Source organism: Romboutsia ilealis, assembly GCF_900015215.1.
In the GTDB taxonomy this organism is placed as follows: Bacteria; Bacillota; Clostridia; order Peptostreptococcales; family Peptostreptococcaceae; genus Romboutsia; species Romboutsia ilealis.
On the sequence record NZ_LN555523.1, the window covers coordinates 1,499,460 to 1,960,832 of the forward strand.

Annotated in this window: 444 protein-coding genes, 1 riboswitch and 4 other annotated features (1 of these 449 cut by a window edge); of the genes, 65 read left to right on the forward strand and 379 right to left on the reverse strand. The window is 26.9% G+C overall.

Translation table 11 applies throughout. The annotated features are described in order from the left end of the window. Nucleotides 1-42: 42 nt before the first annotated feature. The 17 genes from CRIB_RS07050 to CRIB_RS07130 form a co-directional block, all read right to left on the reverse strand. The gene (locus tag CRIB_RS07050) at nucleotides 43-228 is read right to left on the reverse strand and encodes a (2Fe-2S)-binding protein (RefSeq protein WP_180701686.1); all 186 of its coding nucleotides are present in this window, start codon (nucleotides 226-228) and stop codon (nucleotides 43-45) included. Between the two features lie 80 nt (nucleotides 229-308). Then, nucleotides 309-1,331, reverse strand: a complete 1,023-nt coding sequence (locus CRIB_RS07055) for a DUF4097 family beta strand repeat-containing protein (RefSeq protein ID WP_180701687.1) — start codon at nucleotides 1,329-1,331, stop codon at nucleotides 309-311. Then, the gene (locus CRIB_RS07060) at nucleotides 1,324-1,491 is read right to left on the reverse strand and encodes a hypothetical protein (protein WP_180701688.1); all 168 of its coding nucleotides are present in this window, start codon (nucleotides 1,489-1,491) and stop codon (nucleotides 1,324-1,326) included. Before CRIB_RS07060 ends, CRIB_RS07055 begins: the two co-directional genes overlap by 8 nt. After that, complete coding sequence (locus CRIB_RS07065) at nucleotides 1,434-2,036, reverse strand: DUF1700 domain-containing protein (protein ID WP_180701689.1); 603 nt, start codon at nucleotides 2,034-2,036, stop codon at nucleotides 1,434-1,436. The genes CRIB_RS07060 and CRIB_RS07065 overlap by 58 nt, the downstream gene beginning before the upstream one ends. A 12-nt stretch (nucleotides 2,037-2,048) precedes the next feature. Beyond that, nucleotides 2,049-2,357: a PadR family transcriptional regulator gene (locus CRIB_RS07070; RefSeq protein ID WP_180701690.1), complete on the reverse strand. Its 309-nt coding sequence runs from the start codon at nucleotides 2,355-2,357 to the stop codon at nucleotides 2,049-2,051. Nucleotides 2,358-3,046: 689 nt separating this feature from the next. Continuing rightward, nucleotides 3,047-3,553 (reverse strand): ferritin-like domain-containing protein, encoded by a 507-nt coding sequence (locus tag CRIB_RS07075; RefSeq protein WP_180701691.1) that lies wholly within the window; start codon nucleotides 3,551-3,553, stop codon nucleotides 3,047-3,049. 513 nt (nucleotides 3,554-4,066) lie between these two features. Then, nucleotides 4,067-5,578: a bifunctional metallophosphatase/5'-nucleotidase gene (locus CRIB_RS07080; RefSeq protein WP_180701692.1), complete on the reverse strand. Its 1,512-nt coding sequence runs from the start codon at nucleotides 5,576-5,578 to the stop codon at nucleotides 4,067-4,069. A gap of 120 nt (nucleotides 5,579-5,698) precedes the next feature. After that, on the reverse strand, nucleotides 5,699-6,961 hold the full coding sequence (locus CRIB_RS07085) for an ABC transporter substrate-binding protein (RefSeq protein WP_180701693.1): 1,263 nt from the start codon (nucleotides 6,959-6,961) through the stop codon (nucleotides 5,699-5,701). 14 nt (nucleotides 6,962-6,975) lie between these two features. Next, nucleotides 6,976-8,271 carry an MBL fold metallo-hydrolase gene (locus CRIB_RS07090; RefSeq protein WP_180701694.1) on the reverse strand — a complete coding sequence of 432 codons (1,296 nt, stop codon included), beginning with the start codon at nucleotides 8,269-8,271 and terminating at the stop codon, nucleotides 6,976-6,978. After that, nucleotides 8,255-9,073 carry a carbohydrate ABC transporter permease gene (locus CRIB_RS07095; protein ID WP_180701695.1) on the reverse strand — a complete coding sequence of 273 codons (819 nt, stop codon included), beginning with the start codon at nucleotides 9,071-9,073 and terminating at the stop codon, nucleotides 8,255-8,257. The genes CRIB_RS07090 and CRIB_RS07095 overlap by 17 nt, the downstream gene beginning before the upstream one ends. A gap of 8 nt (nucleotides 9,074-9,081) precedes the next feature. Beyond that, a complete protein-coding gene (locus CRIB_RS07100) occupies nucleotides 9,082-9,963 on the reverse strand; it encodes a carbohydrate ABC transporter permease (RefSeq protein WP_180701696.1) in 882 nt (293 codons plus the stop codon). After that, on the reverse strand, nucleotides 9,963-11,033 hold the full coding sequence (locus CRIB_RS07105; protein ID WP_180701697.1) for an ABC transporter ATP-binding protein: 1,071 nt from the start codon (nucleotides 11,031-11,033) through the stop codon (nucleotides 9,963-9,965). The genes CRIB_RS07100 and CRIB_RS07105 overlap by 1 nt, the downstream gene beginning before the upstream one ends. A 518-nt stretch (nucleotides 11,034-11,551) precedes the next feature. Then, complete coding sequence (locus CRIB_RS07110; protein ID WP_180701698.1) at nucleotides 11,552-11,983, reverse strand: gamma-glutamylcyclotransferase family protein; 432 nt, start codon at nucleotides 11,981-11,983, stop codon at nucleotides 11,552-11,554. Next, a complete protein-coding gene (gene pcp / locus CRIB_RS07115) occupies nucleotides 11,983-12,624 on the reverse strand; it encodes a pyroglutamyl-peptidase I (RefSeq protein WP_180701699.1) in 642 nt (213 codons plus the stop codon). Before pcp ends, CRIB_RS07110 begins: the two co-directional genes overlap by 1 nt. Before the next feature lie 35 nt (nucleotides 12,625-12,659). Then, nucleotides 12,660-13,589, reverse strand: coding sequence for a DUF979 domain-containing protein (locus tag CRIB_RS07120; RefSeq protein WP_180701700.1), 930 nt, complete (start codon nucleotides 13,587-13,589; stop codon nucleotides 12,660-12,662). Continuing rightward, on the reverse strand, nucleotides 13,589-14,275 hold the full coding sequence (locus tag CRIB_RS07125; RefSeq protein WP_180701701.1) for a DUF969 domain-containing protein: 687 nt from the start codon (nucleotides 14,273-14,275) through the stop codon (nucleotides 13,589-13,591). The genes CRIB_RS07120 and CRIB_RS07125 overlap by 1 nt, the downstream gene beginning before the upstream one ends. Nucleotides 14,276-15,208: 933 nt before the next feature. Then, on the reverse strand, nucleotides 15,209-15,835 hold the full coding sequence (locus CRIB_RS07130) for a cyclase family protein (RefSeq protein ID WP_180701702.1): 627 nt from the start codon (nucleotides 15,833-15,835) through the stop codon (nucleotides 15,209-15,211). Between the two features lie 105 nt (nucleotides 15,836-15,940). Between CRIB_RS07130 and CRIB_RS12850 the strand changes: the two genes are divergently transcribed. Next, nucleotides 15,941-16,183 carry a hypothetical protein gene (locus CRIB_RS12850; protein WP_408638567.1) on the forward strand — a complete coding sequence of 81 codons (243 nt, stop codon included), beginning with the start codon at nucleotides 15,941-15,943 and terminating at the stop codon, nucleotides 16,181-16,183. On the opposite strand, the gene CRIB_RS07140 is transcribed toward CRIB_RS12850, so the two are convergent. The 3 genes from CRIB_RS07140 to rbr all read right to left on the reverse strand — a co-directional run bounded on the left by CRIB_RS07140 (nucleotide 16,180) and on the right by rbr (nucleotide 18,504). Then, entirely contained in the window at nucleotides 16,180-16,581 is a 402-nt protein-coding gene (locus CRIB_RS07140; RefSeq protein WP_180701704.1) for an SHOCT-like domain-containing protein, read from the reverse strand. The genes CRIB_RS12850 and CRIB_RS07140 overlap by 4 nt on opposite strands. A gap of 42 nt (nucleotides 16,582-16,623) precedes the next feature. Beyond that, complete coding sequence (locus CRIB_RS07145) at nucleotides 16,624-16,986, reverse strand: DUF2089 domain-containing protein (protein WP_180701705.1); 363 nt, start codon at nucleotides 16,984-16,986, stop codon at nucleotides 16,624-16,626. A gap of 924 nt (nucleotides 16,987-17,910) precedes the next feature. Continuing rightward, nucleotides 17,911-18,504: a rubrerythrin gene (rbr, locus tag CRIB_RS07150; RefSeq protein ID WP_180701706.1), complete on the reverse strand. Its 594-nt coding sequence runs from the start codon at nucleotides 18,502-18,504 to the stop codon at nucleotides 17,911-17,913. A gap of 589 nt (nucleotides 18,505-19,093) precedes the next feature. On the opposite strand from rbr, the gene CRIB_RS07155 reads away from it, so the two are divergent. Next, entirely contained in the window at nucleotides 19,094-19,552 is a 459-nt protein-coding gene (locus tag CRIB_RS07155; RefSeq protein WP_180701707.1) for a hypothetical protein, read from the forward strand. Between the two features lie 182 nt (nucleotides 19,553-19,734). On the opposite strand, the gene abc-f is transcribed toward CRIB_RS07155, so the two are convergent. From abc-f to CRIB_RS07205, 10 genes are all read right to left on the reverse strand, one after another. Next, nucleotides 19,735-21,297 (reverse strand): ribosomal protection-like ABC-F family protein, encoded by a 1,563-nt coding sequence (gene abc-f, locus CRIB_RS07160; protein ID WP_180701708.1) that lies wholly within the window; start codon nucleotides 21,295-21,297, stop codon nucleotides 19,735-19,737. Nucleotides 21,298-21,794: 497 nt separating this feature from the next. Continuing rightward, nucleotides 21,795-22,475: a Type 1 glutamine amidotransferase-like domain-containing protein gene (locus CRIB_RS07165; RefSeq protein WP_180701709.1), complete on the reverse strand. Its 681-nt coding sequence runs from the start codon at nucleotides 22,473-22,475 to the stop codon at nucleotides 21,795-21,797. A 71-nt stretch (nucleotides 22,476-22,546) separates the two neighbouring features. Beyond that, a complete protein-coding gene (locus tag CRIB_RS07170; protein WP_180701710.1) occupies nucleotides 22,547-23,737 on the reverse strand; it encodes an ATP-grasp domain-containing protein in 1,191 nt (396 codons plus the stop codon). Between the two features lie 138 nt (nucleotides 23,738-23,875). Beyond that, complete coding sequence (locus CRIB_RS07175) at nucleotides 23,876-24,628, reverse strand: esterase family protein (RefSeq protein ID WP_180701711.1); 753 nt, start codon at nucleotides 24,626-24,628, stop codon at nucleotides 23,876-23,878. 454 nt (nucleotides 24,629-25,082) lie between these two features. Further along, complete coding sequence (locus tag CRIB_RS07180) at nucleotides 25,083-26,396, reverse strand: amidohydrolase (RefSeq protein ID WP_180701712.1); 1,314 nt, start codon at nucleotides 26,394-26,396, stop codon at nucleotides 25,083-25,085. Nucleotides 26,397-26,500: 104 nt separating this feature from the next. Beyond that, nucleotides 26,501-27,547, reverse strand: coding sequence for an ABC transporter substrate-binding protein (locus CRIB_RS07185; RefSeq protein ID WP_180701713.1), 1,047 nt, complete (start codon nucleotides 27,545-27,547; stop codon nucleotides 26,501-26,503). Nucleotides 27,548-27,565: 18 nt separating this feature from the next. Next, nucleotides 27,566-28,597: an ABC transporter ATP-binding protein gene (locus tag CRIB_RS07190; RefSeq protein ID WP_180701714.1), complete on the reverse strand. Its 1,032-nt coding sequence runs from the start codon at nucleotides 28,595-28,597 to the stop codon at nucleotides 27,566-27,568. Nucleotides 28,598-28,626: 29 nt separating this feature from the next. Continuing rightward, a complete protein-coding gene (locus CRIB_RS07195; protein ID WP_071120864.1) occupies nucleotides 28,627-29,409 on the reverse strand; it encodes an ABC transporter permease in 783 nt (260 codons plus the stop codon). Between the two features lies 1 nt (nucleotide 29,410). Beyond that, complete coding sequence (locus CRIB_RS07200; RefSeq protein WP_180701715.1) at nucleotides 29,411-30,241, reverse strand: ABC transporter permease; 831 nt, start codon at nucleotides 30,239-30,241, stop codon at nucleotides 29,411-29,413. A 399-nt stretch (nucleotides 30,242-30,640) separates the two neighbouring features. Then, nucleotides 30,641-31,096 carry a ribosome-recycling factor gene (locus CRIB_RS07205; protein WP_180701716.1) on the reverse strand — a complete coding sequence of 152 codons (456 nt, stop codon included), beginning with the start codon at nucleotides 31,094-31,096 and terminating at the stop codon, nucleotides 30,641-30,643. Between the two features lie 357 nt (nucleotides 31,097-31,453). On the opposite strand from CRIB_RS07205, the gene CRIB_RS07210 reads away from it, so the two are divergent. Continuing rightward, the gene (locus CRIB_RS07210) at nucleotides 31,454-33,205 is read left to right on the forward strand and encodes a right-handed parallel beta-helix repeat-containing protein (RefSeq protein WP_180701717.1); all 1,752 of its coding nucleotides are present in this window, start codon (nucleotides 31,454-31,456) and stop codon (nucleotides 33,203-33,205) included. Nucleotides 33,206-33,327: 122 nt separating this feature from the next. After that, nucleotides 33,328-34,155, forward strand: coding sequence for a YitT family protein (locus CRIB_RS07215; protein WP_180701718.1), 828 nt, complete (start codon nucleotides 33,328-33,330; stop codon nucleotides 34,153-34,155). 431 nt (nucleotides 34,156-34,586) lie between these two features. Here the strand turns inward: CRIB_RS07215 and CRIB_RS07220 are convergent, their stop codons facing one another. The 8 genes from CRIB_RS07220 to CRIB_RS07255 form a co-directional block, all read right to left on the reverse strand. After that, complete coding sequence (locus tag CRIB_RS07220; protein ID WP_180701719.1) at nucleotides 34,587-35,627, reverse strand: ADP-ribosylglycohydrolase family protein; 1,041 nt, start codon at nucleotides 35,625-35,627, stop codon at nucleotides 34,587-34,589. A 56-nt stretch (nucleotides 35,628-35,683) separates the two neighbouring features. Next, nucleotides 35,684-36,457, reverse strand: a complete 774-nt coding sequence (locus CRIB_RS07225) for a YdcF family protein (RefSeq protein ID WP_180701720.1) — start codon at nucleotides 36,455-36,457, stop codon at nucleotides 35,684-35,686. 105 nt (nucleotides 36,458-36,562) lie between these two features. Beyond that, complete coding sequence (locus CRIB_RS07230; RefSeq protein ID WP_180701721.1) at nucleotides 36,563-38,557, reverse strand: GTP-binding protein; 1,995 nt, start codon at nucleotides 38,555-38,557, stop codon at nucleotides 36,563-36,565. A 156-nt stretch (nucleotides 38,558-38,713) separates the two neighbouring features. After that, nucleotides 38,714-39,592, reverse strand: a complete 879-nt coding sequence (locus CRIB_RS07235) for a MurR/RpiR family transcriptional regulator (RefSeq protein ID WP_180701722.1) — start codon at nucleotides 39,590-39,592, stop codon at nucleotides 38,714-38,716. 467 nt (nucleotides 39,593-40,059) lie between these two features. Continuing rightward, a complete protein-coding gene (locus CRIB_RS07240) occupies nucleotides 40,060-42,117 on the reverse strand; it encodes a sensor histidine kinase (protein ID WP_180701723.1) in 2,058 nt (685 codons plus the stop codon). 196 nt (nucleotides 42,118-42,313) lie between these two features. Further along, nucleotides 42,314-43,012, reverse strand: a complete 699-nt coding sequence (locus tag CRIB_RS07245) for a response regulator transcription factor (protein WP_180701724.1) — start codon at nucleotides 43,010-43,012, stop codon at nucleotides 42,314-42,316. 527 nt (nucleotides 43,013-43,539) lie between these two features. Further along, complete coding sequence (locus tag CRIB_RS07250; RefSeq protein WP_180701725.1) at nucleotides 43,540-44,127, reverse strand: tRNA (mnm(5)s(2)U34)-methyltransferase; 588 nt, start codon at nucleotides 44,125-44,127, stop codon at nucleotides 43,540-43,542. Nucleotides 44,128-44,136: 9 nt separating this feature from the next. Next, nucleotides 44,137-44,853, reverse strand: a complete 717-nt coding sequence (locus tag CRIB_RS07255; protein ID WP_180701726.1) for a pseudouridine synthase — start codon at nucleotides 44,851-44,853, stop codon at nucleotides 44,137-44,139. A gap of 348 nt (nucleotides 44,854-45,201) precedes the next feature. Between CRIB_RS07255 and CRIB_RS07260 the strand changes: the two genes are divergently transcribed. Then, nucleotides 45,202-46,296, forward strand: coding sequence for an AI-2E family transporter (locus CRIB_RS07260; RefSeq protein ID WP_180701727.1), 1,095 nt, complete (start codon nucleotides 45,202-45,204; stop codon nucleotides 46,294-46,296). Between the two features lie 143 nt (nucleotides 46,297-46,439). Next, nucleotides 46,440-47,384 (forward strand): alpha/beta hydrolase, encoded by a 945-nt coding sequence (locus CRIB_RS07265; RefSeq protein ID WP_180701728.1) that lies wholly within the window; start codon nucleotides 46,440-46,442, stop codon nucleotides 47,382-47,384. 76 nt (nucleotides 47,385-47,460) lie between these two features. Here the strand turns inward: CRIB_RS07265 and CRIB_RS07270 are convergent, their stop codons facing one another. From CRIB_RS07270 to CRIB_RS07290, 5 genes are all read right to left on the reverse strand, one after another. Further along, nucleotides 47,461-48,114, reverse strand: coding sequence for an outer membrane protein assembly factor BamD (locus CRIB_RS07270; RefSeq protein WP_180701729.1), 654 nt, complete (start codon nucleotides 48,112-48,114; stop codon nucleotides 47,461-47,463). A 600-nt stretch (nucleotides 48,115-48,714) separates the two neighbouring features. Then, nucleotides 48,715-49,326 (reverse strand): hypothetical protein, encoded by a 612-nt coding sequence (locus CRIB_RS07275; protein WP_243633487.1) that lies wholly within the window; start codon nucleotides 49,324-49,326, stop codon nucleotides 48,715-48,717. A 150-nt stretch (nucleotides 49,327-49,476) separates the two neighbouring features. Then, nucleotides 49,477-51,108, reverse strand: coding sequence for a hypothetical protein (locus tag CRIB_RS07280; protein WP_180701730.1), 1,632 nt, complete (start codon nucleotides 51,106-51,108; stop codon nucleotides 49,477-49,479). A 96-nt stretch (nucleotides 51,109-51,204) separates the two neighbouring features. Next, the gene (locus tag CRIB_RS07285; RefSeq protein WP_180701731.1) at nucleotides 51,205-51,771 is read right to left on the reverse strand and encodes a hypothetical protein; all 567 of its coding nucleotides are present in this window, start codon (nucleotides 51,769-51,771) and stop codon (nucleotides 51,205-51,207) included. Nucleotides 51,772-51,830: 59 nt separating this feature from the next. Beyond that, nucleotides 51,831-52,484, reverse strand: coding sequence for a DUF2140 domain-containing protein (locus tag CRIB_RS07290; protein ID WP_180701732.1), 654 nt, complete (start codon nucleotides 52,482-52,484; stop codon nucleotides 51,831-51,833). A gap of 262 nt (nucleotides 52,485-52,746) precedes the next feature. Between CRIB_RS07290 and CRIB_RS07295 the strand changes: the two genes are divergently transcribed. Further along, nucleotides 52,747-54,411 (forward strand): glutamine--tRNA ligase/YqeY domain fusion protein, encoded by a 1,665-nt coding sequence (locus CRIB_RS07295; protein WP_180701733.1) that lies wholly within the window; start codon nucleotides 52,747-52,749, stop codon nucleotides 54,409-54,411. A 73-nt stretch (nucleotides 54,412-54,484) separates the two neighbouring features. On the opposite strand, the gene CRIB_RS07300 is transcribed toward CRIB_RS07295, so the two are convergent. From CRIB_RS07300 to CRIB_RS07325, 6 genes are all read right to left on the reverse strand, one after another. Then, nucleotides 54,485-55,378: a YegS/Rv2252/BmrU family lipid kinase gene (locus CRIB_RS07300; RefSeq protein WP_180701734.1), complete on the reverse strand. Its 894-nt coding sequence runs from the start codon at nucleotides 55,376-55,378 to the stop codon at nucleotides 54,485-54,487. Between the two features lie 85 nt (nucleotides 55,379-55,463). Continuing rightward, nucleotides 55,464-56,105, reverse strand: a complete 642-nt coding sequence (locus CRIB_RS07305; protein WP_180701735.1) for a lactate utilization protein — start codon at nucleotides 56,103-56,105, stop codon at nucleotides 55,464-55,466. Between the two features lie 56 nt (nucleotides 56,106-56,161). Continuing rightward, nucleotides 56,162-57,445 (reverse strand): 4Fe-4S dicluster domain-containing protein, encoded by a 1,284-nt coding sequence (locus CRIB_RS07310; RefSeq protein ID WP_180701736.1) that lies wholly within the window; start codon nucleotides 57,443-57,445, stop codon nucleotides 56,162-56,164. Between the two features lie 105 nt (nucleotides 57,446-57,550). After that, nucleotides 57,551-59,155, reverse strand: coding sequence for a hypothetical protein (locus CRIB_RS07315; RefSeq protein ID WP_180701737.1), 1,605 nt, complete (start codon nucleotides 59,153-59,155; stop codon nucleotides 57,551-57,553). 127 nt (nucleotides 59,156-59,282) lie between these two features. Beyond that, nucleotides 59,283-60,257, reverse strand: a complete 975-nt coding sequence (locus CRIB_RS07320; protein WP_180701738.1) for a hypothetical protein — start codon at nucleotides 60,255-60,257, stop codon at nucleotides 59,283-59,285. A gap of 493 nt (nucleotides 60,258-60,750) precedes the next feature. After that, nucleotides 60,751-61,770 carry a hypothetical protein gene (locus CRIB_RS07325; protein WP_180701739.1) on the reverse strand — a complete coding sequence of 340 codons (1,020 nt, stop codon included), beginning with the start codon at nucleotides 61,768-61,770 and terminating at the stop codon, nucleotides 60,751-60,753. Between the two features lie 181 nt (nucleotides 61,771-61,951). Here CRIB_RS07325 and CRIB_RS07330 point away from each other — a divergent pair, with 181 nt between their 5' ends. Continuing rightward, complete coding sequence (locus tag CRIB_RS07330; protein ID WP_180701740.1) at nucleotides 61,952-62,929, forward strand: hypothetical protein; 978 nt, start codon at nucleotides 61,952-61,954, stop codon at nucleotides 62,927-62,929. A 130-nt stretch (nucleotides 62,930-63,059) separates the two neighbouring features. On the opposite strand, the gene CRIB_RS07335 is transcribed toward CRIB_RS07330, so the two are convergent. From CRIB_RS07335 to CRIB_RS07350, 4 genes are all read right to left on the reverse strand, one after another. Continuing rightward, complete coding sequence (locus CRIB_RS07335) at nucleotides 63,060-63,623, reverse strand: hypothetical protein (RefSeq protein ID WP_180701741.1); 564 nt, start codon at nucleotides 63,621-63,623, stop codon at nucleotides 63,060-63,062. A gap of 352 nt (nucleotides 63,624-63,975) precedes the next feature. Next, on the reverse strand, nucleotides 63,976-65,604 hold the full coding sequence (locus tag CRIB_RS07340; protein ID WP_180701742.1) for an ABC-F family ATP-binding cassette domain-containing protein: 1,629 nt from the start codon (nucleotides 65,602-65,604) through the stop codon (nucleotides 63,976-63,978). A 334-nt stretch (nucleotides 65,605-65,938) separates the two neighbouring features. Next, nucleotides 65,939-66,658 carry an FtsZ/tubulin family protein gene (locus CRIB_RS07345; protein WP_180701743.1) on the reverse strand — a complete coding sequence of 240 codons (720 nt, stop codon included), beginning with the start codon at nucleotides 66,656-66,658 and terminating at the stop codon, nucleotides 65,939-65,941. 31 nt (nucleotides 66,659-66,689) lie between these two features. Continuing rightward, complete coding sequence (locus tag CRIB_RS07350) at nucleotides 66,690-67,196, reverse strand: QueT transporter family protein (RefSeq protein WP_180701744.1); 507 nt, start codon at nucleotides 67,194-67,196, stop codon at nucleotides 66,690-66,692. A gap of 338 nt (nucleotides 67,197-67,534) precedes the next feature. Between CRIB_RS07350 and CRIB_RS07355 the strand changes: the two genes are divergently transcribed. Continuing rightward, nucleotides 67,535-67,879 carry a hypothetical protein gene (locus tag CRIB_RS07355; protein WP_180701745.1) on the forward strand — a complete coding sequence of 115 codons (345 nt, stop codon included), beginning with the start codon at nucleotides 67,535-67,537 and terminating at the stop codon, nucleotides 67,877-67,879. A gap of 24 nt (nucleotides 67,880-67,903) precedes the next feature. Here CRIB_RS07355 and CRIB_RS07360 read toward each other — a convergent pair whose 3' ends face one another. From CRIB_RS07360 to melB, 11 genes are all read right to left on the reverse strand, one after another. Continuing rightward, nucleotides 67,904-68,116 (reverse strand): hypothetical protein, encoded by a 213-nt coding sequence (locus tag CRIB_RS07360; RefSeq protein WP_180701746.1) that lies wholly within the window; start codon nucleotides 68,114-68,116, stop codon nucleotides 67,904-67,906. 73 nt (nucleotides 68,117-68,189) lie between these two features. Further along, nucleotides 68,190-69,122, reverse strand: coding sequence for a DUF362 domain-containing protein (locus CRIB_RS07365; protein WP_180701747.1), 933 nt, complete (start codon nucleotides 69,120-69,122; stop codon nucleotides 68,190-68,192). 75 nt (nucleotides 69,123-69,197) lie between these two features. After that, complete coding sequence (locus CRIB_RS12740; RefSeq protein ID WP_279386147.1) at nucleotides 69,198-69,302, reverse strand: OadG-related small transporter subunit; 105 nt, start codon at nucleotides 69,300-69,302, stop codon at nucleotides 69,198-69,200. A gap of 12 nt (nucleotides 69,303-69,314) precedes the next feature. Continuing rightward, on the reverse strand, nucleotides 69,315-70,436 hold the full coding sequence (locus CRIB_RS07370; RefSeq protein WP_180701748.1) for a sodium ion-translocating decarboxylase subunit beta: 1,122 nt from the start codon (nucleotides 70,434-70,436) through the stop codon (nucleotides 69,315-69,317). A 395-nt stretch (nucleotides 70,437-70,831) separates the two neighbouring features. Then, nucleotides 70,832-73,873, reverse strand: a complete 3,042-nt coding sequence (locus CRIB_RS07375) for a glycoside hydrolase family 2 TIM barrel-domain containing protein (protein WP_180701749.1) — start codon at nucleotides 73,871-73,873, stop codon at nucleotides 70,832-70,834. Nucleotides 73,874-74,190: 317 nt separating this feature from the next. Next, complete coding sequence (gene recQ / locus CRIB_RS07380) at nucleotides 74,191-76,647, reverse strand: DNA helicase RecQ (protein WP_180701750.1); 2,457 nt, start codon at nucleotides 76,645-76,647, stop codon at nucleotides 74,191-74,193. A 306-nt stretch (nucleotides 76,648-76,953) separates the two neighbouring features. Continuing rightward, nucleotides 76,954-78,069, reverse strand: a complete 1,116-nt coding sequence (locus CRIB_RS07385; protein ID WP_180701751.1) for an iron-containing alcohol dehydrogenase family protein — start codon at nucleotides 78,067-78,069, stop codon at nucleotides 76,954-76,956. Nucleotides 78,070-78,433: 364 nt separating this feature from the next. Beyond that, the gene (locus CRIB_RS07390; protein ID WP_180701752.1) at nucleotides 78,434-79,993 is read right to left on the reverse strand and encodes an AbgT family transporter; all 1,560 of its coding nucleotides are present in this window, start codon (nucleotides 79,991-79,993) and stop codon (nucleotides 78,434-78,436) included. 366 nt (nucleotides 79,994-80,359) lie between these two features. After that, nucleotides 80,360-82,450 carry an alpha-galactosidase gene (locus CRIB_RS07395; RefSeq protein ID WP_180701753.1) on the reverse strand — a complete coding sequence of 697 codons (2,091 nt, stop codon included), beginning with the start codon at nucleotides 82,448-82,450 and terminating at the stop codon, nucleotides 80,360-80,362. Nucleotides 82,451-82,470: 20 nt separating this feature from the next. Beyond that, nucleotides 82,471-84,423 (reverse strand): beta-galactosidase, encoded by a 1,953-nt coding sequence (locus tag CRIB_RS07400; protein ID WP_180701754.1) that lies wholly within the window; start codon nucleotides 84,421-84,423, stop codon nucleotides 82,471-82,473. Between the two features lie 209 nt (nucleotides 84,424-84,632). After that, complete coding sequence (gene melB / locus CRIB_RS07405) at nucleotides 84,633-85,997, reverse strand: melibiose:sodium transporter MelB (protein ID WP_180701755.1); 1,365 nt, start codon at nucleotides 85,995-85,997, stop codon at nucleotides 84,633-84,635. 311 nt (nucleotides 85,998-86,308) lie between these two features. On the opposite strand from melB, the gene CRIB_RS07410 reads away from it, so the two are divergent. Beyond that, nucleotides 86,309-87,073: a hypothetical protein gene (locus CRIB_RS07410; RefSeq protein ID WP_180701756.1), complete on the forward strand. Its 765-nt coding sequence runs from the start codon at nucleotides 86,309-86,311 to the stop codon at nucleotides 87,071-87,073. Nucleotides 87,074-87,316: 243 nt separating this feature from the next. Here the strand turns inward: CRIB_RS07410 and CRIB_RS07415 are convergent, their stop codons facing one another. From CRIB_RS07415 to CRIB_RS07425, 3 genes are all read right to left on the reverse strand, one after another. Further along, nucleotides 87,317-89,680, reverse strand: a complete 2,364-nt coding sequence (locus tag CRIB_RS07415) for a cation-translocating P-type ATPase (protein ID WP_180701757.1) — start codon at nucleotides 89,678-89,680, stop codon at nucleotides 87,317-87,319. 225 nt (nucleotides 89,681-89,905) lie between these two features. Continuing rightward, the gene (locus CRIB_RS07420) at nucleotides 89,906-90,847 is read right to left on the reverse strand and encodes an IS982 family transposase (protein ID WP_180703694.1); all 942 of its coding nucleotides are present in this window, start codon (nucleotides 90,845-90,847) and stop codon (nucleotides 89,906-89,908) included. 109 nt (nucleotides 90,848-90,956) lie between these two features. Beyond that, nucleotides 90,957-91,568, reverse strand: coding sequence for a methyltransferase (locus CRIB_RS07425; protein WP_180701758.1), 612 nt, complete (start codon nucleotides 91,566-91,568; stop codon nucleotides 90,957-90,959). Between the two features lie 192 nt (nucleotides 91,569-91,760). On the opposite strand from CRIB_RS07425, the gene CRIB_RS07430 reads away from it, so the two are divergent. Then, a complete protein-coding gene (locus CRIB_RS07430) occupies nucleotides 91,761-92,933 on the forward strand; it encodes a MalY/PatB family protein (RefSeq protein WP_180701759.1) in 1,173 nt (390 codons plus the stop codon). Between the two features lie 39 nt (nucleotides 92,934-92,972). On the opposite strand, the gene CRIB_RS07435 is transcribed toward CRIB_RS07430, so the two are convergent. The 3 genes from CRIB_RS07435 to hcp form a co-directional block, all read right to left on the reverse strand. Continuing rightward, nucleotides 92,973-93,500: a hypothetical protein gene (locus tag CRIB_RS07435; protein ID WP_180701760.1), complete on the reverse strand. Its 528-nt coding sequence runs from the start codon at nucleotides 93,498-93,500 to the stop codon at nucleotides 92,973-92,975. A gap of 680 nt (nucleotides 93,501-94,180) precedes the next feature. Continuing rightward, on the reverse strand, nucleotides 94,181-94,789 hold the full coding sequence (locus CRIB_RS07440; RefSeq protein WP_180701761.1) for a YitT family protein: 609 nt from the start codon (nucleotides 94,787-94,789) through the stop codon (nucleotides 94,181-94,183). A 371-nt stretch (nucleotides 94,790-95,160) separates the two neighbouring features. Then, nucleotides 95,161-96,882 (reverse strand): hydroxylamine reductase, encoded by a 1,722-nt coding sequence (gene hcp, locus CRIB_RS07445; RefSeq protein ID WP_180701762.1) that lies wholly within the window; start codon nucleotides 96,880-96,882, stop codon nucleotides 95,161-95,163. Nucleotides 96,883-97,145: 263 nt separating this feature from the next. On the opposite strand from hcp, the gene CRIB_RS07450 reads away from it, so the two are divergent. After that, nucleotides 97,146-97,658 carry a hypothetical protein gene (locus CRIB_RS07450; RefSeq protein WP_180701763.1) on the forward strand — a complete coding sequence of 171 codons (513 nt, stop codon included), beginning with the start codon at nucleotides 97,146-97,148 and terminating at the stop codon, nucleotides 97,656-97,658. A gap of 1,043 nt (nucleotides 97,659-98,701) precedes the next feature. Here the strand turns inward: CRIB_RS07450 and CRIB_RS07455 are convergent. Further along, a complete protein-coding gene (locus CRIB_RS07455; RefSeq protein ID WP_180701764.1) occupies nucleotides 98,702-99,535 on the reverse strand; it encodes a helix-turn-helix domain-containing protein in 834 nt (277 codons plus the stop codon). Between the two features lie 122 nt (nucleotides 99,536-99,657). On the opposite strand from CRIB_RS07455, the gene bilR reads away from it, so the two are divergent. After that, nucleotides 99,658-101,580 (forward strand): bilirubin reductase, long form, encoded by a 1,923-nt coding sequence (gene bilR, locus CRIB_RS07460; RefSeq protein ID WP_180701765.1) that lies wholly within the window; start codon nucleotides 99,658-99,660, stop codon nucleotides 101,578-101,580. A gap of 570 nt (nucleotides 101,581-102,150) precedes the next feature. After that, the gene (gene typA / locus CRIB_RS07465) at nucleotides 102,151-103,977 is read left to right on the forward strand and encodes a translational GTPase TypA (RefSeq protein WP_180701766.1); all 1,827 of its coding nucleotides are present in this window, start codon (nucleotides 102,151-102,153) and stop codon (nucleotides 103,975-103,977) included. A 710-nt stretch (nucleotides 103,978-104,687) separates the two neighbouring features. On the opposite strand, the gene CRIB_RS07470 is transcribed toward typA, so the two are convergent. Continuing rightward, nucleotides 104,688-105,821 carry an aldo/keto reductase gene (locus tag CRIB_RS07470; RefSeq protein ID WP_180701767.1) on the reverse strand — a complete coding sequence of 378 codons (1,134 nt, stop codon included), beginning with the start codon at nucleotides 105,819-105,821 and terminating at the stop codon, nucleotides 104,688-104,690. A 280-nt stretch (nucleotides 105,822-106,101) separates the two neighbouring features. Here CRIB_RS07470 and CRIB_RS07475 point away from each other — a divergent pair, with 280 nt between their 5' ends. Next, nucleotides 106,102-107,037 (forward strand): magnesium transporter CorA family protein, encoded by a 936-nt coding sequence (locus CRIB_RS07475; RefSeq protein ID WP_180701768.1) that lies wholly within the window; start codon nucleotides 106,102-106,104, stop codon nucleotides 107,035-107,037. Nucleotides 107,038-107,072: 35 nt separating this feature from the next. Here CRIB_RS07475 and CRIB_RS07480 read toward each other — a convergent pair whose 3' ends face one another. Together CRIB_RS07480 and CRIB_RS07485 are read right to left on the reverse strand one after the other, a co-directional pair. Beyond that, on the reverse strand, nucleotides 107,073-108,932 hold the full coding sequence (locus tag CRIB_RS07480; RefSeq protein ID WP_180701769.1) for an SEL1-like repeat protein: 1,860 nt from the start codon (nucleotides 108,930-108,932) through the stop codon (nucleotides 107,073-107,075). A 455-nt stretch (nucleotides 108,933-109,387) separates the two neighbouring features. Beyond that, nucleotides 109,388-109,618: a hypothetical protein gene (locus CRIB_RS07485; protein WP_180701770.1), complete on the reverse strand. Its 231-nt coding sequence runs from the start codon at nucleotides 109,616-109,618 to the stop codon at nucleotides 109,388-109,390. Between the two features lie 105 nt (nucleotides 109,619-109,723). Here CRIB_RS07485 and CRIB_RS07490 point away from each other — a divergent pair, with 105 nt between their 5' ends. Next, nucleotides 109,724-110,848, forward strand: coding sequence for a DUF3810 domain-containing protein (locus CRIB_RS07490; RefSeq protein WP_180701771.1), 1,125 nt, complete (start codon nucleotides 109,724-109,726; stop codon nucleotides 110,846-110,848). 70 nt (nucleotides 110,849-110,918) lie between these two features. Here the strand turns inward: CRIB_RS07490 and CRIB_RS07495 are convergent, their stop codons facing one another. Continuing rightward, nucleotides 110,919-112,097: an AI-2E family transporter gene (locus CRIB_RS07495; RefSeq protein WP_180701772.1), complete on the reverse strand. Its 1,179-nt coding sequence runs from the start codon at nucleotides 112,095-112,097 to the stop codon at nucleotides 110,919-110,921. Between the two features lie 437 nt (nucleotides 112,098-112,534). Between CRIB_RS07495 and CRIB_RS12770 the strand changes: the two genes are divergently transcribed. Beyond that, nucleotides 112,535-113,254, forward strand: a complete 720-nt coding sequence (locus tag CRIB_RS12770) for a collagen-like domain-containing protein (protein WP_330404836.1) — start codon at nucleotides 112,535-112,537, stop codon at nucleotides 113,252-113,254. 185 nt (nucleotides 113,255-113,439) lie between these two features. On the opposite strand, the gene CRIB_RS07505 is transcribed toward CRIB_RS12770, so the two are convergent. Continuing rightward, nucleotides 113,440-113,739, reverse strand: coding sequence for a GIY-YIG nuclease family protein (locus CRIB_RS07505; protein ID WP_180701773.1), 300 nt, complete (start codon nucleotides 113,737-113,739; stop codon nucleotides 113,440-113,442). A 128-nt stretch (nucleotides 113,740-113,867) separates the two neighbouring features. On the opposite strand from CRIB_RS07505, the gene CRIB_RS07510 reads away from it, so the two are divergent. Further along, the gene (locus CRIB_RS07510) at nucleotides 113,868-114,014 is read left to right on the forward strand and encodes a hypothetical protein (protein WP_180701774.1); all 147 of its coding nucleotides are present in this window, start codon (nucleotides 113,868-113,870) and stop codon (nucleotides 114,012-114,014) included. Between the two features lie 165 nt (nucleotides 114,015-114,179). Here CRIB_RS07510 and CRIB_RS07515 read toward each other — a convergent pair whose 3' ends face one another. The 8 genes from CRIB_RS07515 to CRIB_RS07550 form a co-directional block, all read right to left on the reverse strand. Beyond that, a complete protein-coding gene (locus CRIB_RS07515; protein ID WP_180701775.1) occupies nucleotides 114,180-114,683 on the reverse strand; it encodes a VanZ family protein in 504 nt (167 codons plus the stop codon). A gap of 74 nt (nucleotides 114,684-114,757) precedes the next feature. Then, entirely contained in the window at nucleotides 114,758-115,366 is a 609-nt protein-coding gene (locus CRIB_RS07520; protein WP_180701776.1) for an NUDIX hydrolase, read from the reverse strand. Between the two features lie 383 nt (nucleotides 115,367-115,749). After that, nucleotides 115,750-115,899: a FeoB-associated Cys-rich membrane protein gene (locus CRIB_RS07525; RefSeq protein ID WP_143023178.1), complete on the reverse strand. Its 150-nt coding sequence runs from the start codon at nucleotides 115,897-115,899 to the stop codon at nucleotides 115,750-115,752. A 20-nt stretch (nucleotides 115,900-115,919) separates the two neighbouring features. Further along, nucleotides 115,920-117,896: a ferrous iron transporter B gene (feoB, locus tag CRIB_RS07530; protein WP_180701777.1), complete on the reverse strand. Its 1,977-nt coding sequence runs from the start codon at nucleotides 117,894-117,896 to the stop codon at nucleotides 115,920-115,922. Nucleotides 117,897-117,913: 17 nt separating this feature from the next. Continuing rightward, nucleotides 117,914-118,126, reverse strand: a complete 213-nt coding sequence (locus CRIB_RS07535; RefSeq protein WP_180701778.1) for a FeoA family protein — start codon at nucleotides 118,124-118,126, stop codon at nucleotides 117,914-117,916. Between the two features lie 352 nt (nucleotides 118,127-118,478). After that, on the reverse strand, nucleotides 118,479-119,429 hold the full coding sequence (locus CRIB_RS07540; RefSeq protein ID WP_180701779.1) for a polysaccharide deacetylase family protein: 951 nt from the start codon (nucleotides 119,427-119,429) through the stop codon (nucleotides 118,479-118,481). Nucleotides 119,430-119,873: 444 nt separating this feature from the next. Beyond that, nucleotides 119,874-121,166 carry an NCS2 family permease gene (locus CRIB_RS07545; RefSeq protein ID WP_180701780.1) on the reverse strand — a complete coding sequence of 431 codons (1,293 nt, stop codon included), beginning with the start codon at nucleotides 121,164-121,166 and terminating at the stop codon, nucleotides 119,874-119,876. 228 nt (nucleotides 121,167-121,394) lie between these two features. Next, complete coding sequence (locus CRIB_RS07550; protein ID WP_180701781.1) at nucleotides 121,395-121,964, reverse strand: hypothetical protein; 570 nt, start codon at nucleotides 121,962-121,964, stop codon at nucleotides 121,395-121,397. Nucleotides 121,965-122,216: 252 nt separating this feature from the next. Here CRIB_RS07550 and CRIB_RS07555 point away from each other — a divergent pair, with 252 nt between their 5' ends. Then, on the forward strand, nucleotides 122,217-122,750 hold the full coding sequence (locus tag CRIB_RS07555) for a hypothetical protein (RefSeq protein WP_180701782.1): 534 nt from the start codon (nucleotides 122,217-122,219) through the stop codon (nucleotides 122,748-122,750). Between the two features lie 74 nt (nucleotides 122,751-122,824). On the opposite strand, the gene CRIB_RS07560 is transcribed toward CRIB_RS07555, so the two are convergent. The 3 genes from CRIB_RS07560 to CRIB_RS07570 all read right to left on the reverse strand — a co-directional run bounded on the left by CRIB_RS07560 (nucleotide 122,825) and on the right by CRIB_RS07570 (nucleotide 125,512). Then, complete coding sequence (locus tag CRIB_RS07560; RefSeq protein ID WP_180701783.1) at nucleotides 122,825-123,481, reverse strand: prolipoprotein diacylglyceryl transferase; 657 nt, start codon at nucleotides 123,479-123,481, stop codon at nucleotides 122,825-122,827. 248 nt (nucleotides 123,482-123,729) lie between these two features. Then, the gene (locus CRIB_RS07565) at nucleotides 123,730-124,683 is read right to left on the reverse strand and encodes an LCP family protein (RefSeq protein WP_180701784.1); all 954 of its coding nucleotides are present in this window, start codon (nucleotides 124,681-124,683) and stop codon (nucleotides 123,730-123,732) included. A gap of 166 nt (nucleotides 124,684-124,849) precedes the next feature. Further along, a complete protein-coding gene (locus CRIB_RS07570; RefSeq protein WP_180701785.1) occupies nucleotides 124,850-125,512 on the reverse strand; it encodes an N-acetylmuramoyl-L-alanine amidase in 663 nt (220 codons plus the stop codon). Nucleotides 125,513-125,758: 246 nt separating this feature from the next. On the opposite strand from CRIB_RS07570, the gene CRIB_RS07575 reads away from it, so the two are divergent. The 3 genes from CRIB_RS07575 to CRIB_RS12815 all read left to right on the forward strand — a co-directional run bounded on the left by CRIB_RS07575 (nucleotide 125,759) and on the right by CRIB_RS12815 (nucleotide 126,501). Next, on the forward strand, nucleotides 125,759-125,980 hold the full coding sequence (locus CRIB_RS07575; RefSeq protein WP_180701786.1) for a DUF1659 domain-containing protein: 222 nt from the start codon (nucleotides 125,759-125,761) through the stop codon (nucleotides 125,978-125,980). A gap of 143 nt (nucleotides 125,981-126,123) precedes the next feature. After that, nucleotides 126,124-126,351, forward strand: coding sequence for a DUF2922 domain-containing protein (locus tag CRIB_RS07580; protein ID WP_180701787.1), 228 nt, complete (start codon nucleotides 126,124-126,126; stop codon nucleotides 126,349-126,351). 3 nt (nucleotides 126,352-126,354) lie between these two features. Continuing rightward, nucleotides 126,355-126,501, forward strand: a complete 147-nt coding sequence (locus tag CRIB_RS12815) for a YvrJ family protein (RefSeq protein WP_180701788.1) — start codon at nucleotides 126,355-126,357, stop codon at nucleotides 126,499-126,501. A 15-nt stretch (nucleotides 126,502-126,516) separates the two neighbouring features. On the opposite strand, the gene CRIB_RS07590 is transcribed toward CRIB_RS12815, so the two are convergent. The 8 genes from CRIB_RS07590 to CRIB_RS07625 are packed head-to-tail and all read right to left on the reverse strand — an operon-like array spanning nucleotide 126,517 to nucleotide 130,441. Then, nucleotides 126,517-126,771, reverse strand: a complete 255-nt coding sequence (locus tag CRIB_RS07590) for a Mor transcription activator family protein (protein ID WP_180701789.1) — start codon at nucleotides 126,769-126,771, stop codon at nucleotides 126,517-126,519. 8 nt (nucleotides 126,772-126,779) lie between these two features. Further along, the gene (locus CRIB_RS07595) at nucleotides 126,780-127,562 is read right to left on the reverse strand and encodes an ATP-binding protein (protein ID WP_243633488.1); all 783 of its coding nucleotides are present in this window, start codon (nucleotides 127,560-127,562) and stop codon (nucleotides 126,780-126,782) included. After that, nucleotides 127,444-128,100, reverse strand: a complete 657-nt coding sequence (locus tag CRIB_RS07600) for a hypothetical protein (RefSeq protein WP_180701790.1) — start codon at nucleotides 128,098-128,100, stop codon at nucleotides 127,444-127,446. Before CRIB_RS07600 ends, CRIB_RS07595 begins: the two co-directional genes overlap by 119 nt. 2 nt (nucleotides 128,101-128,102) lie before the next feature. Further along, on the reverse strand, nucleotides 128,103-128,504 hold the full coding sequence (locus CRIB_RS07605) for a hypothetical protein (protein ID WP_180701791.1): 402 nt from the start codon (nucleotides 128,502-128,504) through the stop codon (nucleotides 128,103-128,105). Beyond that, entirely contained in the window at nucleotides 128,479-129,267 is a 789-nt protein-coding gene (locus CRIB_RS07610; RefSeq protein WP_180701792.1) for a phage antirepressor, read from the reverse strand. The genes CRIB_RS07605 and CRIB_RS07610 overlap by 26 nt, the downstream gene beginning before the upstream one ends. A 27-nt stretch (nucleotides 129,268-129,294) precedes the next feature. Beyond that, nucleotides 129,295-129,510 (reverse strand): helix-turn-helix transcriptional regulator, encoded by a 216-nt coding sequence (locus tag CRIB_RS07615; RefSeq protein ID WP_180701793.1) that lies wholly within the window; start codon nucleotides 129,508-129,510, stop codon nucleotides 129,295-129,297. Nucleotides 129,511-129,554: 44 nt separating this feature from the next. Then, nucleotides 129,555-130,061 (reverse strand): IS630 family transposase, encoded by a 507-nt coding sequence (locus CRIB_RS07620; RefSeq protein WP_180703652.1) that lies wholly within the window; start codon nucleotides 130,059-130,061, stop codon nucleotides 129,555-129,557. Further along, nucleotides 130,058-130,441 (reverse strand): IS630 transposase-related protein, encoded by a 384-nt coding sequence (locus CRIB_RS07625; protein ID WP_207204143.1) that lies wholly within the window; start codon nucleotides 130,439-130,441, stop codon nucleotides 130,058-130,060. The genes CRIB_RS07620 and CRIB_RS07625 overlap by 4 nt, the downstream gene beginning before the upstream one ends. 627 nt (nucleotides 130,442-131,068) lie before the next feature. Here CRIB_RS07625 and CRIB_RS07630 point away from each other — a divergent pair. After that, nucleotides 131,069-131,605, forward strand: coding sequence for a VanZ family protein (locus CRIB_RS07630; RefSeq protein WP_180701794.1), 537 nt, complete (start codon nucleotides 131,069-131,071; stop codon nucleotides 131,603-131,605). Here the strand turns inward: CRIB_RS07630 and CRIB_RS07635 are convergent. From CRIB_RS07635 to CRIB_RS07745, 23 genes are all read right to left on the reverse strand, one after another. Next, nucleotides 131,598-132,047, reverse strand: coding sequence for a VanZ family protein (locus CRIB_RS07635; RefSeq protein ID WP_180701795.1), 450 nt, complete (start codon nucleotides 132,045-132,047; stop codon nucleotides 131,598-131,600). The genes CRIB_RS07630 and CRIB_RS07635 overlap by 8 nt on opposite strands. Before the next feature lie 60 nt (nucleotides 132,048-132,107). Further along, nucleotides 132,108-133,112, reverse strand: coding sequence for a UDP-glucose 4-epimerase GalE (galE, locus tag CRIB_RS07640; protein ID WP_180701796.1), 1,005 nt, complete (start codon nucleotides 133,110-133,112; stop codon nucleotides 132,108-132,110). Nucleotides 133,113-133,225: 113 nt separating this feature from the next. Continuing rightward, nucleotides 133,226-134,143, reverse strand: coding sequence for a UTP--glucose-1-phosphate uridylyltransferase GalU (gene galU, locus CRIB_RS07645; RefSeq protein WP_180701797.1), 918 nt, complete (start codon nucleotides 134,141-134,143; stop codon nucleotides 133,226-133,228). Further along, nucleotides 134,140-134,451 carry a hypothetical protein gene (locus CRIB_RS07650; RefSeq protein ID WP_180701798.1) on the reverse strand — a complete coding sequence of 104 codons (312 nt, stop codon included), beginning with the start codon at nucleotides 134,449-134,451 and terminating at the stop codon, nucleotides 134,140-134,142. The genes galU and CRIB_RS07650 overlap by 4 nt, the downstream gene beginning before the upstream one ends. A gap of 464 nt (nucleotides 134,452-134,915) precedes the next feature. After that, nucleotides 134,916-135,965, reverse strand: coding sequence for an acyltransferase (locus CRIB_RS07655; RefSeq protein WP_180701799.1), 1,050 nt, complete (start codon nucleotides 135,963-135,965; stop codon nucleotides 134,916-134,918). A gap of 15 nt (nucleotides 135,966-135,980) precedes the next feature. Continuing rightward, complete coding sequence (locus CRIB_RS07660) at nucleotides 135,981-137,087, reverse strand: glycosyltransferase family 4 protein (RefSeq protein ID WP_243633490.1); 1,107 nt, start codon at nucleotides 137,085-137,087, stop codon at nucleotides 135,981-135,983. Next, nucleotides 137,084-138,313: a hypothetical protein gene (locus CRIB_RS07665; protein WP_180701800.1), complete on the reverse strand. Its 1,230-nt coding sequence runs from the start codon at nucleotides 138,311-138,313 to the stop codon at nucleotides 137,084-137,086. The genes CRIB_RS07660 and CRIB_RS07665 overlap by 4 nt, the downstream gene beginning before the upstream one ends. A gap of 11 nt (nucleotides 138,314-138,324) precedes the next feature. Continuing rightward, nucleotides 138,325-139,503 (reverse strand): glycosyltransferase, encoded by a 1,179-nt coding sequence (locus tag CRIB_RS07670; RefSeq protein WP_180701801.1) that lies wholly within the window; start codon nucleotides 139,501-139,503, stop codon nucleotides 138,325-138,327. An 11-nt stretch (nucleotides 139,504-139,514) separates the two neighbouring features. Further along, nucleotides 139,515-140,183: a sugar transferase gene (locus CRIB_RS07675; RefSeq protein WP_180701802.1), complete on the reverse strand. Its 669-nt coding sequence runs from the start codon at nucleotides 140,181-140,183 to the stop codon at nucleotides 139,515-139,517. Beyond that, nucleotides 140,173-141,735 carry a murein biosynthesis integral membrane protein MurJ gene (murJ, locus tag CRIB_RS07680; protein ID WP_180701803.1) on the reverse strand — a complete coding sequence of 521 codons (1,563 nt, stop codon included), beginning with the start codon at nucleotides 141,733-141,735 and terminating at the stop codon, nucleotides 140,173-140,175. Before murJ ends, CRIB_RS07675 begins: the two co-directional genes overlap by 11 nt. Nucleotides 141,736-141,898: 163 nt before the next feature. Then, nucleotides 141,899-142,231 (reverse strand): YveK family protein, encoded by a 333-nt coding sequence (locus CRIB_RS07685; RefSeq protein WP_180701804.1) that lies wholly within the window; start codon nucleotides 142,229-142,231, stop codon nucleotides 141,899-141,901. Nucleotides 142,232-142,621: 390 nt separating this feature from the next. After that, nucleotides 142,622-143,674 carry a flavodoxin-dependent (E)-4-hydroxy-3-methylbut-2-enyl-diphosphate synthase gene (ispG, locus tag CRIB_RS07690; protein ID WP_180701805.1) on the reverse strand — a complete coding sequence of 351 codons (1,053 nt, stop codon included), beginning with the start codon at nucleotides 143,672-143,674 and terminating at the stop codon, nucleotides 142,622-142,624. A 229-nt stretch (nucleotides 143,675-143,903) separates the two neighbouring features. Beyond that, nucleotides 143,904-144,914 carry an RIP metalloprotease RseP gene (gene rseP / locus CRIB_RS07695; RefSeq protein ID WP_180701806.1) on the reverse strand — a complete coding sequence of 337 codons (1,011 nt, stop codon included), beginning with the start codon at nucleotides 144,912-144,914 and terminating at the stop codon, nucleotides 143,904-143,906. Nucleotides 144,915-144,928: 14 nt separating this feature from the next. Beyond that, nucleotides 144,929-146,080: a 1-deoxy-D-xylulose-5-phosphate reductoisomerase gene (locus CRIB_RS07700; RefSeq protein ID WP_180701807.1), complete on the reverse strand. Its 1,152-nt coding sequence runs from the start codon at nucleotides 146,078-146,080 to the stop codon at nucleotides 144,929-144,931. Nucleotides 146,081-146,324: 244 nt separating this feature from the next. Continuing rightward, nucleotides 146,325-147,104 (reverse strand): phosphatidate cytidylyltransferase, encoded by a 780-nt coding sequence (locus CRIB_RS07705; protein ID WP_180701808.1) that lies wholly within the window; start codon nucleotides 147,102-147,104, stop codon nucleotides 146,325-146,327. 16 nt (nucleotides 147,105-147,120) lie between these two features. Further along, entirely contained in the window at nucleotides 147,121-147,849 is a 729-nt protein-coding gene (locus CRIB_RS07710) for an isoprenyl transferase (protein ID WP_180701809.1), read from the reverse strand. 49 nt (nucleotides 147,850-147,898) lie between these two features. After that, nucleotides 147,899-148,102 carry a hypothetical protein gene (locus tag CRIB_RS07715; RefSeq protein ID WP_180701810.1) on the reverse strand — a complete coding sequence of 68 codons (204 nt, stop codon included), beginning with the start codon at nucleotides 148,100-148,102 and terminating at the stop codon, nucleotides 147,899-147,901. A 2-nt stretch (nucleotides 148,103-148,104) separates the two neighbouring features. Beyond that, nucleotides 148,105-148,662 (reverse strand): ribosome recycling factor, encoded by a 558-nt coding sequence (frr, locus tag CRIB_RS07720; protein WP_180701811.1) that lies wholly within the window; start codon nucleotides 148,660-148,662, stop codon nucleotides 148,105-148,107. A gap of 349 nt (nucleotides 148,663-149,011) precedes the next feature. Beyond that, nucleotides 149,012-149,713, reverse strand: a complete 702-nt coding sequence (pyrH, locus tag CRIB_RS07725) for a UMP kinase (RefSeq protein ID WP_180701812.1) — start codon at nucleotides 149,711-149,713, stop codon at nucleotides 149,012-149,014. 75 nt (nucleotides 149,714-149,788) lie between these two features. Beyond that, complete coding sequence (gene tsf, locus CRIB_RS07730) at nucleotides 149,789-150,697, reverse strand: translation elongation factor Ts (RefSeq protein WP_180701813.1); 909 nt, start codon at nucleotides 150,695-150,697, stop codon at nucleotides 149,789-149,791. 66 nt (nucleotides 150,698-150,763) lie between these two features. After that, a complete protein-coding gene (gene rpsB, locus CRIB_RS07735) occupies nucleotides 150,764-151,480 on the reverse strand; it encodes a 30S ribosomal protein S2 (RefSeq protein WP_180701814.1) in 717 nt (238 codons plus the stop codon). A gap of 213 nt (nucleotides 151,481-151,693) precedes the next feature. Next, nucleotides 151,694-152,881: a D-alanyl-D-alanine carboxypeptidase family protein gene (locus CRIB_RS07740; RefSeq protein ID WP_180701815.1), complete on the reverse strand. Its 1,188-nt coding sequence runs from the start codon at nucleotides 152,879-152,881 to the stop codon at nucleotides 151,694-151,696. Between the two features lie 81 nt (nucleotides 152,882-152,962). Beyond that, on the reverse strand, nucleotides 152,963-154,021 hold the full coding sequence (locus tag CRIB_RS07745; RefSeq protein ID WP_180701816.1) for a potassium channel family protein: 1,059 nt from the start codon (nucleotides 154,019-154,021) through the stop codon (nucleotides 152,963-152,965). Nucleotides 154,022-154,385: 364 nt separating this feature from the next. Here CRIB_RS07745 and CRIB_RS07750 point away from each other — a divergent pair, with 364 nt between their 5' ends. Beyond that, the gene (locus tag CRIB_RS07750; protein WP_180701817.1) at nucleotides 154,386-155,495 is read left to right on the forward strand and encodes a DEAD/DEAH box helicase; all 1,110 of its coding nucleotides are present in this window, start codon (nucleotides 154,386-154,388) and stop codon (nucleotides 155,493-155,495) included. An 84-nt stretch (nucleotides 155,496-155,579) separates the two neighbouring features. Then, nucleotides 155,580-155,759 (forward strand): hypothetical protein, encoded by a 180-nt coding sequence (locus tag CRIB_RS07755; RefSeq protein ID WP_180701818.1) that lies wholly within the window; start codon nucleotides 155,580-155,582, stop codon nucleotides 155,757-155,759. A 167-nt stretch (nucleotides 155,760-155,926) separates the two neighbouring features. On the opposite strand, the gene CRIB_RS07760 is transcribed toward CRIB_RS07755, so the two are convergent. From CRIB_RS07760 to CRIB_RS07790, 7 genes are all read right to left on the reverse strand, one after another. Beyond that, on the reverse strand, nucleotides 155,927-156,511 hold the full coding sequence (locus CRIB_RS07760; RefSeq protein ID WP_180701819.1) for a 3D domain-containing protein: 585 nt from the start codon (nucleotides 156,509-156,511) through the stop codon (nucleotides 155,927-155,929). 578 nt (nucleotides 156,512-157,089) lie between these two features. Beyond that, complete coding sequence (gene rbsB, locus CRIB_RS07765; RefSeq protein ID WP_180701820.1) at nucleotides 157,090-157,983, reverse strand: ribose ABC transporter substrate-binding protein RbsB; 894 nt, start codon at nucleotides 157,981-157,983, stop codon at nucleotides 157,090-157,092. An 11-nt stretch (nucleotides 157,984-157,994) separates the two neighbouring features. Beyond that, nucleotides 157,995-158,963: a ribose ABC transporter permease gene (gene rbsC, locus CRIB_RS07770; protein WP_180701821.1), complete on the reverse strand. Its 969-nt coding sequence runs from the start codon at nucleotides 158,961-158,963 to the stop codon at nucleotides 157,995-157,997. A gap of 1 nt (nucleotide 158,964) precedes the next feature. Next, nucleotides 158,965-160,458 carry a ribose ABC transporter ATP-binding protein RbsA gene (gene rbsA, locus CRIB_RS07775; protein WP_180701822.1) on the reverse strand — a complete coding sequence of 498 codons (1,494 nt, stop codon included), beginning with the start codon at nucleotides 160,456-160,458 and terminating at the stop codon, nucleotides 158,965-158,967. Next, entirely contained in the window at nucleotides 160,458-160,853 is a 396-nt protein-coding gene (rbsD, locus tag CRIB_RS07780) for a D-ribose pyranase (RefSeq protein WP_180701823.1), read from the reverse strand. Before rbsD ends, rbsA begins: the two co-directional genes overlap by 1 nt. A 5-nt stretch (nucleotides 160,854-160,858) precedes the next feature. Continuing rightward, a complete protein-coding gene (rbsK, locus tag CRIB_RS07785; RefSeq protein WP_180701824.1) occupies nucleotides 160,859-161,767 on the reverse strand; it encodes a ribokinase in 909 nt (302 codons plus the stop codon). A 318-nt stretch (nucleotides 161,768-162,085) separates the two neighbouring features. Beyond that, nucleotides 162,086-162,346 carry a hypothetical protein gene (locus CRIB_RS07790; RefSeq protein ID WP_180701825.1) on the reverse strand — a complete coding sequence of 87 codons (261 nt, stop codon included), beginning with the start codon at nucleotides 162,344-162,346 and terminating at the stop codon, nucleotides 162,086-162,088. A 165-nt stretch (nucleotides 162,347-162,511) separates the two neighbouring features. Between CRIB_RS07790 and CRIB_RS07795 the strand changes: the two genes are divergently transcribed. Beyond that, the gene (locus CRIB_RS07795; RefSeq protein ID WP_180701826.1) at nucleotides 162,512-163,258 is read left to right on the forward strand and encodes a lysophospholipid acyltransferase family protein; all 747 of its coding nucleotides are present in this window, start codon (nucleotides 162,512-162,514) and stop codon (nucleotides 163,256-163,258) included. Between the two features lie 132 nt (nucleotides 163,259-163,390). Here CRIB_RS07795 and moaA read toward each other — a convergent pair whose 3' ends face one another. The 9 genes from moaA to CRIB_RS07840 all read right to left on the reverse strand — a co-directional run bounded on the left by moaA (nucleotide 163,391) and on the right by CRIB_RS07840 (nucleotide 171,894). Then, nucleotides 163,391-164,350 carry a GTP 3',8-cyclase MoaA gene (gene moaA / locus CRIB_RS07800; protein ID WP_180701827.1) on the reverse strand — a complete coding sequence of 320 codons (960 nt, stop codon included), beginning with the start codon at nucleotides 164,348-164,350 and terminating at the stop codon, nucleotides 163,391-163,393. A gap of 689 nt (nucleotides 164,351-165,039) precedes the next feature. Further along, the gene (locus CRIB_RS07805; RefSeq protein ID WP_180701828.1) at nucleotides 165,040-166,467 is read right to left on the reverse strand and encodes an alanine/glycine:cation symporter family protein; all 1,428 of its coding nucleotides are present in this window, start codon (nucleotides 166,465-166,467) and stop codon (nucleotides 165,040-165,042) included. 249 nt (nucleotides 166,468-166,716) lie between these two features. Continuing rightward, nucleotides 166,717-167,610: an NAD(P)/FAD-dependent oxidoreductase gene (locus tag CRIB_RS07810; RefSeq protein ID WP_180701829.1), complete on the reverse strand. Its 894-nt coding sequence runs from the start codon at nucleotides 167,608-167,610 to the stop codon at nucleotides 166,717-166,719. Nucleotides 167,611-167,629: 19 nt separating this feature from the next. Then, the gene (trxA, locus tag CRIB_RS07815; RefSeq protein ID WP_180701830.1) at nucleotides 167,630-167,947 is read right to left on the reverse strand and encodes a thioredoxin; all 318 of its coding nucleotides are present in this window, start codon (nucleotides 167,945-167,947) and stop codon (nucleotides 167,630-167,632) included. A 124-nt stretch (nucleotides 167,948-168,071) separates the two neighbouring features. Beyond that, nucleotides 168,072-169,313 (reverse strand): sensor histidine kinase, encoded by a 1,242-nt coding sequence (locus CRIB_RS07820; protein WP_180701831.1) that lies wholly within the window; start codon nucleotides 169,311-169,313, stop codon nucleotides 168,072-168,074. Further along, nucleotides 169,303-169,971: a response regulator transcription factor gene (locus CRIB_RS07825; RefSeq protein WP_180701832.1), complete on the reverse strand. Its 669-nt coding sequence runs from the start codon at nucleotides 169,969-169,971 to the stop codon at nucleotides 169,303-169,305. Before CRIB_RS07825 ends, CRIB_RS07820 begins: the two co-directional genes overlap by 11 nt. A 154-nt stretch (nucleotides 169,972-170,125) precedes the next feature. Then, nucleotides 170,126-170,305 carry a hypothetical protein gene (locus CRIB_RS07830; RefSeq protein ID WP_180701833.1) on the reverse strand — a complete coding sequence of 60 codons (180 nt, stop codon included), beginning with the start codon at nucleotides 170,303-170,305 and terminating at the stop codon, nucleotides 170,126-170,128. A gap of 82 nt (nucleotides 170,306-170,387) precedes the next feature. Then, entirely contained in the window at nucleotides 170,388-171,212 is an 825-nt protein-coding gene (locus tag CRIB_RS07835; RefSeq protein ID WP_180701834.1) for a hypothetical protein, read from the reverse strand. 28 nt (nucleotides 171,213-171,240) lie between these two features. Continuing rightward, complete coding sequence (locus CRIB_RS07840; RefSeq protein ID WP_180701835.1) at nucleotides 171,241-171,894, reverse strand: DNA-binding protein; 654 nt, start codon at nucleotides 171,892-171,894, stop codon at nucleotides 171,241-171,243. 336 nt (nucleotides 171,895-172,230) lie between these two features. Here CRIB_RS07840 and CRIB_RS07845 point away from each other — a divergent pair, with 336 nt between their 5' ends. Further along, the gene (locus CRIB_RS07845) at nucleotides 172,231-173,274 is read left to right on the forward strand and encodes a PTS sugar transporter subunit IIC (protein WP_180701836.1); all 1,044 of its coding nucleotides are present in this window, start codon (nucleotides 172,231-172,233) and stop codon (nucleotides 173,272-173,274) included. A gap of 42 nt (nucleotides 173,275-173,316) precedes the next feature. On the opposite strand, the gene CRIB_RS07850 is transcribed toward CRIB_RS07845, so the two are convergent. Further along, a complete protein-coding gene (locus tag CRIB_RS07850; protein ID WP_180701837.1) occupies nucleotides 173,317-174,510 on the reverse strand; it encodes a pentapeptide repeat-containing protein in 1,194 nt (397 codons plus the stop codon). A gap of 292 nt (nucleotides 174,511-174,802) precedes the next feature. On the opposite strand from CRIB_RS07850, the gene CRIB_RS07855 reads away from it, so the two are divergent. The 3 genes from CRIB_RS07855 (at nucleotide 174,803) to CRIB_RS07865 (ending at nucleotide 177,264) form a co-directional block, all read left to right on the forward strand. After that, on the forward strand, nucleotides 174,803-175,789 hold the full coding sequence (locus CRIB_RS07855) for a lipoate--protein ligase (RefSeq protein ID WP_180701838.1): 987 nt from the start codon (nucleotides 174,803-174,805) through the stop codon (nucleotides 175,787-175,789). Between the two features lie 167 nt (nucleotides 175,790-175,956). Beyond that, entirely contained in the window at nucleotides 175,957-176,652 is a 696-nt protein-coding gene (locus tag CRIB_RS07860; RefSeq protein ID WP_180701839.1) for a superoxide dismutase, read from the forward strand. Nucleotides 176,653-176,727: 75 nt separating this feature from the next. Continuing rightward, nucleotides 176,728-177,264, forward strand: a complete 537-nt coding sequence (locus CRIB_RS07865) for a metal-dependent hydrolase (protein WP_180701840.1) — start codon at nucleotides 176,728-176,730, stop codon at nucleotides 177,262-177,264. A gap of 17 nt (nucleotides 177,265-177,281) precedes the next feature. Here the strand turns inward: CRIB_RS07865 and CRIB_RS07870 are convergent, their stop codons facing one another. From CRIB_RS07870 to CRIB_RS07880, 3 genes are all read right to left on the reverse strand, one after another. Further along, nucleotides 177,282-177,851, reverse strand: a complete 570-nt coding sequence (locus CRIB_RS07870; RefSeq protein WP_180701841.1) for a VTT domain-containing protein — start codon at nucleotides 177,849-177,851, stop codon at nucleotides 177,282-177,284. Nucleotides 177,852-178,058: 207 nt separating this feature from the next. After that, the gene (locus CRIB_RS07875; RefSeq protein ID WP_330404847.1) at nucleotides 178,059-178,967 is read right to left on the reverse strand and encodes a mechanosensitive ion channel family protein; all 909 of its coding nucleotides are present in this window, start codon (nucleotides 178,965-178,967) and stop codon (nucleotides 178,059-178,061) included. A 163-nt stretch (nucleotides 178,968-179,130) separates the two neighbouring features. Further along, entirely contained in the window at nucleotides 179,131-180,177 is a 1,047-nt protein-coding gene (locus CRIB_RS07880; protein ID WP_180701842.1) for an HD-GYP domain-containing protein, read from the reverse strand. 278 nt (nucleotides 180,178-180,455) lie between these two features. On the opposite strand from CRIB_RS07880, the gene CRIB_RS07885 reads away from it, so the two are divergent. From CRIB_RS07885 to CRIB_RS07900, 4 genes are all read left to right on the forward strand, one after another. Further along, the gene (locus CRIB_RS07885; RefSeq protein WP_180701843.1) at nucleotides 180,456-181,592 is read left to right on the forward strand and encodes an ABC transporter ATP-binding protein; all 1,137 of its coding nucleotides are present in this window, start codon (nucleotides 180,456-180,458) and stop codon (nucleotides 181,590-181,592) included. 151 nt (nucleotides 181,593-181,743) lie between these two features. After that, a complete protein-coding gene (locus tag CRIB_RS07890) occupies nucleotides 181,744-182,520 on the forward strand; it encodes a PucR family transcriptional regulator (protein ID WP_180701844.1) in 777 nt (258 codons plus the stop codon). An 81-nt stretch (nucleotides 182,521-182,601) separates the two neighbouring features. Then, nucleotides 182,602-183,180: a manganese efflux pump MntP gene (locus CRIB_RS07895; protein ID WP_180701845.1), complete on the forward strand. Its 579-nt coding sequence runs from the start codon at nucleotides 182,602-182,604 to the stop codon at nucleotides 183,178-183,180. A 251-nt stretch (nucleotides 183,181-183,431) separates the two neighbouring features. Beyond that, nucleotides 183,432-185,579, forward strand: a complete 2,148-nt coding sequence (locus CRIB_RS07900; protein ID WP_180701846.1) for a YhgE/Pip domain-containing protein — start codon at nucleotides 183,432-183,434, stop codon at nucleotides 185,577-185,579. A gap of 90 nt (nucleotides 185,580-185,669) precedes the next feature. Here the strand turns inward: CRIB_RS07900 and CRIB_RS07905 are convergent, their stop codons facing one another. Continuing rightward, nucleotides 185,670-186,077 (reverse strand): hypothetical protein, encoded by a 408-nt coding sequence (locus CRIB_RS07905; RefSeq protein WP_180701847.1) that lies wholly within the window; start codon nucleotides 186,075-186,077, stop codon nucleotides 185,670-185,672. Between the two features lie 121 nt (nucleotides 186,078-186,198). Between CRIB_RS07905 and CRIB_RS07910 the strand changes: the two genes are divergently transcribed. Then, on the forward strand, nucleotides 186,199-186,519 hold the full coding sequence (locus tag CRIB_RS07910) for a phage holin (protein ID WP_180701848.1): 321 nt from the start codon (nucleotides 186,199-186,201) through the stop codon (nucleotides 186,517-186,519). Between the two features lie 50 nt (nucleotides 186,520-186,569). On the opposite strand, the gene CRIB_RS07915 is transcribed toward CRIB_RS07910, so the two are convergent. From CRIB_RS07915 to CRIB_RS07965, 11 genes are all read right to left on the reverse strand, one after another. Then, nucleotides 186,570-187,667 carry a Nif3-like dinuclear metal center hexameric protein gene (locus CRIB_RS07915; protein WP_180701849.1) on the reverse strand — a complete coding sequence of 366 codons (1,098 nt, stop codon included), beginning with the start codon at nucleotides 187,665-187,667 and terminating at the stop codon, nucleotides 186,570-186,572. Nucleotides 187,668-187,683: 16 nt separating this feature from the next. Then, the gene (locus CRIB_RS07920) at nucleotides 187,684-188,373 is read right to left on the reverse strand and encodes a tRNA (adenine(22)-N(1))-methyltransferase (protein WP_180701850.1); all 690 of its coding nucleotides are present in this window, start codon (nucleotides 188,371-188,373) and stop codon (nucleotides 187,684-187,686) included. A 195-nt stretch (nucleotides 188,374-188,568) separates the two neighbouring features. After that, nucleotides 188,569-189,717 (reverse strand): RNA polymerase sigma factor RpoD, encoded by a 1,149-nt coding sequence (gene rpoD / locus CRIB_RS07925; RefSeq protein ID WP_180701851.1) that lies wholly within the window; start codon nucleotides 189,715-189,717, stop codon nucleotides 188,569-188,571. 17 nt (nucleotides 189,718-189,734) lie between these two features. Continuing rightward, nucleotides 189,735-191,540, reverse strand: coding sequence for a DNA primase (gene dnaG, locus CRIB_RS07930; protein ID WP_180701852.1), 1,806 nt, complete (start codon nucleotides 191,538-191,540; stop codon nucleotides 189,735-189,737). A 237-nt stretch (nucleotides 191,541-191,777) separates the two neighbouring features. Further along, nucleotides 191,778-192,557, reverse strand: a complete 780-nt coding sequence (aroF, locus tag CRIB_RS07935) for a 3-deoxy-7-phosphoheptulonate synthase (RefSeq protein WP_180701853.1) — start codon at nucleotides 192,555-192,557, stop codon at nucleotides 191,778-191,780. A gap of 28 nt (nucleotides 192,558-192,585) precedes the next feature. Further along, a complete protein-coding gene (gene folP / locus CRIB_RS07940; RefSeq protein WP_180701854.1) occupies nucleotides 192,586-193,377 on the reverse strand; it encodes a dihydropteroate synthase in 792 nt (263 codons plus the stop codon). A gap of 20 nt (nucleotides 193,378-193,397) precedes the next feature. Continuing rightward, nucleotides 193,398-193,970: a GTP cyclohydrolase I FolE gene (folE, locus tag CRIB_RS07945; protein ID WP_180701855.1), complete on the reverse strand. Its 573-nt coding sequence runs from the start codon at nucleotides 193,968-193,970 to the stop codon at nucleotides 193,398-193,400. A 25-nt stretch (nucleotides 193,971-193,995) separates the two neighbouring features. Then, entirely contained in the window at nucleotides 193,996-194,664 is a 669-nt protein-coding gene (locus CRIB_RS07950) for a hypothetical protein (RefSeq protein WP_180701856.1), read from the reverse strand. 21 nt (nucleotides 194,665-194,685) lie between these two features. Next, on the reverse strand, nucleotides 194,686-195,426 hold the full coding sequence (locus CRIB_RS07955; protein WP_180701857.1) for an aminotransferase class IV: 741 nt from the start codon (nucleotides 195,424-195,426) through the stop codon (nucleotides 194,686-194,688). Then, nucleotides 195,416-196,765: an aminodeoxychorismate synthase component I gene (gene pabB, locus CRIB_RS07960; protein ID WP_180701858.1), complete on the reverse strand. Its 1,350-nt coding sequence runs from the start codon at nucleotides 196,763-196,765 to the stop codon at nucleotides 195,416-195,418. Before pabB ends, CRIB_RS07955 begins: the two co-directional genes overlap by 11 nt. Before the next feature lies 1 nt (nucleotide 196,766). Continuing rightward, on the reverse strand, nucleotides 196,767-197,351 hold the full coding sequence (locus CRIB_RS07965; protein ID WP_180701859.1) for an anthranilate synthase component II: 585 nt from the start codon (nucleotides 197,349-197,351) through the stop codon (nucleotides 196,767-196,769). Between the two features lie 267 nt (nucleotides 197,352-197,618). Between CRIB_RS07965 and CRIB_RS07970 the strand changes: the two genes are divergently transcribed. Further along, complete coding sequence (locus CRIB_RS07970; protein ID WP_180701860.1) at nucleotides 197,619-197,780, forward strand: hypothetical protein; 162 nt, start codon at nucleotides 197,619-197,621, stop codon at nucleotides 197,778-197,780. Between the two features lie 53 nt (nucleotides 197,781-197,833). Here the strand turns inward: CRIB_RS07970 and CRIB_RS07975 are convergent, their stop codons facing one another. From CRIB_RS07975 to CRIB_RS08040, 14 genes are all read right to left on the reverse strand, one after another. Then, nucleotides 197,834-198,142, reverse strand: coding sequence for a hypothetical protein (locus CRIB_RS07975; protein WP_180701861.1), 309 nt, complete (start codon nucleotides 198,140-198,142; stop codon nucleotides 197,834-197,836). A 473-nt stretch (nucleotides 198,143-198,615) separates the two neighbouring features. Next, a complete protein-coding gene (locus CRIB_RS07980; RefSeq protein ID WP_180701862.1) occupies nucleotides 198,616-199,311 on the reverse strand; it encodes a polysaccharide deacetylase family protein in 696 nt (231 codons plus the stop codon). A 25-nt stretch (nucleotides 199,312-199,336) separates the two neighbouring features. Beyond that, on the reverse strand, nucleotides 199,337-200,308 hold the full coding sequence (locus CRIB_RS07985; protein WP_243633493.1) for a CAP domain-containing protein: 972 nt from the start codon (nucleotides 200,306-200,308) through the stop codon (nucleotides 199,337-199,339). Between the two features lie 483 nt (nucleotides 200,309-200,791). After that, nucleotides 200,792-201,265: an IS200/IS605 family transposase gene (tnpA, locus tag CRIB_RS07990; protein ID WP_180701864.1), complete on the reverse strand. Its 474-nt coding sequence runs from the start codon at nucleotides 201,263-201,265 to the stop codon at nucleotides 200,792-200,794. 166 nt (nucleotides 201,266-201,431) lie between these two features. After that, nucleotides 201,432-202,229 (reverse strand): MORN repeat-containing protein, encoded by a 798-nt coding sequence (locus CRIB_RS07995; RefSeq protein ID WP_180701865.1) that lies wholly within the window; start codon nucleotides 202,227-202,229, stop codon nucleotides 201,432-201,434. A gap of 328 nt (nucleotides 202,230-202,557) precedes the next feature. Then, nucleotides 202,558-203,424, reverse strand: coding sequence for a YitT family protein (locus CRIB_RS08000; RefSeq protein WP_180701866.1), 867 nt, complete (start codon nucleotides 203,422-203,424; stop codon nucleotides 202,558-202,560). A gap of 442 nt (nucleotides 203,425-203,866) precedes the next feature. Next, complete coding sequence (locus CRIB_RS08005) at nucleotides 203,867-204,556, reverse strand: LrgB family protein (RefSeq protein WP_180701867.1); 690 nt, start codon at nucleotides 204,554-204,556, stop codon at nucleotides 203,867-203,869. A gap of 2 nt (nucleotides 204,557-204,558) precedes the next feature. After that, entirely contained in the window at nucleotides 204,559-204,921 is a 363-nt protein-coding gene (locus CRIB_RS08010) for a CidA/LrgA family protein (protein ID WP_180701868.1), read from the reverse strand. Nucleotides 204,922-204,996: 75 nt separating this feature from the next. Continuing rightward, a complete protein-coding gene (locus CRIB_RS08015; protein ID WP_180701869.1) occupies nucleotides 204,997-205,977 on the reverse strand; it encodes a WG repeat-containing protein in 981 nt (326 codons plus the stop codon). A gap of 91 nt (nucleotides 205,978-206,068) precedes the next feature. After that, nucleotides 206,069-207,421, reverse strand: coding sequence for a tetratricopeptide repeat protein (locus CRIB_RS08020; protein ID WP_243633495.1), 1,353 nt, complete (start codon nucleotides 207,419-207,421; stop codon nucleotides 206,069-206,071). 184 nt (nucleotides 207,422-207,605) lie between these two features. Further along, nucleotides 207,606-209,072 carry a VanW family protein gene (locus CRIB_RS08025; RefSeq protein ID WP_180701870.1) on the reverse strand — a complete coding sequence of 489 codons (1,467 nt, stop codon included), beginning with the start codon at nucleotides 209,070-209,072 and terminating at the stop codon, nucleotides 207,606-207,608. Nucleotides 209,073-209,122: 50 nt separating this feature from the next. Beyond that, entirely contained in the window at nucleotides 209,123-210,514 is a 1,392-nt protein-coding gene (locus CRIB_RS08030; RefSeq protein WP_180701871.1) for an outer membrane protein assembly factor BamD, read from the reverse strand. A gap of 137 nt (nucleotides 210,515-210,651) precedes the next feature. Beyond that, nucleotides 210,652-211,410: a protein phosphatase 2C domain-containing protein gene (locus tag CRIB_RS08035; protein WP_180701872.1), complete on the reverse strand. Its 759-nt coding sequence runs from the start codon at nucleotides 211,408-211,410 to the stop codon at nucleotides 210,652-210,654. A 307-nt stretch (nucleotides 211,411-211,717) separates the two neighbouring features. Further along, the gene (locus CRIB_RS08040) at nucleotides 211,718-212,005 is read right to left on the reverse strand and encodes a hypothetical protein (RefSeq protein WP_180701873.1); all 288 of its coding nucleotides are present in this window, start codon (nucleotides 212,003-212,005) and stop codon (nucleotides 211,718-211,720) included. Between the two features lie 193 nt (nucleotides 212,006-212,198). Here CRIB_RS08040 and CRIB_RS08045 point away from each other — a divergent pair, with 193 nt between their 5' ends. Continuing rightward, nucleotides 212,199-213,965: a peroxiredoxin gene (locus tag CRIB_RS08045; protein ID WP_180701874.1), complete on the forward strand. Its 1,767-nt coding sequence runs from the start codon at nucleotides 212,199-212,201 to the stop codon at nucleotides 213,963-213,965. 60 nt (nucleotides 213,966-214,025) lie between these two features. Here the strand turns inward: CRIB_RS08045 and CRIB_RS08050 are convergent, their stop codons facing one another. Beyond that, nucleotides 214,026-214,631, reverse strand: a complete 606-nt coding sequence (locus tag CRIB_RS08050) for a ribonuclease H family protein (RefSeq protein WP_334293967.1) — start codon at nucleotides 214,629-214,631, stop codon at nucleotides 214,026-214,028. Nucleotides 214,632-214,818: 187 nt separating this feature from the next. Beyond that, a riboswitch (Lysine riboswitch) is annotated at nucleotides 214,819-214,991 on the forward strand. Nucleotides 214,992-215,121: 130 nt separating this feature from the next. Here CRIB_RS08050 and nhaC point away from each other — a divergent pair. Next, entirely contained in the window at nucleotides 215,122-216,546 is a 1,425-nt protein-coding gene (gene nhaC, locus CRIB_RS08055) for a Na+/H+ antiporter NhaC (protein WP_408638568.1), read from the forward strand. A gap of 258 nt (nucleotides 216,547-216,804) precedes the next feature. Continuing rightward, a complete protein-coding gene (gene pdaA / locus CRIB_RS08060; RefSeq protein WP_180701877.1) occupies nucleotides 216,805-217,644 on the forward strand; it encodes a delta-lactam-biosynthetic de-N-acetylase in 840 nt (279 codons plus the stop codon). 44 nt (nucleotides 217,645-217,688) lie between these two features. Here the strand turns inward: pdaA and CRIB_RS08065 are convergent, their stop codons facing one another. Further along, complete coding sequence (locus CRIB_RS08065) at nucleotides 217,689-218,189, reverse strand: hypothetical protein (protein WP_180701878.1); 501 nt, start codon at nucleotides 218,187-218,189, stop codon at nucleotides 217,689-217,691. Nucleotides 218,190-218,315: 126 nt separating this feature from the next. On the opposite strand from CRIB_RS08065, the gene CRIB_RS08070 reads away from it, so the two are divergent. Together CRIB_RS08070 and CRIB_RS08075 are read left to right on the forward strand one after the other, a co-directional pair. Beyond that, a complete protein-coding gene (locus tag CRIB_RS08070; RefSeq protein ID WP_180701879.1) occupies nucleotides 218,316-219,305 on the forward strand; it encodes a zinc dependent phospholipase C family protein in 990 nt (329 codons plus the stop codon). Nucleotides 219,306-219,335: 30 nt separating this feature from the next. Beyond that, nucleotides 219,336-220,751, forward strand: coding sequence for a CehA/McbA family metallohydrolase (locus CRIB_RS08075; protein WP_180701880.1), 1,416 nt, complete (start codon nucleotides 219,336-219,338; stop codon nucleotides 220,749-220,751). 171 nt (nucleotides 220,752-220,922) lie between these two features. On the opposite strand, the gene CRIB_RS08080 is transcribed toward CRIB_RS08075, so the two are convergent. The 3 genes from CRIB_RS08080 to CRIB_RS08090 form a co-directional block, all read right to left on the reverse strand. Beyond that, nucleotides 220,923-221,573, reverse strand: a complete 651-nt coding sequence (locus CRIB_RS08080) for a Dph6-related ATP pyrophosphatase (protein ID WP_243633496.1) — start codon at nucleotides 221,571-221,573, stop codon at nucleotides 220,923-220,925. 38 nt (nucleotides 221,574-221,611) lie between these two features. After that, entirely contained in the window at nucleotides 221,612-222,037 is a 426-nt protein-coding gene (locus CRIB_RS08085) for a DMT family transporter (protein WP_180701881.1), read from the reverse strand. A 139-nt stretch (nucleotides 222,038-222,176) separates the two neighbouring features. Then, nucleotides 222,177-223,712, reverse strand: coding sequence for a VanW family protein (locus CRIB_RS08090; RefSeq protein ID WP_180701882.1), 1,536 nt, complete (start codon nucleotides 223,710-223,712; stop codon nucleotides 222,177-222,179). 188 nt (nucleotides 223,713-223,900) lie between these two features. On the opposite strand from CRIB_RS08090, the gene CRIB_RS08095 reads away from it, so the two are divergent. Further along, nucleotides 223,901-224,839 (forward strand): TIGR01212 family radical SAM protein, encoded by a 939-nt coding sequence (locus tag CRIB_RS08095; RefSeq protein WP_180701883.1) that lies wholly within the window; start codon nucleotides 223,901-223,903, stop codon nucleotides 224,837-224,839. 144 nt (nucleotides 224,840-224,983) lie between these two features. On the opposite strand, the gene CRIB_RS08100 is transcribed toward CRIB_RS08095, so the two are convergent. From CRIB_RS08100 to CRIB_RS08115, 4 genes are all read right to left on the reverse strand, one after another. Continuing rightward, nucleotides 224,984-225,535 (reverse strand): NADH peroxidase, encoded by a 552-nt coding sequence (locus CRIB_RS08100; protein WP_180701884.1) that lies wholly within the window; start codon nucleotides 225,533-225,535, stop codon nucleotides 224,984-224,986. A 231-nt stretch (nucleotides 225,536-225,766) separates the two neighbouring features. Beyond that, entirely contained in the window at nucleotides 225,767-226,612 is an 846-nt protein-coding gene (locus tag CRIB_RS08105; protein WP_180701885.1) for a metal ABC transporter permease, read from the reverse strand. Continuing rightward, on the reverse strand, nucleotides 226,612-227,412 hold the full coding sequence (locus CRIB_RS08110) for a metal ABC transporter ATP-binding protein (protein ID WP_180701886.1): 801 nt from the start codon (nucleotides 227,410-227,412) through the stop codon (nucleotides 226,612-226,614). The genes CRIB_RS08105 and CRIB_RS08110 overlap by 1 nt, the downstream gene beginning before the upstream one ends. Next, nucleotides 227,412-228,377: a metal ABC transporter substrate-binding protein gene (locus CRIB_RS08115; protein ID WP_180701887.1), complete on the reverse strand. Its 966-nt coding sequence runs from the start codon at nucleotides 228,375-228,377 to the stop codon at nucleotides 227,412-227,414. Before CRIB_RS08115 ends, CRIB_RS08110 begins: the two co-directional genes overlap by 1 nt. 271 nt (nucleotides 228,378-228,648) lie before the next feature. Here CRIB_RS08115 and CRIB_RS08120 point away from each other — a divergent pair, with 271 nt between their 5' ends. Continuing rightward, nucleotides 228,649-229,236: a zinc dependent phospholipase C family protein gene (locus tag CRIB_RS08120; RefSeq protein WP_180701888.1), complete on the forward strand. Its 588-nt coding sequence runs from the start codon at nucleotides 228,649-228,651 to the stop codon at nucleotides 229,234-229,236. A 136-nt stretch (nucleotides 229,237-229,372) separates the two neighbouring features. On the opposite strand, the gene CRIB_RS08125 is transcribed toward CRIB_RS08120, so the two are convergent. Then, the gene (locus CRIB_RS08125; RefSeq protein ID WP_180701889.1) at nucleotides 229,373-230,608 is read right to left on the reverse strand and encodes a competence/damage-inducible protein A; all 1,236 of its coding nucleotides are present in this window, start codon (nucleotides 230,606-230,608) and stop codon (nucleotides 229,373-229,375) included. A 435-nt stretch (nucleotides 230,609-231,043) separates the two neighbouring features. On the opposite strand from CRIB_RS08125, the gene CRIB_RS08130 reads away from it, so the two are divergent. Together CRIB_RS08130 and CRIB_RS08135 are read left to right on the forward strand one after the other, a co-directional pair. Further along, nucleotides 231,044-231,565 (forward strand): M15 family metallopeptidase, encoded by a 522-nt coding sequence (locus CRIB_RS08130; protein WP_180701890.1) that lies wholly within the window; start codon nucleotides 231,044-231,046, stop codon nucleotides 231,563-231,565. 23 nt (nucleotides 231,566-231,588) lie between these two features. Further along, nucleotides 231,589-233,502 carry an ABC-F family ATP-binding cassette domain-containing protein gene (locus CRIB_RS08135; protein WP_180701891.1) on the forward strand — a complete coding sequence of 638 codons (1,914 nt, stop codon included), beginning with the start codon at nucleotides 231,589-231,591 and terminating at the stop codon, nucleotides 233,500-233,502. Nucleotides 233,503-233,538: 36 nt separating this feature from the next. Here the strand turns inward: CRIB_RS08135 and CRIB_RS08140 are convergent, their stop codons facing one another. Next, nucleotides 233,539-234,354: a tetratricopeptide repeat protein gene (locus CRIB_RS08140; RefSeq protein WP_180701892.1), complete on the reverse strand. Its 816-nt coding sequence runs from the start codon at nucleotides 234,352-234,354 to the stop codon at nucleotides 233,539-233,541. A gap of 189 nt (nucleotides 234,355-234,543) precedes the next feature. Then, nucleotides 234,544-234,760: a binding site (T-box leader), on the forward strand. A 65-nt stretch (nucleotides 234,761-234,825) separates the two neighbouring features. On the opposite strand from CRIB_RS08140, the gene CRIB_RS08145 reads away from it, so the two are divergent. Further along, nucleotides 234,826-236,208: a YjiH family protein gene (locus CRIB_RS08145; RefSeq protein ID WP_243633497.1), complete on the forward strand. Its 1,383-nt coding sequence runs from the start codon at nucleotides 234,826-234,828 to the stop codon at nucleotides 236,206-236,208. Nucleotides 236,209-236,327: 119 nt separating this feature from the next. Next, entirely contained in the window at nucleotides 236,328-236,963 is a 636-nt protein-coding gene (locus CRIB_RS08150) for an isochorismatase family cysteine hydrolase (RefSeq protein ID WP_180701893.1), read from the forward strand. 43 nt (nucleotides 236,964-237,006) lie between these two features. Here the strand turns inward: CRIB_RS08150 and CRIB_RS08155 are convergent, their stop codons facing one another. Next, complete coding sequence (locus tag CRIB_RS08155; protein WP_180701894.1) at nucleotides 237,007-237,597, reverse strand: DUF3867 domain-containing protein; 591 nt, start codon at nucleotides 237,595-237,597, stop codon at nucleotides 237,007-237,009. Between the two features lie 237 nt (nucleotides 237,598-237,834). Between CRIB_RS08155 and CRIB_RS08160 the strand changes: the two genes are divergently transcribed. Both CRIB_RS08160 and CRIB_RS08165 read left to right on the forward strand, forming a co-directional pair. Further along, nucleotides 237,835-238,182: a RidA family protein gene (locus CRIB_RS08160; protein WP_180701895.1), complete on the forward strand. Its 348-nt coding sequence runs from the start codon at nucleotides 237,835-237,837 to the stop codon at nucleotides 238,180-238,182. A 230-nt stretch (nucleotides 238,183-238,412) separates the two neighbouring features. After that, the gene (locus CRIB_RS08165; RefSeq protein ID WP_180701896.1) at nucleotides 238,413-238,868 is read left to right on the forward strand and encodes a hypothetical protein; all 456 of its coding nucleotides are present in this window, start codon (nucleotides 238,413-238,415) and stop codon (nucleotides 238,866-238,868) included. Between the two features lie 26 nt (nucleotides 238,869-238,894). Here CRIB_RS08165 and CRIB_RS08170 read toward each other — a convergent pair whose 3' ends face one another. Further along, a complete protein-coding gene (locus CRIB_RS08170) occupies nucleotides 238,895-239,152 on the reverse strand; it encodes a TIGR03905 family TSCPD domain-containing protein (RefSeq protein ID WP_180701897.1) in 258 nt (85 codons plus the stop codon). 680 nt (nucleotides 239,153-239,832) lie between these two features. Here CRIB_RS08170 and CRIB_RS08175 point away from each other — a divergent pair. After that, a complete protein-coding gene (locus CRIB_RS08175; protein WP_180701898.1) occupies nucleotides 239,833-240,588 on the forward strand; it encodes a peptidylprolyl isomerase in 756 nt (251 codons plus the stop codon). Nucleotides 240,589-240,610: 22 nt separating this feature from the next. On the opposite strand, the gene CRIB_RS08180 is transcribed toward CRIB_RS08175, so the two are convergent. The 3 genes from CRIB_RS08180 to CRIB_RS08190 all read right to left on the reverse strand — a co-directional run bounded on the left by CRIB_RS08180 (nucleotide 240,611) and on the right by CRIB_RS08190 (nucleotide 242,699). After that, a complete protein-coding gene (locus CRIB_RS08180; protein ID WP_180701899.1) occupies nucleotides 240,611-241,015 on the reverse strand; it encodes a CBS domain-containing protein in 405 nt (134 codons plus the stop codon). A 217-nt stretch (nucleotides 241,016-241,232) separates the two neighbouring features. Then, complete coding sequence (locus CRIB_RS08185; RefSeq protein ID WP_071119823.1) at nucleotides 241,233-241,433, reverse strand: cold-shock protein; 201 nt, start codon at nucleotides 241,431-241,433, stop codon at nucleotides 241,233-241,235. Nucleotides 241,434-241,553: 120 nt separating this feature from the next. Next, nucleotides 241,554-242,699 carry an amidase domain-containing protein gene (locus CRIB_RS08190; protein ID WP_330404851.1) on the reverse strand — a complete coding sequence of 382 codons (1,146 nt, stop codon included), beginning with the start codon at nucleotides 242,697-242,699 and terminating at the stop codon, nucleotides 241,554-241,556. 198 nt (nucleotides 242,700-242,897) lie between these two features. On the opposite strand from CRIB_RS08190, the gene CRIB_RS08195 reads away from it, so the two are divergent. Further along, on the forward strand, nucleotides 242,898-243,716 hold the full coding sequence (locus CRIB_RS08195; protein ID WP_243633499.1) for a pyridoxamine kinase: 819 nt from the start codon (nucleotides 242,898-242,900) through the stop codon (nucleotides 243,714-243,716). A gap of 212 nt (nucleotides 243,717-243,928) precedes the next feature. Next, complete coding sequence (locus tag CRIB_RS08200; RefSeq protein WP_180701902.1) at nucleotides 243,929-244,249, forward strand: YlbF family regulator; 321 nt, start codon at nucleotides 243,929-243,931, stop codon at nucleotides 244,247-244,249. Nucleotides 244,250-244,316: 67 nt separating this feature from the next. Here CRIB_RS08200 and CRIB_RS08205 read toward each other — a convergent pair whose 3' ends face one another. From CRIB_RS08205 to CRIB_RS08220, 4 genes are all read right to left on the reverse strand, one after another. Continuing rightward, complete coding sequence (locus tag CRIB_RS08205) at nucleotides 244,317-245,429, reverse strand: hypothetical protein (RefSeq protein WP_180701903.1); 1,113 nt, start codon at nucleotides 245,427-245,429, stop codon at nucleotides 244,317-244,319. 161 nt (nucleotides 245,430-245,590) lie between these two features. Beyond that, nucleotides 245,591-246,148 (reverse strand): hypothetical protein, encoded by a 558-nt coding sequence (locus CRIB_RS08210; RefSeq protein WP_180701904.1) that lies wholly within the window; start codon nucleotides 246,146-246,148, stop codon nucleotides 245,591-245,593. 76 nt (nucleotides 246,149-246,224) lie between these two features. Continuing rightward, complete coding sequence (locus tag CRIB_RS08215; RefSeq protein WP_180701905.1) at nucleotides 246,225-247,259, reverse strand: M42 family metallopeptidase; 1,035 nt, start codon at nucleotides 247,257-247,259, stop codon at nucleotides 246,225-246,227. A gap of 17 nt (nucleotides 247,260-247,276) precedes the next feature. Further along, complete coding sequence (locus CRIB_RS08220) at nucleotides 247,277-248,605, reverse strand: nucleoside recognition domain-containing protein (RefSeq protein WP_180701906.1); 1,329 nt, start codon at nucleotides 248,603-248,605, stop codon at nucleotides 247,277-247,279. Nucleotides 248,606-248,749: 144 nt separating this feature from the next. Here CRIB_RS08220 and CRIB_RS08225 point away from each other — a divergent pair, with 144 nt between their 5' ends. Beyond that, complete coding sequence (locus CRIB_RS08225) at nucleotides 248,750-249,871, forward strand: MGDG synthase family glycosyltransferase (RefSeq protein ID WP_180701907.1); 1,122 nt, start codon at nucleotides 248,750-248,752, stop codon at nucleotides 249,869-249,871. 7 nt (nucleotides 249,872-249,878) lie between these two features. Here CRIB_RS08225 and CRIB_RS08230 read toward each other — a convergent pair whose 3' ends face one another. The 3 genes from CRIB_RS08230 to CRIB_RS08240 all read right to left on the reverse strand — a co-directional run bounded on the left by CRIB_RS08230 (nucleotide 249,879) and on the right by CRIB_RS08240 (nucleotide 254,046). Beyond that, the gene (locus CRIB_RS08230) at nucleotides 249,879-250,568 is read right to left on the reverse strand and encodes a hypothetical protein (protein WP_180701908.1); all 690 of its coding nucleotides are present in this window, start codon (nucleotides 250,566-250,568) and stop codon (nucleotides 249,879-249,881) included. A gap of 135 nt (nucleotides 250,569-250,703) precedes the next feature. Next, nucleotides 250,704-251,516, reverse strand: coding sequence for a M23 family metallopeptidase (locus tag CRIB_RS08235; RefSeq protein ID WP_180701909.1), 813 nt, complete (start codon nucleotides 251,514-251,516; stop codon nucleotides 250,704-250,706). A 631-nt stretch (nucleotides 251,517-252,147) separates the two neighbouring features. Beyond that, nucleotides 252,148-254,046, reverse strand: coding sequence for a type I glutamate--ammonia ligase (locus CRIB_RS08240; protein WP_180701910.1), 1,899 nt, complete (start codon nucleotides 254,044-254,046; stop codon nucleotides 252,148-252,150). 277 nt (nucleotides 254,047-254,323) lie between these two features. On the opposite strand from CRIB_RS08240, the gene CRIB_RS08245 reads away from it, so the two are divergent. After that, on the forward strand, nucleotides 254,324-255,100 hold the full coding sequence (locus CRIB_RS08245) for a 3'-5' exonuclease (protein ID WP_180701911.1): 777 nt from the start codon (nucleotides 254,324-254,326) through the stop codon (nucleotides 255,098-255,100). Nucleotides 255,101-255,127: 27 nt separating this feature from the next. Here the strand turns inward: CRIB_RS08245 and CRIB_RS08250 are convergent, their stop codons facing one another. The 3 genes from CRIB_RS08250 to CRIB_RS08260 form a co-directional block, all read right to left on the reverse strand. Beyond that, nucleotides 255,128-255,454 (reverse strand): hypothetical protein, encoded by a 327-nt coding sequence (locus CRIB_RS08250; protein WP_180701912.1) that lies wholly within the window; start codon nucleotides 255,452-255,454, stop codon nucleotides 255,128-255,130. A 106-nt stretch (nucleotides 255,455-255,560) separates the two neighbouring features. Beyond that, nucleotides 255,561-256,313 carry an exodeoxyribonuclease III gene (locus tag CRIB_RS08255; RefSeq protein WP_180701913.1) on the reverse strand — a complete coding sequence of 251 codons (753 nt, stop codon included), beginning with the start codon at nucleotides 256,311-256,313 and terminating at the stop codon, nucleotides 255,561-255,563. 68 nt (nucleotides 256,314-256,381) lie between these two features. Continuing rightward, nucleotides 256,382-257,326 carry a galactose-1-phosphate uridylyltransferase gene (locus CRIB_RS08260; RefSeq protein WP_180701914.1) on the reverse strand — a complete coding sequence of 315 codons (945 nt, stop codon included), beginning with the start codon at nucleotides 257,324-257,326 and terminating at the stop codon, nucleotides 256,382-256,384. A 205-nt stretch (nucleotides 257,327-257,531) separates the two neighbouring features. Between CRIB_RS08260 and CRIB_RS08265 the strand changes: the two genes are divergently transcribed. Then, a complete protein-coding gene (locus CRIB_RS08265; protein ID WP_180701915.1) occupies nucleotides 257,532-258,728 on the forward strand; it encodes a pyridoxal phosphate-dependent aminotransferase in 1,197 nt (398 codons plus the stop codon). Between the two features lie 68 nt (nucleotides 258,729-258,796). On the opposite strand, the gene CRIB_RS08270 is transcribed toward CRIB_RS08265, so the two are convergent. From CRIB_RS08270 to CRIB_RS08285, 4 genes are all read right to left on the reverse strand, one after another. Further along, complete coding sequence (locus tag CRIB_RS08270) at nucleotides 258,797-259,249, reverse strand: MarR family winged helix-turn-helix transcriptional regulator (RefSeq protein WP_180701916.1); 453 nt, start codon at nucleotides 259,247-259,249, stop codon at nucleotides 258,797-258,799. A gap of 280 nt (nucleotides 259,250-259,529) precedes the next feature. Further along, nucleotides 259,530-261,029, reverse strand: coding sequence for a glutamate/gamma-aminobutyrate family transporter YjeM (gene yjeM / locus CRIB_RS08275; protein WP_180701917.1), 1,500 nt, complete (start codon nucleotides 261,027-261,029; stop codon nucleotides 259,530-259,532). 227 nt (nucleotides 261,030-261,256) lie between these two features. Continuing rightward, nucleotides 261,257-262,702 (reverse strand): adenylosuccinate lyase, encoded by a 1,446-nt coding sequence (gene purB / locus CRIB_RS08280; RefSeq protein WP_180701918.1) that lies wholly within the window; start codon nucleotides 262,700-262,702, stop codon nucleotides 261,257-261,259. An 82-nt stretch (nucleotides 262,703-262,784) separates the two neighbouring features. Further along, nucleotides 262,785-263,693, reverse strand: a complete 909-nt coding sequence (locus tag CRIB_RS08285; RefSeq protein ID WP_180701919.1) for a tyrosine-type recombinase/integrase — start codon at nucleotides 263,691-263,693, stop codon at nucleotides 262,785-262,787. A gap of 129 nt (nucleotides 263,694-263,822) precedes the next feature. On the opposite strand from CRIB_RS08285, the gene CRIB_RS08290 reads away from it, so the two are divergent. Then, nucleotides 263,823-264,641, forward strand: coding sequence for an undecaprenyl-diphosphate phosphatase (locus CRIB_RS08290; protein ID WP_180701920.1), 819 nt, complete (start codon nucleotides 263,823-263,825; stop codon nucleotides 264,639-264,641). Between the two features lie 35 nt (nucleotides 264,642-264,676). Here the strand turns inward: CRIB_RS08290 and CRIB_RS08295 are convergent, their stop codons facing one another. The 27 genes from CRIB_RS08295 to CRIB_RS08425 all read right to left on the reverse strand — a co-directional run bounded on the left by CRIB_RS08295 (nucleotide 264,677) and on the right by CRIB_RS08425 (nucleotide 297,656). Next, on the reverse strand, nucleotides 264,677-266,455 hold the full coding sequence (locus CRIB_RS08295) for a UvrD-helicase domain-containing protein (protein WP_180701921.1): 1,779 nt from the start codon (nucleotides 266,453-266,455) through the stop codon (nucleotides 264,677-264,679). Between the two features lie 125 nt (nucleotides 266,456-266,580). Then, on the reverse strand, nucleotides 266,581-266,862 hold the full coding sequence (locus CRIB_RS08300) for a hypothetical protein (protein ID WP_180701922.1): 282 nt from the start codon (nucleotides 266,860-266,862) through the stop codon (nucleotides 266,581-266,583). Between the two features lie 712 nt (nucleotides 266,863-267,574). After that, nucleotides 267,575-269,113 (reverse strand): ribonuclease Y, encoded by a 1,539-nt coding sequence (gene rny, locus CRIB_RS08305; protein ID WP_180703702.1) that lies wholly within the window; start codon nucleotides 269,111-269,113, stop codon nucleotides 267,575-267,577. Between the two features lie 249 nt (nucleotides 269,114-269,362). Next, nucleotides 269,363-270,409 (reverse strand): recombinase RecA, encoded by a 1,047-nt coding sequence (recA, locus tag CRIB_RS08310; protein WP_180701923.1) that lies wholly within the window; start codon nucleotides 270,407-270,409, stop codon nucleotides 269,363-269,365. A 485-nt stretch (nucleotides 270,410-270,894) separates the two neighbouring features. Further along, the gene (gene pgsA, locus CRIB_RS08315) at nucleotides 270,895-271,437 is read right to left on the reverse strand and encodes a CDP-diacylglycerol--glycerol-3-phosphate 3-phosphatidyltransferase (RefSeq protein WP_180701924.1); all 543 of its coding nucleotides are present in this window, start codon (nucleotides 271,435-271,437) and stop codon (nucleotides 270,895-270,897) included. Further along, nucleotides 271,424-272,758 (reverse strand): 30S ribosomal protein S12 methylthiotransferase RimO, encoded by a 1,335-nt coding sequence (rimO, locus tag CRIB_RS08320; RefSeq protein ID WP_180701925.1) that lies wholly within the window; start codon nucleotides 272,756-272,758, stop codon nucleotides 271,424-271,426. The genes pgsA and rimO overlap by 14 nt, the downstream gene beginning before the upstream one ends. Continuing rightward, nucleotides 272,752-273,810: a tRNA 2-selenouridine(34) synthase MnmH gene (gene mnmH / locus CRIB_RS08325; RefSeq protein ID WP_180701926.1), complete on the reverse strand. Its 1,059-nt coding sequence runs from the start codon at nucleotides 273,808-273,810 to the stop codon at nucleotides 272,752-272,754. Before mnmH ends, rimO begins: the two co-directional genes overlap by 7 nt. Nucleotides 273,811-273,813: 3 nt before the next feature. Next, complete coding sequence (locus tag CRIB_RS08330; RefSeq protein WP_243633500.1) at nucleotides 273,814-276,204, reverse strand: FtsK/SpoIIIE family DNA translocase; 2,391 nt, start codon at nucleotides 276,202-276,204, stop codon at nucleotides 273,814-273,816. A gap of 136 nt (nucleotides 276,205-276,340) precedes the next feature. Then, entirely contained in the window at nucleotides 276,341-277,114 is a 774-nt protein-coding gene (locus CRIB_RS08335; protein WP_180701928.1) for a ClpP family protease, read from the reverse strand. Nucleotides 277,115-277,243: 129 nt separating this feature from the next. Further along, a complete protein-coding gene (locus tag CRIB_RS08340) occupies nucleotides 277,244-277,489 on the reverse strand; it encodes a YlmC/YmxH family sporulation protein (protein WP_180701929.1) in 246 nt (81 codons plus the stop codon). Nucleotides 277,490-277,508: 19 nt separating this feature from the next. Beyond that, nucleotides 277,509-278,750, reverse strand: a complete 1,242-nt coding sequence (locus tag CRIB_RS08345) for a M16 family metallopeptidase (RefSeq protein WP_180701930.1) — start codon at nucleotides 278,748-278,750, stop codon at nucleotides 277,509-277,511. A gap of 115 nt (nucleotides 278,751-278,865) precedes the next feature. Further along, the gene (locus tag CRIB_RS08350) at nucleotides 278,866-279,606 is read right to left on the reverse strand and encodes a polysaccharide deacetylase family protein (protein WP_180701931.1); all 741 of its coding nucleotides are present in this window, start codon (nucleotides 279,604-279,606) and stop codon (nucleotides 278,866-278,868) included. A 622-nt stretch (nucleotides 279,607-280,228) separates the two neighbouring features. Further along, nucleotides 280,229-282,349, reverse strand: a complete 2,121-nt coding sequence (gene pnp / locus CRIB_RS08355) for a polyribonucleotide nucleotidyltransferase (protein WP_180701932.1) — start codon at nucleotides 282,347-282,349, stop codon at nucleotides 280,229-280,231. 155 nt (nucleotides 282,350-282,504) lie between these two features. Next, a complete protein-coding gene (locus tag CRIB_RS08360; protein ID WP_180701933.1) occupies nucleotides 282,505-283,353 on the reverse strand; it encodes a DegV family protein in 849 nt (282 codons plus the stop codon). A gap of 140 nt (nucleotides 283,354-283,493) precedes the next feature. After that, complete coding sequence (gene rpsO, locus CRIB_RS08365; protein ID WP_071119784.1) at nucleotides 283,494-283,748, reverse strand: 30S ribosomal protein S15; 255 nt, start codon at nucleotides 283,746-283,748, stop codon at nucleotides 283,494-283,496. Nucleotides 283,749-283,842: 94 nt separating this feature from the next. After that, entirely contained in the window at nucleotides 283,843-284,787 is a 945-nt protein-coding gene (locus tag CRIB_RS08370; protein ID WP_180701934.1) for a bifunctional riboflavin kinase/FAD synthetase, read from the reverse strand. Between the two features lie 25 nt (nucleotides 284,788-284,812). Then, complete coding sequence (truB, locus tag CRIB_RS08375; protein WP_180701935.1) at nucleotides 284,813-285,721, reverse strand: tRNA pseudouridine(55) synthase TruB; 909 nt, start codon at nucleotides 285,719-285,721, stop codon at nucleotides 284,813-284,815. Next, the gene (locus CRIB_RS08380) at nucleotides 285,714-286,709 is read right to left on the reverse strand and encodes a DHH family phosphoesterase (RefSeq protein WP_243633502.1); all 996 of its coding nucleotides are present in this window, start codon (nucleotides 286,707-286,709) and stop codon (nucleotides 285,714-285,716) included. The genes truB and CRIB_RS08380 overlap by 8 nt, the downstream gene beginning before the upstream one ends. Continuing rightward, entirely contained in the window at nucleotides 286,699-287,085 is a 387-nt protein-coding gene (gene rbfA, locus CRIB_RS08385; protein ID WP_180701937.1) for a 30S ribosome-binding factor RbfA, read from the reverse strand. Before rbfA ends, CRIB_RS08380 begins: the two co-directional genes overlap by 11 nt. Before the next feature lie 21 nt (nucleotides 287,086-287,106). Then, nucleotides 287,107-289,053 carry a translation initiation factor IF-2 gene (infB, locus tag CRIB_RS08390; protein WP_180701938.1) on the reverse strand — a complete coding sequence of 649 codons (1,947 nt, stop codon included), beginning with the start codon at nucleotides 289,051-289,053 and terminating at the stop codon, nucleotides 287,107-287,109. A 14-nt stretch (nucleotides 289,054-289,067) separates the two neighbouring features. Beyond that, entirely contained in the window at nucleotides 289,068-289,388 is a 321-nt protein-coding gene (locus CRIB_RS08395) for a L7Ae/L30e/S12e/Gadd45 family ribosomal protein (protein ID WP_180701939.1), read from the reverse strand. Beyond that, nucleotides 289,378-289,653: an RNase P modulator RnpM gene (gene rnpM / locus CRIB_RS08400; RefSeq protein WP_071119777.1), complete on the reverse strand. Its 276-nt coding sequence runs from the start codon at nucleotides 289,651-289,653 to the stop codon at nucleotides 289,378-289,380. The genes CRIB_RS08395 and rnpM overlap by 11 nt, the downstream gene beginning before the upstream one ends. Before the next feature lie 13 nt (nucleotides 289,654-289,666). Continuing rightward, nucleotides 289,667-290,719, reverse strand: coding sequence for a transcription termination factor NusA (gene nusA, locus CRIB_RS08405; RefSeq protein ID WP_180701940.1), 1,053 nt, complete (start codon nucleotides 290,717-290,719; stop codon nucleotides 289,667-289,669). 28 nt (nucleotides 290,720-290,747) lie between these two features. Further along, nucleotides 290,748-291,209: a ribosome maturation factor RimP gene (gene rimP / locus CRIB_RS08410; protein WP_180701941.1), complete on the reverse strand. Its 462-nt coding sequence runs from the start codon at nucleotides 291,207-291,209 to the stop codon at nucleotides 290,748-290,750. 166 nt (nucleotides 291,210-291,375) lie between these two features. Continuing rightward, on the reverse strand, nucleotides 291,376-291,537 hold the full coding sequence (locus tag CRIB_RS08415; RefSeq protein WP_180701942.1) for a hypothetical protein: 162 nt from the start codon (nucleotides 291,535-291,537) through the stop codon (nucleotides 291,376-291,378). 97 nt (nucleotides 291,538-291,634) lie between these two features. Further along, on the reverse strand, nucleotides 291,635-293,188 hold the full coding sequence (locus tag CRIB_RS08420) for a hypothetical protein (protein WP_180701943.1): 1,554 nt from the start codon (nucleotides 293,186-293,188) through the stop codon (nucleotides 291,635-291,637). 169 nt (nucleotides 293,189-293,357) lie between these two features. Next, nucleotides 293,358-297,656 (reverse strand): PolC-type DNA polymerase III, encoded by a 4,299-nt coding sequence (locus CRIB_RS08425; RefSeq protein WP_180701944.1) that lies wholly within the window; start codon nucleotides 297,654-297,656, stop codon nucleotides 293,358-293,360. Nucleotides 297,657-297,919: 263 nt separating this feature from the next. Here CRIB_RS08425 and CRIB_RS08430 point away from each other — a divergent pair, with 263 nt between their 5' ends. Beyond that, on the forward strand, nucleotides 297,920-298,594 hold the full coding sequence (locus CRIB_RS08430; protein ID WP_180701945.1) for a hypothetical protein: 675 nt from the start codon (nucleotides 297,920-297,922) through the stop codon (nucleotides 298,592-298,594). Between the two features lie 130 nt (nucleotides 298,595-298,724). Here the strand turns inward: CRIB_RS08430 and CRIB_RS08435 are convergent, their stop codons facing one another. The 3 genes from CRIB_RS08435 to CRIB_RS08445 form a co-directional block, all read right to left on the reverse strand. After that, entirely contained in the window at nucleotides 298,725-301,145 is a 2,421-nt protein-coding gene (locus CRIB_RS08435; RefSeq protein ID WP_180701946.1) for an SH3 domain-containing protein, read from the reverse strand. Nucleotides 301,146-301,301: 156 nt separating this feature from the next. Further along, on the reverse strand, nucleotides 301,302-302,582 hold the full coding sequence (locus CRIB_RS08440; RefSeq protein ID WP_180701947.1) for an FAD-dependent oxidoreductase: 1,281 nt from the start codon (nucleotides 302,580-302,582) through the stop codon (nucleotides 301,302-301,304). A 22-nt stretch (nucleotides 302,583-302,604) separates the two neighbouring features. Next, on the reverse strand, nucleotides 302,605-303,549 hold the full coding sequence (locus tag CRIB_RS08445) for a hypothetical protein (RefSeq protein WP_180701948.1): 945 nt from the start codon (nucleotides 303,547-303,549) through the stop codon (nucleotides 302,605-302,607). Between the two features lie 292 nt (nucleotides 303,550-303,841). Here CRIB_RS08445 and CRIB_RS12875 point away from each other — a divergent pair, with 292 nt between their 5' ends. Then, entirely contained in the window at nucleotides 303,842-304,507 is a 666-nt protein-coding gene (locus tag CRIB_RS12875; RefSeq protein ID WP_180701949.1) for a TMEM164 family acyltransferase, read from the forward strand. A gap of 266 nt (nucleotides 304,508-304,773) precedes the next feature. Here CRIB_RS12875 and CRIB_RS12820 read toward each other — a convergent pair whose 3' ends face one another. The 9 genes from CRIB_RS12820 to CRIB_RS08495 all read right to left on the reverse strand — a co-directional run bounded on the left by CRIB_RS12820 (nucleotide 304,774) and on the right by CRIB_RS08495 (nucleotide 310,474). After that, complete coding sequence (locus tag CRIB_RS12820) at nucleotides 304,774-304,950, reverse strand: MarR family transcriptional regulator (protein WP_243633503.1); 177 nt, start codon at nucleotides 304,948-304,950, stop codon at nucleotides 304,774-304,776. Nucleotides 304,951-305,226: 276 nt separating this feature from the next. Continuing rightward, complete coding sequence (ytfJ, locus tag CRIB_RS08460; RefSeq protein ID WP_180701950.1) at nucleotides 305,227-305,625, reverse strand: GerW family sporulation protein; 399 nt, start codon at nucleotides 305,623-305,625, stop codon at nucleotides 305,227-305,229. Further along, entirely contained in the window at nucleotides 305,579-306,220 is a 642-nt protein-coding gene (locus CRIB_RS08465; protein WP_180701951.1) for a hypothetical protein, read from the reverse strand. Before CRIB_RS08465 ends, ytfJ begins: the two co-directional genes overlap by 47 nt. Before the next feature lie 179 nt (nucleotides 306,221-306,399). Continuing rightward, complete coding sequence (gene scpB, locus CRIB_RS08470) at nucleotides 306,400-306,933, reverse strand: SMC-Scp complex subunit ScpB (RefSeq protein ID WP_180701952.1); 534 nt, start codon at nucleotides 306,931-306,933, stop codon at nucleotides 306,400-306,402. Continuing rightward, nucleotides 306,930-307,661 (reverse strand): segregation and condensation protein A, encoded by a 732-nt coding sequence (locus CRIB_RS08475; RefSeq protein ID WP_180701953.1) that lies wholly within the window; start codon nucleotides 307,659-307,661, stop codon nucleotides 306,930-306,932. The genes scpB and CRIB_RS08475 overlap by 4 nt, the downstream gene beginning before the upstream one ends. Nucleotides 307,662-307,678: 17 nt before the next feature. Then, nucleotides 307,679-308,269 (reverse strand): site-2 protease family protein, encoded by a 591-nt coding sequence (locus tag CRIB_RS08480; RefSeq protein ID WP_180701954.1) that lies wholly within the window; start codon nucleotides 308,267-308,269, stop codon nucleotides 307,679-307,681. Nucleotides 308,270-308,367: 98 nt separating this feature from the next. Continuing rightward, a complete protein-coding gene (locus CRIB_RS08485; protein WP_180701955.1) occupies nucleotides 308,368-308,949 on the reverse strand; it encodes a GNAT family N-acetyltransferase in 582 nt (193 codons plus the stop codon). 137 nt (nucleotides 308,950-309,086) lie between these two features. Further along, nucleotides 309,087-310,238 carry a D-alanyl-D-alanine carboxypeptidase family protein gene (locus tag CRIB_RS08490; protein ID WP_180701956.1) on the reverse strand — a complete coding sequence of 384 codons (1,152 nt, stop codon included), beginning with the start codon at nucleotides 310,236-310,238 and terminating at the stop codon, nucleotides 309,087-309,089. A gap of 53 nt (nucleotides 310,239-310,291) precedes the next feature. Continuing rightward, nucleotides 310,292-310,474: a CD1290 family small acid-soluble spore protein gene (locus CRIB_RS08495; RefSeq protein WP_180701957.1), complete on the reverse strand. Its 183-nt coding sequence runs from the start codon at nucleotides 310,472-310,474 to the stop codon at nucleotides 310,292-310,294. Nucleotides 310,475-310,725: 251 nt separating this feature from the next. On the opposite strand from CRIB_RS08495, the gene CRIB_RS08500 reads away from it, so the two are divergent. Further along, on the forward strand, nucleotides 310,726-311,217 hold the full coding sequence (locus CRIB_RS08500; RefSeq protein ID WP_180701958.1) for a flavin reductase family protein: 492 nt from the start codon (nucleotides 310,726-310,728) through the stop codon (nucleotides 311,215-311,217). Nucleotides 311,218-311,347: 130 nt separating this feature from the next. Here the strand turns inward: CRIB_RS08500 and CRIB_RS08505 are convergent, their stop codons facing one another. Genes CRIB_RS08505 through CRIB_RS08515 form a run of 3 tightly spaced genes read right to left on the reverse strand, consistent with a single transcriptional unit; the run spans nucleotide 311,348 to nucleotide 313,761 of the window. Beyond that, nucleotides 311,348-311,635, reverse strand: coding sequence for a DUF503 domain-containing protein (locus tag CRIB_RS08505; protein ID WP_180701959.1), 288 nt, complete (start codon nucleotides 311,633-311,635; stop codon nucleotides 311,348-311,350). A 60-nt stretch (nucleotides 311,636-311,695) separates the two neighbouring features. Continuing rightward, nucleotides 311,696-312,031 (reverse strand): YlbF family regulator, encoded by a 336-nt coding sequence (locus CRIB_RS08510; RefSeq protein WP_180701960.1) that lies wholly within the window; start codon nucleotides 312,029-312,031, stop codon nucleotides 311,696-311,698. Nucleotides 312,032-312,087: 56 nt separating this feature from the next. Then, nucleotides 312,088-313,761 (reverse strand): ribonuclease J, encoded by a 1,674-nt coding sequence (locus CRIB_RS08515; RefSeq protein ID WP_180703703.1) that lies wholly within the window; start codon nucleotides 313,759-313,761, stop codon nucleotides 312,088-312,090. Nucleotides 313,762-313,963: 202 nt separating this feature from the next. On the opposite strand from CRIB_RS08515, the gene CRIB_RS08520 reads away from it, so the two are divergent. Further along, nucleotides 313,964-314,704, forward strand: coding sequence for a metal-dependent hydrolase (locus CRIB_RS08520; protein ID WP_180701961.1), 741 nt, complete (start codon nucleotides 313,964-313,966; stop codon nucleotides 314,702-314,704). Nucleotides 314,705-314,731: 27 nt separating this feature from the next. Here CRIB_RS08520 and CRIB_RS08525 read toward each other — a convergent pair whose 3' ends face one another. The 20 genes from CRIB_RS08525 to CRIB_RS08620 form a co-directional block, all read right to left on the reverse strand. After that, nucleotides 314,732-315,169, reverse strand: coding sequence for a Fur family transcriptional regulator (locus CRIB_RS08525; RefSeq protein WP_180701962.1), 438 nt, complete (start codon nucleotides 315,167-315,169; stop codon nucleotides 314,732-314,734). Nucleotides 315,170-315,261: 92 nt separating this feature from the next. Further along, a complete protein-coding gene (locus CRIB_RS08530; protein ID WP_180701963.1) occupies nucleotides 315,262-316,152 on the reverse strand; it encodes an LCP family protein in 891 nt (296 codons plus the stop codon). A 109-nt stretch (nucleotides 316,153-316,261) separates the two neighbouring features. After that, nucleotides 316,262-316,531 carry a DUF1292 domain-containing protein gene (locus CRIB_RS08535; protein WP_071119749.1) on the reverse strand — a complete coding sequence of 90 codons (270 nt, stop codon included), beginning with the start codon at nucleotides 316,529-316,531 and terminating at the stop codon, nucleotides 316,262-316,264. A gap of 67 nt (nucleotides 316,532-316,598) precedes the next feature. Continuing rightward, entirely contained in the window at nucleotides 316,599-317,024 is a 426-nt protein-coding gene (gene ruvX / locus CRIB_RS08540; RefSeq protein WP_071119748.1) for a Holliday junction resolvase RuvX, read from the reverse strand. A 315-nt stretch (nucleotides 317,025-317,339) separates the two neighbouring features. Then, nucleotides 317,340-319,517 (reverse strand): hypothetical protein, encoded by a 2,178-nt coding sequence (locus CRIB_RS08545; protein WP_180701964.1) that lies wholly within the window; start codon nucleotides 319,515-319,517, stop codon nucleotides 317,340-317,342. Between the two features lie 10 nt (nucleotides 319,518-319,527). Further along, nucleotides 319,528-319,785: an IreB family regulatory phosphoprotein gene (locus CRIB_RS08550; protein WP_180701965.1), complete on the reverse strand. Its 258-nt coding sequence runs from the start codon at nucleotides 319,783-319,785 to the stop codon at nucleotides 319,528-319,530. A gap of 24 nt (nucleotides 319,786-319,809) precedes the next feature. Then, nucleotides 319,810-322,455, reverse strand: coding sequence for an alanine--tRNA ligase (gene alaS, locus CRIB_RS08555; RefSeq protein ID WP_180701966.1), 2,646 nt, complete (start codon nucleotides 322,453-322,455; stop codon nucleotides 319,810-319,812). 181 nt (nucleotides 322,456-322,636) lie between these two features. After that, nucleotides 322,637-322,858 (reverse strand) — a binding site (T-box leader). A gap of 117 nt (nucleotides 322,859-322,975) precedes the next feature. Continuing rightward, nucleotides 322,976-324,052, reverse strand: coding sequence for a tRNA 2-thiouridine(34) synthase MnmA (mnmA, locus tag CRIB_RS08560; RefSeq protein ID WP_180701967.1), 1,077 nt, complete (start codon nucleotides 324,050-324,052; stop codon nucleotides 322,976-322,978). A gap of 202 nt (nucleotides 324,053-324,254) precedes the next feature. After that, a complete protein-coding gene (nifU, locus tag CRIB_RS08565; RefSeq protein WP_180701968.1) occupies nucleotides 324,255-324,710 on the reverse strand; it encodes a Fe-S cluster assembly scaffold protein NifU in 456 nt (151 codons plus the stop codon). Nucleotides 324,711-324,757: 47 nt separating this feature from the next. Further along, complete coding sequence (nifS, locus tag CRIB_RS08570) at nucleotides 324,758-325,942, reverse strand: cysteine desulfurase NifS (RefSeq protein ID WP_180701969.1); 1,185 nt, start codon at nucleotides 325,940-325,942, stop codon at nucleotides 324,758-324,760. A gap of 17 nt (nucleotides 325,943-325,959) precedes the next feature. Beyond that, a complete protein-coding gene (locus CRIB_RS08575) occupies nucleotides 325,960-326,409 on the reverse strand; it encodes an RrF2 family transcriptional regulator (protein WP_180701970.1) in 450 nt (149 codons plus the stop codon). A 503-nt stretch (nucleotides 326,410-326,912) separates the two neighbouring features. Continuing rightward, entirely contained in the window at nucleotides 326,913-327,386 is a 474-nt protein-coding gene (gene tnpA / locus CRIB_RS08580; RefSeq protein ID WP_180701971.1) for an IS200/IS605 family transposase, read from the reverse strand. A 225-nt stretch (nucleotides 327,387-327,611) separates the two neighbouring features. After that, the gene (locus tag CRIB_RS08585; protein ID WP_180701972.1) at nucleotides 327,612-328,544 is read right to left on the reverse strand and encodes an ROK family protein; all 933 of its coding nucleotides are present in this window, start codon (nucleotides 328,542-328,544) and stop codon (nucleotides 327,612-327,614) included. Nucleotides 328,545-328,595: 51 nt separating this feature from the next. Continuing rightward, complete coding sequence (locus CRIB_RS08590) at nucleotides 328,596-329,366, reverse strand: GNAT family N-acetyltransferase (RefSeq protein ID WP_180701973.1); 771 nt, start codon at nucleotides 329,364-329,366, stop codon at nucleotides 328,596-328,598. Nucleotides 329,367-329,862: 496 nt separating this feature from the next. Next, on the reverse strand, nucleotides 329,863-331,137 hold the full coding sequence (locus tag CRIB_RS08595; RefSeq protein WP_180701974.1) for a replication-associated recombination protein A: 1,275 nt from the start codon (nucleotides 331,135-331,137) through the stop codon (nucleotides 329,863-329,865). Between the two features lie 64 nt (nucleotides 331,138-331,201). Then, nucleotides 331,202-331,987: a GTP-sensing pleiotropic transcriptional regulator CodY gene (gene codY / locus CRIB_RS08600; protein WP_180701975.1), complete on the reverse strand. Its 786-nt coding sequence runs from the start codon at nucleotides 331,985-331,987 to the stop codon at nucleotides 331,202-331,204. Nucleotides 331,988-332,122: 135 nt separating this feature from the next. Continuing rightward, nucleotides 332,123-334,207 carry a type I DNA topoisomerase gene (gene topA / locus CRIB_RS08605; RefSeq protein ID WP_180701976.1) on the reverse strand — a complete coding sequence of 695 codons (2,085 nt, stop codon included), beginning with the start codon at nucleotides 334,205-334,207 and terminating at the stop codon, nucleotides 332,123-332,125. 30 nt (nucleotides 334,208-334,237) lie between these two features. Continuing rightward, nucleotides 334,238-335,338: a DNA-processing protein DprA gene (gene dprA / locus CRIB_RS08610; RefSeq protein ID WP_180701977.1), complete on the reverse strand. Its 1,101-nt coding sequence runs from the start codon at nucleotides 335,336-335,338 to the stop codon at nucleotides 334,238-334,240. A gap of 9 nt (nucleotides 335,339-335,347) precedes the next feature. Further along, the gene (locus tag CRIB_RS08615; RefSeq protein WP_180701978.1) at nucleotides 335,348-336,886 is read right to left on the reverse strand and encodes a YifB family Mg chelatase-like AAA ATPase; all 1,539 of its coding nucleotides are present in this window, start codon (nucleotides 336,884-336,886) and stop codon (nucleotides 335,348-335,350) included. A 12-nt stretch (nucleotides 336,887-336,898) separates the two neighbouring features. Beyond that, on the reverse strand, nucleotides 336,899-337,243 hold the full coding sequence (locus CRIB_RS08620) for a YraN family protein (protein ID WP_180701979.1): 345 nt from the start codon (nucleotides 337,241-337,243) through the stop codon (nucleotides 336,899-336,901). Nucleotides 337,244-337,368: 125 nt separating this feature from the next. Between CRIB_RS08620 and CRIB_RS08625 the strand changes: the two genes are divergently transcribed. Then, nucleotides 337,369-338,646, forward strand: coding sequence for a CapA family protein (locus CRIB_RS08625; RefSeq protein WP_180701980.1), 1,278 nt, complete (start codon nucleotides 337,369-337,371; stop codon nucleotides 338,644-338,646). A gap of 217 nt (nucleotides 338,647-338,863) precedes the next feature. Here CRIB_RS08625 and CRIB_RS08630 read toward each other — a convergent pair whose 3' ends face one another. The 70 genes from CRIB_RS08630 to CRIB_RS08975 all read right to left on the reverse strand — a co-directional run bounded on the left by CRIB_RS08630 (nucleotide 338,864) and on the right by CRIB_RS08975 (nucleotide 404,463). Further along, the gene (locus CRIB_RS08630) at nucleotides 338,864-339,883 is read right to left on the reverse strand and encodes an alpha-hydroxy-acid oxidizing protein (protein ID WP_180701981.1); all 1,020 of its coding nucleotides are present in this window, start codon (nucleotides 339,881-339,883) and stop codon (nucleotides 338,864-338,866) included. Nucleotides 339,884-339,917: 34 nt separating this feature from the next. Next, entirely contained in the window at nucleotides 339,918-340,685 is a 768-nt protein-coding gene (locus CRIB_RS08635; RefSeq protein ID WP_180701982.1) for a ribonuclease HII, read from the reverse strand. A gap of 450 nt (nucleotides 340,686-341,135) precedes the next feature. Then, nucleotides 341,136-341,642 carry an IS630 family transposase gene (locus tag CRIB_RS08640; RefSeq protein ID WP_180703652.1) on the reverse strand — a complete coding sequence of 169 codons (507 nt, stop codon included), beginning with the start codon at nucleotides 341,640-341,642 and terminating at the stop codon, nucleotides 341,136-341,138. After that, nucleotides 341,639-342,022 carry an IS630 transposase-related protein gene (locus CRIB_RS08645; protein ID WP_207204143.1) on the reverse strand — a complete coding sequence of 128 codons (384 nt, stop codon included), beginning with the start codon at nucleotides 342,020-342,022 and terminating at the stop codon, nucleotides 341,639-341,641. Before CRIB_RS08645 ends, CRIB_RS08640 begins: the two co-directional genes overlap by 4 nt. A gap of 118 nt (nucleotides 342,023-342,140) precedes the next feature. Beyond that, nucleotides 342,141-343,454: a branched-chain amino acid transport system II carrier protein gene (gene brnQ / locus CRIB_RS08650; protein ID WP_180701983.1), complete on the reverse strand. Its 1,314-nt coding sequence runs from the start codon at nucleotides 343,452-343,454 to the stop codon at nucleotides 342,141-342,143. A 204-nt stretch (nucleotides 343,455-343,658) separates the two neighbouring features. Continuing rightward, nucleotides 343,659-344,573: a ribosome biogenesis GTPase YlqF gene (ylqF, locus tag CRIB_RS08655; RefSeq protein ID WP_330404858.1), complete on the reverse strand. Its 915-nt coding sequence runs from the start codon at nucleotides 344,571-344,573 to the stop codon at nucleotides 343,659-343,661. A gap of 222 nt (nucleotides 344,574-344,795) precedes the next feature. Then, the gene (rplS, locus tag CRIB_RS08660) at nucleotides 344,796-345,140 is read right to left on the reverse strand and encodes a 50S ribosomal protein L19 (RefSeq protein ID WP_180703705.1); all 345 of its coding nucleotides are present in this window, start codon (nucleotides 345,138-345,140) and stop codon (nucleotides 344,796-344,798) included. Nucleotides 345,141-345,245: 105 nt separating this feature from the next. Beyond that, nucleotides 345,246-345,938 (reverse strand): tRNA (guanosine(37)-N1)-methyltransferase TrmD, encoded by a 693-nt coding sequence (gene trmD / locus CRIB_RS08665; protein ID WP_180701984.1) that lies wholly within the window; start codon nucleotides 345,936-345,938, stop codon nucleotides 345,246-345,248. A gap of 8 nt (nucleotides 345,939-345,946) precedes the next feature. Further along, nucleotides 345,947-346,459, reverse strand: coding sequence for a ribosome maturation factor RimM (gene rimM, locus CRIB_RS08670; RefSeq protein WP_180701985.1), 513 nt, complete (start codon nucleotides 346,457-346,459; stop codon nucleotides 345,947-345,949). A 125-nt stretch (nucleotides 346,460-346,584) separates the two neighbouring features. Beyond that, the gene (locus CRIB_RS08675; RefSeq protein WP_180701986.1) at nucleotides 346,585-346,812 is read right to left on the reverse strand and encodes a KH domain-containing protein; all 228 of its coding nucleotides are present in this window, start codon (nucleotides 346,810-346,812) and stop codon (nucleotides 346,585-346,587) included. Between the two features lie 27 nt (nucleotides 346,813-346,839). Continuing rightward, nucleotides 346,840-347,106, reverse strand: a complete 267-nt coding sequence (rpsP, locus tag CRIB_RS08680) for a 30S ribosomal protein S16 (protein WP_071119726.1) — start codon at nucleotides 347,104-347,106, stop codon at nucleotides 346,840-346,842. Nucleotides 347,107-347,144: 38 nt separating this feature from the next. Next, nucleotides 347,145-348,497: a signal recognition particle protein gene (ffh, locus tag CRIB_RS08685; protein ID WP_180701987.1), complete on the reverse strand. Its 1,353-nt coding sequence runs from the start codon at nucleotides 348,495-348,497 to the stop codon at nucleotides 347,145-347,147. Further along, nucleotides 348,494-348,862, reverse strand: a complete 369-nt coding sequence (ylxM, locus tag CRIB_RS08690; RefSeq protein WP_180701988.1) for a YlxM family DNA-binding protein — start codon at nucleotides 348,860-348,862, stop codon at nucleotides 348,494-348,496. The genes ffh and ylxM overlap by 4 nt, the downstream gene beginning before the upstream one ends. A 96-nt stretch (nucleotides 348,863-348,958) precedes the next feature. Next, nucleotides 348,959-350,350, reverse strand: coding sequence for a signal recognition particle-docking protein FtsY (gene ftsY, locus CRIB_RS08695; RefSeq protein WP_180701989.1), 1,392 nt, complete (start codon nucleotides 350,348-350,350; stop codon nucleotides 348,959-348,961). Between the two features lie 113 nt (nucleotides 350,351-350,463). Next, a complete protein-coding gene (gene smc / locus CRIB_RS08700; protein WP_180703706.1) occupies nucleotides 350,464-354,018 on the reverse strand; it encodes a chromosome segregation protein SMC in 3,555 nt (1,184 codons plus the stop codon). A 26-nt stretch (nucleotides 354,019-354,044) separates the two neighbouring features. Next, on the reverse strand, nucleotides 354,045-355,115 hold the full coding sequence (locus tag CRIB_RS08705) for an elongator complex protein 3 (RefSeq protein WP_180701990.1): 1,071 nt from the start codon (nucleotides 355,113-355,115) through the stop codon (nucleotides 354,045-354,047). Nucleotides 355,116-355,150: 35 nt separating this feature from the next. Then, the gene (rnc, locus tag CRIB_RS08710; RefSeq protein WP_180701991.1) at nucleotides 355,151-355,852 is read right to left on the reverse strand and encodes a ribonuclease III; all 702 of its coding nucleotides are present in this window, start codon (nucleotides 355,850-355,852) and stop codon (nucleotides 355,151-355,153) included. 322 nt (nucleotides 355,853-356,174) lie between these two features. Beyond that, nucleotides 356,175-356,597, reverse strand: a complete 423-nt coding sequence (locus tag CRIB_RS08715) for a CD1247 N-terminal domain-containing protein (RefSeq protein WP_180701992.1) — start codon at nucleotides 356,595-356,597, stop codon at nucleotides 356,175-356,177. An 85-nt stretch (nucleotides 356,598-356,682) separates the two neighbouring features. Next, nucleotides 356,683-357,240 (reverse strand): elongation factor P, encoded by a 558-nt coding sequence (gene efp / locus CRIB_RS08720; RefSeq protein ID WP_071119719.1) that lies wholly within the window; start codon nucleotides 357,238-357,240, stop codon nucleotides 356,683-356,685. A gap of 202 nt (nucleotides 357,241-357,442) precedes the next feature. Continuing rightward, nucleotides 357,443-357,871 (reverse strand): type II 3-dehydroquinate dehydratase, encoded by a 429-nt coding sequence (gene aroQ / locus CRIB_RS08725; RefSeq protein ID WP_180701993.1) that lies wholly within the window; start codon nucleotides 357,869-357,871, stop codon nucleotides 357,443-357,445. Between the two features lie 51 nt (nucleotides 357,872-357,922). After that, complete coding sequence (locus CRIB_RS08730; RefSeq protein WP_180701994.1) at nucleotides 357,923-358,429, reverse strand: shikimate kinase; 507 nt, start codon at nucleotides 358,427-358,429, stop codon at nucleotides 357,923-357,925. Then, entirely contained in the window at nucleotides 358,426-358,938 is a 513-nt protein-coding gene (locus tag CRIB_RS08735) for a prepilin-type N-terminal cleavage/methylation domain-containing protein (protein WP_180701995.1), read from the reverse strand. The genes CRIB_RS08730 and CRIB_RS08735 overlap by 4 nt, the downstream gene beginning before the upstream one ends. After that, nucleotides 358,928-359,350 carry a hypothetical protein gene (locus CRIB_RS08740; RefSeq protein WP_180701996.1) on the reverse strand — a complete coding sequence of 141 codons (423 nt, stop codon included), beginning with the start codon at nucleotides 359,348-359,350 and terminating at the stop codon, nucleotides 358,928-358,930. Before CRIB_RS08740 ends, CRIB_RS08735 begins: the two co-directional genes overlap by 11 nt. Nucleotides 359,351-359,371: 21 nt before the next feature. Next, nucleotides 359,372-360,100 carry a hypothetical protein gene (locus CRIB_RS08745; RefSeq protein ID WP_180701997.1) on the reverse strand — a complete coding sequence of 243 codons (729 nt, stop codon included), beginning with the start codon at nucleotides 360,098-360,100 and terminating at the stop codon, nucleotides 359,372-359,374. Further along, a complete protein-coding gene (locus tag CRIB_RS08750) occupies nucleotides 360,084-360,440 on the reverse strand; it encodes a hypothetical protein (RefSeq protein WP_180701998.1) in 357 nt (118 codons plus the stop codon). The genes CRIB_RS08745 and CRIB_RS08750 overlap by 17 nt, the downstream gene beginning before the upstream one ends. A 23-nt stretch (nucleotides 360,441-360,463) precedes the next feature. Then, the gene (aroE, locus tag CRIB_RS08755) at nucleotides 360,464-361,315 is read right to left on the reverse strand and encodes a shikimate dehydrogenase (RefSeq protein WP_180701999.1); all 852 of its coding nucleotides are present in this window, start codon (nucleotides 361,313-361,315) and stop codon (nucleotides 360,464-360,466) included. Between the two features lie 55 nt (nucleotides 361,316-361,370). Then, on the reverse strand, nucleotides 361,371-363,839 hold the full coding sequence (locus tag CRIB_RS08760; protein ID WP_180702000.1) for a sensor histidine kinase: 2,469 nt from the start codon (nucleotides 363,837-363,839) through the stop codon (nucleotides 361,371-361,373). 23 nt (nucleotides 363,840-363,862) lie between these two features. Beyond that, complete coding sequence (locus tag CRIB_RS08765; protein WP_180702001.1) at nucleotides 363,863-366,232, reverse strand: sensor histidine kinase; 2,370 nt, start codon at nucleotides 366,230-366,232, stop codon at nucleotides 363,863-363,865. Between the two features lie 197 nt (nucleotides 366,233-366,429). Beyond that, nucleotides 366,430-367,080 carry an RNA polymerase sporulation sigma factor SigK gene (sigK, locus tag CRIB_RS08770; RefSeq protein ID WP_180702002.1) on the reverse strand — a complete coding sequence of 217 codons (651 nt, stop codon included), beginning with the start codon at nucleotides 367,078-367,080 and terminating at the stop codon, nucleotides 366,430-366,432. An 81-nt stretch (nucleotides 367,081-367,161) separates the two neighbouring features. Further along, nucleotides 367,162-368,841 carry a peptidoglycan D,D-transpeptidase FtsI family protein gene (locus CRIB_RS08775; protein ID WP_180702003.1) on the reverse strand — a complete coding sequence of 560 codons (1,680 nt, stop codon included), beginning with the start codon at nucleotides 368,839-368,841 and terminating at the stop codon, nucleotides 367,162-367,164. 61 nt (nucleotides 368,842-368,902) lie between these two features. Then, entirely contained in the window at nucleotides 368,903-369,535 is a 633-nt protein-coding gene (udk, locus tag CRIB_RS08780; protein ID WP_276701222.1) for a uridine kinase, read from the reverse strand. A 29-nt stretch (nucleotides 369,536-369,564) separates the two neighbouring features. After that, entirely contained in the window at nucleotides 369,565-370,476 is a 912-nt protein-coding gene (locus CRIB_RS08785) for a peptidase U32 family protein (protein WP_180702005.1), read from the reverse strand. Further along, the gene (locus CRIB_RS08790; protein ID WP_180702006.1) at nucleotides 370,469-371,137 is read right to left on the reverse strand and encodes an O-methyltransferase; all 669 of its coding nucleotides are present in this window, start codon (nucleotides 371,135-371,137) and stop codon (nucleotides 370,469-370,471) included. The genes CRIB_RS08785 and CRIB_RS08790 overlap by 8 nt, the downstream gene beginning before the upstream one ends. 96 nt (nucleotides 371,138-371,233) lie before the next feature. After that, complete coding sequence (gene mltG, locus CRIB_RS08795; RefSeq protein WP_180702007.1) at nucleotides 371,234-372,280, reverse strand: endolytic transglycosylase MltG; 1,047 nt, start codon at nucleotides 372,278-372,280, stop codon at nucleotides 371,234-371,236. A gap of 160 nt (nucleotides 372,281-372,440) precedes the next feature. Continuing rightward, nucleotides 372,441-373,766, reverse strand: coding sequence for a pyrimidine-nucleoside phosphorylase (locus CRIB_RS08800; RefSeq protein WP_180702008.1), 1,326 nt, complete (start codon nucleotides 373,764-373,766; stop codon nucleotides 372,441-372,443). Nucleotides 373,767-373,790: 24 nt separating this feature from the next. Beyond that, the gene (locus CRIB_RS08805; RefSeq protein ID WP_180702009.1) at nucleotides 373,791-374,612 is read right to left on the reverse strand and encodes a purine-nucleoside phosphorylase; all 822 of its coding nucleotides are present in this window, start codon (nucleotides 374,610-374,612) and stop codon (nucleotides 373,791-373,793) included. Nucleotides 374,613-374,629: 17 nt separating this feature from the next. Beyond that, a complete protein-coding gene (locus CRIB_RS08810; protein ID WP_180702010.1) occupies nucleotides 374,630-375,802 on the reverse strand; it encodes a phosphopentomutase in 1,173 nt (390 codons plus the stop codon). A gap of 19 nt (nucleotides 375,803-375,821) precedes the next feature. After that, a complete protein-coding gene (locus CRIB_RS08815) occupies nucleotides 375,822-376,697 on the reverse strand; it encodes a tyrosine-type recombinase/integrase (protein WP_180702011.1) in 876 nt (291 codons plus the stop codon). A gap of 11 nt (nucleotides 376,698-376,708) precedes the next feature. Beyond that, entirely contained in the window at nucleotides 376,709-377,317 is a 609-nt protein-coding gene (locus CRIB_RS08820; RefSeq protein WP_180702012.1) for a hypothetical protein, read from the reverse strand. Between the two features lie 61 nt (nucleotides 377,318-377,378). Then, nucleotides 377,379-377,909: an NUDIX hydrolase gene (locus CRIB_RS08825; protein WP_180702013.1), complete on the reverse strand. Its 531-nt coding sequence runs from the start codon at nucleotides 377,907-377,909 to the stop codon at nucleotides 377,379-377,381. Beyond that, nucleotides 377,881-378,978 carry a DUF3866 family protein gene (locus tag CRIB_RS08830; protein WP_180702014.1) on the reverse strand — a complete coding sequence of 366 codons (1,098 nt, stop codon included), beginning with the start codon at nucleotides 378,976-378,978 and terminating at the stop codon, nucleotides 377,881-377,883. The genes CRIB_RS08825 and CRIB_RS08830 overlap by 29 nt, the downstream gene beginning before the upstream one ends. Before the next feature lie 4 nt (nucleotides 378,979-378,982). Beyond that, a complete protein-coding gene (locus CRIB_RS08835) occupies nucleotides 378,983-379,807 on the reverse strand; it encodes a glycosyl transferase (RefSeq protein WP_180702015.1) in 825 nt (274 codons plus the stop codon). 6 nt (nucleotides 379,808-379,813) lie between these two features. Continuing rightward, nucleotides 379,814-380,506, reverse strand: a complete 693-nt coding sequence (locus CRIB_RS08840; protein ID WP_180702016.1) for a glycosyltransferase family 2 protein — start codon at nucleotides 380,504-380,506, stop codon at nucleotides 379,814-379,816. 15 nt (nucleotides 380,507-380,521) lie between these two features. After that, nucleotides 380,522-381,397: a copper transporter gene (locus CRIB_RS08845; RefSeq protein WP_180702017.1), complete on the reverse strand. Its 876-nt coding sequence runs from the start codon at nucleotides 381,395-381,397 to the stop codon at nucleotides 380,522-380,524. 15 nt (nucleotides 381,398-381,412) lie between these two features. Continuing rightward, nucleotides 381,413-382,534 carry a putative cytokinetic ring protein SteA gene (gene steA / locus CRIB_RS08850; protein ID WP_180702018.1) on the reverse strand — a complete coding sequence of 374 codons (1,122 nt, stop codon included), beginning with the start codon at nucleotides 382,532-382,534 and terminating at the stop codon, nucleotides 381,413-381,415. A gap of 131 nt (nucleotides 382,535-382,665) precedes the next feature. Next, entirely contained in the window at nucleotides 382,666-383,949 is a 1,284-nt protein-coding gene (locus CRIB_RS08855) for a CCA tRNA nucleotidyltransferase (RefSeq protein WP_180702019.1), read from the reverse strand. Between the two features lie 303 nt (nucleotides 383,950-384,252). After that, nucleotides 384,253-385,080 carry a sporulation transcription factor Spo0A gene (gene spo0A, locus CRIB_RS08860; RefSeq protein WP_180703707.1) on the reverse strand — a complete coding sequence of 276 codons (828 nt, stop codon included), beginning with the start codon at nucleotides 385,078-385,080 and terminating at the stop codon, nucleotides 384,253-384,255. 125 nt (nucleotides 385,081-385,205) lie between these two features. Continuing rightward, the gene (locus tag CRIB_RS08865) at nucleotides 385,206-386,225 is read right to left on the reverse strand and encodes a SpoIVB peptidase S55 domain-containing protein (protein WP_180702020.1); all 1,020 of its coding nucleotides are present in this window, start codon (nucleotides 386,223-386,225) and stop codon (nucleotides 385,206-385,208) included. A 73-nt stretch (nucleotides 386,226-386,298) separates the two neighbouring features. Then, nucleotides 386,299-387,981 carry a DNA repair protein RecN gene (gene recN, locus CRIB_RS08870; RefSeq protein ID WP_180702021.1) on the reverse strand — a complete coding sequence of 561 codons (1,683 nt, stop codon included), beginning with the start codon at nucleotides 387,979-387,981 and terminating at the stop codon, nucleotides 386,299-386,301. 41 nt (nucleotides 387,982-388,022) lie between these two features. Further along, nucleotides 388,023-388,835 carry a TlyA family RNA methyltransferase gene (locus CRIB_RS08875; protein ID WP_180702022.1) on the reverse strand — a complete coding sequence of 271 codons (813 nt, stop codon included), beginning with the start codon at nucleotides 388,833-388,835 and terminating at the stop codon, nucleotides 388,023-388,025. A 17-nt stretch (nucleotides 388,836-388,852) separates the two neighbouring features. Next, a complete protein-coding gene (gene dxs, locus CRIB_RS08880; RefSeq protein WP_180702023.1) occupies nucleotides 388,853-390,709 on the reverse strand; it encodes a 1-deoxy-D-xylulose-5-phosphate synthase in 1,857 nt (618 codons plus the stop codon). A gap of 330 nt (nucleotides 390,710-391,039) precedes the next feature. After that, entirely contained in the window at nucleotides 391,040-391,477 is a 438-nt protein-coding gene (locus CRIB_RS08885; RefSeq protein WP_180702024.1) for a divergent PAP2 family protein, read from the reverse strand. A 9-nt stretch (nucleotides 391,478-391,486) separates the two neighbouring features. After that, nucleotides 391,487-392,374, reverse strand: coding sequence for a polyprenyl synthetase family protein (locus CRIB_RS08890; protein WP_180702025.1), 888 nt, complete (start codon nucleotides 392,372-392,374; stop codon nucleotides 391,487-391,489). 2 nt (nucleotides 392,375-392,376) lie between these two features. After that, nucleotides 392,377-392,592: an exodeoxyribonuclease VII small subunit gene (xseB, locus tag CRIB_RS08895; RefSeq protein WP_180702026.1), complete on the reverse strand. Its 216-nt coding sequence runs from the start codon at nucleotides 392,590-392,592 to the stop codon at nucleotides 392,377-392,379. Nucleotides 392,593-392,594: 2 nt separating this feature from the next. Next, nucleotides 392,595-393,800, reverse strand: a complete 1,206-nt coding sequence (gene xseA, locus CRIB_RS08900; protein ID WP_180702027.1) for an exodeoxyribonuclease VII large subunit — start codon at nucleotides 393,798-393,800, stop codon at nucleotides 392,595-392,597. Next, a complete protein-coding gene (locus CRIB_RS08905; RefSeq protein ID WP_180702028.1) occupies nucleotides 393,766-394,758 on the reverse strand; it encodes an O-sialoglycoprotein endopeptidase in 993 nt (330 codons plus the stop codon). Before CRIB_RS08905 ends, xseA begins: the two co-directional genes overlap by 35 nt. Continuing rightward, entirely contained in the window at nucleotides 394,739-395,251 is a 513-nt protein-coding gene (nusB, locus tag CRIB_RS08910) for a transcription antitermination factor NusB (protein ID WP_180702029.1), read from the reverse strand. The genes CRIB_RS08905 and nusB overlap by 20 nt, the downstream gene beginning before the upstream one ends. 77 nt (nucleotides 395,252-395,328) lie before the next feature. After that, a complete protein-coding gene (locus CRIB_RS08915) occupies nucleotides 395,329-395,691 on the reverse strand; it encodes an Asp23/Gls24 family envelope stress response protein (protein WP_180702030.1) in 363 nt (120 codons plus the stop codon). A gap of 123 nt (nucleotides 395,692-395,814) precedes the next feature. Then, complete coding sequence (locus CRIB_RS08920; RefSeq protein WP_180702031.1) at nucleotides 395,815-396,450, reverse strand: SpoIIIAH-like family protein; 636 nt, start codon at nucleotides 396,448-396,450, stop codon at nucleotides 395,815-395,817. Nucleotides 396,451-396,480: 30 nt separating this feature from the next. Further along, nucleotides 396,481-397,029 carry a stage III sporulation protein AG gene (locus tag CRIB_RS08925; RefSeq protein WP_180702032.1) on the reverse strand — a complete coding sequence of 183 codons (549 nt, stop codon included), beginning with the start codon at nucleotides 397,027-397,029 and terminating at the stop codon, nucleotides 396,481-396,483. Between the two features lie 14 nt (nucleotides 397,030-397,043). Then, complete coding sequence (locus CRIB_RS08930; RefSeq protein WP_180702033.1) at nucleotides 397,044-397,628, reverse strand: stage III sporulation protein AF; 585 nt, start codon at nucleotides 397,626-397,628, stop codon at nucleotides 397,044-397,046. Between the two features lie 8 nt (nucleotides 397,629-397,636). Further along, entirely contained in the window at nucleotides 397,637-398,821 is a 1,185-nt protein-coding gene (spoIIIAE, locus tag CRIB_RS08935; protein WP_180702034.1) for a stage III sporulation protein AE, read from the reverse strand. A 14-nt stretch (nucleotides 398,822-398,835) separates the two neighbouring features. Beyond that, the gene (spoIIIAD, locus tag CRIB_RS08940; protein WP_243633606.1) at nucleotides 398,836-399,213 is read right to left on the reverse strand and encodes a stage III sporulation protein AD; all 378 of its coding nucleotides are present in this window, start codon (nucleotides 399,211-399,213) and stop codon (nucleotides 398,836-398,838) included. A gap of 25 nt (nucleotides 399,214-399,238) precedes the next feature. Beyond that, nucleotides 399,239-399,436, reverse strand: a complete 198-nt coding sequence (spoIIIAC, locus tag CRIB_RS08945) for a stage III sporulation protein AC (RefSeq protein ID WP_180702036.1) — start codon at nucleotides 399,434-399,436, stop codon at nucleotides 399,239-399,241. A 10-nt stretch (nucleotides 399,437-399,446) separates the two neighbouring features. Further along, nucleotides 399,447-399,968, reverse strand: a complete 522-nt coding sequence (locus CRIB_RS08950) for a stage III sporulation protein AB (protein ID WP_180702037.1) — start codon at nucleotides 399,966-399,968, stop codon at nucleotides 399,447-399,449. Further along, complete coding sequence (gene spoIIIAA / locus CRIB_RS08955; RefSeq protein WP_180702038.1) at nucleotides 399,958-400,926, reverse strand: stage III sporulation protein AA; 969 nt, start codon at nucleotides 400,924-400,926, stop codon at nucleotides 399,958-399,960. Before spoIIIAA ends, CRIB_RS08950 begins: the two co-directional genes overlap by 11 nt. A 275-nt stretch (nucleotides 400,927-401,201) precedes the next feature. Beyond that, nucleotides 401,202-402,209, reverse strand: a complete 1,008-nt coding sequence (gene plsX / locus CRIB_RS08960; RefSeq protein WP_180702039.1) for a phosphate acyltransferase PlsX — start codon at nucleotides 402,207-402,209, stop codon at nucleotides 401,202-401,204. A gap of 182 nt (nucleotides 402,210-402,391) precedes the next feature. Next, on the reverse strand, nucleotides 402,392-402,568 hold the full coding sequence (rpmF, locus tag CRIB_RS08965) for a 50S ribosomal protein L32 (RefSeq protein WP_071119670.1): 177 nt from the start codon (nucleotides 402,566-402,568) through the stop codon (nucleotides 402,392-402,394). Nucleotides 402,569-402,581: 13 nt separating this feature from the next. Beyond that, complete coding sequence (locus CRIB_RS08970) at nucleotides 402,582-403,109, reverse strand: YceD family protein (protein WP_180702040.1); 528 nt, start codon at nucleotides 403,107-403,109, stop codon at nucleotides 402,582-402,584. Between the two features lie 157 nt (nucleotides 403,110-403,266). After that, a complete protein-coding gene (locus CRIB_RS08975) occupies nucleotides 403,267-404,463 on the reverse strand; it encodes an acetate/propionate family kinase (protein WP_180702041.1) in 1,197 nt (398 codons plus the stop codon). A gap of 283 nt (nucleotides 404,464-404,746) precedes the next feature. Between CRIB_RS08975 and CRIB_RS08980 the strand changes: the two genes are divergently transcribed. After that, nucleotides 404,747-406,015, forward strand: a complete 1,269-nt coding sequence (locus CRIB_RS08980) for a nucleotidyltransferase (RefSeq protein ID WP_180702042.1) — start codon at nucleotides 404,747-404,749, stop codon at nucleotides 406,013-406,015. Nucleotides 406,016-406,083: 68 nt separating this feature from the next. Next, on the forward strand, nucleotides 406,084-407,298 hold the full coding sequence (locus CRIB_RS08985) for a sporulation integral membrane protein YlbJ (protein ID WP_180702043.1): 1,215 nt from the start codon (nucleotides 406,084-406,086) through the stop codon (nucleotides 407,296-407,298). Nucleotides 407,299-407,311: 13 nt separating this feature from the next. On the opposite strand, the gene CRIB_RS08990 is transcribed toward CRIB_RS08985, so the two are convergent. The 6 genes from CRIB_RS08990 to CRIB_RS09015 all read right to left on the reverse strand — a co-directional run bounded on the left by CRIB_RS08990 (nucleotide 407,312) and on the right by CRIB_RS09015 (nucleotide 413,093). Continuing rightward, nucleotides 407,312-407,836, reverse strand: a complete 525-nt coding sequence (locus CRIB_RS08990; protein WP_180702044.1) for a hypothetical protein — start codon at nucleotides 407,834-407,836, stop codon at nucleotides 407,312-407,314. Then, nucleotides 407,827-408,336: a pantetheine-phosphate adenylyltransferase gene (gene coaD, locus CRIB_RS08995; RefSeq protein ID WP_180702045.1), complete on the reverse strand. Its 510-nt coding sequence runs from the start codon at nucleotides 408,334-408,336 to the stop codon at nucleotides 407,827-407,829. The genes CRIB_RS08990 and coaD overlap by 10 nt, the downstream gene beginning before the upstream one ends. A gap of 1 nt (nucleotide 408,337) precedes the next feature. Next, entirely contained in the window at nucleotides 408,338-408,892 is a 555-nt protein-coding gene (gene rsmD, locus CRIB_RS09000; protein WP_180703708.1) for a 16S rRNA (guanine(966)-N(2))-methyltransferase RsmD, read from the reverse strand. Nucleotides 408,893-408,930: 38 nt separating this feature from the next. Next, a complete protein-coding gene (gene recG / locus CRIB_RS09005) occupies nucleotides 408,931-410,991 on the reverse strand; it encodes an ATP-dependent DNA helicase RecG (RefSeq protein ID WP_180702046.1) in 2,061 nt (686 codons plus the stop codon). Nucleotides 410,992-411,102: 111 nt separating this feature from the next. After that, complete coding sequence (locus CRIB_RS09010) at nucleotides 411,103-412,728, reverse strand: DAK2 domain-containing protein (RefSeq protein WP_180702047.1); 1,626 nt, start codon at nucleotides 412,726-412,728, stop codon at nucleotides 411,103-411,105. A 14-nt stretch (nucleotides 412,729-412,742) separates the two neighbouring features. After that, complete coding sequence (locus CRIB_RS09015; protein WP_180702048.1) at nucleotides 412,743-413,093, reverse strand: Asp23/Gls24 family envelope stress response protein; 351 nt, start codon at nucleotides 413,091-413,093, stop codon at nucleotides 412,743-412,745. A gap of 368 nt (nucleotides 413,094-413,461) precedes the next feature. Between CRIB_RS09015 and rpmB the strand changes: the two genes are divergently transcribed. Continuing rightward, nucleotides 413,462-413,650, forward strand: a complete 189-nt coding sequence (gene rpmB / locus CRIB_RS09020; protein ID WP_071119660.1) for a 50S ribosomal protein L28 — start codon at nucleotides 413,462-413,464, stop codon at nucleotides 413,648-413,650. 237 nt (nucleotides 413,651-413,887) lie between these two features. On the opposite strand, the gene CRIB_RS09025 is transcribed toward rpmB, so the two are convergent. The 19 genes from CRIB_RS09025 to dapF all read right to left on the reverse strand — a co-directional run bounded on the left by CRIB_RS09025 (nucleotide 413,888) and on the right by dapF (nucleotide 432,453). Beyond that, the gene (locus CRIB_RS09025; RefSeq protein ID WP_180702049.1) at nucleotides 413,888-414,040 is read right to left on the reverse strand and encodes a 2-oxoglutarate translocator; all 153 of its coding nucleotides are present in this window, start codon (nucleotides 414,038-414,040) and stop codon (nucleotides 413,888-413,890) included. A gap of 417 nt (nucleotides 414,041-414,457) precedes the next feature. Then, a complete protein-coding gene (locus CRIB_RS09030; RefSeq protein ID WP_180702050.1) occupies nucleotides 414,458-415,006 on the reverse strand; it encodes a flavodoxin domain-containing protein in 549 nt (182 codons plus the stop codon). Nucleotides 415,007-415,316: 310 nt separating this feature from the next. Continuing rightward, nucleotides 415,317-415,958 (reverse strand): thiamine diphosphokinase, encoded by a 642-nt coding sequence (locus tag CRIB_RS09035; protein ID WP_180702051.1) that lies wholly within the window; start codon nucleotides 415,956-415,958, stop codon nucleotides 415,317-415,319. A 4-nt stretch (nucleotides 415,959-415,962) separates the two neighbouring features. Continuing rightward, the gene (gene rpe, locus CRIB_RS09040; protein ID WP_180702052.1) at nucleotides 415,963-416,625 is read right to left on the reverse strand and encodes a ribulose-phosphate 3-epimerase; all 663 of its coding nucleotides are present in this window, start codon (nucleotides 416,623-416,625) and stop codon (nucleotides 415,963-415,965) included. 1 nt (nucleotide 416,626) lies between these two features. Then, nucleotides 416,627-417,511: a ribosome small subunit-dependent GTPase A gene (gene rsgA, locus CRIB_RS09045; RefSeq protein WP_180702053.1), complete on the reverse strand. Its 885-nt coding sequence runs from the start codon at nucleotides 417,509-417,511 to the stop codon at nucleotides 416,627-416,629. Between the two features lie 663 nt (nucleotides 417,512-418,174). Next, a complete protein-coding gene (pknB, locus tag CRIB_RS09050) occupies nucleotides 418,175-419,938 on the reverse strand; it encodes a Stk1 family PASTA domain-containing Ser/Thr kinase (protein WP_180702054.1) in 1,764 nt (587 codons plus the stop codon). Between the two features lie 12 nt (nucleotides 419,939-419,950). Further along, entirely contained in the window at nucleotides 419,951-420,700 is a 750-nt protein-coding gene (locus CRIB_RS09055; RefSeq protein ID WP_180702055.1) for a Stp1/IreP family PP2C-type Ser/Thr phosphatase, read from the reverse strand. An 18-nt stretch (nucleotides 420,701-420,718) separates the two neighbouring features. Then, nucleotides 420,719-421,750: a 23S rRNA (adenine(2503)-C(2))-methyltransferase RlmN gene (gene rlmN, locus CRIB_RS09060; RefSeq protein ID WP_180702056.1), complete on the reverse strand. Its 1,032-nt coding sequence runs from the start codon at nucleotides 421,748-421,750 to the stop codon at nucleotides 420,719-420,721. A 7-nt stretch (nucleotides 421,751-421,757) separates the two neighbouring features. After that, nucleotides 421,758-423,086, reverse strand: a complete 1,329-nt coding sequence (gene rsmB, locus CRIB_RS09065) for a 16S rRNA (cytosine(967)-C(5))-methyltransferase RsmB (RefSeq protein ID WP_180702057.1) — start codon at nucleotides 423,084-423,086, stop codon at nucleotides 421,758-421,760. 57 nt (nucleotides 423,087-423,143) lie between these two features. Beyond that, nucleotides 423,144-423,848 carry a zinc metallopeptidase gene (locus tag CRIB_RS09070; protein WP_180702058.1) on the reverse strand — a complete coding sequence of 235 codons (705 nt, stop codon included), beginning with the start codon at nucleotides 423,846-423,848 and terminating at the stop codon, nucleotides 423,144-423,146. A 22-nt stretch (nucleotides 423,849-423,870) separates the two neighbouring features. Next, nucleotides 423,871-424,608 carry a DUF116 domain-containing protein gene (locus CRIB_RS09075; RefSeq protein WP_180702059.1) on the reverse strand — a complete coding sequence of 246 codons (738 nt, stop codon included), beginning with the start codon at nucleotides 424,606-424,608 and terminating at the stop codon, nucleotides 423,871-423,873. Between the two features lie 8 nt (nucleotides 424,609-424,616). Further along, nucleotides 424,617-425,546, reverse strand: a complete 930-nt coding sequence (gene fmt / locus CRIB_RS09080) for a methionyl-tRNA formyltransferase (RefSeq protein ID WP_180702060.1) — start codon at nucleotides 425,544-425,546, stop codon at nucleotides 424,617-424,619. Between the two features lie 14 nt (nucleotides 425,547-425,560). Beyond that, nucleotides 425,561-426,001, reverse strand: coding sequence for a peptide deformylase (gene def / locus CRIB_RS09085; RefSeq protein ID WP_180702061.1), 441 nt, complete (start codon nucleotides 425,999-426,001; stop codon nucleotides 425,561-425,563). Between the two features lie 12 nt (nucleotides 426,002-426,013). Continuing rightward, a complete protein-coding gene (gene priA, locus CRIB_RS09090) occupies nucleotides 426,014-428,503 on the reverse strand; it encodes a primosomal protein N' (RefSeq protein WP_180702062.1) in 2,490 nt (829 codons plus the stop codon). 85 nt (nucleotides 428,504-428,588) lie between these two features. Continuing rightward, on the reverse strand, nucleotides 428,589-429,788 hold the full coding sequence (coaBC, locus tag CRIB_RS09095) for a bifunctional phosphopantothenoylcysteine decarboxylase/phosphopantothenate--cysteine ligase CoaBC (protein WP_180702063.1): 1,200 nt from the start codon (nucleotides 429,786-429,788) through the stop codon (nucleotides 428,589-428,591). A 5-nt stretch (nucleotides 429,789-429,793) separates the two neighbouring features. Further along, complete coding sequence (gene rpoZ / locus CRIB_RS09100; protein WP_180702064.1) at nucleotides 429,794-430,057, reverse strand: DNA-directed RNA polymerase subunit omega; 264 nt, start codon at nucleotides 430,055-430,057, stop codon at nucleotides 429,794-429,796. A 1-nt stretch (nucleotide 430,058) separates the two neighbouring features. Then, complete coding sequence (gene gmk / locus CRIB_RS09105; protein WP_180702065.1) at nucleotides 430,059-430,676, reverse strand: guanylate kinase; 618 nt, start codon at nucleotides 430,674-430,676, stop codon at nucleotides 430,059-430,061. 61 nt (nucleotides 430,677-430,737) lie between these two features. Then, nucleotides 430,738-431,619 (reverse strand): YicC/YloC family endoribonuclease, encoded by an 882-nt coding sequence (locus tag CRIB_RS09110; RefSeq protein WP_180702066.1) that lies wholly within the window; start codon nucleotides 431,617-431,619, stop codon nucleotides 430,738-430,740. A 3-nt stretch (nucleotides 431,620-431,622) separates the two neighbouring features. Next, nucleotides 431,623-432,453: a diaminopimelate epimerase gene (dapF, locus tag CRIB_RS09115; protein WP_180702067.1), complete on the reverse strand. Its 831-nt coding sequence runs from the start codon at nucleotides 432,451-432,453 to the stop codon at nucleotides 431,623-431,625. 161 nt (nucleotides 432,454-432,614) lie between these two features. Here dapF and CRIB_RS09120 point away from each other — a divergent pair, with 161 nt between their 5' ends. After that, complete coding sequence (locus CRIB_RS09120; RefSeq protein ID WP_180702068.1) at nucleotides 432,615-434,390, forward strand: Rqc2 family fibronectin-binding protein; 1,776 nt, start codon at nucleotides 432,615-432,617, stop codon at nucleotides 434,388-434,390. A 335-nt stretch (nucleotides 434,391-434,725) separates the two neighbouring features. Here CRIB_RS09120 and CRIB_RS09125 read toward each other — a convergent pair whose 3' ends face one another. From CRIB_RS09125 to nrdR, 28 genes are all read right to left on the reverse strand, one after another. Continuing rightward, nucleotides 434,726-435,970: a uracil-xanthine permease family protein gene (locus CRIB_RS09125; RefSeq protein ID WP_180702069.1), complete on the reverse strand. Its 1,245-nt coding sequence runs from the start codon at nucleotides 435,968-435,970 to the stop codon at nucleotides 434,726-434,728. Nucleotides 435,971-436,069: 99 nt separating this feature from the next. After that, on the reverse strand, nucleotides 436,070-436,603 hold the full coding sequence (gene pyrR, locus CRIB_RS09130) for a bifunctional pyr operon transcriptional regulator/uracil phosphoribosyltransferase PyrR (protein ID WP_180702070.1): 534 nt from the start codon (nucleotides 436,601-436,603) through the stop codon (nucleotides 436,070-436,072). A gap of 187 nt (nucleotides 436,604-436,790) precedes the next feature. After that, nucleotides 436,791-437,705 carry an RluA family pseudouridine synthase gene (locus tag CRIB_RS09135; RefSeq protein ID WP_180702071.1) on the reverse strand — a complete coding sequence of 305 codons (915 nt, stop codon included), beginning with the start codon at nucleotides 437,703-437,705 and terminating at the stop codon, nucleotides 436,791-436,793. Between the two features lie 8 nt (nucleotides 437,706-437,713). Further along, complete coding sequence (gene lspA, locus CRIB_RS09140) at nucleotides 437,714-438,169, reverse strand: signal peptidase II (protein ID WP_180702072.1); 456 nt, start codon at nucleotides 438,167-438,169, stop codon at nucleotides 437,714-437,716. Nucleotides 438,170-438,235: 66 nt separating this feature from the next. Next, nucleotides 438,236-439,012, reverse strand: a complete 777-nt coding sequence (locus CRIB_RS09145) for a polysaccharide deacetylase family protein (protein WP_180702073.1) — start codon at nucleotides 439,010-439,012, stop codon at nucleotides 438,236-438,238. Nucleotides 439,013-439,035: 23 nt separating this feature from the next. Next, nucleotides 439,036-439,536 carry a TraR/DksA C4-type zinc finger protein gene (locus CRIB_RS09150; RefSeq protein ID WP_180702074.1) on the reverse strand — a complete coding sequence of 167 codons (501 nt, stop codon included), beginning with the start codon at nucleotides 439,534-439,536 and terminating at the stop codon, nucleotides 439,036-439,038. Nucleotides 439,537-439,538: 2 nt separating this feature from the next. Next, complete coding sequence (locus CRIB_RS09155; protein ID WP_180702075.1) at nucleotides 439,539-439,928, reverse strand: DUF5665 domain-containing protein; 390 nt, start codon at nucleotides 439,926-439,928, stop codon at nucleotides 439,539-439,541. 117 nt (nucleotides 439,929-440,045) lie between these two features. After that, nucleotides 440,046-441,050 (reverse strand): tryptophan--tRNA ligase, encoded by a 1,005-nt coding sequence (gene trpS, locus CRIB_RS09160; RefSeq protein WP_180702076.1) that lies wholly within the window; start codon nucleotides 441,048-441,050, stop codon nucleotides 440,046-440,048. 11 nt (nucleotides 441,051-441,061) lie between these two features. Continuing rightward, nucleotides 441,062-441,760, reverse strand: coding sequence for a 5'-methylthioadenosine/adenosylhomocysteine nucleosidase (locus CRIB_RS09165; RefSeq protein WP_180702077.1), 699 nt, complete (start codon nucleotides 441,758-441,760; stop codon nucleotides 441,062-441,064). Nucleotides 441,761-441,832: 72 nt separating this feature from the next. Beyond that, nucleotides 441,833-442,057: a binding site (T-box leader), on the reverse strand. Between the two features lie 134 nt (nucleotides 442,058-442,191). After that, a complete protein-coding gene (ileS, locus tag CRIB_RS09170) occupies nucleotides 442,192-445,299 on the reverse strand; it encodes an isoleucine--tRNA ligase (protein WP_180702078.1) in 3,108 nt (1,035 codons plus the stop codon). A gap of 103 nt (nucleotides 445,300-445,402) precedes the next feature. Next, nucleotides 445,403-445,636 (reverse strand) — a binding site (T-box leader). Between the two features lie 74 nt (nucleotides 445,637-445,710). Then, entirely contained in the window at nucleotides 445,711-446,235 is a 525-nt protein-coding gene (locus CRIB_RS09175) for a DivIVA domain-containing protein (protein WP_180702079.1), read from the reverse strand. Nucleotides 446,236-446,248: 13 nt separating this feature from the next. Further along, a complete protein-coding gene (locus CRIB_RS09180) occupies nucleotides 446,249-447,034 on the reverse strand; it encodes a YlmH family RNA-binding protein (RefSeq protein ID WP_180702080.1) in 786 nt (261 codons plus the stop codon). A 12-nt stretch (nucleotides 447,035-447,046) separates the two neighbouring features. After that, nucleotides 447,047-447,304, reverse strand: a complete 258-nt coding sequence (locus tag CRIB_RS09185; RefSeq protein WP_180702081.1) for a YggT family protein — start codon at nucleotides 447,302-447,304, stop codon at nucleotides 447,047-447,049. Between the two features lie 85 nt (nucleotides 447,305-447,389). Continuing rightward, on the reverse strand, nucleotides 447,390-447,845 hold the full coding sequence (locus tag CRIB_RS09190) for a cell division protein SepF (RefSeq protein WP_180702082.1): 456 nt from the start codon (nucleotides 447,843-447,845) through the stop codon (nucleotides 447,390-447,392). Between the two features lie 44 nt (nucleotides 447,846-447,889). Beyond that, nucleotides 447,890-448,603 carry a YggS family pyridoxal phosphate-dependent enzyme gene (locus CRIB_RS09195; RefSeq protein ID WP_180702083.1) on the reverse strand — a complete coding sequence of 238 codons (714 nt, stop codon included), beginning with the start codon at nucleotides 448,601-448,603 and terminating at the stop codon, nucleotides 447,890-447,892. A gap of 1 nt (nucleotide 448,604) precedes the next feature. Continuing rightward, complete coding sequence (locus CRIB_RS09200; protein ID WP_180702084.1) at nucleotides 448,605-449,711, reverse strand: HlyD family efflux transporter periplasmic adaptor subunit; 1,107 nt, start codon at nucleotides 449,709-449,711, stop codon at nucleotides 448,605-448,607. A gap of 431 nt (nucleotides 449,712-450,142) precedes the next feature. After that, nucleotides 450,143-451,618, reverse strand: a complete 1,476-nt coding sequence (gene spoIVA / locus CRIB_RS09205) for a stage IV sporulation protein A (protein WP_180702085.1) — start codon at nucleotides 451,616-451,618, stop codon at nucleotides 450,143-450,145. Between the two features lie 330 nt (nucleotides 451,619-451,948). Then, nucleotides 451,949-452,971 (reverse strand): NAD(P)H-dependent glycerol-3-phosphate dehydrogenase, encoded by a 1,023-nt coding sequence (locus CRIB_RS09210; RefSeq protein WP_180702086.1) that lies wholly within the window; start codon nucleotides 452,969-452,971, stop codon nucleotides 451,949-451,951. A 26-nt stretch (nucleotides 452,972-452,997) separates the two neighbouring features. After that, the gene (gene plsY / locus CRIB_RS09215) at nucleotides 452,998-453,606 is read right to left on the reverse strand and encodes a glycerol-3-phosphate 1-O-acyltransferase PlsY (protein WP_330404861.1); all 609 of its coding nucleotides are present in this window, start codon (nucleotides 453,604-453,606) and stop codon (nucleotides 452,998-453,000) included. 22 nt (nucleotides 453,607-453,628) lie between these two features. Then, the gene (gene der / locus CRIB_RS09220; RefSeq protein ID WP_180702087.1) at nucleotides 453,629-454,954 is read right to left on the reverse strand and encodes a ribosome biogenesis GTPase Der; all 1,326 of its coding nucleotides are present in this window, start codon (nucleotides 454,952-454,954) and stop codon (nucleotides 453,629-453,631) included. Between the two features lie 14 nt (nucleotides 454,955-454,968). After that, on the reverse strand, nucleotides 454,969-456,297 hold the full coding sequence (locus CRIB_RS09225) for a DUF512 domain-containing protein (protein WP_180702088.1): 1,329 nt from the start codon (nucleotides 456,295-456,297) through the stop codon (nucleotides 454,969-454,971). A gap of 151 nt (nucleotides 456,298-456,448) precedes the next feature. Beyond that, nucleotides 456,449-456,649: a capping complex subunit for YIEGIA gene (locus CRIB_RS09230; protein ID WP_180702089.1), complete on the reverse strand. Its 201-nt coding sequence runs from the start codon at nucleotides 456,647-456,649 to the stop codon at nucleotides 456,449-456,451. A gap of 2 nt (nucleotides 456,650-456,651) precedes the next feature. Next, the gene (locus CRIB_RS09235) at nucleotides 456,652-457,584 is read right to left on the reverse strand and encodes a YIEGIA domain-containing protein (protein ID WP_180702090.1); all 933 of its coding nucleotides are present in this window, start codon (nucleotides 457,582-457,584) and stop codon (nucleotides 456,652-456,654) included. A 14-nt stretch (nucleotides 457,585-457,598) separates the two neighbouring features. Beyond that, nucleotides 457,599-458,531, reverse strand: coding sequence for a YIEGIA domain-containing protein (locus tag CRIB_RS09240; RefSeq protein WP_180702091.1), 933 nt, complete (start codon nucleotides 458,529-458,531; stop codon nucleotides 457,599-457,601). Between the two features lie 90 nt (nucleotides 458,532-458,621). Next, a complete protein-coding gene (locus CRIB_RS09245; RefSeq protein WP_180702092.1) occupies nucleotides 458,622-459,899 on the reverse strand; it encodes a HAMP domain-containing sensor histidine kinase in 1,278 nt (425 codons plus the stop codon). Nucleotides 459,900-459,917: 18 nt separating this feature from the next. Continuing rightward, nucleotides 459,918-460,607 carry a winged helix-turn-helix domain-containing protein gene (locus CRIB_RS09250; RefSeq protein WP_180702093.1) on the reverse strand — a complete coding sequence of 230 codons (690 nt, stop codon included), beginning with the start codon at nucleotides 460,605-460,607 and terminating at the stop codon, nucleotides 459,918-459,920. Between the two features lie 16 nt (nucleotides 460,608-460,623). Beyond that, nucleotides 460,624-461,334, reverse strand: coding sequence for a peptidoglycan editing factor PgeF (gene pgeF / locus CRIB_RS09255; protein ID WP_180702094.1), 711 nt, complete (start codon nucleotides 461,332-461,334; stop codon nucleotides 460,624-460,626). Between the two features lies 1 nt (nucleotide 461,335). Further along, nucleotides 461,336-461,373: the 3' portion of a transcriptional regulator NrdR gene (gene nrdR / locus CRIB_RS09260; RefSeq protein ID WP_180702095.1), read on the reverse strand. It continues 421 nt past the right edge of the window; the window shows 38 of its 459 coding nt (coding positions 422-459); its start codon lies beyond the right edge, outside the window; its stop codon occupies nucleotides 461,336-461,338.

Genomic DNA, 461,373 nt, shown 5'->3' on the forward strand with positions numbered 1-461,373 from the left:
ACAAAATAACCTGTCATATTTTATGACAGGTTATTTATATAATTAGTTATTTTCTTTTAATAATTCTAAAGTTGCTTTTTCTACATTGGCACTACATCTACCACATCCACCGCCAGCTTTTGTAGCTTGTTTAACTGCATCTAAAGAATCTGCACCTTCATTTATAGCTTTTTCTATATCCCCTACTGTTACATTAAAGCAGTAACATAATTTTTGATCTTTGTTCATAATATTTTACCTCCAATTAAATTTATATAACTTTATATACCCCCATTTTTAGATTGTGTAACAATTATTTATATAAAATATTAATTAAAATTTACATTTGAACTTCTTATATTAACAAAGTATTCTGTAGGATTATTTATAAGCGCTTCATTTATCAATCCTTTAAAGCTTCTTTCACTAAATGTATATTCATTATCATTAAAGTTAAAATATTTTTCTAAAGAAGTACCTAAATATTTATTTACACTATAATCATCAAAAGATATACTATTTGAAGTTTTTATGTCAAAATTAAATTTATAATCTAATATAGGTAAATTTAAATCTACTGTTTCATTTGAAGTAATATCTAAATTTTTAGCTATTGGTAAGTTTGTATCTATATCAACGCTATCTTGTGCAAATATTTTAACATTTTCTGGAACTTTAGATTCATCTTTTGCAAAAGTTCCTTCATATATATTTACATAATTAGATTCTATACTTAAATTCTCTATACAATATATCTCGCTAACTTTTAAAGATATATCAGAATTAGACTTTATATTTAAACTTTTTATATTACTATTTTCATTTAATGATATATTTCCATATTGTGTCTTAAAATTCAAATTATTAGCACTAACATTATCAATATATAATCCACCATTATTTGTATTAACATTTATATCTACATTATCAGGAATATAAACTGTTATATCTGAATTATTTGATGTATATAATTCATCTACAAAGTATTTAACTATATCATCTATACTTTTGCCCAAGTCATTATTGTTATTAAGTTCTTCATTTACAGTTAATTCTTTAGCTCCTTCTTTAGTTGTTATTGTACTTAAGTTCTTATTTCCGCTTCTTTCAACTATAATATCTTTTCCATCATATTTCTTTATTATTACATTACTAGTCTTAGAATTTATATTTAACTTAGCTAAATCTATTTGCCCTTTATATAAAATCTCATGTTGATTTAAATTTTCCTGTACTGATTGAGCATCATTTATTAATTTTGGCATTACTTCTATTCCCGACCATATACTACCTACAATACCTGTTATAAGAAGAACTACACCGATACCTGTAACTATACGATTTTTATTCATCTAATTCTCCTCCATCCTTACCTTCCATTATTTCATCACACTTTTCTATTTCTTCCTTCTTTATACTTCCATCTATATATAATTGATTTGTTTTAATCCATGTTACATATATTTTAAATGCTTTTTTTCTAATCTTACAACTGCAATAAATAATTGCCATATTAGTATTTCAAGTCCTATATAAGCTATAAATAAAAATATTATTAACATTTTAACTTCCTGCATTACCTTCATTAAACTAATTGCAAAAGGAGTTCCTATAACTAATGCAATTAACGAGCCTATAAGACTTATTCCCACTCCAATAGTTGAACATAATATAAAAAATGCAAATGGTAATAGTATTATCGTAAGTAGTACTTGTAAAATCTCTATTTTCTTTCTTGATTTTGCATGTTCTTTATCATCTAAATTTACTTTAAATTTATTTAATCCTGATTTAAATTTACCTTTTGCTTCTATAAAAAAGTTTTCTACTTTCCCTTTAACCTTATTTTCACTTTTTATATTACTTTCGGCTAATAGTTCATTTGCAATTTCCTTTGGCGAACCTAGAGATTGAATTATCTCCATCTCACTTTTACCTTCTATTATTCCATCTACGAAGTATTCTTCATAGTCTCTTAATATATCCATAACTTCATCTTCAGAAAAACCTTTCTTAAGATAGTCTCTTAAAATTTCTAAAAAGTCTTCTTTCTTCAATTTAGCTCCTCCTTAATCATTTAAAAATGTATTAACTGCATATACAAATTCATACCATTCACTTTTTAATCTATTTAAGTTTTCAATTCCTTCAGGTGTTATTTTATAGTATTTTCTCGCTGGTCCTTCGTTTGATTCTAATATATAAGTTTCAAAATATCCTTCTTTCGTAAGCCTTCTTAGTATTGGGTATATCGTTCCCTCATTTACTTCAATAACTTTTGATATATTTTGAACTATTTCATATCCATACATATCTTTTTTAGATATTAAAGTAAGGACACAAATTTCAAGAACGCCTTTTCTAAATTGAGTATTCATTAATTACTCCTTTCTTATGTATTTCTTTTTAATTACCTAGTACTGTGTACTACACACTACTTGTTTATTATAATAACACAGTACTGTGCGTTACACAATACCTTTTTATGTACAGTTTTTGGTAATGATAGTAAAATCAATATTATTATATTTATTATTATTGCTATATTTTGAATGAATATTGAAAATGATATAATAAACTTCACAATCGCTATATATTATAAAGTAAAAAAAAGATAGATAACCTAAATTGTATAATCAAATTAGACAAATATATATATACTAAAAAAGACACTTATGATACACTTAGTTAATCGACTAAAACCAACAAAATAAATATCAAAAATGTCTTTTAATCATATTAACATAAATCTGCTAACAAATCTAAAATCAAATTACTATTTATGGTGTAAAATCAAGAGCTTACACTCACAGAATGAAAATTGGAAAAGATGAAAAAATATCGACAAAAACATTATACAAATTAACACCAAATGATGTTATAAAAGAAGCAACTAGATTTAAAATATTACTTCCAGTTGCTTAGTGATTCATAAGTAGTTTGTCTGATTTAAATTGACAATTCATAATTGAAAAAATTAACTAGCACAACGAGTTAAGTTAAATTAACTTTATTTGTAAAATATTTTTGGTTGCACAATAGATTAATACAGTTGATTATGATTTATTTAGCAAAATTTTTTTATAGCAGATTCAAAATACTTTATATGAATCTGTTCATCTAATATAATTCTTTTTAAATTTTCTCTTATATACTTATCATCAATCATGCATATATGATTTTCATAATTATATATAGCTTGATATTCTGATTTTAAATCAGCATTTAACTGATTACATATATTATCTCCATAGTATACAAAATTACCATTCCAATATTGACATGATGTACTAAAAGAACCTCGATAAATCGGTTTTCCACCCAAAAGAGTTATAAGTTGACCTAATATATCTAAATGATGCATTTCTACAATAGATATATTTCTCCACATGTTTGATAAGTACTCAATACTTTTTACCGATTTTAAAGAGTGATACATATATTGAGATACAGCACTAAACTCACTAATAAAACCTGCATAATCATCCATTAAAATTTCTGCGTAATATTGATTTTTATTTTCAACTCTTATTTCAGGATAAGGTTCATTGGCATGATATAGATAGTTAATCATATATACCTCCTATATAAATTTAGGTTTATTAATATTATAGAAAAGAGCTAATTAAGTGTTACATTAATTTATATAAACTAGAATAAATAGTTATCGTTTATAATTCGATTAATAGATAGTACACACTTTTTAGCATTTAAATTTAAAATTTATATTCTCATTGCTTAGTTTTATTTAATTATTTCATTGTTATAATAATAAATTTAACAACTTTCATTTTAAAATTAAAATCATATTTAGCCATAAAAAGCACCCTAATCATTAGATTTTAGTCCAACAATTAGGGTGTAATACAATATCCCCCTACTTTGTCGTTATTAAAATTATTACTAATATCAACACTAAGTTAAAACATAACCAAATAAAAAATTCACTACGCTCAAGCAACATATCGGCGAAACACTTCATGTGCCAATAATATATCCTTGCTACCGCTACAGATACATCCATTGCTCAAAAATATTTATAAAATCAATATTGTATTAAAACATACCCAAAATTAACTATAAGTATTTAATCTATAAAATAATTGTAATTATCATCTACAATAATTTTTTTATGCTTTTGAATATAATCAAGTATTATCTCACTCATATCTAAATTAATTTCCTTAACAACCCTACATCCTTCATAAGCTGGATATATAGACGTATTACTAGCTCTATAATTGTTTAAAACTATAGTATAAGTATCATCCATAGAAATATCCTTACCATCCTTTTTCATATAAACAACTCTATCATAAAAATCTCTTGATAAATCTATCTTATATTCTAATCCTCCATAAGTGTCATAGTTATAGTGTTGAACTTTAGGCACTAAAAAATCTTTATTTATACCTATTTTTTTATCTTCAATAACAAAATAAGTTGCACTCTTTTCTATAGCTTCTTTTAACTGTTTACCTGTAACCTCTAATACTTTTAAAGTATTTGGATATGGATAATTTATTAAAACATCTCTAACTGATATTTTTTTACTAAATCCTATAGCACTATCAAACACTGATAAAGCAGAAAAATCAGCACCAGAGACATCTAACTGAACTTGATGTAGGAAATTTATAAATGGATGACCTTTTAATCTTGCTAAGAATATATCATCAACTCTCATATCCTTATCGAATTCACCGATAATTTTATCTAAGTAAACATCTAAATCTTTTTGTGTTTGAGTAAATATACTTTCTAATTTTTTATCTATCTCATTATTTAACTTACTAACATCTATCAACTCATAAGATATGTCCTTACTTTCTGTATCAATGACTATTTTAGTAAAACTTTGACCATTGTGCATCGGCTGAGAACAAATTACATCTTTTATCTTAGTTATAAATGAACGATGTTGATGACCACTTAATATCATATTTATTGAGTCAAAATTTTCTAAAAGTTCACTTCCTTGGTTTTCTTTCGTAAGAGCTTCTGTTGGAGTCATATGTTCATCTAAACTTTTTTCAAATCCACCATGATAACAAACTATTATAAAATCACATTTATCTTTTAACTCTTTTTCATATTTAGCATATTGTTTAACTATATCTAAAAACTCCAGATTTTTTATATTCACTTCTTGTTCCCAATTTGGTATATAAACCGTTGTAAATCCTATACATCCTATTTTAAAACCATTAAAGTCAAATACTTCATATGGCTTAGTATTAAATGGCAATCCTTTTATATTAGCATTTATTACTTTATCAGAAACTTTATCATATGCATTTGTTAAATATTCAAGTCCATAATTAAATTCATGATTGCCAAGTACATAAACATTATAGTTTATAAATTCTAATCCTTTTATTATAGGATTTTCTTCTATCGCTTGTTTAGATAAAAAATGCGTAAGTGCTGAACCTTGAACTAAATCACCACAGTCAATTTTTAAAGATGCATCATATTTTTTTTCATCATTTAGTATATAACTAGCAATTTTTAAAAAGCCTAGTGGTTGATCATTTACATAATTTGTAGGATAAATATACCCATGTAAGTCACTAGTTTGATATATAACAATTTTCATAACTTTACTCCTTTTATCAAAGTTTGATATTTTAATTATAATTTATACAAAACAGATAATTTATAATCTATAATATAAAAACAGGGCGTTATCCTGTTTTAAGAAACGCCCTAACTATTTTTATTCCCAAATAGACATTAAAGTAGATTTAAATGATTCTAATTTTGATTTAACATCTGGATTTTTCTCTGCTAATATTGATTCTAATACTGTATTTGATTCTCTAAATGCACTATCCATACCTTTTACAAGAGGATTTGTAAATAAGTTTTTAGTTGCATCTGATATAATTGGAGCTATTAAACTTCCTGAATTTTTATATTCATCAGAATTTATAGCACTTTCTCTAACAGGTATATATCCAGTATCTTTAGCCCAAGTTATTTGATTTTCTTTTGTTGTTAAGAACTTTAAGAATTCATATGCAGCAGTTTTTTGTTCAGCTGTAGCACTATTAAATACAAATAAATCTGTACCTTGTTGCATCACTTCTTTAGCTGGATATGGAGCAACACCTATTTCAAACTTATTATTAACACCTTGTTTTACAAAAGTTTCACTTGCATTAGATCCTACAAGCATAGCTATTGTTTCATTTCCAAAAGGAGATGATAAGTATTTGTCTGTTCCTGCTATTCTAAAGTATCCGTTCTTTATACCATCTAAATAATAGTTAACTGCTTTTGTTGATGCCTCATTAGTTGGATCTAATTTTGAATCAAATACTACACCTTCATTTTTTAAGTATGTTGTGTAATAGTTACTTAATGAATCAAATCCCCCAGCAACTATATTTTCTTTATCCTTAATTTCTTTTGCAACTTTTGCAAATTCTTCATATGTTTTTGGAACTGTTAAATTTAATTTATCAAATAAAGTTTTGTTGTACCATAAAACTTCAGTAGACTTATTAAATGGTATTCCATATATTTTTCCATCTAAAGTTGATGCTTCTCTAAATCCTTTTACTATATCATCATAATTATCAAATTTTAAAGTTTCATGTTCTATATAAGGTTTTAAATCAAGAACTAAATTTTCATCTATAGCATTTAAAAGCCAGTCTGGATAAGCTTGTGTCATAGTTGGTAAATCCTTTGGACTTGCTGTTGTTGCTGTTATCTTTTGTTGTAAATCAGGGTAGCTTGATTGATTTTGAAGCGTAACTGTTATATTAGGATTTTCTTTTTGAAACTTATCAACTAATCCTTGTAATGATTTTTCTTGATCACCACTCATTGCGTGCCAAAAAGTTATTTCCACAGGATTTTTTATTTCAGTCACTATTTCTTCATTAGTTGGTGTATCCGATTGTTTTTTTCCTGAACATCCTACCATTAAACTTAGAGATATAGCTAATGGTAATATTTTTTTAAACTTCATTAGGTCGTCCTCCCTTAAATTGTTTGATTTTTCTTTGGTAATAATCTTTCACCATGCTCATTATAAAGTCTCTCTGGTTTATATGAGTGAATTGGTACTAATAACTTTGGTTTAATTAAATCTATTATTTTTATTAAATCCTTTGGATGAGCATGTCCACTACATGATACTGTTATAAATTCTATATTATGCTGTTTAAACCTATTTACAAACGGTTCATAATTTGGATCATAAGACCCTAAAGGTACTGCATTTGAGTGAATGTATATTCCACCAGTTTTTAATTTGTCAAATTGTTTAAGTGAATTTTGATCTAATTGCCACATATACTCACTTTCATCATTTAACAATTCTTCAAATTTAATTTCAAATTTTGGATCTAATCCATAATCTTTATCGTCTAATTTATAATAATATGAATCATAATTAGTAGCTTCTTTTAATACATAAGAATAATACGCATCTAAAACAACTTTTCTAGAATTTGTTTTTATTATATTTAAAATTCTTTCTATATTAGAAATATAATAGTTAAATGTTATTTGCTTATTAGGGTTATTACTTACTATTTCATTAACTCTTTTTATTAAATCTTTTTCATCACATAAATCATTTTCATCAGGTTCATCTTCAAAGTCATTAAAAGAAACTGTAACACCTTCTATTAATAAAACATCACAGTTTTCACTTTCTTTACAAAACTGAAGTGTAGCTTCTTTTCTATAACCATGCAATCTTATATCACCAGTGTATGAAATTACTAAATCGGGTGTTTTAATTAATAATCCACAAGCCCCATAGGCATCATGGTCTACCGGCATTACCTTTACCTTTATTTGACCTATCTCAATTATTTCATTTTCTTTAACTCCAATTATTTCTCTAGTATTAGAGTCTTTTTTGTTATAAAAAGGGAATAAAAAATCATTATTTATATTTAATGTATTAAGTAATGACTTTGTACCTTCTAATGTATATAAAGGAATACTTGGATTTAAATAATTAATAATCTTTGAATGATCTAAATGCATATGAGATAAAAATACCGCAGTATGTTTAAAATTATCTTCACTTGATTTATATCCTTTAAGTTCAATGCCTGGGTCATATATATTATTTAAATAAGGAACTAACTTTTCATCTAATAGTTCTTGTAAATTAGACGGTTGAAATTTAGCACTTGGATCATATTCACTTCCAAAGTCAAAGAATATATGACTATCTTCATATACAACTTCAATAATAGTTCCTCCAATAGTTAGTATTCCGTTATGAAAAGTGATTTTTGTTTTTTTATCCTTTAATACCACTGCTTGCAACTCCTTTAATTATTTCTTTTCTAAATATTAAATATATAATTAATATTGGTACTATAGCTATTGTTGATGCTGCCATTTGTAATTGAACATTTGTACCACTTTCTGTAGCAAATGCACTTAATCCATTACTAAGTAATCTCATTTCCTTACTGTTAGTAACAAGTATTGGCCATAAGAAAGAGTTCCATCCACCTATAAAACTTAATATTCCCATTGTAAATAATGATGGTTTTATAAGTGGAATTAAAATTCTAGTAATAAATTCTAAATCACTACATCCATCTACCTTAGCTGCTTTATAATAAGACATAGGAATACTTGAAATATAACCTCTTAAATAAAATATATAAAATACACTAGCAAGTGATGGAATAATAAGTGCTATATAAGTATCTAATAATCCTAATTGAGCTATGGTTTGATAGTTAGTAAATACTGTAACTTCATACGGTACCATTAGTAATGTAACCAATGCTGCTGATAATATGTTTTTAAATTTAAATTCTAATTTAACTAATGCAAAAGCTGCAAGTACTGATGTTATTAATGTACCTAGTGTTGATATTCCCGCTACAAAAACTGTGTTGAAGAAGTATCTAACAAAAGGTGCTTGCTTCATTGCTTCTCTAAAGTTTTCCCATCTAAAAGACTTTGGAAACAATGTAGGAGGTATACTTGTTGCTTCTTGAAAAGTCATTAAGCTTGATAAAATCATATACAAAAATGGAAATAATGTTATCGCTGCCATAATGACTATAAATATTTTTCCTAAAATTGAACTAACTTTTCCCATATTTTCACCTACTTAGATATTCTCTTTAGTATATAATTTTGAATCATTGTAAATATCAGTATAAGTATAAATAATATAACCGCAGCCGCCATACCTTGACCATATCGGTATTCAACATAGAATTTATTAAATATATAAAATACTGCTGTTGTTGCACTATCTGCAATACCTGCTTTACCGTTAAATATTGCAAATACTTGTGAATATACCTTAAATGCATTTATGAAATTAACCATTAATAAGAATGTAATAATCGGTATCATTTGAGGTAATGTTATTCTAAAAAACTGCTCTGTTTTAGTTGCACCAAACATATCTGCAACTTTGTAATAATTTTTTTCTACATTTCTAAGCCCTGAAATTAATATTATTATATTAAATGCAAGACCTGACCATATACCAAACATAATCAATGTAAACATACTCATTTTAGGGTCATCTAAGAAATTTATTGGTCCTACATTTATAAAACTTAATATATAATTTATAAATCCATAGTCCTTATTTAATAAAAATCTAAATACTATACCTACTGCTATAATACTTGTTAAATACGGTATAAAAAATATAGTTTCAAATATATCTTTGTGTTTAATTTTTTCAAAAATAATTAATGATATAATCATTGCAATAATAACACCTAATGGTACTACTGTAAAAGAATATAATGTCGTATTGAATATTGCTTTATGAAATTTAGGATCACTTAATACAATCTGATAATTTTTAATTCCATTAAACACTAAGTTATTTAGAGTTCCTTTTTCAAAAGATATAATAAAAGTTTTTATTAATGGATATACATGAAATACTATAATTATAATTAACGCAGGTAATAAATATAACCATGCTTGTGGTGAATTTTCTGCACTATATTTTAATTTCTTCATCAGTAAACCCTCATTCCGTCTTCTTTAAATATATAAATGCTGTTATAGTCTATATCAAGTCCAACTTCATCATTTTCACATATACCTTCATTTATATCTGTAATCGCTTTAGAATTTTTGTTATTAATTTTAAAATTTAATATACAATCTTTTCCTATTAATTCAGCAGTTTCAACTTTAACTTTAAATAGTGGTTTATCACTTAAAACAAAATATTCAGGTCTTATACCAACAACATATTTTTCTTCAGTAAAGCTTTGTTTTATTCTATTTTTATTTAATAAACTTAAATCAATAGAAAAATCATCTCCAACTAAAACATTTCCCTCTTTATTCATTTCATAAATATTTATAATTGGATTACCCATAAACTTTGCAACAAATAAATTAGCAGGCTCTAAATATAGATTTTGTGGTATATCAAATTGTTGTACTATTCCTTGATTCATTAAAACTATTCTATCACTTATAGATAAAGCTTCTTCTTGGTCATGAGTTACAAATATTGTAGTAATTCCTATCTCTTTTACTAGCCTTCTTATCTCTTCTCTTATCTTTAGCCTTAACCTTGCATCTAAGTTACTTAAGGGCTCATCTAATAATAAAACTTTAGGACTTTGTACAAGTGCCCTTGTTATTGCAACCCTTTGTTGCTGTCCACCCGACATTTCTCCTGGTTTTTTATTTGCCAATTCTTCAATACTAGTTATTTTCATATACTTTTTAGCGATTTTTTCAGCTTCTTCTTTTGGCTTCTTTTTTTTACCAACAGTTAATGGAAACATAACATTTTCTAAAACTGTCATATGTGGATATAGCGCATAATTTTGAAACACAAGTCCTATATTACGATCTTTAGGATGTTTATTTATAACCGATTCATTATCAAATTTAATATCCCCACTTGTAGGGTCTAGTAAACCTGCTAATAAATTTAATATTGTTGTTTTTCCGCATCCACTAGGACCTAACAAGCAAACTAACTCTCCTTCATTCACTTCAAGATTTATGCTTTTTAATGCTTCATATCCATTATCATAAACTTTTTGCAGTTTATTAATATGTATCATAACTTTTCACCTCTCATAAATATATTATTGCTCCAAACTTATAATCTTATTTATATCTATTTTATAACTTTAAATTTTCTTGTTTCCTTTTGTTTAGTTTCCAATCTATATAAAGATATGTCTGTGATTAATAAAATTTAAATAATACTTGCATACCATATTTATTGTTATATAAGATTTATTTGTTATTCTTATAAATTAAAATATATAACTAAAAATTACTTCATTATAAGTTATCCAAAATAGATATTTTTACTCCTTTAAATAAAAAGTTCCCTTCGCTTTAGCGACGTATCGTCGAAGTACTTCATTTCGCCAACGATATATCCTTGCTACCGCTACATATACATCCGTTGCTTGAGCCACTTAGTGGGCGAAGCATTTCAAGATGTCATTTTTACATTTATAAAATTATTGATAATACTTGTATTCATAGATTATCCATATTTTTTCTTACTATAAGTTCCTTAAGCGCAAAAAATGCTAAGGCAAACTGCCTTAGCATTTTTATATTAAACTTATTTTCTAAGCATGTATTCTTTCCAATCACCATTTGAAATATATACTGATTCATTATCAAAAACTTTATCTTTATCCTTATTATAAAAATATACAAAACATTTTTCATTTTCATTAGTTTGAAGATTTTTAACTTCTAAAACTACTTTATGGTATTCATTTTCAGGATTATTTTCACTTATAAAACCTTCCATTTCATCCATAGCCTTTACAGTTTCATCATACTCTTCTTCATTTATAACCATTATTTCACCTAGTACTTTATCATTACCAGGAGTTATTGCTGGATATCCTTTATAAGGCATATGATATAATCTCATATTTTCAAGACTAGCATCCTTTTTTTCTACTACCTTTCCAGCTAAGTATTTATTATAGTTAAAGAACCCTTCTCTTAAACTTCCGTAAACAAAAAGATTTATTTTTTTCATTAGCAAATTTCTCCACCTATTGTTTTTATATCTTCATTATATAAAGTACAAGCTTCTATTGAAAGTTCTAATCCTCTAACTATTTCATCTAAAGACATAAATGGTGTATTTTTCTTATCTATAACTTGACTAGTCATGTAAGGTATGTGTATAAATCCACCTTTTATATTAGGGTACTTTTTATCTATCATATATAATATTCCATACATTACATGGTTGCATACAAATGTACCTGCTGTATTAGATAATGTTGCTGGTATATTGTTATCATTCATATGCTTTACCATTGCTTTTACTGGTAAATTACTAAAGTATGCTGCTTGACCATCATCTTTTATTATTTCATCAGTTGGTTGGTTTCCTTCGTTGTCTTTTATTCTAAAATCATCTATATTTATAGCAACTCTTTCTGGAGTTATATCAAATCTTCCTCCAGCTTGTCCTACAGATATTACTATATCTGGGTTATGAGCTTCTATAGCTTCTTCAATTGCTTTAACTGATTTAGTTCTAACTGTTGGTATAGTTATCTTTATAACTTCGGCTCCATTTATATTGTCACTCACCATTTTTACCGCTTCTTCAGCTGGATTTACTGGCTCTCCTCCAAATGGGTCAAATCCTGTTAATAATATCTTCATAATATTGCCTCCTATAAATTTTAACTATTTTTTAATTAAAATCCTAATGTATACATTAATAATATATGAATTACAAGTAATGCTATAGAGATTGGTACTTGTGCCTTTATTACTGCATTCTTATCTTTAAGTTCAAGAATTGCTGCTGGTAACACATTAAAGTTTGCAGCCATTGGAGTTAATAATGTCCCACAATATCCTGCAGTAAGTGCAAGTACTGAACAAACTACTGGGTCTCCGCCTTGGGCAAATACAAATGGTAAACCTACTCCTACAGTTATAACAGAAAATGCTGCAAATGCATTACCCATTATTGCTGTAAATACTGCCATTCCTATACAGTAAGCTATAACCCCTACTAATATATTTCCAGTTGGTATAACTCCTGATATTATATCAGATATCTTATCACCTACACCAGCTGCTGTGAATAATACACCTAATGATGCTAGTAATTGTGGTAATATAACAAATGATCCCATTGATTGGTACATTCTATTACTATCTTCTAATAATTCTTTTGGTTTTGCTTTAGTTATTATAAATGTTAATATTAAAGTTACTGTTGATGATATACCTATAGCAACAGTTCCAGGTAAAGTTGTAAATGATGCTATAAGCATTGCTATTACTGCTATTGATAAAGAAGGTATAAATATTTTTAAACCTAATTTTTCTGCTTTTAATGTTGCAAACGTTTCGTCTAATTGTTTTAACGTTCCTATATTTATTTGCTTAGTTGCAGAAAGTATTGCTATAACTATTACAAACGCTCCAACTATTTGACTTGGTATATAATCTCCAAATATAAATGTTACTGATAATATTCCCCAAAATAGTGCTGTACCTATCCTTGTTTTATGATTTTCATCTTTTAAGGTAAATACCATTGTAATACCCATGTATAATCCTAACATTATGTAGAATATTTGTAATAATGTATTTGAAAGTTGTTCCATATTCATTATTTTACACCTCCTACATTACTTCTTGCTGAATATTTTTTCTTTAATTTTCTATCTAACATAATATTTTGTGCTACCCATAATACAAATGCTATTACTGCTACTATTATAGCTACTTTTGATAATTCAAGTGCATCTACTTTTATTCCTAATCCTTCTAATGTAGAGGCTATTAAAAGTATCCCTGCATTTGCCATAAATACGTTTTGTGCATAGAAGTTACCTATATTATCTGATGCTGCTGAATAAGCTTTTATTTTATCTAAGTCTTCTTGATCTAATTCTCCATATTTAGCAATTGCTGCACCTTCTGCCATTGGACTTACTAAAGGTCTAACAAATTGTGGATGTCCTCCAAGAGTAACACCCATTGCTATTGTAACTTCTCTTACAAGTGTATATCCACTTAATAATATTCCTGTCGATAAATTACTTGCTTTTTTAATAAGCATTACAGCTTTTGATTTTAACCCATATCTTTCACATAATCCTATTATTGGTACTATAAGCATAAATAGACAAGTCGTTCTATTTGTTACAAACGCGTCTCCTAATGTACTAAGTATATCTCCTATACTCATATGAGCTACTAGTCCTGTAGTTAGACCTGCGGTTACAACTACTGCTATCGTATCTAGCTTAAGTGCAAATCCAATAATTATAATTAATATTCCTACTAACTCCATAATATTATCTTCCTTTCATAATTTTTCCTTTTTTTAGTTTAGTTAATTATATAACTTTATTCTTTAAAAGTAAATATTTTTCGACATTATTTTCTGAAAATATTGAATTTATTAAATATACTAACTTAAAATTTTTATTATTTTGTTTATATTTTCTTATTTAAATATAATTTTTTATAAATATAGTTAATCATTACAATATTTTCACCGATTTAACTTTATGTTTTTAGTGTAAATTTCAATTTACTTTTTTAACAATACTTATTCTGCTTTAAAATATATTTTAAAATAGAATATAAATTTTTAGTAAAAATCTATTCAAAATATTTTCAAATTCTAATAATATACTTAAACAATCTCCAAATTAAATAAAAACTTCACCAAAATTTAATTTAAGATATAAAAATTCATCAATAATATCAAAATCATCAATAAATTTAAAATATATAAATAAGCCTATGCTAAATTTAACATAGGCTTATTTATATATTTACTTTATCACGAATCACTTTTCCCCCATATTACTCTACACTTTATATGTATTCCACAATACATGTCACTACAAATATAACTTCCCCAAAGTTATAGTTTTAGTTAATCCGCTCATTTTACAGCTTATATTCCCCTAATCTACCGTAACTTTTATAATATATTTTTTTATTTTGGATATTATCATTTTGTAAGTTAAACTACTGTTAACTAATATGTTGTTCCCATTTATTTTTTTAACTTGATTACTTCTGATAACATTTTCATTATACAACATTACTCATGTCGTATTTTGCTGAAACTTCTGCAAATTAATAAATTTTTTTATTATGTACAATATTAGATACTCATTAATAAAATTTAATTTAACATTATAATTTCGTATATCTATATTACAATTTATAAAAATGCCATTCTAATACTTAATTATGCCAACTTAAGATTTTATATAATCGCCATTGCTCTTACAGGTGCTCCGTCAGCATCGTTAAACTTTAACGGTGCTGCAATAAATAAAAATTCATTTGGTATATTTTCTAAATTAGTTAGATTCTCAACGATAAGCTTTCCACCATCAAATAATATACTATGAATCTCAAAGTCCGCACTATCATAGGGATCAACTGATAACATGTCTATTCCAATTCCTTTTATATTACTATTTGCAAGATACTTTGCAGATTCCTTATTTAATACTGGATAATCTTTGTAGTATTTATCAGTATTCCAAAACTTATCCCAAGAAGAATTAAATATAACAAAATCACATTCATTTATCCTTTCTTCATACTTTTTTAAAAGTTCTAAGTCTATATACTCTTTATCTTTTACATCTATAAGTATTGCTTTTCCAGCAAAATTTTCTATATCTAGTGTATCTAAAGTTTTTCCATTTATATTCATATGTTTTGTTGAGTCCATGTGAGTTCCATTGTGAGAGTATATCGTCAGAAGACTTTCTTCATATCCGTTATTCTCTATTGTTGCTACTTTTTGTATTTTTGCTCTGCTATCTGGTGAGTATGCAGTCATATTATTTTCAAGTTTATGAGTTAAATCTATTATCTTCATTAATAATCCCTTCTTCCTTTTATATAATCATAAATATTTTATAAAAAGCTAGAAATAATTTAAACTTGTATTTTTACAATATACCCATTACTCTCTTCTATATCTATTAAGTACAATCCCTTATGTTCTTTATTTAAATATTTTAATCCTTTTATAATTATATCTACTTCTCTATTTTTAAATATATTATTAGCTATACTAATTTTAAAATTTTTATCAAAATCTATTTTTATAAATGGCTTGCATGCCCTTAATAAAATAATAATAACTATCATAGGTATTTTTATATTTATGTTAATATTATCTTCTTTACTTTTAACAACTACTCTCAATTTAATATCATCCTAACATATTTCTACTACTACTTTGTCATTTCCACTCTCAACATCTACTAATCTTCCAACAAATCCATTATCTATTGCATTCATTAGTTTTTCTATATCTATATTGTATTTTTCAAGCTCATTACTATACATACTACCTATTCCACCCATTATTTTTATAAACTCTAGTGGTATATTAATCTTTACTTTACTTCCATCATTACTCTTTACCCTTACAAACAGTATCTTACCGCCTTTACCATCATTTTTTAAATCAAAGAAATCATCATCTTCAACTACTTCAGATTTAACAATACCATCACACTTTTCAGTAGAATCTAACACATCTAATAATTTTATAGCTTCCTCTGCATTTATTTTACCTTCTTCAATCATTTTTAAAATTCTTTTTTTATCTTCCATCTTAATATCTCCTTTATTATTTTTACATTTTTAATTTTAAATTTATAATTTCTTTAAAAGATTAATAGCCTCTTCAGAACTTATTTCTTTATTTTCTAACATATCCATTATTTTTTCTTTTTCTTTTCTTGTATCTTTTTTAATTGCTAAACCTAGTTCATGATTAATTTCGTCAAGCTTTCCTCTTACAGTTGGATAAGATATTCCAAGCTGTTTTTCTACATCTTTTATATTTCCTCTACAAGCTAAAAACACTTCTACAAAGTTTAATTGCTCTTTGGATAACCTATCAAATTTTGAAATAGAGAATTCATTTTCTATAATTGTATTACAATGATTGCATTTTAATTTCATAATCTTCATCTCTTTTGTGCAAACTGGACATTTTGTTATAACTTTATGCATTTTTATCACTTCCTTTTATATAAGCATATCAAATTCTTTTAACAAAGTCATTAATGTATTTAAATATTTTAATTTATTTTATAATATTTTTAATATATTTGTATTTTTTTATTAAAACTATTAATTTTTAAATTAATATTGTCATTATTTAATATACAAATAACAATATCAATAACTTTAAATTAACTCGTTGTTCTAGTTAATTATTTTTCCAAATAAAATAATTCAAATTGTTTAAAAATAATATCCTAAAAAAGATTATTATTTGTAATTAAATCAGCTAAATTTTCTTATGCTAAGATATAATAATTATTAAATACTAGCATATATAAACCTTCTTTAGATTAATATAAATAATATTAAAATCCTATATTTATTAGAGTTTTATTATTAATTTTTTAGGAGTATATGTAATAAAGAAATTTTTGACAGTTCTAATAAAATTAATTGGTTTTTTATTATGTTTTATTGGAAATATGGGATTATATTTTAGTTATTGTTTCAATACGAAAGATACTGAACTCACCTTTCTTTCCATTAAAATAAACATCTTAGGCGTTTTTCTTTTTTTATTAGGAAGATATATAAATGAAAAGTTTGTTTTTGATAAAGTAATATTATATAAAAGATTGATAATCTTTGTATTAGTTTTAGATTTTAGTTTACTGTTATTTTATTTTAACAAATATCCAAGTGATATGATTTTAGGAATTTGCGGAATCATTGTCTCTTTACTTGAGATATTGATGATAAGTACTAATAAAAATAAAAGTTGATATTAAATTCCATATTACTCAAGAATAAAATTTACTTGTTTTTATTTTTGAATATTAATATATTGAGAACTACATCAGTCTGTTTTTTATTCAATATAATATTCTTAAACGTAAAAACCCCGTCGTATTTTCCGACGGGGTTTTATTATTAATTTCCAAAAGGTGAATTAGAATATAATATAAAATAACCTTGAGGATGTTGGCATACTGGACAAGCCTTTGGAGCTTCTACTCCTGTATGAACGTGCCCACAATTTAAACAAATCCATTGTTCTTCTTTATCACTCTTAAACAAAGTTCCATCTTCTATCTTTTGAGCAAAATCTCCAAATCTATCTCCATGTATTTTCTCTATTTGAGCTATTTTATCAAAACTATTAGCTACAGCTAAAAATCCTTCTTCTCTAGCAGTATTAGCAAAATTTTTATAAACTTCTTCCCATTCTTCATATTCATCATGTTGAGCTGCTCTTAATGTTTGTGCTATATTATCAAATATTTCTACTGGATATCCACCATCTATATGTATAGTTCCTCCAGATAATTCCTTAAGGTGATTATAAAATACCTTTGCATGAGCTCTTTCTTGGTCTGCAGTATATAAAAAAGCTTGCTCTATTAAAGCTAACTTTTCACCTTTTGCTTGTGATGCACCGAAAGTGTATCTATTTCTAGCTTGACTTTCTCCAGCAAAAGCTTTCATTAAGTTTATTTTAGTTTTACTATCTCTTAATTGATTCATAACTACCTCCTAATGTGTATACTATAATACGTATTTATTAAATACATTTATTTTATTACTAAAAAATTCACTTTGCTAAAATGACATGTCTATTAAACCATTCATTTCACCAACGATATATCATTACTCTTGTAATGGATTCATCTGTTGCTAAAAAATTAGTCATTGCAGTGTTTATATAAATAAAAAATGTATTATACTAATTATATTAATTACAGATTATAATAATGATAGTTTACTATAAGATATTTTTTGTTTTATTTAACTTCAATTTATAATAAAATCATTTCATTCTATATTTCACTAATCATAACTATAACTCCTATTACAATAATATTTATCCTAATATACTACTAATTTCTTTAATAGCTTTTAACCATATTATTAAAATTATGCATGCTATTATAAATGAAGTTTCCTATATATAAATCCATATTTTATAGTTGACTTAAATTTTTAAAATTTACATAAATTTATGCTAGTATAATATTATAAAAATATTAATATCTATTAAGTCATATCAATATAAATGTATACCATTTTTTTACTAGGATAAGATATACATATATAAATTTATAGGAGTGTATTTATGGAGATTTTTATCGCAATTATATTTTTTGTATTTTTAGCTTTATTTCTAGCTAAAGCTTTAAAGAGATTTATTTTATTTACTTTATTTATAACTTTAACAGGTATGTTATATATACGTATTAATTTTCCACTTTTAGTTAGTATTATTTTAGCAATAATTATCTTAAAAGGATGCAAAGATACCTTATTTAACCTAAAAATAACTACTATGTGTATATTCAAACCTAGGTATAAATTCAAAGAAAGATTTCTTGGCAAGATAGTTAATATTTTATTTGAACTTAATTTTACTATATTTGTATGTATTTCTTATTTAACTTTAATTAATTATATACCTTACCTCTTTGATATTAATAGTAAGGCTATCGCTATAGCTTTTATATCGATATATCTTATACAATTTATAAAGAAAGTTACTTTTAAGAAAGGATATTATTCAAATATATTTTTAACTTAGACTATATTAAGAGTATTAAATGAAATCTCTATCCTATCTTACAATCGAGTTAATCAGTTTTAAAATAAAAAAATAATAGGCTCTGTTGACTAACATAGCCTATTACTTTTATTGCTTCCTCTAAAGGAATCCTCTCATTTAAATATTTAAATATTTAATTTCTCTATTTAATCTAAATATACTTATTTAATATCTATAATCTTAGTAGCTATTTTATTTCCAAAACATTGGTCATGTTCAACAAAAATAATTGTAGGTTGTTCTTCCAAAATCATATTCTCAATTTGTATACGTGAAATTACATCAATAAAATTAAGAGGTTCATCCCAAATATAAAGCTCTGCTCTTTCACATAAACTTGCTGCAATAAGCAGTTTTTTCTTTTGCCCCTCACTCCAGGTTTCTATATTCTTTTCAAATTGAGTATCATTAAATCCTAATTTATTTAAACTACTTTTTAAATATTGTTCATCTATTCCTCTTTCTTTAAAAAATTCTTCAATTTTCCCCTTTAAATAAAACGTATCTTGAGAAACATAAGATATATTTTTTGCTTTATCTATGTACCCTGTATAATTAATATCCTCTCCAATTAGTAATTTTATCAAACTTGATTTTCCACATCCATTTTTTCCTCTAATCCAAATACGATCTTTTGGATTAACTTTAAATGTTACTGGATTATTAAATAATTCTTTTTCATATATTATTTGTAAATCTATAACTTCTAAGATTTTATTTGAAGTAGAATCTATATTACTTATCTTAAGTTTTTCTACTTCTTCTATATTCTTTAATAGTTTTGATTTTTCTTCTATCGCTTTATTTTGACGTTTTTCTAAACATTTAGCTCTTTTCATTATTTTAGCAGCTTTATGTCCAATAAATCCTCTATCTACAGGACCACATCCTTTCTTAGTTGCTTCTACTTTATTAGACCAATTAGACTTTTGTTTAGCTGCTATTTGAAGCCTTTTTATCTCTTTAAGTAATTTTTCATTTTCTGATTTTTCAAAGTCATCTCTCTTACTATTATTTAATTGCCACGTTGAGTAATTGCCTTTTTGAATATCTATATTGTTCTTATTAATAGATAAAATATGATTAATAACCTTATCTAAAAAGTCTCTATCATGGGAAACCAATATAAATCCACTCTTTTTCTGTAGATATTTTGCTACACATTCTCTACCTTCTGTATCTAAATGATTAGTAGGTTCATCAATAAGTAGGAAATTATTTTTCTTTAGGAATAAAGCTACTAAAAGCAACTTTGTCTGTTCTCCTAGACTTAATGTTTTAAAGGTTCTATTTAGAATTTCTGTTTCTAATCCCATTTTTCTAACTTCTTTTTCTATAACTTCATTAATAATATATCCATCATGATCTATAAACTTTTCTAGTACTTCTCCATATTCTTTCATATATTCAATATTATTTGAGTATATTTCTAATTCTTTTTCCCATTTAGTAAAAGGTGCTATTGATTCTCTCATAACTTCTAAAGCATCTTTATTATCATCTACCGTCATAGGAAAATAATCAAAACTTACTGGACTTATTATTTGGCCACTATATTTATATTCACCATGTAATAATTTTAAAAAAGTTGTTTTTCCACGACCATTTCTACCAATTAGGCCTAATTTCCAATCTGTATCTATATTAATACATACATTTTTAAATATATCTTCACCATGAGTCTCATATTGAAAACTTAAGTTATTTATTTTAATTTGTGCCATAATTATCATCTCCTTTGTTAAGGAAATAAAAAAACTTCCTTAACTTAAATAGTATTTATTACTACTTAAAAGATAAGAAAGTTATTGGATACAAATACTATGACATGCAAATAAAAGCTATAATTGCTTGTATTTAAGTAATCTAACTATAACATTTAATCTTATCCTTAACTTTAAGTAGTTTATAGGTTCTATTAATAAAACATCTTACTTGATGCTTTTTAAACTAGAAAACTATATTTACCGTTATTTTGAATAAGATTAATTGTTCATTTTATCTAATCACCTCTATCTCTATTTTCTAATTATTATAGTATTGTTATAAATTAATTTCAAGTACTACAAATAATATTATATATAAAATTCTTTTTAATCGTAACAAGTAATAATGCTTATTAATAAGTATTTCTATTTATAGATTTTTTATCTTATAAATTCTGTCAATTAAAAATTTAAAACATAAAAATACCCTGTCGTATTTACCGACAGGGTATTTTTTAGTAGTAATGCCCTGGTACATCCCATTTTTTAGCATCACCTAATGTATAAGCTTTTCCATCAATAACTAAAACTGCACCATTATTAGTTATTGAATAAACAGGCTTTTTCTTTTCTTTAATACATCTTAGTATACTTATATTTTGTATCTCTTTATTTTCAAAATGAACTTCTACATCAAAATCCTTAATTATATTTAATCCTATATAATATGAATATCTCTCATAATCAGAGTCTTTAGTAATATGAAACTCACTTATTTGAACCATAGCACCAGCACTAGTACCAATCATAATCCCATTAAAATTTTCAAGTTCATGAATTAAATCATACTTTTGAAATTTTGCCATCATCTTATCTGGATAACCACCTGTGAAAAATAAAATATCACTATTTCTAATCTTTTCTTTCATTAAATCTATACTATCTATAAATTGATTTATCCATTTAATATTATTTTCACAAATTCCATAAGATAAAAATGGAGAAACTATCTCTTTATAATGAGTTCCATATTCACTATTAAATGCTTTATTCCAATCATTTTCATCCTTTAGCCAATTATCATTATATGAAAGTGGAACGATTAATACATTATAATCTTTTTTTATTATGTCTTTTAATATGCTATAGCACCAATTTTCATCAAAGTTGTTTAAACTAAGCAATAAGTTAATCATTGTATGCCTCCTGATTATAGTAAATCTATAATATTATATACTATAACCTATAATTAAGTTCTTTATAAGTATTATATTTTTTCTGTAACAAGGTCCATAATATCAAATAAATCACTTTCATCCTTACTTCTAGCTAACAATACTCTATCACCCATAGCTTCTGCTAATACCTTTGGTACATTTACATCAACTAAAATTTTATCATTATATTTACTCTTTACATAATCAATAGAGTTTTTATATTTTAATTCATCTCTCCTACTTACGTAGCCTACTGAGTATTTTCTATCTATATCAACAAAAGATTTATCATGAATTAGCATATCTGCCCAAATAGAATATACATCAACATCATAAGTATAATTTATAATATCCGGCATATACGCCCCTGGAGCTCTCATATTTACCTCAAGACCAACTAAATCTCCTTTTTTTCCTAAACCTTCTTTATCTTCATGCAACCTAAAAAATTCAAAATGGAAAAATCTGCTCCTAGTATCAAAAGCTTTAACAACTTTCTTTCCGATAGTTTCTATATCTCTATTTTTAACAGGTTGAGAATAAAATCTAGCTTCTTGTTTTTCATTTACACAATCCATTATTGAGTTTAGCATAACGTGGCTTGATGCTATCAAAACATTCTTATTTGAATCTGCTATACCATCAAACGTTTCAACATGACCTTTTATAAACTCTTCTATTATATATACTACACTTTCATCTCTTTCATTAAAAAATCTACGAATATCATCTTCATTATTTAACTTGTATGTAGAGTTTGCTCCAACTCCATTATCTGGCTTAGCTATTATAGGATATCCAACTTTATTAGCAAAATCTATACATGATTCTAATGATTTTACATAATCATATCTAGCAACAGGTATATTAGCTTTTTTATATACATCCTTCATTTTTGATTTATATTTCATTGGAGACATATTCTCTATCTTAGTTCCTGTATTTACATTAAACTTACTACGAAGAGTTGCTTCCATTTCTAGCCAATATTCATTTTGAGACTCTATCCAATCAATTTTTCCATACTTATTTTCATAGAACTTGCATGCATTCTCAACTTCTTCAAAATTTTCAAGATTAGATACTTTATAATACTCAGTTACTGCATTCTTAGTTTCATCACTAATTAAATTATAGTCTTCATCTCCTATTCCTAATACATTAACTCCTCTTTCCTTTAATCTTGAGCAAAAGTTATGAAAATATAACGGAAAGTGTGGTGAAATAAATACAACATTCATTAAATTATCCCCCTTAAATTTATAATATTTTATTTAAAATTTATATTATTGAAATAATTATTTAGAGTCTATTTGAATATCCTATTGTTGCTATAATAATTAAAAACAATATTTATTAAAATTAATTATATATTATATCTATAATATTCTTTCTAAAAAATATGGTAGCTGTACTCTCCACCAATCCCAATCATGATTTACATCAGTTCCCCATAAGTCAACCCAAGCATTTATATTTTTATACTCTAGCAATGTTTTTAACTTATTTAAGCTATAAATCATTTCATCTTCCCAGGCACCTTGACCACAGCATATTACAATCTTATTTCTTCTATACTTGTCAACAAATTCATGATCATATGGCATACCTTCTATGTACTTAATTGGCGCATTTTTATAAACTAAATCATCACAATAATCATAAAAAACAAAATCACTATCATAATAACCGCTAAGACCAATACATCCATCAAATATATCTGGTCTTCTAAACATAAAATTAACCGCATGAGTTGCTCCCATAGAGCACCCTGTAGTTAAAATTCCATTAGCATAATATCCATTACTATTTTTATTAATCTCAAATATTCTTGGAACCAACTCATCTACAATATAATAATACCATTGTTCATGCATATGTATTCTATGCCTTTTATCACCAAAAATATCTGACCAACTTTCTTTATCTATGCTATCACAACAAAATAATTGAACTCTACCAGAGTTTATTAAATATTCTATACTGTGTACCATGTTAAAGTTTTCAAAATCATAAAATCTACCATCTTGCGCTGGAAAAGCTAAGAGAGGTTTCCCCCCATGCCCATATACTTTAAATTCCATATCTCTATTTAAGCAATGGCTATATTCTTTAAAATACTCTATTTTCATTAGTTACCCCCCAAATGATATTTCACTATAGAAAATTATAATACATTGTATATAGAAAAATGCTTAAAATTTAAAATATATTTTAAATTTTATTCAAAAAACATTTTCATGCATAAAAAATTCGCTTCGCTTGAGCTACGTGTCGGCGAATCCTTCATGTCGCCAACGACTTCGTCCGTTGCTTGAGCCACTGCGTTGGCGAAGTATTTCAAAATCTTTTTTACACTCAAAACCAATTTATTGATATTACTTACATTCAGAATTTATCCTCATTTTTTAAGTATTATAATATCCTTAAGCGTAAAAAAGGATTATAACTTATATTTTTATAAGTATAATCCTTTTTATAAACTTAAAATATGTTGTTGACTTATTTCTTAGCTAATATAGTTTTTTTAGGCTATTAAAAGTCTTAACTAATGTTTTACCCATATAATATCTTTCTTAATCAATTCTATAAATTTTTAGCCACTTCATTTATTTTATCCTTTAATCCTAATAAATCTTTTCTTATTTTAGAAAAATCTCCACTTACAAGTTCCTTATTTCTTACAACAATTTTACCATCTACTATTACAGTATGTACATTTGAAGGATTTGAAGAATAAACTATAGTTGCATAATAATCATATATAGGTTGCATATTTACAGATTTTGTTTCAATTAAAACTAAATCTGCCTTTTTACCAACTTCTATAGATCCAACTTTTTTTTCTAATCCTAAAACTCTAGCTCCACCCATTGTTGCCATCTCAACTATTTCATCTGATGGAAGAAGTGTTCTATCATTATTAAATAATTTATGTATCTTCCCAACTTGAGACATTTGACTTATTATATCTAATGTATTCGAGCTCATAGGCCCATCTGTTCCAAGCCCTATATCTATATTATTTTCTTTCATTTTTAATATAGGACAAACACCTTTTGCTCCTTTCGAGTTTGCAGATATATTATGAGAAACTTTTACTTTTTTTTCTTTTAATATATTTATATCTTCGTCATTAACTAAAATTGTATGAGCTGATATAAAATTATGATCTAAAATACCTAATTTATCTAAATAACCAATTGGAGTTAAATTATATTTCTCCTTATACATAGAAACTTCATAATCCATTTCAGCTACATGCATAGTAAAAGGAATATTATACTCTTTTGATAAATTATATGCTAATTTTAATGATTCATCACTGTTAGTATAAATTGCATGTGGTGCTACTCCTGGAGTTATTAAATCATCATCTTTCCATTTTTTGATAAAGTCTTTAGCATAATCAATCCCTCCATAAGGCTTCTCTGAGTCAGGAGCTTTAAAATCAACTACAGTTTCACATACAATACCTCTCATATTTAGTTCTTTAGCTGCCTTTGCAACTTCATCTTCAAAATAGTACATATCACAAAATGTGGTTACCCCTCCTAATAACATTTCAGATATTGCATATTTTGCTCCTATATAAGTTAATTCTTTATCCACTAACTTTTGTTCTAGTGGAAATAAGTATCTTTTTAATCTATCTTTATAATCATCTGCTAAGCTTCTAAATGGAATCATTGATGCATGAGTATGGCAGTTTATCATACCCGGCATTAATATAGCATCTTCTCCATCTATTAAATTTACATCTTCATCAAATTCCTTTTCACATCCAACATAAATTATCTTATCATCTTTATATATAAGCATACCATTTTCTATGATATCTTTATTTTGATTCATAGTAAGTATATTTACATTTTTTATAACTGTAGCTTTACTATTCATATTCTCCTCCATTATGTAAAAGGGCTATTCAAAATTACTTTTGATATAGCCCTAATATCTAATCTTTAAATTCTTTATTATTAATTTTATTTAATATTTAACCCTTAGTTCATTACTCTATTCCACTTGTTTATCCAATCATTCATTAAAGGATTTACAACTTTATAATCTATAGTTTTAGCATTTTTAACAATATCTCCGTAAGCTAAGTTTTTAGCATCTTCTTCACTTAATTTAACATCTGTATTTATCGGAGCATCGTTTAATGTTTTTGCAGCTCTTTCTTGTACTTCATCACTTAATACATAATTTATAAATTCATAAGCTAAATCTTTATTTTTAGAGTTTGCATTTATATTTATAGTATTAAAGTTTAAGTAAGTTCCTGATTCAGGTATAACATTTATAACTTCTGGCTTAGCCTTTTGTATAGTTTCAAATGCAAAATCTGATGCTATAGCAGCTACTATTTCTCCACTTGAGAACATATTAGCTAAATCAGATGACTTGCTGTAAGTTTTTACAACATTTGGCTTTAACTTTTCTAACTCTTTAAATGCAGCTTCTCCATTATCTTCAGTTATAGAAACACCAGCTTTAGTTGCCGCTATATCAACTACTGCTGCCCCATTTGTAGTAGTTATATCTGGTATTGCTATTTTACCTTTTAATTCAGGTTTCCATAAATCTTCCCAAGAGTTTATTTCTATATTACTAGTTGGATCAACTACTATACCTATACTATTTAAAGTGTAAGCTGGTCCATATCCATTTTCTACTGTATACTTAGCTTTTTCATTTATTTTCTCAGCATTTGGTATTTTAGAATAATCTAATTTTTCAAATATACCTGCATCTGCTCCTTGCTCTGAAAATGATTCCGCTAAATAAGTTATATCTATATTTGAATTTGGATTATTCTTCATTTTAGTTAATCTGTCAGAGTTATTTCCTACTTCTAAAACTACTTCTACTCCATGTTCTTTAGCAAAAGGTTCAAATATTTCTTTCTTTAATACATCTTCATTTAGTCCCCAAGTTGAAATTACAAGCTTGTCAGACTCTGCTGAATTATCTTTAGCTTTACATCCTACTAAAAGTGATGCTGATAAAACTCCTGTTAATACTAATGATAAAATTTTCTTATTCATCTGTCATTTCCCTCCACTTTATAATACAACAATTTTATTTGATGGTAATTGAAGTTTTACTTTATTACCTTTTTCATAAACCACACTATTTTCACTATTTACTATTAAATTTCCTATAGATGTTTTTACATCATATTGATATGCCTTTCCTAAGAAAGTTCTTATCTCAACTGTTCCATCTATTGTATTTTCACTATCTTCATCTACTATTTTTATATCATCAGGTCTTATAGTAGCTTTAACTATATCTTTATCCTTAGCTCTATCAACCTTAAATTCTATATTATTTTCACTAGAATATGAATTTTTAGATGTTTTCTTTAAATCTATAAAGTTTTCAAATCCAACGAATCTTGCAACAAATTCAGTTGCAGGGTTTGAATATATATTTTCTGGAGTATCAAATTGTTCTATAACACCTTTATTCAGTACTGCTACTTTATCAGATATTGAGAAACATTCCTCTTGATCATGAGTAACAAATAAAGTTGTTATACCTAATTTTTGTTGAAGTTTTCTTATTTCAACTCTCATTTTAAGTCTTAATTTTGCATCTAAGTTACTAAGTGGTTCATCAAGTAATAATAAGCTTGGCTCTATAACTAACGCTCTAGCTATAGCAACTCTTTGTCTTTGTCCCCCTGATAATTCCTTAGGATATCTCTTTGCTAAATGAGACATATCAACAACTTCTAACATCTCACTTACCTTTTTCTTTATTTCTTCTTTAGCAACCTTTTTCATCTTAAGACCAAATGCCACATTTTCTTCAACTGTTAAGTGAGGAAATAGTGCATAACTTTGGAAAACTAAACCAAAGTTTCTATTATGTACTGGTATTTTCGTATAATCCTTGTCTCCTAAGTAAAAATGACCTGCTGTTGGCTCTATAAATCCTGCAACAACTCTTAATGTAGTAGTTTTACCACATCCACTTGGACCTAAAAGTGAAACAAGCTCTCCCTTTTTTATATTTAAGTTTAAATTCTCAAGTATATTAGTTTTTTTATCGTATGATACGTTTATATTTTGTAATTTTATTAAATCCATTTTATATTCCTCCAAGGCTTTGCTTAAACTTATGCTGAAAAATTACTAAGTCCTAATGTCTTTTCTAAGATATACATTATACCTATAGTTAAAATCATTAATATTACTGATAAAGCTGATACTGTTGGGTCATAATTATACTCAACATAGTTCATCATTGTTATAGGTAATGTAGATACACCTGGTCCTGTTAAAAACATTGAAACTGGTACGTTATTAAATGAGTTTATAAATGCTAACATAAATGCTGCCATAACTCCTGATGTTATATTTGGAAGTACAACCTTGAAAAAAGTTTGCGATTTTTTACATCCTAAACTCATTGCAGCTTCTTCTATTGCATAGTCAAATACTTCTAAACTAGACCCCACAACCCTTATAATATAAGGAATAATTACTAAAGTATGTCCTATAAGTAAGCTTGAAGTTACTGTCAGATTTAACTTTACTAATAAGAATTGGAATAATGAAAATCCAACTACTATTGCAGGTATCATAAGCGGTGAGAAGAAAAAGTTCTTAAGTAAACTTTTACCCTTAAAATCAAATCTGCTTAATCCATAAGCTGCTGGCATACCTATAATTAAGGCTATTACAGTAGCTATAGTAGATATTCCTAAACTTGTAATCATACTATTCATAAAAGATTCTGAAGTAAATACATTCATAAACCACTGTAAACTAAATCCTTTTGGTGGAAATGCTATATAATTTTCAGTTCCTATACTAGTCATAGCTATTATAACTAGTGGTGCAAATAAGAATATATATACTAAAACAACAAATGCTGTTAGAAATTTACTTTTCTTCATTTTAAGAAACACCTCTCTTGTCTAGTCTTGATGCTAAGAAGTTTATTGTTTTTACAACTATTAATGTAACTACTATCATTATAGTTGCAACTACTGCTGCACCTTGCCAATCACCTAATGTCATAGTCTTTTGGTATATAAGTGTTGCTAGTACAGTATTTTTATTTCCACCTAATAATTGTGGAGTTGTATATGCAGTTAATGCACCTGTAAATACTAATACTGTTCCAACTATTAACCCAGGTAAACTTAATGGGAATATGACTTTGAAAAATGCAACTATTTTATTTGCTCCTAAGCTTTCTGCTGCTTCTAATAGATCATTTTCAACATTTTCCATTACTCCAACAAGTGAGATAATCATAAGCGGTAAGAATATATACACAGTACCAACTATTATGGCACCTTCAGTATATAAAAGTGATAATGGCTCTGTGATTAAATTTAACTTCATAAGTATATTATTTATAACACCATTTTTTCCTAGTATACTCATCCATGCAAATGAACGAACAACCGAATTAGTTAAAATAGGAAATACCGTTAAAGCTATAAATAATCCTCTTAATTTTTTAGATGTTCTTGATATGTAATAAGATACTGGCACTCCGATTAGCATACATATTATTGATGATATTAATGATACCTTTATAGTTCTATATAATATACTCATCATATATTCGTCTTTTAAAAATTCCGTATATGCACTAAACATTCCATTAGATACATCCGTAAATGTCGGTAATATTGTTCCTAATAATGGAATTATCATAAAATACGATATAAGTACGATACATGGTAAGAATAATATGTACTGATGTTTTTTATTCATTATGTCATTTCTCCTTCCTAACTATAATATGCGAACAATTTACTAATTTAATCTGTTGTGCTAGTTATTTTACTAAACATATTGAAATTACTATATAAAGTTCTTGAACTATAAAAATATAGTTTACAATGCTTTAGTGTTTTCAATAATCATATTTAACTAGCACAACGAGTTAATTTAGTAATTTTATATACGTATAATACCATTTATAGTCGAACATTGTCAATGTATTTTAAAATATATTTCTATATATTATATATTTTTATTATTTAATAATATATTAATATATGTATTTTAAAATTAAATTTTAATTTCTTTTTTAATTTATAACTATATTTGCTTATATAAAATACTTAACTAAATAAATAAAGGGCTATATAAATAGCCCCTTTTAAATTCTTAAATTAACTTTTCTATAAAAGAAATTATTAAAAGTATAAATACAAATATAATTAATATCCACGTAATTAATAAAGACGAAGGGATTAAAAGTCTTTGCTTTTCAATACTTTGATACTTATCTTCAATACTAAAGTAAAAATATTTGCCGTACATTCCTAAGAATATAGGAGTAAGTAAACAAAGTATAAGTCCTATTGGTGGCGACCATACTAATGCTCCAACTAATATTGCCGCTGTTAGCAATACCATAACTACTTTTTTATAAACCATCCAATTTATCCCTAAAACAATCAACGACCATAAATATCTTACGCTATTCTTAAATGTCATTTTCTCTTTAGAACTTCTCATTTCATCAATTTTTTTTATATACTTTTCACTATTCTTTTGCGCATATTCATGTATATTGTGTCTAGCTTTATTAGTATTATCTTCGTGATTGTTCTTGTTCATATCTTCCCTCCCTAATTCCTTTTAATATATAATATCGTTTTCTTATATAAATAGTTCTCGTATTTAATATTTTTTCTATATTTGCAAATATTTATATATCTGTAGATCGTTATAATTTAAATTTATTAATACCTATTAATGTACTTAAACATATCACACACTCTAGAAATCAACATAATATATATTATATTTTAATAGTTAGAAATTGATTTAATTTGCATGTTTCAAATCTTAAACTTCTAATCTATACTAATCCTTGTATCATCTAAATAATTATCACAATTATAAGTTAAGTACTTTATCAACCTCTTGATAAAGTACTTAACTTATACAAAATTTATATAAGGAGGTAAATTTATGAATGAAACTGATGATATACTAGCTCTTTTTTTCAATAACACTAATCTTCCTTTTAACTTTGAAGATATTTATAAAAAAAAATTAGATGATACTATATATTTAACTGAAAATGGATTCAGCGAACCCGTAGGAATATATGATTCAAAAACTAGAACAGCTAAGCTCACTAAATCAATCATTAATAAGAGCTTGATTATAGATATAGATAATATTATTTTAAATGGGGATAACTATTCTATCGGAAACGATACTTTAAATATTGCAATACTTATATCTAAAGCATCAAAAAATATAACTATTAATTATTTAAAATTAAATTCATATAATGTAGATGTTTTTATTGAGCCCTATTGCGAGGATATCAAGTTTAATAATTGTATATTTAAAGGTAAGAATCTAGGCATTAATACATTTTTGTCAAAAAATTTATCTATAGAATATAATCACTTTCTCGATAATATTGGAATAATGTTATATGGTTGTAAAAATGCCTTAATAAAATCTAATCATTTTTCATCTAATAAAAAAGGACTCTATCTATTTGAAAATAACAATAATTGTAATATAATAAATAATCTATTTTTAGACTGTATAATAGGAATTTCTATAGAATCTAAAAATTGCTTTAATATAATAAGTAACAATAACTTTAAAAACGAAAACAATGTTTTACAACAATATTGTATATCTATACTAAATAGTAATCATTATAATAAAATAACTAAAAATCTTATGCTCTTTTCACATAAATTTATAAATTATGAAGTAGGTTCTCTTTCTTCAAAATTCATCGGGGTATACATTAAAGGCAATAAAAATACATTTAACACTATATCTAAAAATAAAATAATATTTAAAAATAACAAATGCAATATTAATAATAATTATCCTAATATACTTATAATCGGTATTGGTTGTTACGAATATAATAGTGATGTAGAGATAAGTAATAATGAAATAGTTATCACTCAAAATGAATTTATTATGACAAAAGGAAGTTTCCAATCAGTATATTTATTCAATATTTATCTATCAAATCATAGTAACTGCACTATAAAAAATAATATTCTCAATATAAATGAAAACAGTACTAACCTAAATTCAATAGACAGTTTATTTGAAATTAGCAATTTAGTGCTTGATACTAATAATAAATCTATAAAAATATTTTGCAATGAATTTGAAATTTCAAAAAATAATGCTATAAATAATGATACTGTATTTAAAGCTTTTAACTTAGATTTAATTGATAATAATTCTGATTCAGATATAAAAGATAATATATTCAAAATAAAATCTAATAATCATGGAGTAATAGCTAGTATAAATTTATGGACTGAAAACTATGGTAATAAAATTTCATATAATAAATTAATTGATATAGAAGGTGTTTCAATTATATTAGATAGTGAAAACATAGGAAATATTATAATATACAATACTATAAGCTGTAATGACTTCGCAGTTGTATTGAATGATGAAAATAATTCTAATATTATAAAAGAAAATAGTTTGTCTACTATAGCGTCTTCAAATATCTTGTTAGTTATTAATAACCTTAATAATTCAATAACTGAAAATTATATAGAAAATGAATTCTTAGGAATATTCATAGTAACTAACAATAACAACTTTAATTCTATTACATTTAATGAATTTTGTAATACTTCTCAAGACATTTCAATCCCTAAGGACTCCTATAACTATATTTTTAATAATACAAAATATTTTATAGAAGATAATAAATAATAGAATTTTATAAACATTGTTACCACGTATTATCTAAACTAATTTAGTAAATAATCTAATATAAAATCTTATTATAAGGAAGTGATACTATTAAAAATAATTCTATTTCATATATATTTGACATGATAATATTATGTCTTGGATGTTTTATAATGGCTGTCGGACTTAATATGTTTTTAGAGCCATATACAATTGCATCAGGTGGATTAACAGGTTTAGCTATAGTCTTTAAAAGCTTATTTAATACTCCACTTTGGTTTATAAATTTAGCTTTTAATATACCATTATTTATAATTGGTATTAAAATCTTAGGGAAAAGAGATGCTATAAAGACTTTAATAGGTATTTTACTACTAACTTTTTTCTTAAAAGTAACAGAGAGTTTGACAACTTACAATACAACAAGTGATGTTTTATTGTCAGCTATAGCAGGTGGTATAATAGTTGGTATTAGCCTTGGTATGCTATTTAGAACAGATGCATCAACTGGTGGTTCTGAACTCGCTTGTCTTATTTTAAATAAAATATTTCCATTTATAAGTATCTCTACATTTTTATTTATAATAGATGGTATTGTTATTGTTCTTGCAGGGCTTGTATCTAGAAATATAGAAACTACATTATACGCTACTATTTCACTTTATATAACTATAAAAATATCTGATACTATTATTGAAGGCTTTAATTTTTCAAAATCTTTTATAATAGTTACTGATAAATTCGATGAATTATCTAAAGCTATTATGACAGATTTGGAAAGAGGAGTTACATTTTTAGAAGGACGTGGTGGATACACTAATATAAAAAAAGAAGTTTTATTGGTTGTAGTTTCTAGACGCGAAGAAGTTCATTTAAAAAAATTAGTTAATGACATAGATTCTAATGCATTTATTATAATTAATGATGCTCATGAGGTTTTAGGTGAAGGATTTAGCAAAAAAATCCAATAACATTTTAATAGCTTATTCAAAAACAATAAAAATCATAGGATCTTCTACAGTTTTATTTTACTTGCACTTAAAATCTATTTTTATCAAATAAAAAATTCGCTTCGCTTGAGCGGCGTGTCGGCGAAGTATTTCAAAATCTTTTTTACGCTCAAAACCAATTTATTGATATTACTTACATTCAGAATTTATCCACATTTTTTAAGTATTATAATATACTTAAGCGTAAAAAGAAGGCATATTTCTATGCCTTCTTTTTACCACACACAATTAAACACATTTTTTGGAGATTGATGACTATCCTAAAGATATAAATCTATACTTTAAGATGAGTTAACCCTATTTACTATTAGAGCTACTATACACAATAACATATTTTTATTTTATCATAGCCATAACCTATTGTAAATTATTGTAATTCGCCATATTTCTACTTAATTTTTTGGATACTTCTCAAACCACTCTTCACTTTCTTCATATCCAGTTAATAAATCCATTGAAATATTTTCTAATAATTCTTTAAGCTCAATTACATCAATCCATTCTTTAGGTATATTATCACTCCCTAAATATGCACCTAAAATATTACCACAAATAGCCCCTGTGCTATCACTATCTCCATCATGATTAACTGAACAAATTAATGCTTTTTTAAAGTCATTCTTATATTTTAAGCTGCTATATATAGCTATGGCTAATGCATCTTCTCCAACCCATCCTTCACCAAGCATTCTTATAGCATCTGTATCTACTAAATCATTTTCAGAAAGTTTAACTGCTTTTTCTACTATCTCTACACACTCACAATGTCCGTCCATATCCCTTGCAAATGATATAGCATGTTCTATAGCTTCATCAATTTCCATACCTTCAATAATGCATGATATTATACAAGATAACATTCCTCCACTAATGTATCCACTTGGATGCCCATGTGTTAATGCGGCGCAATCACATCCTAATCTAAATGCTTCTTTCTTATCATACATAAGTCCTATCGGTGCTACTCTCATAACTCCACCACACCCTTTGCTATTATTTATAGGGTCTCTTATACTCCCCATTTCTTCTTTGCATAATGAAGTTAAACAAGTATTTCCTGCACCTCTATCTTCATACAATTCATCATATTTTAATAAATAGCTATTATATGTACACTCATCATATCCACTTGTATCTATATTTCTTTGTGTAAAGTACCACCTTAAATAGGCATTGTATACTACAGCGGGTATATAACATCTACCTTTTTTGCAATTTGCTCTTAATATTCCTTCTGCCGTAAATAAAGTCATTTGGGTATCATCAGTTATTTCTGCAACACCTTTATCATTTAAAGTCAAATTAGTTATTCCATTACTTCCATATGTAGCCTTAATTACTTTAAGTTTTTTTAATTCTATAGGATGACCTAAAGCGTCGCCTATAGCTCCACCTAATATGCACCCCTTATAATATTTTTCATCTCTTTTCATACTATTACTCCTATAAATTAAAATAATATCTATAAATAATATGAAAAAATTTAATATTATATGTTTTTATAAGTAAGCATATATTCCATACTTTTAACTAAATCTATAATACTAGTTGGATATTCTCGTATCATATAATACAATCTTCCTGATATTGAGCTAGTAGAACAAATTCCTTCATTTTCTATACCTAAAATACTGGCAATAAGTCTTCCTCTAAATAAATGATAATCACTAGTCACTATAAGAACTTTTCCTTTATTGTTTATATTATCTAGTATTTTTTTACTATATATAATATTTTCTAATGTAGTTGTGGCCTTATTTTCTTCAATAATATTATTTGAATTAACTCCATTAGATATCAAATAATTTTTCATTGCTAAAGCCTCAGTGATATTTTCATCATTACCTTGACCTCCAGATACTATTATATTTACAGACTTATGTTTGTTGTAATACTCTATAGCCTTATCAAGTCTTAATTTTAATGTATTAGAAATTTCAGTGCCATTTACCTTAGCCCCAAGAACTATCATTGTATCTATATTATCTACTTTATCTGCATCTTTTGTTTCATTTATATTTAAAAGTATCAATCCTTCTAATAATAAAAATAAAGACACAAATATGATTATTATAACTTTATATATATTATAAATTATATTTAAATGCTTGCTTTTACTACATAAATCCCTCATAGAAAAAACTATATATATAAGAGCCATAGATACTATTAAAAATATAGATGAAAAACTAATTCCCCATTCAAGTATAGATAGTACACCTATAATAATCATAGCAGACATTATGTATTTTCTTTTGTTCATATTTATCTCCTTAAATTAATATTTATATAAAATTCGCTTCGCTTGAGCAACGTGTCGGCGAAGCATTTCAAAATGGCAAATTTCATACTGATAATATTGTTAATGCTATTTACATAGACAATGCATATGAGTTTTTGCTTCATTTCCCTTTACAACATATGCTTGTCCCTTAGAACAAAATATAGAATTAGAAGTATATTCTATGTCACTATCTTTATCATAATTTCTTTTTTCTAATACCTCTTCAGTATTATGACATATATCATATCCATCAAATATGTAACTAATAGAACCTGTTCCCTTACTGAAAGATACAATTTCAAGAGAATAATCCATAAATGTAGCTACTGGACCCCTTCCATTTACTATGGCTAAATTCTCATTAATAATAGGAGGTTCAAACTCACCACTCATTTTAGAAATATCAGACATAACCCTTCCAACATAATCAATAGCTATTTCTATACTAAATTTATAATAAGGCTCAAGCAATATATTTTTAGTGTTCTCAAGACCTTGTCTTAAAGCTCTAAAAGTAGCTTCTCTAAAATCTCCACCACTAGTATGTTTATTATGAGCTCTACCTGTAAGTAATGTTATATTTACATCAGTTAAAGGATATCCTCCTAATATTCCCTTATGATCTTTTTCAAATATATGAGTCTTAACTAAATTTTGATGACCTAAAATTAAATCATCCACATGGGCAATACTATCAAAACTTACCCCACTATTTCTATCGTTTGGAGTAATCCTTAAATGTACTTCAGCATAATGACCTAATGGTTCAAAATGACCATATCCAATTATTTCACTTTCTATTGTTTCTTTATAAAGTATTTCGCATGGACCAAATTCAACATCTATATTAAATCTATTTTTCACTATAGCTTTTAATATTTCAAGTTGTATTTTTCCCATAGCATGAATATGTATTTCCTTTAATGTTTCATCCCAAACTACATTTAATGCTGGTTCTTCATTGTTTAGTATATTAAAGTATCCTAATACCTCTCTTATATTTAAACTATTATCAAATATAACCTTAGATTTTAATGTTGGAACCATTTCTAGATTATTTTTTACTTTAAATTTACTTAGTTTAACTTCTGATATATTATGGCTTAAAACCAAGTCACCAATACTAGCTTTACTTAATCCACATACAGCAAAAACTTCTCCTGCATAAGCTTCATTTATAGATGTATATTTGTTAGAATTATATATCCTTATTTCATTTATCTTTTCATTTACATTATTTCCCTGGCTATAATTTACTTCATCTTTAACCTTAATACTTCCTTGTAAAGCCTTTATATATGTAATTCTATTTTTATTATCATCATATTTTATCTTATACACCTTGCCTATAAATTCATATTCTTTGTTATAATTTGTATAAGTTAAATAATCTAATCTTTTAATAAATTCATTTATACCAATATCTTGTATCGCTGAACCATACATTAATGGATAAATATTAGATTCTTTTATCATTTTTTTCATAGTATCTATCCATAAATCTTTATCATAATCTTCTTCTAAATATCGTTCAAATAAATAATCATCTCTTTCAGCTATAAATTCTATAATATCTTCATTTAAGATATTATCTAAATCTAGGTTTAAATTATCACTTATATTTATAACATCACTAGTTAAACTATTTTTTATATCACTTATAACTTCATCTAAGTTAGCTCCTTCTCTATCTATTTTATTTACAAAAAATATAGTAGGAACATTATACTTTCTAAGCAATCTAAAAACTGTCTTAGTATGTGATTGAACTTTTTCTATTGCACTTATTATAATTACAGCATAATCCATTATACCAATAGACCTTTCCATATCTGGAGAAAAATCTATATGTCCTGGTGTGTCTATTAAATAGTAATTAGATTCATTATATTTAAATGTTGCTTGTTCTGAAAATATTGTTATTCCTCTTTGTTTTTCTATATCATGATTATCTAAAAATGTATCTTTATTATCAACTCTACCTCTTTTTCTTATTGCATTTGTATGATAAAGAAGTTGTTCACAAAATGTGGTTTTCCCACAGTCTACATGTGCAAGTATTCCTATTATCTTATTCATATTTCACCTCTTTAAATCCCTCTTATATTAAGTACTATATCATCAAATTAATTTATACAATTAATTATATTATATATAAAAGGAGTACCACAAAATATTATTTGTGTATACTCCTTCTAAAGTTTATTATCCAATTTATACTAAGCTTATTATCATCTATTTATCATAAACAGAATATTTTTCCCAAATAGCTTCTAAATCATCAAAATGTTGTTTTATATCTTCTTTTTCTTTCATACCAACTGATACTATAAGTGCATTTGCTATACTTAAAGCTGGAACTAAAGAGTCAACAAATGATGCCATATTACTCTTAACTAATAATAAGTTATCTGTAAAAGATGCAACTGGTGCAAATAAACTATCTGTTAAAGATACTATATGAGCTCCTTTTTCTTTAGCATAACTTACTATCTGGTATGATTTCTTAGAGTATCTAGGGAAACTTACAGCTATTAAAACATCATCCTCATTTATCTTTACAACTTGTTCAAAAGCATCTCCCATATCTGTTCTTATAACATGAACACTGTCTAATATTATACCTAGATAAAATCCTAAATACTGAGCTATGGTAAATGAACTTCTCATTCCTACTATATAAATTCGCTTTGCTTTTAATATTCTATTTGATGCTTCTTCAAAAGCTTTTTCGTCAATTTCGTCTAAAGTGTCTTTTATGTTATCTATATCACTCTTTACTATTTTTTTAAGTATTGCAGAATCATCATTAAATTCCTTTATCATATCTACTCTTTGTACTGTTGTTAATTTATTTTTTATAAGTTCTTGAAGAGCATCTTGAAGTTTAGGATATCCAGAATATCCTAAGGCATTTGCAAATCTTACAACAGTAGATTCACTAACCCCTACCGTTTCTCCTAACTTACAAGCCGTCATAAATGCAACTTTATCGTAATTTTTTAATATATATTGTGCTATAAGTTTTTGTCCCTTACTAAACCTTGTATATTGTGATTGTATATGCGATATTAAATATTTGCTATCTTTTACTTCTTGCTTTGAATCTTTCATGATTTCTCCTTTGATTAAATAAATCTATAATTAATTTTTAAATTTTCTGTATATTGCAAAAATATTCTTTTACTATTAATATTATATCATCTTTTGCATAAATTTTAATATATTATGTGAAATATTTTTTATTTTTTGAAAACATTTTCTAATTAATCTGTTGTGCTAGTTATTTTACTACACATATTGAAATTACTACATAAAGTTTTTTACAAAGAATATAAACTATTCTAAACTCTAGTGTTTTAAATAATTAAATCCAACTAGCACAACGAGTTAATTATATATTAAATATATTCTTTTAATGATTTTACTTTATTTTCCAAATTACTCTCATTCTTTGATTCTATAATTCATGGTACTTATATCTGCTTTTCATATACATTTTATCTTTCTTATTTTCTAAATTACAAAAATATAAAAAGCTATGAAATTAAGTTTCTTCTAATTTCATAGCTTTTACATATTTAATCTATTAAATTAAATTCTACAACTGACTTAAATAAATCTCCATCTATATCTATCTCAAATCTACCACCTTGGGCATTTACTAAGTCTCTTGCAATAGCAAGACCTAACCCACTACCTTCAGTATTTCTAGACTCATCGGATCTTTTAAATCTTTCCATTATTTCTTCAGGGTCAAAATTTAATTCATAAGATGATATATTTTTCATTGTCAGTTTTACTTTATCATCCTCTTCAATTATATCAATATATACTCTAGTATTGTTAAGTGAGTATTTTGATATATTACTTAATAAGTTTTCAAGAACTCTATATAATTTTTTTCCATCTGCCATTATATAAGTCTTTTCTTCTGGTACTCTTAGCTTTAAATCTAAATTAGCATTTGATAACTTTTCTTCCATCTCACCTATAGCTTGTCTTAAAAGTTGAGTTATATCTATTTTTTCCATATTAAGCTCTAAGTTACCACTACTTGCCTTACTAGCTTCAAATAAATCTTCTATTAATACCTTTAATCTTTTAGACTTTGAATCTAATACATTTACATAATCTTTAATATGTTCAGGTTTTATATCCTCTTCTTTTTTTATTAATTCTATATAGTTAATTATAGAAGTTAAAGGTGTTTTTAAATCATGGCTTACATTAGTTATAAGTTCTGATTTTAATCTTTCACTTTTTAACTGATTATATATTGCCTTATCAAGACCTTCTCCTATATTATTTATATTTTCTGCTAAGTTGCTAAAATTATCATCACCTATAATATCTAGTTTATAATGTATGTCCCCACCTTTTATACGCTCAGTTCCTTCCATTATATAACTTAAGTACGATAGCTTTTTAATTAAGTAATAAACATATAGTACAACAATAGTTAAACTAAGTATTGGTCCAAATAAAAATAACAATAAAGTACTTCCAAATAAAAATCCTATAAACCAACCAATTGTTCCTACTCCTACACTTAATGCTGCTAATATTATAACTCTTTTAGCTAGTGGAATTGATTTTGTTACTTTATTAATATCCTTAAGTTGTTTCTTTCCTAATATTAATAATCTAACTATTAAACTAGTTTTTAATATTTCTATAGGTTTATCAAAGCTTTTTATTTCTTTTCTTAATATATAAGCTATTGCAAGTAAACCAAATATCCATATAAAAGTATATGCTAAATGTTCTAGTGAACCATAATAATAACCATAATATCCAGTTTCTATAGTTTCAAGTAAAATACATAGTAAACATATATCTAGTAAAAAATAAATCTCTAAAGGTATTATTTTATAAAGTTTTAAGTAAAAACTATTTCTATCCAAAACTTCACATTTCATTTTTTTGTATATTACTATTGAAATTATAAATAATATTAAAGATATTATAGCTGATACTATTATAATTTTAAAATAAATTACTTCATTATCAAAATCATTTTTTATCTCTGAAACCTTATCGTAATAACCATAATTTTCAAAGTTTTGATTAATTGATATACATACTTCAAAATCATATAAATTGTAAGTTAAAACATCTCTTAATTCTTTATTTACATTTACCTTTTTAAATATCTCATCTTTGATTTGCTTGGTATAGCTAATAACATCATTATTAGATGATAAGTCTACATCACATTCACCTTTTATATTTTTCTTAAAGTCTTCTATACTTTTATAATTAGTATTAGAATAAACCTCATTAGTATCTTTATTTATAGCTATATATTTCATATTTTTTATATATGATAATTGTTTTTTGGCAGAATCTTTTGCTTTCTCATAATGCTCTTTAAATTCATAATTTCTATTATCATTTTCATCCATTATAGATGTACTTGTCCAATATAATAATGGTCTAATTAAAGCTTCATCGAAAGCTTTACTCTTGTAAAAATCATCTTCTATAAGCTTTTTATCCTCATGCATATAACTTGTCATAACACCTCTACTATTATTTATAATAAAGTTAAAAGCAGGTATCAGTGCTACTATTAATGACAAAGATATCATTGCTGTGATTAAAAAAGCAAATTTTAACTTTTTATTTTCTTTCATACTCTCTCCTTTTTAATTAAACAGTAAAATCTTATATAATAAAAAATTCAAAATTCCAATTATGCCTATTGTAAGCGCTAAATTTATGTTTATTAGCTTAAAGCATATTATTACCCCTAAAACTTGAGTAATCATAAACATAGCTAAAATAAAAATACAATTAAATATAAGGCTTTTATTTTTTAATATTTTCCCATTATAATTTTTCAATTTTATATCCAACGCCCCACACCACCTTTAAATACCTCGGTTCTTTCGGATTAATCTCAATTTTTTCTCTTATCCTTCTGATATGTACTGCAACAGTATTTTCAACATTAAAGCTTTCTTCATTCCATACTTTTTCGTATATCTCATCTATAGAAAATACTCTTCCTTTGTTAGATAATAATAACTTTAATATTTTAAATTCTATTGGAGTTATTTTTACAATTTCTCCATCAACTTTTACTTCCTTTGTTGATATATTAAGTTCAAGTCCTCCACTTTTTAATATATCTTTATTAAAATTATCATTATTATAGTTGCCTAGAGTAACATATCTTCTTAAGTTTGACTTAACTCTTGCTATAAGTTCTAATAAATTAAATGGTTTTGTTATATAATCGTCTGCACCTATATTTAATCCTATTATTTTATCTGTATCTTCACTTTTTGCCGATACTAATATTATTGGTATATTTTTTTCTTCTCTTATTTTTATAGTCGCCTTTATTCCATCTAATTTAGGCATCATTATATCCATTAATATTAAATGGATTTCTTTTTCTACTAAAATTTCTAACGCTTCTATACCATTGTATGCTTTAAATATATTGAACCCTTCATTTTTTAAATATATTTCAATCGATTCAACTATTTCCTTATCATCATCTACTACTAATATGTTATACATTGTATCTCCCCTTTTTATAAATTACTTCTCACTGTATTATACATTAAAATCACATCCTTTTATAATTTATATTGATTATTAACTTTTACTATATATTTATAATAAGATAAATTTCTTACGTAATTATTAACTAAATTCTTACGATTTTCTTACAAAAAAAAATAGAACTTTCTAAATATGAAAATTCTACTTTTAATAAATTTATCTTCTTACTAAAAGTTGCATTGTCTTTTATATCATCATAAATGGTTTCACATATACGTCTGCTAAAACATAGTATAGATAACAATCGCTAGTTATATCTAATCCACTATACTTACCTCTTTTCTATAACAAATTCCAAAATATTATAAAAAGGCATTTCAAAATATATTAATAAGATTTATATCTCATAAATATCTATTTTAAAATGCCTTTTAGTTTATATAATTTTTATTTGTATTATGTTTGCCTAATATAAAATATTATACCAACATTGTATAATTATATATTAAAAATATCAATAATTTTCAATCGATTATACAAATTTATTTTATATATTCTTTTTTCTTCTCTATTAAAACAAGCTGTGGTGGATTATTTATTTGATTTATAAATCCACATTCTAATACGTTAAATTCATTTTGATCAAGATTTTTTACAAATTCATAAACACTATTTTTCTCTTCCATTCCCCCTTCATGCCCTGTGTATATTGCTATACTTATAACTCCATGAGGTTTTAATAAATTTAAAGAATGTTTAATGGCCTTAATAGTAGTTTCTGGCTTTGTGATTATATTATGATCAGCTCTTGGTAGATATCCTAAGTTAAATAAAACACAGCTTACCTCTCCTTCAACATACTTGTCCATATTTTCATGACCATCAAGTATTAACTTAACTCTATCGCTTAAATTTTCTTTATCTAACCTTTTTTTAGTAGATTTAAGAGCAGTTTCTTGTACATCAAAGCTATATACAAAACCATCTTCTCCAACCTTCTCTGCTAAATACTTTGTATCGTATCCATTTCCCATAGTAGCATCAACTACTATATCACCTTCATTTATAACTTTTTCTAAATATAATTTATTTATATCTGTAATCTTAGTTAAGCACTTTCCTAATTTCATACCACACCTCTATTTTATGCTTTTTAAATAAGCCACTTCTTCTTTAGTTAAATGTCTGTACTGACCTACTTCTAAATCTTTTAAAACTATTTTACCCATAGCTGATCTTTTCAGTCTAAGTACTGGATGGTTTATAGCTCTACACATTTTTCTTACTTGTCTATTTCTACCTTCATGTATTTTTATTTGACATATTGAGTAGTTCTTTTCTTCATTTATTTTAACTACTTTTATTTTAGCAGGAGCTGTTTTGTAGTCTTCTATATATAAACCTTCTTCAAAGTTTTTAATTTCTTGTGCATTTGGTACACCTTTAACTATAGCCATATAAGTTTTATCAACTTCATGTTTTGGATGAGTTAATTTATAAGTTAAATCACCATCATTAGTAAGTATTAATAAACCACTAGTTTCATAATCTAATCTTCCTATAGGATAAACTCTTTCATCTATATCTTTTACTAAATCAAGTACACTTGGTCTATCAAATTGATCTTTAACAGTTGTTATATAACCTTCTGGTTTATTTAAAACAATGTAAACATTATTTTTTTCTACACCTATTTGTTCTCCATCAATTTCAACTATATCTTTTTCCTCATCTATATTAAAGGCAAGCTCTGTAACTAGCTTTCCATTTACAGTAACTCTACCATCTAGTATTATTTCTTCTGCTTTTCTTCTTGATGCAACACCACAAGATGCTATATATTTATTTATTCTCATAATTTCACCTTTCTCTTATAGTTTTTAATATAATCCTCTTTACTTTCTGTATATTATATAAACATTAAAATGTTTCTTTATTACTATTTCTAATAAAGCAATTTTCATTTCATTATTATAATATAATCTATATGAGTAAAAATTAAAATATTTAATTTGCTATTTAATTAAATTAACTCTTATAAAAATACTTTATTTATTAAATGTACTAAAAAAAAGATATATTGTTAATATTCTTATTATAAAAGTTTCTTAATAAATTATTTTATATATAATACCTATATTTCTTATATTTGCATAAGATATATTTAGTAGAAGTTTTTAACATTATCTAAGGAGGGGTTTATTATGGTTTCGAAAGAAAATATAAAATACTACATACTTATAGCATTTATTTCTATACTCCTATACAAAGCTATCGATTCCCCAAGACAAATACTCGATAGCATCAATGGATTAATGTCTTTTTTTAGTCCATTTTTAGTTGGGATATTCTTAACATTACTTTTAAATCCTATGATAATGTTTTTAGAGCGAAAGTTTAAATCTCATAGACTTGTTAACATATTTTTTTCATACATATTAATATCTTTTGTATTCAGTGTTGGATTTAAACTATTAATACCTGCTATAATCGATACTTTAAATACATTAATAAATGAAATACCCAATTATATAAATATGTTAAATATATTTTTAAATAAATATTTATCTCAATCTCAGGTATTAGAAATACTTATACCTCACCTTCAAAATAATTTAAATAGTATATTAACAAAACTATTAGATTTATTCTCTAAGGTATCTTCAGATTTATTTATATATATTTTTAGCATAACATCATTACTATTTGATATAATAATGGGAATTATTTTATCTATATATATGCTATATGATAAGGAAAAAATAGGCCTTGGGTGTAAAAAATTATTATATGCTTTTTTTCCTATAAACAAAGCTAATAATATAGTCGAATTTTTTAAAGTATCCCATAATATTTTCTATCATTATATTATTGGAAAACTTATTGATTCTGTAATCATAGGTTGTTTAGCTTTTATTGGATTTAAATTTATCCTAAAAATTAATAATACATTATTTTTATCATTTATAGTATTTTTAACAAACATAATACCATATTTCGGACCATTTATAGGTGCAATATTCCCTATTGTTATGACTTTAGTTTATAGTCCTATAAAAGCAGTATGGGTAGCTTTATTCTTGCTTATACTTCAACAATTAGATGGAAATTTAATTGGACCTAAAGTTATGGGTGATCAAGTTGGCCTTAGTCCACTTTGGATAATATCTGCAGTTTTAATAGGAGGATCATTATTTGGAATAATTGGAGTCTTTTTATCAGTTCCTATAGCTGCTATTATAAAGTTTTCAATAGATAAATATGTTCAAAATAAAATCCATATAAGAATATCAAAGTAACTTCATAAATATTAAATAAAAATATCTATCAATATTGATAGATATTTTTATTTAATTTGATATTCAAAATAATCGACTTGCAATATTTTTAATTAACTATTATTATAGTAATATACTATATATATCAAACTAGGAGATTGACTATGAGTAAAAAGAAAAAAATAATATTAACTATTTCTATATTACTATTAATAGTAATTTTAAGTGTAGGTGGATTAGTAGGTAACTATTTTTATAACCTCGCAATAAATCCTTTTACTTCAAAGGATATGATTTTTGGCGAAGATGATGATGATTCTCTAGAGGTAGAAGCTGATGTTAACTGGCTTTTAAAAAATTCTAATTACATAGATAGTTATATAACTTCATCTGACAATTTAAAATTACATGCATACGAAGTAAAAAATGAAAATGAAACTAATAAATGGGCTATTGTAGTTCATGGATACACAAGTGAAGGAAAATTATTAAGTTCTAAAGCTAAACATTTATATGATATGGGATATAATATATTAGTCCCAGATTTAAGAAGTCACGGAAGTAGCGAAGGTGACTACATCGGAATGGGATGGGATGATAGATTTGATATAATTAATTGGATTAATTATGTTGTTAAAAATAATCCTAAATCTGAAATAGCTCTTCATGGAACTTCAATGGGTTCTGCTACTGTTTTAATGGTATCCGGAGAAAAACTTCCATCTAATGTAAAAGCTATTGTTGCTGACTGCGGATATACATCAGTTTATGATGAATTTAGCTATCAGCTTAAACAATTATTTAATTTACCAGCATTTCCTATTATGAATGTTTCAGATATTGTTACACATATAAGAGCTGGATATTGCCTAAATGATGCTTCTGCTATAGATCAAGTAAAAAAATCGACTACTCCAATATTATACATACATGGAGACAAGGATGATTTTGTTCCATATTATATGATGGATGAATTATATAATGTAACTAACTCAGAAAAAGAAAAGCTAACTATAGAAGGCGGGGAACATGCCAACTCAGATTTAGTTAACCCAAAACTTTATTGGTCGACAGTTAATAACTTCCTTGAAAAATACATTAAAAGTTAATATAATCAAATTAAAATATAAAAATAGTGCATCTATTAATAAATGCACTATTTTTATATTATTAAACCAATTAACTTTATATTTGTGATTCTTGTTGTGGTTGATGAGTCTGGTTTGTATTACTTGATTGACTTTGATTATTACTTGGAGTTTGTATTACTTCGCCAGTATTTTCTTGACTAGAATCACCTTGAGTATTTTCTAATTTATTATCTTGTTGATTGTTTTCTTCCTCTTGAGCTTTCTGTTCTTCTTTTTCTTTTAATGCATCTTGTTTTTGATTCTCTTTTAATGCATCTTGTTCTAATTTATATTGCTCTTTGCTTGATACATCTTTTGCATTTTCTTTTCTTTCTTCTTGAGACTTTTTATATTCTTCATTTAGCTTTATAAATTCTTTTTTCTTTTTAGATGCTTCTTTTTTTATTTCTGATGAGCCACCTTTTAAATTTTCTATAACATTTAGACATTCTATTGCCTTATCATAATTTTGCTTTTCTTCATATTCTGCTGCATCATTCATTTTTACAGCTTGCATATACATACTTCTTGCATTTTCATTTGTACTATCCGCAGTTAAAACTTGAGATAAAAGATCTTGTGCCTTTGTATATTCATGTTTTTCTAAAGCTAACTTACCTTCATTAAGTAATTCATCTTTTTTAAATGCTGAACATCCAGTAAAAAATATTGTTATAATCATAAGTATTAAAATCTTCTTTTGTTTCATAAAATCCCTCCGTATATGTAAATTATAGCATTTTTTTGGATTTAATGGCTAAAAATGTATTTTTTTAGATAATATCCTTAATTATTATAATATATTTACTATTCCCTGTAAAATTAATATTATTTAACTACTTATTAATACAATTAATTAAATAACGTAGTGATAACTTGTACTAAAGTAATTATTGTACTCTCCTCATAAATATAGTTGATGAAATAACTTTACATCCAAATTTCTATTAGACTCTATTATCCTTGAAAGTACTTAAAGTACTACATCATTTTACCTTATCTGCATCATAAATAATTAACTCGTTGTGTTAGTTAAATATGATTATTGAAAACACTAGAGCCTAGTAAACTATACTTTTATAGTTCAAAAACTTTATATAGTAATTTCAATATATTTAGTAAAATAATTAGCACAACAGATTAATTATATATTTTTTAATATTTATGTTATAAAATATATAAAGTCAGTTACATTTAATACTCTCATTTAAATTAATTTTTTAAACAATAAAATCTATAATTATTCTTACATAAAAATAATTATAGATTTTATTCCCTAAAAAATTTACTATATATTTAATATTAAAACTTATATAACCTTAAAAAGTTTACTTAAATTTATATCAACAAAGTCTATATCTAAATCTAATTTATCTGGTATAGTTATATCTTTGTTATTTTTAGTTATTACTAATATCTTAGGAACTTCAAAGAATGGTATAGTTGATTTTTCTATTTTTTCTTCAATTCTATCATACTTAAATATATTAAAATTTTCATCTATATTTATATCAACTAATATTTGTTTTATATCATTATAATTATCTACATACTCTATAAATAAATCATATGTGGATTTATCTACTTTAACATTTCTATAAAAACGTCTTACTTTATATCCTCCTGTTTCAAGTTTTATAGCTAATTCTGAACCAATTACTACTTTAACTAGTTCTTTACCTTTATACATTTTACTTCCATTTAAATAATATATATAAGTATTATCTCTATATCCAGAATAATTTAGATTGCAAGGATATTTCCTTAAAGTATACTCATTACACATTTTCCTTAATGTTTTTTTAAATGGTTTTCTCGTATATTTTCTTCTTGTCCCAAAAAACTTTCCAACTTGTGATTCAGTTATACATCTAATTTTACTAACTAGTATTAATATCTCTTTTTCTACTCCTACCATCATGTCTATATCTCCTCGAAGTTATTATTTATTGGTTATAGTATCAATATATTAAATTAATGCTTTAAAATTTACAGTTTTAATAAAAAAATTCACTTCGTTTAAGCATAAAAAAATCGCATATAAAATGCGATTTTTTCATTATTATTTAATTTAATCTTCTTTAATATTTAAAATATTTAAATTATCAAATTCATTTATGTCAACTAATCCCTTTGCTTCTTTTTGATAAGATAACTTAACCTTATCTCCAACTTGAGTTAAAGGAAGCTCTGATGATACTTTAGACATTGCATTAAATATTCTCGAAGTATCAGTATCTATTGTTAAATAGTAGAATGTATTGCCGCTTTGAACCTCTTGATTTATTCTTGTTATAGTACCTTCTATAGTTTCCTGTGTTTCATCATTTTCAAGCTTTATAGAATTACCTTTTGATGCTAAAGCTTCTCTATAGTTTCTTAAAGCATCTTCTTTATTTTCACCAAGACCTAATACACTATAATCTTCAACTGATACAAAAGAAACCATCTTAACAAGACCTGCTTTATCTTTTAATGACATTACATATGTAGGTTTTCCAAGTATATTATACATTACAGGAAAAGTAGCTTGATAGTTTTTCTCTTGTACTTTACCTTCAGCGGAAGTCATAGCTGCCGTTTCTGTAGCTCCAGGTTGTTTATAAAGTTTAGCTTCTTTAGTACGAGTGTCAACTAACATAAATCCAATTGTAGACTCATCTCCACCTGCCGAAGTTATTCCAGTATACCAGTATGCTCTATCATCATTTCCATACACTAAAGATGTACCTTCTGTTGCAACAAGTACTCCTTCTTCTGATATAACTGAATTTAAAAATCCTTTAACATATAACCCCCAATCATTTATCTGATCTACTACAAATGATTCAGGTTGTATTCTATCAATCCACTTAGGAGCATCTTTTATAGAATATCTTTTAGTTTCTCCAGTTGATGCATCAACTGTAGCTACTCCTATAGCATTTGCTCCACTATATCCTACTTTATGTTCATATAAAGTAGTTACCCAATATGGCTTTCCTTTATCATCTATTTCAAATGTAAAATCTGTCATACCTGCATTTACAATTCCTTTTAAATACATATGTCTCTGAAGATCTTGTAATAAGTATGCTTCTGGTTGATAAACTATTTTTACTGGTTTTTTATCTATTTCTTGAACTAATCTAACATCTTGAGGATTACTTGCTGATACCATTACATATCCATTAGTACCATCAAGTGATGTTATCCATTTTATTATATCTCTATGTACAAGTGGTGCAACCCAATATAATTCTCCATTTACACTTTGTATATGAAATTGCCCAAGTTTAGCTACACTTCCAAGAGCTGGATCTTCACCAATTTTTTTATCTCCAAGTCTCATAGCCATATCTTCATCAACTAAACGAATATCTGATACACTTACCGGACTTACATCTTTTGAAAAATTACTCTCTTCAACTTCACCAATTAAGTTTCTATATGCTTTTGCGTGTAGTATTGGTGATGAAGTTATAAATGGCGCTACTATATTAAAAATTATTAATACAATAGCTATACCAAAGTTATATTTTGCTAATTTAGATGTGTGCTCTCCTTTATCTAGCATCATATCTAATACTCCGGCTGCTCCAAAGAATATTATTAAAACTGAAATAAAAGATAAAAAGTCTAATCTTAATACTGGCAATTTAATAAAAGAATATATAGCTACTATAATAGCTGCTACTGCATAGGTCTGTATGAATTTCTTCATTTGATACTCCTTTCACCCACAATTAATTATTATTACTATTATATACATATTTTGTAAAAAAATAAACACCCCTTAAGTATTTAAGAGGTGTTTATTTTATATTTTTACAACTTCTCCAATATTATGAACTTTATCTTTTTCATAATACTTAGATAGTAATCCTTCATATTCTAGCTCTAGGTCATCTAAATCATAAAAGTCGTTTGGCCTAACTTGATGAGGTTCTTTATCTAATATCTGTATCTCACTTCTTTGTAACATATCTGCAACAAATTGAGAACATACATATTTATAATCTTTTTTTCTAGATTTATTTACAGATAAGTATACAAGAGCTTTCACATCATATACATATTGTTTTCTATTAATACTAACATTATATATATTCTCTTTTAACTTTTCATATTGTCTTTCTGTTACCGTTAACGAGTACACTCTACACATAGTATTAGTTTTTATAGCATATAAGCCTTCATTTATATTTTCTTCTACAAACCCTGCAAATATAGGTGTTTTAGGATTTAATCGTCCAAAAGAATACATAGGCCTTAAATCTTCATTTAAAGCTATAGATACATGCGCATATGGGGTTTTACTTATATTTCTGATTAAACAAGATAAAAGTGTACCTGTAAATGTAGTAACTATATATATCTTCTTCATAACTTTCCCCTTTTTCAGTTTTAAATATATTTAATTATATTATCATATTATACATATAATTACAAATCATTTATTTTAAAATCATATGTATTTATAAAATTAATTAAATTATTAATTTTTATTTGTAAATCTACAATGATTCTATCATCTTCTATTATGATTTTTTTTAATGTCATTGGAGATATTTGTTGTTTTTCTATTATAATAATATTATCTTTAATTGTAAATGGTACTTTATTCATATTTTTTTCTAACACTTTACTTAAAACTTTATTATTTATATTAATTTTGCCTACCTTTGCATTTGTTAAAGTAAGCTTTAAATTTCCATTTTCTATACTTGGTATTAAATTTACCTCTACTTGACTATTTATCCCCATTATTTTATATGGAGAAATAAATTTTATCTTATCTCCTACAATCTCTGTGTATATATTTTCAAGCTCTGTTATATTTTTATTTTTAGCAATAGTATAAACTATATCTTTAAATTCTTCGTCATCTATGGCTATAGTACCAGTTATCCTAAGGGGATTAGTATATACGTTACCTGACTTTATAAAAGACCCCTTTAGAATTTCATCAGCTGTTATAACTTTACCTTTTGATGATATGTCAATAGGTTCATTTGGGGTTAGTGCATAGTAACCTCCAAATCCTATAATGACTAATATAACCAATATACTAATTAGTATTGTAATACCTTTTTTCATAATATCGACTTCCTTTATATTATAATTTTTAAATAGCATATTTTTATAACTACTAATGTATTATGTCCTTTTTTATTTTATAGTCATATTTTTTTTAAATTTGTACAATAATCTTAAATATAGCGTTTAATATCTATTTTGTTATTAATATCGAGTAATTATGTCTTTATTTTTTATTCATCTTAGATTAAAATTAATAATATGTATTATAGTACCCTTTATGTACTATATAGAAATTTAATAAATTGAGAGGTATTATATAATGTCAAATGAAACTAATTCATCTAACTTTATAAAAAACATTGTTATAAATGATTTAGAAACTGGAAAACATGATAGCATTATAACTCGTTTTCCACCTGAACCAAATGGTTATTTACATATCGGACATGCCAAAAGTATATGCTTAAATTTTGGACTTGCGAAAGAATTTAACGGAAAAGTTAATTTAAGATTTGATGATACAAATCCTTTAAAAGAAGACGTAGAGTACGTAAACTCTATAAAAGAAGATGTTAAATGGTTAGGGTTTGACTGGGATAACCTATACTTTGCATCTGACTACTTTGAAGAAATGTACAATAGAGCTGTTCTTTTAATAAAAAAAGGTAAAGCTTATGTATGTGACTTAACTTCTGAAGAAATGAGAGAATATCGTGGTACTTTAACTGAACCAGGAAAAGAAAGTCCTTACAGAAATAGATCTGTTGAAGAAAACTTAGAACTATTTGAAAAAATGAAAAACGGTGAATTTAAAGATGGAGAAAAAGTTCTTAGAGCTAAAATAGATATGTCTTCTCCTAACATAAACTTTAGAGACCCTGTAATATATAGAATCGCTCACTCTACTCATCACAATACTGGTGATAAATGGTGTATATACCCAATGTATGCCTTTGCTCATCCATTAGAGGATGCTATAGAAGGAATAACTCATTCTATATGTACATTAGAGTTTGAAGACCAAAGACCATTATACGATTGGGTTGTTAAAGAATGCGAAATGGAAGCTACTCCAAGACAAATAGAATTTGCTAGACTTAATCTTACAAATACTGTTATGAGTAAAAGAAAATTAAAACAACTTGTTGATGAAGGTGTTACTGATGGTTGGGATGATCCTCGTATGCCTACTATATCAGGTTTCAGACGTAGAGGATATACTGCTGATGCTATACGTAAATTCTGTTCAGAAATTGGTGTATCTAAAGCTGATTCAAAAGTTGATAGTCAAATGCTTGATTTCTTTGTAAGAGAAGATTTACAAAATAAAGCTCCTCTTGCTATGGGTATTTTAAATCCACTTAAATTAGTTATAACAAATTACCCTGAAGGTCAAACTGAAATGATCGAACTTGAAAATAATGCAAAAGACGAAACTAAAGGAACTAGATTAGTACCATTTGGTAGAGAGTTATATATTGAACAAGAAGACTTTATGGAAGAACCTGTGAAAAAGTACTTTAGATTATTCCCAGGAAATGAAGTTCGTTTAAAGGGAGCTTACTTCGTTAAATGTACTGATGTTATAAAAGATGAAAATGGAAATGTAATTGAAGTACATTGTACTTACGACCCAGAAACTAAGAGTGGTTCAGGATTTACAGGACGTAAAGTAAAATCTACTATACACTGGGTAGAAGCAAATACTGCTATTGCTTGTGAATTTAGATTATATGAACCATTAATACTTGATGATGCTCCAGAAAATGAAGGAAAGCACTTCTTAGAGCAAATAAATCCAAATTCTATGAAAATATTACAAGGATTTGCTGAACCTACTCAAATAAAGAATGCAAAACCTTTAGATAAATTCCAATTTGTAAGAAATGGATTCTTCTCTGTTGATACAAAATATACTACAGATGATAAATTAGTGTTTAATAGAGTTGTACCATTAAAGAGTTCTTTTAAACCTGGAAAATAATATATCATTTATAAAAAACCTACTAAAATAATAGTTTAGTAGGTTTTTTCTTTTAATTAATTTAATTGTAAGTTTATTCTTGTATCCCTAGTATTTCTAACCCATCTTCTATACATTTTATATCCAGAGGGAAATCAGGCCCCTTTTCACCATCAATATCTGTAATTAACCCATCTACACATTCAATGTATATTTCCTTAGTTTTAAAATATAATATATCATCATCCTCATTTAAATTTTCTAAATGCTCTCCCTTTAATACATTTATAAATACTGGTATAGATTTTGGAATTGGCATATCTTTAAAAATAATTACATCTAAATATCCATCATCTAACTCAGCTTTATATGCTAAATTTAGATTTCCTGCAGTTTTTCCATTAAAAACTAACATGAGATACATCTTGCCTTTATACTCTACTTCCTCAGATTTTACTTTTATATTAAAAGCTCTAAGATGAAGCGCTTCCTCTATTCCTGCTATATAATATGCCACTTTTCCCATATAGTTTTTAAAATCAGGATTTATCTTTTGAGATACATCTGTAAACATTCCTGCGCTTGCTACATTTATAAAATACTTATCATTTATTTTTCCTATATCAAAATTTCTTGGCTTAGAATTTATAATATTATTTACTGCTTTTTTTATATCAAATTCTAATCCTAAAGAATGTGCAAAATCATTAGCAGTACCAACTGGAAGTATACCCACTGGTAGGTTTATATTTAAATTTTTCATAGTGTTTATTACTATGTCTATTGTTCCATCTCCACCTGCTATTATTAAATGTTCATATGTATCATCTATATCTAAAAAGGCTTTTTCTATATACTCATTTTTATCTATTCTATATGGTATAAGTATAATGTTATGCTTTTGATATATACTTATTATAAAATCCAAGCTATTTACTATTGATTTTTCACCTGAATTTGGATTGTATATAAGTTTTGCTTTTCTCATGAAACCTCCTTTAAACTTAACCTTTATGATATATATTATATATACAAAAGGATATACCTTTATTTTAATATATCCTTTATTTTTATTAATAACCAAAGTTTTCGTTTAAAAATATTACATGAATTCTATTTGCAGTTCTTTGTCTTTTTATAATTGTATACTCACAGCATATTCTATCTGAGCTACTACAATCCATACAATACCCTTTTATTTTACATGGTGTATTAGTATTTAGCCTTTTAGCATTCGCAGGGGCACACATACTTTTATTGCGCTCTACCGCTTCATTAATATTTTTTACTATTTTATTAACTCCCACTACTACTATAACTTTATCTGGTCCATAAAGCATAGCTGCTACCCTATTTCCATTACCATCTACATTGTATAACTCTCCATTTTCTGTTATAGCATTAGTACTAGTAAAAAAAGCATCTGCACTAAAAGTCTTTCTATATAATTCTTTTAAATCTTCTTTAGTTAAGTTTTCTTCATATCTATCTATAAAATTAAATCTTTGACTTCTTAAATGATCTATAACACCTGTTTCAATTAATGTCATAGATCCTCCGCAACTAACTGTATCACCTTCATTTGTAAGAGAATCTATTATTTTTATAAGCTCGTCTTTATCATTTGCAAGGTAACCTTTCATATTATTACTTTCTAATGATTTTATAGTATTTTGTATTTTAGTCTCATTTACCCAATTTACATATTTATCCATAAACATTCTCCCACCTTAACCTATTTTTATATTATTATAATATCATATTATTTTAATTAATTTGATTTTTTTCGTTCAGGTTTTTTTATACTAAGTAGTCTATCTAGGTAAGTCGACTTTAATTGTTCATTAGCTAAGGCTCTTTTAGCTGGTTCTAAGTTTAATATGCTAGATAAAATTGCACCCATAGCTCTATGACTAGCTAAAGCTTCATTATCAAATATAAGATTTTGTAACTGACCTTTTTCAATAGCCATTAAAACTGCTCTATGCACAGAATTTGCTGGTGTTATTATTTTTTCCTTACGTTTTCTAAGTGTAATACTTTTTTTATGACAATTTCTAACGCATACTCCACACCCTAAACATCTATCTTCATCGATTTTTACAACTTCTTTGTTATTTTCAATTGATTTACTTATAGCATCTATTGGACAAATCTTTACACACTTGCCACAGTTTATGCAAGAATCGTAGTTTATCTGTGGTATAAAACTAGTTGTCTGAACTGGATTCATATTTCCAAATCGTTTTGCTGCTACTAATGCTTCACAACAACATCCACAACAATTACATATAAATGTTACTCCACTTCTTACATTCTCTCCACATTGAACTAAGTTATTTTCATAAGCCTGATGAAGAAGCTCCTTACACTCAGATGCATCTACCCTTCTTGCAAAATTATTATTTATTAAAGAGTTTGCTGTATTATTAAAAGTCATGCATATATCCATAGGCGCATCACATGCCTTTCCTACGTGGCTCATTCTATGCCTACAGTAACACATACTTATACCAATATGTTTTGATTCTTCTATTATATGCGTTGCTCTTTCGTAATCTAAAATTGTAACTTCATTTTCATTAGTTAATACTTCTTCTTGTACATATACTCTACCTAGCTTAGTATCTGTTGAATAAAATAATTCCTTTATAAAGTCTTCTTCTTCATTTATATATTGATAATAAAGCTCTGCTAAAAGTTTTTGATCTATATCATGTCTAGTTCTCATCATTGAAAACTCAAAAAAACCAGCCATTGGAGGCGGTAATATGTATTTTTTTCCCTTATCATCTTCTATATCTAATATTAATGCTTTTTTAGCTAAATTATCTAATATTTTATATGCTTCACTTTGACTTACATTCCATATATTTGCTGCAGTTTTTACCCTAAATGCTTTTATAGGAAGCTTAGCTACTAACCTTGCTTCTTCTTCTGTAAATAATATACTTAAAATTTGATACAAAGTTTTCGACGGAGGAGCCCCCTGTGGAAATTTATTTATTCTTTCTTCCAAGCTTTTATAAGCATTTTTAGCCGTTATATGTGACATAGTATACCCCTTCCATTTTTTATTAAAATTATGTACATCTAACTATTTATTTATAACAGAAAAAGACATCAAATATTTATGATGCCCTTATTATAATATTTTTAATTACTGATTTATAGAACTTATTTTATTTGTAGAGTAAATAGTAAGTTCTCCGTCATCTTCAACTAACATAATTCCATTTCTTACAAATTCTAAATTTCCTTTTATCTTTTCATTAATACAACTTGCAACTTTCTCCTCTTTAACATCTATATCATTTACAACATTTACAGAGTCTTTATTTAATTTAACCTTTTCTACAAATTCTCCATAATCTTTTGAAATATCTATAGATTTTACAACTTCAACCGTTTCTACACCTAATATATTTGATACTGTATCATGCTTAATATCTTTTATATTATTTATATATTCACTTCCTTGTTTTGTAACTACTGAGATTGTATCATTTTCATTGATTATATTATTTACAATTGCATTTGATGTTTTTAAAATATCTTTTAGAGGTTTTATATCTTCCTTTTTATGTGTTAATACATTATTATCATAATCAACATCTATAGAATTTACAAACTCATCTTTTTCTATATTAATATCGCTTACTACCCTATTTGATATATTTTCACCTTCAATATTAGCCAATATATTCTTAGCTTCACTAGGAATTATAGTAAAAGTTTCTATACTTGCTTTAATAGGTTCAAATGTTCCATCATCTAATACAACTCCTATATATCCTTCTCCTGTCGGGTCTACTCTTAAAGGTCTATTTTGTATTTCTTCCTTATTTAAATACTTATTCATAGGACCTATAATTAATAACTCTACCGTCTCTGGTTTTATTATTTGTTCATTTATGTCTATATCTTTTATTACGTTATTTACATAAGTAGACTCTATATCTCTAACTGATGTTAATTTATTTTGGTTTAATTCCTTTACAACTTTTGTCTTTGATTGATTTATTACTACATTATAATTTTGAGTATTAATATCAGACAATACACCAATTTTATTAGTTTTTATAGGTTTTGAAACTTCCACATCTTCACAGTTAGTAGTTAATACTTTTTTCTTTTCTATTTTTATATCTTTTACTATATTCTTTTTTTCACTTGTTATATTTTCTACTACACCTTTTTCACTTTTCTCTAATTCTATATTTTTCAAAGATTTTTTAGTGTTTACATCTAAATCAGTGTTATGTTTTAGAACTTCTTCACTTGTTATATTTTCTATACTACTTATTTTATTATCATTTTTTATTGCATTATAATTTATATTTTTTATATTTTTATAATTTCGTCTTATGTAATCCTCGATATTTTTATCTTTTGATTTATTTAAAAATGCTCTAGAATATCCAATATTAGAATCATATCTATAATTATTTTCCTCATCTATAGTACTGTCTTTTATCTCTTGAATTAATAATTTCTTAAAATTAGGATTATCATTGTTATTTAATATCTTAATTTTAGTTATATTATCCATTGATATTGCCACATTATCATTCATTATTAAGTTCTTCTTAATTGCTAAATTTTTCTCATTTTCTTTATTTATTTGTATTTTATTTGTATATCCATCTGTAGTTGTAATTTCTAAATCAACAGAAACTTTTTCCTTATTTGAAGAAGCATCTACTAATTCTTTAATAGTATTAAATATCTTTTCTATCGATCTGTTATTATAAATTTTCTGCATTTATGCACACTCCTTTACAACTAACTTTTATAACTAAAATTATTCTCATTATATATATGTTTATGAACTATATTTTATTACATAAATATAAGGCTCATTTTTTAATGAGCCTTATACCTAAATATTACTATTCTGTTTTACAATTAGATGTAAAACCTCCATTAGTACAACTTAATGTGTTAGGTGTTGTATATACTGCCACTTCATCTTTTACAACTACATATAATTTTTCAGTTACTAAAAGTGATGCAAATATATTAGCATCAAATCCATAATATGGTGGTTTTACTGTTGCAATTTCTCCTACAACACTTTTTGGTGCTACACATGGCACTGATAAGCATACATCAAATATTGCTCTTAAATTTACTTTTTTTCTATCATCTGGTAAACATACTTGACCGAAGAAATCAACATCTTTAAAACCTAATCCTGGATCAGCATTATCTCCTGGATTAGCATTATCCGCTAAGTTGTTTACAAGATATTGTGCTTTAAAAGGTATACATCCTGCAGTACCTTCTACTATAATATACAATAAGCAAGAACCTGGAGTTATATCTGATTGACACACTTTTCTAGTTCTTCCATTTTCACAACAACCTTTACCTGCACAAGGTATACTTCCATTATATTCTGTATTTATCTGCTGACATGTAGGATTACTACATTGTGAACATGGATCGTAATTTAAAAGTACAGTTTGATTAAGACCTATTTCAGTTTCTATATTTCCATTTTGTATTCCTAAACAATCATATTGTAAAGTTATAGTATTTATACATACTTCTTTTCCTACTAATTCATTTATGTTTTCTGTATCTGCCCATATTATTCCAAATGTTTTATCTTTAGCACATCTTGTTTGCTCATTTTCTAAATATACATAATCATATATTCTCTCTATTAATGCAGGTATACATTTTGCTTCTCTTATATCTGGGCATATAATAGTTTTAGGTATGCAACATTGTCCTTGACATTGGCTTTCGTTTGTTATAGTTGTTGGACCAGTTTGACAAGTACAACATAAATTATCTGGTTCGTTAGATCCATTTTGTTTTACTTCTTCTACACCTTTATTGTCTTTTATTTCACTCATGTCATCTATCCTCTCCTGTATTTATTTTGAAAAGAATACAATCTCTTCTTAATAAAATATATGATTTTATAGGATACATGTTACTAATTTAGAATTTCTATTAAAAATATGCATAAATTTACATATTTTAATAGGAATATTAGTATAAATATTTTTAAGAGGATAGTTATGTCTTTTATAAATAAAATAAATATATCAATAAAAAAATACCTTAATATCTAAAAAATTATTTGATGGAAGCTATTCTTTTGTAGATATATGACTAGATACAAATAAAAAATACGATATCTATGGAATGATAAAAAAAGAAAAATATTAAACTTAAATCTAGAAAAATATAATATTGATACTCATTCTATAATAAAGTATAATTATAAAAACTTTATTATAAAGTTTCCATATATCGAATATAAAACATACTATATACTACTCCATAAATAAAAATATACCTCTCTTAGCAAATCTAATTCATATATATGAAGATATAATATTTCTATTCTGTTTTACAGTTAAATGTAAAACCTCCATTAGTACAACTTAATGTGTTAGGTGTTGTATATACTGCCACTTCATCCTTTACAACTACATATAATTTTTCAGTTACTAAAAGTGATGCAAATATATTAGCATCAAATCCATAATCAGCTGAATACAGAGGTACACGTGCCATCATTACTGCATCATGTACTGGTGGTTCTACTGGTTGTACTGGTTCTACTGGTGTAATATTTTTTATAGCACCTTTTGGTGCTACACAAGGTACTGATACACATACATCAAATGTTGCTCTTAAATTTACTTTTTTTCTATCATCTGGTAAACATACTTGACCGAAGAAATCAACATATTTAAAACCTAATCCTGAACCATCAACCTTAGCTAAGTTATCTACAAGATATTGTGCTTTAAAAGGTATACATCCTGCAGTACCTTCTACTATAATATACAAGAAACAAGAATCTGGAATTATATCTGATTGACACACTTTTCTAGTTCTTCCATTTTCACAACAACCTTTACCTGAACAAGGTATACTTCCATTATATTCAGTATATATCTGTGGACATTTAGGATTGCTACATTCTGAACATGGATCTTTCTGTAAAGTTACAGTTTGATTAAGACCTATTTCAGTTTCTATATTTTCATTTTTTATTCCTAAACAATCATATTGTAAAGTTATAGTATTTATACATACTTCTTTTCCTACTAAATCATTCCAATTTTCTGTACCTGCCCATATTATTTCAAATGTTTTATCTTTAGCACATCTTGTTTGTTCACTTTCTAAGCATACATAATCATATATTCTATCTATTAATGCAGGTATACATTTTGCTTCTCTTATATCTTGGCATATAATAGTTTTAGGTCTACAACATTGTTCTTTGCATTGACTTTCGTTTGTTATAGTTGTTGGACCAGTTTGACACGTACAACATAAATTCTCTGGTTCATTAGATCCATTTTGTTTTACTTCTTCTACACCTTTATTGTCTTTTATTTCACTCATGTCATCTGTCCTCTCCTGTATTTATTTTGAAAAGATTACAATCTCTTCTTAATAAAATATATGATTTTATAAGATACATGTTACTAATTTAAATTCTCTATTTAATAATTACTATTAATATATGTATAAATTTACATATTTTAATATAAATATTAGTATAAACATTTTTGGGAGGATAGTTATGTCTTTTATAAATAAAACAAATATATTAATTAAAAAAAATAACAACGACTTATACTACTTCGACCTAGATAAGGATATAGTATTTACCAAGATAAGTAATAAAACTAATACCTTAATATCTAAAAAATTATTTGATGGAGACTATTCTTTTGTAGATATCTGGCTAGATACAAATGAAAAAGACAATATCTATGGAGTGATAAATGATAAAAAAGGAAAAATATTAAACTTAACTCTAGAAAAAGATAATGTTGATACTCATACTATAATAAAATATGATTATAAAAACTTTATTATCAAGTTTCCATATACGAAACATATAGAGAATATAAAACATACTATATATTGCTCAATAAACAAAAGTATACCTCTTTTAGCAAATCTAATTCATATATATGAAGATGATAATATTTTTATAAAAAATACAATAGATTTTATAGACTTTAACATTCTTAGTAATTTTGTTGTTGCCTACTCAAATAACAAGCCTATTATATTTTACTTTAAACTAGTGGATAACTTTGAAGAATTATTTGTATCTATCTTTGATTTAAATTCTTATTCTTGGTCTAATCCTATCCAAATAACTAAATCAAATAAGAATAAGATATATTTATCTGTTTTACAAGATGAAAATAATAACTATCACATAGCTTTTTCAGAAAACCATGATAATAAATATTATTGCAAATATATTAATATAAGTTTAGAAAATAATGTTTTAAAAATAAATCAAGAGTCTATTATAAGTAAGGATGTTATGTGCTTATTTCCAAGTATAATAAAGAAAAACTCCACACTATATATACAATGGGTTGAATACTTTGATTTATTTATTTGTCAATCAGATGATTTTGGAATGAATTGGAGTAAACCTATAATAGATAAAAATATATCTAATAAACCTTTTATAAGATATCAATATATTTCTGATAATATAACTTCAATTTTTGCCCCTATAAAACATTTAAGTTAAGAATATTTATCTATAAATATTCTTAACTTAAATGCTATTTATTTTATAATAAAAACTATATATCTTATAATTATAAAAACAACCTATAAAGTAAGCTACTTTTATAGGTTGTTTTTATAAAAAAATTTTATTATTTAGTCTTCTGATTATTATTTTTAGACTCTATTTGAGCTTTTATAAGCTCTGATTGTCTTTTTAATTCATCTATTTTATATCTTATAGTATTTAACTTAACTTCCATTGAATTTCTAGCTTTTTCTGTTTCAGCATTTTTCATACCTTCTTCAGTTTGTTCATACAGCACTTTTAATGCATTTATCTGATTATTTATTTTATCATATAATATTTGAGGATTCTTGTATAATGCTTCTCTTTTTTTGTATATCATAGATAATATTTTAAAATAAATAAATGTTATCATTATATTTGCTATAATCTCGAATATTTCTGTACTCATTCTATTTGTTATAATTGATACTCCTATAAATACAATTAAGTTAAATAAAAATAAGTTATTTAGTATTTTTCTATTTTCCGTATATCTTCCTTCTTCTTTATGTTTCATAAATCTATAAGGTATAGATATTGTTAATATAGGTGCTAAAAATATTATCTTCATGTCTATAAGAGCATATACAACACTTAGCATAGTTACTAAGATTGTAGATCTGCTCATTAAGTCAACTCGTCTCATATTACTCTCCTTTAATTTTTAAATATAAAAATTATTTTTTATATAAAATAATATCATATATTTTATCATACCTTATAGATAAAATACAGATATTTGTATCAAATTTTAATCTATAAGATATACCCTTTATTATATATTCATCTAGTCTAATTAAGTTTCTTTAAATATTCATTTATTTCAGTTGAACTTATACACAAATATTTGTCCAAAATCATATATTAGATTATAAAAAAATACCTCCTATATTTGAATAAGTAGAACACCATCTTATCAAATATAAAAGGTACTTTAAAACCTATAATAATTAAGTTTTAATTTATTAAATATACAATTTATAATTATATACTATAAATTATGCATTTTGAAGCTCATACATTTTCTTTAATTGAGCTTGTATATCTTTATTTTCAAGATACTCTTCTAAAGTAGTCTTTCTGTCCATTATTCCACCTGGAGTTATCTCTATTATTCTGTTTGCAAGAGTTTGTATCATCTCTTGGTCATGAGAGTTGAATAATAATACTCCTGGGAATTTCTCTAAACCTTTGTTTACAGAAGTTATAGATTCTAGGTCTAAGTGGTTAGTTGGGTCATCTAAAACTAAAACGTTAGCATTTGATAACATAAGTTTTGATAACATACATCTAACTTTTTCTCCTCCAGATAAAACTTGAGCTTGTTTTAAAGCTTCTTCACCAGAGAATAACATTCTTCCTAAGAATCCTCTTATGAAACTTTCACTCTTTTCTTCAGAGTATTGTCTTAACCAATCAACTAATGAGTATTCTACACCATCGAAGTATTGGTTGTGGTTTTTAGGAAGATAACTTTGAGAAGTTGTAACTCCCCACTTAAATGTACCGCTATCAGCAGTATCTTCTCCCATTAATATATTGAATAAAGTAGTTATAGCTATTTCATCTCCCATAAATGCTACTTTATCTTCTCTATCTAATCTAAATGATACATTATCTAAAACTTTAACACCATCTACAGTTTTAGTTAATCCTTCAACCTCTAAAACTTCATTTCCTATTTCTCTTTCAGGAGTGAATCCAACATATGGATATCTTCTTCTAGATGGTTGTATTTCTTCAACTTGTATTTTTTCTAATTGTTTCTTTCTAGATGTTGCTTGCTTTGCTTTTGACGCATTTGAACTGAATCTTGCGATGAACTCTTTTAATTGAGCTATTTTTTCTTCAGCTTTTTTGTTTTGATCTTTAGCAAGTTGTAATGCTAATTGGCTTGACTCATACCAGAAATCGTAGTTACCAACGTACATTTGTATCTTACCAAAGTCAACGTCAACTATATTTGTACATATTTGGTTTAAGAAGTGTCTGTCGTGTGATACAACTATTACGATAGAATCTTCTAAATCCATTATGAAATTATTTAACCAGTTTATTGATTGGAAGTCTAAGTGGTTTGTAGGTTCGTCCATTATTAGTATTTCAGGTTTACCAAATAATGCTTGAGCAAGTAATACTTTAACCTTTTCTCCACCTGTTAATTCTTTCATTTGCTTGTAGTGTAAGTCTTTAGTTATACCAAGACCCATTAATAATCTTTCTGCATTAGTTTCTGCATCCCATCCATCAAGTTCAGCAAACTCTCCTTCAAGTTCAGCAGCTTTTATACCATCTTCTTCAGAGAAATCTGGCTTCATGTATAATGCATCTTTTTCTTGCATTATTTGATATAGTCTTTCATGTCCCATTATAACAACATTTAAAACCGTATCTTCTTCATATTTGAAGTGGTCCTGTCTTAAAACTGACATTCTCTCTTTTTCTGTTATAGATACACTTCCTGTGTTTGCTTCTATATCACCAGCTAATATCTTTAGGAAAGTTGATTTTCCTGCACCATTAGCACCTATTATCCCGTAACAATTACCTTTAGTGAATTTTAAGTTAACATCTTTGAATAACTCTTTATCACCAAATCTAAGTCCAACATTAGTAACTTGTAGCATTTGATTACTTCCTTTCTTTACTCAGAATTTTTTATTACACAATACTTTATATAATATATTATTTTTTTACATTAGTCAACTAATCTAATCCCTTAATATTGCTATATTTTAGCAAAATTTATATATAAAATTTACTTTGTATAAACAACGTATTAAGAAGTATTTCATATCACCAATCGTGTATCCTTTCTACCTCTTATGATACATCCACTACTCAAAATAATCGTTAGATTATAAGTTTGTAACTATAAGTATGTTAATCTATAAAGAGCTACCTTAATATAAATTTTATTTTTTAATTTATATTAAGATAGCTCTTAGAAAAATTTATTTATTAGTTATATATTAATGAAACTTTTATTTTTTCTCCTAAGTCTTCTTTTAAATATAAAGAGAATATTGCTTCGTATGAGTCATCACTCTTATCTTGTATAGCATTTAATAATTCATTTAGATATAAAATATCATATATTGAGCCCATTTCAACTAATATCATTAACTTTTTCCCAGTTAATTCATCACTAGTTTTTATAGAATTTTCTTCAAGTTTATTTGCTATTTCTTCTACTGTATCATTCTTATCAAATTCACCATATGAGTATTTTATCCCCATATCACTAGCTAGTCCTTCTTTTATATCTGTTAAATCTATACTTATAGTACATTCATCAGATATAGAGTCTATTATCATATCTATTATATTTAATAAAGAATCTGTGTTATCATTGTTTATCTTTATTTCTCTATTTATTTTTATCTCATTTTTATTTTCTTTATCACTTAAATCAAGACCTATACATAATACTCGTCTTTCATCAGCCATATATCCTATTGCATTAACTATTTGAAGAGATTGCTTATCTTCACTACTGTAAGTTAAAAGTAATATATCAACTCCATCAAGTAATGCTCTTACATAGTCTTTATCTACATCTTTGTTTATATTTATTTTTTCTGTATCTATTTTTTCTACTATTTTACTTTCAACTTCTTCTAGTTTTTTTATACCTTCATTTCCTATACCTATTAATTTTGTGTTTTTTACCTCTTCCATTTTATCTCCTAACTATTAATTAAAGGATATATTAAGCTAATATATCCTTTAATAATTTTGAATATTTATTATTTAAAAATCTAAATAAAGGAACACCTATTATAGTTATTACCACAAATTGTCCAAATCCTACCTGTAAAATAGAAAGAATTAATGGCAATTTAAATAATCCATGTAACATTACTCCACCTATTATTATAGCATTTACTATAGTTGGCCACAATGATGCTATTATTAAGTATCCTTTTTTATCTTTCATATGTTTTCCTGTTAAATATACTAAATATACACTTATAAGTGTAGCTAATGTTCCAAGTATAATATCAGGTACTCCATAAGGACCTATTACATTTGCTAGAAAACAACCTATTGTAAGTGATAGTATATATTCTTTTCCAAATAACGGAAGTAGAGTCATTACCTCTGATATTCTAAATTGTATTGGTCCATAGCTTATAGACCCAAGGACTAATGTTATTGTTGCATATAAGGCTGCAACTACACCTATTCTAGTTATTTTTTTTGTTTTTGATGTCATACTTTTTCTCCCTAAAATATATTAAGCCTATTTAGGTAAAATTTATGTCACGATATAACATCACTGCCACTTCAGTCATATCCGTTACTACACTCATAACTATTGTTTTAAAATAAAATAAACCATAGTTATGGGCTACGGTTTTTTAATAAAAATTAAGCATAATAAAATACTTTTCACCGTAGTTTTATTTATAGACAGGAGGCTTGCGAACTGTCTTATTAATTTTATTTAAATATTATATATTATATAAACTTAAATTTCAAATTTATTTTTAGTAACATATATTTAAATTTTTTCATATTATAAAACAACAATATTTTATTGATGGAGGTAAAATGCCTAAAAATAAATTTCGTACTAAAAGAATGTGCGATATAAAAAATGGATGTAAAGAAATTGGTAATCAGTACATATTTTTAGTAAGTATAATAGCAGCTATAATAGCACAAGAAGTAGATGACAATGATGATTTAGATAACTTAGCTGGTTTTTTAATTGTACTAGGTGAACAACTAGCATTCGCTTCATCAATTAGAGACACTTGTGAAGCAGATGCAGGAGAAGAAGCTCAAAATATTATCAATCCAGAATTATCTATAGCTAAAGATTTATATCGATCTAAATCACCTAAGAAAAAAATAGTGAAAAAAGTTAAGAAAAAAGTAAAAAAGAAACTCTAGCAGATAAACTACTAGAGTTTCTTTTTAATATCTATGATTTTCTGATTCTTGTGGGTTTACAAATTTATGTTTTCTATTCATAGTTTCTTTGCTATATTTTGCTTCGTCTTGAGCTGCCATTTTTGCATTCACTTCTGTGTTATTAGCTCCATTTACTCCTAGTTCTCTTGCAAACTCCACTTTTTCCTTCTTATAATCATACATCTTTTCTGTACTTGGTCTTTTCTTATGAGTCATATTGCCACATCCTTTTGGTTTTATTTCTAAGTTTATTATTTCACAGTTTTACTTTTTAATTCTTATAAAATTTTTAATTACCATGAATATCTTTAAGCTTATCTTTATCTAATCGAGCATCCTTTTTACCATATGCACATTTGCTAAATATTTTTTCAGCTTCGATTAAATCAAGTCCTAGTATTGTCATATTCTCAGGTCTAGCTTCTCCTAATCCATCTTTATATAATCCATATAAATAACAAACTGCTTGCGGTAAAAATCCAAGTAATCTTGCTCCTATACTATCTGCTGCTACTGGGTCTGTTGATGCTATTACAAGGCCAGGTGTATCAACTGCCATACCATCACTAGGTCCAGTTCCTATCATTGCCTTGTCTAAGCTAATAATTGATAAGTCTATTGGAACTTTTTTTGCAAAGCATCTTATAAAACCATGTAAGTCTTCATGAATTCCAGTTTGCTTTTTAGGGTATCCATGAATACTTGCAGGAGGGTAACCCATAGCTATATTTTTAATGGCTGCAGTTACTGTAGCTTCTTCATGGTATTTTAATTGAGTAAATGAAATTATAACATCAGCATCCTTTATAACTTCATTTATAGGAGTAGATTTTATTATTTCATGATTTAGTTCTAAATCTATAAATGGTCCATAATTCATATCTACAAATTCTAAATTTTCTTCTTCTATTATTTTGTCATATCCAACACTTTTCATAACATCAGGAGTTTTAGCTCCTCCTGACCCAGTTGCTATAACTATTTTTGATGGTTCTTTTGTTTTTATGTATTGTATAAGCTTTTTCAAAGTTTTAGGACCTACAACTACACCATCTTTAGGTGCTTTATCTTTTACCCAATTAGGAGTTATTATTACTTTATCTCCCTTTTTTATAATCTTATCCATAGGAAGTAAATCTAGAGCTTTTTCTAAGGATCTACCTTCACTCATGCCTTTTGTTATAGCTACTATTGGATCTTTTACTTTACGATTTCTTATCATATTTTCACCTCTCTAGGTAAGTATTTGCATTTTTAGTACAAAAAAATCCTCTTATTTAAGAGGACTTTAATCAATTTATTTATCAAAATTATTTAATATCTTTATAGCAAAATAAATTATACCCGTAACTAAAAATACACCACACATTCCGATAGCCATTAATTTTAATCCCTCAATCATAATATATCCCCCTTAAGATAATAGTCCAAGTATAAGGCCACCAGCTATAACAGACGCTATTTGACCTGATACATTAGCACTTACTGAATACATTAATATAAAATTTTGAGGGTCTTCCTTTGTAGCTAACTTTTGAACTACTCTAGCTGACATTGGAAATGCAGATATACCAGCTGCTCCAATCATTGGATTTATCTTTTCTTTTTTAAATATATTTATAATTTTTACAAATAATACTCCACCTATTGTATCAAATATAAATGCTATAAGTCCCATACACATTATAAGTAATGTAGATGTTTTTAGAAAATCGTCACCTTTCATAGTTGATGCTATAGATAGACCTAGTAATATTGTACAAATATTTACAAGTTCATTTTGAGCAGATTTAGATAATCCATCTACAACACCTGATTCTTTCATTAGGTTACCAAACATTAAAAATCCAATAAGAGGTATTGATTGTGGTGCTATTATCCCTGCTATTACTGTAACTACTATAGGAAATAATATTTTAGTTCTTTTAGATACTTTGCCTTGAGTATAACTCATTCTTATCATTCTTTCTTCCTTTGTTGTAACAAGTTTTATAGCAAATGGCTGAATGATAGGCACTAGTGCCATATAAGAATATGCTGCTACAGATATTGGTCCAAGTAAATTCTTGGCAAGTTGAGATGCTACAAATATAGAAGTCGGTCCATCAGCAGCCCCTATTATTCCTATAGATGCAGCTTCTTTTAAGTCAAATCCAAATATTAAAGCTACTATTATAGTTAAAAATATTCCAAGTTGAGCTGCTGCTCCTAAAAATATTGTAAATGGCTTTTGAAGTAGTGGTTCAAAATCAATCATTGAACCTATTCCTATAAATATTAAAAGTGGAAATAGTTCCGTTGCTATTCCTTGTGAAAATAGTAAATCTAATATACCAACTACCTTACTATCTCCAAACAATTGAGTTATAGCTCCTGACAATGGTAAATTAGCCATTATTACTCCAAACCCCATAGGAAGTAACAGAGTTGGTTCAAATTTTTTGTATATAGCTAAGTAAATTAGTATGCATCCAATTACTATCATAATTATATCTTTAATAGATATTGCACTTATTCCTGACAGCAAACTATCCATATACCCACCCCTTTTACTATATGTAATTATAATATATTCTAAAGTTTTTTAATTGCTACAATCTATAAACTTCTGTTGTTCTATACTATTATAAAATTTTTATCTATTGTCCATATTAAAATTTCTAGCTTATAGTTTTGCTTCGCTTATGCCCTGTGTAAGTAAATCACTTTAATTTACATATGGATGCTATCTTTTCTCTTGCCAATAACTTAATCCAGTGATTAAGTCCCTGTATTAATAATGAATTTCAAAATATTTTTTATGGTGAAAAGCAATTTATTTATATTACTCAAATTCAGAAATTCATCTTACTTTTTAATATATTATAATTTACTATAAGCGTAAAAGAGCATATCCTTCATAATTTAGAAGGATATGCTCTTTATAAATATTTATATTGGTTTTATTTCATACGTTAAAGTATAAATTTTATTAGGATTTAAAATATACTCCGGATGAGGTAATGCTCTCCAGCTATCATCTCCTCCTACTCCCATTTGTTTGTATATTATTCTTAATACAGTTGCATCTAATGGCTTTAATTTATAGAAATGATCTGCTATTTCTACATCTTCTGGATGATATTTAGATATATTAAACTCAAAAGTAGGAACTCCACTTATTTTTATTCCTTCTCCTTTTTCATTTTTTATTTCTAAATATCTTACATCAGTTTTAGCACCATTTTCTTGAGGTTGAAGATAATTTACCATTTTTTCAGTTACTATATCTTCGTATAACCCTACCTTAGCACTCTTATATTTATCCCAGTAATTTTCTATTTCTCCTCTACCATAATAAGTTATATTTTTAAATTCTTCTTTAAGTATAAACATATCACTTATTACAGGTATTTTAGCTAAATCTCTATTTGGATTTAATATTTGTTGTACTTTTAGTTTAGAATTACTATCTAATGAGTATACATATGTTACTGTACTATTATTATCTAATTCTATATCTACTACTAAATTAACTAAATTAATATAGTTTTCTATTTTAATGTTTACTAAATTCATCTTTGGATTTCTCCAACTAACTGCATCTATTTCATTTTTAAATCCTCTATCATTATTAGTGCTTGATCTCCAAAAATATGGTCTTGATTCTTCTTTTAGTATATTTTCACCATTTACTATATACTGTTCTAAAAGTCCACTTTCCTTTGATAAAGATACTTTTACTTTTTCTGTAGATAATGTTATCAATTTGTCTTCTTCATTTATATTAACTTTATTAGTATTTTCTTCTCTTTCTATTTGTAATGTATTTGGTTTTAATACAACTTGATGATGTTTTATTTCATGACCTTTAGATGCATACATTGTTTCATTCTTTTCTTTAACTGTAAATGTAACTATGTATTCCTCACCTTTGTATCTTTTTTGTACCACATCATATTCTAGTCCATAAGTTTGTCCAGGCTCTAAATCTATATTTACACATTTTTCATCTACAAACTCACCATTTTTAGTTGTAGTTATGAATATGTCATATCTATTTAAATTATTGAATAAATAATCATTTTTTATCTTAACTAAACCTTCTTTTACATCTTCAAATAATACATCTGCATACCAGTATTTAATCTCATAGAATTTAGGTGTTACTTCTCCATCAGCAAATACTAATCCATTTCCACTAAAATCATAATCATTTGGGAAATCTCCAAAATCTCCTCCATAAGCTAAATAACTTATATCTCCTTCTTTTTTAAGAATTGCTTGGTCTTTAAAGTCCCATACAAATCCACCTTGTAAAACATCATATTGCCTAAATAATTTATAATATGCATCTAAATTACCATTTGAATTTCCCATAGAATGTGTATATTCACACATTATATGAGGTTTTTTAGGATTATTTTTTGCATATTCTTCTATTTCCCAAGGTCTTGTGTACATTTGACTTTCTATCTCTGATACATCTTCATACATTCTATGATGAAATATTCCTTCATAATGTACTATTCTAGATTTATCATTATCTTTAAAGAATCTGTACATTTTTCTGAAGTTTTCTCCTCCAAAAGACTCATTTCCTAATGACCATATTATTATAGATGGATGATTTTTATCTCTTTCAAACATAGATTTACATCTTGCTAACACAGCATCTGTCCACTCTGATTTACTTCCTGGAAGTGCACCTTCTTCTTCTTTTTGTCCATACTTCCATGTGCCATGAGTTTCTAGATTTACTTCATCTATTACATATAATCCATATTTATCACATAAATCATACATATATGGATTATTTGGATAATGAGAAGTTCTTAGAGCATTAACATTAAACTGCTTCATTATTTTTATATCTTTTTCCATTATCTCTTTATTTATAGCTCTTCCCATTTCACTATCAAATTCATGTCTGTTAACACCATTAAATAGTATACGTTTTCCATTTATGTGCATTACATTTTCTTTTATTTCAAATCTTCTAAATCCTGTATCACAACTTACATATTCTATTACTTCATTATTTTCATTTTCTAAACTTATTATTACTTTATATAAGTTTGGTTGTTCTGCACTCCATTTTCTTGGATTATCTATTATAGTATTAAAATGTAGATTTGCTTTTCCATCTACAGTAACTTCTTTTTTACTAGAATATATTATATTTTCTTTATCATATAATTCTAATTTTATATTGTAATTTCCTATACCAACTACTTTTACTTTAGTACTAAAAGTCCCATCTTTATAATCATCTGTAAGATTTGAGTCTACTCTAAAATCTACTATATGAGTTTTATTTTTTATCTCTAAGTAAACATCTCTAAATATACCACTTAATCTCCAAAAGTCTTGATCTTCTAACCAACTTGCATCACACCATCTGTATACTTTTACACCTATTTTATTTTTACCTTCTACTAAGTAATCAGTTATATCAAACTCAGATGGGGAGAATGAATCTTTGCTAAACCCAACTATTTCTCCATTTACATATAGATAAAAGCATGACTCTACCCCTTGGAAATTTATTAATACTTTTTTATTTAATTGTTCCTTAGTTATATCTATATACTTTACATAACATCCTGCTTCATTTATTTTAACAGGTGCAAACGGTGGTTTTATATCTTCTCTTCCAGTCCATGGATATATAAGATTTGTATATTGTGGTATTCCATACCCCTTTATTTGCCAATTTGATGGAACATCAATTTCATCCCATGAATCATTGTTATAATTTATTTCATAAAAATCTTCTGGTATACTCTCTATATCTTTACAAAAGTTAAATTTCCATTTTCCATTTAGCGATATATACCTTGAAGAATTTTCTTTTATTCCTTCTATTGCTTGTTCTTTAGTTTCATAGCTTACAAAATCACTATGAGGTTTATTCATATTTAAAGATACTATTTGTGGATTATTATTCCACTCAGGGTATCCATTTTGTGGTTTTTCATATTTAAATTTCATAAATTTTCTCCCCTTTCACGTATAAAAATATTCATATGATTTTATCTATATAAACATTCTTTGTTACATGAAGTTCCTCCTTCTTCATATGAGTTTAAAGGTATATATTATCATAATAGATAATAATCTTTTTTAACGATTATCTTTACCACTATTTTAATAAAATTTACTTTTTAATTCTATATTTTCCCTCAAAATAATAATATCATTACATATAATCTATATCAACGTTTTCCTAGAATTTAGTAAAGTTTTATTTTATAATTAAACGCCCACCCTCCATAACAAAACGTGAGGGAGGGTGGGTGTTTAATTAATTATTTATTTAAATATCTTTCAAGTATTACAGCTCTTATGCTTTCATATTTAACATAATCTGGCATTACCTTTTTAATAACACTTACCTTTTCATCTCCAAACCTAGATATCGCATCTAATATCATTTCTTTTTCATTTTCAGTATACATACATTTTAAATCTATATCAAAATTTATACGATTTCCAAGTTTTATATAATCACAAACATATCCCAGTACTGTAGACACTGATATTTCTAATTCATCTACTACTTCATTTATATCTTTATTTTGATTTAATAAGTCTAAAGCTATTTCCTCATTTTTTCTACTATCTCCGTCTATTACTAGCTTTAGCCTTTTTTTCTCTTCCCATTTAGGAGTTATATTATTTTCTTTTATATATTCTTTAACTATATTTATAATATCTTCTCCATATTTATTTATCTTAACAGGACCTACTCCACCTATATCCTTTAATTGCTCTTCATCTAATGGATATCTTCCACTTATCTCTTTTAAACTGTTACTACTTAGTACCATATAAGGAAGTACACCTTCTAATTTTGATACACTAAGCCTATATTCCCTAAGTCTTTCATATAGCTTTTTATCTGTAGTTACATTAAAATAATCACTATTTAACCCCGTCGTATTTCCCGACACCTTATTGAGCTTAGATTTGTCTATATTTTTTTCTTTTATATATTTTTCAATTATCTCTTCAAACTTCCTACCATACTTTTCGTATTTAATTTCTCCAACCCCTGATATATTAAGCATTTCTTCTTTATTTATAGGATAAGAACTTGTCATATTCTTAAGAGTTGCATCTCCAAATACCATATATGGTGCTACTCCTTCTTCTTTAGCTATTTCACCTCTTAAAGAAACTAACATTTCATATAGCTCATTTTCCACATATCTTGATTTAGTAACCTTATCCTCTTTAAATTCAACTTTAATTTCTTGTTTTATTACTTTTAAAGATTGTTCATTTAATTTTATAGTAGGAAAACTTCCTCTTGGCCCTATATTCTCTACTACATCTAAAAAACCATGTGATACTAATGTATTTATAAAGGTTTTTAAATCTTCATTAGAATAATTTTTCATAATTCCATAAGTTGTTAAAGTATCAAATCCAAGGTCTAATACTTTCTTATTTTTAGAACCTCTTAAAACATCTATTATCATAGTAGCACCAAAACTTCTTTTCATTCTAGCAATGCAAGATATAACTTTTTGAGCATCTAGTGTTTTATCTACTACTTCACCTTCATTTAAGCAGTTGCTACAATTGTTACAGTCTTCTAAAAAAGGTTCTCCAAAATAGTTTAATATACTTTTTCTATAACAAGTATTTGAGTAAACTAAGTCTACCATTTGTTGGAGCTTTTTATATTGAACTCTCTTTCTTTCAGGATTTTCAATCCCAACTTCAACTAAATATTTTTGAGTGTGAACATCTCCTGGTGAAAATAATAATACACACTCACTATCCTCTCCATCTCTTCCCGCTCTACCTATTTCTTGGTAATAGTTTTCTATACTTTGTGGCATATTATAGTGAAGTACCCATCTAATATTTGGCTTATCTATTCCCATACCAAATGCATTTGTAGCTACCATTATCTTTATATCATCATTTATAAAGTTTTCTTGATACTCTTTTCTTGCTTCATTTGAAAGCCCTGCATGGTATTTAGCTACTGAATAATTTCTTTTTAGTAAGCCTTCATATATACTTTCTACTTCTTTTCTAGTTGAAGCATATATTATTCCACTCTCATTTTTATGATTTTCTACATAATCTAGTGTATATTTATTTTTAGATGATGACTTTACTATATTTATAGATAAATTCTCTCTATCAAATCCAGTTATATAAATAGCTGGTTTGTGTAAATCTAGTATATTTACAATATCCTCTCTAACTTCATTACTCGCAGTTGCTGTAAATGCAGTAACTATAGGTCTTTTATCTAATCTATTTATAAAGTATGGTATTTTTTTATAACTTACTCTAAAGTCATGCCCCCATTGAGAAACACAGTGAGCTTCATCTATTGCAACTTGACTTATATTTTTTCCTCTTATTATATTTACAAATTCCATACTATCCAGTCTTTCTGGTGCTATGTATATTATTTTACATTCATCATTTTCTATTTCTTCTAAAACTTTACTATATTCACTATTGGATAAGGAACTGTTTATTAAAGAAGCTTTAATTCCCATAGTATTTAATGCATCAACTTGGTCTTTCATAAGTGAGATTAATGGAGAAATAACTATAGTTATTCCATCTAAGCAAAGAGCTGGAACTTGATAACATATAGATTTCCCACCACCCGTTGGCATTATAGCAAGTACATCTTCTTTATTTATTATAGATGTTATAATATTTTCTTGTCCTTTTCTAAAACTTGTATACCCATAATATTTATGTAGTATATCTAAAGGTTTTATATTCATCTACGCTCTCCTTTAAAATCTTTATTCTAAAAATTTGCTTCGCTTGAGCAATGTGTCATCGAAACACTTCATGTAGCCAACGACTTCGTCCGTTGCTTGAGCCACTACGTTGGCGAAGTATTTCAAAATCTTTTTTACGCTCAAAACCAATTTATTGATATTACTTACATTCAGAATTTATCCACATTTTTAAAAATATTATAATATCTTTAAGCGTAAAAAATTTCAGAAAATAACTATATCATTGATTTATCAATAGTCAAACTATTTTCTGAAACTAGTTTAATTTATATAATTAACATTATTCTAATAAATACTTTGTAATAATTTTAAAATTTCTTCCTTATTAAGCTCATACGGATTAGCAAATATATTTAAAGATGTACATAAGTTAGCTATTGTTTCTAACTCATCCTTTTTTATATTATAATTTCTTAGGTTATTAGCTAGACCTATATCCTTCTTCAATTTATATATTTCATCAACAAATTCTTCTACATTAGCATATCCAACATCTTTACTTAACTTATCAATTCTATCAAACTCAACTTTTGAATTTAATAATAATACTTTATCTTGAGTAATACCACATGCTTCACCATGAGGTATATTATACTTACTAGTTAATGGATATGATATTCCATGACATGCAGCCGTTCCTGTAACAGAGAAAGCCATTCCCGCTAATAATGATGCTTGGCACATATTTTCTCTATATTCTATATTATCAAGGTTATTAACTGCATTTTTTAAATTATTCATAACAATCTTTACTGATTCTATAGCTAAAATATCTGATATAGGATTATTATTTTTACTATAATAAGATTCTAATGCATGTGATAATACATCTATACCTGAACTAGCTGTAACCTTTTTAGGTACTGTAAGTGTTAACTCTGGATCAATTATTGCTATTTTAGGATATAGATAATATGATTTTATAGGGAATTTATCTTCAGTATGTGTATCACTTATAACAGAAACACTAGTAACTTCACTTCCTGTACCTGAGGTTGTAGGTAATGCTATTACAGGTATATTTTTATTAATCTCTAATTTATTTTCTAGGAAATATCTTATGTTAGTATCCATAGCTGCCATACAAGAAGATATCTTTGCACAATCTAGTATACTTCCTCCACCTAAAGCTATAACAAAATCTGCATCACTTTCTTTTATAGCTTTAGTTGTTCTTTCTACATCTTCTATTGTGGGATTTATGCTTATTCCAAAATGTATGTTTTTTACATTTTCACTTAATAGCTGTAAAATCTCTTGTCCATATTCACTATTTATAAATCTCTCACTAGATATTAGTATTCCTTTTTTAAAATTATTATCTTTTATTACTTTGTTTATATTTTTAACTGCCCCACATTTAAATATTATTTCAACAGGAAGCCCAAATTTATAGTTCATATAACTACCTCTTTTATATTAGATTTATTAATCTATTATTTTATCATACATATTATGATTAAACTATATGTGTAGCTAAATTCTTTTTAATCTAATCATAAAACCTAATATTTTATATTTTCTTGATCATCTTATATAGTTATAAATTTTTTTATATTCATCTATATATTTTTATAATTTAACTCGTTGTGCTAGTTAAATATAATCGCTGAAAATACTAGAGTTTAATAAAATATATTTTGATAGTTAGAAAACTTTATATAGTAATTTCAATATATTTAGTAAAATAACTAGCACAATAGATTAATTTAATATCCTTAAACATAAAAAAAGTGCCTATTTATTAGACACTTTAATATATTTACTAGAATCCAAAAGGTATTCCAGCTACCATCCATATTATAAACATTACTGTCCAAGCTACTAAGAAAGTCATAGAGTAAGGTAACATCATAGATGTTATAGTTCCTATACCAGATTTTTTATCATACACTTGAGTAAATACTATAACCATTGCAAAATAACTCATAAGTGGTGATATTATATTAGTTGAACTATCTGCTATTCTATATGCAGTTTGAACTGCAGCAGGATCAATATTCAACTTTATAAACATTGGTATAAATACTGGTGCCATTATAGCCCATTTAGCTGAAGCTGACCCCATAAATAAGTTTATAAATGCTGTTATTATTATAAATCCTACAAGAAGTGGTATAGCACCAATATTTGCAGATTGTAACAATTCTGCTCCAATAATAGCTATTATAGTTCCTAAGTTAGTATAATTAAAGTAACTTATAAATTGAGATGCAACGAATGCTAAACATAAATATCCACCCATTGAACTCATTGCTTTACTCATATGAGCTGCTACTTCTTTTTCATTTTTAACAGTCCCAGCTATTTTTCCATAAACTACTGATGGAACGAAGAATAAAAGTGCAACTATTGGTATAAGCCCATTCATAAATGTAGAATGATCTATTATTGAATTTAAGAAGCCATCTGCTTCTAAGTTTCTTAAGAAAGAGTTTGGCATTACTATTAATACTATTAATCCAACTACCATTGCTATTAATGTAATATTTGCAGCAGTCATAGCTTTCTTTTCTTTATCACTTATATTTTGTAAATCAGAACCTTTGTCTACACTACCTTCATACTTTCCAAGTCTTGGCTCTATAACTTTAGTAGTTAATATAGTCCCAAGTATAGTTATTAAAAATGTTGATACAACCATGAATAAGTAGTTTGCAGTTGGTGTAATATTTACTGTTGGATCTAATATATGTGCAGCTTCATTAGTTATACCTGCAAGCATTGGATCTATTGTTCCTATAAGTAAGTTTGCACTAAATCCTCCAGATACTCCAGCAAATGCTGCTGCTATACCTGCAAGTGGATGTCTTCCATAAGCCATAAATACTAATGCACCAAGTGGTATAAGTATTACATACCCTGCATCTGATGCAACGTTTGACATTATACCTAAAAATACTACCATTGGAACTATTAATTTAGATGGAGTTATACTAACTACCTTCTTAAGTAATGTTCCTATGTATCCTGAACTTTCTGCTATACCTATACCTAACATACCAACTAAAACAACCCCAAGTGGTGCAAAGCTTGTAAAATTAGATACTGCATTTTCAAGCATATACGAAAATCCTTCACCATTAAGTAACGATACTGCAGATACTACTGTTGTTTCTATTTCATTTGTTGTTCTATTTAATATATCCGCTTCTACTGATAACCCCATGCTAGCTGCTATTGCTGATATTATAGCTATCGCAACACATAACATAGCAAATAATGTTACAGGATGTGGAAGCTTATTTCCCCCAATTTCCACAAAGTCTAGAAATTTTTGAATAAATGTTTTTTTCTCAGTTTTTTGTGCTACTGAACTGTTCATTTTTATTCCCCCTTTTTATATATAACGTAATTTATAACGTAAAAAATTATTTCTATATGTTAATAATATATTATCTTCTTTCAATTGTCAAACAATTTAAAATATATTTAATAATCGAATATTTAAAATACGATTTGTATATTTATCTCATATCTATAGTTTTCTAAATATATCATCTATTTTTTGCCAGTTCATTTATTTATTTAAAGTTTTTATATATTTTTTATATTTTTAATAAACTCTTTGAAACATATTAAATATATTATTAATTCATATATGAAAATTGATATTTTAGAATTTAATACTTACTTTATATTTTTTATATTATAATAATAAAAAGGATATCCATTGGATATCCTCTTATTATTAAACTTCTTTTATATAAAGAACTAAACTAGCGTAATCACCTTCTAGTTTAACAGTTAAACCATGATTCATTAAGTATCTACCTGATTTAACAACATCTTGACCAAATAAATTAAATTTATAATTTTTATTTTCATCAAGTCCTCTTAGCTTTATAGTTGTAAATCTATGACCTACTTTAGATTGTGGCAAGAATACAAATAATAAAGCTTCATCTTTATTAACATATTCAAATATATGGTAATCATTATCTACTAAATTTCCTTGTAATCTATAGAATTTACCCTCTTGAACTATATGTCTTATCTCTTTATATTTAGCTATTTTTTCTTTACATATATTTAATTCTTCTTCACTTAATTTTAGTAAGTTACATCCTACTCCAAGTGTTCCCATCATAGAGCTATCAAATCTAAATTCCATAGGTATAACTCTCTTTGATAAGAAATTAGGGCAATCAGTAACCCAAGCTCTCATAGCCTTTATAGGGTATATATGAGAGTATGAATTTTGTATAAATAATCTGTCATATGCATCTGTGTTATCACTAGTCCAGAAATCATCAAAATGTGTAAGCATTCCTAAATCTATTCTTCCTCCACCTGATGCACAAGCTTCAAATAATACATTAGAGTGCTTTTCTTTTAATTTGTCTACTATTTCATATACTGCTTCTATGTGCTTTAACCATAAGCTTCTTTCTTGTTTTCCTAAGTTTTTAGCTCCTGGTTCTGATATAGGTCTATTTGCATCCCATTTTATATAGTCTATATCATATTTTGTTAGGTAATCATCTAACATATTAAATACAAATTCTTTAACTTCAGGTTTTGTCATATTAAGTACAAATTGGTCTCTTGATAAGTTACCTTCTCTATTGTCAAATTGATATATCCAATCCGGGTGTTCTTTATATAATTTAGTTAAAGGATTTACCATTTCTGGCTCAAACCATATACCAAACTTCATGTCCATATTTTTAACTTCTTTTATAAGTTCTTCAAGACCATTAGGGAATTTACCTTCATTTACATACCAATCACCTAAACCATCTTTTGTACTATGTCTTTCACCAAACCAACCATCATCCACAACAAATAACTCTGTTCCTATTTCTTTTGCAAGTTTTGCAAGATTTATTTGTTCTTTTGCATTTACTTTAAACTCCATAGCCTCCCAAGAGTTATAAAGTACAGGTCTTATTTCTTTATTTTTTAATATGTATTTGTTTGCATAGTCATGCATATTATGACTCATTGATTCTAAACCTTTGTCTGTATATCCTATAACCATATGAGGAGTTTCTATACTTTGACCATTTTCTAAATATATTAAAAAGTCAAAGTCATTTATCCCCATTTGAACTAAAGTTTCTCCATATGAAGTTTGTTCGACTACCCCTTTAAAGTTTCCAGTTAATTTTAGTGCTCCAAAGTAAACCTCACCAGTAGTTTCAGTTGCATCTTTGTCTAATATAAAGTATGGATTGTGGTTATGACCTGATATACCTTTTCTATTTTCAAAATATATTTTCCCATAATTTACTTTTTGAGTAAACATTTGTTGTTCTGCACCCCAGTAACCATGAGTATTTCTAAATGTTAAATTTTCATGAGGTATATGCACTTGTCCACTTGCTATATTTTCTATAGCTAAATCTTTTTCTTCATTATTTTTTACTACAGTGTATCTTTCTATTAAATCAACATCTTCTAATACTATATAATGTAAATCTATTTCTATATTATAATGTGCATCTTTTAAGTTTATAACAAGTTCATTTTCATTTATACAGTGTCCTATATACTTATAAACTATATCCCTTGTTTTATCTTCAAAGCTAACCTTTAAACAATTTTCTTTGTATCTAAGACCTCCATATACTGGATATTCTTCCTTTGTTATCTCATATACTGGATCGTTAGTTGATACTTCAGTTAACATTGGTATATCAAAGTCTTCTGGACTATTTATTTTATCTCCCCAATATAAATGTCTAACTAATCCTTCATTATCTATACAAAATGCATATTCAGTATTTTCTGTTGTTAAAGAAAATAGTTTTCTCTCATCGTTTATATATATTCCCATAATATCCTCCATTTACCCTTCTATGCTTTAACTATTTTAGCTTCATATGCTCTTAATATTTCATTTCTAAATTTCTTTTCATCTGAAGTATGATTCATAACAAAATAATAATCTTCATCATTTAAACTTCTTCTTACGACTTCAACACCTTCTTCAGATTCTATTACTTCAAGTTTTGACTCATTTATTATTTTATTAATTATAGCATCCATTATAGTATTGTCTGCTCCACTTCCTATGTAATAAACTTTTCCACCTTCATATTCATTTAAAGTTACTGCTGCTAAATCTTTAAAGAATTCATCTTCATATTTAAATAAAGTTTTAGCTGTAGTAGTCTTTAGCATATCTCTAAATACTGTAGCTGTTCCATTTATACCTTCAAATTCTTCATTTCCTATAAGGAATGCTACTTGATCATCTTGGAATGATTCAACTTCTTCAACATATCCTCCTACCAAATCAGTGTAATATGTTGGATTAAATTGTCCTAATGTTAAGTTGTTATAATAATCTTTAACTGCAGTTCTATAAGTAAATACTACTGTACCACCACCTGATACAAATTTTCTTACTTTATCTTGAACTTCTTTTTTATGTACTATCATAACTGGTAGTAAAAGGACTTTATATTTATCAAAATCAGAATCACTTGGTATAACATCCATATTTATATTTTTCTTATAAAATGGTCTGTATAATCTATATACTTCTTGCTTATAATCCATTAAGAAACTTTGTCTTTGTATTCTAAAACTTGCCATAGATTCATAATCATAAACTACCGCTACATCTGATTTAACTTCACTTTGAGTTAAAGCTTCATTTTCCTTCATTTCCTTAAAGAAACTTTGAACTTCATAGAACTTTCTTCTTTTTACATTATCCTGGTCTATTATACCGTAGCAGTATTGTTCTGCACCCTTAGTTGCTCCTCTATATCTAAAGTACATAAGAGAACTACATCCATGAGCTATCCCTTGATATGACCACATTTTAGCTTGTCTTGGTCTTGGTAAATATCCTATAACATCATGTCCTTGAGCTCCCATTATAGCTTCTGTTATCCAGAAGTTTTGACCCTTTATTCCTCTCATATAATCAAGGCCACAAGCTATTTCCCATGCAGGAATTGGTTCTTTTTGACCACCCCATACTGGATAGTTATTGTATGCAACTACATCCATATGCTTTCCTACTTTGGAAAAGTCATAACTCTTATCAAAGTATCCTCCAGAGAAATCATGTATAATTACAGAATCTTTCCCTAATATTTCTTTTAATAAATCAACTTGGAATTTTGCATACTTTTCTATACTTACACTTCTAAATCTTTCATGTTCCATACGAAGTGATGGATTATGAGTTGTTATAGTTGGCTTTGGAAGTGGTATTTCTTCAAATGTGTTGTACGTTTGAGACCAAAATATCGTTCCCCAAGTTTCATTTAATTTATTTATATCATTATCATACTTTTCTTTTAAGTATTCATTAAATTCTTTTTTACATAAATCACAGTAACATAAATCGCTACCTTCATGACCAAATTCATTATCTATTTGCCATGCAACTATACTTTCTTCATTTTTATAATGATTAGCTAACTCTCTTATTATTATTTCTGAGTATTTATAATACGTTTTACTATTAAAACAATATTGTCTTCTTCCACCAAATACTCTTTTATTATTAAATTCATCTTCACTTAAAACTTCTGGATACTTATTAGCTAGCCAAGCTGGCATTGTAGCTGTTGGTGTACCAAAGATAACCTTAAGCCCTTTTTGTTTAGCTTTTTCTATTACTCTATCAAAATATGAAAAGTCAAAGCTTCCTTCAGTACTTTCCATCATATGCCATGCAAACTCCCCAATTCTTATAACATTGCAGTTAAGTTCTAATATGTTATCTAGATCTTCATCTATCATATTCTTATCCCAGTGTTCTGGATAGTAATCTACTCCTAAATACATTTGTATTCCTCCCAATAGTTTAAATTTCTTCTTAAATATATAATAACAAATATCGTTTTCTTTGTAAGTATTTTTACTAATTTTTTACTAAAAATTTTACTAATTTTATATTTATAGTTTAATTATTTTTTATAATTAAAAAGCCATCTCAAACTAACCTATTCAATAGAGAAACTACTAAATTTTATTTTGAGACAGCCTATTTTTATCTATATAGCATCATTAACTTTTTTTCTTTTTTCTAATTCTACTAACATTTCATCATGGAATTTACCATTTATTTTGTACTTAGATTTGTATATAGCATACATTACAACTGCACAAACTATAGGTATCCATATCATTATTACTCTCATTCCAAGTATAGTTGTTGCACTTTGAGCTTCCCCTGCTACATATCCTACTAAAGATAAACCAACACCTACTAACCATCCAGCTACTGCAGATGCACCTTTAACCAATAATGTTTGCACTGAGAATACTATACTTTCATTTCTAGTTCCTAATTTAAATTCTCCATAATCAACAACATCTGCAAGCATTATAGTTGTAGAACCTAATAAGAATCCACTTCCTAATTTTAATATTGCTCCTGCCATTCCTATAAATAAAGCATTTTGAGGTGCAACTATTCCAGCTACAAATAATAATAAAAATCCTGCTATTGGTAATATACTTCCGAATTTAAATACATCTTCTCTACCGATTTTCTTAGTTAATATAGGTAGTAATACAAGACCTGATATTTCTGCTATACCAGCAAATGCTTGATATACTGAGAATAAACTTTCTTTGCCTACAACATATGTAAAGTAATAAATAGCCATACTACCTGATATTTGCATAATTAAGTTCATACCTAAAACAATTCCAATAAATACTACTAATTGATCATTTTTTCTTATTATATTTAAAGTTTGTTTAAATGATACTTTCTCAGCATTTTTAGGTGTTTCAACTCTTTCTTTAACATTTAAACAAGTTATTATTGTGGCTATTACAAATACTACAGCTATAACTACAGCAAATGCCGAGTAACCTTTTACTACATTTCCGTTACCAAGTTTTTTAATTATTGAAAGTCCAAATGTTCCCATTATAAGCCAAGCTGTACTTGCAAATATTCTTGGTATTACTGCTACCTGCTCTCTTTCTTCTTTGCTACTAGTTAAAGATGGTATCATTGACCAATACGGTATATCCATTATTGTATATGTCATCCCCCATAATATATACATAATTGAGAAATACGCATATAGTGGTAAACCTTCTAAATCTGGTTTTCTAAATAAGAATACTATAACAAGTGCATTTAATACTGTACCTATAAATATCCATGGTCTAAATTTTCCAAATTTACTTCTAGTATTGTCAACTAGCATCCCCATAGCTGGATCGTTTACTGCATCCCAAAGTCTTGCTACCAAGAATAATGTTCCTACAAATGCTGGATTTAATCCAACTGCATCTGTAAAGTAAACCATTAAATATGTTGATACTATTGCATATGCTAAATCTTTTCCTAAAGCACCTATTCCATAAGAGTACTTTTCTCTAAACGTTAATTTGTTCATATATCTCCTCCATTTTTTATTTTATCCCCTTTTATAAGTTTATTATACCACTATAAGAAACGTTTGCCAACTTTTTAAGTAAACTTTTTCCTATTTTTTACTGAACTTTTAGTTTCCTTTTATTTAACTTTTAAACATATATAATTTGGGTATAAATATTTTGTAAGAATTTTAAATATGATACATTATTTTTAGTTATAATGTAGACAATCCACTTTGCTAATATTATTTATAGAGTTCCCAGTTTTTAATTTAATCTGTTGTGCTAGTTAATTTAATATTATATAACTTTTTAATTTAGGAGGCCTTTAATGGAATTTAATTATAATTTAGAAATTGATAATATATTAAACAAAATATATCAAAGAAAGATATTTGAGTTAGCTTGTGAAAATAACATTTCAACCATAGATTTAAAAGATATAAAATCTTATAAAGATAGATTTAAATCTTTCAATGTTTATCTAGGAAGCGAAATAGAGGAATTTATAAAAGATTCATTACCTAAAGAAAAAGATGGATACTTCTTTAGATGTAATGTATCAAAACATAAAAATAATTATTATCCTAAGATTTATGATGCTTTAGGTAATAAGCTTGAATATGAAAGTGATTCTAAATTTGCTACTATCCTTTGGAAGGAGCATATAAATAATTTAATCATAAAAGATGTTTATGAATCTTTTAATAAAGAAAACTTCCACGAGTTTATTGATAATAATTTAGAAAATATTTATGAAGATATAAATAAAAGTATAATTGATTTTTACAACACTAATAAATTAACTATAGCATTTTCTAATAAATCTGAATTAGTCTCAGTTATTAAAGATATGATTTTAAAAAATGAATTAGATATTTCTTTTGCTCATGACTTTGTTGATTTAGATAAGATTAGAGAAGAGATGATAATGTACTCTACTCCACTTGATATGTATAACGAATACGATAAATTAGAAGATGATTTAAACTATTGCTTAAATAACTTCTTCAAATATAATAATGATGAATTATTTAATATCTTAGTAGATGAGAAGAATTTTAAATTCATTGAAAATGTTGGTCTTGTTAGATAATTCTTTAAATAAGCTAAAAAATGGGAAAGTTAATAATAAAATTTTCCCATTTAACTTTAAACATATTTAATTATTCTAGTTCATTTTTTCTACTTCTTAATTGCATATTTACTGATATTGACTTATTGTCATCTAGAAAAGTATAATAATAAAAATTAAATATATTATAAATTATTATATTAATTTAAGGTATCTTAATAAATCTTTTAATACACTCTTTTAGTAATACTATATTTGATTTTCCTATTCCCTATTTAGTATTTTTATCTTATCTATAATACTAGATATAATTTTTATAGTTATAGGTGTTATTATCATAAAGATTGCTAATATAACAATTTGTACAAAACTCAGTCTATATATCATTAATCTTTCTCCAAATAATATTACAATTGAGAAAAATAATATCGTCATAAATGCAAATAAAAGTTTCCTTTGACTATTAAACGGAATACTTACTCTATACAAAATAACTAAACCTGTAAATCCAGTTAATATAGCAGATATACTTGATACTTGACTCTGAGGTATATTTATTTTATATGATATAAATACAACGCATAATATATTTATTACTATAGTCAATGCCCCTGCTAGCGCTCTTTTTATTATATTTCTTAAAAATCCTTTTTTTATCCTATTGTTATTAGATTCAAGCGCAAAGAAAAATGAAGGTATCCCAATAGTCAATGTACTTATAAGCGTTAATTGTATCGGTACAAATGGATAAGGTTTCATTATAATAAGATATAATATAGAAAGTAAAAATGAATATATAGTCTTAACTAAAAATAATGATGCACTTTTTTCTATATTATTAATAACCCTACGTCCTTCCTTTACAACACTAGGCATAGATTTAAAATTCGAATCCGTAAGTACAAGCTGTGATGTTCTACGGGCTGCATCACTACCTGATGCCATAGCTATACTACAATCACTATCTTTAAGAGCTAATACATCGTTTACTCCATCACCTGTCATAGCTACTGTATGACCTTTCTCTTTAAGAGAATTTATAATCTCTCTTTTTTGTTCTGGCCTTACCCTTCCAAATACAGTATACTTATCTACTGCTATATTTATATCATCTTTGTTGTTAAGAGTTGAAGCATCTACATATTTATCTGCATTTTTAATACCTGCAGTTTTTGCTATTTCTGATACCGTAACAGGATTATCTCCAGATATTACTTTTATTTTAACTCCTTGCTTTTCAAAGAATTCAAATGTTTTTTCTACATTGTCACGTATTTTATCTTCTATTATAATAAGTGCGATTTTTTCTATATCATCGTCTAATTTATCATTAGCTAAATACTTATTATACTTAGATAATAAAAGCACTCTATATCCTTTTGATGAATATTCTTCTACTTTATTTTTTATACTTATATATTTTTCATTTAATACAAATTCGGGTGCACCTATTACAAAACTTCCTTCTTCTTTAAAAGAAACACCACTCCATTTTCTTTCAGATGAAAAAGGCACTTTATTTTTGTATTCCCAGTTTGGATTTTCTTTGAAATATCTTCTAAGTGAATTAAAAGTTGAATTTTCATCATCTAATGTATGAGTTATCGCTCCTATTATCTTGTTTATATTTTCATCATTATATTTATCATCTAGTATTATAATCTCTCGAACTTCCATTTTACCTTCTGTTATTGTCCCTGTTTTGTCAAGACATATCATATCCACACGAGCTAGAGTTTCTATACAATGAAGCTCTTGAACTAATATTTTTCGTTTTCCTAATCTTATAACTGATACCGCTAAAGATATACTTGTAAGTAAATAAAGTCCCTCTGGAATCATACCTATAATTGCGGCAACTGTACTTACTATAGATTTTTTAAATCCATAATTTAATACATACATTTGTTTAAGAAACAGTATCAATCCTATTGGAACTATAATTATTGCTATATATTTAATTATTTTATCAAGAGATTTCATAATCTCAGAGTTTACTTTTTTTCTCTTTTTTACTTCTTTTGTTATTTTAGATGCATAGCTATGTTCTCCTACCTTATCTGCTTTTGCATAACAAGTACCTGATACTATAAAACTTCCTGATAATAATGTATCTCCTTCTACTTTTAATATTTCATCGACTTCTCCAGTTAGTAAAGATTCATTTACTTCTACACTTCCCTGTAAAACTATAGAGTCTACACTTATTTCATCTCCACTTGAAAACTTTATAATATCATCTAATACTATATCTTCCGTATTTACTTCAACTTCCTTAGATTCTCTTATTACCTTTGCCTTAGATGCTGATACTAAGGACAATTTGTCTATAGTTTTCTTAGCTCTTACCTCTTGTATTATACCTATCACAGTGTTTGATATTACTATTCCCATAAATAATGCATTTTCATAGGATTTTACAATAATTATAAGTATTGCAAGTACAAGATTTAATAAGTTAAAAAAGGTAAATACATTATCTATTACTATCTCCTGAGTTGTTTTTGAAACACTATCTATAGCTTTATTATAATTACCTTCTTTTATGCGTTTATCTACTTCATCTTTTGATAAACCTTGAAGGATATCTTTATTTTGTATATTATTTATATTTTTATTAAGCTTCATATATACCCCTTCTAACCTTTTATTATGATAATTAGTATTTCCATTTTTTAATAAATCATTATATAAAAGTGCATTTTCAAAATAAATAAGGAGTATATAACGTTTATTATATACTCCTTACTTATTTTCTAATTCAATCTGTTGTGCTAGTTAAAATTATTTTCCAAATAAAGTAAATTGATTTTTTCAAAAACAATCTTCCATAAAGATTAGTATTTGTAAATATTAACCAAATACTAATCTTTTTATCTTAGCCATAGAATCATCATTTCTCATCAATTTATTTATTAGAAATGAAATATTATGAGCCAAAACTTTTATTGAGGTTCTAGTTATAAATCCTAGCATCGATTTACTTTTAACCTTATTTAAATTTAATTGTTCTGTTAATTGAGAAAAACTAGTTTCTATCCTTCTTCTAACTTTAAATAATAGTTGTCTTACTTCTCTTGGATAGTTATCTCTACTATTTGCCCTTTTTAAGAATAGTAAATCTATATCTCTTTCACTTTTTAATTCAGGCGTTAGCCTTTTGTTAATATATCCTTTATCTCCGATTATAGAGATAGATCTATATTTATCGCATAAATCCCATACCGCATTTCTATCATCTATGTTTGCTGGAGTTATAACATAATCAGTTAAAAATCCATCTACAGTAGTAAGTGCATGAAATTTAAATCCGAAATAAGTTTCTTTTTTAGAAGCGCATCTTCCATAGGAGGCTTCACCTTTGAAACACTTACTAAAACGAGCTCTTCCAAATTCACATACAGGAATAGGCATACTATCTATAACTCTTACATTGTTAGAGTAAAGTTGCATAAATTCAGATATATATCCTCTTATTTTAGATATTACTAAATGTAAATTTCTTTTAGTTCTATTAAATCTAGTTCTATCTCCTAATCTTGGAAATAGTTCTTTATATTCTCTTTTTAATAAACTAAAAAATGATTTCTCTGAGTCAATAGTTAAAAGTTCTCCAACTATACTAATAGTGATTATCTCACTATCTGAAAGTTTGCTATCCTTAATATTACGTCTATTCCTTATACCAATAGGTATAATTTCATTGTATATATCATCTATAATTACAAAAATATTTGTAAATAAATCTGTTAAATTTTCTAACTCCTGGATATAATAATTATTAAGCTCCAACATCATATAGTAAACCTCCTTTAAATTAGTATTGATAATCTTAGGTTGCTATATTTGTTGGAGTTTTATTATTGAAAAAATTAACTAGCACAACGAGTTAATTCATAATTATTTAATAATAACTTAACTCATAAACTAAAAATCTTTCTTGATTATCACTTCTATATAAAGCATCTAATCTAACTTCTTCGATTTGCATAAATGGTGTACAATTTTCTAGGTAATATATATAATCATCAGATGGATAATAAAGTATTATATCTATCTTCCTAGCATTATTTTCAAATGATATTAATATATTTTCTACGACCTTCATAAATATGTGAACAGAAAATGGATTAAAGAAATAAAATTTATTATCTTTATCACCTATTTCGTATTCTTGGGCTAAAGTGCATAAAAAATTAATTTTATCGTCTTCTCTTTTATTATTTTTCAAATACTCTTTTTTATTTTCCATACATTGATTGTAAAAATTTTCATCCATTTCTATACCTAAAACATTACATCTATAATTATAATTTAAATAAAAATTAAGTCGTCCTTTTCCACAACCAAAATCAATTACAGAATCATTTTCATTTATATGGTAATTTTCAAACAATTTATCTAGTGCAAAATAAGGCGTTGGCTCATATGGATGATAACATTTCTTAGTCTCGTCCCAACTTTGATCTCCCGTAGTTTTTATATTAAGTAGCTCTTCATAATATTTTTCTTTCATATTTTTCCTTCCTGCTTGATTTTATTATGTATATCTATTTAAGCTTATTATAATATTATTTTTTGTCAACTAATGAGTAAAATATTGTAAATATATTTTAAATTTATTTATTTTATATTGAAATTTAGACATCTTATAGCTACGATTATAGTAAGAATTAATTTAGGAAGATACCTTAGGGAGGAAATAAACATGAACTTTAATTTTGATAAAATTATAGATAGAAGTAACAACTTTTCAGCTAAATGGTCTGAGATGAATAAAATTTTTGGTACTAATACTTTACTGCCTATGTGGGTTGCTGACATGGATTTCTTAACCGCTCCTTGTATAATGGATGCTTTAAAAGATAGGCTTGAACAAGGAATATTTGGATATACAACTAGACCCTATTCTTATAATGAGTCTATAGTAAATTGGCTTGATAATAGATTTAGTTGGAAGATAAAACAAGAATGGTTAATGTTTAGCCCTGCAGTTATAACTAGCATTAGTTTATTAATACAAAATTTAACTCAAAAAAATGATAAAATAATGATTCAAGAACCAGTTTATAGTCCATTTCATAGTATCGTTGAGTCTAATGAAAGAGATTTAGTTATAAGCCCTTTAGTAAAATTAGATGATGGAAGCTATGTTATGGATTATGAAGATATAGAAGCTAAAATAAAAGATGTTAAAATCTTTATACTTTGTAATCCTCACAATCCAGTTGGTAGAGTTTGGACTCGTGAAGAACTAACTAGATTAGGTGAAATATGTTTAAAGCATAATGTCTTAGTTATATCTGATGAAATACATAGCGATATAATATTAAAAAATCATAAGCATACTCCATTTGCCTCTATTTCTAAGGAGATTGAAGAAAATACTATAACTTGTATGGCACCAACTAAAACTTTTAATTTAGCTGGCCTTCAAAGTTCTTTTTTAGTAATTCCTAATCCTTCTCATTACGAGGTTATGGATAAAGCTTTTTCAAGATTAGATATAAAAAGAAATAATGCATTTAGTTTAGTAGCAACAGAAGCGGCTTATAACTACGGTGAAGATTGGTTAGATGAATTACTAAAATACATAGAAGATAATATTGATTTTGCTATTGAATATATAAAAACTAATATACCTCAACTAAAAGTAAAAAAACCTGAAGGAACTTACTTACTATGGGTTGATTTTAATAACCTTAATGTAGATGAAAAAGATTTAAAGAATGCTTTAATAAGTAAAGGTAGAGTTGCATTAAGCGATGGATCTTCTTTTGGAATAGGTGGAGATGGCTATTATAGAATAAATTTAGCGTGTCCTAGATCTATGGTTTTAGAGTGTCTTAAGAGAATTGAATTTGCTATAAACTCTTTATAAACAAAAGGTGAACTATAATAATATAGTTCACCTTTTTATTTAACATCCGCAACCTTTATTTAAATTACATCCACATTCGTTATTATGCTTATTGCATTCGCATTGATTGTGATGATTACATCCACATTCATCATAGAAATCACAATCATCTTCATCATATCCAAAATCATCTAGGTTGCATCCAACATCATCTTTATAACAATCTCTATAACATTTAGCTGCTTCTTGTAAACAACATTGTGCTTCTTCCATTAATTCCTGAGCTGAGTTTGCAGCATCCTCATAGCATTCCCAAAGTTCATTAGCCTTTTTACATTCTTCTATAGCTTGGCGTTTTAGACATTCAGCTCTATTTTCTGCTTCCTCTGCCTCTTGAGCTATTTTATTTGCTCTATTCATAGCGCACTCTGCTTGCTGACATTTTTGATTGGCCATTTCTTTGAACTTATTACATTCTGAGATACAAGTATTATGTTTGGAATTACATATGAAGTTTTTATTATTGCATTCATTTTGATTACAAGAGTTATTAAATTTGTTATTTTTTTTAATATTTTTCTGTCTCATTAAATAACCACCTTTTAAATTGAATATTTTAGAGAATTTATTAACTCCTATTAACATACTATTCATTCATTTAAAAACTGTGATATAGTTACTATGCATTTGTTATTTTTATTAGTATTTATAAAAAATAATTTAAATTCTATAAAAGGTATTTTATTATTATTAATAATATATAATAGATTAAAGTAATTAACTCTAATTAAAGAGGTGAGTATTGATTGCTAAATAAAATAAATAATTTTATCTTAAAAAAACCGGTATTATTTGGTGGATTATTTTTTCTTTTATTATCATTTATATTTAACATGATAGAAATTTTAATTTTTAAATCTGCTCATATAAATGATATAATTCATATATTTCCTACTATATTGGTGTATGAGCCTATAATAAATGCTTTAGAAGGTTTAAAACTAAACCCAATATACTATATTCCACTTTCATGTATAATAGATTTTTTAATAGGATTAGTCTTAAGCTTTATTTTAAGTAAGTTTAAATATATAAAAAATCATTTTTTAATAAGTCTTATAATTACTTTTTTTTATTTATTGGTTTTTCGTAACCTTTCAATGGTTACCTATAATATAAAATATTGTATATTATAATTAATAAATTAAGGTATAGTATAAAAATAAGGAGCTATCTCAAAGTTTTATCTTTTAAATAGCTCCTTATTTTTATACTTTTACTAATTTACTTTTATTAAAATTATATATAAAATCTATAGTTCTCCCACTTATATTCACTGCTATAAGAGACCAAAATATATCATATACTGATAAATATGTTAGTGATAACATTAATACGGCTACATCACCTATCATATAAACATTACCTATATTTAAGGATGTAATTTTAGAAATTACCATAGCTAGAGCATCATCTCCACCTGCTGCAGCTCCGTTTCTAACAATTATCCCTACTCCAACTCCTACAAATAATCCTGAAAGTATGGTAACTATGAACTTACTATTTAACACGGGTATTAATGGTCCTATAGATTCAAAGACTTCATAAAATGTTGAAAAACTAAAAGTCGCTATTATTGAATATATTAAGAATTGTTTTCCAAAAAATTTATATGCCATTATAAGCAAGGCTGTGTCTATTATTAGATTTGCTACTGAAAGTTCTATATTGAATAAGTTTTTTAAGAGTAATAAAAGTCCTAATACTCCACCCTCTGTTATATTATTTTGATAATTTAAGTTATAAATTCCAAATGATAATATTAATGATCCTAGTAATATTAGTATTATGTGTTTTGCGTGCGTCCGCTTCTCCACAAATATCCCATCCTTTTCTTTTTGATTTACTAATATTATATACACTTGAATTTAATTTGTATAGTGCATTTTCATAAACTAAATATTATAAAATATTTTTATTTTTTTTTCAATCTATTTCTGTGTATTTTTATGTATTTTTATTTTTATATCTTTAAACCCAGTATTTCCAATAGTTTCACTTATATACAATTTTTATAAAGTTTAGATTAAAATTTTTTAAGTTTAGTATATATAATTCTTTGTTTATATAAATTTTTGTTTTATTTAGTTTTACTAAACTAAGGACAAGTTAAATACTATCACTTTTTAATATTTTAATAAATAAAGGAGCTAATCTTTATTTTAAGATAGCTCCCTTATTTTAATATCTATTGTAAGAACATTTTTAAATCATCTTCAACATTAGTTATTCCACCTATTCCAAAGTTTTCAACTAAAACTTTAGCTACATTTTCAGATAAGAATGCTGGTAATGTTGGTCCTAAGTGTATGTTTTTAACACCTAAGTATAATAGTGATAATAACACTATTACAGCTTTTTGCTCGTACCAAGCTATGTTAAATGCTATTGGTAATTCATTTATATCTTCAAGTTCAAATACTTCTTTTAATTTAAGTGCTATAAGTGCTAATGAGTATGAGTCGTTACATTGACCTGCATCTAATACTCTTGGTATTCCATTTATATCACCTAACTCTAATTTATTGTATTTATATTTAGCACATCCTGCAGTAAGTATTACTGTATCTTTTGGTAAGCCTAAAGCAAAATCAGTATAGTAGTTTCTTGATTTAGCTCTTCCGTCACATCCTGCCATTACTATAAATTTCTTTATTGCTCCAGTTTTTACAGCATCTACTACTTGATCTGCAAGTGCAAATACTTGATTATGTGCAAATCCACCTACTATTTCTCCAGTTTCTATTTCAGTTGGAGGAGCACATTTTTTAGCTTGTTCTATTATTTCTGAGAAGTCTTTGTTATCTTCACTTACACCTTTTATATGCTTAACACCTGCAAATCCAGCTGCTCCTGTAGTATATATTCTATCTTTGTAGCTGTCCTTTGGTGGCACTATACAGTTTGTAGTCATTAATATTGGACCATTGAAGCTTTCAAATTCTTCTTTTTGTTTCCACCAAGCATTTCCGTAGTTACCTGCAAAGTGAGAATACTTTTTAAATGCTGGGTAGTAATGAGCTGGTAACATTTCTGAGTGAGTATATACGTCAACTCCTGTTCCTTCTGTTTGTTTAAGTAATAATTCTAAGTCTTTTAAATCATGTCCTGATACAAGTATACCTGGGTTATTTCTAACACCTATGTTTACTTTTGTTATTTCTGGATGTCCATAAGTTCCTGTATTTGCACTATCAAGTAGAGCCATACCATCTACCCCAACTTTACCAGTTTCTAAAGTTAATGCTATTAATTCATCTATACTTAAATTATCATCTAAAGTTTTTGCTAAAGTAGCTTGCATAAATGCATTTATATCTTCACTATCATATCCTAATGCATTAGCATGCTTCATATATGCAGACATACCTTTTAATCCATATATTATTAATTCTCTTAAACTTCTTATATCTTCATCTTTAGTTGCAAGTACTCCAACTTTAGTAGATTTTTCATCTAATATTTTATCTATATTTGATTCTTCTTTTCCACTTCCAAGTATAGCATCTTTTATTTTGCTTAATAAGTTTACTTTAACATCCATTTCTTCATTTGATACTGCATTCCATAATGCTGCTTCTGATAAGTTTTCTTTGTTATCTAATTTAGCTAATAAATCTTCTTTAGTTGCTAAAGTTTCTTTAACTCTTTGATAAAATACTTCATCATCAAAGTTTGCATTTGTTATTGTAGTAAATAAGTTTATAGTTATTAAGTGGTTAACGTCTTTACTTACTTCTTTTCCTTCTTCTCTAAGTCTTGTTGTTACTTCTGATAATCCTTTTGTTGTATATATTAATAAATCTTGCATTCTTGCTAGATCTGGTGATTTTCCACATACTCCAAATTTTGTGCATCCGCTGCATCCTGCTGTTTCTTGACATTGAAAACAAAACATCGTGCTTGTCATAATTATTCCTCCAATTTGTTAATGTTTATTTTATATACACATTATATATATAATTGGAAGTAATTTCGGTAACGTACGTTACACTATTTTCAAACTTATTATTTTTATTTCAAAATTAAAATATAAAATATGTTATAAAGTATAATAACTATTTTTAGTTGGTAAATTATTCAATAAAGTTTATAATGTAATAAGGTTTACAATTGTTATATAATCTGAAATAAGTAAAGGATTTACGAAAAATCAATAAGGGGATGGAAAGTTTGAAAATATTTAATAATAAATTGATTTTAGGTTTAACTTCTATAATATTTTTACTTTTAATTATATTCAGTTACTCTAAAATAAAAGAATATAATATATTAAAAGATGTTTTTGTATTCAAAAAAGAAAATGTAGTTTCAATTTTTAGAGTAAAAAAAGGTGAAGATATTCATGATTATAATTATAAATTGGAAAGCAATGAGATTGATGCTTTAAGTGATATACTTACAAACTCAAAATTAAAAAAAGCCACTACAAATGATTCTCCATCTAATATGTTGGGAAGTCTGACTATTTTACTTGATGGAAATACAAGAGAAGTAGATGGTGGTACATCATTTGAATTTGAAAGAGGTATGACTTTAACTCCAATAAATAAAGATAGTGTATATGTTTTTTTAGAGATAAATAAACTTAGAAATGATAATAGTTTTAATACAGATATGGTTATGCAAAGATCTTATATTATAGATTCTGAAAAATTAGTAGAATTCATAAATAAAAATACTTAATAGAATTAATTTCTAAGTTAAGTTCACAATTTTAATAAAATGCGAATTAAAATATATAGAAATATCTAGATTTATTAATATAATATATCTAGATATTTTTTGATTATTATATAATTTATTATTTAATTTATAGTTAATTTTGTTAATGTTTATTTTATATACACATTATATATTGAACAAATAAAATCCGTAACATACGTTACTGATTCTTTTTTACGCTTAAGAATATTATAATACTAAAAAAAATGTGGATCTATTAAGTTAGTGTCTAAAAAAAGTATTCGTTACATTTTTATTAAAATAAATTGTCTATCTAAAAGGTATTTCTTCGACAAATCCCAACATTTCTATAATATTATATCTACATTGATTAATACTTAACTGTATTCTTTATTACATTTAATTAATAAGTTTCATACCTATATTTTATTTTCTATTTATGTTATACTATGAAAGTTAATACCGTAGATGGATGGCTACGGGGGTTTTTTGAATATTTTTATCCTCCATGGGTTATCAGTGATTTTTCACTATAATCAAAGGAGGTGGTATCAGATATGCTTGAATTCTTACTAGTAATACTACTTTTACTTACTTTTATTAGTTTAACTATTAAAAGTAACGTATTTTTTAATTACATACGAATTAAAATTAAAGTAATTGGACTTGATATAGAGATTAAAAGTAAAGAAAAAAGCGCCCCATCCTGCAAAGATAAGCGCTAACTTCTGTAAATATTCTTATTACTATCTGATAGCCCCAAAACAAAATAAATGTTCTAAGGATACTCAGTGCTACCAACACTGGGTATTTTTATTTATATATTTATTATATCAAATTTATCTTAAATTTACACATATATTTTATATTACTGCTAGTTTAAGTCTTGGCATTGAAAACAAAACATTTTATTATCCTTAATACTTTCCTCCAATATTTTAATGTTCATTTTATATACACATTATATATAATTAGAAGTAATTTCGGTAACGTATGTTACACTAATTTTTAAATTATTATATTTATTTCAAAATTAAAATATATCACTTATATTTTTTTATTTCATTATAGTATTCTTTAGGGGTAATCCCAAATTCTTTTTTAAAAACACGAAATAAATTATTATAGCTTCCTAAATTACAAATTTGTGCTATATCAGTAATTGACTTACCTTCTTCTATAAGCTTTTTACATAAATCTAATTTAGCTTTTATTATATATTTATGTAGTGTTGTTCCAGTTAATTTTTTAAATTCCCTAGATATATGAAATTTACTTACATAAAATTCTCTTTCTAGGCAATCTAATGAAATCTCTTCTGTTATATGATTACTTATATATGCAAATATATCATCAATAAGAAACGGCGTATTTCTTTTAATTTTTTGTTTTGACTGTGCATATATGCATGATCTAAGTATCATTACAACAACAATTGATAACATACTTTTAATATAAATACTCTCTGCAAACTCATGTTTATTTTCTTTTGACCTATATAGTTTTTTTAATATATTTTTAATCAACATTGTTGTCTCAGTATTTGCATTTACTACGTTACATCCAAAAGGTACACTATTAAAACTTTTAGCCAAATTAACATCTTCATCAGATAATATATTTAATAACTCAGTGGTAATAACCAACTCGTAAATTGTAATTGTCTGATTTAATTTCAATACAACTTCAATACTATTATTAGGACTTATTAAAATAATACTATCTTTATTTCCATCTTGAGATTTATATCCCCATTTAATTTCACAATTACCTTCAAATATAAATAATATTTTGTAATACTCATTTGATTTAATTTGCTTACTTTTTATATTATTAAAATTAATTCTATTTACATAATAGCTATCTTTGTATGTCATTAATATACCCCACCTTTTCAAATATCAATTTTTGATAGTTTTATATCAATATCCGAATATAATTTTATTTTATAATATGAGACAATTAAATTACAAATAAATAATTTTGTGGGGTGATTTATATGAAACTTTTAGAATCAATTAATGTAGGAAGTATCACTTTAAAAAATAGAGTTATGTTTCCTCCTCTAACTACTGGATATGAAGGCAGGGATGGTAGCATAACTACTCAAAGTATTAGTTTTTATGAAAGATTAGCTAAGGGTGGTGTTTCATACATTGTAATAGGTGATGTATCCCCTATTAATAGCTTCTCTCCTACTCCAAAATTATATGACGATAGTCAAATAATAGGTTTTAACAAATTATGTGATTCAATACATAAGCATGACGCAAAAGTAGCTGTTCAAATTTTCCATCCAGAATATGATTGTGATGCAATAAATAACTTGTTTACTAGTGGAGATATGAAAGCTGTTAGAGAAAAATTACATCATGATATGAAACACTTTGTTAATGAAGTTAGTGAAGATGCTTTAAATGATATTATAAATAAAATGTGCAATTGTGCAATTCGTGCCCAAAAAGCCGGAGTTGATATAATTCAAATACATGGTGATAGATTGGTAGGTTCATTATGTAGTACTATTTTAAATAAAAGAAATGATAAATTTGGTGGTACCTTAGAAAACCGAACAAGATTTGCACTACAACTTGTAAAATCATTAAAAAAAGCTGTTCCTGGTATGCCTATTGATTATAAGTTTTCAGTTGTCACACCTGAAAGAGGCAAAGGTGGAATAGATTTAAATGAAGCTCCTATATTTGCTAAATGGTTAGAAGAGGCTGGTGTTGATATGCTTCACATAGCTCAAGCAAACCATACTGGTAATATGGCAGATACTATTCCTCCTATGGGTATTCAACCATATGGATTCTTTGTTGATATAGCAGCTCAAATAAAAAAAGAAGTAAATATTCCAGTTAGTACAGTTGGTAGAATATTTAATCCTAAAATGGCTGAAAGTATTTTAGAAGCTGATAAAGTAGATATAATAGGACTTGGTAGAACTTTACTTACTGATCCTGATTGGGTAAATAAAGTAAAAGATAATAAATTTGAAGATATACGCCAATGTATATCTTGTAATAAAGGATGTACTGATAATATTCAAAATCGTAAATTTTTAAGTTGCGTACTAAATGCTGAGAATGGATATGAAGAAACTAGAAAAATTACCAAGGCTATAACTAAGAAAAAAGTTGTGGTTGTAGGAGGAGGACCTGCTGGTCTTGAGGCAGCTCGTGTTGCAAGCTTAAAGGGCCATGATGTTATTTTATTTGATGAAAATACATCTCTAGGAGGTCAATTAAACTTAGCATGTATACCTCCTAGAAAAAATGAAATTAAAAGAGCTATTAAGTTTCTAACTCATTCAGTATGTTCTCAAAATGTAGATTTAAGACTTGGTAAAAAAGTAACTCAAAACGATTTATTAACTTTAAATCCAGATGCTGTATTAGTTGCTGTAGGAGCAAGTAATGTTATACCAAATATAAATGGATCTAACAATCCAATAGTATGTGATTCATGGAAAATACTAAATGGAGAACAACAAGTATTTGGTAATATCGCTGTTATTGGCGGAGGTATGGTAGGTTGTGAAGTTGCTGAATACTTATGTAGTGAATCTAAAAATAAAGTTTCTATAATTGAAATGGATAATAGTATAGCTAAAGGTGAAAGTAATACTATACTTCCTACATTAATGAATAATTTTACTAAACATAATGTAAAAATATATACTAACCATAAAGTAAATGAAATACATAAGGATTATATACTTTGTGAAAATGATAATAATGAGATTAAAATTCCTTGTGATTATGTTGTTATGGCAATAGGTGCAAGACCTAACGAATTTGATGTTGATAAATTATTAGAAAATAATATAAAAGTAGTTAAAATAGGCGATTGCAAAGATAAAGCGTCTGACATAGAAAATGCTATAAAAACTGCTTATGATGCTGCTAACGAAATATAAACTTAAATTTAATAATAATCTAAAAGAATCTCCTTCTTTATTTGGAGATTCTTTTTGTTGTAAACTATATTATTATATTTAAATATCTATATTAATATTTTAATTTTCTATATTTACACTATTTTAGTTTTTAATAAAATAAAAAATTCGCTTCGCTCATATCGCCAACGACTTCGTCCGTTGCTCAAAATCTTTTTTACGCTCAAAATCAATTTATTGATATTACTTACATTCAGAATTTATCCACATTTTTTTAAGTATTATAATATCCTTAAGCGTAAAATATTTATAAGTTTTAATTAAATTTATTATTATCGAACCTACTCCAATATATCATCATAATATTTAATAAAAATGTATAATTAATTACCTAAAACATTTTCCTTATGTATAATTTTATATTTTATTGTGTATTTTTATATAAATCGACTTTAAGATTTTATTTTTTACATAAAATATATAAACATTCTGCCTTTAACTTTATTTTATTTTAAGTACTAGTATCTTGTATACACCCCTATACTTGTGCTATACTTAAAAAGTTATTTTAAGCTGAAAGGAGCAAAATATATGTCAAAAAATAAAATAATAAACATAGCAGTTATCGCCCACGTTGATGCTGGTAAATCAACTTTAGTTGACGCATTCCTACATCAATCAGGGACATTTAGAGATAACGAAGTAGTAAAAGATTGTGTAATGGATAGTAATGATCTTGAAGCCGAAAGAGGTATAACTATATATTCTAAAAACTGTTCAATAAACTATAAGGATTACAAAATAAATATAGTTGATACACCAGGACATAGTGACTTCTCTTCTGAGGTTGAACGTGTTATAAAAACTGTTGATACAGTTATATTACTAGTTGATGCTAGTGAAGGTCCAATGCCTCAAACAAGATTCGTTTTACAAAAATCTTTAGAAGCTGGACTTAGACCAATATTATTCATAAACAAAATAGATAAGCAAGATCAAAGAGCTGAAGAAGTTGTTGATGAAGTATTTGACTTATTCGTTGACTTAAATGCAACTGATGAGCAATGTGAATTCCCAATAATATACGGTATAGCTAAGCAAGGTATAGCTAAAAAAGAAATGGATGATGAAAGTGAAAACTTAGCTCCATTATTTGAAACTGTTGTTGAACATGTTGAAGCATACCCTGATTATAGCGAAGAGCCTTTACAACTTCAAATATCTGCTCTTGCATACGATGATTATGTAGGAAGACTTGGTATAGGTAGAGTTTACAAAGGAACTGTAAAAAATGGTGAAACAGTATCTATATGTAAAGCTGATGGCTCTGTTGCTAGAGGTAGAATAAGTAAGCTTACAGTTTATGAAGGATTAAAGCAAGTTGAAAAAAGTGAAGCTTATGCTGGTGATATAGTTGTTGTTGCTGGTATGGCTGATATATCTATAGGTGAAACTATATGTAATGCTGATAATCCATTACCAATGGAAATGATACACATAGAAGAACCTACTCTATCTATGAACTTCTTAGTTAACGATTCTCCATTTGCAGGAAAGAGTGGTAAATTCGTTACAACTAGACACTTAAAAGATAGATTAGATAAAGAATTAGAAGTTAACGTTGGTCTTAAAGTTGAACCAATGGATACTACTGATGGATACAGAGTATCTGGACGTGGAGAGCTTCACTTATCTATACTTCTTGAGAACATGAGACGTGAAGGATACGAAATAGGTGTATCTAAGCCAGAAGTTTTATTTATAAAAGATGAAAATGGAAAATTAATGGAACCAATGGAAAGAGTTATAGTTAACTGTCCAGAAGTTTACTCAGGAACTGTTATAAACAAATTAAACTTAAGAAAAGCTATGATGGAAGCTATGGAAATCGAAGGAGATTATGTTAAAATAACATTTATAGCTCCTACAAGAGGATTATTAGGATACAGAAGTGAATTCATAAATGATACTCGTGGAGAAGGTTCTTTAGTTAGATCATTTGAAAGATATGAAGAACACAAAGGTGAAATGCCAGGAAGAACTAACGGAGTTTTAATATCTCAAGTTGCTGGTTCAACTATGGCTTATGCACTTAATGCTTTAAGCGAAAGAGCTCAAATGTTTGTTGATCCTGCTGTTGATGTTTATGAAGGTATGATAATCGGTATGAACTCAAGAAAAGAAGATATGACTGTTAACCCTTGTAAGAACAAGAAATTAACTAACGTTCGTGCTTCTGGTACTGATGATGCTGTTAAGTTACAAGCTGCTAGAACATTTACATTAGAAGAAGCTTTAGAATTTATAGATGATGATGAGTTAGTTGAAATAACTCCAGATGCTATAAGACTTAGAAAGAAATTCTTAAATGAACACGATAGATTAAGATACAACAAGTCAAGACAAGCTAATAAGTAATATAAAAGGCAATCTCTATTTCAGAGGTTGCCCTTTTATGTTACAATTGAATATATTATGACAGATAAAAAAGAGTATTACTATAACTAATCCTATAAGAATACTCTTTTTTATTAAATATTATATATAAAATACTAGTTTTCTGAAACTAATTCATCTAGTACTTTGCTTTCTGATAAATAAGATAGAAATGTTAATCCATACATCACACTTAGTGACACTAACGTTATTATAACTATACCCATTAATTTTTATCCCTCCTTTTATTTATATTATATCCATCTTATATGAATATACTATGAATTTTTTATGAAATTAAAACATTTTAAATTTTCAAATTTTAAGATATCTCTTTTGATAAATTCATTATAATTATAATTTTAATTCAAATTATATTCTAGTTACTATTTTGTAAATTTTTCCATACAGTGTATTTATTGTACCTATTGCATCGATAAAAATTATTTATAAAATTTGTCTGTAGGACATTTACTACTTCATTTAATGATGCATTATTTAGCAGTTTAAGTTAATCTGATATAGAAGGTATAATCTTTTACTATTAACATATGGTATTTTTAAAGCCTTAGATATTTGAAAATTTGTATCTTCAGGAATATTCCTCACATTCAGAAGTTATTAATATATTTTTTAAGTATCATAGTATTCTTATTAATAAAAAAGAAATGCCAAATGGCATTTTTATATAATTACTTTTCTAAAGTATTTACTACTTCTTCAAGTTTTTCTCTAATTCTTATATGCTGCGGACATTTCTTCTCGCAAGATCCACATTTAACACAGTTAGAAGCTTGAGCATTTTCACTAACTACAAAAGCATTGTATTTACTTTTAGGAGTTTCTATATCATTAAACATTGATGAATTATTAAGAAGTTCAAAACACTTTGGTATATCAACTCCTACAGGACATGGTATACAGTATTTACATCCTGTACAGTTTACTTTAATTTTAGATTTAAATTCCACTTTAAGTTTATTTAAAGTTTCTTCTTCTTCACTAGTCATAGAATTTGGTATTCCCTCATTATCTGCTATCTTTAAATTATCAATAACTTGTTCAATAGTTGACATCCCACTTAATACTACATCTATTTCATCCTTATTATATAAAAACTTAAATGCCCACATAGGTGCTGTTTTCTCTATTTTAGAATCTCTTATAATTGCTTTTATTTCAGGTGATAAATTATTTACTAATGAACCACCGCGAAGAGGTTCCATTATAATAATTCCCAATCCTTTATTTCTTGCATATAAAAGTCCTTCATTCCCAGCTTGATAATCTTCATCTATATAGTTATGTTGTATTTGAGCAAAGTCCCAATCATAATCATCTACTATTTCTTTAAATACATCAAACGTATCATGGAAAGAAAATCCTACATATCTTACTAATTTTTCTTTTTTTATTTTCTTTATAAAATCAAATAATCCATTTTCTTTAAGTCTTTTATAATCATCTTTATTTAAGTTATGAATTAAATAAAAGTCTATATAATCAGTTTCTAGCTTTTCTAACTGTTCCTTAATGACTCTGTCCATATCTTCTCTATTTTTTATTAACCATGATGGTAGCTTAGTAGCTAATTTTACTTTCCCTCTATATCCATTATTCAAAGCTTTCCCCACTACTACTTCACTTTGGCCATTATGATATGGATATGCCGTATCTATGTAATTAAGTCCATTATCTATAGCATATCTAAGCATTGTTATTGTTTTTTCTTCCTCTATTCTTCCATCAATTTCAGGAAATCTCATACATCCAAATCCTAATATTGAAACATATTCATTGGTCTTTCCTAATTTTCTATATCTCATATTTTTCCCCCTTTATAAAGTACTCTATATTAATTATGCTTAATATTTTAAAAATATATTGAAACAATCTTGTAAAAATGCTAAATTAAATATAATAGAATATTTTTAGGAGAGTGATGGAAAATGGACCATAGTCCTTTGGGAGGACAGAACTTAACAACCATCACTTATTTATTGTCTTTATTTAGTTAATTTTTTATTTTGTTTATATAAATCAACTATTTAATAGATAATATTAAGTGATGAGATTTATATAAAACTTAATAAAGGATGGTTTCAAATGATAAGGTACTATAAAACTATTGAAAATAAATTGGAAAAACTAAATTCTTTTGAAGAAGGATGTTGGATAAATCTTGTTGAACCTAACCAAAGTGAAATTAACGAAATTGCTAATTTACTAAATATAGATATAGATAGTATAAAATCTGCACTAGATGAAGAAGAACGTTCAAGAATAGATGTTGAAGACAATCATACACTTATACTTATAGATATACCAGTTGATGAAAGTGATGATAAATCTTCTCATTATACTACTATTCCTTTAGGTATAATTCTTCTTGAAAATGCCTTACTAACTGTTTGTACTGCTCAAACTAAAATCTTAAATGATTTTATAGTAGGTCATGTTAAAGAGTTTTACACTTATAAAAAAACTAGATTCATACTTCAAATTCTTCATAAAAATGCAACTTATTATCTTCACTACTTAAGAAGAATAAATAAGATGACAACTATTATAGAAAAAGAAATCTATAATTCTATGAAAAATAAGCAACTTATCCAACTTCTTGAATTAGAAAAATCACTAGTATACTTCTCTACTTCACTTAAGGCTAATGAACTGGTTTTAAATAAGATGATTCGTACAAGTAGTATAAAAAAATACTCAGAAGATGAAGATTTACTAGAAGATGTTTTAGTAGAAAATAGACAGGCCGTTGAAATGGCAACAATTTATGGAGATATATTAAGTAGAATCATGGATGCATTTAGTGCTATAATAAGTAACAATCAAAATGGCGTTATGCAATTTCTTACATCAGTAACATTAATAACTACTATACCAACTATTATATCAGGGTTCTTTGGTATGAACGTTGGAGGTATACCTTATGCTAATGATGTAAATGGTTTTTGGATTGTTATGTTAATTACAACTTTAATTTGTTTAGTTATAACATTTTTCATGTCTAGGAACAAGTTACTATAGATTTAAAATAAAAAAGAAAGCATGCGCTTTCTTTTTTATTTATCTATTATCATATCTGTTATACTCTCTTCAAACATATTCTCTATATCTTCATTTATATCTAGTATATATATAGGAACATATTCATCATCATCTTTTGCTCTTTCTTCTAATTCAAATTGCGCTATTAATGACTTGTGGAAATCTATATTTAAATTTGGCATTTTACTTAATATATCTTTACTATCTTCATAATTTCTATTTCCTAATGATGTATACATATCTAAGCTCTTTTTATAATATAGCCATGCTAACATATACTCACATCTTGAATCTTCAAATCTAAGACCTTCTTTAAAATATTTCTCAGCTTCGTTGTATTCATTTAGTCTTAAATTTAATAGTCCTAAGTTATATATAGATTCTATACATTTTTTACTTCTAGATTTTTCATACCAATACTTAGCATTATCATATTCTTTGTAATGAATATCGTATATTAATCCTAACATATGCTCTGAATATGTATTTGCATCATTTGCGGGTATTTCAAAATATTTTTTTGCCTCTTCATACTTACCTTCATCAAAATATAATTTACCCAAGTATATATATGCATTTATATTATTTTTACTTGTTGCTATTTCAAAATATTTTTTTGCTTCTTCGTTATCTCCTAAATCTAGATAAATCTGAGCTATTTTATAGCTTGAGTTTGAATCTCCATTTTCGCTAGCTTTTTTATACCATATTATTGCTTCATCATAGTTTTCAAACTCTTCATATATATTACCAATTTTAATTTGACATCCCACACTATCACTTTGTCTTAAATAAAAAGATAATGCTTTTTCTTTCTCATCAGTTTTATAATATAAATCTCCTAAGTTTTCAAATGATTCTCTACATCCATTTTCTATGGCTTGCATATAATACATTTTTGCTTCTTCATAATTTTCTTCTTCAAAATATAAACCTGCTAAGTTATTTTTAGCTTCAACCATTTCACTTTCTACACACATTGTATAGTATTCTTTAGCTTTTTCAATTTCATTTTCTTTATTGTATAAATTGGCTAATCTAAATTTTGAATGTATATGATCTTTATCACAAGCTTTTTTATAGTATTCTATAGCATCCTCATATTCTTCACGTCTATCATAAATATAAGCTAATCTATATTGAGACTTAGTATGGCCTTGATCTGCACTTTTTTTATAATATCTTTCTGCCTCATCTAGATTATTATTTTTTTCCATTATAAGGCCTATATTAAAACATCCTTTATCATTACCAATTTTATGTAGATATTTATAAAGAGAGATTGCCTCTTTTTCATCTTTATTATTTTGATTTATAATAGCTAGATTATATTTGCAATTTTCCTCTAACATTATTGAGCCTTTTTTATAGTATTTAAAGGCATTCTCCTCATCTTTTAACACTGTGTATAGTACACCTAAGTTAAAACATGCTATAGGTAAACTTGAATCTGATGCTTCTATTAACCATTCTTCAGCTTTTTTATATTTCATTAATTTAAAATAAGATACGCCTAGGTTATTTTGTGCCTTTAGATGTCCTTCTTTTGCTGCCTTTTCATACCAATAAAGACAGTGTTCATATGCATCTACATTAAAATACATATTGCCTATATCAAATGCTGCATCTATTATTCCATTTTTATATGCTCTAGAATACCACTCTTCTGCTTCACTATATTTCTTTTTGTCATAGTATATATTAGCTAAAGCATATTGAGATTTTGCATAATCATATTCAGCTGCAATCTTATATTGTTTTATTGCATTATCTATTTTACCTATTTTTTCAAAAAAAGTTCCTTTTGTATGATATATCATAGGATCTTTAGGTATGTTTTTTATTTTATCTAAAGAAGATTTTATATCACTCATATCGCACTCCCTATTTTTACATTTTTTTACTTAATTATACATACAATTATATAACATATTTATTTACATTAGTATCTATATTTTAGTAATAACTATATATTTATATTCATGTTGATATTATTTTTTACACTTATTAATGTTTTTATATATATTTAAATCAGATATAGATTTAGGTATATATAGTCTACTGTATTTTCTAGTGTTTGATTTATTGTATATAAGTTGCTAAATCCATTTATAAGTTTTTATTTATTAAATAGTTAAAAACTCACTTTACTAAAAGTATTTATTATATTAGTATAAGATATACACAATAGATATATCAATGTATTATAAAAGAGGGTCTTAGCCCTCTTTTATGTATAAATTATTTAAGTTTTGAGTAGTTAACCTACCTGATACAATCTGAATCTAATCTTTTTATTTTAGATATAGATTCATAATTTCCAATCAATTTATATTTTTTTTAAGTCTATATAAGCTTCTATTTGTGGAATATAGATCATGTTGTCTTTAATATGAGTATTTCCAAATTCTTTAAGCTCTGTGCCATCTTTATCTTTTGTTATCTTATATTTTATTATCTCACTATTTTCATTTATATTAGCGTGAAAAAACAATCCTTCATATTGTTTGAATCTAAAATTAAAATTATCTCTTGTAAGTTTTATAACTAAGTCTTTCATATTTTTTCCTTTCCCTTTTTTAATTTATTATATCACTATAATATAATTAGAATAATTTATCAATTATTATATAATATAAGTATAATACTTTTTTTGAGGTGGTTTATGAGTAAAAAATTAAAACTGTTATCCTTATTACTTTTTCCATTATCTATTTTAATTAATACTATATCATCAAGATATCCTTATTTTATAGAAAAATATTATTCTATTAGTATAAATAAATTTATAGTTGCAATTTTAAGTAATATAAGTGGTATTTTTCCATTTTCTCTTTATGAACTTACAATATATTTAATAGTTATATCTATAGTTTCATTTATTATTTATACAATTTACATAATTATAAGTAATCCAAATAAATTAAAAGTTTTTATAAAAAATTCTTTACTTAATATTTTATCAATAATATCTATTGCTTATTTTTTATTTATAATTTTATGGGGATTAAATTACAATAGGATACCTCTTGAAACTACTCTAATAGAAAGTTATAACTTAAAATATAATAAATCTATATCAAGTATTGATAAAACTAAAGAAAGCCTTGCAAATTTATATGAATTCTTAATAGAAAATGCTAACGAGGCTAGAAAACTTGTTAAATCAAGTGATGGTGTTATGAAAGCTAATACTGATTATAAAGGAATAATAAATAGAGCTTATCTTGGATATGAAAGTATATTAGATTTTCTGCCTAACTTATCAGGAAATTATAGTAATGCCAAATATGTTATGTCTTCTAAGCTTATGTGTTATACAGGCATAACAGGCATTTATTTCCCATTTACAGGTGAAGCTAATGTAAATATTGCTATTCCTGATATTTATATACCATCTACAACATTACATGAAATGGCCCATCAAAGGGGTTATGCTAGTGAAGATGAAGCTAATTTTATAGCTTATTTGGCTTCTATAAATCACCCTGATATAGATTTTAAATACTCAGGATATATTTTAGCCCTAAATCATACAGCTAATGCTCTTTACTCTGTTGATTACGATACTTATGTTACTTTATCTAAAAATATATCTGAAGATGTTTTAGATGATTTAAAAAATAATAGAGATTTTTGGGATAAATACGAAGGAAAGATAGATGATATTTCAAATGAAATTAATAACAATTACCTTAAAGCTAATGGTGTTTCTGAAGGTGTTAAAAGTTACGGAAAAATGGTTGATTTATTATTAACCTATTATAGTTTATATCCATATAAAAATTAGCTTTGCTAATGTCTCCAACGATATATCATTGCTGCTACGGATACATTCGTTGCTCAAAAAATGCTAGAGATTAATCTCTAGCATTTTGTTTATAATCATCGGTTTCAGTTGGAAGCCCTTTTTTTCTTAATTTAGCCTCTACAATATCTTTTATTACAGAGTATATTACCGCAAATAATGGAACACCTATAATCATACCAACTAATCCGCATACTTTACCTGCTACTAACAATGCAAATAATATCCAAAATGCTGATATTCCTATAGAATCTCCTAATATCTTTGGACCTATAATATTACCATCTATTTGTTGTATTATAAGTATTATAAGTAAGAACCATAATGCCTTAATTGGCGATACAAACATTATTATTACAAATGAAGGTATAGCTCCAAAGAATGGTCCAAAAAATGGTATTATATTAGTTATACCTATTATAACAGATATAAGTATTGTATATGGCATTTTAAACACTGTAAGTATTATAAATGTTAATACACCTATTATAGCTGAATCTATTATTTTACCGCTTAAAAACTTACCAAATGTATCGTTAGTTCTATGAGTAAGCCCTATTACTATTTGTGCATTTTTTTCATTAAATAATGCATAAGTTATCTTTCTACTTAAAGCACAAAACTTTTCTTTATCTATTAACAAGTATATTGATACAATTAATCCTAAAACTATATTCCATACACTAGATGCCACAACTTTAAGTGTATTCCCAAGTATTGGAAGTACATTAGTTATTATATTTATAGTATATGTTACTATTTCATTCCACTTTTCCATAGCCATTCCTACATATTCATTATTTGCATCTAAGTTTCCAGTTAACTCTTCTATTAGTTTCGTTGCATCTGCTACATATGTAGGTATGTCGTTGACAAGACCTACTATACTATCCATTAATTGAGGAAGAACAAATTGCATAAATAAACCAATTATTAAAATTGCTGTTATATATGTAAGTAATATAGATATGCCTCTTTTTGATTTCTTTTTTAAACTTTTAATTGAATCAAATACTAATACTTTTTCTTCATAAAATACTAATATAAAATTTAATAAATATGCCATTACAAACCCTATTATAAAAGGTTGTAATGTAGATACTAACCATCCTATTTTGGCAGTAAATGCACTAATTTCACCTATTACGCTAAAAAATATCATACTAGCACATATTACTAAAAATGAATAGACTGATATAGTTGTATACTTTTTATTCCAATCTATCTTCATAAAATCCTCCCTAAAATTTAGTTATTTTAAATCTAAACGTACTATTTTACATACGTAAGTGTAATATATCATATATAGTTGAACTTGTCATTAAATTTTATATAGTAATATTTAAATTTTTATTCATTGTAAAAAATTCGCTTCGCCTGAGCGACGTGTCGGCGAAACATTTCATGTCGCCAACGACTTCGTCCGTTGCTTGAGCCACTGCGTGGGCGAAGTATTTCAAAATCTTTTTTACGCTCAGAACCAATTTATTGATATTACTTACATTCAGAATTTATCCACATTTTTTTAAGTATTATAATATCCTTAAGCGTAAAAAATTAATAATAGCAATTTAATCGACTATCGAGTGTCTCTTTTTTGTCCATTTAATCATATATTTATAGTATGTAGTTAAAAACTACTAAAATATTTATCATGGAGTGTTGTTTATGCATAAAGAATACATTAGCAAAGACAAAATTTGTGGTTGCCAAACTTCAAAACCATCAAATAAAACTAAAAAGAAAAATTATTGCGACGTAAAGCCTGATATGGGGTCTATGTTTGTATATCCTGTAAACTTGTGTGATGTTCAAATCTATCAAATATTATGTCAATGTATCGGAAGAGTTGTTGGTTTAAAATTAGTAGATAGTGACTGTATACTAAGATTAAAAATAAAACAAGTAAATCAATGTGCCGTTATGGGGAAAACTTGTTCTGGAAAAGGTCCTCTATATGTTAAATTATCCTCTATACAATATGTAGATTTAGGAAAAGAAACTTATGTAAATCCATTATGTAACGTTGGTGTAGCTCAAGGTATCCAAGGCCCTCCTGGACCTATGGGTCCTCAAGGCCCTAAAGGTGATAAAGGTGATATGGGGCCTCAAGGTCCTCAAGGTCCTGCTGGCAATAAAGGTGATAAGGGTGACATGGGTCCTGCTGGTCCTCAAGGCCCTGCTGGTGCTATGGGTTCTCAAGGTCCTCAAGGCCCTACTGGTCCTACGGGCGCTATGGGTCCTCAAGGCCCTACTGGTCCTCAAGGTGCTATGGGCCCTCAAGGTCCTACTGGTCCTCAAGGTGCAAAAGGCGATATGGGTGCCACAGGTCCAACTGGAAAACCTGAAAAATATATGCCTCCTAAAAAGGTACCTTATAAAAACTAATATTAATTTTAAATTTACTTCGCTTAAGCAATGTGTTTACTAATCATTTAAGATATCAGTTGTTCAAAATATTATTTTTTACTTTTTAAGCCTATTGATACAAAAGTTATAAGCAGTTTTTAATATATTATAAAATAATAGTAATAAAAGGAGTACCTATTATTTTTCTAAAATAGATACTCCTTTTATTCATTATATGGAATATTATAACATTCCTTATTTTCTAATGTTTCTAAAAATTCCTTTGGATTTTTGATAATCCATAGCTTCTTATTCCGATTTAATCTTTTTATATAGTATTCAAGCTTCATAGCATTACTTTTACTATCCGCTATAAAATAAGTTTCTAATCTTTTAAATCCCTTCACTCTACTATATTTACAGTTTATGCCACTTTCATGTTCTTTCATTCTTCTAACTATATCTGTTGTATATCCAGTATAAAGTGAATCATCCTTGCATCTTATTATATATGTAAAATACATCCTAATCTCCTCTATTAATTCCTTATTAATAAAATTCTAAATAAAAATTGAATATATTCTTTGAGTGCATTCATACTTGACTTATCAAAAGACAATCACCTACTTTCTAGTGAAAGGAGGTGGAAAGTATGGAAATTGCAACAATATATTACATAGTAAAATTTTTACTTGATTTATATAAAGCAAAAAAGCACTCAAACACGACTAAGAGTACTTTTAGCTTTAAGCTAGAGACTTCTAAATTTAATTTAGAAATCAATAGCAAAAAATATTAGATTATTAATATAAGTTAGGAGAATACACTCTACACGACTAGAATATACTCTCTAATTTTTTATTGATAGTTATATTATATCATAATTTTTGATATATAAACTATCATTTTTTTATTGTATATTATTAATTTCACATTATATTAAAATTGTGAATACTAACTCAGTTTAGTTAACTAATATCAAAATAGATAATAAGCCTACTAATCCAACTGTAGCACTAGATGCAAGTATATTAAGTATTTTAATGGCTTTATTTTTGAAAAACTTAGCAAATAAGTAAAATATTCCAATACCTATTACTCCACCTAGTGTATTTCCTATAAGGTCTGTTATATCAGTTGATCCAATAGCTAGAACGAACTGTAAAACTTCAATCCCTAAACTAATAAAAAAAGCTATTGAAATCTTATTAAGAATAGACCATTCTTGTTTTAACATACATGCATAAATTCCAACAGGAACAAACACAATTATATTATTAATAATCTCAGCCATATGTATTCTTCCATTAACAGTAGCTGTTCCTGCAAAAGGAATTAGATTTATACTTCTACTTCGATAAAGTTCTTCCAAAGAAAAATTCAGCTTAAACAAAAGTGTCCATACCAATATTAAAAAGTACACTCCAAACAAAATTTTAGTTAAATTTAGTTGTTTTTTATCTCCCATATAAAATCCTCCTTGAAGAAAATATAATAAATCACAAAGTTAACTAACAGAGCATAACTTTTAAGTAAATTCTTTTATATAAATAAGCTCTCACCTAGTTTTTCAAACATTTGAAGCATTAAATATGCTTTTATATCTATACTTTCTTCATTTTCTAAAATATTTTTAGCATCTTCTTTAGATATTAACATTGCTTTTATATCTTCATCATCTTCTTGATATTTATCAGTTATTTCTCCATCACATAAACAATATACAAATGCCACAGATTCATCTGTCATACCTGGAGATAAATATAACTTATCTTTACTGTTTATTTTGTTTATACTTATTAAATCAAGTCCTGTTTCTTCTTTTAATTCTCTTCTTACAGAAGTTTCAATATCTTCATTATTATCAACAAGTCCTGCTGGTAATTCGTATATGTATTTATTTATAGGTACTCTATATTGATTTATAAGTACTAATTTATTTTGTGCTTTATGAAGTGCACATATTACTACTGCATCAATTTTATCTTCCTTATTTTCTAAATATACTTTTTCTAGTTCTTCTTTACTTTTTCTAGATGATACCATCCAGTGCTTTTCTTGACCTTTTTTATTTTTATATTCTACATCATATAAACCTACAAAATCTGTTTCTACTAATGGCTTTAATCCTTTTATCTTTGAATTTTCCAAAATTATACCCCTTTCTAATTGTTATAGTTTTATTATATCAATGATATTGCTTTTTATCATTATTTTAATAAAAATTTGCTTCACTCAAGCGACATATCAGTAAAACACTTCATTTTACTAAAAATTTTATATCCTAGTTTTATATACATAAAAAATTCGCTTCGCTTGAGCGACGTGTCTGCGAAACACTTCATGTCGCCAACGACTTCGTCCGTTGCTTGAGCCACTGCGTTGGAGGTTGATATTACTTACATTCGGAATTTATCCACATTTTTTTAAATATTATAATATCCTTAAGCGTAAAAAAAGATTACTGAAAGTTAAATTTTCCAGTAATCTTTTTTTAATAACCAATTTATATAAATGTATCTTTTATTTCTAAACTATTTATTACAACCTTTACAGCTAGAAGAACCAGAACATTTATAACATCCATAATCCGAACTTCCCTTATTCTTATTATGTTTAATTATAGGTCTAATAGCTAAGAATAATATAAAAGCTACTACAATAATTACTATTAAATTTCCCATAACTAATCTCCTTTAATATATTATTGTACTTGTACTTTTGATACTTTCTTTTCACTTTCACTAACCTTATTAGATTTTATCTTATATACTATATAAATTGCTGCTAAAGCTAATATTATAACTGCAGGTATAAATCCTTGACCTAACTCTTTATATACTAATATAGTACCAACTTGATAAGTTATCATAGCTACAATATATCCTACACTTAATTGAAGTAATATTGATTTTAACAACCACTTATTAGATTTCATTTCTGATTTCATAGCACCTATTGCTGCAAAACAAGGTGGTGTAAATAAGTTAAAGAACATAAATGACAGGGCTGAAACTGCTGTTATTGCCATAGTTTCTTGTACTGCCATTGCATTAACTAATTCAAAATCAGAGTTTATTGCCGCTCCCATTGAATAAACTACCGCTAATGTTCCAACAACTTCTTCTTTAGCTATAAATCCTGTTATAGCAGCTGCTGCAAGTTGCCATACACCGATTCCTACTGGTATAAGTAAAAATGCAAATGGTGTAGCTATATTAGCAAGTATTGAAGTATTTACTGCATCTTCTACTAATTGTAATTTAAAGTTAAATGATGACATTATAAATACTACTGTATTACAAACTATTATAATAGTACCTGCTCTTGTTATAAAATCTTTCCCTGTTTCTAACATTTTAAAGAATGCTCTTTTTATGCTAGGTATGCGATACTGTGGTAATTCTATTATAAAGTAATTTTTTATATTATCTGCTCCAGTTACTTTTTTTAATATTAATCCCACACATATTATAACTGTAAAAGCTACAAGATAAGTAAGCGGAAACATATATCCTTGTTCTGGGAAAAATGCCGCTGTAAATAATGCTATTATAGGTAATTTAGCCCCACAAGGAACAAATGGTGTAAGCATTGCTGTAAGTCTACGTTGCTTTTCATCTTTTATAGTTCTAGTTGCCATAATTCCAGGAATTGAACATCCATACCCTACTATCATAGGTATTATAGACTTTCCTGATAATCCAACTTTTCTAAATAATGGATCGAATATTAAAGCTATACGAGCCATAAATCCACTGTCTTCTACTAATGACAACATAAACATTAATACCATAACTAATGGAACAAATCCAACTACTGCTCCAACCCCACCTATTATACCGTCAGTTAATAATGAATTTAAAAAGTCTGATGTTCCTATACTTGCTAACAGCCCTGAAACTGCATCTTGAAAGTTTTCTATATATCCAACTAAAGTATCTGCAACTAATGGACCTAATGTATTTATAGATAAATTAAAAATAAATGCCATAATTAAAATAAAAAGTCCAGTTCCTATTATAGGATTAGTTACAAACCTATCAATTTTATCTTCTAAAGTTTCTTCATTATGTCTAATTATTCTGTTTTCAACTTTTGATATTATATTATTAACTATGCTATATCTTTTTTTATCTTGTTTTTCTTCATTATGTATATTTGATAATTCTTTAAATAAGTTCTTTTGTTCTTTTAATTTAGAGCTTTCAGACGCTACCTTAATTAAATTTTTAAGACCTTCATTTTTAGCTGCTGATATTTCAACAACTTTGCAATTTAATTCTTTTTCTAATTTATTAATATCGATATCCGTTACATTTTTTGATATATCAACTTTATTAAGTGCAACAACTACTGGTATATTAAGTTCTAATAGTTGTGTTGTAAAGAATAAACTTCTATTTAAGTTTGTAGAATCTACCACATTTATTATAACATCAGGATTTTCAGTTTTTATAAAATCTGTTGTTATACTTTCTTCACTTGTATATGGTCTTATTGAATATGCACCTGGTAAATCTACAATATCTATATTATTTCCTAAGCTTTCTTTTAATTTTGCTTCTTTTTTACTTACTGTAACCCCAGCCCAGTTACCAACGTATTCTTGTTTTCCTGTAAGAGCATTGTAAAGTGTTGTTTTTCCACTATTTGGGTTTCCCGCTAATGCTATCTTCATTCCCTCATCTCCTCTTTTTAAAATATTTCTATAACCTCTGCAAGGTCTTTGTCTATACCGTATCTTCCACCTTTTATATTAATTATTAAGTTTGAGTACATTTTTTTAACTATATTTATAGTTTCTCCTTCAAAACATCCTAGCGTAAATAAAAATTTATTTATTTCTTCATCCCCGTTTATGGATTTTATTGTGTATATAACACCTTTTTGGCCTTCTGGTAATTTCATTTTTACACCTCTTCCCTTCCCAATTTATCGGTTTTGATAATTACTATCATTAATTATATGATAATCAATTTCAATTGCTTTGTCAACTTGATTATTCATATTTATAATAAAGTCCTCAAATAGAAATTTTATTATATAGTTTCCCTAAGCGTAAAAAATTCGCTTCGCTCATGTCGCCAACGACTTCGTCCGTTGCTTGAGCCACTGCGTGGGCGAAGTATTTCAAAATCTTTTTTTACGCTCAAAAACAATTTATTCATATTACTTACATTCAGAAGTTATCCACATTTTTTAAAGTATTATAATATCCTTAAGCGTAAAAAAAGCTGTCTAAAATTAGACAGCTTATATACTATGATAATGTTTTAAATTCATATCCATTATCTTTAAAATATTTTATTATTGTTGGAAGTGCTTTAGCTGTTTCTTCTTTTCCGTAAGTATCATGCATTAATAAAACAACTATATCTTTTCCTTGAGATGTATTTATAGCATAATCTAATAATTCTTGAGCATTTTTCTTTTTACCTTCAGCATCTGCAATTAATGCGTTCCAATCTATTGATGCCATATTATTTTCATCTAAATAATTATCAAGTTGATCCATGCCCTTCCAAGACATATGTCCACCTGGACATCTTATAACTCTTGTTGAGAAGTATGGACCTAATATTTCCTTTAATAATTCATCTGTTTTATTAAAGTCGGCTAAGAAGTTGTCTAAGTTTAAAGTTCTACCTGGATATAAAACCTTGTAGTCATGTGTATAAGAGTGATTAGCTATAGCATTTCCATACTCAAATGACTCTTTTATTAAATCTTTTGCCTTTTGACCACCTCTTTCTATGTTCTCTCCTGTAACAAAGAAAGTAGCTCTTACATCATTTTCTTTTAATGCTTTTAAAATTTCTGGTGTAACAGTTGTTGATGATCCATCATCAAAAGTTAAAAACACCATTTTCTTTCCGTTGTTAGAATAATCATAATTTGCTAACTTTTCCTGTATCTTTCTTGCATCATATGTGTATTGTTTAGCTTCATGAGTAACACCAACCATTTTCTTTTTAGCTTCTTCTTCTTCTTTTCTTTTTCTTTCCTCTTCTAACCTTTCAGCTTCGGCCTTTTTTTGCATTTCTATTTTTTCTTGTCTTTTCTCTTCAATAAATGCTGTAGTTGCAGTTACTCCTTTAAACCCTACAGCTATTAGCACTACTAAAACAACTACTAATAAAGCACATTTTTTTACATCTAATCCTTTTTTTCTCTTCTTAGAACTAAACTTAATCTTATTTTTTCTTCTCATGTTATTCCCTCTTATTTCATATAATTTTGTCGTTTTTCCTATTAATATTATAGTACTTTATGTCGAAAAAATCTAATAGATATTAATTACAATTTAGTAACTAGATGTAAGTATATCCCCCTAGAAATAATATTTATATTTACCAAAAATTCGCTTCGCTCGAGCGACGTGTCGGCGAAACACTTCATGTCGCCAACGACTCCGTCCGTTGCTTGAGCCACTGCGTGGGCGAAGTATTTCAAAATCTTTTTTACGCTCAAAATCAATTTGTTGATATTACTTACATTCAGAATTTATCCACATTTTTTTAAGTATTATAATATACTTAAGCGTAAAAAAAGAGATTATCATAAAATAATCATCTATTTATGATAATCTCTTTTTTTTAACATATATATCCTTAAAAATTTACCAAAATATTACTTGAAATAAACAAATTTTATTTTAATGGACTATTCCCATTGATATATTCATAATAAAACTTAGTATAAATAATGCTGTTAACAGATACATGCTAACTGATACATCTTTATACTTTCCAGTTAAAACTTTTAAAACCGTATATACTATGAATCCTAATGATATACCATTTACGATATTATAAGTAAAAGGTATCATAACTATTATTATTATCATAGCTATTGAATCTATTGAATCTCCTCTTTCTATATCAAAGAAAGTCTGTATCATAAGTATACCTACAAATATAAGTACACTACTTATAACACCATTTGGAATAATTTTAAGTGCTGGTATTAAAAATATTGACAATAAAAATAATATTGCTGATGTAAATGCTGCTACCTTACTTTTAGCTCCCTGGCTTATTCCCGAAAAGTTCTCTGCAGCAACAATTGTAGGACTTGTTCCAAATACACCTGCGATTATATTTGATATAGCAGCAATTTTAAATGGACGTTCAAACTCTTTTACTTTACCTATAGCATCCATTTGGCCATATAGTATTCCCATATTCTCAAATACTATAACTATAGTTATTGAAAATACTGCAACTATAAATGGTACAGTCAATACATTTTTTAATGACATTGCTAAAAATACATCCTTAATTGCTCCTATATTAAATGAGCTAAAGCTTATGCTAGAAATATCTGTTATACCCATAAATAATGATAGTATAGTACCACATATAATACTTATTAAAAGCCCTCCATTAATGTTTTTAATATGAAGAACTAGTATAAATATAAGTGTTATTATACTTAATAAAGCTTCTTTATTAGTTATATTACCTAAAGATAGTATAGTCGCACTATTTGATACTACTAATCCACTTTTTTGAAGTCCTATAAATAGTATAAAAAAGCCTACTCCTACTGTTATTGCATGTTTTAAAGTATTTGGAATTGATTTTAAAAGTATTTTTGTAAGATTTGTACTTGCTATTATAGTAAATATTATACCACTTACAAATACAGCTCCTAAAGCTTCTTGCCAGCTAAGTCCCATAGAATTTACTATTGTATAAGTAAATAATGAATTTATCCCCATTCCTGGAACTACAATAAATGGGGTATTAGACACTACGCCCATAAGTATAGTCGATAATGCACAAGTAAATATTGTTGCCATCATTGCAGCATCTTGGCTTATTCCTGCATCTGATAGTATTAGTGCATTAGTCAATATAATGTATACACTTGCTACAAATGTAGTACATCCTGCTAATACTTCTGTCTTAATGATTTGATTTTTATTCTCTAGTGTGTTTCTCATTCCTCTTTCCTTTTTTCTTTATATCCCTCGCCCACCCACAATTTAATGCTTTTATATCTTATCATTTTTTAATAATTTAGTCTATATATCTATAATAAAATAACCCATATTAAATTATATGAGTTATTTTTAATACTTTATAAAATGTTTAATATTTTACATCTAATTCCGTAAATAGAAATCATATTCTAAAATTAATTTCTATTTATGGCTATATATAAATTTTAACTATTCAATTATATCATTATCCTCAGGCTTCTCAGTTTCTGGTTTTGATATTTCTGATTCTTCTTCTTTAGGTTTTTCAACTTCCGGCTTTGATACTTCTGGCTCTTTTTCCTCAGGTTTCTCAACATTTGACGTTGAATCTTCAGGCTTTGTATTTTCTGGTTTTGTATTTTCTGGCTTTGTATTTTCTGGCTTTGTTGTAGTATTTTGATTCACTGTTCCTTGATTTTGTGTAACCTTATTGTTTGTTTGTGATGTAGACGGCTTTTTTGTTACAGTACTTGTTTCTTTTTTACTTGTTACAGTAGTTGTTTCTTTTTTACTTGCTTTTATCTCGTAATCATCATTATCTATATCATCAGCTTTTTCTTCATCAACTTTTTCTTCTTCAACAATCTCAGTTGTATCCTCTTCTAATTCTAAATCTTCTTTAGGCTCTTCAATTACAGATTTAGAAGTCACATAATTATCATCTGCAGAAGATATCGTTCCTCGGCTCATAGTAAACCCTGCTGATGCAAGCACAGTTATAGCTATACCACATAATATAATGTTATTTTCCTTTTTCATATTCTCCCCCTTTAAAATAATATAAAATTAATAATTACATGTAATTATTTTACCATATACTGTATTTTTATTCTAGCTATGGCTATTTTAGATTTATTTTATAGTGAATTTTATCTCATTTTTTTGTTAATAATTATAAAAAAATAACTTAGATTAAGCAATGTATCAACGAAATGCTTCATTTGCTAATGATGTATCCTTGTTAACTCTACAGATACATACGCTTTTTTAAAATATGAAAGGATAATAACTATGAAAAAATTTATCACATTTATTGTAATATCAGTATGCATTTTCCCACTAGGAAAATTAATACTAGATACTATACCTGATAACTATAGTAAAAAGCAAGAATTATCAATTAACAAAACTAAATCACAACCTTCATCACCAAAAGAAAATGAAAATTCATCTACACATATTGATGATTTTATAGATACTAATAATAATGAATCTAATGAAAGTATGCTAGTAGACGTTGGTGATAATGAATACCTTGTAGCGCTAGATTCTAATTCTAAAGAACTTATAATTAGCGAAAATATCTATGACTCTGATAAGTATATAAAAGTCAACTACAAAGAAATACTTCCGGTTATAAGCGATATTAAAGATTATAAAAATCTATCAATATCTCAATATATTAGCTTATACAATAAAATTTCACCATATATAGATACAAATATGTCTTATAGTGAGCTTCTATCACTTGCATCTAGTATAAATATTAATGATTTGAAATCAAACTACAGTGAATTTATAAAAATACAAAAAAACAATGGCTAGAATGTGACTCACTTCTAGTCATTGTTTTAATTTTATACTTCTTCATAGTTTAATAAATCTCTATTTATGTCAAATTATATTTCTAAAGATGGTGTTTCTATTTGCAATATTGATTCTCCTAGAGAATCTGTAGATGATACTTCTGGTTCTGTTGGTTTTTCTTCTGGCTTATCTGGAGCTGATTCCGGTTCTGTTGGTTTTTCTTCTGGTTTTTCTGGTACTGTTTCCGGTTCTGTTGGTTTTTCTTCTGGTTTCTCTGGTACTATTTCCGGTTCTGTTGGCTTTTCTTCTGGTTTCTCTGGTACTGTCTCCGGTTCTGTTGGTTTTTCTTCTGGTTTTTCTGGCACGGTTTCCGGTTTTATTGGTTTTTCTTCTGGTTTTGTCGGTTTTGGTTCTATCTTATTTTGTGAAGCTGATGTATCTTTTTTAGGTTTTAAAGTTTTATTTAAAGTGTTAGCTTGTGGCTTTACCTCTTCATAAGATTGAGCCTTAAGTTCAATCACTTCAACCTCTTCTTTTTCATTATTTTCATCAACTATAGCTTCATCTGTTTTTACCAGATTTATAGAAGTACTATCATTACTTGCTAAAGTTTTTTCAGAAACAATAGTTGGACTTTGGTAATTATCATCTATATAGTTGAAATCACCTTGCACCATAGAAAAACCTGCCGAAGATAAAGCTGTAATAACTACCCCTGCGACTATTATCTTTTTCTCTTGTGAATTCATAATCTACTCCTTAAAATAGAAATTTTCTTCAAATAATTTCTATTTTTTAAGTTAAAAACCTTTAAATTTACCTAACGCAAATTCAACAAAATTAATATAATTTAAAGTTTTATTTTACTTTTTTATTATAAGTAAGATATTTTTTCTTATAGTTTTACATATTTTATATGTAAATACTTATCTATATGTAAAATAAAAGCTAGAATGTAATTTACATTCTAGCTTTTATTAGTCACTTAAAGTTTCTCTTACTCTTCTCCAAATATAAACTTGTGCCAAGCCTCTAAATTAGGCTCTTTTTCCCATTCTAAAACCCATCCTTTTTGCTTACTTATAATATGACCATTTCTATATTCTTCTAGAGGAAATTGAAATTGCTCTATATCCTTATCATTAATCTTAAGAACTGTATAAGCTAAATTCATCATTTCAATTGGGCTTATATTAGTTTTTGTATTATTTAAAACAATCTCAGCACATCTTTTATAAGTATCTATACCTTTTTGTGCAAACTCTTTGTATGCACTTTCTGCAACTTCTCTGTGTCTAGCTTCTCTATGAAAAGCACTATCAGTATATCTTATTCTACTAAAAGCAAGAGCCTGATATCCATTTAATCTTTGAGTTCCTGATTGTGTTAAGTATTCTTTTTCTCCTACACTATCCTTGTTAGAATAGTAATTATAGCAAGAATCAATATTTGAATTAATTGATTCCAATCCACTTTCTGGAACGTCAACAACAACGCCACCAATTTCATCTATAATCTCCATAAATGAACCAAAATTAACTGCTATATACTTATCAATATCTAAATCAAAATTTTCCTTAAAAACTTCTTTTAAAAGATCAATACCTTCATAAGCATATGCATGAGTAAGTTTTTCTGTTGAATATCCTGGTATATCAACATATGTATCACGAGCTATAGAACTTATCTTTATATCTTTATTGTTAGTATCTATTGTAACAAGCATAATTCCATCTGATCTATTTCCCTTTTCAACATACTCTCCATCAGTACCAACTAATAATATATTAGTTATACCATCAACCATTGTACCTTGTTCTTCTGTATTTTTTACAACATCATCTTTTACGTATATTTTATTTAACTTTGAATATACATATCCAAATCCACTTATACCAATTACTAATATTATTGCAATTAATATTAGTGCTGCTCTTTTAAAATGTTTCATATTTTATCTCCCTTAAATTACTATTGTATATACCTTATATTTTAACACATTTTGTCTAAATAAGTATATATTAATAAAAATTCGCTACGCTTGAGCGACATGTCGGCGAAACACTTCATGTCGCCAACGATATGACACTCGCTACCGCTTCGGTCACATCCGTTGCTCAAAATATTATATATGCATCACTAAATCCCTTGCTTTTAGCTGTATTCATACAACTTATAGCATTAGACTTATCCATATAAGCACCTATACACACCTTATATAATATAGGCTCACTAGTTTTAATATTATACAACTTCAAAACATTATCCTTAATTACCCTAGCAACAGCCTTAAGATTATTCTCATTATTTAAATCTTTCTCACAAAAACTATTAGATATAAAATCCACCTCAAGTAAAGCTGCTTTCATAGAAGTATTTTTTAACACATATAAACTTTTACTTAACTTCATTCCTCTATTTCTAATATTAAAAATACCACTAATTTCATTACACAAACTACTACAAAACTCATTAAGATTCTTATCATCATTATTATACTGCCAAACTTCCACACCTCTAACACTACTATCGCTAGCAGAATTAATATGAATAGATAAAAAATAATCAGCACCAAAATTATTAGCAAACTCTACCCTATCACCTAAAGAAACATATTTATCAGACATTCTGGTAAACCTAACATCCAAATCAACTTCCTTTAACATAGATTCTAAATACTTTCCAATTTTTAATACAACCTCTGACTCCTTAGTACCACCTTTACCTACTGCCCCTGGATCATGTCCACCATGACCTAAATCTACAACTAACTTTTTCATAGTAATCCCCCATTATTTATTTTTTTAAATACTTCATTTTTAATTATACCTTCATAAGTTATCAATATTTAAATAAAATATTTTTTATAAATTTTGTATAATCAAATGTTTAACTATTTCTCTTATTATATAAATATAAAGTTCGCTTCACTCATAGCGACAGCGACATGACACTTACTTTACTTGAGTGATGTGTGATTTAAATGCTTTATATCATATAAAAATATTTTTTAGGAGGTAATAAATATGTCAGTTACAGAAGGTAAAAATCCAACTTCACTAAGAATGAAATTTGATTTAGGAAAAGATGAGATTACAAACAAAACTAAAGTAAAATCTAAAACTTACTCAAACATTAAACCTGAAGCAACTTCTCAAGCAATATATGACGTTGCAACTGCATTAGAAGGACTTCAAGAATTTCCAGTACTTGAAGTAGTTAAAATTGAAAACACAACATTGGCCTAAATTTTATTTTGTTTATAAATTAAATAATCATAATCTTATTTAAGGTTGATGGCGCCAACGATATAACTTTGCTACCGCTGCAGTTATATCCGTTGCTTAAATTGATAATACAACATTAGCATAGTATAAGGAGGTAAAATATTATGGAAATAAAAACAAAATTACTTATGACTTTTAAATCATCAGATGATAAAAAGGTGTCTATCACAGTAGACAACCCAAGAGAGGATTTAACAGAAACTGAAATAAAGGAAGCTATGAATACTATAATAGAAAAAGATATATTCTCACCTAATGGTGGCTCTTTAGTATCAGCAGTTTCAGCTAAGGTTGTTCAAACTGATACTACTGACTATGATTTAGCATTATAAAATATGGACTCAAGTTTACAAACTCTTGTGGCTAATGTAGGATTTCCTATAGCTATTAGTATGTACTTACTAATTAGAATTGAAGGAAAACTAAATAGCCTTACAGATAGTATAAACAAGCTTTCAAACAATATAAATATAATAAAATAAGAGGGATTTTCCCTCTTATTTTTCGTTAATAATATTATAAATCTGAGTTCTGCTCATACCAAATCTTTTAGCAGTTTCATTATAATCTCCCCTAAAACTTTCCCTAATCTTTCTGTTTCTATATAACTTATTAACCGTCTCAAAAGTTGGAACATAAAATAAAGTACCACCATGCATTTGAACTAAATACTTAAACCCTTCAATACCAATATTATCCACCAATTCTTTATATCTACCAGGAATATCTTTAACAGTTAAATTCTCTAACATAAAATCACCTATCCATAAATTCTATAATTAAGTCCCTTACCCCTAACCGAAATATTAAACTTGTCACACATTTCTAATATCCTGCTGCCAATAGCCTCATCAATTTTTAACAAATCACTTTTATACTTTTCAGTACTTACAATTATCGGCTTATTATTAAAATACCTGTAATTTATAATTTCAAAGATAATATTAATATCTGATGGTGTAATATTACCTTTAAATAAATCATCAATTAAAAGTACCCTAGCATTTTTATATCTATTTAAATACTTATTATAAATCTCAGAGTCCAAAATATTTTGCTTAATATATGTCATATCCTCCCTGTAATTCATATAAACAACACCAATACCATTTTTCATAAAAGTATTAGCAATTGCCAAAGATAAATGAGTCTTACCACAACCTGATTGTCCCATAAAAAGTACTGAATTACATCTTTCTTTCTCAATATCTTTAAAAGAATTAGCATAACATTTTGCAAGAGTATAAATATTTACAGCAAAAGCATTTCTTGAATAATCAAAATTATCGAAAGTCTTTTTAGAAAACTCCATACTTATACCACTATGTTTTAAAATACTTTCAACTTCTCTTAAATATCTACACTCACAAGGAACTGCTTCATCATCAATTAATATAAAAGTTCTATCCTTACACTTATTACATTTATAACTCTCTTGCGTATCTAAGTTGTTCTTCACTTGGCTTTTTATAAATGTACTCATTCTCTTCTTCATATAATACGGTATGTTTGAATTCTCTAGTTGTTTTAATGTCGCTTCCATTTGACTTTTCCCCTATATTTTTATTTTCTTTTTTATTTTCTTTTTCTTTTTTATTTTGTGTACTTAAAGTATACCTATCGTTATACTTATGGTTATCTTTATCATTTACTTTATCTAAATAAATTGCCTCATCAAATAAAGAAACTATCTCATCCTTTGAAATACTTGGCTTTATAAACTCAAGTAAAGACTTATCATCAACATTTTTAAGTTCACTTCTAACACAATCTAACATTGGTTTTCCTAACTTATTCAAATTATACTTTCCCCAATTCTTAAGACATATCTCACGAGTGTCATTATTGTACTTAATAAGCCCATAATTATTAATAAACCTATCCATCAAAACATTAACACTTTCTATAGAAAAACCTAATTCAAAGGCAATTTGCTTTTTAGTAATCTTATAAACCCCAATTTGAGTAGTATTTGGATTTGTCAAAAGATATATAAAAAATAACTTGTCCTCAGGTGTTAACTCCTCTAACACCTTTGGATCCTTCCAAAACTCAACATGAACATGTCTGTAAATTGCCATAACTACCTCCCAATCCTAAACACTCTACTAGTTGATGTTTTTAAATATCCATCAACAACCTCAGGAAGGTCTTCTCTTAATTTTTTAGTATCTACACTAGTTTTAGTAACACTTTTCCAAGTTATCTTTCTTTCCTTGCAAAATCCTATTTCATATTCCTTTAAATTACTTTGAAGCTTATGCTCTATAACCCTTTTCCTGCTTTCAAGCTTAGATATACTTGAAACTATTTCATCATATTCCTCTATACATTCATACAAACTTTCATCTAATATAATAGTTTCATTAATACTATTTGCATAAGTCTTTCTTAAAAACTTGCCACAATCATCACTTCCAAAAGGCAAATTACAACTATTTAAATCCTCTTTGTTACTCTTAAAAATATCCACAAACCTCTTCATCTAAAAAATCCCCCTTTAATTTTTTAATAAAATATAACTGACCCTTACCAGTTACATAAGTTGTAACCTTTATAGCTATCCCCTCAGAAGTTGTAATAGCCATTTGTCTAGTTTTAAATAAACCCATATCTATATATAATTGCTTTGGCTGATTTTCACCATTTTGCTTCATAATATAGCCATTATCCCTAAACCACTGAAACAACCTATTGCGTCCAATATCTAACCCCAAACTATTTAAAAGCTTTGCAAAAGCACCAATACTTATACTATCATCACTTTGTGCAACAGTTTGCCCAATATTTATATATGGCTTATAATTATTCAAATCATTTATAAGCTTTTCACAATAAGTCTTTTGCTTTATATAAGAATCTAAAACCTTAACTAAAAAAGTCTCATCATTTACATATCCACCATCATTTCTTATAGAAGGTAAAACCTCATCCATAACCCAAGACTCAAACTTTTCAGCCTCTTCTTTCTTAGACTTAACAATAAGACGATATAAATTCCCCTCACTTATAAAAGCCCTTTGAACAATTTGAAAACTCTCTGTTCCATCCCTTCTTCTTCCAGTTTGTACCCTGGTATCGTGAAACACGATACCAGGGTATTTACAATGTCTTTTTATAGCATCATTAGGATTTTTATAACCTAAAATCCTTGCAACTTTAATACCTTCAAAATAAGGCTTATTGTCAATACTTATAACTGCAACATCCCCAAAATCCTCATTAGTAAAAATCTTTAATCCCTTCAAGTTTATCCCTCCAATTTTTAATATTTGCTATTTAGAAATTACATTATCAAAAAAAATCTCATTAACCTCGTTAAAAGTCAAATTTAAAAATAAAACAATTCTAGTAAGCTCATCAATATTAAAAGAACTTTTCCCATTTTCCTTATAATTATAAGTTTGCCTTGTAAGTCCTATACCATCAGCAACTTCATATTGTTGATAGCCTTTATACATTCTTGTTCTCTTTAATAAATTTAAATTCAATTATGTCCACCCCTATTTGATTTATTTCTTGTTTATATTTATAGTCAATTAACTTTAAAAAGTTGGTAAATAGTTTCTTCTAAACTTATGTTATTTTTAACTATTTTTTTCAACTTCTTTTTTAATACTGCCCAGTACTTTTCTATTGGATTTAAATCTGGAGAATATGGTGGTAAAAATATTAATTTTAGATTTTTGTTAGCATTCTTGCATAATTCATATAGTCTACTTTTACAATGAAATGTTGCATTATCCATTACAATAACTTTGTTTTCTTCTACTTCTTTTAAAAACATTTCTTTGAACCATTTTTCAAAAAACTCACTATCCATTATTTTATCGTATACTAAAGGAGAGATTATCTTATCTACACATTTTCCTGCTACTATATTTATTCTTTTATACTTTTTGCCAGGTATTTTGTCATAAACCTTTTTACCTCTTACGGCTCTAGCATATTCTCTATAAATATATCCTTGTATCCCTGTTTCATCAATGTATACTATATCTTCTTCTTTAAAATATTTTATTTCATTTAAATATTTTTTTATTTTTTCTTTGCATTGCTCCTTGTATAAAGTTGTCTTTTTTTTCGTGTTATATTTAGTTTCTTAAGTGCTTTAAATATAGCCACATCACTACAATTGAATTCTTCTGCTATCTCATATAAGTATGCATCTGGATACTGTTCTATATATTTAACTAATTGTTCTGGACAAATCTTTTTTGGTTTTCTAACTCTTATTTTTACTTCGCCTAATTTCCCTTCCTTTTTTTTGTTTATCCATCTTATTAGTGTTGTTTCAGATATTTTAAATACTTTACAAGTTTCCTTGAAAGTGTGTCCTTCTTCTCTATATTCAATTACTCGTTGTTTAAATTTTATATCATAACTCATATTAGTTTTATTAACTTTTTTGATATATTGCATACTATTATTTAAAAGTTAGGTTACTATATATCTTAACGTTTATATATATTTGATGTAAACAGTTTTCCTAATTTATAAAAAAATTTTGACACAATTTATCAAAAATCATAATAAATTATTCATTTTTGTAATATTTTTAATATGATAAATGAATAATATTAGTGTTGCTCATAGAGATCATAATATAAATTCTATTACTAAAAATATTTCAATTTCTATAAGTTTACAAAGTGTTTTTTTGTAGTTTTTTGTCGTACGATAAAGATTGTTATTCATTGTAGATTTTAGTATAATTTTATTGTATATTGTTAGATTATTAAATCGTTTAATCCATAAACATTATATATTTTGAGCATATATAATACGATTTAAAAAATCGCTACGCTCATATCGCCAACGATATGACGCTAGCTAACGCTTCGGTCATATCCGTTGCTTAAAATTCGCTACGCTCATGTCGCCAACGATATGACGCTAGCTAACGCTTCGGTCACATCCGTTGCTTAAAATTCGCCGACGAAAAAATACACCCTTAGGGGTGTATTTTTTTATATTTTTAATTATATATTTCTATTTTTTGTTAATACTCTATGATAAGTAAAATTAATATAATCAAGAGGTGTTAAATTGGTAATAGAATTTTCAAGTTTAATATTATTAGGAGTAACATTTTTATATTTAGGAATTTCAACCATATACAAGTACATAAAAAAGATTTCAATAAACTATAAATCAGAAATTTTAAATCTTTTCTTATTTTTATCTATACTATTTATAATATCATTAACATTATTTCCAATAAGACTTGGATATAAATTTGAAGGATTTGAAATATTTAATATAGTTCCATTTAAAATAATCTTAAAAATGCTTTTTGAATATCCATTAGGACAATTTATCTATAACGTTATAGGTAATATAGTTTTATTTATTCCTTTTGGATTTTTTATATACATTAAGTTCGAAAAAAATAAAACTAAAACTCTTTTAGCTGTACTTATTATGACTTTAGGTATAGAATTTATCCAAGGTTTTATTCCATATAGATTTTGTGATATTGACGATATAATTTTAAATACTTTTGGTGGATATCTAGGTATCATCATATATAATATATTGTTCTCAAAATTTAATAACAAACTAAAAAAAATACAGACTACTTAGTAATCTGTATTTTTTTCTTAAATATATTCAACTTGACAATTAAACTAACTATTAAAACCCCAATAAAAGCTCCACTAAAATCAATTAAAACATCATTAAACTGCCCACTTCTTCCAACAACAAAGGTTTGATGGTACTCATCACTACAAGCGTATAAAAATGCTAACAATAATGCTATAAATACAGATTTTAATATATTATCGCCATTGTACACACTTCCAAAAAATAATATACCAAGAACACCAAATAAAAACATATGAGCTCCCTTTCTTACAGTGAAGCTATTTATATTATTTTTAATTCCTTCGCTTTTAGAAACCTTCTTTATAACATGCATTACATTATCAGACTGTACAGATGATATTTTTGCTGGTTGATGAGACATGTAAAAAATAAATCCCATCCATAATACAACAAGTAAAATACAGCTCTTCTTCCTCATATACCTCTCCTTTTAATAATAATAGACTCCTTAAAAGGAGCCCTATTATATAATATTCTTTTATTTGATATTATCTATAACTGTTGTATATCCATTAATATTATTTTTATGCCAATTCCAAGCATCCTCTATAATCTTTTCTAAAGAATCAAACTCTGGCTTCCAACCAAGCACACTCTTAGCTTTTTCACTACTAGCTATTAAAACCGCTGGATCTCCACTTCTTCTTGGCTCTTCAACAGCACATATATCAAAATTAGTAACCTTTCTAGCTACATCTATAACCTCTTTAACAGAATATCCATTTCCATTACCTAAATTAAATATATCACTATCATTACCTTTTCTTAAATACTCTAAAGCCTTATAATGAGCAGATGCTAAATCCATAACATGTATATAATCTCTTATACAAGTACCATCCTTAGTATCATAATCATTCCCAAATATACTTATATGACTTCTCTTTCCTAATGGAACTTGAAGTATTAAAGGTATTAAATGTGTTTCTGTTTTATGATCTTCGCCTATACTTCCATCAAAATATGCACCTGCTGCATTAAAGTATCTTAAAGAAACATACTTAGTACCATAAGCATTGTCAAACCACTTCATCATTTTTTCCATAGCAAGCTTAGTTTCACCATATGTATTTGTTGGATTTGTTTCATCATCTTCCATTATAGGTATGTTTTTAGGCTCTCCATAAGTTGCCGCTGTTGAAGAAAATACTATTTTATCCACATTATTTTCCTTCATAACATCTAATAAACACATCATACCATATACATTATTATGGTAATATTCATATGGCTTTACCATACTTTCTCCAACTAATGAGTTTGCAGCAAAGTGTATTACAGCTTCTATATTATTTTCTTTAAATACTTTATCTAAATTTTCTTTATCTCTTATATCACAGTTATAAAATTTATCAGTTAAAATTGCTTCTTTGTGTCCTGTTAATAGATTATCCACTACTATTATATCTTCATTTTGTTCTAAAAAATATTTAACTGTATGACTTCCTATATATCCAGCTCCACCTATTATTAATATGCTCATAATGTACCTCTTTCTAATATTTATAAATTATTTCCTTGAAAATATTATATTTTCTTTTATTAATTTTTACAGTACTTAAGCCATAGCATTAAAACTATGGCTTGTTTATATAACTATTCTCCAGTAACTGCTACTTCTTCCTGTACTTCTTTAAACTCTGGGTTAGTAGCTTTACTTTTTAAAAACTCTATAAGTCCATCTCTAAGCTCTGGTCTTTTTAATGCAAAGTCTACTGTAGCTTCTAAGAATCCTAACTTGTCCCCTACATCGTATCTTCTTCCTTCAAAATCATAAGCATATATAGCTTCATGAGAAGCTAATGTTTTTAATGCATCAGTTAATTGTATTTCTCCGCCTTTACCTGGTTCTTGATTTTCAAGTATATCAAATATAGCAGGTGTTATTATGTATCTTCCTAATATTGCTATATTTGATGGAGCATCTTCAACGTTTGGCTTTTCAACCATGTCTTTTACTTTGTATACTCTATCTTCTATGTGTTTAACATCAAGTATTCCATACTTATCAGTATCATTTTTAGCTACTTTTTGTACACCAAGTACTGATGTTTTGTATTCATCGTATGCATTTATAAGTTGTTTTAGACAAGGAGTTTTAGCATCTACTATATCATCTCCAAGAAGTACTGCAAATGGCTCATTTCCGATAAAGCTTTTTGCACAGTGTATTGCATGCCCTAGCCCTTTTGGTTCTTTTTGACGTATGTAATGGATGTTTACCATGTTTGATATATCTTGAACCATTTTAAGCATTTCTTTTTTACCCTTCTGCTCAAGCTCTAATTCAAGCTCTACAGAACGGTCAAAATGATCCTCTATACTTTTTTTGCTACGTCCTGTTACTATTAGTATTTCTTCTATTCCAGATTCTATTGCTTCTTCTATTATGTATTGTAGTGTTGGTTTGTCTACTATTGGAAGCATTTCTTTTGGTTGTGATTTTGTTGCAGGTAAAAATCTTGTTCCCAGTCCTGCTGCTGGTATTATTGCCTTTCTTACTGTTTGCTTCATACTCTTCTCCTATCAATTTCCTTAATATAATCAAGTTTTATTTTTGCATCAGAATCTAATTGATTTATCATATCTTTAAAACTTAAATCATTAAATATAAATAAGACTATATCGCCATCAGTATTTTCAACTACTTGCGCTGAAGTTAAATTTATCTTATTTATCTGTCTTTGGTCTACAACTTCAACTTCTCTAAATATATCTGATATCATCCAACTCATAGCAGAATGATATGAATCTCTATAAATTAATATCTTCTTGTCTATAATAGGCTTACTATTTATAATTTTACAATTTAAATGGTCCATGGTATATGGACCTGCATGAATTAATTTTTATTCATTTGTGTATGTAGCAAATATTTTTCTATGATGAGCTTTTCTAAATTCATTTCCATCATTATCCAAACTTTTCAATAGAATATTGTCTTTTATTGATTTGTTCATTTATTGTTTGATACCCAACTATAGCTCCTGCAACTAACTGTGGAAATAAACTACTATATAAAGCTAAATCTAATATATTAGTTTGTGGTTCAATATCTTTCTTATATGTCTATAACATAACTTAATGCCTGGAATGTAAAGAATGATATCCCTAAAAGAAGTGCAATATACGGTATATTTATATTCAATTTAAATACTTTATCAAAATTATATAATATAAATCTAGTATTTTTAATTTTTCACCAACTAAATAGTATAATCCTAATGTTACAGGTAAAAATAAAAAAACTAAACTTGTAAAACCATACTTTCTCTCCTTTTACCCATTATACAATTTCTTTAACTAGCGGTACTTTCTTAATTATATAAACTACTATAGAAGTAACTACATAAACTATTATACCTTGTGCTAGTAATATCCATATTAAATCTCCTGAAGCTCCTAAAAACTTTGATTTAACTAAATCTATAACTATGGGATGGAATAAAAAAACTCCGAAATTCACTGTAGATAATATACCCACAAATCCTGTAAATATAGATGAATTTGAAAGTTTTTTAAACTTCATATTTTGAGCTATTACAAATAAGCTAATACATAATAACATATTATTAATTGCCCCTATATCTAAAGTAACTTCTAAACTTCTATCATATATAAATGGAACTTTATATGTTGCTATAAATCCTCCAACAAACACTATTGCAGTTACTACATATAGTAATGATCTTAAATTTGTAGGTATATTTATTCTTCCTAAATATCCACCTAAAATAAAATATATTGCAAATGTACTACTCGCTATCGGTACATCATTCCAATAGTTCATAGAACCATTCAATACCATATCTGTAAAAGGGGATATAGTTTTTATTACAATTGAAAATCCAATTATTATAACAATTATTTTAAAATCTATCTTATCTACTATACCTTTAAATATAGGCATCATTAAATATAATCCTAATAATGGATATAAAAACCATAATGGAGCTGCAGTTGGATATCCTAATATATTTTTTATTAATCCTAAAGCTGTCCATTTTATACTTATTCCACTACTTATGTATTGATAATATAAATTGTAGATAATTGACCATACAATAAAAGGTAATAGTACTTTCTTAAATCTCTTCTTTAAAAAAGTATTATAATCAATCTCTTTACTGCTATTTAATAAGTAATATCCACTTATCATTATAAATATCGGTATACACCATTTAGTTAATAAATTTATAGCTAGAGATAAATCCCATGCTGTAGTATTTTTTACAAATTCACCTTGTCTAAAATTAGCATCAACATGAATCATAACTACACCAAAACTAGCTAAAAACTTTAATAAATCCATTGAGTAGTCTCTTTTTTTTGTCATATTATTATATCCCCATTACTTACTTTTTAAAGCTTTATATGCTTTTTCCGTATCTTCACTAACTTTATCCCAGTTATACTTGTTATTTACATATTCTTTAACCTTTGATCTAACATCTAGTATTTTATTTTCATTATCTAAAAGTTCTTTTAATTTTTCATATAAATCATCAGAGTTTTTACTTTCAAATGAATAACCGTATGACTGGATAACTTCTAAGTTTTGTTCTATATCACTTACTAAACAGCAATGACCGTAACTCATAGCTTCTAATAAACTTATCGGTAAACCTTCTATTTCAGATGGCAATACATACATATATGCATTACTAAATAATTCTTCAAGAAGATTTCCATTTACAAATCCTGTCATGATAATATTAGGATTTTCCTTTGCCATTTCATTAACCTTATTAACATAGTCATCTGAATGGCTCGAACCACCTGCTATAATCAATTTTTTATTTGTATTTAACTTATTATAAGCTTCAATTAAATAATGAACTCCCTTTTCTGGAACTAATCTAGCTAAGAATAATATGTATTCATCTTTATGTAATCCATATTTTTCAATTATTTCACTTGCTTCTATACTAATTTTCTCATCTATACCATTTGGAACAAATATAGTGTCATTATTATATGTTTCATTGTAATAATTAGATATAGACTCTGATACACTTATTGTTTTATGAGGAAACTTTGCAGTAGCAAGCTCGCCAAGCTTAAGAGCCTTTTTAGCTACCTTTCCCCATTTTTCACGTTGCCAATCTAATCCATGTACTGTACATACAACTTTTTTACCAAACATTCTAGGTATAAATGATAATAAAGATGGTCCAAGTGCATGGTAATGAACAACATCATATTTACTTCTTGCCGCATCTAAAGAAGCTAAAAGGGTATAAGTTATTGCATCTAAATGTTTAGTATTTATAGATGGTATATATTTTAAATTAATACCTCTATGATTTTCTTTTATTTCATCACAATATGATTTTCTACAATATACAGTAACCTCATTATTACTTTTAGCTAATCTAGCTCCAATTTCTTCAACATGTATTTCAACTCCACCCGATCTAGATGGAACTCCTTTTTGACCAATCATTGCTATTTTCATAATCTCAGTCTCCCAATTTTTTTATTTCCTAATACTGCTATTAAAGCCATATAAACTACTACTATTGGCCCTGAAAAACTAGCTTCTGCAATACTTAAAATAATAAGGTATAGTAATGCTAATATTTGTCCAAAATAATAATCTAAATTATCATTGTTTATAATATTTTTATATATTCTTAACAGTATATATATATATATTCCTAATCCTAAAACTCCAAATTGTCCAATTATCATAGGCCAAAATGTATCAGCAATAAACTCATAAAAATCAGGACTTATTCCCCAAGTTGTACTAATATTATAATCATAATAAATATTCGAATAGCTTTCTCCTGAAGCCCAACTTGCATAAGTTCCAAAACCAGTACCTATAGGGAAATTATCCTTAGCTATATTTAACGAATTCATAGTTAAAACATTTCTTGCCCAATCAGGATTATTAAAATATTCCATTACTTGTGATATAGCAAATACTCCACCTAATACGCATAATATTCCTACATCAAGTAACTGCAATTTTCTTTGCTTTTTAAAAACTATATAATATAAATACATATATATAGGTATAAAAGCTATTGATTTAAATCTTAATGTACTAGCTAAAACTAATAACATCAGTATTATATATTTTTTATTTTCTTCATGTTCTCTTAAATTAACACTTAATAAAATTATAATTATTACAGAAAAACTAGCTAAATAAGTTGGATGGGTAAAAAATATTTGTTGTGATTTTATCCCAAATCTAATTTCATAATATGGAAAAATATCAAATAGTAAGTTCGCAATTACTGTTAGAAATACCAATCCTGTAATAAATTTAAGATGGTTATTCATAGTAGTTAAGTACTCATCTAAATTAAGATTTGATAAGCATAATGGTATAAATACATATGTAATTATTCCTTTAAGTACACAAACTGCATCTTTAAGTGCTGGAATCATAGTTTGATAATCAGTTTTTAAGTTCCCAATTATACCTATTATAATTAACGCCAATACTGAAACTAATATTTTCTTATTATTTTTACAAATAACATATTTTCGTCTACTAGATAAAATATTTATTATAGCTATTATCACAATTGCTGCACTCATAGCCTCATCTAAAATTCCAAATATATTAAAATAATTTTCTAATACATTTTGAAATATCATAAAATAAAATAATGATATTAGTATAATTTTATCTTTATTACTTATACTGCTTTCTTTTGCTATCATTTAAACCCTCCTTACAATATTTCTTCCCACTGATTTAATATATTTTGGGCTTTAAAAGCTTCTACTCTTTTTAACCCTAATTTTTCATATTTAAATCTTAAATTATCATCAAGTAACATTTTTTCTAATGCTTTTGCAAATAGTTTATGGTTATCATGTATATTTTTATCTAAGTCAAACTTATTTTCTATTACAGGAGTAATAATTCCATACTTTGCATACTCAATTTTCTTACATTTATACATAACATCAGACTCTGGAGATAAAATTTCTCTAGGTCCTGCACTACAATCAACAGACACAACAGCTGTATTACATGCCATAGCCTCTGCTATAACCATAGAAAATCCTTCAAATAATGATGTAAGGGCAAATACATTTGCTCTACTTATATATTTAAAAGGATTTTTTCTAAATCCTAGGAAATGAACATCATCTTGGATACCTAATTTCTCACATAATGTCTTTAATTCATCTTCTAATTCACCTTGTCCTAGTATAACTAATTGGCAATCATTGACCTTATTTTTTAACGCATAAAAAGATTTAATTAAGTTCCATTGACCTTTTTGATTAGTTAATCTTCCTGCATTTATTACAACTGGCTTTTCAAAAATATGCTTATATTCATCTTCTATATCTTCTTTTATAAGCTCTTTTATAGAAAGTATATCAACCGGATTATATATAACCTCTACTTTATCTTTATCTACATTAAAATTGTTCACTAAATCTTCTCTTATAAGCTTTGATACAGCAACCACTTTATCCGATTTATTATAAAGTGATTTTATAAGAACTTTAAATATTTTCCCATACATTCCTTTTCTCTCTTCACTTTGGAAATTATGTACTGATAATATAACTTTGTCATTATTTCTAGATAAAATATTTACTATATTCGGCCCTTCTAACAAACTTACTGTTGTTTGTATATTATGTTTTTCCTTTAACTTTTTTACATTTTTTATTCTTTCAAATAATACATTTGCATTTGCTAATATACTACGTTTATTATCTATAGATATATCTAATATATCTGCTTTATATTCATAATCTATACTACTTGCATTCCATACAATAATAGATTGATTTATATCTTCACTTAAATTTAATGACATATTAGATAATACTCTTTCTGCACCTCCATTTTTTAAAGAAGGAATTAAAAAAGCAACATTTTTATTCATCTAATAACCTCCTATGATGCATTTTTATCACCTAATAAAACAGGCAGGGTCATTAAAATTATGTATATATCCTTAAATAAGTTTCTTTCTTTTATATACTTTAAATCTAATTCTACCCATTCATCAAAATCAATATTATTTCTTCCGCTTATTTGCCAATAACAAGTTATACCTGGCTTTACTAATAATCTTTGATACTGATATTTATTATATTGAATAACCTCTCTAGGAATAGGTGGTCTTGGTCCAACTAAACTCATATCACCTTTTAATACATTGAATAATTGTGGTAATTCATCTAAACTTGTTTTTCTTATAAACTTTCCTATTTTTGTAATTCTAGGATCATCCTTTATTTTAAAAACTGGACCATCCATTTCATTTTTAGACATTAAACTTTCTAATAAATCTTCTGCATTATGTACCATAGATCTAAATTTGTACATATTAAATTCTTTTCCATTTAACCCATTTCTTTTTTGTGAGAAAAAAACACTTCCTTTTGGGTCTTCTAACTTAATTAATATTCCTATTATTAAAAACACTGGAATCAATATTAAAATACCTAATCCAGAACCAACTATATCAATTAATCTTTTTAAAAACAAATAAACTTTATTTTCATTTGGAACTATTATATCCTCTTGTGCTAATTCTTTTAACACTAAATTACTTTGCACTGTATCCACCCCTTTTAGTTGTAAATTTATCTTTTATAATAGATATAGCTTCATTAACCTCATCTATCTTAAGAATAACTACACCTATAAAGTAAACTGTAACTCCCACTAATACAGATGTTGATAATGATACTATCTGACTTATCATTCCACCTCTAACTATATTAGATATAAAGTCATAAAAGATTGTAGTTACAATTCCCATAACTACTCCTGATATTAAAGTCTTTATAAACACAAAGGCTATTCTTTCTTCTCCAAAATTGCCTATCTTTTTTCTTAAACTTCTAAATAATAAAACTATACACACCAATGCTGATATACTTGTTGCTAAAGCAAGTCCTGCATGTCCCATATATCTTATTAATATTAAATTTAGTACTATATTAAGAGCCATTGCTATAGCTCCATTTACCATAGGTGTTTTTGTATCTTGTATTGAATAAAATACCCTTGATAAAATATCTCTAAGTCCAAATCCAATGATACCGATAGAATAACAGAACAATGCACTTGAAGTCATTTGAGTTGCTCTTAAATCAAATGCACCTCTCTCAAATAATAATTTAACTATTGGGGTAGATAAGACCATCGCCCCTATAGAAATCGGAATAACTAGTAATATTACATAATTTATCGACTTTACTATAGAATTATTAAATTCTTCTTTATTATTTCCAGCAGAAAGCTTAGATAATAAAGGATATATTACCGATGTTATAGACACTATAAAAATTCCCATAACAAATTCATTTAACTTATTAGCATAATTTAAAGATGATATACTTCCCTCTACTAAAGTAGATGCTAATGTTTTATCAACTAAACCATTTACTTGATTTACAGCAACTCCCACAAATACTGGTGCCACTAATAATAATAATTTTTTTATATTCTTGTCTTTAAAGTTTATATATGCTTTATACTTATAACCTTTCTTTTTTGCAAAAGGTATTTGGAATAAAACCTTACTCAATATAGCAAGCAATGTTCCATATATTAATACCTTGCATCCAAATTTTGGACTTATAAATATAGAAATAATTATAACTATGTTATATGGAATCCCTAACATACCTGGTACCGCATAATTCTGATTAATTTGTAAAAACGGCATTAATACATCATTAACTCCAATAAATATAATTCCTACTATTAATATTCTAGTAAATTCCACAGCTAATTTTAGCGTCTCACCTTCAAATCCTATAGCAAATATCTTTACTAATGGCTCTGTAAATATCATACAGACGATAGCTAATAAAGAACAAAACATTACCACGATGTTTATTAAATTATTAGAGAATTTTATAGCTTCTTTATCTCCTGACTTTTCCCTTATATCACAAAATAGCGGTATATATGATGTTCCTAATGCCATAGCAACACTTGTAAATATTACTATAGGTATATTTTGTGATATTATATATGCATCCGTAAAAGCAGATGCACCATATACTGATCCTAAACATAACTCTCTAAAAAATCCTAACACTTTCGATATTAATGTTAAAAACATCAAACCAATTGTTGTTTTTGCTATATTCGACATCTTTTCTCCTTTTTCCACTATTATAAATTTTTACTATTATTTTGATTTCCTATGAGATATTAACAAATATTTTATTTAAATTCTATCTTTTCATTCTTCATTATCCTGTACTTTTATTCATTATTATTTTATTTTTATCGAAATGTTATCACCAAATACTTTATTAAAATAATATACTTTGTCGAAAAATCAATAATTTTTCATCTAATTTTAAATTTTTTATTACATCATCTAAAACTGCTCTTGATTTTATTATTTCACCATAAGTTACTGCTAGCTTTTGAGTAACACTAAATTGATCTCCAGTAATCATTTGAGTATCTTCATTTTTTTCAGTATTTACTATTAAAGTTGTTTTTGCTTCATATACTGGCTTTAATACGAAAAAGCTTATAGCACCACTTACAACTGCTGCTATTACTGTTATAAGCGCTATTATCCAAAATCTTTTTTTAATAATTGCAAAATATTCTCTTAAATCAATCGTTTCTTCCATTTTTTCCTCCATCTTTATATTTTCTACTTTTTCTGCTAATTTCCATAAAGTAATATAACATTATACGATTATTTTGTATATAGATTCGACAAAATATCCTATATTAATACATGATTTAGTTCAATATTCTATTTTATATTATTTATAATCTTATGTTTTTTGTTATATTTTAACTATTTTGGTTAATTTTTTTAACAAATCAAAAGAATCTCAATAGTTAAATTATGTAAAATTACTATTCTACTTAATATATTTAATTTTATGAATTGTAAAAATATTCTAGATGAATAAAGTATTCTTTAAAATAAAAAAATACTCTATCATGTAGTATTTTATCTACACAATAGAGTATTTTATTATATTTCATTTATATTAATTATTTCTTCTTTTTTAATATTTATCTATTTCTTCTAATAGTTCTTCAACTAATCTATCACCATTTATTTTTCTAACTATCTTGCCTTTCTTAAATAAAAGACCTTCACCCTTACCACCAGCTATACCAATATCAGCTTCTCTAGCCTCCCCTGGACCATTAACAGCACATCCCATAATAGCTACTGTTATATCTTTTTCAATATTGTTTATTTTTTCTTCAACTTCATTAACCACACTTATAAGATCTATATTACATCTTCCACAAGTTGGGCAAGATACTACTTTTATCTTATCATTTAATAAATCTAAACTTCTAAGTATTTCCTTACCAACTATAACTTCTTCACAAGGGTCTCCTGTAAGGGATATTCTTATAGTGTCTCCTATTCCTTTAAGAAGTAATGCTCCAACTCCTATTGATGATTTTATAGTTCCTTTTTTAACACTTCCTGATTCTGTTATACCAATATGTAATGGATAGTCTACTTTTTTTGATATAAGCTCATATGCATCTAATGTTTTGTATATATCAGAAGACTTTAAAGATATTACTATATTTCTAAAGTCTAAGTCTTCTAGTATTTTAACGTGATTTAATGCACTTTCAACTAAAGCTTCTGGTGTTGCTGATCCATATTTTTCTAGTAATTCTTTTTCAAGTGATCCACCATTAACACCTATTCTTATTTTTAAGTTTTTCTCCTTACATTTTTCAACAACCATTTTTACTCTGTCTATGCTACCAATGTTTCCTGGATTTATTCTAACTCCGTCTACTCCTTGGTCTATTACTTCAAGTGCTAGTCTGTAATCAAAGTGTATATCTGCAATTATTGGTATGTTAACTTGTGATTTTATTTTTGCTATATTTTTAGCCGCAGTCATATCAGGTATTGCAACTCTAACTATATCACACCCAACACTTTCTAATCTTTTTATCTGTGCTATTGTAGCTTTAGCATCTCTTGTATCTGTGTTTGTCATTGATTGTATACTTATAGGATTATTACCTCCTATTTTTACATTACCAACGCTAACTTCTCTAGATTGTCTTCTTTTATACATTTTTCCACCTTCTATTTTAAAATTCGCTTCGCTCATGTCGCCAACGATATATCCTTGCTACCACTACGGATACATCCGTTGCTCAAAATGTCATTTTTTTATTTTATAATTTCCTTATAAATAAAATAATATTTTCATTAATATAGCAAAGGATAATTTTCCTTTGCTATATTAATCTTTAAAGTTATCACTTTAAGTTTATTATTTAAATTATTTATTTAGTTAAAATTTAAAATAATTTTAGTATATCTTTATATGTTACAAATAACATAAATCCCATTAAGACCATAAATCCTGCTGTATGTATCATAGCTTCTTTATTTGGATCTAATTTCTTTCCTCTTATAGCTTCTATGCCTAATATTAGTAATCTTCCACCATCAAGTGCTGGTATAGGAAGTAAGTTTAATATTCCTAGGTTTAAACTTATTACTGCTGCTATATATATAAGGTTAATAATACCCATTTTAGCTGCATCTGAAACTATTCCTATAACTCCAACAGGTCCTGATACTGAGTTTTCAAATCCTCCTGGTATAGTGCCTGTAAATAGTTGAACAACAAATGTTAACATTTGCTTAATCATATCCCAAGTCATTATAAATGCTTTTGGTATTGATTTTAGTATGCTTTTTTCGTAAACAGGTGTTATACCTATAACATATTTTCCTTCTTCATTTTTTTCTGGTGTTATAGAAAAATCTTTAGTAGTGTTGTCTCTTTCTATTTTTATATTTATTGGCTGTGAAGTTTCTTTTGCTAAGTTATCAACTATATCTTGCCAATTTGAAATTTTTGCTCCATTTATTTCAATTATTTTATCGTTAACTTCAAGTCCTGCTTCTATTGCAGGTGAATTTTCTAATACTTTTCCTAATACATTACTATCACTTGGACTTCCCAGGTATGCAAATACTGGTATAAAAAGTAATACTGTTAGTATTATATTAAAGAATGGACCTGCAAATATTATGCTTGCTCTTTGAAGAAGTGTCTTTTTTCCAAAAGCACGAGGATCATTTGATTCTCCATCTTCACCTTCCATACTTACATAACCTCCAAGAGGTAAAAGTCTTATAGAGTATTTTGTTTCACCTTTTTGAGTGGTATATATTTTAGGACCCATACCTATTGCAAATTCGTGGATTCTTACACCTGCTTTTTTTGCAAATAGGAAATGTCCTAGTTCGTGTATAAATACTATTATTCCAAATAGTATTATTGCTGCTATTATAGTCAATATTGTAACCTCCTTTATTGTATTAAGCTTTTAACATATTCTCTAGTCCATCTGTCAACTTCTAGTATTTCTTCTAGAGTTGGATTTTCTATACTATCATGTGCGTCTAGTGTTTCTTTTATGTATTTTGGTATATCGTAAAATCCTATTTTATCCTCTAAGAATGCTTCAACTAGTACTTCATTTGCACTGTTTAGTACTGCCGAATATGTGCCTCCCATTTTTAAAGTGTCATATGCAAGTTTTAAGCATGGGAATGTTTCTAAGTCTGGTTCTTCAAATGTTAATGTTGCTATTTTAGTTAGGTCTAATCTTTCAAAACTATTTTCAAGTCTTTCAGGATATGTAAGTGCATATTGTATAGGAAGTCTCATGTCTGGACATCCAAGTTGAGCTATTACTGAGCTATCGTTAAATTGAACCATTGAATGTATTATACTTTGTGGATGTACAACTACATCTATTTGATCAACTTCTACGTCAAATAGCCATTTAGCTTCTATTACTTCAAGTCCTTTGTTCATAAGTGTTGATGAGTCTATACTTATTTTTCTTCCCATTGACCAGTTAGGATGTTTTAATGCTTCATTTTTAGTTACATTTAATAGTTCTTCTTTTTTCTTTCCTCTAAATGGTCCGCCTGATGCAGTTAATATTATTTTTTCTATTTCTTTATAATTTTCTCCATTTAAAGATTGGAATATTGCACTGTGCTCACTGTCTACTGGAAGTATTTTAACACCATTTTTCTTTGCTTCACTCATTACAAGCTTTCCTGCACATACTAGTGTTTCTTTGTTTGCAAGTGCTATGTCTTTTTTGTGTTTTATTGCTTCTAGCGTTGGAACAAGACCTATCATTCCAACTATTGCTGTTAAAAGTACATCAATTTCAGGAAGTGATGATATAGTCTTTAGCCCTTCCATTCCACTTAGTACTTTTATATTAATATCACTTGGTATCATTGTTTTTAGTTTTTGTGCTGCATCTTCATTGTATACTGCTACGTATTTTGGTTTAAATTCTTTTATTTGTTCTAGTAATAATTCTACGCTGCTATTTGCAGATATTGCTATTACTTCAAATTTATCTTTATGTTCTCTTACAACATCTAGTGTTTGTTTTCCAATTGATCCTGTTGATCCCAGGATTGATATTTTCTTCATAATTGTTTCCTTTCTATATTATTAGTATCATACTTTATATATTATACCACTAAGTTAAACAAATTTATCCAGTTAAAAATAAATTTCATTTTAAATAATAACTTATATTACACAATATATTTAATTTGAATTTTAATTCAAATTCATAACCACTTTTTCTACGGCCATTGAATAAGTGTTTTTTTATTTTACTACATAAAAAAGATCCCTAAGGATTTATATTCATTCCCTTGGGATCTTACTGTTATTTACTAAAAAGTATAATTGCATAATATACAAATGGTGCAACTAAAATTACACTGTCAAATCGATCTAATACTCCACCATGACCTGGTATTAATTTGCCATAGTCTTTTATACCTACATATCTTTTTATAGATGATGCAAATAAATCCCCAAATTGAGCTACTATGCTTCCTATACTTCCTATTATTACCATAGCAGTCATATCTAAATTAAATAAATATCCAAATATAATACAACCTACAGTACTTCCTACAATTCCACCTATACTTCCTTCTACAGTCTTTTTAGGGCTTACCTTTGGTATAAGCTTGTGTTTTCCAAATAAATATCCTGTAAAGTATGCAAATGTATCAGTAAGAAAGGCTACTATAAATATAGTCCATACATAAATCGAGCCTTTTTCAAAGCCGTTTAAAGTAAGAATTATAAAGTCTATAGATATAGCTACATAGAATATACTGAAAAATGTTATTGCAATATCAATTACATTATTTTTACATCTTAAAAGATAAGTTATAGAATACATGAATAATACAAATATGATTATGTAAGTATAGTCTATACTTAAATTAAGTATATTTTTTAGACCTATGTATGCTATAAATATGTAGCCTATATTTTCTATAGGGTGTATATTCTTTGCATTAAATGCTTTATAAAATTCTCTTAAAGCCATGGCAAGTATTGCTATTTCTGCTATATATAATGGTACCCCACCAATTAAAATGAATATAAATAACGGTACTAAAGCTAATGCGGCTATCACTCTTGTAAGCATATAATTGTTCTCCTTACTACTTACTTAGTCCACCAAATCTCCTGTCTCTATTTTGATATACATATATTGCCTTTTGAAGTTCTTTTCTGTTAAAGTCTGGCCAGTGTATATCAGTAAAGTAAAATTCAGAATAAGCAGCTTCCCACATTAAGAAGTTGCTAAGTCTTTGTTCTCCACTAGTTCTTATTATCAAGTCAGGGTCTGGTATAGACTTTGTATCTAAATAATTTTTTATAGTATTTTCATTTATTTCTTCTATATTTATTTTACCACATTTTGCATCATTTAATATATCTATTATGGCATTTTTTATATCATCTCTACTTCCATAGTTTAGAGCAAGGTTTAAATTAACTCCAGTATTATCTTTAGTTAATTCAAATGCACTATTTAACTGCTCTATACAATTTTTAGGAAGCTTTGATATATCACCTATTGCTGTAACTTTTACATTATTTTTATGTAATTCTTTAATTTCTTTGCTTAAATAAGTAGATAAAAGAGTCATCAGTGTATCTACTTCAAGCTTAGGTCTTTTCCAGTTTTCTGTTGAAAAAGCATATAAAGTTAAATGTTTTACTTCTAATCTTTGACACTCTTTTATTACTTCTCTTATTGCTTCTACCCCCGCTTTATGTCCTGCAGTTCTAGGAAGAAATCTAGATTTTGCCCATCTACCGTTTCCATCCATTATTATAGCTATATGAGTAGGCACTTTTTCTAAATTTATGTCATAACTGTTCATAGCTTTTGCCTCCAGTATAAAATTTGCTTAAATTAAAAGTTTCTGACCCCTATTTTAGGGAGTCAGAAAACTTAGTTGTTAGTAATTCTACACAATTATCTAATTCTGATATTTTTATAACTTTAGGAATAATAAGCTTATCCGTGTCTTTTTTACCTTGTATAGATTTTACAGTATATGTTATGTTTTTTTCTTTGAGATACTTTTCTACTTCTTCTAATTGAAGACCTAAAAGGTTATAATATTTGTTCAATATTATACCTCCATTATATCTTTTTCTTTAGCTATTGCAGTTTGTTCTACTTCTTTTATGAATTTATCAGTTATCTTTTGAACTTCATCTTGTGCTTTCTTTAATTCGTCTTCAGTTAATTCTCCGTCTTTTTCCATTTTCTTTAATGCATCATTTGCATCTCTTCTTTCGTTTCTAAGTCTTACTTTGAATTCTTCAGCAACCTTGTGAACTTTCTTAGCTAATTCTTTTCTTCTTTCTTCTGTTAAAGCAGGAACTGCTATTCTTATCACTTGACCGTCATTAGATGGGTTTAATCCTAAATCAGAATTTCTTATAGCTTTTTCTATGTCAGCCATAGAAGACTTGTCCCAAGGATTTATCATTAATGTTCTTGGTTCTGGAACTGATATAGCAGCCATTTGGTTTATTGGAGTTAATGATCCGTAGTAGTCAACTCTTACCTTATCTAACATTTGAGCGTTTGCTCTTCCTGCTCTTATAGTTGTATATTCATGCTTTAGAGCATCTATTGTTTTAGTCATCTTAGCTTCTAATTGCTTATGTACATCTAATTTCATAGTTTTTATCCTCCTATTATCTTATAATAATCTGTTGTACTAGTTATTTTACTAAATATATTGAAATTACTATATAAAGTTTTTGAACTATAAAAGTATAGTTTACTAGGCTATAGTGTTTTCAATAATCATATTTAACTAGCACAACGAGTTATAATAGTATTATATATCTTTATTTTACTTTATATAATACTTTTAATCTATATTAAAAATATATTTTACATTTTTTTATTTTAGTAATTCTCCTAGCGAAGATAAAAAATATATAAACCGAACCGACATTGTAGCTTGGAGGGAAGGTTATATATTTTTTATCGAGCGGCGTTTAATAAAATAATTAATATAAGTATTATCTTACTATTGTACCTATTTTTTCACCCATAACTGCTTTTATTATATTATCTGTAGATAATTCAAATACGTGTATAGGTATTTGGTTATCCATGCATAAAGATGTTGCAGTAGAGTCCATTACTTTTAATTCTCTTTGTAAAACTTCTAAATAAGTTAATTCATCAAATTTAACTGCATCAACATGTACCTTTGGATCTTTATCGTATACTGCATCAACATTTTTAGCAAGTAGTATAACTTCTGCTTCCATTTCAGCTGCTCTAAGCGATGCTGCTGTATCTGTTGAGAAATATGGATTTCCTGTTCCCGCACCAAATATAACTACTCTGTCTTTTTCTAAGTGTCTAACTGCTTTTCTTCTTATATATGGTTCTGCTATTTGTCTCATTTCTATAGCAGTTTGAACTCTTGTTTGAACATCTATGTTTTCAAGAGCATCTTGAAGTGCCATAGAGTTCATAACTGTTGCAAGCATTCCTATGTAGTCTGCTGTAGTTCTGTCCATACCTTCTGATGTTCTTCCTCTCCAGAAGTTTCCGCCACCAACAACTACTGATACTTCAACACCTATCTCTTGAATTTTCTTTATTGCAACTGCTATTTCATTTACAACGTCATTGTTTATTCCAAAACCTTTATCTCCTGCTAATGCCTCACCACTAAGTTTTAACAGTACTCTTTTATACATTGGTTTCATAAAAAGAAATCCTCCCTACATTCTTCCTAATATGTTTTTCAAAAAAAGAGAACACTTAAGTGTTCTCTTTTACAATTACTTAAGTTGCTTAGCAACTTCTTCTGCAAAGTTTTCTTCTTTCTTTTCTATACCTTCTCCAACTTCGAATCTAACAACTCTTCCTAAAGTTATGTCAGCTCCTACTTTCTTAGCAGTTTCTGCAACTAAAGCTTTTATTGTTAAATCTCCGTTCTTAACGAATGGTTGCTCTAATAAGCAAACTTCTTTTAATTGCTTTTCAAGTCTACCTTTTATCATTTTTTCAACTATATTAGCTGGCTTTCCTTCGTTTAAAGCTTGTTGAGTTAATATTTCAGTTTCATGAGCTATGTATTCTTGATCTACATCGTCTCTTGAAACGTACTTAGGATTCATAGCAGCAACTTGCATAGCTATATCTCTTCCCATAGCTATAACTTCTGCATCTTTAGCAGTTGTTATCATTTCAACTAAAACACCTATTTTACCACCACCGTGGATGTATCCAGCTACTTGACCTTCTGTAGCTATTTTAACAAATCTTCTTACGTCTAACTTTTCTCCTATTGTAGCTATTCTGTTGTTTAATACTTCAGATAAAGCTATTCCTTCGTTATGAGTTTCAGCTAATAATCCAGCTACGTCTTCTTTATCAGTAGCTAAAGCCATTAAAGCAGCATCCTTAACGAAAGTTTTGAAATCTTCGTTTTTAGCAACGAAGTCAGTTTCAGAGTTAACTTCTACCATAGAAGCAACTGTGTTATCTTCATTTATTTCTATAGCAACTAAACCTTCAGCAGCTATTCTATCAGCTTTCTTAGCAGCTTTAGATAATCCTTTTTCTCTTAATATATCTACAGCTCTTTCCATGTTTCCTTCAGCTTCTTGTAAAGCTTTCTTACAGTCCATCATTCCAGCGCCTGTAGATTCTCTTAATTCTTTAACCATTTGTGCAGTTATAGCCATTTTGAGTACCCTCCATATGTATATATTATTAATGGTAAGGGAGACCCTTACCATTAAATTGTTTTATTATTCTTGCTCAGCAGCTTCTACTTCTTCTTCAGCACCTTGTCTAGCTTCTATTATAGCGTTAGCCATAGCACCAGTTATTAACTTAACAGCTCTTATAGCGTCATCGTTTCCTGGTATAGCGTAGTCTAATTCTTCTGGATCACAGTTAGTATCAACTATACCAAATACAGGTATACCTAATCTGTGTGCTTCTTGTATTGCTATGTTTTCTTTTCTTGGGTCTACTACGAACATAGCTCCTGGTAATTCAGGCATATCCTTCATACCGTTTAAGTATTTTTCAAGCTTTTCTTTTTCAGCTCTTAATTTTATAACTTCTTTCTTAGGAAGAACTTCAAATACACCTTCGTTTTCCATTCTTTCTAATTCTCTTAATTTGTTTATTCTTGTTTGTATAGTTTTGTGGTTTGTTAACATTCCACCTAACCATCTTTCGTTAACGTAGAACATTCCACATCTTTCAGCTTCTTCTTTTATAGCTTCTTGAGCTTGTTTCTTAGTTCCTACGAATAAAACTGGCTTTCCAGTTTCAGCTACTTCTTTCATAGCTTTGTAAGCTTCTTCAGCTTTCTTAACTGTTTTTTGTAAGTCTATTATATATATTCCGTTTCTTTCTGTGAATATATATTGAGCCATCTTAGGGTTCCATCTTCTTGTTTGGTGTCCGAAGTGTACACCAGCTTCTAGTAATTGTTTCATTGATATTACTGACATTTTAGTCCTCCTTGGTTTTTATCCTCCGACATGGTCATCTCTCTGAAAAACCTCTTTCGTAGGCACCTTTCAAAGATCACATTGTCGTGCGTGATTATTTTGTTGTTATTTTCACCTTAGATAGTATATCATAAGGATTTTAAAATTACAATATATTTTATATCTTTTATTTTTATGCTTTTTTATCTAAATTATATACTTTTTTCTCGGACTTTAATCAGTAAATATCATTTTTATTTTAGTTATAAGTGATATATTATCTACATCATTAGCACTTATTATATCCACACTACCTATAACCTGTCCATCTTCTGTGAAATATTTTATCACACCTATTGTATCACCTTTTTTAACTGGATAAGTTAATTCTTTTAATGTTATTTGAGATTTTAAATTTTCAGTATTTTTTAATGTTGCATAAAGTTCATCTTCACTTTTTAATGTTACTTCTAATTCTTCTAATCCTTTTATATATTTTTTACCTATTAGCTGATCCTTTTTTATAACTTTTTTAGTAGTAAAGTTTTCTTTACCATATCTTAATATAGATAAGGATGCAGAAGTTCTTTTTTCTTTGTGATTAGCCCCAAGTACAACACCTATCATTCTGTGTTTTATTTCATTATCTTTATCTTTATCTACTACCATAGAAAAGGCTAAACAATAACCTGCATTTCCAGTATATCCAGTTTTTATACCATCAACAGCAGGAATAATACCAAGTAGTGCGTTTGTATTATTCTTTTGAAATCCTCTTTCTGGGTATGAATATGTTTGCATATCAGTTATTGCTATTACTTCTTTTTCATAATTATCAAACATGTACTTTCCAAGTTTTGCTATATCTCGTGCTGTTGATATATTTTCCTTTGGAAGAGCTTTAGGATTTTGAAGGTCATATATTGGAAGACCATTTGGGTTTACAAATGTTGTATTAGTCATCCCTAACTCTTTAGCTTTATCATTCATTCTTTGAACAAATGTATTTACATCTTTGCTAATATGCTTTGCTATTGCTATTGATGCATCATTTCCTGATACTATCATAAGACCTTTCATAAGTTCATAAAGAGGTACTTTTTCGCCTACTTTTAAATGGTAACTAGATCCTTTTACCTTTGCCATATCTTTATCTATGGTTATGATGTCATTTTTATTTACTTCTTTATTTTCTATTGCTTCTAAAGCTATTAAAAATGTCATCATTTTACTAAGACTAGCAAGTGGTCTTTTTGCATCTGGATCCTTTTCAAACATTACTCTATTTGTTGTTTGATCTATAAGTATTGATGATTTAGAGTATCTGTCTACTTTATTGTTATCATCACAATATATTAAAGTAGGTAGTGATAATATTAATGTAAAGGTTAATATTAGTAATTGCTTTAGTCTTTTTCTCAAAATGATCACCTTCTTGGATTAATAAGTATATCTTAATTTTTTCCTTTTTATATAAATAATATATCAGTAATTATTTGCTAACTATCTTATCATCCTTTTAATTATTACAGATGTCCATGCTGCACCTATTGTTATTCCAAAAAAAACTTCAAGGCTCACTAATATTTTACCAATTGTTGTCGTTACTATCATATCTCCATAACCTACCGTAGTAAATGTAACCATACTAAAGTACCAAAGGTCTATATATGTATTTAATATTTCAACTAATGAATATTGCTTTAATGTTTTTATACTTATTCCTATTAATTCATTGTTTAATGTTTTAATTCCAATAAACATATATAAAAGTGCAAATATACTTATTGTCAAAATACTTACTTTTAATATATTCCAAGGTCTTTCACCATAACCTACTGTGTATTTTGATAATGCATCAAAAAATTTAGATGATAAATAATCTCTGTAAGTTGGGTAATCTTCAACTTTTATAGTCTTAGATCCATAGGCTCTTTCTTTATAATAATAATATCCTATTCTTTCATGGTCTCCTATTTTATTAGCTTGATTTCTAGCTATTCTATAATTTATTTTACCGTTTATATAATGTTCTCTTTCATAGTCTACATCTAATAATATAAACTTTGTATACTCATCAAATTTTATCCCATCCAATCTTGGAAGATTATGCACTGAGTTTATAACTAAATTTTGCCCAGTAAATTCTACTCCCATAAATATTTTTTTATTAGAATGTTTTGGATTAAATATTACATTATTAAATATCACTGAGTATCTAAACTTACTATTTATAAATGTAGTAAAATCTAAAAAATTAGTTTGATTAAATATTACTTTACCTTTAAATGTGTAATTATTAAATAAAGCTTCTTTTATAAATATGGTTTCAGTAAAATTAAGTTCTTCATAACTATAATCTATAACGTCTTTTATATTAAAATTTTCTTCAAATACAAATCCGCTAAAATCATTTATTTTTTCTTCTTTTATTAACTTTATAACTGCTTTACTCTCTTCTATGGTTTTATGTTTTTTATGAAATATGCAATAGCCAGTTTCATCTGCATCATAGTTGCATATACATTTGTTATTTATATTTGATGACCATTTACACTTCATATTTTCCTCCAAATTAGTATGTATATATTTTAGTATTTTCACTTTTATTTTTTAAATGTAAGTAAAGATATTTTTTTATAGCAAAAACGTTAATTTAGATTTTTTAACGTTAGCCGCTCGAGTATAGTTTCACTCCAAACTAAAAAGTCATCGCCAACGATATATCCTTGTTTGCACTGCGGATACATCCGTTGCTTAAAAATATCGTTATAGTTTATGTCCTCATCTTTACTATATAATGAATTTGTCTAAATACTGGATATAATATATATGTAGAAATGATTAGAATAATTTATAATAGTGTGGTATTATAAATTAGTTATATAATTGTATTTAAAATATTTTAAATGAAAGGTAATAACTTATGAATTTTAAAGATTTAGGAATTAGTGAGAGCATTGTAAATGTTTTATCAAAAAACGGTATATCAACACCAACTCCTATACAAAAAGAAAGTATAAACATTGTAAAAAATGGTTGTGATATTATAGCTCAAGCACAAACGGGTACTGGTAAGACTTTAGCATTTTTACTTCCTCTATTTGAAAATATATCTATAGATAATAACAATATACAAGGACTTATTTTAACTCCTACAAGGGAACTTGCTATTCAAATTACTGAAGAAGCTATGAAGTTAAAAGAAGGTAAAGATATAAATATATTAGCAGCATATGGTGGAAAGGATATAGGAGCTCAGTTAAATAAACTAAAAAGAAATATTCATTTAGTTATAGCTACTCCAGGTAGACTTATAGACCATATAATGAGAGGTACTATTAATCTAAAAAACTTAAAGACTGTTGTATTTGATGAAGCAGATGAGATGCTTTTTATGGGCTTTAAAAACGATATAGAAACTATAATGAAAGATGTTCCTAAAAAGTCTCAAGTTTTATGCTTCTCAGCTACTATGGACTCAGCTGTTAAAAAACTTGCTTATAGATATATGAATGACCCTAGTGTTATATCTATAAAGTCTAAGGAAGTTACTTTAGATAATATTATTCAAGAGGTTGTTGAAACTACTGATAGAAATAAACAAGATGCACTTTGCAAATGTCTTGATAAAGATAATCCATTTTTATCTATAATATTCTGTAGAACTAAAGTTAGAGTTGACAAGCTTGAACAAGATTTAGCAAGACGTGGTTATAACTGTGCTAAAATTCACAGTGATGTAAAACAATCTAAACGTGAACGTATAATGAAATCTTTCAGAAATGCAGATATACAATATTTAATAGCAACTGATGTTGCTGCTCGCGGTATAGATGTTACAGGAGTTACTCATATATACAATTATGACATACCTGAAACTGTAGAATCTTATATCCACCGTATAGGTAGATGTGGTAGAGCTGGTGAAAAAGGATATACTTGCCTTTTCATAGATCCTAAAAATAAATCTATGCTAGAAGAAATCGAAAATACTATTAAATTTAACATACCAAAAAGACAACTTATTGACTAAGTTAGTATATAATATAAGTATCATCTAAGTTGTATGTAAATTTAAAATACTTATTACCAACATAAAGGGGGAATACTTTCTTAAATGGACAGGATATATGATATTTTATTATTAATTGCTACATTTATATGTGTAATAACTTTTAACAGATTTTCATCTACTAATGAAACAGTATTTATAATATTATCTGTTTTAGGTATTATACTTAGCATTTCGATGCTATTATTCAATAATAAAAAATATCTAAGTAAATCTAAAAAATAGAAAACATAAAGGAGCTATCTTCTAACTTAGATTAGCTCCTTTTTATATAATATTATATTTTTATATTGATAATTAAAATCTAATGATTATTTTAATAAAGGTATGTATCTAAAGTAATATCAAAGATATATCTTTGTTGAAATAATTAATGTAAATTTTTTATTTAATTATCCTAGTATTTGAATTTCTATAGTTCTTCTTCCCCAATTGTAACATTCTTTTTTACTATTCATAAATATATCTATCTTATTTCCTTTTATAGCTCCACCAGTATTATTTGCTATAAAAGTTCTTCCAAATGCAGGTATGTATACTTTAGTTCCATATGGTATAACTTTAGGATCAACAGCTATAGTTCCCCATACCGGCTTTTGACCTGTTGAAGTTGTTGAATATCCAGTATATGCAGTTGATACTACATTCATTGTACGAACCACGTTGTTATTATTTGAGTTACTTTGTGAAGTATTACTTGAGCTACTATTTCCGCTCACTTTTATATATTTCTTACTTGCCCATCCTTCTTTTCCGTTTAATTTTACTTTATACCAGCCATTACTTTCACCTAATATTGTTACACTTTTATTTTTATATAAACTCCCCATTGTACTATATTTAGTCGATGGACCTTTTCTTACGTTTAGTTTTGATGCTGTAACAATCCCTGTGCTATCAGCAAATATGTTAGTTACTCCTATTGAAAATATTACGGTCAATACTAACAAAAATTTAAGTATAGTTTTCTTTATCATAAAAACTCCTCCTTTAAAATTTTTATAGTAATTAATTTTCTATATTTGTTACTATTTTGTAATCTTTATATTCTAAATAGTAGTCGATTACAGTTTACTTGTAAAGTGTTTCCATTAAATTTATTACAAATCAGTTACAATAGGACGAGTTTAAATTAAAATTAAACCTTAATAATTATTCAAATTCTAATATTTAGAACTATTTTTTAATTTTTTAAATTTATACAAGCATAAAATTCGCTTCGCTTTAGCGGCGTATCGGCGAACCACTTCATATCACCAACGATATATCCTTGCTACCGCTGCAGATATATCCGTTACTTAAAATTTCACTTTCTACGTTTATAGAATACCTAAAACACCTACCATTCATAGTTTGTCTACATATTTTTTATAACATAATATCCTGATATCAGTACTTTTAATTGGCGTTTAAACTATTTAGCGAAGATGATGATATATAAGTCGAACCGACATTTGAGCATGGAGGGAGACTTATATATAATCATCGAGCGGACTATCCATAAAAATTTCTCCGAACTCAAAAAAGTGCCTCATATAAATGAGACACTTATAAATTACTTAGTTATTAATTTTAATTCAACCGGTATATAATCAGCTATCTTTTCTCCACTTAATACCTTATGAACTGCATTAACTGCAGTTTCACCTATTAGTAATGGTTGTTGTGCAACCGTCGCTGCCATTTTGCCTTGTTTAACCGCTTCTACTGCATCATCTGTTGCATCAAATCCAACTATCAATACATCTTTCATATTTGCTGCTTCTAATGCTTTTTGTGCACCTAGTGCCATTTCGTCATTTTGTGCAAATACTGCATCTATATCTCCTTTTGATTGAATTATATTTTCCATTACTGTAAGACCTTTAGTTCTATCAAAGTCTGCACTTTGCTTAGCTACTAAATTAAATCCGCTTTCTTTTATCCCCTCATCAAATCCTTGTCCTCTATCTCTAGTAGCTGAAGATCCTGCTGTCCCTTCTAGTTCTACTATGTTTCCTTCACTATTTAACTTTTCTATTAAAAACTTAGCAGCCATATCCCCACCTGCTACGTTATCAGAGGCTATATGAGATACTACTTCTCCACCATTTGCAACTCTATCTACAGTTATAACTGGTAAATCAGAGTTATTAGCTATCATTACGGATGCTATAGCTGAGTCTGAATCAACTGGATTTAAAAGTACTACATCAACATCTTTAACTGTTAAGTCTTCCATATTTGATACTTCTTTTGCAGGGTCATTTTGAGAATCTAAAACTACAACTTCGTATCCTAATTCCTTAGACCTTTTTTCTATTCCTGCCTTTAAATCTACAAAGAATGGATTATTTAATGTAGATACTATTAATCCTATTTTTTGTATACCATCATCTTTGCTACTACATCCAACCAATAAGCTTGCAGATAATATTGTTGTCATTATTATAGAAAGAAATTTCTTCATAATATTTCCTCCTACTTGTTTTTTCTATCTAAAAGTACAGCTATTAATATAACTACACCTTTTATCATCATTTGATAATAAGATGATACATCTAATAAGTTAAGTGCATTACTTAATACACCCATTATTAAAGCACCAACTATTGTATTACTTATTTTACCTTTACCACCAGTTAAACTAGTTCCTCCAAGTACAACTGCTGCTATTGCATCTAGTTCATAACTTTCACCAGCTGTTGGTTGTGCTGAGTATAATCTTGAAGTTATTATTATACCTGCAACTGCTGCTAATATACCACTTACTGTATATACTGCTATTTTTATTTTATCAGTATTAAGTCCTGATAATTTTGCTGCATCTTCATTTGATCCTAATGCATAAGTATGTCTACCCATTGTAGTGTTGTTAAGTACATAACCACAAACTAAAAATACTACTATCATAATTATTGCTGGTGTTGGTATTCCAAGTATTGTTCCTCCACCTATTTTTCCAAATGCTACTGCTAAATCTCCACTTCCAAGTGTTATAGGCTTACCATCTGTAAATACTAAAGTTAAACCTCTAAGTATTGTCATTGTTGCAAGTGTAGCTATAAATGGTTGAAGTTTACCTTTAGATATAACAAACCCATTTAAAAATCCTACAATTGCCCCTATAACTAAAGCTATTATTACTGCTATTATAATATTAGTTCCTGACACTAACATACTTGCACAAACTGCTCCACTTATAGCAAGTATTGAACCTACTGATAAATCTATTCCACCTGTTAATATTACAAATGTCATCCCAGCTGCTATTATAGCATTTACTGATGTTTGTCTTAAAACGTTAAATATATTTTTAGTAGTTAAAAATGATGGACTTAATATCGATACAACTACTATTAATAAAGCTAATGCTATTAAGCTTCTGTATTTATCTAAAATTTCTTTTTTATCTATTTGTTTCTTTTGTTTCATAGCTTGTGATGTCATGCTATTTTGCCTCCTTAGTTTCTACTGCACACTTTAATATGGCTTCTTGGCTTGCGTCTTTTATATCAAAACTTCCTGTAATTCTTCCTTGACTAAGTACTAATATTCTATCACTTAATCCTAATATTTCTGGCATTTCAGAAGATATCATTATGACTGCTTTCCCTTGAGATTTGAAATCATTTATTAAATCATATATTTCTTTTTTAGCACCAACATCAACCCCTCTAGTAGGTTCATCAAGAATTAGTACTTCTGGGTGTATCATTAATGCTTTTGCTATTGCTACCTTTTGTTGATTACCACCACTTAAATTTCTTATTAATTGATCTTTACTCGGTGTTTTTATGTTTATTCTTTCTATATAAGAATCAACTCTCTCATTTTCATGTTTTTTATCGATTATTAATCCTTTACTTATTCTGTTTAATGATGATAAAGTCATATTTTCTTTTACCGACAAATCAACTAATAATCCATCACCTTTTCTATCTTCACTAACATAAGCTATTCTATTTAATAATCCTTCTTGAGCACTTTTGTGATTTAATTCTTTTCCATTAAGAATTATTTTACCACTTTGCTTTTTAAAGTGACCATATATAGTTTTTGCAAGTTCACTTCTTCCTGCTCCCATAAGACCTGCTATACCAACTATTTCTCCAGCTTTAACTTCAAAGTTAATATCACTTATATATTCATTATTTAAGTTCTCAACTTTTAATATAGTTTTTCCTGGCTCAACTTCAAGTCTTGGAAACTGATCAGTAAGTTTTCTACCTACCATCATTTCTATCATCTTATCTTCATCTAAGTTAGCTAAATCTTCAGTTCCTACATATTTTCCGTCTCTTAAAACTGTTATGTAATCACATACTTCAAATATTTCCTTTAATCTATGTGATGTATATACTATAGCTTTCCCTTCTGATTTTAATTCTTCTATAACTTTGAATAAGCTTTGAGTCTCTTTTTCAGTAAGAGCATCTGTTGGCTCGTCCATTATTATTATTTTTGCATCTAAAGATAGAGCCTTTGCTATTTCAACCATTTGTTGTTCACCTAAGCTTAGGTTTTCAACTAATTCTCTTGAGCTTCTATTTACATTTAGTTTTTTAAGTAGCTTATCTCCTTCTTCATGAAGTTTGTTAAAATCTATTCTAAAACCTTTTTTAAACTCACGACCTAAGAATATATTCTCTCCTATACTTAAATCTTTAAGTAAGTTTAACTCTTGATGAATTATAGCTATACCTTTTTTAGTAGCATCTTTTGGACCTTTTATATCTTCTTCCACTCCGTTATAAAATATTTGTCCTCCATCTTTTTTATATACTCCACTTAATATTTTCATAAGTGTAGATTTTCCAGCTCCATTTTCTCCCATAAGAGCCATAACCTTTCCTTCATAAAGCTCTAAGTTAACTCCATCTAAAGCTTTAACTCCAGGAAACTCTTTTAATATGTTTGTCATTTTTAGGATTGGTGTCTTCATTAAAATACAACTCCTGATTTTAATATTATATTTGCATAAGGGCTGCATTCCCCAGTTCTTACTACTGCTTTACTGTCCTTAGTTAATTTCTTAAATTCTTCATGAGAAACTTTCGTTATCTTTATATCTTTAAATCTCTTTAAAATTTCTTCATATACTGCTGCATTTTTATCTTCTATTTCCTCGGCAATTACTACCTCTTCTACGCATAGTTCGTCTAAAACTACATCTAATGTCTGTATAAATGTAGGAACATTGTGAGTTAATGCTAAGTCTATTCTTTTAACATCATCTGGTATAGGCAATCCACAGTCTCCTATAGTTAAACTATCAGTATGTCCCATTTTAGATATTGTATATGATATTTCACTATTTATTACTTTAGTCTTTTTCATTTTACCTACCCCCTGAAATTTTTAACATCTTCTAATGTTGGTAATGAACTTTGTGCACCTTCTTTTAAAACTGAAAGAGCTCCTACTTTTGATGCAAAGTCCATTGCATCTTCTATACCTTTATCTTGAGATAATGCTACTGCTAACGCTCCAGTATAACTATCTCCTGCTGCAGTTGTATCTACTGCTTCAACTTTATATGCTTTTTTAAACATACTTTTCTCTTTATTTATGTATAAGCTTCCCTTAGAACCTAATGTTACTATAAGCTCTTTTACACCTTTTTCTATCATTATTTGTGCAGCTTTTTGTATATCTTCTTCAGTTTCTATACTTACTCCACTTATAATTTCAAGTTCTGTTTCATTAGGAGTTAATAAATCAACATTTTTTATTATTTCATCATCTAACTTAACAGCTGGTGCTGGATTTAATATTGTATACTTATTTAATTCTTTTGCTTTATTTAGTGCATACTTTATAGTGTTAAGTGGTGTTTCAAGTTGAAGTACTACGATATCACTATTTTCTATTGCTTTTATATTATTATCTATATCTTCTTCTTTAACTTCAAAATTAGCTCCTGGTGAAACTACTATAGAATTTTGAGCATTCTTATCTACAGTTATAAGTGCTACTCCAGTTGATCCTTTTGTAGTTTGTATATATGTAGTGTCTACTTTATCATTTTTTAATGAGTTTATTAAAGTTTGCCCAAATCCATCTTCCCCAACTTTACCTATCATAGATACATTTCCATTTAGTCTTGCCATAGCAACTGCTTGATTAGCACCCTTTCCGCCCGGTACTTCTTTAAAGTTACTCCCTATTATTGTTTGTCCTGGTTTTGGCATTGCATCTACATTAACTACTAAGTCCATATTTAAACTACCTATAACGCATATATTCTTCATAATAATCTCCTTATCTAAATGCCTTTTTATATTTATATTATTAAACTTCCATTTTACTCTTTTTATTCTTAATATTAATTAAAACACATTATTTTAAAATTAACTTTAAACAAGATTTTTAATTAATATTTTATTTCTTTATTTAGAGTATCACATTTATTTTTATAGTGCAACACATTATTTTATTTTTATACAATTTGCAACATTTTTTCTCTTTAAATATAAACTATTTATTATCAAACTTATGACTTATATATATATTTGTTTAAATATTATAATATCTTTAAGCGTAAAAATAGCACTAATAATTAGTGCTATTTAATCAATTATCATCTTTATTATATCCCCATTTTTTCTTTCCATATGAGCAATTTCCCCACTCAAATCATAATCAAAAGCTTTAATCAACACATCTAAAAGTTTTTGACTATCTATAATATCATCTGCTCCATAGAAAAAGTCAAATGTATTATTTTTAATCATTTTTTTAACAAATCCAACAGGTAGTTTTATATGTATTTTATCTCCAGTATGAGATAAAATTCTTATTCTTAATAATTTCTCATCTAATAATCTCATTAACTTTCCTCCTAAAATTAGTATATAAACGAGTCTATTTAGATAAATTATATTCAATAGACCTTACATTATATTCACAATAATTATTACTATATAGGTTATTTGTAAATGTAATTGCTTTATGTTAAAATAAACTACTAGATATCTATATAAGGAGACATAAAAATGTTTAATTATTTAAAATTTGCAACTTATCAAATATTTGGTTTTTCTTGTTCTATACCTAAACTCAACAAAATAAAGAAAAATCCAGATAACTTTACTAATAAAGAAATCTATGATTTTTTACATAAACAAGCTGAGAAGTCTTTAAAGTTAGTTAATATAAACCTTACTATAAAAGGAAAAGAAAATATACCAAATCAACCAGTCTTATTCATTTGCAATCATTCTAGTATGCTAGATAGTTTTATACTCTTTTCAAGTGTAGATAGACCTATCGGATGCGTCGTTGCTGATGAACCTGTTTGGAGGTCAATGCCTATAGTTAGTAGTTGGGCTAAGCTTACAAAATGTGTTTATATAAATAGACAAAATAATAAAGAAGGTATAAAAAGTATAAATGAGGCAGCTAATAATATACTTAAAGGTCAAAGTATGGCAGTCTTTCCTGAAGGAGATTTAACTTGGGTAAAAGATCCAGATGCAATTATATCTGAATTTAGAAGTGGTGCTCTAAAAATTGCATACAAAGCAAAATGTCCTATAGTTCCTTTTGTTATAAAAAACTCTAGATATACTTATGAAGGTTACCAACCTATAGGTAAGATAAATTCAAAGGACGTTGAAGTTGAGTTTTTACCTCCTATATATGACCATATAGAAAATCCAAAACTTAAAACTATAATTCTTGGTGAATCTATAAGAGATAAAATGATAGAGTCTATAAATAAATTTAATCAAAACAATTAACTTAACTTTATTAAGTTTGTACAACTAATTAAAAACTATTTAATTTCGTCCTATATAATAAAAAAGTGTCTTATAATTACGTATTATAAGACACTTTTTTATTATATTTTATCATTTTTATAAGTTGATATATTAGCCCCCTATTTCATACATTTGTCTAGAGGTATCACTTGATTTTTTCTCTATTAAGTTATGCTTTTCTGGTTTTTTAAGTATAATTTCTTTTAATACTTCTTTAAATATCATTGGCTTATTAAGATAGTATCTTATATCAGTTTCCTCATTTGAATGAATACATAATTTTATTTTTCCATCTGATGTAACTCTAATTCTGTTACACGTATTGCAAAATGAACAACTAATAGGAGTTATAATACCAATTCTGCCCTTTGCATAATTAGCTTGATATAATCTCGCTGTAGAACCTTTTTCATCTTCTATTTTATATAATCCATCAGTTTCATTTATAAACTTGGTTATATTAAAATATCCATTTTCATAAAGATACTTTCCTTCTCCAAGTGGCATAAGCTCTATAAATCTAACATCTATAGGATAATAATTTGCCATATCTATAAAATCATAAATTTCATCATCGTTGAATCTTTTTATAACAACACAGTTTATTTTTACTTTTATCCCTAGTTCTAAACATCTATTTATAGATTTTAACACATCCGTTAAATTTCCACCTCTTGTTATACTTTTATATTTATATGATTTAAGAGAATCTAAGCTAATATTAACACTTTTTAATCCACTTCTTTTTAAATCATAAGCTATTTCATTAAGCCCTATCCCATTTGTAGTTATCGATATATCATCTATATTACACTCATAATGTGTATACTTTATCAACTCTATAAGATGTGGATATAACAATGGCTCTCCACCTGTAAATCTAATTTTCTTTATTCCAATTTGTGCTAATCCACTTATTATAAATTTATAATCATTAAATGATAAAGTATCATTTATTAAATTATTTTCATATACTTTATCTTCTGGCATACAATAAACACACCTTAAATTACACTTATCTGTAAGAGATATTCTAGCATAATCTATATTTCTTCCATATTCATCTAACATTATGTCACCTACTTAATCTAATAAATTCTATCACTTTAAACTTATTACACTCTTACTAGTTTCTCTTTTTAATTTTTATTATCTTTTATCAAAATATAACGAACTATGCTATATTTATTATTTTTTAATATTAATTTAATTTTTTCTAGCTATACTATCTATTTCCCATATGCATCTTTTATCACTTAGCATAATTATTACAATTTTAAATATATCTCCCTTCAAAACGGCTTTTTATAACTTTTTTTGACTATATTAATAATTATATATTATTGCTTAATTCTCCTTCATTTTTTATTGTATACTTTATAAATATTAATATTTTTAATTTATATCTGACAATACTACGATTTACACATAACTATTATTATATAACAAATAACATACATCAAAAAAGGTATAAAAAAGTTTTTTTACACTTTTTATACCTTTTATTAAAATTATTTTAATTTCTTTAAAATTTTCATTCTCATCTAAGATAACTAAATCCCAAGACTTTCGTTTAAGCAAATTCATAAACTTACACCCAAATAAATATTAATTATATCCTAACATTCTATATATCCCCTGTAAATATTTTATATAGTCTAGTACATTATAAACATTTCTATCTTTTAAAACTATTTTTATTATTTGTATATCTTTTATAATAAAATAAGTGTCTCTTATAACTAAGAGACACTTTTATATTATATTACTTCTTCTGAAGATTTATTATCATTCCAGCACTCTACATTTTCTAATCCTTTTATATTAGAAGCATTAAATACTGGATTTTTAATTCCTGCTTTCTTTTGTCTAGTATAATCATCTAGTGCTGCAAATGCATATTTACCTAATAATGCTATAGCTATTAAGTTTATAACAGCCATAAGACCCATAAATAAATCTGCTAAATTCCAAACTATTTGAACCTTTGTAAGTGATCCAAATAAAACCATACCTACAACAATAACTCTAAATACATTTAATCCTATTTTACTTAAATTTACAAACTCCATATTAGATTGACCATAATAATAGTTACCTACTATAGAACTAAATGCAAACAAGAATATGCAAATTGCTATAAATATATTTCCCATAGAGCCTATATGTGCTGATAATGCAGCTTGCGTAAGCTCTATACCTGTTAACCCTGTTTCCATATATGTTGGATATAAAAGTATTATAAATGCTGTACAACTACATATAACGATAGTATCTGTAAATACTCCTAATGTTTGTATTAAACCTTGTTGTACTGGATGACTTACATCAGCTGTAGCTGCTGCGTTAGGCGCTGATCCCATACCTGCTTCATTAGAGAATAACCCTCTTTTTATACCAGTTATCATCATACCACCCATAGTACCCATAGCTATTTCCCTCATACCAAAAGCACTTTCAAATATTAATTTAAATACATCTGGAAGATAATTCAAGTTAGTAACTACTATAAATAATGCTACTAATATATAAAGTCCTGCAAATATAGGAACTATTACTTCAGAAACTTTAGCAATTCTATGTACTCCACCAAATATAACAGCTGCTGTAAAAACTCCAAGTACTATCCCTATAATCATTTTATCTAATCCAAATGCACTGTTAAATGCTGTAGCTACAGTATTAGCTTGAACTGCATTAAATATAAATCCAAAAGATATAGTTATTAATACTGCAAAAGTTGAACCTAACCATCTCTTATTTAATCCTTGTTCTATATAGTAAGCCGGGCCACCTCTAAATGAATCGCCATCCTTTACTTTATATATCTGAGCTAATGTACTTTCAACAAAACTTGATGCCGAACCAATTAAAGCTATAATCCACATCCAAAAGATAGCTCCAGGACCACCTTCTATAATTGCGATTGCTATCCCTGCTATATTCCCTGTTCCAACTCTTGATGCTGTACTCATACAAAATGCTTGGAATGAAGATACTTTACCTTCTTTTTTAGAATCTTTAGATGTTCCGTTACCTAATAATCTAAACATTTCCCCAAAATATCTAATCTGAACAAATTTAGTCCTAAAAGTAAAATAAAGTCCTAATGTTATTAACATTACTATTAATATATAAGACCATAAGAATTCATTCATATTGTTTATCAACTTAAATATTGCGTCCATCTAGCTACCTCCTTGTATTTATTGTATAAATAATTTATAAAAGTTTTAATAATGCATACATTTAATTTAATCATTCATTTATATATATTATAACGATTACTTTTCTAAATTGCAACTATATTTTTGCAACTTCAAATTTAAAACTTGCATTATTTAATTCAGATGCAATATTTTTTAATTATTTGATTTTTTATATTTTGATATTTAATTTAATTTGTGTAAAAAAATAAGTTCTAGGAATCCTAGAACTTATTTTTTATTTCTCTGTTCAATTTTTAGCTTATCTAAATAAGAAACTGCATTTATTGCTGCTATTTGACCTTGCCCTGCAGATTTTATATACGAGTAAGGTTTACCTGCGCAATCTCCTGCTGCAAAACATCCAGTAATGCTAGTTTGCATATTTATATCTACCTTTATATGAGGCCCTTCAGTATCAATACCTGGTACTAATGATTTAGGTGATGCACTATCTTTTATTACAAACACCCCATCTACATCTATTTCTTGTTCCTTAAAAGAAACTTTATTTACTAGATTCTCTCCTTTTATTTGTACAGGTCTATCATTTATTATTTCTATACTACTATCTAATTCATTAGATTCTCTCATTAAAGAATCATTTTTATACATAGGTATAAAATAAGTTTTAGATGCTATCTCATTTAAAAAGTTTGCCTCTTCTTTAGATTCTTTATTATATCCTATAATAGCAACCTTTTTATCCTTATATAAAGGAGCATCACAAGTTGCACAATATCCAACACCTTTACCTAAAAATTCTTCTTCACCTTTTATAGGCTTTCCATATTCTACACCTGTAGCTAATATAACTGCAGTAGCTTCATACATATCTTCACCTGACATTAGTGCAAAATAATCACCCATAGCATATATATTATTTATTTTTTTATATGTTATTTCAATTTCCATTTTATCTAAATGGTTTTGGAATTTTTCTCTTAATTCTTCACCACTTATTTCATAAAATCCTAAATAGTTATCTATAGATGGTGCTTTTATTAACTTGTTACTTAAACTTTCAGTTCCAAATACTATGATATTTTTATTTCTTATTTTAGCATTTATTGCAGCCGAAAGCCCTGCAGGACCACTTCCTACTATAGCTATATCATATCTCATTTTTATACCACCTTAATTTTTATAAATGTGATTTAACCTTTTGAACTATTCTTTCCTTTGGCATAAACCCAACTAAAGTTTCTACCGGCTTACCATTTTTAAATATCATCATTGTAGGTACTGTAGATATTCTAAATTGTTGTGCTAATTCTAAACTTTGATCTATATCAACTTTTAAAAATGTTGCATCATTTTTCATTTCTTCTCCCGCTTGCTCAAATACAGGTGCTAACATTTTACAAGGTCCACACCAAGTTGCAAAGAAGTCTACTACAACTACCCCTTGATTTTCTTCAACGCTTCCTCTAAATTGAGATGTATTTATTATTTTAGCCATGAATATTCCCTCCTAATATTTAATTACTTTATTTATTATGTGTATTTATTTTTATATTATTAATATATTCAAATTATACCCAAGTTGCAATCATTAAACCACTATTTTTTAGCATTTTTTTACTTTATGTGATTTGGTTATACTTTTTATTAGGTATAATTATTTTAAACTCTGTTTTATTATTTTCACACTTTACCGATATCTCAGCTTCTAAATTTAGAGCTATCATCTTAGCAATAGATAATCCAATTCCAGATCCATCTATATCTTTATCTCTTACATTTTCACTCCTAAAGAATCTATCAAATATATACGGTATATCCTCTTGTTTTATTCCTACTCCACTATCTATTATAGAAATTTCTGTATAAATATTGTCTTTTTGATTTAAATTTATAGATATAAAATCTTCTTCTTTAGTATATTTAAAAGCATTATCTATAAATATAAGAAGAAGTTGCCTTAATTTATTCTCATCTGTAAATATAGTTTCATTTTTTAAATTAAAATTTATATCAAACTTTTTATCTTGTATATCTGCTATATCAATATAGTCCTCACATATATCGTCTATAAAGTTTCTTATATTTATTTCCTTTATACTAAGCTTAGTTATAGCCTCTTCCTTAGTCAATGATAATAAATCACTTATCATTTTTTTACTTCTTCTTATCTCACTCATAGCATCTGCTATAGTCTCAACTTCATCACTTATAGTGCTGTTTGGATGCTTTAACATACGTTCTAATTTAGATGAAATTATTGATATTGGTGTTCTAAGTTCATGAGAAGCATCTTGTATAAATTTAGCTTGATTATTCCAAGCAGTTTCTATAGGTACTAATGCTTTTTTAGTTAAATATATTGCTAGATAATAAGTAATAATAAGAGATATTAATATACCTATGATAAATACAAATATAAGTTGTCTAAGAGAACTTATCTCAGAGTCTATATTTCTAATTATTTGAATTTGATATTCACCAATTTCTACATTTAATTCTCTAAAAGTATATCCATTTTCACTAAATGTAAATATATCATTTAATTTATTGGTATATCTATTTGGCAATACATCGTTAAAATAACCATTTTGAGAAGTATAATACCTTACTCTATCACCTTTATATATATAAATCATATTGCTTGGATATTTTGTAACTGGATAAATTATAGATTGCCGAGTAAGCTGTATAGCTATAGATTCTAATTCATTATTTAATTTGTTATCTATACTTTTATATGTAGCACTTTGAAAATATGTATATATAAATATAGAAAATAAAATTAAAAAACCAAGTACTACTAATATATTAATCTTTATAAGATTGGACTTAGTTTTATTAAATACTTTTTTATTTATCATCAAATATATAGCCTACCTTACGTTTAGTTTTTATATACTTATCATATCCAAATTTACTTAATTTTTTCCTTAGGTTACTAACATAAACTTCTACTATTTCTATAGTAGAATCTGAATCAATTCCCCATAACCTATCATAAATTTGTTCTTTTAATAGTATACATCTTTTGTTTAATAGAAAATATTCCAATAAATTAAATTGTTTATTTTGAAGTTCTATTTCACAATCATTTACAAAAACCCTTTTTTCATTTATATCTAAGCGTAAGTCTTTAAACTGTAAAACATTTTTACTTTTTATCTTTCCAGTAGTTCTAAGTATTGCATATACTCTAGCCACTAACTCTTCCATGTAAAATGGTTTTGTTAAGTAATCATTTGCACCTATTTCAAAAGCTTTTACTTTATCATCTAATTCTTCTTTTGCAGTTAATATAAGTACAGGTGTTTCCATATTTTTTCTAATACTTTTTAATATATCTAATCCACTAATTCCTGGAAGCATTAGATCTAGTATTATTAAGTCATATATATTTTGGTTAATTTGATATAGTGCATCTTCTCCATCACTACATTTATATGTCTCAAAATGGTTATCAAGTTCATCACATATACTATTTAATATTTTTATATTATCTTCTACTACTAATATCTTCATAGTCTCCTCCATTTTTCGTCCTTTATTTAATATAAATTATACAATATAATTATTTATTTTATATAAAAAACTTCTAGAATATAAATTGCTAGTTTTACTTTGCAACCTATATTCTAGAAGTTTTTATTTTTTCTATATTTTGTTGAATACTTGATTAGCTTAATTTATAGTCATTAATTATTTTTACAAAGTTTTCTATATTAAAATCCTCATTACCATCTGCATTATCCATAACTTGATGATAATACCAATTTGCAAAATTTGGGTTAGCTAAAGTAGCATTCATTTTTTCAAAGTCTAAATCATTTTGTTTTAAATTATTATCTCTATCCAAAGTTATCACCACCTTAAATTATATTTAGTATTAGTAATATATATATGATTTATTCATATTTTCATTGAATATTAATTTAATACTAACCACTTATACTTGCTTTGTGTAATTTAAGGTCTATATTTATATTTGCATTTTCTTTTATATCATCATAACTATACCCTAATAGCTCAATACTTTTTGTATTGTCTAATGCCTTTATTTCCATCTTTATATCTTCTGATGGTTTTAATATATTATAAGAACTTATACTATCTACCATAATATATTTTCCATCTTTATCTAACTGTCCTATTTTTACCGTTATATTACCTAATTGTCTTTTCGATGTATTTTTTATGTCCAATGCATATGTATCTATTTCACTAGAATTTTTAACTTTATATATTTTTGATGTTGTCAAAACTTCATATTCTTTACTATCTTTTAAATTTATATTGCTTTTATTTATGGTTACCGTATCCTCTTTTAGATTAACTACAACTTCTTTATCTAAAGTGCTATATTCATAAGATACGATATTTATTCTTTTAATTTTATTATCATTGAAAAAACTTATCTTTGATGATTCATTTGGATTTAAAGCTAAATCTAAAAATACTTGAGATTTATCTACTATATTATCTTTATCATTTATCTCTTCATAAGTTATTAGTATATTGTATATGCTAAAATCTGAAATATTTTTAATAACTTTATATATATTCATTTCATTCTCTAAACTATCATCACTATTATTCCCTACATCTTTTATTGATAGTGCTTTTGCATTATAGTTATCTATATTTGTACTATAATCTAAATTTTTACCATCATAAATATCCTTAGATTTACAAGATGTAAATATTAATATGTTTACAATTAATAATATGAAAAAAAATAATACTTTCTTATGAAATTTATTCATACTGTAAACACCTCTATTCTTACTATGTTTATAATAAATTTTTATATTCTTTCATAAAATCTTTTAAAGCTTGGGTAATTATTTCTTGTTTACTAAACTTCGAATTACTGCATAATCTTTCAAAATCTTCCCAAGTCTTTTTATCTACTTTTATGCTCGTACTTTTTAATGAATCTAAATTAGTATCTTCTATTTTTATATCTTTTTTATTTGTATTAGATTTACTTTTCATAGATTTTAGATCTTTGACCTCCATGTACCAGTCATATACTTCACATAATTTATCTAAATCTTCTTGAGTTATATTTATCTTTCTATCTTTTTTAGGAGTTGCCCTTTTAATTTTTTTAATTTCCACCGCATTATCTTTTTTACTATCTACTTTTTTCTTTGTATTTTTTTCTTTTTTTATTTTAACTTCTTTATTATAATCACTTTTATTTTCTTTAATTTTAGTAGATTTATTTTTGCTAGGATTTTCATTTTGTTCAAATTCCATTTGTTTAAACTTACTAGATTCATCTTTAAGCTTATACTTACCATTATTCATTTTATATCCGTTTTTATTCAAAAATGCCCTAAGAGTTGTTTTTGCTATTCCTAATTCTAAAGCTATATCTTCAAACTTCAAATCTTTATCTTGAAGTTCTATAAATTTTTTTATTCTTTCTTTATCTTTCATGCATTCCTCCGTTGTCTAAAATCATAGTTAATACTTATTGTAACACATTATATATATATGTTCTAATAATAATTCTACATTATAAAATACTTAATGAAATATTTTTATCAATTTTTCTATATTTATTCATTTATTTCTATCATTTTACATTAAATTTATCCTTTATTTACGTCATTCAAATTATTTATAAATTTTTAACAATTAATTGTTTTTTGTGTTTACAATAATTAATATTTATTTTATAATTATAATTAATCAGATATAATTAATCTTCACTAGGAAAACGCTAACAAAGGGTTTTAATTAAAAAATATTTTAAATGGGGGAAATTTTAAAATGAGTCAAATCTTAATAGGTACAGCTTTATTATTAGTTGTATTGGCACTATTCACATTATTTAGCTACAAAGCGCCTCAAGGTATGAAGGCTATGGGTGCATTAGCAAATGCTGCTTGTGCAAGTTTCTTAGTAGAAGCATTCCACTTTTCATTATTTGGTGAACAAATGGGTATAAAATTCTTAGAAGGTGTGGGTTCGGCAAACGGTAATTTAGGGGGTGTTGCTGCAGGTATATTAGTACCTTTAGCACTGGGTGTATCTCCAGTATACGCAGTTTTAGTTGGTTTAACAGTTTCAGGATTTGGTATCTTGCCAGGATTTATAGCTGGTTATTTAGTATCATTTGTTATAAAGTTCTTAGAGGAAAAAGTTCCTGCTGGACTTGACTTAATTGCAATAATATTAGTAGCTGCTCCTTTAGCTAGATTTATAGCTATGGCAATGGACCCAGTTGTTAAAAATACTTTACTTCAAATAGGGCAAGTTCTAATACAAGCATCTGATTCTTCTCCAATAGTTATGGGTCTTATACTTGGTGGTTTAATAACAGTTGTTGCAACTGCTCCACTTAGTTCTATGGCTTTAACTTCTATAATAGGTTTAACAGGTATACCTATGGGTATAGGTGCATTAGCTGTATTTGGATCTTCTTTCATGAACTATGTATTTTTCTCTAAAATGAAGTTCGGTTCTAAGAAAGATACTATAGCTGTAGCTATAGAACCATTAACTCAATCAGATATAATATCTGCTAACCCAATACCAGTATATGCTACTAACTTCATAGGTGGAGCAATGTCTGGTATAATAGTTGCTTTAATGGGTATTCAAGTTGGTACTCCAGGTTTAGCAACTCCAATAGCTGGATTTTTCGTATCTGTTGCTCAAAATGGAACAAATGCTTTAATAGCTGCTGTTGGATGTATGTTAGTAAGTGTTTTAGCTGGCTTCATAGGTCATGCTATCTTCAAAAATACTAAAATAAAGACTGCTGATGAAATACGTGGTACTCAAGTATTTGATTCTAATACAGCAGCTTAATAATTATTAAATAAAAAAGACAGGATAAGATTCCTGTTTTTTTTATCTAATTGCTTTTCTAACTAAAGTTCCTAGTCCAACACCCATAAGAACAACGCCTGTTAACATCTCAAAATTCGCTACCACATATCCAAGTTCCGTAGGTTTACCATTATTAACTCCTACACCAGCAAACATCCCCACACTTAAATTAATAGCTTCATTAAAATCCTTCATAAATTTACTAATATTCCATGTTCCTATATTATTGAAGTTATATATAATGGTAGTTCCACTTTCCATCTCTATACCTGTTAGTAAATATAAAAAAGCAAATATAAGCATTATAGCAAAAGCTGAAAATATACAATAAAACGGTCTTTCTCCATATCCACAAGTAAACCAATATATATATGAACCTATTTTTGGTAATAGTGATAATGATTTTCTTTCAATACATTTCGCTAAATAATAGTATTCACCAAAATTATTAGTTAAATTATTATCATTGTATTTATCTGCAATATTTTCATATACTGTATATATACCTTCGTATTCTTGCTTATCTTTTACTCGTGGTTCAATTTTATCAAAGAATGTCTTTTCATCAAATTTACTTAAAAATTTATCTTCAAATTCAAAATTTATCATATAGGTATTAAAAGTTTTAAATCCCCTGAAATCAGAATCTACAACTCCAATTTTATCTAATTCACAATTTATCATTATACAATTAGAAGCATTAGTTAACTCTATATTAGTGTTTTGAAATTTAGTATTTTCAAATATAGCATAAGATATATCACTATTTAAAAATCTAGCATATATATTACAATTGTAAAAACTACAACCTAGATTATCTTTTCTATTCAAAGATGGTAGCTTTTCACTGTCTTCTTTGATAAATATACAATTTTCAAAACTTACTCCACCTTCATCAAATTTACAACCATCAAATACACATCCTATAAATCTGCAATCTTTAAACTTTACATTTTTAAATGTACAATCGATAAACTTAGTACAAATAAAATCTTCATTTATTATTTCCTGAAAATCTTCTTCTTCTAAAACCCCTTTTCTTCCTATACTCTCATCAACTATTTTTTTGAAACTATATTTTAAATTAGGATAAAATCCAGTTAAACTATCTTGATGCTTTAGTATAGATTGATATAAAGTTTTGTTATTCTTTTTTCTTTCATCCAGTTGAATTTTACCTTTAACTTTCTCTTCTTTAAAATTAACGTAAGCCATACTTTCCTCCTTTTCTATTTATAAGTTTTATGTATAAATTTTTAAAGTACTAATATTTTCTATCTTATTGTTTGTCATATTTAATTTAATATGCTAGTTTATATCAATTTCCATGATATTATACATTCAGATTAACATAGCTCATACATATTCATTATTTTCTATTTATAAATATTTTATAACTATAAACTTTTAATTAATTCTGCCTTTTAAGTATATTGATAACTATATTATTCTCTGCTACTATTTACATAATGATGTAAATTTACATACATTTTAGGGGAGAGATTTTATGTTACTAATTTATAATGAAAAAACTAATCCGTATTTTAATTTAGCTATGGAAGAATATCTTCTTAAAAACTTCGATGAAGATATGTTTATACTTTGGAGAAACGAACGCTCTGTAATAGTTGGTAAAAATCAAAATACATTATCTGAAATTAATTTAGACTATATCAAAGAAAATTCCATACCTGTTGTTAGAAGACAATCAGGAGGAGGAGCTGTATTTCACGACTTAGGTAATATAAACTTTACATTTATATCAAATAACAATGATAACTTCAATAATTTCAAAAGATTTACCAATCCAATAATAGAAATTTTAAAAACATTAGATATAAATGCTGAATTTTCAGGAAGAAATGATTTATTAATAGATGGATGTAAATTTTCAGGCAATGCTCAATATAATTACAAAAACAAAGTAATGCATCATGGTACACTGTTATTTGCATCTCAGATATCTGATCTTTCAAATGCTTTAAAAGTTAAACCTATGAAGTTCAAAGATAAAAGCGTTAAATCTGTAAAAGCCCGTGTAACTAATATAAGCGAACATTTAAAAGTTCCTATGGATATATTAGAGTTTAAAGATTTAATAATAGATTACTTATATAAAACAAATACTGATACTAAATATTATACTCTAAGTGAGTTAGATATAATCAATATAAATAAATTAGTTGAAGAAAAATATAATACTTGGGATTGGAACTTTGGACATTCCCCAAAATACGCTCTTTATAATGAATTAAAATATCCTGGAGGAAATGTAGAATTTAACTTAAATGTTGAAAAAGGAATTATAAAAGATATAAAATTCTTTGGAGATTTCTTTGGGAAATGTGATATTTCTCAAATTGAGAACCTATTATTAAATACAAAACATGAAGAAGAGAATTTAAAAACAATACTTAATTCTATAAATATAAATGATTATTTCTTAGGAGCTGATACTGATATTTTAATATCTGGAATAATGGGTGTTAAGTAGTAATTAGAGTAGATTATTCTACTCCTTTTTGCATATAACAAAATAATCTAAATTTAAACATAATTACTAAAGTATAATAAACATTATATAAATATATCTACTAAAAAATTAACTTTGTATAAATTTTTATCTTATTTTTAAGCATAATACTATATAGAGGTGGTTTTATGAAGAAAAAATTATTATCAGTAACATTGCTCTTTTTATTTATAATTTTAGCTCCTTCAGATTCGTTTGGTTTATCATCAAAATTTAAACCATTTGAATATAATGAACTAAATTATTCTTATGATGCATTAGAACCATATATGGATAAAGAAACTATAATATTACATTATAATAAACATTATAAAAATTATGTTGATAAATTAAATGATACTATAAAACAGTATCCTAGTCTTTACTCTTGTAGCTTAATAGATTTATTAACTAACTTAGATTCTCTTCCTGATAGTGCATCGCAAATTATAAAAAACAACGGCGGCGGCGTTTACAATCATGAATTCTTCTTTAGTATAATGACTAATAAAAAAACATCTCCTTCCGGAGAACTAAAAAAAGCTATAGCTAGAGATTTTGGATCTTTTGATGAGTTAAAAAAAGAATTTAAGAAAGCTTCATTAGATATTTTTGGTTCGGGATGGGTATGGCTTGTATCTGATAATAACGGAAACTTATCTATAATAAAAACATCAAATCAGGATACACCTATAACACTAAATTTAACTCCAATTATAGGAATAGATTTATGGGAACATGCTTATTATCTTAGATATCAAAATAATAGATCACATTATATAGATAGCTGGTTTAATGTAGTCAATTGGGATAGGGCACTTTCTAATTATAATAATTCTAAATAGTTATAGTTTGTAAAATTTTTATATTTACTATATAATGTAATAAATCATCATGTACTTAGCACCATAGGAGGATTAATGGTAAAGGAAACTCACACAAAGGGTGGATACTTGTTTGCACTACTAGCTTTGCCCTTTATTGACAATGAATATTTATCTAGTTATGAACTTATTTATAGGTTTATTCTATTAATTATTTATATGTATTTTTCATATATAGGTTCAGTAATTCCAGACATAGACATGCGTAATTCTTATGCAAGTAAGACCTTCCCGAAGGTATATAAATTATTCGGTTCTAGATTTCGTCATAGAAGTTTTACTCATAGCCTACTATTTCTATATTTACTATGTTATTTATCAAATATAATATTAAAGTATACAGATAATAATATAGTCTTTATATCTTCATTTAGTGGCCTTATAATCGGATGTTTTTCTCATATGATGTTAGACTTATTTACAAAAGAAGGTATAGAATTACTTTACCCTATAGATATTAACTTTTCTTTAATGCCTATAAAAACTAACTCTAAAACAGAAAAGCTAATATGCAAAATATTAAATTTCATAGTTATATTCTTGATAGGATATAGGTTTTATATATTAATGTAGGCCTATATCCTTTATATTTAATTATTTTCTCCTAACTTAGTATTAACTCTATTCCCTACTTTCCAAGCTAAAAATACTAATAATAAAAATACTACTACTTTGATAGGATTTTTTATAAATCCTACTACATCACTTGCTGGATAGCTTACTACTAAAAACATCACAAATTTCCCAGATAACATTGCAGGAGCAAAGTTCCTTATATCTTTTTCACTTAATGCAGAAGCTATTGTCATTAAAACGCTTGGTACAAATGGGCAACAATACGCTATAAACAAAACCTTAAATCCTTGACTATATATCCAACTTATAACTTTATTTATTTTTTTATTCTTAATTTTTTTCATATATATACTATCTTTAAACTTTTTAGTCAATAAAAATAATGATATTGTTCCTAATCCTGACCCTATCCATGATAATATCATTCCATTTAAAAATCCCAAAAATATTACATTGCCAGTTACTATTCCTATCAAAGGCAATGCTGGTATGAAACTTTCAACAAAACAACTCATTAAACCTATTAACATTGTCAAAACCCAATAATCTTGTGCTATGTAGTATAAACTTTTAATATACTCCATTAATATTTCTCCTTTTGATTTCTATTAATTCTAGTATACATTATTTGCTTTAAATTTTATATTATTTTATCAAAAATTAAAATAAATAATCTTTTTATTCCATCACTTAATATATTAAATTTTTAATTTAATTATAACTTATTCAATTTAACACTTTATATTTATAATAATTAAAAGACTAGTAAATATATTCACTAGTCTTTTACATTACTTCTTATAAACTTCTTTTAAATGAAGATCCATTTGTGGATAAGGTATACTTATATTTTCTTTATCAAAAGTTATTTTAACTTCTTCTAATAAGCTATGATATATATTCCAATAATCTTCAGTATTACACCATACCCTTACTACAAAATCTATAGAACTTGCACTATGTGCATTTACAGCTATAAATGGTTTTGGTTCTTTTAAAATTAGCTTCTGGCTTTCAACTATTTTATTTAATATTTCTTTAACATGAGATATTTCATTTTCATATCCAACACTAAAGATCAAATCTACTCTTCTAGTTGATTTTGCTGAATAGTTTATTAAGCTTCCATTAGATAAGTTCCCATTTGGTATTAATATTTGTTTATTATCAAATGTCGCTAACTGAGTATAAAATAGTCCTATTTGTTCTACAACACCACTATATGTTGATGTTTCTATATAATCACCTACTTTAAATGGTCTAATAAGTAGAATTATAAATCCACCAGCAAAATTAGATAAACTTCCTTGAAGAGCCAAACCTATTGCAACCCCAGCAGATGCTACTAACGCTGCAATACCAGATAATTGTATTCCCCAATATCCAAGTACCGGCATAATAAGAAGAACTTTAAGAGTCATTGTTATAAGTGACTTTAAGAATTTCCTAAGAGTTATATCAACCTCTCTTCGTTCTAAAAACTTTATAAAATGTTCCACAACTTTCTTAATTAGTTTAAATCCAATCGATATTATTAATGCTCCTACAATAAGTTTAAATCCTGTAGTTGCTGCCCATTCTACTAATTTTTCTATTAATGAACTCATTTTTATCTTACTAAAATCGAAGTTCTCTAACTGCTCAAACCCTTTTAAAACTTCTTCAGTAGTAGATTCCGCAGTTGTCTGACTTAGAAACATAGACAAGCACCTCCATTTTTCGTCATTTTTACTTATTTTAATTTTTTTTTCTACTTTTATTATATTACAACATAAAAAAAAGTATGTCTAGTAAATTAAACTTATATATAAATTATAATATTAAATATCATTAGATATTTCTTAAAAAAGTTTTTCATATTTATCATAAGCTAAATTTTACCATTTCAAATTTATAGCTTATTTCTTTGAATACATCAATCATATTAGGGTCAAATCCTTTTTCTCTTCCTTCTATTATAATATTAACCGTATCTTCATGAGAAAAAGGCTCTTTATAAGGTCGCTTTGTAGTTAAGGCATCATATACATCAGCAATTGCCATAATTCTAGCACTTATAGGTATTTCTTCTCCCTTTAATCCACTTGGATATCCTGTTCCATCCCATTTTTCCTGATGATAGTAAGCCATATCTCTAGCTGTATATAAAAAGCTTTCTTTATCAGTTTCATTTATCATTTTTTGTAAAGATATTGCACCTAGTTCAACATGTTTCTTCATATATTCAAATTCATCCTCATCTAATGAGCCCATTTTTAATAATGTGGCGTCATTAATTCCAATTTTTCCTATATCATGAAGAGGAGCTGATTTAATAATATCTTTTACATACTCTGGTGTTAAAATATCACTATATACACCAGCTTCTACAAGTTCGTTGGCTAAAATTCTTACGTATTCAGCTGTACGTTTTACATGTCCTCCCGTATTTTCATCTCTGCATTCAACTAACTCTGCTAATGATAGCATCATTACATCTTGTAAATTTTCTATCATTTGTGTTTTTTCATATATCTTCTCTTCTAATTGAGTTCTATATTCACTAAGTTCTAAATGCATTTTAACTCTGCTTAGCATAGACTGTGAAATAAATGGTTTAGTTATAAAATCAACTGCACCTAGTTCAAAACCTTTAACCTCAATTTCACTATCAGAACGTGAAGTTAAAAATATTACTGGAATATTTTCCAATTCTTTATTTTCTTTAATTTTTGCTAAAGTTTCATATGCATCCATATCAGGTAAATTAATATCTAATAAAATTAAATCCGGCCTATGTTTTGCTAAAAATTTTAAAGTTTGAGCACCTGATATTAATAAACTCACTTTATAGTAAGGCTTTAATGTATTTTCTGCCAATTTTAAATTCGTTACATTATCATCTATAACTAATATATGTCTTAACCTCATGTATTCACCTTTCTTTCATTTCTTACCATTTTATTCATTTTATTATATACTTAAAATTAATCTAATTTCAATGATTAAGATAATTAAAATAAATTTACCTTATATATTTATTATTTTTCTATTAAAGATTTAATGTTTATATTAACTAAAGTATTTTGTAAAAAATATACAAAATATTTTAGTTAATATAAACATTACTAGGAAAACATTTTTCTGTTAACATTTAATTGTAATTAGCTTTAAATTTAAAATATTAAAATATAAAGGGGAGAATTATTATGGCAGAGGTAATTTTAAAAAATATATGTAAATCTTATGATAATGGATTTAATGCAGTAAAAAATGTGAATATAAATATAGAAGATAAAGAATTTGTAGTTTTAGTTGGTCCTTCTGGATGTGGTAAGTCAACTACATTAAGAATGATAGCTGGACTTGAAGATATAAGTGATGGTGAGTTATACATAGGAGATAAATTAGTAAACGATATAGACCCTAAAGATAGAGATATAGCAATGGTTTTCCAAAACTATGCTCTATACCCACACCTAAGTGTATATGATAATATGGCATTTGCTCTAAAACTTAGAAAAATGCCTAAAGATGAAATAAATAAAAAGGTTAAAGAGGCAGCTAAAATACTTGATTTAGATCATCTATTAGATAGAAAACCTAAAGCTTTATCTGGAGGACAAAGACAAAGGGTTGCTCTTGGACGCGCTATAGTTAGAAATCCTAAAGTTTTCTTAATGGATGAGCCTTTATCAAATTTAGATGCTAAACTTAGAACAGCAATGAGAACTGAGATAACTAAATTACATAAATCACTTGGTACTACATTCATATACGTTACACATGACCAAGTAGAAGCTATGACTATGGCTGATAGAATAGTTGTTATGAAAGATGGTATTGTTCAACAAATAGACACTCCACAAGATATATATGATTCTCCAAATAATATGTTCGTTGCAGGATTTATAGGAGCTCCTCAAATGAACTTTATAGATGTAAAATTAGTTGAAAAAGATGGAGAAATATATGCACAAAATGATGCTTTAAGTATAAAGTTAAATGCTGGAGATTGTGGAGCTTTAACATCTAATGGATATATAGGAAAAGAAGTTGTTTTAGGCATAAGACCGGAAGATATTCATATAGAAGACATATTTGTTGATAACAGTTTAGATAGTACATTTGAAGCTAATGTTGAACTTGGAGAACTTATGGGAGCGGAAATATATGCTTACTTAAAAGCTGGTAACCATAATATCACTGCTAGATTTGATGGTAGATATAAATTAAATATAGGAGATAAATTAAAACTTGCTATGGATAAACATAGAATCCATATATTTGATAAAGAAACTCAATTAGCTATAAGAGATGAAAAGGTAAAAGAAACTTCAAAATAACTTAAATTAGTGTTATATTAAAAGAGTAAGATGATTAATCATCTTACTCTTTTAATATAATCTAGATATTTTAAAATACTTAGATTTACAGGGGTTCATTTCTTAGTAATATAAATTGTACAAAATTTCATAATTTTTTTGGGGGTAAATTATGCAAAGCTTAATTGAATTTTTTGAAAAAGAAACTAATAAAAAAATTAATATATTCAAATATAATAACGAAAAAATTAATTCTAATCAAAATTTAATTGAATTTAATAATACAACTTATGTAATAGAATTCCTAAAAGATAGTATACTAACTCATATAAACGGACATTGCTATCTGTTTAATCAACAAAATTTAGATTTTGATTCTTTAAAAAATATACTTTATAATTTATATGAAGATGTGCAAATATATAAATATAACAATTACTTATTATTAGTATCTAATAATATCTTAGATATAGATAGTTCTACTCCTACAATTATAGAAGCTGAAACATATTCAAAAACATATATTATATATTTAGAAAAAATAACTACCATTTATAATCTAGATCTTAAGATAAATATAGTTGATGAGTTAATTAATATTATAATTAATAATAATAATGCTAGCCAATTTATAACTTTAAATGATTTAATAATCTATAAAGTCGCTGCTATAACAAGTGATAATCACCAACTCTCTTCATTAATAAAATTTGATATTATAAAAAACATAGATGAAAATTTACTAACTACTGGTATTAATTTTATAGAAAATGGATTGAATATATCAAAAACTTCAAGTGCATTATTTTTACATAGAAATACACTAATATATAGATTAGAAAAAATAAAAGAATATCTTAATCTAGATTTAAAGAATTTTAAAGATGCTTTTATATTTTATTTAAGTGTAAAATCATTTTTAAGTTCTATAAATAATTGTAACTCATAGAGTCTACATAAATCTTTTATTAAGTAATTAGTTTTATACCTCTAATACTTAATATTGGGACATGTTTTAAGGAGGTTTTATATGGGATTTTTTAGTATTTTATTAACTGGATTTGCTCTTTCTATGGATGCATTTGCAGTATCTGTTACTAAAGGTATGACATTAAAAAAAATAAATTTATCACTAGCTACTAAGATTGCATTTTCATTTGGGTTATTTCAAGGAGTTATGCCTCTTATTGGTTGGTTATTTGGTATGAACTTTGAGTTATACATAAGAAGCATAGATCATTGGATTGCAGTTTTTTTACTAAGCTTTTTAGGTATAAAGATGATAATTGAAGCTATCAAAAATGATGATAATGATAACACTACATATTTAGATAATAAAGAATTAATAATTTTATCTATTGCTACTAGTATTGATGCACTAGCAGTTGGCGTAACTTTCGCTTTTTTAAACATTGATATAATACCAGTTTGTATATCAATTGGTGTTATAACATTTTTATTTTGCTTTATAGGGGTATTGATTGGCAAGAAAATCGGATCTGTATTCAAAAATTATGCACAGATAGTAGGTGGCATTATATTAATTCTAATAGGATTAAATATACTAAATGAGCATACTCAAATAATTTCAAATCTATTTCTTTTTTAAGAGATAAGTAAACTAAAATTTACTTATCTCTTTTTTTATATAAATACTATAAAATTCTTTAATTTGCATAAAATACAATTAAATAGCCCAATGTTTTACTAATATTTATTACCTTATTAAAACTTATAATTTAATTTTTAATATATTTTTATCGAAAAAGATACTAAATTGTAACTTTACTATATTTATCTTTCCATTTATAATAGAAATAGTTCGATTTCTAACTTTATTTTAACTTGGAGGTGATTTAAGTGAAAAATATTTTCAAAATATATAAAAATGACTTAAAAGATATTTTCACTAATAAGGTTTTATTAGTTATCGTCACTGGACTTTGTATATTACCATCACTTTATGCATGGTTTAATATAAAAGCTTCTTGGGATCCATATGGCAATACAGGAAATATTTCTGTTGCAGTTGTAAATGAAGATTCTGGTGCAGAAATAATGGATAAAGAAGTAAATATAGGTGATGAACTAGTAGATAAACTTAAAACTAATAAAGATTTAGGCTGGAAATTCGTAGATAGAAAAAAAGCCTTAGAAGGTGTCAACGATGGTACATATTATGCATACATAGAAATACCGTCAAATTTTTCTAAGGATTTGACTTCTTTAGTTTCTAAAGATATAAAAAAAGGTACTATAATATATACAGTAAACGAAAAAATAAATGCTATAGCCCCTAAAATTACAAGTAAAGGAGCTACAACTATTCAAAATGAAGTAAATCAAACTGTTGTTAAAACAGTAAGTGAGGTAGTTTTAAATGTATTTAAGGAAGCAGGAATAGAACTTGAAAAACAATTACCTAAACTATCAACTTTAGAAAATAACTTAGTTGAAGTACAAGGTAAATTTAAAAATATAAATAAAGTTGTTGATACTGCAGTTGATGCAACTGATAAAGTATCAGATATAGTTAAAGATGTACAAAACGATATACCTCTTATAAAAGAAACTCTTACTAATACTAAAAACTTATCGTCTGATATAAAGAGCTTTTTAAATGATTCAAAAACAGGATTAAGTCAACTATCTCCTGTTATAAAAAATGATTTAGGATTAATATCAGAAATATCTTCAAATGCTAAAGATGCCGTTTCAGACTTGATAGATGCCATAAATAAAGGTTCCGAATCAGCACCTCAACTTATTGATAATTTATCTACTAAATTATCTAATTTAGCGTCTAGTACGAATACTTTAACTAAGTTTTTAGAAAAATTAAATAAATTGGTTCCTGGTAATCAGTTAAAAAGTGTAATAGATTCACTTAACAGTATAAGTACTAAGTTAGATACTGCGGTTAATTCATTACAAACGATTAAAAATCAAGTAGCTAATGGAGAAAAACCACCTTTAACTAATTTAAATAACTTATTAAAAGTTGTAAGCGATGTAAATACAATAACATCATCAATATTAAATAACTTTGATTCAAAAATACAAGCTCCTATAGGTAATATTATAGATGATGCCTTTAAGGTTGTAGAGAATGTAATAGAAGTATTAGATAGTGCTGAAAAAAAATTACCAGATGTTGAAGACATATTAAATACTACTTTATCTTTCACTGGTAGTGCTAAAGAGGGTGCAACATTTGTAAAAGAAAAATTACCATATGCTAAATCTGTAGTAGATGATCTTGTAGATGCTATGAAAAAAATAAATAATAATAGTGAAGTAAATGAACTTATATCATTACTTAAGAGTGATGTTTTAAAACGCTCTGAGTTCTTAAAACAACCTGTGGATTTAGTTGAAAATAGACTATATCCTATGAAAAATTATGGTTCAGCTATGACACCATTTTATACAGTTTTATCTCTATGGGTAGGTATATTACTTTTAATGTCTTTACTATCTACAAACGTACATGGTGATTATAAATCATATGAAGTATATTTCGGTAGAGGACTTACATTCTTAAGCTTGACTATAATCCAGGCTCTTATCGTAAGTTTAGGTGATATATATTTACTAAAAGTACAAGCGGATAATATACCATTATTTATCCTAATATCAGTATTTACAAGTATAGTATTTACAGCTATTGTTTACTCTTTAGTTTCTATATTTGGAAATGTCGGAAAAGCAATAGGAGTTGTATTATTAGTTATACAAGTTGCAGGATCAGGAGGAACATTCCCTATACAAGTTACTCCACAATTTTTCCAAAATGTTTATCCACTATTACCATTCACATATGCAATATCTGCTATGCGTGAAACAGTTGGTGGAATATATATGCCAAATCTAATAAAAGATATCTCTGCGTTAGCAATATTTATTATTATATTTGTATTGTTTACTATATTGTTGAAAAAACCTATAAATAAAATTACTGAAAAAGTTCAAGATAGATTTAATGAAAGTGATTTAACTGGACATTAAAATACAAAGAAGCTTAGTCAAACTTTGACTAAGCTCTTTATTTTTATAAATTATATTTCATCAACAAAAATAAAAAGGCTAAAAGCCTTTTTATTTTTCTATATCATCTTCATAATTATCATATTCTTCATTTTCATATTCATCTGTATCTATTTTCATATTTTCTTTATCATCTTTTATAGAATTTATATGTTTTTCAATTTCTTCTGGCGATGAATCTTCACAATTTTCACAGCAAATCCTTCTAGAATTAAATTCATCTACTTTTTCTTTTAACTCATCTTTTTCTAACTTATCTTCTAGATTATCAGATTCATATTCTTCATACGCTAAATATTCTATTTCATCTTTTTTTCTACTTTTCATTTTCTTTATAGTTTTATACGAAATATATACTCCAACTGCGGATACGGTTGCTACTCCTGTATAAAAAGCGGCTTTTTTACTCTTTTCTAACATTTCATTTTTTATTTTTCTTTCGATAAGATATTTTATCATAGCACTTCTCCTTTTTAAATGTCATATAATATATTAATAGTATTTGTATTATTAAAATAAAAATAATTATATTTTAAAATTTCATTTTTTTTACATCAAATAAAGAAAGAAGGTTTTTATTTTGAATTCGAATTTATTTAATCTATTGTTAACTATACTAACTCTTGTTATAACTGTAGGAGGAGGATTTTTAGTAAATTATTTAAATCAAAAATTAGGAAGCCAAAAACTTCAAGATTATTATAATCTTGCAAAACAAATAGTTATGGCTATTGAGCAACTAAATCCAGATCTAGCAGGTAAAGATAAAAAAGAATTAGCAATGTCTAAATTATTAGAATTAACTAATAATAAAATAAGCTCTGAACAAGCTGATACTTTAATTGAATCTGCTGTCTATGAAGTAAAGAAACTTTTACAAAATAATAATCTAACTAAGTAAATATAATAAAATAAAAGTGCCATAAATGATTTTATGACACTTTTATTTTACTATACTATTTTAAACGGATTTAAATTAATATTACTTTTTATTACCTCTATGCCTTTAATATCATCTAAATAGATACTGATTGCATCTTTAAATATATCTTCTGTGTCAAAATGTCCACAGTCAATTACATTCATTCCTATATCTAGGGCATCTTGAGCATCATGATATTTCATATCTCCAGTTATTAATACATCTGCTCCACTTCTTTTAGCCTTTTTAAACATATCTGCTCCAGATCCAGTAACTACTGCAACCTTATTTATTTTATCATTAAGATTACCAACTACTCTAATATGATCAATATTAAGCTTTTCTTTTATCTTATTACATAATTCCTCTAAAGTTATATTATCTTGTAATTTACTTATTCGTCCTAAACCTACAGAATTTCCTTTGTTCTCAAGTTTATATATATCATATGCCACTTCTTCATAAGGATGAGCATTTATCATAGAACTTATTACTCCACCTAATATTCTTTGTGGCACTATAGTTTCTATTTTAACTTCTTCAACTAATTCTAGTTCACCTAGACTTCCTATATAAGGATTTGAATTATCAAGTGGCTTAAAACTTCCCACACCTTGACTGCTAAAGCTACAATGGCTATAGTTTCCGATATGGCCTGCACCAGCATCAGCTAATGCATTTTTTACTTTATCTATATGAGTAGTAGGTACATATACGGCTAATTTATATAAAGTTTCTGTATTTGTTACTTCTAGCACTTTTGAATTTTCAAATCCCATTAACTTCATAAAATAATCATTTAATCCATCATAAGCTATATCAAAGTTTGTATGCATAGAGTAAAGAGCTATATCATTTTTTATAAGCTTATGTATAAGCTTTCCTTTTAAATCCATTGTGTTTATCTTATTCATCTTTTTAAATATAAATGGATGGTGAGTTATTATTAAATCTATATTATTTTCTATAGCTTCATCTATAACTTTTTCATTTGCTTCAAGAACGACTAATACTTTCTCCACATTCATATCAAAGTCTCCAACTAAAAGACCAACATTATCCCAATCGTAGGCTAAATTCAATGGATACTTAGACTCTATTTTTTTTATAATTGTTTTTAGTAACATATTATACCCCTTTATTTTAATTTTTTAATTTTTCAAGCTTTGAAATTTTATCAGTACTTATCTTTATCTTCTTATCTATCTCTTCACCAATTTTACCTTCTAATTTTTTAAGTATTGAATTGTACATAAATATTTTTTTATCTATAAATTCATTTAACAATGGATCTTTATTTTCTATAAGTTTTTTACCAACTTCATAGTATATTTCATCCTCTACACTAGTATTTTTTGAAATATATTTAGCTACTATTATTTCATATATTCTAAAGTCTTCTTTAACTAAAACTTCATCTAATATTTCATATCCATTATTTAAAAGATATTTTCTAAGTTCATCTTGAGCTTGCATAGGTTGAAGAATTAACTTATCTAAATTATGTGCTACACTCTTTTTAGCTTCTAGTAACTCACTTATTAATATTCCTCCCATACCAGCTATTATTACCTCATCGACTTCATTTTCATTAAGTACTTCTATCCCTGAACCTAATCTTAAATTTACCTTATCAGTTAAATTATTGTGCCTCACTTCATTTCTGGCATTTTCTAAAGGTCCTTTATTTACATCTGCAAGTATTGCAAAATCAACATGTCCCTTATTTAATAAATATACTGGGATATATCCATGGTCTGTCCCTATATCTGCTACTCTTTTTCCCTTTGTAACTAAATTTGCTATTGTTAATAATCTATCTGTTAATTTCATATATAATTTCCTTCCTTACTAAATAATGCTTCTTTATTCCATGAATAATAATAGTATTTGTATTTTAAAATTCTACTATCTACTATTAGATATAATGTATTTTAATGTCTAAAAATACATACATCATACCGTAAACTTTCCTATATGCTACAAAATTCGCCCCAAAAGGCGAATTTTTGTATTTATATATTTACTTTAATCTAAATAATCTCTAAGTTTTTTAGATCTGCTTGGATGTCTTAATTTTCTTAAAGCTTTAGCTTCGATTTGTCTTATTCGTTCTCTTGTTACATCAAACTCTTTACCTACTTCTTCAAGAGTTCTTGCACGTCCATCTTCAAGACCAAATCTTAATTTTAATACTTTTTGTTCTCTTTCATTTAAAGAACCTAATACATCTTCTATTTGTTCTTTTAATAGCGAGTACGCTGCAGCTTCTGCTGGCGCCGGTGCATCATCATCTGGTATAAAGTCTCCTAAATGACTATCTTCTTCTTCTCCTATAGGAGTTTCAAGAGATACTGGATCTTGAGCTATTTTCATTATCTCCCTTACTTTATCCTCGGTCATATCCATTTCCTTAGCGATTTCTTCTGGTTTTGGATCTCTTCCTAATTCTTGAAGTAACTGTCTTGAAACTCTTATTAGCTTATTTATAGTTTCAACCATATGAACAGGTATTCTTATAGTTCTTGCTTGATCTGCTATAGCACGAGTTATAGCTTGTCTTATCCACCATGTAGCATAAGTACTAAATTTAAATCCTTTTACGTAATCAAACTTTTCAACTGCTTTTATAAGACCTAAGTTCCCTTCTTGTATTAAGTCTAAGAAAAGCATTCCACGACCAACATATCTTTTAGCTATACTTACAACTAATCTTAAGTTTGCTTCTACTAATCTTTGCTTAGCTAATTCATCACCTTCATTCATTCTTCTAGCTAATTCTACTTCTTCATGTGGCTTTAATAAAGGTATTTTTCCTATTTCTTTTAGATACATTCTAACAGGGTCGTCAATACTTATTCCTTTTGGAAGGGATAAATCTATTTCTTCTATTTCAATTGGTGTATCATCTTTTACTATGCTTTCATCTAATCCATCTAAATCTAAATCATCTTGTGGAAAATCTATGTCAACTTTATCCGTTTTATTTTCTATAACTTCTATTCCTAAGTTACCTAATGTCTCATAAAGATTTTCTACTTGATCCTTATCTAACTCCGTTTCTGAAAAAGCTTCCATTATTTCAGCAAGAGTAAGAGATCCTTGTTTTTTACCTTTTTCAATTAAACCTTTAGCTGTCATTCTTTTTGATTCTTTTTTGTTTGATTTATTTTCCATATTTAGACCTCCTCTCATTATAACCTTTGTAATTGTCTTCTTAATTCAACTATCTTTAAAGCTATTTCCATAATTTTAGAATCTACCTCTTTCGTATCTTTAACGTCTTTATTCTTTTCAATATATATTTGTTCTTTCAATAACATATTAATTTTTTCGTTAAGGCTATTTTTCCTTATATTTTTAATTATCTCATCTATATTCTTTGTATTATTTAAATCAAGATTATCTAAAGATATACTTTCTAATCCCTTAATATATTCTTCGGATATTTTTAAACTTTTGATTTTGTCAATAGTTATTTTATCCAAATCTTTATTTTTAATTAACCAATTTATAATTTCTTTGCTATCTTTTTCTAAAAAGTCTTCTTCATTTATCTTTAATAATATAATTTCTCTATGTTTTTTACTATCTAACATTATTTTTATAAGATTTTCTTCTACTAGAAGCTTTCCTTTTTCAATAGCTTTTGGCTTTTCAATTATCTTTTCATCTTTTATATATATTTTTTTATTATTTTTATTTTGATTTCCGTTGTAATATTTACCATAAACTTCTTTCTTTATAGATTCAATACTTATATCAATTTGTTCACTTAAGTATTTAGTATAATAATCAATTTCTACCGGACTTTTTATTTCTTGTATTATTTTTGATGCTTCTTTTGCAAATTTTACTCGTTCTTCATCTTTTTGTATATTAAAAGTTCTTTTTAAATTATCTATTTTATATTTTATATAATGAGTTGAATTTTGAATTTCTTTTTCAAACTCCACAACTCCATATTTTCTTATAAATTCATCAGGATCTTTGCATTCCTTTAAATTTAATACTTTAACGTTAATGTCTAACTTATTAAGGATTTCTATTGCTCTTAGAGTTGCTTTAATACCTGCTTCATCCGAATCATAAGATATAATAGCTGTATCTGCATATCTTTTTATTAAACTCCCTTGTCCATCAGTTAAGGCTGTTCCTAGAGTAGCTACTACATTTTTTATTCCATATTGATAAAGTGATATTAAATCCATATATCCTTCTACTAGTATTACACTTCTATCTTTTATCTCTTTTCTTGCAAAATTTAGTCCATATAGATTTTGTCTTTTATTAAATATTAATGTATCTGGCGAATTTAAGTATTTGGGCAAAGAGTCATCTAATACTCTACCACCAAATCCTATGACATTTCCTCTATAGTCAAATATAGGAAACATTACTCTATTTCTGAATTTGTCATAAATCTTTTTAGTTTCACTTTTGTATCCAAATAAACCGCACTCAATTAAATCTTCATTTTTATATCCTATCGATATTAGATAGTTCATAAGTGAATTCCATGAATCTAGAGAATATCCTAAACCAAATTTTTTTATGACTTTATCATCTAATCCTCTTTTTCTTAGGTATTCATATCCTGGATTTTTACTTTTTATAAGATTTGAAAAATAAAATCTTGCTGCCTCTACATGTATATCTTGAAATTTTTTAGATTTTTCCATTCTTTCCTTTGTAGATTCATCTACATGAGTATTGATTTCTAGCCCGCATCTATTAGCTAATAATTTAACTGCGTCCATAAAATCTAAATTTTCAATTCTCATTACAAAATTTATAACATCTCCACCTTCACCACATCCAAAACATTTATAAATTTGCTTTGATGTATTTATGTAGAAAGATGGTGTTTTTTCGCCATGGAAGGGACATAATCCTTTATAATTTGACCCTGATGGTTTTATGTTTATATAGCTAGATATAATATTTGCTATATCACATCGATTTTTTATCTCTTCTATAATATCTTTTATATCATTCATATTATCACCTTCTGGTGTTTTTTTATATTAACATATCTATTTTACATTATATTGTAGATTTGTCAAATGTTCATTATTCATATTTCGACTTTTTTTGGTAAATTCCTTCTTTTTTAAAGAAAAATATATTTTAAAATATTTAAATATTTATTTATATATAATTAAGTATTTACAATTTTTTTATTATTTAATACTTTTTTAGTCATAAAAAAAGAGGTAATTTACCTCTTTTTTGATTTATTTTATATAGTTCATTAAATCTTCAAATTCACTAAAATTAAGCGATTGCATGCCATCTGATAGGGCATTTTCTGGTTCAGGATGTACTTCTACCATAATTCCATCGGCACCAACTGCAAATGCACCAATAGACATAGGCTTTATTAAGTATCTAACGCCTGTACCGTGAGATGGATCAACTACTACAGGAAGCCCAGTTTCTTTTTGTATAATAGGTACTGCAGCCAAATCTAATGTATTTCTTGTGTAATCATTATATGTTCTTATACCTCTTTCACACATTATAATTTTGCTATTTCCTTCTACAGCTATATACTCAGCAGCACCTATCCATTCACCTATAGTCGCAGACAGACCTCTTTTTAGCATAATAGGTTTATCTTGTTTTCCAACTTCTGTTAATAAATTAAAGTTTTGCATATTTCTAGAACCTATTTGAATTATATCTGTAACCTCATATAATTTATCAAGCTCTCTTATATCCATTAGCTCTGTTATAACAGCCATACCTGTTTCTTTTTTTACTGCTTTTAGTATTTCAAGACCTTCGTCTTTTAATCCTTGGAAAGAATTTGGAGATGTTCTTGGCTTGTATGCGCCACCTCTTAATATGTTTGCTCCTTTACTTTTTACAAACTCTGCAGTTTTAAGTAATTGGTCGTAACTTTCAATAGCGCAAGGTCCTGCAATTATAATTTTATCTTCTTTTAATGTTAATCTTTTATTATCTGTATTAATTTCTATTTTTAAATTTCTATCAAATAGGTTTTTTTTCATCACCTATATACTCCTTTACTAGTTCTTGCTACCTTCTGTATATAGCATCAGCCATCTTAGCTGCTCTTAAATTTTTCTCTACATCATGAACTCTTACTATATCTACTCCATCCCTTATTCCTAAGACAGTTGTTGCTATAGTTCCTTCTACTCTTTCTTGTGCAGGTAGATCTAGCGTATTTCCTATTACTGATTTTCTAGATGTCCCCAGAAGTATAGGATATCCTAACGTTTTTAGCTCACCTAATCTTTTTAATACTTCTAAGTTTTGTTCATAAGTCTTTCCAAAACCTATACCGGGATCTAAAACAATTTTATTTTTATCTATACCAGCTTCTATCGCTATATTTATGCTCTCTAATAAGAATTCTTTTATAGATTCCATTATATCCTTATCATACTCAGTGTCATCTTGATTATGCATTATGCAAACATGAGCATTGTGTTTTGCTATTACACTTGCCATATCTTTATCTTTTCTAAGACCCCACACATCATTTATCATTTCTACACCTAATTTTAAACTTTCATCTGCAACTTTCGCTTTGTAAGTATCTACAGATATAGGCGTATCTAATTCTTCTTTAAGCCTTTTTATAACAGGTATTACTCTTCTTAATTCTTCATCTGCATCTACATAGCTATGTCCTGGTCTTGTTGATTCTCCACCTAAATCTATTATATCTGCGCCTTCTTCAACCATTTTAATAGCATGCTTTAAAGCTTCATCTACGCTATTAAATTTACCTCCATCAGAAAAGCTATCTGGAGTAACATTTAATATACCCATTATATAAGTTCTCTCATTGTAATCAAACATCTTGTATATCTCCTATTTTATTATTTCATAGTTATTAAACTCATAGCTTCAGCCCTTGCAGCTATATCTTTTTCAAATATACCTCTAACTGCTGATGTTATAGTTTTGGATCCAGGTTTTTTAACCCCTCTCATAGTCATACACATATGTTCTGCTTCAACAACAACTATAACTCCATATGGATTAAGCTCTTCCATTATTATATCTGCTGCAGATTTAGTTATTCTCTCTTGCAATTGCGGCCTTTTAGCTAAAGTCTCTATTACTCTAGCAAGTTTTGAAAGACCAGTAAGCCTTCCATCTTTCGGTAAATAGGCTATATGCGCCTTACCAAAGAATGGAACTAAATGATGCTCACAACATGAGTAAAACGAAACATCTCTTACTAAAACTAATTCTTCATGTTTTTCATCTTGGAATATTACTTTTAAATGCTCTCTAGGATCTTGATGAATACCTGAATATATTTCTTCATACATTCTAGCTACTCTATCTGGAGTATCTAATAATCCTTCTCTATCAGGATCTTCTCCTATTGCTTCTAGTATATCTCTAACTGCTCTTTTTATTTTATCCTTATCTACATTGCTCATTAAGTTAGCCCCCTTGATTTATAGTTTATTGCCTAAATATATATTTATATACATTTATCAAGTCCTTATACTCATAAGTTTCAATGACTTTTTTGCATAATCTAAATACTTCTATATTTTCATCTTTTAAGCGTTTGAATAACTTTTTATCTTTAGGTATCCATTTATTATTTATAATAAAATACCCAACTATTATATCTTTTAAATATAAATTAGTCAAAAACTCATATTCAAAAACATCAAATTTTTCTTTACTCTTTAAACCCTCTATCTTAGCATAAAGATTAGATTTTAATAAGTTTACATCTTCATTTGATAATCTATCAGGACCCTCTGTAAATTTTTTCCTGCATAAAGCTATTATATCCTTTGATATGCCCAATTTATCATATACTACTTTTGGATTTTTCATTTCTTTTAAGAAAAAATATTCTTTTTCGTTTATAAATTTCTGTACCCCTTTTTCAGAAAAATAATTTATATCAAATTCAATATTTTCTATATATTTTACTATCCTAGTTTGTTTATCTCCGTTCTTTGTAAAAACAAACAAATCAATATCATTAACTGATGCGTTATCTGATTGTAAATCCACATTTTTAGATGAACCTACTAAGTATATAGCCTTAGTATTTTCATTATTTATGATTTTTTTAATTTCTTTATTATAAATACTATAAATACTATTTTTCATATATATTCTCCAATAAATATTTTAAGTTAATTTGGATAATATTTTTTTAAATAATATATTATCATTATTGTATTCTGTATTTTCTATTAATTTTACTTTCATAGCTCCCATTAAACTATTAGTTACAAAAGAAAATTCAAAATTATTTATTTCATTTATGTATATTTCTTTTTTTACTACCTCTATATTTAGTTCAATGCAAATATCTTCTATCCTTTTTTTCATTATACCATTTAATATTGGTAATTCATCCTTTGGCGTATATATCTTATTACCTTTTATAAAAAATATATTGCACATAGAACACTCTAGTATTTTATCTTCTGTACTCAAAAATATCGCGTCATCAAATCCATTATTAATAGCATACTCTTTAGTATATATATTTTCAAAATAATTAGTTGTTTTATGCCTATATATAATACTATCTCCTCTTTTTATAGGAGAAATAGTTAATTTAAATCCTTCATTGTACATTTTATCATTATAAATAATATCTCTAATTGATATGTTATATCCTTCATCAAATAAAGTTATCCTTAAAGCTTTATTTTTTATATTATTATTTTTTATATACATTAAAACTTCTTCTTTTAAAATATTTTTATCTACATCAATTTTTATGTTTAAATCTTTTACCGAATTATATAGTCTATTCATATGTAAATCAAAATCTATAGGCTCATTTTCTATTTTTATAGTTTCAAATAGACCTATCCCAAATTTGCTTAAATTACTATTAAAAGATATATTATTCTTCATAATAACTTCTTAATGCTTTCATTATAGATTGAGCCTTATCTAATGTTTCTTGATATTCATCCTCTGGATTTGAATCCCATGTCATTCCTCCACCAACTTGGAAATATACATTATCATCCTGTTTTACAATAGTTCTTATAGCTATATTTAAATCCATATCTCCATTAAATCCAATATATCCTATAGAACCTGTATAAACATTTCTTTGCGTTGGTTCTAACTCATCTATAATTTCCATAGCTCTAATTTTAGGGGCTCCAGTTATAGATCCTCCTGGGAATGTTGCTTTTATTACATCTATACAATCTTTATCCTCTTCTATTTCTCCAACTACAGTAGCTACCAAGTGATTTACATTTGCATAAGGTTCTATAATAAATAATTCGGGTACTTTAACACTTCCTATCTTTGAAATTCTACCTATATCATTTCTTTCTAAGTCTACTATCATAAGAAGCTCAGCTCTATCTTTTTCACTTTTTCTCAGTTCCTCTTGAAGCCTTAAGTCTTCTTCTATATTTTTTCCTCTAGGTCTTGTTCCTTTTATAGGTCTTGTCTCAACCTTCTTATCTACACATTTTATAAATCTTTCAGGAGAATTTGATAATATATGACTATGCTCAAAGTTTAAAAATGCACCAAATGGTGCAGGGCTAAATCTTCTTAGATCTCTATATAATTCATAACTTGATAGAGTTGTTTTCCCACTAAATCTTTGTGTTAGATTAGCTTGATATATATCACCTTGTTTTATGTAATCTTGAACTTTCCTTACAGCATTTTCAAATTCATTTTTTGTAAAGTTTGACTCTAGCCTCGTTTTTAATACTTCTTTTTCTTCATAACATATGCTATCTACTCCATTTAATTCTGACTCATATATCTTTTTTTCTATATTTTTAACTATTTTATTTTCTTCTTCAATATCTAAATCTGGAGTCGCTATATAAGTTTTGTTTTCTAAGTGATCTACTACAATTACCCAATTATAAAATCCAAAATATAAATCATATACATTAGTATCATCAATAGCAGTTCTAGGTAATCTTTCTATATAGTTGCCTAAATCATAAGATAAATATCCAACTGCTCCTCCTATAAATGGCAAATTAGTTTTATTTTCAACCTTATATTTTTTTAATTCTTCTTGTAAATTATCTAATGGATTTTTCAAAGTATCTTTATACTTTAATACTTTAAATGGATTACTACTTATAAAAGAATATCTTCCTAACTTCTTTTCATCCATAGCACTATCTAGTATAAAACTATTTTCTTCATATCTAAATATAGTAAATATCTCAAAGGAGTTTAACTTAGTATTTATTTCTTTTATCATATTATATATCCATCCTTTCTCTAGCATCCTTTATAAAGTTTCTTAATATATCATGACCTTGTTCTGATAATATTGCTTCTGGATGAAACTGTACACCTTCTATTAAATACTTTTTATGTTTTATTCCCATTATTTCATTTTTATCAGTTATAGCGGTAACCTCTAAATCTTCAGGAAGCGTGTCAATATCTACAACTAATGAATGATATCTCGTAACATTTAATGGGTTATTAAGATTTTTAAAAACACCTTTATTTGTATGTTTTATACTGTGCACTTTCCCATGTACAGGTTGATTTGCTTTTATAACATTTCCTCCAAATACATGGCCTATTGTTTGATGACCTAAACAAATACCAAGTATAGGCTTTATACCTTTGAAATTATTTACAACATCTATACATATACCTGATTCTTTTGGTGAGCATGGACCTGGAGATAAAACTATTATTTCAGGATCTAACTCCTTTATTTCCTCTATAGTTATTTCGTCATTTCTTTTTACTAAAACTTCTTCTCCTAATTCTCCGATATATTGAACTAGGTTGTACACAAACGAATCGTAATTATCAATCATTAAAATCACTACTATTCCCTCCCTGTATAATCAAAATTTAACTTTTATTATTTTATTTATTTAAATATATAAAATAATAAACTTAAGAGTTATCTATAAATTTTCTTTATATAATCTCTTTTTTCTATATCACTATATATTTATAATTATATATTTTTGTAGAAATGTATGTCAACATAGTCATTTTAGTCAAATATAGAGTGTTTATTTTTAGTATAAATATCTATTTATAGAGAGAAAATATTTGTAAATATATTATATTGTTGGAGGCTAAATATGAATAAATATATGATTATAAGATCTGATAATAAATCTATATCGCCTCCCATGTCAAAACATGAGGCCATAATAAAGCTTAAAGAATACAATAAAAAAGGTATATCAACTTACTTGGTATCTAAAAATGAATATCTAAATATTAGTTATTCAAGCAAGTAAAATATACCCTTATCTAAGAAATAAATCATAAAAAAGGAGCTTAAGCTCCTTTTTTATGATTTATTTCTTGAATTATAATACTTATCTTTTTTTCCCTTTTGTGCTCTTGATTCCATTAACTCTTTTATCTTATTTATATAGCCATCATCTTCACTTAATCTAATGAGGCTAGTTAAATAATATCCATGAGTACTTTTTGGAATCTTTTTTCTGATGACTAAGTCTATTGCTGTTTTTGCAGCTTCAAAATGTTTAAGATGAGTGTGACCTTCTTGAAAACTTTTTTTAGCATTGTAAACTATATAACCTTCTCTAACTTGAAATATCATAAATTCTTTTCTTTCATATATTTTATTATACATTAAATCAATCCTTTTCAAGATAGTATTACTATAATATATAATATTTTTTTTTAAATGTTATATATTATACTTTATTTTATGCTAAATCCACCCTTACATATTTTTTAGTCGCTATATTTAATGTATATGTTAAGCATACTTACATATTCATTAGATATAAATTATGTTAAATTAATTATTTTTTACAATATATTTTTTACCTTTTTAAATCTAAAATTTTTAATATAGCTTATATTAAGATATTATCTACACGTTTACTTCTAATAGTATCCTTATATGTAATATGTAAAAAATTCGCTTCGCTCATGTCGCCAACGACTTCGTCCGTTGCTCAAAATCTTTTTTACGCTCAAAACCAATTTATTGATATTACTTACATTCAGAATTTATCCACATTTTTTAAATATTATAATATCCTTAAGCGTAAAAAATGCTATACCATTTTAGGTATAGCATTATAACTTTTGCTGTAATTATTTATCTATTATCTCTGATACTGTCACAAATTCAAAACCTTTCTCTATCATTTTAGGAATTAATATATCTAATGCAGCAACAGTATTATTTGTTGCATAATCGTGTAAAAGTATTATATCTCCATTTTTCGCATTATTTATTATTTTATTTGCTATAACTTCCGCAGCTGGATTTTGCCAGTCCCTAGCATCTACAGTAGTCCATAATACTATTTTATAGTTAAGCTTCTTCGCAATTGATGCTAGCTCTTCTTGCTTATAACTACCATATGGTGGTCTAAATAATGTTGGTTTTTTACCAGTTAGTTTTATAAGTATCTCTTCACATTTTAATATTTCTTCTTCTAATTGCTCATTTGTCAAGTTCGTTATATCAGGATGGTTAAATGTGTGATTTCCTATTTCGTGTCCTTCTTTATTTGCCCTAATCAAAGGATCTGAATACCAGTTAGCGTGTTTTCCTGCTACAAAAAAAGTACCTTTTATATTGTACTTATTAAGCACATCTAAAACTTGATTAGTTTCTTTGGGATGAGGTCCATCATCAAATGTTAGTGCTATTAGCTTCTTATCTCTTGAACCATTTTTTATAAATACCTCCTCATCGTTTATTGATTCAGCATACATAAACGAATTACTAAAAAAAACTAATACAGCTGTAATTATAAGTGTGATTTTTTTGTACTTAAACATATTTATGACTTCCTTTCATGCATGTCTATGTGTAAAAATTTTGAGTATAGTATATATTATAGTATCCTCCAAATATAACACCAACTCCTATATACTTATAGTCCCCTAAAATATTTTTTCTATGTCCTAAAGAATTCATCCATGCATGATGTGCATATATCGCACTACTTTGTCCTGCCGCAATATTTTCTCCTGCATTTTTGTAATTTATGCCTTCTTCTTCCATCCTATTAAATGGACTTTTATTTTCTTTATTAATATGGTCAAAATAATTTTTTATCATCATATCTTCACTATGCTTTCTTGAACTAGTTGTAGCCTTTTCACTATAAGATAGTATATCTAAATTATTTTTTGTACGTTCAGTATTTACAAGATCTTTAGTTTGAGCTTCAAAGCTTTCTTGTAATTCACCACTACCTTGCGAGTATATTCCGTTTAGTGTTGATTCTGCTTTTTTACTTATAATTTGATAACCACATACCTTATTATCTTCATGTATATCATAAAAAACCGTTACATAATTTTTTTCAATATCTAATATATCATATTGATTATTAGAGTTTATAACATATCTAGTATTACCTTTTTTCTTATATTCTAAGGGAGTATATTTTTCTCTTACAGAATCTCTATTTGAGTTCAATTTTATATCCATTTCATTACTATCAATTCCATTACTATAAAGAGCTACTACATTCTCATCCTCTATTCCTACCATTGCAAATTTATTCAAATCTTCATTATATACATACCATTTAAAATTATACTCACTATAATCGATTCTCGACGGTTCTCCCAGATTAGATATTACTTTAGCTTTATTATCACCGATTTTTATATTTTTAAAATTATCAATATTTATATTACTATTTACTCTAGTATCATTTGATACGATTTTAGTATTTATAGCCTCAAATTCTTGTGAAGTATTATTTTTAGAATAATAAGAATATGCTAATGCTATAGCTACAAATATAAAGATAGTCTTCTTCAAAATATCATCCTCCAATAATTATTTACTATCTATGTATAATAAACACTTATAAAACAATTAATACCCATTAATATAATTATTCTATATTCATTTAATATATAAACTAGTATATAATTTGTTTAAATTAATGATATATTATTTTAATGAAAAGTTTACTTTTCCAGATTAACGTATCAACGAAACAATTTAATCCATATGTTAGTTCTACATTTTACATATCCAATAACTTCATCCTTTGATTAATTTATTGCATAGGAAAATCATTTTATAATTATATTTTATCCTTAAAATTAGTTCGTTAATATTACTTACATGCATAAATCATTAATATTTTGAAGTATTATAATATCTTTAATCATAATCAGAACCACCCGTAAAACGGGTGGTTTGCTCTACGCCTATAAGGCTTTGTTTCTGGCTGTGCTACTCGCACACTGAACGGTTTGCCAACCGCATACTATTACTAACTGCACCTAAATGTGCTTATTTTTTTGCTTTATTTACTGGCTCACCCGTAAACGGGTCAATATATTCCTTTAAACTCATTTGTTCATGAATTATATCCTCTTGTATTTGATTTTTTATATATTCTTCAATTGCCTTTTTATTTCTTCCAACTGTATCAACATAATACCCTTTACACCAAAACTGTCTATTTCCATATTTATACTTTAAATTTGCATGTCTATCAAATATCATCAGTGAACTTTTTCCTTTCAGATAACCCATAAATTGAGATACACTAAGTTTTGGTGGTATACTTACAAGCATGTGTATATGATCTTTACATGCATTTGTTTCAATTATCTCAACACCTTTATGATCACAAAGTTTTCTTAATATAACACCAATATCAGACTTTATTTTTCCATAAATAATCTGCCTTCTATACTTTGGTGCAAAAACTATATGATATTTACAATTCCATTTGCTATGTGCTAAACTATTATTGTCCATTATCGGACACACCTCCTTAAATTTTATAGTTTTGGTCGGCAAACCTACTATAATTTTATGGAGGTTTTTTTATTTCTACTCATAGCTAAAAGCTTTTTAGAACCACAGGTATAACCTGTGGTATTCCTAATACAAAAAATAGCTTTGCCTAATTATATAGACAAAGCTAAAATTTTATTGAAAATATTTCATCTAAACTTCTATCAAATATACAAGGCTTGTCAAACTTCCAAGTTCCTTCATATACTAATTCATTATTTAAATAGAAAGTTCCGTCTCCGTGCTTTTTACCATGTAAAAATTCACCTTCGTATCTTTTTCCTTCTTCCCATATATATATTCCTTTTCCATGAACTAAGTTATTTTTCCATTCACCTTCATATATTACATTTCCATGACAATCATAACATACTCCATATCCATCCATTTTATTATTTTTAAATTCTCCTATATACATGCTGTTATCACGCCATATATATATTCCTTCTCCATATTTTTTTCCATCTATCCAGTGTCCCATATATTCATCTTTACTACTATATACCATCTGCCCCATTCCATTTATAGTATCATCTGAAAAATTTCCTATATAAACATTTCCACTTTTAAATGTACACATTCCCAATCCACATTTCATATCATCGTTAAACTCTCCAACATACTCTATACCTTCTATAAAATTATATTTTCCTATTCCTACCATCTTGCCATCTATTATTTTTCCTGTATATATATCTCCATTAGAAAATTCATAAATCTTGCTAGGTATTTTCTTTTTATTTACATTTTCTACATCTTCATATTTATTAATTTCAAGTTCCATCATCTCTTCATTCGATGCTTTCTTACATCTTCTAGCCATAAGTTTTTGCCTTTTAATTATTGCATTAACTTCTCTCTTTATTTTATTTATATTTAATGTATATTCATTATATATATCAAAATGCTCTTTAGATAAGTTCATAGTTATCATATCTCCTATACTATTGATAGATTATCACATTATTAAATTTATTATATTATATATATTGTATTTTTTTCTATAAATATTTATTTTTTTGTAAAAAAATAAAGTGTTTTTTGTAAAAAACACTTTATTTTCAGAGTAGACATTGTCCGATTCACTTAAATTCATTAATGCATCCGATCAAACACACTAAATAGTTTTAATTGTAATTTAATTTATACCATTTGTATAAATACTCCGATAAATTTATATAACTCTAGAGTTTTTTTGAGAGAGTCACCTCTCTTTAAGTATTATGTTAATTAAAATAAATTTTATTCATTTATTATAAATATTTTTCTTTAAAACCTCTTCCTTTAACCTCTGTAACATCATTTACTGATATAAATGATTTTTTATCGTAATTTAAAGCTATTTCTTTTATTTTAGGTATTTCATTTGATGATACTATACAGTATATAATTCTTTTTTTCTCTTTTGTATATGCACCTTCTGCTTCTAAGAATGTTACCCCTCTATGAACAATAGTCATTATATCTTTTGCTATAGATTCACTTTCTCTAGATATAACCATAACAGATTTTTGAGAATTCATAGCATCCTTTACAAGGTTCATAGAAGAAGCACTTAAAAACATTTCAATAAGAGTATATAATGCTAATTCTATACCAAATAACATTCCACTTACTAAAACAATTAATATATTTATGCCTAAAGTTGTGTCCTTTACTTGAATATTTTTCTTAATTTTTAATATTGCGGCTATTATATCTGTTCCACCTAGAGATGATTTAGTTCTAAATACAAGACCTGATCCAATTCCAGCTAATATTCCCCCAAATACACTTTGAAGTAATATATCTTTTACTGGTATTATGTCACCTATATTTTGAGTTAAACCTAATAATATGGAATATAATATCATATTGATTAAACTAAATACACAAAATGATTTTTCTAAATATATAAATCCTAATATAAATATTGGTATGTTTATTAAAAATGTTAATATACCTATATTTATTCCAGTTAAATAGTTTATAGCTGTAGATATACCTGGAACCCCTCCACTTAATAAATGTGCCGGTCTTATAAATCCATTTATACCTATACATGCTATTATCATACCTACGATTATTACAAGATACCTTATAAAAATATTATCTTCTACTGCGGTATTAACTTTACTCATTGTCTTCTCCCTTCAAGCTCAATAGTATATTATCACTCTTATTTATTTATTCATTACATGTTATATTATATTACCTTTTTTTAATATGTCTAGCACATTTTTAATCAGATTTTTATCTATATTGTAGCTATTCTTTCGACAAATGATTAAGTTCTATTTTTTTCTTGCATTTTATATTTTTTATGTATACTTAATTATAAATATACATACTTTATAATATCTGATATAGTAAGGTATTCTTAAAAATAAAAAAATACAATTAAATATATATAATAAGATATATGCATAATTGTATTTCATATTTTTCATTTTAAGTTTATATTTTTACATTTTTTATTTTTAAATTTTAATTTATATAATTTTATCATATATTATATATTTATTTAATTAAATTCCATCCTTTAATAATAATCAAAACCATTTAACTTATACTATTTTAATATTATAAAAATTTTATTATTATTGGTATTAAAATAACTGTAATTATTCCTGAAATCCCTATGGATAGCCCACTCATTGCACCTTCAACTTCACCCATTTCTAATGCTTTAGTAGTACCTAATGCATGAGCTGAAGTACCTAATGCTATTCCTTTTGCAACAGGATGATTTATTTTTCCTATTTTAAATACTATAGAAGACATAATTGCACCTAGTATTCCTGTTAATATTATAGATACTACTGTGATCGCTTCTACTCCATTTAATGTTTTTGTCAAAGATATACCCATAGGTGTAGTTATTGACTTTGGTATTAATGAGTTTATTATGTCCAAATTAGCATTGGTAAAATATCCTATTAATTTTACTGATATAAAAGATGCTACTACTCCACAACTTATGCCAATTAATATTTCTAATAAGTATTTCTTAAATAAATCAAACTGCTTGTACAAAGGAACTGCTAATACAATTGTTACAGGACCTAAAAAGAAGTTTATTCTATCTGCTCCTAATTTATAACTTTCATAAGGAATCTTCGTTATACTTAAAAATAATATAATACATAAAATAGCTATAAGCAATGGATTGAATATAGGCTTCTTAGTTTTTTTCTGTATATATATTCCTATATTGTAGAATAATATTGTAAGTATTAGCCCAAAAATTTCTGTGTCAAATATATTATACATAATTAATTCTCCTTAGTTTTTTTATTTATCATAATCTCAACTAATTTACCAGATATATACATAACTATAATAGTACTTATAAATATTGTAATCAGTAATACAAATATATTATCTGATATAAGATCTAATGATTTAATTAACGAAACTCCTGATGGTATAAAAAATATAGCCATATTATCTAAAAAGAAATTACTTACTTCATTTATATTTTCTAATTTTATAACTTTAGCTTTAAGTAATATAAATAATAATATCATTCCTATAATACTACCTGGAATAATAACTACACTTTGTATAAATGAGCTAATATATTCGCCTAAGGCCCATAAACCTAATATTATTGCCAATTGATTTAGTATTTTCATATTTGTCTCCTTAAAAGTCGTCATGGTTTTAAAGTTAAAGGGATCGATCCCTTTAACTCTATTTTTTACAATATATTAATTTCTAAAGTCTAAGAAAAGTTTACCTTGTTTGTCTATATAATTACTATTATTACCTTGAATTACTTGTGCATACCCATCTTCAAAATCTGATATGGCATCAAATATAGGTATTATTTGTATTCTTCCAGATGGATTCAAAAATCCCCACATTCCTCCTTTAGGATTACTAATTCCTCTCGTTAAGGAGTTAGATCCTATATTAAATCTAGCTAATCCTTCTTTAAAATTGCAAGCATAATCAAATATAGTATCTATAACAATATATCCCGTCTTATCTATATACCCCCACTTTCCATTAATAGAAATTGCAGCTAAACCCTCACAAAATGGTTTTGCTCTATCAAACATAAAATCTATAACTGTATTTCCATTTTTATCTACATAGCCCCATTTATCATTTACTCTAACAGCAGCTAATCCTTGAGAAAAATCTGTACCTACATCATATTTAGGCGGTATAGCAAATTCACCATTTTTAGTTATATATCCATATTTATTTTTTATTTCAATTAATGACCGTTCCTCAGAAAATAAATTTACATATGTATAATTAGGCTTTATAGCTATATTTCCATTTCTATCAATAAACCCCCACTTTTTATTTATTCTAACCCCAGCTAACTCATCTCTAAAGCTAGATGCATTTTCAAATATAGGATTTATTACTATATCTAGTGATTTATCTATGTATCCATATTTTCCATCTATTTTTATCCTAGCTAAACCATCATTAAATTCTGATGCACTATCTAAATGTAAAAATATTTGTGTATATCCGCTTTTGTCTATATATCCAAATATCCATTTTACTGATTTTCGTATTTTTTTTATATATGTTACAACACAATATCCATCTTTAAATCGCTCTGATACATATTTAAACTTAGGCTTTATAACTATATCTCTATTTTTATTTATAAATCCATATTTACCGTCTCTAAGTATAGGAAGAAACAGTTCTTTTTGTTGCAGCATGGTTTACCTCCTACCAAATAATAAAATATGTTAATCTTATTAATATTTTATTATTTGGTAGAATACAGTATTCCTACTGTTTAGTGTTATTTTAATTTGATAAAATTTCTTTTACTTTTGAGTTATTATACATGCTATCTGGAACTTCACTCTTCATTCCATAAAATGTCTTTTTAGCATTTTCTAGATCACCATTTTCATAGTACAGCATTCCTAATTGATAGAATGCATCATCATAATACTGATCATCTTTAGTATAAGTATTAATATACTTTTTATAGTATTTTATTGCTTGATCATAATTTTTAGTTTTTTCACTTAAAAATGCTACTTGATATATTGATTCTGCAATATACTTTTTAGTTTTTCCATATTCAATTACCTTCTTAAAGTACGTTATAGCATCTGCATAATTTTTACTAGCCTTTAATTCAACCGCTTTTTGATACAAATCTACCTCACTAGCAACTAGCATTTCTTGTTTCTTAGCTTCATCTAATTGCTGATTTGTTTTATCTAATTCTTGATTTGTTTCCTCTAACTTTTCAGAAGCTTCACTTAGCTGTTGATCTATATTTTCTATTTTCTCATTCTTTTTATTTAATTGAGCATTTAGATGTTCTATCTTATTTTTATTACTTATATGATAAACTACCATACCAATTGCTAAGATACCCGCTATCGCATACGGAATAATATTAATTTTCTTTTTAGTTTTTTTCTCAACAATCTCTGTTTCTTCGTCTTTATTATGGATTTTATTTTCAAGTAAAGGATTATCTTTATCCACTTGTTCTAGTATATTCAAATAATACTCTTTCTTTTTTAAATTACCAATTTTATCATAAAGTAATGTTAGTATGACATAAGGTTCTATCAAATTAGGATCTTCCTCTATAATATTATTTAATATATGTATAGATTCTTGATTTAAATCTTCATTTATAAATCTTATAGAGTGATTATATCTTCCTAAGAATACTTTAAACTCATCTGAAGATAATATATCCACATATTTTCTTGATAATTCATTATTACCATAACACATAGCAGTATAAAAACTTTCAAATGACTTTGAAAAGTCACACTTTAAAAGTTTCAATAATCCTCTTAAATTTAATATATCAACATCCTTTGGGTTAAGTTCTAGTGCTTTTTCTATAATTTCTGTAGCTGTAGTAATATAATTTCTACTTGCTAAATTTAAAGCTTCATTATAATTTTTGTAGGATTGTATTTTTAATTCCTTAGATGTATCATTTAAAGAACTATTTAATGTATTTTGTAAATTAAGTATAGTTTCTTCTTTATAATTAGTAGTAACATAACTTTGCTTTAATGCTTTTAATGTTTCGTTACTTTCTTCTTCATCTATATTAAAAAATGTTAAATCTGATTTATCTTCTTGTATTAAAGATATATCTAAACTCTTTTTATCCATCATTCTTATATCATTTATTATACTTTTCCCTAAAATAATAATCGCCTCCTTTCCTATATAATTAAGATATCATATTTGCCATGTCAAGTCAAAACCTTACATTTTTTTCTATTTTTCTTTATATAAAAACAAAATAACCTCAATTATTATAAAGGTCATTTTGTATCTCTTTATTTTACATGTTGTTTTAAGGATTAGTAGTTACTTGTTCTTCAACTACAGATTCTGTTTGTTGTTCTTGGTTAACTGTTGTATCATTAGGAGAATCTATCTCATCAGAAGGTACTTCAGCTACAGGAGGAGTTTGTGGTTCTTCAACTACAGGAGTATCCATTGTTCCAACTGCTACTACACCTTGTTTTTTAGGATAATATGATACATAAACCTTTTCTTTTTTAAGTTCATTCCCATTATTATCTTTATATATTCTATACGTTGACACAGTATATCCATTTCTACCAGATTCTAACTGTTTCTCTTCTCCCTTAGGTAATGTTGGGTCATCAACCTTCTTAATTGGAGCTTCAGATACACTATCTGTATTAGTTAATATTTCTATTTTTTGCTTTTCTTCTTTACTTCCATATATTGTACAAGTTAAAGTATTTCCATAAACTGAATTCTTTATATAAACAGGGTACTTCAAGTTATTTTTAAATATAAAATCTATTGAGCCATAACTAACAGTTGCATCCCTACCTTTAGGTACATATGATGAAGGAATTGAATGATTTTTAATAGATTCTATTTCTAATCCAGCATATAAAACTGCATTATAAAGTGTTGATGATACTTGGCATACTCCACCACCTACACCCTCTTGTACTACACCTTGTACTATTACAGGTGCATTTTTATATCCATTACTTATAGTTCTTGCTCCAGTATATTCATTATAAGAAAATCTCTCCCCTGGCAGTAATAGTACATCACTAGTGCTTTTTGCTGCTAATGCAACATTATGGCTTCGTCCTGCAACAGATGAGTCAAATTTAGTAGAATATGTTCCAAGTATTGTATCTATATGTTCTAAACTTTCTGCTTTTACATCTGGTTGTATTTCTTCAACAACTAAATTTATCGATATATTTCCCTTCTCTAGCTCTGTTATGGCATTATTTAAGCTTTTATCTAATTCTAAAGTTTGACCTTCTTCCTCGTTTTGTATTTTTATATTAGAGTTTTCAATACTTATGCTTGCATTCTTCATAGAAATATTTATATTTTTTGATAAACTCTCTATATATGACTTAAGTTTATCTTCATTATAGCTAATAGATAATTTAAAAGTATTTTTATCTCCTCTAAGACTATCTATAGTTTTTTTTGCATTAACAATAAATGACCCTTTTCTATTGAAACTATATGCCTGTTCTACTGTTTTATCTATATCATAAGAAAAATCAATTTCCTTAGGTAAAATGATAAACTTTTTATCATTATATTTAAACTCAATATCCTCTACATTATATATATTTTTTAATTTTTCACTAGCTTCATCCTTTGTTAATTCACCTATATTAATTTCATTTACATAAGTGTTTTTGCATATTTTATCTCCATTTATAATAAAAGCTAGTGTTCCTATAAATATAAATAAAATTGCTAAAATAATACCTAATACTATCCATACTTTTTTATTGATATTTTTCATTTTACGCTCCTTAAACTAACGTCAATTATTAAAGCGTGCTAAAAACACGCTTAATAATCTTTTATACCGTCATCATCTATTGAATATAACTTTTCAGTATACATATTTATAATATAGACTTCTTTTTTCTTAAACAGTCCTTTATTAACAACTTTATAATAGTATACATCTCCATCATTTTTTAACTTTTCTTCTAAATCAACTTCATTATCTATATATTTCTCTATTTTATCATTTGATACACTTATAATTTTTTTATATTTATTTTGTTTTTCGGCTAATTTTTTCTCTAATATAAGCTGTGCCTTTTCTTCGCTTATTGCAAATTGAATACTTCCATCTGATATAACTCTAAAATATCCATCACTATAGTTTGTTTTATAATCCTTATTAGAATCTTTATAAGAATATATTTTTTTAGATTTCGCATCAATTAATACTTCATCTATTAAAGTGTCATATTCATATACTTCTGTATAATAATATTTCTCATCATCAACCATCTGTTGAAATGAGTTTACAGATAAGTTTGCTTTTTTCTTATCACTTTTTTTAGCAATTAAATTTAGTATATCATCAGTAGTTAGTGTATACATAGCTAAATTAGTTTGGTACTGTTTTTCTAGTTCTAATATAGTCTCATCATCCATATAATATTCTTTAATATAATCTATATATTGTAGTGCTTCTTCATAATTTCCATTTTTATTAGCTTCCTTTGATTTATCTATGTAGTAATTATACATAAGATCTATACATTCTTTTTTATTCTTATTAGCTAATTCATAATATTTTTTATCAACTTGTAAAACTTTATCATAAGAAGTTATAGCTTCATAATAATTTTTATTAGTCTGGTCTTTTAATGCAGATTTATATAGCTTTCTTGACTGATTTATTTCTTCTATATTATTTTTGTAAGTATCTAAACTATTTGCCATACCATTTATAATAGAAGCAGTATTTATGTATGAGATTGCTATATCATATTCTACATTTTCTTCTTGATACATTTCATCTACTCTATTTGCCTGTTCTATTATCTTTTTTAAATCTACATTTATATTTTCCAATGCATTAACAGTATTTATAAGACCTATATATTGTTCTTTTGATATTTGTCCTACTATATACTTATCTCCACTATCTAGAAGTAACTTATTTATCTTTTTAGAAACTGATTTATTAAGTCTATTCATTTTAGATTGTGAAAATTCTTTTTCCCAGCTTTCATAGTTATCAAGTGCAATTGAATATTTTCTTTCTTCTATATTTTTAGCCAAAATGTTAGACTCTTTTGAAACACTTAACTCATCACTACTTACTAAAAATATTATAATTAAAACTATACATCCCAATATTGAAAGCGAAACTGTTATTATACTCTTTTTCTTAGAATCTATAAAATCTATACACTCGTCAAATTTTTCCTTAAGATTCATAAAATTTTCCCTTTCTTAAGCTTAATAATTTATTTAGTTTAAACATTTATTAAATTATAGCATATATATTCATTATTAACCATATTCAGTAAGTAGTTGTTTGTTTTTTTTGATATTATAAGTCTATTTATGAAATTTTATACAATAAATACAATACTTATATCATCATGTGTTATATTTTTGCTTATACTGTTCAAATAATCAATATACGTATTAAGCAATATGAATCTGGAAAAAATATTTTTATTATATTTCTGTAAAGTACATTCTATACTATTAAATAAATCAAATTTATTTTTAAACGCATTTGAATAACCATCAGTAAATAAAACTATACTAATGTTTTCTTTTTCTTCTCTTTGTTCTACCGAATACATCATATGTTTATACTCATTATCTCGCCCCAAAGAATCAACTGTTAAATTATTTCTAGTATCTATTACACACTTATATCCATCTTTGCTTTTAAGTACTATATCTCCATCCCCTAATTTTAAATATAATATAAACTTATCTGTTATTAAAACTGATAAAAGTGTTGTAGAATACTTTATATATTCTATTTTAAATACATTAGGATAAATTTTCTTATAGTGTTCTTTAACTAAAAATCTCCATCTACTATCTATTTGTTTTTGAATTTCATAGTTCTTTAGCTTTTCTTCTAATTTATCTATGTCCACATCAAAATTTTCACTAAGAACATCTATCGATGCTTTACATGCAAATCTAGCACCATCTAAACTATGTTTGAAAAATGTTGTGCTATGTCCGTCTGCAACTGAGCATATAATAAATTTATCCTCTACTTTATAATCAATGTAGTCTTGAGATTTAGACCCTCTAATTAAATTTTTGTATCCTATTACACTATTTTTAAATATATCAAATTTCATTGTATCCCCCTTCTCTACCTTTATTAGTTATTTTTTATTATAAAATTTTATAAATTATAACGTATTAAATAAAATTTTTATTAAAAAATTCGCTTCGCTTGAGCGACGTGTCAGCGAAACATTTCATGTCGCAACGACTTTGTCCGTTGCTTGAGCCACTGCGTGGGCGAAGTATTTCAAAATCTTTTTTACGCTCAAAACCAATTTATTGATATTACTTACATTCAGAATTTACCCACATTTTTTTAAGTATTATAATATCCTTAAGCGTAAAAAAAGACACAGCATAATTATATTTAGCTGTGTCTTAAGATATTTTTCGTCTAACCTTAGTCTGATGTTCTACTTTTTTAGTTTTAGCTTTTCTTACCGTATTACTCTTTACAGGCTTTTTAACCTTTTTAGAATAGAATATATTTTTACTATCAAATAAGGTTAATGCTACTGTAAATCCTGTTGTTAATATACCAAATAAAAGTAAATAAAAGTTTAATCTTATAAATATTCCCATTACCGCATTTATTATCATCAGTGTAAATGTTAAAGAAAAACATATAATAGCTGACATAATAAGTATTTTACATACTTTTTTCAATTTATTCACCCCATACACTAACAATTATTTACATTAATCTATTATTAAATATATCAAATTTAGTTAAATATTTCAATTATTATTGTTATTTTTGTAAAATAAATCTTAAAATATGATTATCATATTGAGTAACAATACCTCTTTATTATTAATAGTATAAAAATAGGTAAATTTTATATGAGGGGTGATTTATGTGGCGAGTCTTCCTAGTTTAGGGTCAAAAGCTCCGGACTTTAAAGCTAATACAACTAGCGGAACTATAAAACTGTCTGATTATACAGGTAAGTGGGTTGTATTATTTTCTCACCCTGGTGACTTTACACCAGTGTGTACAACAGAATTTTTATGTTTTGCTAAATATTATGGTGAATTTAAAAAAAGAAATACAGAAATTATAGGACTTAGCGTTGATAGTAATAGCTCTCATCTTGCATGGATATATAATATATTCCAATTTACAGGAATAGAAATTCCTTTTCCTATAATAGAAGATAGAGACATGTCTATAGCAAAACTTTATGGAATGATATCAGAACCAATGAGTAATACTTCTACAGTAAGGTCTGTGTTTATTATAGATGATAAACAAATACTAAGAACAATACTTTATTATCCTTTAACTACAGGTAGAAATATACCTGAAATATTAAGAATAATAGAAGCTTTACAGACTAGCGATAGAGATAATGTTGTAACACCTGCAAATTGGTTTCCTGGAATGCCAGTTATACTACCATATCCAAAAACTTATAAAGAATTAAAAAATAAAGTTAAGAAATGTAGCAACGCTAATTCTGATTGTTCTTGTATGGATTGGTATCTTTGTTTTGTTCCAGATAAAAACTGTAAAAAAGATTCAAGTAAATCTAAAATCAAAGCACCTAATTCTAAAAATTCTAGACCTGAAATTACCAATCCAAAATTTCAGCCTGTAACTATTGACTACTGTCCTAATGTTAACCCTATAGTTATGGAATATGTATTAGGAAATCCTGAAAATGTTGATGCTCAACTTTTGGATGCTGTAATTTATGCCTTTGTTGAAATAAACCCTGATGGTACTTTATTTGTGCCTACACCTAGATTCTTAAGACAATTGGTAAGTTTAAAATCAGAAAAACCAGAATTACAAGTAATAGCAGCTATAGGTGGCTGGGGAACAGATGGCTTCTCTGATGCAGCTGCAACTCCTACCTCTAGATATAATTTTGCTAGGCAAGCTAAACAACTTATGAATCAATATGCTCTAGATGGTATAGACATAGACTGGGAGTATCCAGGAAGTAGTGCAGCTGGTATAAAATCAAGTCCTCAAGATAGAGAAAATTTCACATTATTGCTTACAGCATTAAGAGACGTACTTGGAGACGATGCTTGGTTAAGTGTTGCTGGTACTGGTGATAATGCTTATATAAGAACTAGTGCTGAGATAAATAAAATAGCTCCACTTATCACTTACTTTAATCTTATGAGTTATGACTTTACAGCTGGAGAAACTGGAGAAAATGCTAGAAAACATCAAGCTAATCTTTATCCATCAGATCTTTCATTATCTGGGTACAGCGTTGATGGTATGGTAAATAATCTTATCGAAGCTGGTATGCCATCAGAAAAAATATTACTTGGAATACCTTTTTATGGTCGTTTAGGTGCTACTATAACTAAATCTTATGATGACCTTAGAAAAGATTATATAAATAAAAATGGATATGAAATAGCTTTCGATAAACAAGCTCAAGTCCCTTATCTTGTAAAAGATGGTAAATTTGCAATGTCCTATGATAATGCATTATCTATTTTCTTAAAAGGACAATATGTCCTTAGAAACTGTCTTGGCGGAATATTCTCTTGGACATCAACATATGACCAAGCAAATATTTTAGCAAAATCTATGAATCAAAGTATTTATGACCCTGATGCATTAAAAGGTGAATTAGAGCAAGTATTTGGTCAATTCTAATCAACTTCAATAATTTATAATATTACAAAACAAAAAGTCTTGCTTAATTCGCAAGACTTTTTATATTCCTATAGCAACTTTTGCAAGCTTGTCTGCCTCTTCATTATATTTATCCCCTGAGTGAGCTTTAACTTTTATAAACTCTACATGTAATTTATCCTTTATACTATCATAAAACTTCTTATATTCTATAGTCCCTTCTTTATTAGTTTTCCATGCACCAATACACCACTTTTCTATTCCTTCATAATCAAAGTATAATTTTAAATGTTTTATATTATTATCTATACAATATTTCATTGCTATTTTTGATGCTTCTATTTCTCCAGCCACATTTCTCATACTTACTAAAGACTTATCATTCCCTTTTATACTATATGTTTTTTCTAATATATCATTTCTTAATATAACCACACCTGATCCATATGCCCTTATTGCATGTTCATAACTTCCATCTACATACGCTTTAACAAAATCACCATGTTCTACTTCAACTTCTTTTTTTGCTCCTATATATTCATATGCTTCATCTAATGTTTGAAAACTTTTATACTCAGCACCTGAAAATCCATTTACCTGCTTTTTGCATTCATCCCACGTATTATATACTCCTACTTTATACCCCTTTCTTACAGCATAAAATTTCTTCTTACTCAAATTAATCACTCCTATTAATTTACTTTCTTTATCACATATATAAAAAAGTTTATACACTACAATAATTCTATATTATTAATATAAATTTTTAAAGTTTATTTTATATATTCTAAATAGTCTAGGGTTTTATTAAACTTATACTTTCCATATATAAATATTTGTGCTATAATAATTCATAAATAAATATCGAATATACCTAAATGATAGAGGTTGCATTATTAATCAGTAATTTTGTGGAGCTAAGCACGATGAAACAAAATGAAAGGTAATCATGCCGAAATGTATAAGTGATGCTTTAAGCTTATATGTTGGGGTTATATAAAATATATATAACACTGTCACATTAATTTGTGGAGGGCTATCTTTAGATTAAGTAAATTAAAACTATATTTTTAATATTTTTTTGATACTTAAGTCTAGGATACGTCTATCCTAGGCTTTTTTTAATCCCTATTTTCTCATCAACCGGCTATATTCGAAAAATATATAGGAGGAGATTATAATGAAAAGAGAAAGAAAACAAGCATCTTTATTTGATGCACTTTTATGTTTAGGTTTTTTAATAACAATACTAGTTACATCATTAGTATTTTTAAAGAAATATGAAATTTCTGCTCATATACCACTTTTAGTAGGGGGAATATTCACTGCATGTGTTGCTATATTTAAATTAGGTTTTACATGGAATGAATTAGAGGAAGGTATCTTATCTACAATAAATACAACAATGCCATCAATTCTTATTCTATTAATTGTTGGTATTTTAATAGGTACTTGGATTATATCAGGTATTGTTCCTAGTATGATATATTATGGTCTTAATATTTTATCACCTAGTATATTCTTAGTTGCAACAACTATAATCTGTGCTATAGTATCGGTTGCTACTGGTTCATCTTGGACTACTGCCGGAACTATAGGTATAGCTCTTTTAGGTATCGGTAGTGCTTTAAACATTCCATCACCTATAATAGCTGGTGCTATTATATCTGGTGCTTACTTCGGAGATAAAATGTCTCCTTTATCGGATACAACAAATTTAGCTCCTGCTATGGCTGGAACTAACCTATTTGATCATATTAAACATATGTTATATACTACTACACCCGCACTTATTATATCATTAGTACTCTACGGTGTAATCGGATTTAAATACGCAGGATCTAACATAGATACTAGCCAAATAATACAAATACAGGACGCATTAATGAGCAATTATAATACATTGTCACCATTACTTCTTTTAGTTCCTGTATTAGTTATCGCTTTAGTTATATTAAAAATTCCAGCGATACCTGGCCTTACAATAGGTGTTTTATTAGGAGCTTTTGTTGCTATTGTGTTCCAAGGGGCTTCATTAGCGGATGTATTTATAGTTGCAAAAGATGGATACGTTTCTTCTACTGGAATGGAATTTGTAGATGCACTTTTAACTCGTGGTGGTCTTGACAGTATGTTATCTACAGTATCTCTTATGATTTGTGCTTTAGCTACAGGTGGTATATTAGAAAAGACCGGTATGCTTGAGGCCTTAGCTAAGTTTATATTAAAGTTTGCAAAAGGAACTTTTGGACTTATATTTGCAACAATATTTACAGCTATAGGAACTAATTTAGCTGTAGCTGACCAATACTTAGCCATAGTTATACCAGGTAGTATGTATAAAGATGCATTTAAAAACCAAGGTTTAGCTGCTAAAAACCTATCTAGGGCTTTAGAAGATAGTGCCACTATTACGTCTTCACTTATTCCATGGAATACATGTGGTGCATATATGTCTGCTACTCTTGGTGTGGGATGTTTCGCATTTTTACCATTTGCATTTTTTAATTTACTTTGCCCAATAATTTCATTAATATACGGTGCAACTGGAATAACTATAGAAAAAATTAAAACTGACGAAGTTTCTAATATCGTTGTATAAAAAAAGACATTGCTTATAAGCAATGTCTTTTTTTATACAACTTACAATATTTAATAACACCTCCATTCATGTGTATATTTTTTTCTATATTCTAAATACTAAATACAAAAGATATAGAAAGGAGATTTATTTAATTATGAAAAAATCTATACTGCTTATACCGTTTTTTATTCCTTTATCAATAATTTGATGTACTATAAATTATAGTCAATAACCTTCAAAGATTTTACATTTTAAACTTATAAAGAGGTGATTCTAATGAAAATCAAAAAGTCTAGCTCTAAACGTTATCTTTTTATAGGCTTATTTGCAATTATATGCGCAGTAGCAATTAGCGGAAATTTATATCTATTAAATAAATCTAAAACTAGGATTTCAGATCCACAATCAGCTACTTATGAATATAACTGGTATTTTAATCCAAGAAATGATGGGAAACAGCCAGAACCTATAAAAGAAGCTTCTTTTTTCAATAAATATAACTCTTATTATGTTGGAGATCCAAATGAAAAGGTAATATATCTTACATTTGATGCAGGGTATGAAAACGGTACAACCGCAAGTATATTAGATACATTAAAAAAACATAATGTTAAAGCTCATTTTTTTGTAGTTGAAAGTTATATAAGAAATAATCCCGAACTAGTAAAAAGGATGGTTAATGAAGGTCACTTAGTTTGTAATCATTCTAAAAATCACCTATCTATGGCTCAAATTACTGATTTTGAAAAATTCAAATCAGAAATCACAGGTGTAGAAGAAGCATACAAAGAACTAATTGGTAAAGATATGCCTAAATATTTTAGACCTCCTATGGGTAAATTTAGTGAACAGTCATTAAAGTATACTCAAGAGTTAGGATATAGTTCTATATTTTGGAGTTTTGCTTATGTCGATTGGTATAATGATAAACAACCAACACATGAATATGCAAAAGATAAAATATATACAAGAACTCATCCAGGTGCAATAGTGTTACTTCATCCAAATTCAAAAACTAATACTGAAATATTAGATGAAGTGATAACTCATTGGAAAGAAGAAGGATATTCTTTAAAAACATTAGATTATTTAACTAAAAATCAAGGTAAAAATTAAATTTCATCTTAAAAAGGATACCTCATATTATAGAGGCATCCTTTTTAAGAATCTATAAATATATTTCGCCCTCTAAAATTAGCAACCCAGTAAGGTTTATATATACTCTTAATATCTACTATATTAATTTGTATACTTATTTTATCAATACTATCATAGCTTAATCTATCAGTTAAACGACTTACTATTTCTTCCTTTACAACATTAACTAGATCATCTTCATTTATCTTGCTTTCTCTTATACAAGATTTAGAAATATATTTATTTAAAGTGTTAGGAATTTTATCTATAGATTCACTACGTCCATTATAAGTATTAACTAGCATTGTTATAGTTTCTTTTTTAGATTCATTTTTAAATATTCTATTATTTTTTTTCTTACTTATGACTTCGTATATCAATACCTTAAACTCGATATATTCTAATTTTATATCTCCTATAACACTATTAAATTGAAACACTTTGCTTACTAAAGGTATTTTGTTTAATATATACCTTTTAGCTTCATTTTTTGTTTGCTCTATATCAATCAATTCTACTCTCATATAACACCTACTTAGATAAATTTTCATATCATGGTAAATTATATTAACATACCCCATTATTTCATGTATGGATATTAAAAAAATACACATTATATATAAGATATTTTTAATAATGGAGGTAACAAAATGCCTGGATGTATAACTCATTACATTTTCGCAAAAGATTGCTTTGATAAATTAGAGAACGATAATTTAAAAAATATACTATCTAAAAATATTAATATATTTTTAATAGGCAGTTGTGGCCCAAATTTTTTTGAATATTGCAATAATGTACCTAATATATTCTCTAAAAATTTAGCTAATATTAGCAACTTAATACATAATAAAAATATAAATTTATTTTTTGAAGAAATGATAAATTACTCTATAAATAATCCCTATATAAAATGTATATTTAATCAAGATAACTTTACTGATATTTCTATATCATATTTCTGTGGATTTTTATCTCATTATATATTAGATAGATCTGTTCACCCTTATATATTTTATTTACAATTAAATTTAAAAAATCAGTATAAACTAAAATCTAATACTTCTTTACATAAAAGTATAGAAACTCATATAGACTCTTTACTACTTTATAAATTAAAATATTCTATACCTACGGATTTTATAAAAGATATAAATATAAATTTATCCAATAATGAAATGTTGATGTTGTGCGATATGTATAACTTTTTACTAAAATATGTATTTAATAAAAATATATCTTATAATGACATATGTAAGTCCTTATCTACATTTAAAAAAACTCAAATTAAACTTGTTTACTCTAGTAGTATTTACTCTAAATTATATTTATTTATTAAAAATTTATTGTGTAAAACTGGTTATATAGAAAATAAAACTTATTCTAATCACACTCACTGTGTTAATGATTTATTAAATGAAAAAAAATCAACTTGGATAGACCCATTTTCTAAAGAAGAATATAATAAGTCTTTAATAGACATTTATTATGATAGTGAACACTTATATCTAGAAATTGTAAATATATTCTATCAATATATACAAAATAATAAAAAAATGATGGACATAATAAATAAAATAGAAAATAAATCATATATAACTAATCAAAACTTTAATACAATCTATAACATCAACTTATAATCATGTAATATATAAAAAGGACTGATGAGAATGAAATCAAAAAAATTGATAATTAGTTTATTCCTTATTTTATTATTTTATTTTAGCTTTTACTATCTAAATAATCTATCAACAAATGATACTGCTGTAAGCTATATTAATGCAGATGATGAAGGACCTGTTATTAGTAATTTATCTCCTGATAAATGTGAACAATTTATAGTAGCAAAACCTGATATAAAAATAAATTATAAAGATGAAAGCGGTATAGATACTTCATCCGTAAAACTATTTGTAAATTATAAAGATGTTACAAAAAATTGTACTATTACCGATAGTTATATACATTATTTACCAAAAAATAAGTTTAAGAGAGGAAGTCAAATAATACAACTTGAAGTATCTGATATATTGAAAAATAAAAGTAAATTTGAGTGGTATTTTACAGTTGGAACACCTATATACAATCATTATAGAGGGTTAATCCATTCTCATACTAGTGCAAGTGATGGCCATGGTAGTTATAATGACGCATATTATTTAGCTAGAGATAAAGCCAATTTAGACTTTTTTGCTATCACGGAACATTCAAATTTACTTGATAATCATTTAGATTGTACTATTAATGATGCCTCTCCTAGCTTAGAATGGAATGATTTAATAAAGTCTAGAGATTTATTTAATGTTAAAGATAAATTTATAGCCCTCAATGGATTTGAAATGACGTATCCATTTAAAGTTAAAGATCCCATTGGTCATATAAATGTATTTAATTCTAATGGTTTTGTATCTTCTGAGCTGCCTAATATGAATCTAGAAAAATTTTATGACTTATTATATGAACAAGATGATTTAATTGGTCAATTTAATCATCCATGTAAAAAATTCGGTACATTTAATAATTTTAAATACTCTGCTCATGGAGATTATGTTATGTCTCTTATGGAAGTTGGAAATGGATATAATAAAGATATGTCTAAAAATATAAGATCTCATGATATGTATCAATTAGCATTAGATAACGGTTGGCATCTTGCCCCCACTTGCAATCAAGATAATCATAGGGTTGATTTTGGTATTGCAAATGAGTTTCGAACTGTAATTTTAGCAACTGATTTAAACAAGGATGCTTTATATGATTCTCTTAGAAATATGAGGGTATATGCTACTGAGGATAAAAATATAAAAATTGATTATAGTATAAACAATTTACCTATGGGGTCTACAATAAAAAATACATCAAAACTAAACTTCAATATAAGTGCAATAGATTCTGATGAAAATGATAAAATAGATGAAATTCAAGTTATATCTAATAACGGCGAAATAATAAAAAGTAAAAATTTTAATTCAAATTTAGCTAAATTAGAGTTTACTTTAAAATCAAATAAAAATAAATTTTATTATATAAAAGTTATACAAAACAATGATAAAATATCAGTTACTGCTCCTATATGGATTGAGTAAAAAATTCGCTTCGCTCATGTCGCCAACGACTTCGTCCGTTGCTCAAAATCTTTTTTACGCTCAAAAACGCTTTATTGATATTACTTACATTCAGAAGTTATCCACATTTTTTAAAATATTATAATATCCTTAAGCGTAAAAAATAAACTGATGAGCAATTTGCTCATCAGTTTATTTTATATTTAAATGTGCATAGTTTATATCTTTAACTATGCCTTCATTTGTAAAATCAATTCTATTTTTAAATAAAGGTCCATCTACGACAAAAGTATGATATTCTCCATTTTCTCCACAAGCATCTGATCCTGTTGACTTTATATCATCTATAATTTCTCTATTAAGCTCTTTACCTAGAAATTCTATACCCATATATTTTAAGTTTACTTTATTTATTATAGTTGTAAATCCACTATCTATAAATTCATAAACTAAATCTTCCCTATTTTGTTGCCACAAAGGAAGCTCTGCTTTTATACCAGCATTCTTGCATCTATCTACATCCCATTTTTTATGTAGCTCTATATCTATATCTCCAAAAACGCACATTGTAGCTCCCATATCTTTAGCCTTAATCAAAGCTTCTTCAAATTTTCTTTCATACTCGTTGACATCACATTCAACTAACAAAAGTGGTATATCTAAACTTTTACTAATTCTATGTAAAAATTCTTTACCTAAGCCATGTGTCCAAGATTTTTCTTGATTCTTTTTTACTGTAGTTAAAAGAGCAATTGGCTCATAACCTTTTTTTATCATTCTGTACAATGCTAATATACTATCTTTGCCTCCACTAAATGACATTATAAATTTTTCTTTAGTCAATTTTTCTGTCCTCCTATATCGTTATTATATTTGATTGATTAATTTAATATAAAGAATGTTCCTACAAATAATAAGATAGCTCCTATATAATTATATAAATGCATAGTTTCTTTATATATATGTAAATCTATAAAAAAACCTACTATCATTTGTGATACTACTATTAATGTAAGTGTTTTTGATACACCTAAATTAGGTACAGACTTTACAGTGAAATAAATTACAAGCCCTCCTAAAACTCCACCTAAGAGTAATTTAGGATTTATATTGTTAACGCTTAATAATGTTTTTAAATTTCCAGTTAAACATATATTTATGAAGAAAAATATGGTTCCTACAACTAAGCTTATAAATGTTGCTACTAATGCCGTTGTATTTTTTCCAAGTTCCCCATTTATAAAAGCTTCTAAAGATGTTGACACTCCAGCTAATGTTGCAAATATCATCGCCAATATATTTTCCATTCTCTCCCTCCAAACTTACGAATTAATAAATTTTATGATACAAGCTATTTATTAATGCCTAAATTTGAAGTCTATAAAAATATAATTATATTTTCTATTAATATAAAATTATCATCGTATCTTATTCTGTTTAATGGTTTTATTTATATACACTTGTATCTATATGCTTTTCATAAACCTTATTTCCATCTTTATCATATCCATAAAGATAAGTATTGGCAACATTTCCACTAACATAACTCACCGGTTTATACTCTATCCCTTTTAAAGCATCTTCATTTGACCAAATTTCTATAGTTAGTTTTCCATTTATAGCTTTCGTATTTATTACAAGTGGATATTCATATGTATTTTTAAATTTATAATCTATAATTCCGCTAGCTAATGTTGCATCTAACCCTCTTGGAACATAGTTTACAGCCTTTGAGTGATTTCTTCTTTCTGTAGGTATTATACCTGCATTAAGTTGAGTATTATAAAGCGTCGATGAGACTTGACAAACCCCACCACCTATACCATCTACAAGCTTGCCATTACTTATAACTGGTGCATATTTATATCCATTAGATGCAATTACAGGCCCAATAGCATTCTCATAAGAAAATTCTTCTCCTGGCATTAAAAGTAAATCATCTATTTTATTAGCTGCATTCTCTACATTACTTCCTCTAGAATTACCACTTCCATATGTAGTTGTATATGTAGATACTTTATGATTTATTAATTTTAAATCATCTATTGATATTTTTGGACTATCTTTTATAAGTTTTGCATTTATTATTATATTCTCTTTAAGTAAATTTCTTGAGTTTATTCCTTCTTTTATATCATTATATAAAGCTTCTTCATCAAGTTTAGACCCATCTTCTCCCTTTTTATAAGATATTTTCTCATCATTTATTATTACTTTAGGTTCAATACATTCTATATTAACATCTTGTGCTATTTCATCTTTAAGATCATTAAATTTTTTTTCATCTATTTCTATATATAAATTATAATTTGTATTTTTTTTACTTGCTATAGATATAAATTTTGAAAATATATTTTTTTCACTCTGATTTTTTATTATATCTTCATATAATTTATCATTATTATATTTTGATACTAAATTTTTAATTTGTATATCATATATTTTATTATTTATATTTATTTGAACTTTCTTATCTTCTATATTTTTTTCAATTTTATTAAGTTTACTTAAAACTTCTTCTTTTTCTAGATTAGATATATCCTGTTCATAAACTAATGTACCTGGAAAAATTTTATTTTCATATTTAGATACAGTTTTCCCAACATATATAGATGATAATAATATTATTGTACATCCAACTAATATAAGATTTCTTGTTTTCTTTGTTAATTTAAACTTGCTTTCTATTTGATGTTTATCGATTGTATCTTCATTGATATCAATCCCTTCTTTGTCTGCTAAATCTTCATTATTTTCAAATTCATATTCTATATTTTCTTTTTTTGATTCATTGCATTCTTTATCTTTATCAATACTTATATCTAAGGTCTGATTTTCTTTATCTATTTTATTGTCTTTGTCTTCATTTGATATTTCACTTCCTTTTTCTATATCTTTATCTATTAAATTATTTTTTTCATTAGTCTCAGTATTTTTTTCTTCATTAGATTCATCTTTATGGCTTTTAATATCTTTATCCATATATATCCTCCCCCATTTAATAATCTATACTTATAAAGATTATTAGAGAAATATATCCTATATTCATAAATAAGGTTACAGTGTTGAAACCTTATTTGTGGGTATATATAGTTTGTATATATATTTTAATTATGGTAATATAATTTAATATAATTAATCGTAAAATACATTAGAAAAAGGTGATGAATTTGACTAAATTTAAATATGCTTTTGACAATAAAAGATATCATACATGGAATTATTATCTTAGAAATACATTCGGTGAAAAAGTATTTAAAGTATCTATAAATGCAGGTTTTACTTGCCCTAATATAGATGGAAAAGTATCCTTTGGCGGATGTACTTATTGTAGTAAAGAAGGTTCTGGTGATTTTGCTGGAAACCCTAAAGATAATCTTATAAAACAATTTGATGATATAACACAAATGATGCATAAAAAATGGCCTAATGCCAAATATATAGGATATTTCCAAGCTTTCACAAATACTTATGCTCCTGTTGACATTTTAAAGGAAAAATATGAAACTATACTTTCTCTAGATAATGTTATAGGACTTTCTATATCTACAAGACCTGATTGTTTAGAAGATGATGTAGTCGAGTATTTAAGTGAACTTAACGAAAGAACAAATTTATGGGTTGAACTAGGACTTCAGACTATACATGACTCTACATCTAAATTAATAAATAGAGGTCATGATTATAATGAATTTTTAAAAGGGCTAGAAAAACTAAAGGCTAAAAATATAAAAGTTATAGTTCATATAATCAATGGACTTCCAGGAGAAGACTATAATATGATGATGGAAACAGCTAAAGCAGTTGCTAATATGGGAGTTGATGGTATAAAAATACATCTGCTTCATGTTATAAAAGATACTCCTATGGAAAAAATGCTTCAAAATGGTATGCTAACCTTAATGAATCAAGAAGAGTATATAAATTTAGTTTGTGATCAACTTGAAATTCTACCTGAAACTATGATTGTTCATAGACTTACTGGAGATGGTAAAAGAGATGAACTTGTCGGTCCTTTATGGAGTTTAAAAAAATGGGAAGTTTTAAATGCAATTGATGATGAATTAAAAAAACGTAATTCTTATCAAGGTATAAAATATAATAAGTAATATTTTTATAAAGGAGTACTTATATACTTTAATTAATAAGTACTCTTTTATTATTGTATTTTATATATAAATAAAGCTGAACTCAAACATTATTTATTTGAGTTCAGCTTTTATATTAATTAAAAATATATACTTAATTTAAAATTAAGCTTGCTTTCCAAAGTGTCTTTCTAATAATCCTAAGAATGCTTTACCATGTCTAGCTTCATCTTTACACATTTCATGAACTGTATCATGTATAGCATCTAATCCTAACTCTTTAGCTTTCTTAGCTATTTTTAATTTTCCTTCAGTTGCTCCGTATTCAGCTTCAACTCTAGCTTTTAAGTTAGCTTTAGTATCGGCAACTACAACTTCACCTAATAATTCAGCAAATTTAGCAGCATGTTCTGCTTCTTCAAATGCTATTCTTTTGTAAGCTTCTGCAACTTCTGGGTATCCTTCTCTATCAGCTTGACGACTCATAGCTAAGTACATTCCTACTTCTGTACATTCACCAACAAAGTTAGCTCTTAATCCCTCTAACACTTCTTCATCTACACCTTGAGCTGCACCTATTCTGTGCTCATCTGCCCATACCATTTCGCCTTTCATTTCTTCAAATTTATCAGCTCCAACTTTACATACTGGGCATACCTCTGGTGCAGTTTCCCCCTCATGTATATATCCACATACAGTACAAACAAATTTTTTCATATTATTACTCCTCCTATATTATATCTATAATTTATATTCAAAATATATTTATCAACTTTAAGATAATATATATATACCCGCTAGATATTATCTTAAACAATAATTTTAAATTTTTTATAAATATTATAATTTAGGAAGTTAATAATAAAAATTTCACTTTGCTTGAGCTAGCATTTCGTCAACGATGTATTCTTTCTCACGATATATATACATCAGTTGCTCAAAATATTTCTATGCTATCACTTTTCTTAAGCTTATAAAATAAGTTAAAGCAAAGAATACAGATGATATAAGAACAATAGTAGCCCCTGTTGCACATCCGAAATGATATGATAAAAATAATCCTAAAATCCCTGATATAACTGCTATTGATATAGAATAAATATGGTATTGTCTTATATTATTTGATATATTCCTTGCTGATGCAGCTGGTAAAATCATCATAGAACTTATAACTAATATCCCAACCCATTGAATTGAAATAGTTACTATAATCGCTACTAATATAGTAAATACATATTCATAAAATTTAATATTTATACCTCTACTTCTTGCAAATGTATGATTTATACTAACTAATAAAAATTTGTTAAAACAAGTAAACCAAATTAATAATACGGCTATAAATGATATTATAAGCATAAAAATATCATTATTACTTATACTTAATAAGTCACCTATTAAATATGCTGAATATTTATTAAATCCACCATTATAGGATAATATAACTATACCAAGTGCCACCGCCGAAGATGAAAATACACCTATTATTGTATCTACTGATGCAGTTTTAGCATTTTTTACATTTATAATCGCTATGGTTAGCAATATTGAAAATGCTAACATTGATACTAGTGTATTATCAACTCCAAGCATTACTCCAACTGCTATTCCTGTTAAAGCAGAATGACCTAATGCATCTGAGAAAAATGACATTTTATTATTAACTACCATAGTCCCAAGAATTCCAAACATAGGAGTTACAAGTAAAACCCCTAATAATGCATTCTTCATAAAGTCATACTGTGCCCATTCAAAGGGAAATAAGAAATCAATGATACTATACCAAAGTGACATTATCTCATTCCCCCTCTTCCTATTTTATCTATCTTCTTATTCAACTCTAATCCAAAAGTATCTATAACACTTTTATTTGAAAATACTTCTTCTGGCTTACCTACACATTCAATAGTTTTATTATTTAAAAATGCAACCCTATCTGCATAGTCATATACTACATTTAAATCATGAGAAACCAATATTATAGATAAATCATAATTTTCTCTTAGATTAGATACTATACTATAGAATAATTTAAGTCCATTTTGATCTATACCTGATACAGGTTCATCTAGCAATAATATATCTGGTATAGGTTCAAGTGCAAGAGATAAAAGAACTCTTTGTAATTCTCCTCCTGATAATACCCCTAACCTTTTATTTATAAGATTTTCTCCCTGAACTTTTCTTAAACTTCTTAATGCAACATCTTTTACTTTTTTGTCAGGAGAAAAATAAACTGGTCTATTGCTTTGTGTACATGCAAATACATCAAGCACGCTTACTGGAGAACTATAATCAAAGTCAAGTTTTTGAGGTACATATCCTATAATCGGTCTTCTTGACATCTTTTTATTTCCATCTACAAATGTTAAACTTCCAGAGTACTCATTTTCTCCAAGTATTGCCTTTAGCAATGTACTTTTTCCTGCTCCATTGGCTCCTATTAATGCCGTTAATTCACCACAGTGTACATGAAGATTTACATCTTTTAAGATTTCTTGATTTCCCTTAGTAACACATAAGTTTTCTATTTTAGTGCAACAAAACCCACTACTACATTTATTAAAATCTGATTTATTATTTTTAAATTCCATTATTTAAACGCCTCTTTTAAAGTTTCTAAATTTTTGTTCATGATATCTATATATGAAGAATTTTTCGACTCTTCAGTAACTATAGGATCTAATGTATATACTTTAACATTAGTTTCTTTTGATATAGTTTCTGCTGCTTTTGTTGAGTACTGTGGCTCTACACATATAGCTTTAACATCTAGTTTTTTTATTTTTTCTATAATTTTTTGTAACTCTTTTGCGCTAGGCTCTGACCCTGCCTCTCTTTGTACCACTCCAACTATATTAAGCCCATATTCTTTAGCAAAATAAGGAAAAGCCTCATGGAATGTAACTATATTTTTATTTTCTAGATTGTCTAATTCACTATGTATTTTATTATCTAGATTTGTTAACTGCTCTATATATTCTTGAGCATTTTGACTGTATTTTTCTTTATTTATAGAGTTATACTCTATAAGCTTATTTTCTATATTCTCTACTTGCTTTATAGCATTTTCTACACTTAACCAAACATGAGGATTATACTCTTCATTATGGTCGTGATCATTATCATGCTCGTGGTCATGGCTATCTGATTCATTCATATAATCTGATTTGATTAACTCTATCCCTTCACTTGCATCAATTATCTTTAAATCTGGTTTTTGCTCTAATGCCTTATCTAAAAATGATTCCATACCAGCACCATTTATTATAAATATATCACAATCTTCTAGTAACTTTATATTATCTGTAGTTAATGAATAATCATGTAAACATCCTGTAGCTGAGTCAGTCATGTTTATCAATTCCACATTATCTATATCTTTAACAACATTTGAAGCTAATAAATACATAGGATAAAATGATGTAACTACTTTTATGCTATCTTCTTTTTTATCTTCACTACTTCCTGATTTATCATTAGTATTTGAACTACATCCTGTTACAGATAAAATTACTAAAATTAAAATAGTTAATATTTTTTTTAATTTACTTTTCATACATAATCCTCCTTAATCGGTATCTATTATAAATTATATTACTCTTATTTTATCTGGATACCCTTACTATTTATTTTATAATATACATAGTTATTATAATTAATTTATTATATTTTAAAACTATTGATAATGATTTTCATATAAAAAATATCATCTAATTCTATTTTTGTCAATATATTGATAGTTAATTTAAAATTTACATATTGTAAATATATAAGATTATTGATAACATTAAATTAATTATAATTATAACTTAAATAGAGGTGTAAAAATGTTTGTAAATACCCATACTTTAATAGCAAAATCAATAATCAATAACATAAATGAAAATAAACATTTTTTTGTTAACGAAAAACATTTCATTTACGGAAATATAAAACCAGATTTATCTTCTAAATATTTTTTTAAGAAACATTATTTAAAAGAATCTTACGACATGATTGAATCTAAAGTAAACTATTTATGTAACCTTAGCTTAAATTGCTTATCTAAATATTTTTCAGTTGGTGTATTAAGCCAAGAACTAGGAGTTATCTGTCACTTTTTATGTGATTTTTTCTGTGTACCACATAGCTATAGATGGGAATTCAAACATAGTATGAAAAAACATATCTCTTATGAAACTGAATTAAATACTATAGCTAAGGAAACTAATTTAAATAAATTTAGAGGCGACGATATAAAATATGATTCATTTAGAGAGTTTTTCAATTCTTTATATATCGAATATCAACAAATTTTAGATCATAGAAATGATTTATTATTTTCTGTATATGCCTGCAACAGTGTTATAAATTATATACTAGACTCTATATTAAAAAATACAGTTCAATCTTATAGTGTAGCAAAACTTTTTTAGGTGTTGAATTTATTCAACACCTTTTATTTTTTCAATTATAATTATAATATCTGCCAACACTCTTAACCTTATAATTTGCAAGTTCTTTTACTGTATCTCTTGAATTATCCATTGCAAAACTATATTTATTTCCTCTCTATAACTCTAATAATCTTAGCCTTAAATCATTAAGTGCATTTTTAGTAGCCCTAAGCCTAATCTCTTCTCTGTTTCCATGTAGTATATATTTATTTACTGTAGTTTTTCCATTTATATAAATTCCTATATAAACAAGTCCTACAGGTTTATCACTCGTTCCTCCTTCTGGGCCAGCTATTCCAGTGGTTGATATTGCTACATTAGTATTAAAATTTTTCGCAATCCCTTTTGCCATCTCTCTAGCAGTTTCTTCACTAACAGCTCCGTATTCTTCTAATGTATTAGGATTTACTCCCAATCTATTTATTTTTGATTCATTAGAATATGTAACACATCCTTCCATAAATACAGAAGATATACCCGGATAATTTATAAGTGTCGCACTAACAAGTCCTCCTGTACAAGACTCAGCTGTAGATATTGTTAGCTTCTTTTCTATTAGCATTTTTGAAACAACTGTTTCCATTGATATATTATCTTGTGCATAAATAAACTTTCCAACTCTATCTTTTATTTTTTCAATTATCGGCTCAATCATATTATTTGCATTTTCTTCATTATCGGATTTAGCAGTTATTCGCAATCTTAATTCCATATTTGATATGTATGGAGCTATTGTAGGATTATTTTGTTCATTTATTATATCTATTATTTTAGATTCTAGCACAGCTTCTCCTATACCAAATAACTTTAATGTTCTTGATACTAATATTTCATTACTCATATCTTTTAAATATGGCTTAACTTCATCTTCAAACATAAGCTTCATTTCCTTAGGGGGTCCTGGAAGTATTATTATATACTTATTATCTTTTTTTAATATCGCACCTGGAGCCGTTCCATTTTTATTTTTTAGTATTATTGCACCTTTCGGAAAGTATGCTTGTTTTTTATTATTTTCAGTCATTTCTATTCCTAATTTATAAAAAAATTCCTCTATTTTTTCTAATGAATTTTTATCTATTTCCATCTTTTGATTAAAAACCTTACATGCAACTTCTTTAGTTATGTCATCATTAGTAGGCCCTAGTCCACCTGTTGTTATTATTATATCACTTCTTTTTAATCCTTCTTCAAATGCATTTATAAGCCTATCTTCATTATCCCCTACACTACTTTGATAATATACATCTATTCCGAGTAATGCCAACTCTTTAGCCAAATATGTAGCATTTGTATTTACAATATCCCCTAAAATTATTTCAGTTCCTACCGAAATTATTTCAGCGTTCATACTTATCACCTCATAGTTATAATTTTAAACTTTTTTTATAAATTTAATGTAATAAAATCATATTTTTTATTTGTATATAGATGTCTTAATTATAAATCATCTCTCTTTAAATATTTATAAATATTATTAGTCTAGTTTATTTTTATGAGTTATAATATATATAGTTTTATACATGAACTATAATAGTTTAAATTCTAATACTAGATAATACATATTTCAATATTTATATTATAGTTTATAATTTATAGGAGGGGGTTTATTATCAAAAAGTTTGCTTATATATGTTTAATTTTAGTACCAATCGGAATTTTTTTTATAGGTAAATATAAACTTAATGAGTGTATTCAAAATTCAAATTATAGTGATGAATATACGAAAGTTGATTCAACTCCTACATTTTCTTATTCTACTATTCCAGAAGATGTAAAAGAAAAAATGCTAGGACTTTCTATGCCTGAGGATGTACCTATAGATTTTGATGAGCTTAGTTATTTAACTTTAAGTTATTATGGCTTTGATGGAAATACTCATGTTGGTGAAATGATTATCAATAAAGAAGTTGCATCCGAAGTTGTTGATATATTTAAAGAAATCTATGAAAAAAAGTATCCTATTGATAAAATAAAATTAATAGATGAATACAATGCAGTTGATGAGCTTTCCATGAGTGATAATAATAGCTCTTCTTTTTGTTATAGAACTATAAAAAACACAAATATTGTATCTAATCACGGAAAAGGTCTTGCCATTGATATAAATCCTATTCAAAATCCTCATGTTGTTGGAGATGATATTAGTCCTAAGAATGGTTATAACTTTAAAGATAGAACTAATATTAAGCAGGGTATGATAATAGAAGGTGACGATTTATACAATGCATTTATAAAAAAAGGCTGGACTTGGGGAGGCCACTGGAAAAATCCAGACTATCAACATTTTGAAAAGAAACTAAACTAAAAATTTAAAATATAGGTGATATTATGAATTTAATGACATTAGAAAATATAAGTAAGAGCTATTCAGAAAAAATCTTACTTAAAGATATCTCATTTGGTATTAATGAAGGTGAGAAAATAGGTATTATAGGAGTTAATGGCACAGGTAAATCTACTCTTTTAAAAATTATAGCTGGAGCTGAAGTTCCTGATAATGGTACTATCATAAAAGCTAATAGGGTCAAAGTTGAGTATCTACCTCAAAATCCAGACTATAACGAAGATTTTACAGTTTTACAACAAGTATTTAAAGGTACTTCTAGTGAAATGAAACTTCTACTTGAATACCAAGAAACACTAGATACCTTATCTAAAGATTATAACGATAATTTAAACAGTAAGCTTATATCATTACAAGAAAAAATAGATGCTCTTAACCTTTGGGATTTAGAAAGTGAGGCTAAGACTGTCTTAACTAAACTTGGTATAACTAACTTTAGTCAAAAAGTAAAGGAATTGTCAGGTGGTCAAAGAAAAAGAGTTTCTTTAGCATCTGCACTTATTACTCCATGTGAATTACTAATATTAGATGAACCGACAAACCATTTAGATAATGATACCATTGATTATTTAGAGGAATATCTAAATTCAAGACGTGGCTCTCTAATTATGATAACTCATGATAGATACTTCTTAGATAGAGTTTCTAATAGAATCATAGAACTTGATAAGGGTAGATTATTTAGCTATGATGGTAACTACTCTACATTCTTAGAAAAGAAAATGGAGCGATTAGCCCTTGAATCTAGTATGGAGGAAAAGAGACAAAATTTAATAAGAAAAGAACTAGCTTGGGTAAAACGTGGCGCTAAAGCCCGTACTACAAAACAAAAAGCTAGACTTCAAAGATTTGATGAATTACTAAATAAAGATACTTATACTCCAGATGAAAAGATGGATATATCTGTTGGATCTACAAGACTTGGTAAAAAAATAATTGAAATGCATCATATATCTAAAAAATTTGATGATAAAGTTCTTATTGATGATTTAGATTATACTATAGCTCGTACTGATAGAATTGGTATTATAGGTAAAAATGGTATGGGTAAATCTACTCTTATTAAAATATTAAACGGAGAAATTTTACCAGATAGTGGTAATATAGAAATCGGCGAAACAGTCAAAATAAGTTGTTTTAGCCAAGATGATTCACATATGCATCCTGATATGAGAGCTATAGACTATGTAAAAGAAGCTAGTGATTATATAGAAACAGCTGATGGAGCTAAAATATCAGCTTCTCAAATGTGTGAAAAATTCTTATTTAATTCTACTATGCAATATAGCTTTATAGGTAATTTATCAGGTGGTGAAAGACGTAGACTTCACCTACTTAGGACTTTAATGCTTGCTCCTAATGTACTTTTACTTGATGAGCCTACAAATGATTTAGATATAGCTACACTTAACATACTAGAAGATTATCTAGATGAGTTTAATGGAATAGTAATAACAGTATCTCATGATAGATATTTCTTAGATAGAATATGCAACAAAATATTTGCATATGAAGGAATTGGTAAAATCCATATATTTACTGGAAATTATAGTGATTACAGTATATATAGAGAAATCCAGGGTATTGAATTTAAAGAAGAGGTTAAAGAATCTCCTGAGAAAACACCTTTAAAAAAAGAAAAACCTAAACCAAGTAAAAAGCTTAAATTTACTTATAATGAGCAACGCGAATTTGAAACTATTGATAGCGATATAGAAAAACTTGAACAAAAAATAGAAAAACTTGAAAATGATTCTATTAAATTCGCAACTGATTTTGTCAAACTTCAAGAAATACTTAATGAAAAAACTAATTCCGAGGCTGAACTTGAACACAAGTACGAAAGATGGGAATATTTAAACAACTTAGCTGAGGAAATTGAAAATTCTAAGAATTAAGAGTTATCCATTGGATAACTCTTCTTTAATATAAATTTATATCTTATCGATTATATCAAAACTATATATAATATGATCAATTACATCTTCATAGATAGGTTCTAAATACTTATCTACCATTACTCTCAAGTCATAGACTCCTCTTTTTCCTTTAGATACAAATATATAATCGCAAGTTCCATCTATGCCTTCCCCACATATAAGCTTTCCTTCACAATTTCCATTATTAAAATTCACAGACTCTATACATCCCATATTATTTGCTACTCTTTCTAAATCTACACAATAAGACATATTTTCTGGTATTTCAATTAAAAAAACCTGCATCTTTATATTAAATATAACATCTCCATCAAAACTATCTATAGCTACTGCATCAAAACAATTTTTATTTTTAGGGTCTAATTTAATCCAATCTTTTGGGATATCTATCGTAAATCCTAAGTCACTTATTTTATTTTCAAACTCCATATTAATCTCTTTATTTAAATTCTTATTTTCTTTATATCTAAGTTCTCTTAATGGAAGTCCTGCTCTCTTAAATCCATTTTTATACGCTTTCATAAGATACTCTTTAGCTTTAGCTATATCTTTGTCTATTCCTAATCCTTCTTTAAACAACCTTCCTAATTCATATTGAGCTTGAGAGTTGTCATTATTGGCACATCTTGTTAAATATATAATTGCATTTTCATAATCTTCATCCTCTAAAAGCTCTAATCCTCTATCAAAATCGTTAGTACTATGCCCTTGATTTTTTAATGTTTTTCTAATTATTTCTTGTTGAAACTTAAGTTCTTTTGCTCTTTTCTGTTCATTAAACATTTCTCTAAATATCTCATTTATAGCCATATACTCACCCCATAAATGTTTACTTTACACTATTATTTTATTTTTAAATTTAATTTATGTTACGAAATACTTTCTATTAAATTCCCCTTAATATTTTAATTACTTACTTTAATCTAAACTTTCAAATAATTTAAATATATAGTTGACTTTTATCTAAAGTTAATTTAATATATTAGAAAAGTTAATATATTAAATTCAGTGATAAAGAGAGTAAATTAAGTGGATTTTATAGAGAGCCAAGGATGGTGGAAGCTTGGTAATGAAATTTAATCGAAGAGAGCTTTTGAGAATGTTACCTGAAACTAAGTATGGTAACAGGCTATCTAGCCTTAACAGATTTGAGTGAATAAATCATATTTATATGTTTTATTAATTAGAGTGGTAACGCGGATATTTCGTCTCTTGGTTTTTAACCAAGAGACTTTTTTATTATAAATTTTTACTAATATTCAACACAAGGGAGGAATGTTTATGGAAAAACACATTATGTCAACAAATGAAAACCAAAGTAAGAACTTATTTAAATTTTTAATACCATCATTACTTGGACTATTATTATTTGTAATACCACTTCCATATGGTAATTTATTTAAACTTGATGGTTTATCTCCTATTAATATAGGAATCGGATTTTTAGCAGAATTAATAAAAATAATTGCTGCTGACTATCTTATTAATATCGCTTTAGTTGTTATACTTGCATCTGCTATATTGTCAGTTATTAGTAAATTCATAAATATAAAAAATGAATTTCTAAATAATATTTTAAATGTGTCTCCACTATGGCTGACATTTAGACTATTAGGTGCACTATTTATATTTATGACTGTATTTAAAGTCGGACCTGAAATTATACATTCAGAACTTACTGGTGAAGTTGTTCTTGGTTTATTACCTAGTTTACTTGCAATATTTTTAGTATCTGGATTTTTATTACCATTAGTTGTTGATTTTGGGCTTATGGATTTACTTGGAACTTTAATATCTAAGTATATGTATAAGTTATTTAAAGTTCCTGGTCGTGCTGCTATAGATGCAATTTCATCTTGGCTTGGAGATGGGACTTTAGGAATCATGATTACTGATACCCAATATAAACAAGGTTTTTATACAGCTAAAGAAGCATGTATAATTTCGGTTTGTTTCTCTTTAGTTTCTCTACCGTTCTCAACAGTTATAGCGGATCAACTAGGATTTATGACAATGTTTGTTCCATTTTATTTAACAGTATGTCTTGCATCATTAGTTTGTGCTTTAATTATGCCTCGTATATATCCGTTAAATAAATTTAAAGATTCTACATATAACAATGTTGAACATTTAAAAGAAGAATTAGTTCCATCAGGAACTAACCTATTTAGCTTTGGTCTAAAAAAGGCAATAAATAGAGCTTCTACTGCTCCATCTTTTAAAGATATTATGATAAATGGATGCAAAACTGTAATAGATATGTATTTAGCACTTTTACCACTTGTTATGGCTTGGGGTACCCTAGCTTTAATAGTTGCAGAATTTACTCCATTTTTCAATATTATATCGATACCAGTAGTATTTATACTTAAATTATTAGGAATACCTAATGCAACAGCCGCTGCTCCTGCTGTATTGGTAGGATTTACAGATATGTTTTTACCATCAATAATGGTATCTGGAAATGAAATAAGCCAAATAACACAATTTATAATAGGTACATTGTCTATAACTCAATTAATATACTTAACTGAGACTGGAGCAGTTATATTAAAATCAGATATTCCACTTAAATTAAAAGACTTATTTATATTATTTATAGTGCGTACATTAATATCACTACCTGTAATAACAATTGTTGCAAAATTAATATTTAGCCTATAATTAAGAAGTTATTTCTATATATATATAGAAATAACTTCTTCTGTCTTTACAGAAGTATTGACTTTATAAATTTTATTATGTAAAATTTTAAATAAAATATGTATTGGGAGTGTTTATAGATGAATAATTTGCTAAATGAATTAAATTCTTTAAAAAATAACTTAGATAATTTACCTACAATAAATTTATCTGATTTAAATTTAAATAATACAGATTTATTTATAGTTGATATTAATAATGGATTTGCAAAAGGGGGAGCTCTTTATTCTCCTAGAATAGAAAGTCTTATAAATCCTATCGTTAAATTTACAAAATCGGTATCAAAAGACATAAGAAGTATAATAGCTTTTACAGATTACCATACAAAAGAATCTATAGAACTTTTAAGTTATCCCGCTCATTGTATTGAAGATACCATTGAGTGTGAAATAGTTGATGAACTTAAATCTATAGATAATATAAAAATTGTTAAGAAAAATTCAACTAATGGTTTTTTTGCATTAGATAATTTAAATTTTGATAATACAGATAATATAATTATCATCGGAGATTGTACTGATATATGCATATATCAATTAGCTATAACTCTGAAATCTTACTTTAATCAAAACAATATAAATAAACATATTATCGTTCCAGTAAACTTAGTCGATACATACAATATAGATAATGTTCATCCTGCTGAATTATTAAATATAGTATTTTTAAATAGTATGATACAAAATGGAATTGAAGTTGTTAAAGAAATAAAATAATAAAAAAATCCATCTCAGATGCTATCATGAGATGGATTTTTCATTAATAATCATATCCTGTGTAATTTTCACATAATACTACTTTTATTTTTTTATTAAACATATTTTTATATGCTAATAAAAATTCATTAAGTTCTGCATCCATAAGATTTATTTTCTTACTACTAAGAAGCATAATCTTCTCTTGGTCTATAACTATTTCAATATCATTTACATCATTTTTTATATAAGTAGTTATACAACTTTTAGGAGTTATTTTACTTCCATACTTTTCATAAAATCCTGCACTTTTTTTAATAGATTCTAAGTTTTCACTACTTATATTATTTAAATCTATATTATTAATTCCTGCAATTGAAGGGTCTATTCCAAAACTTTTAAGTTGCTTTTCTACTTCCTCAGAATCCATCCCATATCTTTCCATGAATTTTTTTTGTATATTCATAAATTTCTCTTGAGATATATTATTATCTTTCATGTAATCAAAAATTTTTCTCGAAAATTCAGCCATAGTCATACTTCCATCCATGACAGAGAAGTATAAATTATATATATATTGTTCAAACTTATCAACATCTGAATCTTTTACTTTATTTTTTAAATCATTAAAATCAATTATTCTATCGTCAGACATGTTTTATTCCTCCTAGCTAAAATTCTACTTATTTAAAATTATATCATACTTGTATTAATTAGATTTATATATTTTTATAATAATACTATTATTTACTCTATTATTTTTTATATTTCTTAATTTAGTTATGTCTTTATGCTAAAATTTTATATTTTAATGACTAAATTTAACTAAATATATAGATTATTAACTATATATATAATATAATTATACATATACTTTTGGAGGTTTATAGACATGGAAATTAAAAGATTTGAAACTACAGAGAGAATGAGTAAGGTTGTTCTTCATAACAATACATTATATTTATGTGGACAAACTCATGATGAAGGTGCTGTTAAAGAACAAACAGCCGCTATCTTATCTAAAATAGAAAATTTATTAAATCAATATGGTTCTGATAAAAACCATATATTATCAGCTACTATATACTTAAAAGATATCGATGCAGATTTTAAAGATATGAATTCAGTTTGGGATGCTTGGGTTGAAGGAGGATTTGCCCCTGCTAGAGCATGTGTTGAAGCTAAAATGGCTAGAGAATGTTTATTAGTTGAAATAAGCATCATTGCAGCAGTTAAATAGTACTACTAAAATAGTAAGATATTTTTATCTTACTATTTTAGTATATTTTATTGTGCGATTTATTTATTTTTTTATAATTTTATGATAAAATAATTAATATATTTTGATTTGATTAAATATAAATGTTAATATAAAACTTGTACATAATAAGTAATAGATACAAAGATTCTTTTAATTTTAATCAAAATAACGATAATGAATAAGTAATTATCAAGATTAGGAGGAACAATATGGGATTCACAAACAAATTTGCAGAATCTTTCGCTAGATCAAAAACAATGACTGGTCCAGAGAGAAAAGCTAATGAAATAATGGGAAAATTACTTTTAAAGAAAGCTATAGTTCCTATTATTTTAATGGTTGTTGTATTAATAGCTGGAATAATCACTAAAACATCAGGTTGGATTACATTAGTAGTAAATATATTAATAGCTATTGGAACTTATTTCTACATAAAAAATAGTAGTAAAAAATACCAAAACTTTAAGCCTTATGTAGGTAACTTAATCAATCTTGAGAAAAAAGGTAAAAATGAATACATTGCTATAATAAAACAAGGAAAACTTCCTGTTAAATTACAAATAGCTTATGGTGGAGAAGATTTCGAAAACCTTAAGAAAAATCAAATGGTTCAAATTAGTTACAACCCAGATGCTAAAATAGCTATATTAATTAACAAACAATAAACTTCTACTTAAAAGTAGAAGTTTTTTTATTTATTAAGAACATATTTTTTATAAATTTTTAGAGCCTTAGCAAGCTGATCTGGACAAGATGTTCTTCTGTTTTTACAAGGTATATCCTCAAACTCTTTAATTATTTCATCTATCGATTTTCCTTCTATTAAATGTTTTATACCAATTAAATTACCGCTACACCCACCTTCAAATATAACATCTTTTAATATCTCACCTTCTATGTCCATTAAAATAGACTTTGAACATACACCTTTTGTATAATATCTGTACATATCCTCTACCCTCACATCATTATTTTAATTTAAAATGTATTACTACTAATTATTTTCGTATATAATAATATATATTATATAAAATATTTAATATTTCATATTTGATAAATTTTAATATTGTATACTATAAAATTTATTATCTAATAAAACTATGAAAGGATATATTATAATGATAAATACTAAGTTCATAGATAACTATTTTAAGTTTTTATTTCTCTCTTTCTGGCCAATAATTGGGTATGAATTAATTTTTGTTTCTGATCCATTTATAAAATTTATTTTAGTAACATTATATTGTATTGTAACTTTAATTTACATAGCACTTATCATATTTTTTAAGGATAATAATATAAAATCTATAACTATATATTATAGAATAAGTACTCTAACTGCATTTATTTTTACATTATTTAGCTTATTACTATTTCCTACTAGTCTATTCTTTCTAGCATTGAAAGTGATTTTTGTATTTATATATCTGTATTTATCATATATTAAGCTATTTAAATACAAAATAGAAGAAGGCCTTGTAGGAATACTCGCATCCTTGTTACTTTTAGTTATAATATTTAGATATTAATACATAACTTTTAGTTTAGTGGAAATATTAGACATATATGCTTTTTTCTGATATTATTTATATTAAAATATAATATTAATAAACTAAAGGAGTTACTATTATGGAAAAAAAAGTTTTAGCTACAGTTGGAGAAAAAGAAATAACTAATTTAGACGTTGAAAGTGCTTTAAAAAGCTTAGATCCATATCAAGCTATGCATTTTCAAACTGAAGAAGGTAAAAAACATCTATTAGAAGATTTAGTTAATCAAGAATTATTCTATATGCAAGCTAAAGAAGATCAACTACATAATGATGAAGATTTCAAAGCTGAAATGAAAAAAATTGAAGAAAATATGTTAAAGCAATACGCTATAAACAAAGTTTTATCTAATGTTACATTAACTGAAGAAGAAAAGAAAGCTTTCTTTGAAGCTAATAAGGCTAAATTTAACAAGCCTGAATCAGCATCTGCTAAGCACATATTAGTAGATTCAGAAGAATTAGCTAATGATATATTAAATAAAATAAATAACAATGAAATGACTTTTGAAGCTGCTGCATCAGCTCACTCTACTTGCCCATCTAAAGATGCTGGTGGAGATTTAGGTACTTTCACTAGAGGTCAAATGGTTCCAGAATTTGAAGAAGCTGTATTCAATATGAAAAACGGTGAAGTATCTGGACCTGTTAAAACTCAATTCGGATATCACTTAATAAAATTAGAAAATATACAAGCTGGTGGAGAATCTGAATACGAAGAAGTTAAAAACGAAATAGAAAAAAGTTTAATGTATCAAAAGCAAAGTGAAGCTTATAGTAAAGAGTTAAATAACTTAAAATCTAAATACAACGATACTGTTAAATACCATGATTAATAATAAAAGCCTAGTTATATAACTAGGCTTTTATTTTATCGTAACAATATTCAATAATATCTCTTCTTTTAATTATACCTATAAATGTATCTTTATCATCTACAACTGGAACAAAATTTTGATTCATAGACTTTGATATTAAGTCTTCTATATTAGCATCTATAGACACAGGCCTATTATCTTTTCTTCTCTTAACATCTGTTATTGGGACATCTTCTATAGATTTTAAATCTAGAGAAAATTCATTTTTTAAAGTCCATAGTAAGTCCCCTTCAGTAATTGTCCCAACATACTTCCCATCTTTGTTTATAATTGGAATAGATGAATATCTATGATACTCCATCTTCTCTAAAGCTTGCCTCATTGTGTAGTCTTCGTATATGTATGCCACTTCACTTTTTGGTGTTAAAAAAAATAATATATTCACTATTTGTACCTCCATATACTCATATATAATATATGCTAATTGAATTTTTAATCCATATGGTATATTCAAATATCTTTTCTAACTTAATTTTAACATATTTAGTGCTATTTTTAAATTTAAATATATTTAAATAAAAATTTACTCAAATTAAAAAAGCCGCTTATAGGCGGCTGTGTTTCACATATTACTAGAATTACTAATATATATGAACTTTAGATTATAATCTAACTACGTTAGCAGCTTGAGGACCTTTAGCTCCTTCAACTACGTCGAATTGAACTGATTGTCCTTCTTCTAAAGACTTGTATCCTTCACCAGTTATAGCTGAGAAATGTACGAAAACATCTCCTTCACCTTCTACAGATATAAATCCAAATCCTTTTTCGTTGTTAAACCATTTAACTACACCAGTTTTCATTGATAAATCCTCCTAAAAAAAACACAATTATTTAGCTACAAATATTGTAACCTTATTACTACTTTATCATACATATATATCTTTGTCAAATATTAATTAATTTATAACATATATTGAGATTTAGTAATGAACTCTTATTAAGTGGAACCTTATAGCTTTATTACTCCAACCTAAATCCCATGGTACTAGTAGTCTATCCGTATTATGGCAAGTTACTAAAGGATATCCTTTAGAGTCTACTCCTGTTACAGTAGATACATGAGTTATCCTTCCACCCTTTTCATATGCCACAAAATCCCCTGGTCTTAAATTATAAGATTCTTTGTATGTCTCTTCATATGAACCTTTACTAATTAAACTACCTCTACCACTATTTAATATATAGTTTTTAAATCCTTGTGCATTCACCCAAGCCTTCGTTCCATTACGGTTATCATAATTCCATATAGAATTTTTCTTAAATCTTCCACTCTCATACATTATTTGAGATGCAAAGTTTGCACAATCGCCTCCGTCTGGATTAAAATTTTTATACTCTTTGTTAAACTTAAATTCATATTCATCTTCAGTTGAAACTCCGCAATATCTATGAGCATAATCTATAGCCTTTTCTTGTTCTTGTGTCAACTGAATATCAGGTTTTTGCTGAGATAATATATAGCTTCTTATATCATCAGATTTAATATTTTCTAAATTTAAAGAATCTGCAAATGGATCTGTATACCATTCTTTAGTTATGATATATTGATTATCTTTTATTTTTACATTTAAATAATGTTCTGTACCGATTCTAAATATATTTTTTACATCTTTTTCATTTTCATAAGAATAGCTATAATCTGTAGCAACGTTACATATTATTCCATATAAATCATCTTCTTTTTCTTTTACTTTTCTTATTTTTACTTCAGTCTTTATTTCGTTAAAAGTTACCCCTTGCTTACTAGACCAATTTTTTAAATATTTCATTTTTTCTACTTCATGTTCATAGGCCCAAAGCCCTGTCCTTTTCTCAATATCATAAAGTTCCTTTAATATTTCTTCATTTTGTTCTAATATTGCTTTATTTCTATAATCAAATAGATTCTCTAAAAGAAGTTGATATTGCTGTTTCATTTGATCATCTTCATCTATCTTTATAGCTTCTATTTCACTTCCTCTTGAATTTAATTTTGATACCACTAAACCCAAACCTAAAAATAAAATTAAACATAAAGACATAACTATAATTTTAATGTATTTATTGTTAGATTTAAACCTACTCAAAATCACACCTCCTGATAAATAGTGCATCTATTGCCTATTATAAATTCTTTTTTATTTTCTATTATTATGTCCAAATAAATTTATAAAATAAATAACTATTTTTCATTTAGTTTATATTTTTTACATATATATTGTATAATTATATATATACATAAATTACATATAATTTCTTTAGAATTTACGGAGGTGCTATATAATTTGAAAAAAATAGCTGCAATAAATGATTTGTCAGGAATCGGTAGATGTTCATTATCAGTTGCTTTACCTATAATATCAGCATTAAAAATTCAGTGCTGTCCTTTTCCAACATCTATACTTTCTAGTCAGACAGGCTATCCTAAATTTACCTTTTTAGACTTAACTAATGAAATGACTAATTATTATAAAGTATGGAAAGATTTAAATGTAAATTTTGATTGTATATATAGCGGCTTTTTAGGATCTATAGCTCAAATAGATATTGTTTCTAATTTTATAAAAGAGAATCCTAATGCTTTTGTTGTTGTAGACCCAATAATGGGAGATAATGGAGCATTATATCCTATATTTAATGAAGAATCATGTCTTAAAATTAAAGAGCTAGTTAAATTATCTAACTTAACTACTCCTAACTTAACAGAGGCATGCTTTTTGACTGGAAGAGATATAACTAAACATGATTTTACACGTAATGAAATTATAGAAATAGCTAAAGATATTTCTAAATTAGGGCCTGACAAAGTTATAATAACTGGAATACTAGAAGGAGATAGTATTTCAAATATGGCATACGATAAAACTACTGATGAAATATTTTTTACATCTATAAAATATAATCACTGCTCTTATAGTGGAACAGGTGACATATTTACCTCTATACTCTGTGCTATGATATGTAGAGGATTTGATTTAGTATATTGTGTTAATACTGCAACTAATTATATATATAAAGTAGTTGAGTATAGTGCTAAGTTTAATAATGATAGAAACGATGGCATAAGATTTGAACAGTTTTTAAGCGATTTAACAAAAATTTAGGAGGTCATAAAGACCTCCTTTTCCACGATGATATTTCTTTCAAAGTCTTATTTAATACTATATATATTATTAATTTTAACTTAGTTTTGATACACTTTTATCAACATTTAAATATAATTATGTATATTTATATTTCTATATATTAATTATAGTCTATTACAAGCCTTAATATTATAAACTATAATATAGAATTTTATAAGGAGGACTGTTATATGAACATAAATCAATTCTCAAAAGAGGTAGCATCATTTATAAAAAATACAGATGAATTCAAAGCTATGAATAAAAGCAAATTGGAATTAGATAAAAACAGAAACTTAAAAAGGCAATTTGATATGTATATTAATAAAAAAAATAACCTATATTCAAATTACTCGTTAGAAGATGCTTCTAAAAAGGTTAATCAATTAAATAGAGATTATAACGATTTTTTTAATTTACCTATGGTATCAAATTATATACAAAAAACAAAAGAATTTAATAATATGATGGAAAATTTCTATAAATTAATAGAAAAAGAACTGTTAAAGTAGCTACTAATAGAAATAACTTAATATATCTCTAAAAAAAGAATGCCTATAATAGGCATTCTTTAATTTACTATAGATCCCTTGGTTTCATCATACTTTGCATCATATTTTGCATCATCATATAGTAATTCATCCACATATCATTTACATCTTGATATTGATCCATATAACAATTCATATATGGCATATCTAATGATGGATATTGTTGAGCGAAATCTCCCATACATTGCATTTGATACATATCATACATAGGGCTTACATAAGTTGGACAATCATTCATACATAAATCTTCATTATCTATATATATTATTTCATCCTCGTCTTTCATGTAATTCATATTGCACATATCTTTCATTTTTTTCTTATTATTCATATTGCATTTTGCATCATTTTCTTTTTTGTTAGTAAATTTACATCCACAGTTATATTCTTCATAATTTTTATTACAGCTTGGTTTACATTTATCCATTTTAACATATTTAGGCATTGGCTCATTACATTTTGTTTCTTTCTGATTACATTGATTTAATTTCATATTACATTTATTGATCATATCTTCACATTTATTAGATTTTGCTTCATATTCTTTGATTTTTTCTCCAGCATTTTTATAGCATTGTAATGCTTTCTCATCACATTTCATAGCCTGACAATATAATTCTTTAGCTTTTTCATTATGAACTTGAGCTTTTTCATATAAACATTTAGCTTGTTCACAATTCTCTTGTGCTTGTGCTTGAGTCGCTTCAGCTTGTTTATATAAACATTTAGCTTCTTGGCAAAGATTTTCTGACTTTTCTAGTAATTGTTCAGCTTTGCATTTTGCTGCTTTAGATTCTTTTTCTGCATTTTTAGCTTTCTTCATTAAGTTTTGAGCATCTGCTGCTAACACTTTTGCTGATTCTTCACATTCTTTAGCCTGCTCTAATGTTTCTTCTGCTGCACATTGATGTTCTAATGCTTTTTCAAATAACTCTTCAGCTTTTGAAGCTAAATCTGCACATGTATCCACAAATTTTACTTCACAATCATTACATATAGGTTCTATATATTTTTTTACAGGTTTTTTACAACTATTAACAGGTTTACATGTATTATTAGGTTTACATGTATTTAATAATGAATCATTACACACATCTTGTTGAGGCATACATGAGCATGATGATTTTTTTTTCTTTTTCATAATAAGTCAAAACTCCTTTTGCTGTATTTTTTTCCCCCATAAGAAAAAACTTATGTTACCTAATATAATTATATGATTGAATATAAATGTGGTTACTATTATTTTGCATTATAATGAATTAAAAAATCAGTATTAGATATTTACTAATATCTAATACTGATTTAATTTAAAGATAATAATTCACCTTCATAATATAATTGTACTTTTTCTATCCATTGACCTTTGTACTCTTCTTGAAGTATATTTTCTAATAAAACTTTTAATGTATATTCTCTAATATCTTCATTTAAATAGTCTTCTTTCCAAGATACTCTTTTATTTAAACTATCATCAAACTCTAATAACTCGATTTTTGCGATATCATTTCTATAAATTTTAACCTTCATAGGAAGATTACTAAAGCACTCACTAGAAACAACACTTACTACTTTATTAATCTTATCTTCTAAAGTTGCATTTGCTTCAATTTGTAAATATTTAACTTTCTTATCTTTTTTTATATAATCTTGCATTAAAGTTATAGGTATTTCTACTGTATCAGGTCTCTTCTTAGCTTGTTTATTTTGAATTGGCTTTTCCTCTAGTTTAACTTCTTCATTAATCATCGAATGAGAATTGATTTTAATAGAACTACTTTCCTTTACTCCATTGTATGAAGTACATGCTGTATTAAACAAAGTTAAAAAAATTATAAATAATATTATAGTTAATTTATACATTAGAATACCTCTTTTGCCTTAACTTTTAATATCATTATATCATAATCTATATTTTTTTTCTAAAAATTTAATTAATCTATGATTTTATATAACTTATTATTAGCTTTTCAGTTTCTATTATAGAACTTATATGCGTTCTTTCGTACCCATGTGATGCAAAAATCCCTGGACCAATTAAAGCAAATCTAGCATCCATGCCAGCTTTTAATGCTGCAGTTGCATCTGACCCATAATTTGGATATATATCTAATTTATAATTGATATTATTTTCCTTACATGTATCTACAAGTTTATTTATTAATTCATAATCATAAGGCCCATTTGAATCTTTCGTACATATACAAACATCATACTCAGATGAATTTTGATTTTCCCCTGGACATCCCATATCTACTGCTATAAATTCTACCGTATTGTCTGGAATAAAGCTTGATGCACCATGACCAACTTCTTCATAATTACTGAATAAAAAATTTATATCACATTTAGGTTTTATATCATTTAATTTTATGTATCTTATGACATGCAATATGGCTGCTACAGATGCCTTATCATCTAAATATCTTGATTTTATAAAACCTGATTTAGTTATCCTTGTTCTAGTATCAAATGATACTATATTACCTACTTCTATTCCTAAATTATACACATCTTGAGGTTCACTTACTTGTTCATCTATCACTATTTCATAATTTTTACAATCCCTCTTTAAATCCTTAGCATCATTTCCATCAATATGAATAGAAGGCTTTATAGTTTGCAAAGTTCCCTCATATTTCTTACCATTTCTCGTATGAATAATTACATTTTCTCCTTCTACTGAGTTCATCATATATCCACCTATTTGGTTAATAGATAAACGCGAATTTGACTTTACTTGTGATACTATTGCTCCTAATGTATCTATATGTGCTGAAAATGTTATACTTTTATTTGAATCTTTTCCTTTAATAGTTGCAAGTAAAGCTCCTTTATTAGATATTTTATATTCTAAATTCATATTATCTAATTCTTTCTGTAGGTAATTTAACATATTTTTTGTATATCCTGTTGGACTTGGAATATTTAAAATTTCTTCTAATATTTTTGAATCAAAATAATTATTTTCCATATTCTTCTCCTCTATTTTTAAATAGTATATATATTGTATAAATAAAATATTATATATGATATGAGTAGGATTAATATTATTCTTAGTATATATGAAGCTAAAAATTCTATTTTATTTATAGGAATATTAGTAATTTGTAAATATAAAATATTAGTAGTGATACTTGTACATTTTAATACGCATATTATTCCTATTAATAATTTACTTGTATATCCTATATTTTTGTTTAATAAGTCTATTGCTATTACATCATTAAAAAATCCATTTATTAAAAATCTACTTATTTCATCTATATTATTAAATCTTAAGATCTCTAAAATATAAGAAAAAATAAATTTTAAATTATATACAATATCCATATTATTTATTATTATATTTCCTAAATACATTATTAGTACTAAATTAGGAATTACGCTAATTATTATATGTATTGATTCTTCAAAATTTCTTATTATGGATTTAAATACGTTTATATCTTCTTTATTCTGAATATGCTTTTTTATAGAATTGATTAATTTATCATTTTTAAAATATGACTCTTTGTAACTCGTCTTTATATAGTATGATTTTTTCTTTTTATTTATTGGGTACATTCTGCATAATATAGTATTGACTAAAAATAATATAAAAATAGATAAAATAAAAAAGTTTATCTTGTTTAGATTAAGTTCTTCTGATATATAATTACTAATTGAAATTGAAGCTATAGAAAAGTTTAATAATATAGTACACGCTTCCCTTTGTCTTATTCTCCCTTTCTTATACAATAGGTTGGTCATAAAATAACCACAAAAATAATCATTAAATATATACATAATTATATTTAATACGCTTTTACCACTTAAATTGAATAATTTTTTCATTGATTTATGACAATATGCCTCTACTATATCTAAAAGACCGAAATCTAATATAAATGTTATAAATATAGCACTTAACGGCAATAATGTAATTAAATTTAATATAGTTTCCTCTAGTATTAAAGATATATTATCATCTAATAATACTATTGAGTATTTATCATAAAATATATTTATTACTATAAATATACTAAAGATGCTAAAGTATGAATATATTTTCTTTAAATTACTTTTATGGTTTACTAATAACGATTTAATAATTCCTATTGTTATATATATTATTGTGCAAAGTTGCAACAAACCTCTATAATTTACTTGTAGTCTATATGCAATATGATGTAGTATAGTTTTCGTCTGATTATCTACAGTAACAGGTATAAAAAATATTATTATCCCTATTGTAGAATAGATTACAATCTTCACTATCTCAAAAAAATTTTTCATTTTTATATCTTTTGATTCAATCTCTTTAGATATATTCTCCATACACCCCACCTCTTAATATATTTTTCAACCTTAAATAAATATTTCCTTTATTTTAATAATAACTTTCATTACTATTGCTTAAAACCTTCTGTAGCGGTATAATACTATAAATTAACATATTTAAAAATTTAAGGAGAATGGTCAATGAGCATTAATAATAAAACAATATTAATCCTTACCGCTCAATTTGGAGCAGGTCATATAAGCGCTGCAAAGGCTATAAAGGATTATATTCTTGAAAAATATAGTGATTCAAATATACTTATTGAAAATTTTATAGATGCTAGCCTGCCTATTATGAATAAGCCTATGGTTAAATTTTATGAAAATAATACTAAGTATACACCTGGATTATACAATTACTATTATTATTTTAAAAAATCTTTTGACCCTAGACATGATATATCACATAAATTATATACACCTAAACTTATAGAATACATACTTAAAGTTAATCCTGATTTAATTATATCTACATTCCCACTTGCGGCTGCTTGTGTCTATAATTTTAAAGAAAAGTACAATCATATAAATATCCCTACATTAACTGTTATAACCGATGTTGTAGATAGTTTAGAATGGGTTTACCCTAATACAGATATGTACTTTGTTCCTTCGTGCGAAATAAAAAATAGATTTGTGCAAAAAGGTATACATCCTAGTAAAATCAAAGTAACTGGCGTACCAATCAGTAAAAACTTTAATGTTAATAGCAAAGATATAACCTCAGGAAAATATAAATTATTATTACTAGGTGGTGGTAGAGGTTTATTTGATGTAAGCGAAGAGTTTATGTATTGGATAGATAACTTTATTGAAAATTATAAAGAAAATTTAGAGATTACAATAGTTACAGGTAGTAACTCTAAATTATATAGCAATCTTACAGAAAAAAAGCCACTTAATAACATTAAAGTTTTAGGCTTTATAAATAACATGTATGAACTATTAGAAGAAAGTGACTTGATAATAACAAAACCTGGAGGTGCTACTTTATTCGAGGCTATATATGCTAATACGCCTGTTATAGTTAAATCTCCTAAAGTAGGTCAAGAAATAGAAAATGCGAAATTCATAATCGATAAAGGAATTGGTCTAATTTATAATGATGAAAAAGATTTAGAAGATATATTTACTAAAATAGTTGATGAGAAATTTGAACCATTAATAGTTTTTATGAAAGATAATATGAGTGAATTTAGAAAATCAATACATCCGGATAAAATCTGTGAATATATATCTGAAATAATAAATAACAAGAGCTAAACTCTTGTTATTTATTCATATTTTTATATTGTTCTATATCTATTACTATTCCATTTATGAATGATTTTTTTGTTTCAACTATTTCCTTTTTTGTTGTTGTATTAGTCTTTAACTTAGACATAAGTTTAGACACCATATACATTTCCCCTAAGATAAATACTATATTAAGTGCTACTTGTATCATATAATTCTTTTCATAACTTTCAAATCCAAATATATATATTGAAAATACTCTTATAAATATTAAGATTACTAAATGCATTGTAAATAATAAAGATAAATTTCTAAAATCATATGTTAAATTAAATTTTTTTATATTATTAAATACTCTTAAATTATTTTCATTATTACATCTTCTTATATCTATATATATCTGTCTAAATATATTTTTATTTAATATTAGTGGCAACACAATAATTAGGGTCAATACTATCATCAAGCATGTATCATATATATACATATCAAAACCCAATTGTACTTTTCGTCTAAATAAAAACATTAAAATATATGTAGTAGAAAATATAATCCCACTTACACTAATTCTAGATTCCTTTTTTTTAGTTATTATAGTATAAATACTCAAAATAAATACTAAAGCTAATAACAAGTATCTAATTATATTATAATTTGCAAATGAAAATAATATTACTGGAGATATTATATATACTATAGAATCATATAATAGCTTATTTTTCAAGCATCCTCCCCCCCTTTAAATTATTGTCTAAATAAATCATTTATATAATTCTACTTTTATAAACTAAATCCTCTTAAACTTTATTTTGTGAGTAGATTAACTTACCCTAGAATATTTATTTTTTCGACTTGTAATCTAGTTTACAACATTTATTGGATTTATATTTTCATTATTTATTATAGTTTCAAAATGAAGGTGATTTCCTGTCGAATTTCCAGTCGTACCTACTTTTGCAATAACTTGTCCGGCTTTAACTATATCCCCTTCTTCTACTATATTTGAATTATTATGTGCATATAAAGTTTCTTTTCCATCAAAGTGTTTTATTTTAATTACATTCCCATATCCATTCATTACTCCTGAGAATGAAACTATACCATCATCACAAGATATTATATCTGTATCTTGTGGGGCTGGTATATCTATACCTTTATGGAAACTCTGTTTACCTGTAATCGGATGAATCCTGTCTCCAAAGGGAGAACTTATTTCTTTATATGATTTAACTGGCCATAGTCCTTTTAAATATTCAGTATTATTTAAACTAAGTTCTTCTTTTTTTTCTTCTTCTATTTGCTTTTCTAATTTAATACTTTCTATAGTATAGTCTTGTAACTTATCTACTAATTCAGATTTCTTTTTTACTAAACTTTCTAACTCAGTTTCTTCTATGTACTCTTTTGATGCGATACTTTCTTGTATAAAGCTTACAGTTACAACTTCTACCTGATTATTATTGTTATTTTCACTTTCTTCTATTAAATTAATTTCATTTTGTAAATTTTCAATTTCTAAGCTTAATTTTTTTTGAATCTCTTTATTTTCAATTAGTAAGTCTATCTTATTTTCTACTTCAATAGCATATACATTAAAATCATCTTTTTTACAAATAGAAAATCCTAAAACTAAACTTACGAATACTATTAAAAAACTTATATATTTTTTCATATTTTTTCACTCCTTTTTTAACCATTTATTAATATTGACATATTTTTTTAATTTTATTACATAATTTTTTTGTACTAACATATTCTTCAAATTTAAATATTATATATTATTAATACATTTTTATTTGTAACTAATATAATTATGGAGGTTTTATAATGGTTAAAATTTATAGTTTATTATTTGGTATTATAGCCTCAGCATCTATATGTTTGTATTCATTTATGTATATACTCAGAGATATTTACTATTATTTTGAAAACAAATCTTTAAGAAGGTTCGTAAATAAACTATTACCATTTTTCTCAAAATACAATTTTTTATTATTAGTTTTAGCTTTAATTAGCTCGCTATTTCATATATTAGGTGTATTCATTAATACTCCTATTTTTAGTACAGGATATGTAGTTTTTTTTATATTACTTATTATTGCTAAATTAACTTTCTTTAGCTCTAGAGGTTCTAATAATAGCTATATATTAAAGATTCTTTCTTATTTACTTTTATTTGCCTTAATTATCCATTACTGTATATAAAGATATCATCTCTAATATATCTTTAATTAAAATTTTATTTTTGCAGTATAAAAAAGAGGACTCCTCCTTATATGAGTGTCCTCTTCTCTTTTTGTTGCTTAATATATATTTTTCTTATATTTTACGTATAATTGTTGTATTTCTTCCATGTTAGCTTTTAATTCTAATTGTAAATTTGAAGCTTTCGCATAATCTTTAGCTTCTAATGCTTCCTTTATTTGAGTAAATAAAGATTTTCTTGTTAATGTATCTTTCATTACATTAAACTTTATATCAGCTATAGAATTCCACATAACTTCATCTAAAGCATCCATATTTTCTTTTTCATGTAATTTTGAATAACTTCTTATGCTATCCATAGCATCATCAATTATCCTATTACTTAATTCTTTTTTCCATTTCTTTATAGCCCCAACCTTAAATGATTCTATTATCGCCTCTGTAAATACATTCCCTTGTTTTAAGGATTCTAACTTATTTTTATACTTTTCAAGATTTTGCATATTTTCGTAAACTGTCGCTGGTGGAACTGAGAATCTTTCATTTCTTTCTTCCATAGTATAGTGCTCAAATACATCATTTTCATCTCTATACATTCTATCTCTTTCTAAATAGAACCCGTCTTCCCCTAGTCCCTTGCTCAATTCTTTTTCAAGGTCTTTAGTTGATAATTTACTTTGCGCACTAGCCTTTATACCATCTAACATAACTTGATAACATCCAGCTAAAACTAAATATGTATTTGATAATGGATTTGGTGATCTTAATTCAAATCTTACAGTTTTAGGATTTTTTATGTCCCTAATTAATCCTACAAGTACTGATCTATTTCTTGATGGTACTTCATAACTATGACCTAATGAAGTTACTGTACAAACAGGTGCTTCAAATCCAGGAACTAGTCTATTAAATCCATCATTTGTAGATGTTACAAATGGATTTAATACTTCATAGTTACGAAGTAATCCCATAAGCGCTCCATATCCTAACTCACTTAAATAATCATTTTTCATATCTTTTGGTGCAAATATATTTACTATTTTTCCGTTCTTAAGCTTTGCACTAGCACCAACATGAGTATGACCTCCACTACCAGCAACTCCATGTATTGGTTTAGCTTTGAATGTAACTTCTAATCCATTTGATGTAAATATATCTTCTATAACTTCTCTTACTATTAATTCACTATCTGCAGCTTGAAGAGGAGATGAAAATTTCCATGATATTTCTAGCTGTTCCATAGCGTGATTAGTCTTCCCATCTATACTTATAGAACTGTTTATTCCTCCAACTTCCTTATGAGCCATTTCTGGATTTACCCCTATATTTTGAAGTGCAATTAAACTTTTCTCTAAACAAGTTCTAATTATACCATGAGTTCTTTTCCAATACTGCTCTTTTAAACTTTGAGATACATATAACTTTTCTAAATCAGCTTTATCTTCTGGAGTATTTACCCAAAATTCTAACTCTGTAGCTGATGTTAATATTATATCTTCTATATCTGATACACTATCTATTCCTATGTTATTTATAACATGAGGATATTTTTCAAATATTTCAAATAATGATGTCTTAAAATACTTTTCTGCTCTTTGTAAAACCCCTCTTGAACATACTTTCTTATTATCATGTATTAAAAATGCTGGTATTCTAAGAGTACCTATTGGTAAATTTAATTCACTATCTATATGTTCCATATTATAATCTACATACCACTTACAATCTGAATCTGGCTTTAGATCTACTTTTGCATTATTTAAAGTAGCTATATTGTAAAGTTCAACACTTGAACCATCTGTTTGAACTGCTGATTCTAAAAAGTCATTTATATCTTCTAAGAATAACTCTACAGGTATTTTTTCATCAGTTGCATTTCCACCTAAATCTATACCCATAAGTGATACAAATTTTATTTGTGGATTTGACTTTAAGATTTCTTTTAAATCTTTTTCATTATGTTTTTCTTTTTCTACCGTATATAATAAACCTTTCATACTGTCACTCCCCTAATTTATAATATCGTATTTTTTTTATTATTTTAATATTTTAATTCGTGTTTTTATTTATACTCATTATATATTAGATATATAAAGTTCGCAATATTTTTATTTTATATAAATACTTATATTTAAAAGTTTAACTTTTATATAAATATAGGGTATACTAAAAATACAAAAATATTTTGGTATACTAAACAATATAGTTATTAATTATATACTTTTTGTAATATAAATTTAATATATTAGTTACTTAATTTAGGAGAGAATTATTATGGAATATGTAGTTTTCGATTTAGAGTTTAATCAAGGATTTGATAAAGCTCTTAATAAAACAGTATCTAATGAAAAATGTCCCTTTGAAATAATTCAAATAGGCGCTATAAAATTAGATTCTCATTTTAATATAATAGATACTTTTAATAGCTATGTTAAACCACAGCTATATAAATCTATTCATCCTTTTGTAGGCAAAATGACTGGAATAAAATCTGAAGATGTTATAGATGCACCTTCATTTCCTCAAGTATATAAAGATTTTAAAAAATTTGTATCTTCAAAGAAAAATACAGTTCTTTGTGTGTGGGGGACTGGAGATTTAAAAGAGTTATTTAGAAATATAGCTTATTATGATTTACCTTATAAAACTCTTACAAAATCATATATAAATATTCAACACTATGCATCTATATACTTTAATAATCCAGCTGGCAAAAGTATCGGTCTTCAAAATGCTATACAAATATTAAATTTAGACCAGGATAAATCTTATCATAATGCTTTAAATGATGCTTATTATACAGCTCAAGTATTTATAAGAATTTATAATCCAAGTATAGTACCTGATGTTTATATGTATACTACTGTCAAATCATCTTCATCAAAAAGAAATAATAAAAAGCAAATTAATTATGATAAGCTATTTGCTGAATTTGCTAAAATTCTTCAAAGAGATTTAACCAAAGAAGAAAAAAAAATAATAGATTTAGCCTATAAGATGGGGAAAACCAACCAGTTTTTAACTGAATCAACCATATATAAAAAAAGATAGACAAATTCATTGTCTATCTTTTTTTAATTATATGTTTATAAATATCATCTTTATAGCTTCATATTGTGCAAACTCTACACTTACAATTCCTTTATTATCTTCTCGAGAGTGTATAGTACTTCCTATATATACATCACCCTCACAAAAATCATCACATTCTCTTTCTAAAAATTCTATAAGATCATGTACTTTTATTGAGTTTTGCTCTGACTTCAATAAAGATATACTATTAATTTCATGATTTTTATATATTGATTCTATACCATATAAAAGGTTGTCCTCTTTTATGTATACAACTTCCCCACCTAATTCTTTTCCTTTTATTAATTTATTTTTAAAATCTAATAAGTTCATTAATAAATATACCCCCTAATAATAAAATATTTAATCATTTTATATATTATATTATCCTTCAGTATATTTTATTATTAATTTTTAGGTATTCTGATATAAATTAATATTATTTTAAAACTAATTCAACGGGGCAGTGATCTGATCCTAATATTTCAGTATGTATATCCGCACTAACCAATCTATCTTTTAATTTTTCAGATGCTAAGAAATAATCAATTCTCCATCCTGAATTATTTTTTCTTGCATTGAATCTATATGACCACCAAGAATATATACCTTCTTTATCTGGATTAAAATGCCTGTATGTATCGATAAATCCATTATCTAATAGAATAGTTAATTTTTCTCTCTCTTCATCTGTAAATCCTGCATTTTTTCTATTTGTTTTAGGATTTTTTAAGTCTATTTCTTTGTGAGCTACATTTAGGTCACCACAAACTATTACAGGCTTTATACTATCTAATTTTTTTAAGTACTCTCTAAAATCATCTTCCCATTTCATCCTATAATCAAGTCTTTTTAATTCACTTTGAGAATTTGGTGTATATACTGTTATAAAATAGAAATCTTCAAATTCTAATGTTATAACTCTACCTTCATTGTCATGTTCCTCTATATCTATTCCATATGCTACACTTATAGGCTTTTTCTTAGTAAATATAGCTGTACCAGAATATCCCTTCTTTTGTGCATAGTTCCAATATTCATAGTATCCTTCTAAATTTAAATCTATTTGACCTTCTTGAAGTTTAGTTTCTTGCAAACAAAATATATCTGCATCAACTTCTTTAAAATAGTCTAAAAATCCTTTAGTAACACAGGCTCTTATCCCATTTACATTCCATGATATAAATTTCATATTGTCCTCCAAATTGTTGTATATTGATATTATTATATTACCCTTAATCATAAATATTTTAACACATATTAAAATTTTATTTTATCAGCTATCTCTTTAGGCTCTATTGAAGATACATATAAGCCAGTACCTAGTTCAAATCCTCCAAAGCTATGCTGTCTAGGAATTATATGTATATGTACATTAAAATAATCACTTTTAATATTCTTAGGATGAGAATGTATAAATATATTAAATGGTGAGTTTCCATTTACTTTAAATAAATTCGAAAATAAGTTTTTTAATATTTTAGATAATTCTTTTATATCTTCATTACATGTATTTTCAAATCTTATACTTTTTTTGAATAAAATTCTAATCTCTCCTGTATACTTTGTTGACCTTGGCACTACTGTTAAAAATCTTTCACTGTTATTTATAACTCTATCTTTTTCTCTTATTTCTTCGTTTATAATATCATCATATAAGTATCTTTTATTTTCTATATAATACTGTTTTGATATATAAAGCTCTCTTTCTATATCAGGAGGTATTATCGATATGGAAACTATCTGAGAATGAGGATGATTTAAAGATGCTCCTGCTTTTCTTAAATAATTTTTAAATATACTTACATATTGTACCTTTTCATCTTTTATAAGATTTGAGTACCTATCTCTATACATTAAAAGCATATTATAAAATTCATCTTCATTCATATTATAAAAATTTCCATTGTGTCTATAAGTATCTATCATCACTTCGTGACTTCCATATATATTTTCTTGAAATTTATCTACTATCGGAAATTTATTATCTGTAGACCTTACTGTCCAACCATTTTCATCTTCTATCTTAAATCTTGACTCTGGTGTATAATGTTCATTACCTCTACAAAATGGACAGTCTTTATTATATTCATCTATTATTTCTTCCTCATTTTCACTAATAACTTTATCCATAGGCCTTTTAGCTCTATCTTTTGCAAAAATTACTATATCATTATTTATATCATCTATTCTTATCTCTTTCATACTCAGCACCTCTTCGTTATTATTTTACCATATCACCTACTTTTGTTTAATAATAACTTTTACGGTATTTATTCATAACTTATTTTTTATATAAGTAAAATAAGTTATGTATTTTATATTAATGATTTTTGATTTTAACCATGTTATGATAATCTTAAGTTAAATAAATATGTATACTTATGTATATATATTAAGGGGGTTTTTTATGAAATATTCAGAGAGAATAACTACTATACAATCTTCTCCAATTAGAAAGTTAGCTCCTTTAGCTAATATAGCTAAAGATAACGGAATTAAAATTTATCATTTAAATATAGGTCAGCCAGATATCAAGACTCCTAAAGGCTTTTTTGATGAAGTAAAAAAATTTGATAGTGAAGTTTTAAAATATATAGATTCCCCAGGACTTCCTGAGTTAATATCTTCGCTTCAACAATATTACACTATATATAAAATGCATTTCGAATCTGATGAAATATTAATAACTAACGGAGGTAGTGAAGCATTATTATTCTCACTTATGGCAACTTGCGACCCTAAAGAAAACATATTAGTTCCCGAACCATTTTACAGTAACTATAATATATTTAGCCGATCTTTAAATGTTCATATCATACCTATTACAACTAAAGCTGAAGATGGTTTCCATCTACCTAACAAAGAAAAAATTCAATCTTTAATCAATCCTAAAACTAAAGCAATACTACTTTCTAATCCCGGTAATCCAACTGGTACCGTATATACAAAAAAAGAACTTTACATGATTTCAGAAATAGCTAAAGAAAATGATTTATGGATAATATCTGATGAAGTATATAGAGAATTTGTTTATGATGGACTTGAGTATACAAGCTTTGGAAGTATAAAAGAAGTCGAAGATAGAGTTATAATAATAGACAGTGTATCTAAAAAATATAGCGCTTGCGGTGCAAGAATCGGATCTATCGCCTCTAAAAATAAAACTCTTATTGCTGAAATATTAAAATTATGCCAAGGTAGACTCTGTGTTTCTACATTAAATCAAATAGGTTCTGTTGAATTATATAATACTCCATTATCTTATTTTATGGATGTTAATAATGAGTATAAAAATAGAAGAGATGTTTTATATAATGAATTAATTAAAATCAAAGGAGTTATTTGTAAAAAACCAACTGGAGCATTTTACATCATTGCAAAATTACCAGTTGAAAATGCTGAAGATTTTGTTATATGGATGCTTACTGATTTTAATAAAGATGGAGAAACCGTTATGGCATGTCCTGCTAAAGATTTCTATGCTACCCCTGGACTTGGAAGAAATGAAATAAGACTTTCATATGTATTGAATGAAGATGACCTTCATAAAGCTGCTATAATATTAAAAGAAGGTTTAGAAAAATATTTAGAGCTAAAAAAATAAATAAAATTTCAAAATAATTATCAAATATCGATACTAAATATAGTAAAAGCAACCATTAATGGTTGCTTTTATTCTTGTTCATATTTATCAAATATCTCTTCTAATGTTTTAACTGCACCTATATACTTTTGCTTATCTTCTTCAGTAAGTTTAATAAGTCTTTCTTCTAATTTAAGTTTTAATTTGTCTACAAAGTCAGAAGCAATTTCTTCGCCACTTTCTGTTATACTTATCAGATACTTTCTTCTATCAACTATATCTCTTTCCTTCATAACGTAACCTTTTTCAGTTAAATCATCTATCATACTAGTTAAACTACCTTTTTCAATATTCAACCTATTACACAAAGCTGTCATGCTTATCACTTCATTATTTTTTATAATAATTAAAGCCCTTAATTGTGTTTTATTAACACTATATGTAGATGCATATTGCTTTAAATATTCTAAGTAAAGACTAGAATATATCTTTGGAAATGTCCTTGATAAAAAATTTATTGTATCAGACACTATGCATTTCATTTTATCACCCCAGATGTAAAAATCGTTAATTCATTAACTACAGTATAGTTTACATTAATTAATTTATTAGTACAATATTTTAAACCATAAAATAGTTAAAAACATTATAAAAAATTTGCTTCACTTATGTAAATTAATCATTTCAAAATATTTTTTTCACTCAAAACCAGTTTATTAATATTACTTACATTCCGAATTCATCCACATTTTTTAAAGTATTATAATGTTCTTAATCTAAAAAATGAAAGATAAGGTATAGGACCTTATCTTTTTTACTAGTCTACTTTTTTTCATATAAGTAATATAATATAAATGCTATAATAGAGAATATTATAGGTCCTGCTATCATAAATACTGTATCTGTAATTCTTCCATTTATAGCTGGCTCTATTATACTAAATACATTTGCAAATCCAACAACAAAGCTAACTATTATTGATGCTGTTAAAGCCATTCCATAAGACTTATATACCATAAAAGGTTTTTCTACTTCTCCAGCCAATTGCTTTTTCTTAAATACTGGAAATGCTCCTGACAAGAATATATATGGTATAGTCATTGCAACATTTGTCATAAGAACTAAAAGTGCAAAGAACGCTTGACCATTACTTCCGCCAAAAGATACTACAAGTATTATTAAAATAGCTATTATAGCTTGAATCCACATAGCATTTACAGGCATTCCATCTTTTATTTCAGCAAATTTTCCTGGCCATAATTTCTTAGGTGAGCCTTCTATTAATGTTTTTAAAGGAGAATAAGTTAATGTAAAGAAAGCCCCTGTTAAAGCTAAAAACATTGATAGTCCAACAAATCTGGCAATCCATAAGCCTAAAGTCATTGCAGATGTTTGACTCATCCCAAAAGTCATTCCAAGTTCATACCCTAAATTTCTCATTAATACATAAGCAACATTAGCCATATTAACATTATCTGATGATAATACATCATTCCAATTAGTAAACATACCACAAGCAAATATACCTATTGCATATCCTACCGCTATGACTATAGCTGATATAGTAAGGCCTTTAGGAAATGTTTTTTCAGCATTTTCAGTTTGGTCAACAAGGCCTCCTAAAACCTCAAGTCCACCAAATGCAAATATTGCAAACGTTAGAAAAGACAAAATACTAAGAGGCGTCTGATATGCTGGATTTGGTGAAGTTGTAAAATCTCTTGCAATATTTAATATAGGTTGCCTAAACTGAAATCCATTTAAAGCTAAAACTACAAATCCTCCTATTAATAATACTAAGTTAAGTAATGCTACTGCAGTACCACCTACAGAAGTTACTTTTGTTATCTTTTCTACCCCTTTTGAAGCTATAAATGTTACTAGTATTATCCATATACATCCAAGTATACCTAGCGATTGGATAGAACTTAAACCTAATAAACTTAACTCTCCTGTTCTGTCACTACCAGATATAGCATTAGATAATGGAACCCAAATCGTAGATGAAACATTTACCATCCATATTATATAAGAGGCGTACCACATAAATGTACCTATAAAAGCATATTTAGGCCCTACAGATTTTTCCATCCAAGAGTATATTCCTCCCGTTTCTTTTTTAAATGCAGATCCATACTCTGCCATCATAAATGCATAAGGTATAAAGAACAACATTGCACTTAGTATATACCATGGTATTGCTGCATATCCCATAAGATAAAATGCCCTTGGCATATTAGCAAATCCAAATACTGATGTAAAAATCATAAGTATCAGTGATACTAGTGTCAATTTTTTTGTTGTATTTGTATTTTCACTCATTATGATTCCTCCTTACTTAAATATAATATTACTTTTTACATTTATATTATATTTAATTCATGTATAAAGGATTTTTTATTTATTATAGATTCTGTATGTCTAAAAATATTTATAAGTTATCCACAAAAAATTTCATATCCTAATTTCCTTGTACGTAAAAAAGACCATGCATAGCTATAAATATTTATATATACTATACATGATCTTTTTACTAAATTCTTTTTTAATTAAACATGTAAATCTACTTTTAAATTCCCTATTAATTCTTTGTATTCTTTTATAGCTGGTTCTAACGTCTCATTCACAAACTCTACCACCTGCTCTGGTGCTCTTCCCACAAAGTTTTTCGGATCCATTATAGATAATATTTCTTCTTTGCTCATTTTAAAAGCAGGATCTTCTATTATAAGATCTATCAGGTTATTATTTAATCCTTCTTGCTTAACTCTATATGCAGCTTTCATAGAATACCCTCTTATAATCTCATGTAGCTCTTGTCTATCTCCGCCTCTTTTTACAGCCTCCATAAGTATAGTTTCTGTAGCCATAAAAGGAAGTTCTTCATTTATATGTTTATTTATCATATTTTCATATACTACTAAACCATCTGTAACGTTTATTCCTATTTCAAGTATAGCATCTGCCGCCATAAAAGCTTGAGGTATAGCTAATCTCTTGTTAGCTGAGTCATCTAAACTTCTTTCTAACCATTGAGTTGCTTGAACTAAAGCCGGGCTTAATGATTCAGTTATTATATACTTAGATAATGATGCTATCCTTTCACTTCTCATAGGATTTCTTTTATAAGCCATCGCTGATGAACCTATTTGATTTTTTTCAAATGGTTCTTCTAATTCTTTTAAACTTTGTAAAAGTCTTATATCATTAGTCATTTTATGCATACTTTGAGCTATCCCAGATAATATGCTTATAACTTGATAATCTAACTTTCTAGTGTATGTTTGTCCACTTACAGCATAAGAAGACTTATACCCCATTTTTTCACATACTAATTTGTCAAGTTCTAATACCTTTTCATGATCACCTTCAAATAGACTTAAGAAACTTGCTTGTGTTCCAGTAGTACCTTTTACACCTCTTAGTTTCATGTTGTCTATTCTATAGTTTAAGTCTTCTAAGTCAAGTATCAAATCTTGTGCCCATAAAGTAGCTCTCTTTCCTACTGTTGTAAGTTGAGCTGCTTGGAAATGAGTAAATCCTAATGTTGGAACATCTTTATATTTAAGAGAAAATTCCTTTAAATTATTTATTAAATTAACAAGTTTTACTCTTATAAGTTTTAATGCTTCATTCATTTGTATAACGTCAGTATTATCTCCAACGTAAGCTGAAGTTGCTCCTAAATGTATTATACCCTTAGCTTTATCACATTGAAGCCCATAAGCCTTAACATGACTCATAACATCATGTCTTACTTCTTTTTCTATTTTTCTAGCTTCATCAAAGTTTATATTATTTATATTATTTCTTAATTCATCTAATTGCTCTTCAGTTATATTTATACCTAGCTCTTTTTCCCCTTCTGCTAAAGCAACCCATAACTTTCTCCAAGTTGAAAACTTAAACTGCGGAGAGAATATATAGCTCATATCTTTACTGCAGTATCTATCTGTCAGAGGATTTGTATATGTAGTGTATTTGTTGTCTATCATAATATGCACCTTCCTTGAATATAATTTATATACTAATTATATAAAACATTACGAACAATAACAAGTATTTTTATACATTTGTTCATTTGTTGTTAATCAAAAATTCATCATTATCTATTAAGTAATCTACACTTTGACTATCTACAAAATTTAATACATACTTGTATCTTATAGCGTAATATTTATCACTCCATCCCAACTGATTCTTAACATCCTCTTCATCTGCTCCTAACCTTAAACTTATAGCCGCAAATGAATGTCTAAAATCTTTAGCTGAGTAATTTGAAAGCCCAGCTAAATCTAATGCTTTTCTTACTATTAATCTGACATTTCGATCTGTTATATAATTACTTTTTTGAGTTGTAAAAACAAAATCTTCTGTTGGCATTATAACTTCTGGTAACAATGAGTAACGTCTATATTCCTCTATTAATCTAAAGCAATATGGATGTAGTTTAACGATTCTTTCTTTTTTCTTTTTTCCTAGTCGTACGTAGTAGTTATCTTTATCATCAACCATAAGATCCTTCCATTTTAAACTAACTAGCTCATTAAGCAAGCACCCAGTAGTTATTAAAAATACTATTATAGTTTTATCCCTTATATTTAATTTATACAATGTATCTATAAGCTTATTTATCTCTTGAATACTAAGTACATCGTCTTTACTTTTTATTCTACTAACCGTTGGCTTTTCAACATATCTAAATGGATTTATTTCTATATATTCTTCCTTTTTTAAGTAGTTATAAAAACTATGTAAATAACTATATATCTTCTCACAAGTCGATTTTTTATATATTGTCTGAACATAATCTATGAATTTTTTACAGTCTTCTTTACTTGCATATACTAATTCTTTTTCTTCTAAAAATTTTTTAAATAATATTACCTTAGATAAATAGTCATGTCTAGTGGTAGGCTCTAGCTTTTTAGAAAAATCTTTAAAAACTTCATACTCTATATCTTCTAGTACTTTTTCATTCTCCATAGATATTCTCCTTTCTTATATTTTTTAACATTTTAATCTATATATTGAATATATTTTATATTGTTGATATACTTATACATAGCGTTTATTTGCCAAGAGTATTATTTTACATAGGAGGTAATTTAATTAATGGAATTAATGGAACTTTTTAAAGCCGCTCTTATCGGTATTGTTCAAGGTATAACAGAGTGGCTACCTGTAAGTAGTACAGGTCATATGATTTTATTTAATGAATTCATAAAAATGAATGTATCAGAAACTTTTATGAGTACATTTTTAGTAGTAATTCAGTTTGGTTCTATACTAGCTGTTCTTACAATTTTCTTTAAGAAACTAAATCCTTTTGATGGTTCAAAAACTAAAGTTCAAAAAAATGAAACTATAGATTTATGGATTAAAGTTATTATAGCAGTTATACCATCAGGTATACTTGGTTTATTATTTGACGATACAATAGATGCATTATTCTTTAACCCAACTACAGTGGCTATAGCTTTAATAGTATATGGTGTAATTATGATTATGCTTGAAAACAGAAATAAAAAACCGTCAGTTAATAATTTTTCTCAAGTTACCTATAAGTTAGCTATTGGTATAGGTTTATTCCAGTGTTTAGCTTTAATACCTGGTACATCTAGATCTGGGTCTACTATAATTGGTGCTGTTTTACTTGGAACATCTAGATATGTAGCAACAGAATTCTCATTCTTCCTAGCTGTTCCTACTATGCTTGGTGCAAGTGCGTTAAAACTTGTTAAAACAGGTTTTGCATTTACTAGTTTTGAATGGTTAATCCTTGCAACAGGATCTATTGTTGCATATGTAGTTTCAATATTAGCTATAAAGTTCTTACTTGATTACATCAAGAAACATGACTTTAAAGTATTTGGATATTATCGAATAGTTCTTGGTATATTAGTACTTGGATATTTCTTTTTAATTAAATAATTTAAAATAAAAAGAAGCACATTTAGTGCTTCTTTTTATTTAGATTCAATAAGAAGCTTTATAATATCACTACTATCTTCATTGAAAGCTGTAACTATGCTTAAATAATCGCAAGCCCTATTTGTAGCTAAATATACTTTATTTAAGTCTCCTATAAAATCATTTATCTGATAATCTTGAGTTGTGTCATTTATAGTATGATTGTATAACATTTCTAATTGACAAATTACACAAGCCTTATATTCTAAATTCTTTATTGTATATATATTAGATATTGTTATACCTACTTTTTTACTTATATTAGTTAAGTTTTCTTCTGCATATATATATGGTATATTTGCCTTTTCTAATGCTTTTCTCAGCATATATTGGAAATACATAATCTTTCCACTTTTTAATTTTTTCTTATTATATGGATATATTACTGCTATTTCTGAATAGTCTAGTCCTTTTTGATTTATAAAATATTCAATTTCCCAAATAACAGAACTTATTTGTTCTTCTAAGTCATTTACTTTTATTATATCTACAGATTTAGTTTTAGGCTTTATATTCTCTGTTTTATAAAATCCAGTATTTTTAACATTACTTCTTAGTTTTTTTATATACTTATCTATATTTTCACAGAAATTATTATTAAAATCAACAAGGTCTTTAGACTGCCTATAATTTTTATTTAAATATATGTTTTCATCAAATTCTATTCCTTCTAGGTTGTCCTTAAATATATTGACATTATTTGATATATTTAAACTATTGCACGAAAAAACATTAAATATATATTTTGTCTTATATAGGAATTCTCTTATAAATTCAATTTCATCTTTAGAAAAGCTCTCTGCTTCATCTATAAATATGCCTTTAAACATATTTTTATTTTTGATAATATTTCTAGCTTGTTTTACTATATTATTAAAAGTTTTATAATAATCCTTTTTTAACATATTATAGTCAACTACTAAATTATACTTTTTAGCTAATTTAAGTACAAATGAATTAAGTGTATATACGTCTATATTAGTATTTTCTTTATATAAAGCTTGTAGTTTCTCTCTTAACTCATTACTTTCTTGTTTTGTATGAGTTAGTATCAAAAATCTGTGATGAGGATAAACTCTTGCTAGTTTCATAACTTTCGATAACATAAGAGTAGTTTTGCCAGTCCCTGATCCCCCTGTAAATAATGTACTGCCATAGTTTATAGATATTATGTCCTTTATTTGTTCTTCACTTAACGGTGTTGCACTATATTTATAATCATCACTGTAAAATGAAATTTTTTTAAATCTATTATTTAAATGTATTTTATCATTTAATACATAGTATTCTGGGCATATCTTTAATAAAAATAAATTTAAATCTATTTCATTATTTTCACCTTTAAGATATTCGTCTATTAAGGATTTATTATTTAAAATCTCTTCAACCTTAGTTTTATCTATTAAATTTTTTTCTATAAAATCTTTAAATTTATACGAATTATCTATATTAACATACGGCATTACAAACACATAATTATATTCTATATTTAATTTTAATTGTTCCATTTTTAATTTTAAAAGTTCATGTTCTTCATTCATTACTTCTAGTAACTCTTCTTCTAATATAAAAAATAAATCTTCCGTTGTGTCCATAAACTTTATAAATAGTAACTTATTATCTTTTATATATAACATGTCTGTATTTATACCCTTAAAAGGTGTCACTTTAGGAAGTATACTAGCACCATAGCCTACTTTTTGATAAAAATACGTTTCTATATCTTTAAGCTTTAAAGCTTCTAGCTGAGAGTTAATATTTGTGTACTGGTTCACCTTAAATTCCCCCCTTAATTATAATAATTATATCATTTTAATATAAATTTTTCCATATTGATATTTATAGTTAAAAATTTTACATTTTCACAATAAAAGGAGAGTATATGTACTCCCCCCTCTAATTATCTTTTATAGTTATTTTCTAACCATATATTCATTTTTCTTCTTACTTCATTTTCTTTTACTTCATCAAATTGTGCATCTTGAGTATTATAAGATTGAACTAAATTTTCAACATTAGTTGGATACTCTATGAATTTACCATTCTTATTTTCAAAGCCTATACTCATTATATCATATTTACCATCTTCCTCTTCCAATACAACTCCATATTCTATTCCATTATTACCTGCATTACTTTTTATTATTTTTACATATTGGTTTTTAGCTAATTTATTTAACATAAAATCATCCTTTCTTATTGTTGTATTTTTATTATTACCAATTTGCTTAAGTGTATATGTAATTAAATATTTTATAATTTTCTTTATTTGCTAAAATAATCTATTTTTACTATATTATATATAATTGTAAAAATATTTATTTAAGAACTTATTTTATATCAAATTTACTTGTATATATTTATCTAACTACGATATATATGCTAAATAATTTTTTTCCTAAAAACTAATGATGATAATATTATGATACTATATTTATTTTGGTTTTATTATTGTAAAAAATCAACTTGCACAATGAGTTAATTAAGTATATCTTACTAAAAACTTGTTATATTAAATTTATTTCCATGGTAATAAATTTAATATTATTTATAAGTCAGTTATTTGCTTCTATATTTTACACTATCTAAGTGCATACTCACTATATTTTGTATTTTATGATATATTAATTTAACTTTTTATTAGTTTTTACTATATTATCTATACAATATTAATTAATTTTTACCATCAAATCTGACATACAAATATCAAAACAATATATTTTTATGAAAACGAAACAATTCATGTCATCAACAATTTCCTACGTTACTCAAAATCTTTTTTACGATTAAAACAATTCTATTGATATTACTTAAATTTAGAACTTATCTACATTTTTTAAGTATTATAATATCCTTAAGCATAAAAAAAGAGAGGTATTTAACCTCTCCTTTTATTATTTAGCATATTCAATTGCTCTAGTTTCTCTTATTATACTAACTTTTATTTGTCCTGGATATTCTAGTTCATCTTCTATTCTCTTAGTCATATCCCTAGCTAATAGATGAATATCTTCATCACTAACATTCTCTGGTTTAACCATTATTCTTATTTCTCTACCTGCTTGTATAGCAAAAGATTTATCTACTCCCTCATATGAGTTAGCTATTTCTTCTAACTTTTCTAATCTTCGAATATATGCTTCTAGGGTTTCTCTTCTAGCCCCTGGTCTCGCTGCTGATATAGCATCTGCTGCAGTCACAAGCACAGCTTCTATAGTCTGTGGTTCATAATCACCATGGTGTGTACTCATTGCATGTATAACTTCTTTAGATTCTTTATATCTCTTAAGTAAGTCCATACCTATCTCAACATGAGTTCCTTCCATTTCATGATCTACTGCTTTCCCTATATCATGTAAAAGACCAGCTCTTTTCGCAAGTTTAATATCCGCTCCTATTTCTGCTGCCATTATACCTGCTATATGAGCAACTTCTATAGAATGCTTAAGTACATTTTGACCATAACTTGTTCTATAGTTAAGTCTTCCTAGTAATTTAACTAACTCTGGATGAAGCCCATGTACACCAGTTTCAAAGGCTGCTTGTTCTCCGTATTCTTTTATTATACTGTCTACTTCTTTTCTAGCCTTATCAACCATTTCTTCAATTCTAGCAGGGTGTATTCTACCATCTGCTATTAATTTTTCAAGTGCTATTCTAGCAACTTCTCTTCTTATAGGATCAAATCCTGATAATATTACAGCCTCAGGAGTATCATCTATTATCAGGTCTATTCCTGTTAATGTTTCTAATGTTCTTATATTCCTACCTTCTCTACCTATAATTCTACCCTTCATTTCATCATTAGGTAAATTTACAACAGTAACAGTAGTTTCTGCAACATGGTCTGCTGCACATTTTTGTATAGCATACCCTATTATTTCCCTTGATTTCTTATCTGCTTCTTCCTTAGCTTGAGATTCTATTTCCTTTATCATTATAGACATTTCTCTTCTAACGTCTCTTTCAGCATTAGTTAGTATTATTTCTTTTGCCTTATCAGATGTTATCCCTGATATACTTTCTAACTTTTCTAATTGCTGGTTTTTTATAGCCTCAACCTCTTCTTCTTTTCTAGCTACATTCTTTAACTTGTCCCCTAGGCTTGTTTCCTTTTGTTCTAAGTTTTGTAACTTTTTGTCTAATATCTCTTCTTTTTGTATAACTCTTCTTTCATATTTTTGTAAGTCAGATCTTCTTTCCTTATTTTCTCTTTCAGATTCAGTTCTTAACTTATGAATTTCTTCTTGTGCTTCTAATAATTTTTCTTTGTGAATTCTCTTTGAGTCATCTTCTGCTTGTTTTATTATTCTATCAGCTTCACTATTAGCTTGGCCAATTTTTGACTCATATATATTTTTTCTCACAAAATAACCAGCAATAATACCTACCGCTATCCCTAATAAAATACTTATTATATCTATGACACCCACCTCCTTTGATAATAATCCCAAAATTACATTTTAAGAGTCTAAATAATTTTATAATTCAATTAAAACTATAGCATATAGAAAAAATACAATCATTACTTCTAAGATATATATTGTAATGTCGATAAAATCCTCTATTTGTAACATTTAAGAGTATTTTATTTAAAAATCATATTTAGATACTATGTCCTTAATTAATTTTATAATTTTTTCTATCGCATGTCAAGTTAATAGGAGGTGTGTATTATTTTATTATTCTAAATTTAGTAATGTATCGTCTTCTTCTTGAGCATTTTCTCTAGTTTCGTCTAATTTATAGTAATGTCTTACTTTTTCGTCTATTTCCTTTATTAAATCTGGGTTATCTTGTAGGAACTTTTTAACATTTTCTCTACCTTGTCCAAGTTTAGTCTCATTATAACTATACCAAGCTCCTGATTTTTTAACTATATCTATATCTGATGCTATATCTAATAAATCACCAACTTTAGATATACCCTCTCCATACATTATATCAAATTCAGCTTGTTTAAATGGTGGAGCCACTTTGTTCTTAACAACCTTAACTCTTGTTCTACTTCCTAATACCTTATCCCCTTGCTTTATAGTATCTATTTTTCTAACATCTAGTCTTACTGATGAGTAGAATTTTAGAGCACGTCCTCCAGTTGTTGTCTCAGGATTACCAAACATTACACCAACCTTTTCTCTTAATTGGTTTATGAATATTGCAACGCAGTTAGATTTTTTTATAGATCCCGTTAATTTTCTAAGTGCTTGAGACATAAGTCTAGCCTGAAGACCAACGTGCGAGTCTCCCATATCTCCTTCAATTTCTGCTCTTGGAACAAGTGCCGCAACCGAATCGACTACTATTATATCTATAGCCCCACTTCTTATAAGTGCTTCTGCTATTTCTAGTGCTTGTTCCCCTGTATCTGGTTGAGATATTATTAGGTTATCTATATCTACACCTAATGCTTTTGCATATACTGGATCAAGTGCATGTTCTGCATCTATAAATGCTGCTATTCCACCTTGCTTTTGAGCCTCTGCTACCGTGTGAAGTGCAACTGTTGTTTTACCTGAAGATTCTGGACCATATACTTCTATTATTCTTCCTTTTGGAAGTCCACCTATACCAACTGCTATATCAAGACCTATCGATCCTGTTGATATAACATCAATTGACATCGACGTAGCTTCTCCAAGCTTCATTACTGATCCTTTTCCAAACTCTTTTTCTATTTTACCTAATGCTTGATTAAGCGCATTTAGTTTTTCTTGCTCTATATTCATCTATATCATTCCTTTCATTTTCATAAATACCAAACATTCGTTCTATTTCATATAACTATTATATATCATAAAATACTCTCCGTCAATTACAAAAATCTGCTTTATCGTCATCAATAATAATATATATTTCTATCACTCAAATTAATATTTAAGAAAACTAATCTCCTTTATGTTAATTGTATATAATTTACTTTATATTTAGACACATACGAAATATAGTTTTATATTTATAGGCTATAGTTTTAATATAAAATTAAAATTTATCTTCAGTAAGATTTTACCATACTTATTTTATTTATAAACTTTTATTTGTATTTTTATACAAGTTTTATTTATAATAATTTTCCTAATTTAAGATAATTTTTTTATTCTAACTAAATTTAATAAAAGATAGATAAACAATAAAACTTTTCACTTATAAAATATAAAGGAGCTATATTCAGAAATTAGCTTTGATAGCTGTTCTTAATAATAGCTCCTTTTAATTATTTACTTTCCATAAATAAGTTTTTATTTTTGTATAGATATTCCCATCCAGAATATAAAGTAAGCAATGTAGCTATTAGTATAGCTACATTTCCTATATATAGTAATATAGTACTTCCAAACTGCTTACCTAAAAGTAATAATGGTATTGATATCATTTGGCTTATTGTCTTTAATTTACCTCCACCACTTGCTGCGATTACTTTTCCATCAGCAGCAGCTATTGCTCTTAATATACTTACTGTAAGTTCTCTAGCAACAATTATAATTACCATCCAGCCCGGAACTAGTCCTACTTCTATCATACATATAAGCGCTGATATAACCAATAGCTTATCTGCTAGCGGGTCCATAAATTTTCCAAAATCAGTAATTAAATTATGCTTTCTAGCTATATGCCCATCCATTGCATCTGTTATAGATGCTACTATAAATATTACACATGCTATTAAATATTTACTCGGTATGTTAAATAACATAACAAGTATAAATACTGGTATTAAAAATATCCTAAATAAAGTTAGTTTATTAGGCAAGTTCATTAACTACATCCCCCATTAAATCGTATTCTAATGCACTAGTTATTTTTACATTTACGAAGTCACCTATGTTTAACTTTTTGTCAGATTTAACATATACTATACTGTCTATTTCCTCTGCATCTCCTTGAGTTCTTCCTATATATACTTTGTCTTCTATTTGCTCCTCTATTAAAACTTCATATCCATTTCCTACTTTAGCAGCATTTAATTCTTCTGAGATACCTTGTTGAACTAACATTAAAGCATCTCTTCTTTCATCTTTAACATCTTGATCTAAATGGTTTGGAAGTTTATCAGCTGGCGTATCTTCTTCTCTTGAATAAGAGAATGCTCCAAGTCTATCAAACTTAGCTACTTTAACAAATTCCACTAATTCATTGAAATCCTCTTCTGTTTCACCTGGGAATCCTACTATTATAGTAGTTCTTAATGTAGCATCTGGTATATGCTTTCTTATCATATTTATAGTTGATAATATATTTTCTTTTGTCGTGTGTCTGTTCATTAACTTTAATATTTTATTACTTGCATGTTGTATTGGCATATCAAAGTAATTACATATATTATCGTATTTTTTTATAACTTTAACTAATTCTTCAGTTATTGATTCTGGATATGAATACATTATTCTTATCCATTTTATACCTTCTATTTGTGCAAGTTCTTCTAGTAATTCAGGAAGCATTTCCTTTCCATATAAATCGCATCCATATTTTGTTGTGTCTTGTGCTATAACAACTAACTCTTTAACACCTTTAGCGGCTAAGTCTTTAGCTTCTAATATTATATCTTCCATTTTTCTACTTCTGTATTTACCTCTTAATTTAGGTATTATACAATAAGTACATTTGTTATCACAACCTTCTCCTATTTTTAAGTAAGCCATATAATCTGGAGTTGATACATATCTTGGCAAATCTTCATTATATGCAAAGTCTATATCATCTAAGCTCACTATATGATTTTCTTTTTCAAGGTTAGCTATAATTTCATCTATTTGCTGATAACTTCCAGTACCTACTATTGCATCTATTTCTGGTATTTCTGTTTTTAATTCGTCTGAATATCTTTGTGCTAAACATCCTGTAACTATAAGTAATTTTAAATTAGCAGTTTCTTTTAATTGTGCTAATTCTAGTATAGTTTGTATAGATTCTTGTTTTGCAGATTCTATAAATCCACAAGTGTTTACTAATATTATATCTGCTTCTTCAAAATCTCCAACTAACTTATATCCTTTTTTATTAAGTATTCCCATCATTATTTCTGCATCTACTAAGTTTTTAGAACATCCTAATGATTCTAATGCGATTTTTAACATTTTATTGCTCCTTCCATTGCTGATTGATGAAATTTTATAACTTCTTCTACTGCGCTGTCAACATCATCAAAGTTTATAACCTCATTATATTTATATTTATCAACTGAATGCATATATAATGGGTCATAGTACTCTACTAAGTATTTTTCTACTAGCTCTTCATATTTTCCTTCTTCTAATAAATTAATATATTCATCAACTTTATTGTGTCCAAGTCTTTTTCTAAATTTATTTATACAATCCTTTAATACTTCTATATTATTTTCGTCTTTATCGTATACATAATCTCTACAAAGTCTTTTTACTCTATTTTCTAAACTACATTCAAGAAGTATATGATATCCATCTCTAACTATAGCATCGTAAATATTATTAGGTATTAATACATGACCTACTCTTTTACTTTCACTTTCTATAAATATATAATCACTATTTGAGAAAAATATTTTTTCAAATATTTTTGATTCAAATTCTTTCTGCGTTGGTGGCTTCTTATCATGCGTTATGAAACCAAATGTAGATCCACTATTTTTAGCTATTCCTTCCAAATCTATATTGTCCACATTTTTTTCTTCTAGTATATTTAATAAGTCAGTTTTCCCAACACCTGTTAATCCATGAATCACTATAAAGTTTTTAACATTCATTATGTTATCTAAATATTCTAATACATAGTTTCTATATGACTTATATCCACCTTCGAGTTTATATATGTTCATCCCTAGAGAGTCAAATAGGCTACATACAGACCCACTTCTCATTCCACCTCTAGCACAATATATTACTATATTATCATATTCACTTGCAAGACTTGTGACTTGTATATACATATCTTTTAACTTATATCCTACAAAGTCAAATCCTTTTTGAATAGCTTTATTCTTTCCCTGCATTTTATATATTGTTCCGACTTCACAATGTTCGTGGTCTTTAAATAAAGGCATATTAAATGCATTTAATATATGATCTTCTTTGTATTCAGATTCAGTTCTAACATCTATAAATATACAGTTTTTTAATTTTAATGCATCTTCTATCTTTATTATCTTCAAATTTTATTCACCTTCTAAATTTTGTAAATCTTGTTTGCTCATTAATACTTTTCTTGGTTTACTTCCTTCATTAGGCCCTACTATGCCTCTTTCTTCCATAGAATCTATAAGTCTTGCAGCCCTATTAAATCCGATTTTAAACTTTCTTTGAAGCATAGATGCAGAACCTTGACCACTTTCTACAACAAATTCAATAGCTTCACTTAAAAGTTCATCTTCATCACTTGACTTTTCCATATTAACCTTAGATATTGTATCCATTATATTTTCTTCATATTTTACTTCTTCTTTAACTTGTGACTTGACAAAGTCTATAACATTTTGTGATTCATTTTCTGATATAAATGCACCTTGAAGTCTAACTGGCTTTGATGCACCTAGTGGATAGAATAACATATCACCTTTTCCAAGTAGCTTTTCAGCTCCACCCATATCAAGTATTGTTCTAGAGTCTGTTTGTGATGAAACAGCAAATGCAATTCTTGAAGGTATGTTAGCTTTTATAACACCTGTTATAACATCTACTGACGGTCTTTGAGTCGCTACTATTAAATGCATACCTGCAGCTCTTGCCATTTGTGCCAGTCTACATATATAATCTTCTACATCATTAGCACTTGCCATCATAAGGTCAGCAAGCTCATCTATTATTATAACAATTTTTGGAAGTTTTTCTTCGCATTTTTCATTATAACTTGTAATGTCCTTTACTCCATTTTCAGCGAACATCTTATATCTCTTATTCATTTCTACAACTGCCCAATTAAGTGCATTAGCAGCTTTTTTAGGATCTGTTACAACTGGTATTAGTAAATGAGGTATTCCATTATAATTTGCAAGTTCAACAACCTTAGGGTCTATTAAAAGCAACTTGACTTCATCAGGTCTTGCCTTGTATAGTATACTACTTATCAGTGTATTTACGCAAACACTCTTACCAGAACCTGTTGACCCTGCTATAAGTAAATGTGGCATTTTACCTATATCGCCTATAACTGGTTTTCCGCTTATGTCTTTTCCAAGAGCCATAGCAAGCGGAGAATCAAACTTTTTAAATTCTTCACTTTCAAATACTTCTCTAAGTCCAACCATTAAAGGAGTTTCATTTGGAACCTCTATACCTATAGCACTTTTACCTGGTATTGGAGCCTCCATTCTTATACTTCTAGCAGCTAAACTTAGTGCTATATCATCTGTTAAATTTACTATTTTGCTTACCTTAACCCCTGGACTTGGTTGTATTTCATATCTTGTTATAGTAGGTCCTACTGTAACTTGATTTACTTTAGCTTCAACCCCAAAGTCTGCTAGTGTTTTTTCTAGTAAAGAAGCATTTTTTAACACTTTCTTTTTACTATTATCATCAGCCTTTTTATCTATCTTATTTAATAAATTAACACTTGGTATTTTATAATTATCGTAATTAGCTTCTTCTTTTATACTTATTGTTTGAGTTTTTTCACTGTCAAAAGTTTTAGATGTCTTTATTGGTTGTTCTCTAACATCTTCATATACATCATTATTTATGTTTTGTTTGTTTGTATTTTGAAGTTCTTTTAATACATCAAGTTCTGATGACATACTTTGAGTACCTTCTAATATTTCTAAATAGTCATCTTCTGCTTTATTAAAGCCTACAATTTTTATAGTCTTGTCTTCTATTTCATCATAATCCTCTTCTATAACTTCTTCTTTTTTCTTATCTTTTTTTAATAAACCTTGTTTTTTGACCATAGTTTCTTCATCTACTTCATCTGTAACCATATCTATTACAGATTGCTTCATATTGGCCATTCTTTCTTTCATAGTTAAATCACTATTTTTTATTCCATTTGATTTAGCTTTTATATTTGATACTAAGTCTTTTATAGATATCTTAAATACAAACATAATACCTGCTATAAGTGCAAATATACTTATTAGCCATCCTCCAGTTATACCAAACGCCTGCTTTATATAGTAAGTTATAGTTGTTGCAATTAAACCACTTCCACTACCATCGACACCCATTTGAATCACTGATTTAAACATTTCACTGCTTAACGGACTTTCAATCGTAAGAGATTTAGCATTTAATAAACCATAGAATACAAATATAAATGCTATTGTTAAATAATATATTTTAGTATTTTTCATTCTATATATATATTCGTTTCCATCAAAGAAACCAAGTATCCCCGTAGCAACTATTATAAATGGCATAAAAATAGACAATCCTCCAAACAATCCTTTAAAAATCGTCTGCATCACACTCCCTACAAATCCCATAGAGTTTGAATTTAAACTATACAACAAAAATATACCGATAAATATAGTAATTAAATTATGATATTCAGCATTAAATTCTAAATTATTATTTTTCTTCTTACCTTTAGTATTTTTCTTCTTGGCCACCCATCTCACCTCTTTTATCATTCTAATTTAATAAATATCTTATATCCTAATCATAGCAAAAAGTGTTAATGCATAAACACTAACACTTTAACTATATTTTTTAATTATATCATATATTCTATATATTAAACAAATCTTATTTCTTAGTATCTTCTTTTATAAGTTCTTTTAACTTATTCATAGCATCTTTTAATCCCCCAACTTCATTTATAAGACCACATTCTACAGCTTCTTTACCTATTAGAACGCTTCCTACATCATTTACTAAATCATCTTTTGAGTGCATTATTTTTTCAAGTTCTCCTCTTTCTATATTAGATGTTCTTATGATAAATTGAGTTATTCTTTCTTGCATCTTTTTAAAATACTCAAAAGTTTCATTAACACCTATGACTAGTCCATTAGTTCTTATCGGATGAACTACCATCGTTGCAGTCGGAGCTATAAATGAATAATCTCCCGCAGTAGCAAGCGGTACACCAATGCTATGACTTCCACCTAAAACTAAAGTTACAACTTTTTTTGATATACTATTTATAAGTTCTGACATAGCAAGACCAGCTTCAACATCTCCACCTACAGTATTAAGTATTATAAGAACTCCTTTTATATCTTCATTTTCTTCTATTGAATATAACATAGGTATTATATGTTCATATTTAGTCGATTTTTTTTGTGGATTACCTACATAATGCCCCTCTATTTCACCTATTATAGTTATACATTGTATCTCTTTTTTAGCTTGTTGAGGCATATTAGGTACACCCATTTGCTTTATATCAGCTATTTCTTCACTTTGGATATCTTTATTTTCATCGTCTACTTTTTCACTTTTTAAATTATCTTTTCTTTTATTTTTTGAAAACTCTATGTAACTATTAGGATTTATATTATCTTCATAATATCTCATAAATAAACTCCTCTCAATATATACTTTATAATTATAGTTTTACCAAGTAGTAAAAAAAAATTCACTTAGAAGGTTCTTATAAATTAAACCTATCTAAATGAATTTTGACATAAATCTACTTAATATATTTTAATAAACACCATCATATTCTATTATTATCATATCATTTCCTATTTTTCTAATACTTCTCCATGGTACTTCAAGAGTTGACTTGTCTTTTTTTATCCCGAAAAATCCTCTTTCTTTAGGTATTAAAAGTGCTAATATCTCACCACTCACTTCATCTAATATAAGGTCACATTCTCCAACTACACCTAATCTTTCACCTGTTACTAGATTAACTATTTCCTTTCCTGCTATTTCAGATAAATTCATGTTTATCCCCCACCTTATTTTATAATTTATTTTCTTCTAGATCTCTTCCTACTATACATACACCCAATTTATTTAAGTTAAAAATTTTATCTATAACCTTTTTTACAGTTTCTCTATCTACATTATCTATTGATTTTAATATATCATCTGTCGACTCTACTTTATTATTTAAAAGTAATGACCTTCCAATAGACATCATTCTGCTACTTGTACTTTCAAGACCTAATATATAACTTCCTTTTAATTGCTCTTTACTTTCTTTTATCTCCTGTTCTGTTAAATAGTCTTTCTTCATAATCTTTATTTCTTCTATAATTGACTCGTATACTTCTTCTAAATGTTCATTACTCATACTAGCAAATATACCCAATTCTCCACATTTTCTATATAAGCTTTGAGAAGAATATATAGAATACACTAATCCTTTTTCTTCCCTTATTTTTTGAAATAACCTAGAACTTATACTTCCTCCAAATACTGTATTTATAACAGCCAAAGCATATACTTCTTCATCATTTTCAAGCGGAACTGCTTCTAAACTCATAGCTAAATTAACCTGTTCTATATCTTTATTTTTAGTTAAAAAACAACTTTTAAATTCTGCTTTTTTAATATCTATATTAACAGATTTCTTTTTCCAACCTTTAAACTTCTCTTCTATCTTATTTATTATTTCATTAAAATTAAAGTTTCCTGATATAGCTATCACTGAATTATTAGGAACATAATATTTATTGAAATAATCTAATAATTTTTCTCTATTTAATTTTTTCAGCGATTCTTCTGTTCCAATTATATTCATCCCTAATGTATCGTTCTTGTATATATTTTCAGTTAATAAGTCATAAGCTAAATCTTCTGGCGAATCTTCATACATCTTTAGCTCTTCAATTATTACTGATCTTTCTTTATCTAAATCATCTTCATTAAACTTCGAATTTAATATCATATCACTAAGTATATCTATTCCTATATCTATATGAGAATCTAGTAATTTTACATAGTAACATGTACACTCCTTGCTCGTAAAAGCATTTATTTGACCACCTAAGTTATCTATTTCACTAGCTATTTGCTTAGATGTTCTATTTTTTGTTCCTTTAAATAACATATGCTCTATAAAATGTGATATTCCACTTATCTCCTCATCTTCTATTCTAGAGCCTGCATTTATCCATATTCCTAAAGATATAGACTTTACATATGGTATTTCTTCACCTATTATAGTTAGTCCATTTTCTAATACATGTTTTTTATACATAACTTCTCCTCCAAGTTCACTTCATTTATTATATATATTAAGTTCATTAAATCAAATTATCTTTTTATTACATGTATTAAATTATAATTTAGTATATTAACTTAATCAACTTTATTTAAAATATATCACTAAGCATTCCAGGTTTTAGACCTTTATCTCTTATTATCTGTATAATATCATCTAAACACTGAGTAGTTGCATAAGTTGGATGCATTAGTACTATACTACCATCTTTTATATCCTTTTTCTTTACTCTTTCTATTATAACATCTGGCTCTTTTCTATTATTCCAATCTATTGTATCAACATCCCATTTTATACTTGTGTATCCAAGTTCATTTGCTGCCTTCATAGTCCCCTCGCCAAATGAACCTGCTGGTGCTTGAAAAAATTTAGTTTCTTCATTTATTATGTCCTCTATTATTTTTTTAGAAGTTTTTATCTGCTCTAAATTTTCTTCATATGAAAGCTTTGCGTAATCTAAGTGTCTATGACCATGATTTCCTATTTCATGACCTTCACTTTTAAGTTTTAATAACATTTCTTGATTCTTTTCTGCCCATCTTCCTGTTACATTAAAGGTAATTTTTACATCTTCCTTTTTTAATACATCAAGTATTCCTTGTACATATTCAGTCTCCCAACCTAGGTCTACGTTGCAAGTTAATGCAACGTAGCCACTATTTTGTTTTGTACCTTGAGTATACGGAATATTTGCTTGATCCATAAATTCAAATGTAGGTTTAGTATCCTTATTTTTCATAAAAAATATTGCACTTGATAATAATGCAACTACTACTAATACCAACATAATGATTTTTTTCAATTTACTTTTGTTAAGTACCATCATTATCATTAAGGTTTCCTCCTATATGTATTATTGCTTGTTTATAAATACTATTATTAATTTAGGACAAATATGCAAAAAAAGTAGTGATTCCTCACTACTTTTATAAATATTTTATTTTCTTTTTGCCATACATTTTCTAATCTTAATCCAGTCATCTCCTGAAAATAAGGTTAATGCTAAGTCTGAAATAATTTCACATATATCTACTATAATATCCATAAAAATACCTCCTTAATACAATATGTTAAATTAATCACTATATGAGTCCAAATATATACGATAGAATCTTTTTTATTATAAGTAACCTATCTTTAGTATACTCATATTCTCAAATTTATAACTATATCTCCAGAATATATTTCTTCTATATTAATATTTATATTAAGTATGGGTATTCTCCTTGAATTTATAAAAAAATCTTATAAAAAATTAGCTTCGCTCATGTCGCCAACGACTTCGTCCGTTGCTTGAGCCACTGCGTGGGCGAAGTATTTCAAAATCTTTTTTACGCTCAAAACCAATTTATTGATATTACTTACATTCAGAATTTATCCACATTTTTTTAAGTATTATAATATCCTTAAGCGTTAAAAAAGAAGCCTTATAAAAGACTTCTCTTAGAATATTATTATTTTTCTTCTTTTTTATCTTTATCAGATTTTTCAGGCTTAGGTAATAATACTTTTCTAGATAAGTTTACTCTTCCTTTTTCATCTATTTCAGTAACTTTAACCTCTACTTCATCACCTATATTTAATACATCTTCAACTTTAGCTACTCTTTCGTGAGCTATATGAGATATATGAAGTAATCCTTCTTTACCAGGAAGTATTTCAACAAATGCACCAAAGTTCATTATTCTTGTAACTTTACCAGTATAAGTTTGTCCTACTTCAGCTTCAGCTACTATATCGTTTATTTTCTTTTGTGCAAGCTTTATCATATCAGCATCTATTCCTGCTATAAATACTTCTCCAGTTTGTTCTATATCTATCTTAACTCCAGTTTCCTCTATTATCTTAGTTATAACTTTTCCACCAGGTCCTATAACGTCTCTTATTTTATCTGGATTTATGTTCATTGTTATTATCTTAGGAGCATACTTAGATAATTCTGGTTTTGGAGCTGATATTGTTTTTCTCATTTCATTTAATATATGTATTCTACCTGCTTTAGCTTGAGTTAAAGCTCTAGTTAATATTTCTTTATCTATACCAGCTATCTTTATATCCATTTGTATAGCAGTTATACCTTTTTCTGTTCCTGCTACTTTAAAGTCCATATCTCCTAAGTGATCTTCCATACCTTGTATATCAGAAAGTACCGCCACTTTATCATCATGCTTTATAAGTCCCATAGCAATACCTGCTACCATATCTTTTAAAGGTACACCAGCATCAAGTAAAGATAATGTTGAACCACATACACTACCTTGAGATGTAGAACCATTAGAACTTAATACCTCTGATACTACTCTTATTGCATATGGGAATTCCTCTTTTGATGGAAGTACAGGCACTAAGGCTCTTTCAGCAAGTGCTCCATGTCCTATTTCTCTTCTTCCTGGTCCTCTTGATGGTCTAGCTTCACCAACACTATATGCTGGGAAATTGTAATGATGCATATATCTCTTACTTTCTTCTTCATCTAATCCATCTAATATTTGAACATCACCTAATGCTCCAAGTGTCGCTATAGACATTACTTGAGTTTGACCTCTTGTAAATAATCCTGAACCATGAGCTCTAGGTATAAATCCGTTATCACACCATATTGGTCTTATCTCTTCTAATCCTCTATTATCAGGTCTTATATTCTCATGTACTATTAATTTTCTTACTTCTTCTTTTATTATAGCTTGAAGTGTTTCTTCTATATCTACTCCGTAATCTTCTAATAACTCTTCGAACTTTTCAAATGTTTCAGCTTTAACAGCATCCATTTTTTCCATTCTTTCAAGCTTTTCTATAGTCTTTACAGCTTCTTTCATTTTGTCTGTAGCAAATTCACGAACTGCTTTTTCAACCTCTTCGTCAGCTTTAAATAGAACTACTTCCATTTTCTCTTTTCCAACTTCAGCAGTTATTTCTTCTATAAATGCTACCACTTTTTTAATTTCTTCATGCGCAAATAGTATAGCTTCAAGCATTAATGCATCTGGTATTTCTTCTCCACCAGCTTCAACCATCATTATAGCATCTTTAGTTCCTGATACTACTAGATGAAGAGAACTCTTTTCTCTTTGTTCTGCTGTTGGGTTAACAACAAATGCTCCATCAACTAATCCTATTAAAACAGATCCTGTAGGACCATTAAAAGGTATATCAGATATAGATAAAGCTATAGAGGACCCTATCATAGCAACTATGTCTGGTGTACAATCTTGATCTACTGATAAAACTGTAGCAACGACTTGTACATCATTTCTAAATCCTTTTGGGAATAATGGTCTTATCGGTCTATCTATAAGTCTTGACGTTAATATCGCCTTTTCTGAAGGCTTACCTTCTCTTTTTAAAAATCCTCCAGGTATTTTCCCTACTGAATATAATTTTTCTTCATAATCAACACTTAGAGGAAAGAAATCTATTCCATCTCGTGGTTTTGCTGATTTTGAAACATTTACCATAACCATAGTTTCCCCGTATCTAATTATGGCACTTCCGCTAGCAAGTTCTGCTATCTTTCCTATTTCAACAGAAAGCTCTCTTCCTGCTAAATCCATTGTAAATATTTTATGTTCAAACATTAAAGCTTGTACCTCCTCTTTTGCTAAAAACGCGTTTACTATCCTATGTATTATCTTATCAAAAATACTATGTTTTAACAATACAAAAGTAGCTTACTTACTTATCTTAATCATTATATGTATTATTTACACTTTATTTTAAAATTAGTCATATTCTAGTTAGAACAACTTATAGCAAGTATATCTGGACCAGTATGAGAACATATACAAGCTCCACCTCTAGTTATTAGTACTTTTTTAGCTTTTATTCTTTTTTGTACCTCTTTCTCAAGCTTTTCAAAATCTTTAAAATTATCCCCATATCCTATAGTAACAATTTTATCCTCTAAATTCCCATTATTTCTCTCTAATATCATATCAATAAGCTTACTTGCTAGGTTCTTACTTCCTCTAATCTTTTCTTCTAAATGCGCTTCTCCATCAGGGAATGAAAATACTGGTACCAAATTAAGAATATTTCCTATTATAGCAGTGGCTACAGATACCCTACCACTCTTTTTTAAATAGTCCAAAGTTTTAGGTGCAAAAAATAGCATTACACTTTCTCTAATAGAATCTAACTCTTTTATTATTTCATCTGGACTTAACCCTTCTTCTATTAAGTCACATGCCTTTATAACAAATTGACCACTTCCTAATGATAAACTCATAGTATCAAACATATGTATATCATTTCCCTTATCGCCCATATCATTTTTTGCAAGCATTGCACTTTGATATGTTCCTGATGATTTTGATGACCCATTTATACATATTATGCTGTAACCTTCATCTATATATTTGTTAAATAACTCACTGAACTGTATATATGTAGCTTGAGACGTTTTTGGTATTTCCTTGCTATTTTTTAAAACTTCATAATATTCCTCTTTACTTATATCTACTCCATCTTTGTATTCTTTGTCATTAAAAATTATAGTAAGTGGTACTACTTCTAAATATTCTTTATTTTGAATTTCTTTTGGAATATCACATAGACTATCGCATATTAATTTTATTTTCAAAGTCATCACCTCTATATAAACCTTTCTATATAATAGCTACAAATACCTTTTTATATAATAGCCATCAATATTTTTTATATAATATTAAAATTATAAAAAGCAGGTATTATTATACCTGCTTTTTATATAAAAGTAAAAAATTACTTTCTTAATCCTAATTTAGCTATTAACGCTCTGTATCCTTCAAGATCTCTATCTTTTAAGTAAGCTAATAAGTTTCTTCTTCTACCAACCATCTTTAATAGACCTCTTCTTGAGTGATGGTCTTTTTTGTGCATTTTTAAGTGGTCATTTAATTCATTTATTCTAGCTGTTAATAAAGCTATTTGTACTTCTGGAGAACCAGTATCTCCTTCAAATCTTCCGAATTCTTTTATTATTTCAGTTTTGTTCATCTTGAGTTACCTCCAATATATTTTATAATCGCCAATAACTAAGCATAGATTTGGAGCAATCATATGCCGAGTAATGGTTAATTAATTTACTTACTTATTGTATCATAATTTTTTCTCTTTTGCAAATATACTTTTCATATACATACCTAGTATCTTTTTGAAGCTGTTTTTTCAATTCTTCAATTCCATTAAACTTTTTTTCATCTCTAATTCGCTCTATAAATTCTATAGTTATAACTTTTCCATATATATTATCATTAAACTCTAGTATATTAGTTTCAATAGATAAATTATCTCCATTTACTGTCGGATTGTATCCTACATTTGTAGCTCCGTAGTATGTCTCTTCATCAATATATACTTTTGTGGCATATATTCCAACTTTAGGTATAATCATATCTTCATTTATACTTATATTTGCAGTTGGAAATCCTATTGTTCTTCCCAGTTGCTTTGAATATATAACTTCTCCGGATAATTTATAGTTTCTACCAAGGTAGTTAGATACATCTTCTACTCTACCATCTGAGATTAACTGTCTAATATAAGTACTACTAATTCTTATATCATCTAATTTTATAGGACTTACTATTTCTAATGAAAAACCATACTTATTAGATAATTCTTTTAGTAATTTTATATTACCTTCTTTATTTCTTGCAAAAGTAAAATCATGTCCAACTATTATGTTCTTAGCACATAATGTATCTAACAATATTTCTTTTACAAAATCATGTCCTGATATTTTTGTCATATACTCATTAAATGGTATGTTGATTATATAATCTATTCCCATAGACTTTAATATTTTTACCTTTTCTTCATTAGTTATTATATTCTTTATAGAATCTGGTCTAAAGTAATTAGCTGGATGATTTTTAAAAGTAAAAACAACACTACTCATATTATTTATCTTAGCATATTCTATTGCTTTTTTTATCAGTGCTTGATGTCCCCTGTGTAATCCATCAAAATTCCCGATAGTCACTACACTTTCTTTTATTGGCTCTATTTTTTCTATCGATGTTATAGTATCCATTTTGCATTCCCCGCTTAATTGAAATTTATACTATAAACAGTTTATCACTTTTTACACTTATAGTGTTATTTTTTCTTATTAACTTACCTATTCCAATAAATTCTTTTGAACTATAAACTCTTACAAATTCATCATTTTCATTAAAGTCTTTTTCTGTAAATCGTCTCTCATCTATTATGCCACCATTTATATAGTACTTTTCAGCATTTTCATGTATTTTTATTTTATTAAAATTAGTTAATACATAATCTATATCATATAAATAATTATCTAGCGTATTATTATCATTATATTCTTTTAACTCTTCAAGAGTTATACCATTTTCTAAGTTAAATTTACCTGATGATGTCCTAAGTAGGAAAGACATATGTCCTCCACATCCTAAAATTTTACCAATATCATAGCATATACTTCTTACATAAGTTCCTTTAGAACATTTTACATAAAACATTATTTTATCATCTCTTATGCTAAGTATATTAAGTTCTTTAATATGAACAGGTCTAGTTTTTAAGTTTATTTCATCTGCTCTTCCACTTCTAACTAAATCACACATTCTTTTACCATTTACTTTTAATGCAGAGTACATTGGTGGTAATTGATTTATATGACCTCTTTGAGTATCAAAAGCTTTTTCTATTTCGTCTTTTGTAAAACTAAAATTATCTACTTTTTCTAATATTTCACCTGATGAGTCATATGTATCTGTAGTTATACCTAAAGTTAGTTCACAAATATATGATTTATCTTTATTCAATATAAGTTCACTAACTTTAGTTGCCTTTCCTATACATATAGGTAATACCCCTGATGCATCCGGATCAAGGGTACCTGTATGTCCAACTTTTTTTGTATTTAAAATCTTTCTTACAGCACTTACTACATCATGAGATGTCATACCTGTAGGCTTTATAATATTTACTATCTTATTCATTTTTATCACCTTGTATTGCTTTTACTACAGCCTCGACTATCTTTTTCTTTGCATCTTCTATACTAGAGTAAATTGTACAACCTGCAGCTCTTATGTGTCCTCCACCATTAAAACTTTTAGCTATTTTACTTACATCTACATAGTTTTTAGATCTTAGGCTTATTTTTACTTCATTTTCTTTTTTTTCTTTTAGTAGTATTCCAACTTCAACACCTTCTATATCTCTAGTGTATGGTGTTATTCCATCTACATCATTAAAGCTTATTACATTTCTTTTTAACATTTCTTTAGTTATAGTTATACTAGCAATTTTTCCATCTACTACATCTAAAGTATTTAAAGCTTCACCTAATAATTTATAATAATTATATGGATTACTTTGAAATACTTTTTGAATTATAGTATCTTTTTTAGCTCCTTTTGATAAAAGTTCCTTTGCCATTTCAAAACTACTTGGATGAGTGTTTGAATATACAAAATTACCGGTATCAGTTACTAATCCAGTATATAAACATGTAGCTATATCTTCATCTATTATATTTATATTTTCTTTTTTTTCATATTCTATTAATAAATTATAAACTAACTCACAAGTTGATGATGCTTCAGTATCTATATAATTAAAATCACCATAATAATCATTACTTGCATGGTGATCTATACATATTATTTTCTTAGCATTATCTATTAATTTTTGACTTATGCACATTCTGTTTTTATCTCCACAATCAAGTGCTATTATATTATAACTATCTAAGTTGACTTCTTCTGATTTTAATATATTCATATTTTCAACTAAAAACTTTAAATTTTGAGGAGGATTATCATCTAATACATGGTAAACGTTTTTCCCTAATTTATTTAAAGTATAATACATCGCTAAAGTTGAACCTATATTGTCTCCATCTGGACTAATATGAGAAGTAACGATGAAATCATCGTTACTTCCTTTTAAGTATTTTATTATACTCTCTATATTATTCTTCATCAAATTCTTCCTCGTCAAATGAAGATGCAGTTGCTCCTTCATTAACTTTTCTTATTAAATGGTCCATATACATACCATTTTTAATAGAATCATCAACTTTAAATATTATTTGTGGAGTATGTCTAAGTTTAACACTTTTACTTACTTCTCTTCTTATATAATTTACTGCACTTTTTAATCCTAATAGTGTAGATTCTTCATCTCCACCTAGTATACTTACATAAACATATGCATAGCTTAAGTCATTTGTAACTTCAACATCAGTTACACTTACCATAGATGTTATTCTAGGGTCTTTTATTCCACTTATAAGCATTGAGCTTATAACTTTTTTTATCTCTTCTGCTATTCTCTTTGTTCTGTTGTATGATGCCATTAATATCGACCTCTTTTATATCTATTTTAATTTTCTTTCTACTTCTTTAGTTATATAAGCTTCTATTATATCGCCTTCTTTAACGTCATTGAAGTTTACAAAACTCATACCACATTCGTATCCTTGATTAACTTCTTTAACGTCATCTTTAAATCTTCTAAGAGCTGCTAATTGTCCTTCATGTATTATGAATCCATCTCTTACTATTCTTACTTTAGATCCTCTAAATACCTTACCGCTAGTTACATAACATCCTGCTATAGTTCCAACACCAGATAACTTAAATGTTTCTCTAACTTCAGCTTTTCCTGTATCTTCATCAACATATTCTGGATCTAACATACCAGTCATAGCTGCTTGAACATCTTCTATAGCTTTGTATATTATAGTGTACGTTCTTACATCTACACCTTCTTTTTTAGCAAGTACTTCTGCACTTGGAACTGGTCTTACATTAAATCCTATTATTATTGCGTTAGATGCAGTTGCAAGCATTATATCTGATTCAGTTACAGCGCCAACACCACCATGTATTACTCTAACTGCAACTTCTTCATTAGATAATTTTTCAAGTGATTGCTTAACTGCTTGAACAGAACCTTGAACATCAGCCTTTATAACTATGTTAAGTTCTTTAACTTCAGCATCTCCCATTTGAGAGAAGAAATCATCAAGACTCATTCTTTGGTTAGATTTTAACATTTCTTCTCTAGCCATTTGTTGTCTCTTTTCAGCTACTAATCTAGCAGCCTTATCACTTGGTACTGCAACAACTTGATCTCCACCTTGTGGAACTTCTGATAATCCTAGTATCTCTACCGCTGTAGAAGGTTCAGCAACTTTAACTCTCTTTCCTTTAGAGTTTATCATTGCTCTTACTTTACCACTAGCAACACCAGCAACTATTGGATCTCCAACTCTTAATGTCCCACCTTGAACAAGTACTGTTGCAACTGGTCCTCTACCTTTATCAAGTTGAGCTTCTATAACAGTACCAACCGCTCTTTTATTAGGATTAGCTTTTAATTCTTCCATTTCTGCAACTAAAAGTACCATTTCAAGTAAAGTATCTATACCTTCTCTTTTTAAAGCTGAAACTGGTACACATATAACATCTCCACCCCAGTCTTCAACTAATAATCCTTGATCAGCTAATTCTTGCTTAACTCTATCTTGATTTGCTCCTGGCTTATCTATTTTATTTATAGCAACTATTAATGGTACGTTAGCAGCTTTAGCATGGTTTATAGCTTCTATTGTCTGAGGCATTATCCCATCATCTGCAGCAACAACTAATATTGCCATATCTGTAACTTGAGCCCCTCTAGCTCTCATAGATGTGAAAGCTTCGTGTCCTGGAGTATCTAAGAATACTACTTTTTCTCCATTTACCATAACTTCAGAAGCACCTATATGTTGAGTTATTCCTCCAGCTTCACTTGAAGTTACATTAGTTTTTCTTATAGCATCAAGTAAAGAAGTTTTACCATGGTCAACATGTCCCATTACAGTAACAACTGGTGGTCTTTTTACTAAGTCTTCTTCTTTATCTTCTTCTTTATCTATTAAAGCATCTATTGCTTCTAATTCTTCTTCATCATTAGTTGATCCTTCAACTAATTCAAATCCATATTCACTAGCAACTAATGACCCAATTTCAAAGCTTATTTCTTGGTTTATTGTTGCCATTGTTCCCATTTTCATAAGCTTCATTATTATTTCAGATGCAGACTTATCTAATTTAGTGGCTAATTCTTGAACTGTTAATTTTCCATCTATAGCTATAGTATTTCCATTAGTTGCAGCTATTTCATCTCTTAGTATTTCTAATACTAATTCAACTTCATCTTCTTCTAGTTCAGAATCCTTATTTTCTGCATTTATTTCTAATTCTTTTAATTTAGCTAATACATCTTCATTAGACATTTTTAATTCGTTCGCAATTTGGTATACTCTTGTTTTTGACACAAGATCACCCCCTATTATATTTTTGATGTTTCCATTAATTCCAATATTTTATTGGCAAAATTTATGTCTTTAACTCCTAAAGCTGCTCTTGGAGCTTTTCCTATTGCACATCCTAGTTGCAATTTACTCGAGAAATATACATATGGCACATTTCTATAACTTGATTTATCTTTAAATAATTTTTTAGTATTATCTGATGCATCCTCTGCAACTATAACTAGATTAATATTACCTCTTTTTAGTTCAAGTAGCGTTGAATCATCTCCTGACACTATTTTCCCTGCACGAGTTGCAAGGCCTAAAAATGAGTATATTTTATCTTCATTAGTCTTCATATTTTTGTAGCTCCTCAAGTAGATTTTCATATACCTCGTTAGGTACTTCTATTTTAAATGCTCTATTTAAGGCCTTGGACTTTATTGCCTTTTTTAAACATTCAGCATCTTTACATATATATGCACCTCTACCGTTTGCTTTTCCTATTGGGTCTAAAAATATTTGACCTTCTTTATTTTTAACTATTCTTATTAACCCTTTTTTAGAATCTCTTTCTTGACAAGCTATACACTTTCTTTGAGGCACCTTTTTAGTTTTTTGCAAAGGTCATCCCTCCTTACTCTTGGTCTTGTTTTGCTTGTGATTCGCTTTTTATATCTATCTTCCAGTTAGTAAGTTTAGCCGCAAGTCTTGCATTTTGTCCTTCTTTACCTATAGCAAGTGATAATTGATAATCAGGAACTACTACTAAAGCAGACTTTTCTTCTTCATTAACTTCTACCTTTTCAACCTTTGATGGGCTAAGCGATGCAGATATATATTCAGCTGGGTTATCACTATACTTGATTATGTCTATTTTTTCATCTCCAAGTTCATCAACTATATTTTTAACTCTTGAACCTTTAGGACCAACACAAGCTCCTATTGGATCTATCTTTTCATCTATTGATTTAACTGCCATCTTAGTTCTTGAACCAGCTTCTCTTGACACAGATTTTATTTGAACTATACCTTCAAATATTTCAGGTACTTCAAATTCAAATAATCTCTTAACTAATCCTGGATGACTTCTTGATACTACTATTTGAGGCCCTTTATTAGTTTTCTTTACTTCTAATATATATACCTTTATTTTTTGTCCAGCTTGATAATGCTCTCCTGGTATTTGCTCTGCTTGAGTCATTATAGCTTCTATTCTACCTAAGTTTACATATACTATATTTTTATTTACTCTAGCTACTTCTCCTGTAACTATTTCATTTTCTTTATCCATAAACTCATTATATACTATTTCTCTTTCAGCTTCTCTTATTCTTTGAACAACAACTTGCTTTGCAGTTTGAGCTGCTATTCTTCCGAAATCTTTAGGAGTTACTTCATTTTCTATTATATCTCCTAACTCATAATTTGGACTTATTTCTCTTGCATCATTTAGTTCAATTTCAAGGAAAGTATCATATAAGTCAGATTCATCAACTACTACTCTTTGAGAGAATACTCTAACATCTCCTCTTTCTCTGTCAATTTCAACTCTAACATTTTGTGCTGAACCAAAGTTTTTCTTGTATGCTGTTAAAAGAGCTTGTTCTATAGTGTCTATAAGTATCTCTTTATCTATACCTCTGTCTTTTTCTAATTCATCTAATGCTTCCATAAATTCATGATTCATTGCTATTTTCCTCCATAATTATCTTTGACTAAAACTTTATTGCAAGTCTTATAAGTGCAACTTCTTTTCTTGTAAAATTGACTTCTTCGCCATCTATTATAACTTTTATATTATTATCTTCAGTTAATCCAACTAGTTCTCCTTCAAATTGTTTAGAACCATTTATTGGCTTATATAGTTTTATTTCAACATCTCTACCTTTATATCTTTCAAAATCTTTGTCTTTTTTTAATGGTCTATCAAGCCCTGGTGAAGATACTTCTAAGAAATAATTATCCTTTATAGGATCTTTTACATCTAGTATTTCACTTAGTTCTCTACTAACTGATTCACAGTCACTTAAAGATATACCACCTTCTTTATCTAGGTAAACTCTTAAGTAATATTCTCCAGCTTCTTTAACATATTCTATGTCTACGATTTCAAAGTTTTTAGCATCAACTATAGGTTGAACTATTTCTTCTATTGTAGCTTCTATACTTTTTCTCATTTGTGTTTCCCTCCTATTCAGTTGTAAATTTTTAAAACAAAAGAGTGAGCACTCCTGTCCCACTCTTAGTTTTTGCAATATATACTATTTTATATACTATAATACCATATATTAGTTTTTGTTGCAAATTTTAATTAACTCTAAATTAATCGTTTATTATTTATATCTAAATTTCTTTTTCTTTATAAATAATCATTACCCAATGTGCCATTGCATATACTATCCATTTTATATCTACTACATCTATGTTATCTTTATTTTCTTGTAAAAAATTATTAATCTTATCTTCTATACCTTCGTGGTAGTCAGTTATCATTTTAACTTTCATTTTGTAGCCTCCAATTGTATTAGAGTAACTTCTTACTTCAGTATATGAATTAAATATTAAAAATTTTACAAAAATATCAAATTAAAAATTGTAACTTTTAGTCTAGCATTATTGATTCAAATAGTAAATCTCCACTATTTGTTTTATTCAATATTATGTTGAATTTTTTTATATTTTTTAAATCTATATCTTTATATAAAACCATCGGTATTCTTATATTTGACATTGGTGTAGTTTTATTCCAAAATATAACTTCTTTTTCATTTTCAAAATCTAAATTTTCCAATTTACATTTTGGATAACTGATTAAATTACTTTCTTTTGAAATTTCTACGGCCTTCGATTTTCCCTTATTATCTGTCAATTCTATACATATACCTTGAGATCTTCCTTTTACATTTGATTCATTATCTGGATATAGCATAGTATTTATAGTTATATTATTAAATTTACTAAAATCATTTATATCAGGTTTAAAAGATAACTTTCCACCTTTATATTCCCACTTTATATTTAATAGCTCCACTGTCTTATGGCTAATTTCCGGTAAATTTATTTTTGGTAATTCAGTTTTAACTATACTAAAATTTATATTCTTACCTTTAAATTCATCTATTTTTCTTATATCCTTTAAATCTTTATTTTTAGATGTTTGTAAATAATTAATCACATCTAAATTATCTATTTTTGTTACTGTAGGAACTTTAGTATCATAAATAGTATTATCATACTTATTTCTAAAACAAGCTTTTAAATACGTTATAGTAAACTTTTTTAAAAATTTTTCTTGTTCTACTCTACTAATTTGATTGGTCAAATCTATATCTAAAGTTTGAGCATCATTTGATTTAATACTAGAATTAAAATAATTATGATTAGCATTTTTTAATAAAGTTAAAGATAGTATATTTTGATTTTTGCATTTTTTTAATATATTATAAATACTAAATCCATCTAATCCAATTACCTCTTCATCTAATTCTGATACCAATATAGATATATTTTTTACATTATCTATATTAAAGTCATTATATTTATTATTAGTTGGATTAATTAATAATAAAGTTAATATATTTACACCTTTTTCACTTTGATCTTTAGTCAACTTAAATATTGCCTCTTTACTTACAGCGCTACTAATTACGGCTATATGTTTAAAATCTATTTTATTTTCTAAATCTATATTATATATATTGTGCCCCTCATTAGCTTCTTTAAGCATTTTTATATGTTCATCAAATATTTTAGGAATATTTTCATATTCTTTATCTACTGTATGCCCTAAATAATATGCTGAATCAGTATCTATGGATATCCCTAAGTATCCATTTTTAGCAATATATTCTGTAAGATATTTAAATCCCTTATCTTGTCTTTTCGTATCTTTATAATAACCTGGCACTATAATAGCTACCTTTAACTTTTTCTGTTTTGATTGTTTTGGTATTGATATTACTCCTTTTAATGTATAATCAATATCATCAATATTTCTTTCTCCAATATTAAAATCAATAGTTTCAACTTCATAATTTTCAGAGCTTTTTTGCTTTATCTCAGTTGGTTCTAATGTCTCTATTGAATTTTCTTTTATGCTACATGCTGATACTAAAATAGTAATAAATATTATCGAGGTAATGATAAATTTTCTCATATTCCCTCCTACATAAGATGTCTTTAATATATTGATTATTTAAATGATTGCCTTTATTAAACTTTATAAATAGTATTTACAGTGTTATAAAAAAAATTCTTAATAGTAAATTAATACATATTTCATAAAAAAATACCTAGTCTTTAAACTAGGTATTTTTTATCTTTTATTAAAATAATGATAATTGATTCTCATCACTCATATTATTAAGTGAACCATGATTGGTAAGTGTTTCTATAACCGTTTTTGAAATTTTAGTTCTCTTTCTAAGTTCTTCTTTGGATATAAATTCTCCATTTTCTCTTTCCTTTTGAATATTTATGGCAGCATTTTCTCCAACCCCCTGAAGAGCTATCATTGGAGGAAGCAACAATTTTTCTCCTGCTACCTTAAATTTACTTGCATCTGACTCATATATATCAACAGGAAGTATTTTTATGCCCCTTGCATACATTTCAAGTGCAACCTCAAGCACAGTTAGCATATTCTTTTCTTTCGCTGTTGCATCATTTCCTAAATTTTCTATTTCTTGTATTCTATCCTTAATAGCTTCAAGACCTTTAACTATTAAATCTGCATCAAAATCTTCTGCTTTTGTAGTAAAGTATGTTGCATAGAAAGCTTCTGGATAATGTACCTTACAATATGCTAGTCTAAATGACATCATGACATAAGCTACTGCATGAGCTTTAGGGAACATATACTTTATCTTTTGACATGAACCTATATACCACTCAGGAACATCATTTTCGTTCATTTCTTCTATATGTTCAGGTTTTAATCCTTTCCCTTTTCTAACATTTTCCATTATTGTAAAGGCATTTTTAGGTTTTAATCCTTTAAATATAAGGTAGTTCATTATATCATCACGAGTAGATATAACTTCATCTATACTAACTACATCATCTCTAACTAAATCTTGTGCGTTATTTAACCAAACGTCAGTACCATGAGAAAGTCCAGATATACGAACTAGTGCATCAAAAGTTGTTGGCTTTGTATCAAGTAACATTTGTCTAACAAACTTTGTACCAAACTCAGGTATTGCAAGAGATCCTATAGGACAGTTTATTTCTTCAGGTGTTACTCCTAGAGCCTTAGTTGATGTAAATAAAGACATTGTTTCTGGGTCATCTAGCGGAATCTCTGTTGCTACTATTCCAGTTATATCTTCTAGCATTCTTATCATTGTCGGTGCATCGTGACCAAGTATATCTAGTTTTAATATACGACCACTTATAGAATGATAATCAAAGTGTGTTGTTATAACTCCGCAACTTGTATCATTTGCAGGATATTGTATTGGTGTAAAATCATAAACATCTTTATAATGAGGAATAACCATAACCCCCCCTGGATGCTGACCTGAAGTTCTTTTAACTCCTGTACATCCATTTGATAATCTTAAAACTTCAGCATTTGGAACGTGTATATTATTTTCTTCTACATACTTTTTTGCATATCCAAATGCAGTTTTTTCAGCTACTGTACCTATTGTACCTGCTCTATAAACATAACCTTCTCCAAATAATTCTTCTGTATATTTGTGTATTACAGGCTGATAATCTCCAGAGAAGTTAAGATCTATATCTGGCTCTTTATCACCTTCAAAACCAAGAAAAGTCTCAAATGGTATATCATGACCTTCTTTTCTAAGTGGTTTTCCACATTTAGGGCAATCTTTATTAGGTAAGTCTACCCCTGAACCATATTCTCCTATTTCAAAGAAATATGAATACTTACATTTTGGATCATCACATATATAATGAGCTGGTAGTGGATTAACTTCTGTTATATCACTCATTGTAGCTGCAAATGATGAACCTACAGATCCTCTTGATCCAACTAAATATCCATCACTTAAAGATTTTGTAACTAGTTTCTGGGCTATAATATACATAACCGCATATCCATTACCTATAATAGAATTTAACTCTCTATCAAGCCTTGCCTTAACAACTTCTGGAACTGGATCTCCATAAATCCTTTTTGCTTTTGCATAACACATTTCTCTAAGCTCAACATCAGATCCTTCTATTATTGGAGGATAAGTGTCATCTGGTATCGGTTTTATAACTTCAACCATATCAGCAATTTTATTTGTATTAGTTATAACAACTTCATATGCTAATTCTTCACCTAAATACTTAAATTCTTCTAACATTTCATCTGTTGTTCTAAAATGAAGGTAAGTTTCTTCTTTATCAATTGCAAACCCTTGAGAATATTTTAGTACTTTTCTTAAAACCGCTTCATGCTTTTCTAAAAAATGAACATCCCCCGTTGCTACTGGTATTTTCCCAAATTTAAGCGCTGTTTCAATAAGTTTTCTATTTAACTCTCTTAATTCTTCTTCATCTTGAACTTCACCTTTATCAATCATAAATCTATTATTATCAATAGGCATTACTTCTATATAATCATATAAATCTATAATTTTAGCCATTTCTTCATCACTAACATTTTTCTTAACAGCCTTAAATACTTGTCCTGCTTCACAAGCTGAACCAATTATAATACCTTCCTTATGAGCCTCTAGCACACTTTTTAATATTCTAGGTGCCCTATAAAAATGATTAACATGAGCATCTGATACTATTTTGTATAAGTTTTTAAGCCCAGTATAATTTTTAGCTATTAAAGTTATATGGCTAGTTCCTAGTTTTGTGTAATCAACCTTACCTAAAACTTCATTTACTTGTTGTAATGTTTTAGCTCCTTTTTTATCTAACATTTCTAAGAATTTTATAAATATAAGTGCTGTAGCCTGTGCATCATCAACAGCTCTATGGTGATTTAAAAGAGGTACACCTAATGCTTTTGCTACTACATTTAATCTATGTCTTTTTAATTCTGGAAGTAACACTCTAGCTAGCATTAGTGTATCTATACTTTTATTTTTAAATTCTATGTTTTGTTGTCTACACTTTTCAGATATAAAGCTCATATCAAATTCTGCATTGTGAGCAACTAATACACTATCTCCAATAAACTCTATAAACTTAGGTAAAACCTTATCTATAGTCGGTTTATCTTTAACCATATCATTAGTTATACCAGTTAACTCTTGTATTTTGTATGATATATCCTTTTGTGGATTTATTAATTCACTAAATCTATCTACAATTTTAAAATTTTCAATTTTTACTGCACCTATTTCAGTTATTCTATCATTTGTATTAGAAAAACCAGTTGTCTCTATATCAAATACTACAAATGTTTGAGAAAGTTCTTTATCATTAGCATCCTGTACTATATCTTCTGAGTCTTCAACTAAATACCCTTCTACACCATAAAGTATCTTTATATCATTACCTTTAGCTGCTCCCATTGCCTCTGGAAATGCTTGAACAACTCCATGATCAGTTATTGCAACTGCCTTATGTCCCCATTTGACAGCTTGTTGTATTAATTTTTTCGTTGAAGTTACAGCATCCATAGATGACATTTGAGTATGTGCATGAAGTTCTACTCTTTTTACTTCACTTTTATCTATCCTCTCTGGCTTTTCTTCCATTCTTATACCACTTATAGTCATTGTAAGTTCTCTTTGATAGATATCATACATTATATCTCCCTTTATTTTTACATAAGCTCCTTTAGATATCTTACCTAGTATACTATCTTTATTAGTATCATTTAAAAATAATTTACAACTTATAGAACTTGTAAAGTCTGTTATAGATGCTATTAAGAGTATCTTACCATTTCTAAGTTCCTTAGTGTCTATATTAAATATTTCACCTACTATACTTACAGTTCCCGAATTATTATTTAAATCACATATTTTTTCAACCATAGCATTTACATTTTCACCATAGATTAACTTTTCATCATATTCTGGTTTTATAACATAAGCAGCTTCTTCATCATCTGATTTTTCTTCCTTAGCATTTATTTCTAATTCCCTAATTTTTTCTTCTACCACTCTTTCACTTTTTCTAATTATACGTTTAACATCAACTTCTTCATCTATTGCTTTTTCTATGGTTATATTAAGGTCTATTCCAAGTTCCTCATTTAACCTAGACTTAAGCACATAAACTATATTTAACTTCATTAATCTATCATAAAAAAGTCCTTTTGGAAGCTTTATCTTTAAATTATCCTCTATACATAAATACTCTATTTGTTTATACCATCCTGCAATAGATGGACATAAAGCCTTAAATATATAAACAATATTCATCCAATACATTTTTATTATGTCTTTATTTTCTTTTCTATCAAAACCAGTATATGAAATCTTGATTTTTATATCTTTAAAATATGAAAGCTTTAATTTTAGCTCTTCTTTTAAACTATCTAAAATATCATATGATATTATAGATTTTGAAGTTAAATGAAAGTATACTATTTTATCTTCTCTAAAATAAACTACTTTAGATACATATACATCTTTTAATTGTTTATTTAATATATTATTATTTATTTCTAGTCTATCTAAATAATCCTTTACACTCTCCAAAATATCACTTCCTTTTACTATTCTTAAAGTAAATATTATATCACAGGTTAATTACTGTTATTAATTTTTTTATTTATTATGAAATTATAAAATATGTATTGTATGGATAATTATAACTTCATAATCATCATTTAATTACTTTATACATCTTTGTCAGTATATAAAATGTAATATTAATAACTTGATTTTTTTAATTGGATTAGCTACAAATGATAGGCATTTTAATATTATGTATAAAGACAAAAATGTGAGGCGGTGTTAATATGTCCTGTGTCCCAGAAGTAGATTTTAATAAAATAATCTATTGTTATCATGACCTAGGTGAAAAAAAATTACTAAAAAAATCTTTATCTGGACTTAATATAAATAAAAAAGTTTTTCTATTCTATGCAAAAAATAGACATATACCAATATGCGCACTACCTAAATTTAGACTTGTATTATCTTCTAGAAGCGGCTTTTTATCATTCTGTTATAATTTTTTTCACTTTATGAGTTGCTATAGGTATCCTATACCCGTTTCTAAAACAAATATAGCATCAATTGCTAAATTCGTTTTATCTCATGAAATAGGTCATATTCTAGATCCTGATGTTTATGCATCAAAAGAAGAATATACAAATATATTATCTAACATTGTTGAAAAATTAATTGAGTACGATATAGATATTGAGAAAACTGACTTCTATAAAAAAAATCTTCCTTCCGACTTAGAGGAATGTGTCGTATTATTAAAAAAAAATTTAATATCTAGAGAATCTAAGGCTTGGGATATAGCAAAAAACATTGTTGTATTTAATAATGACGAAGATAGATACTTATTTGAGCGAATTAGAGAATATGCACTTGCCACTTATAATTTCGGAAATTTAAAAAATATTATAAAAGAACACAATATAGAAAATATATTAAAATATAGAAAATACTTTATAAATTAATATTTTTCAATATATAAGGAGCTAAGTAATAATATTATTAATCTTTATTACTTAGCTCCTTTCATAAATAGGCTTATTTAAACATGTCTATATAATTATCAGAATATATATCAATTAAAACAGCTAACTATTACTTATAATTAGGTACTTCAAAGCTTAAATTACTTGATGTGTCATACATACTAATTAATTTATACATTATACCTGATATTCCATTCGCCCAGTTTACATCTGTTGCATATTGATGGAATGAATAATCATAATTAAACTTCATTTTATATATAGTATTTTGGTTATACTTGGAACTTTTTATATAATTATCACGTATCCATTTAGCCGATCCATCTATAGTAGCTTCAATACTTGTCCATCCATTTGAATATGCTGCCTCTGCACCTGATACATTTGCACTCTTATCTATTGCCCCTATTCCATAAAAATTATACACAGTAACTGGAGCAGATAAAGGAGTACCTTTATAACTAGTTATTGTTTGTCCTTGAGAAAGTACTGATTTTCCATATCCTGTTTCCCACATCGCATGAGAAACTAAGTATATTAAATCAATATCATACTTTTGTGCCGCATTTATAAATGCTTTACCTTGATTATAAAATACTGTATTTTTGCCATTTACCTGTGGTAATGAGTTTAAATATGAATTTAGTTCACTTTCACTTACTCCACCTTTATACGTATCAAGTCTTAAAAATTGCATCATACCTCTATCGCTATTTGTAAAGTTATTTGGATTTAGATAGTATTCTAAATCAGATTTACTTGCATGTACATAAGCTCTACTTTGAGCCATATTATATGTTGTTAAATCTTCACTACTTCTTGATAAACTTGATGATATAACATTACCACCCTCTAATGCTTTTTTGTATTGAACCTCTACATGATCTTGAAGTGTATAATTTAATCCTTTATAATTTATAGCCGCTCCGTTTACATTTTCCACACTATCTCCGCCTACTACAGGTGGTACTTGTTCATTACTACTTATTTTATCTAGATACTTAGTAGCTACATATGCCGTTGTATTTTTGTAATTTATTTTTGACCATCCATTACTTTCTGATATTACTTCTACATTAGTTCCTTTGTCTATCTTTCCTATTGATTCATAACTTGTTGATGGACCTTTTCTTACATTTAGCCCATCCGTATTTACTACTTTTATTTCCTTATATTGCTCTGTTGTATCTTCTGTATCTGTACTCTTTTTATCTAGATACTTAGTTGCTACATATGCCGTTGTATTTTTATAATTTATTTTTGACCATCCATTACTTTCTGATATTACTTCTACATTAGTTCCTTTGTCTATCTTTCCTATTGATTCATAACTTGTTGATGGACCTTTTCTTACATTTAGCCCATCCGTATTTACTACTTTTATTTCCTTATATTGCTCTGTTGTATCTTCTGTATCTGTACTCTTTTTATCTAGATACTTAGTTGCTACATATGCCGTTGTATTTTTATAATTTATTTTTGACCATCCATTACTTTCTGATATTACTTCTACATTAGTTCCTTTGTCTATCTTTCCTATTGATTCATAACTTATTGATGGACCTTTTCTTACATTTAGCCCATCCGTATTTACTACTTTTATTTCCTTATATTGCTCTGTTGTATCTTCTGTATCTGTACTCTTTTTATCTAGATACTTAGTTGCTACATATGCCGTTGTATTTTTATAATTTATTTTTGACCATCCATTACTTTCTGATATTACTTCTACATTAGTTCCTTTGTCTATCTTTCCTATTGATTCATAACTTGTTGATGGACCTTTTCTTACATTTAGCCCATCCGTATTTACTACTTTTATTTCCTTATATTGTTCTGTTGTGGATGGGGTAGTAGTAGATGCTGCCTTTAAATAACCACTAGATACATATGCAGTTTTATTATTATAATTAATTTTTGACCAGCCTGCACTTTCTGATATTACTTCTACTTTGTCACCTGTATTTAGCTTTCCTATCGATGCATAACTAGTTGATGGACCAGTTCTTACATTTAATCCATCTGTATTTACTTCCTTTATTATATAATTTGTAGTAGTTTTATCTATGTATTGACTTGCAACATAACCTAACCTTGAGTCATGCTTTACTTTTGACCATCCGTTACTTTCTGATATTACTTCTACTTTTTCGCCTTTATTTAAAACCTTTATTATGCTATAACTTGTCCCTGCACCATTTCTAAAGTTCAGTCCATCTGTGTTTACTATCGCTATATTTGATGAGGTATTAATATTATTATTTGTATTGCTATCTGATATCGATATGTATGAAGATGATGCCCATCCTTGCTTTCCTGATGCAGTCTCTATCTTATACCACCCATTAGATGATTGTAATATATTAACTTTATCATTTTTCTTTACAGTTGTTACTATAGTATAACTTGTGCTCGGTCCGCTTCTTACATTTAAAGAAGATGCTGTCACTATACCTATATTTAATGCATATGCATTATTAGCCGTCATAGGCATAATCGCTAATGTTGCTAATGCTATTTTACCTTTCATACCCGTATCTCCTTTCCAAATTATTACATACAATTTTAATTATAGGATATACCTATTAATTAGTAAAGTCAGTTATATTTTTGAGATAGTTATTTTTTATAATAAAAGCTAGGCACTAGTCCTAGCTTTTTTATGTGTTAAACTTAATATGATAATTCATATTATTTTTTTATCATATAATCCTTCCAGACCAGCTTTTCTAACTCTTTCTCGTGCAACATTGCTGTCTATACTATAAAATCCTAACTCTTTCATTCTATCAAAGTAAATACTTCCTGCAAAAGTAAATCTTAGTTTTTCACCGTCCGGTTTACTCATTTCATTATTAGAATATGAAATAAAATCACCTATCAACAGATTAGTTGGAAGTTGAATTAAATATCTATCTGCACAATATCTAGCCGCATTATGTCCTGCCAAGCTACCTGTGCATATTGCCTCTGTATGGCCTACATAAAATCCTGCTTTTTCTCCACCAACAAATAAATTATCTATTCCCTTAGCTCTCATGTAATTATCTCTTTTTGCGACAGACATATATCTAATAGAATTCCCTTTTCCTCCAGAATAAGGGTCAACTATAAGAGCATTTTCAAATCCTGGTACCATTCTTAAAAATTCTAAATTGTAAAAAGGCTCCATAAGCTTAGCATGACCAGTATCAATTAACACTATATTTTGTGCAAAAGCTGGCAGTGCGTATTGTTGACATACCTTTATATCTAACATTCCCTCATTTACAAGCTCCTTAGGTAATGGAATTACTGCACATCCTTTTTCATTTAAATCTTTTTGTATTTGTTCACTTAAAGATTCTTTTAAAAGTTTTATAGAACCACTAAAAGCACCATAATCTCCATTTTTTCTCTTTCCTACCATATCCTCTAATCCACATTTGCTTGTTATACTCACTCTACCACCAAAAGATGGACATCTTAATACACACATTGCACAACCATTGCCATAAGCTGTACAGTTTCCCATAGGTCCTGTTGAACCAGTAGTTTCAACAAATGCATCTCCATATATAATTTCTCCATCTTCTAGTATAATAGCAACTAATTTATTATCCTCAAGTTTAACATCTACAGCTCTACTAGAAAATCTAATCTCTATACCCATTTCTCTAATCTTATCTCTTACAGGCTTCTCTATCTTAGTCACATTGTAAATAGTCGCATGATTATGTCCTGGAAAATCTATATCTTTATGAGTCGCATATTTATCAGTTATCTCAAATAATTCTCTTGCACCAAGCGCTATTGCCTCTTCTGTTGCACTATATCTACCATTATTTCTCATTATTCCACCAACGTTTCCAAGCCCTAAAAGTAAGTCTGTTTTTTCTAATATTAAAACATCTGCACCTGCTTTTTTAGCGGCTATTGCTGCTGCACATCCTGCCCATCCGCCTCCAATAACAACTACTTTTGCCATAATCCTTCCCCCTAAAATTTAATTAAATACTTTTTAAATACTCTCTACTATTAATTTGTGTTTTACATGATTTAACCTTTACTCCATTTAAATCTATACAACAAGCACCGCATATTCCTTCTCCGCAACAAATTAAATTATTATTAGATACTGCTAACTTTATATTTTCATCTATAGCATCAACTATATTCATAACCTCTTTATTAAAACGATTGCTTGCTCCGCTATATACCAATTTTATATCGTTAGATTTTATATAATCAGCTATAAATCCCTTATCTTCTTCTATATCTATATGGTATATACTTGCTCCTAAGTCATATATTTTTTGAATAACATTATCTAAAATCACACCATTATGATTTATAAATACATCAACTTTATTATTATTTTCTATCAATCTTTGTATTACATTTATTGAATTAACTTGTGATAGTCCATTTAAGATAACTAAACAATTAGATTTTGACATGCTTTTTATATCTTTTATACCAAATAATCCATTAAAATAAGGTCCTTTAATATAAACTTGATCAGAATTAATTATACCTTTAGTTTTTATCCCTACCTGCTTTATAATTACTTCTAAAGTATTTTTTTCTAAATCAACATCTAATACTGAAATAGGAGCGCTGAATATATTACTTTCTTTATCTTTTCCCTTAATAAAAACATATGCTCCTGGACTACGTAAATCTTTTGATAATTCTTTTGGTATTTTTATTTTAATCAAATAAGTGTTTTCTTCAATCGATGTCATAGCTTCTATATCGCATAAATATTCTTGTCTCTCTATTACCTTAGAATTCTTATTATGATTAACCTCATTATAAATACATACTCCTTGCCATATACAATCACATGTTTCATTTTTATTTAGCATATTGCATCTTATACAATCTTTCGAATATGCAAGATGACATGGGCAATATTTACTTCCTGAATCTGCACATGATAAAGTTTTCATTTTTCTCACTTCCTTAAAACGAGATTTTCAATTGTCTTAATATCTATACTATATAAGTTATTATTTATACCTTTTTTTGTTACAAAAGTATTTTTAATACTTCTATTTTATAAATTTCAAAAATATACTTTATTAAAAATAAATTATTTTAATGTTGTATTTATTATTTAAATTTAAAACTAGCCTATTATTCTATTTAATATATCTTATATAAAAATATTAAGTATAACTTCAAGATGAGAATTTAATTAATTAAAATAGTTAAATTAAAATTTATATAAAGGAGATCTATATGGAAAATACTTTTCTTTTTTCAAACACTCATTTAATTATGTTATTAATTTTTTCCGTATTTTTGTACTTATGCCCTAAGCTAACAAAGCATCTATTACCGTACAGCTATATAGTTGAAAAAATAATTTGTATTTTAATTATATTGGAAATTACTTTTGAACAGTTCTCTTATATCTCAATGGGGAGTTATGATGTATACACTTGTTTACCTATTAGAATATCTAGATTTACATCTTACATTTGTATAGCTATATTATTTTTTAAAAATTACCAATTATTTAATATATTTTTCTCATGGAGTTTAGTGTGTTCTATTGGAGGTATGATATACTTTCCAAACTTAGGATATAGATACCCAAATATCTTGTATTACTTATTCTTTTTTTCAAATTGTATATTAGTTTATGCTACGGTATATCTAACTGAAGTTAGAAAATTTAATATAAATAAATATGCATTAAGAGATAATTTCATTTTTTGCATACTTTATTTCTCTTTTATTTACTTTTTAAATACTTTTACAAATGCAAATTACCCCTATGGATTTTCAAGCTACAATTTACTAAGTGCAATTACATTTACTTTAATTACAACTATAATCTATATACCTATTTTATATTCTAATAAAGAATTTTCCTTTAATTTTAGAAAAAGAAAAAAATAAATTTATTTATACTAAAAAAAGCTCGCTATTCATAGCGAGCAGATGACTTTTTATTTTCAAATTTCATGTAAGAAGAAAATAAAAATCTTAGGCTAATTAAATTATAACATAATTTAGTCAATACTTAAATTCTTTATTTTCTATATTTTTCTACATTTACCTTACTATGCATATAATCTTTCCTAAATCATTCATACATCTAAACCAGTTTTGTTTATCTTCCCTACTTAATTTATTTATTTTTTTATCAATAACATCGATAAACTTCATTTTTTGTTCATCAAGTACTTCTGATCCTTCTTTTGTAATTCCATATAATGTATTTCTTCTATCTTTTTATCTTCTTCTCTATACACATATCCTTTTTCTACAAGCTTATTAAGTAATATACAAAGACTTGAAGTTGAGACATGTAAATGATTACTTAAATATTTAAGTTCCATTTTATTATGTCTCTTTAATTCTGATAATGCAAAAAACTGCTTTTCTGTAAGACTTTTATCTATTTTATATCTATCTTTATTTACTATTTTTATTAAATTATAAAAACTATCTATATTATTTAATATTTAAATAGATATTTCTTTATTATTCATAACATCGCCTTAATAAGACAGATAATATTTTATACTACTTTATTTATTTTTATTATACTATATTCATATATTATGTACTATTAAAATAAGAAAAACTGATACTAAAAAGTACCAGCTCTTAATTTAACTTTGTTTATTATTTTGGGATAATTTTTGAAGTTTTTCAATTACTTTAGGTGTAATAGTTAATATATTATCTATCATATTTATATTATTATCCAAACTCATAAGCCTCGTTTCTCCATCTTCTACGACTACAAAAGCTACAGGTTGTATACTAACGGCACCTGCACTACCTCCAGCAAAATTAGTATCATTTTTATCTTTACTTATTTCTTCCTTATATCCTTTAGAATATTCTCCTCCACCAATTCCAAAACCTATAGTAACCTTAGATATAGGAACTACTACCGTCGTATCAGTTTTTATAGGATCTCCTATTATAGTATTTGCATCTATAGAACCTTTTATCGTATCAAGCGTTGTTTCCATTATATTTTGGATTGATCCTGTTGCTCTCATATTTTTTACCCTCCTCTTTTATCTTTTTGCTATTTTTATTTGCTATGAACATAGCGCTTAATATGTTTATTATATTTTTTATATTAGGTTTTATGTATATTTTAAAATCTACATATATTTTATTTTCTATAAAGTTAGGTTTTATATTCATATAAAATTTATTAGGCTCTATTATATTTATCAAATTTCCATAAATTAAATTTACAAATAAATAGACAAAATTAGTAATAGCTATATTAGTATTTCCTATGTAAATATCAGAGTAAAATTCTTCTATTTCTATTTTTTTAAATTCTCTATAAATAGCTAAAAAGTCTTCTGCAAATATTTTTCTTAGTTTTATTTTTTTTAAAAATATTCTTTTTTTCTTAGATTTTTTTAACTCCTTTTTCTTAGATTCAGTTTTTCTTGGATAAATAGGTATATTTATATTTATAATATTAAACATATATCTTAAATTTATATCTATTTTTATATCTTGATTAACGACTTGTGATGTAAGTATTATATGAAATGGCATCTTTATAAATATAGTTAGTATTAATATTATAACTGCTATTATCATAAAAAAATTAAATATATCACTATAATTCATAACTCTATTATTTTCTAAATAATATATATATATACCAATTATTTGTAGCAAAGTTAAACTTAAACTAAATTTCTCAATAATTAAAATCGTTTATCTACCTTTTATGCATTAATTTAACAAGAATCTTTTTAATAAAGAAATATATATTGCAAAAAAGTGTGCTAATTTTAGCACACTTTTTATTCATTATCATTTTCATAATTTTCTATTGGAGGTAAATCCTCTAATTTTTCTATATTTAATAGCTTTAAAAATTCATCAGTTGTTTTATATATTATAGGTTTACCTATTTTTTCAAGTCTTCCAGCTTCTTTTATAAGATTATTTTCTAAAAGCGTTTGTATTGCCTTATCACTTTTAACCCCTCTTATATCTTCTACTTCAACCTTTGTTATTGGCTGTTTATATGCTATTATAGTTAAAGTTTCTAAAGTTGTTTGAGTCAAACTTTTCTTTTTCTTAGGCTCTAGGACTTTTTTTATAAAACTTGAATAATCTTTATTCGTACACATTTGGTATTTATCTTGTAACTTTATTATTTGTATACCTCTGTTATTCTCCTTATATTCATTTATAAGATTATTTAGCATATATTCTATTTCTTTACTTGATAACTCTTCATTTATTATATCATTTAATTCTTTTATACTAATAGGCTCTGCATAGGCAAACATGACAGCCTCTATAATATGCTTTATATCTTCACGTCTCATTTATAACTCTCCAGATTTTTCTTTATTAAGATATCATCAAAAAATAAATCTTGGTAAACTACTATTTCTCTTGATTTTATAAGTTCTAACACTGATAAAAATGTTGCAATCACTTCATCTTTATCAACATTTTCTATAACTTTTGTAAAACTTACCTCATTATCCCTACTTATGATTTCTCTTATATATGCTATTTTTTCTTCAACAGGTACTATTCTTCCTCTTACTATTTTTTCTAATTTTTCATCTTTCTGAGGTTTATTCTCTTCACTTTTAACTTTTAATATGTATGGAAGTATATTTTTTATAGCATCTATAGATATATCATCCAAATCCATATTATCATCTATTACTATTTCTTCTTTTTTTCTATAATATAAATCATCTACATAAGTTATATTATCTTTTAAATCTTGTGAAGCTAGCTTGAACTTTTTATATTCTTCTAGCTTTTCCATAAGTTCTAAACGTGGATCTTCTACCTCATTGTTATCTTTTTGTTTATATAATAAATATCTAGATTTTATTTCTAATAGTTTTGAGGCCATAGTTATAAACTCACTAGCTACTTCTAAATCCATTTTCTCTAATGCAGTTATATAGTTTATATATTGTTTAGTTATATCTATAATAGATATATCTTTGATATCTATCTTTTGTTTGGATATCATGTCATATAGTAAATCTAGTGGTCCTTCATAAACCTTAAGCTGTACATTATATTTCATCTAAATTACCTCTTAAATTACATAAATAAATATAATATATCCCAAATTACATTTCTTATTGGAGATACAAAAATACTATATGCTCCTGTAATTATTAGAACTAAAAATATTATACTACTCATACTTTCATATTTATAAGCTATTTCATTATACTTATATGGTATAAACGAAGATATTACACCCCATCCATCAAGCGGTGGAAGAGGCAATAAGTTAAATGCAGCAAATCCTACATTGTACACTATAACATATTCCGCTATTAATTTTATTGCAAACATATTTACATGTTTGTCTATAAGTACGCATATTATAGCTGTTATTATATTCGCAGTAACACCTGCTAATGATACTATTACATTTCCTACTTTATAATTTTTAAAATTATTTGGATTTACTGGTACAGGCTTTGCCCATCCTATATGAACAATAAGCATTGCAATTAGACCCATAATATCTAAATGTTTTGCAGGATTTAAAGTCATTCTTCCATACATTTTAGCTGTATCATCACCTAATAGATGTGCCGAGTATGCATGACCAAACTCATGGACAGATATAGCTACTGCTATCGCAACCATACTTGCTAATATAGTACTTAAATTATACATTAATTATCTCTCCTAAATTTCTATTTTAATATTATTATATCAATTTTCTAATTTATAATCAAAACTTTTATAAATACAGAAAGTAATAGGATAAACTATTACTTTCTGTTTCTTTTAGTATATTCAGATTTTAAAATCCTATATGCATCACATTTAACATAAGTTATCTTCATTCCTTTTACTATTTTTTTATCATATGTTTTATAATATTTAAGATTTAAGTGTTCTAACGATTTTCTAGTTCTTTTATTATCCTCATAAGTATTAGCTATTATTCTTTTTATATTGGTACTCGAAAATGCAAATTTAAGTACCTCTCGTCCAAGTTCTGTAGCTATATCATGTCCCCAATAAATAGGGTTTATGCATATACCTATTTCCCCTTCTGTATCATTTTTATCTACATTGTTTAAACCTATATTCCCAATAACTTTATTATTAGATTTATCTACAACTGCAAAATGACCTATTTTTCCTTGTTTATAGTTATCTATAAAAAATGATTTTATAAATCTTTTTGTATCTAATACTGTCTTATGAAAGCTCATAGGTAGATATTTTACTACTTTCGATTGTTTATAGTACTCAAACATGTCATCTGCATCATTTAATCTAACTGGTCTTAACAAATAATTTTTTGTTTCTATTATTGGCATTTGAGGATAAATATCATCAACCATAGCATCTTCCTCCACATACTGATTAATATATTATATGATTAATCTATGTTTATGGTTAATGTAAAAAATGAATAAATTATGATTAATTATTTATTTTGTAAGTTATTATCAAAAAAAGAAGCTAAAAAGCTTCTTTTTTATAACATTTCATCTATAACTCTTTGTAACATTTTTAAGTAACTTGCCTTTTGTATATCTTTTGTATTTACTAAGTCAACTTTACCTACTAAAGTTTTTCCTTGATAAATTTCTACATATCCTAAACTTGTACCTTTTTTAATAGGTATTATTGGATTTTCATTTACTTTTACCTTTCTAGTAAAATCTTTATTTCCACCTTTTTTAATAAGTACACTTAAGTCTTCTTTTGCTACTAAATTTATCTTTTGCTCATCTGCCTTATCTAGTGTAAGTGTAGCTATATTATCATTTTTAGAACATAATTTTACGCTTTCATAATTTGCAAATCCAAAATTTAAAAGACTAGTTGCATCTTTAAATCTTTCAGGTGATGTTTCTGCTCCTAAAGTTACTGCAATTAAATGAGTATCTCCTCTTTTAGCTGAAGCTGATAAACAATATTTAGCCTGTTGAGTAAATCCTGTTTTAACCCCTGTAGCTCCTTGATAATGCTTTATTAATTTATTTGTATTTGCAAGACCTACTGTTGTTTGCTTCTTACCAACTACAACTTGATCCATCCAAGTTGTTAAGTATTTACTTATAACATCATGTTTTAATAATTCTCTAGACATTAAAGCTATATCATGAGCTGATGTATAATGATTCTCTACAGGAAGACCATTAGTATTTACAAAGTTAGTATCTTTCATATTTAATTCTTTAGCTTTAGCATTCATCATATCTACAAAACTCTCTACACTTCCTGCTACATACTCTGCCATAGCAACACATCCATCGTTAGCAGATGCTACAGCTATACCTTTTAATAAAGTATCTACCTTTTGAACTTCACCTGCTTCTAAAAATATTTGACTCCCTCCCATGCTCGCTGCATTTTCACTTATTTGTACGCTATCATCTAAAGTTATTTTTCCAGAATCTAGCGCCTCACAGATTAATAACATTGTCATTACTTTAGTTACACTTGCAGGAGGCAATTTATCATGGGCATTTTTTTCGTAAAGTATTTGTCCACTTCCTACATCCATTAATATAGCTGATTTAGAAGATACACTAAGTGGATCATTGCCTTCATTTGCAAAAGATAAATTCATAGGCATAATTGCAATTACTATAGCCATTATAAAGCTAATTAGTTTTTTCATTAATGTCACCTCTTAATATTTATTTAAATTTATTTTTTCACTATTTATTGTTTTTATTCTAAATGACCAGTCTTAGAAAAACTAGTTCTTTCTTTACTTCTTTTTATTCTTAATTTAGAATTTTCTCTGTTATAACCAAGCTCTATTAAATTTAAAACATCCTCTGGATGCATTTCATATTCTGCAGCAATTTCCATTTTCACTTGTTTTAAAGCCTTTTTTGCATTACTGTCCATTTTAATCCTCCTCTGTTTTAATATTATAAATATATATTTTACCAACATCGTATAATTATAATTGTTATTTTCTGTATATTTATCCTTTTAAAAAATGTGTTCAATTATAATATTAAATATATAAAATATTCGTATAAATTTAATTTCCCTTTTCATATAAATTAATAGTATATATCTATTTAATAAGAATAATTTAGTCAATCTTCAATATAATTGTTAGTATATTTAATATTATAATTAAGAGGTGTTGTATGAATTTTTATGAAAATTTAGAAGATGCTATGAAAAATTTAACTACTAGAGGTGCATTTTTAACCGTTAAAAATAATCAAGACGTAAATACTATGACAATATCATGGGGATATATTGGATTCAGTTGGAATAGACCTTACTTTATAGCTATGGTAAGACCTCAAAGATACACATATGAATTTCTAAAATCTGCTAAAGACTATACTGTAAGCATTCCTTATAGTGATGATATGAGAAAAGCTCTTGCTATATGTGGAACTAAATCTGGTAGAGATATCGATAAGGAAAAAGAAGCTAATATAAAATTTTTAACTTCTAAAACTGTATCATCACCTATAGTAGATAATTGCAATATGTACTATGAGTGCAAAATTACTTATGTCGATAGAATAGAAAAAGATAAATTTCCAGATGAATTAAAGAAAAACTATCCAATTGATGACTATCATTTCTTATATTATGGTGAGATAGTAGACTGTTATACACATTAATTGATATATTAAAAAATTAAATTAATTATATTTTTTATTTAAGATCTATCAATATAAAATTTTAAATTTCTGTTTTCTCATAACTAAAAACTGAGTTAATCTTGGTATTTCAAGCTTAACTCAGTTTTTATTAATATATATTTATTTCTTGCTCTATATTTATAATTTCTGCATCTGTAATATCTTCAATATAATCAATTATATGCTCAATTGTAGAATCGCAGACCTTAGCATCTAAAGCTATACTCGCAATACCTATAGTTATCAAGTTATGTATATCTTGATTTTCTATTTCACCTACAGATATATTAAACTTATTTTGAAGTTTCGCAATTATGCTTTTAACTACCATCCTCTTTTCCTTAAGAGAATGCGCCCAATCAGCTCTAAGGGTAACTTTCATTACTATAATTCTCATAATCTATACCTCTTTTGTATATTTTCCTCTTAATTATATTATACCTATTATAAGACTTAACTATTTATAATCATTTTCTACTGCCTGCGATAATATTTGATTTATATGAGCCATCATAGATGTAAATTGTTGTTCACTATTTAAATATCTAGAAAGTTTTTTATTGTTAAATACTTTCTTTTTTAATGATTCAAATTTAACTGAATTCCTTTTCTGTTCTTTTTGATCATTTACCATAAAATTTTGAATCTTAACTTGATTTAGTTTATACTCAGTTAATAATTTTTCACATTCTGGGTCTTTTTTTACTTCTTGCATATATTTTTTAAACTGTGTATATTCTTTACTACTTTTAATTTCATTAGCCAACTTTGTAGCTGTTTCATATATTGCCATAACTTCCTCCTATAAAAAAAGATTGAATATAATTTATTATATTCAATCTTTTATAATTATACCTCCATTATTATAGGAAGTATCATAGGATTTCTTTTTGTTCTTTGATATAAATATTCTTTTAAGTTTTCTTTTATATTATTTTTTAAATAAGCCCACTCTTTTATATTTCTATCTTCACAGTCTTTTAGTACATCTTTTATTACGTTTTTAGCTCCATCCATTAAATCTTCTGATTCCCTTACATATACAAATCCTCTTGATATTATATCTGGACCTGCTAGAACTCCTCCATCTTCTTTAGATATTGTAACAACAACTATCATAAGACCATCTTCTGATAAATGTTTTCTATCTCTTAATACTATATTCCCTACATCTCCAACGCCTAATCCATCAACTAATACATTTCCTGTTGGTATAGTACCTGTAACTTTAGCTGAGTTCCTATCAATTTCTAAAACATCTCCTGTTTTATTTACAAATATATTTTGACTTGGCATGCCTAACTCTTCTGCTAATTCTGCATGTATTTTAAGCATTCTATATTCACCATGAGCTGGCATAAAGAACTTAGGTCTTACTAATCTATGCATAAGTTTTAATTCTTCTTGCTTTGCATGTCCTGATACATGTATATCAGATTCATCATACACTACTTCAGCACCTTTTTCAAATAAACTATTTATAACTTTTGATATTGATTTCTCATTCCCTGGTATTGGATGAGCTGATATTATTATTAAATCGCCTCTTTTAATTTCTACCTTCTTATGTTCAGCACTTGCCATTCTAGCTAAAGCTGACATTGGCTCACCTTGTGACCCTGTAGTTATTATCACTACTTCACTATCTTCGTATTTAGATATATCATTTAAATCTATTAGCATATTATCAGGTATATTTAAGTATCCTAATTCAGTAGCTACAGCAACTACATTTACCATCGATCTCCCAGATACAGCAATTTTTCTGTTAAATTTCTCCGATGTATTTATTATTTGTTGTAATCTGTGTATGTTAGATGCAAATGTTGCAACTATTATCCTACTATTTGATGCTTTTCTAAATAAATCTTCTAATCCTGCCCCTACTGTTCTTTCTGACATTGTAGAGCCTGGTTGTTCAGCATTTGTACTATCTGCTAATAATAAAAGAACTCCCTTTTTACTCAATTCACATATTCTGTGTATGTCCATAATTTCGCCGTCAATAGGTGTTAAATCTATCTTAAAGTCTCCTGTATGATATATTATTCCTTGGTCTGTGTGAACAGCTATAGAACAAGCATCTGGTATACTATGATTATTTTTTATAAACTCAACTTCCATATGTGAAAGCTTTATAATATCTCTTGGAGATACTACATTTAGTTTAGCATTATTTATCTTATGTTCTTTTAATTTAACTTGTATAAGACCTATACTAAGCTTAGCCCCATATATAGGAACATTTATCTTTTTTAATATATATGGAAGTGCCCCTATATGATCTTCATGACCATGTGTAATAAATATACCTTTTATTTTATCTTTATTTTTTATTAGATAACTTATATCAGGGATAACTACATCTACTCCTAGCATTTCATCGTCTGGGAAACTCATCCCTGCATCTATTACAATTATTTCGTCTTTATACTCAATAACAGTCATGTTTTTGCCTACTTCATTAAGCCCACCTAATGCCATGACTTTTATTTTGTTCGTATTCTTTCTAAACAATCGCATCATCTCCTTCTGTCTATTTAGTTTTCAAACACGTTCTACAGTTTTTTAATAATATCAATCACGTACTATTTACCAGTTATTATCATTGTACCATAATTTTATATATAATTTAAGTAATATTTAAAATACATTTAATGTATTATTTTGACAAATTAAATTTATTTTGATATTCTCAAACTATATTATAAATTTAGGAGGATATATGCGCGGTAAAACCCATTGTACAATAGGCATTTTGAGTACTATCCAAGCTTGTATATTATTTAAGGTACCTATTTCTATATTTAATCTTGTATTGGCTGCTGTATTTTCAATACTTCCCGACTTAGATGAGTCTAACTCCACAATTTCTAATGTATTTTTAAAACAAGATGCATCGAAATTGGTATTAAAAATAGTTATATATATAATTAACTTCGCTATATTTTTTATATCTCTTAAGATAAATAATAATAATTTTTTCTTAAGCTCTATTGTAACATTTATAGCAATAATGATATTAGAATCTAAGCTCAATCATATACTACTTAGAAAAATACTTTTATCTTTAACACTTATACTTTTATCTCTATGCTTACTCTTTATAAAGGTTAAAATATATTTTGTTATTTTATTTTTAATACTAGCGTCTTTTCCATGGCTTAAACATAGAAGTTTTTCACATAGTATATTTGCAATTATTGTAATCTATTTTTTACTTAAGCAAATAGAGATAATATATAATATATCTAATTTATCATTTTTTGGAACTATAGGATATGCAAGTCATTTATTTTTAGGTGATTTATTTACAAAATCTGGGATACCTTTATTTTATCCTATTAGTAATAAGAAATATTCTTTAGGCTATTTTAGAGTGGGAAGCTTTTTTAATAATGCTTTAGAAATTTTAATAATAGTTGTTTTAGTAGGTTCCATTATTTTTTCTACAATAAAAATATAAGTCTCAAAAGAGACTTATATTCTATTATTATTTTTTACAATCTTCACATAATCCATAGAACTTTACATCATGATCTATTATATCAAATTTATATATTTCTTGAATTTTATTTTCTATACTCTCTAATAAATCTTCTTGTACTTCTATTATCTTTGAACAATTTTTACATATTAGATGATGATGATTATGACATTCATTTTTATTTAAACTAATTTCATATCTTATACATCCATCATCTAAATTTAATTTTGAAATTACTCCAATTTCATCTAATAGTTGCATAGTTCTATAAACTGTAGCTAGTCCAATTTCAGGACAATCAACTCTAACTAAATCATATATTTGCTCACTACTTAAGTGTTCTGTATTATGTTTTAGCAAAATATCTATTACAGCTCTTCTTTGAGGAGTTATTTTAAATCCCGTTTCTCTTAATTTTTCTTTTAATATATCCATAGTAGTCATACTAATCACCCTTATTTTCAAATGATAATCTTTATTAAATATTGTAATTGATAATATATTTATTGTCAATTGCAATATTTTAATTATACCCATTAATTGCTATATATAAACTGATGTAATAACTCTATATTTTTATTTTTATTCCATTTAACTACATAAGTGCCGTTTTCACCGATTCTGCCCTCTTCTCTGTACTCTGATATAGGAAATTCTAATTGACTTATATCATAACTTGCTAACTCATGGGCCGTAAATGCTAAATCTATTATCTTATTAAATGCTATGTTAACTTTTACATATCTTAAGATACTTTTCGCAATTTGAGGATATTTACTTATAGAAACATCAGATAATTTATGCGCTATATTAGTTAATATCATTCTCTGTCTTTCATCCCTTTTATATATCGTATCTAATTTTCTTATTCTAGCATAAGCGAGGGCTTGATATCCATTTAAATTATGATTTCCACTACTTGTTATATACTCTATATCCTTATCCTCATCATGAGTTACCCCATAACAAGCTTTTATTACTTCATTCAGATGATTTATCTCTTTTTCTTTAACTTCAATATCCACTCCACCTATTATGTCTACTATATCAATAAATGATTTAAAGTTTACTACGGCATAATCTTTTAGGTCTAAATCAAAGTTTTCATTTATAGTTTGCATTAATAGTTCCTCTTGCCCATATGCATAGGCATGAGTTAATTTTTCTTCTCCTCTTCCTGGAATTTTAACTAAAGTATCTCTCGCTAAAGATGTAAGCTTTAAAGATTTATTTAACTTATCTATAGTTAATATTATCATCGTATCAGATCTTTTAGGAAGTTTGTCATTAGTTCCATCTAATCCTATTAAAAGAATATTCTCTACCATTTTATATTCTTTCATTTCACTTTCACTAAAACCATATACATTAAAAGTAGATACTAAACTAATTAATAATAATAATAAAATTAATCCCTTTTTTTTCACCTTTTTAACTCCTTCCTAATCAATTTTTAAGTATTTTTCCCTAAATATAATAAATTTACGCATGAAAAAAGACTTCCCAAAATTTAATTTGAAAAGTCTTTTTTACTAATTATTCTTCATCGAAGTTTAATCCTTCTTCTTCCATTAATGTATTGTATACATCTACAACTATTTCGTATTCTTTATCATCTTCTAACGGAACTAATATTTCACCTTGTTCATCTTGGTCTATTCTAAATACTAATGCTTCTTCAGCTTCTTCTTCCTCAACTGGCATTAATATAGCATATTCTTTACCTTCAGCTTCTAGTGTTAATATTATTTCAAATTGGCTTTCTACACCATTTTCATCTATTAAGTTTATTATATTTTCTTGCATGCCTTTTCACCTCTGTTTTATTTATTAATTATATTATATATTATAAAACTATAAATTTATATATATTTTAAAAATTTCTTTGTCTATCTAAGTATCCTTGTAATATTATCACCGCTGCAACCATATCTATTACACCTTTTCTATTTTCTCTTCTTACATTACCTTGTATAAGAGTTCTTTCAGCGGCCACTGTAGATAATCGTTCATCCCAATATTCTATCTTTATACCTGTTTCTTCCTCTAATAGCTCACAAAATTTTATAACCTTTTCACCTTGAGGTCCTAATGTTCCATTCATATTTTTAGGAAGCCCTGAAACTATTTTATTAACTTGTCTTTCTTTTATTATCTCTTTCAATGCTTCTATATCTTTTTTCTTTCCTACTCTTTTTATAGTCTTAACTCCTTGAGCTGTAAGTCCCATTAGATCACTTACAGCAACTCCAATAGTTTTGTCTCCTACATCAAGTCCCATTATTCTTCCGTCTAGCATATTACTTCTCCTCATTCAATTTTATAAATTTCAATATAAAACTATATTCTTATTTAATTTATCCATACAATATTTTATTAATACATTTATTATACATAACATTATATACTATAAATAAAAAATTCGCTTCGCTTGAGCGACGTGTCGGCGAAACACTTCATGTCGCCAACGACTTCGTCCGTTGCTCAAAATATTTTTACACTAAAAATTAATATATTTATATAAATATGTTTACTAAGTTATCCAAAATTATCAATATAATATAATCTTCTTAAGCGTAAAAATTAGTCAGGATATTTAACCTGACTAATTTTATTAATCATTTTCTTTATTTTCAAGCACTAACATATTAATACTTATTATTATAAGAGGTATTAATACATAAATAGATGCTGTAGATGCCGCAACTATTCCTGAATCATTTACTAAAAGTGTTACCATACATCCTATCATAGAAGCTATAAATCCTTTAAATATAATAGGATATCTTTTAGCTATCATTCTAATTTGCTTAGGAGGCTTAATTATAAATATTCCTATTATAAATATTCCTGCTAATAGTATATTTACCCATACACTAGTTTGAGCTAATTTAACATTCATACTTATTTTTCTAGCAAAAGTTTGTATTATAGTACTTGGTCCATTTAGTAATATTTGTTGTACAAATAGTCCTAAATGAGACTCACTTCCTGATACTATGTCCAAAAATGCAAATATACCAACTACTCCAACTACTGATATGCATATCAAGATTACTTTCTTAAAATCTAATTTAATGTCAAATATAAGCATTATAAATAATAAATATGCTGCAGTCTGAGAGATAGCTCCACCAACATTGGCACCCATAGTAGGATATGCACTAGTTATTAGTATCAATATTGACGCTATTACTATTGACCATTTCGGAAGCTTTTTATTATAGTTTAATAATATTGCAAATGCAAATATAGGACTTGCTATAGATACACCCTCATATTCATTTCCTACACCATAATATCTAGCTCCAACAATGGCATCGTAACTCATTATGCTATTTTTCATAAGGTAACTTCCAGACATGCAATCTACTACAATTACTACAATAGTTACCAATGCAAAGAATCCCATTTGCTTTAAATCATCTTTAAATAAAAGTCTACCTAATAGGTATAAGACAAGTGTTGTTATAATTATACCTATAGTCATCGATACAGGCGTCTTAAAATTAAATATTGGAGCTAATAAAAATACTAAAGGCATTATTATACCTAACTTTATAAACTCTTTTAATACACCAAATACTTTTTCTTTATTCGGTATACGATTTCTAAATAATATAGCTACCATACCTATAACCCAAGATACAGATACAACTCCTACAAAAGTGTTTACAACATTTGCTCTTATACTAGACACTGTTGCCATTTTTTCTAATTCATGTGATAAGAAGTCTAAATTATCATCTTGTTGTATTAAACTATATGCTCTACCTACCATAGCTTCATTTTTTAATCCAAATTCATTAAGTATATCTACACCTACGTCTATATTAGCTACTATACCATCTCTTCTTGTTGTAGATGAAGATAATAATCCTTTTTTATTTCCTTTAAATTTTACAATTGGAGATAATCTTTCTTTGTTTTTATAAGCTAATTTACTCGGAAAAGAACTTGCTATATAAACAACATCATTTTCTCCTACCATATCAAATACTGATTTTAAATATTGACTTATATTGTTATATATAGTTTTCTTCATTTTAGAATAAGTTTTTTCATTTAAATAACCTTTATATTGGTCTAATCTATATGTATCTCCTAAATCCACAAATAAAGCATCATTATTTTCATATAATGCCTTAGTTTCTTTAGTTAGTTTATCGTAATCAGTTCTTATTCCAAATGGCATTGTATCATCTTCTATATTGATATCATCAATATTTCCATCTTCAACTCTACCGTAGTTATCCATAGCTATTAAACATATATTTCTATTTTCTTTTACTTCATCATTTTCTACAGTATCGCTATTTCCTAAAACTGCAACCTTAAAATTATTATCTGATAAAGTTTGTCCAAGTGAACCTAATGTAGATCCATATTGTCCCTTTGCTTCATTTTCATTTAATGATTGATTTATTGCTAAATCATTTATTTTTTTTGAACTTTGTCCTGTTACTGCCTTGTATATAATTGTATTTTCTTTCGTCGCTTCTTTAAAATTTATATATGAGTCAGATGCTAAGTTTACTCTTCCTCCAGCACCCATACTTGCCAGTGACCGATTATCATCTGTACCTTGGTCACCTCTTATGTTCATTAAACCCATATATCCTCTTTTTTCTAGCTCAGTCTTCAAACTATGTATATCTTGCATTGATTCTAGAGTAGTTCTATTCATATTTATAAATATAACTTTGCCACTTTCAGCAGCAAAGCTATATTTAGGAATAGAAACTATAAGTACCATCACTACAAGTAGCATTGATACGAGTTTCCTTTTCATAAGTTTTAACCTACTTTCTATTTAAATAATATTGGATTACTTCTTCAAGTATTTCATCTCTTTCAAACTTTTTAATTATAGTTCTTGCATTTTTGTACCCAGTTATATAACTAGAGTCTCCTGAAAGAAGATATCCTATAATTTGATTTATCGGGTTATATCCTTTTTCTAATAGTGCCTCATTTACAAAATCTAGTGCTTGTGAAACACTCATTTTATCTTCTGATATTCCTTCAAATTTCATAGTGTAGTCTAAATCTTTATTCATTTTTAACCCCCCTTAAAATATGAGTTACTTAACTTGTGATTTTAAAACTTCACTTGCATGATTTAAAGCTTCATCAACCTTAGAAACATCTGGCGCACCAGCTTGAGCCATATTAGGTCTTCCTCCACCTTTTCCGCCAGCAACTTGTGCTATAGCTTTAACTATATTTCCACAGTGAACACCTTTATCTACTGCATCTTTAGTTGATGTAACAACAAGATTTAGCTTATCATCAACTATATTAGCAAGTACCACAACACCGCTTACTAATTTATCTCTTAAGTTATCTGCAACTTCTTTTAAAGTATTCATATCCATACCTTCAAATTTAGTAGTTATTAGATTAACTCCATTTACATCTACTTTAGAATCAAGTACTGAGTCTATTGCTTGTAAGCTCATCTTAGTTTTCATATCATGTAATTCTTTTGATAATGATTTATTTTCTTCTATTAGAGAAGTTACTTTTTGAGATAAACTATCTTCTTTAGTTTTTAAGTTTGAACATACATTAGATATTACTTCTTCTTTTTCTTTTAAGTAATTATAAACTGCTCTACCTGTTATAGCTTCTATTCTTCTAACACCTGCAGCTACTCCACCTTCAGATAATATTTTAAACATACCTATTTGAGAAGTATTAGTTAAGTGAGTACCTCCACAAAGTTCTATTGAATAGTCTCCCATAGAAACAACTCTTACTTCATCACCATATTTTTCACCGAATAAAGCCATCGCTCCTTTATTTTTTGCATCATTTATACTCATATTTTCACAAGTTATATTTAAAGATTCAAGTATTACATTATTCACTTTTTCTTCTATAACTTTTAATTCTTCCTTAGTTATAGCTTCAAAATGAGTTACGTCAAATCTTAATCTTTCTGAAGTAACAAGTGATCCTGCTTGGTTAACGTGATCTCCTAAAACTTCTTTTAATGCTTTATGAAGTAAGTGCGTAGCACTGTGGTTTCTAGCAGATGCCATTCTTATTTCTTTATCTACTATTGTAGATAATTTTTCTCCAGTATTTATCATACCACTTTTTACTAATCCTATATGCTTAATAGTATTGTTAGCACCTTTTTTAGTATCTATTACTTCAACTACTATATCTTCATTTTTATTTACTAAAAGTCCAGCATCCCCAGCTTGTCCCCCACCTTCTGGGTAGAATGTAGTTTGATCTAATACGACAACAACTTTATCTCCAGCTACAGCTGACTCTACTATTTCATTATCTTTAACTATAGCTTTTATTATTCCTGAATTTTCTAACTCATTATATCCTTCAAAAGTACTTGCTACTGAAGAGTCTAGTTTTGATAATGGATCTTCTTTCCAACTTTCTCCATCCATATTTCCTCTAGCGCTTCTAGCTCTTTCTCTTTGTTTATTCATTTCTTCGTTGAAAGCTTCTTCATCTATTGATAAATGCTCTTCCTCTAATATTTCTTTTGTTAAGTCTACTGGGAATCCATAAGTGTCATATAATTTAAATGCATTTTCTCCACTTAAAGTAGTTTCTCCATTTTTCTTTAACTGTGCTATATAAGAAGCTAATATTTCCATACCTTGCTCTATAGTTTCATTGAACTTTTCTTCTTCTATTCTTATAACTTTTTTGATATAGTTTTCTTTTTCTACTAATTCTGGATAAGCTTCTCCACTTACTTTTATAACTTCATCAACTAATTTATATAAGAAGTTTTCTTTTATTCCTAATAATTTACCATGACGTGCTGCTCTTCTTAATAATCTTCTAAGAACATATCCTCTACCTTCATTTGATGGTAATACTCCATCTGCAACTAAGAAACTTACAGCTCTTATATGGTCAGTTATTATTCTTATTGATACGTCAGTTTTTCCACCTTTTCCGTATTTAACACCAGCCATATTTTCAACAGTATTTAATATATGCTTTATAGTATCTACGTCAAATATTGTATCAACACCTTGCATTATACAAGCCATTCTTTCTAGACCCATTCCTGTATCTATATTTTTATGTTCTAATTGTCCGTAGTTACCTTCTTCATCTCTATCAAATTGAGTAAATACATGGTTCCAGAATTCTAAATATCTATCACAGTCACATCCTGGTTTACAGTCTGGATTATCACATCCATATTCTTCTCCTCTATCGAAGTATAATTCTGAACATGGTCCACAAGGCCCTATACCTATCTCCCAAAAGTTATCATCTTTTCCAAGTCTAACTATTCTCTCTTTTGGTATCTTTATTTGATTTTCCCATATTTCAAAAGCTTCATCATCTTCTTCATATACAGTTACCCATACTTTTTCTTGAGGTATATTTAAGTGTTGTGTAACAAACTCCCATCCCCAAGTTATAGACTGCTCTTTGAAGTAGTCTCCAAATGAAAAGTTACCTAACATTTCAAAGAAAGTACCATGTCTAGCAGTCTTTCCTACATTTTCTATATCTCCTGTTCTTATACACTTTTGGCAAGTCGTCATTCTAACGCTTGGTGGAACTTCTACACCTGCAAAGTAATTTTTAAGCGGAGCCATACCTGAGTTTATAAGTAATAAACTTTTATCATTGTGTGGTACTAAAGAAGCACTTTCTTTTAAGTAGTGATCCTTAGATTCAAAGAATTTTAAAAATTTACTTCTAATTTCATTTAATCCCATTTGTTGCATCTTAAATTTCCTCCTGTTTATATATATCTTTTGTTTTTAATTCTAAATTTACTTTTACTTTAACTATTCAGTAAATTAAACCATTTGTATAATAAAATACATAAGGCTCATTATTAAAATTTAGCAATTGGAATTTATAAATAAATTCTGTATAATAAAAAAACCCGCGCCTATAAAAACTTATAGGGGCGAGGATTATATTCGCGGTACCACCCTAATTATCACAATAAATTATGACATCTTCGGAAAACCTTAGCTATAACGGAACTACCGTCAATCCATACTATTACTTCAGAATTGATACTCAAAGACTGCTTCAACTATTCTATTCTAAGGGGCTTCCACCAATCCCCTCTCTCTGTAAGACATCAAATAGTTTACTATTTCTTATCTCTGTATTTAATAAATTTAATTTTATACTTATAATATAAACTTTAAATTATATTTTAACTATATATGTTATATTACTAAATTTTGTGTAATTAATCAATAGTATAAATTATATTGATTTTTAATTTTATTAGCAGATTATTCCTCCACCAACCACAACATCTCCATTATACATTACAACAGATTGACCTTTAGTTATCGCCCTTTGAGGTTCATCAAATACTAGTTTTATCTTATTATCATCTAATTTGTATAATGTAGCTGGAGATGGCTTAGCCGAATATCTTATTTTAGCTTCTACTCTAACCGGTTCTGTTATTTCATCAAATGCTATAAGATTAACATCTTTTGCTATAACAACTTTATTAAATAAATCCTCATTATCTCCTAATACTACAGTGTTTTTCTTAGCATTTATATCAACAACAAACATAGGTTTTCCAAAAGCTATACCTAAGCCTTTTCTTTGACCTATAGTATAGTTTACTATACCTTTATGTTTTCCTAAAACATTACCTTTAGTATCTACAAAATAGCCTTCTTCAATTCTTTTTTTAGAATGTTTTTTAACGTATCCAGCATAATCATTATCTTTTACAAAGCATATTTCTTGACTATCTGGCTTATTATGCACATCTATTCCTATTTCTTTTGCTATTTCTCTTACCCTTTCCTTTTCATAGTCACCTATAGGAAGTAATGTATGTTCTAACTGTTCTTGAGTTAAATTATATAGCGCATAAGTTTGATCTTTCTTATCTGTAACAGACTTTTTAAGCAGGTACCTTCCTGTTTTTTCATCCTTTTCTATTTTAGCATAATGCCCTGTAGCTACATAATCACATCCTATTTGGCGAGCTTTGTTAAAGAAGTCATCAAATTTTATATGCTTATTGCAAGCTATACAAGGATTTGGAGTTCTACCATTTAAATACTCATCTATAAATGGCTCTATTACTTTTTGTTTAAATACATCACTAAAATTTAATACATAAAAAGGTATACCTATTCTATCTGCAACTCTTCTTGCATCTTCAACAGCAGCTAATGAACAACATCCACCTTCGTTCTCTATAAGTTCATCATCATCATCTTGCCATAGCTTCATAGTAACCCCTATTACATCATATCCTTGCTCTTTTAAAAGATATGCTGCAACAGAACTATCTACTCCACCACTCATACCGATCATTACTCTTTTTTTCATTTCGTCACCTTCTCTTTGGAATTTGCTTATATCTTTTTTATTATATATATTTTATCTTATTTTTTAAAGACTAAACTTATTTATGTCTAACATCTATATATTAATTTAAAAATTATCATATCTTTTAAATTAATATATCCCTCTTAAGCAGTTACCTAAAAGGGATATTTATATACTATTTATTAAATTTCAGTTTTTAAAATTACATTTCCTCTTCTTCTATATCATGATGATGATCATGATCATCATCTATAACAACGCCATCTAATTCTGGTATGTGTATATTATTCTTTTTAGAGTAATCTATTAAAGCCGCTTTTATCGCTTGCTCAGCTAAAACTGAACAGTGCATTTTTACTGGTGGTAAACCATCTAAAGCTTCTGCAACTGCTTTGTTAGTTACAGCTAATGCTTCATGTATAGTTTTCCCTTTTACCATTTCAGTAGCCATTGATGAACTTGCTATAGCAGATCCACATCCAAAAGTTTTAAATTTAACATCATTTATAACTTGAGTTTCTGGATCTATATCAAGATATATTCTCATTATATCTCCACACTTAGCGTTTCCAACTTCACCTATACCACTTGCATTTTCTATTTCTCCAACATTTTTTGGATTCATGAAATGTTCCATTACTTTATCACTGTATTGCATATTCTTATCCTCCTTAATTCCTTAATTATATTATTAGCTCCGTGCTATTATTTTTGTTTTATTACAGCATCATATAAAGGAGACATCATTCTTAATCTCTCTATAACTGCTGGTAATTTTTCTATTATATAGTCTATATCATCTTCTGTTGTAAAATCACCTATTGAAAGTCTTAATGACCCATGTGCTATCTCATGAGGTAATCCTATAGCCATTAAAACATGTGATGGATCAAGTGATCCTGATGTACAAGCTGATCCACTTGATGCAGCAATACCTAACATATCTAACATCAATAATATTCCTTCCCCTTCTATAAATTCAAATGAGAAGTTAACATTTCCTGGTAATCTATCTTCTAAGCTACCATTTACTCTTGTGTAAGGTATCTTTTCAAGTATTCCATCTATTAATTTAGTTCTTAAAGATGTAAGTCTCTCAATATGCTCATCCATATTAGTTTTAGCAAGTTCTGCTGCTTTTCCATATCCAACTATAGATGGCATATTCTCAGTACCAGCTCTTCTTCTTCTTTCTTGCGCTCCACCATGAACGAAAGAATGAAGTTTTGTACCAGTTTTTATATATAAAGCACCTATTCCTTTAGGACCATATATCTTATGTGAAGACATACTCATTAAATCTACATTTAATTCTTTAACATCTATTGGCACATTACCTGCTGCTTGAACAGCATCCGTATGGAATAATACATTGTGCTTTTTAGCTATTTCACCAATTTCTTTTATTGGTTGTATTGTTCCTATTTCGTTATTTGCAAACATTATACTTATCAGTATAGTAGTATCTTTTATTGCTTTTTCAAGTTCATCTAATTTAACTCTACCTTCAGCATCAACATCTAAATAAGTTACTTCAAATCCATGATGTTTTTCTAAATATTCACATATATGAAGCACTCCATGATGCTCTATTTTAGATGTTATTATATGATTTCCTTTACTTCTATGCGCAAAAGCAACACCTTCTATCGCCCAGTTATCACTTTCTGTTCCACCAGCTGTAAAGTATATTTCATTAGGCTTTGCATTTATAAGATTAGCTACTTGCCCTCTAGCTTTATCTAAAGCAGTTTTTGCTTCTCTTCCGAATGTATGAAAACTAGATGCGTTTCCAAAGTTTTCTGTAAAATATGGCATCATTTCATCTAGAACTTCTTTTTTCACAGGAGTTGTCGCAGAATAATCCATATATAATCTTCTTTTTTCCATTTTCTTCGTCTCCCTATCTATTTTATAATTAAATTTGTTATATCATTATCTAATATATTTTTATTATGATCATCTATCATATCTTGAAGAGTTATAGAATTTATTACATCTTCTATACCCTTTTTCATTTTTTCCCATACAACTTTTGTTACGCATTTACCAGAATTTTCACATATATCTTCATCTAGCACACAATCTGATAGCGAAACAGGCCCTTCAAGTACTACTAATATATCACCTACCGTTATATCTTTAGGTTCTTTCGATAATAAATATCCGCCTTGAGATCCTCTAACACTTGTAACTAAACCAGATTTTTTTAGAGATGAAAATATTTGTTCTAAATATTGTTCTGATATATTTTGCTTACTAGCTATATTTTTTAGGGGGATAGGACTATTACCCTGATTTAATGATAATTGAAACATCGCTTTAAGTCCATATCTACCCTTTGTGGATAATTTCATATTCATCACCCTTTACACCGAATTATAATCCGTACTATTTTACTAGGTATTATCTTCAACATAATTTTATTATACCCTAGTAAATTTGTCAAGATTGAATTCATAGGTCTTTACTAGGAATTTAATATATTATATATATACCATATTAGATGATTTTTAATCTTAATTTTTATATTTTCTATTATTTTATATTAACCACATTGTAAATTTAATGAATCTATTTATAAACATGTATAAGTATTCCCTTCATTTAATTAATAAATACAAAAGTTTCTATTTTATATTTTTATAAATGTAATTACATTTTATTTCGTAACGCTTATTAGTGATATGACTCATTGTGAAATAATTTTATTATTTAAATTTGATTATTAAATCGAATCAGAACCACCCGTAAAACGGGTGGTTTGCTCTACGCCTATAAGGCTTTGTTTCTGGCTGTGCTGCTCGCACACTGAACGGTTTGCCAACCGCATACTATTACTAACTGCACCTAAAGGTGCTTATTTTTTTGCTTTATTTACTGGCTCACCCGTAAACGGGTCAATATATTCCTTTAAACTCATTTGTTCATGAATTATATCCTCTTGTATTTGATTTTTTATATATTCTTCAATTGCCTTTTTATTTCTTCCAACTGTATCAACATAATACCCTTTACACCAAAACTGTCTATTTCCATATTTATACTTTAAATTTGCATGTCTATCAAATATCATCAGTGAACTTTTTCCTTTCAGATAACCCATAAATTGAGATACACTAAGTTTTGGTGGTATACTTACAAGCATGTGTATATGATCTTTACATGCATTTGCTTCAATTATCTCAACACCTTTATGATCACAAAGTTTTCTTAATATAACACCAATATCAGACTTTATTTTTCCATAAATAATCTGCCTTCTATACTTTGGTGCAAAAACTATATGATATTTACAATTCCATTTGCTATGTGCTAAACTATTATTGTCCATTATCGGACACACCTCCTTAAATTTTATAGTTTTGGTCGGCAAACCTACTATAATTTTATGGAGGTTTTTTTATTTCTACTCATAGCTAAAAGCTTTTTAGAACCACAGGTATAACCTGTGGTATTCCTAATACAAAAATAGATAGTAATATCTTTAAAGATACTATTATCTATGTTTTTAAAGTTTATCAGTATGTAGATTTTTCAATTTTAGTATTTTTAGAATTTACAAAGCGGATGCACCTATTATACCTGCATCATTTTTAAATTTTGCTATAACAATATCTCCAATTTTTGTCTGTTTAAGAGGAAGATGCTTTTTTACTTCTTCTGATAAACCATCTAAAATTATATCACTAGCATTAGAAACTCCACCGCCTACTGATATAACTGCTGGATCTATAAAATTAACTATATTTCCTATTCCCATAGCTAAATATTTTTTAAATCTATTTATAATTTCAACTGCTACTTGGTCATTTTCTTTATATGCATCAAATACCATCTTAGCAGTTATATTTTCTAAAGTATTTTTGCACATATCTCTTATTATAGTATTTCTACCTTCTTGTAATAATTTCTGTGCATATTTTATTATAGCTGTAGCTGAACAGAAAGTTTCAAAGCATCCATTATTTCCACAATTGCAATCATAATAATTAGTAGCAACCATAGTATGACCAATCTCAGCACCTATTCCATTTGAACCCGTTATTAATTTGCCATCTATAACTATACCTCCGCCTATTCCTGTTCCCAATGTTATCATAACTCCACTATTATAACCTTTCATACTTCCATAAACATACTCAGCAAGTGCTGCCACATTTGCGTCATTACCTGCACGTACAATAGTTCCTTTTAAGCGTTCTTGTAACTTAGGTATTATTGATGCATTTTCAAGACCTATATTAACACAGGTTACTCTACCTTCGTTTGTAACAACCCCTGGAAATCCTATGCCTATTGAATCTATATTATTTATATCTAATTCACATTTAGCTAACAACTTATTAACTAATTCAGTTATATCGTCTATAATATTATCTAAACCACCAGATTGATTAGTTTCTTTAACTTCTCTTTGAATGATTTCCCCATTAGCCACAATACCTGCTTTTATACTCATTCCACCTATATCAATTCCTATTTTATACATCTTTTCCTCCCAAATTATTATATATATCAATTATATAATATTGCTATAATTTTATCTATAGTATATACCCCAATAACCTTTTTCTTTAAATCCCAGTTTATTATATATTCTTCCTGCTTCTATATTATCATAAAATAAACATGGAATTTTATTTTCATTTATTATTTCATTACATATCTTTACTATACACTTTGTAGCTAGACCTCTATTTCTAAAATTTGGATGGGTTCCTACTCCAACTATCATTGCATGAGTTCTAGTTTCTAATGTACTTTTTGCCATAGCCACTACTTTTTTATTTATTTCTATGCAATATCCTCTCCCTGTTCTAAGTCCACTTTTTATACTTTCTATAGTAGTATTTTCAAATTCATCAATATCTCCATATAATTTAGCTACCTTACTTATATTTCCAAATCTTATCTTTTTAGGCTTTAAACCTATTTCTATATCATTTAGTTTGCTCGGATCATCAAGAACACAAAACTTAACTATTCTTTTGCGATTTACACCTATTTTCCCTTCTAATTTTTGTAAAACATCTAGTTTGCCACTTATCTCTATATAGTTTAGGCTATTTATAAGATTTGCAAATCCATCTATATTAAATTTCCCTCGCGAGTAAAATATAAGATATTCAAAGTACCTCAATAACACTCCTTCTATATGTCCTTTTTTATCTATCCCTGCCCATATATCTAGAAAATAATTATCATATCCATATCGTTCTATATCACCTATTATAAACAAGTTAAAGTCAGGCTCTCTTTTTAAGTAGTTAATAACCTTGCTATGATAGGTATCATCCACCTTTATAATCATATAAATCCCCCTGATAATTTAAATTTTTCACTTTATCATTTAAAAATTTATTAATCTGTATTCAACTTTTATCAGCTATATTACTCCTACTCTTACTAAGTATTTTGTTTAAGTAAAACCGTACACTTTGTAGTCTATATTACATAATGTCATATATATTTTTATTTCTATCTGTTTTAATATTTTATCAATCATATATATTTAACCTCTAAATATATATGATTTTGTATATTATATCAATCACTTACATTTTTGATATAATAATTTTAACACGATTATTTCTTTTAGATAACTGTATTTTTAATTTTTGATTCAATTATCTAATATCATTTGCTCTAAATTTTTAATTCATATCTATAGTATAATAAATACTTCTGTTTAAAAAAAATAACACATACAATTATATTCTAATAATATTACCTATAGTCTATTTTTACATCAAAAATAGACTATCATGTATTTTCCAAATACCTAATAGCCTATATTAAACTTTTCATCATTTATTTCTTTTTATATTTTCCCAGTAATTATCAAATGCCATTTCATTTTTATTCTTACCAGGTATATAATATTTTTTATGCTTTATTTCATCTGGTAAATACTGCTGTTTAATATAATTATTTGGATAATCATGTGGATACTTATAATCTACTCCTCTACCTAAATTTTTAGCTCCAGCATAATGAGCATCTTTTAAATGAATAGGAATATCTCCCACATTTATATTATCTAAGTCATATAAAGCCTTATCTATTGCACTTACAACTGAATCTGATTTTGGGCACTGAGCCAAGTATATAGTTGCTTGAGCAAGTGGTATCCTAGCTTCTGGCAACCCTAATTGAAAGGCTGATTGAACACATGCTTCTGTAATAGTTATTGCTTGAGGAACAGCAAGGCCTACATCTTCACTTGCAACACATAATAGTCTTCTAGTTATATTTTGAATATCACCAGCTTTAATAAGTCTAGCAAGATAATGTATAGATGCATCTACATCGGATCCTCTCAATGATTTATGAAATGCAGATAATATTGAGTATCCATCATCTCCACCTCTATCGTAACTTAATATTTTTGAGCTAGAACACTCTATAATAGTATCTATAGTTATATTAACAGAGTTTGAACCTATATCTATACCCGTATTAAAAGCTAGTTCCAATTTATTTAGCGCACTTCTCATATCTCCGTTACATGTCTGTGCTATAAATTCTAAGGCTTCATCTTCTATATTAATATTATCATAGCTATGATTTTCTCTAAGCTTATCTATAGCTCTTTTAAGTCCAATAATTATATCTTCTTGATTTATTTGCTTAAATTCAAATATAGAACTTCGACTTAATATGGCTTTATATATTACAAAATATGGATTATCCGCTGTACTTGCTATTAGAGTTACAGAACCATCCTCTATAACTTCAAGTAAAGATTGCTGCTGTTTTTTATTTAGCGCTTGAATCTCGTCAAGCATAAGAACTATGCCATTGTACGAAAATAAATCTCTTTTATTTTCATCTATTATTTCCTTTATCTCTTTTACTCCACAATTAACTGCATTTAATTTCACATATTTTTTACCTGTAGTATTCGCTACTATATTAGCTAAAGTAGTCTTTCCTGTACCTGGTGGTCCATATAATATCATGTTAGGAATAGATTTATTTTCTATAATTTTATTTAAAACTTTTCCCTTTCCTATAATATGTCTTTGACCAACCATATCTTCAATCTTTTTAGGACGTAATTTATCTGCTAAAGGCAACACTCTCACTCCTTATATCTATTAAAAATAAAAGGTATCTATAATTTAGATACCTTTTTATAATCAATTATTGATGACTCTTTAATTTTTTAAGTTCTTCTATAAGTTTATCATTTAGTATCTTTATATGAGTACCTTTCATACCTAAAGATCTAGATTCTATAACTCCAGCACTTTCGAACTTTCTTAATGCATTTACTATAACTGATCTAGTTATCCCAACTCTATCTGCTATTTTACTTGCAACAAGTAAACCTTCTTTGCCATCTAATTCCTCAAATATATGTTCAACTGCTTCAAGTTCTGAATAAGATAATGTTCCTATTGCCATTTGAACTACAGCTTTCTTTCTCATTTCTTCTTCTAGTTCTTCACCTATGGCTCTTAATATTTCAAGACCGATAACAGTAGCACTATATTCTGCTATAACTAAATCTTCATCTTCATATACATGATTATATCTTGATAATACTAATGTTCCTAATCTTTGTCCGCTTCCTAATATTGGAACTATTGTAGTTTTTTTTTCAGTTCTACCTTGTTCAAATGGAAATACTTCAAGTAATTCTTCACCTGTTAAATTTTCTAAAGTGTCCTTTATCTCTAATATATTTCTATTATACTCGTCTGGAAACTTCTTTTGCTTAGTTGTATCATCTTCTACAACTGAGCTATCTGCTATATCATTAAGGTGTAATCCTAATACTTTTCCTTTTGAACTTAATACATATACATTTGAATTTAAAACTTCTCCTAATGCACCTGCTAATAAATTAAAAGAGACATTACTTCCACCACTTGTTTGTAATATTTTATTAATTTTTCTTGTTTTCTGTAATACTTCACTCGCCATTTTAAGTTCATCTCCTCATGAAAGTTATGCCTTATATACTTATATATAATAATAAAAATTAGTTATCCTTCTAATTATGCAATAGAAATATTATCATAATTTTATGGTCTTTTCAATATAAAGACTATCATTTTTTCAATTTTCACTATTCTCTTTTACTATCTCATTTTTGCACTCTTTATTGGAGCAAACAACTTTAGTTTCCGATTTTGTTATTTTCTCTACCATATAAGATTCACATTTATCACAAATATCTCCAGTTGGCTTATTCCATGATAAAAAATCACACTCTGGATAATTTGAACATCCATAAAATGCTTTACCTTTTTTAGATTTTCTAAGGATTATATCCCCCTCATTACACTTAGGACATTTTACACCTATTTTATTTATAATAGGTTTTGTAGTCTTACATTCTGGATAATTCTTGCAAGCCATAAACTTGCCAAATCTACCATGCTTTATTACCATATGTTCCCCACAATTTTCACATATTTCATCAGTTTCTTCATCCATATTTATCTTTTCTATATTTTCCTTAGCTATCTCTATAGCTTCCTTTAAAGGTTCATATGATTTTGCTACAACTTCTTTCCACGCTACATTCCCTTCTTCAACCTCGTCTAGTTGACTTTCCATAGTAGCAGTGAAGTCTACATCTATAAATTTTTGGAAATTAGTTTCTAATATATCAGTTACTATTTTACCTAATTCTGTTGGATGAAGACTACTTCCTTGTTTCTCAACATATTCCCTATTTAATATAGTAGTTATAGTTGGTGCATAAGTACTCGGTCTCCCTATTCCTAGTTCTTCTAATGTTTTTACTAGACTAGCCTCAGTATATCTTGCTGGTGGTTGAGTAAAATGTTGAAGAGGTAGTATATCTTTTACAGTAAATGTATCCCCTTCATTTATAGGAGGAAGTATTTTATCTTCTCTTTCTGTAAAGTTGTAAATCTTTGTATATCCATCAAATTTCATTTTAGATCCAGTAGCTTTTAGTATATAATCTTCTATCTTGCACTCTACATTTAATATATCAAACACAGAGTCTTGCATTTGGCTAGCTATAAATCTTCTCCAGATTAAGTTATATAACTTAAATTGATCTTTAGTTAAAGAACTTTTTATACTTTCAGGAGTTCTACTTACAGAAGTTGGTCTTATTGCTTCATGTGCATCTTGTACTTTTTTACTTCCTTTTTCTTTTCCTTTATCAAAATCAGGTTTGTAGTATCCTTCACCTAATGCTTCTAGTATATATTCCTTTGATTTTTCTTTCGCTTCTTCTGATATTCTTTTAGAATCTGTTCTTATATATGATATAAGACCCACTGTACCTTCATTTTCAATATCAATACCTTCATATAACTCTTGTGCTATACTCATTGTTTTCTTAGTTGTAAAAGATAGTCGATTTGCTGCCTCTTGTTGTAGCATACTTGTTGTAAAAGGCTTAGGAGCTGATTTTTTTCTAGTTCTTGCTTCTATTGAATTTACTATTATATCTTTATCTTTTATATCATCTAAAATAGATTTTACTATTTCTTCATTTGGTAATTCTATTTTTTCTTTATGCTTACCATAAAACTTTAAATTAATATCCTCATTATTAGAAGTTTTAGCATCTACGTCTATTGTCCAATATTCATCTGGTATAAATGCCTCTATTTCTTTTTCTCTATCACATATTAATTTAGTCGTTACAGATTGAACTCTTCCTGCACTTAATCCTTTTCTAATCTTTTGCCAAAGTATTGGGCTTATTTGATATCCTAAAAGTCTATCTAAAACTCTTCTGGCTTGTTGTGCATCAACTAAATTTATATCTATACTTCTTGGACTTTTTATAGCTTTTTTTATAGCATCCTTTGTTATCTCATTAAATTCTATTCTACATTCATCATTTTGATCTAATCCTAAAATATAAGCTAAATGCCATGAGATAGCCTCTCCCTCTCTATCTGGGTCGGTAGCTAGATAAACTTTCTTAGATTTTTTAGCTTCCTTTTTTAGTTCTTTTATTAAATCACCTTTTCCTCGTATATTTATATACTGTGGCTCAAAATTATTTTCTATATCAACGCCTAGTTTACTTTTAGGTAAATCTCTTACATGTCCTACAGAAGCTTTTACAGTATAGTGACTCTTTCCTAGAAATTTTTCTATCGTTTTAGCTTTTGCAGGAGATTCCACGATGACTAATGTTTTTGCCATTAACGACACACCCCCACTTTTTTTCTTTATTTATATATTTAAACTGTATACTTGATTATTCATCTCTATTAATAAATCTTTAAGTACTAGTTCATTTAAGATTGTGTTTACATATTTTATTTCCATTTTAGTATTATCACAAATTTCATCTATATTCAATATACCATTATCTTTTATTAGTTCTAATATTTCAATACTTTTTTCATCCAATTTAATATTATCACATTTTTTAGAATTTTCTATATAATTATCCCTATTAATTTGATATTCATTTAATATATCTTCTACACTATGAATTAATGTTGCACCTTCTTTTATTATTTTATGGCATCCTTCACTCATACAAGAATTTATATTTCCCGGAACAGAAAAAACGTTTTTGCCCTGGTCTAGTGCATAGTCAACAGTAATTAATGCCCCACTTTTTTTAGCAGCCTCAACTACTATAACACCATCACTTATACCACTTAAGATTCTATTTCTATGAACATAATTACTAGGATAAACAGTGCTTCCGATATTATATTCAGACAATATAAGTCCACCATCATCCAATATTTTTTGAGCTAATTTAATATTTCTTTTGGGTAATATATTATCTAAGGAAGATCCAATTACTGCCACTGTTTTACCTTTCCCCTCTAGGCATCCGATATGACTATAAGTATCTATTCCTATAGCTAATCCACTTATAATATTTATACCCATATCGGATAGACTTTTGCTTATATTTTTTGCACAATTAATACCATACTGAGTACATTTTCTAGAACCCACCATAGCCAAATTAATATTATTTTTTAGTACATCTAAATTTCCCTTATAAAATAATATTTTAGGTGCATCATATATATTTTTTAAATTAGATGGATATGATTCATCATGAATACTAACATATTTTATAAATTCTTTCTCAAGACTTGACTTTATTTCTTCTAAATAAGTCAGACTTTTATATTTTACTATATTTTCCTTAATATTTGTATTTATATTTTTTAAATTATATATTTCCTTATCACTAAAATTAATCAAATCTTTAATGTCTATATTATTTGACTCTATTTGATTTATATTATTATTTGTTATCCCATCTATAGACTTTAGCCATAAATAAGCGTCATTAATATTCATAAATTACCTCTATTCAAAATATTTATAATAAGCTTTTCTAAAAGAAAAAGCTTCTATTATATGATTAGATTGTATAATATTTTCTTCATCTAAATCTGCTATTGTTCTTGCAACTTTTAATAATTTTGTATAACTTCTATTACTTAATTTATATTTATTAAATATTATGTTGATAGTATTTAATCCTTCATCATTTAACTTACAATACTCATTTACCATTGAAGAATTCATTTCATCATTAGTTTTTATATCATGATTTTTAAATCTTGTTTGTTGTATATATCTTGCACTTTGAACTCTTTTTCTTATATCATGAGATGTTTCTGATTTTGTATTTATAAATTCTTTATATGGTATTGAATTCACCTCTACAAATAAATCAAATCTATCTAATAATGGTCCAGATATTTTATTGATATATCTGTCTATTTCATATGTTTTACACCTACATTCAGTTTCTGACATATGATATCCACATGGACATGGATTCATTGCCCCCACCAGTAAAAAGTTACATGGATATTCAAAATTATATTTTATTCTAGATATATTTATAAACTTATCTTCTATTGGTTGCCTCAAAGTTTCTAATATTTTTCTATCAAACTCAGCTATTTCATCTAAAAACAATACCCCTCTATGAGCTAATACAACCTCTCCTGGTCTTGCATCAACTCCTCCGCCTATCATAGCTTGTTTTGTGGAGGTATGATGAGGTGATCTAAATGGTCTTTTATCTATAATTCCTTTTTGATTATCTATTAATCCTATCGAACTATAAATTTTACTAATTTCTATCATTTCTTCCTTATTTATATCTGGAAGTATTGTCCTTATTCTTTTTGCTATCATAGTTTTTCCAGAACCTGGTGGACCGATCATTAACATATTATGATTACCAGCTGCAGCTATTTCAGCACTTCTCTTTACAAAATAATTTCCAGATACATCACAAAAATCTTCTTCATATTCATTTTGACATTTTTCTTTTTTATTTATATTAATATCTGCAATAATAGATTCTTTACATATATCTAAACTTCCATTTAAAAACTCTATACATTGATTTAAGCTCTTTACTGGTATAATCTCTATTTCATCTACAAATAATCCCTCTAAAAAATTATCATACGGTAAAAATAATCTTTTTATATTACATTCCTTAGCTCCTATTATGATTGGAAGTATTCCCCTTACCTTTTGAAGCTTTCCATCTAAAGAAAGCTCTCCTATAAACATACTTTCATCTAAATACACATTATCTTTTCTTATAAATTCTCTTAAAATTCCTATAGATATAGCTAAGTCAAGGAAAGATCCTTCTTTTTTCATATCTGCAGGTGACAAATTTACAACTATTCTAGAGTTAGGAAATCTATATCCGCTATTTATTATTGCTGATTTTACACGTTCCCTAGACTCTTTTATTTCAGTACTAGCTAAACCTACTATGTTAAACGAAGGAATTCCATTACTTATATCTATTTCTATCTTTATTAGATGACCATTTATTCCTATTAAATTACTAGAATTTATTATACTAAGCATCTATACTCCTTTCTAGAAAGCATTAACTATATGATTTATTTTCTTATCATTTAAATATATCTCTATAACATCAAATCTTATCGGCACATTATTTAAGTTATTTTTTAAGATATAGTACTTAGCTGTATTTACTATTTTTCTAATTTTTCTATAATCTACAGCTTCTGCTGGATAACCAAACTTTATACTAGTTCTTGACTTAACTTCTATAAATACTAATTCTTCATTAATTTTAGCTATTATATCTATTTCTCCGCTATTTATTCTATAATTAGTTTCTAAAATATTTGCCCTATTATTTATTAAATATCTTAATGCAATACTTTCACCAGCTCTACCTTTTTGAATATTATTCATAAGTATCTCCTATGTACTTTTTTGTAAGTATTGTCCCTAATCTTCATTTTATATACATTTTTCTTTTTATAATTGAAATTTTTTCATTAAATGATTAGAATCACTATTATAGGGGGGAATGTTCAATGGGAAGATATAATAAAAAAAAGAAAAAAAAAAATTTAAAAAAGAAGTTTAAAATAATAGGATTATCTTTATCAGTTTCAGTGTTAGCTTTTATTCTTTTATTTAATAGTTTTAATTTATTTAATAAAAAAGATAATATTGAAATGGTAAAAAATAAACAAATTGTAGAAACTTTATCAACCAATAAAACTAGTAAGATTACAATAAATGCAATAGGAGATATTATGGCTCATACACCTCAACTTAATGCACAACACGAACCTAAGACAAATACATATTCTTTTGATAATAATTATAAATATGTGTCCAGTTACATAAAAGAAGCAGACTTATCTATTGCAAATTTAGAAACCACATTAGCTGGTGATGGTATACCATATAGCTCTTATCCAACGTTTAATACTCCAGATGCTTTAGCTGATGCATTAAAAAATGCAGGTGTAGATATAATTTCAACTATAAACAATCATACTTTTGATAAAGGTGATTTAGGAGTAGAAAGAACTTTAGATGTACTAAAATCTAAAAATTTTAGTACTATAGGAACAATTTCAAAACTTGGTGATGAGAATTATTTAATAAAAGAAGTTAATGGAATAAGCTTAGGTATAACATCTTTTTCTTATGGTGACATTAAAGAAAACACTAAATTTTTGAATGGTATCAAAGTTTCAGATAAATCTAAAGATAAATTAAATGTATTCGATAGCTCAGATGTAAATAATGCTTTTAATACTATAAATAATACATTAAAAAATATATCACATACAGATATTCAAATACTGGTTATTCATTGGGGGGATGAATATAAAAGAATTCCAAACCAATTTCAACATGATTTAGCTCAAAAACTTAGCGATATCGGCGTAGATATAATAATAGGATCTCATCCTCATGTAGTTCAACCTATTGAAATAATAAAATCTACTGATAAAAGTAATGAAACTTTAGTTATATATTCTCTTGGAAATTTTATCTCAAATCAAAGAAGAGAGCTTCTAGGAACACCATTTACTGAAGATGGACTTATGGTTAATATAGAAATTACTAAAAATAATGATAAAACATTTGTATCTAAAGTAAATTGTATTCCTACATGGGTTAATAAATATAATAAAGAAGGTAAGATATTTTATGAAGTTTTACCTATAACTAATAAGGAAGATTTTAGTTATTTAGACAGTACAACTTTAGAAAAATTAAAAAATTCTTATAATAATACCGCCTCACAAGTTAAACAATCTGATATAATAAATGTTATAAATAGTCCATTTTAATAACTATTTTAAAAGCTCTACAAAATATAAATAATATTGATAAAAAGCTAATAATATTTATTACTTTTGTTAATATTAAATATTTGTGATATCAACAAACACTCATTTTAAACATAACAATTTTTAAAGTAGAGCTTTAAAGCAAAAGAAGCTATTTTAAACAAAGTTTTATAGTCTATCTATAATTCTTAGTTTCACTAATAGCTTCTTTTTATGATTAATAATTATATATAACCTTATTATCTATATCTTTTATAGATTGACATCCAGTTAAAATCATAGTTGATTTTAATTCATTCTTTATATTTTCCACATAGGCCTTAACACCCTCTGTTTTTCCACCAAATGAAGCAGTTACAAATGGTCTCCCTATTAAAACTGCATCTGCACCCAATCCTATCATTTTAACTACATCTACTCCAGTTCTAACTCCACCATCAGCAAGTATAGTAACTTTTCCTTTTACGGCTTTCGCAATTGCTGGAATTACTTCACAAACTCCAGGAGTACAGTCTAATACTCTACCACCATGATTTGATATAACTATTGCATCAACACCTGCCTCAACAGCCATTAAAGCATCTTCAACAGTCATTATACCTTTAATTATAAAAGGTAATTTAGTCGAATTTTTAAGTTTTCTTAAATCTTCTACAGTTTTTGGAACAACCTTTTTTCCATGCATAGATAATGTAACAAGTCCACATGCATCTATATCAACGCCTACTGCTATGGCATTTGACTTTTCTGCTAATTTTATTTTGTTTATTATATCATCATTTTCCCACGGCTTTATAAATACTATGCCTTGTCCATTATACTCCTTAAGTATACTTAAATTTTCTAGTAAAAAGGCATCAACTGCAGTATCTCCGACCATAGCGTATACTCCACTCTCTATACATCCCTTTACAACAGGTTCTATATAATCCCTCTCAGAAATTTTTCCACCCATATTTAAAGTTGTTCCAGTTATAGGTGCTGCAAATATCGGAGCATCCATTTTCTTTCCAAATAACTCTATAGTCGTATCTGGATTAGAAACACTATGTATAACCCTCATATTGATTTTTATTTTTTCTAAGCTTTTTCTATTATCTATAAAAGAAAATCCGCTTCCCTTTCCTCCCATTCCAGGAACTTCTCCAGCACAAGCAACTCCATTACATACTTTGCATACCTTACAACTTCCATTAAAATTTTCTCTAGCAACTTTTTCAACTTCCTTAAAATCCATTATAAAATTCCTCCTATATAATTTTTCTATAAATTTATAACACATTCTTTAAGAAACTTTTTCTATGTATACGAGTTATCCCATATTTTTCAATTGCCTCATAGTGTTCTTTTGTTCCATATCCTTTGTGAGATTTAAATCCATATTCCGGAAATAATTCATCATATTGATACATTATATTATCTCTTGTAACTTTAGCTAATATGCTAGCTGCCGCAATTGATATAGATTTAGAATCTCCCTTAATTATCGATTTTTGACATATATCTATTCCTGGTATTGTAGCCGCATCTATTAGTAAGTAATCTGGTGGATTTTTTAAACAATTTAAAGCCTTTTTCATCGCCATATAAGTAGCATTTAATATGTTATATTTATCTATATCTTCATTATTAACTATACCTATTCCATAATCTAAAGCTTCTTCTTTTATTATATCGAATAACTCTTCTCTTTTTGCTTCACTTAGTTTTTTAGAATCATTTATTCCTTCTATTTTAGTATTAGGTTTAAATACTACTACACTAGCTACTACAGGGCCTGCTAGTGGACCACGTCCTGCTTCGTCTATTCCACCTATGTATAAATATCCTTTAGTGTACCCTTCATTTTCATATGTATTTATAAGTTCTAATCTCTCTTCTTCTTTTCTTATATTATCTAATTTTTTTCCCATCTTAATTGCTATATTTTGAACTGATTTTCTTTCATCATCTTTTAATATATCAATATACTCTAAGTATTTATCTATACTTAAGCTATCTACTATTTCTTTAATTTCCTTTACACTTTTCTCTTTCATAATCTTCTCCTTACATTATTTGCATCATGTAATTTTTTATATCCTATTAATTATATTTAATCATAAAACTTATACAAATATAATACTTGTATATACATTTTTTAAAAGTAACTATACATTATTTTAATATATAAAATTTATATATAGGTTTTAATAATAATTCTAATTATAAAATACTTTTATTATTTATGGTGCTTTTAAACAATACAAAATGATAACTTTACTTTAATAAAGTATTTTAATTAAAACATATATAATAATTTATTAGCTATATCTTAGTATATCTTATAATGATAATTTGTAGTATAAAAAATTCGCTTCGCTTGAGCGACGTGTCGGCGAAACACTTCATGTCGCCAATGACTTCGTCCGTTGCCTTAGCCACTGCGTGGGCTAAGTATTTCAAAATCTTTTTTACGCTCAAAAACAATTTATTGATATTACTTATAGTCAATTAACTTTAAAAAGTTGGTAAATAGTTTCTTCTAAACTTATGTTATTTTTAACTATTTTTTTCAACTTCTTTTTTAATACTGCCCAGTACTTTTCTATTGGATTTAAATCTGGAGAATATGGTGGTAAAAATATTAATTTTAGATTTTTGTTAGCATTCTTGCATAATTCATATAGTCTACTTTTACAATGAAATGTTGCATTATCCATTACAATAACTTTGTTTTCTTCTACTTCTTTTAAAAACATTTCTTTGAACCATTTTTCAAAAAACTCACTATCCATTATTTTATCGTATACTAAAGGAGAGATTATCTTATCTACACATTTTCCTGCTACTATATTTATTCTTTTATACTTTTTGCCAGGTATTTTGTCATAAACCTTTTTACCTCTTACGGCTCTAGCATATTCTCTATAAATATATCCTTGTATCCCTGTTTCATCAATGTATACTATATCTTCTTCTTTAAAATATTTTATTTCATTTAAATATTTTTTTATTTTTTCTTTGCATTGCTCCTTGTATAAAGTTGTCTTTTTTTTCGTGTTATATTTAGTTTCTTAAGTGCTTTAAATATAGCCACATCACTACAATTGAATTCTTCTGCTATCTCATATAAGTATGCATCTGGATACTGTTCTATATATTTAACTAATTGTTCTGGACAAATCTTTTTTGGTTTTCTAACTCTTATTTTTACTTCGCCTAATTTCCCTTCCTTTTTTTTGTTTATCCATCTTATTAGTGTTGTTTCAGATATTTTAAATACTTTACAAGTTTCCTTGAAAGTGTGTCCTTCTTCTCTATATTCAATTACTCGTTGTTTAAATTTTATATCATAACTCATATTAGTTTTATTAACTTTTTTGATATATTGCATACTATTATTTAAAAGTTAGGTTACTATACATTCAGAATTTATCCACATTTTTTAAATATTATAATATCCTTAAGCGTAAAAAAACTCACTGATGAAACTGTTATCAGTGAGTTTTTTATTATATAACTTCATTTTCTGTAAATTCTAATTCTTGCTCATTTTTCTCAAATGATGGTATAAAGTTACCTATAATTGCTCCTATTAAAACCGGTAATATCCAATTAAATCCTAAAGATGAAAAAGGTAACTTATTTATAAACGATATATTTGTTAATTCCATATTATTTAAAACAGTTACTACGCTTACTATTAATGCCATGTAAGTTGCACCTTTAAATGCATTATTATTTTTTATTTTATCACCAAATAAAGTCATTATAACTAGTACAACTGTTGCTGGATATATTATATCTAATATTGGACCCGAGAATTTTATTATAGTACTTACACCAAAGTTTGATACTATGGCACTAAATATGCAAACTATAGTAACTATTAATTCATACCTTAACTTTCCATTTGTAGTTTTCTCAAAAAACTGTGCTGTTGCTGATGTAAGTCCTATAGAAGTTGTTAAACAAGCTAACATAACTATAATAGCTAATATAATCTTTCCTGGATTACCAAGAAGTGATGCTGTAATTTCAACTATTAGTGATGTTTGAACTACATCTTTTCCATATATTGTAGATACCGTTGCTCCAAGATAAGTTAATCCTCCATAAACTAAGATTAATCCTATAGCTGCAACTATTCCTGATTTTAATGTAAGCTTAATTTTTTGATGTTCATTTTTATAACCTTTATTTGAAAGTGATGATATTATTACAGTTGATAAAGCTACTGCACCTAATGCATCCATAGTTTGATAACCTTGCTTAACACCTTCTGCAAATAAATTTTCACTCATAGCTGTTAAACTCATTTCTCCTAATGGAGATAATATCCCTTTAACTATTAATACTCCTAACGCTACAAGTAGTGCTGGAGTTAAAAATTGACCTATTATATCTACTACCTTTGATGGCTTTATAGTTAATATAAACGTAATCGTAAAAAATATTATTGAAAATAATACAGGGCTAAATCCATTAAATAATGGTTCAATTCCCATTTCGAAAGTTGTCGCTGCTGTTCTTGGTATTGCCAATAATGGTCCTAAACATATCATTATAGACGAACCTAAGATTATACCTAATTTTTTACCACTTCTAGATAATACTTTATCTACTTCTCCATTACACTTAGCGGCTGAAATTATTGCAAGTAGTGCTAACCCAACATCTGCTAATATAAATCCACCAAATCCTGTCAACCAGTTAGAACCCGATATAACTCCCAAAAATGGTGGAAATATTAAGTTCCCTGCACCAAAGAACATTGCAAATAATGCAAATCCTAATATTATTACATCTTTATTTGTTTTTTTCATATGCTCCCCCTTAATCTATATTATATAGCTTATTTCATATATTAAATAAATTTTGTACTTAATATTTTAAATTTATTTTAACATTTTTATTTTCAAAATGCAAACAATATTTATAATTCATTTAATTTTCTGATAATTTTACTTATATGAATTTATAATATAAAAAATATCATCTAATATTAGATGATATTTTTTATATTATATCTAGTTTTTTATATCTTCAGGAACTTCTAAAGTTATTTTTCCTATTTTTCCATCTCTAAATTCATTTAAAACTGTAGTTGCTATACGAGTATAATCAAGTTCCTTATTTCCCATGATAAAGCCTCTTTTGCGACCTATCATATCCATAGTTTCTATATCTCTATCACCTAATTTTTCTAGCTTATATCTTGCCTTTAATTTCTCTGGTTCTATCTCCATAAGCTTTCCAATTAATCTAAGCGCTAAAGTTTCAACATCTAATATCTCATCTTTTATTGCTCTACAAAATGCTAAGTTAAGTGCAACTTCTTGATCTTCAAATTTAGGCCAAAGTATACCTGGTGTATCAAGTAACTCTAAGTTTCCTTTTAATCTTACCCATTGCTTACCTTTAGTTACACCTGGTCTATCTCCTGTAACTGTACTTTTTCTACCAGTTAATTTATTTATTATAGATGATTTTCCTACGTTTGGAATACCAACTATCATTATTCTTATAGGTCTTTCTTTTCTACCTTTTTCTTTTAAAGCATCCATTTTGTCTTTAACTGCATTTTTACATTCATCTACTAATTTATTTAAACCTACACCTTTTAGCGTATCTACTGGTATAGCTTTTATTCCACGATCTTTATAGTATTTTATCCATCTATCTAATTTAGCCCTATCAGCTAAATCACATTTATTTAATATGACAACTCTTGGTTTATTTCCTGCTAAATTATCTATATCTGGGTTTCTACTACTAAAAGGTATTCTAGAATCTAAAAGTTCTACAACAACATCAACTAGTTTTAAGTTATTTCTAACTAAATCTCTAGTTTTTTTCATATGTCCTGGATACCAGTTTATATGTAAATTATCATCTCTTAGATAATCATCATAATTTTCTCCCATTCTGTCTCCTCTTGCCATGATTATCACTCCTTTACGCAAATTATTCGATCTTTTTATTTTAACTTATCTATTATACCATAAGATTTTTTTTTACGCTTTCTTAATATATAACATAATACTTCTATTATTCCTATAATATAAAGTTTTAAACTATCCATTGATATTATATTTAAAGTAATAATATAAATACAAGTAAAAAGGACTGATAAAATCAGTCCTTTAATTTATAGTAAAGTTTAATTATCTAGCTTCTTTTATCTTAGCAGCTTTACCTACTCTACCTCTTAAGTAGTTTAGTTTAGCTCTTCTTACTTTACCTTTTCTAGTTACTTCTATCTTTTCTATTCTTGGAGAATGTACTGGGAAAGTTCTTTCTACACCAACGTTGAAAGATATTTTTCTAACTGTGAAAGTTTCTTGTATTCCTCCACCTTGTCTCTTAAGAACAACACCTTCGAATACTTGTATTCTTTCTCTCTTACCTTCAACTATTTTAACGTGTACTTTTACTGTGTCCCCAGGTCCAAAGTTAGGAACTTCTTTCTTTAATTGCTCTTGTCCTAATGCTCTTACTAATTCGTTCATTATTCTTCCTCCTAGTATCATAGACATTCTTAATTACCTCCTACGTGTAAAAAGAGGAATGCCCGTTTATTTTTTCAACATTTAAAATTATACTATATATATTGTTTATTTACAAGCTTTTTTGTACAAATCTGGTCTTCTTTCTTTGGTAATTTTTATCGACTCTTTATATCTCCATTTATCAATATTCTTATGATTTCCAGATAATAAAACTGATGGAACTTCTAAGTTCATAAACTCTCTAGGTCTAGTATAATGAGGGTATTCTAATAAATTATCTTTAAAAGATTCCTCTTCAAATGATTCATTTTGCCCTAATACTCCTGGTATAAGTCTTGATATAGAATCTATAAGTATAAGTGCAGGAAGCTCTCCTCCTGTTAATACATAATCACCTATAGATATTTCATCCGTGACTATTAAATCTATTATCCTTTGATCAATACCTTCGTAATGTCCACATAAAAATATTACATCATCTAACTGTGAAAAGTTTTGTGCAATACTTTGATTATGAACTTTTCCTTTAGGAGTTAAATATACTACTCTAGGATTTTTTATATTATGTGTTTCTATTATATATTTATATGTGTCATATATAGGTTGTGGAGTCATTACCATACCAGCTCCACCTCCAAATGGATAATCATCTACTTTTTTATGTTTATTAGTAGAAAAATCTCTTATATTATATATATTCACTTCTATTATATTTTTCTCTACAGCTTTTTTCATTATACTTTCATTCATATATGAATGAAATATTTCTGGAAAAAGTGTCATTATATGAAATCTCATAATATCACCTAATCTAACATTCCCTTAATAGGGTCTATTATCATTTTTCTTTCATCTATATCTATAGTCGGTACAAATTTAGTTATAGCAGGTATTAAAATTTCTTTTCCTTCATTACTATTTATAACATATACATCATTAGCTGCATATTGTAATACATCTTTTAGTGTTCCTATATGAGCATTGTCTAATGTGTATACATCCATACCTATCATATCAGCTATAAAGAATTCACCTTCTTCTAATTCTCTACTTTCTTCTCTTGATACGTACATAAATTTATTTCTTAATCTCTCTGCATCTTCAACTCTATCAATATTTTTTATTTTCATTATTACCATGTTGCCTTTGTATCTAACTCTTTCTACTTCCCACTTAGTTTCTAAATCTTTTCCTAAGTAGAATTCTTCTAAATCGTCAAATCTATATATATCATCAGTAAAAGGATAAACTCTAACTTCTCCTTTTAATCCTTGAGTATTTACTATTTGTCCTATTTTAAAATGTGTTAGCTTTTCCATTAGTATATCTCCTTGTGTTTAAGAATCTTTATGCATTTATTTAGTTATTATAGTATTAAATTTATTGACTATAATTATGTATTTCTGAGTATATACAAAAAGGATTAGGCATATACCTAATCCTTTTATACTATCTCAAGAGAAACTTTTACTTTTTCTCTATTTGCAGCAGATCTTACGACAGTTCTTATAGCTTTAGCTATTCTGCCCTGCTTTCCGATAACCTTTCCCATGTCGTCTTGAGAAACTCTAAGTTTTAAAATGATTTCATCATTTTCTTTAATTTCTTCAACTACAACTGCATCAGGATTATCAACTAGAGCTTTAGCTATATCTAACACTAGCTCTTTCATATACTTATCTCTCCTAATTAAAAATTATTATTTTTTAGAAGCTTCGAATTTTTCCATTACACCATTGTTAACTAATAAAGTTTTTACAGTATCAGTTGGTTGAGCACCATTTGATAACCACTTAACAGCTTTTTCATCGTTTATTTTAACTTGCTTTGGTTGAGAAACTGGATTGTAGTATCCTATTTCTTCTATGAATTTTCCATCTCTTGGAGATCTTGAATCAGCAACTACTATTCTGTAGAAAGGCTTCTTGTTTGATCCCATTCTTTTTAATCTTATTTTAACTGCCATAATAGCACCTCCGAATAATGTTTTTGTCTATTTTTTATTTATTTAAAGAAAGGAAGTCCGGGAAAACCGCCCCTTTTCTTCATACTTTTTTGAGATCCTGTAAACATCTTCATCATCTTCTTCATTTCATTAAATTGTTTTATAAGCCTGTTTACATCTTGTACACTTGTACCACTACCTCTAGCTATTCTTTTCTTTCTAGAAGCATTTAATATACTTGGGTCTCTTCTTTCCTCTACTGTCATAGATTGAACAATTGCTTTCGTTCTTTTCATTTCTTTTCCATTTAGGTCTACATCTCCAAGTTGGTCTTTTATATTACCCATACCTGGTATCATTCCTAATATTTTGTCTAGAGGACCCATATTTTGAATTTGTTCCATTTGCTCTAAGAAATCCTCAAAATCAAGATCTTGTTTCTTAATTTTTTGTTCTAATTCTTTAGCTTTATCTAAATCCATAGATTCTTGAGCTTTTTCTATTAGGCTTAAGATATCTCCCATGCCTAATATTCTAGATGCCATTCTATCTGGATGGAATGGTTCTAAGTCATCTAACTTTTCACCCATACCTATAAACTTTATAGGTTTTTGAGTTACAGCTCTTATAGAAAGTGCCGCCCCACCTCTAGTATCTCCATCTAGTTTTGTTAACACAACTCCATCAACACCAAGTGCATTATTGAAGCTTTCTGCAACATTTACTGCATCTTGTCCTGTCATCGAGTCAACTACTAAAAGAATTTCATGTGGCTTAACTTCAGATTTTATTGACTTTAACTCATCCATTAAAGTTTCATCTATATGAAGTCTACCTGCTGTATCTATAATAACTAAATCATGATTATTTTTCATGGCATGACTTAGTCCTGCTTTAGCTATATTTACTGGGCTTTCTTTATCACCCATATTAAAGACTGGTATATCTAATTTTTCTCCAACAACTTGTAATTGTTTTATAGCTGCTGGTCTATATATATCACAGGCAATAAGAAGTGGTCTTTTACCTTGCTTTTTAAAGTAACCTCCAAGCTTTCCTGATGTAGTAGTTTTACCTGCTCCTTGAAGACCTACCATCATTATTATAGTTGGCGGTTTAGGAGATATCATAATTTTACTAGATACATCACCCATTAAGCTTGTTAATTCTTCATTAACTATTTTTATTACATGTTGGCCTGGAGTTAAACTGCTCATAACCTCTTGTCCAACACATCTTTCTTGAACTTTCTTTACGAAATCTTTAACTACTTTGAAGTTAACGTCAGCTTCTAAAAGAGCAAGTTTAACTTCTCTCATAGCATCTTTAACATCTTTTTCAGTAAGCTTTCCTTTTGATTTTAACTTACTAAGTGCTCCTTGTAGTTTATCTGATAATCCTTCAAATATCATTTTAACATCTCCCTACATATATCTTCTATATTTTCTACTTTAGGGATTAAATTAGCACAATCTCTATTTTGCAATAAATCTTGCTTAATGTCAACAATTTTATCTATTATAGTTTTAGTGATTTTTTCCTGCTCTTGTATTTTTCTTACTAAATGTAATTTATTTTCATAATCCTTTAGTATTTTTTCAGAACGCTTTAATGCATCATATACACCTTGTCTTGATACATTTAAATTTTCACTAATTTCACCTAGAGAATAATCTTCTTCATAATATAATGAAACTATTTCTCTTTGCTTATCAGTTAATAATTCTTTATATTGTTCAAATAGCAAGCCAATCTCAACCATTTTTTCTATATTCATAATCACACTTCCATAATACATACTGTAAAGGTTATTTACTTTACACATTGTATTTTATATCATATAGCACTTATTGTCAACATTTTATTTTAATTACTAATTACTCCCAAATAATGCCTCAGAGAAGGCTTTAGCATCAAAGTCTTGTAAATCTTCTACTTTTTCTCCAACGCCTATAAGCTTTACTGGAACATCAACTTCACTTTTAACTGCAAGTACAACTCCACCTTTTGCAGTTCCATCAAGCTTAGTTAAAACTATACCTGTTATATCTGCTACTTCTTTAAATGTTTTTGCTTGTACTACTGCATTTTGTCCTGTAGTAGCATCAACTACTAATAATACTTCCTTGTTTGCTTCAGGAAATTCTCTATCTACTATTTTAAATACTTTTCCTAATTCATTCATAAGATTAGCTTTATTATGAAGTCTTCCTGCTGTATCACATATTAATAAATCTACTTTTCTAGCTTTAGCAGCTTTTATAGCATCAAATACAACAGCTCCAGGATCTGCACCTTCTTGATGTTTTATTATATCAACATTACTCCTTCCAGCCCAAACTTCTAATTGTTCTATTGCAGCCGCTCTAAATGTATCTCCTGCCGCTAGTAAAACTTTTTTACCTTCTTGCTTATACCTATTAGCTAACTTACCTATAGTAGTTGTTTTTCCTACACCATTTACACCCACCATAAGTATTATAGTTGGAGACTTTTCTACATTTAATGTAGAGTTTTCGTTAGTTAATATCTCTTCTATTATATTTTTTAATTCTTCTTTAACTCCTACAGGCTCTGTTATTTTATTGTCTTTAATCTTATCTCTTAGTTTATCTATTATGTCCATAGTTGTGTTTACACCAACATCAGCTGTTATTAGTATTTCTTCTAATTCTTCTAATAGTTCTTCATCTACTTTTGTATAAGATTTTAATACATCATCTATTTTATCCGTTATACCTTGTTTAGCTTTAGTTAATCCTTGCTTTAATCTTTCAAATAAATTTACTTTCTTTTGAGGTTCTTCTTCAACTTCAATATTTTCTTCTTTGACATCTTCATATATAGTCACTTCTTCATCATATATTTTAGATTCTTCTGAATTTTTTATAGTTTCATTTATTTTTTCATCATTTAAAGTATCTTCAACTTTCTCTTCATTTAATTCTATTTCATCTTCAACTATATGATCTTCATCTGTTTTTTCAGATTTATTATGTAAATTTTCATTTTCAGTATCTTTTTCATTTATATTTTCTATTACTTCAGATACATAACTATTTTCTAAATCTTTAATTTCTTCATTTTCTATTTTCTCTTCAACACCTTCTTCAATTGCATCTTCCTTTGATACTACTGTATCTTCTTGTTTACTTTCATCTGTATCATCATTGCCTTCAACAGTAATTTCTTGTTCTTTTACTACTTCATTTTCATTTAATTCTTCTTGTTTTTTCTTACCGAAATTAAATAACTTTTTAAACACTTATTTTCCTCCTAAAACTAGTATTATATTTAACACTATATAATTATATGTACATAATATAATATTTTATATCTATATTTAATAAGTAGCTAGTATTAGCTACTTATTAAATATTATATAATATCTACAATTTCTTCTGCTTCTTTAAGTTTTAAACTTAATACTTTTGATATTGCTTTTTCTTGCATTGTTACCCCATATATATAGTCCGCAGCTTCCATAGTTCCTCTTCTATGAGTAACTGATATAAACTGAGTATCCTTAGATAACTCTTTTAAAAACTCTCCAAATCTAAATATATTTGCATCATCAAGCGGTGCTTCTATCTCATCTAATATGCAAAATGGAGTTGGCTTTGCAAGTATAATAGAAAATAGTATACTTATAGCAGTAAGCGCTTTTTCTCCCCCTGATAATAGATTTAAGTTTTTCATTTTCTTTCCTGGTGGTTGAGCTGTTATCTCTATGTCACTTTCTAATATATTATTTTTATCTAAAATCTTTAATTCTCCATGACCACCACCAAATAATCTTTTATATACAAATTTAAAGTTTTCATTTATTTTATTAAAGTTAATTTCAAATTCCTTTTTCATATTTTCTTCTAGTTCATATATAAGCTTTTCTATAACTTCTATAGACTGTTCTAAATCTTTCTTTTGTTCACTATAGAAATCATGTCTTTCTTTTATATGTTCATATTCTTTTATGGAATCTAAATTTACATTTCCAAGATTTCTTATTTCTCTTCTCATGTTTTCAAGATATCTTTTATCTACATCTAGGCTATCATCTTTCATTTGTATAGCTTGGTCTAAAGTTATTTCATATTTTTCATATAAATTATTAATATGGTCTTCTTTATTAGATTTTAATCTATCTATTTTGCCTTCTACTTTAAATAAACTTTCTTTTAAATCAATATATTGTCTGTCTATATTTTTTAATTCTTTATTTAAACTTTCTAATTTTTCTTTTAAACTTTCTTTTGATAATTTTTTAGTTTCTAAACTTCTAGTATTATCTATTAATTGTTTATTTAAGCTTATTTTTTCTGTCTCTTCTATAACTATATCTTCTTCTAATTTAGATGTTTCTATAGCTTTATCATTTAAAGATTTTTCTATTTGTAGATACTTATCTTCTAAAGCTTTACTTTCTTTACTAATTCTTTGTATATCTCTAATTATACTTTCATATATTTGATTATGCTTTACTAGGTTTAAGTTTAAATTATCAAATTTTAACTTATCATCTTCATATAAAGAGCTGTATTCTTTTAGCTCATTAGTTAAAATTTCTATTTGTGATTTATTTTCATCATGTTTAGTATCTATAGATAATATATCTTTTTTTATTAATTTAGATTTTTCTAATATATACTCTAAGTTAGAACCTAAGCCATCTTTTTCATTTTCTAACTTGTCAACACTTACTTTTAAAGATTTTATTTCCTCTTTAAACTTATTAACCTCTGCATTTTCAATTATAAATTCTTTATCAAGATTAGTTATATCCATGCTTATTTGTTTTAAATTTTCTCTAGTGATATTTATATTACTATCAATTTCTTTTTTCTCTATATATAACTTATCAATTTCAACTTTTAATAGTTCTATTTTTTCTCTATATTCATTTATAAGCCTTTTTCTAGATAATATATTGCCACTTACTCTTAAGCTTCCCCCAGTTAAAGATCCTCCTGGATTTAATATTTCTCCATCTAACGTTACTACCTTAAATTTATGATTATTTTCTTTAGCAAACTTTATGGCATTATCTATATTATCTATTATTATAGTTCTACCAAGTATATTTTCTATTATATTTCTATACTTATCATCAAACTTTATCAAATCACTAGCTAGTCCTATGAAACTTGTCCCTACTTTTATATTTCTAGTATCTATCTTATTAGATTTAATTATATTCATAGGTAAAAATGTAACTCTACCTAAGTTATTCTTCTTTAAATAGTTTATAGCAAACTTAGCACTAGCCTCATCATTAGTTATTATATTTTGCATATAAGCACCTAATGCTGCTTCAATACTTTTTTCAAATTTAGAAGGAACCTCTATAATCTGACCAAGTGCTCCTTGTATTCCCTGTAAATTTTTATTTTTAAGAACTTCTTTTACACCTTTATTGAAGCCTTCATAATGATTTTCCATTTCAACATATATATTAAGCTTTGATTTATAATCATTTATGCTATATTTGCTATTTTGAATTTGCTTTTCTATATTATTACATTTATTTAATAATAGGTTTAAATCATTATTAGTTTTTACTTCATTATTTTTTAAATCCTTCATAGATTTAGTTTTATCTTCTAACTTTACTAAAGCTTTTGATACTTCTTCTTTATTTTTATCTATCTTATATTTTATTTCCTTTATATCTAAATCAATAGTATCTTTTCTTAAATTTATATTTTCTATATTAGCATTTAAAGTTGAAAGTTTGCTTGTAGATTCTTGCTTATTAGTTAAAAGATTTACTATTTCGTCCTTTAATTTTTCTAAATTTTGATTGATATTTTCTATCTTTTCTCTACTATCTTTATTATTAGATTCTATAGACTTTATATCTATATTTAACTCATTTATAACTTTTTCTTTTTCATCTTTTTGATTTATTAAATTTTCTAAGTTAATTTTGTCATTATTTAGCTTTTCTTTTATATAAATAATCTCTTCTTTATTTCTGTGTATATCATTTTTACAATTTCTTATTTTTTCATTTATAAGATTAACCTGAGCATCTTTTTGTGATATTACAGATTTAATTGTATTTATATAATCTTGAGACTTATTTATTCCTTCATCAATATTTTCTATTTCCATATTAGTTTCTTCAAAAGCTTTGTCTAATGTACACTTTTGCTTTTGAATTTCATCAGATTGACTTCCTAATAAATCACTATGTTTATTTAATTCATCTAACTCTGCTTCTAATTCAACAACTTCTTTTATACAACTATTAACTTCTACTACTTTTAGTTTTTCACTAAGTTCTAAATACTTTACTGCTTTTTCTTGTTGTAAGAATAACGGCTTAAGTTGATTTTCTATTTCTATATATATATCGTCTATTCTTTCTAAGTTTTCCTTAGTATGTTTTAAATTCCTTTCTGCTTCTTGTTTTTTATATCTAAACTTAGATATACCACAAGCTTCATCAAATACTTTTCTTCTATTAACAGGATTATTGCTAAGTATTTCATCAACCTTACCTTGTTCTACAATTGAATATCCATCCTTACCTATACCTGTATCTAATAGTATTTCTTTTATATCTTTTAATCTACAACTTTTATTATTTAAGAAAAACTCACTTTCTCCAGTTCTATAAGCTCTTCTTTTTATAGTAATTTCGCTAAATCCTAAATCTAATTTATTATCACTATTATCTAGCGTTATAGCTACTTCACAATAATTCATAGGCCTTTTAGTCTCTGTTCCCACAAATATTACATCTTCTAATTTATCTCCTCTAAGACTTTTAGCACTTTGTTCTCCTAGAACCCATCTAACAGCATCTGATATATTACTTTTCCCACTACCATTTGGACCAACTATCGCTGTTATTCCTTCATTAAAAACTATCTCTGTCTTTGTAGGAAATGACTTAAATCCTTTTATTTCAAGCCTCTTTAAATACAACGTCATCTCTCCCTTCAATGCTAAAACTAAAGGTTGTAAATTTTATATAAACTTTCATAAATATGATTCATGTTAGTTTTTATTTCAATTTTATCATCTAATACAATCTCTAATGTATTTATATCTATGTTTTCTTCTTTAGTTTTTAATATTATGTTTAACTCATTTTTCATATAATTACTATTACTTTTTTTATTACCTATTATCTTAGATACATTCTTCTTATTTGTCTTAACCAATATATTACTTTTAACCTTATTTCGTATAACAATAGATTCTAAGTAATCTTTAATCATTTCAGATTCTACTAATTCCCTAAATGCCGGATGATAAGGTCCATCAAGTATGGCCTTCCCAAGTTGTATATCATCTGTCGCTTGAAGTCCTACTCTTATTACGTTTATATTATTAACATAAAATAAAGCTAAAAGTTTCTTTACTATTTGTACACTTTCTTCTAATGTAAATGGACTATATTTTCTTTCATTTAATAAATTTTCAAGCCCTGTTTCTTTTACTACTAAAGTTGGATATATTCTTACACAATCAGGTTCCATTCCTATAAATTTTCTTGCAGTTTCTATGCATTTTTTTTCTGCATCAGATGGAAGACCTACCATCATTTGAAGTCCTAATTGTATACCATAATCCTTTATTAGTTTTGCACTTTTAAATACTTCCTCTGCATGATGACCTCTTATACTATCTCTAAGTACATCTTCATCTAAAGATTGCACTCCAAGTTCAATTATACTAACTTTATACTCTTTTAGCATACTTAATATATCTTCATCTATACAATCTGGTCTTGTAGACATTCTTATATCATTTACCAGTCCTTTATCTACATATTCCTTAGCTACAGATAATAAGCTTCTTTGTATATCTATATCTATTGCAGTAAAACTTCCTCCAAAAAATGCTATTTCAACGCTAGCATCTTTATCTATAGTAGTTAAATATTCATCTACTATATTTTTTACATCTTCACTAGTTATATCTGTACTAACTCCTGTTATCTTCTTTTGATTACAAAATATACAGTCATGAGGACAACCTCTATGGGGCACAAATATAGGTATTATTCTTTTTTTCATTTATTATCACCCTTTACTATAAACTCTGTCAAACTCTAATTCATATTATCTAATGCTTTTCTTGCCGCAACTTGTTCTGCTTCTTTTTTACTTTTACCTTCTCCGAACCCTAATATCTTATTATCTATACCAACTTGCATAACAAATTTCTTATTATGATCTGGACCTTTTTCATCTATTAATTTATACCATATATTAACTTCACCTTTACTTTGTAAAACCTCTTGAAGATGAGTCTTATAATCTCTAAATATTTTTCCTTTTCTAGCATTTACGATTATATCTTTCATATATGTTAATATAAATTTAGAAGCTTCTCTAAGTCCTCCGTCTAAATAAATTGCAGCTATAACTGCTTCAAAAGCATCAGCAAGAATAGATATTCGTTCTCTTCCTCCAGTTGCTTCTTCTCCTTTTCCAAGTAGCATATATTGTCCAAGTTTTATACTAATAGCTACTTCACTTAATGATTCTTCACACACTATATTAGCTCTTAACTTAGTAAGTTCTCCCTCAGGTAATTCTGTTTCTTTTTTAAATAAGTAATCACTTATAACTATACTAAGTATAGAGTCTCCTAAGAACTCTAGCCTTTCATTAAAGTTATAATCTTTATTTTCATTAGAATATGAACTATGAGTAAGCGCTTCTAATATATATTCTTTATTATTAAATCTATATCCGATAATACTTTCAAATTGAACTATACTGTCTAATATATTTTTGTTTAATTTCATTATAATACCTCCGAATTAACTTTCCTAGCTTATAGTGTACTATTTTTCTAAAAGTATTGCAAAATAAAATTCACTTTAAACTACATACTATAAAGTATTTTATATATATATTTACTTTTAAATAACTATATTTAGATTTAATATGCATTTTGCTTAAACCTGAGTATATAAATTTAGCATAATAAAATTTTATTATAATTTAAACCTTACAACTTCATCTATATTTTTTATATCTATTTATGAAAAATACAGATTAAAGTTTCGCATTATATGAAAATACCTATGAGGCTCTTATCTCATAGGCATATTAGCTTACATTTAATTATTCTTCACAGTCACAATCTGTACAACTATAATCATCGTCATCATCAGAAGATAATATTATAGCTTTACAGTTCGGACAAATTACATCAACTTCGTCATCATATAATAACTCTTCATCTATTTCTACTAAGTCATTACAGTTTGGACATTCCATTTCTATAAAACTAAGATCATCACAATCTTCATCTATTTCTTCATCATCATATATGTCATCTTCTATATCTGATAAATCTTCATCTATAGACTCAACATATTCAGCTAAATCACATTGTTCTTCATCTAGTTCTACTATAGAGTCTGCAAAACTTTCTAATACATCTATTATCTTATGTATTATTTTTCCTTCCTTCGTTTCTTTTGATATATCTAACCCTTCAGCTAGACCTTTTAGATATGCTACTTCTTCATATAAATATTTCATATGTACCCCTCTCCTTCTTTTTATATAAATTAAAAGCCCGTACATCTTTATTATTAAGATATACAAGCTTTTTATACGTAAAAAACTAAACTCTTGATAAATATTCTCCAGTTCTAGTGTCTATTTTTATTTTATCTCCTTGGTTTATGAATAAAGGAACTTGAACAACTGCTCCAGTTTCAACTGTAGCTGCTTTAGTTACATTACTTGCAGTATCTCCTTTTATTCCTGGCTCAGTTTCTACTACTTCTAACTCTGCAAAGTTTGGAGCTTCAACTTGGAAAGCTTGTCCTTGATAGAATCTTATAGTAGCTACTTCATTTTCTTTTAAGAATTTTATAGCATCTTCAACTTGCTCATAGTTTAATGGTATTTGATCATATGTTTCTTCATCCATGAAGTAGTATAATTCACCATCATTGTATAAGTATTGCATTTGTCTTGTATCTATATGAGCTTTAGGGAATTTATCACTTGGGTTGAAAGCTTCTTCTCTTATAGCTCCTGTCTTTAAGTTTTTGTATTTAGTTCTAACGAAAGCTGCTCCTTTACCAGGCTTTACGTGTTGGAAGTCAACTATTAAACATGGTTGACCATCTTTTTCAAATGTTACACCTTTTCTGAAATCACTTGCATTTACCATTTTGTTCCTCCATATAAAAATAATTTTATTCTTCGATACTTAGGATTAATTTAATTATATTATTATTATAATCAAATTTCTAAATTTAATTTTAGGCAAATATTTCTCTAGATTACTAGTTTGCCAATATCTATCCTTTTATTATCGTATACTCTGTAAATTATATACTCTATTGTAATCTTGTCAAGTCAATTATAATTATTTATATACTATTAACTAATGCATTTATAGCTAATATATATCCATAAAAACCAAATCCTGATATTTGCCCAATACATGCACCTGCTGTAACGCTATTTTTTCTAAATTCTTCTTGTCTTTTATGAATATTAGAAATATGTACTTCTACACAATTAATATTTATAGATTTAATCGCATCATAAATCGCATAACTATAATGAGTAAAAGCTCCAGGATTTATAACTATTCCATCAAATGTATCATTTGCTTCATGGAGTTTATCTATTATTTCTCCTTCATGATTACTTTGAAAAAATTCTATTTCAAAATTTTCTCTAAATGTATCTTTTATAAAGCTTATTAAATCATCTAAGGTTGCATTTCCATAGATATGAGGTTCTCTATTTCCCAACATATTTAAGTTTGGACCATTAATTACTAAGACTTTCACAATTACCTCCAACTATATGATTACAATTTCATATAATTATAATATCATAAATTATCCAATGTAAACAAGTATTTGACTAATTACTTCATCTATATTTTTACCATTTATATCTATTAATATATCACTTACTTCTATATACTTTTCATATCTAATAGATAATAATTCTTCTATTTTTTTACTTAAATTTTCACTTTCTTTTAGTAGAGGTCTTTGATTTCTTTCATTTTGTACATGATTTATTATAGTCTCAACACTTCCGTCTAAAAATATTACCTTTTCTTCATTTTTTAATATATTATAATTTTCTTTAGTAGTGATTATTCCTCCACCGGTTGCCATTACTATATCTTCATTTTTTACAAACTTCTCTAATATACTATTTTCTAATTTTCTAAAATAGTTTTCTCCATATTGTTCAAATATGTCAGGTATACTTTTATTTGTTAGCCGTTCTATTTCATAATCAGTATCTATAAAATTAAAATTCAACTTTCTAGCTAACTGTTTACCTACAGATGTTTTTCCTACTCCCATAAATCCTATTAGTATTATTTTCATATATCTTCTCCATTAAAATTTATTATATCTATAGTGAACTTAGTTTCGTAAACTTGTTTATTTTTTGATAAGTTCAATTTAATATCTATAATTTTATCACTATTTTCCTTTGAAATCAGTATCTTATCTACGTAATCCCCAATTTCATACCCACTACTTGCAGTTACATCTTTTATAAATAATTTATTGCTACTTGGAACAAATTTAATTTCTTTATCTTGTAACTTATTACTACTATCGTTATATTTACATTTAATTGATGTCACTGATAAGAAATTATTTATTTCTTCTTTTGAAGTTATACCTATAATACCTTTAGAATTTCCTATTAATTCGTCAATATAGTTTGTAATTTCCATAGCTTGTTGTTGGAGTTCTATTTTATCTTCTATATTTGATTTTATATTAATTGATAAATGTACTATTGAATAAATTATAGATGATAATATCATTATTATGGATAATGTTATTACACTTTCTATAAGTATATATCCTTTTCTATTTTTCATACTTACCTTCTTTTATAAGTACCCTACCACTTATAGGTACTATTGTTATTTCTTTTTTTATATCTTTATAAATAATTTTTATAGTTGTTCCTGAAGGATATGGTGTTCCATCTGCCTTAAATTTTATCATGGATCTCGTATATTCTATTTTACATACCTTAGGTAAATATACTTGTTTTATATCTTCTTTATTTTCATTTAATGTAAAACTACTGCCTTCATCATTCTTGTTTAAATATACATAAGCATTTGTATTTCCCATCATATTTATATTCCTTACATATCTTATATCTGAACATAGTTGTTTTGTAAATGAATTTACTTGATACTTTTCTATCTTATCCTTAGGAAAGCATAATGTTGTTATTAGTAATATTATACTTATAGTTATTACAAGTTCTACTAACGTCACATTCCTTCTCTTTTCATATTTTTATATCTCCTTATAATCATAAACTGTAACTATACTGCTTGGGTCTATATCTTTTATTTTTATATTATCTTCAATTTCAACTTTATCGTCCTCAATATTTTTATCGGTATAATTACTATTTATGTTCTCATTATCAGTATCTGATATTTCGTTAGTTTGATTTTCAGATTCTAAGTTATTTTCATTTTTATAATTTGTATTTATATCATATGTATCTGCGAAATTGGTAGAATAATTTATATTTAAAGTTTCAGCCTCATTTTTAATTTCATCTCTAAGATTATAAAAATTTAAATTTGTATCTATTTTTACGCTAGCTTTATATTTTTTTATATAGCTCTCTTGTTTAAATGTGGCTTCTATTTGAAAAGTAATTAATCCGCTCGAACTAGAAGTTATTTTGCTTGGTACTTTTATGGTTGTATTTTGAATTTGACTATTTGAGATGTTTTTTATATTATTTATAAATATATTTCCCAGAAAATAGTTTTTAAATTCTTCTTCTGTTTCACTATTTTCAAGGGCTATACTTACTTCTTTTAATATATTACTATGTACAAGTTCTATTGAACTTAATAAAGATTCTTTCATAATTATATTCTGATAGTTTAAATTGCTAATTCTACTATTGCTATAATTTAATCCTATACACATCATAGTTATTGTACTTACTATAGAAAATACTATTAGTACAAATATTAATACGGAGCCTTTATTGTTGTAATACATAACTCTCAAGCCTCCTTATTTGTTCATTTTTCCTTACTTCTATTACTACTTTATAACACTTATAGTAATATTCATCTTTTTCTATTGTTTTTTTAACTTCATAGTTATTAATAGTCTCAGTATCATTATAATTACTACTTATATTATTATTTCTAATACTATCTTTTATATAATCTAAAGTAGACTTTGCGATATTCGTCATTTCTATTTTTGATATATTGTTATTTAATACAAAATAATTATTATATAACGATACTGAAACCATATAAACTAAAATGCATATTATAGATAAACTAACTACGCATTCAATAGATGTAAATCCATCATTTTTATTTTTCAAACTTCCTCCTAATTAATAACTTATTAAACACTCTTTTCATAAAGTTTCTTTATATATTCAAAATCTTCATCACAAGGATTAATATCTGTCCATATATAAAAAGCCTCTAGTGCTTGATTTATAAGCATATCTATTCCATATATAATTTCTAAATTATTTCTTTTTGCCCAATTTAGAAAAACCGTATCCTTTGGCTTATAAACTATATCACAAACTAGTAACTTTTTATCTATTACTATATTTGTATCTATTGGACATAAATCATTTTCCATACCTATAGGCGTAGTATTTATTAAAATATCTATATCCATTAAACAACTACGATTTATAGCATCTTTTGAACAATTAGCCTCTGTATTAAAATTATTATTTATAGAATCTATAATTTCATTTGCTCTATCTAAACTTCTATTTCTAACCTCTATAGACTTCACACCTTCTGATGCCAGTTCTATAGCTATGCTTCTACAAGCACCACCTGCACCTATTATCATTACTTTCTTATTTTTTATATCATAACCTTTATCTAAAATTGACTTTACGAAACCGCGTCCATCAGTATTGTATCCTTTTAATATTCCTCCTTTATTTTTTATAGTATTTACAGCTCCTATTAATTTCGCATTATCATCTATACTATCTAAATATTTAATTATATTTACTTTATGAGGTATTGTAACGTTACACCCTTTTATATCTAATGCTTTTATCCCATATACGCAATCTTTTAATTTATCTTCTTTTATATCAAAACATACGTATATATTATTTTCAAAGTATTTTTCAAATAAATAGTTATGTATAGTTGGCGAAAAACTATGTTTTATAGGATGTCCTAAAAGACAAATTGTTTTAGTGTCTGAATTTATATTCATTTTAGTCTCCTTTTATCTTTATTTCCACTTATTAGAGTATATATACTATATTATATTAAAAGTTACACATATTTAAATATTTTTGATAAATAAATTCATCATTATCGTCTCTTATTCGGCTTTTATAATTTTTTATATCATTATCTAAATTTAGTTCTATAGTAACCTCTATATTTTTATCTGAATCAGTTTTTATATCTATTTTACCATTATATATAACTATTATATTCTTTGCTAAAGAGACTGCAATATCTAAAATTCTTCTATCTTTATCATTTATATACTTATTATAATCGTATCCTCCAGTATTTTTTATGCTTATTATACTCTTACTACGTTTACTTGTAAGTGATATATCTACTAAACTCTTTTTATCTGAATATCTTAGTATCATCGTCAATAAAGTTAATATTATTTTTTCTATATCTTTAGGATCTACAAAACCAATTTTTTCTTCTTCATCTGTATCAAAGAAAATTTCTATATCATTTAATTTTACATAGTCATTAAATTCTATAGCTGTATCTTCAACTAAAGTTACTATATTGTAGTAATCTTTATTATTTTCATAAACATTTAGTTCTAATTTAGATAAATCCATTATATTGTTGATTATTTCCATTAAAATATCTGCATTCTTTTTTGTAACTTTAACTGCATCTGACAGCTGACTATCTGGGTTTAGCTTTATATCTTCTTTATGCAATATTGACATTAGCTGATTAGATGATGATATTACATTTAAAGGTGTTTTTAGTTCATGAGACATATTTATAAAGAATTCAGACTTTATTTTATTAGCTGTTTTTTGCTTTTCTATCTCTATTTCCATTAATTCAGCATTAACTTGCTTAGTTATATCTCTTACTATTCCTACAACATTTAATTTTTTATTTACTTCTATAATAGTTCCTCCACACTCTATATGCATATCTTTTTGCCCTGATTTAACAGTCCTTCTTTGAAATTTTATATTTTCATCATCCTTAGAAGTTGTAATTATCATACTTTTACTTATATTATCTATATCTATATCTTCTACTGTCTTATAATTTGTCATTTCTAAAAATCTAGAATTAGCATAAGTTATATTCTTAGTATCAAAATTTGCTATATAAATTCCTTCTGGTATTATGTTGACTAATGACTCGTATTTTTCTTTACTTATTTTTAATTTTTGTAACAATTTTTTATATTCAGTTATATCTCTAATTGCTATTACATTTTTCTTACTGTTTATATCTCTAAAGCTTGCTCTATCTATATTTAAAAAAATCTCTTTATCATCTTCATATATATATTTGAATTCTCCATTTTTATTTGAATTAAATAGTGCATTATTTATTTCTTTACTTCTAAAATCTATATTTTCACTCTTCTTATTATTATATATAATATTATTTTCATCAGTTAATAGTATTGAGTATGGTATATTATCTACTATTTTTTTATATTTCACCTGATTCTCTTTTATTTTCATTTCACTCTTCTTCTTATATGTAATATCCTCTATATAACAAATAAAACCAATCTCATTATTATCTATAATTATCTTACAATATGTACATTCAAAATATCGTCCATCTTTGCCTTCAAATTCACCTTTAAGTTTATCTGTTTTTTTATCTAATAAATTAAGGTATTGTAAAAATTTATCCTTATTTTTTACGCTATTATCTAAAAAATCTAATATACTTAAATCCCCTTTAAAAGATTTATACTCCTTCCACATATTATAAAAACTTTCATCTTCATTAACTATATTACCTAGATTATCTATTAAAATTACACATTTATTACTTTGATCCAAAATAGTATTTAAAAGTTTATTCTTTTTATCTAAATTTTCTTTTATAGTCATAGATATATTTTTATTTATATCTAATTTTTCATCATTATTGATGATTTCATTGCTAAATAAACTTATTCTTTTGGAAAGTTTTATATTTTTTAACTCTGATTCTTTTATATATATCTTATATATATTTTTTAATATCACAATAGATGATATAAGCTCTAATATATCCCCCATATTTACTATATATATCTCTTTTTTTACTAATAAACGTATAGCTATATAAGATAAATTCAAAATTAGTGTAACCTTTGAACTTCTATCTAAATTATAGTTATATACACTAATTGAAAACATATATACAGTTGCCATTAGCATATATAATAAAACTAACTTATCATATTCTATTAATTTATAATTATCTGATATTAATATTGGTAATAATGCTAAAATATAATTTATATTCATAATAAATTTCAAATTATGCTTTTTAAATTTATATAAATTTAACTTTAAAATTAATAGCATCATAAGTATTTGACTATTATTATGTAATAAATTTGTATCATATCCTTTTATTATTATCGTAAGTTGATATAGGACTATAGTTATTAAAAGCATCAATAACATCGTATTTTTCTTATTTCTTTTAGCTGTCAAATTTGCATATAATATGTATGTACTAGTAAGAAAAATTGATATACTAAATAAATTTATATACTTATACATATTAATCTCCTTATTAACATCTCTTACGAAGTTAGATTAAGATATATATCTGAAAACTCTATCTCTATCTTTTCGTTTTGAGTAAACTTATCTTGCAATTTAATATTTTTACTTAATATATTATTAGGCAATATTATTTTAAATTCACTACCTTTATTCAATTCACTTTCTACATTTATATTTATGTTATTTAGATTTGCTAATTTTTTTACAACGGACAGACCCATACCAGTTCCTTCACACCCTCTAGATAAAGTTGTATCTATCTGTTCAAAGTTCTCAAATATGACTTCTATCTTATCTTTTGGTATTCCTATACCTGTATCTTTTATTGATATACAAACCTGTTCATTCTCCATATATAAGTTTATATCTATTTTCCCATCTGTATCAGTAAATTTTATTGCATTTGATAATATATTTAGAATTATTTTTTCTACCTTTTCTGTATCTAAAACTAATATTTTCTTATTTATCTCACTCTTAAAACTTATATCTATTCCCTTTCTATCTGTGTACTCTCTAGATATTTTAACTATATTTTCTAATAACTTAACAATATCACATTTTCTTAATTCTAAAGTACATGTCCCATTATCAATTCTACTTACATATTCTATATTGTTTAAAAGTTTTATGAGCCTATAGCAATTTTGTTTAACTAGCCTAGTATGATTATTTATATTTTCTGAATTATACTTTACTTTGTTCTCAATTAAATTATTGTTAGTTTCAAATATTGTATTAATAGGCTTTTTTATATCATAAGCTACATTAGATAAAAACTCTGTTTTAAATTTATTTTTTTCTTTCATTCTATTTAGTTCTTTTTCTAATTTCATTGATTTAAATTCATAATCTAACATTCTAAATACTACTATAAGAGTTCCTTCTTCTTCTCTTTTAACAATAGCTAGTGATATATCAATATTATTTAACTTGTCTATTGTAAATCTTCTAAACTCTCCATAGTTTTCTTCTTTAAGATAGGTTTTTATAGATTCATTCAACTTATCTAAGCCTATAGTTTTTAGCATCCTTATGCTTGCTTCATTTCTATAAATATGCTTATTTGTCATTGGATTTACTATTACTATTCCTTCTGGTAATGTTTGAATTAATAATTTATACGTTTTTTCACTTTGTTCTATATTCATTATTGTAGTTTCTAATTCTGTTATATCTATTACTATACTAATCAATAAATCTTCATCATTTAATTTTATATTAGTTGTAACTAACTCAACTATTCTTCCATTTATTAACTCTATCTTATTTGTAATTTTTTCTTCTTTTTTACTTATTACTAATTGTATATTTGATAAAAATCTTTCTCTAAATTTTTTACTTACAATATTCTTTATATCTCCTATAGATATTTCTTTTTTACTAATATTTATATCTAATATTTCTAATCCTTTATCATTTATATATTTTATATTTTTAGAATCATGTATTATAACCCCTTCATTTAATACATTCATTAAGTTCTTGTACATCTTTTCACTTTCTTCTAACTTATTTTGTATTAATGTAGTTTGAGTTATATCTTTTAGTATACATATTATTACTGATTTTTCATCTATAGTATCTATCGTACATTCTAGTCTGTAAATTTTTTTATCATAAGATTTAATATTAAAACTTTCTCTAGATTCCGTTGCTATTTTTTTTATTTCATCTATTAAATTTTGATATTTAGGAAATTTAAACTGCAAATATTTAGATATGTCTATCCTATTTTCTTTATTTTCATAATCTTCTATTAGTTTATTAAATGATTCATTACTATAAATGAATTCCTTATTGATATCTAGGATAAATATTGGAATGTCAGATTCTTCTATTGACTTGTTTATTTTCTTGCTAACTCCTAGTATTTCATCTTTATAATTTTTTTGAAACTCTTTCTCCGATTTTATTTTATTTTTTATTTCTTTTATATACGATTTTTTTTTGTTTAAATTATATTTATTATCTAATAATTCTTTATTAAATACTTTTATATAATCTATAACTGAATATTTTAGGATTATAATATTCAATATTATATTTATTAAAATACTATGTTCAGCTTTAATATTACATATATATAATAGGCCTAAAATTAATATAGATTTATGTAAAAAGTTATTAATCTTTAATTTTTCTTTTATGATTAATATAATTGTAAATTTTAAAATAAGTATCATACTAACCAAATTTATATTACCTATTATTACATAGCTATTTAAGTATATATATATTATAAGCTCTCCTATATATATCATAAATTCTAATAACATCATCTTTCTTTTATTTAATGTATATAATACTAAAGATATAATAGGAATAGAAAATATAACAATTATATTTATATTTTCTATTATTTCTTTATATTTGTATAAATTCATTATATCAATCACCAACCTTTTTTTCATTTCACTAACGTTATCTAAATTTAACTGTATTTTTAACTAATTATGATGTTTAAACTAATATGATATTAATACTTTTTGCTATATAATTAATGTTAACAGATTCATATAAGTTTTTTTGTCGTTTTTGATTGTCTAATCATGAACTTTTCAACAAAAAAAGCCTTATTTAGTTAAATAAGGCTTTTTTCTGATTTTAGTTCTTTTTGTAATTTTTTCAATGCTCGCTTCTCAATCCTAGATACATATGATCTTGATATCTCTAATTTTTCAGCAATTTCTCTTTGTGTTTTATATCCACATGTAGTTAAACCATACCTTAATAGTACAATCTCTTTTTCCCTCTTAGTGAGTATTTTATCTAATTGTTCATATAGTTTACTAATTTGAACCTTTAATTCTACTTGATCTAATATATAATCAATATCGGTACCTAAAACTTCAATAAGGCTAATCTCATTACCTTCTTTATCCATTCCTATAGGATCTTGAAGTGATACTTGCGCTTTATTCTTCTTATTAGTTCTAATATTCATAAGAATTTCATTTTCAATGCATTTAGATGCATAAGTTGCAAGTCTCGTACCTTTTTCTATATTATATGTCTCTATAGCCTTAATAAGCCCTATAGTACCTATAGATATTAAATCATCTTGATCTTCACTAGAATTATTGTATTTTTTAGCTATATGGGCTACTAGTCTCATGTTTCTCTCTATTAGAATTTCCTTTGCATGTTTATCTTGCTCTTCCTTAAATTTTGTTAGATACTTTAATTCTTCTTCAGGGGTTAATGGTTTTTCAAATGATTTTAAAATAGTCAAAAGGCCACCCCCTTTTTTTTATTCCATGTCATTTTTAATTATATGAGGGTGACCTGTTTTAATTGCTATATTTAATTTTTTTTATTTAATTTTATTATTTATTTTCATGCATATTTCTTTAAATATTGGTAACGATTGTTTATTTCCATTTTCATTTCCTTCCACTATTACTGTTATAGCATACTTAGGGTCATTTTCAGGATAAAAACCAGTTATCCAACTATGATTTACCTTTATACTATTCACAGTACTTTGAGCTGTACCAGTTTTTACACCACATCCACCAGGTAAATCATTTAATTCTTTACCTGTTCCTTCTTTAGATACATTTTTCATTAATTCTTTTATTTTGCTAAGTGAATATGGAGATATTATCTCTTCATTCTTAGCACTTTTAAATGTTTTAATTATATTCTGATTTGAGTCTAATACACTATCATATAAATATAATGGTTTATATGTTCCATTATTAGCTATAATTTGAGTCATTTGATTTACTTGTATTGGAGTAAACTCCATACTTCCTTGACCTATTGCTAAGTTTCTTATAGATATATCCTTTGGAATAACCTCAAAGGTCTCTTCTTCTAATCCTATATCTACTTTTTCTTCCATATGTAGTTTTCTCGCCGCCTCTATTATGTTTTCCTTTCCTACTTTCATTGCTATATCTAAAAACGCAGGATTACATGAATTAGAAAATGCATCTTTTAATGTCTGTAATCCATGTCCATCTAATTTATTACAATTTAATACTTCATTATTATTTCCTATAGTTATACTTCCACTACATTCATATGTATAATTTTCATCTATTATATTATTTTCTAATGCTGCATAAAGAACTACTATCTTAAATATAGATCCAATAGGGTAATTAACTTGAATAGCTCTATTCATAGTTTCTCCATCCCTACTATTTATGTATTTAGACAAATCATATTGATCAAATGTAGGCCTAGAACTTATTGCTAATATCTCTCCTGTATTCACATCAGATATTACTACTGCACTAGGATTCTCTTCTTTATCTACCGTTTCCTCAACTATACTTTGAATATCTTTATCTATTGTTAACTTAATATGTTTATCATCATCATCTTTATCTACTGTTTTTATAGTACCTTTTAATATACCTACATTTTTATTACCTTCATTTCCTGCTTGACCTGCCTTAAATACAGATATATATTCTTCATGAGAATTATTAAGCAATTCTTCCATATCTTTCTCTATCCCATATTGGCCTATTTTGTCTACACTACTTATGTAACCTATTGTATGAGATAAAATACCATCGGATGAATATCTTAGTTTTTTATCTTCTACTATTATGCCCTTTTCTTCTAATTGTTTTTCTAAATTATTATCTATAACTTCAGTTTCTATTTCAACTACAGATTCTAATACATTGTATTCAATATCTGTTTTTAAATCTCCATTTTCATCTTTCATTACTTTATTTACTAATTCTTGAGTTTCATTATCATTTAAAATCTGAGCCTTTTGTACTACTATGATTTTAGATACCTTTGTATCTGTTAGTGCTTTATTATTTCTATCGTATATTGTACCTCTTCCACTATTTAGTTCTATTTTTCTAGTATTTTGATTTTCTACTTTTTCTTTATAAAAATCTGCATTTATAAACTGGATATCTACAACTTTATATACTAATACTAAATACCCTATTATGAATATAAAAAATATACTGTATGCTCTTCTACTTATTTGTTTTGGTAAAATAGTTTTTCTTGGCATAAAATCACCCCTTAGATATTTTTATATTTGACAATATCTAAGGGGTTAATACTTATTATAATTAATTTAATTGAGTTTTTATTTTAGTTATAACTATATCTATAGCGACTTCGTTTTGTCCACCTTCTGGCATTATTATATCCGCATATTTTTTATATGGTTCTATAAATTGATCATGAGCAGGTTTTACTGTTGATAAATATTGTTCTATAACTGAATCTACAGTTCTTCCTCTCTCTTTTATATCTCTTTGTATTCTTCTAAGTATTCTTATATCATCTTCCGTGTCTACATATATTTTTATATCTAACTTATCTCTTAATTCTTCATCTTCAAGTATCATTATTCCTTCAACTATAATTATATCTTTAGGAGATATAGTTACAGTTTCATTTTGCTTTCTAGTGTGTAATTCATAATCATATATAGGCTTTTCTATAGTTTTTCCTTCACATAATTCTTCTATATGCTTTATAAGTAATTTATTATCAAAAGAAAGTGGATGATCATAATTTGTTTTTAATCTTTCTTCAAAAGTCAAATGAGATTGATCTTTATAATATGCATCTTGCTCTAATATAGCTATGTTTTCTTCAGGTATATTGTCTATTATCGCTTTACAAACAGTACTTTTACCTGATCCTGTTCCTCCCGTTATGCCTATTATAAGCGGTCTTTTGTTATTTTTCATAATGTCAGTTCTCCTTAATATATAGCTTTATTTTACTCCTCTTTATTAGGATTATCTAAATAAAATCCCGATGTAAAATTCCTGTTATTTAATTTATTTAAATCCTCTAACCAAATAGGGTCAAATTTCCATGCATTAGGTTCTGAATAAAATGTATCAATAGCTTTTCTGTAAGCTTTTATGGCAGCTGCTACATATTTCTCATCTTTCATTTTACCATCAATTCTAAGGCTTGTTATACCACATTTTATAAGATCTGGTATATATTCTATCATACATAAGTCTTCTGTATTAAATAAAAATGTACCTCTCTCATCTTCATATACCGGGAAATATTTTCCTGGTCTTTTTTCTTCAACTAAACTATATTTTTTAGAATTTATCATCTTATCTTTATTAGCCTTTTTACCTGTTAGGAAATTACTTAATAGTTTCCTACCAGAATGTGATATAAATAATGCTCCATGTGCTAATGCTTCTATCTCCATATCAATAGGAGATTTCAATCTTATTTGTCCTATTTCTTCACATGATAATTCTTTAGAAACTATTACTCTCTTTACACCTTGATTATACCAGAAGATAGCAGTTTCGTAGTTTGTTACATTAGCTTGATCACTTAAATGTATAGTTATATTCTTACAAACATCTCTTACAATATTCAATATGCCTGGTTCTATTACTACTATTGCATCTATACCCGTATCTATTAAAGATTTTATATATTTTTTTATTTCATTTATGTCATTTTCATGGGGTATTTTATTTAAAGATACATATACTTTTTTATCTCTATTATGAGCATACTCTACACTTTTCTTTAATTCTCCTATAGAAAAGTTTTTAAGTTCATCTCCTATATAAACTGCATCACAACCATTTTCTATATTTAACTTTAATGAATTTAAATTAAAAGCTTCTGCTAACAATTCTACTTTATGCATTAACATCACCTCTTTTGTTATTTTTATAACTTAATGCAACTCCATCGCCTATTGGTATTAAAGAGGTAGATAAATAGTCACAGTTACATATATAGTCTAAATAATTCCTCATTCTCTTTACAATAGTCTTTTTTCTTCTTATAACAAAGTCATCATGAGCTACCATACCTTTGTATAATATATTATCAGAAATTAAAAGACCATCTACTCTTAGTTTGTCTATTACCATATCATAAAATAACTTATACTGTCCTTTCGCTGCATCTAAAAATATCATATCAAAGGGACCTTCTACTTCTTTTAATATTTCTTCAGCATCTCCCTCTAATATAGTTATATTCTTTTCAAATCCAGCTAATTTTATATTTTCTTTAGCCTTTTCTATCATTTTTTCATTTCTCTCTACGGTTATTATCTCAACATCTTTATCTAATACAGATGCAAAAAGTATAGAAGAGTATCCTATAGCACATCCTACTTCTAATATTCTCTTTGGCTTTTGAATTTTTAATAACACTTTTAAAAGTTCAGATACCTCTTTATGAACTATTGGTACATTATGCTCATTTGCATATTCTTCTAATTCTCTTAATAATCCATCTTTTTCTTTTAACGTAGTTCTTATATAATCTTCTACTAAATTATTTACTATATTACTCATCAAATCCACTCCTTACAGTAGTAATAACATTAATATAGGATTACGTCTTAAGACTTTAAGACATAATCCATGGTTTTAAATCTCAACTAATAACCCTTATTTTTCTTTATTTAATTTATCTCTTTCTTCTTTATACTCTTTTACATATTTTAAATGATCTTCATAATTTACACTATAATTATTTCCACCATCTATCTTAGCCACAAAATATAAATATTCAGTTTTTTCAGGATACAATGTAGCCTTTATTGACTCTATTCCTGGACTTGCTATTGGCGTAGGAGGAAGCCCCTTATTTTTGTAACTATTGTATGGAGAATCTATTTCTAAGTCCTTATATGTCACAATTTTTTTTCTTTCTTTAAATATATACTGTATAGTTGCATCTGATTGAATTGGCATTCCTATTTCTAGCCTATTATAAAATACACTAGCTATTATAGGTCTATCTTCATCTAATACTGCTTCTTTTTCAACTATAGACGCTAAGTTTATAACTTGCTCTGTCGTCATTTTTAATTCTTTTTGTCTATCTCTTAGCTTCTCAGTATATACTTTATCAAACTGACTTAGCATAGCACTTAATACTTCCTTTTCAGATGCATTTTCATCAAAGTAATATGTTGATGGATATAAAAATCCTTCTAATGAAGTTATATCTTCTTCATTTAGAAATTCAAATTTTTCATAAAATTCTTGAGGATTTGATATTAAATTTTCATAGGATTCTTTATTCCCTAACTTTTGTCCTACAAGAATTGAAATAATTTCTCTAGAAGTAGATCCTTCTGGAATAGTTATTTTTATTCCATCATTATATATATTACCAGATGATATCTCATCAATTATTTCTTTATTTGAATAAGTTTGATTAAATAAATATTTACCTGCTTTAAAATACTGTGCTTTATTGCTTAATCTTACAGATACTTTAAAAATTACTTTATTTTTTATTAATTTATTTTTATATAAAATATCTGATATAGTACTTGTTGTTGCCCCTTGAGGTATTTCAACCACTATATCTTTTTTATTATTTTTATCATACGGACCTATTTGTGTAAATATAAATACTGATATCAATATTATTAATATAATAGAAATCCCCCCTATTATACCTAACCTTTTCTTATTTGTATTCATAAAGTTTTCTACTCCTTATATATATTTATATCTTTTATATTATAAATCTAAGCATAAAAAAATTCAATAAATTTGTCGAACAAGTTGAAAATTTGATATTCTGAAAATTTTAAAAGCCTAACGTTATTTTTTACACGTTAGGCTTTTATTAATCATATTATTAGAATTTTTTAACTTCGTCTTTAGTTACAACTCCATATATTAACTTTTTAGGTTCTATTTTTTCTTCTGCTATTGAATAAGCATTTATAAATCTTTCTTTTGCTTGCTCAAATTTTTCTTCTTTATTTAGATGCATATAAGCTAATATGTCACCTTCATTTACATAATCTCCAACTTTTTTCTCTAACACTATACCAGCAGATAAATCAAGTATATCATCTTTAGTTTCTCTACCTGCACCTAAAATCATAGCAGATATACCAACTTCTTCAGCTTCTATTTTACTTATATACCCTGATTTATTAGATTTTATAGGAATTATTTTTGATGCTTGCGGCAATAATGTGTAATCATCAACTACATTCTTATCTCCACCTTGATTTTCTATAAATACCCTTAATTTTTCAAGTGCTTTACCTGAAGTTATAGCCTCTCTTATCATATTTAGACCTTCATCAAAGTCTTTTGCAACTTTGGCTAAAACTAACATATAAGAACCTAATGTTTCACATAAAAGAACAAAATCCTTAGGACCATTTCCTTTTAAAGTTTCTATCGCTTCTATAACTTCTAGAGAATTTCCTACAGCAAACCCTAATGGTTCATCCATATCCGTAATCATACCTATAGTTTCTCTGTCCATTCCACAACCTATATCAACCATAGCTTTCGCTAATTCAAATGAATCATCTAAAGTTTTCATAAATGCTCCATCGCCAGTTTTTACATCTAATAATATAGCATTCGCTCCTGAAGCTAGTTTTTTACACATTATGCTAGCTGCTATAAGAGATATATTATCAACTGTAGCTGTAACGTCTCTTAGTGCATACATTTTTTTATCTGCAACAGCTATTGATGCTGTTTGTCCACACACAGCTATTTTATGTTCATTTACAGAGTCTATAAATTTCTTAGAGTCCATCTCTATAGAGAATCCTGGTATAGCTTCTAACTTATCTAACGTTCCTCCTGTATGCCCAAGACCTCTTCCTGACATTTTTGCAACTGGTGCTCCACAAGCTGCCACTAATGGCGCTAAGGCTATTGTAGTTTTATCTCCAACTCCACCTGTACTGTGCTTATCAACTTTTATTCCATCAATATCTGATAAATCTATTACTTCTCCAGAGTTCATCATAGCTTCTGTAAGATATACAGTTTCTTCTTTATCCATCTTATTTATATATATAGCCATTAAAAGTGCTGCTACCTGATAATCAGGTATTTCACCTATTGAATACTTTTCTACGAAAAAATCAATTTCAGCTTTACTTAACTTCTGCTGATCTCTTTTTTTTCTGATTATATCATAAACTCTCATAATAATTCTCCTTAATTATTATATCTATATATTATTAACAACTGATTTAACTAAGTTTAAGAATTCAGATTTCACTTTTTTTGTTGTTTCTATTACTTCTTCATGATCAAGCGGTTGATCAAGTATACCAGCTGCCATATTAGTTATACAAGATATACCTATAACTTCCATTCCTGAGTGCGAAGCTACTATAACTTCTGGAGCAGTAGACATACCAACTGCATCTGCACCTAATATTCTCGCCATTTTTACTTCAGCTGGAGTTTCATAAGTTGGTCCACTAAAAAATGCATAAACCCCTTCTTGTAACTCTATATTCAACTTCTTAGCACATTCTTTAACTACATCTACGTACTTAGGAGTATATGCACTAGACATATCTGGGAATCTAGGTCCAAGTCTTTGATCATTTTTACCTATTAAAGGATTATTTCCACTTAAGTTTATATGATCTTTTATAACCATTAAATCTCCTGGCTTAAAGTTTGTATTTGCTCCACCTGCAGCATTAGTTACAACTATAGTATTTACACCTAAAGCTTTCATAACTCTTACAGGGAAAGTTATTTCTTGTTGAGTATACCCTTCATAGTAGTGGAATCTTCCTTGCATAGCTACTACCATTTTACCTTCTAATTTTCCTATTACAAGGCATCCCTCATGCCCTTCAACTGTTGACACTGGGAAGTTAGGTATTTCATTATATTTTATTTTAACAGGATTTTGTATTTCATCAGCTAATACTCCAAGTCCTGATCCTAATATTAAACCTATTGAAGGCTTTACTTCAGATTTGCTTTCTATAAATTTTGCACTCTCTTGTATTTTATCATATATGTTTTCCATTTTTAAATCCTCCAAAATTACTTCATTAATTCATTTTTAAAACTTGTACCATTTTTAGTTTTAGGAACATTTAATATATCAGCAACAGTAGCTCCTATATCTGCAAAACTTTTTCTTGTTCCTAAATTTACTCCTTCTTTTATATCTTTACCATACACTAGTAAAGGTATATATTCTCTAGTATGATCTGTTCCTATATATGCTGGGTCATTACCATGATCTGCATTTATTATAAGTATATCTTTTTCATTCATAGATTCTATTATCTCAGGTATTCTAGCATCAAACTCTTCTAAAGCCTCTTTATATCCCTTTATATTTCTTCTATGACCATATTTTGAATCAAAATCAACAAGGTTAGTAAATATTAATCCTTTATTATCTTTTTTAATATAGTTTATAGTTTGATCTACACCATCCATATTATCTTTAGTGTGTATAGCTTCAGTTATCCCTTGTCCATTAAATATGTCTTCTATTTTACCAACACCTATTACATCCAGACCATTTTCCTTTATATTATCAAGAACTGTTTTATCAAAAGGATTTAATGAATAATCTCTTCTATTTGAAGTTCTTTCAAATTGTCCTTTGCATGGTCCTACATATGGTCTTGCTATAACTCTAGCTACCGCATATTCTCCCATCATTATTTCTCTAGCTATTTTACACATATCATATAATTCTTCTAAAGGAATTATATCTTCATGAGCTGCAATTTGAAATACACTATCTGCTGAAGTATAAACTATTACATCACCAGTTTTCATTTGGTGTTCTCCAAACTCATCTAATATAGCAGTACCTGATGCTGGTTTATTAGCTACTACTTTTCTTCCTGTTCTTCTTTCAAACTCATCTATTATTTCTTTTGGGAATCCATTTTCAAAAGTTTTAAATGGTGTATCTACTAATAATCCTGTCATCTCCCAATGTCCTGTAGTAGTATCTTTTCCTTGAGACACTTCATTACATCTACCAAAAGAACCTATTGGAGAATCTATACTATTTATATAGTCAATTTCATCTATATTTCCTAATCCAAGTTTTATCATATTTGGTATTTTTATATCATTAAATTCTTTAACTATATGACCTAATGTGTTTACACCTTCATCTCCAAATGCCTTAGCATCAGGTAATGCACCTACACCTACACTATCAATTACTATCCATATAATTCTATTCATATTTTTCCTCCTTAGCTGTTTATTTTCTAGGATGTTTTTCTTTTATTTCTCTTCTCATATTTTTATTTATATGATTTAAATATGCCTGTAAACTAGATAAATTTGCATTTCCTAATATTTTACTAACCACAGCTATATTTGCACCTTCATTTAATAAATGAATAGCAAACGAGTGTCTAAGCATACTAGGATTAATATTTTTATTTATATTAGCAATACTTGCATATTTCTTTATAAGTTTCCAAAGACCCTGTCGTGTAAACCTTTGCCCTAATGAATTTACCAATAAGGCATTTTCTGTATCTTCAGCTATTTTAGGTCTTGCTTCTTTTATATATTTTTCTAAGTAAACCTTAGTTATATCTGAAAGTGGTATAACCCTTTTACTCTTAGATATATTACAGTATATACAATCTAATTCTAAATCTACATCCTCAATATCCATATCAACCAATTCTGAAACCTTGATTCCTGTTCCATATAAAACCTCGAATATAGCTTTATCTCTTATCAATTTAGGTGTATCTAATTTAGGAAAATTTAATAATGATTCTATTTCTTGCTCTGTTAATATATCTACTTCATGCTTTTCAACTTTAGGCTTTTTTATAGTCTTTGCTGGATTATTATTTGTTATATTACTTAAAAATAAATAATCATGAAAAGATTTAATTGAGGATATCATTCTAGATACTGTAGCTACAGATACACTATTTTTTTCTAAATTTATTATATACCCTATTATATCATTTTCTACTACATCACTTAATTCTAAGTTTATAGATTTTAAATAATCCATATACTTTTTTATATCCGTATAATAAGATAATACCGTATTATTTGACAATCTCTTTTTATCTTTTATATAGTTTATATATTCCTTTACAACTTCCATAGTAAACTCCTTTATCTGACTAGGAACTTAATAATACTAACAATTAAAGTATTTAATAAAACTTGTAAACCACTAGTTATAGCTAGTACAATTATTGAATTTAATAGATATCTTGAAACTAAAAAAATCATCTTGCTTCTATTTCTACTTTTCTTAAACTCAAATACCATTTCTTTTATGTAGTTAATTGAAATTAAAATAAGTACAATACTACCTAATATAATAATTAAATTTTTAAATATAGTTATAAAAATAAGATTTATACTTCTTAATTTCATAGCTAATATAGCACTATTTATAGTATAGCCCATAGATATTCCTTTTACTATAAATAATATCAGCGTTATTGGAAATGTTACTACCAATAAAGTTGATAAAGAAATAGACATCATAAAGTATATATCAGACTTTAAATTAGCTAACACTATATTTTTTATCGATATTTTTGAACTATAATACTCTACAATAGAATTAATGCTATTTGCTATATTACCTTGATAATCTGGCCATATTTTATTTAAATATGTACCAATTACTACTGCTGTTAAAAATATAAGTCCAATAACTATTAATTGTTTATTTATTTCCCTAAAATAACTTTTCTTATATGTTCCTCTCAAATTCATAACCCCCTCTTACATCTTATAAAATAGTATGTACAAAAAGAGGAGGTTATTCCTTTTATATTAATTCTTTAGCTAATAAAATTCCTATTGCAGTTTTTGCGTCTTCTATTTGGTTATTTATTACCATATTCCGAGCTTCATTTATATCAATTTCATATTTTTCTATAATTTCATCTTCATCAAATTCAGGTTCACCCTTAGTAATACCTGTAGCTAAATATATATATATTTTTTGATTTGAAAATCCTGCTGATGTAAAAAACTTGTGTATTAATTTAATATTTTTAGCACTATATCCTGTTTCTTCTTTTAATTCTCTTATAGCGCAATCCTTCGGGCTTTCTCCCATTTCAAGCTTTCCTGCAGGTATTTCCCATATAACTTGTTCTATTGGCTTTCTAAATTGCTTTATAAGCACAACTTTATCTTCATCTGTTATTGCAACTATTGCTACAGCCCCTTGATGTTCTACTATTTCCCTTTTTTGATACCCTTTATTTTCTATTTCTACAGTATCAACTTTTAAACTTATTAATTTTCCAGTATATATCCTTTCACTACTTATGGTTTTCTCTTCTACTATCATTACAAACCTCCGCTAGATAATAAGCTGCTGTACTTGCAGCCTCAAAAAATTCCTTATCTTGATCAAAACTTCTACCCATACTTCTTACTTTTAGATTAAAGTATTCTAAATCAGATTTAGAATTTTTATTTTCGATATATACTATATTATGTTTTGACTCTAAACTATTATTCATTAGCTGTTCTTTTATATAACATAACTGTTCATCATTATAAGTACATATAGGTATATTTACGCTTACATTTACTATTTCTTTAAGTACAGTTATACTATGATGAGATATTCCCTTATGTCTATCTCTTTGATCTGCAAAACTTATTCTTGGTATAGATATAGGAATACCACCAAGCTTTTTAACTGCATCTAGTATAGGACCTTGCTCTATACCTGTAAATCCATATTTAGTTCCTGTACCAGCAATTCCAGGACCCATACTTACAAATACAACATCTGCATTTAAAACCTCTTTTGCCGTTATTAAAGCTGTGTATATGTTTATGCATTCATATTCTCCACCAAATGCACTACCAATTGTTATCGTATTATCTATTAACCCTTTTTTCTTTAGTGTATCAACATTTTTACTTAGGTATATAGGAAGAGCTGCTCCATCTGTCATTATATATACTAATTTTTTATTAGGATTTAATCTTTTGTATGATGCTACAAAAGGAGTTAACATACTATGTAAACTTCCAACCACAACTGGCATATCATCTAAGCTAGAAAATTCTTCTATATTTTTATGATAAGCACTCTCTTGCTCTTCTACTGAGTCCACCTTTACTTGAAGTGGAGTATATCTTAACTTCATTATATGCCCACCCTTAGTAAAGTTTGATTCTACGTTATTTAAATTAGCTATAACAAAATGATATCCACCTGTACCTAAACTTAGCTCTACAGCTGTTGTATTTAGAAGTACTTCATCTCCTACATTTATATTTCCTGTAATCTTAGGATAATTATAGGCCCTTTGTATATTTCCATTTATGCTTACTCTTATATCATCTAATTCTCCATTTTGATCTACTATAGATTCAACTTTTCCTATTTTTTTACTTATCATAAGATTACCTTCCTAACTTATCTATGAAATTTAAAAACTTATTATTTTCTATTATCTTAGTTAATGAATACTTTTCTGTAAGTATATGAATGAAAATTAAAAATGCTAACCATATTAATCTAACCTTTAACGAATATCCCATTACAAATAATATTCCAATTGATATTCCTAACACATTAGAACCAGTATCCCCCATCATTGCTTTTGCTTTTAAATCTTGATTAAAGTATGCAACTACATTTGGGAGTATTAGTAATAAAAGATTTCTTGTATATTCACCTAATGTAAATAATAATACCAATGATATTACTAAATATCCTTTTATGGCTCTCCCTGGTCTTAAATCTAATAGATTCATCAGATTTGTGGATAAAGCTATTATCAATGTATTTATAACTATATCATAAATATTTTTAGATATAGCTATTGATATAACAATACCTATGAATCCTCCAAATAAAGCCTTAAATCCACCTGTTGTCAGTTTTCCTTTTAATAAACTTTTAAAATGACCTTTTAGTCCGCTTACATCTCTATTTCCTATGATATCATCTAATATTCCTGCAAAAAACATAGATACTAATCCAAATAGGAATATGAATATATGTAACATATCTTTAAAACTATTTGTAAAATAAGCTAATATTATAGAGTTTATAATTAGCATAGGAAGAAATACTATTCCCATACTAACTGGTATCATATCTTTTTTATAGTTTGGCCTTAATACATTACTATCAATTAGTAAGTTTCTAAATAAAGGTATTACAGCATAAGTACCAAGTAATCCAGTTAAAATTAAAATGGCATAAAGTATATAATTATTCATCTAATACTACCTCCACTCTTTTTTCTTTTCTCTTAGAACCTTCTTTATATGGTAAAACTGTTTTCCTCTATGTATAAATCCTTTTAAGTTTCTACCCGTTTCACTATGAGTCATATTAACTAAAACTTCTTTTATAGTATATCCATACTTTAATATATCTATAGTCATACCTACTTCTACGCCATATCCATATGGCATTTCTTTAAACTTTTCTAATACTTCTCTTTTAAATATCCTTTGCCCTGATAAAGTAGCATCTAGCTCTTTTCCTGTCATTTCTAATACAGATTCTTTTGCTAGTCTCTTTACAAATCCTAAGCCACCCTTTTTCGTAGCTGGTGGAAACTTAGCTATTATAACATCTGCTTCATTATTTAATATTGGAGTTATAAGCTTTTTAACTTCACTAGATGTAGATCCTAAATCTCCATCTAAAAAACCTATAATAGTTGCATTTTCCATTGCTATTTTTAATCCATAATTAAGAGCATAGCCTTTCCCTCTATTTTTATCTAGAGTAAAAACTTTTATCTTTTCGCTTTCAACTGATCTTGCAATTTCAGTTGTTTTGTCACTTGATCCATCATCTATAACTAATATTTCATTTATCTCACTAACGTCTTTTATATTTTCTAAAGTATCTTTAATTTTATCTTCTTCATTATAAGCTGGTATTATTATACTTATGTAAGGATTCATTCTCATCTCTCCTTTTTATTTTTTAAATGGTATTATACTATCTGAACCTTCTAGCTTCCCAAATTTACCTGCTATACTACTATCTTGAAGTACCATAACTAAAGATAATTTACCTATACCCTCATCTACATTATCTATAGTTGTAACCTTATCATTAGAATATAAATCTACATATGAAAATTTAGTATTACTTTGTTGAACACCTACTATATTTTTCTCTTTATCCTTTAAAGTTTCTATTAGTATTTTATCTATATTTTCATATTGTCCTTCATCTGACTTACCATTATTTCCACCTGCTATTACTACAGAATCATAACTTTGATAATTTTCATTTAATGAGTTTATTTTTATCATATCTAAATCTTCAAGTTTTTTTAGTCTTTCACTAGCATTATTCTCACTTAAGGCTTGTTCAATATATATCATAATATCTTTTGTACTTTTTATGTCTATATTTAACTTATCTGCTACTTCTTCTATCTTTTTTTCATTAAATATGTTGTTATTTAATATTATATCAAAAGCTACTTTTCCATTAGCAGTAGTTATTATATCATCTATCTCTTGTGTATAGTCATTTTCTTGATTAGTAGATATTATACCTATGTTTTTATCTGTTAGTCTCTCTCCTACTAAGCTATTTATATTATCATTTATAAATGTTATAGCTTCATCGTAGTCATCACTTAAATCAGCTAAACTTTTTTCTAAATTATCATTCGTTACTTTTAGAGAATCAAATTTCTTGTCTAAATCACTTATAACACTTGCTTGTTGTTTGCTAAGTTCTTGGTCATAATTCAAGTTATACCCTACTAATATACCAATTCCTAAAGATATAAATATAGCCCCTATACTAACTATATAATATTTCATATTTATATGCATATTAATCCTCCTAAATTACATTTGTAATAAAAACTTTATCTTTAATTGCATCAAATGTATAAATTGTTTTACGCTAGGTGTAAAAGATGCAATTATAAGTATTGGGAATAAAGCTGTTGCTATTAATGCCCAAATATATTTCATCTTTAATTTACTTCTATACAATAAATTAACACCCTTTGCATCTATTAATTTAGCACCGATTTTTAATCTAACTAAAAATGTACTTGCCATACCTTTTCTGCCCTTTTCTAGGAAATCAATCATATTTGAATGTGTTCCTAAAGCAACTATAAGTTCTGCTTTATATTCATAAGCAATAAGCATAGCTATATCTTCACTAGTTCCTGGCGCAGGAAAAACTATAGCATCTAGTCCTAAATCATTTACTCTTTTTAATCCTGGTGCTCTACCATCTGTATATGCATGTACTATTATTTCTTTCGCTTTTTTTAATGCTTCGTCACTTACACTATCCATGTCTCCAACTATTACATCTGGAGTATACCCAAACTCAAGTAAGGCATCTGCTCCACCATCAACACCAACTAAAATTGGTTTCATTTCTTCTATATACGATATTATTGTACTTAGGTCTTGCTTATAATCTTGACCTCTTACAACTATTAGTACATGTTTATTTGCATAGTTTGTTTTAACATGCGGAATCTCAACTTCTCCTAATATAAATCCTTTTTCTTTTTTAGCATAATCTATAGTATTGTCTATAAATCTATCTAATTCTACTGATAAGTTTTCGTATGCTTTTTTTAACTTTTCTGAAACCTCTTGCTTACCTAATACCTCACCATTTCCTAAAAGTTCTCCATCTCTATATATATTTCCATCTATAACTTCTATTATTTGACCTTCAGTTAAATTATGAAATAACTCTTCTCCTACATTATCTATTATTAGTATGTTATTTTCTGTTAATATACCTGGTCCTTTATTTGGATATCTTCCACTTATAGACTCTGCTGCATTAATTACAAGCTTAATCTTACCTTCTACTAAAGAGTTTGCAGCAACCTCATCTATGTCTACATGATTTATAACCGCTATCTCTCCACCGGTAAGCCTTTTAGCAAGTCTCTTAGTTTTTCTATCCACCTTTATAGGTGCTTGGACTTTCATATTGTAAACCTCCGACATCTTTTTTAAAATCACATTCAATTATAGCACTATTTAACAATAAAAGAAATATTTTAAGTTTTTATATATTTATTCATATATTACATCTAATCTATATTAATATCATAAATTACTTATAACTTCAATAAATTTATTAGAATATCCTTTTTATTAAGCAAAGGATCCTTTATAACTTGATCTAATAAAAAACTTAATTTTTCACCTATTTCTTTACCTTTATATCCTAAATCTTTAAGTATTTTACCATCTATCTCTAAACTTTTTATTTCATAACATTCTTTGCTATTTTCTATTTCATCTAATTGCTTAATACACCGTTTAAAAAATTCAACATTATCTTTGTTATTAAAAAATACATTATATATTAGTTTTAATTTAAAAACTTTATTCAATTTTTCATATCCAATATTATTTAAATATCTTTTAATAACTATCTTGTCTATTTTGTCAATATCTTTAATCATATATTCCATAATATCATTGCAGTAATTTATTACTTTATTTGAATATCTTAAATTATTTATAATATTTACCTTTTTTATATTTTCACAATAATACTTATATTTTTCACATTTATCAATGCATTTTAGTATTTCATTTGAAATTAAATAATCTAAAATTATTAATTTATCTAGTAAATTATTATCACAATAACTTAATATATTTATATATTTTTCTAACTCTTTGTAATAATCTCTATTTAAATTACAATGAATTCCTAAATACTTAAATATATTAGTCTTATACAATAGAATTATATTCTGCGGATTATCACTTAATAGAATTTTTGTAAATTCATCATTAATCCTCTCTGTACTTATATTTTTTATTATATATGAATTTTTATATATACCATTTAATGTATTTTCGTCTATATTAAAGCCTAGTTTACTACTAAACCTAATCGCCCTTATCATTCTAAGCCCATCTTCTTTAAATCTTTCATCAGGATTTCCTACTGTCTTTATTATTCTATTTTGTAAATCTTCTAATCCATTAAATTTATCTATTATTCCAAACTGTTTATTATAAGCCATTGCATTTATTGTGAAATCTCTTCGTCTAAGGTCTTCTTCTATGCTCGATGTAAACTCTACAGTTTTAGGCCTTCTATTATTTTCATATTCTCCTTCTATTCGATAAGTAGTTATTTCATATATATTATTATTTAAAATAATAGATACTGTCCCATGTTTTATTCCTGTATCTATTATTTTATAATCTTTAAATATATTCATTATTTCTTTTGGTTTTGCATTAGTTGTAATATCATAATCATTAGGTGTTAAATTAAGTACACTATCTCTAACACATCCACCTACCATAAATGCTTCATACCCATTTTCATATATCATATCTATTAAAAAACTAACATCTTTAGGTATAAATATCTCCATTAAAGAACCTCCTTAATATGCTCTTATATATTAAGTTTTCCTATAACACAATATATTATAATAAAACATAAAAAATTCGCTTCGCTTGAGCGACGTGTCGGCGAAACACTTCATGTCGCCAACGACTTCGTCCGTTGCTTGAGCCACTGCGTGGGCGAAGTATTTCAAAATCTTTTTTACGCTCAAAACCAATTTGTTGATATTACTTACATTCAGAATTTATCCACATTTTTTTAAGTATTATAATATCCTTAAACGTAAAAAATAAAGCCTTCTTATTTCAGAAGGCTTTATTTATATAATTTATTTAACCATACTATGCTCTAATCTTAATTTATCTGCAATCATAGCTATAAACTCAGAGTTTGTTGGTTTTCCTTTAGTATTATGAACTGTATATCCAAATAATTGGTTTATAGTATCAACTTTACCTCTACTCCATGCAACTTCTATCGCATGTCTTATAGCTCTTTCTACTCTACTTGGAGTAGTATTGAACTTCTTAGCTATACTTAGGTATAATTCTTTAGTTACAGCTCCTAAAAGCTCAACATTTTCTATAACCATTTTTATAGCTTCTCTTAAATATAAATATCCTTTTATATGTGCTGGAACCCCTATTTCATGTATTATATTTGTTATTTCAGTCTCTATATTCCCTGCATTTCTTACAAAATCACTTCTAGTCATTTGTATATCCGCATGTGTTCTTGGCTTAGCTTCAATATGATTTGTCTTATTCGTCACTAACTCTCTTATTCTATTTATGAATATGACAAAGTCAAAAGGCTTAACTATATAATAATCTGCACCTAAATTTATAGCAGATTGAGTTATCTTATCTTGACCTACTGCAGATAAAACTATTATTTTTGGCATTTTAGGAAGGTTCATAGAGTTTAATTTTTCTATTACTCCTAAACCATCTAAGTGTGGCATTATAACATCTAATACTAGTAAATCTGGTTGAGTCTTTTTAACTAAATCTAAAGCTTCTATACCATCTTTTGCTATACCTAATATTTCTATATCGCTTTCATTTGATAAATATTCCTTTAATACCTGACAAAAGTCCTTATTATCGTCTGCTAATACTATTTTTATTTTCTCGTTCACTAAAATTCCCCCTATTAATAAAACATTTTATTTTTTATATTTAAATAATATCGAAAGTTTTTCACTTTAAGCATATTCGACATACTAAATTTATATTCCTTCAATCTATTTAAATTTTTAATATTTATTATTACCTTTTTTTACTTATTCTCTAATTTTATCATTTCATCTATAAAAATACCATATCCTTTTTTAGAATTATCTTTAATTACATGAGTTACAGCTCCAATAATCTTATTATTTTGTATTATAGGAGCACCACTCATCCCTTGAATAATACCACCTGTATAATTAATTAATCTATCATCCGTAACTTCTATTGAAATTTGTCTAGTGCTTTGTTTACCTGTTGATATATCATTTATATTTACATCATAGCTTACTATATTTTGGTTTTGATCTTCTAATAATATATACGCTTTTCCTAATTTTATATCTTTTTCACTACCTACTTCCATTAACTGAGTTGATTTTTTCTTTTCTGAATTATATATTCCAGTAATTCCAAAATTAGAATTATATTTAAACTCACCAATTGGGTTTTTTAAATCAAAATCACCATATAAATATCCTGATTTTTTGTTTGTTCCCTTTTCGATATTTAAATTTTTAGGTTCATATATATATCCTTGTTTTATTTTAAGCAACTCATTCGTATCAGAATCTGTTATTGCATGACCAATACCTTTAAACACAGATTCTTGTGGATCATAAAATGTAAGCGTGCCTATTCCTGATATTTTATCCCTTACCCATAATCCTAATCTTTTATTTTCTCCATCCTTTTTTAATTTTATATTTTCATCAATAAACTTTTCATCTCTTATTAAAGTTACCTTAATTTCATCTTTATTGATATCTTCTAATATTCTAGATATATCTTGAACATTTTCAATTTTTATATCATTTATAGCTATTATATTATCGCCCTTTTCTATACCACCTATATACTCTATATCTTCATATCCTATAACTAAAACTCCATCTGTAGTTGCTTTTATACCTACAATCTCTCCTAAAGGATATACATATTTTTTATTCTCAGTTCTCATATTTATAGCTTCTATACTATTACTTAAATACACTCTTTTATAATAATATCCAAATGATATAAAACAACTAATTAAAATTAAAGATACTATAATTTTTTTACCTTTCATATTAACCTCCAACCCTTATATATTATGTATTTATAATTCCATTTATAGTAAATTTTATACAAAAAAAGAAGCCTTATAGGCTTCTTTTTGCTAATTCTATTATTTCAGTAGCATGTTCCATTGTTTTCTCTGTTATATTACTTCCAGCTATAAGTCTTGCTATTTCATCTTTTCTTTGATTATTATCTAACTTCCTTATAGTTGTGAATGTTCTTTCATTTGATGTACTTTTTTCTATGCAATAATGAGTGTCTGCTGTAGCAGCAATTTGCGGTAAATGTGTTATACATATAATTTGTTTTTTCTTACCTATATTACTAAGCTTTTCTCCGACTATCTGAGCTGCTATACCACTTATTCCTGTATCTATTTCATCAAATACTAATGTATCTATTTGGTCAATATCTGCAAGTATCGTCTTAAATGCAAGCATAAATCTAGACATTTCTCCACCTGATGCAACTTTATATATAGGCTTTATATCTTCTCCTAAGTTGAAAGATATCATAAATTCTATATCATCTTGACCTTTTATATTAAATACCGCTTCTTCAAAATTAACCTTGAATACAACATTTTTCATATTTAAACTCTTTAACTCTACTAATAAAACTTCTTCTAACTTTAAAGCTACTTCTTTTCTTGCTCTTGTTAGTTCATCTGCTTTATTTTTAAGAGTTTTTTCAAGTTTTATTATTTCTAATTTTAATTCTTCTACTTTTTCATCTCTATTTAATATTTCTTCTAATCTAGATTTTATTTTTTCATAATATTCAAATATATCTTCTATAGAGTCTCCATATTTTCTTCTTAGATTATTTATTTCATCTACTCTCGATTCGATTTGCTCCAATTCATATGGCTCAAAATCTATATTTTCTTTATAGTTTCTTATTTCTCTCGATATATCCTGAATCTCATACATAATTCTCTCTATATCATTATTATAATCACTTAAAGTTTTATCATATTGAGATATTAAACTAAGTTCTTTTACTGCATTTCCTATTAAATCAACAGAATTTACAGAACCATCATATAAATTCTGATATGCCAAATTGAGATTACTGTATATTTTTTCACTATTTCTATATACATCTCTTTGTTTTAATAAGTCTTCATATTCATCTTTGCTTAAATTTGCAGATTCTATTTCATTTATTTGAAATTTAAGCAAATCTATTTCTCTTTGTATCTGCATATCATCTTTATTTTCAGTTAATATATTTAATGCTTTTTTAACTTCACTATATTCATCATATATATATTTGTATTCTTTTTTATATTTTTCTAACTCAATCTCTCCAAACAGATCTAAGAAATCTAAATGAGTTTCTTTATTGAATAGCGCTTGATTCTGATGTTGTCCATGTATATCTATTAATGTAGATGCGATATCTTTTAATATAGATAATTTAACCGTTCTCCCATTAACTCTAGCAACACTTTTACCATCAGAATATATAACTCTAGTTATTACTAATAAATTATCTTCATCTAGGTCTAAATCATTTTCTTGTAAAACTTTTTTTAAGTTGCTACTTTCTGAATGAAATACAGTTTCTATTACGCCTTTTTCTGCACCCTTTCTTAAAAAGGATCTATCATATTTTTCACCTAGACATAATCCTAGTGCATCTATTATTATAGACTTCCCTGAACCTGTTTCACCAGTTAATATATTTAAATTTTGATCTATTCCTAATCTTAATTCTTCAACTAGTGCACAGTTTTTCATATATAACTCAAGGATCAATTTAAATCCCCCTCTTTTTTATATATTTAATATTTATTTATCTATTTACTTAAATTATGAGAAGCTTCAACTACTTCTAATATTTTTTTATTATGATTTTCTCTATTAAATTCAAAAGGTTCACTTGTAACTTTTAAATGTATTAAGTATTCTATATTACCTTCTGGACCTTTTATAGGAGAATAGTCTAAGTCTAAGATTTCAAACCCATTTTCAACTGCAAAATCCGATATCATTTGTATAACTTCTATATGAGTCGATTTTTCTCTTACTACACCTTTTTTACCAACCTTTTCTCTACCAGCTTCAAATTGTGGCTTTATAAGTGCTACAACTTCTCCATTCTCACGAATAAGTTCCTTGCACTTAGGAAGTACTAATTTTAAGGAAATAAAAGACACATCTATAGAAGCAAAATCCGCGAACTCTTTTGTATCCTCTATTGTAACATGTCTTATATTAGTTCTTTCCATACAAACAACTCTTTCATCCTGTCTTAGTTTCCAAGCAAGTTGTCCATATCCTACATCTATAGAAAATACTTTTGTAGCTCCATTTTGAAGCATGCAATCTGTAAACCCTCCAGTAGATGCACCTATATCCATACATACTTTACCCTCTAATGTTAAGTCGAAGTTTTTCATTGCTTTTTCAAGCTTAAGTCCACCTCTACTTACATAAGGTATTGGATCTCCTTTTACTAGTATATCTGCATCTTCATCAACATCTACACCAGCCTTATCACATCTTTGATTATTTACAAATACAACACCTGCCATTATAGCCTTTTTAGCCCTTTCTCTACTTTCAAAGTAGCCTTTTTCGACTAATAATAAATCTATTCTCTTCTTCATAAGTTTGCCTTTCTAGTTTATAAACTTTTTATTTTCTCTGCTATTTTAATTGGTGATAATCCGATACTATTATATATTTCATCCGCACTTCCGTGAGGTATAAATTCTTCCGGTAAAGCTATATTAGTTATATCTATATCATACTTATTATCTATAATAAATTTATTTATATTGGTTGAAAATCCACCAGTTATCACATTATCTTCTATAGTTACTACTTTTTTATGATCTTTAAATAGTCTATCTAATAATTCTTTATCTATAGGTTTTAAAAATCTAGCATTAACTATAGTTGGATTTATGCCATCTTCTAATAATATATCTCTCGCTTCTAATGCATTTTTTACCATACTTCCAATAGCTAATATAACTATATCTTTTCCTTGACATAATATTTCATAACTGTATAAATTTATAGGATCGTAAGAGCCAACCTCTAAATAGTAACTATTTCCTCTTGGATACCTAATTGCAACTGGTGAGTTTATTTTTAAAGATAATTCTAACATTAAATCTAACTCTTTGCTATCCTTTGGTGCCATTACAGTTATATTAGGTACATTATTTAAGTAGCTTAAATCAAACATTCCATGATGTGTTTCTCCATCATTACCAACAATACCTGCCCTATCTATTAAAAATGTTACCGGCTTACTTGTTATACAAACATCATGTATAATTTGATCATATGCTCTTTGTAAAAATGATGAATATACTGCAAAATAAGGTTTCATACCATTTTTAGCTAACCCTGCAGCAAATGTAGTAGCATGCTGTTCTGCTATTCCAACATCATAGTATCTATTAGGATGATTTTTTTCAAATATATTAAGCCCTGTTCCAGATGGCATAGCTGCAGTTATTGCAACTATATTTTCATTTTCATTTGCCATTTCACTAAGCTTTTGACCAACTTGATTAGATATTGAAACAGAATTAGAAGCTTTTATACCATTTTTTATATCAAACTTTGATACTCCATGGTATTTATCTGGTTGTTCTTCTGCATATCGATACCCCTTACCTTTTTTAGTTATTACATGTAATAGTACTGGTCCTTTTTTAGATTTAGCTTTATTTAAACTCTCTATAATTTCTTTAGTATTATGACCATCTACTGGACCATAATATTTTATCCCTATAGATTCAAATAAAGAACATTCTTGGGGTATAAATTTACTAATAATACTATCTTTAACCTTATTTGCTGTTTTAGATATTATATTACCTCCTGGAGATACTTGTAATATCTTTTCCACTTCATCTTTTACTTTATTAACAGTGGAATTTCTTATTATACTAGATAAATATCTAGACATTCCTCCAACATTTTTATCTATAGACATTTCATTGTCATTTAGAATTATTATCATATCAGTATTTGTATATCCTACATGATTTAATGCCTCAAGCGCCATTCCTCCAGTTATAGACCCATCACCTATTACTGCTATAACATCACTTTCTTCTTTTTTTATATCTCTAGCACAAGCAATCCCTTGAGCGACTGATATAGACGTACTACTATGACCTGTATCAAATATATCATGTTCACATTCAGATTCTTTAGGAAAACCGCTCATTCCATTAAATTGTCTAAGACTTTTGAAATTATCTTTTCTACCTGTAATAATTTTATGCACATAAGATTGATGACCAACATCCCATACAATTTTATCTTTAGGGCTATCAAATACCTTATGTAATGCTAAAGTCAATTCTACCACTCCTAAATTAGATGCTAAATGTCCACCTGTTTGTGATACAGATCTGACTAAAAACTTTCTTATATCTTTTGCTAGCAAATCTAATTCATCTACAGTCATATTTTTTATGTCTTGTGGAGAATTTACTTTGTCTAAATATTTATACATATTCATTCACCTTTTATTGACCAAATTTTGTTCACACTTTTATCTAATGATATTCTTATTTGAACAACTAATTTAACTAAAAATTTTATCTTCATAATATATCTTTCAAACTATCATTTAATAATTATAATATAGTTTAAAAATAACATAAATTTAAGATTATAAGTTTTAATTTTTATTATCTAAAAAAGTCTTCTATGAGAAGACCTTTTCTTTGCATAACTTTGATAAACCTTAAAAATTAATATATCTTAGTATTGACTTAAAAACATTAATTTTATAACAAAATAAAACATAAAAATTATATCATATGTTACATATCTTTTCAATTTATACAAAAACTATAGCTGTTATTATACCTAATATCGCTCCAAATATAACTTCTTTTGGAGTATGTCCGATTAATTCTTTTAATCTTTTTTGTTCTATATGTTTTTTATGATGAAAATCATCTAATATTTGATTTAATATAGCAGCTTGCTTCCCAACAGCTCTTCTAACACCTGAAGCATCATACATTATTATTAATGCAAATACAGTTACTATTGCAAAATCTGTAGAGTTAAATCCTCTTTCAATTCCAACTAATGTAGCTAAGCTTGTTACAAAAGAACTATGTGAGCTTGGCATTCCTCCTGAAGTAAACAATCTTGAAAATTGTATAAATTTTTCTTTACCTGTAAATATTTTAATAAATTGAGCCAAAAAACAAGCAAATATACTTATTCCCAAGACTTTATTACTAAAAATTTGTGAAAAAAAGTTCATTTTTCCTCCTTAATATTCTCTGTCTATTATATAATCCGCTAAATCACTTAAAAACTTAGTTTCTTTATTTATTGAATTTATACTATCTTTAGCCTCTTGTATTAAATCATATGCTATATTCTTTGATTCATCTAAACCAATTAATGATGGATATGTAGATTTGTGATTTTCTATATCACTTCCTACTTTTTTACCTAATTTAGATTCATCACCTACTATATCTAATATATCATCTACGATTTGAAATGATAAACCTATGTTTTTCGCATATTTAGTTATTTTGTCTAATTGTTCTTGTTTAGCATCACCTATTATAGCTCCTGCTCTCATACATCCAATTATTATAGCTGCTGTTTTATTATTATGTATATAGTCTAACTTTTCTTTTGATATTTGTTTATTTTCACTTTGAATATCAACAACCTGTCCACCTATCATACCATATATACCAGAAGTTTTGGCAATTTCATTCATAGCCTTTAAATATTTATTTGGATTTTCTTTATCTATTGAATTTGATAACATAACCTCAAAAGCATAGTTTAAAAGAGCATCTCCAGCAAGTATTGCCATATCTTCTCCATATACTATATGATTTGTTTTTTTACCTCTTCTTAAATCATCATTATCTAGTGCTGGCAAGTCATCATGTATAAGTGAATATGTATGTATCATTTCGATTGCCATAGCAAAAGGTATAACATCTTCTACATTACCGCCTACTACTTTACAAGCTTCCATTGTTAATATTGGTCTTAATCTCTTTCCACCTGCACTTAAACTGTAATTCATAGACTCCATTATAGTTTTTTGGTAACCTTCTTCAGATGGCATATATTCTTTTAATAAACTCTCAACTTGATTTGCCCTTTGTTTTAAGGTTTGTTTAAATTCCATAATTATTCCTCCATAATATTAAAATCTTCTTCTATACCTAACTGACTAAATTTACTTATTTTAAGTTCTGCATTTTCTAAAAGTTTATTACAATGTTTATAAAGCTTTATCCCTTCTTCATATAAACTAAGTGATTCATCTAAACTAGTGTTTTTAGATTCTAATCTTTCTAAAATAGATTCTAGCTTATTATAGGCTTCTTCATATGTCAAATTCATATTTACACCTCTTTACCTTCTATACTTTCTACACTACACTTTATATTTCCATCTTTTAATTTTATATCTAGATTTTCCTTAAGTCTAATTTGTTCTATACTATTTACAATCTCATTATTTTTATGAACTATACTATATCCTCTGTCTAATGTAGCCAAAGGACTTAAGTTATGTAGTATTGTTCCTATATTTTTTAATCTTTCATTTTCTATACTTATAGTATTTTCTATTTCAAAATTTATTTTATCATATATCTTGTCTATTTGTGTTATTTTATCTTTTATTGTGTATAATTTTAAGTAGTTACTTATCTTTTCAAATACATAATCAATTCTATTCTTATCAAAATTAACTTGATTTATCATTGATCTAGTAAGTCTGTTTTTTATATTCTCAAGTTTATATTCTAAATCAACTAAATTTGGAGTAGCTATTTCAGCCGCTGCTGATGGTGTTGGAGCTCTCATATCTGCTACAAAGTCACATATAGTAAAATCTGTTTCATGACCTACTGCAGATATTATCGGTATTTTAGAGTTAAATACCTCTCTTGCTACAATCTCCTCATTAAATGACCAAAGTTCTTCTATAGAACCTCCACCTCTACCAACTATAATTGTATCTACATTATTTTCCTTATTAAAAAATTTAATCCCATCGCATATATCATATTTCGATTGATGTCCTTGCACATTGACTGGGTATAGCTTTATATTTACTTTTGGATATCTTCTTTTTATAACATTAATAATATCTCTTATAACTGCTCCTGTCTCAGATGTAATAACACCTATAGACTTAGGCATAGTGGGTATTGATTTTTTATATTTAATGTCAAATAAACCTTCTTCAGATAATTGTTCTTTAAGTTTGTTGAATTCAATATATAAATTACCTAATCCTTCAATCTCGATATCGTTTATATATAATTGATACGATCCATCTCTTTCATAAAGTGATATATACCCATTAGCTATTACTTTTGAACCGTTACCTAGCTGCAAATCTTTATTATAATTATTCTTAAATATAACACAATTTATCTTAGATTTTTCATCTTTTAAAGATAAGTACACATTACCACTACTATGTACTTTTAAATTTGATATTTCTCCTTTTACTTTCAAGTTATATAAAATTGCATCATTAGTTAGTACTCTCTTTATATATGAGTTAACTTCGCTTATTTCTAAAGCTCTCAATTTCATATTTATCAACCCCTATTATAGCACATCCACATGCATTGTCTGTTGAGTATTCTGGCTTAGTAAAGTATAAATATATTTTTTCTCTTCTTAACTTTGTACTTAAATTAGTACGTATATACTTACTCGCAGCTACTCCTCCACAAAATACTACTTCATTTATATTGTATAACTTACTTATATAAATTAAAGACTTATACATATTTCTAACCACTGCATCTAGAACCAATTTAGATATATATTTACAATCCTCTGAATCTATTATCTTATTTATTTGATTTTCAAGCCCAGATAAATTCATATATCCATCTTTTACTGAAGTTTTAAGCCCATTTAAAATCTTTCTTTCACAATCTAGTGCATTTTTATCTATATATTTACCTGCTGGAAATCTATATCCTAATTTAACACCTATCCTGTCTATAAGTTGACCAAAACTTATGTCTTTTGTTCCACCAACTATTTCTATATTGTATTCTAGCGAATTCTTATTTCTACTCAATAATAGTATTTCTGTTGTCCCACCTGACATATGTACAGATAAAAATCTATCCCTATTAGTTATTTTACTATTTAATAAACTAGCTTCAATATGATTTTCTTGATGAGTAGTTTTATAAAATTTACAATTTAGCGAATTAGCCATAACCTTTCCAAAATTATAACCTACTGTAAATACCGGCATATAAGAATTTTCTATTGGTCTTGGCTTTTTAGATGCACAAACTCCTACTATATTATAATTATCATGTAATGATTTTAATTTTTCGCTAAGCTCTCCTAAGTTATTTATATGTTGAAATACTCCCTCACTTTGCCTTAATCCATTTGAATTTTCCTTAACATTTAACATTATCTTTTCATTCAAAATAATGCTTTTTTCTAAAGATATAGCTGCTATAGAAGTTGTATAGCAGCTAGTATCAATTCCAATTATTATATTATTTTGTTTCAAACTCATTTACAACACTACCTAATATTCCATTTATAAACTTAGGAGCTTTATCATCACAGTAAAGTTTTGCTAACTCTATTGCTTCATTTATAGAAACTTTACTTGGTATTTCTTGTATAAATATTAATTCACATATAGCAAGCCTTAATATAGATAAATCCACCTTAGGCATTCTATTTACCGACCAATTATTTGCATATTTATTTATTAACTCATCTATCTTATCTTTATTTTCTTTTAAATTTTCACATATTGTATTCATGTATTCTCTATCTACCGCATCATCTAATTGTATATTATCAAGTTCTACATTTGGATTATTTGAATATTGTAGTCTAAGTTCTTCATATCTATTTATTATATATTCAAGATTGTCATTTAAAAATATATCTAATCTTTCTTCTATATTTTCTATATCCTCTTTATTCATTTCTATTTGATATATTAATTTCATAATATATTCTCTACTAGTTACTTTTCTCGCCTTATCACTTTTCATTAGTTGTAATCCTCCTTCAGGTTTATTATGCACATATTAAACAATAAAAAAACCCCTGATTTTTCAGAGGTTTTTTATTAACTTTTTTTAGATTGTTTAGCTTCTTCTTTTTCAGCTTTTTCTTTTTTAAAGCTGATTCCTTGAACATGTATATTTACTTGAGAAACTTTAAGACCTGTCATTGTCTCAACAGTATTTTTTACATTTTCTTGAATTTTTAAAGCTATATCTGGTATAGATACACCATAATCTATCATAACCATTACGTCTAAGCTAACTTCCTCTTCTTCTATTTGTATCTTTACACCATTGTTTTTAAGTATTTTATCTGTAAATGTTGTATTAGTCTCTACACCTTCTACTTCTAAAGCTGCAAGACCTGCTATTGTAGCAACTACATCATTAGATATTTTTACTTGTCCAAAATTGTTATTTTCCATTGCAAATACTACCCCCTTATTTTAAGGAACTATATTTATATATATAATAATACCAAATACAACTCTACTTTGCAAGAAAATAACCTCAGTTATTTTCTGAGGTTATTATATATATAATATCCTTTAATTTTTATTATTATTCATTAACTTTATATTTTCATATTTTACATCAGCTTGTTCTGCAACTAAATCAAATATTTTAGCAGCATCTGCTTCGTCTAATTTTTCTTCACTTACAACTACATTGACTTTTCCCTCACTTATGTACACTAATGCATTCTCAAATCCTTTAGTACTTAATAGATCTTCTATTTTTAACTCTACGTCTTGGTCTTTAACTAATTGTAACTTCATTGCAGATGCTTCTTTTCTAGCCTCTTCAGATGTAGATGGGTTATTTATCATCTCATTTAAGTCTTGAGTTAAGCTATTTCTTTGCTTTTCTCTAGTCATTTTCATATCTAGTATATAAGTAGCTTTTTTCATATTTTGCGCTGATGTAAGTTGCTTTTCTATTTGCTTACTAGCTTCTGTAACTTTTTCCTCAACTTGACTTTCTTTACTATCAACTACTTTAACATCTTCTTTCTCATTTGTATCCATATTTTTTTCATTTTGAGCTTGTTCATATGCTGTAAATTCTCTCGAAGTTTCTAATAAAGACTTTCTGCTTAATTGATAATTTACAGTTCCTACTACAACTAACATTGCCGCTAAAGTTACTACTACAAATCCTCTTCCCTTATAATTAAATTTCATTTTTATCCCCCCAAGTTTATTTTAATATTTTTATTTACTATATATCTCTACTTGATGCCCTTGTACTTGTAACGCTGTTTGTACTGCGCTATAAAGTGTTTCTTTTACAGTAAGATCTTTAGCTCCAGTTGATACTACTATTACACCATTAATTTTAGGTTGATTAGTTTTTATAACTATAGGTTCATTTGAACTTGATGTTATCATTGTTTTATTTTCACTAGATGTTGTAACTGTTCTTTCTCCACCTTGTTTATCTACTTCCTTTGTCTCTTCCGTTGTAGTATTAGTATTAAAAGCTGGTTGAATTTCTTCACTTGATTCATATGTAATCATAACATCTACTTCTCCAGCACCTTCAATTTGTGATAATATATTTTTAAGCTTTTCTTCTAATGTAGATTTTGATGATTCATTACTTAAATCTTCCTGAGTTATTTCATTATTACTTTCACCTTTACTTGCTGTTTCTTTATCTTCTAGACCTGATATAGCTATAAGAGCAATGCCACAAATTACTGCTAGAGATAATAGCGAGTATATCTTTTTTTTATCCTTTTCGTTTAGATTCTTAAACATCTCCTCATCCCCTATTAATCAATTTCTATAGTTTCAATTGATACATCAAGTATTTTTACCAAATCTTCCTTTAGTTCTTCTTTGCTTAAATTTAAACTATGTTTAGTATTTTCTTGTTCATCATCTTCATTAAATACTTGTTTCGATTTTTCATTTTCTTTAGATTGTATGTCCTCATTTTTACTTTTATTACTATTATTTTTTTCCTTCACAGTTATTTTTCCAATCTCATTTCCTTCAAGCTCTATATCATCTAATTCATATCCATATTCATCTAATTTTAATTTTAAAACTTCTTTTAGACCATCCTCATACCCTTTTGATAAGCTACTATTTCCTGTTTTATCTGCTAGTCCATTTATACTATCTACATATTTCTTATTATATTCATTCATATACTTTAGTACTTTATCTTCTAAAGACATATTTTTTGAAAAAAAGTTTGCTATTGGGCTTAAAATTATAAAAACAAATATGAAATTAACAACTAAATTTATATATGGTTTCATTTTAGAAGACGGTAAAATCATATCAACTATATTAACTATAAATGCTCCTATCAAAACCGTTACAATCCATGTTTTTATACTTTCTAACAAATTATCACCTATCCTCCCGAAACTACGCTTATAGATGTTAATATAGCTATCGTTACAAAAAACATTATTATTATAGCTATTATGCATGCAAGCAATATCATCATTAAATTTGCTACTTCATTTAAAAAACTTGATATACTATCTTCTCCTATAGGCTCTACAACTATTGCAGATGCTTTATATACTAATATTATTGATGTTATTTTTATAATTGGAACCAAGCATATTCCCACTAAGACTATTAAACCTATTCCACCGAATACCCCTTTTATAAGTTGAGAAGATGATAATAAAATATCTACAGAATCTGATACAAATCCTCCAACTACTGGAATAAAGTTTCCTATTGCAAACTTAGCTGTTTTTACAGTGAAATTATCAACACTAGTTACATACAGTCCCTGAATCGATACTAATCCTAAATATATAGTGAACATAGCACCTATACATACTAAGTTTATTTGTTTTATAAATGATGATAATTTTTTAAGTTTTATATTTTTAGATATATTGTTAACTACTAATATTGCAAAAGCAACAGATATTGATACGAATATGAATTGTTTAAAAATAACATTTATAAATGCTACTCCTCCTATAAATATAGGATTTAATACTGTTGATGTTATCGGGCATCCCATAAGCGCAAGAAGTGCTATTAGTATTGGCATTATAACCTGCATAATACCTATAGTTGAATCTATAGTATTGTTGCAAATTTCTAATACATCTTTAAACCCAATTAGTGTAAGCGAAACCATCGTTACAAATACTATGTACGTTGTTATCTGACTTATTGCATTTGATGAAAAAGAATTATCTAAACTCTTTAAAAGTGATGATAATAGTGCTAAAACTAATATTATCATTGATACTTTTATACTGCTCTTTAATTCGTCAAAGAAAATCATCTTTATGTTTTCTTTATCAAATAAATCTAATATATTCTTATCACCTTTTATCAAGTCTTTTATAAATATTTTTAAATCAATATCATCTATAGTAGATGATTCTTTTATATACTTTTGTATCTCTTCTAAATCTATTTTCCCTAACTGATTATCTATATATGAATCTATACTTTTCTTAGTTTCATTATAATCTTCTGTATCATCTTCATTTGCAAAAGATACGGAAAAAGATCCTATGATTATTAAAATAGTAATTAGTATTTTTAAATATATTTTTTTCATAAGTTATAATTCTCCTATGGGATAATATCTAACACCATTTCTACTATTGATAAAAGTATAGGGAATGACATTGTCATTACTATTATCTTGCCTCCAAACTCAAGCTTAGATGCTATAGTTCCTTCCCCACAATCTTTACAAAGTTGTATTGCAAATTCCATAAGATATGCTATGCCGATTAATTTTATTATCAAAGTTATATATACACTTGGTATATTAGCTTTATTCGCTAAATTATTTATACTTTCAATTATAAAACCTAATTTAAATATTACAGATGATAATATAACTACTCCTGTAAGTATTCCTATAAACATCGCTATCTCTGGTCTATCTTTCTTGATTACCAAACAAAGTGTTGTTGATATAATTGCAATACCTATAATTTGCATTACTTCCAATATATCTCCCCCCTATTTAGTAAAGTTGAAACATTGTTTTTACTGTATTAAATAACGCACTTATTTCAGTTAATACCATGCTTAATACTATTATCACACCTGCTAGTGTAGTAAATGTTGCCCAGTCTTTTCTATCTGTTTTTTCTAAAACCATATTAAGAATTGATATTAATAAACCTATTCCCGCAACTTTTATTATCAATGATATATCCATACTCAACCTCCTAAATTAAAATTATTCCTATTATTATTCCTACAATAGTTGCTAATTTTCTATATACTATACCCTTTTGTTTTATATCTTCTTTTGTCTCTCCAGTTATTTTTTTTAGATTTTCAATAGATAAATCTATCATCCTTGATTGAGACTCTATATCACTTTTCCCAAGAGTAAATATAAGTTTCTTTAATTCATTAATCTCCTTATCTTGTAAATAAGTTTCTTTTATTAATATCTGAATACTATCATTTAATATTTCATCTAACACCTTATATGAGTTATTATGTAATTCATTTTCTAACCTTTTAAAAAAATTAGAGGTACAAAATTCTTCCTTATCCCCTAATCGCTTAAAAATCTCTTCCAATGTATATAATCCAAACGACAAGTCCATCCTCATTATCTCTAATATTCTTATTAGGTCATTAACCTCTTTATGCCTTTTTGTATAAGCTTTATATATATATTCTCCTATTAAATAACTACAAACTATTAAAACACCAATTATAAAAATTTTAATTTGCAAAATACCATCTCTTTTCTTCTAAATCATATATTTTTTCAATTGTTCCTGGTCCTTTTTTAGAAGATAGTATTATAACTTTTTTAAATAATTCACTATCTAATAAATTACTTAGTTCTTTTCTATTTCTTATATCGTCGATTGAATCTCCATGAACTGTGGTTATTAAACTTACACCACCATTCAAAGCAGTATATAAAGCTTTTATTTCATCCATATTTCCTATTTCATCAGTAACTATAACATTAGGAGACATAGACCTTAAAAGCATCATAATTCCTATATCCTTAGGACATGTTTCTATTACATCAGTTCTAATACCCACATCCATTTGAGGTACTCCTAAGTAAGATCCTGATATCTCATTACGTTCATCTATTAAAGCAACCTTCATACCACTAAATAAAAATTCTTCATTTCCATTGCTTATATTTCTTACAATATCCCTTATTAAAGTGGTTTTCCCACATTGAGGAGGCGATATTATCAAAGTATTATTAATTTTGTCCTTGCCTTTTATAATATGCTTTAAAACTTTATCTGAACATCCTAAAACTTCTCTTGAAATTCTTATATTTAACGAAGATATATGTTTTATATTTTTAACTTGTCCATCTTCTATAATGGTTTTTCCAACTATCCCAACTCTATGTCCTCCCCTAAGAGTTATAAAACCCTTTTTTATATCATCAATAAAAGAATGAATTGAGTATTTGCACATTATCTGAAATGTTTGCTCTATATCATCTTTACTAACAATATATGGATTGTCCATATTTAAATCTAATTTATTTAATCTAGTATTATAAAAATAATCCTTATTATTTGAATTTACTATTAATGGCTTTAAAGATCTTAGTCTTATTTCCTCTATGTTTACATTATCTCTTGATATACTTTTTATCATTTCTCTTAAGTTAATCGAAAGTGAGTTTATAACTTCTTCTGAAATTTTACTCATACCTTGTCCTCCTCTCTTGTTTATATAATCATTATATTTATGATATAAGTAAAATATTACTTATTTTTTATAAAAATTTACTTAATATAAGTTATTGTATATTACATACATATATTTAAAAAAGTTTTTTTAATAATCTTTTACAACTGATAAATTATCCTATAAATATAAATAAAGCCTAGTAATTTTTCTAAATTACTAGGCTTTATTTATATTTAAGTACCTATATAATATCTGTTTACAACTTTTCAACTTAGTTAATATAAGTATATATACTATTTATCTCCGGGTTGATTTTTTTCTAAAAATTCTTCTATTTCCTTAACTACATTCCCTTTTACAAACTTTATCCCTTGATTTATAGCATTTTTTATAGCTTTTGAATCTGAGCTTCCATGAGCTTTTATAACTCCTCCATTAACCCCTAAAAGCGGTGCTCCACCATATTCAGAATAATCCATGTAACCCTTTAATTTTTTTAAATCATCTTTTATAAGCATAGCACCTAACTTTCCTTTTGTGCTACTTAATAATGTTTCTTTTATAAGTTTCATTACAGACATAGCTACACCTTCTGTTGATTTTAACAATATATTCCCTGTGAATCCATCGCAAACTATTATGTCTGTATGTGCATTTATAACATCTCTTGCTTCTATATTACCGATAAAGTTTAAATCTAAGTTCTTTAATTCTTCATAAGACTTTTTAACTAAATCATTTCCTTTACCTTCTTCTATACCTATATTAGCTAATGCCACCTTAGGATTATTTATTTGTAATACCTTACTTGCATATATATTACTCATGCCAGCAAATTGAACCAAGTTAATAGGTTTACAGTCTGCATTAGCTCCACCGTCTGCTATAATAGTCATCCCTCTTTTTACATTTGGTAAAGCTGGGCATAAACATGGTCTATCTATACCTTTTATTCTTCCTACTACAAATACACCTCCTGCAAGTACTGCACCAGTATTTCCAGCCGATATAAAGGCTTGTGCCTTACCTTCCTTAACAAGTCTAAGTCCAACTACCATAGATGAATCTTTTTTACTTCTAATCGCTTTTACTGGCTTATCCTCATTTTCTATAACTTCAGTAGTATGTACTATTTCTAATTTACTTTTATCAAAATCATAATTGGATAATTCTTTTTCAAGTAAATCTTTATCTCCAGTTATTATTATATCTACATTATATTCCTTTATAGCATTTACTACACCTTCTATATTTGACTTTGGTGCATTATCTCCACCCATACCATCTACTACAATTCTCATAGATATTCCTCCTAACTTAAATTTATATACAAGTAATTATTACCTTTATAAAAATATATTTAAATTATTGATAAATACTAATAGTAGTATGCTATATTATTATAAAATTATCAATATATTATATATTTTTATTTTAAAGCAAAAAAAACATGTAGAATACATTCTACATGTTTTAGAAGTTATTATTCAGATACAACTTCTTTACCTTTATAATATCCGCAATCTGGACACACTCTATGTGGTAATTTTGGCTCATGACATTGTGGACAACTTACGAATCCAGTTGCTACCATTTTAGAGTTAGCTGCTCTTCTCATTTTAGTTTTTGATTTAGATGTTTTACGCTTTGGTACTGCCATTTACGCCACCTCCTTAGTCATTTTTAAATATATCTTTTAATTTAGCAAAACGGGGATCTATGATCTCCTCGTCGTTCGCACTTTCATTACAAGAACAAGCTTCTATATTTAAGTTTGCTCCGCATCCTTGACAAAGCCCTTTACAATCTTCTTTACAAAGAACACTTGCAGGTATTTTGAAATCTAATGTCTGCTCTATTATATCAACAAAATCTACTTCTTGTCCATCAAATATTAATGCATCATCATCTTCAAATTCATCTTCATCAAAGCCTTCTTTAACTAAAAAACCTTGTATAGAATATTCTATTGGTACTTCTACCTCATCTAAACATCTTGAACAATTGTCAATAAGTATAAAGTCAACATCTATATCTAAGTATAAACCCTTATTAGTATTAGATACTTTACCTTTTATATTTATTGGTGAGGATAGTTTATAACTATTATTACAATAATTAATAGTATCAATTTTTTGAGAAAAATTCAAGTCTAATTTGTCAGTTTCTCTTCTAATTAGTTTGTCTAGATTTATCTTCATCAGATTCACCTCAATACATTACCAATTTATTATACAAATTTGGCTTTTGTTTGTCAAGTATTTTTACTTGATAGATATTTTTGCCATTAATATTGTATATCTACAAAATATAAGGTAGGTTTTACCCTACCTTATAAAATATTATATCCATTTATAATTATTTTACTAATTCTAATGTATCTCTAGCTATCATTAATTCTTCGTTAGTAGGTATTAATAATATCTTAACTTTTGAATCTTCAGTAGATATTACTCTTTCTTTACCTCTTACTTTGTTAGCTTCTTCATCTAACTTCATTCCTAAGAAGTCCATGTTAGCCATTATATCAGCTCTCATACCTATACCATTTTCGCCAACACCAGCAGTGAATACAACAGCGTCAACACCGTTCATTTCTGCAGCGTAAGATCCTATATATTTCTTAACTTTTTTAGCATATGATTCTAAAGCTACTTGAGCTAATTCATTATTTTGAGCAGCAGCATCTTCTATATCTCTGAAGTCTGAAGATATACCAGTCATTCCGTATACCCCTGACTTTTTGTTCATTAAATCACTTAATCCTTTAGCGTCTAATCCTTCTTTTTCCATTAAGAATGGTAGTATAGCTGCGTCTATATCTCCACATCTAGTTCCCATTATTAATCCTTCAAGAGGAGTGAACCCCATACTTGTATCAACTGACTTACCACCATCTATTGCAGCTACAGAAGCTCCATTTCCTAAGTGACAAGTTATTATTTTACAATCTTCTATGTTTTTACCTAACATAGCAGCAGCTCTTTGAGATACATATCTATGAGAAGTTCCATGGAATCCGTATCTTCTTACACCGTACTTAGTGTATAATTCATGAGGTAATCCATATAAGTAAGATGATTTAGGCATTGTTTGATGGAAAGCAGTATCGAATACTCCTACCATTGGTACTCCTGGAAGTATAGCTTCACAAGCTTCTATTCCCATTATGTTAGCTGGGTTGTGAAGTGGTGCTAATTCTATACATTCTTCTAAAGCAGCTTTAACTTCATCAGTTATTAATACTGAACCAGCGAACTTTTCTCCCCCGTGAACAACTCTGTGTCCTACAGCTTCAACTTCTTTTATGTCTTTAACTCCACCGTATTGTGAATCAACTACAGCGTCTAATACTAACTTTATAGCATCTTGATGGTTTTTCATTGGTTGTTCAACTATAAGTTTTCCTTCAACACCATCTTTTTCTTGCTTTAGTACAGAACCTTCTATACCTATTCTTTCAACTAATCCTACACATAAAACTTCTTCATTCGACATATCTATTAACTGATATTTTAATGAAGAACTACCACAGTTTAATACTAATATTTTCATTAGTATACCTCCTTAAAATTTCAAAGATAATATGTAATAAGCTTTAGGCTTAAAATATACTAAGTATAATTTGTATACATTAAACATTTCAACAATAATTAATATACCACTTTTTTTTTAGAAAAGTATATATAATTTAAGATATTTATATTAGTCTACATTATTTTTCTCCATTTGTTATAATATTATAATAGAATTAACAAATTTATTTCTAATATAAAATAATATTTTTTTGAAATTTGTTAATAACCTTTATTAAAAAATAAAAAAAGGAGAAATTTTCATGAAAATACTTGGACTTATAGTTGAATATAATCCTTTTCATAACGGTCACTTATATCATTTACAAAAATCCATAGAAAAAACTCAAGCTACTCATACTATAGCTATTATGAGTGGTAATTTCTTACAAAGAGGAGAACCTGCTTTATTTGATAAATATACAAGAGCTCATGCCGCTGTTAAAAATGGTGTTGATTTAGTTATTGAACTTCCCACAATGTTTGCTTGTCAAAGTGCAGAAATCTTTTCTCATGGTGCAATAACTACTCTAAATACTTTAAATTGCGTTGATTCAATTTGCTTTGGAAGTGAAGAAGGAGATATCGATATTCTTTATACAATATCTAAAATATTAGTAGATGAGCCTAAAGAATTTAAAATATGCCTAAAAAAATATCTAGATGATGGAATGTTATTTCCAACAGCTAGAAGTTTAGCATTATTTGATTATATTAATAAATTTAAACTTTTAGATATTTCAAAAGAAAAACTTTTAGATATATTAAATTCATCAAACAACATACTAGGTTTAGAATACATCAAAAGTATATTAAAGTTAAATAGTAAAATAAAACCTTACACTATAACTAGAGTTCAATCAGATTATAATAGCGAAACTATAGAAAGTAATATTTGTTCTGCAACTGCAATAAGAAAGCAATTAAAAAATTTAAATGATATTTCTTCTATCTCTAAAGTTGTACCTAATAATACATTCGATGTTCTAAAAGGTAAATTTAATGATAATTTCTATCCTATGTTTGATGATAATTATTTTGAAATCCTATCATCAATAATAGTTAGAGATAAAGATATTTTAAATACATACTTTGATGTGAATGAGGGGATTGAAAATAGAATATACCAAAATATTTTTACATCTTCAACATTAGGTGATTTGAAGGAATCTATAAAATCTAAAAGATATACTATGACCAAAATAAAAAGAACTTTAAATAATATATTACTTGGAATTACTAAAAATGATATGAAGAAAATAAAAAACATTAATAGTATACCTTATATAAGAATATTAGCTTTTAATGACAAAGGACGTGAAATAATAAAAAATATAAAAAACAATTCTGAGGTAAATATCATAAATAAATTCTCTAATATTTCATTTTCTAAAGATGATGATATATTCAAAACATTAATAGACTATGATATAAAAGCAAGTAATATATATAATCTTATCTATTATAAAAACAATAAAAATCTATTAAAGGGTCCTATGGACTTTTACATATCACCTAAATATGTAAAATAAGTATACAACCTTTTATCATATATGACTACTCCATCTAATATAATAATCCTATATTAGATGGATGGTAGGTGGTCAAAATTAGTAAAAAACAAATTATCAACTTTTTCTTTCCTATTTTAATTGTTGTTACCTTAATATTAGGTATCGTAAGCTATCCAAATGAATCTATTTTGGCAGCTAAAAAAGGTTTATCTATTTGGACTAATGTATTAATACCTTCACTATTACCTTTTATAATAGGGGCAAATTTAGTTGTAGACTTAAAAGTTGTAGATATAATAGGATATATTATTAATCCTATTACTAAGTTTATTTTTAATGTATCAGGTAAAAGCGCTTTAGTCTTTGTTATCTCTACCGTATCCGGTTACCCTGTAGGTGCAAAGCTAGCATCAGAACTTAGAAATAACAATCAAATATCTCAATTTGAAGGTCAACGATTAGTCTCATTTTGTTCTACATCCGGTCCATTATTTATAGTTGGATCTGTAGCAACAGGAATGTTTAAAAACCCTTCATTAGGATATTTAATGCTTATTTGTCATTATCTTGGTTCTATATCTGTAGGACTATTATTTAGAAATTATGGTAAAGAGTCTCTAAGTAGTGACAAGTCCTCATTAAAAACAAATGTATTAAATACAATAAATAATAGATACAAAGATGAGAGGGGTTTTTTTGTTTTATTCGGAAGCGCTGTATTTAATGGTGTTAATACATTGCTTTCTATTGGAGGATTTGTAATTGTATTTTCCGTAGTTTTTGAAATATTTTCACTTTTTAATGTAATTTCTTTAATTTCATCAATCCTTTATCTTCCTCTTTCCTTATTTGGTGTTACTAAAGAACTTTGTCATGCATTCATAAGTGGATTATTTGAAATTACTATAGGATGCGATAGAGTATCTTCCGTATTATCAACCCCTGAAGTTTTAAGAGCTTCTCTTTCTAGCTTTTTAATTGGATTTAGTGGATTATCTATACTAGCTCAGTGTTGCAATTTTATAGCTAAAACTGATATAAATACAAAATTTTATATTTTCAGTAAATTTTTACACGGTTGTATAGCTAGTATATTTACTTTTTTATTATATCCAATATTAAAATCAGATTTATTTGTATCTAATTTTGATACAATGTATAATTTAGTTTATGATAATTCAGTATGGAATTTTTACTCAAGAAATTATAATATAATTCTTCCTATATTTATAATCCTTTACATATTTATGATATTATTAATATTAGAAAAAACTAGTTATAATCTAAAAAAAGAAAGCTAATTTTAGCTTTCTTTTACTTTCCTGGGTTTAATTCAATTCTATTTCGTTCAATCTCTTGTAATATACTTTTTAAGTTATGCTCTACAGTCGTTAATACATCTTCTGCATATTCTATTGACCCAAGTTTTATTTCTTTTGCAACAATTTCAGCCCTTGAAATCATCTCATTTGCTTTTTCTTCAGCCTTCACAACTGGCTCACTAGCTTCTAAATATGCATCTAATATTTCTTGAGAATTTTTCTTTAATTCTTCTATATTATTTTCATATTCTTCCTTTATTCTTTCAGCTTCTTTCTTAGCTTGTTCAACTATTTCAAGAGCTTCTTGTTTAGAATCATTTATAATTTTATGCCTTTCTTTATTTACCCAAGATGCTTGTTTTAATTCTTCTGGTAATGATGCTTTTATATTATTTATTAATTCTAATACTTCATCTTTATCAATACCACTTTTATGTGAAAATGGTATTGAAGAAGCATTACTTATTATACATTCTAATTCTTCAAATCTATCCATAACTTCTAAATCTACATACATTTTTCGTTCCCCCCATTAGCTTTTCTTTGTAGTTCATCTAAAACAGTTTCTGGCACTAAATTTTTAACATCTCCACCAAATGTTAATACTTCTTTTATTAATGACGAACTTATAAATGAATATTCTGTTTTTGTAGGTAGTATAATAGTTTCTATATTTGGATTTAGCTCTCTATTCATATGAGCCATTTGTAGTTCATACTCTATATCCGCTCCTGTTCTCACACCTCTTATTAAAGTATCTATCCCATGGTCTTGGCAATAATTTACTAAAAGTCCATCAAAGCTAACTATTTTTATATTTTTTAGATGCTTTGTACAAGATTTAATTAATTCTACTCTTTCATCAAAATTAAATAAACCTTTTTTATTTGGGTTATAAAGCACCCCTATTTGTAACTCATCAAATAGTTTTGAAGCTCTACAAATTATATCTAAATGACCATTTGTAATGGGATCAAAACTTCCTGCAAATATAGCTTTTCTCTTTCTACTTTTCATTTTATTCCTCCAATTTATAAAATGTTAAAGTTGTATTTCCATATTTTTTATCTCTAGTTTTTTCTAATCTTCCTATTTTTTCTACAAATTTATCTTTTGTATCGTGTTCAACAACTATTATCCCATCATCACATAATAAATCTGCCTCGTCTATATTTGAAAGAGCATCTATAAACATATTCTTATAGTATGGAGGATCCATAAAAATTATATCAAATTTTTTATTTTGAATCTTTAATCTGTCTATTGCATTTTTAAAATCTAAATTTAAAATTGTACTTTCATTTTCTACACGAGCTTTCTTTATATTAGATTTTACTATATTTATACTTTCTTTGCTAACATCTACAAATGTAGCAGATGATGCACCTCTAGATAAGCATTCTATACCTAATGAACCAGTGCCTGCAAATAAATCTAATACATTGCTATCTATTATATATGGATTTATTATATTAAATAAAGACTCTTTAACTCTATCTGTAGTAGGTCTTACATCTTCATTTTTTGGAGTATCTAATTTTAGTCCTCTTACTTTTCCTGATATTACTCTCAACAAACTTCACCTCTTTGTATATTTTAACATAATTTTAATTAATTTAATGAAATTTCTTTAACGGAATGTTCAAATTTTGTCAGAATCTCTCTTTTCAACATCTTATTTTCATTATTTTGTAATTTATAATCTAATCCTATAATATATCTAGCCTCTTGTTGAGCTAGCTTTAATATCTTCATATGCTTAAATATATTAGCAACTTTAAGTTCTGGAAGTCCATGTTGTCTAGTTCCAAAAAATTCACCTGGACCTCTTATTTCTAAGTCTTTTTCTGATATTTTAAATCCATCATTTGTTTCTTCCATTATAGACATTCTTTGTCTACAAACTTCACTCTTTGATGCATATATTAAAATACAATAAGACTTATGACTTCCTCTACCTACACGACCTCTTAATTGGTGAAGTTGAGCAAGACCAAATCTTTCAGCATTCTCTATTATCATTAATGTTGCATTTGGAACATTTACTCCTACTTCTATAACTGTTGTTGATACTAATATATCTATTTCTTTATTTTTGAAACTTTTCATTATCTCATCTTTTTCACTAGCTTTCATTTTTCCATGTAAAAGACCTACTCTCAGGTCGCTAAAATACTCCAACTTTAATTCCTCTACTAATTCAGTTGCAGCTTTTGCTTCTATAGCTTCACTTTCTTCAACTAATGGACATACTATATATACTTGTCTACCCTTTTCAACCTCTCTTCTTACTAAAGAGTTGTAAGCTTTATCTCTTTTTCCTTTATCTATAGCCAATGTTTCTATTGGCTGCCTTCCCGGAGGAAGCTCATCTATTATAGATATATCTAAATCTCCATAAAGTATAAGCGCTAGAGTTCTCGGTATTGGAGTTGCTGTCATTACTAGTATATCTGGATTTATGCCTTTTTCTGAAAGCTTACTTCTTTGCCTTACACCAAATCTATGTTGTTCATCAGTTATAACTATACCTAAATTATTAAATTCAACTTTATCCTCTATTAATGCATGAGTTCCTATTAATATATCAATTTCCTTATTCTTTACTCTTTCTAAAACTTTTTCCTTTTGTTTTTTAGTAAGACTTCCTACTAATAATTCAATTTCTATACCAAATGGCTTTAATGTTTCAGATAAGGATATATAATGCTGCTCTGCTAATATCTCGGTTGGAGCCATTAATGCACCTTGATACCCATTTAAAACACAATTTGCTAACGCTAAAAGAGCTACTACAGTTTTTCCAGAACCAACATCTCCCTGTACTAATCTGTTCATTACCTTATTAGATTCCATGTCTTCTATAATCTCATTTAGTGCTCTATTTTGAGCATTAGTAAGTTTAAACGGTAGTGCATCTAATATATTATCTAGCTTTTCATTTCTATTAAATTTTATTCCATCAACCTCAGTTGTCCCATTTTTAAACATAAATAAACCTAACTGAAGAATTAGAAATTCTTCAAATACAATTCTATACAAAGCTATTTTTAATGCATCTTTAGTAGTAGGATTATGAATATTTCTTATAGCATAGTCTATACTACATAACTTATACTTTTCTATTATCCTCTGAGGTAAATACTCTTTTATTCTTATTTCTTCATTATTTAAAACAGATTTTATAATACTTATTATCTCTTTATTAGTTACTCCGTAAGTCAATGGATATATAGGCATAACTTTACATGTATTTTTAGGATCATTTGTAAGATGTTCTATCTCACAAGAACTTAACTCTATAGTTTTAAATTCTTTTTTAACTTTACCAAATACTAATATAGTATCTCCACATTTATATAAGTTCTTTATATGTGGTTGATTAAAGAATGCGAGTTTTGCATATCCTGTTTCATCTTTTATATCAATTTTAGTAAGTGTCATTCCTTTTTTAGGACTTGTTGTATTTACCGATACTATTATAGCTTTTATAGTAGCCTTTTCATCATTTTGTAACTGAGCTATCTTTTTTAAATTATTTCTATCTTCAAATTGCCTTGGAAAATAAAATAATAAATCTTTTAGTGTAAATATTCCTAACTTATTAAGCTTATATGCTTTTTTAGGACCTATACCTTTTACATATTGTATGTCTTTCTCTAAATCAATCATTTTTATCACCTATAAATAAAGCCCTGTACAAATAACATTATCATACAGGACTTTAAAAATTAACTTTATTAATCTATGCTACGAACTAAAATATATTCGTTACTTAGATAATTATTCAACTGATATTAAGTAATAATAAAGAGGTTGACCTCCGTAGTATAATTCTATATCTAAATCTTCAAACTTTTCTTCTAATTCATCACGAAGATTATTTGCATCTTCTTCAGTTACATCTTCACCATAGAATAAAGTAACTATAGCGCTATCTTCATCAACTAATTTTTCTACTAAAGACGTAGTTATTTCATCTACACTGTCTCCAGCATCCATCATTTTACTTTCTGCTATGCCTATTATGTTACCTTCTTTAACTTCAACATCATTCATAACAGTATCTCTAACTGCAAATGTTACTTGACCTGATTTAACCATAGTTAAAGATTCCATAAGAGCTTGTTCGTTCTCTTCTACGCTAACATCTGCATTAAAGTTAACTAAAGCAGTGAACCCTTGTGGCGTATTTTTAGTAGGAATTACAACTATATTTTTATCACTTAATTCTTTAGCTTGATTTGCTGCCATTATTATATTACTGTTATTTGGGAATATGAATATATTTTTAGCATTTATACTATCTATAGCATTCATAAAGTCTTCTGTACTTGGGTTCATTGTTTGACCACCTTCAATTATATAGTCAACTCCGAAGTCTTTAAATATTTTTGCAAGACCTTCACCCATAGATGTAGCTATAAATCCATATTCTTTTTCCTCTACTGATTGAGCTATTTCATCAGCATCATCTACTAATGTATTTTCATGTTGAAGTTTCATATTTTCTATTTTTATTGTTACTAATTGACCATGTTTTAAGGCATCCTGAAGTACAAGCCCTGGATCATTTGTATGGATATGAACTTTTATTATACCTTCATCACCAACAACTGCTAAACTATCTCCGTACTTTAACATCATATCTCTTATTTCAGTATCGCTTATAGAGTTACTTTCTAATATAAACTCTGTACAGTAACAGAATTTTATATCTTCAGTATTTATAGAAGTTCCTGCTTGTTTAACTTCTTGAACTTTAGAATCATTTAAATCTTTTGCTTTTATTGGATTTCCTTTTAATGCCTCATACATTCCTTCATATATAAGAACTAATCCTTTACCTCCAGAGTCTACAACACCAGCTTCTTTTAGGTTTTTAAGTAATTCTGGAGTTCTCTCTAAAGATTCGTTAGCTTCAGCTATAACCATTTCTAAGAATTTTAATAAATCCTTTTCTTTCTTAGATGCTTTTATAGCGTATTCTCCACTTTCTCTTACTACTGTTAATATAGTTCCTTCTATAGGCTTTATAACTGCCTTATAAGCTGTATCAGATCCATTTTTAAAAGCCTTAGCTAAATCTTCTGTACTTATTTGTTCTTTACCTTCTATAGACTTTGAGAATCCTCTTATTATTTGAGATAATATAACTCCTGAATTCCCTCTAGCTCCCATTAAAGAACCTTTTGATAAAGACTTTCCTATGTCTGTTATGCTATCATTTTCAACTTTAGCTAATTCCTTCATAGCATACGATATAGTAAGCGACATGTTAGTACCCGTATCTCCATCTGGAACAGGGAATACATTTAACTTGTCTACTAAATCTTTATGATTTTGAAGATTATTTGCACCTGATACAAACATATCTCTTAACATCTTACCTTCTATATATTGAATCATTTTTTTCCTCCTAATTACTTAACTCTTATACCTTGAACGTTTATATCTATTTTACTTACATTTATTGATGTAATCTTTTCAACTGTATATTTTACTTTATCTATTATGTTATTAGCAACTGTTGATATATTTGTTCCATATTGTAATATAACATATAATTCTATAGATATAGTATTATCTTCTAGTTCTTCGACTACAACTCCTTTAAAAGCATTTTCACCTTTTAATAATTCTACTATCCCTTTAGACTTATATCCTAAGCCTACTAATCCATAACTTTCCATTGCCGCTCTATATGCAACTTGTGATATAACTTGTTTATCTATTTCTATACTTCCATATTGATTAACTATTTTTGCACTCATGGTTTACCCCCTTAAGTTTATTTATTTTTTAATCTATTTTTTCTGCATAATTAATATTATATATATTTATAGTATTATACAAATTTATCTATCCTATAATATTATAAATATGTTATAATTTAAATCTACCCAAATTTATTATAATTTAAATTTTTAAAATTTGGGTATAAAAAAGAAAAAAATTAGTATTTCTTTTTTTAATATTTACTTTATACAGAATTATATATATAATTTTATATGATAACAACAAATTCTTCAATATGTGTAAAGCAAATATATATTTCTATTGCACGTTTTTAATATTTATGTTAATATAAATATGTTTTTAGTCTTTAAATATAGTTATCATTTTAAGGAGGTGTACGTAAATGGCAAAGGTATGTAGCGTATGTGGTAAAGGAAAGGTTTCTGGAAACCAAGTATCACATTCAAATAGACACAGCAGAAGAACTTGGTCTGCTAACTTAAGAAGCGTTAGAGCTATAATAGATGGTACTCCTAAAAGAGTTAAGGTTTGTACTAGATGTTTACGTTCTGGAAAAATAGAAAGAGCTTAATATGTTCTTTTTAAAAGCCTACTATTTAGTAGGCTTTTCTTTTACCCTTTTTTAGAACTCTTCATGAATTTTAAAACTATGGTAGAAAGCCATTTTGGTAATTTTATTGTAACCATCTTCATAAAATACTCCCCCCTACTATTTTAAACATTTAATTTTAGATTTGTTATTCTACTATCAGCAGAATTTAACTTATATCTATGATTCTTCAATTCATATATTTATAAAACTCTATAACTAATATAAAAAAAATAAGACCCCACATCCCATAAGAGTAAATGCTATAAGAGACGTCCATATCCAGTTAGGTAATATTATAGATAGTATCACAGCTACACCTACAGAAAAGCATACAATTCCAAACAATCTTTTTGAGCTGTTATTTTTCATAAATACCTCCAGTATGTATTTAATCTCTTTGTTACATTCTATATTTTTAATTTATGCAAACTGTTATACAATTAGACCTGTCCTATAATTTAAATAAAAAAATTATTTCACTCATATTTAAAACTTTACATCCTTATCTATTATACAAATATATCAATCTAACTTTTGTATCTATCTTAACCATAATTATTCTCTTTATAATAAAAAATTCGCTTCGCTTGAGCGACGTGTCGACGAAGCACTTCATGTCGCCAACGACTTGGTCCGTTGCTTGAGCCACTGCATGGGCGAAGTATTTCAAAATCTTTTTCACGCTCAAAACCAATTTATTGATATTACTTACATTCAGAATTTATCCACATTTTTTTAATATTATAATATCCTTAAACGAAAAAAATAAGATGTAAAATATACATCTTATAGTTCTTCATTATTACTACATACATTATTTAATAATATATCTATAGATTTTTTATCTATATAGTCTATAGGTTTATTTATCACTTCTAGAATCATTTTTTCATCATCGGATATATCTGATTGTTTTTTATTTGATATACTTACTCTCAATCCAGTCATTAGGATCTTATCTTTAAGACTTAACTCTTGGTAGTTCATTTTCCCCCTAAAATAAAATATTTTTATATTATCAGTAATTTCCTTAGGTATATTATTTTCTAAAGTAAAATTTATATATTCATCATTAAATTCTCTCATACCTACCATAAATACACATACATTTTTCTCTTTTATGTACTCATAATTATTTGTTATAAATTTTATACCTTTTATTTTTCCAATATATAATGGTCCTCCATAAATTATAGTATCGTAAGCCTTTAAATCTTTTTTACCTATATCCGATACTTCATATAAATCTGCATCTAGCTTTAGTGCTATCCATCCTGCATAACGTTTTGTAGCACCATATTTAGATTTATATATAACTGCAATCTTATTCTCCATAATATACCCCCTTTTGTTACTTTTATAAATATACAACCTAAATCATATACATCCTTCATTTACTTTTCTTAATAATATATATTTCACTTCACTTAAATTACGTTTTAGCTAAATACTCCAAACCACTATATACGCTATTTTTATATCGCCAACAATACGACTCTTGCTACTTCTTTTATCACATCCATTGGCCAAAATGTAATTTCTTGCATTTTTAACCTTATTTATATTGCCTCTATTCAAAATTTACCAACAATAATTTAATATTATAATTTCTTCATACGTAAAAAAAGATGGTCATAACCACCTTTTATATATTCTTTATTATAATTATACTTCCTTCTTTTACTTTTATATTACAATTAATATCAGTCATTACATTAGATATTCCTAAAGGCCTAGAAAATTTCATGTCATAATTCTCTAGCGGATACTCTAAGTTCTTTAAAGTTACACCTTTTGCATCATTTTTTATAGGTAATATAGATATTATATCTCCTATTTCTCCATCTATAGTTATTTCTTCATCTATAGCTATATATATTTCTTCTTTCTCTGAAACTATCTTAGGTATAATTCCTCTTTTTCTTATATAGTAAAGAAGGTTTACATTGGCAATAGTATGATCTATTCTTCCTCCTAAAGCTCCCATCAAATGTATCTCTTTCGCTTTTAATTTATCTGAAAGTTCTATACATAATTCTGTATCTGTTTCATCTTTTTTAGTTGGAAATTTTTTAAATTTAACCTCTTTACTATTATAATACTTAATAATATTTTCATTTACAGAGTCTAAATCTCCTATTATATAATTTGGTACTATATTCATATTGTAAGCATGATTTGCGCCTCCATCTGAACATATTATATAATCATAACTACCTGTTGTAACTATATTATTTATATAATCATAATCTTTAATTTCACCATTTAACAAGATACAAATTTTCATAGCTCTACTTCACCGCACATGCATTTTTTCTAAATAAGTCTACTGTAGATTTTATATCTTCACTATTGAATATTGCAGATCCAGCTACTATTACATTTGCTCCGGCTCTTACCACTTTATCTACATTATCAGGTTTTATTCCACCATCTACTTGTATATCTACATTTAAACCTTCACTATCTATAAATATTTTCAATTCTTCTATTTTAGGTATCATACTTTCTATAAATGATTGACCTCCAAAACCAGGATTTACAGTCATAATAAGCACCATATCAACATCTCTTATTATATGCTTTATGGTTTCTATTGGCGTTGCAGGATTTAATGAAACCCCAACCTTTATTCCATATGATTTTATATTTTGTATAGTTCTATGTAGGTGTCTACAAGCTTCTTGATGAACTACTATTATATCACAACCTGCATCAACAAATTCTTTTATATATTGATCTGGATTCTCTATCATAAGATGAGCATCAAATACCATATTTACATCTTTTCTTAAAGATTTAACTACGCTAGGACCTAAAGTTATATTCGGAACAAAGTGTCCATCCATAACATCAATATGTAAATATTCACATCCTGCATTTTCTACCTTTTTAACATCTTCTAATAATTTTGCAAAATTCGCTGATAATATTGATGGTGCTAATTTGATCATTTTAATATCTCCTCTTCCCTGCTCTTATTTCATTTAATAATTGAATATAGCTTTCATATCTTTTTTTAGATATCTCTCTATTTTCTACTGCTTCCTTTACGGCACAACTTGGTTCATTTTCATGAATACATCTAGAACCAAATCTGCATTCATCATACTTGTCAAATTCTATAAAATATTCTTTCAATTCACTTTCATCTATGTCATCAAGTATCAATGAACTAAATCCAGGAGTATCTGCAACCATTCCTCCACACTCTAATTTTAGAAGTTCTGCATGACGAGTAGTGTGTTTACCTCTTTTAATTTTATCACTAACTTCTCCAGTCTTTAATTCAAAATTTTTATCTACTTCATTTAATAAGCTAGATTTTCCTACACCAGATGGTCCAGCAAACACAACGGTATTTCCTTTTAGTTCTTCTTTTATTTTATCTATGTTTAATTTAAGCTTATTACTAACAGGTATTACCTTATATCCACTTGCTTCATATATATCTTTTAATTCATCTAAAAGTTCACCATCAGTATCCAGGTCAACTTTAGTAAATACTATAACTATTTCCAAATTTTCTTTTTCTGCTAAAACTATAAATCTGTCTAATAGTGATAGGTTTGGTGATGGATTTTTTATAGCAAATACTATTAAAGCCTTATCTACATTTGCTATTGGTGGTCTTACTAGTTCGGTATCTCTCTCTTCTATTTCCTCTACAACACCTTTTTTATTTTCTTCATCAACTACATTTATACTAACTCTATCTCCAACTAAAGGCGTTATTTTATTTTTTCTAAATATTCCTCTAGCTCTACATTCATAAAGTCCATTTTCTGTATCTACGTAGTAAAATCCCCCTATGCCCTTTATAATTTTTCCATTTATCATTAATTGCCTCCTTAAAATTTTAACTAATATAACTATTTTATCCTATTTTTAAACAATATCCTAATAACTTTTTAAAATTTCTATAAATTTAGTTATAATTCACTCATCGTGTTAGTAAATTTTTCAATAATAAAACACCTATAAATATCAAAACCTAAGATTATAACTGTTAATCTAAAAGATGACTACTATATATTGGAGATTAATAATAATTATTATTAACTATCAAAAAAAGTAATACAATTAATATTTAAAGTTAGAAGAAGGATGGAGACCAACCTTTTTCAACTAACGAACAATTAAGTTTAAATAAATAAAAATACTAAATTATCCATATTTTCTAAAATATCATAATATCCTTGATCATAAAAAATTCGCTACGCTTGAGCGACGTGTCGTCGAAACACTTCATGTCGCCAACGATATGACACTCACTACCACTTTGAGCAACGTGTTGGCGAATCATTTCGGTGACATCCGTTGCTCAAAATGTCATTTTTTGCTTTTCTGAAACTATCGATATTATTTATATTTATAATTTATTCACAAAATTTTTTATCATAGTTTCCGTGTACATAAAAAAATAGTAAAATCTAATATTTAGACTTTACTATTTTTAATTAATCCTTATCTAACTTACGTAATTTATTTTATTAAAATTTGTTACTCTGTAAAATTATTATGTTCACTTATGCCATCACTTGTATCTCCATCAGTGCTTCCACTTGCTTCTCCATCAGTGCTTCCACTTGCTTCTCCACCAGTGCTTCCACTTGCTTCTCCACCAGTACTTCCACTTGTATTTCCATCAGTGCTTCCACTTGTAACATTATCTTGTGTATGAGGTGGTTGTGTTACTTCTTCTGAAGGTTGAACTTCTTCTTTCTGACCTTTACTAACAACTACATTTACAATTCCCCATTCTTGATTATTTTTACTACCTGATTTAGGATCTTGAGATATAATTAATCCACTACTGTATATATCACTGTACTCATACTTTATATTACTACCTAAGGATAACTTATTCTCCTTTAGAATATTTCCCGCTTCTCCTAAAGTAAGTCCTACTACATTAGGTATATTCCCATTCATAGGTCCTTTACTTAATACTAAAGTCACTACATCGCCTTCTTGAAGAATAGAACCTGACATAGGTTGTTGAGATATTATTTTACCTTTCTCAACTTCATTACTATACTCATCTTCTATATTAACCCTTATATTTAGATTTAATTTATCAAGACTCTTTTGTGCTTCATCTAACGTTAAATTGTATAAATTTGGTGTAGTTATCTGACCGTCATTATTACCAAATCCTCTTAAAAAGAATTTAGCAACTATAAATACTTGAGTAACTAAAATTAAAATTAATCCAGCTAAAGCTATTTTTAATCTTTTTCTACTCCTGTTAGGCGATTTTTTATTTTTTTGCTTCTTCTTATACTTAGGCTTTTCTTCTTCATAGTAATCATCATTGTCTTCATCATCATAAACTACTTCTTCATCATATCTATCTTTTTCTATATTTATCTGTTTATTCAATTCCTTCATATCTATATTTTTTGTAACATAATTATCATACTCTTTTATAAAATCCAAATCTATGTTCTTTTCTATATACTCTATATCTTCTATGACTTCCTCAGCAGTTTGATATCTATCAACACTAGATTTCTCAGTTAATTTCTTAATTATAGTTCTAACACTTTGAGGTATATTCACCCTTTCTTCTGAAGTAAATTCAATTTCATCGTTTATATGTTGTAACGCTATAGATATAGGACTATCCCCTCTAAAAGGAACTTTGCCTATTATCATTTCATATAAAACTATTCCTAAAGAATAAAGATCTGCATTATTACTTACAAATTTACCCTTTGCTTGTTCTGGTGAAAAATAATGTACAGAACCTATTATACTACCAATATTAGTCATAGTTGAGTTGGAAACAGCTTTTGCTATACCAAAATCCGCAACCTTAACAACCCTTCCTTCATTAGATATAAGTATATTGTGTGGTTTTATATCTCTATGAATTATACCCTTTTTATGAGCCGCACTAAGAGCCATCGCTATTTGCTTTGTTATATCAAGGGCTGTATATTCATCTAGTGTTCCTTCATTTTTTATTATTTCTTTTAAATTTTGTCCATCAATATATTCCATTACTATATAATGAACTTTGCCATCTTCTCCTACATCATACACATTCACTATATTAGGATGTGAAAGACTTGCAACCGCTTCTGCTTCTCTTTTAAATTTACCTAAAAATTCATCATCGTCTACAAATTCAGGTCTTAATACCTTAACTGCAACTATTCTATTTAATAAAATATCTTTAGCTTTGTATACAAAAGCCATTCCTCCATCACCAATTTTTTTGATGATTTCATATCTATTTCCTAAAACAGTCTCTCCCACTTTATCACCATCCTATTTCTCTTCTATCAATATAACCGAAATATTGTCTCTTCCAGAAACATCATTTGCGGTATTTATCAATTCTTGTGCTAAATCCTCTACATTTTCATCTTTTAATAGTATCTCTTCTATGGTATTATCATCTACAAATCCAGTTAATCCATCACTTGTTAATAATATCTTATTTCCTGTATCTATTTGCTTTTTAAATATATCCACTATAACCATTTCATCTGTTCCAATAGCCCTAGTTATATGATTCCTTCTTGGATGTGTTTTTGCTTCTTCTTCAGTAATAATATTTGCTTTTACAAGCTCTTCAACAACTGAATGATCTATTGTTATTTTATTAAAGCCTTCCTCGTTAAGTAAATAACATCTACTATCTCCTACGTTAGCAACATATAAATTATTTTTATATATAATTGCTATTACAAGTGTAGTTCCCATTCCTTCAAATTCTAAACTACTCATAGATTTTTCATATATTATATGATTAACATTATGATAAGCTTGTTTAATAATATCATCAATATAATCAATCTTTATATTACCACTTTGTAATAAATTTTCTTTAAAAAACTCAACTATATTTTCTACTGCTAGTTTACTTGCTACTTCACCTTTGTTATGTCCACCCATTCCATCAGCTAGTGCAAATATTCCAATAGATCCAAAATCTGTGTCTATTATTTCACCCTTACAGTAATCTTCGTTATTTTTTCTAACCTTACCTATATGGGATGCACAGTTATAAATCACAAAAATACCCCCTTAAAGCTACTTATGTTTTCTTCTCAATTGTCCACAAGCTCCACCTATATCTGAGCCCATAGATATTCTAACTGTAGCTGGTATGTTATTTTTTTCTAATATATCTCTGAATCTGTATATATGAGATTTATCTGGTCTTTTAAAATCTCTTTCTTCAACATTATTAACAGGAATCAGATTTACATGGCATAGCATCCCTTTTAATAATCTTATAAGTTCTTTTGCTTCTTTTTCAGAGTCATTTACACCTTTTATTAAAGAATATTCTATAGTAACCCTCCTATTTGTTTTTTTAATATAGTATTTACATGCATCTAATATATCTTTTATTGGATAAGCATTTGCTATAGGCATTATTTCTTTTCTTTTTTCATCATATGGAGAATGAAGAGACAGTGCTAAGTTAATAGGAATTTCTAAATCAGCTAATTCCATCATCTTCGGAGCTATTCCACATGTAGATAATGTTATATGTCTATAACCTATGTTTAAACCATTTTTATCATTAACAATTTTTAAGAATTTTTTAGTATTTTCAAAATTATCTAATGGTTCTCCACTTCCCATTAACACTAAATTTGAAACTCTCTTTCCTATATCTTCTTGTATCTTAAGTATTTGATCTATAATTTCCCATGGCTCTAAATTTCTTATCAATCCTTCTAATGTAGATGCACAAAATCTACATCCCATTCTGCATCCAACTTGATTTGATATACAAACTGTAACTCTATCTTCATAATCCATCATTACAGATTCTATTATATTACCATCATTTAATTCAAATAAGTATTTTCTAGTTTTGTCTATATTAGATTTTAAACTTAATTCTATTTTTAAATTTCCGATAAAAGAAACTTCTTCAAGCTTTTCTCTTAAAGACTTTGGTATATTTTTCATATCATCAAAAGTCTTTGCTCCTTTGTATATCCATGAATAGATTTGAGACCCTCTAAATGACGGCTCTCCTATAGATTTTACAAATTCTTTTAATTCTTCTTCTGTAAAGTTTTTTAATGCTACTTTATTTTGACTCATACTATCACTACCTTACTCTTTTTAATTTTGCTATAAAGAATCCATCCATACCGTGAATATTAGGATATATTTTTAAGTATCCTTTTTCTTGATTATCTAAATCTACATTTACTTCATCGATAGGTACTAATTCAAAGTTGTCATTTTCTTTTAAGAAATTATTTATTACTTCTATATTTTCACTATCTAATATAGTACATGTACTGTATAAAAGACTTCCACCTACCTTAACATACTTGGATGCATTTTCTAAAATCTTTCTTTGTAAAACTGGTAAATCTTTTATTTCTGCCTTTGATTTATATTTTATTTCTGGCTTTCTTCTTATTATACCCAGACCTGAGCAAGGAACATCAGCTAGAACATAATCAAATTTATCTACGCTATTTTCATCTAAAATTGATGCATCAAAGTTTTGAACTTCTACGTTTGTAAGACCTAATCTATTTACCGTATTATTTATAAGTTTTAATTTATGTTCAAATACATCTCTAGAAATAACCTTACCAGTATTGTTCATAAGTGTTGCTATGTGAGTAGTTTTTCCTCCAGGAGCACTACATACATCTAATGCATTTGAATTTTCTTTAGGATTTAATACCTTTGATGCCATCATAGAACTTATATCTTGTATAGTAAATAATCCTTCTTTAAATAATTCATTATTTTCTATATCTTTAAGATTTTCAACCTTTATAGCTTCATCTATAATAGATACTTTATAAACTTTTAACCCATTTTCTTTTAATTTTTCTATAAGTTCATCTCTGCTAATCTTTAATGTATTAGTTCTTAAATATATACTAGGCTTTTCATTATTAGCTTCTATTAAGTCTTCTGTAAAATCTCTTCCAAAACTATTAATAAAATTTTTTATCATCCAAGGACTATATGAATATTTAGTAGATAGATACATTATATCGTCATTTTCTATATCTACATTTAATATCTCATCTTTATTCCTTATAATATTTCTAAGTATGGCATTTACAAATCCACTAGATCTTTTATCATACTTCTTGACTAAGTTAACAGTTTCATTTACAGCTGCGTAATCCGAAATACTATTTAAAAACGCAATCTGATAAATCCCCATTCTTAGTAATATTTTAACACATATTGATAATTTTTGCGTCTTTATCTTTGAAAGTTTATTTATAACATAGTCTAAATAATATTTGTTTTCAACTACTCCATATACAATTTCTGTAGCTAGTCCTCTATCTTGATTTGATATTTTTAAATTTTTAAAATGTTTATTTATTGCTATATTAGAATAATTGTTATTTTCTTCTATATCACAAAGAATTTTAAATGCTATCTCTCTTGCCTTCATATTGTCTCCTTATATTTTACACAGAAAAAGTCCTAGAAACTCTAGGACAATCTCCATTTAATCATTATCTCTATTAGCTATTGCTACTAATCTAAGTAATTGAAGTACTGATGTTAAAGCTGCTGCAACATATGTTAATGCTGCTGCTGTAAGTACTTTTCTACTTTGATTTAACTCTTTCCCTTCTACAATACCTAAATTTCCAAGCTGAACTAATGCTCTATTAGAAGCATTAAACTCAACAGGTAAAGTTATTATTTGAAATAAAACTGATGCCGAAAATAAAAGTATACCTATTTCTAAAAATGGACCTCTCATAATAAATCCTAACGCGATTAAAATCCATGATATATTTGATGCAAAGTTTACTACCGGAACTAAACTACTTCTTAAATTTAGAGGCACATATCCTTTGGCATGTTGAATCGCATGGCCACATTCATGAGCAGCAACAGCTACTGATGTTACTGATGTTCCGTAGTATATATCTTGAGATAATCTTAATACTTTACTTCTTGGGTCATAATGGTCACTTAAATGACCTCTTACCATTTCAATTCTAACATCATATAATCCATTTGATTCTAATATTCTTCTTGCAACTTGTTCCCCTGTAAATCCTCTTTGAGTATTGACTCTTAAAAATCTACTAGTTGTTGAACTTACTTTAAACTGAGCATACATAGTAAAAAGTATTGCTGGAATTAAGATTATGAAAGTAGGATCAATTCCTCCATAGTATCCGTAACCATAGTATGGCATTAAAAACACTCTCCCTTAATATTTATTTTTTATTAGTTAAGAAATTTATTGCATTTTCAATTTCATGTATATCTATTAAAGTATCTACACATGGCCCGTTTGGTCTTTTGTTAAATACACCTAACACTGGTATATGCTTCATATCTTGAATACCAGATGTTAAATCTCTCTCACAAGCTACAGCTATAACAGCTTTAGGTTTATTATCTATAATTATTTTTCTAGCTAGTGTTCCACCTGTAGCTATAAATACATTCATTCCAGTTTTTTCTTTTAGTTTGACTAAGTCACTTACATTACATAATCCACATTTTGCACAATTTTCTATTTTATTAGTTACTTTTAATTTGCAACTATTTTTTTGTATACAATGAGGTATAAGTATTAATATATCTTCAGAATTAAAATTATATTCATTGCTATATATATAGCTATTATTTAATTTCACAAATATTTTTCTTATTTCATTTTTAGGTATACCTATAGATGAAGCTATAAAAATCACTGGATTAAATAATAAGTTTGCAATTTTTAAGTTAATTTTCATTAAACTAGAACTAACTTTTTTATCCTTAATTACATTATAAGTAACTATTGTTGAAAAAATTATAATAATTATTATAGATAATACTAAGATATTAATTAATAATCCAAATATATGAGCTAAACTAGATATAAATATATTTACAATAACAGTACCTAAAATAAGTATTGCTACTAATATACATATTGTTGTTAGGTATTTTTTGATGTCTATCATATGCACACCTAACCTAATATTGTATTAGTATTTATATTATTTCCTTTTATATATTCAGATACAAGTACCCTTTTCTTTCCTGGCATTTGAATTTCTTTAACTAAAACTACATTATCCTTAGTACTTACTCTTATACCATCTTTGTCAACCTTAAGTACTGTTCCTGGCTCTTTATCACTAGTTTCATTTAAAACTTCAGTTTTCCAAACCTTCATAGTAGATTCTTCATAAGTTGTATAAGCACTTGGCCATGGATTTACACCTCTTACAAGATTATGTATTTCCCTTGCTGATTTTGACCAGTTTATTTCTCCTAAGGCTTTATTCATCATTGGAGCATATGTAAACTCTTCATGATTTTGAGGTATTCTAGGGGCAGTTCCTTTTTCTATTTGTTTTAATGTTTCTATTAAAACATCCGCTCCTATATCTTTCATTTTGTCATGAAGTTCTCCTGCTGTTATTTCATCATCTAAATCAAATTCTTCTGTTAATATCATATCTCCAGTATCTAGACCTTCATCCATATACATAGTCGTAACACCAGTTTTGTCTTCTCCATTTATTATTACCCAGTTTATTGGAGCTGCTCCTCTATATTTAGGTAATAATGAGACGTGAACATTTATACATCCAAATTTAGGTATATCTAATATTGATTTTGGAAGTATTTGACCAAATGCAACTACTACTATTATATCTGGATTTAATTCTTTTAAAGTTCCTACAAATTCTTCATCTCTAGCCTTTATCGGTTGATATACCGGTATATCATATTTTAAAGCTAATTCCTTAACAGGTGGCATACCTAATTTTTTACCTCTATTTTGTGGTTTATCAGGTTGAGTTACAACACCTATTACGTCATATTTTTCATCTATCAGTTTTTGTAAACATCCTGTAGCTATATCAGGTGTTCCCATAAATAGTACTCTCATTTTATCAGCTCCTATTATTTCTCTACTTTATCTACGTATAGTATTCCATCTAAATGATCTATCTCATGGCAGAATGCTCTAGCTAAAAGCTCTTCTCCTTCTATTTCAAATAATTGACCTTTTCTATTATAAGCTCTTACTTTTACAATATTTGGTCTTCTAACTATTCCTGATTCTCCTATAACACTTAAGCATCCTTCTTCTCCTATTTGTTCTCCAGATGTTTCTATTATCTCAGGATTTATAAGTTCTAGTAACCCATCTCCGATATCTATAACTACTATTCTTTTTAATATACCAACTTGAGGTGCAGCAAGTCCTACTCCATCAGCATTATACATTGTATCTGCCATATCATCTAATATTTGTATTATCTTTTCATCGATTACTTCAACTTTTTTTGCTTTCTTTCTTAAAACTGGTTCTCCTATTTGAACTATTTCTCTTAATGCCATTTTTTATTCCTCCTATAATACACTGTTTGGATTAATGTCTATTGATATGTTTATTTCTTTACTAAACACAACATCTCTTTTTGTTATACATATATATTTTATTATACCCTTTAATAAATTAATTTCAATATTATCATCTTTAAATAATATTTGCCATCTATAATTTTGATTTATCTTAGAAATTGAACAAGGATTTGGTCCTAATATAAATTCAAAATCAGTTATACCTCTTCCTTTTAATAAATATATAATGGAATCATACATATTTTGAATATTCTTTTTTACTAAGTTTTCATTTTCTCCGCTTACTACTACACTTATCATATTATTAAATGGAGCATATCCAAATGCTTTCCTTATTTTTATTTCATCTTCATAAAATCCTTCAAAATCATAATTAATAGCTCGTCTTATTGAGTAGTGATCTGTATCATATGTTTGAAGAACTACTTTCCCTTCTTTATCAGATCTTCCTGCTCTTCCTGAAACCTGGGTTATTAATTGAAATGTAGTTTCAAAGCTTTTAAAGTCCGGGAAGTTCAGCATCATATCTGCAGATAATATACCAACTAAAGTTACATTATCAAAATCTAGACCTTTACTTAACATTTGTGTACCTATCAATATATCTGCTTCTTTATTTTTAAATTTATTTAATATTTCTTCAAGAGACCCTTTTTTTGAAGTTGTATCCTTATCCATTCTAAGAACCTTAAGTTCTGGAAAAATTACTTTTAATTCTTCTTCTATTTTTTGAGTACCTACTCCAAAAGGCTTAACATATATACTACTACACTCTGGACATTCCTTAGGTATCTCTCTTTCATAACCACAATAGTGGCATCTTCCTATATTTTTGCCCTTATGATATGTAAGAGATATATCACAATTTTCACATTGGAACACATATCCACAACTTCTGCATGATACAAAACTTGCATATCCTCTTCGATTTAAAAATAATATTACTTGATTATTATTTTTAATAGCTTGTTTTATTTCATCTTGAAGTTTAAAGCTAAAGATGCTTTTGTTTCCTTTATTTAATTCTTCCTTCATATCTACAACTTCAATTTTAGGAAGTGGATTTTTATTAGCCCTTTGATTTATTTCAATAAGATTATATTCTCCATTTTTTGCTTTATAATATTCATCTATAGATGGGGTTGCAGAACCTAATACTAATGATATATCATTTTTATTCGAAATAAATTTTGCAACTTCTATTGCACTAAATTTAGGATTCTTTTCTGATTTATAAGAAGTTTCATGAAACTCATCAATTATTATTACCCCTAAACTATTAAAAGGCGCAAATAAAGCAGATCTTGCTCCTATTAATATTCTTATATTACCAGCTTTAATAGCTTTATAAACATCATGTTTTTGTCCTTCAGATAATTGACTATGAAAAACGCCTACAATGTCTCCAAACCTATTTTTAAACCTAGTTATAGTCTGTGGTGTTAAAGCAATCTCAGGAACTAATACTATGCTATCCAATCCTTGACTCAAAGCATAATCTATTATCTCCATATATACTTCAGTTTTTCCACTACCTGTTACTCCATGTAACATATAAGGTTTTTTATTTTGGTCAAACATTTCCGATATAACTTTATTACATGCATTTTTTTGTTCTTCATTTAAATATATTTCTTTTTGCTCTAAAGTATAAGCATTTTCTGGATTTCTATAGTAATCTTCCAATTTAATATCTATCAAATTCTTATTTTGAAGTGATAATATACTTTGTTTAGATGCCTTTAATATATCAATTAAATCATTAATTTCTACTCTATCATTATTTTTTAGGAAATTTACTATTTCCTTTTGTTTTACACCTAAGTTTATTTTATTTTTCTTTAAATAGTCATCAACTTCATCAGCTTCTATTGAAAGTGATATATAACACAAGTTTTTTTCATTCTTATGATTTTTATATTCCCATTTTAAATTAATTATATTTTTTTTACTCATTTTATCTAATATATAATTTATATTAGGTATTTTTTTTAACTTTTCAGTTTTTAATTTTCCCTTTGATATATTTATTTTACTAATAATATCTTTTTGTATATCATCTAATGATGATAATAAATCTGTAAACTCATTTTCATTTAAATTCAATACTTCATCACTTAAACTTACAACTTTATAGTTATTTACTTTATATCCTTTAGGATATATTAAATTTATGCAATCTATATAAGTACAAAGATATCTATTTTTCATCCAGTTTACAAGTTCTAAATCCTCTAATTTAAAAATAGGTTCTTCATCTAATACATCTACTACTTCCTTAAGCTTTATATCTTCTTCTAAAGTATCAGATATTTTAAATACAAAAGCCTCTGTAGGTTTATTTCCTTTTCCAAATGGTACTAAAACCCTATGACCAACATATATCTGATTTTTTAAAAATTCCGGTATTTTATATGTAAATAAGTTGTCAGTGTGGAAAGTATTACTTCTTACTATGACTTTTGCGTATTTTTCCATATTCTAACCTCTATTTTTTATTTATATCTTTTAGTTAAATTATATCCTGTTACGTAAAAATATAAGCATCTATATTAATAGATGCTTATACACTAAGTAGCTCTTTTATCTTATCTAAAATAATATTTGCTACCTCTTCTTTTTTCATTTTAGGATATTCTGTAATATTACCTTCTTTATCTATGATTTTAACTATATTAGTGTCTACACCAAATCCTGCACCTTCTTTAGTTAAATCATTAGCTACTATGAAGTCTAAATTTTTCTTTTTTATTTTAAGACTTGCATTTTCTATAAGGTCATTTGTCTCAGCTGCAAATCCAACTAAGATTTTATTATTTTTTATTTTTCCTATTTCTTGTGCTATATCTTTATTTCTATCTAATTCTATAATTAAATCATCATCTGATTTTTTTATTTTTTTATTAGAGTAGTTTTTAGGTTTATAATCTGCTACTGCTGCACTTTTTATAACTACATCATTTCCATCTAAATTTTCTAAAACAGCTTCGTACATATCTTTTGCAGATTCTATTTTTACTAGTTTTTTCAGATTTTGTGGTGGAGTTAAATTTGTTGGACCTGTTATAAGTGTAACATCTGCTCCTCGTTCTATAGCTTCTTTTGCTATAGAATAACCCATTTTTCCAGTAGATCTATTAGTTATGTATCTCATCGGGTCAATACTCTCAACTGTAGGTCCAGCTGTTACTATTATACTTTTCCCTTTTAAGTCTTGCTCTTTTGAAAGCAATTTAACAACTTCATCCACTATAATTTCCGGAGATGCTAATTTTCCTTTACCTGTATCTCCACAAGCAAGTCTACCACTTTCAGGCTCAACAAAGTTATATCCTAATTCCTTTAATGTATTTATATTTCTTTGTAGTATTGGATTTTCATACATATTAGTATTCATAGCTGGTGCTATTAATACTTTCGCCTTTGTAGCCATAACTGTTGTAGTAAGCATATCGTCTGCTATTCCATTTGCAATTTTACCTATAACATTAGCTGTAGCTGGTGCTATTAAGAATACATCAGCTCTTTTAGCTAGAGATACATGTTCTACATCCCAAGTTTTAGGATCTTCAAACATATCACAAACTACATAATTTTGGCTTAACGATTGAAATGATAATGGAGTAACAAATTCTGTTGCAGATTTTGTCATTATCACATTAACATTTACGCCAAGTTTTCTTAATCTACTGATAACATCTAAAGTTTTGTATACAGCTATACCACCACTTACGCCTATTACAACAGTCTTATTCTTTAACATAGAACTTACTCCTCTTCTGTAGTATGTTCTTCTATTATTACTTCTTCTTTTTTATCTATTTCTTCTTGAGTTAATAATCTAAATGTTATTTTTTCATCAGCAACTTCTTGAGTAGCTATAGTTACTGGTTTATTATTATCTCTATTCTTAGCTGAAACATAAACTTCAGCTCCGTCTATTATTTCTCTTGCTCTCTTTGCAACAGTTCCAACTAAATAATATCTGTTGTCTATTTTATCTAATACTTCATTTATTGATGGCTTTAACATTTTATAATTCCTCCTTAAATTTATCTATAATATTATTTTTATATCTAGTAACTTTGTTTTTCTCAGCTGATATTATGGCTTCAACATCATTAACCGATTTTTCTATATCTTCATTAACTATAAAGTAATCATAGTTAACTATTTGGTTTATTTCTTCAAAAGCACAGCTAAATCTCTTCTCTATCTCTTCTTGAGTTTCTGTACCTCTTCCGACAATTCTACTTTTTAGTTCTTCTAATGATGGTGGAAGTACAAATATAAATACACCCTCAGGATAAACTTCTTTTATTTGTCTTGCTCCTTGCATTTCTATTTCTAATATAACATCTTGCCCTTTTTCTAAGCATTCTATTATAGCAGCTTTTGGAGTTCCATAGAAGTTATCATATATTTGAGCATGTTCTAAGAATTCACCATTTTCTATCATTTTAGTAAATTCCTCTTTTTCTATAAAGAAATAGTTAACACCATGAACTTCTCCATTTCTTGGTTTTCTAGTTGTAGCTGATACTGATAATTTTATCTGATCATTTTTGTTTAATAGCGCTTTACATATCGTACCTTTTCCTGCACCTGATGGACCTGATACAACTAATAATAGACCTTTTCTGTTAAGCATCAATCTCTTCCTTTCTATTGGTTCATATATTATGTCTTAAAATCTATTTAATAATTTATAATTATTCTATGTTTTGTATTTGTTCTCTAATTTTCTCTAATTCACTTTTAACTTCCACAACTAAGTTAGTTATATTTAAATCAGAAGATTTAGAACCTATAGTATTTGTTTCTCTATTCATCTCTTGGATTAAAAAGTCTATTTTTCTACCTATTGCTTCATCTTTTACAACAGTATTTTTTAATTGTTCTATATGACTTTTAAATCTTACTATTTCTTCTGTTATATTACTTTTATCTGCATATATAGCAACTTCCTGAGCTAATCTATTTTCATCTATTATACTAGGGTCTTCTAACATATCACTTATTCTATTTTTTAATTTTTCTTTATAATCAATAACAACATTATATGAGTATTTTTCAATATCTTCAATATAATTTTTAAGAAGATCGCATCTATTTTGTATATCGTCCGCTAATTTTTTACCTTCTTCACTTCTCATTTCTTTTAGCTTAAGTAATGCATTTTCTAAAGCTACCTTTAACATTGACCACAACTTGTCTTCATCATCTTCTTTTTCCTCAGTTTTTATAATATCTGGAAATTTTGCGATATTCATTACACTTATATCATCAACTAAGTCAAATTTATCCTTTATTTGCTTTAGTATAGATACATATTGAGTTGCTAACTCTTCATCAAATTTTAAGTTTACATCTTCATTACCTAATAAGTCAAGCTTTATATATAAATCAACTCTACCTCTTTTTATATAGTCTTTAATTAATATTCTTGCCTTATCCTCTAAAAATGATAATTTTCTTGGAAGACGTATATTTATATCTGCATACTTGTGATTTATAGTTTTACACTCAACTAAGAACTGATAGTTATCATCCTTATATTCTCCTCTTCCAAATCCTGTCATACTTATTGCCATTTACTATACCTCCAAAATTCCTTCACATATTTTAACAGCAGGGCCTGTCATATAAACAAAATCATCTATATCTATTTTTACACATCCACCTTCAGATTTTGCATTCACACTTTTATTTACTTTTCCTAAATAATTACATATTATTGCTGATGCCGTCATTCCAGTTCCACAGCCTAATGTATATCCACATCCTCTTTCCCATGTACGAACTATAATGTTATTATTATCTTCTATTTTAACAAAATTTACATTAGTTCCTTTTGGGAAAACTTTATTTTTTTCTAATAAAGGTCCATATTTACATACTTCTTCTATACTTATGTTATCAACTAATATAACAACATGCGGAACACCCATAAGCATAGCATTTACCTTAAAAGTTCTATCTAATACTTCTAGATTCTCACCTATAAACATTTTATTATTAGATATAGCAGGAATATCTTCACATAAAAAACTACCATTTCCCATATTAACTTTTATAGTATCTATTTCTCCATGTTTAAGATTTATTTTGACTTTTTTTATTCCATCTAATGTATCAACACTAAATTCTTCTTTTCTAACTATATTATTGTCATAAACGAACTTAACAAAACATCTTAATCCATTTCCACACATAGCAGCTCTACTTCCATCCGCATTATAATATACCATTTCTACATCACACTTATCAGAATTTTTAACAACAAGTAATCCATCTGCTCCTACAGAAAATTTTCTGTGACATGCACATTTAGCATATTCAGAGTAATCTGATGCATCTTTATTATCAAATCTTCCATCTATAGCAACAAAGTCATTTCCTATTCCATGTAGTTTCCAAAATTTCATAATCAATCCCCCTCATAAATTTAATTTACTAACTTATAATTATACAATATTTTAATAGTAAAAGGAAATTATAAATATATAATCAAATCCTCCTATTCACAATATATGTATATTGTGTAATAATTAATTTATTAAATGTTTATATAGAAAGGAGAAATATTATGGCTTTAGATGGTTTAGTTATACATTCTATAGTAGACGAATTACATAAAAAACTTTTAGGTGGAAAAATAGATAAAGTGTATCAGCCGGAAAATGATGAAGTAGTTTTACATATAAGAAATAATAAGGAAAACTTTAAGCTAGTTTTAAGTTGTAGCGCTTCTAATCCTAGAGTCTACCTAGCTAGTGACTATAAAAAAGAAAATCCTATAAATGCTCCTATGTTTTGTATGTTATTTAGAAAATATATACAAGGAGGAAATATAGTAAATGTTTCTCAAGTTGATTTTGAGAGGATAATAAAAATTAGCGTTGAATCTTTTGATGAGTTAAAAGAAAAAACAACTAAGGATATTATAATAGAAATAATGGGAAGACATAGTAATATAATTCTTACTCATTCATCTAATAATAAAATTATAGATTCTGCAAAAAGAATACCTCCAAGTGTAAGTAGAGTTCGTCAAATACTTCCTGGTCAAACTTATGTACTACCACCAAAACAGGATAAATTAAATCCTATTAATGAAATAAGTTTAAATTCATTTGTAGATACTTTAAGTTCTTTTGATGGTCCTATTTTTAAAGCTATATATTCTAAGTTTTTAGGAATAAGTCCTGTTGTAGCAAAAGAAATATGTTTTAGAGCTAATATAGATGAAAATATATTAGTAAGTGAAATGTCTTCAAATGATATATCTAAAATTTACAATGAGTTTTATAATTTGTTTAAATCTATAAAAGATAATGTCTATAATCCTAGTATGGTTATAGATGAATCAATAGATAAAGTTTTAGATTTTAGTTGCATAAATTTAAATCAATTTAGTAATTTATCTGTTATAAATGATGATAGTATATCTAAAATATTAGAAAATTACTACCTAACTAAAGATATAAAAGATAGAATTCATCAACGTTCTTCAGATCTTAGAAAAAGTATATCTATAAAACTTGATAGACTTTATAATAAATTAAATAAACAAGAAAAAGAATTGATAGAATCTGAAAATGCAGAAATTTATAAAATAAAAGGCGAGCTAATTACATCATACATATATATGATAAAAAAAGGTATGGAAAGTGTTGAAGTTGTAAATTTCTATGATCCAGAATATAAAAATATAACAATATCATTAAATAAAAACTTTACTCCTTCAGAAAATGCTCAAAAATATTTTAAAAAATATAATAAAATGAAAACTGCAAAAAAAGAAATTACCTCTCAAATGGAAATAACAAAAGAAGAAGTAAATTATTTAGAGAATATTATGCTTAGTATAGAAAACTGTGAAAATTTAGCTGAATTAATGGATATAAGAGAAGAATTAAGTAAGGTTGGATATCTAAAAGCTAAAAGTAATAATAAAAAAGAAACTAAATTAACTACTAAGCCTCATGAATTTATTAGTTCTAATGGTTTTAAAATTTTAGTAGGAAAAAATAATAAACAAAATGATCATCTTACTCTAAAAGTAGCCTCTAATGATGATATATGGATGCATACTAAAAATATACCTGGTTCACACGTTATTATAAAGACTGAAGGAAAAGAAGTTCCTGACGAAACTATATTTGAAGGTGCAATGCTTGCTGCATTCTTTAGTAAATCAAAGATGTCTTCACAAGTTCCAGTTGATTATACTAAGAAAAAAAATGTTAAAAAACCTCATGGTTCAAAACCTGGAATGGTTATTTATGAGACTAACAGTACTATCTACGTAACTCCTACAGAAGAATTTGTAACTAGGTTAAAATCTAAGTTCGATAATTAATATATAATAATAAAATTAATAATATATATTATTATAAAATCCTATAATAAAAAAGAGTTAATCTCATAACAGACGTTAACTCTTTTTCAATTTATTTTACAAGTTATTTATACTCCTCTTCAATTTTAAGTATTTTTGTTTCACCATATTTCATTAACTTCTTTATTAACATAATACATTACTTAATTTTGCTTATTATTTTTTTCATACAAATATATATTTATTCAATAATAATAAATTTCTTTAAGTATTTTCGTAATATAGTTTTCATAGAACAAAAAAAATACCTATACATAGATTAATATTTAACTCTATATATAGGTATATTAATTTATTTATGCAGTTGTTGTTCTTGCTTTAACTGATTTTTCATCTTCTTTTAAATCTGTGCTTGTATTGTTTAATAATACGTTTAATACTATACCTACTATTGCTGCTAAACTAAGTCCTGTTATTGTTACATTCTGTGTAACTGGTATACCTATAACTATACCTTTATTATTTAAGTAAGTCGTTCCTAAACCTATTACCATTATTGTTACTATTATAATTATATTTTTCTTGTTTTTTATACATTCACTATCTTTTACTGTTTTTACTCCAACTAAAGTTATCATAGAGAATAGTAATATACTTATACCTCCCATAACAGCAGTTGGTATACTTTGTAAAAATCCTCCAAACTTTCCTATACAAGATAGACATATTGCAAATATTGCTGTACGTCTAAGTAATGATGGATCATAATTTTTAGTCAATGCAAGTACTGCTGTATTTTCTCCATAAGTAGTATTTGCTGGTCCTCCCAAGAACCCAGCTACTATAGTAGCTAATCCATCTCCAAGTAACGTTTTATTTAAACCTGGATTTTCTAGAAAATTTTTACCTACTACTGCTCCATTTGTCGTCATATCTCCTATATGTTCCATAAAAACCGCTAAAACAACTGGGGCTATTATAACTATCGCTTCTAAACTAAACTTTGGTAGCGTAAACTTTGGTATTTCAAATAAACTAGCTTGTGCTATAGTAGTTGTATCTACCACTTGCAATACTAAACTTAATATGTACCCTATAATAACTGCAATTAATATACCTAATTGTTTTATAAATCCTTTACCAAAACTATTTATAAGAAGTGCTATAACTAATGTTATTATTGCTACCATAATATGATTTAATGCCATATCAAATGCTGTTGGTAATAAGTTAAGACCTATAACAGCTATCATCGCTCCTGTAACTTGTGGCGGGAAATATTTTTTTATCTTATCTACTCCAACCATTTTTATTACAAAAGATAACATAATATAAATTAAACCTGCTACAATTATACCACCTTGAGCATAAGCTAAATCACCATTAAATGCTTCTTTAACTGATAATATTAATGGTATAAATGCAAAACTTGATCCTAGAAATACTGGTACTTTTCCTTCTGTGCAGAAATGAAATATTAATGTACCTATACCTGCACAAAAGATTGCAACTGAAGGATTAAATCCTGTTAATATTGGAACTAATACTGTCGCTCCAAACATTGCTAATAAATGTTGTATTGATAATACTGTTTTTTTCATAAAAAACCTCCCATAAATTTTTTTGTGGGAGAAGTTATTCTCCCCTTTTCAGTATCTCTGTACTGAATTAAAAGGCACTATATTTATAAATTTATGCTCTTACTCATTAATTGTTACTGCATCTTCATCATCAATTTCTGATAACTTTACTGATATTATTTCATCATTTGATGTTGGAACATTCTTTCCTACATAATCAGCTCTTATCGGTAATTCTCTATGACCTCTATCAACTAAAACTGCTAACTGTATAGCCTTAGGTCTTCCTATATCTATAATAGCATCTAATGCACTTCTCACAGTTCTTCCTGTATATAATACATCATCAACTAATATTACTATTTTATCATCTATACTAAATTCAATATTTGAACCATTTATAACTGGGTCAACATCTATCTTTTTTAAATCATCTCTATATAGAGTTATATCTATCTCACCAGTATTTACTTGTGTCCCTTCTATTTGCTCTATTTTCTTACTTATTCTATTCGCTATAGGAACACCTCTAGTTTTTATTCCTACTAAAACAACATCTTCTATACCTTTGTTTCTTTCTATTATTTCATGACTTATTCTTGTTACAGCTCTTCCAATTGCCTTTTCATCCATTAATTGGGCCTTTTCTTTCATTAGTGACCTCCTAGTAATTTTTGTAAAATCTAAAAAGCTTCTTATCATAAGACAAGAAGCTATATATACAAATATGCTTAATAAAATACTATATAGTATTTTCACTTGCCTTATGATATCTCTGTATCATTTAAAGGTATACATTCATTATAATCATTATATATTCAACATATATATATTTCAAGCATTATTTTAACTTATTTAGTATCTCTTGAAAATACTTTGGTAGTTCTGAATCAAATTCAACATATTCTTTAGTTGTAGGGTGTATAAAACCTAATTTCTTAGCATGTAAGGTTTGACCTTTAAGCTTATTAAATTTATTATTTTTAGGTCCATATACTTCATCTCCTAATAAGGGATGGTTTATTGATAATGCATGAACTCTTATTTGATGAGTTCTTCCAGTTTCAAGACTTGCTTTCATATGAGTAAAATTTTCATATCTTTTAATAACTTCGAAATGAGTTATCGCATTTTTACCGTCTTTGACAATAGCCATTTTTAATCTGTCTTTAGGATTTCTTCCTATAGGCTTATTTACTGTTATTTTATCTTCCTTAACTACACCATGACATATAAACTGATATTCTCTAGTAATAGAATGATCTTTTAATTGTTCTGCTAAACTATTATGTGCATTATTATTCTTAGCAATCATTAAAAGTCCTGAAGTATCTTTGTCTATTCTGTGAACTATACCAGGTCTTATTATTCCATTTATAGATGATAGATTTTCTTTACAATGATATAAAATAGCATTTACTAATGTTCCCTCATAGTTTCCTGGAGCAGGATGAACTACCATATCTTGAGGTTTATTTACTATAAGTATATCTTTATCTTCATATACTATATCTATTGGTATATCTTGAGGTATTACCTCTAAAAGCTTCGGTGCCGGTATTTGTATAACTATTTTGTCATCTTCTTTTACTAAGTACTTTGCTTTTTCTATTTTTCCATTAACAGTTGCTTTTTTATCTTTTATTAATTTTTGTATATAACTTCTAGACATATCTCCCAGTTGCCCTGAAAGATATATATCTAGTCTATCGCCCTCTTCTTCTTCAATTACTATAAATTCTTTTATTTCATCCATTTTTACACCTACTTCTGCTTTTCTTTATTGTCATCATAAAATAATATATATATACATAAAAGTATTGTACCTAAAACTACAAATATATCGGCTACATTAAATACGTACTCCCATATTATTCTAAAATCAAAATAATCAACTACAAATCCGAGTCTTACTCTATCTATTAAGTTGCCTAAAGCTCCAGATATTATAAGTAGTATTCCAACTTTTCCAACCGTATTTACCTTTTTGGTGTGTAAATAATATAATCCATACATAGATGCTACAAGTGCCACAATTATAAATATTATTTGATTATTTTGAAACATTCCAAATGCTGCACCTCTATTTTCTACATATGTAAGATGGAATACATTTTGTATTATAGGTATACTTCCTATATCTTTTAAGTAATTTAGTGCTAATAATTTAGATATTTGATCTATACCTATTAATAAAATTATTATAAATTCATATATCAATATTTTTTCCTCCCTGACAATTATATATTATTATTATACAAAAAAAAGCTTCCTAATTGGAAGCCTCTATTCTTGTTTTTGCATTGTTTGATTTTTATCTAGATTCTCTATAAGCTCTGAGACTGTAACAAATTTATATCCCATTTCTTTTAATTTAGGTATAACAATCTCTAATGCTTGTATCGTTTGAGATTTTTTATTTCTTAAATTATTATAATCATGTAAAAGTATTATAGTCCCATTTTGAACCTTAGAAGTTATAGTGTCTACAATATAAGAAACACCTGGGTTTGACCAATCTCTAGGATCTAAATTAGACCATAAAACTATATTCATATCTTCTTCTTTTACTATATTACACATTGCCTTACTTATAGCTCTATATGGCGGCCTAAATAATTTAGGTTCTTCTCCTATAATGTCTTTTACTAATTGTTGTGTCTTATTTATTTCATTATATATATCATCATATCCTTTTTTCGAAACATTTATATGTGTAAATGTATGATTACCTATTTCATGACCTTCCTCATGTTGTCTTTTTAAAATTTCATGATTCCATTCAACATTTTCTCCAACTACAAAAAATGTTGCTTTTATATCATTTTTCTTTAATATATCTAAAACTTGCGGGGTAAAATCTTTATCTGGTCCATCGTCAAAAGTTAATGCAATTATTTTTTCATCTTCATTTCCATGCTTTATAATTATATCTTCATAATCATTTACTATATCTTGATTTATACTTGAAACCTCTAAGTCTTTTTCATTACTATATTTATAAACATAAATACCTGTAATTAAAATTAAAGCTATAGAAAACTGAATAATAATCTTTTTCATAATAGATACCTCTTTTCTTCAGACTAATCCCTATCTGATTCATCTTTAGGCATTTTATTCATTTCATTTAACTTTATAACTGTCTCATCATAAAACATATATCCTTTATTTATTAAGTTTTGATTTTCTTCTCTACTTGTTAAATGTAAATCTGGTTGACTTTTGGCACAATTAGAGCATACGTTAGTTTCAGGAAGTATCTCTAGTCTGTCTTTATCTATTCTCTGATGACAAATATCACATATACCATAAGTTCCATTTTCTATTTTGTATAATGCATCTTCAATATTATTTAATTTACCCTCTTCATGATTAGTTAGACTATTTTGCATATCCTGCATATATACCTCTGTTCCTATATCAGCTGGATGATTATCATAGCTTGACAACTCTCCTGAAGTATATTTTTCATTTGTATGATTTGTTGTATTTCCAAAAACAGTATTATCTCTCATTTCACTTATTAATCCAGTTAACTTTTCTTTTTCTTTTAGAAGTTTTTCCTTGTATTTATTTATATTCATATTCATCGACCCTCTCTATATTTATCTACTATATTCATAAGTTTTGCTATATACTCACCTATTACTGGCAAATCAACCCACGTACTTAATAAATAAAGCACCAATCCTGCTAAGACTGTAAAACCTATAGCTTGGCCAAATCCCTTTCCTAATCCAGCTACAAAATTTATTAAAAATAACCTTCTTTTGCTATCTGTTAACATCATATAATCTCTAATTCTACTTCTCTCAATTATTAGAATTAATCTTTCTAAGTATCTTCTTATAAGTCCAAAATCTTCTGATGTTATTTCACATAAGTTTAATTCATTCATAGCTTTATCAAGGTCTTTCATATTTATAGGATTTTGATTTTCTAGATTATTATCTTCTTTATATTTAATATGCCTCACTTCCTTTTTATAAAAAGATAATACAAGAATATTATGTGAAAAAATTAATCATTGTATGTGCACCGAAGTAAAAAAAGAGCTGAAATATTTATTATTTCAACTCCTCTTTATTACAACTTATAAAAATTTTCTTTCTATTAATCCAACCTTTTTATAAACTTTTCTTAAAGTTTTTCTAGCTTGTCTTTCAGCCTTTTCTGCACCAATAGCATATACTTTTTCTAAATAATCTTTATTATTTAAAAGGTCATTATATTGTTCTCTTATAGGTCTTAAACTTTCAACTATAACTTCGGCTACATCTTCTTTGAATATTCCATATCCTTTACCTTCATACATAGCCACTAATTCTTCGATAGATTTATTACCTAATTTAGAATATATTTCTAATAAGTTTTTTATTCCTGGCTGTTCATCGTTGTAGCTTATTACTCCTAATGAGTCTGTAACACTTCTTTTTATTTTCCTTCTTATAGTGTCTGCATCATCCGCTAAAAGTATGAATGCATTTTCATTCTCATCAGATTTACTCATTTTCTTTGTAGGTTCTTGTAAACTCATTACTCTTCCTACTTCTTTTGGTATATATGGATCTGGTATTTTAAATGTAGGCGAATATCTATTGTTAAATCTAGCAGCTAAATCTCTAGCCAATTCTAAATGTTGTTTTTGATCTTCTCCAACTGGTACTAAATCCGTTTGATATAATAATATATCTGCAGCCATTAATACTGGATATGTAAATAATCCTGCATTTAAGTTTGCTTCACTTTTTTGTGATTTATCTTTAAATTGAGTCATTCTACTTAACTCACCCATATAAGTCATTGTATTTAATATCCACATAAGTTCTGTATGAGCACTTACATGAGATTGTATAAATATAGTATTTTTTTCTGGATCTAGTCCGCAAGCTAAGTATTGAGCTAATAATTGCATTGTATTAGCTCTTAGATTTTTTGCTTCTTGCGGTACTGTTATTGCATGTAAATCAACTACACTATAAAAACAATCATATTCATCTTGAAGCTTAGTCCAGTTTTGTATAGCTCCTAGATAATTTCCTAAAGTCATTTTTCCAGATGGTTGTGCCCCACTAAATATTATTTTTTTCTCACTCATTTATTTCACCCCTATAACGCTTTTAACATATTTAATACTATGTCCTTAGAATTATGAGCTGCAACTTTAACAAACTCATCATAAGTAACATCCGCGCTTCCATCAGCCTTATCTGACATAGCTCTTATTATTACAAACGGAACCTTGTTTAAAGTACAAACGTGAGCTATTGCTCCACCTTCCATTTCTCCACAATAAGCATTGAAATCATTTACTAATTCTTCTTTTAACGCCTTAGAGCTTATAAATATATCTCCTGTAGCTACTCTTCCTTTTAATACTTTATTCGATTTCATTTCCTTTATAGAAGATTCATACGCTGCATTTATAAGTTTTTCATCTGCCACAAATACAGAACTTTCCATTCTCGGTATTGTTCCTTTTTGGTCTCCAAATGCAGTTGTATCTACGTCATATTGTATAGCATCAGTTGAAATTACCATATCTAAAACATCTAAATCTGAATGTAGCGCACCTGCAACACCAGTGTTAACAACTGCATCTACATCAAATTCACTTATTAATATTTGTGCACAAAGAGCAGAATTAACTTTACCTATTCCACATCTTACTAATACTATATCTTTTCCTTCTAATGTTCCTTTGTAGAATTTTAAGCTCGCTTTTTCTATAGTTTCTTTAATCTCCATAAGCTCAACTAATATATCTACTTCTTCGTCCATTGCTCCTATTATTCCTATTCTGTTCATAACGTCCTCCTAATGTTAATCCTTATCGTTTGTTTTGTAATATTAATTAAAATAAAAAACGTCCTATAAAATATATAGGACGGTTAATATTCCGCGGTACCACCTAAATTATATACAATTTAATGTATATCACTTAATTCTGCTATAACGTGCAGGTACGTCTTGGCTAATCTAAATAAACTATTTCACCTAACTCCTTCAAGGTCCATTCACTAAATTCTTTATGTTAAGTTCTCAGCACTCTTAACTCTCTGTATTAAAGTTTATTTAGCTACTAATCCTTTTCACTGGATTTAATTATTAATTTATATTATTTATATTATGTTCCATTTTATATTTTGTCAACCATACTTATAAATATATTTTAAATTAGATTTCTTTGCAAAAAAAATTAAACACCTTATGTGAATTTCCATAAGGTGTTTATAAAATTATTTTCTAGTAACCTTTATACCAGTCATATGGTCATTTAAATTATGCTTTTCTAAAGATTCATCTTCTACTCTATTTATTTCTAAAGCTAAAGTTTCTGATTTTATATAATCTTTAAAGTTTTCTACGGCTTGAGCTATTTCATCATCACCACAGAAATCTATATCTATATTATCTAATACATCAAAGTTACTTGATTTTCTTATTTGTTGTATTTTAGATATAAATTCTCTCGCATATCCTTCTTCGATTAACTCTGTAGTTAATGTAGTATCTAATATAACGAATAAGTTATTTTCCATAGATACATTAAATCCTTCTTTAGCAGATATATTTACTAATACATGATCTTTGTTAAATTCAAAGTTTTCTCCATCTATATCTACAGTTAAAGTTTCTCCAGCTTCAAGCTTTGGAGCAACTTCATTAGAATTTAATTTATTTAAAGCTCCAGCAAAGAACTTCATCTTAGCACCAAGTACAGGTCCTAATACCTTGAAGTTTGGCTTTAAGCTAAAGTTCATATATTCACCTAAGTTTTTAGCAAATACAACTTCTTTAACGTTAAGTTCTTCTTTTATTAAATCAACTACATCGCTTATAGTATCTTCAAATTTACCATCTACTAATACTTTTTGTATTGGTTGACGTACTTTTATTCTAGTAGCTTCTCTTGATGCTCTACCTAAAGTAACTAAGTTTTTAACTAAATCCATCTTTTCTTCTAATTCCGGATTTATTAATTCTAAGTTAGCTTTTGGATATAAACTTAAGTGTACTGATACTTCTTCAGTTAAGTTTCTATATATTTCTTCTGATATATATGGAGCAAATGGTGCTATAAGTCCACAAAGCTCTGTTAATATTTCATAAGTAGTGTTGTATACTGATTTCTTATCTTCTGTTAATTCAGTAGCCCAGAATCTTCTTCTTGAACGTCTGATATACCAGTTAGATAAATCTTCATTTATAAAATCTTGTATCATTCTTACAGTTTTATTTAATTCAAATATTTCTAAGTTTTCTTCAACTTCTTTCTTTAAGTTATTAAACTTAGATAATATCCATCTATCTAATTCAGGTCTATTTTTGTAATCAACAAAGAAATCTTTAGGATTTACTTCATCTGTATTTGCATATAATGTAAAGAAGTTATACACATTTTTCATAGTTCCTAAGAACTTACTTTGAACTTCTTTTAATCCATCAACGTCAAATCTTGTTGGAGTCCATGGTGGAGATACGTATAATAAGTACCATCTTAAAGCATCTGCTCCGTATTGATCAAATAGCTCAAATGGATTTACAGTATTTCCTCTAGACTTACTCATTTTCTTACCTTCTTTATCTAGTACAAGGTCATTAACTAAAACTCTCTTATATGGAGCTTTACCCATAACGAATGTAGATATAGCAAGTAATGAATAGAACCATCCTCTAGTTTGATCTATTCCTTCACATATAAAGTCTGCTGGGAATAATTCTTCAAAGTTTTCTTTATTTTCAAATGGGTAGTGATGTTGTGCAAATGGCATAGACCCACTATCAAACCAACAGTCTATAACTTCTGTTACTCTTGTCATTGACTTTCCACAGCAATCACATTTTAAATGTATATCATCAACATATGGTCTGTGAAGTTCTACAGTTTCTGGATTTACATCTTCTATAGCCTTTTCTGCAAGTTCTGCTCTAGATCCAACTGATTGCTTATGACCACATTCACATTTCCATATATTAAGCGGTGTTCCCCAATATCTACTTCTAGATATCGCCCAGTCATTTAGGTTTTCTAGCCAGTTACCAAATCTACCTTCACCAACGAAGTTTGGATACCATTCAACAGTGTTATTGTTAGCTATTAATTGGTCTTTTAATCTAGTCATTTCTATATACCAGCTTGGCTTAGCATAGTATACAAGTGGAGTTTGGCATCTCCAACAGTGAGGATAGTTATGAGCTACTTTTTCTTTAGAGAATAATTTATTTTCGTGAGCTAACCATTTTATTATTTCAACATCTACACCTTCCTCCATAACGAATTTACCTTCCCATGGAGTTGTTGTAAATTTACCACTTTCATCAACTGGTTGTAAAACTGGTAAATTGTATTTTCTACCTAAGTTATAGTCATCTTCTCCAAATGCTGGTGCAGTATGAACTATACCTGTACCATCTTCTGTTGTAACATAGTCACCACAAGTTACGAAGAATGCTTTTTCTTCAGTTTGTACGAAAGGCATTAATTGCTCATATTGTACATGTTCTAAATCTTTACCTTTCATTTCTGCTAGTACTTCATAGTCTTCACCTAATACTTTATTAGCTAATGCTTTAGCAACATAGTATACTTCATCATTTTGCTTAACTTTTACATAGTCAACTTCTGGTCCTACTGTTAACGCAACGTTTGATGGTAAAGTCCAAGGAGTAGTTGTCCATGCTAAGAAATATTCATCAGCATCAACCCTCTTGAATTTAGCTATTACTGTATTATTTTTAACTTCCTTGTATCCTTGAGCAACCTCGTGTGATGCTAAACCTGTCCCACATCTTGGGCAGTATGGAAGTATCTTATGACCTTCATATATATATCCTTCTTTATTGAACTTATCTAAAATCCACCATACAGATTCTATATAGTTATTATCTAAAGTTATATATGGGTTATCTAAATCTATTTCATAAGCCATTCTTTCAGTCATTTCTCTCCATTGTTTTTCAAAAGAGAATACTGATGCTCTACATTTTTCATTGAACTTATCTATTCCATAAGCTTCTATTTGTTGCTTATCTGATAATCCTAATTCCTTTTCTACTTGTATTTCTACTGGTAAACCATGAGTATCCCATCCAGCTTTCCTTTTAACTTGATATCCATTCATAGTTTTATATCTACAAACAGAGTCTTTTAAAGTTCTCGCTATAACATGGTGTATTCCAGGATTACCATTTGCTGTCGGAGGTCCTTCATAGAATACAAAACTTGGATCATTTTGTCCTTTTTCTAAAGTTTTCTCAAGTATATTTATATCATTCCAATACTGAGAAACTTCTGCTTCTGCTTGTTTTACAGAACTATCTACTAATGACTTAAATTTAGCCATAAAATCACCCTTTCTAAAATTTATATTTTTAATTTTTATCTAATATTAAACAAAATAATTTAATAGATAATATTATTTCTAATATAAAAAAACTCGTCCCCTAAAAAGGGACGAGTATTAATCGCGTTACCACCCTAATTTAATATATATTAAAATTTAAACTAATATATATTACACTCTATAGTTTAACGGCATTAACCGGCACAGCTTAATAAACAAACGTCTTTCAGCCTGCAGCTTAGGAGTGATTTTCAACTTTATAAATTTATTGGCTCTCAGCTTATACCAACTCTCTGTAAAATTATCTAAAGCCTACTGTCTCCATCATTGCTTTTAAAGTAATATTTTATTTTATAATAAAAAATTTTATAATAATTATTCTGAATAGTCAATATTTTTTTGAATAATCTTTTATTCTAAACTAGAAACTGCAACTTCATTTTGTAAATTGTACATCATAGTATTTTCAAATCCACTATGATTTTCATCTACATTATAGAATATTTCATCTATACCCTTTATTTCATCTTCTAGCAATGACTTAAATTTATTTCTAAATACTTTAAATTCCTTAACCATTGAATCATATTCTTTTCTTATTTCTATAACACTATTATTCGCTCTTTCTATAATCTGTCTAGCATCTAAATCAGCTTTTTCAACTATAATCTTAGCTTTTTTATTTGCTGCATTAGTAACATCTTCAGCTGTTCCTTGAGCCGTTACTAATGTAGCTCTTAATGTTTCTTCTATATTTTCATACTTATTAATTTGATCTTGATATAATCTTACCTTTTCCTTTAAATCTGCATTCTCTCTATATAGTTGTTCGTAGTCTTCTTTTACTAAATCTAAGAATTCATCTACTTCATCTTCTTTATAACCCCTTAATACTTTTTTAAATTCTTTATTTTCTATTTCAATTGGAGCTATCATCTATATTTTCCTCCTATATCATTAACTTCGCTTGAACTTTTATTCTACCTTTTTTCGTAATATCTCCTACATTGACGATAATTGATCTACCTTTACCTCTTACAGATATTAATGAATTATCTTCAATTTCCTTAGACGGCGAAGTTATTTTTTCATAATTTACATGGACTCTTTCCCCATTTATGTACTTTAAACTATCTTGTCTTGATATATTATAAAGCCCACTTATTATACAATCTAGCCTTTGTGATGAAACTGTAAAAGATATATCTTTATAGTTTGGTGAATTTGGTATAATATCATCTCTAGAAATTTTATTAACAATAACTTTATTCCTAGATACTTTATTTAGATTTATAGTTAAAAAGTCACATATACCATTAGCGACTATAACTTGGCAATAATTATCATGTATTATTATATCTCCTATTTTCTCTCTTACTATACCTAAGTTAAGTATCGCACCTAGATAGTCTTTATGAGATATTTCTTTAAATTTAAAGTTTCCCTCTACTTGAACTATCTCTAAAGTATCTTCTATATCCTCATATTCCATATAGTATGGATATATAAATATGACTTTTCTTTCTGCATCGTCATATCCTCCATCCACACTATATTTAATATCATTAAATGAATTTAAAATAGCTATTGCATTTTTTATTTCATAAGGATTTAAAAAATCAGTACATTTTACATCATAATGTTTCAAGCAACTATTAGCTTTATCTATTACTTTAAACATCTTATTTTTTAAATCTATGTCCTTTATATGATTAGTAAGTTTTATTTTATCCATATAATAATTACCTTAAATAAATAATCTCAATGCTATATTTTTTAATAGCATAAGTGCAAGTATAGCTATCATTGGAGAAAAATCCACAGGTCCATTTGTATATCTATACATAACTGATCTTATCGGTGATTCTATAGGCTCTGTTATTGTTGATAATACATCATAAAATTTTCCACCACCACTTGGTAACCATGTCATAAAACTTTTGATAACTATAATCCATGATAATATATCAAATAAATAATATATAGCAATTCCTATTGTGCTCATATTATCACCCCTTTATTTTCTATATAAGTATTTAAAAAATATAACTTTTAAGTTTAAAATTTTATATATATCACTTAATCAAATACTATTTACTTTGCCACGGGAAAAGTGTTTTACTTTCTAATTCTTTTTTTATACTAGAATCTATATCTACATTGTTAGGAGCTAATATAAAGATTCCCTTAGAAACTTTTTGTATTCCTCCATCTAAAACATATACTGCTCCATTCATAAACTCAAATATTGATTTACGCATTCCTAAATCATTTAAGTTTTCTAAATTAACTATAACTGCTTTTTTTTGTTTTAAATGATCCGCTATAGTAGTAACTTCCTCATATTTTTTAGGTTCTACTATAACAACCTTCATTGGACTTGCCGTATGCAAATTAACAATTTTAGCAGTTTTAGTATTTGGTATAGATGTAAATTGCTCTACTTCTTCTTCCTCTTCTTGATCATATTCTTCTTCTACACCATCAAATTCTTCTTCCTCTTCAGTTATCCAATTTTTTAATTTATTGAATATTCCATCTCCCATTATTAACATCCTCCTACTCATTTATTCTTTAGTTTATTGTATATTTATTTGATTTGTTGCTTATTATAATTTCTTTCACCAAATATTGATGTTCCTAATCTAACGATAGTAGAACCTTCTTCTATTGCTATTTTATAATCATTACTCATTCCCATTGATAGGTACTTCATAGATACATTAGATATATTTAACTTATCTATATCTAATGATAAATCTTTAAGTTTTCTAAATACTTCTCTTACTTCATCTTCATTTTCAGTAAATGGTGCCATAGTCATAAGGCCTTTTATTCTAATATTATTATACTTACTTGAAACATTTGTTATAAAGTCTATAACATCCTCTTTATATAATCCATGCTTACTGTCTTCTTTAGATATATTTACTTGAACTAGACAATCAATAACTCTATCTATTTTCTCAGCTCTTTTTTGAATTTCTTCACATAAAGATTCTCTATCTAAAGAATGTATCATATGAACTTTATCTATTATATACTTAACTTTATTAGTTTGAAGACTACCAATTAAGTGCCATTTAACTTTATCGCCAATGATATCATATTTTCTTGCTAATTCTTGTGGTTTATTCTCTCCTACATCTGTAACTCCATATTCTATAGCTTCTAATACTTTATCTACATCTACAGTTTTAGTAACTGCTATTAATGTTATATCTTCACTACTTCTCTTAACATTATGAGCAAATTCTTTTATATTTGACCTTATTAATTCAAGATTTTCTTTAATTACACTCACTTTACCACCTACTTATTTTTATATTTTTATTTATACTGTTCGGTTTTAGAATGATTTCATCATATATATCAATTGTTTTTATACCTTCTTTTTGATTCTTGTAATAGTCTATAAATATAAATTCATCATCTTCATATTGTATATTTTTTAATTCAATAAAGTCTACTTTTTTAGTTTCTTGATTTAATACATATACACCTTTTTGATCATTTTTTTCTTTTACAGATTGTTTAGGTACTTTCAAACCGTCTATTTGCTTATATATTATATCAAATTCTTTTACTCTTGTATCATAAATTTCTACATTTTGATTACTTATTTTAAATATAACTACATTATCATTACCGTTTCTATATATTTTTTCTACATTTCCTTGTATATTTTCACTATCAAATACTATTTCGACTTTTTGATTATCTTCAAAAATATCATCATCTTTAGTACATATAGCTATATATGAATAATCACTTTGTATTATTCTAGCTACTACTTCTGATTCTTTTATAGATGTATTTTCAATATCTAATTCTTTATAATTATTTTCTGCATCTTCTATGTCCTTAGATGTTAAATTTTCTAATTTATCTAATGTATATATATCCTCATATCCATCATATTTGGTAGATACTACACCTGATGTCGTAATATTTAAATAATTTATATTTTTATTATTTTCATCGTTAAGAACTACTCTTTGCTCTTTTTTATTTTTAATCTTAACATTTATTAATTCTTTACTTATGTCAGATTTACTATTTTCATATTCAGTTTCCAACTCATCTATTTCTTTATTCAACTGAACTATCTTACTTTTATTTTCCTCTAAGTTTTTGCTATTACTATATATAGCTGCTAATGCATCACCTTTTTTTAATTTTTCTCCGTTGTTAACCATACTTTTTATAATTCCACTTTGATTTGATCTGATTAAATACTCGTCTCTTATAATTAATCCTTTCGCACTTACTTTTAGCTCTACAGTTTCACTTTCTATTACCAATGTATCAATATTTTTTCCTATTATATTTATTGAAATTTGAAGTAGTATATAAGCAAATATTATAATAATAAATAACCTAGAATATTTTATTTTTCTTATTTTTCTCAAGGCTAACTCTCCCCAATCTCTTTTCATTAAAACTTTTATACTATTTCTTCAAATAATATTAAATTTCCTTTTAATTATATTTTCAAAAACATTACATAATTTAACTATTTTCTACTAATTTAAGTTTTGTTTTTCTTTAGTATGTATTAAAGTATTTAGTTTTTATATTTATTCATCTAATATTAGATTTTTCTGTAAATAAAAAATTCACTTTGCTTGAGCGATGTATCGTCGAAGTTCTTCATGTAGCCAACAATATGGCAGTTGCTACCACTTATGTCATATCCGTTGCTCAAAATATCATGTTTCGCATTTCTGAAATTATTAATCTCTCTTCTATTAAAAATTATTAAAATAAAATTCCACATTATAGTTTACTTATACGTTAAAAAGGCTAAACATAATTATTTAGCCTTTTTAACGTATAATTCTTATAATAATATAGTTATTATATTCATACTTCCTTCATTTATTATTTTTTGTAATGTTTTTTGTATCTTAACTCTTATTTCTTCTGGCATAGTATACAGCTTACTTTGTAATTGTTCTTTAACTAAATCATTTAATGATTTACCAAACATATTTGATTCCCATAATTCGCTAGGATTTTGTTCAAACTCATCTAGTAAATATTTAATCATCTCTTCACCTTGAGTTTGATTTCCAACTATAGGAGATACTTCTGTTGATATATCAGCTTTTATTATATGAAGTGAAGGTGCATTTGCTCTTAATTTTATTCCATATTGTTTACCTTGTTTTATTATTTCAGGCTCTTCTAAGCTAAGCTCATCTAACGAAGGAGCTACAACTCCATATCCTTTAGTTTTAGCATCATATAAAGCACTTTCTATCTTATCATATTCATTTTTTACTCTTGATAATTTAGTTACAAGATTTAATAGTTGATGATCTCCATCTATTTTAAATCCACTCTTTTCTTCTAATACATTGTAAAATAAATCTTGTTTAGCTGTTAAATCAATACTTATAACTCCTTCTCCAAGTTCTACATTATCTACTTCTGTATCTTCTAAAAATTCTAGTTCTGAAAATCCTTGAACTATACTATCTACATCTCTTAATTTTCCTATTTCAGCTATACTTTGTTTTAATGTAGAGATTATATTATTTTTAATCCAGTGGTTTCTCTCTAATCCTTCTACCCATTTAGGTAAGTTGATTCTTATTTCATTTAATGGGAAATCATAAAGTACAGTTTCCATTACATTTTCTATATCTTCTTCATCCATAGCTAAAACATTTAACGGAACTATAGGTACATCGTATTTTTCCTCTAACTCAGATCTTAATAATTCTGTAGACTCACTATATGGATCTAGTGTGTTTAAAACAACTGCAAACGGCTTATTTAAAGATTTTAGCTCACTTATTACTCTTTCTTCAGCTGAAAGATAACTACTTCTATCTATACCTGTTACAGATCCATCAGTTAAAACTACTATACCTAATGTTGAGTGATCTCTTATAACTTTTTTAGTTCCTATTTCTGCTGCTTTTTCAAAAGTCATTGCTTCTTGTGACCAAGGAGTTGATACTAATCTTTGTTTTCCTTCTTCCTCATGTCCTAAAGCTCCATCTACTATGTACCCCACACAATCAACCATTCTAACTTTTAAAGATACTGTATCTTTTATTTTTATTTCTACTCCATCAGCTGGAACAAATTTTGGTTCTACAGTCATTATAGTTTTGCCTGATCCACTTTGTGGTATTTCATCTTGTGTTCTTTCTCTTTTATATTCATTTTCTATGTTTGGTAACACAAGATTCTCCATAAATTTTCTTATAAAAGTAGATTTACCTGTTCTAACAGGACCAACTACTCCTATATATATATCTCCTTGAGTTCTTTTTGCTATATCTTCGTAAATGTTATTCATCAAGTTCCCCTCCTGCTTATAGTTTCTTAATAGATTATATTTTCATAATTGGACTATTATTCCAAATTTAAAATTCTTTTTAAAAAATTCTTTTTAAATTACTAAGAAATAAAAAATACTTAATATATAAATAAAAAATTCACCTCGCTTAAGCAAGATGTCACCGTAACATTTCATTTTGCTAACAGCTTCATCCGTTACTTTATCCACTATGATGGCAAATCTTTTCAAAGTATTTTTTACGCTTAAAAAGCAGTTTATTGATATTACTTACATTTAGAAGTTATCTATATTTTAAAGTATTATACTCTCCTTAAACATAAAAAGCTAGGATTAAAATCCTAGCTTTTCATCAACTATTTCTTCCATTTCATGAGTTTTATTTCTCATCATTAAATCTATTACCACTTCATTAGGGTTTAAATTACTATGTAATATAGAGTATATTGCACTTGTTATAGGCATATCTACATTTAACTTCTTAGAAATCTCATAAGCTACTTCTGTAGCAGTTATTCCTTCTACTACCATTTTCACTTCTTCTAAAGTCTCTTCTAAACTCTTTCCTTGCCCTATTAAGATACCTGCTCTTCTGTTTCTACTATGCATACTAGTACAAGTTACAATTAAGTCACCTATTCCCGATAATCCAGAAAAAGTAGAAGCATCTGCTCCCATAGCAACACCTAATCTACTTATCTCTCTAATTCCACGAGTCATAAGAGCAGCTTTTGAATTATCTCCAAGGCCTAATCCATCACATATCCCTGCTCCGAAAGCTATTATATTTTTTAATGCGCCTCCAAGTTCTACTCCAACTATATCTGGATTTGTATAAACTCTAAACTTAGGTCCCATAAATATATCTTGAACTCTTCGAGCTATTTCTAAATTAGTAGATGCTACAACTACTGTAGTAGGTATATCTCTTGCAACTTCCTCTGCATGAGATGGTCCTGATAAAGTTACATATGGATTATTCGGAAGTTCTTCTTCTACTACTTCTGATAATCTAAGTCCGGTACCTTTTTCTAAACCTTTTGCTACATCAACCATTATCTGCTCATCTTTTATAAATGGCTTTATTTGATTACATACACTTCTTATAGCCTGTGATGGAACTGCTAAAACTACAATTATACTATTTGATACAGCTTCTTCTAAAGAAGTTGTAACAATCATATTATTTGGAAATAATACACCTGGTAAATAATCTATATTTTCTTTTGTACTATTTATTTTTTTAGCTTGTTCTTCATTAAGAGTCCACATGCTAACTTCATATCCTTTTTTTGCTAAAGTTAGTCCTAATGCGCTCCCCCAACTTCCAGTTCCTAATACACATACTTTTTCCATGTTAACACCACCTAACCACATTAGAATTATTCTTTCTTTTGTCCTATCTTTCTCTCAGTTCCATTTATTAATCGTTTAATGTTCTCTCTATGAGTAAATATTACTGATAAAGTTAAAAATAATGTAATTATTATACCTTTATTATTTTTAGCAAATATCATCATTATAGGAGACATAGATATACCAACTATAGCTCCTAAAGATACATATTTAGTAATTATTACTATAACTAAAAATATTGCAAAGCAAGATAGTGCTAATACAGGATTCATTGCAATCATCGCACCTAAAGAAGTTGCTACTCCTTTACCGCCTTTAAAACCTAAGAATACTGGCCAATTGTGACCACATACTACTCCAAATACTCCTAAGTATCCAGCTGTAGCTATATCTAATCCTGACACTTTTGCTATTAATTGTGCTATAAAAACTGCTACAACTCCTTTTAATAAATCTCCTATAAAAGTCATTGCACCGGCTTTTTTACCTAAAGTTCTAAGTACATTGGTAGATCCCGCATTTCCAGATCCCTGAGTTCTTATATCTACACCAATCATTTTTTTAGCTATTATGTATGAAGTAGATATATTACCTAAAAGATAAGCAATTATGATAATCAATATATAACTAAGCATGTTTATTCCCCCTTAGTTAAATTTATTTTCTATTCTTTTCTCTATACTCAAATTGTACAGGTGTTCCCTCAAATCCAAAGTTTTCTCTTATCTTATTTTCAAGATATCTTTGATATGAGAAATGAGTTAAGTTCTTATCATTTATAAATAAAGTAAACTTAGGTGGTTTAACTCCTGTTTGCGATCCATAGTAAATCTTTAATCTCTTACCTTTATCTGATGGTGGTTGATTTAACATTACAGCTTCACCTATTACATCATTTAATGCAGAAGTTGATACTCTCTTAGCATGTTCACTTGCTACATATTCTACTGTTTCTAATATTTTATTCATTCTTTGATTAGTTTTTGCTGAAACAAATATTACTGGTGCATACATCATAAATGGGAATTTTTCTTTAACGTCTTTAGTGTAATTTCCTAAAGTTTTATTGTCTTTTTCTATTAAGTCCCACTTATTTATTACAAATACACAAGCTTTACCTTCATCATGAGCTATACCTGCAACTTTTGTATCTTGTTCTGTTATTCCTTCTTTTGCATCTATTACTATTAATACTACATCTGCTCTGTCTACTGCCGCCATAGATCTTATTACACTATACTTTTCTACTGTTTCGTATATTTTACTTTTTCTTCTAAGGCCTGCTGTATCTATAAGAAGGAATTTTTGTCCATTTTTTTCAACATAAGTATCAACAGCATCTCTTGTTGTACCTGCAATAGGACTTACTATAACTCTCTCTTCACCTAATATATTATTAAGTATAGAACTTTTACCTGCATTAGGCTTACCTGTTATTGCAACTCTTATTATATCTTCGTCATACTCAGTATTTAATCCTTCTGGGAAGTTTTGAACAACTTCATCTAATAAATCTCCAAGTCCCATACTATTAGCACTTGATATTGCAAATGGTACGCCAAGTCCTAATTCATAGAAATCATATACATTATCAAATTGACTTTGACTATCTATTTTATTTACTACAAGTATAACTGGTTTTTTAGTCTTTCTAAGAATTTGAGCAACTTCTCTATCTGCTGCTGTTAATCCTGATTTTCCATCAACTACAAAAAGTATTATATGAGCCATATCCATAGCAAGCATAGCTTGATTTCTCATATGAGATAATATTATATCTCCATTATCTGGCTCTATACCTCCTGTATCTATTAATGTAAAGTAGTGATTTAACCACTCTACCTCTGTAAATATTCTATCTCTTGTTACTCCAGGAGTATCTTCCACTATAGATATTCTTTTTCCTGCTAATTTATTAAATAATGTAGATTTTCCGACATTTGGTCTTCCTACTACCGCAACTACTGGTCTATTATCACTCATAATAATCTCCTTTCTTATTTCAAAATTTTATCTATAAAGTCTTTACCTTCATTTAAACAAGGTACAACTTCAATTTCCATAATATTACTTATTTCTTCTAATGTTATATTATCTAAGAATATTTCTTCATCAGCTTTTAACATACTTCTTGGTATATATAGTGTTTCGCCTAAATCTTTATCCTTTAGCTGATCTATTATATCTGTTGCTGTTACAAGACCTGAAACAGTTATTGTATCTCCAAAGAAGTTGTTTATTATTTTATAAACATCTATCTGTACATTAGGGCATTTTTCCATTATACATTTTGCCATTTCGCACATAAATTCATATGCTGAATGACCTGTAGCAATAGATACCTTCTTTATTTTAGATTTATAGTATTCTGATAAATTTTCTAAGTAATCCTCTATTTCTCTTTCAAATTTACTTATCATACCTACTCCGTTTTCAAATTGTATAAATCCTTCATATTCATCATAGTTTAATAACTTTCGATTTGCCATTATATAAAACTCATCTGATAAAAATATAAATCTAGTTCCTAATTCTTTAAGATATTTATGATGTAGCTTTTCTACTTGATCAATTGTTTCTCCTGCAGTTTGTTTATTAAATATTTCTAAATTAGGTAAATGATCTCTATGTTTAGTTATACCTACTGGGACAGCAGCCACACTGTTTACATAAGGATATAATTTAGCTAAATCAGATACCGTTCTTTCTAATTCTTTTTTATCATTGTATCCTGGACATAAAACAATCTGACAATTCATCTGAATTTGAGCTTCTGCTAATCTCTCCATTATGCTATATAAGTTGCCTGCAAACTTATTCTTTATCATAGTTTTTCTAAGCTCAGGATTCGTTGTATGAACTGATATATTTATAGGGCTTATTCTATATTTTATTATATTATTTATATCTTCTTCACTCATATTAGTAAGAGTTACAAAGTTTCCTTGTAAAAATGAAAGTCTTGAATCATCATCTTTAAAATAAAGAGTCTCTCTCATCCCTTTAGGCAATTGATCTATAAAACAAAATACACATTTATTTCTACAACTTTTAGCTTTATCTATTATTGGATTTGTAAATTCAATTCCCAAATCATCATCATAATCTTTTTCGATTTCATATATGTACACTTCTCTATTTTGCTTCTGTATTTCTAATTCTAGGTATTCATCACTTAGTAAGAATCTGTATTCTATTATGTCATGTATAGGTTCCCCATTTATAGAAATAAGTAAATCACCAACTTCTATTCCTAACTCATCTGCAATACTATCTTTATATACTTTACTTATTATATTATTTGTATTTTTTACGTTTACTTCCATTTATAGCCACCACTTTTCTTTTGAAAAAATTTATTTTTATAAATTAAGTTATAAAATTGCATCCGTTTCTTTAATCGTCACATTATAATAACATGTTTTATTAAATCACGTCAATATTTGCCAGATTATAAAAGGTACCATCTGGTACCTTCTAATGTTTAACTATAATTAAGGTTTCCTTATCGATAGCATGAACCATTCCACCAACACTTTTTGCCATTAACATAGCTTTATTTTGCAAATCTTTATTATCATTTGCATAAATTATAGGACATCCTCCAACTGGTTTCATATTTTTATCAGTTGTAATTATACCAAGAGTATAATCAGTTATACCTATGTTCATTCCCATTCCTATACACTTCCCTTCTTATCTATTTTATAATTTTTTAATGATACATTTTTACCCTTTGCACTAGATAAAATAGGACATGATTTAACTGCATCTATCAACTTATTTATATCTTTATCTACTGGAACAACAGCTATTACAAGACTACCATTATTTAGATTTATTCTTGGCAATGGATAAAAAGCTGGTTCATCTTCTTCTCTTAATATTCCTATTCTAGAATATATATTATATATAATAGCTTGACGTTGACCAGGATCATATATAGTTCCTGCATTAGCATAACTATTATCCTTCGGTATTATTTCTATTCCTAATCCCTGAGATAAATATTTCTCTCTATCTTTTTCTAATCCTATATTAGTTATACCCTTTAATTCTCCTACTTGCATAATGCATTCATCTACAAAACTAATTTTAGAAGGTACTACATCTGCTATATCACCAATACTTTGTCTTGTAAGCAGCTTTTTAAGTATAAATGCTAAAGCTAATCCACATATAGAGCTAATTATAATTGATAGAGTATCTCCTAATTTAAATTCGCTTGATACTATATAATAAATCCCTACTGTAAGAAATGAAGTTATTATACAAGTATAATTTCTAACTTCATATGTTCTAGCTATTTCTTCTATAAAAGCATTTCCTCTTTGTATTAGTTGCATATCTTCTAAATTTTGCAAAGTATCTCTTCTATTATCTCTTACTTGCCTAAATTGCTGTGCTGCTAAAGATAAGAACGTAATAGATGTATACGAACGTTCTATAAGCGCAGGTACTAATAAAGAGCCTAAAGCCGATGCTACAAATGCTAAAACTAATTGGGATAGTAAAATATTTGGTTCTGTTGGATATTGTTTTTGATCTAAATGTAACATAATTAGTCTCGATAATATTCCAATAATAATTCCTATAAAAAATATCTTATCCATTTTATCACCTCACTTTATAATTTTTCACCACTATATGCACTTTGTTTTCCCTTTGATACTTCTAATATCGGTGTACTTTTCACTACCTTTATTAATTCATCCATATCTTTAACAAGTGGTAAATAAGGAATAACTACTGTATTTTTACCTAAGTTGACTTTCGTTGTTGCTAATAAATCTTTTTCATCTATATCTTTATTTATCCCAAAATGAATAAATAAATTATGAAGCACTGCTTGTCTCTGACCTAAGTCACTAATAATTCCATAGGACTTCATATTTTTAGGTATAATCTCTATTGCAATAGCTTCTTGTAAATATTTACTTCTAGTATCCTCTAAACCTATATTTTCTATAAATACGTCATTAACTTTAAGTATCGGGCCATCAAAATTGATCTTAGCCTCAACTACATCGGCTATATCTCCTATACTACTTCTTCTTAAAAATCTTTTAAAAATAAGTCCTACTATAGCACCACCTATTGCTGCTAAAATGGTACATGGTAAAAATCCAAATTTATACGCTCTAGCAAAATATATATATATAATCGAAGCAACTAATGCTGAAAATAGACTTATATAACTTCTACTTTCATATGTAGATGATATTTCTTCTATATATGCTGCACCTTTAGGCACTACCTCTGTATTATCAATATTTTCTATTGTAATCCTTTCTTCTTGCGATAAACCTTGAAATTGTTGTATTGCTACGGCAAAAAATGTTAATGCTGAAAATTCTTTATCTATAAGGGCTGGAAATGCAATTGCACCCAAAGATGCTGATAATCCAGATATTATTATCTGTTCTAAATAATCTTGAGGTCTAGATGGATACTGCTTATCTGTTACCCTTAGTACAAAACCTCTACATAGTACTCCTATAAATAAAGCTACTATAAATGCGCGCCTAAACAAATCATCTGCTATAAGACTTTCATTCATCTGTATCAACTCCTTTTATTTCTAAATTACTAATATAAAATTTGTAATTAAAGTTAGTTTGCACAAAAATAAAAAAAAATTTCCTCTATTTTAAGGAAATTTTTTTGGAATAGTAATAATAAATTCACTACCTTGTCCTAATTCACTTTTTACATTTATAGTTCCATCTAAACTCTTTACTATATGCTTTATTATAGCTAAGCCTAAACCAGTACCACCTACATCTCTACTTCTAGCTTTATCTACTCTATAAAATCTTTCAAATATTCTATTTATATCCTCTTTAGGTATACCTATTCCATTATCGCCTACTTTTATTACTAAATTATTTTTATCATAATAAACCTCTACATATACATTGTTATTCTCTGGTGTATATTTAATGGCATTATCAATTAAATTTAAAAATATTTGCTTTATATAATCTCGATTGGATAGTATTGATATACTTTGATCACTAAATTTATAGCTTACATTTATATTTTTAGATTTAGCGAAATAATCTGTCATTTCGTATACTTCCATAAAAATTTCATATATATTCACTAATTCTAACGATTTAGTTTCATTCTTCTCTATAAATGATAATAATAATATATCATCTATAAGCCTTTTTAACCTATCCGATTCACTTTCAATTATTCCTAGAAACCTATTTCTAGTTGCTACATCTATATTTTCATTTAACTTCAAAGTTTCTACAAATCCACTTATAGATGTAAGAGGTGTTTTTAATTCATGACTTACATTAGCAACAAAATCAGTTCTCATATTTTCTAATTTAACTTTTTCAGTTATATCTTTAATATTTATAATTGAACCAATTATTACGTTATTCATATCTTGTAGATATATTGGGTCTAAATTTATACTATATACTATTTCATCATCAGTTGTAATTTCTACATATTTACTTTCTTTAGATCCCTTAAATAAAGCAATTTCTTTTAGTAAACTTGATTCCTGTATTATAATATTTATATTTTTTCCCTCTATAATTTTATCTTCATTGCACTTTAATATACTTTTAGCTTCATCATTTATAAGCATTATATTACCATCAATATCAACGGCTAAAATTCCATGAGATATACTTTTTAATATCGATGTCATTTGAAGGTGATTATATTCTACTTCTTCAATTTTACTATTCATTATATCTATCATGTCATTAAAGTTTTTGCTTAATTCTCCAAGTTCACCTCTTACATCTATATTTAGACGAGAATGAAATTCTCTATTGCTTATATTCTTAGATGTTTTTATAAATGCTTTTAAATAATTTCTAAGCCTTATATTGTATCTAATACATATTATTGATACTGTAGATGATATTAGCGTTATAAAAACTAATACAATATTATCCATAAAGTTATCTCCTAACTTTTAATCTATCTTATATCCTACTCCTCTTATAGTTTGTATATATTTTTCTGATGAATCGTCTCCTTCTATTTTCTTTCTTAAATATCTAATATGAACATCTACGGTTCTAGTTTCACCATAATAGTCATACCCCCATATTTTATCTAAAAGATAATTTCTTGAAAGTACTTTGCCTTTATTTTCAAGCAAAAGCTTTAAAAGTTCAAATTCTTTAAGAGTTAAATCAACTTTTTCATTTCCTTTAAAAACCTCATGTTTAAGAAGATTTACATTTAAATTCCCTACAGTTAAAATATTGTCAATATTTTCTTTATTTATATTATATCGTCTAAGTACAGAACTTACTCTAGCTAATAGTTCTTTTATACTAAATGGCTTTGTTATATAATCATCTGCACCTAATTCTAATCCTTCTATTTTGTCACTTTCCATATTCTTAGCAGTCAGCATTATAACTGGTATATCAGATAAAGATTTTTCGCTTCTTATCTTCTTTAGCATATCTATACCACTTATATTCGGTAACATCCAATCTAGAAGAACCAAATGTGGTATATTCTCTTTTATTTTAAGATATCCATCTAGTCCATCATACGCAATATCTACTTCATATCCTGATGTTTCTAAATTAAATTTAATAAGTTCTACTATATGAATTTCGTCATCTATAATAAGGATTTTAGGCTTCATTATTATATATCCTCCTTTATTTTATCTGCAGTATAGTACCTATTCTTTCTAGAGTTTGGTTATGTTTTCTATAAGAATGGAATTTATCACTATTACAACTAGTACATAATTTTAGATTTATTATATTTTCATCCTTAACTCCACATTCCCTTAATATATACTCATTAACTTTCCATAAATCTAATTTATATCTACCTTCTTCTATTGTATAAAATTTTTCTGTACTATTTGTAAAATTCATGTTAAATTTTTCAACTAAATCTTTAGATACTTCATAACAACAAGGACCTATAGACGGACCTATAACACATACTAAATCTTCAGGATTCGTATTATAATTATCTATCATTTTCTCTATAGTTTTTTTAGCTATTACATCATAAGTCCCTCTCCATCCAGCATGAGCTAGGGCGATAGCTTTATTCTTTTTATCTATTATAGCTATCGGCACACAATCAGCTGTAAATATTAATAAAGGTACATTAGATAAATTTGTTATTAATGCATCTCCCTCCTCTTTTTGTCCTATATTATTTTTATCTATTTTATTAACTATATTTGAATGTATCTGAATATTACTAGTTAGGTTTTCTATATTAAAATTTCCGTCTTTACAAACTACTTTCATATCTTCTCTAGATTTTGAATCTACATTACTAAGCGTTATAGCTAAGTTAACAAAATCTATATTATCATTAATTTGTTGCACTGTTATATAATTTTTCATATTAGTCTTCTCTTTCCATAAGTATATTTTTTAATTCTG

Coding starts and splice junctions, on each gene's coding strand:
- CRIB_RS07050 (WP_180701686.1), bottom strand. CDS start 228: ATGAACAAAGATCAAAAATTATGTTACTGCTTTAATGTAACAGTAGGG.
- CRIB_RS07055 (WP_180701687.1), bottom strand. CDS start 1,331: ATGAATAAAAATCGTATAGTTACAGGTATCGGTGTAGTTCTTCTTATA.
- CRIB_RS07060 (WP_180701688.1), bottom strand. CDS start 1,491: ATGGCAATTATTTATTGCAGTTGTAAGATTAGAAAAAAAGCATTTAAA.
- CRIB_RS07070 (WP_180701690.1), bottom strand. CDS start 2,357: ATGAATACTCAATTTAGAAAAGGCGTTCTTGAAATTTGTGTCCTTACT.
- CRIB_RS07075 (WP_180701691.1), bottom strand. CDS start 3,553: ATGATTAACTATCTATATCATGCCAATGAACCTTATCCTGAAATAAGA.
- CRIB_RS07080 (WP_180701692.1), bottom strand. CDS start 5,578: ATGAAAATTGTTATATATCAAACTAGTGACTTACATGGGTATATTTAT.
- CRIB_RS07085 (WP_180701693.1), bottom strand. CDS start 6,961: ATGAAGTTTAAAAAAATATTACCATTAGCTATATCTCTAAGTTTAATG.
- CRIB_RS07095 (WP_180701695.1), bottom strand. CDS start 9,073: ATGGGAAAAGTTAGTTCAATTTTAGGAAAAATATTTATAGTCATTATG.
- CRIB_RS07100 (WP_180701696.1), bottom strand. CDS start 9,963: ATGAAGAAATTAAAATATAGTGCAGAAAATTCACCACAAGCATGGTTA.
- CRIB_RS07105 (WP_180701697.1), bottom strand. CDS start 11,033: ATGATACATATTAATAAACTGCAAAAAGTTTATGATAATGGATATGAA.
- CRIB_RS07110 (WP_180701698.1), bottom strand. CDS start 11,983: ATGAAAAAAATAAATCTTTTTGTTTACGGAAGTTTAAGAGAAGGGTTC.
- pcp (WP_180701699.1), bottom strand. CDS start 12,624: ATGAAGATATTATTAACAGGATTTGACCCATTTGGAGGAGAGCCAGTA.
- CRIB_RS07120 (WP_180701700.1), bottom strand. CDS start 13,589: ATGAATATGGAACAACTTTCAAATACATTATTACAAATATTCTACATA.
- CRIB_RS07125 (WP_180701701.1), bottom strand. CDS start 14,275: ATGGAGTTAGTAGGAATATTAATTATAATTATTGGATTTGCACTTAAG.
- CRIB_RS07130 (WP_180701702.1), bottom strand. CDS start 15,835: ATGAAGATAATAGATTTAACTCATAAACTTGAAAATAATATGACTGCA.
- CRIB_RS07140 (WP_180701704.1), bottom strand. CDS start 16,581: ATGGAAGATAAAAAAAGAATTTTAAAAATGATTGAAGAAGGTAAAATA.
- CRIB_RS07145 (WP_180701705.1), bottom strand. CDS start 16,986: ATGCATAAAGTTATAACAAAATGTCCAGTTTGCACAAAAGAGATGAAG.
- rbr (WP_180701706.1), bottom strand. CDS start 18,504: ATGAATCAATTAAGAGATAGTAAAACTAAAATAAACTTAATGAAAGCT.
- CRIB_RS07155 (WP_180701707.1), top strand. CDS start 19,094: ATGGAGATTTTTATCGCAATTATATTTTTTGTATTTTTAGCTTTATTT.
- abc-f (WP_180701708.1), bottom strand. CDS start 21,297: ATGGCACAAATTAAAATAAATAACTTAAGTTTTCAATATGAGACTCAT.
- CRIB_RS07165 (WP_180701709.1), bottom strand. CDS start 22,475: ATGATTAACTTATTGCTTAGTTTAAACAACTTTGATGAAAATTGGTGC.
- CRIB_RS07170 (WP_180701710.1), bottom strand. CDS start 23,737: ATGAATGTTGTATTTATTTCACCACACTTTCCGTTATATTTTCATAAC.
- CRIB_RS07175 (WP_180701711.1), bottom strand. CDS start 24,628: ATGAAAATAGAGTATTTTAAAGAATATAGCCATTGCTTAAATAGAGAT.
- CRIB_RS07180 (WP_180701712.1), bottom strand. CDS start 26,396: ATGAATAGTAAAGCTACAGTTATAAAAAATGTAAATATACTTACTATG.
- CRIB_RS07185 (WP_180701713.1), bottom strand. CDS start 27,547: ATGAATAAGAAAATTTTATCATTAGTATTAACAGGAGTTTTATCAGCA.
- CRIB_RS07190 (WP_180701714.1), bottom strand. CDS start 28,597: ATGGATTTAATAAAATTACAAAATATAAACGTATCATACGATAAAAAA.
- CRIB_RS07195 (WP_071120864.1), bottom strand. CDS start 29,409: ATGAAGAAAAGTAAATTTCTAACAGCATTTGTTGTTTTAGTATATATA.
- CRIB_RS07200 (WP_180701715.1), bottom strand. CDS start 30,241: ATGAATAAAAAACATCAGTACATATTATTCTTACCATGTATCGTACTT.
- CRIB_RS07205 (WP_180701716.1), bottom strand. CDS start 31,096: ATGAACAAGAACAATCACGAAGATAATACTAATAAAGCTAGACACAAT.
- CRIB_RS07210 (WP_180701717.1), top strand. CDS start 31,454: ATGAATGAAACTGATGATATACTAGCTCTTTTTTTCAATAACACTAAT.
- CRIB_RS07215 (WP_180701718.1), top strand. CDS start 33,328: ATGATAATATTATGTCTTGGATGTTTTATAATGGCTGTCGGACTTAAT.
- CRIB_RS07220 (WP_180701719.1), bottom strand. CDS start 35,627: ATGAAAAGAGATGAAAAATATTATAAGGGGTGCATATTAGGTGGAGCT.
- CRIB_RS07225 (WP_180701720.1), bottom strand. CDS start 36,457: ATGAACAAAAGAAAATACATAATGTCTGCTATGATTATTATAGGTGTA.
- CRIB_RS07230 (WP_180701721.1), bottom strand. CDS start 38,557: ATGAATAAGATAATAGGAATACTTGCACATGTAGACTGTGGGAAAACC.
- CRIB_RS07235 (WP_180701722.1), bottom strand. CDS start 39,592: ATGAAAGATTCAAAGCAAGAAGTAAAAGATAGCAAATATTTAATATCG.
- CRIB_RS07240 (WP_180701723.1), bottom strand. CDS start 42,117: ATGAAAGAAAATAAAAAGTTAAAATTTGCTTTTTTAATCACAGCAATG.
- CRIB_RS07245 (WP_180701724.1), bottom strand. CDS start 43,012: ATGTATAACATATTAGTAGTAGATGATGATAAGGAAATAGTTGAATCG.
- CRIB_RS07250 (WP_180701725.1), bottom strand. CDS start 44,127: ATGAAATTAGGAAAGTGCTTAACTAAGATTACAGATATAAATAAATTA.
- CRIB_RS07255 (WP_180701726.1), bottom strand. CDS start 44,853: ATGAGAATAAATAAATATATAGCATCTTGTGGTGTTGCATCAAGAAGA.
- CRIB_RS07260 (WP_180701727.1), top strand. CDS start 45,202: ATGGTTTCGAAAGAAAATATAAAATACTACATACTTATAGCATTTATT.
- CRIB_RS07265 (WP_180701728.1), top strand. CDS start 46,440: ATGAGTAAAAAGAAAAAAATAATATTAACTATTTCTATATTACTATTA.
- CRIB_RS07270 (WP_180701729.1), bottom strand. CDS start 48,114: ATGAAACAAAAGAAGATTTTAATACTTATGATTATAACAATATTTTTT.
- CRIB_RS07275 (WP_243633487.1), bottom strand. CDS start 49,326: ATGATGGTAGGAGTAGAAAAAGAGATATTAATACTAGTTAGTAAAATT.
- CRIB_RS07280 (WP_180701730.1), bottom strand. CDS start 51,108: ATGAAGAAATTCATACAGACCTATGCAGTAGCAGCTATTATAGTAGCT.
- CRIB_RS07285 (WP_180701731.1), bottom strand. CDS start 51,771: ATGAAGAAGATATATATAGTTACTACATTTACAGGTACACTTTTATCT.
- CRIB_RS07290 (WP_180701732.1), bottom strand. CDS start 52,484: ATGAAAAAAGGTATTACAATACTAATTAGTATATTGGTTATATTAGTC.
- CRIB_RS07295 (WP_180701733.1), top strand. CDS start 52,747: ATGTCAAATGAAACTAATTCATCTAACTTTATAAAAAACATTGTTATA.
- CRIB_RS07300 (WP_180701734.1), bottom strand. CDS start 55,378: ATGAGAAAAGCAAAACTTATATACAATCCAAATTCAGGTGAAAAATCA.
- CRIB_RS07305 (WP_180701735.1), bottom strand. CDS start 56,105: ATGGATAAATATGTAAATTGGGTAAATGAGACTAAAATACAAAATACT.
- CRIB_RS07310 (WP_180701736.1), bottom strand. CDS start 57,445: ATGTCACATATAACGGCTAAAAATGCTTATAAAAGCTTGGAAGAAAGA.
- CRIB_RS07315 (WP_180701737.1), bottom strand. CDS start 59,155: ATGCAGAAAATTTATAATAACAGATCGATAGAAAAGATATTTAATACT.
- CRIB_RS07320 (WP_180701738.1), bottom strand. CDS start 60,257: ATGAGTGAAATAAAAGACAATAAAGGTGTAGAAGAAGTAAAACAAAAT.
- CRIB_RS07325 (WP_180701739.1), bottom strand. CDS start 61,770: ATGAGTGAAATAAAAGACAATAAAGGTGTAGAAGAAGTAAAACAAAAT.
- CRIB_RS07330 (WP_180701740.1), top strand. CDS start 61,952: ATGTCTTTTATAAATAAAACAAATATATTAATTAAAAAAAATAACAAC.
- CRIB_RS07335 (WP_180701741.1), bottom strand. CDS start 63,623: ATGAGACGAGTTGACTTAATGAGCAGATCTACAATCTTAGTAACTATG.
- CRIB_RS07340 (WP_180701742.1), bottom strand. CDS start 65,604: ATGCTACAAGTTACTAATGTTGGACTTAGATTTGGTGATAAAGAGTTA.
- CRIB_RS07345 (WP_180701743.1), bottom strand. CDS start 66,658: ATGGAAGAGGTAAAAAACACAAAATTAATAGGTATAGGAAATGAAGGT.
- CRIB_RS07350 (WP_180701744.1), bottom strand. CDS start 67,196: ATGACATCAAAAACAAAAAAAATAACTAGAATAGGTGTAGTTGCAGCC.
- CRIB_RS07355 (WP_180701745.1), top strand. CDS start 67,535: ATGCCTAAAAATAAATTTCGTACTAAAAGAATGTGCGATATAAAAAAT.
- CRIB_RS07360 (WP_180701746.1), bottom strand. CDS start 68,116: ATGACTCATAAGAAAAGACCAAGTACAGAAAAGATGTATGATTATAAG.
- CRIB_RS07365 (WP_180701747.1), bottom strand. CDS start 69,122: ATGATAAGAAATCGTAAAGTAAAAGATCCAATAGTAGCTATAACAAAA.
- CRIB_RS12740 (WP_279386147.1), bottom strand. CDS start 69,302: ATGATTGAGGGATTAAAATTAATGGCTATCGGAATGTGTGGTGTATTT.
- CRIB_RS07370 (WP_180701748.1), bottom strand. CDS start 70,436: ATGGATAGTTTGCTGTCAGGAATAAGTGCAATATCTATTAAAGATATA.
- CRIB_RS07375 (WP_180701749.1), bottom strand. CDS start 73,873: ATGAAATTTAAATATGAAAAACCACAAAATGGATACCCTGAGTGGAAT.
- recQ (WP_180701750.1), bottom strand. CDS start 76,647: ATGAATATAAAACCTTTAGATATACTACATAAATATTATGGGTATACA.
- CRIB_RS07385 (WP_180701751.1), bottom strand. CDS start 78,069: ATGAACTATAAATTTGGGCTTCCTGTTGAAATAATATTTAAATGTGGG.
- CRIB_RS07390 (WP_180701752.1), bottom strand. CDS start 79,993: ATGAACAGTTCAGTAGCACAAAAAACTGAGAAAAAAACATTTATTCAA.
- CRIB_RS07395 (WP_180701753.1), bottom strand. CDS start 82,450: ATGGGAATATATATAAACGATGAGAGAAAACTATTTTCTTTAACAACA.
- CRIB_RS07400 (WP_180701754.1), bottom strand. CDS start 84,423: ATGTATTTAGGAGTAGATTACTATCCAGAACACTGGGATAAGAATATG.
- melB (WP_180701755.1), bottom strand. CDS start 85,997: ATGAACAAATTAACGTTTAGAGAAAAGTACTCTTATGGAATAGGTGCT.
- CRIB_RS07410 (WP_180701756.1), top strand. CDS start 86,309: ATGGAATTTAATTATAATTTAGAAATTGATAATATATTAAACAAAATA.
- CRIB_RS07415 (WP_180701757.1), bottom strand. CDS start 89,680: ATGAAGCTTAATAAAAATATAAATAATATACAAAATAAAGATATCCTT.
- CRIB_RS07420 (WP_180703694.1), bottom strand. CDS start 90,847: ATGTTGGAGCTTAATAATTATTATATCCAGGAGTTAGAAAATTTAACA.
- CRIB_RS07425 (WP_180701758.1), bottom strand. CDS start 91,568: ATGAAAGAAAAATATTATGAAGAGCTACTTAATATAAAAACTACGGGA.
- CRIB_RS07430 (WP_180701759.1), top strand. CDS start 91,761: ATGAACTTTAATTTTGATAAAATTATAGATAGAAGTAACAACTTTTCA.
- CRIB_RS07435 (WP_180701760.1), bottom strand. CDS start 93,500: ATGAGACAGAAAAATATTAAAAAAAATAACAAATTTAATAACTCTTGT.
- hcp (WP_180701762.1), bottom strand. CDS start 96,882: ATGACAAGCACGATGTTTTGTTTTCAATGTCAAGAAACAGCAGGATGC.
- CRIB_RS07455 (WP_180701764.1), bottom strand. CDS start 99,535: ATGACATACAAAGATAGCTATTATGTAAATAGAATTAATTTTAATAAT.
- bilR (WP_180701765.1), top strand. CDS start 99,658: ATGAAACTTTTAGAATCAATTAATGTAGGAAGTATCACTTTAAAAAAT.
- typA (WP_180701766.1), top strand. CDS start 102,151: ATGTCAAAAAATAAAATAATAAACATAGCAGTTATCGCCCACGTTGAT.
- CRIB_RS07470 (WP_180701767.1), bottom strand. CDS start 105,821: ATGAGATATAGAAAATTAGGAAAGACCAATGAATATGTTTCAATATTA.
- CRIB_RS07475 (WP_180701768.1), top strand. CDS start 106,102: ATGATAAGGTACTATAAAACTATTGAAAATAAATTGGAAAAACTAAAT.
- CRIB_RS07480 (WP_180701769.1), bottom strand. CDS start 108,932: ATGAGTGATATAAAATCTTCTTTAGATAAAATAAAAAACATACCTAAA.
- CRIB_RS07485 (WP_180701770.1), bottom strand. CDS start 109,618: ATGAAAGACTTAGTTATAAAACTTACAAGAGATAATTTTAATTTTAGA.
- CRIB_RS07490 (WP_180701771.1), top strand. CDS start 109,724: ATGAGTAAAAAATTAAAACTGTTATCCTTATTACTTTTTCCATTATCT.
- CRIB_RS07495 (WP_180701772.1), bottom strand. CDS start 112,097: ATGAAGATAGATTGGAATAAAAAGTATACAACTATATCAGTCTATTCA.
- CRIB_RS12770 (WP_330404836.1), top strand. CDS start 112,535: ATGCATAAAGAATACATTAGCAAAGACAAAATTTGTGGTTGCCAAACT.
- CRIB_RS07505 (WP_180701773.1), bottom strand. CDS start 113,739: ATGTATTTTACATATATAATAAGATGCAAGGATGATTCACTTTATACT.
- CRIB_RS07510 (WP_180701774.1), top strand. CDS start 113,868: ATGGAAATTGCAACAATATATTACATAGTAAAATTTTTACTTGATTTA.
- CRIB_RS07515 (WP_180701775.1), bottom strand. CDS start 114,683: ATGGGAGATAAAAAACAACTAAATTTAACTAAAATTTTGTTTGGAGTG.
- CRIB_RS07525 (WP_143023178.1), bottom strand. CDS start 115,899: ATGGGAAATTTAATAGTAATTATTGTAGTAGCTTTTATATTATTCTTA.
- feoB (WP_180701777.1), bottom strand. CDS start 117,896: ATGAAGATAGCATTAGCGGGAAACCCAAATAGTGGAAAAACAACACTT.
- CRIB_RS07535 (WP_180701778.1), bottom strand. CDS start 118,126: ATGAAATTACCAGAAGGCCAAAAAGGTGTTATATACACAATAAAATCC.
- CRIB_RS07540 (WP_180701779.1), bottom strand. CDS start 119,429: ATGAGAAGAAAAAATAAGATTAAGTTTAGTTCTAAGAAGAGAAAAAAA.
- CRIB_RS07545 (WP_180701780.1), bottom strand. CDS start 121,166: ATGAGAAACACACTAGAGAATAAAAATCAAATCATTAAGACAGAAGTA.
- CRIB_RS07550 (WP_180701781.1), bottom strand. CDS start 121,964: ATGAAAAAGGAAAATAACATTATATTATGTGGTATAGCTATAACTGTG.
- CRIB_RS07555 (WP_180701782.1), top strand. CDS start 122,217: ATGAAAAAATTTATCACATTTATTGTAATATCAGTATGCATTTTCCCA.
- CRIB_RS07560 (WP_180701783.1), bottom strand. CDS start 123,481: ATGAATTCACAAGAGAAAAAGATAATAGTCGCAGGGGTAGTTATTACA.
- CRIB_RS07565 (WP_180701784.1), bottom strand. CDS start 124,683: ATGAAACATTTTAAAAGAGCAGCACTAATATTAATTGCAATAATATTA.
- CRIB_RS07570 (WP_180701785.1), bottom strand. CDS start 125,512: ATGAAAAAGTTAGTTGTAGATTTAGGTCATGGTGGACATGATCCAGGG.
- CRIB_RS07575 (WP_180701786.1), top strand. CDS start 125,759: ATGTCAGTTACAGAAGGTAAAAATCCAACTTCACTAAGAATGAAATTT.
- CRIB_RS07580 (WP_180701787.1), top strand. CDS start 126,124: ATGGAAATAAAAACAAAATTACTTATGACTTTTAAATCATCAGATGAT.
- CRIB_RS12815 (WP_180701788.1), top strand. CDS start 126,355: ATGGACTCAAGTTTACAAACTCTTGTGGCTAATGTAGGATTTCCTATA.
- CRIB_RS07590 (WP_180701789.1), bottom strand. CDS start 126,771: ATGTTAGAGAATTTAACTGTTAAAGATATTCCTGGTAGATATAAAGAA.
- CRIB_RS07595 (WP_243633488.1), bottom strand. CDS start 127,562: ATGGAAGCGACATTAAAACAACTAGAGAATTCAAACATACCGTATTAT.
- CRIB_RS07600 (WP_180701790.1), bottom strand. CDS start 128,100: ATGGCAATTTACAGACATGTTCATGTTGAGTTTTGGAAGGATCCAAAG.
- CRIB_RS07605 (WP_180701791.1), bottom strand. CDS start 128,504: ATGAAGAGGTTTGTGGATATTTTTAAGAGTAACAAAGAGGATTTAAAT.
- CRIB_RS07625 (WP_207204143.1), bottom strand. CDS start 130,441: ATGCAATATATCAAAAAAGTTAATAAAACTAATATGAGTTATGATATA.
- CRIB_RS07635 (WP_180701795.1), bottom strand. CDS start 132,047: ATGAGGAAGAAGAGCTGTATTTTACTTGTTGTATTATGGATGGGATTT.
- galE (WP_180701796.1), bottom strand. CDS start 133,112: ATGAGCATATTAATAATAGGTGGAGCTGGATATATAGGAAGTCATACA.
- galU (WP_180701797.1), bottom strand. CDS start 134,143: ATGAAGCAAACAGTAAGAAAGGCAATAATACCAGCAGCAGGACTGGGA.
- CRIB_RS07650 (WP_180701798.1), bottom strand. CDS start 134,451: ATGGACCATTTAAATTGTAAAATTATAAATAGTAAGCCTATTATAGAC.
- CRIB_RS07655 (WP_180701799.1), bottom strand. CDS start 135,965: ATGACAAAAAAAAGAGACTACTCAATGGATTTATTAAAGTTTTTAGCT.
- CRIB_RS07660 (WP_243633490.1), bottom strand. CDS start 137,087: ATGAAAATAGCAATGATTGGTCAAAAAGGAGTTCCATCTAGATCGGGT.
- CRIB_RS07665 (WP_180701800.1), bottom strand. CDS start 138,313: ATGATAGCAAAAGAAAGCAGTATAAGTAATAAAGATAAAATTATACTA.
- CRIB_RS07670 (WP_180701801.1), bottom strand. CDS start 139,503: ATGAATAAAAATGTTGCTTTTTTAATTCCTTCTTTAAAAAATGGAGGT.
- murJ (WP_180701803.1), bottom strand. CDS start 141,735: ATGTCGAATATAGCAAAAACAACAATTGGTTTGATGTTTTTAACATTA.
- CRIB_RS07685 (WP_180701804.1), bottom strand. CDS start 142,231: ATGGAAGAAACGATTGATTTAAGAGAATATTTTGCAATTATTAAAAAA.
- ispG (WP_180701805.1), bottom strand. CDS start 143,674: ATGTATAAAAGAAGACAATCTAGAGAAGTTAGCGTTGGTAATGTAAAA.
- CRIB_RS07700 (WP_180701807.1), bottom strand. CDS start 146,080: ATGAAGAAAATATCAATCCTGGGATCAACAGGATCAATTGGAAAACAA.
- CRIB_RS07705 (WP_180701808.1), bottom strand. CDS start 147,104: ATGCTTACAAGAGTGATAGCCGCATTAGCTTTAGTACCGTTATTTATA.
- CRIB_RS07710 (WP_180701809.1), bottom strand. CDS start 147,849: ATGAACAGTTATGACATAAATTTAGAAAAAGTGCCTACTCATATAGCT.
- frr (WP_180701811.1), bottom strand. CDS start 148,662: ATGAAATTAGATGTACATAAGCAATTAGAAGCTAAGATGACTAAAACA.
- pyrH (WP_180701812.1), bottom strand. CDS start 149,713: ATGAAACCAATGTATAAAAGAGTACTGTTAAAACTTAGTGGTGAGGCA.
- tsf (WP_180701813.1), bottom strand. CDS start 150,697: ATGGCTATAACTGCACAAATGGTTAAAGAATTAAGAGAATCTACAGGC.
- rpsB (WP_180701814.1), bottom strand. CDS start 151,480: ATGTCAGTAATATCAATGAAACAATTACTAGAAGCTGGTGTACACTTC.
- CRIB_RS07745 (WP_180701816.1), bottom strand. CDS start 154,021: ATGAAGTGTAAATGGTCATCAAATATAAATAACAAATGTATATGCAAC.
- CRIB_RS07750 (WP_180701817.1), top strand. CDS start 154,386: ATGAATTTTAAAGATTTAGGAATTAGTGAGAGCATTGTAAATGTTTTA.
- CRIB_RS07755 (WP_180701818.1), top strand. CDS start 155,580: ATGGACAGGATATATGATATTTTATTATTAATTGCTACATTTATATGT.
- CRIB_RS07760 (WP_180701819.1), bottom strand. CDS start 156,511: ATGATAAAGAAAACTATACTTAAATTTTTGTTAGTATTGACCGTAATA.
- rbsB (WP_180701820.1), bottom strand. CDS start 157,983: ATGAAGAAATTTCTTTCTATAATAATGACAACAATATTATCTGCAAGC.
- rbsC (WP_180701821.1), bottom strand. CDS start 158,963: ATGACATCACAAGCTATGAAACAAAAGAAACAAATAGATAAAAAAGAA.
- rbsA (WP_180701822.1), bottom strand. CDS start 160,458: ATGAAGACACCAATCCTAAAAATGACAAACATATTAAAAGAGTTTCCT.
- rbsD (WP_180701823.1), bottom strand. CDS start 160,853: ATGAAAAAGACTAAAGTAATAAATAGTGAAATATCATATACAATATCT.
- rbsK (WP_180701824.1), bottom strand. CDS start 161,767: ATGAAGAATATATGCGTTATAGGTAGTTTAAATATGGACTTAGTAGTT.
- CRIB_RS07790 (WP_180701825.1), bottom strand. CDS start 162,346: ATGAGATTATTAGATGAGAAATTATTAAGAATAAGAATTTTATCTCAT.
- CRIB_RS07795 (WP_180701826.1), top strand. CDS start 162,512: ATGTTTAATTATTTAAAATTTGCAACTTATCAAATATTTGGTTTTTCT.
- moaA (WP_180701827.1), bottom strand. CDS start 164,350: ATGTTAGATGAATATGGAAGAAATATAGATTATGCTAGAATATCTCTT.
- CRIB_RS07805 (WP_180701828.1), bottom strand. CDS start 166,467: ATGGACGCAATATTTAAGTTGATAAACAATATGAATGAATTCTTATGG.
- CRIB_RS07810 (WP_180701829.1), bottom strand. CDS start 167,610: ATGAGATATGATATAGCTATAGTAGGAAGTGGTCCTGCAGGGCTTTCG.
- trxA (WP_180701830.1), bottom strand. CDS start 167,947: ATGGCTAAAATAATAAATACATCTCAATTTAGAGGAAGCGTTGAAGAA.
- CRIB_RS07820 (WP_180701831.1), bottom strand. CDS start 169,313: ATGATAAATAAAAAAGTATTTAATAAAACTAAGTCCAATCTTATAAAG.
- CRIB_RS07825 (WP_180701832.1), bottom strand. CDS start 169,971: ATGAAGATATTAGTAGTAGAAGATAATATAAAAATATTAAATAGTATA.
- CRIB_RS07835 (WP_180701834.1), bottom strand. CDS start 171,212: ATGAATAAATTTCATAAGAAAGTATTATTTTTTTTCATATTATTAATT.
- CRIB_RS07840 (WP_180701835.1), bottom strand. CDS start 171,894: ATGAAAGATAAAGAAAGAATAAAAAAATTTATAGAACTTCAAGATAAA.
- CRIB_RS07845 (WP_180701836.1), top strand. CDS start 172,231: ATGAGTCAAATCTTAATAGGTACAGCTTTATTATTAGTTGTATTGGCA.
- CRIB_RS07850 (WP_180701837.1), bottom strand. CDS start 174,510: ATGGCTTACGTTAATTTTAAAGAAGAGAAAGTTAAAGGTAAAATTCAA.
- CRIB_RS07855 (WP_180701838.1), top strand. CDS start 174,803: ATGTTACTAATTTATAATGAAAAAACTAATCCGTATTTTAATTTAGCT.
- CRIB_RS07860 (WP_180701839.1), top strand. CDS start 175,957: ATGAAGAAAAAATTATTATCAGTAACATTGCTCTTTTTATTTATAATT.
- CRIB_RS07865 (WP_180701840.1), top strand. CDS start 176,728: ATGGTAAAGGAAACTCACACAAAGGGTGGATACTTGTTTGCACTACTA.
- CRIB_RS07870 (WP_180701841.1), bottom strand. CDS start 177,851: ATGGAGTATATTAAAAGTTTATACTACATAGCACAAGATTATTGGGTT.
- CRIB_RS07875 (WP_330404847.1), bottom strand. CDS start 178,967: ATGTTTCTAAGTCAGACAACTGCGGAATCTACTACTGAAGAAGTTTTA.
- CRIB_RS07880 (WP_180701842.1), bottom strand. CDS start 180,177: ATGAGGTTAAGACATATATTAGTTATAGATGATAATGTAACGAATTTA.
- CRIB_RS07885 (WP_180701843.1), top strand. CDS start 180,456: ATGGCAGAGGTAATTTTAAAAAATATATGTAAATCTTATGATAATGGA.
- CRIB_RS07890 (WP_180701844.1), top strand. CDS start 181,744: ATGCAAAGCTTAATTGAATTTTTTGAAAAAGAAACTAATAAAAAAATT.
- CRIB_RS07895 (WP_180701845.1), top strand. CDS start 182,602: ATGGGATTTTTTAGTATTTTATTAACTGGATTTGCTCTTTCTATGGAT.
- CRIB_RS07905 (WP_180701847.1), bottom strand. CDS start 186,077: ATGATAAAATATCTTATCGAAAGAAAAATAAAAAATGAAATGTTAGAA.
- CRIB_RS07915 (WP_180701849.1), bottom strand. CDS start 187,667: ATGTTACTAAAAACAATTATAAAAAAAATAGAGTCTAAGTATCCATTG.
- CRIB_RS07920 (WP_180701850.1), bottom strand. CDS start 188,373: ATGAAATTAACAGATAGATTATTAACAATAGCAAATTTAGTTACAAAG.
- rpoD (WP_180701851.1), bottom strand. CDS start 189,717: ATGGAAAATAAATCAAACAAAAAAGAATCAAAAAGAATGACAGCTAAA.
- dnaG (WP_180701852.1), bottom strand. CDS start 191,540: ATGAATGATATAAAAGATATTATAGAAGAGATAAAAAATCGATGTGAT.
- aroF (WP_180701853.1), bottom strand. CDS start 192,557: ATGAAAAAAAACCTATTTGATAGAAATTTAAAAATAGAAATTAATACA.
- folP (WP_180701854.1), bottom strand. CDS start 193,377: ATGTTTGATTACAATGAGAGAACTTATATAATGGGTATATTAAATGTT.
- folE (WP_180701855.1), bottom strand. CDS start 193,970: ATGAGCAATGTAGATAAGGATAAAATAAAAAGAGCAGTTAGAGATATA.
- CRIB_RS07950 (WP_180701856.1), bottom strand. CDS start 194,664: ATGAAAAATAGTATTTATAGTATTTATAATAAAGAAATTAAAAAAATC.
- CRIB_RS07955 (WP_180701857.1), bottom strand. CDS start 195,426: ATGAAGAATAATATATCTTTTAATAGTAATTTAAGCAAATTTGGGATA.
- pabB (WP_180701858.1), bottom strand. CDS start 196,765: ATGATAAAAGAAATAAATACTAAGTTAAACTCCTTTGAGATATTTACT.
- CRIB_RS07970 (WP_180701860.1), top strand. CDS start 197,619: ATGAATAAATATATGATTATAAGATCTGATAATAAATCTATATCGCCT.
- CRIB_RS07975 (WP_180701861.1), bottom strand. CDS start 198,142: ATGTATAATAAAATATATGAAAGAAAAGAATTTATGATATTTCAAGTT.
- CRIB_RS07980 (WP_180701862.1), bottom strand. CDS start 199,311: ATGTTTAAGTACAAAAAAATCACACTTATAATTACAGCTGTATTAGTT.
- tnpA (WP_180701864.1), bottom strand. CDS start 201,265: ATGGACAATAATAGTTTAGCACATAGCAAATGGAATTGTAAATATCAT.
- CRIB_RS07995 (WP_180701865.1), bottom strand. CDS start 202,229: ATGAACTTATCTAAAGAGCATTTTGATATATATAATGAATATACATTA.
- CRIB_RS08000 (WP_180701866.1), bottom strand. CDS start 203,424: ATGAGTAAAGTTAATACCGCAGTAGAAGATAATATTTTTATAAGGTAT.
- CRIB_RS08005 (WP_180701867.1), bottom strand. CDS start 204,556: ATGTATAATATATTTGACACAGAAATTTTTGGGCTAATACTTACAATA.
- CRIB_RS08010 (WP_180701868.1), bottom strand. CDS start 204,921: ATGAAAATACTAAATCAATTGGCAATAATATTAGGTTTATGGGCCTTA.
- CRIB_RS08015 (WP_180701869.1), bottom strand. CDS start 205,977: ATGCTGCAACAAAAAGAACTGTTTCTTCCTATACTTAGAGACGGTAAA.
- CRIB_RS08020 (WP_243633495.1), bottom strand. CDS start 207,421: ATGATGGATAAAAAGAGTTTAGATATATCTTTAATACAAGAAGATAAA.
- CRIB_RS08025 (WP_180701870.1), bottom strand. CDS start 209,072: ATGAAAAATATCAATAAAAAAGTATGGATAGTATTAGGTATTATTTTA.
- CRIB_RS08030 (WP_180701871.1), bottom strand. CDS start 210,514: ATGAATCTTAAGGAAAAATTTGACGAGTGTATAGATTTTATAGATTCT.
- CRIB_RS08035 (WP_180701872.1), bottom strand. CDS start 211,410: ATGAAATTTGATATATTTAAAAATAGTGTAATAGGATACAAAAATTTA.
- pdaA (WP_180701877.1), top strand. CDS start 216,805: ATGAAAATCAAAAAGTCTAGCTCTAAACGTTATCTTTTTATAGGCTTA.
- CRIB_RS08065 (WP_180701878.1), bottom strand. CDS start 218,189: ATGAGAGTAGAATTGATTGATATAGAGCAAACAAAAAATGAAGCTAAA.
- CRIB_RS08070 (WP_180701879.1), top strand. CDS start 218,316: ATGCCTGGATGTATAACTCATTACATTTTCGCAAAAGATTGCTTTGAT.
- CRIB_RS08075 (WP_180701880.1), top strand. CDS start 219,336: ATGAAATCAAAAAAATTGATAATTAGTTTATTCCTTATTTTATTATTT.
- CRIB_RS08085 (WP_180701881.1), bottom strand. CDS start 222,037: ATGGAAAATATATTGGCGATGATATTTGCAACATTAGCTGGAGTGTCA.
- CRIB_RS08090 (WP_180701882.1), bottom strand. CDS start 223,712: ATGGATAAAGATATTAAAAGCCATAAAGATGAATCTAATGAAGAAAAA.
- CRIB_RS08100 (WP_180701884.1), bottom strand. CDS start 225,535: ATGAAAAAATTTGTTTGTACTGTATGTGGATATATACATGAGGGGGAA.
- CRIB_RS08105 (WP_180701885.1), bottom strand. CDS start 226,612: ATGTCACTTTGGTATAGTATCATTGATTTCTTATTTCCCTTTGAATGG.
- CRIB_RS08110 (WP_180701886.1), bottom strand. CDS start 227,412: ATGGAATTTAAAAATAATAAATCAGATTTTAATAAATGTAGTAGTGGG.
- CRIB_RS08115 (WP_180701887.1), bottom strand. CDS start 228,377: ATGAAAAGTAAATTAAAAAAAATATTAACTATTTTAATTTTAGTAATT.
- CRIB_RS08120 (WP_180701888.1), top strand. CDS start 228,649: ATGTTTGTAAATACCCATACTTTAATAGCAAAATCAATAATCAATAAC.
- CRIB_RS08125 (WP_180701889.1), bottom strand. CDS start 230,608: ATGAACGCTGAAATAATTTCGGTAGGAACTGAAATAATTTTAGGGGAT.
- CRIB_RS08130 (WP_180701890.1), top strand. CDS start 231,044: ATGCTAGGACTTTCTATGCCTGAGGATGTACCTATAGATTTTGATGAG.
- CRIB_RS08135 (WP_180701891.1), top strand. CDS start 231,589: ATGAATTTAATGACATTAGAAAATATAAGTAAGAGCTATTCAGAAAAA.
- CRIB_RS08140 (WP_180701892.1), bottom strand. CDS start 234,354: ATGGCTATAAATGAGATATTTAGAGAAATGTTTAATGAACAGAAAAGA.
- CRIB_RS08145 (WP_243633497.1), top strand. CDS start 234,826: ATGGAAAAACACATTATGTCAACAAATGAAAACCAAAGTAAGAACTTA.
- CRIB_RS08150 (WP_180701893.1), top strand. CDS start 236,328: ATGAATAATTTGCTAAATGAATTAAATTCTTTAAAAAATAACTTAGAT.
- CRIB_RS08155 (WP_180701894.1), bottom strand. CDS start 237,597: ATGTCTGACGATAGAATAATTGATTTTAATGATTTAAAAAATAAAGTA.
- CRIB_RS08160 (WP_180701895.1), top strand. CDS start 237,835: ATGGAAATTAAAAGATTTGAAACTACAGAGAGAATGAGTAAGGTTGTT.
- CRIB_RS08165 (WP_180701896.1), top strand. CDS start 238,413: ATGGGATTCACAAACAAATTTGCAGAATCTTTCGCTAGATCAAAAACA.
- CRIB_RS08170 (WP_180701897.1), bottom strand. CDS start 239,152: ATGTACAGATATTATACAAAAGGTGTATGTTCAAAGTCTATTTTAATG.
- CRIB_RS08175 (WP_180701898.1), top strand. CDS start 239,833: ATGGAAAAAAAAGTTTTAGCTACAGTTGGAGAAAAAGAAATAACTAAT.
- CRIB_RS08185 (WP_071119823.1), bottom strand. CDS start 241,433: ATGAAAACTGGTGTAGTTAAATGGTTTAACAACGAAAAAGGATTTGGA.
- CRIB_RS08200 (WP_180701902.1), top strand. CDS start 243,929: ATGAACATAAATCAATTCTCAAAAGAGGTAGCATCATTTATAAAAAAT.
- CRIB_RS08205 (WP_180701903.1), bottom strand. CDS start 245,429: ATGAAAAAGAAAAAAAAATCATCATGCTCATGTATGCCTCAACAAGAT.
- CRIB_RS08210 (WP_180701904.1), bottom strand. CDS start 246,148: ATGTATAAATTAACTATAATATTATTTATAATTTTTTTAACTTTGTTT.
- CRIB_RS08215 (WP_180701905.1), bottom strand. CDS start 247,259: ATGGAAAATAATTATTTTGATTCAAAAATATTAGAAGAAATTTTAAAT.
- CRIB_RS08220 (WP_180701906.1), bottom strand. CDS start 248,605: ATGGAGAATATATCTAAAGAGATTGAATCAAAAGATATAAAAATGAAA.
- CRIB_RS08225 (WP_180701907.1), top strand. CDS start 248,750: ATGAGCATTAATAATAAAACAATATTAATCCTTACCGCTCAATTTGGA.
- CRIB_RS08235 (WP_180701909.1), bottom strand. CDS start 251,516: ATGAAAAAATATATAAGTTTTTTAATAGTATTCGTAAGTTTAGTTTTA.
- CRIB_RS08240 (WP_180701910.1), bottom strand. CDS start 254,046: ATGAAAGGTTTATTATATACGGTAGAAAAAGAAAAACATAATGAAAAA.
- CRIB_RS08245 (WP_180701911.1), top strand. CDS start 254,324: ATGGAATATGTAGTTTTCGATTTAGAGTTTAATCAAGGATTTGATAAA.
- CRIB_RS08250 (WP_180701912.1), bottom strand. CDS start 255,454: ATGAACTTATTAGATTTTAAAAATAAATTAATAAAAGGAAAAGAATTA.
- CRIB_RS08255 (WP_180701913.1), bottom strand. CDS start 256,313: ATGAAATTTATATCATGGAATGTAAATGGGATAAGAGCCTGTGTTACT.
- CRIB_RS08260 (WP_180701914.1), bottom strand. CDS start 257,326: ATGAAAGAGATAAGAATAGATGATATAAATAATGATATAGTAATTTTT.
- CRIB_RS08265 (WP_180701915.1), top strand. CDS start 257,532: ATGAAATATTCAGAGAGAATAACTACTATACAATCTTCTCCAATTAGA.
- CRIB_RS08270 (WP_180701916.1), bottom strand. CDS start 259,249: ATGAAATGCATAGTGTCTGATACAATAAATTTTTTATCAAGGACATTT.
- yjeM (WP_180701917.1), bottom strand. CDS start 261,029: ATGAGTGAAAATACAAATACAACAAAAAAATTGACACTAGTATCACTG.
- purB (WP_180701918.1), bottom strand. CDS start 262,702: ATGATAGACAACAAATACACTACATATACAAATCCTCTGACAGATAGA.
- CRIB_RS08285 (WP_180701919.1), bottom strand. CDS start 263,693: ATGGAGAATGAAAAAGTACTAGAAGATATAGAGTATGAAGTTTTTAAA.
- CRIB_RS08290 (WP_180701920.1), top strand. CDS start 263,823: ATGGAATTAATGGAACTTTTTAAAGCCGCTCTTATCGGTATTGTTCAA.
- CRIB_RS08300 (WP_180701922.1), bottom strand. CDS start 266,862: ATGTTAAATAAATTAGCTAAAAACCAATATGTAAAAATAATAAAAAGT.
- recA (WP_180701923.1), bottom strand. CDS start 270,409: ATGAATATAGAGCAAGAAAAACTAAATGCGCTTAATCAAGCATTAGGT.
- pgsA (WP_180701924.1), bottom strand. CDS start 271,437: ATGAACTTGCCTAATAAACTAACTTTATTTAGGATATTTTTAATACCA.
- rimO (WP_180701925.1), bottom strand. CDS start 272,758: ATGTTAAAAATCGCATTAGAATCATTAGGATGTTCTAAAAACTTAGTA.
- CRIB_RS08335 (WP_180701928.1), bottom strand. CDS start 277,114: ATGAGATATTATGAAGATAATATAAATCCTAATAGTTACATAGAGTTT.
- CRIB_RS08340 (WP_180701929.1), bottom strand. CDS start 277,489: ATGAATTTATCTGAAATAGCAGGAAAGGAAATAGTTAATCTAGTAACA.
- CRIB_RS08345 (WP_180701930.1), bottom strand. CDS start 278,750: ATGTATAAAAAACATGTATTAGAAAATGGACTAACTATAATAGGTGAA.
- CRIB_RS08350 (WP_180701931.1), bottom strand. CDS start 279,606: ATGATAATGATGGTACTTAACAAAAGTAAATTGAAAAAAATCATTATG.
- pnp (WP_180701932.1), bottom strand. CDS start 282,349: ATGTTTGAACATAAAATATTTACAATGGATTTAGCAGGAAGAGAGCTT.
- rpsO (WP_071119784.1), bottom strand. CDS start 283,748: ATGAACAAAACTGAAATAATAAAAGAATTCGGAAGATTTGAAGGAGAT.
- CRIB_RS08370 (WP_180701934.1), bottom strand. CDS start 284,787: ATGGATACTATAACATCGATAGAAAAAATAGAGCCAATAAAAGAAAGT.
- truB (WP_180701935.1), bottom strand. CDS start 285,721: ATGAATAAGATAGTAAATATTATAAAGCCTACAGGTATGACATCTCAT.
- CRIB_RS08380 (WP_243633502.1), bottom strand. CDS start 286,709: ATGAAGAATAATATAGAGAGTATAATAAAATACTTAAAAGGAAGTAAC.
- rbfA (WP_180701937.1), bottom strand. CDS start 287,085: ATGGCATCATACAACAGAACAAAGAGAATAGCAGAAGAGATAAAAAAA.
- CRIB_RS08395 (WP_180701939.1), bottom strand. CDS start 289,388: ATGAAGACTAATGAAGATAAAATATACTCATTTTTAGGCCTTGCAACT.
- nusA (WP_180701940.1), bottom strand. CDS start 290,719: ATGAATCATGAATTTATGGAAGCATTAGATGAATTAGAAAAAGACAGA.
- rimP (WP_180701941.1), bottom strand. CDS start 291,209: ATGAGAAAAAGTATAGAAGCTACAATAGAAGAAATAGTTCAACCTATA.
- CRIB_RS08415 (WP_180701942.1), bottom strand. CDS start 291,537: ATGAAAGTTAAAATGATAACTGACTACCACGAAGGTATAGAAGATAAG.
- CRIB_RS08420 (WP_180701943.1), bottom strand. CDS start 293,188: ATGAGAAAATTTATCATTACCTCGATAATATTTATTACTATTTTAGTA.
- CRIB_RS08430 (WP_180701945.1), top strand. CDS start 297,920: ATGTCCTGTGTCCCAGAAGTAGATTTTAATAAAATAATCTATTGTTAT.
- CRIB_RS08435 (WP_180701946.1), bottom strand. CDS start 301,145: ATGAAAGGTAAAATAGCATTAGCAACATTAGCGATTATGCCTATGACG.
- CRIB_RS08440 (WP_180701947.1), bottom strand. CDS start 302,582: ATGGCAAAAGTAGTTGTTATTGGAGGCGGATGGGCAGGATGTGCAGCA.
- CRIB_RS08445 (WP_180701948.1), bottom strand. CDS start 303,549: ATGAAAACTTTATCATGTGCAGATTCAGGAAGTAAATATTGCCCATGT.
- CRIB_RS12875 (WP_180701949.1), top strand. CDS start 303,842: ATGGAAAATACTTTTCTTTTTTCAAACACTCATTTAATTATGTTATTA.
- CRIB_RS12820 (WP_243633503.1), bottom strand. CDS start 304,950: ATGGAACTTAAATATTTAAGTAATCATTTACATGTCTCAACTTCAAGT.
- ytfJ (WP_180701950.1), bottom strand. CDS start 305,625: ATGAGAGCAACAGGATCAATCCAAAATATAATGGAAACAACGCTTGAT.
- CRIB_RS08465 (WP_180701951.1), bottom strand. CDS start 306,220: ATGAATTATAGTGATATATTTAATTTTTTTATGATAATAGCAGTTATA.
- scpB (WP_180701952.1), bottom strand. CDS start 306,933: ATGAGACGTGAAGATATAAAGCATATTATAGAGGCTGTCATGTTTGCC.
- CRIB_RS08475 (WP_180701953.1), bottom strand. CDS start 307,661: ATGAAATATAATGTACAGCTTAAGGTTTATGAAGGACCACTAGATTTA.
- CRIB_RS08480 (WP_180701954.1), bottom strand. CDS start 308,269: ATGTATAATTTAAGTACTATATTAGCAAGTATGGTTGCGATAGCAGTA.
- CRIB_RS08485 (WP_180701955.1), bottom strand. CDS start 308,949: ATGGTTGATGATATTTATCCTCAAATGCCAATAATAGAAACAAAAAAT.
- CRIB_RS08490 (WP_180701956.1), bottom strand. CDS start 310,238: ATGAAAAAACTAATTAGCTTTATAATGGCTATAGTAATTGCAATTATG.
- CRIB_RS08495 (WP_180701957.1), bottom strand. CDS start 310,474: ATGGACAGTAATGCAAAAAAGGCTTTAAAACAAGTGAAAATGGAAATT.
- CRIB_RS08500 (WP_180701958.1), top strand. CDS start 310,726: ATGAATTTTTATGAAAATTTAGAAGATGCTATGAAAAATTTAACTACT.
- CRIB_RS08505 (WP_180701959.1), bottom strand. CDS start 311,635: ATGAGAATTATAGTAATGAAAGTTACCCTTAGAGCTGATTGGGCGCAT.
- CRIB_RS08510 (WP_180701960.1), bottom strand. CDS start 312,031: ATGGCAATATATGAAACAGCTACAAAGTTGGCTAATGAAATTAAAAGT.
- CRIB_RS08515 (WP_180703703.1), bottom strand. CDS start 313,761: ATGCGATTGTTTAGAAAGAATACGAACAAAATAAAAGTCATGGCATTA.
- CRIB_RS08520 (WP_180701961.1), top strand. CDS start 313,964: ATGCGCGGTAAAACCCATTGTACAATAGGCATTTTGAGTACTATCCAA.
- CRIB_RS08525 (WP_180701962.1), bottom strand. CDS start 315,169: ATGACTACTATGGATATATTAAAAGAAAAATTAAGAGAAACGGGATTT.
- CRIB_RS08535 (WP_071119749.1), bottom strand. CDS start 316,531: ATGCAAGAAAATATAATAAACTTAATAGATGAAAATGGTGTAGAAAGC.
- ruvX (WP_071119748.1), bottom strand. CDS start 317,024: ATGCTAGACGGAAGAATAATGGGACTTGATGTAGGAGACAAAACTATT.
- CRIB_RS08545 (WP_180701964.1), bottom strand. CDS start 319,517: ATGAAAAGGAAACTCGTATCAATGCTACTTGTAGTGATGGTACTTATA.
- CRIB_RS08550 (WP_180701965.1), bottom strand. CDS start 319,785: ATGAATAAAGATTTAGACTACACTATGAAATTTGAAGGAATATCAGAA.
- alaS (WP_180701966.1), bottom strand. CDS start 322,455: ATGCAACAAATGGGATTAAATGAAATTAGAAGTAAATTTTTAAAATTC.
- mnmA (WP_180701967.1), bottom strand. CDS start 324,052: ATGAAAAAAAGAGTAATGATCGGTATGAGTGGTGGAGTAGATAGTTCT.
- nifU (WP_180701968.1), bottom strand. CDS start 324,710: ATGCAATACAGTGATAAAGTAATGGAACATTTCATGAATCCAAAAAAT.
- nifS (WP_180701969.1), bottom strand. CDS start 325,942: ATGGAAAAAAGAAGATTATATATGGATTATTCTGCGACAACTCCTGTG.
- CRIB_RS08575 (WP_180701970.1), bottom strand. CDS start 326,409: ATGAAATTATCCACAAAGGGTAGATATGGACTTAAAGCGATGTTTCAA.
- tnpA (WP_180701971.1), bottom strand. CDS start 327,386: ATGGACAATAATAGTTTAGCACATAGCAAATGGAATTGTAAATATCAT.
- CRIB_RS08585 (WP_180701972.1), bottom strand. CDS start 328,544: ATGTATAAAATAGGAATTGATATAGGTGGAATGAGTATAAAAGCAGGT.
- CRIB_RS08590 (WP_180701973.1), bottom strand. CDS start 329,366: ATGATTATAAAGGTGGATGATACCTATCATAGCAAGGTTATTAACTAC.
- codY (WP_180701975.1), bottom strand. CDS start 331,987: ATGGCGAGTGAAGTATTACAGAAAACAAGAAAAATTAATAAAATATTA.
- topA (WP_180701976.1), bottom strand. CDS start 334,207: ATGGCAAAAACATTAGTCATCGTGGAATCTCCTGCAAAAGCTAAAACG.
- dprA (WP_180701977.1), bottom strand. CDS start 335,338: ATGAATATTAATGACGCTTATTTATGGCTAAAGTCTATAGATGGGATA.
- CRIB_RS08615 (WP_180701978.1), bottom strand. CDS start 336,886: ATGCTTAGTATAATAAATTCTAGTAATTTAATAGGAATAAATGGTCAT.
- CRIB_RS08620 (WP_180701979.1), bottom strand. CDS start 337,243: ATGAATAATATTCAAAAAGGTAGAGCTGGTGAAAGTATTGCATTAAGA.
- CRIB_RS08625 (WP_180701980.1), top strand. CDS start 337,369: ATGGGAAGATATAATAAAAAAAAGAAAAAAAAAAATTTAAAAAAGAAG.
- CRIB_RS08630 (WP_180701981.1), bottom strand. CDS start 339,883: ATGGATTTTAAGGAAGTTGAAAAAGTTGCTAGAGAAAATTTTAATGGA.
- CRIB_RS08635 (WP_180701982.1), bottom strand. CDS start 340,685: ATGAAAGAGAAAAGTGTAAAGGAAATTAAAGAAATAGTAGATAGCTTA.
- CRIB_RS08645 (WP_207204143.1), bottom strand. CDS start 342,022: ATGCAATATATCAAAAAAGTTAATAAAACTAATATGAGTTATGATATA.
- brnQ (WP_180701983.1), bottom strand. CDS start 343,454: ATGAAAAAAACAAATAAAGATGTAATAATATTAGGATTTGCATTATTT.
- ylqF (WP_330404858.1), bottom strand. CDS start 344,573: ATGGCAAGAGGAGACAGAATGGGAGAAAATTATGATGATTATCTAAGA.
- rplS (WP_180703705.1), bottom strand. CDS start 345,140: ATGAACGAATTAGTAAGAGCATTAGGACAAGAGCAATTAAAGAAAGAA.
- trmD (WP_180701984.1), bottom strand. CDS start 345,938: ATGAGATTTCATATAATGACACTTTTTCCAGAAATATTTCATTCATAT.
- rimM (WP_180701985.1), bottom strand. CDS start 346,459: ATGGAAAAGCTAACACATTTTAAAATAGGACAAATAGTAAATACTCAA.
- CRIB_RS08675 (WP_180701986.1), bottom strand. CDS start 346,812: ATGAAAGAGCTAGTGTTAGATATAGCTAAAGCTCTAGTTGATAATCCT.
- rpsP (WP_071119726.1), bottom strand. CDS start 347,106: ATGGCAGTTAAAATAAGATTAAAAAGAATGGGATCAAACAAGAAGCCT.
- ffh (WP_180701987.1), bottom strand. CDS start 348,497: ATGATATTTGAAGGATTATCAGATAAACTACAAGGAGCACTTAGTAAG.
- ylxM (WP_180701988.1), bottom strand. CDS start 348,862: ATGAATATAGAAAAAATGGTTGAGATTGGCTTGCTATTTGAACAATAT.
- CRIB_RS08705 (WP_180701990.1), bottom strand. CDS start 355,115: ATGAAAAAAAGAATAATACCTATATTTGTGCCCCATAGAGGTTGTCCT.
- rnc (WP_180701991.1), bottom strand. CDS start 355,852: ATGAAATTAAACAAAAATATATTAGACAGTATAGTTCAATTTGAAAGT.
- CRIB_RS08715 (WP_180701992.1), bottom strand. CDS start 356,597: ATGAAATATTTATATGAAGAAGTAGCATATCTAAAAGGTCTAGCTGAA.
- efp (WP_071119719.1), bottom strand. CDS start 357,240: ATGGTAAATGCAAGTGATTTCAGAAAAGGTGTAACATTTGAAAAAGAT.
- CRIB_RS08730 (WP_180701994.1), bottom strand. CDS start 358,429: ATGAAAATAATACTAATAGGATTTATGGGAGTAGGAAAAACATCTGTA.
- CRIB_RS08735 (WP_180701995.1), bottom strand. CDS start 358,938: ATGAAAAATAGAAAAGGATATATACTTATAGAAAGTGTAATAACATTA.
- CRIB_RS08745 (WP_180701997.1), bottom strand. CDS start 360,100: ATGTATTACAACAATAAAGGCTCCGTATTAATATTTGTACTAATAGTA.
- aroE (WP_180701999.1), bottom strand. CDS start 361,315: ATGAATATAAATTCAGACACTAAAACAATTTGTCTTTTAGGACATCCT.
- CRIB_RS08760 (WP_180702000.1), bottom strand. CDS start 363,839: ATGTATAAGTATATAAATTTATTTAGTATATCAATTTTTCTTACTAGT.
- CRIB_RS08765 (WP_180702001.1), bottom strand. CDS start 366,232: ATGAATTTATACAAATATAAAGAAATAATAGAAAATATAAATATAATT.
- CRIB_RS08775 (WP_180702003.1), bottom strand. CDS start 368,841: ATGCCAAGAAAAACTATTTTACCAAAACAAATAAGTAGAAGAGCATAC.
- CRIB_RS08785 (WP_180702005.1), bottom strand. CDS start 370,476: ATGCATAAAGTAGAATTGTTAGCAGAAGCTTTTAATTTAAATTCATTA.
- CRIB_RS08790 (WP_180702006.1), bottom strand. CDS start 371,137: ATGAGTAATATAGTAAATAATTTAGTAGAAGATTATATAAGAACTACG.
- mltG (WP_180702007.1), bottom strand. CDS start 372,280: ATGAATACAAATAAGAAAAGGTTAGGTATAATAGGGGGGATTTCTATT.
- CRIB_RS08800 (WP_180702008.1), bottom strand. CDS start 373,766: ATGAGAGTTTATGATATAATCAGAAAAAAAAGAGATCAGCAGAAGTTA.
- CRIB_RS08805 (WP_180702009.1), bottom strand. CDS start 374,612: ATGGAAAACATATATGATAAAATACAAGAGAGTGCAAAATTTATAGAA.
- CRIB_RS08810 (WP_180702010.1), bottom strand. CDS start 375,802: ATGAATAGAATTATATGGATAGTAATTGATAGTGTAGGTGTAGGTGCA.
- CRIB_RS08815 (WP_180702011.1), bottom strand. CDS start 376,697: ATGGAAGTTGTAAAGGAATATATAAACTATATAAAAGATAAAAAGAGA.
- CRIB_RS08825 (WP_180702013.1), bottom strand. CDS start 377,909: ATGATAGTAGAAGAGAAAACCATAAGTAGTGAAAGGATATATACTGGA.
- CRIB_RS08830 (WP_180702014.1), bottom strand. CDS start 378,978: ATGATAAGTAAAAAAATAGGAAAAGTTGAATCTATAGTAGATCAAAAT.
- CRIB_RS08835 (WP_180702015.1), bottom strand. CDS start 379,807: ATGAATAATTATATACTTTATGCCATTTTAATTTTAACTGGATTACTT.
- CRIB_RS08840 (WP_180702016.1), bottom strand. CDS start 380,506: ATGAATCCTTACATAAGTATAATAATACCAGCTTATAATGAAGAAGAT.
- CRIB_RS08845 (WP_180702017.1), bottom strand. CDS start 381,397: ATGCATATAAATATGAAATATTATATAGTTAGTATAGGGGCTATATTT.
- steA (WP_180702018.1), bottom strand. CDS start 382,534: ATGAAAGTCCAAGCACCTATAAAGGTGGATAGAAAAACTAAGAGACTT.
- CRIB_RS08855 (WP_180702019.1), bottom strand. CDS start 383,949: ATGGAGATATTTATACCTAAAGATGTTAGTTTTTTAATAGATATGATA.
- CRIB_RS08865 (WP_180702020.1), bottom strand. CDS start 386,225: ATGAAAGGTAAAAAAATTATAGTATCTTTAATTTTAATTAGTTGTTTT.
- CRIB_RS08875 (WP_180702022.1), bottom strand. CDS start 388,835: ATGAAGAAGAGAATAGATTTATTATTAGTCGAAAAAGGCTACTTTGAA.
- dxs (WP_180702023.1), bottom strand. CDS start 390,709: ATGTATAAATATTTAGACAAAGTAAATTCTCCACAAGACATAAAAAAT.
- CRIB_RS08885 (WP_180702024.1), bottom strand. CDS start 391,477: ATGAACTTTTTTTCACAAATTTTTAGTAATAAAGTCTTGGGAATAAGT.
- CRIB_RS08890 (WP_180702025.1), bottom strand. CDS start 392,374: ATGGAATTTAAACAAACCTTAAAACAAAGGGCAAATCAAGTTGAGAGT.
- xseB (WP_180702026.1), bottom strand. CDS start 392,592: ATGAATTTGACATATGAAGAAGCCTATAATAAGCTAGAATCTATTTTA.
- xseA (WP_180702027.1), bottom strand. CDS start 393,800: ATGAAATTGAGAGCTTTAGAAATAAGCGAAGTTAACTCATATATAAAG.
- CRIB_RS08905 (WP_180702028.1), bottom strand. CDS start 394,758: ATGAGTTTGAAACAAAATAATATAATAATTGGAATTGATACTAGCTGC.
- nusB (WP_180702029.1), bottom strand. CDS start 395,251: ATGAAAAGTGATAAGGCGAGAAAAGTAACTAGTAGAGAATATATTATG.
- CRIB_RS08915 (WP_180702030.1), bottom strand. CDS start 395,691: ATGGAAAATAACAATTTTGGACAAGTAAAAATATCTAATGATGTAGTT.
- CRIB_RS08920 (WP_180702031.1), bottom strand. CDS start 396,450: ATGAAATTTAATTATAAGGGAAGAGGATTTGTAGTAGTAACTTTAGCG.
- CRIB_RS08925 (WP_180702032.1), bottom strand. CDS start 397,029: ATGTTTAAGAATCTAAACGAAAAGGATAAAAAAAAGATATACTCGCTA.
- spoIIIAE (WP_180702034.1), bottom strand. CDS start 398,821: ATGAAAAAAATATATTTAAAAATACTAATTACTATTTTAATAATCATA.
- spoIIIAD (WP_243633606.1), bottom strand. CDS start 399,213: ATGCAAATTATAGGTATTGCAATTATATCAACAACACTTTGTTTGGTA.
- spoIIIAC (WP_180702036.1), bottom strand. CDS start 399,436: ATGGATATATCATTGATAATAAAAGTTGCGGGAATAGGTTTATTAATA.
- spoIIIAA (WP_180702038.1), bottom strand. CDS start 400,926: ATGAGTAAAATTTCAGAAGAAGTTATAAACTCACTTTCGATTAACTTA.
- plsX (WP_180702039.1), bottom strand. CDS start 402,209: ATGAGAATTGTAGTAGATGGTATGGGTGGAGATAATGCACCAAAGTCA.
- rpmF (WP_071119670.1), bottom strand. CDS start 402,568: ATGGCAGTACCAAAGCGTAAAACATCTAAATCAAAAACTAAAATGAGA.
- CRIB_RS08970 (WP_180702040.1), bottom strand. CDS start 403,109: ATGAAGATAAATCTAGACAAACTAATTAGAAGAGAAACTGACAAATTA.
- CRIB_RS08975 (WP_180702041.1), bottom strand. CDS start 404,463: ATGAAAATATTAGTATTAAACTGTGGTAGTTCTTCATTAAAATATCAG.
- CRIB_RS08980 (WP_180702042.1), top strand. CDS start 404,747: ATGAAAATACTTGGACTTATAGTTGAATATAATCCTTTTCATAACGGT.
- CRIB_RS08990 (WP_180702044.1), bottom strand. CDS start 407,836: ATGTATGTAGATTTAGAAGTTATGGATAGATTTGAAGAATTAGAATGT.
- coaD (WP_180702045.1), bottom strand. CDS start 408,336: ATGAAAAGTAGAAAGAGAAAAGCTATATTTGCAGGAAGTTTTGATCCC.
- recG (WP_180702046.1), bottom strand. CDS start 410,991: ATGATTGATTTAGAGAAAGACATACAATATGTAAAAGGTATAGGTCCT.
- CRIB_RS09010 (WP_180702047.1), bottom strand. CDS start 412,728: ATGATTCAATATATAGAAGGTAAGATGTTAAGAGATATGTTTGTATCA.
- CRIB_RS09015 (WP_180702048.1), bottom strand. CDS start 413,093: ATGAGTGCAAAAATAGTTAATCAATATGGAAGTATAGAAATAGATAAA.
- rpmB (WP_071119660.1), top strand. CDS start 413,462: ATGGCAAAGGTATGTAGCGTATGTGGTAAAGGAAAGGTTTCTGGAAAC.
- CRIB_RS09025 (WP_180702049.1), bottom strand. CDS start 414,040: ATGAAAAATAACAGCTCAAAAAGATTGTTTGGAATTGTATGCTTTTCT.
- CRIB_RS09030 (WP_180702050.1), bottom strand. CDS start 415,006: ATGGAGAATAAGATTGCAGTTATATATAAATCTAAATATGGTGCTACA.
- CRIB_RS09035 (WP_180702051.1), bottom strand. CDS start 415,958: ATGAAAATTTGTATCTTGTTAAATGGTGAAATTAAAGATTATGATTAT.
- rpe (WP_180702052.1), bottom strand. CDS start 416,625: ATGATCAAATTAGCACCATCAATATTATCAGCGAATTTTGCAAAATTA.
- rsgA (WP_180702053.1), bottom strand. CDS start 417,511: ATGATAAATGGAAAAATTATAAAGGGCATAGGGGGATTTTACTACGTA.
- rlmN (WP_180702056.1), bottom strand. CDS start 421,750: ATGAGTCAAAATAAAGTAGCATTAAAAAACTTTACAGAAGAAGAATTA.
- rsmB (WP_180702057.1), bottom strand. CDS start 423,086: ATGAAGGCAAGAGAGATAGCATTTAAAATTCTTTGTGATATAGAAGAA.
- CRIB_RS09070 (WP_180702058.1), bottom strand. CDS start 423,848: ATGCCATACTATGGTTACGGATACTATGGAGGAATTGATCCTACTTTC.
- CRIB_RS09075 (WP_180702059.1), bottom strand. CDS start 424,608: ATGATAGACATCAAAAAATACCTAACAACAATATGTATATTAGTAGCA.
- fmt (WP_180702060.1), bottom strand. CDS start 425,546: ATGAGAGTACTATTTATGGGAACACCTGATATAGCTACAGGATGTTTA.
- def (WP_180702061.1), bottom strand. CDS start 426,001: ATGGCATTAAGAGAAATAGTTCAAATAGGAGAACCAGTTTTAAGAAAG.
- priA (WP_180702062.1), bottom strand. CDS start 428,503: ATGGAAAAATACGCAAAAGTCATAGTAAGAAGTAATACTTTCCACACT.
- coaBC (WP_180702063.1), bottom strand. CDS start 429,788: ATGTTAAAGAATAAGACTGTTGTAATAGGCGTAAGTGGTGGTATAGCT.
- rpoZ (WP_180702064.1), bottom strand. CDS start 430,057: ATGTTAAAGCCATCAATAAATGAAGTATTAGATAAAATAGACAACAGA.
- gmk (WP_180702065.1), bottom strand. CDS start 430,676: ATGCTTAACAGAAAAGGTCTATTATTAGTTGTATCAGGTCCATCAGGT.
- CRIB_RS09110 (WP_180702066.1), bottom strand. CDS start 431,619: ATGGCAATAAGTATGACAGGATTTGGAAGAGGAGAATATAAGGATGAT.
- dapF (WP_180702067.1), bottom strand. CDS start 432,453: ATGAAATTTTGGAAACTACATGGAATAGGAAATGACTTTGTTGCTATA.
- CRIB_RS09120 (WP_180702068.1), top strand. CDS start 432,615: ATGGCTTTAGATGGTTTAGTTATACATTCTATAGTAGACGAATTACAT.
- CRIB_RS09125 (WP_180702069.1), bottom strand. CDS start 435,970: ATGAAAAAAACAGTATTATCAATACAACATTTATTAGCAATGTTTGGA.
- pyrR (WP_180702070.1), bottom strand. CDS start 436,603: ATGAAAGAAAAGGCCCAATTAATGGATGAAAAGGCAATTGGAAGAGCT.
- CRIB_RS09135 (WP_180702071.1), bottom strand. CDS start 437,705: ATGGATGAAATAAAAGAATTTATAGTAATTGAAGAAGAAGAGGGCGAT.
- CRIB_RS09145 (WP_180702073.1), bottom strand. CDS start 439,012: ATGAAAAAGATTATTATTCAGTTTTCTATAGCTTTAATTTTAATTACA.
- CRIB_RS09150 (WP_180702074.1), bottom strand. CDS start 439,536: ATGAATATAAATAAATACAAGGAAAAACTTCTAAAAGAAAAAGAAAAG.
- trpS (WP_180702076.1), bottom strand. CDS start 441,050: ATGAGTGAGAAAAAAATAATATTTAGTGGGGCACAACCATCTGGAAAA.
- CRIB_RS09165 (WP_180702077.1), bottom strand. CDS start 441,760: ATGAACAGAATAGGAATAATAGGAGCAATGGACGAAGAAGTAGATATA.
- ileS (WP_180702078.1), bottom strand. CDS start 445,299: ATGGCTAAATTTAAGTCATTAGTAGATAGTTCTGTAAAACAAGCAGAA.
- CRIB_RS09175 (WP_180702079.1), bottom strand. CDS start 446,235: ATGATAGCTCCAATTGAAATAGAAAATAAAGAATTTAAAAAAGTATTA.
- CRIB_RS09180 (WP_180702080.1), bottom strand. CDS start 447,034: ATGGATAAAATAAAACTTACTAATCATATAAAGGACATAGATTTAAAA.
- CRIB_RS09185 (WP_180702081.1), bottom strand. CDS start 447,304: ATGAGCACAATAGGAATTGCTATATATTATTTATTTGATATATTATCA.
- CRIB_RS09190 (WP_180702082.1), bottom strand. CDS start 447,845: ATGGGAGATGGAATATTCAATAAATTAAAAAATTGGATAACTGAAGAG.
- CRIB_RS09210 (WP_180702086.1), bottom strand. CDS start 452,971: ATGGAAAAAGTATGTGTATTAGGAACTGGAAGTTGGGGGAGCGCATTA.
- plsY (WP_330404861.1), bottom strand. CDS start 453,606: ATGCTTAGTTATATATTGATTATCATAATTGCTTATCTTTTAGGTAAT.
- der (WP_180702087.1), bottom strand. CDS start 454,954: ATGAGTGATAATAGACCAGTAGTTGCGGTAGTAGGAAGACCAAATGTC.
- CRIB_RS09225 (WP_180702088.1), bottom strand. CDS start 456,297: ATGGAAGTAAACGTAAAAAATACAAATAATATAATAAGTAAAGTATAT.
- CRIB_RS09230 (WP_180702089.1), bottom strand. CDS start 456,649: ATGGGAATGAACATAGGTATAACTGATTATACTCTTGGTATAATTACA.
- CRIB_RS09235 (WP_180702090.1), bottom strand. CDS start 457,584: ATGGATAAGATATTTTTTATAGGAATTATTATTGGAATATTATCGAGA.
- CRIB_RS09240 (WP_180702091.1), bottom strand. CDS start 458,531: ATGAATGAAAGTCTTATAGCAGATGATTTGTTTAGGCGCGCATTTATA.
- CRIB_RS09245 (WP_180702092.1), bottom strand. CDS start 459,899: ATGGATAATATTGTATTAGTTTTTATAACGCTAATATCATCTACAGTA.
- CRIB_RS09250 (WP_180702093.1), bottom strand. CDS start 460,607: ATGAAGCCTAAAATCCTTATTATAGATGACGAAATTCATATAGTAGAA.
- pgeF (WP_180702094.1), bottom strand. CDS start 461,334: ATGAAAAATTATATAACAGTGCAACAAATTAATGATAATATAGATTTT.